This is a genomic window from Tardiphaga sp. vice154 (assembly GCF_007018645.1).
Taxonomy (GTDB): Bacteria; Pseudomonadota; Alphaproteobacteria; order Rhizobiales; family Xanthobacteraceae; genus Tardiphaga.
Genome location: NZ_CP041399.1, coordinates 5131422 through 5592794, shown reverse-complemented (window position 1 = coordinate 5592794; position 461373 = coordinate 5131422). Strand labels below are relative to the sequence as shown.

Here is a 461373-nt window from a genome sequence, read left to right as displayed (position 1 = left end):
CACCGGCTCCATGAGCGTCAACGGTTCATTCGCGATATCGCTGAGAGCCAATTTGCCGAACTGCCGCCAGGAACGGGGGTCGATTAGGGAGGCCATAAAGGTTGAGTAAAAGAAGCGCCGCTGAGTCATGGACTGCTGTGAAGAAGCGGCGTTGCCGCCGACCCTGAAAGCCGCTGCCAATCCAATAAGTGTGAGGCTCAATGAGAGCATTCGAAATTCGAGTGAGATGGGAGATCCGGCGGCCCAGAGCAAGACCGCCGCCGAAGCGAAAGTCAGTATGAGAGCTCCAGCCACAACGGCTAGAACTACCCGCGGATACTGCGTCACAAAGAATGGAACAGTGCCTGCAAATACCAAGGGTAAATCGGTCACGACCAGTTTGAGTGCGCTGTGATTATATTTTACGATTGATGCCCCGGTGATTGTTGCTGCCATTATGCAAGACAGCAGAACCGCTCGTTCAACATCAGCAACGATCAATAGAAACAGGACGCTGTTAATAAAGAGCGCTGCGATTGCAAACAGGAGGTGTTCTACGCTTCGTTCTGACAGCGTCATGAAACCGGTTGCTATCAACAATATCAGAGTCAGGACCATATTGTATAAGAGTCTCGATGAAAATCTAAGGAGTTCCAAAAACGCTATATCATCGATTCGGACAAAGACTGTCGCCATTTATGAAGTTTGAGAAAAACTAATCGGTTGCTCTGGGCAGCTTAGAAATCGCGTTTGGCGCTGGCGTTTGGGGCTCCCTTGGAGAGCGCGGTGCCCTCTTTCAGGCGACGGTCGCAGGTTCGGCGGCTATCGGGTGCGCCCGACAGTGTATGCCAGACGTGCCGTTGTCATGTCGGTCATCTTTAGGGGTGAGGGCGCGTGTTTGCTCCTCCTGGTTGCTTCCGTTGATGCTGCGCAGCAGCACTGTAATAAATTGACGGCGGCTATGCGATGACCGAGGTTGCGTCTCCAAACAAAAATCAGAAACGGGAGAGTGAAATGAAGCGCCGCCGGATCCTGAGCGCGCTGATCGGCGCGATAGCTGTGTCATCGGTGGCGCAGGCGGACGAGACCGCGCGTTTCGGCCCGCTGAAGGCCGATGAATTAAACCCGGCGCAGAAAGCCTGGGCCGAGATGATCGCGGCGCCGCCGCGCAATGCGAAATTCACCAATCCGCCCTATCGCGCCTACATCCGAAATCCGGAACTCGCGACACGGCTATCTGCGCTATCGGAATATCTGCGTTGGAACACATCTTTGCCGCCGCGGCTGAGCGAGTTTGCCATCATCATCACTGCGCGGCAGTGGACGGCGCAGTATGAGTGGTTTGCGCACTACCCGCTCGCGATTAAGGCCGGTCTGGATCCGAAGGTCGCCGCTGATGTTGCCGCAGGCAACCGGCCGAGCGGGATGCGAGCCGACGAGGCCGCCGTCTACGATCTCGCCACCGAACTCTACCGCGATAAAAAGGTGTCGGATGCCACATTCGGCGCGGCGCTCAAGCAGTTTGGCGAACGCGGCGTAATGGATGTGATAGGCATTATCGGTTATTACGATCTGGTCTCGATGACACTAATTACCATGCAGGCGAGCGCACCAAATGACAGCGTCGCTCCGCTGCCCGTCCTGTCAAAATGACCGTCAAATGCCTTTATTTGACCTACGATCCCTCATAGGCACGCCGTAGAAGAGGCTGTGCCTTCGCGAAGTCGTCCATCGTCTTCAAAGAAAGCGAAAGGTTGCTGCAGCGATCCCAGGCTGGTGGTGGCTAGTGCTTTCGACAGCAACTCGGGAAGTAGCCTTGCTTCGAGGTCGCCAAGGATGCCACCTGTCAGTCCGTCGAAAATGCCTATCGTTTATCCTGTCTCTGTTCAGTATTTTACTCAGGTCGACACGCTTTAAAATCGCAAGCCGCCGATCCGTTGTGTCAGGAGGTTACGCTCAAGCGGCTTTAGCTTTGCGAACTTGCACCGTCTTCGTCTTAGTTTTTCGCGTTAGAGGTTTGCCTGCTGGCTTGCCGATCGTCTTACCAGCGGGCTGCTTCGCTGTCGTTTGTTCGCCTTTAGCTTTGACCAAAGCGGCGTGATCGAGAATGGTCTGATTAGCGTATGCCATAGCAAAGGACGCGATCGCATCGTCGATCACCGCGGTCTTGCCCATATAACCAGTGATGACGGCCGGATCGCCGGAGCGCGCATGCGCGCGAGCCAGGGTGCGGCCACAAAGTTTGGCATAATCGGACAGCGCTTCCCCTTCGCTGATCTCGCTGACCCCGCCGAGCCTACGATTCTTGAGGGTGCGGATATAGAAATCGCGGCCGGAGGCTGGGTCCGTGGTATAGCCGAGGAAAATATCGCTGGCTGCCTGCATCATCTGCTGGCCTTCAACGACGCGACGACCCTGGTTGCCCTTGTAGCCGAGCTTGCTGTCGAGACGTTCGAGCACCGAATTCTGTGCCTGCTTGACCTGCAAGAATAATGGCTCACCGTCGCCGGTCATGAATAGACCCACGCAGCAGAAAGTCCCGACCGAACCAACGCCGACTGCCTTGAAGGCGAGGTCCTTCATGACGAAGCGATCCAGCAGTCGCTGCCGATCCGGGGCGAGGCTTTTGCGGTAGGCAGCGAACACATGAGCGACATCGATGCCGTGGCGGGAGCCGGCCTTCGGATCCAGATGGAAGATGGTAGGCGGCTTGTCGACGATTTTAGTTTCGGTGCCGGAGACTAGGTGCGGAAAGTTGTCGTCGCGCGATAGACCTGCGCCACGGGCCTTCTCAATGATAGCGGCGAGCTTTCGACGCAGGCCGCCATGGCCTATCACGCCGATCTCTCGCTCGAGGTCGATTCGACTATGCCAGATATCAAGCGGCGACATTCTTGCCAGCCCAGCCATGTGCCATCGATAGGCCTTGACGGTCGCGGCCGCTAGCGCGCGGGCTTGCTTGCGCGATGCGCCGCTCTGCAGTGCAGCCACCGCCGCGCTGGCCGCCAGACGCTTCAAGTCCACTGTGAAGTCGACCCCTGGAAGGGTTTCATCGAAATCGTTTACGTCGAATAGGATGTTGTCTTCGGGGGTGACGAATGCGCCAAAGTTCATCAAGTGGCTGTCGCCGCCGGCATGCACCACGATGCCGGCGATCGGCTGGCTGGCCAGGTCGCTGGCCATAACCGCTGCTGCGCCACGCAGGAATGCGAAGGGGTTGACCATCATTCGCGCAAAACGCTCCGGGACAAGTTCAGGCACCCGGTCCCTATCGCTTTCAGCGAGGATCGCCACGGCGCTGCGGGTCAGTGGTCCCTTGAGCTCGGCATGGGCCTCGCGGGGCGTCTTGCGGCGCAACGCCTTACCTTGTGCGAGTCGTTCTTTGCGATCGCTCAAAGTATTCGTCGTCAGCAGTTCCGGTTTTTTACCCATCGCCGTTCTCTTTCTGCGTCAAGTTGCCGCGGGGGGCTCCATCAAGCATCTGTAGCTTCCAGGGAACTAGCCACAAGAGCGGGGGTCGCAAAAATTGCAGTATTTCGGGATTGGGGCACGGGCGGCGCAGACCTTTTCCTATCGGGTGGAAATAGATGCCGCCGCGAGATCGGATATTCATGCCGATCGCTTTGGGATGTGTTTACAGGCCCCCCGCTGCTTCGTATCGCAGACAAGATTCAATCGCAGATTTTGAGTTATTTTTACAGCAACCCAGCCGATTTCACTGCTCCTTTTCAAGAATTCGGCTTTGTCAGCCACGGGGTTGCGGTGAGCCGGTCATTCGTCAATGCAAAGCCAAAAGATGTGGCCCGGCTGTGTCGATCAACCCGACGCAGTGCACGGTAATCGCTCGCTGCGTTCGGAAACGTTGATTTTAAATGGAAACCGAGGAGGCGAGCGACGCAGCAGGTCCAGCTTCTGAGGGCAACGCTCTATCCAGCTGAGCTACGGGTGCATGCGTTTTCCATAGCCGATTGCCGGGGCCGCCGCGACGGTTGGACCGGGCTGGCAAGCTTGGCTCGCGGCGCGCATTCGTTTCAGGCAGAGGCCACGGGTTTGCCGCCTTTAGGGCGTCAGAAGGGTTGGCTGGCAGGGCATTCGGGGGGGAACCCAACGGGCCCCGTTTGCGTATCTCTTGAAGATGCAATTTGTCGATCCCAAGCCTTGGAACCTCTCGGTCATGTTCAAGAATCATACGCGCCACTGGTGCGCGATCGTCGTGCTATTTGCGGTGAGCTCGGCGGCGGCGACGGGCGCCCGGGCGGATGATATGGACGACCGCATCGCGGCAACCCAGAACATGCCAGACGCCTTGAAGAATGGCGAGCTGGTGTTTCACGGCAATTATTGCGGCACCGGAAACCGCGCGGGATCGGATCCGATCGATGCGCTGGACGTGGCCTGCATGCGTCACGACGCCTGTACGCCCACCGGCCAGGTGCAGAGCTGCGCCTGCAACGCGCGACTGGCGAAAGAAGCCGGCGCGGTGGCGCGCGATTCCAGGCAGCCGGCCGAATTGAGGTCGCTTGCTACGCTGACAGCCACGGCGGCGACCGCCGGCATGGTGCTCTGCCTGCCGGGGCCCCTGGTCGCGGATCGCGCGCCAAAGCCCGCACCGGTTCCGCCACGGCCGATCGAGCGAGTTGATGTCCCAGCCGAGGCGCCTGCGGCAGCCGGGACGCCCGTGGCAATCGTCCCGCCTACGGCAGTCGCGACGTCTGCGGCAGTCGCGCCGCCCGCGGCAGTCGCGACGTCTGCGGCAGTCGCCCCGCCCGTGGCAGTTGCGCCGCCTGTGGCAACCGCGCCGCCGGCGGCCGTCGAGCAGTCTGCGCCGGCGCGGCTGGCGCCGCCGCTTGAACTGGTTGCGCCCGTTGCAGAAGAGCAGACGACGCCCTGAGACCCGTTTGCCGACGCAAGCCTGCGTCAGGCTTCGATCTTGACGCCCTTCCAGAACGCGACCTTGCCGGCGATCTGCTTCGCGGCGTCTTTCGGCTCAGCATAGAACCAGGCGGCGTCACGGTTCTGCTCCCCATCGACCGACAGGCTGTAATAGCCGGCCGTTCCTTTCCAGGGGCAGCTGCTCTTGTGGGCACTGGCGACCAGAAATTCCTGCCGGACGTCTTCCAGCGGGAAGTAGTGGTTACCCTCGACCAGTTCGGTGCGGTCGGATTCCGCGATTACCGATCCATTCCAGACGGCTTTGACCATTTCAGCTCCTTGGCGCAATTGCGGCACGACAAGACCGCGGATAAGGCCGCGCCGCAAGCACCTGCCGATCAACTGTTCCGGCGCTGCTCTCGGCGGAGGCGCTATTTCGCCATGTAGTCGGCGAAGGCGGCGGCGTAGTCGGGATGCCAGCGCGACAGCGCGGGGCGGTTTTCGATGACGTCGCCGGCGGCCCAGGCGATGCGGCGCTCGTCGATCGGGCGGGCGACGTCATTGTCCGGGCACAGGATGTAGAAGTCGCCGGCGTCCAGACCGGTCATCATGAAGTCGACGGTCTGCTCGGGGGTCCAGGCGGCAGCGGGCTTCTCGCTGCGGCCGTTCGCGGTCAGGCCAGTAAAGACAAAACCCGGGATCAGCAGATGCGCGCTGAGCCGGCAGCCTTCGGTGTTGCGCAACTCGTACTGCAGTGCCTCGGTGAACGCCTTCACGCCGGCCTTGGAGATGTTGTAGGCGGGATCGCCCGGCGGCGTGGTGATGCCCTGCTTGGAGCCGGTGTTGACGATCAGGCCCGGCCGGCCGCGCGCGATCATGCCGGGGACGAGCGCCTGCGTGGCGTTGATGACGCCCCACAGATTGACGCCCAGCACCTTTTCCCAATTCCCCCGCGGTCCGAAGATGGCGCTGCCGGGCTGAATGCCGGCATTATTCATCAGCACATCGACGCCGCCGAAGCGGTCGGCGACGGTCAAAGCCAGTTGCTGCATCTCTTCAAGGCGGCTGACATCGGCCTCGACGGCCAGCACGGCGTCCGCCCCCGATGGCGAAGCCGCCGCGAGTTGCGCTTCCGCGGCCGCCAGCCTGTCTCGTCCGAGATCGACGATGCAGGTCTTCAGGCCGGCCTTGGCGAAACGCGTTGCCGCGGCCAGGCCGATGCCGGCACCGCCGCCGGTTACGAGCGCGACGGAACCGGGCGCCAGAGTATCGAGATTCATGGAGTGTCCTTCAGAGTCGGGAGGTCACGCCGGCACGATCACCTTTCCGATCGGCCACAGCGCGATGCCTGCGAGTTTCAGATGCGCCCAGGCGAACGGGATGCCGACGATGGTCACGGCCAGCGCGACCGCGGTGAGGAGATGGCCGATCGCCAGCCACCAGCCGGCCAGCATGAACCAGATCATATTGCCAATCAGGCCGAGCGGGCCGGTGCCGAGGTCGCGCTGGCCGGTGACGAGTTCCCGCGACACCGCGCGCTGGCCGAACGGCAGCAGCGTATAGGCCGCGATGTTGAACGCCGCCCGTGCCCACGGCAGGCCGATGATGGTGATGGCCATCAGCACCGCGGCCAGCAGCCACGCTGCGGCCATCCACAGGCCGCCGAACACGATCCATAGAATGTTGAGGAGCAGCGGGACGATCGGCATGGCAATGTTTCCATAGGTCAATGACGAAACCTATGTAGGGCGTCACCGCCGTCTTTGCGAGTACGAATGCGCCGTCAATATCCCCGGCCGCCGCCGGCGCGCGTATAGGCCGGTCGCGCCTCTTCTGTCGCGCGGGTGGCCAGCGCGTTGCGCACTTCGGTGCTGTGGCGCGCCTGCGGCTGCAGCTCCTCGAGGAAGATCGGCTTGGAGAAATAATAGCCCTGCGCGTAACGGATCCTTGTCGCGCCCTGCAGATAAGTGAGCTCCTCGTGGGTCTCGACGCCCTCCGCAATCACCGTCATGCCGAGCGCCTCGCTGAGCGACTCGATCGCGCGCAGAATGCCCTGGCTGCGCGGCCGCTTGTGGATGTCGGTGATGAAGGAGCGGTCGATCTTGATTTCGTCGGCGGTGATGTCAGCCAGTGCGGACAGCGACGAATAGCCGACGCCGAAATCGTCGATCGAGATACCGACGCCGAGTTTTCGGAACATCGGCAGGATGTCCTGCTGGAATTCCGACTTGGCGACAAAGGCGTCCTCGGTCACCTCGACCATGAAGCGGGTTGGGCAGCCGGTGTCCTCGATCGCACGGGCGAAGGCCGTCATGAATTCCGCATTGCCGGCCTGCTTGGCGGCGACGTTGATGCTGATGGTGGCGCCGGCGCCGAACGTCTCGTCGATCAGGTCGATCGACTTCATGATTTCTGCCAGCACCAGATGGGTCAATTCGTCGATCAGCCCGAGCTCGACCGCGAGGTTGATGAAGGTGCCGGGCGCCTGGATCACGCCGTTGTCGTCGCGCAGCCGCACCAGGGCTTCGATGCCCTTGATCTCGTGGCTGCGGATATCGACCTTGGGCTGGAACGCGCAGCAGAACCGTTTGTCGATGATCGCCAGCCGCAGCGCCTGCTCGGTCGCCATCCGTGCCAGCGCTTCGCTCTCCATGCTGGAATCGAAGAACACGGCGGCGCCCTTGGTCTGGTTCTTGACCTTGTACATCGCGATGTCGGCGTTCTGGCCGAGTATGCCGTAGCTGTGGCCATGCTCGGGATACAGGCTGACGCCGATCGACGCCGAGGCGAACACCTCAGAGCCGTCGATGAAGAACGGCGCGCGCAGCCGCTGCAGCAGCAGGTCGAGATATTCGGCGACCTCCTGCTGGTTCTGGACCGGATGCAGCAGCAGCAGGAATTCATCGCCGGAGATCCGCGACAGCATGTCGGACTGGCGCAGGTCCAGGCTGAGTCGCTTGGCGAATTCGACCAGCAGCGAATCGCCGATCGGGTGGCCGTAATAGTCGTTGATATGCTTGAAATTATCGATGTCGAGAAAGGCCAGGGCGAAACGATCGGCGGCATCGTTGCGCGCGATGATGTCGCCGGCATGCTTCTCGATCACCCGACGCGTCGGCAGGTCGGTGAGTTCGTCGTAATAGGCCCGGCGAAACAGTTCGTCCGCGAGGGCCTTCTGCCGGCTGATGTCGCTGGCGCTCGACAGCAGCAGCGCCTGGTCGCCGATATTGACCGGGCGGTGGCTGGTAAGAAAGACACGATTGGCGACGCCGTCGCTGACGCGTTCCTCGAACGTCGCGCAGCGGCCGGACTGCAGCAGGTCGAGCGCGGTCTCGCGGCGGTGGTTGAGTGCCTGCGTCAGGAAATCGGATGGCGGCGTCATGCTGCCGAAATCCTCCGGCGGCGCGCTGAACTGCGCGGCGGCGGCGTCGTTCACCAGCAGGAAGTCGCCGTTGCGGTCCTGCACCGTCACCGCAGCCGGCAGCAGGCGAACGATCTCGCGCAGCATCGCGAGTTCGTTGCCGGCCGCAAAGCCGGTCAGGCCTTGATCGAGGGCAGCATCATGGCCCCCGTCCGGCGGGTTGGGGCTGATCGGAGCTGAGGAACCTGCATTCTGCATGGGAGCAACCCTCGCAAATGCCATTGTCATTTTGGTTAAATCGATACCGAAAACGGTGCTCGCGTAGTCGTAAACGTCGGATATCAACGATGCCGACAAGTTGTGATTAACAATGCGTTAAGCGCCGCCGGTCTTCCAGAGATGATCGGACCCGGGACGGGCAAGATCTGCGGCTCGGCTTTGTTGGGGGGGCGGGCGCGCACCCAGTGCGGAGAATAATGCGTTCGGCTGCGTTCGATCTTTGAAAGGAACCGGGTGTTGGCCCGGCCACGAACAGGACACCTGTCGCTATTTTTCCGGGCTACTCGACACCCTGTCCGGCCGCCACCATCCTCCTGCAAGCCGCATCGCCCTTGAACCCTGCGGCGAGTTCCCCACGCGCAGGATTTCCGGCATGAGCGATTCTTCCAAAGCCAACGTCCTCTGGTTCCTGCCGACCCATGGCGACGGCCACTATCTTGGCACGTCGGTGGGCGCGCGCGAGGTCAACTTCAACTATCTGCGCCAGGTTGCCCAGGCCGCCGACCAACTCGGCTATTTCGGCGTGCTGCTGCCGACCGGGCGGTCCTGCGAGGATTCCTGGGTGGTCGCCTCGGCCGTGGCACCCTGGACCGAGCGGCTCCGCTACCTCGTCGCCGTGCGCCCCGGCCTGCAGTCGCCGAGCGTCGCAGCACGGATGACCGCGACGCTCGATCGCGTGACTAACGGGCGTCTCCTGATCAACGTCGTCACCGGCGGAGATCCGGTCGAGAATGCCGGCGACGGCATTTTCCTGGATCATGACGAGCGCTATGCGGTGACCCGCGAGTTTCTGGGCGTCTATAGCGACCTGCTCGCCGGCAAGACGGTCAATGTCGAAGGCAAGCACATCCGCATCGAGGACGGCCGCCTGATCTTCCCGCCGCTGCAGTCGCCGCGCCCGCCGCTCTATTTCGGCGGCTCGTCGGACGCCGGCATCGATGTCGCGGTCGATCTGGTCGAAAAATATCTGACCTGGGGCGAGCCGCCGGCCGCCGTCGCCGACAAGGTGGCGCGGGTCAAGGCCGCTGCTGCCAAGCGCGGGCGCCAGTTGTCGTTCGGCATCCGGCTGCATGTTGTGGTGCGCGAGACCTCCGAGGCCGCGTGGAAGGCCGCCGACGACCTCATTCAATATGTCACCGACGAAACCATCGCCGCCGCTCAGAAGACGCTGGCGCGGCAGGACTCGGTTGGCCAGAAGCGCATGGCGCAATTGCATGGCGGGCGCCGCGACAAGCTCGAAATTTCGCCGAACCTGTGGGCTGGTGTCGGCCTGGTGCGCGGCGGCGCCGGCACCGCTTTGGTCGGCAGCCCGCAGGAAGTGGCAGCCCGGATCAAGGAATATCAGGACGTCGGCGTCGATACCTTCATCATGTCCGGCTACCCGCATCTCGAGGAAGCCTATCGCTTCGCCGAACTCGTCTTCCCGCTGTTGTCGCTGCAGTCCCACGACAATGTCACGCCGCTGCGTACCCGCACGGGTCCGATCGGTGAAACCATCGCCAACGAGCATCGTCCGCTCGCCAAGCAGGCCTGATCATCATGAGTCTCGTTGACGTTCTTCCCCGCGCGCGCAGCTTTCGCGTCCCCAGCCTCAGCGGCCTGACGCAGTGGATCGTGCCGCTGGTCATTCTGGCCGGCTGGCAGATCGCCTGCGTCGCCGGCTTTGTCCCGGCGCGCGTGATGCCGGCGCCGAGCGATGTCGCGTTCGCCGGTTGGAAACTGGCGGTATCCGGCGAACTGGCTGTGAATATCTGGGTTTCGTTCTGGCGCGCTTCGGTCGGTTTTCTGATCGGCGGAAGCATCGGCTTCGCCTTCGGCCTCGCCAACGGTCTGTCGGAGTTGAGCAGCAAGCTCACCGACACCACGCTGCAGATGGTGCGCAACGTGCCGCATCTGGCGCTGATCCCGCTGGTGATCCTGTGGTTCGGCATCGACGAGTCGGCAAAACTGTTTCTGGTCGCGCTCGGCGTGTTCTTCCCGATCTATCTCAACACGCTGCACGGCATCCGCACCGTCGATCCGCAGCTTATCGAGATGGGCCGCATCTACGGCATGAGCAATGGCGAGCTGTTCCGCCGCGTGATCTTCCCGGGCGCGCTGCCGTCGATCTTCGTCGGCGTTCGCTTCGCGCTCGGCATCATGTGGCTGACCCTGATCGTGGCGGAAACCATCGCGGCGTCGTCGGGCCTTGGCTACATGGCGATGCAGGCCCGCGAGTTCATGCAGATCGACGTCGTCGTGCTCAGCATCCTGATCTACGCGCTCTTGGGCAAGGTCGCCGACAGCGCATCGCGCGTGTTGGAACGGCTGACGCTGTCCTGGCATCCCGCCTTCCAGAAATAGCTGGTCCAGACCTTGGATATGCACATGAACCAGTCGGTCCGCCTCGCCCATATCGGCGCGCAACTGTTCGAGCCCCCCTCGGAGTTCGACGAAGCGCTGGCCGAGCGCCGCCAAGCGGTCAGGCCGAGCCCGGCCAACCGCGGCCTGTCGCTGACCATCCGCGGCCTCCGCAAATCTTTCGGCGCAAATGAAGTGTTGCGCGGCGTCGACTTGCACATTCCCGCCGGCCAGTTCGTGGCGATCGTCGGCCAGAGTGGCTGCGGCAAGAGCACCTTGCTGCGGCTGATCGCCGGCCTGGACAAGCCGACGGCAGGGACGATCAGCTTTGGCGAAGAAACCCGCCCGGAAGATATTCGCGTCATGTTCCAAGAGCCGCGACTGCTGCCCTGGGCACGCGTGCTGTCCAACGTCGAGGTCGGCCTCGGCGCCGACCGCAGCTCGGCCGATGCCCGTGCCCGCGCCGAACAGGCGCTGGGTGAAGTCGGTCTCGCCGACAAGCGCGAGCAGTGGCCGGCGGTACTGTCCGGAGGTCAAAAGCAGCGCGTCGCTTTGGCGCGCGCGCTGGTCAGCCATCCCCGCGTGCTGGCGCTGGACGAGCCGCTCGGCGCGCTGGACGCGCTGACCCGGATCTCGATGCAGCGGCTGCTCGGCCGCGTCTGGCATGACCAGGCTTTTACCTCGATTCTGGTGACGCACGACGTTTCGGAAGCCGTCGCTTTGGCGGATCGCGTGCTGGTTATTGAAGAAGGCCGCATCGCCCACGATATTAACGTCGATATCGCGCGGCCGCGGCAGCGCGGTTCGGCCGATCTGGCTGCGCTCGAAGGCTCGATCCTGCGCAATTTGATCGGCACCGGCGACGACGCCACTGACCTGTGAGACTGGAAATGAATTTAGTCGTGCGTAACATCAAGCCTGCCGATGGTGTGCCCTCCGCCGAATTCCGTGGCGCCATGCGCGCGCTGGCCGGTGGCGTCAGCGTCATTTCGGTCGGCCGCGGTAACGACATTTCCGGCATGACCGTGACGTCGGTGACCTCGCTGTCGGTCGAGCCGGCGACGCTGCTGGTCAGCGTCAACCGGCTGTCGTCGTCGTTTCCGCTGCTGCAACGCTACGGCGCGTTCGGCGTCAACATCCTCACCGCCGAACAGCTCGACATCGCCGAGCGGTTTGCCGGCAAGGGCGGGTTGAAGGGCACCGAGCGCTTTGCCGGTGCAGAATGGGTGACGCGGGCGACCGGCGTGCCGCTGCTGGTCGGCGGTCTCGCCTCGATCGAGTGCGACGTCGAGGAAGTGATCGAGCGGCACTCCCATGCCATTATTATCGGCCGCGTTCGCAGCGTGCTGATCGCCGTGCCTTCGACGGCTTTGACCTACTGGAATGGCCAGTATGTCGCGATCGACCAGAACGAGGACGCGCTTCGTCTCGCCGAGGTCAGCCTGCCTTCGCCGCGGCTTCGCGAGGTTTGATTAACTCGCCGTAACCGCGACGCGCTGCCGCATGGCGGCGTCTTGGACATCCGCTGGCGGCGTTCCCATCTGTCGGGGACGCCGTTTGCGTTTGGCGGCAGGAGGAGATCGATGAGCTATTTCAGGACCGCGATGTTGCTGGCCGGCATGACCGCTTTGTTCATGGGCGTCGGCTATCTGATCGGGGGAGCCACCGGCGCGACGCTGGCGCTGGTCGTCGCCGCTTGTACCAACCTGTTTGCCTACTGGAATTCCGACCGCATGGTGCTGTCGATGTACGGCGCGCAGCCGGTCGATGCCCGCAATGCGCCGGACCTGCATCGGCTGGTCGCAGATCTCGCGGCGCGCGCCAATTTGCCGATGCCGGCCGTCTATCTGATGGACAATCCGCAGCCCAACGCGTTCGCGACCGGCCGCAATCCGCAGAATGCCGCGGTCGCCGTGACCACCGGCCTGATGCAGCAGCTCAGCCGCGAGGAACTCGCCGGCGTGATCGCGCATGAGCTGGCCCATGTGAAGAACCACGACACGCTGCTGATGACGATCACCGCGACCATTGCCGGCGCGATCTCGATGGTGGCGCAGTTCGGCATGTTCTTCGGCGGCAACCGCAACAACAACGGTGGCCCCGGAATGATCGGCTCGATCGCGCTGATGATCCTGGCACCGCTGGCCGCGATGCTGGTGCAGATGGCGATCAGCCGGACCCGCGAATACGCCGCCGACGACATGGGCGCGCGGATCTGCGGCAATCCGATGTGGCTGGCGTCCGCGCTCGCCAAGATCGAGAACGCTTCGCATCAGATTCCCAACGAGGACGCCGAGCGTTCGCCGGCCACCGCGCACATGTTCATCATCAATCCGCTGTCGGGTCGCGCCATGGACAATCTGTTCACGACGCATCCCTCGACGCAGAACCGCATCGCCGCCTTGCAGCAACTGGCCGGGCAGCTCGGCGGTTCGACGACGGCACGCGCCGCGGTGCCCCGCGGGCCGTGGACCGGCGCATCGCGGTCGCGAGGGCCGTGGGGATAGCGGTCGTGTCACCTGCCAGTCGCACCGTGCGACGCTTCAGCAACGAGCCGTAGCGGGGCGCTGCGGTCGACGCCTTAGATTGGGAACGTTTGAGGGCAGGCATGGTTGAATCAGGCCGTTGCGCTCCGTCGTTGCCAGGTCGCCGTTTCCTCCTTCCGAGAATGCCATGTCCGTTCAGCCCGTCCGCTATAGCCCTGACGTCGAAACGCCGGAGGCCGATGAAGCCGAAACCAATAGGCAACTGACCGAGACGCTGCTGAAAATTTCCGAAATCACATGGAAAGATTCCGGTCATGCGATCCGCAGCGTGCATGCCAAGGCGCACGGCCTGCTGAACGCCGAACTGGTCATCGCCGAAGGTCTGCCGCCCGAATTGGCGCAAGGTCTGTTCGCGAAGCCCGGGCGCTATCCCGTGCTGATGCGCTTCTCCACCATCCCCGGCGACATCCTCGACGACAGCGTCTCGGTGCCGCGCGGGCTCGGCATCAAGATCGTCGGGGTCGAGGGCGATCGTCTGCCGGGGTCGGAAGGCGACACCACGCAGGATTTCCTGATGGTCAACGGCCCCGCCTTTGCGGCGCCGACCGCAAAAGCTTTTCTCGGAAATTTGAAGCTGCTGGCCGGTACCACCGACAAGGCCGAGGGCCTGAAGAAGGTGCTGTCGGCGGTGCTGCGCGGCGCCGAAGCGGCGCTGGAGGCGGTCGGTGGCGAGAGCGGCACCCTGAAGGCGCTGGGCGGTCATCCGGAGACGCACATCCTCGGCGAGACGTTCTACAGCCAGGCGCCGCTACGCTATGGCGATTACATCGCCAAGATCTCGCTGGCGCCGGTATCGCCGGAATTGACCGTGCTTCACAAGGCGCATCTCAACGTCAATGGCGTGCCCGACGGCTTGCGCGAAGCGGTGAAGGCGTTCTTCGCCGCCAACAGCGGCGTGTGGGAGCTGCGCGCGCAGCTCTGCACGGATCTGGAAAAGATGCCGGTCGAGGACTCGTCGAAAGCCTGGCCGGAACAGGAAAGTCCCTACGTGACGGTCGGGACGATCACCGCCGCACCGCAGGATTCGTGGTCGGCTGCGAATGTGAAGGCGATCGACGACGGCATGTCGTTCAGCCCGTGGCACGGTATCGCGGCGCATCAGCCGCTCGGCTCGATCATGCGCGTGCGAAAACAGGCCTACCAGAACTCTGCCGTATTTCGCGGCAGCCACAATGGCTGCCCGATGCATGAGCCGCGCCGCGCCGATTGACCGCCTCGCATTTTGTTGACGGGCAACGGGATACCAATCGCGCTTTATTTTGCAGTGCAGCAACCATATGTCAGCCTTGCTGTTATAAGCCTGTCGACTCTGGAGCTGCCATGTCCCTCGCCAAGAATATCGAATTCCTCCGCAAGCTGCCGAAAATGCCGGGCTTCAATGGCCTGGAAGGCATGACGCGTGGGTCGGCGCCGGGCAACGAAAGCCCGATCTCCGAGGTGACCGACTTCGGAAGCAATCCGGGCGACCTGCGCATGCTCGCTTACCTGCCGCCGACCATGCTGCCCAAGCCGGCGCTGGTTGTCGTGCTGCACGGCTGCACCCAGACGGCTGCGGGCTATGATACCGGCTCCGGATGGTCGGCGCTGGCCGAGCAATATGGCTTTGCCCTCCTGATGCCGGAGCAGAAGTCCTCCAATAACAGCAATACATGCTTCAACTGGTTCAGCCCCGAAGATACCGCGCGCGACAGCGGTGAAGCGCTGTCGATCCGGCAGATGATCGAGCACATGGCGCATCAGCACCAGATCGATCGCGACCGCATCTTTGTCACCGGCCTGTCTGCCGGCGGCGCGATGACATCGGTGATGCTGGCGACCTATCCCGACGTCTTTGCCGCCGGCGCGATCATCGCCGGCCTGCCGCATGGCATCGCCAACACCATGCAGGAGGCGCTGGCGGGAATGTATCGATCGCCCGCGCGCCCCGCCGCTGATCTTGGCGCGCTCGTTCGCAACGCGTCGGGTCATGCCGGGCCGTGGCCGAAGGTTTCGGTCTGGCACGGCAGCGCCGACCGCACCGTGATACCGGCGAATGCCGGCGAGATCGTCAAGCAATGGCTCGACGTCCACGGCCTGCCGCCGGCGCCGATGGCATCGGGCGATGTCGATGGCTATCCGCGGGAGGTCTGGTGGAATGCGGACGGTGAAACCGTCGTCGAATCCTATACGATTACCGGCATGGCACATGGTACGCCGCTGGCGATTGCCGGGCAGGACGAGCCCTACGGCGCCGCCGGCAAGTTCCTGCTCGAGGCCGGCATCGCCTCGACGTGGCACATCGCCCAGTTCTTTGGCCTGACCCGAAACCCCGTGCCGCGTCGCGCCGCGATCGCCAGCAAGCAGGTCGTGCCGGCCGATGCCATCGTTACGGCGCGTGCGGCGAAGAAGCCGCACCCGGAGACCGACGGACAGTTTTCGCCGCGTCCCACCGGCGGTCGCCGCGTGCTCGATATCAACGCCGTCATCACCCGCGCGCTGACGGCTGCCGGCCTGATGAAGTAGCCGTATCGCCGGATTTGCTTACGGGCAGCGCGGGGGCTAGGTTCCCGCCGTGCCTCATAGCGACTGCTGGTGAATGCCGGACCTCCACCGAAAACCGTCGTCCGACTTCCTTGCCGGTGGCGGCGAGATGGGCGCGCTGATGCGCGCTTACGACTGGGCGTCGTCGCCGCTCGGCGCGCCGCTGCTGTGGCCGCAGAGCCTGCGTACGGCAGTCCGCATCCTGCTCAACACCAACCACCCCATGTTCATCTTCTGGGGTCCGGACCTCATCCAGTTCTACAACGACGCCTATAGCCGGACGCTGGGCGACGAGCGCCACCCGTCCGCGCTGGGCGCCTGCGGCCGCGCGTGCTGGGCAGAGATCTGGCCCCTGATCGGGCCGGAGATCGAGCAGGTCATGGCAGGCGGTCCCGCCACCTGGCATGAGGATCGGCTGATCCCGACCACCCGCGACGGCCGCCTCGAGCAGATCTACTGGACCTACGGCTTCAGTCCGATCGACCTCGACGACGGGGTGGGCGGCGTGCTGGTGGTGTGCCGCGATGTCACTGCGGATCATGTCGCCGCAGAACAAGCGCGCGAACGCGAGGCGGAACTGACCCGCGTGCAGCAGATCGGGCGTATCGGCGGCCTCGAAGTCGATCTGCGCACCGGGTTCCGCAACCGCCGTTCGCCGGAATATCTGCTGGTGCACGGTCTTCCCCCGGAAGCGGCCAACGAGTCGCACGATGACTGGGTGAACCGCATTCATCCGGACGATCGCGAGGCGACCGACGCGGCCTTCAAGAATGCCGTGAAGAGCGGCGTGCGCGAATACAGCGTGCGCTACCGTATCATCCGGCCGAGCGATGGCGAGATACGCTGGATCTCGGTCAAGTCGATGATCGAGCGCGATGTGAATGGCCGCGCGCTGCGGCTGGTCGGCGCGCATACGGACGTCACCGACGAGGTCAACGCCGAACGCGCATTGCGCAAAAGCGAGGAGGAGGCGCGCGAGCTCGCCGGAAAGCTTGCCGAGCTCAACGCCACGCTCGAGCAGCGCGTCGAGGAAAAGACCCGCGAACGCGAAGCCACCGGCGTACAGCTCAAGGCGACCGAGGAGGCGCTGCGCCAGGCGCAGAAGATGGAAGCCGTCGGCCAACTGACCGGCGGCATCGCGCACGACTTCAACAATCTGCTGACCGGTATTGTCGGCTCGCTCGATCTGATGCGCGCGCGGCTGGCGAAGGGTCGCACCGAAGGCCTGACACGCTACGTCGATGCTGCGATGAATTCGGCAAATCGGGCGGCGGCGCTGACGCATCGCCTGCTGGCCTTTGCGCGGCGCCAGCCCTTGGTGCCGAAGTCGATCGACGCCAATGCGCTGGTGAATTCGCTGGAAGACCTGCTGCGGCGGACCATCGGCGAACGTCTCGATCTGGTGATCGTCGTCGCGCCGGATCTGTGGGGTACGCTCTGCGATCCGAACCAGCTCGAAAGCGCGCTGCTCAACCTGGCGATCAATGCACGCGACGCCATGCCGGACGGCGGCAAGCTCACCATCGCCACGGCGAATGCGCCGCAGGAGACGGCCCGCGCCGAGGCGCCGGTGCTGGCGCCGGGGGACTACATCTGCATCAGCGTCACCGACACCGGCACGGGCATGAGTCCGGAGGTGGTGGCGCGTGCGTTCGATCCGTTTTTCACCACCAAACCGATCGGGCAGGGCACCGGGCTCGGCCTGTCGATGATCTATGGCTTTGCGCGGCAGTCCAACGGCCACGTCTCCATCGACAGCCGGCCCGGCCGCGGCACTGTCGTGAAATTGTATCTGCCGCGTCACGATGGCGTGGCGGCTACCAATCCCGCCGCGCATCCGCGCGACGTTGCGCCCGTGGCGACCGGCGAGACCGTTCTGGTGGTCGAGGACGAGCCCGTCGTTCGCACGGTCATCATGGAAATGTTGCTCGATCAGGGCTATCGCGTTCTCGAAGCGGTGGATGGCCCCTCCGGTCTGCGGGCGCTGCTTGCGGAACCGCGCGTCGATCTGTTGCTGACGGATGTCGGTCTGCCCGGCATGAATGGCCGTCAGCTCGCCGACCAGGCCCGCGAAACGCGGCCGGAACTCAAGATACTGTTCATCACCGGCTACGCGGAAAGCGTTGTCATGGCCGAAGGTTTTCTGCTGCCCGGCATGGACATGATCACAAAGCCATTCGACCTCGACAATCTGGCTCGTCGTGTGCGCGAAATGGTGACGAAGTAACAGAGCGCGCACGAGGCCTCCCCCCACTGCCGTCCCCGCTCGCTGGCCGGGACGACAGCGAGATTCGGCGTCGAAACTAAAATCACCGAAACCCGGTAGCGGAACCATTGTGCTGCGCTGCGCTTGTCTCGGCACAATAACCAATTCAACTACTGGAGATAATCATGATACGTCGTCTTCTCGGAGCCACTGCTATCGTCGCCACGCTGGCGGTTCCCGTTCTCGCGCACGCCCAGGGCGGCGTCCCCGGCGGCATCGAGCGCGGTGCGCGTGATGGCGAGCGCGCAGCCGGCCCGATCGGTGCGATCGTCGGCGGAACGGTCGGTGGTGTTGTCGGCGGCGTCGCCGGCGTGCTCGGTGTCGATCAGCGTCCGCGCTTCCGCACCTACGTTACCGAACAGCGTCGTCCGTCCTACACCTACAGCAACGAAGTCCGCGTCGGCGTCGTGCTGCCGGGCGATGGCGTGACTTATTACGACGTGCCGCAGGAATACGGTGCTTCGGAATACCGCTACACCGTCGTCAACGGCCGCACCGTGCTGGTCGAGCCCGGTTCGCGCCGCATCGTCGAGATCGTCGAATAATCCCACGCTCCCGATCAAGAGTTCCAGCATTCAGGCCGCCTTCGGGCGGCCTGAATTGTTTCGTATGCGACGCATCGCTGCAGTGGTCACAACTCCCGTTATGACGTAAGCCTGCGTTCGGCATCACACTTTGCGGCGGGGCTCACCTGCCGGGACTCGGAGCGACGTGGCCCTCAACCGTGACCAAATCGCTGCGGCAGCCGTTCTAGAAACTCCTTCCGGCACGGCCCCGCATCGCAAGCCGATCGACCTGCCTGCGGGCGTGAAGCCCTATCGCATCGACTGGGTCAACGTTGCTGTCATCGGAACCATCCACGCGCTGGCCCTGCTGGCGCTGCTGCCGATGTTTTTCAACTGGACCGCCATCATCGTTGCCATCGTTTGCGCGCGGTTGTTCGGCCTGATCGGCATCAATATCGGCTATCACCGCTTGCTCACCCATCGTGGTTTCAAATGCCCGAAATGGCTGGAGCATTGTTTCGTGGTGATCGCGATCTGCTGCGCCGAGGATACGCCGGCGCGCTGGGTCGCCGTGCATCGCCGTCATCACGAGAAGTCCGACGAACAACCCGATCCGCACAGTCCGCTGGCCAGTTTCTTCTGGGGCCATATCGGCTGGCTGTTGGTGAAGAACCCCGATCTGTCGCGGCTCGGCATCTATGACCGCTATGCCAAGGATATCCTGCGCGATCCGTTCTACGTCACGCTGGAGCGCCACCAGTGGCAGCTCAAGATCCTGCTGATCCAGATCAACGTGTTCTTCTTCGCGGGCCTGCTGGCGGAACTGGCCATGGGTGGCACCTGGAGCGAGGCCGTGGTGTTCGCACTCAGCATTGTGGTGTGGGCGGTGTTCGTACGCACCGTGTTCGTCTGGCATCAGACCTGGGCAGTGAATTCGCTGACGCACATGTGGGGCTATCGCAGCTACGCCACCGATGAAGACAGCCGGAACAATTGGTTCGTCGGCCTGTGGGCGCATGGCGAGGGCTGGCACAACAACCACCACGCCGACCAGCGTTCGGCGCGCCACGGCCACCTCTGGTGGGAATTCGACACCACCTATCTCACCATTCGCCTGCTGGAAAAACTAGGTCTCGCCTGGGACGTGGTGCAGCCGCGGAATACCGCCCGATAGGTAAAGAGCGTTGCCTATGCAACCTTTTGCCGGGATTCTCGTTGGGCTGTTATCATGACAAAACCCGACATCTGGTATGTGGCCTTCGGCCCCGACAAATCCCTGAAATCCGATGCCAGCGCTGCCGGCACTGTTCGCACGACCAAGACCTTCAAGTCGGAAATCGATGCCAAGCTGTTCGCCAGGCAGATCGTGGCCAAGGGCTGGACGGCCACGGCGGGAACACTCAATCCGCATCAGCCAAAGCAGACCATTCCCGCCTCCAAGATCGAGGAATGGGCCGACCCGAGCTACGTCAGGTAGGCTTATGCCTCGCCGGTGAGGAACGGGTTGGTCATGCGTTCCTGGCCGACGCTGGATCCCGGGCCGTGGCCGCAGATGAAGCTGACATCGTCGCCGAGCGGCAGCAGCTTCCGCGTGATCGAATCGATCAACGTCTGATGGCTGCCGCCGGGCAGATCGGTGCGTCCTACCGAGCCCGCGAACAGCACGTCGCCGACATGGGCAAATTTCATCGCTTTGTTATAATACACCACGCTGCCCGGCGAATGACCGGGGCAGTGCAGGATATCGAAATCAAGGCCGCCGACGCTGACGCGGTCGCCTTCCTTGAGCCAGCGGTCCGGTGCGAAATTGCGCACCCCGGTCATGCCGAACCGTTCGCCACTCTCCACCACGGCATCCAGCAAAAACCTGTCGTCGACGTGCGGCCCGATGATCTCGACCTTCAGCACGTCGCGCAGTTCGGCCGCGCCGCCGACATGGTCGATGTGGCCGTGCGTCAGCCAGATCGCCTCGACATTGACGTTCGCCTTGGCAATGGCGTCCTGGATCAGCGGCACGTCACCGCCGGGATCGATCACCACCGCCTGGCGAGTGGTTTCGTCCCACAGCAGCATGCAGTTCTGCTGGAACAGGGTGACGGGAATGATGACCGCGCCTGCCGTAGCGGTGGTCTCGGTTGTGGTCTCAGTTTGCTGGCTCATCGCGCCACAATGCTGATTTTTGCGGATCAGCCAAGGGGAAATCCGCTATCATGACGGGATGGAATCGGCCGCCAATATTGCTCTCGTCCCAAAACCCGACCGCCGGCAGTCGGAGACCGCGCTGGCGATCGCGCGGGGAACCGCGCGGTGGTTGGGCTCGCTCGGTTTTTCATGTCTGAGCGAGGTGCCGCTGCCGTCGGGCCGGCGCGCCGATCTGGTGGCGCTGAACGAGCGGGGCGAGATCTGGATCGTCGAGATCAAGTCCTCGCTGGCCGATCTACGCGCCGACGACAAATGGCCGGACTACCGGCTGCATTGCGACCGGCTGTTCTTCGCCTTCACGCAGGACCTTTCCTGCGACCTGTTTCCCGGCGACACCGGGCTGATCGTCGCCGATTCCTACGGCGCGCATCTGCATTGCGAAGCGCCGGAGCACAGGCTGCCGGCCGCGACCCGCAAGGTCATGATGCTGCGCTTCGCCATTGCGGCCGCGCAGCGCCTTAACCGGCTGCACGATCCGCACGGCCACGCGGAACGATTGAAGGAAGTGTAGTCAGCGCGGCGCGCGCTTGGCCAAGATGCGCTGCAGGGTGCGGCGGTGCATGTTCAACCGGCGCGCGGTTTCCGAGACGTTGCGGCCGCACATTTCATAGATGCGCTGGATATGTTCCCAGCGCACGCGGTCGGCAGACATCGGGTTGTTCGGCAGTTCGGAGCGTTCGCCGGCGCTGGCGAGCAGAGCGGCGACCACGTCGTCGGCGTCGGCCGGTTTCGACAGATAGTCGACCGCACCCATCTTCACGGCGGTGACGGCAGTGGCGATATTGCCGTAGCCGGTCAGCACGATGGCGCGCGCATCGGGCCGCTGTAGCTTCAGCGCCGAGACAACGTCGAGTCCGTTGCCGTCGCCGAGCCGCAGGTCGACCACCGCAAAGGCCGGCGCCGACTTGCCGATATGCGCCAGACCCTCGCTGACGGAGTCGCAGGAAGTCACTGTAAAGCCGCGCGTTTCCATCGCGCGCGACAGCCGCTCCAGGAACGGCTTGTCGTCTTCCACGATCAGCAGCGAGCGATCTGGCTGGCTTGTCAGTTCGGCAATGGCGTTCACGCGTATACCCTCCATGTTCTTATGCATAGTATATGGGTTCGGAAGCCCCAGCGCCAATGGCAAGGACTTGCCGATGGCATCTTCGTGAAGAGAATGCACCTCTGTTGCGCGGTATTTTGTGCTCCAAGAACCACGGTCGCCGTTGTCGCGACCAGTTGTCGCAGATGGGCCGCTAGCGGATCGGTGGCGCGTACTGGATGCCGCCGGCGCTCCAGAGCTGGTTGAGGCCGCGCGGAATCCGCAGGTGCGAGCCGGCGCCGATATTGCGCTCATAGACCTCGCCATAATTGCCGACGCGACGGATGATGCGCGCCGCCCAGTCCTTCGACAGGCCGAGCTGTTCGCCATAGGCGCCTTCGGTGCCGACCAGCCGCATCACGTCGGGCTTTTTCGACTTCAGCGCCTCGTCGATATTCGCCGAGGTGATACCAAGCTCCTCGGCGTTGATCATGGCGTAGAGCGTCCACTTCACGATCATCATCCAGTCGTCATCGCGCTGCCGCACCACCGGCGCCAGCGGCTCCTTCGAAATGATGTCGGGCAAAATGACGTTGTCGTCGGGTTTGCCGAGCGTCATTCGCAGGGCGTAGAGCTGCGAGGCGTCGGCGGTCAGCGTATCGCACTGGCCGGAGGCATAGGCCTTGATGACGTCGTCGAGCCTGCCGAACTTCTGTTCGGTGTACTTGATGTTGTTGATGCGGAAGTAGTCCGACAGGTTCAGCGCCGTGGTGGTGCCGTCTTGCACGCAGACGCGGCTGCCGTCGAGATCGAGCGCGGAGTCGATATTGCGCCCGCGCGGCACCATGAAGCCCTGGCCGTCATAGTAGGACACAGCGGGGAAATACAGTTCGTACGAGGTCTCGCGCGACATGCTCCAGGTCGAATTGCGGCTGAGGATATCGACCTTGCGGCTCTGCAATTCCTTGAAGCGGTCGCTGGCGTCGAGCGGCACGAAGGTCACCTTCTTCGCATCGTCGAAGATGGCGGCGGCGACCGCGCGGCAGAAATCGACGTCGAAGCCGGTCCAGTTACCCTGCGCGTCAGGCGTCGAGAAGCCGGGCAGGCCGGTGTTGACGCCGCACAAGACGGCATCTCGGCGGATCGTGCGTTTCAGCGTCTTGGTGTCATAGCGTTCATAGGTGATCGCCGCGGCAGCCACGATTGCGGCGGCGACCAGACCGATTGCCAGCCCGCTGAGAAAAGTACGTTTGATCATCAAGGGTGCTCACCGATATCGGGGGAATGTCGGGCGATGTGCCTACAGCTCGGGCCTTTGCCGCACGATCACCTTGGTGCCCACCGGCACGCGATCGTAGAGGTCGGCGACGTCGGCATTGACCAGCCGGAAGCAGCCGGAGGAAATCGCGGTGCCGATCGTATCGGGCTGGTTGGTGCCGTGGATGCGGTAGACGGTGGCGCCGAGATAGAGCGCGCGGGCGCCCATCGGATTGCCCGGCCCGCCGGCCATGAAACGCGGCAGATAGGGTTGTCGCGCAATCATCTCCGGCGGCGGGGTCCAGTCCGGCCATTCGGCCTTTCGCGAGATCTTCAGCAGGCCCTGCCAGGTAAAGCCGTCGCGGCCGACCCCGATGCCATAGCGCAGCGCGCGGCCATTGCCCTGCACGACATATAGATGCCGCTCCGCCGTCGAGATGATGATGGTGCCGGGCGGCTCGGTGGTGCGGTACAGCACCATCTGCTTCTGGAATTCCGGATCGAGCTGCACGGATTCATCGGGGATGAGCCCCGGTTCGTCGCCGCGGTCGGGCTGCTGCGCAAAAGCGGAGCCGGAGAGGATCATGCCGGCAACGACGAGTGAAAGCGCGCGTGACAAAGACATTTTCGCAGATCTCCGGGCGGCAATATGAGGCTACTTACCACGGTCACAGCAATGGAACCAGAGCGTGCCGCTTGTGGCAACGGCCGCGCCAGCCGCTACTTGATCCATAGCCGGATGCCGTAACCCACGATCGCCACCGTCCCAACGCCGCCGGCCCATAGCACCACGAACCACAGCAGGCGTTGCGCCAGCGGGCGCTGCGGCGCCGTCGACATCAGTGATACCCCGCGCCGGCCTTCACCTTGCCGCGAAACACGTAATAGGCCCAGGCGGTATAGCCGAGGATCAGCGGCACCAGCACGGCGACGCCGAAGCTCATGAATATCAGGCTGTTGTCGGGCGCGGCCGCCTGCCAGATCGTGATCGAGTGCGGCACGATATAGGGCCACATGCTGATCCCCAGCCCGGCATAGGACAGCGCGAACAGCGCGAGCGACAGAAAGAACGGCTGGTAGTCCCGCTTGGCAGCGAGCGCGCGCAGCAGCAGCAGCGTCACCGCGGCAACCGCGACTGGTACCGGCGCGGTGGCCAGGATATTCGGCCAGGCGAACCAGCGCGCGGCATATTCGGCGTTGAGAAACGGCGTGGCGATACTCACCGCGCCGATCGCGCCCAGCATCGCGAACAGCAGCCACCAGCACAGCCGATAGGCGCGGTCGCGCAACTCGCCTTCGGTCTTCAGCACTAGCCAGGTGGCGCCGAGCAGGCTGTAGCCGACAACCAGCGCGAAACCCGTCAGCACGCTGAACGGCGTCAGCCAGTCCCACCAGCCGCCGCCATAGTGTCGGCCGCTGACGACGACGCCCTGCAGGATGGCACCAAGCGCCACGCCCTGCGCCAACGTCGCCAGCGCCGAGCCGCCGGCAAAGGCGATGTCCCACAAATTGCGCTGGCTTCGGGTGCGCCAGCGGAATTCGAAGGCGACGCCGCGAAACACCAGCCCGAGCAGCATGACGATGATCGGCGCATACAGCGCCGGCATCAGGACGGCATAGGCCAGCGGAAATGCCGCCATCAGCCCGCCGCCGCCGAGCACCAGCCAGGTCTCGTTGCCGTCCCACACCGGGGCGACCGTATTCATCATCACGTCGCGGTCTTCCTTTTTCGGGAAGAGCGGAAACAGCATGCCGAGCCCGAGGTCGAAGCCGTCCATCACGACATAGACGAAGACCGCAAAGGCGATGATGAAGGCCCAGACCGTGGCGATATCGATCATGCCGGTCATCATGTTTGTCCTTCGCTGACCTGTTGCGCGGGCGTTATGCCGGCGGCCCGCACCGGCGCGTCGCCCCGCGGGCCGTGTTCGCCGTGACGCGGCGGCTCGGCCATCAGCCGGAAAATGTAGATGGTGCCGGCCGCGAAGACGATGAAGTAGACGATGATGAAGGCTATCAGCGACGATCCGACCGCGGGGGCAGCCAGTGGCGACGCGGAATCGACCGTCCTCAGCAGGCCGAACACGGTGAACGGCTGTCGCCCGGTCTCGGTCGTGATCCAGCCCGCCAGCACCGCAACGAATCCGGCCGGTCCCATCGCCATGGCGAAGAATTGCAGGAAACGCGACTGATACAGCTTCCCGCGCCAGCGCATCATCAGGCTCACGAGGCCGAGTGCGAGCATCAGGAAACCTATTCCTACCATCACGCGGAACGACCAGAAGGTGACCGGCACCGGCGGCCAGTCTTCCCGCGGCACGGTGTCGAGCCCGGCGAGTGGCGCGTTGAGATCATGTTTGAGGATAAGCGACGACAGTTTCGGAACCTGCAGCGCATAGTCGACCCGCGCCTCCTTCTGGTTCGGCAGGCCGAACAGAATCAAGGGCGCGCCGTCCGGGTGACTCTGATAGTGGCCCTCCATGGCCATCACCTTGGCCGGCTGGTGCTCCAGCGTGTTGATGCCGTGCAGGTCGCCGGCGAAGATCTGCAGCGGTGCGATCAAAGTGGCCATCCACATCGCCATCGAGAACATCGTGCGGGGGCCGGCGCGACGGTGGTCGCGTATCAGGTGAAACGCGCCGACCGCGCCGACCACCAGCGCCGTGGTGAGATAGGCCGCCAGCACCATGTGGACGAGGCGATAGGGGAACGACGGATTGAAAATCACCTTCCACCAGTCGGTGGCGATGAATTGCCCGACGTCGTTGATCGCGTAGCCGGCCGGCGTCTGCATCCATGAATTCGCCGACAGGATCCAGAAGGCTGAAATCAGCGTGCCGATCGCCACCATCAAGGTCGCCAGGAAATGCAATTTGTGACCGACACGCTCAAGCCCGAACAGCATCACGCCGAGGAACCCGGCCTCGAGAAAGAACGCGGTCAGCACCTCATAGGCCATCAACGGGCCGATCACCGGCCCGGTCTTGTCCGAGAAGACCGACCAGTTGGTGCCGAACTGGTAGGACATCACGATGCCCGACACCACGCCCATGCCGAAAGCGACGGCGAAGATCTTGAGCCAGTAGTTGAACAGGTTGATGAAAACTTCGCGGCCGGTCCAAAGCCACAAAGCCTCCAGCACCGCGAGATAGCTGGCAAGCCCGATCGAGAACGCCGGGAAGATGATGTGAAAAGACATCGTGAACGCAAATTGCGCCCGCGCCAGCATGATCGCGTCCCAGCCTTCGAACATCGCGTCACCCGTTCTGTCATGGCAGGCGGAGCGATACCACGGGAAGCGTCGCGATCCTACACAGGCTGAGGTGGACAGATTGTCTAGGGGACGACGTATTGATGCCGAAATGCTGTCGCCTCCGCCGTCATTGCGAGGAGCGAAGCGACGCAGCAATCCAGAGCCACCAGAGAAGACTGGATTGCTTCGTCGCAAGGGCTCCTCGCAATGACGGTTGAAAGACTGTGCATCGCTGCGAAGTCCGTGGCTATGGCTAGCAGCCAAAAAAAGACCCGGAAGGGAGGCATCCCGTCCGAGTCGAGGTTGGAGGTTAACGACGAAACTTCAAATCAGGGATCGCTCAGGCCGCGAGGCTGTCGATCCCGGCGCTTTTCAGAAACTCCGCGAGTTGCTTGCGGGCATAGAACATCCGGGTCTTGACGGTGGCGGCGGGGATCCCGATCAGTTGGGCGACCTCCTCGACCGATTTCTCATGGTAGTAGACCAGGCTGACGATCTCGCGATGTGCCGGCGACAGTCTGGCGACGCAGGCGCGCAGGATGGCGCTGGTGCGGCTGCGATCGAGCGACGCCTCCGGCGTATCGGCCTGGTCGGCGATCTGCATCACGTCGTCCTGGTCGATGTCCTCGTGCTTGCGCTGGCGCAGTGCGGTCAAAGCCTTGAAGCGGGCGATCGACAGCAGCCAGGTGGAGACCTGCGAGCGGCCCTCGAACTGGCTGGCGCTGCGCCAGACGTCGAGGAACACCTGACTGACCAGATCCTCGGTCGCGGTGCTGTCGCGCAGCATGCGCAGCACGAAGCGATAGACACGGACATTGTGCCGGGCATAGAGCGTGTGCATGGCGGTGCGGTCGCCGGTCGCAATCTTCTCCAGCAACATCTCATCCGAGGTGTCGCGGGCGGCAAGGATACCCTGCTGGCCTGCGGCGTTGAGGGCGATGACGTTCTGCATGATCGGCTCCCGTTGATACCGCCGGGGCGGCTTCGTTGGGAGGAGTGTTAAGGTTTGCCGGTTTCCGCACGTCGTCGAGACAAGCGGAAAATGGTTTCATGCCACGCGCAAATGTGTCGTGCGGTACCCCGCGACGACATATTGGAGATAAAAAATGCAGTAATTTTAACAAGATGGGTGGCCATAGGCAGCGGCTATGGGGTGTTGCCGCGGGCTAGGAACCAAACGGCCTGGCACGGGTTTAATGCCGCTATGCCTTCTCCACGACCGGCGAAAACAGGTAGCCGCCGCCGCGGATGGTGCGGATGACGGCGGGGTGCGCCGGGTCCGGTTCGATCTTGCGGCGGATCCGCATGATGCGCAGGTCGACGGCACGGTCGAAGGCTTCGGCGTCGCGCGCATTCGCCAGTTCGAGCAGCCGTTCGCGTGACAGCACGCGCTTCGGGTTGGCAGCGAACACTTTCAGCAGACCGAACTCCGATGCCGTCAGCGGATGTTCGTTGCCCTCGTCGTCGCGTAGCGCCTGGGCTTCGAGATCGAGCCATTTGGTGCCGAACCGCACCAGATGTTCGCTGATGGATTTTGCCGGCGCCGCCGCTTCGGCTTTCGGTCCGCTGCGCCGCAGCACCGAGCGGATCCGAGCCATCAGTTCGCGCAACTCGCACGGCTTGGCGATGTAGTCGTCGGCGCCGATCTCCAGGCCGACCACCCGGTCGATCGGGCTCGCGGTCGCAGTCAGCATGATCACCGGCACGTTGATGCGGCCCTTGAGGTCGCGGATGATCGACAGCCCGTCTTCCTCGGGCATGTTGAGATCCAGCACCACGAGGTCTGGCACCTTGCTGGCGATTTCGGCGCGCAAACTCTTGCCGCCGTCGCACAGAGTGACCGCAAAGCCGTGCATCTTGAGGTAATCGCCGACCATCTCGCGGGCCGGTGCCTCGTCGTCAACGATGATGATGTGTGGGCTGTGGCTCATGTCAGGTTTCGGTTGTCGCGGGCAAAGAGATGGTGAAGGTCGCGCCGCGGCCGGGGCCGGGGCTTTCGGCGGTGACGTCGCCGCCATGCATGTCGACGATGCGCTTGACGATCGAGAGGCCGAGACCGGTCGAGCTTTCGCCGCCGGTCGGCTTGGCGGACAATCGCTGGAAGCGGCCGAACAGCCGGTCGAGGTCTTCCGGCAGCAGGCCGGCGCCCTCGTCGGTCACGCTGATGCTGACCGTGATGCTGTCGCCACTCACCGCCAGCGCGATGCTGCCGCCGATCGGGCTGTATTTGATCGCATTGCTGACCAGATTGTCGATTGCTTCGCGCATCCGGTCGGCGTCGCACAAAGTAAGATCCCGGTGCGCCGGCACCGAGACGGTGATGGCCTGCTGCTTGTTGACCGCTGAAGGCTTGTTGGCCTCGGCGACGTCGGTGACCAGCGCGGAGATATCCACCGGCTCGCGGCGGATGGTGATGTCGAAGGCGTCCGCCATCGCGTCGTTGATCAAATGATCGACCATCGCGGTCAGCCGCTTGGTGGCGTCGCGGATGTGCTCGATCTGGGCTGCTACGTTTTCCTTCGGTGAGCCGGCTCCGATCAACTCGGTCAGCATTTCGGTGCGCCCGAGAATGACGCCGAGCGGATTCTTGAGGTCGTGCGCCACGGTGCCGAGGATCTCGTTCTTGAAGCCATTGGCGCGCTGCAGGCGCAGCCATTGCGCCGACAGCCGGCGGTTGGCCTGCATCAGCGCGCGGGTACGCTGCGCCACGCGGTCCTCGAGCTGGGTATTGGCGGCGTGCAGTTGCTGGTACAGGATCACATTGTCGAAGGCGATTGACAGCCGGCTGCCGAAGATCTCCACCAGCGCACGGTCGGTTTCCGACAACTGCCGCTCGGCTTGCAGCAGCACCACGACCTCGCGACCGGAGCCGGTGCGGATGTAGAGCACGGTGCGCTGGTCGGCGAAATCATGCTTGCGGCGGCGGAAGGCGTCCTCGACCATGAGCCGCAGATCGGGATCGAGCGACTGCGGCGTCGGGCAGCCGATAAAGCGGCTGTAGCAGCCCGATCCCGCCAGCACGGCAAAATCGTCGCCGATGTCGCCGCCGTCGCGCAGCACCAGGATCCCGGCACAATCGACATTGAGCAAGGACGCGATCTGCGTCAGTACGCCCTCGGCGAGCCGCTGCATCGAGCGGAAATCATATAGCGTGGACGCGGCGTCGATGATGATCTCCAGCCCGCGGCGCGTCTGCACCATGCGTTCGAGCTGCTGGTAGCTGCGCAATGCGGCGGTCAGCGAGGTGAACAGCTTGTCGGCGGTAAGCTCGGTCTTGGCCTTGTAGTCGTTGATGTCGTAGTCGACGATCACGCGGCGCTCCGGCGCCTGGCCGGGCTGGCCGGTACGCAGGATGATGCGGACGGTCTCGTTATGCAGTTCGTTGCGGATGAATTCGACGAGCTCGAGGCCCGCGTCGTCGGTCTCCATAATGACGTCGAGCAGCACGGCGGCAATGTCCGGGTTGTCGCGCATCAAAATCTGGCCTTCGGCTGCCGAATAGGCCGATAGGATTTCCAGCGACTGGCCGTTCAGCGTGTAATCGCTGAGTGCAAAGCGCGTGCCCTCATGGACCGCCTGATCGTCATCGATCACGGCGATCTTCCATTTGCGCAAACTGGTGTCTTCCGGCACCTCGCCGGCGTCTTCGATCAGATAGAGGACATCGTCCTGTTCGGCCATTGCGTGGTCCCGTCAATTGCTCCCGCGGCGGTGGCGGCCCGCGGCATGATAATGCGAAAGGTCGTGCCTTGTCCCAGCCTAGAATCGAGCATCATCCGGCCGCCGAGCTGCTGGGTGACCAGATTGTAGACGATGTGCAGTCCAAGGCCGGTGCCGCCCTCGTTGCGGCGCGTCGTAAAGAACGGGTCGAATGCCTGACGCTGCACGTCCGGCGTCATGCCGACGCCATTGTCGGAAAAGCTGATCTCGATGTCGTCGGTGCCGCGTAGCCGCGCCGTCAGGGTGATCGCGCCGGGGCGGCCGTCAGGAAAGGCGTGATTGGCCGCGTTCAGGAACAGGTTAGTCAGGATCTGGCCGTAGGAGCCGGGATAACCGTCGATGATGAGGCCGTCCGGCACGTCGACGGTGAGGGTAATCAGCGACTTTTTCAGTACCGGGCGCAGGCTGGCGATAATCTGGTCGGTGGCCTCGGAGAGGTTGAACTGGCGTCGCTCGGCGTGCGAGCGATCCACCGCAACCTGCTTGAAGGATTGGATCAATTCGCCGGCGCGCTGCAGGTTGGAGACGAGCTGCTGTGCGGCGTCCTGGCAGGTCCGGACGAATTCCTCGAGTTGCGAGCGGCGCAGCGGTGTGCCGCCACGCAATTCGGCCTCGAACATCTCGCTGCGCCGCGCAAAGGAGGACGCAACCGTCAGGCTGATGCCGATCGGATTGTTGACCTCGTGGGCGACGCCGGCGACCAGCCCGCCGAGTGCCGCCAGCCGTTCGGCATCGATCAAATTCTGTTGCGCGGCATATAGTTCGAGCAGCGCGCTCTCGGCCTTCTCTTTGGATGCGCGCAACTCCACTTCGGCATCGCGCCGGGCGATGGCGTTCTGGCGGAATACCTCGACGGCGCGGGCCATCGCGCCGACCTCGTCGCGGGCATCGGTGCCCTGTACCTCACGGTCGAGGTGGCCCGTGGTGATGGCCCGCATCGAGCCCATGATCTGCTGCAACGGCAGCCGGATGCTGAGCGCGATGACGATCCCGGCGATGATGATGACGCACAGGAAGAAGGTCGCAATTAGCAGCACGTTGCGCGAGATGTTCGCCAGCGTGCGGTCGAAGGTGGTCTGGGCTTTCTGCTCGCGCTGCCGCATCAGGACCGACAGGCCGTCGATCGCGGCGATGGTGTCGGCCTGGCTGGCGTCGATCGAATTGCGCAGCAGGTCGGTGCGGCCGGTGAGCTGCTCTGACAGTTTCGCCAGCCCTTCGCGCAGCGCCACCGCGCGACCCTTCAGCCGCTGCAAGGCCTCGCGTTGCAGGTCGTTGTCCGCCATTTCGGTCATCACCGGAATGGTGCGCTCGATGGTCTCGGTGTTGCGGCGGGCTTCCTCGGCGGAGGCCGAGGCCAGCGACAGGTAGTAGGCGTTGGCGGCCACCAGCATCGCCGTGAAGGCCTCGCGAGACTTTCCGAGCGGTGGCCAGATCAGCGCGTCGCGCTGGTTGGTGGCGCCCTCGATGATCGAATACAGCCCGGCCATGTCCTTGGCGGGGCCCAGCACCTGCGCCTCATAGGTCTTGGCTATGGTGGTTTGCAGGCTGCGCAATTCGCCGAATCCGGAGAGGAAGCGCTCGGTGACGCGCTCCAGCTCGGCGACCGAGCCCGACAGCATCGGATCGGTCGAGGCCCGGCTGCTTAGCGTGCCCAGCACCGCCTCGCGCAGCAGCAGGATTTCGGCGAACAGCTCGGGGCTCGGCTGGTTGATGTAGCGATGGATCAGGTTCTGCAGCCGGCTGGTCTCGCTTTCCAGCAGCGCCAGGATCTGGTCGGACTGCCGGACTTGGCGGACATCGTCCCAGGCCGAGGACAAGACCTGCGAGCCGCTCCAGATCAGACCGGCCAGCACCAGTACCACGGCGGAATTCAGCGAGGCGATCGACAGGATGCGCCAGCGGATCGGAATGGCGCGGACAAACCCGATCAAGCCGGTACGGCCCCTGGCCGTCAGCACCTTTTGCTGCTGCGAAACTCCACTGTCCTGGGTCGTCACCACGGGTATGTCTCGCGGCGTTGCAAAAGGTTCATCGGCAGCGGGGCGCTTGCAGGCGTTGCTATCCCCGGATACCGCGAGAATTTGCCAGGCGGCGGCTTGCGTCAAGCCGTGAATAGCGAAGTCGCGTGAACTATTCGTCCGGCCGGACCGACTGAAAGGTAGTTTCTTCCTGAAACATCACCCCGTACAGTTCAGGCGAAGGGCGTCCGGAGTGCCGACGCGCCGGGACCGGTCAAAGCAGGCAGGCCATGTTGCAAGCGGTCGTTCGAATAGTTGCGGGATGCGCGCTGGCAGCTTCGCTGGTGGCGCCGGCGCAGGCCGTCACGGAGATCCAGTGGTGGCATGCGATGTCGGGCCAGCTTGGCCGGCAGCTCGAAAAACTCGCCCACGATTTCAATGCCACGCAGGCCGGCTACCGCGTCGTCCCCGTCTACAAGGGAAACTACTCGGAGACCGTAAACGCAGCGATCTTCGCCTTCCGCTCGCGCAGCCAGCCGGCCATCGTACAGGTCAGCGAGGCATCTACCGCGACGATGATGGCGGCGAAGGGCGCCATCTATCCGGTGCACGAATTGATGCGCGACCAGGCGGAAGCGTTTTCGCCCGCGGCCTATCTGCCGGCGATCGCCGGCTATTACACCGACATCGCCGGCAATATGCTGTCGTTCCCGTTCAATGCCTCGACGCCGATCCTGTACTACAACAAGGACCTGTTCCGCGCCGCCGGCCTCGATCCCGAGGCCCCGCCGCGCACCTGGCCGGAACTGGGCGATGCCGCCAAGCGGCTGCGCGCCGCCGGCACCGCCTGCGGCTTCACCACCTCCTGGCCGTCATGGATCAATGTCGAGAATTTCTCGGCGTTTCACGATCTGCCGGTGGCGACCCGGGCCAACGGCATGGCCGGGCTGGACGCGATCCTGACCTTCAACAATGCCGCGATGATCCGCCACGTCGCGCAGCTCGCGCAGTGGCAGAAGACAAAAGTGTTCGACTACAGCGGTCGCGCGACGTCGGCGGAGCCGCGCTTCCAGAAAGGCGAATGCGGAATTTTTCTGGGATCGTCCGGCACCCGCGCCGATATTCTGGCCAATGCGAAATTCGAGGTCGGCTACGGCATGCTGCCGTACTGGCCGGATGTCGCGTCCGCGCCGCGTAACTCGATTATTGGCGGGGCGACGCTGTGGGTGCTGCGCGACCGGCCGCGCGACGAATATAAGGGTGTCGCCAAGTTCTTCGCGTTCCTGTCGCAGCCGGATATCCAGGCGGCCTGGCACCAGAACACGGGCTATTTGCCGATTACCCGTGCTGCCTTCGACCTGACCCGTGCGCAAGGCTTCTACGACCGTCATCCGGGCACGGCAAAGTCGATCGAGCAGATTACGCTGAACCCGCCGACCGCAAATTCCAAGGGCTTGCGGCTCGGCTCCTTCACCCTGATCCGCGACGCGATCGAGGACGAACTCGAACAGGCCTTTGCCGGCCGGAAATCCGCGCAGGCCGCGCTGGATGCCGCCGCCGATCGCGGCAACAAACTGCTGCGCCAGTTCGAGCGGGCGAATCCGGATCAGTAATACGTACTAATGATACGAGCGAAGGCGCCAATGGTCTCCCTCCCCCTTGCGGGGAGGGTCGACCGAACGAAGAACGAAGCAACGCTTCGTTCGGAGTGGAGGTCGGGGTGGGGTGCCGCGGGCGACAGCGTCTGTGGCAACCCCCACCCCACACGGCTTCGCTGCGCTTCGCCGGGCCACCCTCCCCGCAAGGGGGAGATCAGCGCGCTCCTGCTACGGCAACTACCGGATGGAGAAGCGCACTGGCACCGTGAAGCTCAGCGACGCCTGGGTCATCTCCGGCGGGAAGGCGGGCAGCGGCTGGGCGCGGCGGATCATGGCCATCGTCTCGGCATCAAGCGCCGCCACGCCGGAAGAGCCCGCGAGCCGGCTGCCGAGCACTTGGCCGCTACGGCTGACCGTGAAGCTCAGCATCGCCACGCCCTGTTGTCCCGCCGACCGGGCTTCGCTCGGATATTGCTTGTAGCGCTGCAGATGAACGGCCAGGCGATCGCGATAGGACGGCAGGGCCGCGGCCGCCGCCGCGCCTGCACTGGCCGTGGACGCGGCAGTGGCCCGGCGATCGACGCGCGGCGGCGCGGTGGTGCGCGGCGCCGGCGGCGTTTCACTGGGTTTCTTCTTCGGCTCGGCGCGCTCCGGCTTCGGCGTCGGTTTCTCCGGCTCCGGCTTTGGCGGCTCCGGCTCGACCTTGGCCGGCTCGGGCGGCGAGGTTTGTTCGATCTTCTGCTCGGGCGGGGCTTCCACCACTGGCTGCTCGACCGGCGGCGTCGGCGCGACTTGCTCCTCGATCGGCTGCTGGATCACGGGCTCCGGCGGCGGCGGCGGCTCGGAAGGAGCCTCCGCCTGCAGCATTTCCGGTCCCGGTGCGGCGTCCTGCTGCGATGTCTCCGGCGCGGCCGCGGCCGGCGCCATGTCGACCATAATGGCCGGCATCTCGCTGCCGGACGGCGCTTGCTGGCGATACCAACCGAGGCCGGCGGCGATCAGGCCGGCATGGATCGCGACGATCACGACAGCCGAACCGAGCCAGCGCAGCGCGGTGCGGTCGGTCGGGGCATGCAGCGCGTAGGGGGTCATGGCGTCGGGGCGCGGCCGTCGAGACCGACCAAGGCGACCTTGAGATAGCCGGCCGTGCGCAGCAGGTTCATCACCTCCATCAGGTCGCCATAGCTGACGGCCTTGTCGGCGCGCAGGAAGATGCGCTCGTCCTTGTTGCTTTTCGTCGCGCTGTCCAGCGATGCACCGAGCGTATCGCGCGCGATCACGTCTTCGCCGATGCCGATCGACAGATCCGGCTTCAGGGTCACGAAGACAGGCTTGTCCGGACGCGGCGCGGGCTCGACGGCGCTGGCCGGCAGATCGACGCCGAGATCGACGGTGGCCAAGGGTGCCGCGACCATGAAGATGATCAGCAGCACCAGCATCACATCGATGAACGGCGTGACGTTGATCTCGTGCTGCACTTCGAGGTCGTCATCCCCGTTGCGCGTGCGTCCGCCCAGGCGCGATCCCACCGGACTACTCCGCCGCCCGGGAGATCGGCACGCCGCGGCGGCCATGGTCGCGGCTGACCAGCAGCATCACCTGCGCCGAGGCGTCGCCCAGCAACGCGCGGTACGACGTCACGTGGCGAACCAGATGGTTGTAGATCACGACCGCGGGAATTGCCGCGACGAGGCCGAGCGCAGTGGCCAGCAGCGCCTCGGCGATGCCCGGCGCGACCACGGCGAGATTGGTGGTCTTGGTTTCGGAAATGCCGATGAAGGCGTTCATGATGCCCCAGACGGTGCCGAACAGGCCGACGAATGGCGCAATGGCGCCGATCGTGGCGACCACGCCGGTGCCGCGCGAGATGCGGCGCGACATCGCCAGCTCGACGCGCTCCAGCCGCAGCGCGATACGCTCCTTGAAGCCGTCGTCGAACTGACCGTGCGACAACTTCGTCTCGCGCACGGCGGAATGGATCAGCTGCGCCACCGCGTCGGTGCGGCCGGCGCTGTCCTGCTCGACGGCGTCGAGCGTGGTGTCGCTCTCCAGAAGTTTCAGTCGACGATTCGCGATGCGTCGCGCGCTGGCCAGTTCGAGCGTCTTGGCGAGCCACACCGTCCACGTCACCAGGGATGCGATAGCAAGCCCCACCATCACGATCTTCACGACGATGTCGGCGCCCATGAACATGCCCCAGGGGGACAGGTTGCGCGGCAGCGTCAGATCGGTCGTTGCGGCCAGGGCATTATGGGACTGCAGCATAACCGCGGTCAGTGCGACAGCGAGATGGGTCGGGATATATTTCATAGGGGCTGCGTTCCGTCGGGCGATAAGCGTACGTAAGCAAGGATGATGGCAAGAATACCGCGGTCGCGCGAGTATGTCGCCGGTGGCCTGCGCGGTGCGGTGCGAAATGGAGGGATTCCAGCCATGTTCAGAAACGAAGGCTGGTGAACAGCCTTACGCCGAGTCCGGGCTGCAGCACCTCCGCCTTTTTGAACGAGATGTGGTTGCGGATGCGCTCGTCGAGCAGATTGTCGCCGACGACGCCGAACGTCATCTCGCGCAGCCCGCTATCGGTCTTCGTGAAAATATGCGTATGGCTGAGCTCGACCTTCAGCAGATTGTAGCCGGCCGTGGATGTCTCGTTCAGCGCGATGTCGTTCTGTGTGAAGGCATGCAGCAGGCCGATCCGGGTCTGCCACGCCGCGCTGCGCCACCAAACGCCGCCACCCAGCCGCATTGGCGCGATGCGCGGCACGTTGCTGCCATCGGCGAAGGTGGCGCGCACCACGTCGAACTGGCCATCGATGCCGAAGGTGCCGTCGCCGAGCGGGGCGATGTCGTATTGCGCGGCCAGCTCGGCGCCGCGGAAATTCGCATCGCGCTGGCCATAGGCGACCTGCAGCAAGGGGCCCGAAGCCCCGCAACTGGCGAACGCGTCGGTACAGAAATTGCCGGTGACCTGCTTGTAGATGAAGTCGCGGTAGCGCGTGGCGTAGAGGCTGGCCTCGAAACGGAACGGGCCGGTGATGCGTTTCAATCCGAGCTCGAGGGATTCTGCCGTCTCCAGCTTCAGGTCCGGATTGCCGATCACGAAGGTGCCGGAAGCGCCGTCGGAGCCGCGTGAAAACAGTTCAGGCGCCGCCGGGGCGCGCTGCGCACGTTGTGCGCTCAGCGACGCCACCATGTCCCACGGTAAGTTCTTCAGCAGGCCGACGCTGAAGCTCTTCGGTGCAAAATCGCGGGCGGCCGCGGATTGCGAAAAACTGTCCGGCGGCGGCAGGAAATTGGCCGGAAACACCGGCGCCAGGCCCGAGACAGTAATGCTCTCGATGCGGCCGGCGGCCTGCAGTCTCAACGTTTCGGAAAGCTGCAACTGCTCGAACACGAATCCCGCCACCGCGTCCGTGTTGGTCGGCGCCAGCAGGCCACCGAGTGTGCCCTGGGTGCCGAGCTTGCGATTGCTGGCCTGAAGGCCCCAGTTTCCCGTCAGCGCGCCTAGAGGCGTCGCCACCGCAGCGTGGTCGATCTCGAAGCGGCCTTCGATCTCCTTGTTGCTGATGGTGTTGAGCACGCCGTCGGCGGGTAGGCCGAGTTCATCATGCTTGTAGTCGCTGATGCCGAAGGCGAAGCGCACCGCGTCGATTCCCTCGACCGGCGCGCGCCATTCGCCCTTGCTGGTGATCTTGGTCTGTTCGAGGCTGATCCGGGTATTCTGACTGGCCTCGTTGATCCCCGGAATATGATAAAGGCTGGTGATGTGCTGGATCGCGGTGCCGACATAGCCGCCATCGAAAATGTAGGAACCGCCGACCGATTGGCCGGCCGAGCGCAATCGCGTATTGGCCTGCACGCCGCCCGGGATCCGGTAGTCACCGGCGTTGCGGCCGAACGCGTCGGCGTGGATGGCGATATTCTCGCCGCTGGCATCCACGCTGGCGGCGCCGTCGATGCCGTGGTCGGCCGACGTCGTACCGCCCTTGAGACGGGCGGAAAAATGGTCCGGCACGAGATTTTGCGGGATCCGGTTGTTGGTCGCGTTGACCACGCCGCCGATCGCCTGGTTGCCATAGCGCAACGTCGCCGGGCCCCGGATCAGCTCGACGCTGTCCGCCACGAGCGGATCGACCGGCACCTGATGGTCCTGGCTGAAATCCGAAGCGTCATGGCTGCCGATGCCGTTCTCCTGCACGCGGACGCGATAGTCGTCGAGGCCGCGGATGTTCGGCCGGCTGGCGCCCGGCGCAAAGGTGGAGGCCGCCACGCCGGGCTGGGTCGCCAGCAGGTCGGCCAGCGACGCCGCCGTGGTGCGCTGCAGGTCGGCGCCGTTGAGTTGGGTGGTCGACTGGAAGCCGTCGCTGGCATTGCCGGTCCTTGCGCGGTCGGTCACCACGGCGATCTCCTGCAATACCTCCTGTGCATGCAATTCGCCGCAGCAGGCCGCCGACATCAGGGCGGCAGTGGCCGGGGTCAGTGGATTCCAGGATCTGATCAATCTCACGCACCACTCCCGTCATGCAAATGCTAATGCGAACTAGTCGCAATAAGCGAGTGGAACTGATCGGTTGTCAAGCGGGAGGTCTTGAGTGCCGGCGGGAACCGAAACTCCCTCGGAGGATTACCTTAAAGTAATGCGACCGCCCGAGCCGCTGGCTTCGGGCGTTTCTTTGTTGCCGCGCTCTCGCCACGGGGAGCATCGAGTGCTCCGGAGCAATGCGGCATGGCCAATCTCAGCAGCGTCGATCACGGCCACGGGCAACCGACGGGATCGACCGGTGCACGCGTCATCAAGACCGACATTCCATCGCGGCTCGATGCGCTGGTCTGGAGCGGATTCCATACCCGCGTGGTGACGGCGCTCGGCATCACCTGGATTCTCGACGGGCTGGAAGTGACGCTCGCCGGAGCCTTGTCCGGCGCGCTCAAGGAAGACCCGGCGATGAAGTTCTCGAACTTCGATGTCGGGATTTCGAACTCGGCCTATCTCGCCGGCGCCGTGATCGGCGCGCTCGGTTTCGGCTGGCTCACCGACCGGATCGGTCGCAAGAAACTGTTCTTCATCACGCTGGCGCTGTATCTCAGCGCCACCGCGGCGACGGCATGTTCGTGGAATCTGGCGAGCTACGTGCTGTTTCGTTTTCTCACCGGCGCCGGTATCGGCGGCGAATACACCGCGATTAATTCGACGATCCAGGAACTGGTGCCGGCCAAGTACCGCGGCTGGACCGATCTGGTGATCAATGGCAGCTTCTGGCTCGGTGCCGCGCTCGGCGCGGTCTGCGCCATCGTGCTGCTCGATCCCGCGACGATTTCGCAATCCTATGGCTGGCGGGCGGCCTATTTCACCGGCGCAGTGCTCGGCCTGTTCGTGCTGCTGATGCGGCTGTGGATTCCGGAAAGCCCGCGCTGGCTGATGATTCACGGCCAGCCCGAGCGGGCCGAGGTCATTGTTGCGGAGATCGAAACTTCGGCTCGTCAGGTGGCTACGCCAGAGGCGATCAAGCGGCTGCCGAAGATCAAGTTGACGATGCGCAGCCATACGCCGCTGCGCGAGGTGGCGCAGACGCTGTTCGTGCTATACCGGCAGCGCTCGCTGGTCGGCCTCGCATTGATGGCGGCACAGGCGTTCTTCTACAATGCGATCTTCTTTACCTATGCGTTGGTGCTGACGGATTTCTTCGGCATCGCCTCCAACCAGGTCGGCTGGTACATTCTGCCGTTCGCGGCCGGTAATTTCCTGGGCCCGCTGCTGCTCGGCCGGCTGTTCGATACGCTGGGCCGCAGGCCGATGATTGCGATCACCTACGGCGTCTCTGGCGTGCTGCTGGCGATCTCCGGCTATTTTTTTTCGATCGGTGTTTTTACGGCGCAGACCCAGACCATCGCCTGGATGGTGATCTTCTTCTTCGCCTCGCCGGCGGCTAGCGCAGCCTATCTGACGGTGAGCGAGACCTTTCCGATCGAGGTCCGCGCGCTGGCGATTGCGGTGTTCTACGCGATCGGCACCGCGGTCGGCGGTGTCGCCGGGCCCGCTTTGTTCGGCATGCTGATCGACACCGGCTCGCGCCAGAGCGTGTTTGCCGGTTATCTTCTCGGCGCCTTTCTGATGATCGCTGCGGCGCTGATCGGGTGGCGCTATGCCGTTGCGGCGGAACGCCAGCCGCTTGAATCCGTTGCCCGGCCACTGGCCGTTGTGGAGTAGACGATGACGATGACAGACGATCTTGCCAAACCCGCCGATGCCGATATCCGCGTCAAGGACCCGATCCACGCGCCCGGCGCCGTGATGCCAGCGCTGCATGAATGCGCGCTGCTGCTCGACATCGATGGCACGCTGCTCGACATGGCGCCGACGCCGCGGGAAGTCTGGGTGCCGCCGGAACTGGCGATTGCGCTCGGCCGCCTGCTGCAGCTTACCAACGGCGCGATGGCGCTGGTGTCGGGCCGCTCGATCAACGACATCGACCTGATATTCGCGCCGATGCAGTTTCCCGCCGTGGGCGGCCACGGCGCCGAGATGCGACTGACGCCGGAGAACGAATCGGTCGCGTCCCATGCGCCGCCGCTCGACAAGGAATTGAAGCGACGCCTCGCCGCGATCGCCAAGCTCAGCCCTGGCATCCTGCTCGAGGACAAGGGCTATTCGCTGGCCCTGCATTACCGTCTGGCGCCGCATGCCGAGCAGGCGATCTACGACGCCGTGTCGGCGATTCGCGCCGATCTGCCGAATGCGCCGCTTGAAGTGCTGCCGGGAAAGTTCGTCTGCGAGATCAAATATGCCGGCGTCACCAAGGCGACCGGCGTGATTGAATTGATGAATCATGCGCCGTTCAGCGGCCGCCGTCCGGTGTTTCTCGGCGACGACGTGACCGACGAGACGGTCTTCGCGATCATGCCGGGCATGGGCGGCCTGGCATTTTCCGTCGGCCGCCACGCGCAAGGGGTGGCCGGACATTTCGGCGAGCCCAATGACGTGCGCGCCTGGCTGTCTCAATTGGTGCAGGACGCCAAACCTGCCGGCTGACCTCGTTCTGCGATCACAACAGCCTGCCAGATGGCGCGGGTTCCGTCTCCTGCGCCCAAGTTTGGCGTCAATTGGGTCCAATGTTGTTCAGGAACCATAATGATGAACGGTCGTTTATAATCAGACTGTAATCTGGGAGGGGGCACTCAAGTGAACCTCGTCGTCGTTTCAAACCGCGTTTCACGCGCGTCGGCCACTGAGCCGATGACCGGTGGACTGGCAGCCGCGTTGCTGCCGGTGGTGGAGAAGTCCGGCGCGATCTGGGTGGGGTCGAGTGGCCGCGTTCGCGAGGGCGCACAGAAAGAGCCGTTCGCCGAAATCGAATCGCTGGGCAAGGGCGCGCTGGCGTTGCTGGATCTACCGGCGGCGCATTATGCCGGCTATTATGAAGGTTTCGCCAATTCGGCGCTGTGGCCGGCGCTGCATTCCCGCACCGATCTGATCCGCTCCTCGCACGACGATTACAAATCATATCGTGAAGTGAACTCGTTCATGGCGCGGGCGCTGCTGCGCTTCCGCAAGCCGGAGACGGTGTTCTGGATCCAGGATTACCATTTCTTGGCGCTGGGTGCGGAGCTGCGCGAGCTCGGCGTCACTCATCCGCTCGGTTTCTTCCTGCACACGCCGTGGCCGACTCGCGACATCTTCGGTGGCGTGCCGCATAGTCGCGAGCTGGTCGAGGCAATGCTCGCCTACGATCTGATCGGCTTCCAGACCGATGATGATCGCGACAACTTCCTGTCTTTCGTCGAGAACGATCTCGGACTCGATATCGCCGGTGGGGTCGTTGCATCGAAATTCGGCATGTCGCGCTGCGCGGTGTTCCCGATCGGGATCGATCCCGCGAAATTCGCAGCCCATGCCGCCAAGGCGGCGTCGCATCCCGACGTATCGCGGCTGCGCCGCAGCCTGAATGGCGAGAAGTTGGCGATCGGCGTCGATCGCGTCGATTATTCCAAGGGCCTAATCAATCGCATCGAGGCATTCGACCGCATGCTGACGCTGCAGCCGCAGCTCAAACGCTCGGTGTCGCTGCTGCAGATTGCGACGCTGTCGCGCGGCGCGATCGAGGCCTATGGCGACCTGCAGAATCAGCTCGCCAAGCTGGTCTCCGACGTCAATGGTCGCCATGGCGAGGTCGACTGGACGCCGATACGCTACCTCAACAAGGGATTCTCGCAGACCGTGCTCGCCGGCCTGTACCGGACGGCGCAAGTCGGCCTGGTGACGCCGCTGCATGACGGCATGAATCTGGTCGCCAAGGAATATGTCGCAGCCCAAAACCCGGTCGATCCCGGCGTGCTGGTGCTGTCGAAATTCGCCGGCGCGGCCAACGAGCTCGATACGGCCCTGATGGTCAATCCGCACGACATCGACGGCATGGCGCGTACCATCGCCACGGCGTTCTCGATGCCACTGGTGGAGCGCCGGATGCGCTGGGAAGCCATGATGACAAAGCTGCGCGCCGGGACCATCCAGGACTGGTTCAGCGATTTTGTCGATGCGCTGCAGAACGCCCATGCCGCGAGCGCCAAAGCCAGCGGCGACCTCGCCCCGGAAGACCCGCCGGTCGTCTGGCCGGCGCGGTCGTTCAGCTCCATCGTGGGCAACCGGTTCCATTGACCGCAGGCGGCCGCGACCAGCGGCCGCCGTTCGTTGCCACTCAAGGTGGCAGATCCGTCCGTTATTTTCAACGCTATGCGAAAAACCCGGTCGCCCGGCCCTGCGGTCCCTTGCAAATCATCGCTCGGACCGTCATGAGAGGGCACGCGGGGAGAGATGGCCGAGTGGCTTAAGGCGCACGCTTGGAAAGCGTGTGTGCGGGAAACCGTACCGTGGGTTCGAATCCCACTCTCTCCGCCACCGCCATTGCTCCCGCAGCGCCACCTGTGGCCAAACCGCCCAAAAAGCCCAATAAAAACAACATCACCTAGGTATGGTTGCCGTACTGAGAAAGGCCGATTTCGGAGATTTGAGGCTGGAGACGGCGTTTTTCTCCAAAGCTTAGTACTGCAGCGTTTTGGTACGGTTTTCAAAGGCAGCCATTTAAGGTGTTTGCAGCTGCGGTCTCGTTGACGGTTCGAATCCCTGTCGCACAAGGGAGCACGGCACGCCCAGTCGGCAGTTTTGAGCCATTATTGACCACCAGTGAAACGGATCAAATGACAACTCGGATCGGGCCAAAAGCTCAAGACTATTCGGTCGTCGCGGGCTCGATGGGCCCCCGCCGCGACTTTCGGATCAGTGTCGGATTACGAGAGGGGTGGGACGCCGAAGGCCGCGTCTTCGACGTTTCGGAAGCTGTGCGCACTGCTCATGCCTGGATGAGACGCCGCGTAGAGGCGGGCCAGCCGGCGCTTTCCGGTATGTTCACCCGTGCAGAAGTTGCTTACGCTTGGCCACGTCCCGACGGGACGGTGGGCTCGGATCGCGAACCTGTTGCGCTTTTTACCGGAGAGGCTGTGCACGCCTATCTGGGGCATTTATCCGACGATGCAATTGAATCGATGTTAAACGAGCTCGCTGTTGAGCTGGGTGCTGCGCTTGGCCAAGAGCGCATGTATGTCACGTTTACTGATCGAACATGGATATTGGACGCTGGCGAACGTTCGAACTAGTGCTGCGATTTGGTACGGTTTTGAAAGGCAGCCATTTTAGGTGCTTGGAGCTAAGGTCTTGCTGACGGTTCGAATCCTTGTCGGCCGTGGGACGACATCGGTAGCACCGCGGATCAGGCCGCGTGGGCTTCGTCTTCCAGCACGATGTCGCGCATGATCTGGAAGATGCGGTCGCCTTCCATCCGCCTGGCGTCGAAGCCGGTGTCCACCGCGATATTGCCGAATACATTGACGTCCTCGCGCGAGTTGCCGACATAGCCCATCGACCACGACGGAAAGCCACGGCACGCTGCAGGCTCAAACGCCAGCACCTGGACGTCGCCGTGGCGCGGATCGCGTTGGATGCGCTCGAAGGTCGCTTCTATGTCCGACCGTTTACCTTCCAGCACCTGGGCGAAAATTCCGCTGTTGAAGATAAGCGCGCCGGTGATCCCTACCTTGGCGTTATTGGCTTGCGAAGCCGCCAGGATAGTAGCGATTTCCGCTGAGGCTTCTGAAGATTTTCCGGTGACGCGATTCACGCTGTAATAGACGAGACGGTAGAGTTCGCTGGGCATGACTGGGCTCCTGATGTGAAGATAAGTGTGATTGGCTACCGCAAGCCAGCCTTGTCGCTATGCGTCTGCAGGAACCCGGCAATGTTTTCCGGTGGCAGCGGGCGGCTGATCAGGTAGCCCTGCACGTCGGTGCAGCCGTCCGCCAGGATTCGCGCCAGCTGTTCTTCGGTCTCGACGCCTTCGGCGGTGGTGGTCATGCCGAGGCTGTGGCCCAACGCAGCGATGGCGCGCACGATCGCCATGCTGCCGGGATCGTCCAGGCTGGCGCGGACAAAGGACTGGTCGATCTTGATCTTGTCGAACGGAAAACTGCGCAGATTGCTGAGGGACGAATAACCGGTGCCAAAATCGTCCATCGAAACTTGCACGCCGACCGCGCGGATGCTCTGCAGCACCTCGAGCGCTGAGCGATGATCGCCAATCAGCACGCTTTCCGTAATTTCCAGTTCCAGTCGGGTCGGTGCCAGGCCACTTTCCGCCAGTGCGGAGAGCACCGTGGAGACAAGTTTGTTGGTACCGACCTGGATTGCCGATACATTGACGGCGATGCCGAGCGGCTTGTCCCAGCTTGCGGCCTCGCGGCAAGCTGTGCGCAGCACCCATTCGCCGATCTGCACGATCAAGCCGGTCTCCTCGGCCAGCGGAATGAATTCGGCGGGCGAGACCATGCCGCGGCTGGCGCTGTTCCAGCGCAGTAGCGCCTCGAAGCCGGTGATTTCCTGCGATTCGAAATTGTACTGCGGCTGATAGACCAGCGAGAATTCGCGCAGCGCCAGCGCGCGGCGCAGGTCGATCTCCAGGTTGCGGCGCGCCTGCATCTCGTCGTCCATCGCGGATTCAAAGAAGCTGTAGCGGCCGCGGCCTTCCTGCTTGGCGCGGTACAGCGCCAAGTCAGCGTTCTTCAGGATAATATTGTCGTCATCGCCATCCGCAGGGCTGAGCGCGATGCCGACGCTGGCGCCGATATTGATCAGGTGGCCGTCGAGGAGGTAGGAGCGTCCGATCAGGTCGACCAGCCGCTTGGCCAGTTGGGCGGCGGCATGCGGCTGCGCCTGGCCGGCCTGCACAACGCAGAACTCGTCACCGCCGAACCGCGCGGCGATATCGTTTCGGCCGAGCGCCGAGCGGATCCGTTGCGCCACCACGCGCAGCAGCGCGTCGCCGACATGATGGCCGAGACTATCGTTGACCGCCTTGAAGCGATCGAGATCGATCGCAAGCACCGCCAACACCTCGCCGTCGCCGCGTCTGGCGAGCATTTCCGCCAACCGCTCGCGCAGCATCAGGCGGTTACCGAGCAAGGTCAACGTATCGGTGCGGGCTTCTTCAACCACCCGGGCTTTTTCCGCCAATTGGTCAGTGACATCGTCAACCGTGACCAGTAGCCCTTCGGGAAGCGCGACCTGGCGGACCACGACCTCGCGCCCGAAAACCTGCAGCGCGGCGCCGCCGGCGGCGGCGCAAGCCTCCGCGCACCGATCGCGGCATTCATGCAGCGCAGCGAGGTCCGCCGCCGTGCCGAACATCGCATCAAAATTGGGATTGCTAAGCAGGATGGTGTTGTCGTTATCCAGCACGACAACCGCCTGCTGAAGATTGGTCAGCACGCTGCGCGCCAGGTCGCCGACGCGGAGAGCGTTGCGGGATTCCGGGTAGATGATTTGAACAGCCGCCGACTTCATCTGAATTCCAGTGCCCGATGATTAAACACCGCAACTTACGCAGCTCCGCATTTCGAATAGGTAAATCTGTACGGCTGCATTGCGCGTTCCTGATTACCAAATCAACTACACGTCAGGTGTTATGTCGGGTCGGCGACGGATGGCAGAAAAATTTCCCTATCGCGCGTTCCGCAAACCCACATATCGCGCTGCTGAAAAGTTGCTAGCGTGACTTGGGGTCCATCGGGGCAATCTACGGACCAACGCATCGAAACAGCGGCTAGGGTTTCGGGCGGCGGAGGAGACCGAAGGGCGACCTTCTCACGTATTGCTATTATGCGCCGCGAGGATTTCTCGCAGGTCCGCAGCTATAAGCGCATTTAGTCAGCTCGTGACATTCCAAAACATCCAATCGGCGCGCGGTTACCTGGTCGGCAATTGAGATCTGATCGGCACATCCAGTAGAATGCCGGTGCGCGGCGGTTTGCTATTCGGCAATCAGCAAATCTTGTTGCTGCGCCCAGTTCAGGGGAAGGGGTCCAAGCAACCCATCCAGTTCGAGACCCGGGGGTTGATGCCCTTCCAAGATCGACTGGATTATTGCCGGCGCCAGTAGGGTAAGGCGCAACACGCGGCTGAGGTACGACTCGTTGATGCCTTCCGCTTTTGCCAGGTCCCGGACCGTGGCATGCCGGCCGGACTCCAACATATCTCGCCATCGATGGGCGCGGACGATCGCTTTGACCAGGGTGCTGTCGATGCGGGCGGCCCGCGGGATCCACGGCGCGGCATCAGACGGTGTCACAACCTGCTTGCGACCGCCCTGGTGACGCAACGTTATCGGGATGTGCACCGAGATCGTCAGACCGTCGCGGCTGAGGGTGGGGCGACGAGATTTGCCGACAACGAGGTTCTGCTGGGAAGTCATGCGGCCTCTTGTTGCGGGACGGTGGCGCCGCGGAGATCGTTACAAAGCGAGGTCAGGCCCTCGACCCGCAGGCGGAGGTCGATGCCGGTGGGGCTGATGTCGACCCGCTCGACCAGCAGCTCGATGATGCGGGACTGCTCGGCGGGGAACAGCTCGGCCCAAAGAGGCTCAAATTCTACCAGGGCACTGCGGACGTCGGTCTCGCCAAGCGAGGTGCCGGCTTTCTGCGCTGCGCGCCAGGTGGCCACAATGACCTCCGGCGACAGCAGCAGTGACCGGATCTGTTCAATGACGATCCGCTCGATCTCCGCAGCCGGGACTTGGCGAACCGGACAGGCGTCCGTCCCGCGCTTCATGACGCTCTGGCTGATGTAATAGCGGTAGAGCTTGCCGCTCTTTCGGGTGTGGGTCGGCGACATCGCGGCGCCGTCCGGGCCGAACAGCAGCCCCTTCAGGATTGCCGGGGTCTGTGCCCTAGCGCTGGCAGCCCGCTTTCGAGGGCTGTCTTTCATGAGGGCATGGACCTGGTCCCAGAGCTTGCGGTCGACGATGGCCTGGTGCTCACCGGGGTAGGAAGTCCCCTTGTGGACCGCCTCGCCGACGTAAACCCGGTTGTTAAGCAGCTTGTACAGCACGCCTTTATCCAGGAGGTGGCCATATCGGTTCGTTGCGCCGTTGGCCACCAGCTCCCGCGCCAGCAAGGTCGCGGACTTCAGAACCAGGAAGCGCTTGAAGATGCCCCGCACCGTCTCAGCGTCAGCCTCATGAATAATGAGCTTGCGGTCCTGGACCTCGTAGCCAAGCGGCGTCCAGCCGCCCATCCACATGCCCTTCTTGCGGGAGGCCGCCACCTTGTCGCGGATGCGTTCGCCGGTAACCTCGCGCTCGAACTGACCAAAGGACAGCATCACGTTGAGCACCAGCCGCCCCATCGGGCTGCGGGTGTCGAACGACTGCGTGATGGACACGAAGGTGACGTTGCGCCGGTCGAACGTCTCGACCAGATTGAGGAAATCCAGCATCGACCGGGAGAGCCGGTCGATCTTGTAGACGAGGATGATGTCCAGTTTGTCGGCCTCGATATCGGCGAGCAGCCGCTTCAGCGCAGGTCGCTCTAGAGTGCCACCGGAAATGCCACCGTCGTCATAATGGTCTTGCACGAGCGTCCAGCCTTTGGCGCGCTGGCTGACGATGAAGGCCTCGCATGCCTCCCGCTGAGCTTCCAACGAGTTGAATTCCATGTCGAGGCCCTCCTCGCTGGATTTGCGGGTGTAGACCGCACACCGTAGTTTGCGGACCAGCGGCGCGGCGTCATGAGAGGGCGATCGATGGCCTCGGTCGGCGGTGGCCGCAACAGATTTGGGCTCGATCGAGCCCCTTCGGCGGGCGCTCATGATTTCACCTGGTGATTCTTGAGGCCGAAGAAGACCCAGCCATTCCACTTGGTGCCGGTGATCTCGTGGGCGACGGATGACAGCGATTTATAGGGGCGGCCGAGATACTCGAAGTCGTCGGTCCGAACCGTCACGCAATGCGAGATGCCCTGCCATTCCCGGATCAGCTGAGTGCCGGCGATCGGCCGGTGAACCGGGCGAGCTTTGCGCTCGGCAATGCTCTTGGTTTCATATTGCTTGGCCATGGCGCGGAGGCGGTCGATCGTCTCGCGGGCCAGGCCGCCGTAGGCCAGCTCCTGGATTCGATAAGCCAGCCGGCTCTCCAGGAAGCGGCGGTTGTACTGGGGCGGCTCGCTGTCAAACAGCTCCCGCCACCTTGCCTTCAAAACGGGGGCAGATGCGCCCTTAAGGGCGGCTAATTGGTTCAAAACGGTGTCATTCACGTACGGAGATCCTCGTGTTCACGGGGACCATGACCGTGTGACCCGGGCTCGAAGTCGAGCGGAGAATCTCGATTTGACGGCAAAATGAGACTGGACTTGCGGGCATTAAGACGCTGGAGGCCAAGCGCCAGGATGCCGGCGATTTCGGCCAGATCGTTGTGCGGAGATATTGTCGTCATGCTGAAGCCCTCCGCCGAGAGCTACTCAACAAGTTTGATGGCCGTATCGGTTGTAATAGTGATTTTAAGGGAGGAAAACGGCCAGCAGTTAAACTGGACAGCGAATCTAATGGCGGCGAATGCACCTAAGTATCTGCCGTTGTGGGCAATTGTTAACGAGTGGGCCGGATCCAGCGGCGAACCGGCTCTCCTTGTTGTCCGCCGGATAGGCGAGTGGGCCATCATGGATGGCTTCGCATCCGACGCCTTCATCCATCAAAATGGTACTGTGATCTCACGAATCGATATTTACGCGTCCTGCATGGCAGTCGCTGATTCGAGCCCACATTCGAATGGCCGATGGAATACACGGGTTGCCGAGGGGGCGTTGGTCAGCGGTGCGAGTGTCGTCGAATTTTGCAAATCGAATGACGTAGCTCGTCCAAGATCACTGGCCGAGCCCGCTCGTTTCACCTGGCGCGCCAAATCGCCAAAACACGGAGCGCCGCCACCCTGCGCAGGAGCAAGCGAACGGGTAACGCAGATGGAAGCTGCCGAGAGCGCGGAGGGATCGATGAATACTATGACATCGATGTTGTATGGCGAAGAATACGGGTTAATGGGCTCGGATCCGATGCCCTCGGCGCCCAACTTCCGCGGAGATGCTCTTGAACGCTGGTCGAGATATACGGTCATGGCTCAGGGCTATATCGATCTAAGTAAGCGGCCGGGGTTGCAGGATCGCCTTGATGCCCTTGTTCGTGGCTGGGAGAAGGCCTCGCATCAGCCGACAGCGGAGCAATTGAGCGTTCCGGGCGCTGCGGAAGAATCGAAAGAGCCGAGGGAGGTCAAGGTCGGTCGGCCCAAGGGGCGCGCTTATCAAATGTCCGACGACAAGCTTCTCATTAAGATGAAGGAGGCGCACGAGAAGGAGGGAGGCTCGATTGCGGCGATTGCCAGCAGGTTCGCCGAGCAGGCCGAGGGCGGCGGCACCCACGCCAGCAAAGCAAGGCGGCTGTCGACCGCCTTTCTCAAAGATAATCCCCGCTAGCGGCATATTTCGGAGTTTCGCTGCGTTAAACTCCCAAGACATTATCCAACAGAATTGATCTTGCTTCTTTGCCCGCAGCACGCGGCGAGGAGAGATCATGAAGATTTTCAATACCTGTACGATGCGAGCTGGATCCAGGAACGGACCATGAAGCGGCATTGGATGCCGCTTTACATCGCAGATTACCTGGCCGGCACAGCGCATCTCACCACTGCGGAGCACGGCGCCTACCTTCTGCTGATCATGCATTACTGGTCGAAGGGGGCGCCGCCCATCAGCGACGAGGTTGCACGTCGCGTCACCCGGATGACCAACCACCAATGGTCCAAATCGCTGCCCGTTCTAAAGTCTTTCTTTTTGGAAGACTGGCGTCACGAGCGGCTAGAGGGCGAATTGGTCCAAGTTGCTGAAAGATCTAAGGCGAATTCTGCAAACGCACGAAAGTCGCATCTGTCTCGCAGCAATCTTGCATCTGATCCGCAACACACAACCACAATCTACAATCAGATTATAAACGATGAAGAGGGAACGCGAGGCGCGTCAGCTGCAGAAATTGAACCGGCAAGCGAAGCGACATCGCTCGCACTTGCGTTCCTGAAAGCCGCTGGCCTTGCCGACCAATCGAAACTTTCTCCCGGCTGGTACGGCCTCAACGGTCGGGCCGCCATGTGGATAGCCGCCGGCTATTCAAATGCGATGATTGTCGAAGAGACCAAGCTCGTCGTTCAGCGCTCTACTGACCTTAAGCCAATCGCGTACTTCGAAAAGGCTTTCGCGACGGCATACGCCCGTCAGCGGCGGCCTCTGCCTGTCACAACCACACCCCCACCGGAGCAAGCAAATGCCGGACAACGACGACCTCACAAACAAGGACGGATCTACGATGCCCTCGACGGACAAATCGCCCTCGCAAGAGCCTTCGAACAAACTGACCGCGGTGGAGGCGCTGCTGGCTGCTCAGAAGCTTCTCGGATGCTTCCGACAGGGCGATGCGAATGACCCTGTTGTGTATGGATCTGCTATTGCGGCGGTGTTGTCGGAGTACCCTCGTGAGGTCGTGATGTACGTCTGCCACCCTTTCACGGGACTTCCCTCAACGAACACGTTCATGCCCAGCGTGTTTGAGGTCAAAGCGGCTTGCGACGAAAGGTCCTCTTGGCTAGCGAAGCTCGAAAAGCACCGCAATTGGGGTAGTTCGGCCATTGAAGCGCGTAAGGTCGCAATAGCAGGGCCAAAGGAGGTCAGACCTACGCGTGCCGATCTAATCGAAAAGTACGGCAAGGGCTTTGGACTAGACGAGGAACCGCCTCAGCTGCTCTCAGCAAGCCCTGCCTTCACGCCTGTGACGCTTAGCGACCACTATGCGGTGTACCGCCTCGGATTTGTGAAGCGAACTCCGAGCAAACCAGGGAGCTCCGTCGTGAAGCCAGCCTGCGACGGCGCAACTCGGTCCACTGTGACCAAGATGCAGACGCTAAATCGCCTTGCGAAGTGGGTAATTGCTCGGCTGCCTCGGATCTGAAGTGCCCACAGGTTCATGAGCCCGATGGCATGCTTAGGCATATCATCGGGCTCTCGCATGAGAGGTGATCAAAAGCAGCCTGAGGCACCGGATCGGTTAGGGTGTTTCATCCAGGAAAAGTCTGACCTCAATCCAGAAAGCCCATCAGCGCGCACACCGGTTATCAAGGTGGCAATAGCGGCATCGGACTGGTTAGGCTGCTCACGCAGGGAGGAATAGTCCCCGTCCTGGCAGAGCTTGCTCTTGGGGGGGGGTATCAAAACTCTACGGCCTAGGGGCATCGGACCGGTTAGGGTGGTCCACACGCAAAAAGTTGTTTTTAAAATAGAAAAGCCCACTTGCCGGCCGGGATTTGCAACCAAGAATTCAGCGGAATTAATACAGAAAGCCACCTCTCGTTTCGGGTACGCCGTCGACCATGACGGCTTCTGGGGCAAAGCGTCCGTTAGCTGTTCTATCGCTGAAGCCTAGTTCGATGATATTGCTATCGCCTCGATCTCGATTTGAAAACCATAGTGGAGAGTCGAAACCGGAACGACGGCCCGGGCCGGGCGGGCACGGACAGCTTCGCGCAAGATTTGCCGAGCTTATGAGAACGCTGAATCGCTTCGAGGCTCTGGAGATACCAATCACTGCTGCAGTCCAGGGACACTGTCCAGGCGGCGTTCTTGAGTGGGCGGCCCGCGCTGATGTTCTTTTCGCAAGCGAGAGCGCGCGCTTCGGGCATCCGGAGCAAACCCTCGGTCTAATGACGCTGCTCGGCGGCGTGTACCGTGTCGCTGCTTGCGCAGGTCGAGCCAAGGCCATGGAATGGGCCCAGACATCGGAGCTCGCGACCGCGCGCGAGATGGCGCGATACGGCGTTGTAAATCGGTTGGACGCCGATAGGGGTCAAAGTTCGGCTCTGGAAAATTTGGTGATGCTTCGTCGTTCAACGAGCGCATTCAACGATTTCGATCAGAAAGTTAGGTTGCCACCGCCGTTTAGGCGCGCTTACGTCGACCAATCGTGTTCCAATCGGCTGTTGCCGCAGAAATCGCGAGTCTTTCCAACGCGATCTTCCGCCGCGGCCTTCGACGAGATCGAGCGGTCATCGCCAAAATTGCGTAAGAGCCAAACTTGAACGCCGATTGACATAGTTCGAGATCATGTCGCGGAGCCGCTCGGTCCCCACTGCCATAGGCAGCCGCAACGACCTTGAGCGCCTAGCCGTCGGATTGTTGCAGGGGCCATACCGCTGCCAAAGGCCGCGCGAGTGTTGGGCGTTTCGCTGTCCTCGCTGCAATCTTCTGATGATGATGACGACGGACAGAAATTCGCATCTCAGATCTAAGCTGTCCGGTCGCTTTGCGTCAGAAACAACATTGCCGCGTCAGAATTTCGCTGTTGCTGATACCCGGAACGTTCGTGGCAGGCCGGGCGACAGGTTATTGTTGCCATCGGCAGACGCCCAATATCCCTTGTCGAGAATGTTCTCGATATTAAGCTGCCCGCGCCACGTCTCGTTGATCTTCACATACAGTGCTGCGTCGACGCGGACGAATCCCGGAAGCCGCACGCTATTGTCGGACGAGGCGTATGAGTCCGAGAAGTAGATCACGCCCAGTCCTGCACCCCAGATTGGGTCGATCTGGTACTTATTCCAAAACGAAAACTGATTGAACGGCACCAACTGTACGCGATTGCCGGCGACGATCGTGGCGGACGTATCGCTGGTGATGCGCGCGTCGGTATAGGCATATCCAACGGATGCCTGCCAGGCATCCGTGACATAGCCGGTAAGTCCGGTCTCAAAGCCGCGAATGCGATTTTTGCCGCTGAGGAAGAAAGTGCCGTCGCCGTTCGGATTTGCGAGCGGGACGTTGGAACGGTCAAGCTGATAAACTGCCGCAGTATATTGCAGGCGCGGCATGATGTTCCATTTCACGCCGACTTCCTTGTTGTCGAACTTCTGCGGATCGAGCAGCACGGTCGATGACGACAGCGCGCTGAACTGATCGCCGGAGGCCGGCAGATACGAGATGCTATAGCTGCCGTAGATCGAAAGGTTGTCAATCGGTTTCACGATCACAGCCGCCCGCGGCGACAGTTTTTCGTCGGTCCGGTTGCGCAGAATGCCGGTGTTCTGGTCGAGCGCTGCCAGATCGAAACTATCATAGCGGACGCCAGCAATGAATTGTAGCCAACGCGTTACCTCGATCTGGTCCTGCACATATCCCGACGCAATGTTGAGGCGATACTTGCTGTTGGCGTCTGTCGCGATGTGCTGGAACGTGACCGGCCCGAAATAGGTCGGCGCGAACGGGTTGGCGGTTACCGTGTTGCTCAGCCCGCCACTCGCGGTGGGAAAGAAGCCGGTATTGCGCAGCGAGATGCCGGTCTGCCGTCCGAATTCGGTGCCGAAGGCCAACGTGTGCAGCACGGGTCCGGTCGCCGTCTTGTAGATGAAGTCGGTCTGGTTGAAGGCGTTTTCGCGGTCAGTTGTGTTGTTGTAGGCGGCGCGGTTGAATGACGTGTCGGTGGTGTTGACCGCACCGGACAGTGTGCCGTTGCCAGGGTAAATGTTCTGGTAGCCGCGGTTGAAGTCGGAATAGAGCGTTCCATTGCGCACGGTGAGACCGTTCTCAAAGTCATGGTCGACCACGACCATCGCGGTCTGCACGTCGACATGGGCCGAGCTGAGACCTGGACTGCCGAAGAAGGCCGTCAGGTCGCCGCCCGGCGCGAACGGCGCCGCCGGGTTAAAGCGCGTCGACGAGGGCGCGGCATTGTTAAGCGCCTGGGACGGATTACCGCGGTCGGCGGTGCGCTCATCGTGAAAATATTCGTAGCTCAACTTGACCTGCGTCGTATCGTTCGGCTTAAGCGTCACCGTTGGATTGAGGCCATAGCGCTCGAGCTGCCCGTATTGGCGGAACGTGCCGGAGCCCTCGTACATCGCGTTGAGGCGCACCGCTACGTCGGGATTGATGGCTTGCCCGGCGTCCAGCGTGAACCGGCGGTCGCTGTAGGAGCCGCCCTGCAGTGTCGCTTCGTAGACCCGCGCGCCATCGGCCTCTTTCAGCGTGCGGTTGACGAGGCCGCCACCGGCGCCGCGGCCGAAAATCAGCGCGCTCGGTCCTTTGAGCACCTCGACGCTCTGTGCATTATAGAGATCCCGGAAATACTGCACGTCGTCGCGGAAGCCATTAACGAAGAAGTTGGCGCTGGAATCCACGCCGCGGATTACGAGTTCATCTCGATTGCCTTCGCCTTGATGTATTGCCACGCCGGGCACGTAACGCGTGACGTCGGTGAGCCCCGGGAAGCTCTGGTCCTTGATATATTCCTTGGTCAGTACATTGACCGACTGCGGAATGTTCAACAGCGGTGTATTGGTCTTTGTCGCGCTCGACGTGCTGTTGGCGTAGATGCCGACGGCGCCGGTGCGGGCATCCTGCGAAAGGCTGCGGACGGCGGGCGCCGGTGGTGCCGTTGCGGCGACGCGGCGGGTAGCACGGGCCCCGGCAGGGACGGCCGCACTGCGCGACGCCGCGCGTCGCCGGCGCGTCGCCGGGTCTGGCGCCGTGATGCTCACCGGCGGCAATTGTGCTGGGCTCGCCCGCCCTGTGGGCGCCACCTCTGTTGCAGGAGCAGCTGTCTGAGCGACGGCCTGCGGCGACAGCGCAAGGTCGAGCGCTAGCACACTCACCGACAACAAGGCGACCGTGCAGAAGCGTAACGCCGGCTTGTATTCTTTAAACATGCCCCACCCACAACACCGTGCGTCACGCTTTAGGAGCGACGCGCCAGATGTGACATGCCGATCCGCAGCGGGGTCGTCCAGTGAATTGTTTCAAAGTATTTCGGCAAGGCCGACGTCAAACCGGCGAACACTGCTTCTGGAAAGAATCTAGAATAACTCTCGCTCTGCGATTGCCTTGTTTTAAAGGTTATTCCGGCGCCCTCGCAAAAATAACGCAGACGTGAGCAAATTCGAGTTTTGACGAATTCTAATCCATCAAGCAGCTCATCGCGTTTTCGCCGCTATGCCTGCGGCTCGATTTCAATTGTTGCCAGTGGGTCGCGATCTGCTGTCAGCTCGCCGAGCTGCAGTCGCTCGTCGACAAGGTCTGGCGCCACTGCGAGAACACCGGAAACCGCGGCCGGTCAGTGACGCTCAGGGTGAAGTTCGGTGATTTCGAGATCATGTCGCGAAGCCGGTCCGTGACCTCGGCCGCCGGAAGCCGAGATGACCTTGAGCGCCTGGCTGTAGGATTTGCGATTCGCAAGCGGTACAGGAGAAGCTGGCGCCCTTGCTCTCTGCCTATGCCAGATATGTGGGGGGTGGTCAAAACTCTAAGGGGTAGGGGCATCGGACCGGTTAGGGTGTTTTATCCAGAGAAAGTCTGACCTCAATCCAGAAAGCCCATCAGGGAGCACACCGGTGATCATGGTGCCAATAGGGGCTTTGGACTGGTTAGGGTGCTTCGCATGGGAAGGACACAATGCACAAAGCCATCCTAAGAGGATGGAGCCATGACAAGCAAGACGACGAACAAGTTTTTACCCGAGGTCTGGGTCCGTGCGGCTTTGATGGCTCTAAATCACACGAGAGAGCATTCGTCGCGTTGGGCGGCCGTGACCTCGAATGCAATCATGATCGGCTGCAACCCGCAGACGCGGCATGACTGGGTCAAGAAGACAGAGATCGACAGCGGGCAACGTGCCGGCGTTCTAACTGAGATGGCCGACAAGCTAAAGGCCCTGAAACGGGAGAACCGTGAGCTCCGGGGGGCCAATGAGATCTTGCGCAAGGCAAGAGCTTATTTTGCGATGGCGGAGCTCGACCGCCGATCCAAGCCATGATCGCGTTCATCGACGATCATCGTGGAAGGGCATTGCTCCGGCTGTGACAGCGAACGCACGCAAATCGTATCTGTCTCGCAGCAAGCCCGCCCCGATCCGCAATACACAACCACAATCTGCAATCAGATTATAAACGATGTAGAGAGAGCGCGAAGCGCGCCAGCGGCCGAAATCGAACCGCCAACTGAAGAGACATCACTTGCGTTTCGGCGGCCAGGCATGTCGCCGAGGCGTCCGGCGCGCGACACAGAATGAAGGCAAGCCTCGGAGGGCTCGCCTTCAAGATTATTCAGCCGGCGATAAACGGCATCGCGGCGGCCAGCACCTGGGATTTGGTCATCGGCTTGTCGAAGGCACCGGTCCACGACTTGACGCCGCGCACGCGTCGGACTTCGGCGGCATGCCGCGCCTCGACCGAATGGATCCGCAGCGCGGTAGTTAGCAGGTCGCCGCCGCCGGTGAGCGCGGGAGCCTGGCCCTTGTAAGCGGCGACGCCTGTGTCTTCCAGAGTCTGCGAAACCAGCGCGAAGGTCGCAAAGTTCCGAAAAATGTCCGGATATTTCCCGCGCGCAGTGAAGTCAAATTGCGGTTTGGCGACCGCCGCGCCGCCCAACGCGCCCGTTAGCGTTGCGACGTGCTGCGATTCGTGTCGGCCGATGGTGCTGAACACTTCCGCGAACTGGCCGGGAACGACTCCTGAACCGAGCGCGGTGCGGTAAAACTCGTCTTCGAGATACTCGAGCGTGAGCGCGAAGTTCAGAATGTCGACGATCTGCTTCGGCAGTCCCTGTGAGAACGCTTCGGTGGAGACGGCAGCCAGAACGACGGGTGTCGTGGCGAGAACGCCGAGCTTGGCGCCGACCTTGCGGAAGAGGTCGCGCTTGGAGCCCAGTCGTTCGGCGAGATCCGGATCAAGGGCATCTAGGATCGTGGTCGGATTCATGGAAATTATCCTCGAATGAATGTTGCGGTCAGGGCAATTGGGTCGCGGTGATCGGCGTCGCGATGAACGGCGCGGCAGCCATCAGCACCTGCGACGGCGGGCGCGCGACGTCCAGACCGCTGAAGTTCACGACGTCGTAGCCGGCGAAGTTCGACGACAGCGGCTGGATCAGGTCGCGCAGCACCGCGGCGTGACGTGCTTCGACAGAGACGATCGAGCCTGCGGCCGCGAGGTAAGCCGGATTTTTAATGGCCTGGCCGCCGCCGTTATAGGCCGAGACACCGAGATCCTCGAAGGTGCTCGCCGTGGTCAGGACGCTGCGGCGGCTGCCGAAATCGACCGCGGAGAAGTTCGGCGTCAGGTTCGGGATCCGGTTGCGGCCGAGCGCTTTCGCAAAGAAAGCGCGATGGGCGATTTCGTGGTCGCGGATGTCGCGCAACACGGAGCGTTCATAGCCGGACATGCCCTCGTAGGGACTGGCGACCACTTGGGTGTAGAAGGCGGCTTCTAGCTGCTCCAGCGCGTAGGCGTAGTTCAGGACGCCGACGTCGCCGCCGCCGAGATCCACCGCCCCGGTCTGCGCAAAGGCCTCGGCAAGCTTGAGGCCTGGGACGTCCACCCCAAAGACCGCCGCCGATGCCGCAGCCGCGCCGGCCCATTTCAGTATCGATCGTCGCGACGACCGCCGGTCGCCGCTATCGGGCATCGGCGAGAGCACGTCTGAATGGCTCATGGAATCCTCCTTGATGAATTGCGAGGCCTGTTGCCTCTGATGCTTGTTTCGTCTCGGTCTGAGGGAGCTACGGGCGCCGGCCGGTGAACTTGCAGGTTGCCCGACAGGCGCGCGAAGATCCGCAGCCCCGCCCGGTCTAGTCCGATGTCTCGACTCAGTAGCGCGGGGTCAGCGGGCTCGCCAGGTTGAAGTGGTAGTTCAGGCCGGCCTTGATCGTGTGCTCGTCGTTCCGAATGTTGCCCGCGAACACCAGCGGAGTGCCGATGAGCAACTGGTTCCGGCCGAAATCGAAATACTGGTATTCGATCTTGCCCGACCAGTTCTGCGCGAACATGTATTCGTATCCGCCGCCGACCGTGTAGCCGTCGCGTCCGTTGTTGAACTGGAACGGTCCGATACCGTTGTTCCGGGTATCGGCGTAGGCATAGCCTCCCTTGGCGTAGAAAAGTCCGGAACCCCACACGTAGCCAAGGCGGCCGGTAACGGATGCCAGACCGCGCAGATTGTGGCTGAAGTTGCCGCCGGTGAAAGCGAAAGGCGTGCCGTTGCCCCCATCGACGTAGCTGTAGTTCGCTTCGATGCCGACCAGCCAGCTGCCAGAAAATTGGTAGTCGGCTCCGACCTGTCCGCCGCCGATAAAGCGCGCGTCATTGCTGCCGCCGAACGGATCGTTGCCGTCGCGGAACGCCCCACCGATGTGACCTCCGACATAGAAGCCGGTCCACGTGTAGAGCGGGGCTGCCGCAACATAAGCTGGGGCTTTTGTATAGGGCCGGGCGGCAAGATCGGCAGCGAAAGCGGGGGCCGAAACCACGATCAGGCTCAAGGCGCCTAGAATTAGTCGTTTCATAACCATCCCCCGTCGCGCGCGAAATCGCCGCTCAATGAGAATGCGCGTCGACGAACAAAGAGTCTGTGCCTCAATCGCAACGTTCGGTGGCCGACAAATGGGAACTTGTGTCCACTACCGGACGGAGGCGGGTACTGGTGTCGCGCAGCGGCATGCGGTCTCGAACAACGTATCCACGCGGACAATACGGATTTCTGCACGATGGCTCGTAATTGCTTTTCGGGTTTGTAAATCTCGCAGCGCCTCGTTTAAGCGCTGCCTGTTAACCCCAAGCATCTGCGCAAGCGCATCTTGCGTAATTGCGATCTCGGCAATTCCACCAGCGTCGTGAACTTGAAGTAACCAACGGCAAAGGCGCGCGTCGAGGTGATGCAGAAGGTTGCATCCTGCGATTCGCTGAGCGTTCTCCGCGATCTGTACATTGTTCTGGTTGATTGCTTGCTGAAGTGCGTCGGACCGCCGCAACATATGCTCGAGGCTTTGCCTCGGGACGCGGAAAGCGGCGCCGCCAGCAACGACGACGGCTCGCGACAACGCCGTAGGATTTTCAATGCTATAAAGCGAACCGATAGCGCCCTTCCGACTTACAAAGCCGGCTTCTGCCGTCACTCCGTCGACGACGACGATCAAGGAAGCCAGACCGGAATGCGGGAAGAATACATGCTCTATCGTTTCGCCGGACGCCTGGAGGATGCTGCCGGGATAGAGCGAGACTTCCTTGCCATAGATCAACAGCTCGGATCGTTCATCCGTGGGAAGCAGATTCAATATCTCATTTCGCAGGATTGTCATTGGCGCTTTCACCGAATTGACATTGTTCGGCCTCGCCCGCATATCGGCAAAAGCAATAAGACAGCTACGATTGCCGTCCATGAAGGTTTTAAGTCGCCGTAAATTTTTCGGCTGCGCGATGAAAACGTGACGGCCTGAGCGAAACCCCAATGCAATTCATTCGTAACTTTTTCAAATATCGATAGGGTCGAAAATGAAGACGCTTATGATGATGATGATAGTTCTTCTCATTGTCAAACCTGCAAACGCAGCAGGTACGAAACAAGAGAAGGACGCCTGCTCGAAAGATGCAGTTCGGTTCTGCCGTCCGCTGCTAAATCAAGGCGATCTTACTGTCCTTGGGTGTCTGCAACAGAACCGCCTCAAATTACGCGCTGCATGCAAGGCTGTTCTTCAAAACAATGGCGTTTGATAATCCGTAGGTTCCGCTGCCGGGAACCGAGGCGAGATGGTGCACAGTCGGGTAGCAGAATATCTAGAATATTAAGTTCTCGCGGATGCGCGACGAAGTTGCATAGTCCGTTGATGCGTTATGTCCGGTCGGCAAAGTTAGTGGAACAGATCCCTCATCGCGGATTTCGATGTTAAACTAGGCGTCAAGTATCTGTTTCAGCTCTATTAAATCTTCCAAAGCGTGAACCAGCCCGTTCGAGTGGTGCGGTTTAGGTATAAGTTTCAAAAAATATGTCGTTTTCCAGACTAACATTTAGGAACGATAGGTACCACCGTTTCTTCAATGTGGGATCGGAGTTTTTAGGCAAGCGAACTTTCTTCGCTTCATTCTCCTCCAACAAAAGCATTCGACGTCGAAGCCGAGCACGTTGCCGCCGGACGCTTGAACTCGCCCAAAATTCACCCATACGCTTATGGAGCAACAAATGACGGACACTCGAAATCTTTCGCAGGCGGCGTCGCCTGTCGAGAAGACATCCGAAGGATTCGGCCGGCGACGTTTCCTCGCTTGGTCGGGCACGGCACTTCTGGGCGCCGTCGCGCTCAGCGGCAAGCTGCCGGGCTTCAGCATCGAGCAGGCCCTGGCCCAGACCCCGGGCGGCGCCGCGATGGCGAAGGCCGTGGATCTCGGCGAAGGCGATGTCGGCATCCTGAACTATGCCTACGCGCTCGAACAGCTCGAGGCGGCGTTCTACACCCAGGTCACCAAGACGCCGTATGCCAACATGTCGTCGGCGGACACCGCGATCCTGACCGGCATCCGCGACCATGAGATCGCCCATCGCGACTTCTTCAAGGCCGCTCTTAAGAAGAATGCCATCCCGGCCCTGGACGTTGACTTCACCAAGATCGACTTCAACAGCCGCGACAGCGTGCTGACCACCGCCAGGACCTTCGAGGACCTCGGCGTCGCCGCGTACAATGGCGCCGGCCAGCTGCTGGAGAAGGGCGAATACCTGCTCCTCGCCGGCAAGATCGTCTCCGTCGAGGCTCGTCACGCGACCGCAATCCGCTACCTGATCGGCATGAAGGGTAATACCAGCGCCTCGAACAGCTCTGGCACCACCGTCGGCTCAAGCACGGGCGGCAGCAACGCCTTCGACGATGCTGACGTCGTCAATGAGAAGGGTCTCGACCGCGCACAGAAGCCGGCCGAAGTCCTCGCGACCGCCGGTCCGTTCGTGAAGACCCCCATCACTGCCGACGATATCGGCTGAGGAGCAGAAACATGACAAATCAAAATACCATTCTCGTCGACATCGATCCGGAAATCGCCGCCCGCGTGTCTCAGTCCGGCTCGTTCAAGACTGCCGCGCTCAAGCTCGGTGTGCTGGCTACTGCACCCCTAGTCATTGCGGCCGCATCGACGGCTGCATTCGGACAAGGCGCGCAGCTTCCCAGGAAGATCGCCGAGGTTCTGAATTTTGCCTTGACGCTCGAATACCTCGAGGACGAGTTCTACCGGAAGGCGCTTGCGAGCGATAAGCTGATCCCGTCGGAAACGCGGGCGACCTTCGAAACGATCGGCAAACACGAAGCCGCCCACGTCGAAGTCCTGAAGGCCGCGCTGGGAAGCCATGCGGTCAAGAAACCGACCTTCGACTTTACCGCAAAGGGTGCGTTCGGCGACGTGTTCTCGAACTACAAGACGTTCCTGGCAGTCTCCCAGGCGCTCGAAGACACCGGCGTTCGGGCCTACAAAGGGCAGGCTGCTAACCTGAAGAGCTCCGACGAGATCCTGACGGTCGCGCTGCAGATCCATTCGGTCGAAGCGCGACATGCGGCGCAGGTACGCCTCATCCGCGGACAGCCAGCCTGGATCGTCAGCAATTCCCGCGGTGACTTACCCGAGGCGACGCAGGCGGTTTACGATGGCGAAGCCGATTTCATGCAGGGCGGCGCCGACATCAAGGATCTCGGCGGTCTCTCTGCAGAGTCTCTGTCCGGCGCATTTGACGAGCCCCTGAGCAAGGGCAAGGTTCTCGCGATCGCCAAGCTGTTCATCAAGGCCGCGTAAGTCGTCCCCCGCGATGGCCGAGATGAAACTAGGGTGGCGGGCGCGAGCCTGCCACCCTTCCTCTATCTGCGAAGGAACGGTCTGATGGGATCAATGAGCATCGTGCACTGGATGATCGTCGTCGGCGTCGTTGTGCTTCTATTCGGGAAAGGCAAGATTTCCGGCGTGATGGGCGACGTGGCACAGGGGATGAAATCCTTCAGAAAGGGCCTGCAGGAGGATGTGCCAGTCGAGACGCCGCCTCACAATATACAAGCTGCTTCTGAGACTTCGACTGTGGCGAAATCCTGAATAGGCGAAACTGCAGCCAACGCGTCGGTTGGAGGTTGCGGACCGAACAAGCGGCGCTGAGCACCTAAACATTCGTAGTGATTGTGAAAGGATAGACGATGGCGAAGCATGAAGGAGAACCCATCGTTGAAACTGCAATAGAGGCGAGGGGAGCTGAGCGTGGCCCGACCGTGCGAAATGTTCTCGTCTGGAGTCTCGCTTTAGTGGTCGTGGCATTTACCGTCGTGTACGTCATATTCTTTCGAGCCTAACATCCAAAACTGAGACGGAATGTCGATGCCGCAAAGTTCATAGTCGCAAATCACAGGAGATAAAATGTCCACTTTCAATCCATTTAAAGCTGCAATGCTTGCCACTTCTGCAATGATCGCGATGACCAACTTAAGCCATGCGCAGTCACCCACCGAGAAATCCACCACAACCGCGCCGGTCGCCGATACCGCCGCCAAGGCCGATCCTGACATGGCCAAGGTTTTGGCCGCTTTGCATGCCCTTGGTCCAAAGCCGATCGAAGGCCTCGACCCATCGGAGGCACGGAAGCAGTATTCAGCCACCGACGCGGTGAAGAAGGTGATCAAGGATGAGAAGCTAGACGTCGATCCACACAGGGGTCTGTCTGTTTCCAACAGCCACTTCGCTGACATGGGTAACCTGCGCCTCCGCTACTACACACCGGAAAAAGCCACCAAGGACTCCAACTTGCCAGTCGTAGTCTATTATCGCGGCGGCGGCTGGGTGATCGCAGATCTCGATACATATGATGCTTCGGCCGCTGCCATTGCCCGCAAGGCGAATGCTATCGTTATATCTGTCGATTATCCGATGGCGCCGGAGCACAAATTTCCCGCCGCTCATGATGAGGCCATCGAAGCCTACAAGTATATCGTGAAGAATGCCAAAGGCTGGGGAGGCAATCCTGACAAGGTCGCAATCGTCGGCGAAAGCGCGGGCGGCAACTTGGCAATCGATACTGCGATCGCGGCGCGTGACCAGAAGCTAACCGCGCCTGTCGCGGTGGTCTCGGTCTACCCGGTGGCGACCACCACGATGGATACGCCTTCTAAGAAGGCGCAGGCCGACGCTAAGCCACTGAACACGCCGATGATGGCTTGGTTCTTCGACAAGGTGCTGAATAATGCCAAAGAGGGGCAGGACCCTCGGCTGAATCTAGTTTCTGCCGATCTTAAGGGCTTGCCACCGGTGACAATCATCAATGCCGAACTAGATCCGTTGCGTTCCGATGGCGATATGCTGGCGGAGAAGATGCAGGCCGCCGGTAATGAAGTCACCCACAAGCTCTACAACGGCGTGACCCACGAATTCTTTGGCATGGATGCTGTAGTTGCCAAGGCGGCCGAAGCACAGGACTTTGCGGTCGCGCAATTGAAAAAGGGATTTGGCGACCAATCGCCTACCACAGGTGCCTCACATACGAAGTAAAATGTTACAGTAATCTTCCGACTAATGTCTTAAAATGGGCGGTCACTTGACCGCCCATTTTCTTCGAGGCAATGGAAAGGTACCAATCTCAATTTGTGGGCTGGAATATCGGACGGCAAGGATAGTTCCGACGTAAGAGGCAGGGTGTGTGTCTCGAGGCACCTCACTCGCCGACGTAAAGCATCAGTCGTCAGTCAGTCGTGTGCCAGCCAATCCGATATCGTCGCGGTCAACCTTCATACTATGCGACAATAACCCTTTACTAACTCTTGCGACGGTTTATTGCCAGCTTCGCCTGCCGACTTATTCCATAACCTCTCATTGGCGAATCGCCCATTAAGGACGTGCATGTAAACAAGGCTTACTACGGACCCCGCGTTTTCGCGGCAGGTGTCAGCGCGCACAGCGCCGCACGCTACCGGGCATATTCTCGCCCATTAAGCAGTCCGGCCTGGGCCGAAATGTTCTGGCGCGCTAACCGAGTCAGAGCGCACAAGGAAAAAGCAGCGGATCGCGCACACCCTCTAGGCAGGAAGATTACGCAGCGACCGCGAGGAGCAGCGCTCCTGCTGCGCCCGGCGCTAAGCACCCCCTCGCGGAAGGATGCCGTCGGGCGATCAAGTTGCAGAGGCCTCGCTCGCTTAGGCGGCCTTCGTCAACGCTTTCTCGACCGCCACGGCGGCCGAAAGTGGGCGCCAGAGCACAGTCATCTCGCGGACAAGGCCGCGTTCAACAAGGCGCCACATATCGACGCCGTCGAGTTGGTGCGGTCCAACCGTCAGTCCGAAAAACGCCCGCAATGATATGCCGATCGACCTCGCGGGCCTTAGCGGAACGCTTCATAGTTCGAATTTCATGCTGGGATAGGCCACGGCTGATTTTCATCGCTGTGTCAGGGCCATCGAGCGGCAAAGGTGGGGTCAACTTTGGAAGCCGATCGGGGGGGAAATGGCGTGCCTATTCACAGGCACCAAGCCTAAAGTGCCAAAGTGGTGCGAGCTACAAGCTATGTGGCGCTATGAGATGCCGTTGCGAGTAAGGACGCCCTGGTGGACGGTCTGGCGATGTCCGTTCGCGGGGTAAAGCAGACCCTGCATCCGGGCGGTCTGACTCCGAGTTTAATCTGAAACGAGCCTCACGCCGATTAACATCCAATCGCAACTATTTCAAACCCGCACGACGGAATCCTTCCAAATAATGTTCGCGATCAGCGTCGTATCGGATCGGCATATGGCTGGCGAGCCAGCCAAGCGAAATATTAGGCTGCGCCCGTTCAAGCTCGAGCAATGCGGCTTTGGCCAAATCGTCGCGGCCAGCCATGCCGGCAGCTGCAGTCAATACCCGATGACCACCAACAAAGTCGCCGCGTTGTCGGATGCCCTCGCTTGCGAGCCGTATTGCTTCGTCATAGTTGCGCCCGACGAAGTTGGAGTAGGCGGCGATACCGCAAAAAATTGCCGAGAAGGGATCGCGAGGGCTTAATCGCAGCGCTCGTTGCGCCGCCACACAGGCCTCCTGCCAGCGACCGCAGTACGACAGGGCCAGGCCGTAATAACCCTGGGCAAGCGAGAAATTTGGATTGAGACTCAACGCCGACTCGAACGCAGCCAGCGAATCTTCGAAGCGCCGCTTGAACAACGACACGCTGCCAAGAGCGTGATGCGCCCAAGGGTCCTCACTGTCGGCCTGGATCGACGCCAGCGCCGCCCGTTCGGCGATTGGCACAATAGTTGCCATGTCCGCCCAGCCCATATGCGCGCTGAAAGTATAGCTCGTGGCGAGCACGCCAAGCGCCTGTCCGTAGTTCGGATCGATAGTGATCGCCTTCTCGAGCAGCGCCTGAGCGACAACATTATCCTGTCGCGTCACCCGCCAGTAATGCGACAACGCCCGCATCACCAGATCCCACGCATCCATGCTGTCCGGCGGTTTGCGCTGGGCATGAAAATTCTCCGCGGCATAGAGTTGCGGTTCGATCGCGGCGACAATGGCCTCGGTAATTTCATCCTGCACCGCGAAAACGTCTGCAATGTTGCGGTCGTACTTTTCCGCCCAGAGATGACTTCCGGTTGCAACATCGTTGAGCTGCACCGTTATGCGCACGCGGTCGCCGCCCTTGCGGACGCTGCCCTCGACGACGTAGCCGACGCCGAGTTCCTCGGCGACCTGCTTCATGTGAACGGCTTTGCCTTTGTAGGTAAACGACGAGTTGCGCGCGATCACGAAGAACCAGCGCAACTTCGACAGCGCAGTGATAATATCCTCACTGATGCCGTCGGAAAAATACTCCTGCTCGGGATCACCGCTCATGTTGGCGAAAGGCAGCACGGCGATGGCGGGCCGATCAGGCAGCGGCATCGCCGGGCGCGGCTGCTCGGGGATTTCATCCAGAGTTGCCGCGGCGTGAGTCGGCTCGGCGCCGTTTGACCTGGTATCGACAATACCGACAAAACGCACGCCCTTGCGAGCAACGGTGCGTATCAATTTCTGGTCTTCGCCGCTATCGCCGAGTGCCTTGCGCGCGGCGTTGATCCGGCTGGTGATCGTCGACTCCGACACCACCCGCCCGCCCCAGACCGAAGCGAACAGATCATCCTTGCTGACGACACGATCGCGGTTCCGCAAGAGATAGATCAGCAGATCAAACACCTGCGGCTCGACCGCGATGCGCTCCGAACCCCGATGCAACTCGCGCCGTTCGGTATCAAGCCTATGATTAGCAAAGATAAATTGCAATGGCGATGCTCCCGACCCGAGCGCGTCTCAAGAAATAATCAAGCTCATCTCAAGCAAAAATCGGGCTCCGGGCAAAGCCTTTTGATCTCAGGTCCCTGCATCTTCGTGACTTCCGATGCATCCCGACCGAGGAGAGAGATCATGACCCAAATCCAGGCCATAGGCGAGGAAACGAAGGGCAGTCCAGTCGGCAGATTTCTTGCCTTCGTCTACGGATTTGCATCCTACGCCATATTCTTTGTGACATTCCTCTACGCCATCGACTTCGTATCAGGCCTGATGGTACCCAAGACCATCGATTCCGGAGCGGTCGGGCCGATGCCGGAGGCGATCATCGTCGATCTTGTCCTGATGTCGGTTTTCGCCATTCAGCACAGCGTCATGGCGCGCAGGCAATTCAAGCAGTGGTGGACCCAATTCGTGCCGAAGCCGGTCGAGCGCAGCACGTACGTGTTGTTGGCCAGCCTCGCGCTTGTCCTGCTATTCTGGCAGTGGCATCCGATCCCTGCCGTGGTTTGGGAAATCACCAATCCGGTGATCGCCATGGCTCTCCTGGGCCTGTCATTAATCGGCTGGCTGATCGTATTGACGAGCACGTTCCTGATCAACCACTTCGAATTGTTCGGGCTGCATCAGGTCGCAAATAACCTGACCGGCCACCCGATGCCAACGCCGCGCTTCCGCACTCCGCTTTACTACAAGTTCGTGCGGCACCCGATCTACCTTGGTTTCATAATCGCATTTTGGGCCACCGCCACGATGACAATCGGGCATCTTCTGTTCGCGGCTGTGACCACGGCCTACATCTTCGTCGGCATCCTGCTGGAGGAACGTGATCTGGTCGATCTCTTCGGCGAGGACTATCACCGCTATAAGGACCGTGTTTCGATGCTGCTGCCCTGGCGCAAGTCTGTTCGATAGATAAACACCGGCGTAAAGGACCGTTCGCAATGATAAACGAAGCGCAGGGCCGCATCGACTACGATGAATGCGGATCTGGCCCTGCCGTGGTGCTGTTGCCGGGATCATGCAGCACCGGCGCGGCGTGGCGGCCGGTCATCGCCGCGTGGGGCAACGAGTTTCGAAGCGTCACCACGAGTCTGCTGGGTTATGGTGGAACTGGCGAACGACGCAACCCAGGCGATCCCTCGATTTCACGCAACGCCGAAGCGATGGAATCGGTTATCCGCCGGGCCGGCGGCCGCGTTCATCTTGTCGGCCATTCCTTTGGTGGCCTCGTCGCGCTGGCTGTAGCGCTCCGCAACCGGGTATCTCTCGCAAGCCTCGTGGTTATCGAGGCGCCGGCTGTCGGCGTTTTGCGAGAGGGAAAAGAGCACCAGCATTATTGCGCGTTCAATCGGATGACCGACGCGTATTTGACCGACTTCGCGGGCGGAAATGTCGAAGCGATCGCCGCGATGATCGACTTTTACGGGGGAGCCGGCACCTTTGCCTCATGGCCGCCGCGCTTGCGCGCCTATGCCGTGGAAACAACGCCGGTCAATATTCTCGATTGGGCCGATGCATATGGCTTCCCGATGTCGGCGGCTTTGCTCGACAGGATCAAGATTCCGCTTCTCGTCGTTCGGGGTGGGGCAAGTCCTCAAGCCGTGCAGCGCGCGAACGCGTTGGTTTGTGAACTCACGAGCAACGCCACTCTGGCCACGATCGATGGCGCCACGCATTTTGTGATCGTAACGCACGCCGTCGAGATCGCCGGCCGCATTGCAGCGCACGTTCATCGTGCAGAGGAAGAAATGAAGTCGCCCGTGCAAGGGAAGTAGCGTATTTCATGCTGGACGGCGGCCATCAGACCATCGCAGGGCGCTGGAGAGCGTACCGTCGTTGTCGAATTGCTCCCCACAGTAGTGCACACGAATGCCTGCCCTGGAGCATAGGTGCTCATGACAAGCGCCTTCATCCTGGAACCGGCAGCCGGGACGACGTACCGGCTCAATGTCAGCTGCGGAGCGGCGGGAGCCGGGCCCGTGGCATACGTCGCTTGCAGGGCCATCATGGGCCGCAGCGGGGGGCGGCCTAGCTGGGTATACCACGCTCTTGACTTTTCGTTCCGCGGAAGGCTTGTGCCCTCCATCGCGCCCTCGAGGCGGCATCTGCCGCACTCCGATCGGGGCCGCCAGATCAGAACCGTACCTCCAAAAGGTGGTGCAAGATGGGAACCGCCAAACAGGTCGACTAGCGACGGTCCTTGTAAACGCTGGTCTACCGCCTAGCACCCTGGTCTACGCGGAGAAGGTTCGACCCCAGTTCCTCTCCCTCCGCCACCGCAGCTGCGCTCCCAGTGCGATCGTGGCCAAAAGTCGCCAAAAAGCCCAATAAAAACAACCTTGCCGAGAAGTGGCGCCGTACGAGAGAACCGCCGATTGCAGGGATTTTAGGCTGGAGACGGCGTTTTTCTCCAAAGCTTCGTACTGCGGCGATTTGGTACGGTTTTTAAAAGCAGCCATTTAAGGTGTTTGCAGCTGCAATCTCGCTGACGTTTCGAATCCCTGTCGGATGTCGGACATCGTCGGAGACCAATTGCGATGTTCAACGACGACTTCTGTCGCTTGCCGCGACCAGCCGGGCAGTTGGCCAGACCACTCGACTGCTGTGGGACGCCTCTGAACCTAGAGAGGCTGAACTGGGACGCAGAGCCCGATTGGCTTGCGGGATCTGCGAGTGTTTCTAGGCACAGCAGTCCCGTGAGCGGGCTTACCAATTGAAGCCATAGCGGCCTCATTCAGAGCCACGCGGTCTCGCCGAGTGGCAGCGTGCCGGCGCTGGAAATTCGGCGCGGCTATCCCACATTGCTAGAACCACACCCGGAGGCAGCAACGTCCACCCCGAAAACGATTATGACGACCACCTTGATATTGGCTATGGCCGCACCCGCGGCATTCGACCCGAAGCATCCTTTTTGGGGCGCTCCTGCGCAGGCGCTGACTGCGGCGGTCACCGGCGGCGCCTCAACCTCGTCGGTCAATCTGGTCATGTACGACCAGGTACGCGACGTTGCGATCGACATAGTGCCTCCTGATCGCGTCAGAAGCGCTCAGGGTTCAAAGCCATCTTTTAGGCTGCCCGCTTGCCGTCAAAACAATTATCACTCGCGGATGATAATTCTGTTGACGGCTGGCCGCGCTCTGCCCGAAACAGCGCGCGGGCCATTGCCACGCTGGCTGACTCGTAACCGAGGCGGCCTCAATGCAGAGCTGATGCCCGCTCTGCCATCTCCGTCCAAATATCTGACAAATGCAAACAACGTGCTTTGAGCGCATCCTCAGGGAGTAACTTGGAAAAGTTCCTGAAATCTGCGGCTACCCGCAAGCAGAACAACGAATACCTCAGGGAATCGCTCATCGCGCACCGCTCCGCAAAATGGCGGGAGCGCTACCGAACTCTCTGTCACCGAAAACTGCCGTGGGAGAGCGGTGATACCTGACCAAGCGCCACTAATTCAAACTAAGCCACTGCTATTTTTAAATTAGCCCACTGCGGTCGGAAAACGAACAGTTCCGCGGTCTTGAGCAGCAAGCGCGGGCCACATGGACACTACATAGGCAGGCTGCATCTCGAAAATGCAGAAAAATGGCCCCGATTAAGGGGCCATTAAAATCAATCCTCGTCATTCACATCGTAAACCTGAATAATCCGACGTGTGTGCGGTTGAAACACGACAGCCCTTCGGTTCACGACGTCGTAATGGTATCCTTCAACTCCGTATTGACGCGGTAATTCTCGCGATCCATGCGGGCCATATCCAAAACGCTGCCCGGGCGATAGATCGCCATAATACTCGTATGACCGTTGACGTTCACGATCCCGGTAGATGTATTCACGAGCAGGCTCTCGTTGCTCGACGGGTATCGAAGAAGCCACAATCGCACCAATGACCGCGCCTGCGATAGCCGCACCTGCACGATCATCCGCTTTTGCAAGCCCGGGCATTAGGAGCAATGCTGCGGCCGCAGCGACATTCAAAAAGTTTAGTCTCATAGCCAGTCCTCGCGCTACAATCTGTCAGCCCGCGAGACACTGGGTCAGGATGGTTAACGAAGCGTGAAAATCTCCACGAAGTGATCTTCGTGCATCTGCAAACAAGATTTTACCGACAGCCATCTATCCGGGCAATCGGCCGTGCTGCACACGCTCGCTGTTGAGCGAAGATTGACCACCTCAATCCATTTCGAATAACTGAGTTATTAGAGGTCCTTTTTGCGAAGCCTGAGCTAGTGCCATAGAGGCCGCGATAGTTTTTCCCGGCAATATATCCATCAGCTCGTGGACCATCTGCGTTACGGTTGCTTGTAGAGCGCCTTCGACAGGGCAACTATCTTCGCCATCAGCTGAGGGCTTATAAAAGAAGCCGACGCCCTTGAAGTACACTGAGAGATAAACCTCATCTTGGAGATGATCGTCGAAATGTGCGCCACCGTCCTGATCGCGCATAACACGAACGACCTGCAGTCTAGACAGAGTTGTCTCGCCGCTTCCCGAACCTCGCAGCACCCCTTCATCCCACCAGTCCGTAAGGGATAACCGTCTGCCGCTAGCCAACGGCTCGTGACCGAACGGAATCGTTTGCCCTAAGGGCTTGGCGTAACGTCGCATGCTATCTTCCTTGCTAGGCTCGCATTCCTCAACGAGGATTTTAACGTGATCCTCGCGCACATTGAAACCGTTGCCCAAAACGGATTTCGCCAGAGCCAATTTTACTCGCTCCATTGCATTCATCCGAGTGTAATGGTCGTCAGTGCTGTTCGACATCATGGCCTCCAGTTTGATCCTTTTACTTATTGCGTAGCAGGGTTTTATGAAGCGCTCCCGTTGGCCATCTCGCGGAAAACGCGCTCGGTCAGCTCGGCGCGGATCGTGTTGGCCTGGAATGCCATCAATTCATCGCGACCCGCGACGCCGACACTATTTAAGGCGAGCCGATGATTTTAACAATTCTTTAACCGCGTCTTTGAGGTTCGCTGTTCGCTATCCGAACCGATTGCATTGCGCGAATTCTATTTACACTTTTTTACAGAATGTCCTTCATGTTCCACTCGTCGCTAGAAGAATCTAGCACATGATCCAAACAGAAGGTTTCAAACATGTCCGGCATTACCCTTACGTCTGCTGTCCGCCAGAACCTGCTCTCGCTGCAGTCCACTGCATCGCTTCTGTCGGAAACTCAGAATCGCCTCTCGACCGGTAATAAGGTCAACTCGGCGCTCGACAATCCCACCAACTTCTTCACCGCCTCGTCCTTGAATTCGCGTTCGAGCGACATCAACAATCTGCTCGATGGTATCGGCAACGGCGTGCAGATTTTGCAGGCCGCCAACACCGGCATCACCTCGATCCAGAAGCTCGTTGATAGCGCCAAGTCGATCGCCAACCAAGCACTACAGACCACTGTCGGTTACACCAAGTCGTCGATTACGACCGCCGCGAACACCGGAGCCACCGCCAGCAACCTCCTGGGCGGCAACGCTCCGGTTGATGCGACCTTCACCGGCGCAGTTGCCAATAATAACCTGAACGCGCCCGCTGCGATCACCGGTGCAACCACTCTTTCCGGCGCAGCCAACTCCGACTCGCTCACGACTTCTTTCGCTGCAAACGACACCCTGACCGTTAACGGCCAGACCCTGACGTTCAAGGCCTCGGGTGCTTCCGGTGCCAACGAAATCAACATCGGCGACACCGTCACCAACTTGCTCGGCAAGATCGACGGTCTGACGGGTGCATCGACGGCCGGTACCGTCGTTGGTGGAAAGCTGACGATCCACACCGGAACGACCTCCGATCTGTCGATCACCAGCTCGAATGCAGGTGCACTCTCCGCTCTCGGCTTGGGCACGGGCGCTACTCAGGCTCGTGCGGCTGGCACGACCCCGGCGCTCAGCGGAAAAACGCTGACCATCGCGGCGACCGGCGGCGGCACCGCAACGTCGATCACGTTTGGTACCGCAGCCAACCAGGTTTCCACTCTGGACGGACTCAACACTGCGCTGGCGGCGAACAACCTCCAGGCCAGTATTGATACCACTGGCGCGATCTCGATCACCACGACCAACGATGCAGCTTCGGCCAACATCGGCACCGTCGGCGGTACCTCGTCCACGACAGCTAACGTCGCGTTCAACGGCAAGTCCGTCGTTAACGCCGTAAAGGATCCGACCTCGCAGGCCACTCGCGCCAGCTTGATCGCCCAGTACAACCAGGTCATCGATCAGATCACCACCACGGCAGCTGACTCGTCCTTTAACGGCGTCAACCTGCTCAACAACGACACCCTGAAGCTGACCTTCAACGAAACCGGCACTTCGAAGCTCAGCATCTCCGGCGTCTCGTTCGGCCCCGGCGGTCTCGGCCTGTCGAAGCTGACGGCTGGTACCGACTTCACCGACAACGCGGCGGCAAACAAGACCCTTGCCTCGCTGACAACCGCCTCCACCACGCTGCGCTCGCAGGCCTCGAGCTTCGGTTCGAACCTGTCGGTCGTGCAGATCCGTCAGGACTTCTCGAAGAGCCTGATCAACGTGCTGCAGACCGGTGCGTCGAACCTGACGCTCGCCGACACCAACGAGGAAGCGGCCAACAGCCAGGCGCTGTCGACCCGCCAGTCGATCGCGGTGTCCGCGCTGTCGCTCGCCAACACCGCCCAGCAGGGTGTCCTCCAGCTCCTGCGCTGATTTCGCCAAATTATACCAGCAAATACAGGGCGGCGGGGGAAACTCCGCCGCTTTTCCTTTTGTTAACCATCAGCATGGCTAAGTCGGCTGCTGGAGAAATTGCGATGCCCCTCAAAATGACGCTCGAACCCCAAGAGTGGTTCATGGTCGGTGACACCAAGGTCGTCAATATTTGGAATGAAAAGGCGAAACTTAGGATCGACGGCGCCGCTCCGATCCTTCGGCAAGCTCACACTATGTCCGAGCAGGACACTGACACTCCGGCAAAGCGCGTTTACCTTGCGGTGCAGCTCCTCTACCTCGGTATGACATCGAACCCCGAGAAATATTTTATATTGGTGGAATCTCTTCTGAAGGAGAATCCCGCCGCGGGCGACACTGTGCGGAAAGCCAACGAACAAGTCGCCGCAGGGTCATATTACGGTGCCCTACGCGAGTATCGTAAGATAATTGAGCCTCGGACTGCTCTAGACATCGGCGGGTAGCTCAACGCAGGGTTGAAGCCGGCGGCTAAGGCTGCGTCCATCCTTGGGATGGCGCGGCTTTTTGCGATCCAGGCGGCCCCGGGGGCACCTTAAGCGAACGCCATTGCGGGCCGGTGATCCATATTCAAATTGAAGCGTCGTAACCCACGAGCCGCAGCCTCAGGTAAAATCCGTGCCCCAGAGGCCGACCCAAGTTCAAGTGATAATCGCCCGTAAAATTCAGACAATGGACGGCGTGCGGAGCCGCAGCAGCGCATGCGTCCATAGGATTTTACGGTGAACGATCGCCATCCATTTTTGGCGGTGAACGGTATTAACCAGCCAAGCAGAGAACGGCTTCGAAAACCTGCAATCTCATAGCGCTCTGCACTCAGAACCGGATGCTATTTTGCCAGCAGTTGAGCGTGTTGCTGTGTCCAATTCAGCGGAAGGGGTCCAAGTAGCCCATCAAGTTCGAGACTATCGGACTGCTGTCCTTCAAGGATCGATTGGATTATCGCAGGTGCCAACAGTGTCAGGCGCAACACACGGCTGAGGTAGGACTCATTGATACTTTCCGCCTTTGCCAGGTCCCGTACCGTGGCGTGACGGCCAGACTCCAGCATATGCCGCCAACGGTGGGCGCGAACGATCGCTTTGACGAGAGTGCTGTCGATGCGGGCGGCCCTCGGGATCCACGGCGCGGCATCAGACGGTGTCACGACCTGTTTGCGGCCGCCTTGGTGACGCAGCGTGATCGGGATGTGGACCGAGATCGTCTGCCCATCTCGGCTGAGGGTTGGGCGGCGGGATTTGCCAACGATGAGGTTCTGCTGAGTGGTCATGCGGCCTCTAGGTGCGCGGCCGTCGCGCCGCGGAGATCGTTACAAAGCGAGGTTAGGCCAGCGACCCGCAGACGGAGATCGATGCCGGTTACGCTGATGTCGACCCGCTCGACCAACAGCTCGATGATGCGGGCCTGCTCGGCAGGGAATAATTCAGCCCAAAGAGGCTCAAATTCTACCAGGGCACTGCGGACGTCGTTCTCGCCAAGCGAGGTGCCGGCTTTCTGCGCTGCGCGCCAGGTGGCCACAATGACCTCCGGCGACAGCAGCAGTGACCGGATCTGTTCAATGACGATCCGCTCGATCTCCGCAGCCGGGACTTGGCGAACCGGACAGGCGTCCGTCCCGCGCTTCATGACGCTCTGGCTGATGTAATAGCGGTAGAGCTTGCCGCTCTTTCGGGTGTGGGTCGGCGACATCGCGGCGCCGTCCGGGCCGAACAGCAGCCCCTTCAGGATTGCCGGGGTCTGTGCCCTAGCGCTGGCAGCCCGCTTTCGAGGGCTGTCTTTCATGAGGGCATGGACCTGGTCCCAGAGCTTGCGGTCGACGATGGCCTGGTGCTCACCGGGGTAGGAAGTCCCCTTGTGGACCGCCTCGCCGACGTAAACCCGGTTGTTAAGCAGCTTGTACAGCACGCCTTTATCCAGGAGGTGGCCATATCGGTTCGTTGCGCCGTTGGCCACCAGCTCCCGCGCCAGCAAGGTCGCGGACTTCAGAACCAGGAAGCGCTTGAAGATGCCCCGCACCGTCTCAGCGTCAGCCTCATGAATAATGAGCTTGCGGTCCTGGACCTCGTAGCCAAGCGGCGTCCAGCCGCCCATCCACATGCCCTTCTTGCGGGAGGCCGCCACCTTGTCGCGGATGCGTTCGCCGGTAACCTCGCGCTCGAACTGACCAAAGGACAGCATCACGTTGAGCACCAGCCGCCCCATCGGGCTGCGGGTGTCGAACGACTGCGTGATGGACACGAAGGTGACGTTGCGCCGGTCGAACGTCTCGACCAGATTGAGGAAATCCAGCATCGACCGGGAGAGCCGGTCGATCTTGTAGACGAGGATGATGTCCAGTTTGTCGGCCTCGATATCGGCGAGCAGCCGCTTCAGCGCAGGTCGCTCTAGAGTGCCACCGGAAATGCCACCGTCGTCATAATGGTCTTGCACGAGCGTCCAGCCTTTGGCGCGCTGGCTGACGATGAAGGCCTCGCATGCCTCCCGCTGAGCTTCCAACGAGTTGAATTCCATGTCGAGGCCCTCCTCGCTGGATTTGCGGGTGTAGACCGCACACCGTAGTTTGCGGACCAGCGGCGCGGCGTCATGAGAGGGCGATCGATGGCCTCGGTCGGCGGTGGCCGCAACAGATTTGGGCTCGATCGAGCCCCTTCGGCGGGCGCTCATGATTTCACCTGGTGATTCTTGAGGCCGAAGAAGACCCAGCCATTCCACTTGGTGCCGGTGATCTCGTGGGCGACGGATGACAGCGATTTATAGGGGCGGCCGAGATACTCGAAGTCGTCGGTCCGAACCGTCACGCAATGCGAGATGCCCTGCCATTCCCGGATCAGCTGAGTGCCGGCGATCGGCCGGTGAACCGGGCGAGCTTTGCGCTCGGCAATGCTCTTGGTTTCATATTGCTTGGCCATGGCGCGGAGGCGGTCGATCGTCTCGCGGGCCAGGCCGCCGTAGGCCAGCTCCTGGATTCGATAAGCCAGCCGGCTCTCCAGGAAGCGGCGGTTGTACTGGGGCGGCTCGCTGTCAAACAGCTCCCGCCACCTTGCCTTCAAAACGGGGGCAGATGCGCCCTTAAGGGCGGCTAATTGGTTCAAAACGGTGTCATTCACGTACGGAGATCCTCGTGTTCACGGGGACCATGACCGTGTGACCCGGGCTCGAAGTCGAGCGGAGAATCTCGATTTGACGGCAAAATGAGACTGGACTTGCGGGCATTAAGACGCTGGAGGCCAAGCGCCAGGATGCCGGCGATTTCGGCCAGATCGTTGTGCGGAGATATTGTCGTCATGCTGAAGCCCTCCGCCGAGAGCTACTCAACAAGTTTGATGGCCGTATCGGTTGTAATAGTGATTTTAAGGGAGGAAAACGGCCAGCAGTTAAACTGGACAGCGAATCTAATGGCGGCGAATGCACCTAAGTATCTGCCGTTGTGGGCAATTGTTAACGAGTGGGCCGGATCCAGCGGCGAACCGGCTCTCCTTGTTGTCCGCCGGATAGGCGAGTGGGCCATCATGGATGGCTTCGCATCCGACGCCTTCATCCATCAAAATGGTACTGTGATCTCACGAATCGATATTTACGCGTCCTGCATGGCAGTCGCTGATTCGAGCCCACATTCGAATGGCCGATGGAATACACGGGTTGCCGAGGGGGCGTTGGTCAGCGGTGCGAGTGTCGTCGAATTTTGCAAATCGAATGACGTAGCTCGTCCAAGATCACTGGCCGAGCCCGCTCGTTTCACCTGGCGCGCCAAATCGCCAAAACACGGAGCGCCGCCACCCTGCGCAGGAGCAAGCGAACGGGTAACGCAGATGGAAGCTGCCGAGAGCGCGGAGGGATCGATGAATACTATGACATCGATGTTGTATGGCGAAGAATACGGGTTAATGGGCTCGGATCCGATGCCCTCGGCGCCCAACTTCCGCGGAGATGCTCTTGAACGCTGGTCGAGATATACGGTCATGGCTCAGGGCTATATCGATCTAAGTAAGCGGCCGGGGTTGCAGGATCGCCTTGATGCCCTTGTTCGTGGCTGGGAGAAGGCCTCGCATCAGCCGACAGCGGAGCAATTGAGCGTTCCGGGCGCTGCGGAAGAATCGAAAGAGCCGAGGGAGGTCAAGGTCGGTCGGCCCAAGGGGCGCGCTTATCAAATGTCCGACGACAAGCTTCTCATTAAGATGAAGGAGGCGCACGAGAAGGAGGGAGGCTCGATTGCGGCGATTGCCAGCAGGTTCGCCGAGCAGGCCGAGGGCGGCGGCACCCACGCCAGCAAAGCAAGGCGGCTGTCGACCGCCTTTCTCAAAGATAATCCCCGCTAGCGGCATATTTCGGAGTTTCGCTGCGTTAAACTCCCAAGACATTATCCAACAGAATTGATCTTGCTTCTTTGCCCGCAGCACGCGGCGAGGAGAGATCATGAAGATTTTCAATACCTGTACGATGCGAGCTGGATCCAGGAACGGACCATGAAGCGGCATTGGATGCCGCTTTACATCGCAGATTACCTGGCCGGCACAGCGCATCTCACCACTGCGGAGCACGGCGCCTACCTTCTGCTGATCATGCATTACTGGTCGAAGGGGGCGCCGCCCATCAGCGACGAGGTTGCACGTCGCGTCACCCGGATGACCAACCACCAATGGTCCAAATCGCTGCCCGTTCTAAAGTCTTTCTTTTTGGAAGACTGGCGTCACGAGCGGCTAGAGGGCGAATTGGTCCAAGTTGCTGAAAGATCTAAGGCGAATTCTGCAAACGCACGAAAGTCGCATCTGTCTCGCAGCAATCTTGCATCTGATCCGCAACACACAACCACAATCTACAATCAGATTATAAACGATGAAGAGGGAACGCGAGGCGCGTCAGCTGCAGAAATTGAACCGGCAAGCGAAGCGACATCGCTCGCACTTGCGTTCCTGAAAGCCGCTGGCCTTGCCGACCAATCGAAACTTTCTCCCGGCTGGTACGGCCTCAACGGTCGGGCCGCCATGTGGATAGCCGCCGGCTATTCAAATGCGATGATTGTCGAAGAGACCAAGCTCGTCGTTCAGCGCTCTACTGACCTTAAGCCAATCGCGTACTTCGAAAAGGCTTTCGCGACGGCATACGCCCGTCAGCGGCGGCCTCTGCCTGTCACAACCACACCCCCACCGGAGCAAGCAAATGCCGGACAACGACGACCTCACAAACAAGGACGGATCTACGATGCCCTCGACGGACAAATCGCCCTCGCAAGAGCCTTCGAACAAACTGACCGCGGTGGAGGCGCTGCTGGCTGCTCAGAAGCTTCTCGGATGCTTCCGACAGGGCGATGCGAATGACCCTGTTGTGTATGGATCTGCTATTGCGGCGGTGTTGTCGGAGTACCCTCGTGAGGTCGTGATGTACGTCTGCCACCCTTTCACGGGACTTCCCTCAACGAACACGTTCATGCCCAGCGTGTTTGAGGTCAAAGCGGCTTGCGACGAAAGGTCCTCTTGGCTAGCGAAGCTCGAAAAGCACCGCAATTGGGGTAGTTCGGCCATTGAAGCGCGTAAGGTCGCAATAGCAGGGCCAAAGGAGGTCAGACCTACGCGTGCCGATCTAATCGAAAAGTACGGCAAGGGCTTTGGACTAGACGAGGAACCGCCTCAGCTGCTCTCAGCAAGCCCTGCCTTCACGCCTGTGACGCTTAGCGACCACTATGCGGTGTACCGCCTCGGATTTGTGAAGCGAACTCCGAGCAAACCAGGGAGCTCCGTCGTGAAGCCAGCCTGCGACGGCGCAACTCGGTCCACTGTGACCAAGATGCAGACGCTAAATCGCCTTGCGAAGTGGGTAATTGCTCGGCTGCCTCGGATCTGAAGTGCCCACAGGTTCATGAGCCCGATGGCATGCTTAGGCATATCATCGGGCTCTCGCATGAGAGGTGATCAAAAGCAGCCTGAGGCATCGGACCGGTTAGGGTGTTTCATCCAGAAAGAGTCTGACCTCAATCCAGAAAGCCCATCAGCGCGCACACCGGTGATCAAGATGGCAATAATGGCATCGGACTGGTTAGGCTGCTCACGCAGGGAGGAATAGTCCCCGTCCTGGCAGAGCTTGCTCTCGGGGGGGGGGGTATCAAAACTCTACGGCCTAGGGGCATCGGACCGGTTAGGGTCGTACACGCAGAAAAAGTTGGTTTTTTAAAACTAAAAGCCCACTGCTGCGCGCGATCTGCAACCGACCATCCAACGGAAATTAATACAGAAAGCCATCTGAAAAGTCGGCTCTAAGCACTAGGCCAGCCTTTTAGCTCGCCATCAATCACGGGCTGATTCTGGCGCTAAGCGAGCGTCTGCAGGGTGGCCGCTGGGTCATGTTCTTCAAACGAATTCTGATCTGTTAGGCCAAAATAGATCTGACTAACTCTCGTTCTGAAAGAATGAAGTCGAAGAATGCCGCTATGCGCGGAACGTGTCTGAGATCAGGATGCGTCAGCAGGCGCCAACTTCGTGACAATTCGGCAATTGGCCCGAGCACACGTACCAAATCGGGCTCCGCATCGCCTAAAGACGCGGGGAGCGGCCCGATGCCAATTCCCGACTTCACGGCATAGATGAGGCCCAGCACACTGGTCGTACGTGCGGCCATCTTTGAACCCGGCGCCACGTTGCGAAGCCAGACTGATGCGCGGTGCGCGCTTAGCGTTTCGTCGAAGCCGACAATGTGATGGTTCGGAAGATCATTCACTGTCGCTGGCTTGCCATGCAGTTCGATGTAACTGTGGCTTGCGTAAACGGCCCAAATCGAATCGGCGACCTTGCGGCCTACAAGTTCGTCGTCGGTATCGCCGGACCGAAAGGCAACATCCGCCTCGCTTTTCGACAAGTCGAGGTATCGGTCGCTCGTCACAAATTCGATCCGGAGCTTTGGATGGAGGGCTTGGAAGCGTTCGATCAGCGAGGATTTCGCCATGCGGCCGATGATCGGCTCCGGGCAGGTCACGCGGATGACACCGGTCAGATCATGAACCTCATCGTTGACCCGTCGCTCGAAATCAGTCACCGCAGCTTCGATGCGTTCGGCGTGGGGAAGCAACTCCTCGCCAAATTTCGTCAGGCGATATCCTGACGGGTGACGCTGCACCAGGGGGCGCCCGATAGCGCGTTCCAATTCGGCGAGCCGCCTCTGAACCGTCGACTGATTTAGCCGCAGCGATTTTCCCGCCGCGATCGTGCTGCGGTGCCGGGCGACGGCCAGAAAACACTTGAGATCGTTCCAGTCAAACATGGTCCGATTATGCACTTCTGCGGCGAGGTACCGCAATCCTGCGGCTTACGATCACGCTGATAGACATCTAGGCTTTGACGCGCCGCCAACCCGGTTTGCGGCCTGCCGACCTCGGGAGAGACTGATGAAGGGCCCTCGACGGATACTGATTTCAAGGATCGTCGCGATCGGTCTCGCGTTGTCGGCCATCGCGCAGCCCGTCAGGGCTGAATGCCCGCAACCGATTAAGATCATTGTGTCTTATCCGCCCGGGTCGCCAGACGATATGATCGCGCGATTGCTGGCGCAAAAGCTCTCCGAAGCCGGCAAGCAGTCTCATGTCGAAAACCTCCCCGGAGCCGGCGGGATGATTGGCACCGCGACGGCCGCTCGGGCGTTGCCCGATGGCTGCACAATGGTCATCGTGAACCAGAACTTCGTCGTTCAGTCCGCCATGGGTGTGAAGCTCTCCTACCAGGTTCCCGACAGTCTCGCGCCGGTCACGCTGCTGGTTGCTGCCCCGGAAACGATTGCGGTCAACCCGGCCTTGCCTGCAACCAACATCAAGGAACTCATCGCGCTGGTAAAGGCGAACCCTGGCAAGTACAATTACGCCTCGCCTGGCTATGGTTCATCGCCACATTTGGCAAGCGAGCGACTTTTTAAACAGACTCTTGGTCTTGACGTGGTGCACGTCCCCTTTCAGGGCGGGCCTCCGGCCGTGACTTCGACGGTTGCCGGCCATACCCAGCTTCTGCATCTCACACTTCCGATCGTCGCTCCTCTCGTACGCGACGGCAAGCTTCGTCTGCTGGCCGTTGCCAGCAAGACGCGTGCCCCGGAATTTCCCGATGTTCCTACGCTGGAGGAGTCAGGCATACCGAGCCATGAGGTCGAATTTTGGAATGGGCTCATGCTTCCCAAGGAGACCCCGGACGACAAAATCGATTTTAGGCAACGGCAGATCGGTCGGATCATGGCGTTGCAGGACGTGCAAGATCGGCTGGCGACGCTGGGCTACACGCCGGTGAATGGCCCGCCGAACGTATTCGCTGCGCATCTGCAGACTGAGGTGGACAAGTGGAGAGCGATAGTCCGCGACGGTCAGGTCAAACCAGAATGATCCCGTCCAGAACAAGAGTTCGAAAGGGCCTGCCATGAATTGCGAGTCTTCCACCGGCAACGGGGGTGCCACCGCGGCAATGCAGGTGCATTGGGACAACGCAGCCCAAGGCTGGCGGAACTCCGGCTCGGTCATTCGGCCCTGGTTGCGGCAAGCGACGCAGGCCATGCTCGGAATGGCCGACGTGAAGCCGGGAAGCCACGTCCTCGATGTGGCCGCCGGGGCGGGCGATCAGACCCTGGATATCGCGGAGCGAGTCGGTCCCCGGGGCTACGTATTGGCCACCGATCTATCGCCAGAGATTCTCAGGTTCGCAGCGCAGGAGGCTGCCACTGCGGGACACGGCCATGTCGAGACCCGCATGTCGGACGGACAAGTATTGCAGATCGAGGACTCTAGCTTCGATGCGGTGGTCTGCCGACTCGGACTAATGTTATTCCCCGATCCACTACAGGGGTTGCGCGAAATGGCGCGCGTGCTGAAGCCCGGCGGCGGCGTCTGTACGATAGTTTTCGGAGCGCCGGAGGCGAATCCCTGCGTGACTACGCTAATGACGATCGCGCTGAACCACGCTGGTTTGCCGTCACGCGACCCGTTTCGGCCCGGCGGACTGCTCAGTCTTGGCAGGTCAGGTCTGATTGATGACTTGTTCAAGAAGGCAGGATTTCGCGAAATCGCAACGGCCAGGATCGCCGCGCCGTTTTCCCTTCCTTCCGTCAAGGACTACATGGCTTTCATCCGGACATCGGCGGCACCGATCGTGCAGATTGTGAATGACCTTGACGCCGAGAAAGCAGAAGCCGCATGGGCCGATATGGAGAGGGCCCTTGGCCGTTATGAAACGTCAAATGGCTGGGAAGGCCCCAATGAACTGTTGTTGACGGCGGCAAGGAGGCCGTTGATAGGGGCATCCTGAGTTCAGTGTATTAAACAGACGCTTTTGGGCCAATCAGGATGAATATCATTAGCGACATCTTTGGGATGGCGAGGTCAACCTGCTCAATCAGCGGTCAAGCCACGGCGCAGGACGGCAAGCCATCGCGCTGAGCGTCATGCTGGCTGCAAGCGTCCCGCTGTTCGGCCCTGGTGTTAGTTGTTCGGCGGCAAATGACGGCTTCTGGCGCGATGCGGCCCTAGCTGCAGGGGAGCGGCCGGGGGCGCCAAAACTACAAGGGATAGGGCATCGGACCGGTAGGGTGGTTCATGCAGAAAGAAACAAAAGCTCAATACGGAAAGCCATCTGTGCGTGATGCGGCCAGCGCAAATGCGTGGTGGCGAGGAATGAGGGCGCAGCTCGGTGGTTCACCAGCTGCGCGGGAAGCTGTGGCTCTTGCTATTTGCCGATGCCAGAGATGTTTGGGGGCACAAACTCTAGGGAGTAGGGGCGCGGGACCGGTTAGGGTGGTCCACACGCAAAAAGTCGGTTTTTAACAACTAAAAGCCCACTTGCTCCCGATCCGTCAACGCGTCTGATGCCAGCGAAAAGTTCGGCGGAATTAATACAAAAAGCCACTCCCGTTGTTTTGCCGTCGGCCGTCTCTACTGCTCATAACGTGCCGCCTGCATAGATGCTGTCAAAGCATGGGATGACCGCGTAACCACAGAGTCAGACGATACAAGCGACCGCTGCTTCGAAACGCTCGCGCGTCAAAGCGGCTACCCTATGCAATCGCCCTAGATCTCGATCGCCAATCGGCAGGCTGAAATCATGATGCGCATCGCATCAGAATTTGGATTTAGGCCGGCGAGCACGAGCAGGATCTCAGTGCCAGACGAGAGCCGTCTGCCCTTGTTTGATCAGTCCACAGTTTTGCGAGCATCGGAATGATCGACATGAACGGGAAGCGAACGAGAGCTCGGCGGCGGCTTCAAAGGATGCTTGCTGATCTTGCAAAAGAGCGTAGGCCGGGCGATTAACGCTGAGATCGTGTTAGCCCTTGTACTACGCCGCTCTTACTTCCCGCAAAAATGCATCGACCTGCGTCTTCAAATCTTTGCCGCTCTGCGATAGGTCCGCGGCGGATTCCACGACGCGTGAAGCGGCGGCACCGGTTTCGCGAGCGGCTTCATTGACCCCGACGATGTTTTCCGAAACTTCGCCGGTGCCGCGGGCGGCGTCGGCGACGTTGCGGGCGATCTCCAGGGTAGCCGCGCCTTGTTCTTCGACCGCGGCAGCAATCGCACTGGCGATCTCGCTGACCTTGCCGATGGTCGCGGTAATGCCCTGGATCGACCCCACCGACTGCCGCGTGGCGTTCTGGATCGCGCTGACCTGCGCCGATATTTCGTCGGTCGCCTTGGACGTCTGCGTCGCCAGTGCTTTCACTTCGGACGCGACTATCGCAAAGCCGCGGCCGGCTTCGCCAGCACGCGCCGCCTCGATGGTGGCGTTGAGCGCCAGCAAATTGGTCTGCGCAGCAATCTCGCTGATCAAGTTTACCACATCACCGATCTTTTGCGCGGCGGCGGCGAGGCTCTGGACTTCGGCATTAGTGGCGTTGGCCTGGTTAACGGCGTCGCCTGCAACGCGGGCGGATTCATTGACCTGCTGGGCGATCTCGCTGATCGAGGCATTGAGCTCCTCGATCGCGGCGGCGACGGCCTGCGCGCCTTGGGTGGCAACTTCAGAAGCGGCGGCGACTGCGGCAGTCTGGCGGGTAGCGTCGGAGGCGGTGGCGGCCATGGACTGCGCGGTGCTGCGGAGTTCGCCGGCCGCGGATCCCACGGCGTCAACCACGCCGCCGACACCGGACTCGAACCTCGCCGCCAGCGCATTCATACTATCGCGGCGCTCCACCTGGCTGCGTTCGCGCTGCTGCTCCTGCGCCGCGCGCAATTGATCCGTCTCGATCAGGCCTTCCTTGAAGATTGCCACGGCGCCGGCCATGGAGCCGATCTCGTCCTTGCGGCCGGCGCCGGGAATCGCCACCGCATGGTTGCCGGCAGCTATGGCGCGCATCGCCGCTTCCAGCGTGCGGATCGGTTTCGCCATGCCGCGACCGACAAAGGTCGCGATGCCCGCCGCCAGCAGCAGCACGCACACAGAAGCGATGACCAGCCAAGTCAGCGCGCTGCGCGTCAGCGCCGCGTAGGCGGTTACATCGCGCACGATCTCGAACACCGCAACCGGCTGATCCGAGAAGTTCCTGATGACCCCGAAAGTGGTGGCCGAGGGACGCCCGTTGGTTTCGCCGAACTGGATCACTGTCTCACCGCCCATGGCGCGGCGGATGGCGGAACTGTCAGCGGTCGCACCGGTCAGCGTTGTGGCGAGCGTCTTGGTGGACTGCCCGTCGAGCTGATGGATCGCGACGTCCAACTTGAAGCGGCTCTTCATGCTGTTGACGAATGTCTTACCGAACGGCGCGCCAATATCGACCGTGCCGACCACAGTATTGCCGTCGCGCATCGGACTGGTGCCAAAAATGTTTAGCACATCGCGCCCGGCCTCGATGCCGCCGACGGCCTTCCCGGTATTCATCACTTGCACAACCATCTTGCGTCGCGCCGACAAGTCGTCGTCGAAGGCGGTGACATTGTGGGCGCGCGCAAAGGCGACAGCCGGCGGAATTTGGATGGTGATCAGTTCTAGGCCGCTCGGCGTGATCCGCTGCATGGCTTCCTTGAGTAATGCGAGCGTGCCGGCCCGGTCCCTGGCGCGCACCACATCCTTGAGCTGCGGCATCGACGCCAGCGCGTCCGCGACGGCAAGCGCGGCCCGTGTGTCAGCGTTGAGCGCGGCGGTCAAGTTGGCGTAGTCGTTCTGCGATTCCCGGTTCAGCGCGACATCGACGATGGCCTGTTGTTGCCATGAGCTGAAGGCAGCAACGACGCCGCAGGCACCAGCCGCCACTAGCGTGATTGCGAGGACCATACGTGCTGAAATGGACGTGAGTGTCTGCATGTCGCCCCTCGACCCCCCCCGAAATAAACTTTTTGCTGCACCGCTAATATCCCACAACAGTTAGGGAGTTAGCGTGAAGAAGGTATTAAGGGATACCCGGCTGAACTGTATGATCGCCAGTACCTCGCTCAGCGACGGAGGGGGGGTATCAAAACTCTGAGGGGAAGGGGCATGGGACCGGTTAGGGTGGTCTACACGCAAAAAGTTGTTTCTTTAATCTGAAAAGCCCACTTGCTGGGCGTAATCCGCACCCGAGCATTCAACGGAAATAATACAAAAGCCACCTCGCGTTTCGGATACGCCTTCGGCCATGGACCGCTTCTGGCGCGAAGCGGTCAGTCATGGACATGTCCGCTCTTAGGGGCAGTACAGACATGCCGGGGCTAAGACTGAGGTCGCCATTTGACCCATAGCGGACCTGAATTAATGGCTTCCGAGAAATTCAGCTTTTGACCGGTAGCGGACAGATAGGGAACGGAGGCGCTGGCGAACGACACCCGGGTCCGTAGTTTGAAGGTGTCAGCCTTTTGAATTCCCGAGTTTCACCTGTGGGCGTCCTCAGATTCTATGTCGTCCTACTAACAAGATTACAGATTTTACAGCTAATTAACACGTTAATGGAAAGGTGATGCCTATCTGCATCCCCTTCGAAGAGATTTGCGGCCCGATGAGTTCCGTCCGCCGAGAACACGCTGCCCTACAATTGCCGATTTGGGCTGCAGTCTTCCTAACGCTCATTTGCGTTGCGATCTTCGCTATGAGTAGCTGGCGGGAATGGTCCACGAGGAACGCTGAGCTAAAGAATACAGAAATCGACATGGCAAACCTTGCGCAGTCGCTCGCGCAACACGCCGCCGATACATTCGAACTGGCCGACACGGTTCTCAATGGCGTCGTCCATCGACTTGAAGTCGACGGCAATGGCCGCGAAGCCATCACGCGGCTTCAGACCTTCATCGATATGCGCAGACCAAAACTGGGCCGTATCCGCGGCCTGTTCGTCTACGACGAGACCGGACGTTGGCTCGCAACGACCGAACCGGTGAGCCTGAACGGTCTGAACAACAGCGATCGGGAATATTTTCGCCGTCACGCTGAATCAGACGATCGCGGTTTGCTGATCGGCCGGCCTGTAAAAAGTCGTTCCGGCGGACAATGGATCATTACCGCCTCAAAGCGTTTCAACCATCCAGACGGCTCCTTTGCGGGCGTCGTGTTGGCCACCGTTGACGTCGCATACTTCGTGAAATTCTTTGATAGATTTGATCTCGGAAAGAAGGGCGCGGTTTCTCTCCTCAGTGCCGATGGCATCATGCTCGCGCGCAGCCCCGATGATGGAACTTATGTCGGACGGGATTTGTCGAACACACCGTTGTTTAAGGATCGTGCCGCGCGTCCAGCGTCGGGCGCGTATTATTTCACATCGCCCCTGGATGGAGTCCAACGGCTGAGTTTCTACAGGACGAGCGAGCATTTTCCCCTTCTGATCCTAGCTACCAAAGCACAGGATGAGGTGCTGGCCCCGTGGCGCAAGGATGCCGCCGTGCGAATGACATTCGTCCTCGCACTGCTGCTCATAATTGCCGTCATTGGCGTCTTTTTCGTTCGGCAATTGCAGGTGCGTCAACGAATGGCCGCTGAACTTGTAGCCAAAGAGGCGGACTTTCGCTTGCTCGCTGAGGAATCCAGCGACATGGTCACTCGCATCGGAATGGATGAGCGCATTCAATATGTTTCGCCGTCATCGAGCCGGGTGGTGGGCTGGCCACCGGAACAGCTAATGGGGACGCCGGCGCTGGCGGGCGTGAACGCGGAAGATCTCCCGAGGGTAAAGGCGCTGGTGGCAGCCTTGAAGCGGGGCGAAGAAGAAGACGCCCGGATCGTGTATCGCAGCCGTCATCGGGAGAAAGCGGAGGTATGGATCGAATCCACCATGCGCGTCACCAGGGAGTATGAAACGGGAGCCATCAACGGCGTCGTCGCGATATCGCGCGATATGACGGAGCATAAAGACCTTGAGCAGAAGCTGTCTTCGCTTGCGACCTTAGATGGCCTAACCGGAATAGCCAATCGCCGACATTTCGACGAACAACTGGAGAGGGAATGGGCAAGGGCGCGACGGGATGGCACTCCATTGTCACTGCTAATGATCGACGTCGATCATTTCAAGAAATACAATGATCGATACGGACATCAGGCTGGTGACGTTTGCCTGAAGTCTGTTGCGCAGGCGCTGGCCGCAGCGGCTCGACGACCCGCCGACGTAGCGGCAAGATACGGCGGAGAAGAGTTTATTCTGCTTTTGCCCGATACCGATCGCGCCGGATGCGAACTGATGGGAAGCAAGATCAGGGACTCTCTTGCCGTCCTTGGCATCGATCATCAGGCGAACCTCCCATCCCAAAAAGTGACCGTGAGCATCGGAGGCGCAATAGCTTTCGTCCAAGACGCCAAAGCGTCAAGCTCATGGCTGGTCGAGGCAGCAGATCGAGCACTGTATGTTGCGAAGGATGAGGGGCGCGATCGACTAGTGACGTCGGGCACAATAGTAGAGTTGTCGAAGGGAAGGAATGCCTAAGGCCCTCGGAACCATCAAGAACACCACGGTCTCGACTGATGGAACAATCGGCCACCTTCATAGCGCTACCAAGTACCTGCGAACCGCCAAGTGACCTAAGATCAATCTCTTCCGCTATTGGCACGTCGTGGTGCTGCTGCGCAGCAGCACGTCGACTATCGATGCAGAGCGGACTCTGGCGCGGCATCAGCCTGGCGGATTTATGGTTTCATGGCCTAGGGCCTTTTGGTGGCCGCTCCGAGATGAAGGGGGGGGGTGAAAACTCACAGGGTTAGGGGCGTCGGACCGGTTAGGGTGGTCCGCACGCAAAATATTTGGTTTTTTAATCCGAAAGCCCACCTGCCGGCAGCATCTGCAACCGAGCAATCAGCGGAACTAATACATATAGCGACCTCTCGTTTTAGGGCTACATCGACCACGGGCCGCTATGACGCAACAGATGGACAAACTTGCCGCCGAGGCCGCCCGGCCGACGGAGGCCGCGCCGTCGGCGGCTGGGTTGGCCGATCCCCTGCCCGAAGCCAAGTGGGACGCCGTGCTGCGCAGCCGCGCAGCCGCGCTGGGGGCGTGCCGATCCAGAGCCGCCGGCTGGCGGAGATTTCGCGCCATCTGCAGCTGGTGTGATGCCGGCGCTGCGACCGCACCATTGAGATCCAGACCGCCGACGCCGTCAGGCTGTATGGCCCGCATAGCACTTGGAAGGAGGTGGGCCGCAAGCTGCTCGACACCAATTGCACGTAGCGCACCGGCAGCCATGAGGACGACGGCTGCTGGCACGGCAATCGGCCGAGTTGCGCAGCCAAGGGGGTAGAAATGATACGCCGCGCCGACAACCTCGCCTGCCGTAGCTGGAACGAACGGATGGGGGAGCGTCGGCGAACCGATCGATCCCTCGCCAACCGTCGACCAGCCATCCATGGCGGCTATCCGTGGCTCGAAATCGAATGCGCGCGCTGCAAGACGCCGAGCGACGTCGATCTGGCGGCGCTACATCATTCGCCGACCACCTGCGTGCCACAACTGGCTAGGATTTTTCGCACACCAATCAGCACGCCGGCTAACATGCTTTGATCCACGCTCCGGTCTGCTCTATCCTGATGATCGTACCCCTATTAATTCGTAAGGCCCTCCATTTATGCAATCGCCGTCCGAAGAGAAAAAACCTCGCTTTCTGAACCGGACCGGAGGCCTCTCGGACCTAATCGCCGCCTTCGATTGGGCGTCGACCCCGATCGGACCGGTCGAGCAATGGCCGGCGCATGTCAGCACGATCACCGCTCTCGCGCTAAATTCGGAAATTCCCATGTTGATGCTCTGGGGACCGAGCGGTGTCATGATATATAACGATGCCTACGCCGTGTTCGCCGGGCGCCGCCATCCCCAGTTGCTCGGCTCGGACGTTTTACAAGGCTGGCCCGAAGTCGCGGATTTTAACCGGAACGTCCTTGAAGTCGTCCGGGGGCAGGGCAAGACACTCGCTTATCGCGACCAGCATTTAATTCTTTGGCGCAACGGACAGGCCGAGGACGTTTTCGTCAATCTGGACTACAGCCCCGTCTTAGACGCTAACGGCAACCCCGCAGGCGTCCTTGCGCTCGTCCGTGAGACCACCGAACGCGTCTACACCGAGCAACGGCTCCGGATCGCCCAGCAGGCGGGTCACGTAGGGACCTTCGAATGGTACCCCGAGTCCGGAAAGCTCGACGTTTCCGATGAATACAGGCGGATTTGGGGGCTCGGTCCGGACGTGACGGCGACGGACAAGCTGTTGGTGGGAATGCTTCATCCGGATGACCGGGAACTCGCTGGACCATCGAAGACGGCGATGGATAACCCGCTCGAGTACGCCGAATACCGGCGCATCGACCCGGCCACCGGTGAGATCCGTTGGATCGCCAGGCGCGGAGAAGCCGTCTCGACGCTAGGCACGACAGGAAGACGCTTCGTCGGCATCGCCTACGACATCACCGACATAAAAGAGGCTCGACGGCTCACTGACTTGAGCGAGGCCAAATGGCGCGGTCTCTTCGAACAGATGAACGAGGGATTCTTCGTCGGCGAGGCGGTCCGCAATGGCGCCGGCCGCATAGTGGATTTCATCTTCGCAGAGATTAATCCAGCCTTCGAGGTTCAAACTGGCATCGCGATCAAAGCCGCGTTCGGTCGATCCATGCGCGAAGTGGTCCCCGAAATCCAGGACGAACTGATCGACACATATGCGAGGGTTGTCGACACGGGGGAAGCAGCGCAATTCGAAGTACACGTCCCGATGCTAGGAAAATGGTTTGAAGCTCGCGCGCGAAAAGCGGAAGGTGATCGTTTCGCCGTCCTATTCCTTGACGTTACGAACCGAAAAAAAGCCGAACAGGAAGTTTCCGCGAGTGCCGCGCGCTTCCAATTGCTGGCGCAATCGATGCCGAACCACGTTTGGACGTCGCAACCCGATGGCCGGCTCGACTGGTTCAACGATCGCGTCTACGCATTCGCGGGCGCTCAGCCAAGCTCATTGGACGGAGCGGGTTGGGCGGTGATGGTCCATCCGGAAGACATTCCGCAAGCCGCCGCAGCTTGGGCCAGTGCGCAGCAAGCAGGCGAGGCTTACGAAACGAAATTCCGCCTGCGCCGGCATGATGGAACCTATCGTTGGCATATCGCGCGGGCCGTTCCGATCAAGGGCGTATCCGGCGCGATTGAGTCCTGGGTCGGAAGCAATACCGACATCGAGGACCAGATAGCCGCGGAGAGCCGTCTGGCAGAACTCGCCGAAACGCTGGAACAGCGCGTCGAGGAGCGTACGGCCGAATTGACAAAGACTCAGGACGCGCTGCGGCAGAGCCAGAAGATGGAGGCGATCGGCAACCTGACTGGCGGCGTGGCCCACGACTTCAATAATTTGCTCCACGTCGTGTCCGGCAATCTGCAACTTCTGACAAAGGATATAGCCGGCAACGAGCGCGCGGAACGCCGTGTGGCCAATGCGCTGGCCGGCGTCAGCCGGGGCGCCAAACTCGCGAGCCAGTTGCTCGCGTTCGGACGCCGATCAGCGTTGCAGCCGAAGGTCGTCAACATCGGCCGCTTCGTCTCTGGGATTGACGACATGCTTCGTCGCGCACTTGGCGAGGCGATCGAGGTCGAGACCGTCGTCGCCGGCGGCCTATGGAATACGCTGATCGATCCACCCCAGATCGAGAACGCCCTTCTCAACCTTGCCATTAATGCCCGTGACGCTATGGATGGCACAGGCAAGCTAACGATCGAAGCAGGCAATGCGTTTTTGGACGATGCCTACGTGCGCGGTGAGGATGTCGCCGCCGGACAGTATGTCATGTTGGCGGTCACCGACACCGGCTCTGGCATGACGCCGGACGTGATGGCGCAGGTGTTCGAGCCATTCTTTTCTACAAAGCCTGAAGGGAAGGGCACCGGCCTCGGCTTGTCGATGGTCTACGGCTTCGTCAAGCAATCGGGAGGCCACGTCCGAATCTACAGTGAGCCGGGCAGCGGCACGACCGTAAAAATTTATCTGCCGCGGGTGAACGAGAGCGAAGATGTCCTCGCGTCTCCCGATGCGGGGCTTGCCAGCGGCGGAAGCGAGACCATTTTAGTCGCCGAGGACGATGAGGAGGTCCGCGCGACCGTTGTCGAGACGCTGAAGGATTTGGGCTACCGAGTGCTGACGGCGCACGACGCGTCGAGCGCGTTGACTGTGATCGAGAGCGGAGTGGCGATCGATCTGCTCTTCACTGACGTCGTGATGCCGGGCACGCTCAGGAGTCCGGATCTTGCGAGGAAGGCAAAGCAACGGATTCCAGATATTGCGGTGCTTTTCACGTCGGGATACACGGAGAACGCGATCGTCCACGGCGGTCGGCTAGACGCCGGCGTCGAGCTTCTCTCGAAGCCGTATTCGCGGGAGATCCTTGCCGTGAAATTGCGGCAAATTTTTTCCAGGTCTGCAACGGGCCGCCGTGACTGAAAGACTCGACTTGCGGCCGAACGAAGTTCTCTTTGAAGACGATCGAGCTCCCGTAATGCCCGAGCATTCACGAGGCTTGCTAAATACGCGACGCAGAGAAGCAAGATGCGGGTGTCGTCCGCCGCACGCTCGTAGTTGTTGCGCCGCCACTTCGCATCGGTATTGGGAGGGAGATTGACCGGTGTCCCTTTCGGATAAAGAGCCGGCAACGTGCCAAGACGGGCGAGCTCAATAAGCCCACCATGGTTAAACTATTCCGTTATCAAGCGCATTGCAGACTCAAACCTAAGCTCGCCTCAATTTACCTGACTATGCTTAAAACGAAAAAGTTGCGCGAAGGCAACTTTCTCATTTCTAATACTCCGATTTGAGTTCTCGCGGAGCTTAAGCAGTACGGACTGTGTTCAGAAACCTACGCACTTCTAACTTCAGCCGGTTGCTGTCGCTCGACAGAGACCGAGCTGCGGATAGAACCTGAGACGATGCCGAACCAGTTTCACCTGCACCACGCTGGACATCCACGATATTCGATGAGACCTGTTGAGTACCCAGAGCGGCTTGCTGCACGTTGCGCGAAATCTCCTGTGTGGCCGCACCTTGCTCTTCCACGGCAGCGGCAATTGTCGAAGAAATCTCAGACAGCCTTTCGATGGTGCCGCTTATCTCCTTAATTGCCCCGACTGACTCCTGCGTCGCGGATTGAATGCCGCTAATTTGTTGGCCAATCTCGCCGGTCGCCTTCGCGGTCTGCTCCGCCAGCGCCTTTACTTCGGACGCCACCACCGCAAAGCCTCGACCTGCCTCCCCGGCACGAGCCGCCTCAATAGTGGCATTAAGCGCCAATAGATTGGTCTGCCCGGCAATGGTATTGATCAATTCAACCACGTCGCCGATTCGAGCCGCTGCCTTCGACAGTTCACTGACACGGTCGTTGGTTTTGCGGGCTTGATCGACTGCTTCACTGGCTATCCGCGCCGATTCCTGCACTTGCCGACTGATTTCATTGACGGAAGACGTCAGTTCCTCAGTAGCCGAGGCAACGGACTGCACATTGGTTGAAGCCTCCTCGGAGGCGGCTGCGACCATTATGGTCAATTCCTGAGCCCGTTCTGCGGTTGAAGTCAGCGTCCCCGCAGAGGCTTCGAGTTCGGTGGATGCCGAAGAAACCGTTTCAATAATTTTTCCGACCGCACCTTCAAAGTCGTCGGCGAGCTCAATCATTTGAGCTTTGCGCTGCTGGGCGAAAATCTCGCCCTGCTTGATTTTCGATTCAGCCTCGTCGCGAGCCTTCTCCGCGGCCTTGACCTTAAAATTCTCCACCGCAGCGGCCACGTCGCCGATCTCGTCCCCCCGCCCCAATCCGGGGAGAACCACATCGAATTTACCGTTTGCAAGTTCTTGCATGGACTTACTCAACAACTTCATCGGCTTGGCGATTGTCAACACCGAGAATACACAGGTGCAAATCAGCAGCATCGCTGCCGCGATACCAATAGCAAGCGACGTTCTCTCGGCTAAGGCCATCTCTTTCGCTGCTTTTGCAACCTCTTCTTCGACCTGGTGTTTTGCAGAATCAACAATTTTGTTGGCGAGCGATTCTAGCTCTGCAGCCATTGGCAACGTCACTTCTCGCGCAATGCGGATTGCTTCTTCATCAAGCTTCTCCATCTTCGCGGTCGCTTCGACGGGCAACCTGTCTTGGCCCGAGCGTTTTGTATCGATTTCAATGCGTTCACGGCGGTTAGCCGCGATCTGCTGCATTGCTTTTGCATAGTCCGCTGCAAGGTTCTCGATTTTAGTGATGCGCTCACGCGTTTCCGGAGAATGTGCTAATCTCAGCATCTCCTTGGTAAACCCATTCACCGATTTAAGGCGGGCCGCGATATAGTCAGTCGCCTTTTGCAGATCTGCCGGAACACTTGCCAGGCGAATATCACGTGCACCAGTTTGCATACCGCGGATCGATGCTTTTGCATCTAAAGCGTCTCGCACAATCGTCTGCTGGTCGTTCGCATTCTCGTTCGCTTTTGTAATTGCTGAGTTGCCTATGATCTGTGAGTAAATCATGCCCCCTATCAGGAGGACGCTTAACGTCCCGCTGGCAGCAAGTTTGGTGCCAATTCGCAAATTCTGGAAGAGCTTCACCACGTGGACACCTCAATTATTCTTGAAAATTGAAAACGCCTGAACTCGAATGAAAATGGACAGTTTTTGAAAGATAAGCGGCGGGATCCGATGGGGCGCTCTCGCTCCATCGTCGCCAGTTTCATCTGTCGCCTTCTTGGTTCGAAATGAACAATTCAGCTTAAAAAAACTCACATGTCAGCTTTAGAATAACGGTCCGCTTCGTTAGGAAAAATCGCTATATTTCAAAGCAAACCTCGCCGCGCACTTTTACGTAAGCGACAGATCCTTTATGTTTACTGAGTTATAGTTAAAAAAGTCCTTGCCCCCGGAGCGTCAAGGCTACTCGGACGCTGCACCGAAAGCGGCAGCGCTGTTGCTAATCGTCTCGACTTTATCGATTTTTGAAGATCCTTCTGGTGATGAATCACCGGAAACACTTCCATTAATGGTCATAGAGACGCATGTCAGTAGATTGGCGAGTTGTTGCCGGCTGCAGAATGGCTGCCGATGCTGCGCGAAAAGTGCGTGTTCGACCGCGGGGGAGAATTGCCTGGTGGGTGGCTAGCAAAGTGCATGCACGATCCAGCAACGATCCGCGCTAGCGCCGCGGTCTGTGCGCTCGACCATCAGGCGCGTTACCCCGTTATACATCCCTCAGGATGTAATGCTCGAATCAGATGATATTTCCGTTATCCAAATAGGCAAGAACTTAAAAGCAAGGCATCTCTCGTCTTGCCGCGACGGGGGGGCGGCAGACACATCACGAGACGCTGACGGCTGAAGGCGTTGACGAGATACCGTAGTTTTACGGCGTAGGAATTAAGGCGTTTCTCTTGTAACTAATTAGGAATGATCCGAACATCCACGACAGTGATATTTTGTTGTGCCGGCTGCAGCCTGATTTTCCAGGCGAAGCAAGGACCGTTCGTGGAATCCGCGTCTGGCGCGTTTAACTGCTCGGATTGCGGAAAACTCCTTTATAAGTGGTCAGCCAATTACCACTACACCTCATGGAAACGCTATATCCACTATTGGCAGTTAATGCCTTTGCATAAAGCAAGATGCGCTGACCAGCTATGGAGTAATCGTTGGCCGTACACGTCTTAACACGCATGACAATCTGGAATGCAAATGTCAGAGTTTACCGAAACCTTGGCGCTCAATTGTATCTTACATGCGTAACGCTCCATAATACCTGAGCAAATCATGAAAGCACCCATAACCAAGCGCTCAGTTCTTATCGGCAAAAAAAAGACTAGCGTGAGTCTCGAGCACGAATTCTGGGACGCTCTTAAAGAGATCGCAAAGGCAGACGGCCTGACCGCCAACGAACTAGTCTGCAAGATACACGGCGCGCTCGATAGGGGTAATCTTTCGTCGGCAATTCGCGTGTTTGTTCTATATTACTATAAGTTATCAGAACCGGTATTGCTCCAGGTTTTTAAGTAAGTCTGACTGAAATAGAAGCCGATCGGGAAGCGGCGATAATATATCTCTTCAGTGATTTGATGAGCTTCGGCACCTGTGGACTTCACCGCCGACCGACCCAGAAAAGCTGCGACGGCATCAATCGTAGCGGATTCTGACGCTACCTATTCAACGACTTGAAGCCCCCGGTCTAATCATGCGGAAAAAGTTTTACCGGTCGTGGACCGGGGAAGAAATTGCGCGACTGATCGCTGATCTTGACGACGTCAGCGCGGACGCTCAGCTCAGCGACCTGCGCACCGCGCCCATCCGAGAAGAGGATGCCCGCTGTCGATCTCTGCCTTCTTGACCCAGTCATGCCGCGTCTGCGGGGTGCAGCCAATCTTGGTTGCAATCGATGTCACTGCCGCCCAGCGGGACGAATGCTAGCTTGCGTGATCCAGAACCTTCCGAACCGTACGGGCTCGGACCTCGGGTGAAAACTCATTCGTCGCTTGCTTGTCATGGCTCCATCCTCTCAAAAGTCGGAGCCACCGACCGACCCGGGCCGGTTCAGTCGGCGAAGGTCCGCATCACCGACCGCGGTCCCTTCATCAAGGGCCGCTGCATCGTCCTCAGTCGGGCGGGGGCAAACGCGGTCGGGATGGGCGGCACTGCGTGGGTGAGGGTGGACTAGCCTCACCCACTCAGGTGAGGCGTGCCGCCGCACCTGAATAACGTTACAGAAAGTCACGCCATCCTTCGGTGTGGCGCGGCTTATTTACTTGAGAGAGGTATTAATCGCGCCAAATTTGGTGTTCAGTTTGCCGCCGATACCATTAACTACGGTAATGATGACCACCGAGATTCCCGCAGCGATTAGGCCATACTCGATGGCGGTCGCGCCAGACTCGTCACGTAAAAATGCACGGACCATATTCATATTGAGACCCTGCCTCAAGAAAGTTGTTGGTATATTTATCCGCGAGGCGAAATTGGGCGAGCTGGGCTGGCATTTTGCCGCAGCATTGGAAATGAGAAGCCCGCCGGTGAGAAGTCGGCGGGCTCTCTGGTTTGCGGTGTGAGTAGGAGCTCCGCCTAATCAAGATGGCACTCACCTCTTAAAAGTTCTCAAAGAAGTGTCACCGCAAACGCGTAGGCTTCCTCGCCAACGCGATGGTATTGCCACGTCAACATTGGGTACAGCCTATTACGTTTTAGCCACCCGTATTCCAATGCCGGCTTCGAGCCGACAACCGCTTCCACGTTGTCGTGGCGGTAGAGCACTTAGCTTGCGGCTTTCATTTGCTCAATTTTGTTTTGCGTCTCGCCGACCAATCCTGCGATTTCGGTGGACAGTCCGGCGGATCGTTGCGCCAGCGCCTTCACTTCCGTGGCGACGACGGCAAAGCCCTGACCCGCTTCGCCGGCACGCGCGGCTTCGATCGTCGCGTTGAGCGCCAGCAGATTGGTCTGACCGGAAACGCCGGAAATGCTCTGCGCGGTTTTGTTGATCTGATCAAGCACCGACCGCATCATCGCATCGGTGGCGTCGATCGCGCGGCGCCGTGCCGTCACGTCCGTCGCGTAGATGACCGTGCGGCGCAAACCGCCTTCGGCGTCACGCAGGGGCTGCACCGTCGCACTGAGATGACAAGCGCCTGACGGACCTGCGATCTCGATCTCCTTCACCATACCGCGGCCTTGCGCCAGTTGTTCCTGCTCGCTCGGGCTGAAGATCTTGTCATAAGTCAACGCAGCGTGCGATGCGGCTTGAGCGTTGTCGATCGCCAGTCGCTCCGATGCTAGTGCGTTCAGCCAGGTTGGTATCTTGTGTTCATTCCATTCGATAACGAGGCTGGTTTGCTCGATCGCGTTCAGACGCGCACGCGAATCCAACGCCTGAATTTTTGTCTTATCGATATTGACCTGGACCGAGACGAACCGCTGTAGCTTGCGATCTGGGCCGTGAATGGGATTGATCGACAAGGAAATCCAGTACGGCTCGCCTTTACTGTCGTAGTTAAGGATTTCTTCGTAAAACGGCTGTTGTGCGTGCAGCCGTTCGCGAATTCTTTTCACAGTTTCAGGGTTGGTATGCCTGCCCTGCAGTAGTGCGCCCGGTTTTTTTCCCATTACATCAGCTTCTGAATATCCTGTCAGCTTCAAGAATCCAGGATTAACGTATTCGATCAGACCTGTTGCATCTGTAATGACGACGCTGTTGTCGGTGCCGTCGGCAACCAGCGAAAGCAGGTTGAACTTCTCGGCGCGCGCGACCTCTTGCGTGATGTCGGTGGCGAATTTGACCACTTTGAACGGCCGGCCTTCGCTGTCGAAAATTGGATTGTACGACGCTTCGATCCAGACTTCGCGGCCGCCTTTGGCAACTCTACGATACCGTGCCGACTCGTGTTCGCCGCGGTTGAGCTTGGCCCAAAAGGCTTTATATGCGGGTTGCGCGCGTTCGATGGGATCGACAAACAACTCGTGGTGTCGGCCCTTGATTTCCTCGAGCTGGTAACCCATCGTCGACAAGAAATTCGAATTGGCCGTGATGATGGTGCCGTCGAGGTTAAACTCGATTACAGCCTGGGCTTTGTTGATTGCGTCAAGCTGACCCGACACGTCGGCATTGTGTAGTTTCGTAGCGGTGATGTCGGTGGCGAACTTGACCACCTTGAACGGCTTGCCGCTGTCATCGTAGATCGGGTTGTAGGTGGCTTCGATCCAGACCTTCTTGCCGTTCTTGGCGATGCGCTTGAACTGCCCAGATTGGAATTGACCGGCGCTCAGTTTTTTCCAGAATGCGACATAGGCTGGACTGTCCCGGTCGACCGCATCGACAAAGATACGGTGATGCTTGCCCTGAATTTCGCTGAGTTCGTAACCCAGAGCATCCAGAAAATTCGTATTCGCCTTGATGATTGTGCCGTCGAGTTCGAATTCGATGACAGCTTGTGACTTTCCGATTGCTGAGATCTGCCCTCTGGAATCTGACATCTGACGTTTCGCAGCAGTGATGTCGGCAGCAAATTTTACGATTTTGGACACCCGACCACCCAGGCCTTTGACCGGATTATATTGCCCGTGCAGCCATACATCGTTCCCCGCTTTGTCGATGCGGCGTATCTCGCCCTGGAAATGCTCGCCAGCAGCGAGCTTGCTCCAGAATTTCTTGTAGGAATCACCGTTGCGCTCGTCGACGGGCACAAAGATGCTGTGATGTTTGCCGACAATCTCGCTGCGGGTGTAGCCGACCGTTTTCAGAAAATTGTCATTGGCATCCAAAATCCGCCCGTCGGGCCTGAACTCGATACGGGCCATGGAAATGTCGAGGGCCCTAAGGGTCGCAGCTGCAGTCAACTCGAACATGAAATAGCTTTCCGAGATAAGTCCCGACGAAGAATAATGTTAGAAAAAAACAGAAAGGAGTTAAGTTATCGTTCGATCAAATGTACGATGGTCATAACTTAAAGTGATCTTTCGGTTCCCTCCGGTGAGGGTGGTCTTGTCTCGGTTTGGTGCTGCTGTTGATCTAGCGGCGATCGGTCGAGACTAGCGCAGTCGTTCCTGAACTGACCTGCCCCTCCCAGTTTCCTCTAGTTGAAGTTAGAGTCCGGCCCTATCTGCTCTGAGACCGAAGTTTGGACCACCGGCAATTAGAGTTTTCCGGCTTTGTCATGATGGCGGGCTGGTTGCGCCGTCACGATTGAGCAACGAAATCGGGGTCTTCTGCCCGATTGCCCCATGGGGGCGTTCTTCGTTGTAGTATCTGCGCCAATCCTCCAATTTTGTCCGGGCGTCGTCAAGGGTAAGGAACCAATGAGTGTTCAGACACTCTGCGCGGAAGCGCCCGTTGAAGGCTTCGATGAACGCGTTGTCGGTCGGCTTGCCAGGCCGGCTGAAGTCCAGCGTGACGCCATTGACGTAGGCCCACAGATCGAGGTCACGGGAGATAAACTCCGAGCCCTGGTCGCAACGGATGGTCTTTGGATAGCCGGCCACTGAGCAGATTTCCTGCAGCTTCTGAACGACGTTCTCGGCCCGGTAACTGAAGCGCGGATCAAGGGCCGGCACATAGCGCGAGAAAAGATCGACGATCGTCAGCACACGAATTTTATTGCCGGTGGCCAGCTGATCATGAACAAAATCCATCGCCCAGGTTTCGTTCGGCTGGGTGGCAGCTTTGCGATCGTCCCGCAGCTTGGCCTTGATCCGTCGTTTCGGCGTTTTGTTGCGCAATTGCAGGCCTAATTCGCGATAGATGCGCCGTGTCTTGTTCTGGCCGAGTTGCCATCCCTCACGCCGCAGCAGCACATGAACACGCCGGTAGCCGAAGCGTACCCGGGTCTGGCAGATCTCTCGGATTCTCGCCTCGAGACTGGCCTGTTCGGGTCGCCGCGATTTGTAGTGATAGGTTGAGGTGTCGACCTCGAATACCCGGCAGGCGCGCCGGATCGAGATGCCCCATTCACCACAGATCCCGTCGACGAGCTTGCGCTGACGAACAGGCCTCAAATTTTTCGGCGGATGACGTCCTGCAGCATCTCCTTGTCCAGCGAAAGGTCGGCCACAATCCGCTTCAGCTTGGCGTTCTCGTCCTCGAGTTGCTTCAACCGCCGCATCTCGGTCGGCAGCAAGCCGTCGTATTTCTTCTTCCAGTTGAAATAGGTCGCCGCGCTGATCCCCGCCTTCCGGCAGATGTCCGCCACCGGCATGCCATCAGCGCCTTGCTTCAAAATGAACGACTTCTGGGCCTCCGAAAACTTCGATGCCTTCATTGTTCTCCGCTCCTTCCAGCCCGGGAAGTCTAGCGGAAAACTCTAGCCATAAGTGGTCCAGTTTGGCGGCCTCAGATCATCTGAAGGACGGAGATGAAGCGAGCCAGGTTTACGGAAGAACAGATTATCGGTGTTTTGCGCGAGCATGAGGCGGGGGCGAAGGCCGCCGATCTGGCCCGCAAGGACGGCGTCTCGGAAGCAACGTTGTATAATTGGAACGCCAAGTTCGGCGGGATGGACGTCTCGGAAGCGAAGCGGCTGCGGCAGCTCGTGGATGAGAACGCCAAGCTGAAGAAGCTGCTGGCTGAGCAGATGCCGAATGCTGCGGCGTTGCGCGAGCTTCTGTCAAAAAAATGGTAGGGCCCGCCGCCCGGCGCGAGGTTGTCGCGCACCTGTAGGCCGAACTGGGCCGGTCGGAACAGCGGGCCTGCTCGATCGTCTGTGCTGACTGCAAGATGATCCGCTACCGGTCGTGCCGGGCTCCGGACACCGAACTGCGCGATTAACTGCGAGAACTCGCCAACGCCCGCCGCCGTGCCGTTGGCACAAGAGCGCCGATCCTGGTCGAGGCTCTACCGAATGCCTGCTGGTCGCTGGATTTTGTCCATGACCAGTTCGCCAATGGCCGCCGCTTCCGGATTCTGAATATCGTCAATTACGTTACCCGGGAATGCCTGGCGGCAATCCCCGACACTCGATCTCGGGGCGGCGGGGTGGCGCGCGAACTGACGGCGTTGATCGAGCGCCGCGGCAAGCCCGGCCTGATCGTCTCGGACAACTGCACTGAGTTCACCTGCAACGCCATGCTGATCTGGTCGGAGCAATACCAGATCGCCTGGCACGTCATCGCGCCGGGTAAACCCATGCAGAACGGCTTCTGTGAAAGCTTCAATGGCCGGATGCGCGACGAGCTTCTCAACGAAACCCTGTTCTTCGGGCTGGACCACGCCCGCGCCAAAATCGCTACCTGGGTCGACGACTACAACAGCCAACGGTCGCATTCCTCGCTGGGCTACCTGACGCCTGCGAGCTATGCCGCTAACCTCACCCGCAACGTGCGATCGGCTCCGCACCCCCGACCAGCTCCGCCGATCGCATGTTGCTCAGACAGCCACCGGGCAAGTTGCAATAGGACGATGATCCTGACATTGACGGCATCGCTCCCTATATTCTTTTGGATGGCATCCAAGAGGTCGGCATCGCGTGGATGCTAGGCGGCTCAGCCCGCCGCCGCCGTGATACGGTCGCCGGCCGACCTCGCGCTCAGGCCGGCAGATCCCTGACCGGGGGCTGGTGTGAGCGGGCGGGCTGACCGGCACTGGTTGCGACCTGCATCCTTGGCATTGTAAAGCGCTGCATCAGCTGCTGCGATCAACTCCGCCGGCTGCAAATTGCAAGCCGGCACGACCGCAGCAATGCCGATACTGACGGTGATATGGGCTCCGTCGAGGGAGATGGCCTGGACCGCGCATCTGATCCGTTCCGCCACCATCTGCGCACTTTCGATAGTCTCCTCGGGCAGAATGACTGCAAACTCCTCACCGCCATATCGCGCCGCGCAATCAGCCGCGCGCTGCACCTCGTGACGGATCGTCGTGGCAATTTGCGTGAGCGCCCTGTCGCCACCCTGATGACCGTAGGTGTCGTTGAAAATCTTGAAATAATCAACGTCGATGAGCAGTAGTGCCAGCGAGGTCTTGTTGCGCTGGCTGCGCAGCCACTCGCTTTGCAAGATATCGTCGAACTGTCGGCGGTTGGCGAGGCCGGTGAGGCCATCCGTAATTGAGAGCAATGCAAAGCGGTGTTCGTCGGCGCTGCGCTTCCTCATCTCGCGCGCGAGCAGGATGGATGCACCTGCCGCAAAAATGGCAAGCACCGCCATGGCGCTCAAGATCCAAGCCGCGTCGGACTGCCAAGGGTCATAGATGCTGGCTAGAGACTTGCCGAGCAGCGTCACCAGCGGCCCGCCACCGTCGCGCCACACGAACTGCCGGGGAATTCCGTCGACCGCACCGGGAGCTTCCAGCCAGCCTGTTTGCTCGCTGCGGATGCGCTCGATGCCGACGACGCCGCGCAAGTCCCGGCCAACCATGGCGATGTCGAACGGGCTGCGCATCACCACGAACCCATCCCTATGGATGAGCGTCAACGAGTCTTCCGGGCCTAGTTTTACGCGGCGGAACAGGTCGTGAAAGTAGCTGAGCCGGATCGACCCGACGACGACGCCGCCGAATGCTCCATCGGTTCCGGATACACGACGGCTGAGATAGACCGCCATTTCCCCTTTGGCATCGGCGGCCGGGTGGCTGACGAAAAGTCCTCCATTCTCGTCTGTACGATGTACCTGGAAATATTCGCGATTGACCGCTCTGTCAGGCGCGGGCTCCAGCGCGGATGAATCGATCATAAGATGCCCCGCGGCGTCGAACACTTTGAGCGGACCGAAATGTTTCGCGGTGGCTGCCTGGTCGAACAGGATCAGGTGCCGGATCGCCGGGCTGAGCTCGCCAATTTCCGGTATCATGATGTTAGCCACCACGGCGCGCAACGAGATATCGTAGACGTCGATATTCCGCCTGATATCTGCATCTAAGGTGGAGGCGAGATTCTCGCTGCTCTGGCGCGCGAGCTCCCATGCGGCCTTCCGCATATGCAGCAGTACATTCACGGAGATGGCAGAAAAGCCCACGACGACGGCGAGCATCGCTGTGACGATGAGGGTGGTTGTCCCGCGCCGAGGCGCGGACTTTTGGGTTTTGGCTAAAGGAAACATTGCCGAGGGAACTTTTCTTTAATGCAGAGCGATCAAATAAGGATCTGATCCGCAGAGTGCCGGATTGAATAAAATATTGCCGGCTTTTTCGTTTACGTACAATTACGGATCGACACCTGTGTTGTCATAAACAAGACAGCACAATCGGGCTCCGACAGGAAAAGGCCAATGGAGGCTGTTGCGGTGCTGTATAAGCGTCGTCCTGGTCCCACCTTCCGCTTGACGTGCTGATCTGCGATGTTTTGATTCCTTCGAACCGCAAGGCTTAGAATGGACAGAGTAGATAGTGCTATCACCAAGCTGGTTCGGCGGCTGGAGGTGTTCACCGGTGAGGACGCCGGCAGACATGGAGCGGCGAGGACAAGGTGCGGGTCGTCGCGGAGATCGAAGCGAGTGGCGACTTTGTTTCTGGATTGGCACGGCGGCACGGATTGTCGCCGCAGCAATTATTTGGCTGGCGCCGGCGAGTCAGGGAAGAAGGTCAATCCGAAAAAGATATCATGCCTCGACCTTGAGCAGCTTGTCGACCGCGGCAAGCAATTCGGAATTGTCGAACGGTTTTGCCAGTGTCGAGTCGGCCTTGCTGCGTGCCAGCATGAAAGCCTCATCGGAGGAAACTTGGCTTCCGCCGCCGGAGATCGCCAGCACCCTCGGCCGTTTCGGCTGCTGTTCCAGGAACAGGATCACTTCCATGCCATCATGGTTCGGCATCAGCATGTCGGTTATCACGAGATCAAATTGATCGCTCTTGAGCAGCTGCAGACCGATGCCACCGTCATCGGCTTCGGTGACTTTATGCCCGGCGCGCTTCAATACGGCTGAGACCGTGCGGCGCACGCCCGCCATGTCGTCAATCAAAAGAATTCTTGCCATGGCTTTTCCTTTTCAGTGGGTGCCGGTGATGGGGATATAAAGCGTGAAGGTACTGCCGACGTCGACAGTGCTATCGACCGATAGCGCGCCATTCCAATCGCGAAGCACACCGTAGACCAGTGACAGCCCGAGGCCGGTGCCTTGGCCTATCGGCTTGGTGGTGAAGAACGGTTCCAGAATTCTTGCTTTGGTAATCGCGTCCATGCCATGGCCAGTGTCGGAGACGGCAACCCTGAAATATGCCCCAGCCTGGATCCCTAACGGCATCACCGTGCCTTCGGGCAGTTCCAGGCGATCCGCCGTGATCGAAAGCCTCCCGTTGCCTTCCATTGCATGGGCGGCGTTTATTGCAAGATTGGTGAAGACTTCAACCAGCTCGGCTTCGTTGATCGTCGCAAGCCCGCAGACTCCGGTTTGGATGACCAAATCCACCCGAATTCCGGCCGGAAGCAGCTTGGCGACAAACTTGCACGCGCGTTCCACAACCGGGCGAAAATCCAATTGCATTCGCTCTGGATGGGACTTGCGGGAAAACATCAAAATCTTGCGTACGATGCTTCGCATCTGTGCGCCACAGTCCAGAATTGTGGTCAGGTTTTCCCTGGTCTCCAACTGCTCGGTCGAACCCTCGATCGGTTGCGAATCCAGTTCCAGCTGAGCAAGGCCGATGATAGGCTGCAGAAGATTATTCAGCTCGTGCGCTACCCCACCGGCAACGCGGCCCACCGCCGCGAGCTTCTCCTGCGCTTGGTCAGCCTCATCGCGCTTGCGCGATTCCGATTCGGCAAGCCGGCGCTCGGTGCAATCCCGCACAATGGCGCCGGATGCGTTGCGGCCGTGCATGTCGATCCAATCGGCATGGGAAATTTCGATCGGAAAGCTCGTCCCATCCTTGCGCCACCCGATTCCGGCGCCCGGGCTAGTGGTAATGTCCAGGTCGATATCCCGGTCGTCCGACATCAGGGTTTTCAGGTTCCGGCCGACGCATTCACCAGGCTCGAACCCGAACATAGCCTCAGCGGCGCGGTTCAGGCTTGCGATACAGCCATCCGGATCCGTGGTGACCACCGCATTGCCCGTTGCGTTCAGCAGGGCTTCCAGCCGCGCACCCTCACCCTGGAGGGTGCGCGTGGCGCGGCGTCCTTCGGACACTTCCTCGTACATCTCGCCCAGCGCTGCGCGGACTTCCAGTTCATGGACTACCTGTTCGGCGAGCGCCGTCAGAACCGCGGCTTCGCGCGCATTCAATTGCCTTGGCGCTCGGTCGATCGCGCAGATTGTGCCGAGCGAAAAACCATCGGGCGTCACCAGCGGCGCGCCTGCATAAAATCGAATATGCGGATCACCGGTGACCAGCGCATTGCTGCGAAATCTCGGGTCCTGCGCGGCGTCAGGGACAACCATCACGTCGCTGCCACGAATAGCATGGTCGCAGAACGCGAGCGTGCGAGGCGTTTCCGGCACGTCCAATCCGTATCTGGATTTGAACCATTGCCGATCCGCGTCGATCAACGAAATCAGCGCGATGGGAACATCGAGTAGGAGCGCGGCGAGCCGGACGATGCGATCGAAAGCAGGCTCGTGCGGAGTATCCAGGATCTGATAGCGATCGAGCACCGTGCGCCGCTCAAGTTCGTCAGGCGCTGCGATCTCGTGCTGCAGCTTCGTTTGCGATGCCATACTCATGCCGCGGCTGCGAGGCGAGCCATGGCGCTTTCCATGAAGCTCAGATGCGCGTGATTGAGCAGAAGCTGAATCTGGCAGCCGTCGGCAATGCGATCGACGAAGCGGCCCTCTAGCGAACGTCCGAGCGAATCGATGCGCACCTCCAGCAAGGTTCCCGCGGCGACATGCAACGGACCGTCGAAAAGCACCATGCCGGGCGAAACCCTCAGCACCCGGCCTGCGACGCTTTTCCCGCCCGACAGGGCCGTGGCGGAAAGATTGACATCGAGCTGAGTCAATTGCCGGTCTTCACCGAGATCGCGAAGCGAATCCAGGAAATCCGTCACCTCCGCGCTCAGCGTTGCGGCATCCGCCGACAGCGCTGACGACGTATGCTTCACCTCGGCGGCATTGCCGCTGGTGTCGTCGACCGCGCCGCGCACCTGCCCCATGCTGCGCGTCACGCTGGCCGCGTTGGCCGTCACGTATTCGATGCTCCGCGCGATTTCCTGGGTTTCCGTGCTCTGCTGTTCGACCGCCGTGGCGATCGCCACCGCCGTTTCGTTGACGCCGCGGACTGTTCCAGAAATCCCCTGGATTGCCTCGGCGGCATCGGTAGTGGCGGCCTGAATCGAAGCGACCTGGCTTGCAATGTCGCTGGTCGCCTGCGCGGTCTGTTGGGCCAGCGCCTTAACCTCGCCGGCAACGACAGCGAAGCCTCGTCCGGCTTCGCCGGCGCGGGCAGCCTCGATCGTCGCGTTGAGCGCCAGCAGGTTGGTCTGGGCGGCGATGCTGTTAATCAGTTTCACGACATTGCCGATCTCATCAGCCGCCTGTCGCAATTGATCAACCTTCGCTACGACATCCTCGGCCTGCTGCATCGCAATACCGGAGCCGCGAGCGGACTCGGTGGACTGTCGGCCGATCTCTCCGATCGATGCCGACAGCTGCTGCGATGCCGCCGCTACGGTCTGGATCGCCAGCGAGGTTTGCTCGACCTCGCTCAGTACCTGCGTCGCCTGGCTACCGGTCGTCTGCGCGGCGCTTTCCAGCGACGTCGCCGTGCGTGACATATCGGCGGAGGCGCCGGATAGCGAATTGAAGGAGCCGCTCATGCTGCGCCCGAAGAAGCCGATCAGCTGGCTGATCTCCTCCTGCCGAACCTTCGACGCAGCCCGGTCTGCGGCCTGCAACTTCTCCAGCCGGTCTTTCTCGATTGCATTATGCTTGAAGACGACCAGCGCCGCCATGATCTCGCCGATCTCATCAGCGCGTCGCGGCACCGGCGTCTCGGCACCAAGGTCGCCCTGCGCCAGGCGATTCATGGTGACAATGCTCACCTTTAACGGACCCACCACGCTTCTGCGTGCGACGAGATAGCTGACGATCACCACGATCGAGATTACCGCCGCGATCGAGTAGATGATCGTCCAGAACGTCTCATCGGCGGCCTTCAGGAATTCGGCCTTTTTTATTCCGACGTAAAGAATGCCTAGCAACTCGCCATTTTGACCGAAGATCGGGTCATAGGCTGTCATGTAAGGTTCATCGAGAATTTGGACCTCGCCGCGATAAGATGCCTTTCGATCGAAAATCGCGCTGTAGGCATCGCTGCGCGCAAGTTGTGTCCCCACCGCGCGCATGCCATCCGGCTTCAGCACATTGGTCGCTATTCTCTGATCATTCATGAAGACAGTACAGCTGCCTCCGACTAAGTCCTTGACCTTGTCGACTATGGAAATGTCGCCGTTCAGTACGTGCCCGTCAGCCATTAGCTTGCCGTCGACGAGGCTGAAATTCTTTCCGTTGGACCGGAGTACCTCCCATGCAACGCGCATGTTGGCGTCGACCCGCTCCCTAGCTGTAGCGATAGCGCCGCGTTTGAGAAAATATCCGGAAACGCTTATTACGCAGACACCCAGCAATAGGATGCCGGACACCGACAGAATTACGATCCGCGGGACCAAGCCTAATGTCGGGTTAAAACGACTTCTATCCGCCAACATATTCGAGTCCCTGATTGGTCGCTGCGCCGAAGCGGAACGTAGATAATCGCATTACGGACGCTGCGGCTCGGCGGGGCTGATATTAGACGAATTTCGTTAAGAATCTTTGCTCTCCCGTAATCCTACTGAGTTCTGAATGCCTCCTAAGTACTCGACCGAGGTTTGTGAGAGCTGATTCGATAAGCCAAGGTTCGAGCGCCATGCGCGCTGTGGTACAATACGGATCGAGTTGGCTCCAATTATTCTCGTAGGACAATCTAATTTTCAAAATCGTAATGCGTTACAAACGTGGGTCGACCCAAACAATTCTTTCAATTGATCGTAACTGTAACGTGCTCAGGTGCGCGCGTTCCGAATGCCGTCATGAGATTGAAATGTCACACAGAGGCTCCGCTGTCATGGCAGATATAATTGCATTATTTACGCTGGCATATTGCGTTGCATACTTTGTCTTATGCACGATGCTGTTGCAAATATCTGGGCGCCCTAGGGCTACGTCGTACGCAGGACGAGTACAAGATGCGAACGTCCCTTGATGCAATAGAGGCGATTAGTATCAAGGGATCGCGCACTCAGCCGACACCAAAAATTTTGCGCGTGTCGCGAGCGGAAATATGTCGCCAAGAGAAAATGCTGTCGTATTCGTGAAAGCCGAAAGCCGAAAGCGGAATAGGGGCCTGGAGGCCATATTGGCAGCTAGAGCGGCGTTCCTCATTGGCAGCTAGAGCGGCGTTCCTCTGGCCTTGTTGGGGCGCACGGGGGGCGGCGGTCTGAGAGGGGCCTTCCTGGCCGATGGAGGCCGTAGGCCCGCCTGGAGCCGTGACAGTGCAGCCATGCGTCAGACCGGGCAGCGAAGCTCCTCCGAGGAGGAATGGGCCCGACTTGGCCTCCGAACGCTACCCAGCCCGGTTTGACCGTGGCCGTGGATAGGAACCGTAACCTCCGAAAAGGCGGCCCACGGGGGACCATCCGCGGAGCCGTTTAGCGATGGTCCTTGGTGAGCGCTGATCTACTCCCAAGCACGCTGATTTGCGCGGAGAAGGTTCGACCCCAGGTCCTCTCCCTCCGCCACCGACGTTGCGCTCCCAGGGCCGTCCGCCGCCAAAGTCTCCAAATTTCCCAATAAAAACAGTCTTCCTTGGAATTAGTGCCGTACGAGAGAACAGCCGATTTGGGAGATTTGAGGCTGGAGACTGGGTTTTTCTCCAAAGCTTCGTACTGCGGCGATTTAGTACGGTTTTCAAAGGCAGCCATTTAAGGTGGTTGAAGCTGCAGTCTCGCTAACGGTTCGAATCCCTGTCGGACAAGCAAAGCTCGGTACGCTCCAGATTCGGGGGGCGATCCTACATCGCCAGGCGTGCAGCGCAGCCGTCGCGCTGACTTCATGTGCCGGGGCGAACCACTTAAGCGCGGTTTGCGGATCATCGTTAGGTCGCCGCCCAGCAAGACTGTACCCCGTCGAGCAGGGCCAGAATCCTGTCCTTGTCGGTGTCCTCATACTTCAGTTGGCGCAGCAGATAGCAGTACGCGCATGCGGCTAGTTCGCGCCGGCCAGTAGTCAGGCTGTCCGACCACGTCCTGCAGGCCCGGATGAACTCCGGCATAGGGCAATCGGCGAGATAAGTATCGAGGTCATGCCATTTGCGACAGGCCTCGGCCGAGGGCCAAGCCGCGCCCAGCGTAGGGTTGTCTTGAAGGACTGAGCTTAGTTCCAGCGATACCGGATCGTAGGCGGCGGATCCGGGTCCGACGTCGCCATAATCGATAACCAGCACCTTTCCATCCAGCGCAACGAGGATGTTCTCGCCGTGCAAGTCGCCATGCACACAGCACCAACGGGCCTGGATCTCGCGGCTCTCGAACTCTGCCGCCCAGGTGAGCCCGTAGTCCGCGTGAAGCTTCGCGGCCCATTCATCCGACAACCATGACCGGCGGATCGAGGCGATCGTCCGCGGTTCTTCGTTTCTCCCCTTCGACCAGCCTGCAAGAGCCTCCGCCGTGGCCGCGACTGCTTTCGCCGCCAACGCGTCGTCGATGGCCATGGTAGCAAACATCGAAGCGTCATGACCGCTTGCCAGCTGGTAAAAGATGCCCGCCGTCGCGCCCGCACCGAACTCCAACAGCTTCATCTTACGAGGGGTCGCCCAGCCGTCGAGCAGCACAATGTGCGCGTCGTGTCGCTTCTCCTCGTCGATCATCTTGGGCAGTTCGCCGAGCTTCGCAACGACCTCCCGAATCAGCGCGCCGGTCCGGTCGAACATCTGAAGCCGCAACGTGCGCGCCCCCGATTTTCCTGCCCCGATCGCGTAAGCAGCGCAACGGCGGGCGTTGAAGTGCTTGGCGAAGATCCGAACCAGGCGGTCTTCAGGCATGCTCAGGTTCAGGCCGTTGAACTGCAGCTCAACGTCGGACAAGGCACGGATCGCGCCGATGACCTTGCTGATTTTCTCCGGTGCCTGATCGATCTGGATCTTCTTCAAGAACTCGACGGTGTGGACCTTGTCACCTTCGCTCCAGATATCCGCATCGTGCTTCTGCTCCATCAGAGGCGCAATAAAATCCTCCGACGGCGACCCGGTGAGCACCAAAATCTTCGTGCCGGGCGACAACTTGCGGAGGTGATGGAACACATACTTGCCGTGCTCGGGATCGAGATCGGTCGTGCCCTTCGCAGTAGGAATTTTCAGGTCCAGGATCGCGAAATCAAAGAACCCGGTTTGGAGGTGTGCAACCGCGTCATCGCGATTGGTCACGAAAGTCGGGAACGTTGGACCGCCGGATTCGCCGATGATCCGCTGAAGCTCTGCGATATAGTCGTCGTCGTCCTCGACGACCAGAATATGCGCCGTCACTTGCGCCACCGCGCGGTGTAGAGGGCGCCTCCATGCTTCGCCGGTGCCAGCGAGAGCGAACCGATCATGGTTTCCACCGCTTGCCGAGCGATGGCCAAGCCGAAGCCAATGTGATTCCTCTTCGTCGAGTTGCCGATCTCGAAGGCAGTCTCAATCGGTCCCTTGATGCCGCCCCCGTGGTCCACCACCGCCAGCCAATAGTCGACGTCGGTGTCGCCCCAGCTGATGGTCAGGTCATGAGGGTTCGGTTGGGCTGATGCCGCCTGCTGGGCCTCGACCGCGTTGCGGATGCCGTTCACTACCACCATCCGGACGAGCGATGGATCGCTCTTAATTACGAAGGGGCGCGAACCGATCGTGGAGATCCATTCCCGGACCTCAGGGCTATAGACATCCAACAGTTCGTCCACCAGCGCCGACAGGTCGAACTCCTGGGGGCGAGGCACGCTGGCGGCATTCTTCAACCGCTCGATCGCATCGAAGACGCGCGCGACCGACTCTAGATGTCGCTGTGTGCCAGAACCATCCCAGGACTCGCCAAGCTCACGCTTTGCCGCCAGCCGGACCAGACCGATCGGCGACGAAATCTCGTGTAGAAGGAACCCGGTGATCCACTCCATTGCCTTGCCGTAGATTTGCTTACGTACATCGTCCGACACGATATCGGCTTTATCCGTTGATGGCTCTGGCGCTTGTTCGTGTGCTAGTCGCCGAATCGTCTCCTGTAGGGCATAATTGACGTAGGTAACCGTCTCTTCCCGCTGTGCCTTATGAAGGCGGGGGAGATCACCCCGACGTCCTACATCACCAAGGATGCGGGCAGCTTGCCCGCGCACATGCGCGGACGATGCCTGCAAATTGTTCAGCGCGTCCTCCCGGGTCATGCCAGACCTTGCGTTCCGTAGAAGTGGGCGCGCTGGCGGAAGGCGGCCGCACCGCCTTCCATCACCGAGGTGATCGCGTGAACTACCGGCGCGTCCGTCAATGCGCCATAGGCGATGGGGAAGCCGCGACGGCCATCGGAGCCGAGATGAACGACGAAGTCGGCCAAACCTAGGACCGGGATGTTGGCATTGTGCGTTGAGAAGAGCAGCTGGCCATTCACCGGACGCGCCAAGATTGATTTGATCAGCGTTTCGGCGATGAAGGCGTTGTCGATGTGGTCCTCGGGTTGGTCCACAATCAGCAGCCGCTCCATGTGGCGTAGCACTAGCGGAAGAATAACGGTGCAGCGCTGGCCGGTCGAAAGCTCGGCGATGTCCTTATAATCCGGGCCATCCATAAGCGAGAAGGTGACGTAGTCCTCGACCGGCACTGTCGCGATCCCGCCCAGGTCCGCATCCTTCAGCGCGACGACGACCTTGGCCGCCCGGTCCATGGTCATTGAACCCCGGGCCGCGATCAGTTCGAAATCATGATTGTCCACGGCCTCGAGCAATTCACGAGGGCTGATCCGCGGCGCCAGCGCGGCAATCAGATCGCTGTACCGCAGGCCGCTGCCACGCAGGGCCTCGGTAAGGATGCTGGCAAAGGCCTCCGATTGGCCGCCGCGCATCACGCCGATTCGAATGCGGGGGCCGAGCACTAGGTTGAGGCGCGCGGCAGCTCCCCGGCGTGCCTCAAACCGGGCAGATCGCATGGCTTCTAGTGAATCCAGCGCCTGATCGCGGCGCGCAATGACAGCTTGGAAACTGGCGATCCGCGACTGCCTGACAGCCATCAGCGATTCCAGATGCGCCTTGCGCTCCCGTAGCAATTGGCCGCGACGGACGATTTCTCCAGCACCAGTTTGAAGCGCTTCGATCTCGCGGCGCAAATTCCGCGCCTGATCCTCGAAGCTCATCTTCTCTAGCGCGACGTGGCTGCCCAGCGTGACGGTTTCCGCCTCGACCGCACTCAGCTCCTGGAGGGCGTAACGGAGATGGTCGTGGGCTTTGCCAACCCGCGTGCGCAGCTCTCCAAGAGGATCGCCGCCGGTGTTGGCAGGCCATGCCTCATAGGACATCTCGCCGCTGCCGCCTAACGACGAGCGCCATCGCGCAACTTCGTTGCCAAACCGCTGGATCGCTTCAGTCGCGACGCCCTTCAAGGCGATGGTGTTGCTGAGCACGGCCAGCTGGGCGCTCTTCGCGCTTGTGTCAGCCGACAGCGCCGCCAGCTGCTCCTCCTGCGGCGCGACCTGATTGATCTGCTCCAAAATTGACGGCATCTCCGCCAGCTGCTGGTCCAGCTGATCGATGTCCGCGCGGATGGTGTTCGCTTCGGACGTCAGCGAGCGGACGGAGGCGACGGCCTCGGCCTCCGTGGACAGGGCTGAGCGCTGATCGCCGATGAAGCCATCCAGCAGCCGCAGACGTCCACCCGACTGGAGGCCGACGGTCTCGATCTCCGTTTGCGACAGCACGATCGGTACCAGGAATGGCCCCGACGCGCGCGGGGCAGGATCGTTTGCTGACCGCGAAACGCTGATCCGGCGGCCGTCTTCGTACAAGGTCAGTGTGACCTGTCCCGACCCCAGCACCGACAGCGCATGCTCGCGGCTGCGCTTCGTCGCTTCCGGCGTGTAGCCTTCAACGCCGAGGCAGAACCGGATCAGTTCAATCAGGGTGGTCTTACCGGTGCCTCGCGCGCCGATGACCACGTTCAGACCGGGCCGTAGCCAAACGTCAAAGCCGTTGAGGAACCCCTCCTCAATCTGAATTCGCTCAACGATCATCCTGTCCCCACCGACCAAGTGCTCTCGCAATTCGATAACCGCCACGTTTCGACGTGCTGGCGGTCTGCTTCTACCCGAACTTTGCGCTAACGTGTGAACCTACCGAGATGGCGTCGCGCCGCAAGAGGGAGATGCGCCCCGCAACCCTGTCCCCGCAAGCGAACGTCTTTGTTTGTTCCGGCGCCAACGGCCTGAAGGCTGCCAGTCCGGGCCCCTGGGGAAGTTCTCTCGGTAACGGCCCCTCACGCACATCTCGAAGCCGCCATGGCCGAGCGCTCGGGGTAACGACTGAGAGTTTCGATAAATTCCATAATATTCGATCGGCGCGCAGTGTTTGATTGCCGCGATGTGCCAGGTCTTCGAAACAACGAGTGCGGTAACGCACGAGTACCGCACTCGGTTGGCGAGAAATTAAGTGAAGGGATGAACGAGCCCAGGGGGGATTGGACGACGGTCCCTATTTCGCGATCAGCTGCTCTTTCTGCCGCGTCCAATCGAGCGGAAGGGGTACAAGCAGTCCATCAAGTTCGAGACCATCGGACTGCTGTCCTTCGAGGATCGACTGGATTATCGCTGGTGCCAATAGTGTCAGGCGCAACACGCGGCTGAGATACGACTCGTTGATGCCCTCTGCTTTCGCCAAGTCCCGAACCGTGGCATGCCGGCCGGACTCCAGCATGTCCCGCCACCGATGGGCGCGGACGACCGCTTTGACCAGTGTGTTGTCGATACGAGCGGCCCGCGGGATCCAAGGCGCCGCGTCGGGCGGTGTCACCACCTGCTTGCGACCTGCCTGGTGTCGCAGCGTGATGGGGATGTGGACCGAGATCGTCCGGCCGTCGCGGCTGAGTGTCGGGCGTCGGGTTTTGCCGACAATGAGGTTCTGCTGAGCGGTCATGCGGCTTCTTTCTGCGGGGCAGTGGCACCGCGGAGATCGTTGCAAAGCGAGGTCAGGCCATCGACCCGCAGGCGGAGGTCAATGCCGGTCGGGCTGATGTCGACCCGCTCGACCAGCAGCTCGATAATGCGGGCCTGTTCGGCTGGGAAGAGTTCAGCCCACAGAGGCTCGAATTCCACGAGCGCACTTCGGACATCGTTCTCGTCGAGTGACGTGCCGGCTTTCTGCGCCGCGCGCCAGGTGGCGACGATGACCTCTGGTGCGAGCAGCAGCGACCGAATTTGCTCAATCACGATCCGCTCGATCTCCGCGGCCGGGACCTGGCGGACTGGGCAGGCATCCGTCCCCCGCTTCATCACGCTTTGGCTGATGTAATAGCGGTAGAGCCGACCGTTTTTCCGGGTGTGGGTGGGCGACATCGCCGCGCCGTCAGGTCCAAACAGCAGCCCTTTCAGGATCGCCGGGGTTTGCGCCCTGGCGCCGGCCGCCCGCGTTCTGGGGCTGTCCTTCATGAGTGCGTGGACCTGGTCCCAGAGCTTGCGGTCGATGATTGCCTGGTGCTCGCCAGGGTAGGAGGTGCCCTTGTGGACGGCCTCGCCAATGTAGACCCGGTTGCTCAGCAGCTTGTACAGGACGCCTTTATCAAGGAGGTGGCCGTACCGGTTCGTTGCACCCTTCGCCACCAGCTCCCGCGCCAGCAAAGTCGCGGACTTCAGGATCAGGAACCGTTGAAATATGCCCCGGACCGTCTCAGCATCGGCCTCATGCACAATGAGCTTGCGGTCCTGGACCTCGTAGCCAAGCGGCGTCCAGCCGCCCATCCACATGCCCTTCTTGCGGGAAGCTGCCACCTTGTCGCGGATGCGTTCGCCGGTGACCTCGCGTTCAAACTGACCGAAGGACAGCATCACGTTGAGCACCAGCCGGCCCATCGGGCTGCGGGTGTCGAACGACTGGGTGATGGACACGAATGTGACGTTGCGCGCGTCGAAAGTCTCAACCAAATTGAGAAAATCCAGCATCGACCGGGAAAGCCGGTCGATCTTGTAGACAAGGATGATGTCCAGTTTGCCGGCCTCGATATCGGCGAGCAGCCGCTTCAGCGCAGGTCGCTCCAAAGTGCCACCGGAAATGCCCCCGTCGTCATAACGGTCGGGCACGAGCGCCCAGCCTTTGGCGCGCTGGCTGACGATGAATGCCTCGCAGGCCTCCCGCTGGGCCTCCAGCGAGTTGAAGTCCATGTCGAGGCCCTCCTCGCTGGATTTGCGGGTGTAGACCGCGCACCGCATTTTGCGGACCGGGGACGAGGCATCACGATGCGTGGACTTCTGACCTCCATCGGCAGCGGCCGTTGCAGATTTGGGCTCGACCGACTTGCTGCGGCGGACGCTCATGATTTCACCTGGTGATTCTTGAGGCCGAAGAAGACCCAGCCATTCCACTTGGTGCCGGTGATCTCCTGGGCGACCGACGACAGCGACTTGTAGGGGCGACCAAGATATTCGAAGTCGTCGGTCCGGACCGTCACGCAGTGCGAAATGCCCTGCCATTCTCGGATCAACTGGGTGCCGGCGATTGGCCGATGGACCGGGCGAGCCTTCCGCTCGGCGACACTCTTAGCGTCGTACTGCTTGGCCATGGCCCGGAGGCGGTCAACCGTCTCGCGGGCCAGGCCGCCGTAGGCTAGCTCCTGGATGCGGTAGGCGAGCCGGCTCTCCAGGAAACGCCGGTTATACTGGGGTGGCTCGCTGTCAAACAGCTCCCGCCATTTGGCCCTCAAATCCGGGGCGGATGCGGCTTTTAGGGCAGCCAATTGGCTCAAAACGGTGTCATTCACGTGCCGATATCCTCGCATTTACGATGGACATGACCGTGCGACCCGGGCTCGAAGTCGAGCGGAGAATCTCGATTTGCCGGCGAAATGAGACTGGACTTGCGGGCATTAAGACGCTGGAGACCGAGCGCCAGGATGTCGGCAATTTCGCTCAGGTGGCTCTGGTGGTCTGCGCTATTGGTGGTCATCCGAGAAGTGAAGAGCGCTCACCGCGGGATGCTCCAGCAAAATCTCCGGGCAAGCGCACATCAGCGTAGTTCGGAGTACGTAATGAACGACAAAAGCACTCAAGGATTTTGGTGATAAGGCTGCAGCCGCCGAACTTTCTTGAATCTAAGGTGGGTGATTCGCGCCAAATTGACGTCGTGCTGACCCAATGCGCCGATGTTGCGGGTAGACTCGGGGAATAGCTTTATGGAGCTCTCTAGAGAGACGGTCGGTTGGACGCTGACCGAGGCCGTCGATCGCACGTCTATTTGTAAAAATCTGGCGGGATGGCGATCTCAAAATGCCGCGACCAAAATTTGCACTGCACCTGATGGCGTGAGTTCGGCGTCGTCAGGGGCGATCGCAGACATTGAACGTGAGCTATGGGACCATATCGAGAGCGGAAAGCTCATATTAGTGAGCTCTCGCGAGACTCCAATCGGTATCGATCGTGTCACGGTGATGCCGGCGGATATTCGCAGATTTGAGATCGCAAGTTGGTCGAATTCGACAATTTGTCGCAGTGAGCAACGCGGCGATATTCGGAGCGCTCGGATTTGTCCCGTATTGGAATCTCCTGACGCTGCCCAAATCTGTTCACAGCGTGGGCTTGCCGAAGTCTTTCGCCGATATGTCCTTGAAGATCCTGAAGTCGTTGCACGCAGCCAGTTTCTCGGATCGGGCCGTCAATCACTTTCCAGTGGATATTGCCCCGGGCCTTTTCAAAGCCGCCATTGGCCGCTCCATGAAAATGCAAAGCAATTTGCCTATCGCTTTGTAAGCTCACCAATCATATTTACCGATCGCGAACTCCCCAAAGCATCCCTTGCCCAAACAGAGTTGGCAACGGCGCTTGTCAGTCGATTGGGGTCGCTCAGGCTTATTCTGGCGTCGGGCACCCTCATCGGGAGCGGAACATATGTGCGGACCGGCATTCCCGTCCCAATCGCGGCGAGCGAGTGGAACCGAAATGAAGTTTTCATTGAAGCTGCTGACGGCGATCTATGCGAGAAAGACGGCAACGGGTTGACAGCGCGCTGGACGGGCATTTCTTTTGAGCCGACGCGGTCATCTGCCGATGTCTCAGCAGCGCCTGATGCATTGACGGCCGGTATCAGCTTGAAACCTGTACCGACGGCTGCGGAGGACGTTGCGCCGTCAAACGCCGGAAAGGTAAGCCAAACGCCGGTACCGCAGAACAATGAGACTTCGGTTCAGCGGGAAAGCATCCGGCTTGCAATCAAAGCTCTTTGGGGCGGAAAAATCCCGGTCGGAGTACCACGGGGCCCGATTTATGGCAAAATCATCGCCTGGCAGGAAGAAAATTGTAAGGCGATTGCCAGCGAAAGAACCATCCGTCGCTTTCTAGACAAAAAATAGATGGCTGACCTCACTCCCGTCTTCACCTCGCTTACCCCCTTGTGGCCACCCTTGTCCCCCTGTGGCCAATCTTGTCCGTATAAGGGGAACGTTGCCTCCTCCAAAGATGCTCACATCGCACTCCAGGTGAGCAACTCGAAATGGCAACGAACAATTCTAGCGAATCTGAAGCCCTGCTTATGGAAGAGCAGGCAGCCCGAATCCTCAAAGTTTCGCCGCGTACGCTTCAAAACTGGCGGGTAAAGGGTATCGGCCCGTCCTTTATTCGTGCTGGCCGTATGATCCGGTATCGACCTCTGGATCTTACAAACTGGTTGCAGCTCAAGACGGTGAGCTACTCCGTGAGCGTCAGCACATGATCCGACCGGGAGTGCCTCCCTCCCTCCGGCCAATCCGCTCTTCAATGTCGTCGAAAAGTGTCCTCGGTCCGCCTCGGACGGGGGGGCCGTCGTGAAGCGCCATTGGATGCCTCTCTATATCGCGGACTATCTCGCTGGCACCGCCCATCTGAGCACCGTCGAGCACGGTGCTTATCTCCTTCTCATCATGCACTACTGGTCCAAGGGCGGGCCCCCTGAAAACGACGACATTGCGCGTCGTGTGACGCGAATGACGAATCACCAATGGTCCAAATCGTCGCCACTCCTGCGGACGCTTTTTTGCGATGGATGGCGGCACAAGCGGCTGGACATCGAATTGGAACAAGTCGCTGAAAAGTCTCGTGTCGCTTCTGCCAACGCACATAAACTGCATGAAAGTCGCAGGCGTTCGGCGTCAGATCAGCATGATACAATCACAGACACAAATCAGAGTCAGATATTTAGTGATGATGGGGGATACCGAGCGGTCCCGCAGGAGCAGTTGGCCAGTAATCAGGCCGCTGATTTAGCAAAGCTGTTTTTGAAAGCTGCTGGTGTAGCGGAAGGTTCGGACAAGCCACCCCAATGGTGCGACGTCGACGTCCGCGCGAACCTTTGGATCGAAGCAGGTTACCCGGCTCAGATGATCACTCGGGTGACGAAATCAATCGCTGCGAAATCATCAACGAATAAACCGCTCGCCTATTTTGAGAAGGCGTTTGCGACGGCGCTCGCAAGCCGCCAGCAGCCATTGCCGACACCAACAATTTTGCCCCCGGAGAAAGCATATGCCAAACGGAAACGCCCCGGATCCGAATCAGTGCAATCCGCTCTCGACGGATACATCGACCGAGCTCGAGCGAACGAGGAAGCCGACCGACGTCGAAGCCTTCGAGAAGGCGAAGGAACTCCTCGGCTACTTCCTTGTGAATAAATGCGATGACCCGGCCCGCTTTGCGTTCGGTGTTGCGAAGGTTCTCTCCAAGTATAGCATCGAGGTTGTGGAACACATTTGCAATCCATTTACAGGTATTCCGAGCAAGCAGACCTGGCCACCATCAATCTTTGAAATTATCAAAGCTTGCAGCGCTCGCGCTTACGATCTCGAAAGATACGAGCGTTTAGCTAATCGGAGGAAAACATGCGTAAATGCTATTGTTGTTGAATCACCGCGGCTAGTCGTCGAGATCAAGCCGACTCTTCAAGAAATGTATGTAAAGTATGGCGAGAACTTTGGGGTGCCCACATGCGTGGAGCCTGTTCCGGCTAGCGCGCCCATCCGAACCAACGAGGAAACCGCGCAGCACTACTTAAAACATCCAATCAACTTCAGGAAAGAATGCCTGTCCTTCGAGGCGACCCCATTGTCAAGCGACAAGGATAAATCGAAGACACCTGGTGCCGCTAGCGACGAGACATAAGCTTTGCGTAGTCTGAGCGAGCTCTGGCGCTTGTAGGAAATCGACGATGCCCTCTTGGCCAAACTCTGGTTGGGTGGGGACCGGTTAGGGTGTTTCATTTAGAGAAAGTCTGACCTCAAGACAAAAAGCCCATCAGCGAGCACGCCGGTGATTACAGTGCCAATAAGGGCGTCGGACTGGCTAGGCTGCTCACGCGGCAAGAAATAGAAGCTCAATGTAGACAGCCATCCGTCTCTGATGCGGCAACCCGATCGTGGTTGTAGAGCCAATCCACACTGCCGGTGTTGGACGCTGCGCTTGCGTCGCTGGCAGGCGCTCACATTTCCGTCAACCTGCAGCTCGGGGGGGGGATCAAAACTCTACGGCCTAGGGGAATCGGACCGGTTAGGGTGTTTTATCCAGAGAAATTCTGACCTCAATCCAGAAAGCCCATCAGGGAGCACACCGGTGATCATGGTGCCAATAGGGGCTTTGGACTGGTTAGGGTGCTTCGCATGGGAAGGAAACAATGCACAAAGCCATCCGTGCGTTCAGCAGCAAGGCGCGAGACCGCCAATATCGATGCTAACGGAAGCAGCTGTAGCAACCGGTAAAAACGTTTTACAGGTTGCTCACATGGGGGCGGAAGTCGCGAGCCTCCGATATTCCATCCACTCCAGCCAGAGAGGGGGGGTGGCCAAAACTCTAGAGGGCAGGGGCATCGGACCGGTTAGGGTGGTTCATCCAGAGAGAAACGAAAGCTCAATACAGAAAGCCACCACCTGTTGCGTAAGCGAGGCAATCGATCGAACATCATCGATCCGGATGTCTTTGGTGGTCATCGCTCCAACTACGGCCTGACAGCATGGCGGGAGGGGGGTGGTCGAAACTCTAGCGGGTAGGGGCATGGGACCGGTTAGGGTGGTCAATACGCAAAAAGTTCTTTTTAGATTTGAAAAGCCCACTTGCCGGGCAGGATTTGCAACCGAGCAAAAAGCGGAATTAGTACAGAAAGCCACGTCGCGTTTCGGGTACGCCGTCGACCATGATCGGTTGCTGGCGCAAGGTCGATCCTGGAAGATGAACCTCTGAGGTGGCATAAGAGCCAATACCGCCGCCTCTTCGCCGGTGATGTGGAGAGATCAACAGGAACTGGCATTGGCTCTGGCAATGAGGCATGGGCCCGAGCCATAATGCGTCATGAGATGCATCGCCCAGTTTCTGAAAATCTGGTTACTCGGGAGTGCGCTTTGCCTCTTTACGGCGACCGCTTTCGCACAGCTTGCTGATGATGAAGATAAACCCGTTGATGAGGATACAGGAGAAAGCACCGTAAAGGAGCGCACGCTTGGCATCCTCCCGAACCCACTGGAGCGCTGGGGCATAAAGTTCGCCGCAACGTACATCGGCGAAGCGCTCGCCAACGGTGTCGGCGGTGTGCAGCCCGGAGCAACGCTCTTAAACCGGCTAAATCTCGCGCTCGATATCGATTTTGAAAAAGCTGCCGACGCGAAAGGCCTAACCTTTCATGGCAACGTCTTCGCAATTTATGGAGATCAATTCACCAACCGCCATCTGCAAAGCTTCATGGGGGCGAGTGGGATCGAAGGAGTGACGACTGTCCGGCTGTTTGAGGCCTGGTTTGAGCAGAAGTTCGTCAACGATCGTCTTTCGATCCGCGCCGGGCAACTTTCCGCGGACGCCGAATTTATCACGACAAAATTCAGCGACGTATTTACTAATGCAACCTTCACTTGGCCTGCAGCTACCGCAGCCAATCTGCCAAGCGGTGGCCCGGCGACACCGCTCGCCGCGCTCGGCGCCCGGTTCCGGGCGAAGCTGAGCGACAACATCACCGGAATGGTCGCTGTCTATGATGGTGACCCAGCCGGTCCTGGCGACGGAGACCCCCAAGAGCGCAACCGTTACGGTCTGAACTTCCGCTTGCGAGACCCGCCTCTCGTTATCGGGCAGGTCGAGTTTGATTGGTCTGATGCATTCGGCAAGAAAGCGCCCGGCGCCTTTAAGCTCGGCGGCTTTCGTCACTTCGGTGAATTTGACAGCCAGCGCTATGCTTTTGACGGGCGTTCGCTTGCAGACCCGACGTCTTCCGGGATGCCAGCGACGCTGCGCGGCAATAGTGGGGTATTCGCTGTGATCGAGCAGACGATTGCCACGAAGCCTACCGTTGAGGATCGCGGCATTGGCGTGTTCGCACGCGCGGTGGTGAGCCCACCGGATCGGAACCTAATCGATGTCTATGCCGATGCGGGCTTTCAGGCGAATGGGTGGTTCGATTCTCGACCGAACGACAAATTTGGTGCTGCGATTGCCTATGCCCACGTTTCGCGGGCCGTTCAAGCCCTCGATCAAGACTACCAAATCTTTCTCGATCCGACCTTCGCGCGTCGCTCGTCGGAGGCGCTGGTGACCGTGGCATATGCCTACGAAGTTCGACAAGGATGGTTGTTGCAACCAAACGCTCAGTTTATTGCCCGTCCGGGTGGGGGGGCTGTTGATCCAATGAAGAGCGACACGCCTGGGCGCCATATTGGCAACGCCTTTATTCTCGGTTTGCGAACGGTAGTTAAATTCTGATCAGGTTGCCCCTGCTGTCCTTGGCGGCCTGAAAGAGGTCGCTGATGGCCGCCTGTTCTCCGTAATAGATTATAGATTGCAAATCTCCGGCTTGCCTTGATTTTAGCGCCATTCGTTCACAAACCATTCAATAGAATGCTTCTAAAGGTTTCGGCGCGTTCTCGAGAGCGCATATGACGCACGATCCCATGGCAACTGCAATCGACTGGCTCGACGGCGCTGCTGGTTCCACGACTTGGAAACCTGCGTCCCCGAGCATTTCTGCCGCATTCATGCGGAGCAAGAATTCGTCTTTGACGATTAGAATGACCGTGCTGCGAGCTGCATGATGGAATTCCCTTCGGCGATGAAAGCGACGCAGCAAGGATTCGTTACTAAGTGGACAACCGGACGGCCACTGTCAAAGGGTCATCGATCCGGCGAGTTCTCGCTGGCCCCGTACGATTCAGCCGCCGATTCGACTAGTCGGCCGGATTCGCCCCCTCTTCCACCGCGACGGCGGTCAGCCGCTCCGCGTCGGTCACGCCCGCGGACGCCGTGCGAAGCATCCGCTCGGCCATCTTCGCGATCGTGGCTGGAGTCCGGTTCGCCTCGTCTATGCTTCCCGCCGCGTCGTTCAGCGCGGTACGCATCGTCGAAATCAGGTCGGCTCCGAATTCGGAGGGCGAAAGCTGCGGGGATTCGGTCTTGGACATGCTTGACTCCTCAATTCGGCCAGCGATGGTTAATTCCCCATCGCGACAGCCGAAAGGCCCTAGGGCTACGAATACGTGGTTTGTTCGTGGTGGCAATCGGGCATGCGTCGGACGGCAGGCCGGCTGGCTCTCCTCCCGGGATAACCTATTCCAGCGAGGCAAACGGACCATTATGTTCGCCGCCAAGACCACGTATCGGAAGGTAGCAAGATGGTTTCGGCAGACGATTTCAGGGAAGAACTGTTGGCGCAAATGAAGACTGCCTCGACACGTGGACAACGGCATCTCGTCGTGAACGCGGTCGAACTGCACGTGGCCCTCGGGCTTTTCCCTGCCCCCAGCCACCACACGGCTTCTGACGTGATGGAGGTGGAAAGGCAGCCCGGCGACATCCTTATCGTCGGCCGCGACAACCCATCCGGACTCACGATCCGATATCTACTTCCGAGAGGCCCATCCGGATCGCCTGTGCCGACGGAAACGTGATCTTGCTTCAAATCGGTTGGGTTGGCGAAGGTTGCGGTTGCAGCCGATTTGTATCGCTTCCGCGCCGGCCGTGCTGGCGATGTACCACGGTCGTAGAAGCGAATCTTGATATCTCGACGCGGTCCGCATCGTGTCGCTGCTATGCAGCAGAGTGTCGGATATCGAGGCATCGTGGACTCGGGTGTGGCGTCAGCCTGGCAGATGTCGGGGTTGACGGCCTAGTTGACGGAACTCGCCGTCATTATTAATTAGCAAGCGGCCCGGTGACTTGAGTTGCATTAAGAATGCTAGGGACTCTTGGGGTCCGCTCCGGGATGAAAAGGGGGGGGAAACTTACGGGGTTAGGGGCATCGGACTGGTTAAGGTCGTCTGCACGAAAAAAGTTGTTTTTTTAATCTGAAAAGCCCACTTGCTGGGTGGCAGCTGCAAGCGACCACTTACTGGAATCAATACAGAAAGCCGCCTGAGTAGGAATCGATCCTAAGCACTAGGCCGGCTTTTCGCATCACTTTGACCACTTTTCGCTTCTGGCGCAGTCCAACCTGCGGCTCTGTGATGTCCTCGCCTTAAGCACGTTTGTGGCGTGGCTTAATTGCTACAGCAGCCCTGCCTGATGCTCACGTCTGCCCTTCGCGCACTTTTAGAAACACAAGCGGCTGGTCAGGTTTGACCGAGCCCAGCGGATGAAAATACTTTAACACCAACATTAAGGAACCGAGATTTCTGTAGAGCGCTCCTTAGTCAGAGTGTAGGGTCCGCTGGGCAGCACAGGAACGAGCGTGAGCGTAGCACAACGGAACAATGTCCAGATCCGCGGGACTGGAGAAACAGCAATGGTCTTCGCCCATGGTTTTGGATGCGACCAGAACATGTGGCGCTTCGTCGCCCCAGCGTTCGAGAAGGATTTCACGACCGTCCTGTTCGACCACGTCGGTGCCGGCGGTTCCGATCTAAAAGCCTATGATCCCGCGAAATATGACAGCCTGGTCGGCTACGCCGCCGACGTCGTCGAGATGGGACAGGAACTGGAACTGAAAGGCGCCGTCTTCGTCGGTCACTCCGTCGCTGCCATGATCGGCGTGCTCGCCTCGATTAAGGCGCCCGACCTGTTCTCGACGCTTATCCTTGTCGGTCCGTCCGCGCGCTACATTGACGATGGAGAGTATCGAGGCGGCTTTTCGGAGGTGCAGATCACCGAGCTTCTGGAATTCCTCGAGCAGAACCAGATGGGCTGGTCTTCCGCCATGGCGCCCGCCATTATGGGGAATTCCGATCGGCCAGAGCTCGGCGAGGAATTGACCAACAGCTTCTGCCGGACGGATCCGGACATCGCCAAGCAGTTCGCCAAGGTGACCTTCTCTTCCGACAACAGGGCGGACCTCGCGAAGGTCACGGTCCCGACTCTGATCCTGCAATGCAAGGACGACATCATCGCCTCCGAAGAAGTCGGTGAGTATGTCCACCGAGAGATCGCAGGTAGCAAGCTCGTCAACCTCGAAGCTACTGGACATTGCCCCAATCTCAGCGCCCCTGCCGAAGTCGTGGCGGCGATACGCGCTTATGTCTAACGGAGAGGCCGAAGGCGAATTCAGAGATCTGTTCGAGAACGCCCCATGTGGCTACGTCACCCTAGGCCCAAACGGCCGTGTGTCGCGGATCAACGCCACGATGAAAGCTTGGATCGGCTTTTCTGACATCGAGCTGATCGGCAAACGGTTGAACGAAATTCTCAGCATGGCCGGGCGGATTTACTACGAGACCCACATCGCGCCACTGCTCCGGATGCAGGGCGCCTTCAGCGAGGTCGCGCTCGATTTTGTTATGCAGGACGGCGGTAAGCTGCCTGTGATCGTCAACGCTGCCGAACAGCGGGATCCCGACGGAAAGACGATACTGACCCGGGTCGTCGTGCTGAAAGCGACCGACCGTCGGCTCTACGAACGCAATCTCATCGAGACGCGCTCAGCGGCACAAGAGGGCTTGCGAAGCGAGCGGGAGACGTCGGAGTTGCGCGAACAGTTCATCGCCGTTCTGGGGCATGATCTGCGCAACCCGCTGGCAACCATCAGCGCCGGCGCCCGCATTCTGCAGCGATCGGATTCGCCGAAGAGTGACATGGATTTTCAGGTTCTTGCGATGTTGAACACGACAGTCGTCCGAATGGCGGGTCTGATCGACGACGTCCTCGACTTCGCCCGCGGCCGCCTCGGAAGCGGCATCACGTTGACCCGCGACGCCCAGCACGCCCTCGAGCCGATTTTGGTGCAGGTCGTCGACGAGCTCCGGATCGCGCATCCCACCCGCGAGATCCGGACGGAGTTCACGATCTTCGAACCGGTCGATTGCGATCGGTCCCGTATGGGCCAATTGGTATCCAACCTAGTCGGCAACGCACTCACACACGGTGCGGTGCACGCACCTGTGAGGGTCCACGCCAAAACGGTCAACGGAACGTTTGAACTCTCCGTCGTCAATGCTGGGGAAGCCATTCCCGAGGCTGCCATGGCAAGGCTGTTTGAGCCATTCTTCCGCGGCGAGGTGCGTGACTCCGGACACGGGCTCGGACTAGGGCTACATATCGCCTCTCAGATAGCCAAAGCGCATGGCGGCAGGCTGTCGGTCGCATCGACGCCGGAAAAGACATGTTTCGTTCTGACAATGCCGCTCCGCAGTTGAAGCAAACCGGCCAGAACTCTGTCAAAAAAGACTAGGCTGCTATTTCGATTCCAGATTGCCGCTCACCACCGCTGTTGTTGGCCACTCCTCGGAGAACACATCTGCCGCGAAACGGAACTTGATTGCAAAGTTGTGGGCTATCGAAAATCTGACGCGTAGGCATCGGACCAGTTAGGTGGTTCACACGGGAAGAAACAAAAGCTCAATACAGAAAGCCGCAATGTAGACCCGCAACCACCGCATCTCCTCGTTCGTCCAAACAACTCGGTGCAGCATTTCCATATCCCAACGTCGTCGCTTCACTAGCGTACGTTTTTTCGGAGACGTGTTTCAATTTGAATCCGATGGCACTCAGCCGGGGATCGAATGACTTCTGAACGGGGCACGTTGCGCTGCAACAAACAACTAGACCGTTCGAACCCCGCCGGCCGGATCCGATTGGAACTTTGTCGATTGTTGGGCGTAGTGAAACGGTACAGATGGAAGTTTCGTACCTGGAATGCCAGTAGAATGCTGGCCTACAACTCATGAGGCTATCATATGAAGAAGATTCTTCTCGCGACTTGCTGCGTTGCTTTCCTCGGCGGCGTTAACGCCGCTTCTGCTCAGCAAATGGGCTCAGGCATGACTTCTTCGGAATCCGGCATGAATGCCAATGCCAAGATGTCGAAAAAGAAGATGATGATGATGAAAAAGAAGAAGATGATGATGAAGAAGGATGGCATGTCCGATGGCATGGGCATGAAGAAGATGTAATGGCGACGGCCGCGTTGTCGAAAGGCCGCGCGGCCTCTTCATCGGATTCGACGTGACCAAACGCGAAATCTGGATACTCTTGGGCTGCACATTGCTGTTGGGCGGCTTCACGCTCTGGGGCGCCATTTACGCGATAGACAACTATGTGTTCGGCCAAGAGGTAGAAGAAGTCTTTTCATACAAGCGTTAGACTAGCTGACCATCGTGTCGTCGATCTCTTTTCGAAATACAGTTGCCATGCAATTCGGCGATAACTGTAATTTTCAGTCGACAGGCAAAATCGACGTTCGGCTTTGACCGCCGATCCGCGGAAGTGAGCTGCACCCGGTTCTGTTGGCACCGGCTTAAACTAATCCGGCCCTTTGCTCGAACTCCATAGGGCTCAGATATCCGATGGTCGAGTGACGACGCTTCGGATTGTAAAAGCATTCGATGTAGTCGAACACATCGACCTTGGCTTCGTTCCTTGTTCGGTAGATCTCGCGCGCGGTTCGCTCCGTCTTCAACGACGAGAAGAAGCTTTCCATCGCCGCGTTGTCCCAGACATTTCCAGACCGGCTCATTGAACAGACGACGTCGTGGTCGGCCATCAATCGCTGAAACTGCTCGCTGGTGTATTGGCCGCCCCGGTCGGAATGGTGGAGCAGCGCATCAGGTTGGCCTCGTCGCCAGATTGCCGTCACGAGGGCGTCGGTCACAAGATGCGCCGTCATTGCGGTTTGCATCGACCAGCCGACTACGCGCCTAGAGAACAGGTCGATGACGGCCGCCACATAAATCCAGCCTGCCGCCGTCCAGACATAGGTGAAGTCGGCGATCCTCTCATTATCGGACGAATTTGTCAGGGACGACATTTCGGGTGCGCGAGCACGATGTCGCGTGCGACGAATGGAGTGTGCTAACACCGCGTACGCCATCGCCAGCTCTTGCGTTTACAGCGACAGCACACAGTGAACCTGGTATCATCTATCCGAACTGGTGCCCCGGTAGCGAAGTGTTGTCGCGGCCGCGGCATTTTGCGGTGATTTGAGGGGTGCGCGATGGGTTCGAATGGCGGGTGGCGTCAGAATTCCATAACAACTGATAGGCGAGCGACGGCGTTCGGCGACGGCTGTATTTCGATTGCAAGTTGCTGACAGTTGAGGGGGATATCAAACTTCGCGCCGGGAGGGGTTCGGACCGGTTAGGGTGGTTCATGCGCAAAGAAAGAAAAGCTCAATACAGAAAGCCATCCGTGCGTGACGCGGCAGGGCGCGAGACCTCACCTGGCGATGCTGACGGAGGCAGCTGTAGAAACCGGTAAAAACGTTTTACAGGTTTCTCCTATGGGGGCGGAAGCCGCTTGTCTTCGAGATTACATCCACTCCAGCCCGAGAGGGGGGTGGTCAAAATTCTGAAGGGTAGGGGCATCGGACTGGTTAAGGTGCTTCAGACAGAAAAAGTTCGGATTGAATACGAAAAGCCATACCTCCATGCTGCCTTGGCGGAAGGCTGTCTTTCTGACGCATAATAGCAGTTGGAGTTGACGCGAGAAGCGTCCGCAATACGGACCCAGCAAGCACAGGCAGCGCCGGCTGGGGCCAGGAAACGCCGTGCTGGACATCGCTAGGTGCAACTCATCCGGGCGCGCTCGGGGCATAGCCGGAAGGCGTTCGACAGCGAGAACAATAGAACCGGGCTGCGGCTGTCGTTCTTCGGCGAGCGATAGCTCAGCGGCACGCCGACGCCGATGTCGGCGCGCAGGTCGCCGTCGAACAACAGCCGCACGCCGCCGCCGGCTGAGGTCAGCGACAGACCGTCGCGATAGCCGTAGCCGACGTTCCAGACGGCGCCGGTGTCGACGAAGCCGTAGAGCTGGTAGCCACGGGTGTAGGGCAGGTTGAGCTTGCCGTCGTACCGAAGCTCGAGCGAGCCGGCCATCGCGTTGTCGCCGCTGATCTCCGCACTGCCGTAGCCGCGGCCGAAAATGGCGCCGCCGAGATAGTATTGCTGCGAGGTCAGCAGTTCGGTGGAGGCATATTGTCCGGCGCCGGCAATCTTCAGCGACCAGTCCTCGGTTAGGGTCTGATAACGCGCGAACCACAGATTGACCGTCGTGAAAGAACCAGATCCGTCGTATCGCGAAAGGTAATCGTCGCCGGACCGCGAGGCGCCGAGTACGTCGATGCCTCGCCGCAAGGTTGCTGTTAGATAGTTAGTCCCGCCGAAATCGTCCTTGAGCAGGTAGTCGGCATTGAGGCTCGCGATGCGCAGGCGATCGTTGTAGAGCGTGCCGAATGTGTCGCTCTCGGAAATGTTGGTGAATTGGAATCCGGCGGTTAGCGTCAGCGTCTGGCTCTGCGACTGCAGCGGCGCCACGCTGGCATGGACCTCGAACGACTGGGTCTTGGTGACGTCGCTATACTCGCGGCGCCAGTCGCCGGGACGCACCTCGCTGTACAGCGCCGAGCCGCCGATGCGGACGCCGTCGGTGCCGATCGGCGCGTCATAGCCGATCCTGCCGAAGGCGAGCTGGCGCGGGTCGGCGGGCGTGGTCGACAGGTTGGCGACCAGCGAGTCGCCCGGCAGCAGATAGGAGTTGAACGCGCCAGTGGCGTAGGTCTGCCACGGACCGACCGCGCGGGACCCGAGGTTGTCGATGCCAAACGAGGTGTAGACCTGCCAGGTCTTGACGTAGACCCTGAGACGGAAGCGGCCCGAGCCGACGCCAATCTCTTCCAGCGCTGTATCGGCAACGCGGATGCCTGGCCGGGCGTTAATCAGCAGCAACTGGCGCTCCAGCACGTCCTGTCGCGAGGGGCGCGCCGCAAGCACCGGCGCCATCATGGCGGCCACGCCGAACCTGCCGCCGTCGTCGCCGTCGACCACCACGTCGGCAATAAGCCCTTCGATCACCTTGATCTGGATGACACCGCCCTTGACGTCCTGCGGCGGCACGATCGCGCGGCTCAGATGATAGCCCGCCGCGCGGTAGCGTTGCGTGATGGCTTCAGTGATGGCGGCGAGGTCAGTCTGCGATGCGGGTTTGCCGAGGTAGTCCTGATAGGTGGTGGCCAATGCGGCGGCCGGGATTGCCTGCGCGCCGTCAAGCGAGACGCGGCGCAGCGCGAACATTTTTTTATCGTTTCCGGTAGCCGGCGCTGCGCTGCGCACCGCCGGCAAGCCCACGCGCGGCTCGCTGCGCTGCTGATCTCTTCTGACCGCATCGAAATGTTTGGCAGGTTGTCCTGGATCGAAGCCTGGATTCGTGGCCTGCGCCATCGCGGCGCCTGACTGCAACACTCCCGCCAAAGCAAGGCAAGGCATCGAAACCTGTGCCAGGGACCATTTCCGGGTTTCTACGCCAACGTACCGGACTCGCATGCCAAAAAGTTCCATCGTCTGCCGGGGACTTCCCAATAGCCTTCTGATTTTTCTAGATTTTTATGGTCAACGAAGCCTTAACGCGTGGCTCGCCCAGAGCCGTAGCGGCTAAGCTTCTCTTGATGCTTTTCCGATATCAGCGTCAGACGCATTGCATTGCGAGGAGTCTGACGTTGCCATTTCATCTTTTCGGCCGTGTCGTCGTTGCTGTTTTCTTGATCTTTGCCGGAGCAGCGCAGGCGGCCGACGACAAGCCCTGGACCGTGAGCAAGTCCTCCGGCGAGGTATGGACGGTGACCGCGGGAGCGCAGCCGGTCTCGTTGTCGCAACAGGCGGATCTGCGGCCGGGCGACACCATTCGCACCGGCCGCAACGGTCGCGTCCTCTTAGTGCGCGGCGAAGAGAGCATTTTGATCGCGCCCAATTCCGCGATCGGAATTCCGCAACGTGCAGCGGACGGCATGTCGACGACCATCGTGCAGCAGGCCGGATCGATCCTGCTCGAGGTCGAGAAACGCAACGTCCAGCATTTCGAAGTCGAGACGCCGTATCTCGCGGCCGTCGTCAAGGGCACTCAATTCCGCGTCTCCGTCGGCGCAACCGGTACCAGCGTCAACGTGCTGCGGGGGCAGGTCCAAGTAGCGGACTTTAGATCCGGTCAGATCGCCCAGGTGATGCCCGGCCAGTCCGCAACTTCCTTTGCGCAGGGCAAGATCGGTCTGGCGCTCGCCGGATCCGGTGCGTTCAGCCCGATCGAACAAGGCAAGCCGCGGCCATCATCGGTCGAGCGTTTGATGGTGCCGAAGAACGGCCTGACGGCGCCGCGCAATGCTGCCGCCGGTACGCAGGTGCGAACCGTCGGCCAAGTGACGCAGTCCGCGACCGTCGTTGCCACGCGCGCTACCGCGGCCAGTCCTGCGGCATCGGTAACCGCGGCGCGGACGGCTGTGGCTGCCAAGCCGGCGGCGATGCCATCTATCACGCCGGCACGGTCAGCTGGCGGCATCCGTATAGCGGCGCCGATCGGCGACGTGCGGCTGAACTTCAGCAAGGTGACCAACGGCCTCGCGCGCGGCACGACCGTGCCCTCGTCGGGCCGTGCAGTGGCGGCGCGCGATTCCACGATCTGGACGTCGCGTGACGGCAAGCCCTCAATAACGCAGGGCAACAGCAGTGATTCAGGCAGCGTGAATAATTCGTCGAACGTCGCCGCGACCTCACCTGGAATCGCCACGGCGGCAGCCCCATTGGCCGCCCCTCCGGCGAGCAGCGCTTCGGACGTCCAGGGCAGCGCGTCGACCAACTCGAATTCCGTCTCAAACGGAAACAGTTTAAGCGCCAATTCCGGTTCGTCCAACAACGGTCGCGGTAATGGCGCCAGCGGTAACGGCACCGGCGCCTCCGGTAACGGAAACGGAAACGGAAACGGAACGCAAGTGGGCAGCAATGGCGGCCGTGGCAATAGCGGCAACCACGGCAACGGCAACGGTAACGGTAACAACGGCAACGGTAATGGCAACGGCAACAATGGCAACAGCAACGGCATAGGCAACGGAAACAACGGAAACGGAAACAACGGCAACGGCAATAACGGAAACGGCAATAACGGCAACGGCCGCAAATCCTGAGCCGATGAACAGGTCGGAATTGGTGTGGGAAGGGCGAAGGTGAAACAGTATCGGCCGCATCTTCTTGTCGCTTTCGTGCTGGTGATCGTCGCCTCCGGCGGCCTGCACTTCGGCATCCGCAATCAGTTGACGGATCTGCGGTTCGGCTCGACGCCACGGGCCGCCAGTGGGGAGATCGTGCTGGTCGCGATCGATCCCCGCTCGATCGCCAGCATCGGCGTCTGGCCGTGGCCACGCACGTTGCATGCGCAACTGATCGACAGGCTGCGCGGCGCCGGGGTCGGCGATATCGTGTTCGACGTGGATGTCAGCACGCCCTCGAATCCCGCGGGGGATGCAGCCTTCGCCGAAGCGCTGAAGTCCGCCGGCGGATCGGTGGTCCTACCGTCGTTCCGCCAGCCGACGACCACACCCAATGGCCAGCCCGGCTCGCTGCACGTCAACCGTCCGCTGCCGGCGTTCCTTGCACAATCCTGGTCGGCGGTCGTCAATGTCGCGGTGGAGCCCGATGGCCGAGTGCGTCGTTATCCGGTAAGCGACCGTGTCGATGGCCAGCTGGTGCCGTCGATGGCCGCTATCGTGGCCGGACAGGCCGATCTGGCGAAGCCGCCATTCCTGATCGACTTCGGCATCCGGGCTGCGTCGGTGCCGGTGGTGTCATATGTCGATGTCCTGCACGGCGAGGCCGAAGCCCTGCGGGCGGTGAACGGCAAGAAGGTGATCATCGGCGGCACCGCGCTTGAACTCGGTGATCGTTTCAGCGTGCCCAATGGCGCCGTGATTTCCGGACCATTGCTGCAGGTGCTGGCCGCGGAGTCGCTCGTGCAGGGGCGCGCACTCTCCTTCAGTTCATCCATTGTAACTCTGGCTGGGCTCCTGGTAATCGCAGCGATCATGATGCTGGTATGGCGACGCACGTCCGCCGGCTACCGCGTCAGCATGCTGGTCGGGATGGCCGGGGCGATCGAGGCCGGCGCCTGGCTTCTGCAAAGCCAATTCCCGATCGTGCTCGACACCTCGTTGTTCCTGCTGGCAACCGGTGTCTATCTGGCGGCGATCGCACTCGACGAGATCGACTTTCGCGGAGTTCTTGCCCGGGTCGCCGAGAAGCGCTTCCAGCGTGTCACCATGGTGCTCGGCGACGGCGTCATGTGCGCCGACTCCCGTCTGACGATCACCATGTGGAATCCCGGTGCCGAAGCGATCTTCGGCTACACCGCACACGAGGTCATCGGCCAACCGGTGGACATGCTTATCTCAGTCGCCGAGGGGCAGGCAGCGCTGTCGTCCCGGATTATGGCGAGCCCGCAATCGACCATGCGGGCGGCCGGCGGATGGGTGCTCGAACTCGACGGACGCCGCAGGAACGGTGAGACGTTTGCGCTCGAGGTCTGTCTGTCCAGGTGGGACGGCCCCGACGGGCTGAACTACGGCGCCAGTCTGCGGGATATAACGGCGCGCAAGCGCGAGGCCGAGAAAATCCGCTATCTCGCCGAGCACGACGTGGTGACCGGACTCCCGAACCGCAACACGTTGCAAATTCGCCTTAGGTCGACGATCGAGACCGCGGGCGCATCGCGCCCGGTGAGCCTCCTGGCGATCGGCATCGACGAGTTCGAACAGGCCAATGTCATGCTCGGTCATGGCTTCGGCGACAATCTGCTGCGCGCGGTGGCCGAGCGGCTGTCCGGCGCACTTGACCGTGGCGCCATGATCGCGCGGCTCGAGGCGGGCCGGTTTGCCGTGCTTGCCGATCGCATGGATCGTGCGCAGGCGGCGGCGCTGGCTGCCCGCTGCGTTGCGGCCTTCGCGCAGCCGGTGCGGGTCGGCGATCGCGCCCAGCAGGTTGCCGTCAATATCGGCGTGGCCGTGCTTCCGGGCGATGGCGAAACCGCCGAGGCCGCGCTGGGCAATGCCGAACTGGCACTGGTCCAGGCCACGCTATCCAATGCGGCCAATATCGTGTTCTACGAGGCCCGTTTCCGAAAGGAGATCACCGACCGGCTACGCACCGAAGCCGAACTGGTTCGGGCGCTGCGCCTGCACGAATTCGAGTTGTTCTATCAACCGCAGGTCTCGCTGGCCGACCGCCGCGTCATCGGAGCCGAAGCGCTGATCCGCTGGCGACATCCGGAACGCGGGCTTGTACCGCCCATCCAGTTCATGCCGGTCGTCAACGCGTCTGCCATCTCCAATCAGGTCGCCGGCTGGGTTCTGAGCACCGCTTGCCGCCAGGGCGCCGCCTGGGCCAAAGCCGGCCATGGCATCCGCATCGGCGTCAACCTGTCGCCATCGCAATTCAGCTCGGGCGATCTGCTGGTGGAGGTCGCCGCCGTGCTGGAGGCGAGCGGGCTGCCGCCGTCGCTGCTCGAGCTGGAAGTCACCGAAGACATACTGCTCGAGGACAAAGCGGCGGTGCTGTCGATTGTCCGCGGTTTGCAGGCGCTCGGCGTTCGCCTCGTGTTCGACGATTTCGGCACGGGCTACGGCAGCCTTAGCTATTTGAAGACCTTCCCGCTGGATGGACTGAAGATCGATCGCTCGTTCGTGCGCGAATTGATGCTCGATGCCAGCGACGCTGCCATCGTCGGCTCGACGATCGAACTGGGCAAGAGGTTGGGGCTGTCGGTCATTGCCGAGGGCATCGAGGACAATGCCACGGCGGAGCTGCTTAATGAAATGGGTTGCAAGGAAGGGCAAGGCTACTATTTCGGCAAACCTATGCCCGCGGCCGAATTCGCTTCCACATTTGTTGCCGACGAATACCTCGTGATGAGTGCTAGAATGTCCGCATAGGCCTGTGGCGGCACGTTCAGCGCATAAGCGGTTACGATAACTCGCGACAATCCACACGCTCAAAAATGGCGGTGCGAAAATTGCCGACACGGCCCTCCCGTGGCCAATTTTTCTTAAAGGTCGTCGGAACGGTTGGCGCGTAGCCCGGTTATGCCATTACTTGCATCTAGTTACTGGGCGCCGTTAATGACTAAGATCAATTGTAAAACCTGCGGTGCCATACTCCCAAGGTTCGAAATAATCCCAAATCGACCGGGCTATGAGTTACATCGATTCAGATGCTTCGATTGCGAGCTTGAGGCGCGAGTTGAAGTGGACGCCCGGTTCCGAGACAGCGCCATTAAAACGCCGTCGCCATTTTGGAGGGTGTTACCATCGGGAGCCGATCATCCGCTCGTAACGAACCTTATCAGGGGTTTTCGATAGACCCTTACCGGGCCAAAATGCTTCACGCATTCCAAACAAAATTCGAAGCGAAAATATTCATTGCCTAACCTATGGTCCTGTGAACATTTTTTGACGCCATTGGCGCGACGACAAATAGTGCACTCCTTAAGAGGGTTCGGCACCGAACGCGGCGACTTCCAGGTATGGGCTTTGTCTTAGTTAATACAGGATTGTTGGAGCATTATGATTTTGGATTAGTGCGAATGACCGCCAGCTTAGAACCGGCTTTCTCGCCTCAGCTCTAGCGGTCGAGCATTGCGAAATCTCTCGCGACACCACCCCCGCGTCTGGGCTGGCGGGCTTGCCGGTCCGTAAAGCGATCTCAATAAGCCACGCCTTCTGAATGCCCAGGAGAGCCGCATAGCGGGCGCTTCTGACCCAGTTGTACCCCTTTGAAGACGCGACGCGCAAAAAGTCTTCGCGGGCCTCAATCAGCAGGACAGGAGTCGACGTGAAGTTGCCGCCCTGCACCGCGGCGGCACAAACGAGATCATAAAGATCTTCCCGCGTCGTGCATGCACATTCGCTTCATTGGTCGCTAAGCGCGACATACATGTTATGCAACCGAAGCTGGCGTGTTACAGCGGCAGCTATGCCTTCTTAGTGAGCTCACTGTCGCGCGCCAAGCGCAATGCCTTCAGGCGCGCGCGGTTTTCGTCGAGATCCTTCTTTGCCTGCTCGTCGCCAGTAAGGGGCGCGAGAGCAACCTTGAACGTGGCTTCCGCGGCGCGTTGCGCCGACGTGCGCGGGCGAGTTTCGTTTGGTCGCTTCATTTCTTTTCCGATCCGCGAATCGCGCCAACGGATCGCGGCCGGTGGCCGGGCGGTTGCCTCAGGTTTTTGGTATGACCGCGTTGACCCAATGATGTCAGAATACCAAAGACGCTGACCCGGGGAAAGCAGCAATTTCCTTTGCCATTCCATCGCGAGCATCAGATTGTTTATGTCACGAGGTGACTTTTACCTTGCAAAATGCGCGACCGTCCGGGCGCTTTCAATCTCCTAACCGATGCGTTCTATCAATTCCCACGGGACGACAGCGGCCATCGCTGTCGTGACGGCTACCGGTGCGGCGGGAGCCGGTCGCCCTCTAACACCAGCGGAGCGCCGTCGCGCCTTCCTGGAAAATTTAGATGGTGGTGCCATCCGCCAGGGCATGCCCAGCTGACTTCGGTGAAGCGATCGTTCCTGCTCGCCCACCATCGGAAGGCATCGAAGCTGCCGACGTTCTTGCGGGAGTACGACAAGGTCGCACGGCTGTGTGCGGCTGAAGGCGTCGACTATAGGCTGAAGTTCGCCGGCGATGTCGATCACCGGGCCAAAACTGTGAGGAAAGGGCTATCGGGATCGATTAGGGTGGTTCACACGGGAAGAAACAAAAGTTCAATACAGAAAGCCATTCATGTGTAATGCGGGGGGGGGGTGTCAAAACTCCGAGGGGTAGATGCATCGGACCGGTTAGGGTGGTCCATGGGCAAAAAGTTGGTTTTTTAAAACTAAAAGCCCACCTTCGTGAGATCCGGATATTCTGCAGGTCCAATTCTAGCAATCCCGTTGAACCTCAACGTTCGCTATTACGTAGTTCTATCGTTGGTGGGTAAACGCCCCAACACACCTCGCCAGCCGGCGGCCTCATCTCATTGCTGCTCAAAGAGGCCGCTAGCGATGATTCGATTCAATTTCAATGGCCGGCAACTTCGCTCTGATCGACAGGTTCTGATTTCGCAAAAATCCGGCAAGTAGCGAAGACTTATCTAAGTTACTTTTCTCGTCTTCGCTACGTTTCCTGTCTTAGCCCCTCTTCCGTACAGCGTTTGATGTTGATTATTCTTGCTGTGCGCGCGTGGAAAGCAACAGTTTTAATGGTGGACTGTTCATTCATCAGGCACCAGCAGTGCTGCGCCTCAGTCAGCAGGGGGACGGGCGAATGCCGTTTTATCCGCGAATTCCATTCTCTTAACGAGCGAGGCGTTTGACTATCCATTCCCCGCCTCGGTTTTGTCGGTACTCAGCCGTATCATGCGGGTGAAAGGATCTTTTCTTAACGTGATGGGATGAAACCGACCCTCGAAAATTTTCGACTATAGATAAAGAAAAAGCCCGGCACGATGCCGGGCTCAAGTCGTTTCAAGGGTTGTCGAAAATATCAATATTTCGCGACTACCGGGCCACCCCAGTTGAAACGGTAGTTGAGGCCAGCCTTGACGGTGTGTTCATCGCTACGGAACGAGCCCAAGCCAATCAAAGCAGTTGGTCCAGTTGTAAACTGCGAATTGCCGAAATTGAAGTACTGATACTCAATTTTTCCCGACCAGTTCTGCGTGAACAGGTATTCAAGGCCGCCACCAACCGTGTAGCCGTCCTTGTTGCGGTTATAGGTGAAAGGGACCGCAGCGCCAGCAACGGTTACGTTTGTATTGTTGCTGTCGCGGAAGCCGTAGCCGCCCTTCACGTAAAGCAGGGCCGGACCCCAGGTGTAGCCCAGCCGACCTGTAACCGAGCCGATGCCGCGGTTACTAGAGTTGTTCGTCAACAGGCCTGCGCCGGCCGGATCGACGAAGGCGTACCCATTGCCGTTGCCGCCGTTCTTCCAGCTATAGTTGGCCTCGATGCCGACGACCCAGCTCTGGCCAAACTGATAGTCGGCACCGCCCTGAACGCCGCCGATGAAGCGACCGTTATTGTTGTTGCCAAACGTGCTGTTGCCATTCCAGTCTCCGCCGACGTGGCCACCGATGTAGAAGCCGGTCCAGTTATAGATTGCGACCGGCGCCATCGCAGGGGCCTTGGTGTACGGACGGGCAGCTAAATCCGCCGCGGCAGCCGGAGCGATTGAGCCGAGCGCCGCGATAGCGGACGCCGCGAGAAAGAGCTTCCTCATAATTTCCCCCAAAATATCGACGCCCAAAAATTAAGCGCTTTACTATTTTCCCACATCTTTAGATTCGAAGATGTGATAAAAAAGAAACACTCATTTTAAATGCTTGGAAATTGAGGCAGGTACTGCAAGCCGATTAGACAGCAGCCATTAGTGGCGGTGAGCGGCATCTGCTGCTTCAAACGAAGAAAGTCTAAGCGTGTATAAGGCCCCTCTCATCGCGGAGCAGCTTCGCGATCTTGGATACGAGGTCTGGCTGCTTCTGGATTCCGACAAACCGCCAAACGGGGGGTCCTTGCGACGAGCCACCCATACAGGCGCGGCCCTCTGGGAGTGGCCTGACAACTGCTCGAGGGAGCAACGGCTGTTTCTCGACCTACCTTAGGCAGGAGTGCGCGCACTGATCGCCCTCGCAATCGAGCGCGTCGGACCGGACACCGTCGGCAGCGTCGCCGCCTTCCAGGCCTCGAAGCCGCCGTCGAGCATTTTCCGCCTAGGCGCCGGCATGCCGCAGCCACGCAGCAGCACCCTCGCAAAGTTTCAGGCGTTTTTTGGCAGATGACGATTGTGGACCGGCCAGTTGACGTGCCCCCGCCAAATTAGGCCAGTCTGACCTGGAATTTTCCATTTATGATCCCTGAAGGGACGAGGAGAGTTCTATGATAGTCCCGCGGTGCGCGCGATGAAAACCTACCGCTCTTCACATTGAAGGCGGCGTGATCGAACTCGTAGCCTTCGGCTTTTGGTATGGCGATGGTTCCGATTGGCCTCAGCGACATGGTGTCCTCACGGTTTGGCAAGCGCTGCCGGCATGGCGGGCGTCCGCCGCACCGTCTCCGCCGTCTTGAAGCGCGCGGGACATCACGTTGGCGCAGATCCAGAACAAGCGCGCCAGGACCTTTTCAAAGGCAAGACGGTGCCGCTGGGGACCCATGCGCCGCGCTGGCTGGAGCGCAGTTGAAAACTGTTCGCAGGCTTGCAGATTTTTGAACGAGATTCGTACGTGCGCATGAGTTTTTTTGATTGTTTGAGCCGCCAGATGAGCACTATTAGCGCTGGGACAAGACAAAACACCGCGGATTGAGCGCGCCTCCGATATGGATGGTCGAGTGATAAAATTTACTGAACGATTTCCGATGCTTAGCCGCAATCGCGTGATGTTTGGCGCGGCCGTCGTCGCGGTCGCGATCGTCGGCGCCGTGGCGTTGCCGCGGACCGCCGAAACTCCGCGGCCTAATTCCGAAGTATCTAGCCAGTCGCGCAAGAATCCGACGCGCTATGTGACCACCCCGGCCGAATGGGCCAGCCTGACCGTCGAGCCGGTCAGCGCGCGGGCGTTCCGCGCCGAGCACGTCACCGAAGGCAAGATCGCGGTCGACGAGGACAAGTCGACGCCGGTATTTTCGCCCTATGCCGGGCGGGTGACAAAGCTGCTCGCCAGGCCGGGCGACAGCGTCCGTGCCGGCCAGCCGCTGTTCACCATCGAGGCCGCCGACAATGTCGGCGCGCAGAACGATTTCATTACCGCGATCACCAGCCTCAACAAGGCCAAGTCGCAGCTCGATTTGGCGACGATCCAGGACAAGCGCGCCAAGGACCTGTCCGAGGGCCGTGCCATCCCGCTGAAGGACTATCAGCAGACCCAGGCGACGCTGCTGCAGGCGCAGAACGACCAGCGCTCGGCCGAAACCGCGCTGGAAGCCGCACGCAACCGGCTGCGCTTTCTCGGCTTTACCAATGAGGCGATCGCCGCGTTTCAGGACCAGGGCAAGATCAACCCGGAGACCACGATCTATGCGCCGATCGCGGGCGTCGTGGTGGCGCGCAAGATCGGCCCTGGCCAGTTCGTCAGCGCCGGCGCCACCGATCCGGCCTACGTGATCGGCGACCTCTCCACCGTGTGGCTCACCGCTTTCGTGCGCGAGACCGAAGCCTCCGAGGTCGAACTCGGCCAGGAGCTGACCTTCAACGTGCTGGCGCTGCCCGGCCGTGTGTTGACCGGCAAGATCAACTACGTCGCCACCGCGCTCGATCCTGCGACGCGCCGGCTGATGGTGCGCGCCACCCTGGACAATGCCGCCGGATTGTTGAAGCCGGAGATGTTCGCCACCGTGACGATCTACGCGCCGGGCGACCAGCCGACCGTCGGCGTGCCGCGCCAGGCGCTGATCTACGAGGGCGACCAGGTCCGCGTCTGGGTCGCGCATGATGACGACAAGACGATCGAGCTGCGCGTCATCAAGACCGGGCTGGTCAACGGCAACCTGGTCGAGGTCTCCGGCAATTTGCGGCCGGGCGAGCGCATCGTCACCAGGGGCTCGCTGTTCATCGACCGCGCCGCATCGGCGTCCTAACTCCCAGCTTCGGCTTTTCTGAAAGGTCCGATCTGGATGGATCGTCTCGTTGCCCTTGCCGTCAACCGCCGCTTTCTGATGGTGGGGCTGTTGCTCGCCGTGATGATCGGCGGGGTGTTCGCGTTCAATCAGCTCAACATCGAGGCCTATTGTGGCTATAGATTCGCTATTCGTTGGGGAGATGCGACCGATGATGGACCAAATCAGCAAGTCGTCGGCTGACGTCCGTAGTTCGATCGGGCGAGATCTTGTTGCCACCCAGCACGAAACCGGTGACACCATTCGATTTGCTGGCTCACTCGCTAAAATGTGCGCGGCCCTTGCCTTAGTTCTCGGAGGCATCATTGCATTCTTCGTCGGACGAAGTGTCATTCGTCCGGTATCGGGCATGACGAATGCGATGACAACGTTGGCTGACGGTAAGACTGACTTGGAAATACCGTCTCTCGACGAGAAAGACGAGATCGGATCCATGGCACGTGCCGTGGATGTTTTCAGAAAGAATGCCATTGAAGTTGAGCGTCTGAAACGGCAACAGCAAGATATCGAGCAGCAGACTGCAGATCTGCGCAAGGCGGATATGCATAAACTCGCCCAATCGTTCGAGGATGCCGTTGGTGAGATCATACAAACCGTCTCGTCCGCGGCGACGGAGCTCGAGGCCTCGGCGAATACCCTGGCGTCGACGTCCCATAGAACCGAACAGCTATCGACGGTTGTCGCATCGGCGGCGGAAGAAGCGTCCACCAACGTACAATCCGTTGCGTCCGCAAGCGAGGAAATGAGTTCTACGGTGAACGAGATAAGCCGGCAGGTCCAAGAATCTTCGCGCATAGCCGGCGAGGCGGTCGCACAAGCCGTGCGAACCAATGATCGCGTAAACGACTTTTCCGTAGCGGCGAACAAGATCGGAGATGTCGTGGAACTCATCAGTAGTATAGCAGGACAGACGAATCTGCTTGCACTTAATGCAACGATCGAAGCCGCCCGCGCGGGCGAAGCGGGACGAGGCTTCGCCGTGGCGTCGGCGGAAGTAAAATCGCTGGCCGAACAGACGGCGAAAGCCACCGGGGAAATCGGAGATCAGGTGCGCGGCATACAAACCGCGACCGCAGAATCGGTTGATGCAATTAAGGAAATCGGCCAGACGATAGGCAGGATCGCCGAGATCGCTTCAGCGATCGCAGCAGCCGTCGAAGAGCAGGGTGCGGCGACGCAGCGAATTTCACGCAACGTACAGCAAGCTTCATAAGGAACCATGCAAGTCGCATCGAACATAAGCGATGTGCAGCGTGGGTCGAGCGAAACCGGCTCGGCGTCGTCACAGGTACTTTCGTCCGCACAGGCGCTTGCAGCCGAGAGCACTAGATTAAGGTCGGAGGTCAGTAAGTTTTTGAATACCGTCCGTGCCGCATGACTTCCTTAGGTCGGACAACGGCTGTCGTCATAGCTTAGGGGCTCTGACGACAAAGTGCTTCGAACTGTGACTGCGTATGCAACGGTCCCTTGTGCTAAAAAAAAGCCTATGTATGAGAGCGCCACCCGTAGGCAATGCAGAGGCGCGATTTCCGTTGGTTCGGTAAGGATGCCGAAGTGGTGGCACCGATCACGCTGGGGCAGTTGCCAATCCGCTGGGTTCAGAACATGGTGTTCTGGTTTGTTGATGTCTCCGACACAGCCTGCATGACATCCCAATGCTCGACGATTTTGCCGCCTTCGACCCGAAACATATCGACGATCGCCTGGCCGCGATCGTCAGGCGTCCGCTTTGAATGCGAGTGAATGACCACGAGGTCCTTTTCGGCAACGACGCGCTTGACGGCGCTTGATGAATCCGGGTTCTGCTTGAAATACCCTTCAAAGAACCGCGAAAATACCTCTGGTCCGTCGGGGACCCGCGGGTTGTGCTGCGTATAGGTTGTTCCGAGGTACAGTTTGGCGGCCTCCGCTGGCTGATGTTTAGCAAAGGCCAACTCGTAGAACTGAACGACCACGCGTTTGTTCTCATCGGTCAATGGGTCCGCATGGGCGGTGCCAGCAACGGCGATGAATGTTGCGAGCATCATGGAGCTGAGTGGCTTGAACATGTAACGTCTCCGGACTGTCAGGTGTGTTGCGCCTGTGAGATGTGGGGAAATCTGTTTTCATCATCTTAGATTGTCATAACCGCTCCGGTTCAGTTTGCACCTAAAGGCAGGTTGTCCACCACATCTTGGCCCAACCGGCAGGGATGTGGGGGCATCCTTACCGCTGAGGGCCAGAAACGGCCGCGTGGTTAGCGGGTTGCTAGGCGCACTGCTCGGAAGTGCCCTGACAGCCCGAGGGCCTACGCCGCTCCGCCCCCCGGCTTACTACTCTGGCGTTGCGGTGAGGGGCCGGCATGGCGGATGGTCCGACAGTAGTACTGGGATGGTTTTAGGTATCGAATCCGCATTGTGTTTAAATCTGCGACTAATGATTTATGATCCCCGAGCGCCCAGTTACCTCGCGTGTTTCCCTAGAATTTAACAATCGCTGCAACAAAGGCGGCTCATCTGAGCCGCCATTTTATTTGAAAATTAGGGAACTTCGGCCGGTAAACTAAGATGTTTCATTCAAAGCCTTGAAACAGGATAAACTGCTACGTGCATCGACATACCTCATCCACTCCAGTTCAGCAGATATGATTCGAATGAAGAAATTGTCGTCCTTCCAAAACGAGACGCGGCGCCGACGGCGGCCGAGGTCGAAATTGTTGCTGTTCATTGTGTTGAGCGGAGTACTGGTTTTTGCTGCAGCCGCGACCATCTTATTTTTTGCGTTACGTCCGGTGACACTGCGCGTTGCAGTGGGGCCGCCGGGAAGCGATGATGCGAAATTGATTCAGGCGTTGGCGCAGAACTTTACTCGTGAACGAGGCCACATTCGGCTTCTTCCCATCACGACAGATGGAGCAATCGAAAGCTTGTCTCTATTCAGCCAGTCGAAGGCCGACCTAGCGGTGGCGCGGGGCGATCTTGAGATGTCGAACGATGCACAGTCGGTAGCCATTCTGCGGAAGAATGTCGTCGTCATATGGGCTCCTCCTTCAATACCCGCGAAGGGCGCTAAGAAGTCGACGGCAGTCAAGATCAAAAGCCTTGAAGACCTGACGGGAAATCGGGTCGGAGTCATTGGCAGAACCAAAGCAAATGTGACGCTTCTTAATGTAATTCTCCAGGAGGCCGGTGTCTCCCCTTCAAAGGTCGAGATTGTGCAGTTCGCCACCACGGAAATAGCAGAGATGGCTCGCGACCAAACGATCGCAGCTTTCGTGGCGGTTGGGCCCCTTACCAGTAAAATTACGGCGGACGCAATCGCCATGACTGCCCGCACACGCGGCGAACCAAAATTTATTGCAATCGACGTGGGGGATGCGATCGCACAGAAACATCCGCTCTATGAATCCGAAGAAATCCCAGGAAGTTCGTTTAGTGCGTCTCCCGCCAGACCGGATGACAAGATAGATACCGTTGGCGTCAATCATCTCATCGTCGCCCACAAATCATTGTCGGAGGCGACCGTCGGTGCGTTCACGCGCGAACTGTTTGCAGCCCGCCAGACACTTTTAAAGGAATTACCGGAAGTTTCCAAGATTGAGACACCGGACACCGACAAGGATGCGGCACTGCCGGCCCATCGTGGCGCTGCGGCGTTCGTCGATGGCACCGAGCGAACGTTTCTAGAAAAGTACAGCGATTACATGTGGGGTGGAATCCTGCTGCTATCTGGCCTTGGGTCCGCAGGAGCATGGTTCCGCGGGTATTTAAGGAAAGACGAAACCTCCAACAATGCGAGGTTGCGAGACAGACTGGTGGATATGATTAGTCAGGCGCGGCAAGCTAACAGCATAGAAGAACTCGATAAGATGCAGGAAGAAGTAGACGAGATACTGCGCGATACTCTCGATTGCTTCGACGATGGTGCGATTGAGGAAGGTGCGCTATCTGCATTTAGCTTAGTGTTTGAACAATTCCATCAGGCGACCGCGCATCGTGAGGCGCGATTGCTGGGCCACCGAGCTAATTTGATAAGTATCGCACCGCAACTGAAGTGAAATTTTGAAATTACGACCTGAAGACCGAGTTAGCGCGCGTTTCGGTTCCGGCATAGTAAACCTGTGGCGGCGCAGGCAGTAACGCCACGGCGCGCCCTAACGCCGCCCCACCGAAAGCCTTCCTACGCCGCCGACGGCGATTTGACCATTCTCTGCTCTTGCGGGTGCCGGCAACAAGTGGACGCCCGGTCAACGTCACAGCCGCGATAGCTGCAGCGATTTGCACATGATCACCTGCCCCTGAACTTTCATCCAGTTGCGATTACAGTCTCGGCGGATGTGCTCTGAGACCGAAGTTTGGACCACTGGCAATTAAAGTTTTCCGGCGGGCTGGTTGCGCCGTCACGATTGAGCAACGAAATCGGGGTCTTTTGCCCGATTGCCCCATGGGGGGGCGCTCTTCGTTGTAGTATCTGCGCCAATCTTCCAATTTTGTCCGGGCGTCGTCAAGGGTGAGGAACCAATGAGTGTTCAGACACTCTGCGCGGAAGCGCCCGTTGAAGGCTTCGATGAACGCGTTGTCGGTCGGCTTGCCAGGCCGGCTGAAGTCCAGCGTGACGCGCCATTGACGTAGGCCCACAGATCGAGGCCACGGGAGATGAACTCCGAGCCCTGGTCGACACGGATGGTCTTCGGATAGCCAGCCACTGCGCAGATTGTCTGCAGCGTCTGAACAACATTCTCGGCCCGGTAGCTGAAGCGCGGATCCAGTACCGGCACATAGCGGGAGAAGAGATCGACGACCGTCGGCCTCATCACAGGTGCTAGCAGCGGCGAAGTCGCTGTCTTCCGATAGCAACCGGCTGAAATTTGAAGTTGTCAAATTCCTGAGTGCTGTCGGGGCGGCCTGATGCCGATGTTGGCCCGCGAGCGATCGCGGTTCAACGCTCGACAATAGCCAATCCTCCGAATAAGCGCTCGGACGCCGTTCTGGCAGCCACGAGTCCTCCGACCTCGCTTGGGGGTGGGCTCGGTCCCAGGTCGGTTCGGGCAATCGGCCGACCGAGGCCTTAGCGCCTGCTCTCGGCCCGCACAGTCTGCTCAGCGGTACGGCGCGCGGTGGCAGGTTGGAAGAGGGGAACGTCCGCCGTCCAGCCGTAGACCGATGCTTAGGCTATCTTGATCGTCCGCCGGACAAGAACCGTCCCTGGGGAAAAGCGGACTAAGTGTGCGCCACCCGCCGAGCCGAACAGCGATGGTCCTTGGTGGACGCTAATCTACCGCCAGGCACGCTGATTTACGCGGAGAAGGTTCGACCCCAGTTCCTCTCCCTCCGCCACCGACGCTGCGCTCCCCACGCCACCCATCGCTAAATTCTCCAAAAAGCCTAATAAAAACAACCTTCCCTTGAAGCGGTGCCGTACGAGAGAACTGGAAATTTCGGAGATTTGGGGCTGGAGACGGCGTTTTTCTCCAAAGCTTAGTACTGCGGCGATTTGGTACGGTTCTCAAACGCAGCCATTTAAGGTGTTTGCAGCTCCGGCCTTGCTGACAGTTCGAATCCTTGCCGGGCAGGCGAGAGCACTCCGAATTGTAATTTGCCGTTCGAGTTCGAATCCTTCCGCGCCAGTCAGGCGGTACGGGCGTTTAGCGAAATTGTCCACTTGGACGAGAAAGGCCGGTATTTGGTCGGCTTTTGTGCATTTGGATAAGTCTTTCGCTGGCGCAATCGATCCTGCGCCCCGCCAAACTCCGGGAAGTCTCCGGCCGACAGTTGAAAATTACCATTTTGAGGAGATTGCGGTCCGCGACTTGGTTCGATCGCCAATGAGGCTCGACCTTAGTACTCAGATCCGGCCCATTCTCCCGATCTCAACGCGGAGGTTTGGGAAACTCACACCCCGCACTACCGCCCGACATTGGCACTCAGTGCCGGCCCAACCTCCGGGTCTCAACTGGACGGGTTAGAAATTCTCGGACTGCCAAACGGGGCAGGAATGCATTCTGGTCGGTGTCTCGAAAAGAATTGCCGGTCTCCGACGCTAGTTGGAGCGCGGCTCTCCTTTGAGTTGTGGCTGAAATGAGACGCTGCTAGGCTCAACTTGGGTGGGGTTAGAATGGAAGTACGTTACGATCGATTGATTCTTTCAATGGATGATGCGGAACTTGAGCAGTTCTGCCGCCACTGGGTTGAGAAGAAGTCCGGATATTTCGAGGTGAAGCGCTTTGCCGGGACAGGCGACCTTGGCCGCGACGTTGCAGGCTTTCTCACCGACCAGCGCCATGATGGCGAATGGGATAATTATCAGTGTAAGCAATACCGCAGTGGCGTCGCTAAATCTCAAGGCCTCTTAGCTATCGGTAAGGTCCTGTACTGGGCATGGAAAGGCGAGTTCACCGCTCCTCGGAAATTTTTCTTTGTCGCGCCGAAGGGGCTAGCACGATTACTCGACGGTCTTGTTGACAAGCCAGCCGCTTTGAAAAAGGCTCTGCTCGAGGAGTGGAATTCAGTCTGTGCTAACGCCATAACCAAGAAGGTGACGATTCCCCTAGACGCCTCTCTTCGGGCTTTCATTGAGGCTTACGAATTCAAGAATGTTCACTCCATCGACATCGATGGCGTAATGGCCGATCCTGCTGTAAAACCACTCCTCATCGAAAAGTTCGGGGCTGATCCCGGCACCTACCCACCTGCGGTCGTGCCAGTGGATGTCGCGAGCGCGGAAATGCGATACATCGGCGAGCTTGTTGAGGCTTACGTAGAGCGCGCCGGAACGGCTTTTTCCGATCATCAAGCGGTGCTTGCCGATTTAGAGCATGGCCCTGACATGCGCCGCCAGCGCGACCGCTACTTCGAGGCTGATGCGTTTCAGAAATTTTATAGGGACAATACGTCAGCCTCTGTGATCGCGGGCTTTCGCAGAGACGTCGAATTCGGTGTTGTTGACACATGGAATACCGCCGCGCCGGACGCTTTAGCGCGCGTTGAGGCTGTGATGAAGCAGGCTGGAACAATCACGCCGGCGGGCCCCTTGGCAAAGTATGCGCACGTGCCTGTCAAACAAGGTATGTGTCATCATTTCGTGAATGACGGCGCCTTGTCATGGAAAGGAAAAAAGCCATGACGGAATCGGCTCAGCAAAATCTCTTCAACGGTGCTTTAGAAACTGGGGTACGGAGCGTTGTTATCCTTGAAACTGCTTACCCGCGCACATTCGATCTAACACAACTGACTTGGCTCGATCACCTCGTTGTTCATACCGAGGACCTCGACGGGCCACGGAGTCTCCACCCTAATATTCCGCAACGTAATGGCGAGTTGCTGGTCCGTCGCTCTTTAGTCGAGAAAGGGCTGATGCTAATGCGGCAGTTGCATATGATCGAGACAAAGTTCACATCTTCCGGCATCGTTTACATTGCACGTGAACAGGCCTCGCCCTTCGTCCAGCTCATACGAACCGATTACGGCCGCACTCTCAAAGATCGCGCTGAGTGGGTTCTTGATTATTTTTCTGAACGCGGGGCTGATCACTTACACGAGGTCATTACTAAGAAAATTGGCCGCTGGGCTATCGAATTTCAATCCGGCGCCAAACCAGCGACTGGCACATGACTTACGCGGGTTGGCACATCGATCTTCTCTCCTTCGAAGGCAAAGACGATAAGAGCGTTAAGCTGTCATTCGCTTCAGGGCTCACTCTCATTTATGGCGCGTCAAATACGGGAAAATCCTTCGCGCTGAAGGCTTTGGACTTCATGCTCGGCGGAAGCGAGGTGCTCCCGAATATTGACGAACGTCGTGCATATAATCGGCTCGCGATGGAAATGACGTTCAGGGGCAATCGAAAGATTCGCCTTGAGCGTGGCCTCGCGGGTGGCGCCTTTACTCTTCTTGAGGACGGTCGAGATGCGCTGACATTGGCTCCCCGCCATGTTGCCGAGAGTGCCAATAACCTCTCAAATTTTCTTCTGCGCGAGATGGGATCGCAAGGGAAGAAGATTTCTATCGACGCGGCGGGAACGCATAGCAATCTGTCATTCCGTGACATCGCCAGAGTGGTGCTTACGGACGAGCTATCTATTCAATCTGAGACCTCGCCCGTCGAGACTGGGGACCGGGGCGCATCTACCCGCGAGAGAAGCGTATTAAAGTATCTTTTAACGGGAGATGATGACTCTGCGATAACCCCTAGCATTAAGCCGAAAGATTTTCGGACAGGTCGGGCTGCGCAGGTCAGTATTCTCCAAGGGTTGATCGATCAAATCGATGCGGAGCTATCTAATTATCCGGACCCGGAAGGATTAGAGAAGCAAAACGAGAATCTGGACATTTTGCTTGAGCGTATCGAAGCCGAAATGGCCGATGTACGCGCATCAGTTCGCACATTGCTTGACGACAAACGGCAACTTACTTCGGAGATCGGAAAGGCAGAGCGGCGATCTGTCGATATAGGGCTAAGTCTAGATAGTTTTGAGCAGCTAGTAGACGTATATGGCAGCGATATTGCCCGCTTAGAATCTATTGAAGAGGCAGGTTTCCTCCTTGGGTTGGATGGTAAGAAAGCTTGCCCTGTTTGCGGCGCGCCACCTGGATCTCAAGTCCACTCACATGGACTTGTCGATATTGAATCTGTTCGCGTGGCTGCAGAAATGGAGATTCAAAAGATCCGACAACAGCGCAACGAACTCGTTCAGACTGTGACGGACACAGAGGTAGAAGCGCTGCGATTGGCTGACTCAGTGAAGAGCTTGCGGGCAGAACTGAAGGAGGTCGAGGCTCAGCTTGAGAAAGCCACGCCTGATTTTGATGCTCAACAGCGGAAACTGGCGGAAGTCATGCCTATCCGTGATCGGGTTCGGTATGGGCTCGACATAATCGAAAGACGCGCCTCCCTGGAAAAACAAAGGTCAGAAATCGAAGACTCAAGGCCTCCGAAAAGAGATGCCGCAGTCCAATTCGGTCTGACAACACAAGTGGCACTCGAGTTCGCCGATGTGGTCCACGAGGTGCTACTTGCTTGGGGCTTCCCCGGACAAAAGCGTGTCACTTTTGACCTAGCAACCTATGATCTGATCATCGACGGAAAGGAACGTCGTAACAACGGCAAGGGCGTGCGCGCAATCACACACGCAGCGTTTAAAGTTGCGTTGTTAATGTATTGCAGAGAGCGGAAGCTGCCGCATCCGGGATTTCTGGTGCTTGATACGCCGCTGCTAACTTATCGTGATCCATTCAAGAAAGTTGGGGATTTGCTCACGCCAGACGAGGAAGAGCTTCGGAACACAGACCTGAAGGAGCGGTTTTTCGAACACCTTGGGCACCTTGGCGCGCATGCTCAGTTCACGATTTTCGAGAACGTCGATCCACCTGCGAAGATTAGGGACTACGCGAAGGTCGAGACTTTTACGAATGATCCGAACAACGGTCGCCAAGGCCTTTTGTAGCGCATCCTCGGCGCGCTTTCTGCTCATGTTCCGCGATGTCGTGCATCCCAGCCACGGCCAAAAATTCAGGCTATCCGCCCTTATCCTGCGATCAATTGAGCGTTCTGCTCGGTCCAGATTAGAGGAATGGGTCCGAGCAGGCCTTCCAGTTCTAACTCGGTGGACTGCTGCCCTTCAAGGATCGACTGGATAATTGCTGGCGCCAACAGGGTTAAGCGTAAGACGCGGCTGAGGTACGACTCGTTGATGCTTTCTGCTTTAGCGAGGTCCCGGACCGTGGCGTGCTTGCCGGACTCGAGCATGTCGCGCCAGCGGTGGGCGCGTACAACCGCCTTGACGAGGGTGATGTCGATGCGGCTCGCGCGCGGGATCCACGGCGCCACATCGGCGGGGGTCACGACCTGCTTGCGACCACCCTGGTGGCGCAGTGTGATGGGTATGTGGACCGAGATCGTCCGGCCGTCTCGGCTGAGCGTCGGGCGGCGTGACTTGCCAACGATGAGGCTCTGCTGAGCGGTCATGCAGCCTCCTGCTCGGGGACAGTGGCGCTGCGGAGATCATGGCAAAAAGAGGTCAGGCCGTCGACCCGCAGGCGGAGGTCGATGCCGGTTGGGCTAATGTCCACACGCTCGACCAGCAATTCGATGATGCGGGCCTGCTCGGCCGGAAATAGCTCGGCCCAAAGAGGTTCGAATTCAACCAGCGCACTGCGGACATCGTTCTCGCCAAGCGAGGTGCCGGCCTTCTGTGCTGCGCGCCAGGTGGCCACAATGACCTCCGGCGACAGCAGCAGTGACCGGATCTGTTCAATGACGATCCGCTCGATCTCCGCAGCCGGGACTTGGCGAACCGCGCAGGCGTCGGTCCCGCGCTTAATGACGCTCTGGCTGATGTAATAGCGATAGAGCTTGCCGGCTTTCCGGGTGTGGGTCGGTGACATCGCCGCACCGTCTGGACCGAACAGCAGCCCCTTCAGGATCGCCGGGGTCTGTGCCCTGGCGCCGGCAGCTCGCTTTCGTGGGCTGTCTTTCATGAGGGCGTGCACCTGGTCCCAGAGCTTGCGGTCGATGATGGCCTTGTGCTCGCCGGGGTAGGACGTGCCTTTGTGGACGGCTTCGCCAACGTAAACCCGGTTGTTGAGCAACTTGTACAACACGCCTTTATCCAGGAGGTGGCCGTACCGGTTCGTTGCGCCTTTCGCCACCAGCTCCCGCGCCAGTAAGGTCGCGGACTTCAGGACCAGGAAGCGCTTGAAGATGCCACGCACCGTCTCAGCGTCGGCATCATGAATAATGAGCTTGCGGTCCTGAACCTCGTAGCCAAGCGGCGTCCAGCCGCCCATCCACATGCCCTTCTTGCGGGAGGCCGCCACCTTGTCGCGGATACGTTCGCCGGTGACCTCGCGTTCGAACTGACCAAAGGACAGCATCACGTTGAGCACCAGCCGCCCCATCGGGCTGCGGGTGTCGAACGACTGGGTGATAGACACGAAGGTGACGTTGCGCCGGTCGAAAGTCTCAACCAGATTGAGGAAATCCAGCATCGACCGGGAGAGCCGGTCGATCTTGTAAACGAGGATAATGTCTAGTTTGCCGGCCTCGATATCGGCAAGTAGCCGCTTCAGCGCCGGTCGCTCCAGAGTGCCACCGGAAATGCCTCCGTCGTCATATTGGTCGGGCACGAGCGTCCAGCCTTTGGCGCGCTGGCTGACAATGAAGGCCTCGCATGCCTCCCGCTGAGCTTCCAACGAGTTGAATTCCATGTCGAGGCCCTCCTCGCTGGATTTGCGGGTGTAGACCGCACACCGTAGTTTGCGGACCAGCGGCGCGGCGTCATGAGAGGGCGATCGATGGCCTCGGTCGGCGGTGGCCGCAACAGATTTGGGCTCGATCGAGCCCCTTCGGCGGGCGCTCATGATTTCACCTGGTGATTCTTGAGGCCGAAGAAGACCCAGCCATTCCACTTGGTGCCGGTGATCTCGTGGGCGACGGATGACAGCGATTTATAGGGGCGGCCGAGATACTCGAAGTCGTCGGTCCGAACCGTCACGCAATGCGAGATGCCCTGCCATTCCCGGATCAGCTGAGTGCCGGCGATCGGCCGGTGAACCGGGCGAGCTTTGCGCTCGGCAATGCTCTTGGTTTCATATTGCTTGGCCATGGCGCGGAGGCGGTCGATCGTCTCGCGGGCCAGGCCGCCGTAGGCCAGCTCCTGGATTCGATAAGCCAGCCGGCTCTCCAGGAAGCGGCGGTTGTACTGGGGCGGCTCGCTGTCAAACAGCTCCCGCCACCTTGCCTTCAAAACGGGGGCAGATGCGCCCTTAAGGGCGGCTAATTGGTTCAAAACGGTGTCATTCACGTACGGAGATCCTCGTGTTCACGGGGACCATGACCGTGTGACCCGGGCTCGAAGTCGAGCGGAGAATCTCGATTTGACGGCAAAATGAGACTGGACTTGCGGGCATTAAGACGCTGGAGGCCAAGCGCCAGGATGCCGGCGATTTCGGCCAGATCGTTGTGCGGAGATATTGTCGTCATGCTGAAGCCCTCCGCCGAGAGCTACTCAACAAGTTTGATGGCCGTATCGGTTGTAATAGTGATTTTAAGGGAGGAAAACGGCCAGCAGTTAAACTGGACAGCGAATCTAATGGCGGCGAATGCACCTAAGTATCTGCCGTTGTGGGCAATTGTTAACGAGTGGGCCGGATCCAGCGGCGAACCGGCTCTCCTTGTTGTCCGCCGGATAGGCGAGTGGGCCATCATGGATGGCTTCGCATCCGACGCCTTCATCCATCAAAATGGTACTGTGATCTCACGAATCGATATTTACGCGTCCTGCATGGCAGTCGCTGATTCGAGCCCACATTCGAATGGCCGATGGAATACACGGGTTGCCGAGGGGGCGTTGGTCAGCGGTGCGAGTGTCGTCGAATTTTGCAAATCGAATGACGTAGCTCGTCCAAGATCACTGGCCGAGCCCGCTCGTTTCACCTGGCGCGCCAAATCGCCAAAACACGGAGCGCCGCCACCCTGCGCAGGAGCAAGCGAACGGGTAACGCAGATGGAAGCTGCCGAGAGCGCGGAGGGATCGATGAATACTATGACATCGATGTTGTATGGCGAAGAATACGGGTTAATGGGCTCGGATCCGATGCCCTCGGCGCCCAACTTCCGCGGAGATGCTCTTGAACGCTGGTCGAGATATACGGTCATGGCTCAGGGCTATATCGATCTAAGTAAGCGGCCGGGGTTGCAGGATCGCCTTGATGCCCTTGTTCGTGGCTGGGAGAAGGCCTCGCATCAGCCGACAGCGGAGCAATTGAGCGTTCCGGGCGCTGCGGAAGAATCGAAAGAGCCGAGGGAGGTCAAGGTCGGTCGGCCCAAGGGGCGCGCTTATCAAATGTCCGACGACAAGCTTCTCATTAAGATGAAGGAGGCGCACGAGAAGGAGGGAGGCTCGATTGCGGCGATTGCCAGCAGGTTCGCCGAGCAGGCCGAGGGCGGCGGCACCCACGCCAGCAAAGCAAGGCGGCTGTCGACCGCCTTTCTCAAAGATAATCCCCGCTAGCGGCATATTTCGGAGTTTCGCTGCGTTAAACTCCCAAGACATTATCCAACAGAATTGATCTTGCTTCTTTGCCCGCAGCACGCGGCGAGGAGAGATCATGAAGATTTTCAATACCTGTACGATGCGAGCTGGATCCAGGAACGGACCATGAAGCGGCATTGGATGCCGCTTTACATCGCAGATTACCTGGCCGGCACAGCGCATCTCACCACTGCGGAGCACGGCGCCTACCTTCTGCTGATCATGCATTACTGGTCGAAGGGGGCGCCGCCCATCAGCGACGAGGTTGCACGTCGCGTCACCCGGATGACCAACCACCAATGGTCCAAATCGCTGCCCGTTCTAAAGTCTTTCTTTTTGGAAGACTGGCGTCACGAGCGGCTAGAGGGCGAATTGGTCCAAGTTGCTGAAAGATCTAAGGCGAATTCTGCAAACGCACGAAAGTCGCATCTGTCTCGCAGCAATCTTGCATCTGATCCGCAACACACAACCACAATCTACAATCAGATTATAAACGATGAAGAGGGAACGCGAGGCGCGTCAGCTGCAGAAATTGAACCGGCAAGCGAAGCGACATCGCTCGCACTTGCGTTCCTGAAAGCCGCTGGCCTTGCCGACCAATCGAAACTTTCTCCCGGCTGGTACGGCCTCAACGGTCGGGCCGCCATGTGGATAGCCGCCGGCTATTCAAATGCGATGATTGTCGAAGAGACCAAGCTCGTCGTTCAGCGCTCTACTGACCTTAAGCCAATCGCGTACTTCGAAAAGGCTTTCGCGACGGCATACGCCCGTCAGCGGCGGCCTCTGCCTGTCACAACCACACCCCCACCGGAGCAAGCAAATGCCGGACAACGACGACCTCACAAACAAGGACGGATCTACGATGCCCTCGACGGACAAATCGCCCTCGCAAGAGCCTTCGAACAAACTGACCGCGGTGGAGGCGCTGCTGGCTGCTCAGAAGCTTCTCGGATGCTTCCGACAGGGCGATGCGAATGACCCTGTTGTGTATGGATCTGCTATTGCGGCGGTGTTGTCGGAGTACCCTCGTGAGGTCGTGATGTACGTCTGCCACCCGTTCACGGGACTTCCCTCAACGAACACGTTCATGCCCAGCGTGTTCGAGGTCAAAGCGGCTTGCGACGAAAGGTCCTCTTGGCTAGCGAAGCTCGAAAAGCACCGCAATTGGGGTAATTCGACCATTGAAGCGCGTAAGGTCGCAATCGCAGGGCCAAAGGAGGTCAGATCTACGCGTGCCGATCTAATCGAAAAGTACGGCAAGGGCTTTGGACTAGACGAGGAACCGCCTGAGCTGCTCTCAGCAAGCCCTGCCTTCACGCCTGTGACGCTTAGCGACCACTATGCGGTGCACCGCCTCGGATTCGTGAAGCGAACTCCGAGCAAAACAGGGAGCTCCGTCGTGAAGCCAGCCTGGGACGGAGCAACTCGATCCACCGTGACCAAGATGCTCACGCTAAATCGCCTTGCGAATTGGATCATTGCTCGGCTGTCTCGGATCTAAGAGGGCTGCCATGTTTGTGAGCCCGATGACATACTTAGGCGTCTCATCGGGCTCCGAGCGAGAGGGAATCAAGTACGACCTTGGGCACCGGACCGGTTAGGGTGTTTCATCCAGAAAGAGTCTGACCTCAATCCAGAAAGCCCATCAGCGCGCACACCGGTGATCAAGGTGGCAATAACGGCGTCGGACTGATTAGGCTGCTCACGCAGGGAGGAATAGTCCCCGTCCTGGCAGAGCTTGCTCTCGGGGGGGGGTATCAAAACTCTGCGGCCTAGGGGCATCGGACCGGTTAGGGTGGTCCGCACGCAAATAGTTGGTTTTTTAATCTGAAAAGCCCACCTATATTTGGCCCCAACCGCGGCCCAGGCTACTCGTATTCTGCGGAATTAATAGAGAACGCCACTTCTTGCCGTCCATCGCCTTTAATGCTGCGCGATTGCACGCTTACTGCCAAGAAATCGGCTTGGGAGCGGTTGCTTATCAAGGTCGGTGGCCGACTTCTTTCATAACATCTGATGTGCGAACGACAGCGGTTGCCGCGAGGTGGCGATTTGATTGCAGGTGTGGTGGGCTGTCGGCGGAGGCATCAAACTTGGTGCGGGAGGGGCTGTGGACCGGGTAGGGTGGTTCACACGCAAAAAGTTGATTTTAAAATTAGGAGCCGTCTCACGCCAAAAATGTATCGAGGAAGCTCCCTTCCAAAAATTGCTGATTCAATACAAGAAGACCACCTTGTTTTCGGCGCCACTGGCAAATCCGTCGTAGCCGACGTCTCGTACACAACATGGCAACCTTCCTTCGGTTCAACCGTGCGTGAGGCCGGCATCCACCGCCAGTTCTTGCCCGGTGGCATAGCGCGCGTGATCCGAGCACAGGAACAGCGTCAGCCCGACCATCGCCTGCGGTGACAAAATCTCTGGAATACACTGGTTTTAAACGATCATGGTTTTGTAGTTCTCCGGAAGCCGGTTCCGCTGATCGGCGGTGAACACTACGCCGGCCAACAAGGTATTGACGGTGATGCCGTGCGGACCGAGCTCTCGGGCCAGCGACCAGATCATGCCAATCAGCGCCGATTTCGACGTCACATAGTGCAAGAAGTGCGGACGGCCCATGCGAACGGTGCCCGAGGACACGTTGACGATGCGGCCCCAATTCTGCGCCCTCATGTCCGGCTCGATAGCCCTGATGCAGTGGAACGTCCCGGTGACGTTAACATCCAGCGTTGATCGCCACTCGGCGGGATCGATCTGCTGAAATGGGACGCGCTGCAGGTCATTCAAGCGAGAAGCGTTGTTGACCAGGATGTCGATGCGACCGAATTGTGAGCGGATCGCATCGGCCATGCCGAACACTCGATCCCGGTCGCTGATGTCGACGCAGAGCGGCAGGGCCTCGCCGCCGGCCGCCTCGATCTGGTCCGCAACTGCGGTAGCCTGATCCAGATCGAGGTCGGCCACAACAACTTTCGCACCGTGCTCTGCAAATCCAAGTGCGAGCGACCGGCCGATATTGCGGCTCGCCTCGGTGATCACCGCGACACGCCCTGCCAGCCCCTGCATTTTTCCGGCAAGGGAGCTTTCCGGCGGCATCAAGTCAGCGCCTCCTCGGGCGCCGCCTGCCGCAGGACGGGCATGACATTGCGTAGGAAGGCAGCTGCAAGCAGGCTGGTGATCAGTGCGAATGCGGCCAGCGTCCATAGGCTGCCGCTAAAGGAACCGGTCTGTTCCCGACCGTAGGCCAGCAGGTTCGGCGCCACCACGCCGCCGATCGAGCCGATGCTGTTGATGAAGGCGAGGCCGCCGGCCGCGGCGGAGCCGCCGAGCAAGTCGCCGGCATGCGCCCAGAACACGCCGAAAACCGACCAGATGCCTAGCACGCCGACGCAAATTCCAACGAACTGTTGGATCGGCGTCGGAGCGATTGCGGCGAAGCCGTAGCCCGCGGCGGCCAGTAAGCAGCTCAGCGCAATGTGCCAGCGGCGGTCGCCCGTCTTGTCCGAGCTGCGTCCGCAGAAAATCCCGGCAATCCCGCCGATGATGAAGGCAAGCGAGATCAGCAGGCTGATCTGAATATTGCTCAGTGCAGGAAATGCCGGCTTGAGGATCTGAGGGAGAAACAGCACGGTGCCGAAATTGGCACATACCAGGAAGAAGCAGGTCAGCGTGGTAAGCAGCACGCGCGAGTCGAGAAATCCTTGGCGCGTCGTGGTGGCGCCAAGCAGGCGCTTCTGGGCCTCTTCGTCATCCAAGCGCTGCTGCAACCAATGTTTCTCGCCGTCCGACAGCCACACAGCATCTTTGATGTAGTTGGGAAGCAAAAACGGTACCATCAGGCCAATGGCAATCGTAATGACGCCCTGCACAATGAACATGGTCTGCCAGCCGTGCAGGCTGGAGAGCTGGAATGCCATCAGCCAGGTCGTGAAAGGTCCTCCGACGGCATAGGCCAGTGCCGTGGTCGACAGCAGTGTTGCATAGGCCACGCCACGCTGCTGTCGTGGCAGCCAGAGCGCCAGGTAGAACAGAAGTCCCGGCAATAGGCCGGCCTCGGCGACCCCGAGTAGAAAACGCAGGGAATACAATGACGTGGCGCCCTGGACGAAAGCCATGGCGACTACTACCGCGCCCCAACTAATCATGATGCGGGCCAGCCAAATGCGCGCGCCGACCCGCGCCAGAATGAAATTGCTCGGGATCTCGAACAGTAGGTAGCCCACGAAGAAAATGCTGGCGGCCACGCCGTACTGTGCCAGCGAAAGGCCGAGATCCTTGTTCATCTCCAGCGCCGCGAAGCTGACGTTGGTGCGATCCAACAGACTGACAAAGAACAGCAGCATGGTAATCGGCAGCAGCCGTACATTCACTTTCCGAAGAATCTTGGATTCAGAAATATTCGGCATAACCCTGTCCATTGCTAATGATCCAATCCAATTGAGCGTGTGCATGAAGCGGCATCGTTCGTCTCGCGTAGCGGGTCAGATGCTGTAATCCTAGCAGGCTCGATCGCTGCGCCCTCTCAGGAAGCCCTCATCTGCAGGTGTTCGGGTGAATAGCCGGCGATCTGCGAGTAGCCCTGAACGATCGCCTTGCGTTCCTCGAACGGTGCCACGTCTTCGACCGCATCGTTGGGCGAATTGAGCCGCGACAGCACGAAGTCGATGACGCGTTCCGGCCCACCCTCGCGGTTGATCATCACCACCGCATAGGCCTTTTCGCGCCGCTCGCGCTCGTAGGCCTGCAGGCTGGCAGCCGGATCGCCGTGGGCATTCGACAATTCGGCTCCCAACGACTTGGCATCTAGGATCGCCTGGGCCGCGCCGTTGCCGCCGAATGGGTACATCGGATGCGCAGCATCGCCCATGAGGGTGACACGCCCGAAGCTCCAGCGCGGCAGCGGCGCCCGGTCTGACATGGCGTATTCCCAGATATCTTTTGTGGCGGACGCCAACGCGTAGATGTCGAGGTCCGGGAGATCAATTGGCTCTAGCATGGCGAGGCAGCGCTCACGATTGGCGCGACCATCCCAGCCTTGCTGGGCGACAAAACCGGCACCGTCAGCGGCGGCGCGGTGTACCAGCACCCAGTTGGTCAGCATGGTGCCGGGGGTCTCGCCCTTGGCAATCGGAAACAGCACCAAGCGCGCATCGATGGTGCCGGCCACCACAAAATGCTTGCCTTCGCCAAACGACGGCCAGTCAGCGGTACCGCGCCACATCAGGCGACCGCTCCAGCGCGGCCGTCCCTCATCCGGGTACAGCGCCGCGCGCAGTGTTGAATTGATGCCGTCGGCACCAATCAGCACATCGCCGCTGGCCGTCTCGCGGTCGCCGGTCGCCGAGACGAAGGTGGCCGAAACGCCGCCAGCGATTTCGAGGTGTGATTCGAACCGAAGACCGGTATGCACGCATTCTGCCGACAGGCGGTCCACCACAGCATTATACAAGAGCTGCTGCAGGCGGCCGCGGTGGATCGAGACCTGCGGATAGGCCAGACCGGCCTTCCGGCCGCGCGCCTCTTTCCACGCGGTCAAGCCGCTCGCCGTCCGATAGAAAAGTTCGTCCGGCGCCACGCCTGCGGTTTCAATCGCCGGTAACATGCCGATCTCGTCGAACGTTGCCATCGCGTTCGGCATCAGATTAATGCCGACGCCGAGCGCCTGGATCGCCGGCGCGGCTTCGTAGATATCGCATTCGATGCCATGCTTGTGCAGGAATAGAGCCGTGGTGAGTCCACCAATGCCGGCGCCGATGATGATCGCTTTCATGGTTTGCCTTTCGAATTCTCGGGACCTGCGGGTTAGGATTGCGCTTATTCCGCGTCGGGCTTCGTAGTACCGTCGGTTCCGACCCATCCATGGTGCGAGATGTCGAACACGATGCCGTCGGGATCTTTGAACTTGCGTTCGAAATTGCCGGTCTTCTCATCGCCGAGATCGAAGTAAAATTCGCCGCCGGCTGATTCGATCAGCTTGCGCGTGGCCGCCATGTCGTCGACTTGAATCCCGAAATGGTCCGTGCCCACGCTGCGGGCGGCGTCGGCGCTGGCCGCCCCGCGCGCGCCAAAATAGTTCAGCAGCGCTAAATTGATCACGCCATCGCTAAGATATACTGCCGCTCCAATCGGCAGTTCTTGCTGTCCGACGCGCTTGAATCCGAACACCTGTTCGTAGAACAGCGCCGACTTTTCCAGACTTTTAACGCGCAGGGCGATGTGGCGAAGTCGCGGTTGCATTTCAATTCTCCTGATCTTGAGATGACGATCTTTCGCTCGGTAGGCCGTGAATTTGGTAAGAGGGTTAGTATGCGCTTGCGCGCGGGATGTCGGGCTCGCCGATAATCGCGCGAAGGAACTGCACCGAGGGATCTTCCGCCGTCGCAAGCGCCTGCAGGATTTCGAAGTGGTTCTTGTGAGCGATCTCGCGGCAAGCGGCAAGCTTTCCGGCGCCATGAAGCGCGGCAGAAAACGCGCAGGCCTGGCGGATAAATTCGGGCGACTCGTTCGCGCCATACAAAACGTGGAGCGGGACGCGGCAGTTCTCGACATGGTGAATGGGGCTGAGTGCCCATGCTTCGTCCGCCGACAGGTCGATGTAGGACCCCCGCGCGCTCAAAATGACAGGTTCGAGATCGTACGCCCCGCTGATGCAAACTGCGCCAAGGATCGCCGCCGGGTCGATTCCGAGCGCGCCCCAATCCTGCTGCGCGAGCAAAGCCACCATATGGGCGCCCGACGAATGGCCGGATATCAATAGCTTCTCCACTACGCCGCGTTCGATCTGGTCGCGGTAGGTCCATGCCAGCGCGGCGACCAGCTGCTGCAAGACGTCTGGCATTCGGGTCGCGGGTAGCTTGCCGAAGTCCGGCACAATGAAATTGGTTCGCAGCTCGTTCATCAACGGTGCCAGGAATGCACCATCGCTCTTCGATTGACCGCGCCATGCCCCGCCATGGATATGAAAATGCGCAAAGCGCGCCCCTTCACCAGCGGGATAGACATCGAGTACTTCGACCGGCCCGGCGCCGTAACGAACCTCTCGGTAACCGTGCGTACGGGCGCGGACATCCGGCGCTGCGGCGGCCCACTGCTTCAGCAGGACTTCCATATTGTCGGCCCATTCACGCTGGGTATAGGCGGCGTCGAGCTCCGCCTGCGTGTAGCCTGCATAGATTAGAGGGCCGCGTTCGCTCATCGATTTTGTCGCCTGTCGAGTGGAAAACCTGCGCAAGTATCGACAGCGCCTCGGCAGAAAGCCATTGCAAAAGCAGGCTTCAGCTATAACATCTGGTAATGTCCATAAATCACCGAGAGTTGAGCGTTTTTTTGGCGATTGCGCGATCCGGAAGCATCAATGCCGCCTCTAAGGCGATGGGAATGACGCAGCCGGCCCTCAGCCGGTCGTTGAAACGTCTTGAGAACCAACTCGGTGCCCATTTATTCACCCGTCACGCATCCGGAATGACACTGACTGCTTTTGGCGGCGCATTGCGGCGGCACGCTGAATTGGTTGAGTTCGAGTCCAACCGGGTCGTTGAAGAACTGAAGTTGCTGGGCGGCGCGGGCTCCGGCTCGGTGCGTGTCGGACTCGTGCCCAGCGTGATCGGCGGCTTGTTTCAATCCGCCTTGCCGCACGTCTACAAGGCGTCGCCAAAAATTCAGATCCGGCTGGTCGAGGGATCGGGAGACCGCATGATCGAGGCAGTGGCGCGCGGTGAGGTGGACTTTGCCGTGGTCGGCCGCCTAAGCATGGAGACGACGCCCGACTTGGTGGCGACGCCGATCGCGCGGGAAGAAGTCTGCGTCGCTGCGGGCGCGCAGCATCCGGTGTTCAGCAAAGCCAAAAAGGTCACTCCAAAACAGCTGCGCAATTATGTTTGGGCGTTGCCCGAGAACGGTAACGCCATCTGGTATGGATTTTTGGAGCTGTTCCGATCGGCCGGACTGGAACCGCCCGTGCCGGCCATCTCAAGCAATTCGGTTCACGCGCTGAAATCAATCGTCGGCCATCATCATCATTTGACGATGATGACGCGGGTGGTTTTCGCGCTGGAGGAGCAGCATGGACTGATCCTGCCCGTGCCTGGGACATCCTGGTTGCGCGAGCTCGCGGTCGTACGCCGCACTCGGAGCAACCTGATGCCGGCGGCGCGATTGCTGTTGCGCGAATTGCAGAAGCAGGCGCTATATGAGTCTGTCGTAGCGTAATGAAGGGCGTCGATCGCCCCGTGCGGTAGACCGCTCTTGCTGCAAAGGGGACCATTGATGTCTGTATCGTGCTGTGGAGAGGTTATCAACTTAGGGGGAAAGTATCCGCCGGTTAGGGTGATTCATACAGAAGAAGCAAAGCTCAATACAGAAACCCATCGGTGCTTGATGCGGTGGCCAAGAGACTACGTGAGAGCGATGTCGGAATAGTCGTGATGATGAAGAAGGGCACTGTTATGCTGGTTGAGCGCATTCGTAGGCCCGACGATCTACGTTCTCGCTCCAGCTAAAGACGCGGGTGGGGGGGCGAAAACTCAAGGGCTAAAGGCATGGGACCGGTTAGGGTGGTTCATCCAGAGAGAACCAGAGCTCAATCGAGAAAGCCCACCTACCATTGCAGACGTGTGCAAGCCGTAGTGCTGATCGCTGACGCGCGATCCGTCAAGCTTGCGAAATTGCGACCATCCTGAGATGGGGCTCGATCTCTCGCTCACTCAGGCTTGCGGTCGGTGGCGCAAGGGGGAGGGGGGCCTAAAAGTCTGTGCGATCAGGCCGGCCGGACCGGTTAGGGTGCTTCGCACGGAAAGAAACAGAAGCTCAATACAGAAAGCCATCTGTGTGCCATGGCAAGCGACAGCAATTAGCCCTACCTGACAGGTAGGGCTAGATTTAGCTAAGCCGAACGCCATCCCCTAGCTGTAGTCATTTAGCTATCCGACGCGGATGATCTGTGCGGATACGGACATGCCGCGCCGGCAGACTACGGTCGCCATTTGACCCTAGTTGGACATCAACCTGGAGTGCACCGTGGCGCGAACGTTAACCCCTTCGCGGCGGAACGAAGAGACGTTGACAGCGTTGTCGGATGAGTCATTCAGGCAGTTGGTACGGTAAGCTCCTCTAAGCGATCGTGTATGGTCAACTCCGGTGCAATGACGCTATCCAGAATTGGAAGCATTATGTCTTCCGAACCGAGGCTGGTCTCTCCTACCGCCTCCGACGCCTCCCTAAATCGTCAGGACGAGCTTCCGTATCGTCGCCGCCAACAGGCTCTCCTTCGCGAATTTGGAACGGCGGCGTTACAGACGCGTGATTTCCGGCACATTCTTCAGCAGGCCTCCGAACTGAGTGCCCGCGGTCTGGGATGCTCATATGCCAAAGTTCTGGAGTATCTCCCCGATGAAAAGCGTCTGATCGTGCGCGCGGGCATTGGCTGGCCCGCGGGCACGGTCGACCATGTATCGCTAGGCGCGGATATCGAATCTCCCGCCGGCTTTGCTTTTCAAACTGGGCAGTCAGTCATTTCAAATCATCTGCATCAAGAGACGCGTTTTCGAACGCCAAAACTTTTGGCCGAGCATGGCATCAAACGCGCGATCAATGTGCTTATCAGGCGGGGTGGCGAAGGCGATACTCCCTTCGGTGTCCTCGAAGCGGACAGTCCCGATCCCGGACAGTTCGATGACGCCGATGCGGATTTTTTGGCAGGTTTTGCCGGCCTTCTCGGCATTGCGATTGAACGTCAACACGCAGACGCCAAGCTTCAGCAAGCCCTCGATCATGAGGGGCTACTGACGCGTGAGATGAGTCATCGCGTCAAAAACAGCCTCTCCTCCGTCGTGGGCCTTCTGCGTGTCCAGGCACGCGTTTCCGAGTCCGTTGACGTGAAGAACGCTTTGGAAAATGCAGCCATGCGTGTCGCGTCCATCGCAGAAGTTCATGATCATCTGTGGCGGGGCAGCAAGGTTGGATTTGTCGATCTATCAGACTTTGTCGGTCATCTTTGCCAAAATCTTCAGAGTTCCGCACCGGAACATACGGTTCAGTGTCACTCTGAACCTATTATCATATCCGCCGACAAGGCGATTCCGTTGGGGTTGCTCGTCAACGAGTTGGTCACGAACGCTGTCAAGTACGCCTATGTCGATTTACCAGGTGTGATCCGGGTCGAGGCCCGGGAAATCGACGGCCATCTGCTTGTTGAGATTTCCGACGAGGGCGCAGGGCTACCCGAAGGATTTGACGTCAACCAGCCGCGCAACAGTCTTGGCTTTCGTGTCATCAACGGCTTGGTCAAGCAGTTGATGGGCGAGTTGAGAATCTCTAAAAACATTCCAAGGGGAGCGTTATTCACAATCAAATTTCCCCTCGATCCGCCCTAAACGAACGCTTGATGCGCAAGTTGAAGTCGACATACCGGGCGCCGGAAAACAGCGCTAATTTTATGAGTTAACTTTATATGCTTTCTAGCGCTTCACCGATCCGCATTCTTGTTGTCGAAGATGAAATAGTCATTCGTATGGACGTGGTCGAGATGCTCGACGCGGCCGGGTTCGACATTCTTGAGGCTGCCAACGCGGACGAGGCCATTCAGATGCTCGAACGCAATTCCGATATTCGGCTGGTATTTACCGATATCGATATGCCGGGTTCAATAGATGGTTTAAAATTGGCGGCGACGGTCAGAGACCGATGGCCACCGATTAGGATCATCGCGACTTCGGGGCATTTCAAAGTACGAGCCGGGGACCTTCCGGCCGACGCCCGGTTTATTGCCAAGCCTTACCAAGCCGCGCAAATTATCAGCGCTGTTCGTGAACTTACTAGCGTGAGATGACGGATGCATCGAATTGGCGCCACAAATAGTGGGATGAAGCCTACCCGTACTTTCTAGCTAGAAGAATGCCAGTCCGTTTCTGGCAAATAGCGTCGTTTCGTTGCTATGCAGCAATGCGTCGGCTATCGGGGGATAGCGGACTCGGGCGTTGCGTCAGGCTGGCAGATTTCTGGTTCACGGCCTAGGCTCAGGACCCATTAATTTTCTTGCCGACGGACAGATTGGTTGATTCACTGGTGATGCTGGGAGGCGTCGCCATGACTGATTTGTTTCTGCTGACCGCGGCGCAGATGCGCCGTATCAAACCTTATTTTCCATTGTCGCATGGAATTGCGAGGGTTGATGACCGGCGGGTGATCAGCGGGATCGTCTTCGTCATCAGAAACGGACTTCGCTGGCGTGATGCACCGCGTGAGTATGGCCCCCATAAGACGATCTATAATCGGTTTGTGCGCTGGAGCCGTCTCGGCGTCTTCAACAAAATCTTCGCGGAATTAGCGCGCAAGGCTGGCAAGCCAGCCCGCCTGATGATCGATGCGACCCATCTGAAAGCGCACCGCACCGCCGCAAGCCTTTTAAAAAAGGGCCTGTTCTCCGACGTATCGGCCGCACGAAAGGCGGATTGAACTCGAAGCTGCATGCCGTCTGCGATGGTCAGGGACGGCCGGTCATCATGCTGCTCAGTGAGGGCCAGATGAGCGATTACAAAGGTGCGGCCTTGATAATCGATGCACTGCCGCCGGCCAGGGAGTTGCTCGGCGACAAAGGGTACGATGCCGACTGGTTGCGACAGGCTCTTGCCGAGCGCGGCATCAAAGCCTGCATTCCGTCCAGATCAAATCGCAAAACGCCGATCGAGCATGATCGTGTACTCTATCGCCAGCGCCACAAGATCGAGAACATGTTCGGCAGGCTCAAGGACTGGCGACGTATCCACACCCGTTACGACCGATGCGCTCACACATTCATGTCCGCCATCTGCATCGCTGCCACCGTCATCTTTTGGCTCTGATCAATGAGTCCTGACCCTAGTTGACGGAATTAGCCGTCATAATGAATTAGCGTGCGGCCCGGCGACTTGAGCTGCATTAGGAATGCTAGGGGCTCTTGGTGTCCGCTCGGGGATGAGGGGGGGTGGTAAAACTCACGGGGTTAGGGGCATCGGACCGGTTAGGGCGGTCCACACGCAAAAAGTTGTTTTTTTAATTAGAAAAGCCCACTTCTCAGGCGGGATATGAAACCGAGCCTTCAGAGGAATTAATACAGAAAGCCACCTCGCGTTTCGGGTACGCCGTCGACCACGGACAGCTTCTGACGCAAAGCCGCCATTCTATTATCCACGGGGAAAGAGCGCCGTGAAGGTCGTGCCGTGCTTCTCTGATGAGGCTACCTTGATCGTTCCGCCATGAGCGATGACGATCTCGTTCGTAATATATAAACCCAAACCCAAATTGTTCGACTGTAAGTGCGCGTCTTCACCTTCGCCGCTTCGAACCAGCGCGTCGAAGATTCTCGCAACTGCGCCCGGGGAAATGGGAACGCCGTCGTTGTGAATCGAAACGGTGACATCGGTCGTCTCGCCGTTGACGCTGACGCTGATGGGAAGATCCTTGAAGCCGTATTGCACGGCGTTGCCGAGTAGGTTCGAAAGGACCTGCCCGATGCGCGGCCTGTCCCAGTTTCCGTTGGTGTCGCCCGACACATCGACCGTGAATGTGCGCTCCGGATGAGCGGCACGCATCTCATCGACGAGTTGCCGCGCGACAAAGGCCATATCCATCTGAGCCCGGATGACCCGCAGGCCGGATCCTATGCGGGCTCTTGTGAGGTCCAGAAGTTGGTCAAGGATCTCGATTGCGCGGATTGAACTCAAAGAAATTTGAGATATCAGCATTCTCTGACGTTCGCTGAGCGCCCCAATTCGCCCGATCAGCTCCGCCGACATCGTCATGGCACCTATCGGATTGCGAAGATCGTGGCCAAGGATCCCAAGGAAGAGACTACGGGAGCGCTCGACCTTAAGGGAGTAATAGCTGATGGACTCCGTCAACTCCTGGTCGATGGCCTCATTAAACCGCGTCAAATCTACGATATCCTGCCGCGTAGTCTCCGTTGCCTGTGCCCCCCACAGCTTTATGACGCTCGCACGCAGTGCGCGATACTCGGAGACCATCTGATCCATGTTGAATCCGCCCGCCTGTCTAAGCGCGGCGTGAACTTCGGCTACGCTTTCGGTGGAATGCTTTGCGTTCATGCCTTGCGATTTGCTCACCTGCTCCGCATCCGTCTGCAGGCTATCAATGTCGTCGGCGATGAATTGAAGGATGTATTCGATGTGGTTGCGCAGTGAAAGCGGGCTCGCCGCTTCCGGCGACGGGGCCAATGTCCCAGCAAATGCTTCCCATTCGGCGATGATGGGCGCGGAGTTTTCCCGGATGAAGGTCGACATGCGCATGATCAGCTTTCAAATATGTCGCAGGAGGGTAGGAAATCACGACCGTCTACCGGTCAGACTGGGCGGACTGGTGTCATGCGACCGCCGACGATCGCACGCGAGCCGCCATTGGGGGGGGAGCGCCCGTGGGAGCCGAATATCGGCCGAGCGTAGCGGATTGGTCGATCAGCGACTGGTAGCACTCGCAGGACAGCGCCTCCAACCTGGATCGATCGAGGATTTTGATCACGCCGCGCGAGAACGAGATGGTGCCGTCCTTCTGAAGTTGGTTGGGCTGGGAGCCGAAAAACGGGCCGATTACGGTCATGGAGCTCTCCTGAAAAGGCGGGAGCGCTACCGAACTCTCTGTCACCGTTAACAGCCTGGGGCGGACGGCGATGCTGTAACAACACCCCAGATTCAGTCCGGTTCCGTACGGTGCCCCGGTAACGGTGGGATGGTGGGCTCGGCAAGGTGGTCGATCGACCATGCCGTCAGATCGTAAATTCCTCGATATATGACGATTATTCGGCGCAAATCCGCTCACTCGTCAGACATCGAAGGCGCCGTTCTGATCGGCTTTCACGTTTTGAATCCGGAAAAAGTCGGGAAGCCGACATGCGGCTAAAAGCAGCCCACTTCATCGAAGAATTTGATAGTTCGCTAAAAGCGACTGTGCTGCAGCGATTTTTGCAGTTCCTATAGATCCAGTGCTAGGCCCTTGGTGCCGCCTGCGGATTAGTTTCAAGTATATGTTGTCCTCCGGACCGAATAAGCGGGAACGTTAGATACAGCCGTTACTTTATCGTTGGATCGGATTTGCAAAGTAAGCGAACTTTCTTCGCTTCAGCTTCCTTCACCAAAAGCATTCGACGTCGAAGCCGAGCACGTTGCCGCCGGACGCTTGAATTCGATCAAAATTCACCCCTACGCTCATGGAGCAACAAATGACGGACACTCGAAACGTCTCGCAGGCGACCGTGCCTGGCGAGAAGACATCCGAAGGATTCGGCCGGCGTCGTTTTCTCGCCTGGTCGGGTACGGCACTCCTGGGCGCCGTCGCGCTCAGCGGCAAGCTACCGGGCTTCAGCATCGAGCAGGCCTTGGCACAGACCCCGGGCGGCGCCGCGATGGCGAAGGCCGTCGATCTCGGCGAAGGCGACGTCGGCATCCTGAACTATGCCTACGCGCTCGAGCAGCTCGAGGCGGCGTTCTACACCCAGGTCACCAAGACGCCCTACGCCAACATGTCGTCGGCAGATACGGCGATCCTGACCGGGATCAGAGACCATGAGATCGCTCATCGCGATTTCTTCAAGGCCGCACTGAAGAAGAACGCCATCCCGGCTCTGGACGTCGACTTTACTAAGATCGACTTCAACAGCCGCGACAGCGTGCTGACCACCGCCAGGACCTTCGAGGACCTTGGCGTTGCCGCGTACAACGGCGCCGGCCAGTTGCTGGAGAAGGGCGAATATCTGCTCCTCGCCGGCAAGATCGTTTCCGTCGAGGCGCGTCACGCCACCGCGATCCGCTACCTGATAGGCATGAAGGGCAACGTCAGCGCCTCCAGCGGCTCGGGCACCACCGTCGGCTCGAACACGGGCGGCGGCAACGCCTTCGATGATGCCGATGTCGTCAACGAGAAGGGCCTGGACCGCGCGCAGAAGCCGGCCGAAGTCCTCGCGACCGCCGGTCCTTTCGTGAAGACCCCCATCACCGCCGACGATATCGGCTGAGGAGCAGAAACATGACAAACGAAAACACCATTCTCGCCGACATCGATCCGGAAATCGCCGCTCGCGTGTCTCAGCCCGACTCGTTCAAAAACGCCGCGCTGAAACTCGGCGTACTGGCCACGGCACCTCTGGTTATCGCCGCCGCATCGACGGCTGCGTTCGGACAGGGTGCGCAGTTGCCCAGGAAGATCGCTGAGGTCCTGAACTTCGCCCTCACGCTCGAATACCTCGAGGACGAATTCTATCGGACCGCGCTCGCCAGCGACAAGCTGATCCCGTCCGAAACGCGTGCGACCTTCGAAACCATCGGCAAGCACGAAGCCGCGCACGTCGAGGTCCTGAAGGCCGCATTGGGAAGCCACGCGGTCAAGAAGCCGACCTTTGACTTCACCGCAAAGGGTGCGTTCGGCGACGTCTTCTCCAACTACAAGACGTTCCTGGCAGTCTCCCAGGCGCTCGAAGATACCGGCGTCCGGGCTTACAAGGGCCAGGCCGCCAACCTGAAGAGCTCAGACGAAATCCTGACGGTCGCGCTGCAGATCCACTCGGTCGAAGCGCGACATGCGGCGCAGGTCCGTCTCATCCGCGGACAGCCGGCTTGGATCGTTAGCAACTCCCGCGGCGACCTCCCCGAGGCCACGCAGGCGGTCTACGACGGCGAAGCCGACTTCATGCAGGGCGGCGCAGACATCAAGGATCTCGGCGGGCTTTCCGCTGATTCGCTGTCCGGTGCGTTCGATGAGCCCCTGAGCAAGGGCAAGGTCCTCGCGATCGCCAAGCTGTTCATCAAGGCCGCGTAAGTCGTCCCCCGCGTTGGCCGAGATGAAACTGGGGTGGCGGGCGCTTGTCCGCCACCCTTCCTCTATATGCGAAGGAACGCTCCGATGGGCTCAATGAGCATCGTGCACTGGATGATCGTCGTCGGCGTCGTCGTGCTTCTGTTCGGCAAAGGTAAGATCTCCGGCCTGATGGGAGACGTGGCCCAGGGAATGAAATCGTTCAGGAAAGGACTTCAGGAGGATGACCCGGCTGAGACGCCGTCGCACAAGACCCAGGCCAGTCGTTCTGAGAATTCACCGCCTGTCGCGAAATCCTGAAAAGTCGCAATCTCCCGCCGACGACAGAGGCGCGAGGAGCGGAGCGCGGACCTACAGTAAGAAACGTTTTGGTAGACTTGATAATTTAATGATCGAGTTATTTTATAACGAATGATGTGCGAACGGCGGTGATTGCGTGAGACGACGATCTAGTTTTAAATGTGTTGGGCAGCAGGTTGTTGAACATAAGGCGCCAACCGCATCGGGCCGATTAGTGTGGTCTGCTCGCGAAAAGTTTGATTCTTTCAATTCTAAAAGCACACTTGCCATGTGCGACGCCGAACGGCGCGCGCGCAAGCGATGCAAGCGATGCAGGCGCAAGGCCAGAAGGCCCCAATTGCGCAGATCGCCATCGGCCGCGCGTCCGCCGACGAGCCGCTCCGCGTCACCCTGGTCGTGCTGCCGGACCTGTCATTTCCGCAGCGCGCAGGCGACCGGCGACAATACCGGTTCGGCACTCGATCTGCCATGGCGGCGCTGCCTGCCAGGCGGCTGCTTCGCCGATGCCTTGGCCGCGGACGATGTGCTGAAGCGCTGGCGCGGCCTCACCGAACCGGGCCGCATCGTGTTGAAGAGTGCGTCGGGTCGCGAGGTGGCGCTTCCGCTGTCGTTCCGCGGCCTCGCTCCCGCCCTCGACGCCCTTGCGAAAGAGCGGGCGTGGGCTGCGTCGGCGCTCACGATTCGAAAAAAAACCTCGAATGAACAATGGAGGGCGCCAACGCTCCATTGCAGTGTCCTGAAGCTCCTTGGCCAGCAATAACGTTGAGATTGTGCCGTTGAGTGACGAGGTGTCTTCATTCTGAAACGCCCGCTAACCTATTGATGCGACTAGGGGCGGATGCCCTGCTTTATTCAGAATATGCGATGAAATCGCCCAAGGTCCGGGCGAATTCTGATTCCTCAATTCGGAGGTTCGATCCCAGTCCGTCGTGAGGCAATTTGAGACTGATCAGGCGTTTCGAGAAGACAGGCTCTGGTTCATTAGCGTTAGAGTTCAAGCGGCCTGCAGTGCGTGCTGCAAGCGACGGTTTGCGATGGTGGCGAGTTTAATGCATCTGCGTGCTGCGAGGATCTTCTGTGCTCTGCCGAAGTAAACGTCGGCAGGTGTGACGTTTTCGATGCTCTCATGATAGCGGACGTGATTGTAGTGCTCGACAAAGGCTCCAATCTGTCGGTCGAGATCTCCCGGAAAATAACAATTTTCCAGTAGAATGCGGTTCTTCAGGGTCTGGTGCCAACGCTCGATGTTGCCTTGGGTTTGCGTGTGATACGGTGCGCCTCGCACGGGCTGTATGCCCTTGTCTTCGAGCCAGTCGGCCAGAGCTTGGTCTAGCGTGGCCGTGATATCTTAAGCGCACATAGTGGGGCCGAGCCGCAACGACAAGATGTAGCGCGAGAAGTCGTCCAACACCGTCGACAGATAATACCATCCCCAGCCTGTGATCTTGAGGTAGGTGAAGTCCGTATGCCAGAGCTGGTTGATGGCGGTGGTCTTGTCCTTGAACTCGTTCGCCGCCTTGATCACCACATAACCCGGGCTGGTGGCATGTCATGCGCCTTTAATAGCCTATAGACTGTCGCCTCCGAGACGAAGTACGTTTTCTCGTCGGTGAACCGCACGGCCACCTCCCGCGGCGACAGCTCGGGAGCTTTCAGTGCCAGATCGATGATCTGCCCGCGGACGTCGTCCGGAATGCGATTCCAGACGCGATCCGGTCGGGAGCGATGGTCGGCCAGCGCCTCAGGCCCGCCACCCCGATAGCGATCATACCATCGGTAAAAGGCCGCGCGTGGAATGCCGATCTTGTCCAGCGTGCGTTTGGCGGGCAGATGCGATTGCTCCACCAGCTCGATAAATTCCGCCTTATCGGATGCGGCCACCACCTCGTTCAATGCGGTGGCTTCGCGACGAAAATGCTTCACCTCGTCAGGTGTTGTGGCTCGAGCAGTGTCACCGGCCAATCGTCGCTTGCCGGCCTCAAGGAACTCCTTGGACCAGTCCTAATACATCGAGGCAGCAATGCCCTCTCGACGGCAAAGCTCGAAGATGTTCTCCTCACCACGCAGTGCCTCCAGCACGAAGCGGGTTCTCCCCTCGGTCGAATAACGCCGACGCGTCTGACGTCGGTTCTCCCTTGAGCACTTGTTCTGCGGGCGTTTTGCCAGGTCTGGACTTCTGTTTCATCTTCGCTCCTTACGACTACGATGAACCAGAATTTCTCGCTCCGTGAAGTCCCTGAATTTGTATCAGGCGTGCTGACGGGGAACACTTCGACGCGAACCGCTAGATTTATATCATCGCCCGGCTACCGGGCCGCGCATCGACATGTCGGCCCTAGATAATTTTTCGATCAAATCGACCCTCTTGAGCCCGAACGCCATCGTAGCAGTTATATCGCTGCGGCACCGGCGACATTCGAGCCCACCAGATCAGCGATAATAATGGCAAGCGGAGAGTCTTTGGCCACCGCCGATCCGCGGACGGAACGCTCGCAGCGAAGCTACGGCTGGTCAGGTCGAGAGCCGTTTCATTCACAACAAAAAACCCGTATTGCCGCGTCTAGGCGACTTTTCCCGCGATGTACTGACCATCGTCTTGTACGCCCAGAAACTTGGGCGTATCGCTGCCGCCGATCCTTGAGTGTTGGCTGGCCAACGCGAGGTCGATGGCCGCGACTGTCATCGGACGACTGAGGTGATACCCTTGCACGAAGGTGCAGCCCATCGCCGCGAGAATGCAGAGTTCTTCTTCTCCCTCGACGCCTTCTGCGACGATATCGAGTTCCAGCGCGTGCGCGAGACTGATGATGTTGTGCACTATCGCCATGGTGCGCGGCCGGCTTAGCATGTTGCGAACGAAGATTTGGTCGATCTTGACGGTGTCGATCTCGTAGCGATCAAGATAACTCAACGACGAATAGCCGGTGCCGAAGTCGTCCAATCCGACGCGCACGCCCAGAGCGCGGATCGCACCCAGCACCTGCTCCATCTGCTCGGGATGACGGAGGAAAATTGCCTCGGTGACTTCGATTTCGACCATCCTCGGAATGATCCCGGTTTCGGCCAGCGCCGCCCGCAGATGAGGGATGAAGCGCGGATCTTCCAACTCGCGACCGGACGAGTTGATGCTGAGCCGCAAAGTCAGGCCGGGATATCGCGAGCGCCATGCCCGTATCTGGCGGCAGGCCTCGTTCAACACCCAGCGGCCGATGTCGCAGATCAGTCCGGTTTGCTCGGCGGCGCCGATAAACTGCATCGGAGACACCAGCCCTCGCACCGGGTGCCGCCAGCGAACCAACGCTTCCAGCCCAACGACATCCGTCGTTCCCGCGTGGCAGATCGGCTGGTAGTCGAGATAGAATTCATTGCGCGCCAACGCGTTCTGTAGATCGGTTTGCAGCTTTAGCGCTTCGACAGCGCTGTCGTGCATAAATCCCGCGAAGACCGCGACGCCCCCCTTGTCATTGCGTTTCGCCTCATACATCGCGATGTCGGCATCGCGCAACAACTCTTCCGGCGCCGAGTAGGCTTCGGTCACCTGCACCACGCCGATTGTGCAGGAGGAAAACACTTCCTGATTGCCGATCCACATCGGCTTCCGCATCGTCTCGATGATCTGCCGCGCCAAGTTGGTGGCGCAGTCCGCGCTTTGCCGACTTTCGATCAGAACCCCGAACTCGTCACCGCCGATCCGCGCCAGGATGTCCGTTGGACGCAGGCAGGCTTCCATCCGGCGCGAAGCTTCCATGAGCAGCAGGTCGCCTGCGCGGTGCCCCAGGCTGTCATTGACCATTTTGAAGCGATCGAGATCGATGAACAGCACGGCGTAAGGCGTGCCTGTATTGTCCTTCATACGGCGCAGCGATTCGCCGAGCCGTTCCATGAAGTAGGGGCGGTTGCGTAATTTGGTCAGATCATCGTGGAACGCTGCGTACAGCAACTGGTTTTCAACTCGCTTGCGTTCCTGTATTTCAGCACCGAGCGCTTCGTTGGCGGTCTCGGCAAGCCGCGCTCGCACCGTCGCCTCTTCGGCATTCTTGCGATCGCTGACGTCGCGCTGAACCGAGATCCAGTGGGTAAACCAGCCACGCTCGTCCGCCACCGGAGCGATGCTGAGCTCGACCCAGAATTCAACGCCATCCTTGGTGGTATTGAGCAGTTCGACCTCGACCGGCTGCCAGGCTGCCAGCGCGGCTCGAAGCCTAGCCAGCGCCGTCTTGTCGGTGCGCTCGGATTGCAGTATGCGCGGGGTTTTGCCCAGCACCTCGGCCTCCGTGTAACCAGTCGTTTTGGTGAAGGCGGCATTGCAGTAAACGATGCGCGGCCCAGGAAGTGAAACCGGCTCTGCCTCCGTGATCAGAACGGAATCGTTCGCGCTAACGACGACGGATTCCAATAACCGTAGCCGCTCCATTTTTGAGCGATGCGCTACAAGCGAGCCGCTGTCGAACATACGCCACGCATCGAGTTCAAGGACCGTGCAAACCTGCGAAGCGTGTGTACGCAGCACATAGCTAGTGGCGCCGCTCAAGCCTGCGCGCGGTGCCACGTCGGCGACGACCAACACGCCAAACATCTTGCCTTCGGAGTTGATGATCGGCATCGCCGCCGCGAATCGAATCTCTGGGTTCTTCACGCCGAACACGCGATTGCATGCCGGCAACAGACCGCGTTCGTCGTTCCGATCGTTGATGATGAGCAGATTGTCGCGATACTTGTCGGCTGCGACCGACAAGAGACGGTCAGCGGCGCTAACGTCGATGTTCCCGTCCAGGCCAAAGCAGGATACGGCCTTGAAGCCGGTCTCTTCCTTCAGATACACCACGGCGATAGGTGAAGCGGCTGCATGCGCCGCGCTCCTTCCCAGCCGCAACAACTGCTCGGCAACGTCTTGTCCGCGCTTCGCGTTCCCCGAAATTTCGGTGTCCAATTCGTGGGGGCGGAGTGTCGTCATTGGGAAACCCTCTTTGTCGGACCCATGAGATCCGAAGCGTAACTAGCCACCACTATAGGAAAATCATTAAGAAAGCAGAGATGCCGCACCGACATCGACTCTTCTTGAAGCAAGCGGCGATTTGCTGTGACTGACCCGGTCCGACGCTTCGGGATTTGTCGAAGAGGATTAGAGTCGTCGTTACCGCAGGGATCAAGTGGACGCAGGTCACAAAACGTTGCGCTTATCAGCCCCGCGCAATTTGAGAAGCAACGCGCTCGGCAGACGGTCAATCCAGCGGCCTGAACCTGTCCGCCCCGAGGGACCCACTCCACAGGCTCTGATCTGAGGCCGCCAAACTGGACCACTTATGGCTAGAGTTTTCCGCTAGACTTCGCGGGCTGGAAGGAGCGGAGAACAATGAAGGCATCGAAGTTTTCGGAGGCCCAGAAGTCGTTCATTTTGAAGCAAGGCGCTGATGGCATGCCGGTGGCGGACATCTGCCGGAAGGCGGGGATCAGGGCGGCGACCTATTTCAACTGGAAGAAGAAATACGACGGCTTGCTGCCGACCGAGATGCGGCGGTTGAAGCAACTCGAGGACGAGAACGCCAAGCTGAAGCGGATTGTGGCCGACCTTTCGCTGGACAAGGAGATGCTGCAGGACGTCATCCGCCGAAAAATTTGAGGCCTGTTCGTCAGCGCAAGCTCGTCGACGGGATCTGTGGTGAATGGGGCATCTCGATCCGGCGCGCCTGCCGGGTATTCGAGGTCGACACCTCAACCTATCACTACAAATCGCGGCGACCCGAACAGGCCAGTCTCGAGGCGAGAATCCGAGAGATCTGCCAGACCCGGGTACGCTTCGGCTACCGGCGTGTTCATGTGCTGCTGCGGCGTGAGGGATGGCAACTCGGCCAGAACAAGACACGGCGCATCTATCGCGAATTAGGCCTGCAATTGCGCAACAAAACGCCGAAACGACGGATCAAGGCCAAGCTGCGGGACGATCGCAAAGCTGCCACCCAGCCGAACGAAACCTGGGCGATGGATTTTGTTCATGATCAGCTGGCCACCGGCAATAAAATTCGTGTGCTGACGATCGTCGATCTTTTCTCGCGCTATGTGCCGGCCCTTGATCCGCGCTTCAGTTACCGGGCCGAGAACGTCGTTCAGAAGCTGCAGGAAATCTGCTCAGTGGCCGGCTATCCAAAGACCATCCGTTGCGACCAGGGCTCGGAGTTTATCTCCCGTGACCTCGATCTGTGGGCCTACGTCAATGGCGTCACGCTGGACTTCAGCCGGCCTGGCAAGCCGACCGACAACGCGTTCATCGAAGCCTTCAACGGGCGCTTCCGCGCAGAGTGTCTGAACACTCATTGGTTCCTTACCCTTGACGACGCCCGGACAAAATTGGAGGATTGGCGCAGATACTACAACGAAGAACGCCCCCATGGGGCAATCGGGCAGAAGACCCCGATTTCGTTGCTCAATCGTGACGGCGCAACCAGCCCGCCATCATGACAAAGCCGGAAAACTCTAATTGCCGGTGGTCCAAACTTCGGTCTCAGAGCAACATACGCGAGACTCTAATCGCTACTGGATGAACGTTCAGGGGCAGGTCACTCAGCCTTTTAGGGCCTTCGAAAATTCCAGTAATTAATTACGCCAACGGCGTTCGGAGCAGCACCTATCGCGCGAAAATGCTGTGGCACTCGTGTGAGTGTGAAGCCGTGCTGGTCTCCGCTCCGCTTAGAGCAACCGCGACCATGGCAACGACGACGATAAGTGCCCGGGATGTTTTCAACCATCCCCTAGGCCAATCGCGGAGAAAGAACGTCCAGTTCGCACCGCCAATCAAAATGGCGACCACAGCTGCGACGGCTACAGCCATCCACACACCATGAAGCTGCCAAACATAGGCAGCCGGCGGTGCGACCAAAAGCCGAGTCGGAAAGTAAAGAATCTATCCGCTCGCGGATGACGACCACGGCCGGAAGCCGTGTCGACCCGGATGTTGGGAACGGGAATAGCGAATCGCACCCGCGACCCGTTCGTGTCGCGGTACAAGGTCAGAAGCGAGAAGGAAAGCAGGCGGGATCAGCCCGCGCGCACCGTGTTCAGGAATTTGCTGACTTCGGCTTTCAAGCGGCTGCTGTCGCTGGACAGCGACTGTGCCGCCGAAAGCACCTGCGATGAGGCGGAACGGGTTTCGCTGGCCCCGCGCTGCACATCGGAAATGTTGGAACTGACCTGCTGCGTCCCTTGCGCCGCCTGCTGCACGTTGCGGGAGATTTCCTGGGTTGCGGCGCCCTGTTCCTCGACGGCCGAGGCGATGGTCGAGGCGATCTCCGACATCCGCCCGATCGTGGCGCCAATTTCCTTGATGGCGTTAACGGATTCCCCGGTCGCAGCCTGCATGCCGGTGATCTGCAGACCGATCTCGCCGGTCGCCTTGGCTGTCTGTTCCGCCAGCGCCTTTACTTCGCTGGCAACAACCGCGAAGCCGCGACCGGCTTCCCCCGCACGTGCGGCTTCGATGGTGGCGTTTAGGGCCAGCAGATTAGTTTGCCCCGCAATGCTGTTGATGAGTTCAACGACATCACCGATGCGGTTCGCGGCAAGCGCCAGCTGGGAAATCCGGTCGTTGGTGCGTCCCGCCTGCGTCACTGCCTCGCTGGCAATGCGCGCCGAATCCTGGACCTGCCGGCTGATCTCATTGACGGAGGACGCCATCTCTTCAGTGGCGGACGCAACCGACTGCACATTGGTCGATGCTTCCTCGGAGGCGGCGGCCACCATGCTGGTGAGTTCCTGCGCTCGCTGCGATGTCGCAGTAAGCGTGCTGGCCGACGCTTCCAGCTGGGTCGATGCCGAGGAGACGGTCCCGATGATCTCACCGACCGCGCCCTCGAAATCGTCAGCGAGCTTGATCATGTCGCGCTTGCGCTGATCGGCGGCCGCCGTATCCTGACTGAGCTTGGCAGCGGCTTCAATGCATGCCTTCTCCTCCGCCTTGACCTTAAACTTATCGACAGCCACGGCGAAATCGCCGATTTCGTCCTTTCGGCCGAAGCCGGGGAGGATAACGGCGAAGTTGCCATCGGCCAGTTCCTGCATCGCGCTGCTCAGCCGGCGCATGGGCCGGGCAATCAGGAATATGGACATCACAGCGGTCACGATCAGGATAAGGCAGGCCAGCAGGCCGACGCCGAACGACGTTGTCACGACGGAAGCTGCTTCGGCGGCGGATTCGGTGGCCAGCTCCTCAACCCGCTTTACGGAAATGGCCGTCATGGCATTGGCGGCCTCTTCCAGCGCGGAGAACATTGGGATGGTGACGTCACGGCGGAAGCGAATGATTTCGTCGTCCTGCTTCGCGATTTTCTCGGCGCTCGCCGCCAACGTCTCGCCGTTCGCGCCACGCTTGGCCTCTAAGGCAAGAACCTGTCGCTTCATTTCAGCAACGACGTCCTTAGACTTGGTGTAAGCTACGAGGTCTTCGCTGATTTTCACCACGAGTGACTGATTCTCGGTCGAAAGCGCGTTCTTTCGCATGAATTCATTATACTTGGTGGCAGATGCATGCCGCGCCACGAAGTACTCGTTGGCTTTTTCGATGGCGTCGACCGAGCGCGCTAGGTGGATATCGCGAAACACGATTGCCATGCCGCGGACCGAAGCCTTAAGCTCGGCAGCGGCCTGCGCCACCTTCTCCTGTGTGATGGCGCGAGCAAAACTTTTCTGAATGCTGGCGAGTCCGGTCACCTCTACATAAATCAGCGTGGCGATGAGACCCAGGCCAACCGCCGAAGCGATCGATAGTTTGGTGCCTATGCGAATATCGTTCAAGAAACGGATCATAATATTCCTTGGTCAGGCTGATGAAGCCGTTAAACCTAGTAATTCGTATTCCTAATAATTCGTAGCACGCCATAGATTAATAATATATTTTTGAGATGCTGGGGTGTCTCGGACTTGCAGATCCACCGATGCAGGCAACTGGTTGCCGCAGCAGAAGACTGGTCGCTCCCGCAATAGAAGTGCTCGGTGATCAGTATGTCGCAGCAGATGGTAGCGTGATTTTATCTTGTTCGCCTCTGACACACCGACGCGTGACTTATATGCCTAAAGAGGGGCGTTCAACAGCGCTCATCCCGCCACTTTAGCCGTGACAACCTGCATCCGTCTTTCATTTTTAGAATCGCGCCCGCCCACCCTTTGATTTCCATTGATTGTTTTCAAGGCGGGGTGGCCTAGCTTCAGTGTCGGGCTGGGCAGGCGACATCGCCAAATTTCACTAGCGTCGGTCTGGAAGGCGGTACAGCACGCAGCCTCCGTCAAGGGGCTCAGCAACGAAGGCGGGGGGGTATGTCCGTCGTCAGGCAATTTGAGACTGATCAGGCGTTTCGAAAAGAGAGGCTCTGGCTCATCAGGGTTATAGTTTAAGCGGCCTGCAGTCGGTGCTGCAAGCGCCGGTGTAAAAGCCGGAGCAATACTGCCTCACTGAAGCGGCCGATTTGATTGGCTGCGCCGGAGTAAAACTGCGGCAGTTAGAGTCCTTTGTCAGGAACGGCAGGGGACGGGGGATGAAGACAGTGGAGCTTTACGCGCGGGTCCGGCACGCCGTTCTGATCGAGGGGATCAGCGAGCGCGCTGCGGCAGACCGGTTCGGCATCAACGCCAGGACGGTCTCGAAGATGCTGAAGTTCTCGGTGCCGCCCGGGTACGTGCGCAGGAAGCCGCCGTTGCGGCCTAAGCTCGACGAGTTCAGCGGTGTTATTGATGCGATTCTGGCGACCGACAAGGACCGGCCGAAGAAGCAGCGGCATACCTCGAAGCGGATCTTCGAGCGGCTCCGCGACGAGCACGGGTTTACGGGCAAGACCACGATCGTGAAGGACTACGTTGCCGGCTGGCGGCAGCGGACGCAGGAGATGTTCGTGCCGCTTGCGCATCCGCCGGGGCATGCCCAGGCCGACTTCGGCGAAGCGATCGGCGTCATCGGCGGCGTCGAGTGCAAGATCCACTTCTTCGCGATGGACTTGCCGCACTCCGACGCGATCTTCGTGGTGGGCTATCCGGCGGAGACGACGGAAGCGTTCTGCGACGGGCACGTGCGAGCATTCGCGTTCTTCGACGGGGTGCCGCAGTCGATCCTCTATGACAACACCAGGATCGCGGTTGCCCGCATTCTCGGCGATGGCAAGCGTCAGCGCACGCGCGTGTTCAGCGAGCTGCAATCGCATTACCTGTTCACGGATCGGTTTGGCCGCCCTGGCAAGGGTAACGACAAGGGCAAGGTCGAGGGGCTTGTGGGGTATGCGCGGCGGAACTTCCTGGTGCCGATCCCCGTGTTCGCTGACTTCGAGGCCTTGAACGGGCATCTTCTGGAGGGGTGCCGGAGGCGCCTTGCGGAACGGCTGCGCGGCCATGACGGCACGATTGGCGAGCGGCTGCAGCACGATCTCGCCGCGTTCCAGAAGCCGCTGCCGGCACCCTACGACGCTTGCGACAAGAAGCCGGGCAGCGTCAACTCGCTCTCGCTGGTGCGCTATCGGCTGAATGACTACTCGGTGCCGACGGCCTATGGGCACCAGAAGGTTCTGGTCCGTGGCTACGTGCACGAGGTCATCATCGCCTGCGGAGCCGAGGTGATTGCGCGCCATCCCCGCTCCTACGCGCGCGAGGACTTCGTGTTCAATCCGCTGCATTACCTGGCGCTCATCGAGCAGAAAACCAATGCGCTCGACCAGGCAGCCCCGCTCGCCGATTGGAAGTTGCCCGAGGAGTTCGCGACGTTGCGCCGCCTGCTTGAGGCCCGTATGGGCAGGTCCGGCAAGCGCGAGTTTGTGCAGGTGCTGCGGCTGATCGAGGTGTTCAAGGTCGACGACGTGGCCGCCGCTGTGCGCGACGCTATCGCGCGCGGTGCGGTCGGCTTCGATGCCGTGAAGCATCTGGTGCTGTGCCGTATCGAGCGGCGTCCGCCACGCCTCGACATGACGATCTATCCGTATCTGCCCAAAGCGACGGTCGCGACAACATCGGCGCGGTCGTACATGGATCTGTTGGCCGGAGTGGCGACATGACCGACACACCGCAGATCCTGCTCGCCCACCATCTGAAGGCGTTGAAGCTGCCGACGTTCCTGCGAGAGTACGACAAGGTCGCCCGGCTGTGTGCGGCTGAAGGCGTCGACCATCCGCGTTACCTGATGCGGCTGGCCGAGATGGAGATGATTGATCGCGAGCGACGTATGGTGGAGCGCCGGATCAAGGTGGCGCGGTTCCCGACCGTTAAAAGCCTCGACAGCTTCGACTTCCTGGCGTTGCCATCGCTAAACAAGATGTTGGTGCTGGAACTGGCGCGCTCCGACTACGTCGAGCGGCGCGAAAACATCATTGCTGTCGGCAACAGCGGCACGGGCAAGAGCCACATCGCGCTCGGGCTCGGCTTGGCGGCCTGCCAGAAGGGTCTATCGGTTGGCTTCATCACGGCGTCGGCTCTGGTCCACGAACTGCTCGAAGCGCGCGACGAAAAACGGCTACTGCGTCTTCAGCGTCAGCTCGCCGGCTACAAGCTGCTGATCATCGACGAACTCGGCTATGTACCACTCTCTGTGACCGGGGCCGAGCTGCTGTTCGAGGTCTTCAGCCAGCGCTACGAGCGAGGCAGCACGTTGGTCACGAGCAATCTGCCGTTCGACGAGTGGACGTCCGTGTTCGGCTCCGAGCGGCTCACCGGCGCGCTCCTCGACCGCCTCACGCATCACGTCCATATCCTCGAAATGAACGGCGATAGCTTCAGGCTCGCCGACTCCAGACGCCGGTCACGCCGAGCGCGGTCAGAACCGCCGTCGGACGCGGCCCCTCAGGAATGAAACGCGACAAGCAAGAAGGCCCCCGATCGGGGGCCTTCTTGCTTGCGTCCGTGCTGCACTTTTACTCCGGCCAGCCGCTGTAAAATCTCTCCGGCGTTGACATGGTATTGAAACCAGCGGCTTGACCGACCGCCGTGACGCGGTGGTGTCACGGCGACGCTCGCCTCTGTGAGGCATTAAAGAACGGCCACGTGCCACATCGCAAATCGTGGCCTGAAGCCTGCACGAGCGAACATCCTCGACGGTGCCTTCTTGTTTTACTCGGCTAAGCCATTTCTCGACTTCAGCAGCCAGCTCTGCCTCGGCTTGTACCATGCGGGGGTAGCTGATCGGCTTCTGTTTGGAGGCGTTCGCCCGCAATTTGGTGCCGCCCACCGCAACATAGCCAAGGTCGACCAGACCCGCCCCGGGACCTGCACGAACAGCCCGGCCAGCTGTCGGGTGACGCCAGCGGAATTCGCTGAAGGTGCGGAAGTCTGCTTATATTCTATTTCATTCACCCAATGGGGGCATCGCCATTGTAACGGGGGTTGCGCGTTGCTCGTACGGCGTTTTCGTCCGCTCGGAAGTTTGAGGAAACGACATCATAGCTAACCGTGTAAAGAAAATCTTCAAACCCAAATTTGGCTTCAGGCTCGGCGGCGTCTCGCTCGGAACGAATTCAACAAGCATACCGACAGGGAGGCCGAAACTACCCTAGAAGCTGCGTGGGACATCGGCGTGCGATATTTCGATGTCGCGCTCTGGTATGGGTTTGGCCTTTCGGAGCGGCGCTTCGGTCACTTTCTGCACAACAAGAACCGCAACGACTATCTGCTATCCTCAAAAGTGGGAAAGCTGGGATCGGCTGCCGCTTGCGCCGCTCTTCGATCGGCGTCCACCCTTGTGTTGATGGCGAAGGTTTTCGCGTCCGCCCGGAAGTCCATTCCGCGATAGTCTGTTCCGAATCCGATGGCTTCGTTCTCTCTCAAAACGAAATCGCAGACTTGAAAAACGGCAGGCTACTTAGTTACCGCCTGCAGTCTAAGCTCATTGTCTACCCACCGCGTGGGAACAAAAGATCAGACCGGCAGGTTCTCATTAGTGGAGCATTTTCATACCGGTCTTGAGATGCCAATATTCAAATATTTTGTGTTCGTCGGTGGTTTTTTAATCGCTGCACTGCTTGTCGTGACACCTTATCTGCCGACGGAAGTGCGCCAGAGCAAAAGCGGCGGTGAGCCGGTCCAGATCAATATCAAGTCGAACCGGAAGTGGCCGGAAAAAATCGTCTACGATACAAGCTTGCCGACGATGCGCCCCCCGCCGCCGGCGGACGTGATCGACGAAGCGCCATCATTGCCTCTCGTGGATACGCCGATTTACCAGCCAAATGACGCAATGGCAGAAGTGACGCCGACCACTCCTGCGATCGAAAAGCACAAGGCGAAAGTTGCAGCCGCTTCGAAAAAAGTGCGGGTGGCGAAGAAAAGCCTTAAAGAGAAAATTGCTCAGCATCGGCCTCCGGAGAGCGACTTCTTTTTCGACTGGTAATCTCACGACTGACTTGCTCAACTGGCCTCAACCATCGTTCCGCCCGCTGTTGTTGCCCTGCACCGCGGTAGATGGAGGCGTGAGGAATGCATCGAAACGCTCCTTGACGATCGCGTAGCATTCGCAGGACGCTTTCTCGAGACCGGGCCGGTCTACGATCCGGATCGTCCCTCTTCGATAGCTGATCAGGCCGGCCGATTGCATGGATAGCGCCGCGAGCGCCACCGACTTCCGGTTGGCCCCCCAGGATATGGGAGAGGAATTCGTGCGTATACTGATTCATTCGATGGTGAATCGGTAGAGGTAGGGATGCGTGGGGCGTTTGAGGATCAGGACGGGCTGTTTTCATATATCTCGTCGGATGCGCGGGTGCCGCAGAATCATCCGCTGAGGAAAATCGGGGCGCTGGTCCGTGATGTGCTGGGCGAGATGAACCGTAGCTTTTCCAGCCTCTATTCGAAAAAAGGGCGTCCCTCGATCCCGCCGGAGAAATTTCTCAGCGCGTTGCTATTGCAGGTGTTCCATGGCATCCGCTCGGAAAGATAGCTGATGGAGCAACTGGACTACAACCTGTTGTATCGCTGGTCTGTCGGGCTGTCGCCAGACGACCGAGTCTAGAACCCGGCCACCTTCACGAAGAACCTTAAGCGACTGCAGAACGGCGACGTGTTCACGAAGTTCATGACCAGGCTGCTGAACCTTGCCGAGGTGAAGGCGCTGTTGTCGGACGAGCATTTCTCGGTGGACGGCACGCTGATCGAAGCCTGGGCTTCCCACAAGAGCTTCCGCCCCAAGGACGGCAGCGATGGCGACGATGGCACCAACTTTCATGGCCAGACCTACAAAAACGATACCCATGCCTTCACCAGCGATCCCGATAGCCGGCTGTACCGCAAGGCCGCCGGCCGCGAGGCCCGGCTCTGCTACATGGGCCATGCCACCATGGAGAACCTTAACGGGCTGGCGGTCGCCGGCATGGTGACTCATGCCAGCGGCACCGCCGAGCGCCGCGCCGCGGAGAAGATGCTCAAGGCCAGGGCCAAACAGGCCGGCCGCCGCATCACCGCCGGCGCGGACAAGGCCTATGACACCGCCGATCATGTCGCCAATATGCGCGCCATCGAGGTGACACCGCATGTGACCCAGAACAATGCGATCGGCAAGACCGGCCGCAGCCGCCGCAGCGCCATCGATGAGCGAACTACCCGCCACCCCGGCTACGGCATGTGGCAGACACGCCGTGCGATGATCGAATGCATCTTCGGATGGGGCAAACAACACGGCACGATGCGCAAGACCAAGCATCGCGGTATCGGCGCCGTCGCCGCCGACTTCATGCTCAACTTGATTGCCTACAACCTGCTCCGCATTCCAAAACTGCTCGCCGCATAGCGAAGTCGCCGCCCGGGCGACCACGCACGACGCCAATCAGCCAACTACACCACCATGAAGCCTATCGATTGTACGAAAAAATAGTTAAATTTCTCGATTTTTCAGCAGACTGCTAACGAATTTATTGATCCAATTGACTATAGCGCTTGAATTAATCGATAAATCCGAATGTGTGAGATGATGTGTTCCGTTGATGCTCAGGTCGTTATTGACGCGTTGCCATGATCAAGATTGAAAAACCGATGTTAAACCGCGAGGTCGAGGGGCGGTGTGGTCTGGATGATCCGGCGCAGCTTGCCGAGCGAATCGGGCGTCTTCAATCGCTCTACATGACGGCGCTCAACAATTACGTCGAAGGGCTTCGCGCTGCGTTCGGTGACGTGCCGAACTTCAATTGGAATTCATTCGAGTGTTGCCATTGTCGGAGCGATGGGACCACCTGGCTCTCAGATTATTACCGCAATTGGCGATTTGGTGAATACTTGTGCGCGGCTGGAGAGCTTATCGAAGCAATACGGCCTCCCAGTCGTTATATCGAAGGACGCCGCCGATCGCGGGGGCTCGACGTTGACGGGTTGACATTGCACGAAGCCCCAGTCGGGGGGCGTGCGGCGTCGGTGTAATTCTATGCACTCGATCTGAAAAGCGCAGTGTAAGCGGTATAATGTCATCTTGGCGTCGACTTAGAGCCGCCGCCACGCCGTATCGCAATCTGCGACGAACTGGCCATAAAATTGGTTTCGTGGCAATTTTTTGTCGATTTCCGGCAGCTCAGGAGAGTTTGCTGCAGGACGCGCATATCGCGGCTGGCATGCCCATGCGTCGGCGATTGCTGACATGCGATAAAATGACAAGGCCGCGGAATAATCTAGGAAATCCGGCGTTTGTTTGATGACGCATATGCGTTTGCATTTCTCATCAGGAGTACCGCTGCATGTCCAGGACATTCGCCGCCATCGCGGCGGTGACGTTATTGTTTGCTGCATCTTCCGCATCGGCGCAGATGCTGAAGACCGCCGATACCGCCAAAGGCAAGACCTTTGTCGATGCCAAAGGCATGACTCTGTACACGCTCGACAAAGACGCCGGTGGCAAGTCGATGTGCAATGGCCCGTGCGCCGAAAGCTGGCCCGCGCTGATCGCCGCTGACGATGCCAAGCCAACGGCCGACATGACGATCGTAGTGCGTGACGACGGTAAGAAGATGTGGGCCTATAAGGGCAAGCCCCTCTACACGTTCAAAAAGGACATGGCCGCCGGCGACATCAACGGCGACGGCTTCCTGAACGGTGCCTGGCACATGGCCACGCCGTAGGCGCATTCTCCTCCTTTCCCTCCCCCTGCGATCTTTCGTGGTGGGAGGGAAACTGAGACAAAGAAATGTTCCTGCCTAACCGTATTAAAAATCCCGACGGATGAGGTTGGTTTGTTCGCTGCCTATTTCGACGGAACACAATCCAATGCCATGCCGAAGCTCCGACTTGCAGTCGATGCAGTTCTAATTGGCAATGGATGCGGCCCCAGTTGGCGCTGGTCGCTGCGATATCGACATCACACTACGCTACGGCCTTGTCTAACCTAGTGCGGCCTGATGGCCACATAGCCTTTCAGAAAACCTGCCGACGGGCTAAAGTCTCCTCGAGCGTTCTGTAAGCGGATGTTTGGTCCGGTTGCCGCATAACGAATTTTTTGTCAAAATTGTTGGCCCCGAATTGCTGGATGCGTAATTGTTCGGCAGGGCGCTGCTGCCGCAATGCGGCCTATCGAGGGCGTTCCGATAGCTGGATCTGAGAGTGAATAGCGAAGTGTCATAGATCGCGCCACATCGGCGGGCGGCTATGTTGCCAAGAATTGGACGGCGACATTCTATAACATATCAATATGGAGCGGCGAATCGGAGAGCTTGCAGAAGGGCTCGGGCGTCTGAGACCGGAATAGGCGATTGGGCGCTATACTGGCTGCCAGGAGGCCCGCTCGCTCCGCTTGCAGGGTCGGCCCCGGTATTGGTCGGAACGGGGCCTTACCGGCGGCGGAGGCTGAGGAGCCGCCCCCCGCGCGCCTTCAAAGGGCTATCAGCTGCACGCCGCGCGGCGGGGGGGGCTGCCCCGAGGGGGCGCGCGCATCGTGCCTTGACCGACGGCGGGCGTCGTGGCCGCCGAGATGAGAACCGTACCTCCGAAAAGGGGGACGAGGTGGGTACTACCCGCCAAGCCGAATAGCGGTGCTCCTTGGTGAACGCTGGTCTACCGCCTAGCACCCTGGTCTACGCGGAGAAGGTTCGACCCCAGTTCCTCTCCCTCCGCCACTGCTGCTGGGCTTCCAATGCCACTTCCTAGCCAAAGCTCCAAAAAGCCCAATCAAATCAACCTGCCATGGCAGTGGTGCCGTACGGGAGAAGTGCCGATTTCGGAGATTTGTGGCCGGAGACGGCGTTTTTCTCCAAAGCTTAGTACTGCGGCGATTTAGTACGGTTTCCAAAGGCAGCCATTTAAGGTGTTTGAAGCTGCGGTCTCGCTGACGGTTCGAATCCCTGTCGGACATGGGACAACGACCGAACCCAGTTGGCATAGGTGCGTGCTGCGCCGCCACGACCGAAGGGTGCCAGGATCGGCGCCGGTGCTTGATCTCAACCTCAGGTCGCGGGAGAGTGTGCTTTTCTAGGGTGAGTAATAATGAAACGGGTTTTCATCAGCTTTAGACCAATGATAATATCGGCCGCCTCCCTTGAACGCTCGGTGAAGCACTAGCAGTTTGCTGAAAAATCCCTCGCGGCGGCGTTCATTTCCTGATTCAATTTGGTCGAGAATCGGTGGAGGTCGGCATGCGCGGGACATTCGAGGATCAAGGCGGGCTGTTTTTATATATCTCGCCGGATGCGCGGGTGCCCCAGAACCATCCGCTGAGGAAAGTCCGGGCGCTAGTCCGTGATGTGCTGGGCGAGATGAGCCGCAGCTTTTCCAGCCTCTATGCGAAGGAAGGTCGTCCGTCGATCCCGCCTGAGCAATTGCTCAGCGCGCTGCTGCTGCAGGTGTTCTATGGCATCCGCTCGGAACGCCAACTGATGGAGCAACTGGACTACAATCTATTGTATCGCTGGTTCGTGGGGCTGTCGCCGGACGACCGGGTCTGGAACCCGACCACCTTCACGAAGAACCGCGAGCGACTGCAGAACGGCGACGTGTTCACGAAGTTCATGACCAGGCTTCTGAACCTCGCCGAGGTCAAGGCGCTGTTGTCGGACGAGCATTTCTCGGTGGACGGCACGCTGATCGAAGCCTGGGCTTCCCACAAGAGCTTCCGCCCCAAGGACGGCAGTGACGGCGACGACGGCACCAACTTCCATGGCCAGACCCGCAAGAACGACACCCATGCCTCCACCAGCGATCCCGACAGCCGGCTCTACCGCAAGGCCACCGGCCGCGAGGCCAGGCTCTGCTACATGGGCCATGCCACCATGGAGAACCGCAATGGTCTGGCGGTCGCCGGGATGGTGACGCATGCCAGCGGCACCGCCGAGCGTCGCGCCGCGGAGAAGATGCTCAAGGCCAAGGCCAAACAGGCCGGCCGGCGCATCACCGCCGGCGCGGACAAGGCCTATGACACCGCCGATCATGTCGCCAATCTGCGCGCCATCGAGGTGACGCCGCATGTGACGCAGAACAATACAATCGGCAAGACCGGCCGCAGCCGTCGCAGCGCGATCGACGAGCGAACCACCCGCCACGAGGGCTATGGTATGTCGCAGACACGGCGCGCGATGATCGAATGCATCTTCGGATGGGGCAAGCAACACGGCACGATGCGCAAGACCAAACATCGCGGCATCGGCGCTGTCGCCGCCGACTTCATGCTCAACCTAATCGCCTACAACCTGATCCGCATTCCAAAACTGCTCGCCGCATAGCCTCCACGCCGTCCAGGCGACGACGCGCGACGCCCGATCAGCTAACTACACCACCATCGCGCCTGTCCGCTGGCAAGAAAATAGTCGGATTTTGGGTTTTTCAGCGGACTGCTAGGCCAGCGTGGACCTGCGCCGTCTTGAGCATAGGCGCTCTGGGGCAATGACCATGATCCGCGTCGAACGCTGCGGTCGGTTCACGATCTGGGCAATGGTCGTTCTGATCGTTGTGGATGGGGTTTCGGGTACTGGCCTAATTAGGCCACTCGGAGATCCGAAGTAGGCCTTTGCAATAAATGGTACCAGGCGGCCTAGTCGAAGGTAATTCCAATCCTGTTTTCTTTCCGCCAGACTACCCGGCACATTCGGCTGATCTGATCTGAAACAACGACGAGATTAAATTCAGACGGAATTCCTGCCGGGCTTTCAACAGACAGAGCAGCCCCCGTATCCGATAAGTTGCGGACTGTGCAATCGATGCCGCCGCCGCCAAATTCGATGGTGCCAGCTTTGAAAACGCGTTTTCGCGGTGCAATCCTATGTTCGCTCATGAGTCGAACATAGGTTCTATTTCCTGAGACTTTCGTAAATAGTCCATCGCAATTTTTGAATTAGGCACTAGGGGTCGAAACAGGCCAGCACCGGGTTTCGATAAGCTAATGCTCTCTAATAAGTAGCCCGATGGCCACATGACCGTCAACTGGGCAGGCAGTATCTCGAAAAAATGCAGACAAATGGCCCGATTAAGGGGCCATTGAAGTCAATCCTCGTCGTTCACATCATATACGTGAATGATCCGACGCGTGTGCGGTTGAAATACGACGGCCCTGCGGTTTACGACGTCGTAGTGGTATCCTTCAACTCCGTACTGACGCGGTAATTCTCGCGATCCATGCGGGCCATATCCAAAACGTTGCCCGGGCGACAGATCGCCATAATATTCGTAGGACCGTGGACGTTCACGATCCCGGTAGATGTATTCACGAGCAGGCTCTCGTTGCTCAACGGGCATCGAGGAAGCCACGATCGCACCAATGACCGCGCCTGCGATAGCTGCCCCGGCGCGATCATCCGCTCTTGCGAGCCCGGGCATTAGAAGCAATGCTGCGGCCGCAGCGAAATTGAAAAAGTTAAGTTTCATAGCCAGTCCTTGCGCTACAATCTGTCAGCTTGCGAGACACTGGGTCAGGATAGTTAACGAAGCGTGAAAATCTCCACGAAGTGATCTTCTTGCGCATCTGCAAACTAGATTTTACCGACAGCCATCCATCCGGGCAATCGGCCGTGCTGCACATCATCGCTTTTGAGCGAGAGCTGAGGCCCCAAACGCAAACCGCCGCCACCTCCAGTCAAGGAAGCGGCGGCGATGGTTCTGCAAAAGCGCGCGGGGGTGCCACCCGCTCTTGCAGGATCACCGTGGCGCCAATGAGCAATCATGCACGCGTTGCTATGCGTGTGCTGGCTAGCTTGTGGCATTCATAACACCCGATGGCGTGGAGTGCTCGGCAGCAACAGTTTGCCAGCGATCTTCCTAACCGAGTGCGGTATTGCACGAGTACCGCACTCGGTTGGCAGGGAATCAGATGAAGGGACGGACGAGCCCATGATAGATGGGACGACGGACCCTATTTCGGGGTCAACTGCTCTTGCTGCCGCGCCCAATCGAGCGGAAGGGGTCCAAGCAGCCCGTTAAGTTCGAGACCAGCGGACTGCTGCCCTTCAAGGATCGATTGGATTATCGCTGGCGCCAATAGTGTCAAGCGCAACACGCGGCTGAGATATCACTCGTTGAGCCTCGTGTAAAAACGCCAATGGCCATGTCGCAGGTTTGGAGCATCTGATCATTGATTACGCTTTTAGGTGAGGGTCTAGGTATCGCTCAGGATTAACGGTGGCAGATGGGAGGCGCCCAAAGACAAGCGCGATCGTGCTATGAGTACGCGCAACTTTCGTCATGACTAGACCTCATCGTTGCAGGTTAGGGCCGGCAGGAAGTTCCAGCTTCCTCTCGGTTTGTTTTTCCGGTACCATAATAAAATGAAGGCCGTAATTAAAAATGGTACCAAAAAAGGACGGGGTAGACCTGCCGCCGGTCAAGGCGTTCAAATCGGCACACGTTGGTCGGAAACAACCGTTGCTGCAATTGAGGTTTGGGCGGCGCAACAGTCCGACAGCCCGGGCCGATCAGAAGCCATTCGCCGCCTTGTTGAAATGGGCTTGGCAGGCGCCACCAACGGCCGCCCCAAGAAATCCGCTGCATCCCCGAAATCGTCCGAACTTGCAGCGGTGCAGATCGATCGGCTAACCGACTAGAACGCACCAATCGAAGGCCGGAAAACTCGAAAGCGACGCCGGTTAAAAGGGCCGTCCGAGTTCCGCAGCGTCCGCGTCGACCGCAAAAAGCCTAAGTGATGGCCTAGATTCGGGGCATGGAGCGGCAACTAGCGAGCGCATCAATTGGAGCAGCCGGACGACGCTGACCATGTCGAAAGGCAGCATGACCAATTATTGGTATTGCTGGATCATGTACGCGCACAAGTTTACACTATGATAATCGCCGTGGTTCTCATCGCCGGCGTCGCCGGTCTCGGTTATGTTGCCGTTTATTTTCTAGGGCCATGAGGTCTCACTCAGGCGCCCCCACCAGCGTCGACGAGTTCAAAGACTGAAACACGTGCAGCGGTTATTGCGTCTCCTAAGGCTGACACTAGTCGTTTGAGCGTGCCTGATGAAATTGCTGCGGAAGCGCTGCGGCGAGCGCTGACCCTTCGCATCCAAGATGACCAGCCTCCAAGCCTTCCACCGCCAATACCACTGCCTCGGCCCCGGCCGATTGCGCGACCTCGCTAGCTGAATTTCACCTGTCGTTGACCAACGCGCCTTACCCTACCTTTTTCAGAATATGTTCGAGATCAGATATGACCCAGCAGAAAACACCCGCCGGCGGATCAGCCCGCGAGCAAGCCGAAGCGCTCTTCAAAACCCCAGCTAAGCCGGCGACCGGAGAGAGTGATGAAAAGATGGCGGCTTTCGCTAATCGCGACCGGCTGAAGGCGGAAAGACTTGCGAGGGAAGGCCACACGCCGACCAAACTGCGCAAATTTGTCGAAACACTTTCGAACGGCGTTGCTGGCCGTGTCGCATACGTCACCGTCGCGGCGGCGATGTCGTCGGCAGCCGACCTCGCGACGTGGAAGGAAGACTTCACCTTCAACGCTGCGGAAGCCATTCTAGCGGCGCCAGATCTGAAAGCAGTCTATGCGGCAGCGATCAAGGATGGTTGCGCCTTGGTTCAACCAGCGTAATTTTAGATCAGCGCGGGGTAGTAACGGTGAATTCTACTCCCAAGCCGGACCTGCCTGACCACACGCTGATTGTCGACCTTGAACTACCGGCGCGCATTCTAAACGCGCTCCAACGAAATGGCTTCGCGACGGTAGGCGAGGTCCGCGAAACATCGGATCAGAATATTCTCAGCATGCAGGACATCGGGCCGCGATCGCTAAAATTCCTGCGGACAGCGTTGGGTGGCCCAAACCACAGAGATTGACCTGCAACGGCACATTATCGTTTTCTCAGTTTTATGCCGACGCAACAAGAAGCCCTTGTCGAACGCTACATGCAGGCTGCCGGCATCGCAGCCGTATCGATCGACGTCACCGGTGCGATCGGCTTGGTCGACGTAGTCGGCCTTAATCGCCCGCGGGACTAGCTTTGGTTATGCTGCCCCGCCGGCGATTACCGACGGCTTTATCAGTCTTCGACCGCCGGTCTGGCGGGATCGCTGGCGCCGACGGCCTCCGTCGACGTTGTCGAGAAAGCCGCACGGGCGTTGCGCATTCCCCTAACGCGTCACGAGGATACCGCACGAGTACCGCACTCGGTTGGCAAGAAATCAGGTGGGGGCGCGGACGAGCCCAGGAGGGATTGGGCGATCCTCCCTATTTCGCGATCAGCTGCTCTTGCTGCCGCGCCCAATCGAGCGGAAGGGGTCCAAGCAGCCCATTAAGTTCGAGACCATCGGACTGCTGTCCTTCGAGGATCGACTGGATTAGCGCTGGTGCCAGCAGCGTGAGCCGTAATATCCGGCTGAGATACGACTCGTTGATGCCTTCTGCTTTCGCCAAATCTCGGACGGTGGCGTGCCGGCCGGACTCCAGCATGTCCCGCCACCGATGGGCGCGAACGACCGCTTTGACCAAGGTGCTGTCGATACGAGCGGCCCGCGGGATCCAAGGCGCCGCATCGGGCGGTGTCACGACCTGCTTGCGGCCTGCTTGGTGGCGCAGCGTGATGGGAATGTGAACCGAGATCGTTCGGCCGTCTCGGCTCAGCGTCGGGCGGCGGGATTTGCCGACAATCAGGTTCTGCTGAGCTGTCATGCGGCCTCTTTCTGCGGGGCAGTGGCACCGCGGAGATCGTTGCAAAGCGAGGTCAGGCCATCGACCCGCAGGCGGAGGTCAATGCCGGTCGGGCTGATGTCGACCCGCTCGACCAGCAGCTCGATAATGCGGGCCTGTTCGGCTGGGAAGAGTTCAGCCCACAGAGGCTCGAATTCCACGAGCGCACTTCGGACATCGTTCTCGTCGAGTGACGTGCCGGCTTTCTGCGCCGCGCGCCAGGTGGCGACGATGACCTCTGGTGCGAGCAGCAGCGACCGAATTTGCTCAATCACGATCCGCTCGATCTCCGCGGCCGGGACCTGGCGGACTGGGCAGGCATCCGTCCCCCGCTTCAGGACGCTTTGGCTGATGTAATAGCGGTAGAGCCGACCGTTTTTCCGGGTGTGGGTGGGCGACATCGCCGCGCCGTCAGGTCCAAACAGCAGCCCTTTCAGGATCGCCGGGGTCTGTGCCCTGGCGCCGGCAGCCCGCCTTCGGGGGCTGTCTTTCATGAGGGCGTGGACCTGGTCCCAGAGCTTGCGGTCGATGATGGCCTGGTGCTCGCCGGGGTAGGACGTGCCCTTGTGAACGGCCTCGCCAACGTAAACGCGGTTGCTCAGCAGCTTGTACAGCACGCCTTTATCCAGGAGGTGGCCGTACCGGTTCGTCGCCCCCTTCGCCACCAGCTCTCTGGCCAGCAAGGTCGCGGACTTCAGGATCAGGAACCGCTTGAAGATGCCTCGCACCGTCTCAGCGTCGGCATCATGGATAATGAGCTTGCGACCATGGACTTCATAGCCAAGCGGCGTCCAACCGCCCATCCACATGCCCTTCTTACGGGAAGCCGCGACCTTGTCCCGGATCCGCTCGCCGGTGACCTCGCGTTCGAATTGACCGAAGGACAGCATCACGTTGAGCACCAGCCGGCCCATTGGGCTGCGGGTGTCGAACGACTGGGTGATGGACACGAAGGTGACGTTGCGCGCGTCGAAAGTCTCAACCAAATTGAGAAAATCCAGCATCGACCGGGAAAGCCGGTCGATCTTGTAGACAAGGATGATGTCCAGTTTGCCGGCCTCGATATCGGCGAGCAGCCGCTTCAGCGCAGGTCGCTCCAGAGTTCCCCCGGAAATGCCCCCGTCGTCATAACGGTCGGGCACGAGCGCCCAGCCTTTGGCGCGCTGGCTGACGATGAACGCCTCGCAGGCCTCTCGCTGGGCCTCCAGCGAGTTAAACTCCATGTCGAGGCCCTCCTCGCTGGATTTGCGGGTGTAGACCGCGCACCGCATTTTGCGGACCGGGGACGGGGCATCACCACGATGCGTGGACTTCTGACCTCCATCGGCAGCGGCCGTTGCAGATTTGGGCTCGACCGACTTGCTGCGGCGGACGCTCATGATTTCACCTGGTGATTCTTGAGGCCGAAGAAGACCCAGCCGTTCCACTTGGTGCCGGTGATCTCCTGGGCCACTGACGACAGCGACTTGTATGGACGGCCGAGATATTCGAAGTCGTCGGTCCGGACCGTCACGCAGTGCGAAATGCCCTGCCACTCCCGGATCAACTGCGTGCCGGCGATCGGCCGATTTACCGGGCGGGCTTTCCGCTCGGCGACGCTCTTGGCGTCGTATTGCCTGGCCATGGCGCGGAGGCGGTCGACCGTCTCGCGGGCCAGGCCGCCGTAGGCCAGCTCCTGGATCCGATAGGCCAGCCGGCTCTCCAGGAAAAGCCGGTTATACTGGGGTGGTTCGCTGTCAAACAGCTCCCGCCATTTGGCCCTCAAATCCGCGGCGGATGCGCCCTTTAGGGCCGCCAATTGGCTCAAAACGGTGTCATTCACGTGCCGATATCCTCGCATTTGCGATGGACATGACCGAGCGATCCGGGCTCGAAGTCGAGCGGATTATCTCGATTTTCGGCTGAAATCCGACTGGACTTCCGGTCCTGAAGACGCAAAAGAGCTGCCGCTAAAAGGGCGGCGATTTCGGTCAGTCCGTCGTGGCGATCTGTCGTCATACAACGTTGATCGGCGTACAGGCACGCATCGGTCCAACAGTTTCATATGAAACGGTAGAGCGGCGCAGCGCATGGGACCTGAGCGTAGTTGCGAGATGTATAAACAGCGGATCAGCGCAACGCGACGTCACCGATGGCTTAATCTTTGATCTGCCGATCAGTGATTCGCGCACGGGGAGTACTTGATGGAGCACGTGGTTTCAGCATCTGGAAAAGCGCTCGATAATCTGAGGGGCCTCATGCTGCGCGACGCATTTCTGCGGTATGTCCTGCAAGATGAGTCGATCGCCGAGGTGAGCGCGCGGCTATTGGAGGCGCGGCCGCAATATTCTTCCATTTTCCGCGAAGGGCAGGCGCCCGGCCCAACCGTGAACTTTTTGTGGCCTTTGCACAGAAGTGAGAACGAGCTCGCGGCAGTCTTCGTGCACCGCTTACTCTTCGTTTTGGGCGAGCCACTGCCTCAGCCAACGGAGCTGGAGAGAGTAGCGGCAAAGTCGATTGTCGAGCGCATCGACCAGCTTGTCAGCGGCTTGTCGTGTGGGGAACTCGTCGCAATTGGAACATTCGCTACAACAGGAGCTGAGGTAAATGTCAGCGCCGCTCAGTGGCGACGGAAAGATCTGGTCCTAGATGTTCAGAACAGCAACATTTGTGAGATGCTGAACAATCGGCCCGTAAATATTTGGAGTGGAGTCTGGCTTGAAACGGCAGATCGGCGGGATTTCTCGACGCCATTGGCATCCTTGCCCACGGATGACAATCGCTACTCTAAGACCCAAAGGCAGACCGAAACCAAGGGCAAAGCTCGCCGAGAATGCCTCGATTGGCTTATATCGATGACATCTGACAAAAATTGTCTACCAATGTCCAATCCAGCTTTATGGGATATGGCGAAGACAAAGTGGCCGGGCAAGATCGGGAAGCGCCAGTTTAGCCTCTGCCGGGATGAGGCACTTGCCAAATTGCCCGATAAAGAGCGGGCATTGTGGACCCGGCCAGGGCCTAAGCCTAAAGCGAACTAATTCGATTCGCTTCACTGCGAATTCGCATAGGCTATTTTTCAGTGCGTCATCGTAGTCAGTCTTGCTGCATCGAACTTGATGCGGTGATGACATGTCTACAGAGCGACCCCCACAAGACCTGGATAGGCTGCTCAAGGAGCAGGACGCGGCTGAGCTTCTGAGCCTCTCAGTTCGAACCCTCCAATCATGGCGAACACGATTGGCCGGTCCTGCCTTCGTTCAGGTGGGGCGGGCGGTACGCTACCGGCGGCAGGATCTGCTCACCTGGATCAGCGCCAACACTTGCGGTGGCTCAGACGGGCGCCGGCCATGAGCAGCACCTCGGAGATTGAAGACGCTCCCACGGAGCCCCGCTTTCGACGGGTTGAGCTGTCCCGAGCATCGCTATGACTGAGTCTGGGAGGCGGAAGCACAGCGCGGAGACGCGCGCCAAGATCCGTGCAGCCAATCTCGCTCGCTGGGATGATGCTGAAAAGCGAGCGAAAGTGAGCGAGGCGACAAAAGCTCGGATGGCCGACCCGGCTGTTCGTCAGCGAATCAAAGACGGTATGCGCCGTGCCTCCATTCAGAAGGACGAATTACGCGAACTGCGTGCTGTTTGGGCCGCCACCAGTCCGGCAGCACAAGCGCGATTCATACTGAGTTTAATGTCAATCGCATCGCTTGAAGACGCCGATCGCGATGGCTGCAATGGGTGAGGTAATTCCGGCAGCTCGGAGCGCACTCAAGACGTTTACCGCTTTGAAGCTCGCAATGCTTGATGAAGCCGCCATTGACGAGCGCTTGACCCACCTCGACTTTCGCCTTTTCTATTACCTCGCGAGCGCATCGGATCGCGAAACTGGCATCGCTCGCCGTAAGCAACAAGTAATTGCTGAAGCTTTGAACGTAACGCGACGGGCTGTCCAGCTCAGCGCGGGACGCCTGGCCGCGTCTGAGTATATCTCTGTGCTAATAAAGGAAGGCGGCAGCTACACGCATGGCTACGTGATTGAGGTTGATAGGGCGAATGCCAGTTCGCTTTTTCAAAACCCAAAGGCGAACGTGGATTCGCCTTTGGCTAGAAAAAGGCGAACCTGCACAGTAAAAAAAGCGAACGGAGACCCCGATAAAGGCGAACCGCCATTCGCACCAATTCTTCCCTTGAATTCCCTTGATATCCCTTTGGGGGGGCCGATGCCTGACGTCGTTCTTGCAAGTTTAAGAAAGTGGCTTGGCGATGATATCTTCAGAAGCTGGATCGCCAAGCTTACGATCGCTGGCGTCGCGGATGGTACAGTCACGCTGATGGCTCCCACACCTTTTTACGCGGAGAGAGTTATGCGTGATTATGAAAAGCCACTGATCAATGCGTGGAGCACCATAGATCCCTCGATTGAGCGCGTCGCTGCCTTTGCCGCAAAACCTGGGATTTCCAAGATATAAGCTGGATAAGGCGAAAGTCTGGATGGTTGGGGAGTCGGACCGGTTAGGGTGTTTTATCCAGAGAAAGTCTGACCTCAATCCAGAAAGCCCATCAGGGAGCACACCGGTGATCATGGTGCCAATAGGGGCTTTGGACTGGTTAGGGTGCTTCGCATGGGAAGGAAACAATGCACAAAGCCATCCGTGCGTTCAGCAGCAAGGCGCGAGACCGCCAATATCGATGCTAACGGAAGCAGCTGTAGCAACCGGTAAAAACGTTTTACAGGTTGCTCACATGGGGGCGGAAGTCGCGAGCCTCCGATATTCCATCCACTCCAGCCAGAGAGGGGGGGTGGCCAAAACTCTAGAGGGCAGGGGCATCGGACCGGTTAGGGTGTTTCATCCAGAAAAAGTCTGACCTCAATCCAGAAAGCCCATCAGCGAGCACGCCGGTGATCATGGCGCCAAGCCATCCGTGCGTGACGCGGCAAGGCGCGAGACCTCACCTGGCGACGCTGACGGGAGCAGCCGTAGAAACCGGTAAAAACGTTTGACAGGTTTTTCTTATGGGAGCGGAAGCCCTTGGCCTTCGAGGCTGCATTCACTCCAGCCCGAGAGGGGGGGTGGTCAAAACTCTGAAGGTTAGGGGCATCGGACCGGTTAGGGTGGTCCACACGCAAAAAGTCGGTTTTTAACAACTAAAAGCCCACTTGCTCCCGATCCGTCAACGCGTCTGATGCCAGCGAAAAGTTCGGCGGAATTAATACAAAAAGCCACTCCCGTTGTTTTGCCGTCGACCGTCGCTACTGCTCATAACGTGCCGCCTGTATAGATGCTGTCAAAGCATGGGATGACCGCGTAACCACAGAGTCAGACGATACAAGCGACCGCTGCTTCGAAACGCTCGCGCGTCAAAGCGGCTACCCTATGCAATCGCCCTAGATCTCGATCGCCAATCGGCAGGCTGAAATCATGATGCGCATCGCATCAGAATTTGGATTTAGGCCGGCGAGCACGAGCAGGATCTCAGTGCCAGACGAGAGCCGTCTGCCCTTGTTTGATCAGTCCACAGTTTTGCGAGCATCGGAATGATCGACATGAACGGGAAGCGAACGAGAGCTCGGCGGCGGCTTCAAAGGATGCTTGCTGATCTTGCAAAAGAGCGTAGGCCGGGCGATTAACGCTGAGATCGTGTTAGCCCTTGTACTACGCCGCTCTTACTTCCCGCAAAAATGCATCGACCTGCGTCTTCAAATCTTTGCCGCTCTGCGATAGGTCCGCGGCGGATTCCACGACGCGTGAAGCGGCGGCACCGGTTTCGCGAGCGGCTTCATTGACCCCGACGATGTTTTCCGAAACTTCGCCGGTGCCGCGGGCGGCGTCGGCGACGTTGCGGGCGATCTCCAGGGTAGCCGCGCCTTGTTCTTCGACCGCGGCAGCAATCGCACTGGCGATCTCGCTGACCTTGCCGATGGTCGCGGTAATGCCCTGGATCGACCCCACCGACTGCCGCGTGGCGTTCTGGATCGCGCTGACCTGCGCCGATATTTCGTCGGTCGCCTTGGACGTCTGCGTCGCCAGTGCTTTCACTTCGGACGCGACTATCGCAAAGCCGCGGCCGGCTTCGCCAGCACGCGCCGCCTCGATGGTGGCGTTGAGCGCCAGCAAATTGGTCTGCGCAGCAATCTCGCTGATCAAGTTTACCACATCACCGATCTTTTGCGCGGCGGCGGCGAGGCTCTGGACTTCGGCATTAGTGGCGTTGGCCTGGTTAACGGCGTCGCCTGCAACGCGGGCGGATTCATTGACCTGCTGGGCGATCTCGCTGATCGAGGCATTGAGCTCCTCGATCGCGGCGGCGACGGCCTGCGCGCCTTGGGTGGCAACTTCAGAAGCGGCGGCGACTGCGGCAGTCTGGCGGGTAGCGTCGGAGGCGGTGGCGGCCATGGACTGCGCGGTGCTGCGGAGTTCGCCGGCCGCGGATCCCACGGCGTCAACCACGCCGCCGACACCGGACTCGAACCTCGCCGCCAGCGCATTCATACTATCGCGGCGCTCCACCTGGCTGCGTTCGCGCTGCTGCTCCTGCGCCGCGCGCAATTGATCCGTCTCGATCAGGCCTTCCTTGAAGATTGCCACGGCGCCGGCCATGGAGCCGATCTCGTCCTTGCGGCCGGCGCCGGGAATCGCCACCGCATGGTTGCCGGCAGCTATGGCGCGCATCGCCGCTTCCAGCGTGCGGATCGGTTTCGCCATGCCGCGACCGACAAAGGTCGCGATGCCCGCCGCCAGCAGCAGCACGCACACAGAAGCGATGACCAGCCAAGTCAGCGCGCTGCGCGTCAGCGCCGCGTAGGCGGTTACATCGCGCACGATCTCGAACACCGCAACCGGCTGATCCGAGAAGTTCCTGATGACCCCGAAAGTGGTGGCCGAGGGACGCCCGTTGGTTTCGCCGAACTGGATCACTGTCTCACCGCCCATGGCGCGGCGGATGGCGGAACTGTCAGCGGTCGCACCGGTCAGCGTTGTGGCGAGCGTCTTGGTGGACTGCCCGTCGAGCTGATGGATCGCGACGTCCAACTTGAAGCGGCTCTTCATGCTGTTGACGAATGTCTTACCGAACGGCGCGCCAATATCGACCGTGCCGACCACAGTATTGCCGTCGCGCATCGGACTGGTGCCAAAAATGTTTAGCACATCGCGCCCGGCCTCGATGCCGCCGACGGCCTTCCCGGTATTCATCACTTGCACAACCATCTTGCGTCGCGCCGACAAGTCGTCGTCGAAGGCGGTGACATTGTGGGCGCGCGCAAAGGCGACAGCCGGCGGAATTTGGATGGTGATCAGTTCTAGGCCGCTCGGCGTGATCCGCTGCATGGCTTCCTTGAGTAATGCGAGCGTGCCGGCCCGGTCCCTGGCGCGCACCACATCCTTGAGCTGCGGCATCGACGCCAGCGCGTCCGCGACGGCAAGCGCGGCCCGTGTGTCAGCGTTGAGCGCGGCGGTCAAGTTGGCGTAGTCGTTCTGCGATTCCCGGTTCAGCGCGACATCGACGATGGCCTGTTGTTGCCATGAGCTGAAGGCAGCAACGACGCCGCAGGCACCAGCCGCCACTAGCGTGATTGCGAGGACCATACGTGCTGAAATGGACGTGAGTGTCTGCATGTCGCCCCTCGACCCCCCCCGAAATAAACTTTTTGCTGCACCGCTAATATCCCACAACAGTTAGGGAGTTAGCGTGAAGAAGGTATTAAGGGATACCCGGCTGAACTGTATGATCGCCAGTACCTCGCTCAGCGACGGAGGGGGGGTATCAAAACTCTGAGGGGAAGGGGCATGGGACCGGTTAGGGTGGTCTACACGCAAAAAGTTGTTTCTTTAATCTGAAAAGCCCACTTGCTGGGCGTAATCCGCACCCGAGCATTCAACGGAAATAATACAAAAGCCACCTCGCGTTTCGGATACGCCTTCGGCCATGGACCGCTTCTGGCGCGAAGCGGTCAGTCATGGACATGTCCGCTCTTAGGGGCAGTACAGACATGCCGGGGCTAAGACTGAGGTCGCCATTTGACCCATAGCGGACCTGAATTAATGGCTTCCGAGAAATTCAGCTTTTGACCGGTAGCGGACAGATAGGGAACGGAGGCGCTGGCGAACGACACCCGGGTCCGTAGTTTGAAGGTGTCAGCCTTTTGAATTCCCGAGTTTCACCTGTGGGCGTCCTCAGATTCTATGTCGTCCTACTAACAAGATTACAGATTTTACAGCTAATTAACACGTTAATGGAAAGGTGATGCCTATCTGCATCCCCTTCGAAGAGATTTGCGGCCCGATGAGTTCCGTCCGCCGAGAACACGCTGCCCTACAATTGCCGATTTGGGCTGCAGTCTTCCTAACGCTCATTTGCGTTGCGATCTTCGCTATGAGTAGCTGGCGGGAATGGTCCACGAGGAACGCTGAGCTAAAGAATACAGAAATCGACATGGCAAACCTTGCGCAGTCGCTCGCGCAACACGCCGCCGATACATTCGAACTGGCCGACACGGTTCTCAATGGCGTCGTCCATCGACTTGAAGTCGACGGCAATGGCCGCGAAGCCATCACGCGGCTTCAGACCTTCATCGATATGCGCAGACCAAAACTGGGCCGTATCCGCGGCCTGTTCGTCTACGACGAGACCGGACGTTGGCTCGCAACGACCGAACCGGTGAGCCTGAACGGTCTGAACAACAGCGATCGGGAATATTTTCGCCGTCACGCTGAATCAGACGATCGCGGTTTGCTGATCGGCCGGCCTGTAAAAAGTCGTTCCGGCGGACAATGGATCATTACCGCCTCAAAGCGTTTCAACCATCCAGACGGCTCCTTTGCGGGCGTCGTGTTGGCCACCGTTGACGTCGCATACTTCGTGAAATTCTTTGATAGATTTGATCTCGGAAAGAAGGGCGCGGTTTCTCTCCTCAGTGCCGATGGCATCATGCTCGCGCGCAGCCCCGATGATGGAACTTATGTCGGACGGGATTTGTCGAACACACCGTTGTTTAAGGATCGTGCCGCGCGTCCAGCGTCGGGCGCGTATTATTTCACATCGCCCCTGGATGGAGTCCAACGGCTGAGTTTCTACAGGACGAGCGAGCATTTTCCCCTTCTGATCCTAGCTACCAAAGCACAGGATGAGGTGCTGGCCCCGTGGCGCAAGGATGCCGCCGTGCGAATGACATTCGTCCTCGCACTGCTGCTCATAATTGCCGTCATTGGCGTCTTTTTCGTTCGGCAATTGCAGGTGCGTCAACGAATGGCCGCTGAACTTGTAGCCAAAGAGGCGGACTTTCGCTTGCTCGCTGAGGAATCCAGCGACATGGTCACTCGCATCGGAATGGATGAGCGCATTCAATATGTTTCGCCGTCATCGAGCCGGGTGGTGGGCTGGCCACCGGAACAGCTAATGGGGACGCCGGCGCTGGCGGGCGTGAACGCGGAAGATCTCCCGAGGGTAAAGGCGCTGGTGGCAGCCTTGAAGCGGGGCGAAGAAGAAGACGCCCGGATCGTGTATCGCAGCCGTCATCGGGAGAAAGCGGAGGTATGGATCGAATCCACCATGCGCGTCACCAGGGAGTATGAAACGGGAGCCATCAACGGCGTCGTCGCGATATCGCGCGATATGACGGAGCATAAAGACCTTGAGCAGAAGCTGTCTTCGCTTGCGACCTTAGATGGCCTAACCGGAATAGCCAATCGCCGACATTTCGACGAACAACTGGAGAGGGAATGGGCAAGGGCGCGACGGGATGGCACTCCATTGTCACTGCTAATGATCGACGTCGATCATTTCAAGAAATACAATGATCGATACGGACATCAGGCTGGTGACGTTTGCCTGAAGTCTGTTGCGCAGGCGCTGGCCGCAGCGGCTCGACGACCCGCCGACGTAGCGGCAAGATACGGCGGAGAAGAGTTTATTCTGCTTTTGCCCGATACCGATCGCGCCGGATGCGAACTGATGGGAAGCAAGATCAGGGACTCTCTTGCCGTCCTTGGCATCGATCATCAGGCGAACCTCCCATCCCAAAAAGTGACCGTGAGCATCGGAGGCGCAATAGCTTTCGTCCAAGACGCCAAAGCGTCAAGCTCATGGCTGGTCGAGGCAGCAGATCGAGCACTGTATGTTGCGAAGGATGAGGGGCGCGATCGACTAGTGACGTCGGGCACAATAGTAGAGTTGTCGAAGGGAAGGAATGCCTAAGGCCCTCGGAACCATCAAGAACACCACGGTCTCGACTGATGGAACAATCGGCCACCTTCATAGCGCTACCAAGTACCTGCGAACCGCCAAGTGACCTAAGATCAATCTCTTCCGCTATTGGCACGTCGTGGTGCTGCTGCGCAGCAGCACGTCGACTATCGATGCAGAGCGGACTCTGGCGCGGCATCAGCCTGGCGGATTTATGGTTTCATGGCCTAGGGCCTTTTGGTGGCCGCTCCGAGATGAAGGGGGGGGGTGAAAACTCACAGGGTTAGGGGCGTCGGACCGGTTAGGGTGTTTCATCCAGGAAAAGGCTGACCTCAATCCAGAAAGCCCATCAGCGCGCACACCGGTTATCAAGGTGGCAATAGCGGCATCGGACTGGTTAGGCTGCTCACGCAGGGAGGAATAGTCCCCGTCCTGGCAGAGCTTGCTCTTGGGGGGGGGGTATCAAATCTCTACGGCCTAGGGGCATCGGACCGGTTAGGGTGGTCCCCACAGAATAAGTTCAAAGTTCAATAGAGAAAGTCGCACGCTCAGAGCATCTGACTCTGCCAGACGCTTCATTTGCCCCCGGAATGCGTTCCATAACAACTGATGTGCGAATCAGCCTCGCCTCTTTCTACTAGGTAATTAAATGTCGCCCAACGCGTGATCGTATCAAGTCGGGCCTGCTGTCATTAGGGCCAACGATGATGCAGGTCGTCGATCACAAACGCGTGGGCATGTCCCGCGTGTTCGCCGTGCACGTGAGGATGGTTCGAAGGCAGATCGGGATGGCGGTGCGGGACCACATCGTTGTCCGACGCGAGCCACACCGTTCGGGCTAGTAAAACGCCGGAGAGCGCGACCGCTGCGAGCACAAGCAAGGTCGGCACCAATCCCGCCCCCGAGCCAAGCCAGCCGGCCAGCGGATAAGTCAGCAGCCAGCAGGCGTGCGACAGGGCGAATTGCGCGGCAAAGACAGCGGGCCGGTCGGCTGCGTGCGCCGAGCGCCGCAGTAAGCGTCCGGACGGCGTCATGACGGCCGAATAAGCGACGCCGAGCACCGCCCACGTTGATAGCAGGCCCGGCCAGACCCACTCCGTGGCCACAGACGTCGATACCAGCAGGCCGAAACACAGAAGCGCCGCTGCGAGCAGCCCTGCCGCCGAAAGCATGACCGGGCGATCCGGCACCCGGTCGAGCAATCTCGGCAGCGAAAGTGCTGCCACCATAGAACCGCCGCCGAAACATGCCAGAGCGATGGCCACGTCGGTGTCCGATCTGTGCAGCATCCCGCGGACCAGCACGACGGTGTTGACGATCACCATGGCGCCCGCTGCGGCGACGGACAGGTTGAGCGCCAGCAGGCCGCGCAGGCGGGGCGTAGCGAGGTAGATGCGGATCCCGCGCGTGGTGTTGTCGTATATGCCTCGCTTGCGCTCCGACGCCTGGGGCTGAGGAATGGTTACCGACAGCACCAGGGCCGCCGAGCAGAAGAAGCCGATCACCGTTCCGAAGAACAACAGGTGGAAGGTGATCACCGTGAGCAGCGCCGCGGCCAGGATCGGGCTGACCAGGCTCTCCATGTCGTAGGCCAGCCGGGACAGCGAAAGCGCCCGGGTGTACTGGGCCTCGTCCGGAAGCACGTCCGGAATGGTCGCCTGGAAGGTTGGCGTGAACGCCGCAGAGGCCGACTGCAGCACGAAAATCAGTAGGTACACCTGCCAGACCTGATCGACGAACGGCAGCACCAGCGCCACCGCGGCGCGCGTGAGGTCCATCGAGACCAGGAAGGCCCGGCGCGGCAGCAGATTGGCGAAGCCGCCGACGACGGGCGCCACGCCGAGATAGGCGATCATCTTGATGGCAAGCGCGGTCCCGAGCACGGCACCTGCCTTGTCGCCGGCGATCTTGAAGGCCAGAAGGCCAAGCGACACCGTCATCATGCCGGTGCCGATCAGCGCGATGACCTGCGCTGCGAACAGATGACGGTAGGTGCGATTGGCCATAACAGAGAGCATGTTGGGCGTCCTTGCTGACGGCTGTCCGATATCGATTGTAGCCCATTTACCGGTTTTTCAGCTGTTCGCCATTACTCTAACTGCTGTTTTGCAAGCATCAGAAATTGGCAGGCGAGTGGACATGGGTGGCAAGTGCGCAGGATGCGGCGAAGAAGTCGCTCTCCCTTTCGAATTCAAGATGGCTTTTCAGCCGATCGTCGACCTCAAGGCCAACCGCGTGTGGGGCTATGAGGCGCTTGTGCGTGGCCCGAACGGCGAGTCCGCCTTCTCGGTGCTCGATCAGGTTACCGAAGAGATTCGGTACCGCTTCGACCAAGCTGCCCGCGTCCTGGCGATCGAGACCGCCGGCGCCTTGTTCAAGCAGCCGCATTTGCGGCTGTCTATCAATTTCATGCCGAACGCCGTCTACGAGCCTGCGGCGTGTATTCAGAAGTCGCTGGCCGCGGCCAAGCGGGTCGACTTTCCGCACCAAAACCTGATGTTCGAGTTCACCGAGAACGAGAGGATGACCGACGTAGCGCATGTGCAGAGGATCGTTGAGGCGTATAGGAAATTCGGCTTCATGACGGCGCTGGACGACTTCGGCGCCGGCCATGCCGGCCTCGGCCTGCTAGCGCGGCTGCAGACCGACCTGATCAAGATCGACATGGAACTGCTGCGCAACATCCATCTCAGCCGCGCCAAGCAGGCGATCGTCGCCGGCATTGTCGGGATTGCGCGCGAACTCGACATCATCGTGCTCGCCTAGGGTGTTGAGAGCGCCGCCGAGCTCACCGTGCTGCGCGCTGCCGGCATTTCGCTGTTTCAGGGCTATCATTTCACAAAGCCTGCGTTGATGGCGCTGCCCGATGTGCCGTTGCTGGATCAGCCCATCCTGATCCGTAGCGTAAGTTAGAGAGACTTTTCCTTTTGCGGAGCCTCACGCCGCCAGTCAGCGTAGTAAGGTAGCGTACATGGGTATGGTGCCGTCGGTTGGTCAGGCCGAAGCGCTGTTTACATAACTTTAGCTATGTCCCGCTAACCAGGATCAATGGGGTCTAATACTGCAATTGCGCTAGCTAGCAGATGGCCGGCTTGGCTTCATGCCGTCGTCCTGTTGCTTGCCAGCTGGGTGGTCATGGCCTCGCTGTCCTTGCAGGTTCGTCCCGGCGCCGATGTCGTCGCTGTCGCCTTTCCGCCGTGGTGAACCTCGCAGCAGATATTCCTTGCCGCGGCTTCTCCCAATGCAGCGATCGTCAGGACCAGTGCGCTGACATCTATCTTAATTGTCCGCCCGGACGGTTTCGACGGCCTCAAACGGCTGTTCGACGCTGGCGCCTGGTTGGCTGTCGAACCCCAGACTGAGCGCCCGATCCAAACGGGTGGGAGTTGCGGATAACGCGGAAGCTGACTGGCACGCAGCCCCATTGGCAAAACATGTGTCGCATTGGTAAGTGCCGCCGATGTCCGTAAACCAGTGGTTGATGAAGACGTGGATCGCCTGCTATAACGGCGCCCATTTCTTGAAATGGGGTCGAAATCGGATGACTTGCCCGTCTTGCCGCGCCCGTTGCTCATTGCTGCCAAATGGGGCCACCAGCTGAGCGCAGCGCCCAATCACCTTATAAAGGTCAATCGAAGCGCTAAGCTGGTTCTAGCCAGTCCAAGTTGATTCCAAGTCCCCCTGCTGGTCAGGCCCGGCCGTATTATTCGCCAATGCGCTCGGGCAGTACGTCAGGCCCTCAGGGGACTACGCTCCAAGCCATCAGACTCGCAGGAAGTTTCGAACTCAGATAGGTTTAGCATGCGTAATGTCAGGCACTTCATCCGATAAGGCTTCTCCGTCGTATGCCGATTTCAAGTCGCCTCGTCATCAACCTGACCATCGTTTTGCTCACGGTCGGCTTGCTTGCCCTTACTGGCATCATTTCGACGACGGTCTGGCTGGGCGAAAAAGCGCAGGTCTACGCCGAAGATGCCACCAGTGCGCAAAACACCCGGATCGCGGCCGTCGAGCTGAGGGCCGCTATGCAGGTCGCGGAATCCAGCCAGCGCGGCTATCTCGTCAGTAGCAACGAGATATACTTGGCCCCCTATGACAGCGCCAAGGCGCTGGTCGACACCCAGCTGGCGCGCCTGAAATCCGCGCTGCAGCCGTTTCCTGCCACGGCCCGCCTGCTCGACAGGCTGACCCGGCTGGTCGCCGACAAGATCGCGGATATGGACCAGACCATCGCGGCGAAGCGCGAATTTCGCGAATCCGACGCACTGGCGGCGTTCGGCAGCAACCGCGGCAAGGCGCTGATGGACGAAGCCAACGTCTTCCTGTCCAGCATCATCCGTACCACCGATGAGCGGCTAACCAGGGGGCTGACGCAGCAGCGCTCCAACGCCACTTGGCTACGCCTGGTGTCGATCGTCGGCGGACTGATCATCATGGGCGGCGTCGGCGGCGTCATCCTGACGATCTATCGCTACACCCGCGAGGTGGCGCAGACCCGCGACCAGGTGCAGCAGCTCAATGCGACCCTCGAACAACGCGTGCGCGACCGGACCGCCGATCTGGTGGATGCGCGCGACAAGGCGGAAGTGCTGCTGGCGGAGGTCAATCATCGCATCGCCAACAGCCTGACCATGGTGTCCGCCCTTGTCAGCCTGCAGTCCCGCAATATCGAAGACCGCGTCGCCAAGGATGCCCTGAGGGAGACCCAGGGACGCATAGATGCCATCGCATCGGTTCACAAGAGCCTCTACAGTTCAGGCGATGCGCGCTTCGTCGATTTCGACGACTACCTGTCGAGCCTGCTCCGCAATGTCGAAGAGGCCATGCGCAATGAAGGTCATGGCGCCTCGATCCGGACCGACCTCGAGGCCCTGAAACTGAAGCCGGATACCAGTGTGAACCTCGGAGTCATCGTGATCGAACTGGTGACCAACGCCTTCAAATACGCCTATCCGGATCGCGCCGGCGAAGTGCGGGTTCGGCTTAAACGACTGTCCAGCACCGCTGCAGAACTGGTGGTCGAGGACGACGGCGTCGGCCGCAGCGTCGACGCGCCTGCGAAAGGATCCGGTCTGGGCACCCGGATCGTCACCGCCATGGCGCGCACGATCGGCGCTGAAGTCGAATACTTCCCTCGTCATCCCGGTTGCGGCGCCAGACTGGCGTTCGCTTGCCCCACGGATCTCGCGTGATGAGCCGACAAGTATTGATGGCCGCGTTGGGATTAGTCCATGGTCGGGCAAGGGGCGCTGCAGCGGCGATCCTGTGCGGCCTGCTGCTGCCATGTGCCGTGTCGGCGCAGCAGGGGCCGCCAGGCCTGACACGTCCCGTCGTGCTGCAGCCGTTCGATCCGAAGGCGCCCGCCTGCAGCCGTCCGCCCGGGCTCGAAAGGGTGCTGGCCTTCGCCCAGGACAACGAACGGAAGTTCATGCAGGGCGTATCCCAGGGGCTGGCGCTGGCAGCCAAAGACCGCGGGCTGACGTACCGCGTCGCCCAGGCCGACAACGATCCGGCAAAAATGGTGGCGCAGGTCCAGGCCATGCTGGATTCCAAGGTGGGGGCGATGGTCATCGCGCCGGTCGATCCGCCGTCCATCGGCCCGGTGCTCCGGCAGATGATCTGGTCCGGCGCCTATGTCGGCGCCGTGGTGCCGCCGCCGGCGACCTCGATCCTCAACGCTCCGCAATATCTCACCGGCAAGGTGCTGGGCGACGAAGCCGGCAGCTACATCAGGACTCGCCTCAAGGGCAAGGCGAAGGTTGTTCTGCTCACCCACGACAGCCTTCAGTTTCTCGCGCCGCGGTTTGCAGCGATGCGGGATTCCCTCAAGGACATGCCGGGTGTCACCATCGTGGCCGATATCTCGCCGCTGACGGTGGATGAAGCCGGCGGCGCGGCGATGATGCGCACGATCCTGATCGCGGAACCCGATATCGACGTGGTCCTCGGCGCCGATACGGTTGTGCTGGGCGCGCTCGCCGCATTGCGCGAGGCCGGCAAGACACGGCCGGATCAATTCCTCGGCGGCATCGACGGCGAACCCGCCGCGGTCAGCGAGATCAAGGCAGGGGGCCCCTACAAGACCAGTGTCAGCCTGGCCGCGCCGGTCTTCAGCTATGCCATGGGCCAGCACGCGGCGGACTGGCTCGACGGCAAGAGCATTCCACAGGCCATGGATATTCTGCCGAAAGCATTGCGGCTGGATAACATCGCCGGATACGAAGCCGATCTCACCGATCCCGCCGCGGTCTACAATGAGCCGGCGCGTCGCGACAGTTACCTCCGCATGTACGGCAATATCTGCTTCGACAGCCGGGAGAATTTCATCGCGTTTCCGTGGTCGTCCGAGCGCAAATAAGCATCGCCGGCGCCGCGCAAGAAGCCATAGTTGTCAGCCAGAAAGACTGCGGCAGTCGCGCGGCTGCACCACGCGCCCGTCATGCCACCGCTCCAGATCTGACGGCCGACGACGGGCGAATGACGGCGCACGGCGTGGGTGCCAACAGGGGCGTCGGACCGGTTCGGCTGATTGAAGCGGGCGAGCCTGTCTCTCGGGGGTGAGGCGCGTCAACACTCTGAGGGGTAAGGGCATCGGACCGGTTAGGGTGTTTCATCCAAAGAAAGTCTGACCTCAATCCAGAAAGCCCATCAGCGAGCATAGCGGTGATCACGGTGCCAATAGAGGCGTCGTACCGGTTAGGCTGCTCACGCAGTAAGAAATAAAAGCTCAATGTGCAAAGCCATCCGTCTCTAACGTGGCAATCTACTAGTATTTGTAGCGCTGATCATATTGCGCGTGCCCGACGCGGAGCTTGCGCCCTTGGCGATCGCTCGCATTCCTCATCAAGCTTGCCTCTCGGGGGGGGTATCAAAACTCTACGGCTTAGGGGCATCGGAACGGTTAGGGTGGTCCGTATGCAGAAAGTTGCTTTTAAAATAGAAAAGCCCACTTGCTGGCTGGGATCTGCAACCGAGCATTCAGCGGATTTGATACCGAAGCTAACAGCCCGATGTTAGTGCGGAACTTTTGTCAATCTGGGCCGCAGCTATGGAAATCAATCAGGCCGGTCGCATTAAATTCGAGGTCGCAGCGGTACACGCCCCCATTGCTCGAATAGGCAATAGCCGCGCCATTATTTGTCGGTCTCAAGTTATCAAGGTCGGATGCCGGATATTGTAGCAAACGGTCCCGCCAGTAAGCGCGCAAGGCAGTATGACCCGATATGGTAGCACCCCCATTGCAGCGGCACTCGATCGTAGCGTCTTCGGCGTACAAGCTGAGGATCGTACGAAGGTCACCTGCTCGATAGGCGTCAAGCCAGTCGATCGTCGCTGCCATCGGATCAATAGACATATGCCCAACCTCTCGCTAAATATTTCATGGCGGGTCTTAGAATCTGTCAAGTGAACATCTTCTGAACGCCCTATTCATCTGAACTGCTTGTTTTCTCAATAATTGGTAGTTCTTGCGCCATTCCGCGTTTTACATCCGGTTTGACTCACGTAGCAGAACACGTAGCCGTCATTACTACCCTGCACTATATTTGCACTATCAAGTTGCACAGCAAGCTCGTAACGAGTCGCATTCCAAACGACTATAGTTCAGGTTTTTCTGACTTCAAAAACGTCATTGAAAAATGCAGGCCTTCCGGCAGGAAGTCCGAGACCGCCGTTCCAGCTAGATCACACGCCAAGCTTTTGATTAGCTTGCTTCCGAAACTCTTGCGAGACGGGTCTTGAACGAGAGGACCGTCTAACTCCTGCCAATCGATTCTTATCTTCTCGTCAGCCAATTCGACCCAGGCTATTTTGAGCCTACCAGCTGAGCTGGAAAGCGCCCCATATTTGGCTGCGTTCGTGGCCAGTTCATGAAGAATCATGCTAATCGCGACGGCATCTTTGGCGTTTAACAAAATGGTAGATCCGTGCATCAAGATGCGGGTCCGGTTTTCATCTTGATAACTACTCAACTCGCTCTCAAAGACGTGTCTCAGATCTACGGTGCCTCGCCTTGCTTGCGCCAACGCTTACGGTCCAACTACTCCCTTTCAGATTGGAAAACGCCGAAACCAGAGGAGTGCCCTCCATGGATAAATTCTCGATATATCCCTCGTCGGAATGTTGAGAGGCCTCCCACCAGCCAGAACTAATTTGCTTTCCGACGTAACGATCGTTGTCGATACTTCGAGCGACGAAGTTGCCGTCGCGGTCGCCGATCCCAGCTACCCAGCCCTTCGGAAGTTGCTGACTTTCCAGAACCTTGGCAAAACCGCCCGCATCCAAACCGATGACAATGTTAAATTTGGGTCTGCCGCCTTTGAAAATAGGAACGAAAACACCCAACGCAGGTCGCCGCGCGACAGGACCGATTTGAACGCCACCTATCTGGTCAGTGCCGCTTTCAAACGCTCGCTGATGCACCGCTAGCGGGACGACGTGTGGAAGTTGATCACCAAATGGTCGCAAGGAATTCAGAAGCTGTTGGCCTGGTGCATCGGCAACGACAACCCAAGTGCCGGGCAAATTCTTGACCGCATCTAACGCCTGCGCGCGAAAACGTTCGAGGTTGTCATCTTCGAGGGTGACCGACGTCGCTAAGCTATATCCCAAAACGGCATATTTTTTTAATTCTGCATCCACTGCCGCAGCCAAAGCTCGAGTGGTTCCGACCAGAGACACTTTTTGCGCCTCTGACTGCGTCGTCGCGAGACGGTTGATCACGAACAAGTTTGCAACTATCAATGGTATCGCGATGATTAAAAATAATAGAAATAGGCGCTGTCTAATAGTTGCTAGCACTAGTCACTCGCTAGGAACTTTTGATTCCAACATTAGCGTCCTTCGAAACATAACTGTCTGAGATTGCCCGATAAGAGGCTTCTCTGCAATGATCCGCGAGTGAAGTAACGGCCTTCATGAGTGAGGCAGACGAAGTCTCTTTTCCGCCGTTAGCATTTATGTCGTTAGGTAAGTTAGCGCAACGGCTGACTTCGACGAGGCCCAATGTCAAATATTCACCGCGTGGTTCTCGGCAAAAAAAATTGATATGCCGAGCGCCGAATCGGCAGTTATTGCTTAGAAGTGACGCCGGACCGGGAGGCACCGGAAAGCAACGAAATCATGATTCATAATGTTCATTAAGTGACCGCAACAGCGCTCTAAGTGAGCAGACCGTGACGACGACTGTCGAAGGTAGCCACGCTTGAGCGCCGCTATACGCGATTCCCTCGATCTCCGGGATAGCCCTCAAGCTCTCAGCGAAGTGAGAGTGGAGCGTTAATTCTGCCCGCCGTCTCATGGGCGTTCCTCTCACATTCAATCTTATTGTGCTGTTGGCCGGAAGATCCACTCCCGCCAGACGGTCAACAAAGCCGCCATGACAACCGGCCCAAGGAATAGGCCAAACAGTCCAAAGGTCGCCAGACCGCCGAAAATTCCGACAAAAGCGAGAACAAACGGGAGGCGTGTCGAGCCGCCCACCAAGGTCGGCCATACAAAGTGATCACCGGCAAGCATGATTATCGCGCCCCAGCAGAAAACGGCACCGGCCGCCAAACCGCTCCCGCCGCCGGAAATCAGGACGACCGCCGCAGTAATAAAGGCGATCCATGCGCCAAACGGGAGCATCGCGAAGGCCGTCGTCAGTACTGTAAATAATACCGGGTTTGGAACGCCCGCGACGAAGTATCCAAATCCGATGAGCAAGCCCTCGCCCACGGCTACCAATACCGTGCCGTTCACAGTGCCGCGCGTGGCATCTACCATCTTTCCGACCAAACCCTCCCCAGCATTGCCGATTAGGCGGTCACAAGTTTCTAAGAAGCGGCTAGCGATGTCGCGACCGTTGCGCAGCAAAAAGAACAGGGTCAAAAGCGAAAATAAAAATAGAAATAGCCGATGGAGCAGTTGTCCGCCGAACGTTTTGAAAAGCTCCGACGCGTGGTCTGCATTGACTGACTGCAGCCATGCAGTCGCAGCCTTCGGGTCTGAGAGGTTTGCTCGCCACCAAGATTGCAGACTTTCCGCGACAACCGGCAGGCGAGAGACCCAGTCGGGAACTTCAACCCCGCTTTCTTGGGCACGCTTGAGCCAGGTTGAGAGCACGTCACTTTGCTGAGCTATTTGGTAAACCGCAAGGGACATCGGCGTGAATAGGACCAGCGCAACGATTGCGGTAAAGATGAACGCTGCCAAATTGGATCGACGACCGGATGAAAAGGGTGCTGCAAATTTGAGGTATAGCGGCCACAAAGAGACCGCGAGGATTGTTGCCCAGATCAGCGCCGGCAAAAAGCTCGCGGCTGTCCACAAAGCCAGACCAAAAATAGCCAAGGCAAGAACAATTCTGGCGTTCATCCGCGCGCGGGCGCCCAAGGGCAGTGGCTTTTTCACGGTGCTGGCGAACTCGTCACCAACCTTCTCGGATGACTTCTCCCTCGCCGTACTCGTCGCCACTCTCGCCGCCATTCCACTTTATCCTGTTGTGCACGACAGAACCTCTGGGCGGCAATTCGGTTCCAGATGGGAAAAAGCTGCAATAGCTGACGGCTCATCCAAGCCACGCGCGCGGGCCCACGCCGCAGACGCTACATCTGGCCTAGCCTACCAGCTGAACGCTAAAGCCTGGCCGAAGGTCTCGGGCTGCGCTTGACGCTCGCGCACGAACGGGCGGCTTGCGTAGCGCTGGATCGGCTGCGCCTTACGGCGCCGGGGTGCTTGACTATGCTGGCGCGGGCTGGTCGCTTGGCGCGTACTGGTGTCGGCGAGTGCGACGGTGACGGGTGTCGATGGCGGCGTCGGCGTTGTGGAGGCGGGCTGCACATGGACTTGGCGCGGTGCTTCGACCGTGGCTTCGCCGCGCAGGCACCCCCCCGAATAATACGGCCAGTTCTGAGTCTCGCAAGCGTTGCTGGCGGTTGCAGCCGGGCTTTCGGGAGCAGGTGCAACAGCCGGCACATCGGCCGTGGCCTGTGCCAGCGGCAGGTTCGACGGTGCCGACGGCGGGTTGCCGCGCCCCGGATCCGAGCCAGATATGGCGGCGTTCAGTGCCACAAATGCAACGATAATAAATCCGGCAAAAGTAACGAAAGCGAACACGCGGTAATCGATGGGGCGGAGAAACGTCATGCGGATGACCTTGTGTCGGAGAAGCTACGGCGAGAAGAAAGTGGCCCTTTCCAAGGCCACCTCCAGCGATCAGTCCCAACGTTGACGACGATGCTTGACCATGACGACCCGGTCGCGGTTGCGCCAGCCCCGATGCCAGCCACGATTGCCGCGATATTCGGCGAGTTGGCCAAAGTAGCCGCGGTCGTAATCACGCGACATGCCACGATCGTCGCCGACGCGAACCGGGACATCCTGGGCGCTGGCGAAGGTTGCTGTGAACACCGTCGCTGCAACCGCAGCGGCAGATGCGTGAGCTGATAGCTTCATGTCGGTACTTCCCGTTTCAATATGGCCAATAACGGGAAAAAATGGCAATCGTTCCGCTGGCGGCGGCGATATCGCATGCGGCGCTAGCAAAAAAATCCTGCCGCGGACAAGCCAGGGCAGGACCAGTTGAACGAGGAACTTGCGTCCTGGCACCGATAGGCGGTGCCGAGCCTAACCCTCGATGATGTAGACGATCTCGTGCGTCTGCGGTCGAAGGATCACGTAGCGGCCATTGACCACGATGAAGTCATAGCCACGCCATTCCGGATAGATCTCGATCACCCGCGTCGGGACGGGATGAAAGCGCACCGTCGATGGCACGGCCACGCCGACCGAGATGTTAAAATTCACGTTGCGAACTTCTTCGACCCGCTCCTGCCGGATTGCGCTGGTGATCTGCGTGCGTTTCTCGGCAGGAGGAGCAGCCGTTGCCGACGTCGCCGCATTGCCCGTGGTAGCCGCCGCGCCGGTCTTAGAGTCACCCGTCTTGGTGTTGCCGGTCTTGGAGTCGGTCGCCGTCTTGCTGTCGGTGGCGGCCTTGGTATCGTTCGCGGTTTTGCTGTCAGTGCTGCTCTTGGTATCCGTCGCAGCCTTTGTGTCCGACGGTACAGCCGTCTTGTCTTGGGCCGTGCTGGCAGGCTTGGCCGCTGGCGCCATTTTCGAGTCAGTCGGGGCCTTCGAGTCCGCTGCCGACTTGGCGTCTGGTGCGGATTTGGAATCGGTCATCGACTTGGTGTCGCTGGCGGCACCCTTTGTGGCTGGCGTGCTGGACGATGGAGCCTCGCTGGTGCGCGGCGCCGCGGCCGGCGCTTCGCCGCCTTTGGATCCGCTCATTCCCGCTCCCTGCGCCAGGGCCAAGCTGGTGGTGGCAATCAGGGCGATGGTCGCAACTGATCCCATAAATGTCTTGCTCATTCTGTGTCCTCCATTGTGAAACCGCACATTCGGTCCTGCGCTAGAACGGCAAGCCGTGGCATCAGGTTCCACAATCACGGTGATAAATCGGGACAAAGATGCAATTGAAAGCGCGCGAGAGGGTCGCAAACTGTTTCATCGAAGAGGCAAATGCCTTTTGATGCAACTCGGAACCGAACAAAGACCGGGAACTTGTGTCAATGGTCGCGTGGTGCGGCCTAAGGGAGACGCAACATGACACGCATGATGATGGCCGGCATTACCGCTCTATTGCTGACGGCGGGTAGCGCTGCAGCGGTTTCGGCGATGCCGCTAGCACCCATTAATGCCTCGGCCGACACCATCGAGGTGCGCGGCGGCCACGGCCATGGTCACGGCGGCATGCATCGCGGTGGCCGCGGTCATCACTATGGCTGGTCTCGCGGGCGCGGTCACCACTATGGCTGGAGCCGTGGTCGCGGCCATCGCCATCACTGATAATGGTCTTGGCGGACGCGACACGCGTCCGCCTTCAGCCAGGCGAAGCTCCGCTTTGGGCCAGCGCACGCAACGCCACAGCGCGTTGCCGCAAGTCATTGCGTGCCGAGCCTACAGGAAGGCGTCGCGCTTCGCCGAGGCTCTGCCGGGCCTCGCATTGCAGGATGGCTGGGCGTTTCTGCGTCGCATCCTGCAGGTCTGGAGGCGCTTCCGTGCCATAGACCTGTCGCTGCAGCGGGATTAGGTGGCGCACTGCCTGCTTGATGAAACGGTCGGCATCGAACTCCAAAAATTCGCTAACCCGCTGAAGTTGCTAGTCGTAATAGATAAGAATCACACTATCATTCCCGGGATACAGTCCGACTAGCTCGAAGGCGGCACGTGGCGCCTTGTCGAAGGTTTCGCGCCAATACGCCATAATATCGGAAGAACCATGCAGCACGCTTGGCGGTTCGCGCAACTACGCACCCGCAATCGCCATTCTGGCGTCAGACGCATAGACGTCGGCAACGCTCTGCCAAGTGTTCGATTTGCACGCATCAAGCTAGTCGATGGCGCGCGCGATGACGTCTACGTGGGTCGTGCCGTGTTCCCATTGCTTCTAGCCTTGCGTGATGCCAAATTTGAATGGCACCCTGCCGCTAAAGGGCAGGCGAACGGCGCGTTTAAACGGCAGTCACGTCGGCGCAGATGTGATGGCTTCAGGCCGTTGGGTCCGTTTTGCCGGTCGCAGACAGTTTCTTTGCATAGCCGTGGCTGAATTGCCGACCTTGGCAATCATCGCCTCCCGTGCCGCGCGCTTGACGCCATGATGCCGCGTCCAGAAGCGGGTTTCTGCCGCGCGCTGCAGGGAGATATGGCTCCCGTCGCGCTCGCTCTGATTGGCCAGCTCGTCAACTACCTGTACTGAGCGGCGCTAGCTCAATCCCATTTCGACAGCGATGCGGACGAGATCCGAGTGATTTCGCGCCCCTAGCTTCTGCTTCAAAATGGAGGTCGTGTTGGCGACGGTCTTGTACGAGATGTCGAGCGTATCGGCGACTTCGACAATCTTGTCGCCGCGGCTAAGAAGCCGCAAGATTTCGAGCTCGCGTGCGGACATGTTGGTAGCCGGATTGGCCCTGATTGCCGCGCCGGAGAAGGCGACGGCTTCCGCCAGATGCGGGCTAATAAAATTCTCGCCCGCGGCAACCTTGCGGACGGCCTTGATCAGCAGTCGCGGGTCGTCACCTTTCGACACATAGCCTTGGGCGCCGAGCTCAATGGCACGGACCACAAAGGCAGGGTCGTCATTCATGCTGAACATGATGATCCGCGCCTTGGGGTCGTCCCTGCGAATTCGCCGCATCAGTTCGAAGCCAGACAGGTCCGGCAGGTTGATGTCGATTATGGTTACGTCGGGTCGCTTGGCAAGGTAGGCCCGATGTCCGGACTTTTCGTCCACGGCGTCGTCGATCGTAATCGACGGGTCAGACGCAAACAGCGAGCGACAGCCTGACACCACGACAGGATGATCGTCGACAATCAGGAGTTTTACGGCTGCTGGCATCGGAAAATCTCTCAATTATGTTATGCTTGTCCGAATTTAACGCTTTGGCTAGAGCAATGGTGCCCGGTTGTACGCTTTAATAATTCCAATGTGGAAGACTTTCTCATTGCGCAAACGCATTTGCGTGCTGCTGGGCGGTATGTTTCTCGGCGCGCTAATGGCAGGCGGAACGTTGCTATGGATGTTCGCGTCGGATCAAATTCTTGAGGAAAATGAGCCAGCGGCACGGTCCGCCATTACCGTCGCCTCAGCCCTGAACGCTGCGCTCGCGGCATCTACCAGCCCTGATGCGACTCTCCAAGCCTTCGTCGACCAACTGCAATCGTCGCCAGCAAACGCGATCCGGTTTCGTCGTAGTGGTGAGGTGCCGGCACCAATGCCCAAGTCGCCCGGCAAGGTGCCGGACTGGTTCGTCAAGGCGCTGCTGTTGCCGGACCTCGCTCAACACATCCCGGTCCAAATCCAGGGCCGGCGCGTGGGTGATCTCGCATACGAGCCGGACCTCTCCGCACAGGTATACGAAAAGTGGATCGGCTTTCTATCGCTTCTCGCGGCGTGCATCATCTTGGCCGCGCTGGCCAGTCTAATTACGTTCGCCATGATCGGCGCCGCGCTGCGTCCGCTGCAGGATCTCGCCGAGGGTCTGGCGCGGCTCCGGATCGGCGATTTCACAACGGACGTCGACTGCTCCGGCCCGCCTGAAATTCGCGAAAGCTGCCTGTCAGTCAACCATCTGGCTGTGACGCTCAGCCGCCTCAATTCGGAGAACCGAAGTCTGTTGCGCCGGATGGTATCCATCCAGGACGAGGAGCGCCGGGATATTTCGCGCGAGCTGCACGACGAACTTGGTCCGCTACTCTTCGCAATTCGCGCCAACGTCACAGCCATGATCGACGACGATGGCGAAGGTGGGGAACCGGCCAGGCCCATCAAGCAGCGCGTGCTAGAGGCGGTCGAGGCTCTTCAGGTTACCAACCGCCGAATCCTGGACCGCCTGCGTCCGCTGCTAATCGAAGAGCTTGGCCTTGACGCGAGCATCCAGAAGCTGTTGCGGGATGTGCACGCGCAGGTGCCCGATATGATCGTGACCTTCGCGATCGATCCCCAGATCGTCGCGGCGGACAGCGTCGTAGCGCAAACGGTATATCGCGTTTTGCAGGAGAGCATCACCAATGTGCTCAAGCATGCCGGCGCGTCGAAGATGAATGTGAAGACTAAGGTATCGCACGACACAATTCTGGTGGAGGTCGCCGACAATGGGACTTCAGCACCTAAGCAGCCGACCTTTGGTCGCGGCATGACTGGCATGCGCGAGCGGTTGCGGGCGCTTCAAGGAACGTTCGCGTATGTCCGGACGGATGAATGGACCACGATCCAGTGCAGCCTGCCGCTGGCTGCTCCGCACTAATCCGGATCTGCAGCCGTCTTGCACGGCGCAATCGCCATGCCCGCCTGCGCGAGGGCCGTGATGATCACCTTGGCCACGCAGGTCGCTTGTTCGCTGGAGATGGTCAGGGCGTCGCCCTGGTGTTCGATAGCACAGGTGCCGATCGCTTTGGCGATGATGGTAGTAAGCTGGAAATCGTCCACTATGGGTGAGCTCCCGCGAAATCTAATGACCGCACGTTGACAATTAGCCGACGCGACGCTCTGGTCACGGCCCGCGATAGATCGCCGTCTGGATGTTCGACGAGCTTTGTGGCTCGCCATGATGCGCCATGTTGCGGAGCGTATCCGCTGACGTCCAGGCTGCTGATGCGCGCTGCGCCGGCCGACCATCGCCATTACTGATGAAAAGCAGCGCAGCCATCAGGACCGCGCCCACGCACACGAAATAACGGAAAAGAGGCATCACATTGCTCCCGCATGGAATGAACGGAAACGACGTCGAGGCGGCCCTCGTGCCGCCTCGACAGAGCGCGTTTAGTCGATCACGTCGACAATGCGATGGGTTCCCGGGTCGACAAGGACGGTACGGTCGTTAACTACGGTGTAGCGGTAGGCTGTCGAACCATATTCACGCGGCACTTCGTAATAGGTCACGCCGCTGTCCGGCAGTTCGGCGCCGACCCGTACTTCGCGCTCGTAGCGATAGGACGGGTGGCGGCGTTCGGTGACGTAGCTGTGGAAGCGGGGACGGTTAGCCTCTGCAATGCCACCAGCGGTGGCGCCGGCAGCAGCGCCCACGGCAGCGCCGACCGGACCGCCCACAGCGCCACCGACAATAGCGCCGCCGACGGCTCCGCCGGCCGGTCCGTTCTGGGCGATGGCGGGCGAGAAGCAGGCTATCGAGGCGACGGCTAATGCAGCGGTGGAAATGAGTTTCATGATGTTCTCTCCTTGTTGTTGGCGAGTTCAGAACTGGCAACAGCAAACGTCGTTCCACCGGTTTGCCGCTTTTTCCCGAAAAACTTCAATGTTGAATGTTGAGGAATTGGGCTTACGTACAGCGATCAATTCGATCAAAAAACCGGTCGTTATCGCGTTATCTGTTTATACAGAACGGTAATTACGAGTATCTAAGTAATTCCGAGTGAGGACAGGGGACCCGTTCAAAGGACTTTAGGAACTCAAGGACCGGGAAATCCCTGCAATCGCCATCTCTGCGGAAGCGGAAGTCTGCCGTATCCACATCAGCTTTGCCGAAGATTTGGCCGGACCTTATCCACGATCGGAAAAGTGTTTGCGCATATTGCAGAGGAAGAGCGTGGCCATGGCCATCGCCGTGCTGAGGATATTCAAGCAGCGCTTTGGAATACGGCTCCCGCCGATCACTCTGCACCATCAGGGCTACCTGCGGCGCGGCCCGATCTGGTTGACGAAGAACCTGTCACTCGATCGTCCGCAAAGCGGCCAGAGCGATGGAATTTGAAACAGCATCCGCCGGCTTGGATGGGCAAGTGCTGGTCGGTGTTAGTGTTCGGTGCGGACCTTCATGGTCTTCATGCTTGTCTCGGCCTCCGTACATGCCTTGAACGTGCCGTTATCGACCACGGTCGTCGTCCTCGTGGTCGGCTGGGAACCGACGGTGGTACACAGCTTAGTGGTGGCGTCGCGGACCACGTGAGAGTCGCTCAAAACGGTGGTCGTTTGAGCGAAGGCCGACGTGACGAAAGGCAGCCAGGGTACCTGCGATCAAGAACGGTTTCATTTGAGGTTCTGCAGTTATCAACTGCGAGGCGCAAATGCGCGGCAAAAATTCCAGAATTGCCAAAAATTCCCGAAATCCATGTATATTTCTAAAAGCGGTGATAGCCCTAGAAGAACTATATTTTAACAGTCTAAGTGCGGCGTCAAACCTGAGTCGGGATGAAAAGGAAACGACCCCAATCATCAGCCATTCAATATGTCGATACAGCGAATCGACATCGGCGATGGAACACGTCGGCTTGCAGTCGGTTAGACGGTCCCAACATCAACCTATGAGGGACCAATGAAACGCCTTTTTTCAATCTGTATCGCCGCGCTCCTGACCGCGGGTATAGCCCATGCACAGGCCCCGGCTGCCAAGGACAAGCCTGGCAACAACGCTGTGAACAGCGAGCAGAAGAACTCCAATGCGCCGGTCGCGGGCCGCAACTCGTTCACCGAGGGCCAAGCCAAGAGCGCCATCGAGAAGGCGGGCTACAGCAACGTGACCGAGTTGAAGAAAGACGACAACGGCGTGTGGCGCGGTAAGGCGAGCAAAGGCGGCTCGAGCAGCGCTATCAGCATCGATTTCCAAGGCAACGTTAACGCAGCTAAGTAACAGGGAGGCCAATTTATGACCGTTACCATTTCACGTTTGTACGACTCGTATCCCCAGGCCCAGGCGGCTGTGAAAAGCCTTGAGTCCAATGGCGTACCGCACGCTGACATTAGCATTGTCGCCAATAATTCCGACGGCTGGTTCGACGGTAAGAAGGATCGCGATGGCGACGGGGTCGACGAGCGTGCCGAGGCCGCCGGCACCGGTGCCGGCATCGGCGCCGGGCTCGGTGGTGCCGCCGGGCTGCTGGCAGGTCTAGGTCTGCTGGCTATTCCCGGTTTGGGACCTGTGGTGGCTGCGGGCTGGCTGGCCGCTACCGCTCTAGGCGCCGCAGCGGGCGCTGCGACCGGCGGTCTGATTGGCGCGCTGACCGAAGCCGGCGTTTCGAAAGAAGATGCGCCGGTTTATGCAGAGGGCGTCCGCCGCGGCGGCACGCTGGTGTCTGCCAAGGTTAATGAAGCGGACCGTGTACGACTCGAGGCTCTCATGAGCCCATCGTCGGTCAATTTGAACGACCGACGGGCGACCTGGGAGAAGTCCGGCTGGACCGGATATGATGCGGCCAGCAAGCCCTATGACGCCGCTCAGGTGCGCAAGGAGCGCGAACTACACACCACTTCGCGATGACAATGATGGCCCGCTTCGGCGGGCCATTTTCTTAATCAGCTGAGCTCGATTCAATAATGATGTACGGCTGCTGAACAGTGCCGTACACAAGAGTTCTCACGACATTGCACTACGGGAGAAATCGGGAATGGCGGGATGGCCCGTTATAGATCGTCGGGTAAGGAGATTTAGTATTGTTACAGGTTGCAATCTTGAAAGTGTTAGCGAGCTATTCGAACGGCCGGGCCACGGTTGCTGCCATGAACACCGATTTGGCTATCCTTGCCGGTGCCGGCAGTCCCCGGGGGAATTGCTTGAAGCGCTTGGCCGCAGTTGCGCCCGACCTCGATTCAGGCATGGTTATTCAGGATTCTCATGGCTGGCATTCAACCCCGGCCGGGGCGTGAACGCCTCAGTACCCTGGAACTGCTGAACTTGCTCTCGTGCGCGCTCGACGAAACCCTCATTCCGACGATTGATTAATTTCGATGACCGAGACGGGAAATGTCGGCAATTTGTACCTTAGGTGTTCCGTTTCGTGGAACTCGATGGTGTGAAGCGTGTTGTTCGGCATTGTTCGAACACGTCGGAGGACCCCTTGAACCGTAGACAACTTCTCGGCGCGACGGCGGCACTGCCGTTGCTAACGGTCCTGCGGCGCGGGGCAGCAGCGGCGCCGGGGGCAGTGCCTTTTGATGCGGCCATGGTCAGGCAGTTGGCACGTGATGCGGCGTCCAAGCCGTTCAAGGCGCCGGACAACAAGCTGCCGGACAGTTTGAAGGATCTCGACTACGACCGTTACCGCGCGTTGCGCTTCAATCCTGAGAAAGCACTTTGGCGCGGTGAGAAGTTGCCGTTCGAGGTGCAGTTCTTCCACCGGGGCTCGTTTTACACGAACCGGGTCGACATCTATGAAGTTGCTGATGGGCAGGCGACGCAGGTGCCGTACAAGCCGGAGAACTTCTCGTTCGGAACCACGCCGCCACCAGCGGCCGGCAGCGATCTTGGATTTGGCGGCTTTCGTCTGCACGCTCCCATCAACCGGCCCGACTATTACGACGAGGTCTGTGTGTTTCTCGGCGCCAGCTATTTTCGCGCGGTCGCTAAAGGGCAAGTTTATGGACTATCGTCGCGAGGCCTGTCGATCAACACCGGTGAGGCCGCTGGTGAGGAATTTCCTGCGTTTAGGGTATTCTGGATCGAGAAGCCAGCAGCCAATGCCAGCTCCATTGTGATACATGCGCTGCTCGACAGTGAAAGCGCTGCAGCGGCTTACAGGTTCACTATCCGGCCAGGCGAGACCACCGTGTTCGACGTAGAAATGGTGATATTCCCGCGGGTCGAGCTGAAGACCGCGGGGCTCGCCGCCATCACCAGCATGTTCTTCTTCGGGCCCAACGATCGCAAGCAAGTCGAGGACTTCCGCCCCGCAGTGCACGATTCTGACGGCCTCGCGATCTTCAACGGGCGCGGCGAACAGTTATGGCGGCCACTCCATAACCCGCGTGATCTGCAGATCAGTTCGTTCGGCGACCGCAGCCCGCGGGGTTTCGGGCTCATGCAGCGCCAAAAGGAGTTTTCCGATTATCAGGATCTTGAATCCAGCTTCGAACGGCGCCCCAGCCTGTGGGTGGAGCCGATCGGCGACTGGGGCGAGGGATCGGTGCAGCTTTTGGAGATCCCGACCAACGAGGAGATCCACGACAACATCGGCAGCTTCTGGCGTCCGAAGAACGTGCTGCCGGCCAGGGGCGAACAGGCGTTCACCTACCGGCTGCACTGGGGACCCGACCAGCCAAAGCCGTCGGCGCTGGCGATTTTTTCTCGCAGCGGCGTCGGTTCTCGCGGCGACGATACCAAACTGTTCGTGCTCGATTTGATTGGCGACAAGCTGAAGTCCGTCGATCCTACGAAAATCAAGGGTGTGGTTACGGCGGAGAAAGCCGAAATCCGCAACATCGTCACCCAGCGTAACCCGCAGACCGGCGGCTGGCGACTGAGCTTCGAAATGGCAGCCAAGGTCAAGACGCCGGTCGAGTTACGCGCCATCCTCATGCAGGAGGATCAGCCGGTTTCGGAAGTCTGGGTCTACCGATGGACACCTTGAATGTGCAGGCGTCGGTGGCGCCCTTAGCGGCGCCCACGGGCAACCTGCCGGTGGCTGTCGGCGCTCCGTTTCTTCCTCCGGAAATGCCGCTGGCGATGTTTTCGCACGGGCTCGGCGGCCCGGAGGCGTCGCAGCGTCGTACACAGTTCAAGCCCATGCCGACCCTGCTGCGGCGGGCTTATATCCTGCTCGGCACCGCTGCGCTGTCGGCGGCCGGCGGTTACGAGATGTTCGAAGTGTTGCAGGTCGGGGGCGTTACCATCCTGGAAGGCATGGTGCTCGGACTGTTCGTGCTGTTGTTCGCCTGGGTCGCCTTCTCCTTCATGTCGGCGATGGCGGGCTTCGCCCTGCTGCTGGTGCGCGGACGCGATCCGCTGGCCATCGAGCCGCTGGCGCCCCTGCCGGCAATCTGCAGCCGAAACGCGATGCTGTTGCCGACCTATAACGAAGATCCCTACCGGATCATCGCGCGGCTGCGGGCAATCTGGGAGTCGGCGGCAGAGACTGGCCATGGCGCGCATTTCGACTGGTATGTGCTGAGCGACACCACCGATGCCGCGATCTGGATCGCCGAGGAACAGGCGCTGCTGCAGCTACGGCGCGACGCGGCTGGGGCTCCAAACATCTTCTACCGCCACCGACCGCGTAACGTGGCGCGGAAATCCGGCAACATCGAGGATTGGGTTAAGCGGTTCGGCGGCGGATACGATCACATGATCATTCTCGACGCCGACAGCCTGATGACCGGCGATACCATCGTGCGTCTGGTGGCCGGCATGGAACAGCATCCCGGCGTCGGGCTGATCCAGACGCTGCCCATCGTCGTCAATGCGCGCTCGCTGTTCGCGCGGATGCAGCAATTCGCCGGCCGGCTATACGGGCCGGTGATCGCATCCGGCATCGCCTGGTGGCACGGCTCAGAAGGCAACTACTGGGGCCACAACGCCATTATCCGGGTTCGTGCCTTTGCGGACGATGCTGGCCTGCCGGAACTGTCCGGACGCAAGCCGTTTGGCGGCCATATCCTCAGCCACGACTTCATCGAGGCCGCCTTCATGCGGCGTGCCGGGTGGGCCATCCACATGGCGCCGAAACTCGGCGGCAGCTACGAGGAGTGCCCGCCGTCGTTGCTCGATTTCGCCGCACGCGACCGCCGCTGGTGCCAGGGCAACCTGCAGCATCTGGCCGTATTGCCGGCAACGCGGCTGCATTGGGTGTCGCGCCTGCACTTGTTGACTGGGATCGGCTCCTATCTGACCGCACCGCTCTGGCTGATGTTCCTAGTGCTGGGCATCCTTATCTCGCTGCAGGCGCAGTTCGTGCGTCCCGAATATTTCGCGAAGGGCTTTTCGCTGTTTCCGCAATGGCCGGCGCAGGATCCTGTGCGTGCAGCCTGGGTGTTCGGAGGCACCATGGGCCTGCTGATCGTGCCCAAGCTGCTCGCCTATGTGTTGCTGCTCACCCAAAGCGAAAACCGGAGGCACTTTGGCGGCGGCTTTCGCGTGTTCGCAGGCATCATCATCGAGACCGTTCTGTCCGGCCTCATTGCCCCCGTGATGATGATCTTCCAGTCGTCCGCGGTGGGCGAAATTCTGCTCGGCCGCGACGCGGGCTGGCAGGTACAGCGCCGCGACGATGGCGGCGTGCCGGCTCGCGAGGTGGTCCGCAAATACGCCGTGCCGACATTCGTCGGCGTACTGATGGCGATCAGCGCTTTTGTCGTGTCATTGCCGCTGTTTCTGTGGATGACGCCAGTGATCCTGGGACTGCTATTGTCGGTGCCGGTGGCCATGGTGTCATCGCGCCTGCTGCAAGCGGGCCAGCAAGCAGGTCTGTTCGGCACGCCGGAACAGAACGTGCCGCCCACTGTGCTTACCCGCGCCAATGCGCTTGCGCTGGCGGCGCCGGGCTACAGCGCGAGTCCATTGCACGCGCTACGTGCCGACGCAGACTTGCACAATGCGCACCTGCTGTCGCTGATCGAAGCGCCTCGCAGCCGTGGCCAGATCGACACCGATCTCGCCATCGCCCTCGCCAAGATTGCGGAGGCTGAACATTTCGACGAGGCCGTGAGCTATCTTACGCCGCGCGAAAGCTTCGCGGTGCTCAACAGCCGGTCGGCGCTTCAGCAACTGTACGATCTGCCCGGACCAGCGAATGCTGGAGCCTGACTAGCCACCGTCTGGCTTCGACCAAGTGCGATGCGGCGTGAAATTTGACTACGATGATGCCTTGGCCCGGGGCAGTTGGCCTAGTCACTGGCGGTCCCCGCAATCAGCCTCTTGCGGCCATTGAGAACAGTACCTCTGAAAAGAAGGCCAAAAGTGGGGGAAGTTCGCGCCGGCCTCTTTACCGATGGCCTAGCCAGAACGCTGGTGTACTGCTTAGAACGCTGACTTGCGCGGAGAAGGTTCGACCCCAGGTCCTCTCCCTCCGCCATTTCATTGAAATCCGATAATAATATCAATCATATAGCCTTCGTGATGAGCGAAAGCCTACATCTCGCCCCACATCTTCTTAGTGTTGGGGGCAGATGGTACCCGCTGTGGCCAGCCCCACCCCACCTATTCCTAGGCTGGCGTCGTCTCCAAGCGAAGGCCAAAGCTGAGTAAGCGATACAGGGGGCGTCCAGAGGACAGTGAACGTAATGATGGGATCGCCGGATGGTTGAAAGCAGGCCAGTCATGGAGCGCAGTGTAGTGGGCTAAAGGTTGCAGCAGCCCTACAGTCTCAACGATCGCAAAACGTCGCCATGCGTTGGCAACTGGAATGAGCTCATAGCCGGTATTTATAGCTTAAAAATACTCGGGTACCGGATGGCCACTTATTTTCTGTCTGTTTCCTCACGGCATCCACAGAGACGCAAATACGAACAGAGTGCATGGCAGACTTGCTCACATGTCGAGTGCGCCGAAATGTCATGAGTGGTATTTGATAATCATCACCGAATGCCACGCTTGGGCGGTTCCCATGCCATGGGAGCCACAATGTTAGAAGCGTCGCGCCGTGCTCAACTGCTTGTCTTAAGGAATGATCTCGTCGTCATTCGCAATCGAGCGACGCGCTTGCAGCTTGAAGAGATGATTTCACTTATCTCCGAGGCAATCGCAGTGATCTCCGGGCAGCCCGAAGTCGCCAATCAGGTGCGGCCTGTGACCGAGCGGTAATTGCATTCTGCATCTTGCATCATAATGATGATGGCTAGAGCAGTTTGAGGTGAGATGCCGACGTTGCCAGCAGGCGAGCGAGGTTGGTCTTGATATCGAAAACTACAGTTCTAACCGCTCGCTAATTGAGCTGCGGTCTAGGGGCGTTCGTGGATGTGAATTGGCTTGATAAGTCGACAATGAAATTGATTCGCGTGTTCTTGTGGGCCGAGTCGAGCAACAATTGGATCAAGCGCGACTCAAAGATGGCGTGCCACACAGCTCTGCGCTTGGAGGCTTAAGTGAAGGCGTATTGAATTGCACAGATCAAGCGGTTCACCGCCAAAGTCAGCTCGCGCCGCCTAAGATAGGCGCGCTGGATCTGTGTACGCTATTCTCTAGCACGATATCATTCTTCGTTTTTCGACGTCTTTCATCAAAAAGTCGTTGATCTCCGATGCTAACACAGGTCGGCTAAACAAATAACCTTGCATTTCAGTGCAGCCAAGACGCCTCAGAGCGTCAAGCTGCATCTCAGTCTCAACCCCCTCGGCCGTAGTCGTCATGTCTTGCGCTGTAGCAATGTCAATAATAGCGCGAACGATATGAGCAGAGCCATCGGCATGGTCAACTTTATTGATAAAGGTTTTATCGATCTTGATTTTGTCGAACGGGAACCGCTGAAGATAGCTCAGCGAAGAGTATCCCGTTCCAAAGTCATCAAGCGCGACTTGAACGCCCGCTGTGTGCAGCTCATGGAGCGTTAAAAGGGCGGTTTTATCGTCTCCGATGAGGACGGCCTCCGTGATCTCCAGCTCAAGACGTCGCGGCGACACTCCGGAAACAGCGAGGGCCTTCAGCACTTTTAAAGCGAGCGATTGGCTGCGGAATTGTACGGGCGATACGTTGACTGCAACGCCTATGCTTTTTGGCCATTGGGAGGCACGTGCTAGAGCCTGCAATAAAGCCCATTCTCCTAGTTCGAGAATGAGGCGGGACTCCTCCGCGATGGGTATGAATTGTTCTGGAGAAATGGGGCCAAGTATCGGATGGGTCCAGCGGAGCAGAGCTTCGCAGGAAGTTATCCGTCCGTCGGAAATAGAGATCAAGGGCTGAAAGACTAGTGAGAAACCGTTGCCGCCGATGTCCCCGCTTAAAACGGCCTGTCTAAGATCCGCTTCGAGACGACGTCGAGCATTTTGGGACTTCGCCATCGCTGGATGGTAAATCATGTGGGTATTCTTGCCCGCGGCCTTCGCTTGGTACATGGCGATATCGGCGCTTCGCATCAGCGTTGACGCGTCGTCGCCATGTTCGGGACTAATGGCAGCGCCAATACTGACATCGATTCGGACGCGCTGTCCGGACAGATCGATGGGTTCGTGGAGCGACGCGAAGACGTCGGCTATCAATTGGTCAACTTCGGACGCGATCAATGATAGGCGGCGAATAATTACAAATTCATCGCCTCCAAGCCTAGCCACGAAATCCCACGGGCGGTCGGCACATACTCGGAGGCGCAATGCAACGGCGCGAAGTAATTCATCTCCTGCTTCATGCCCGAGCGAATCGTTGACTGCCTTGAAATCATCGACATCGATGAACAGAAGTGCAACTCTGATATCGTGGCTGGATTCAAGCTCGCTCGCGAGGCGCTGTAAGAAGATCCCCCGATTTGGTAAGCCCGTCAGGGTATCGTAATGCGCTAATCTTTCGATTTGTTTGTCGAAAAGTCGCCGCTCGGTGATGTCCTCGTGAGTCGATACCCAGCCGCCGCTCGCCATCGGTCTATCTATAATCTGGATGAACCGGCCGTCCGCTAAGCTCAGAATAAACGGTTTTCCACCTTCTAACAGTTCTTTTGCAACACGCTCACAGTACTTGTCGATGTCCCCAATCAGCGACCCGCGCTCTTGGCGGTGCACAAGTACATCTCGCAAAGTGCAGCCCGGTTTCACGATTTTCGGAGAGAGGCCATACAGTTCGATGTAACGCTGATTGCAAATGAGCACCCGTTTGTTGGCGTCAAAAAGCAACAGGCCCTGCGTCATGTTATCTATGGCTGACGCGAGGCGGCTTTTCTGCTTGAGCATGCGATACTAAGTACGATTAAAATCGCCGTTGCTAATGCCCCGTAAAAAGCCAACGTCCAAAACGCCGCCTGAACCGGTTCAGGTGCAAAAAATGTGATCATGTGGACCCACCCTGCGCCGGACCTCCGGACACACCCAAATGTAAGCCGACGCACTTAGCAAATGACCGAACTTTCTTGGAATGCCGTCTGTTCCATAAGATATAGTTAATGACGTGTCCCCTCTGCGTTCTTTGCTTGGTCAGCTAACCGGCCCGTCGCGTATTCAGTGTGTTCATAGAAAACTCTACCCGGTGAGTGGATTTGTTGCATCGGGTACAGCGGTAGCTCTGTGACTGTTTCGAATCCCCCTCGGGGGTGGGAGAAGTGGGAAATCTTTGCCATATTCAGGTTCTGCTTCAGCTGCGGCAGAACGGGCATATGGCAAGATCACTCGACCACTGTGGAATCCCTGTATTGCCGCCGTCGGAGGGGGAACCGGTTTTGTCTCTAGCCTCAAGGTTTGATTGGACGCCGGGGAATTATATGACCGCCTGCGGCGATCATGATGCTTCGCGGTCTTGATCGCCGCCGACCAATCAACTTTCAAACTGGTGCCGGGCCTCCTCGGTCTGCAGCCAAAAGCGTGCCACGCACACATGAGGATTGAGGAGACACTCACGCGTGTCATTGTCCGACGTCTATCGGGACCGCTACTACAAGCCGGGATGGGTTTATATCCAGGGGTCGACCGATGCGCGGCTGCTGAAGTTCGGCATCACGCTTCGAAGTCGTACATACTCCGATGAGGCAACGAGCCTTAGATCAGGGCCAACATCCCGTCTTTGTCGGTTCGAAGCCGTTTTATGCTTGGCGGGACGTTCGCGGAGCTGACGGAATGCCTCCGTTTGTCGATTACATTCAAAAATCTGGGCGAACACATAAGGTTGTCTGGATGCCGTCAGTGTAGCCTCCGACCCGTATTGCCCGTGGCAAGGAAGAAGGGCTAGCCGATGAAGAGGAATGGACCAGTAACCGGATTGATCCAAGCCATTCTGAGCCCCACGATGACGAACAATAGCTTTAGCGGGTCGGGAGTGAACAAGTGCGAGTGGCCTGCTAGCGCCAGACTGCCAATCAACTCCCAAATAGAATCTGGTCAGGGTTTAGAGCCTGAGGGAGCGGACCGGTTAGGGTGGTTATCCAGAGAGAGCCAGAGCTCAATCGAGAAAGCCCACCTACCATCGCAGACCGGTGCAAGCAGTCGTGCTGTTCAGCTGACGCGCGATCGGTCCAGCTTGCGATGCGACCATCCTGCGATGGGCTGGATCTCGCTTACTCAGGCTTGCGGTTGGTGGCGCAAGGGGGAGGGGGCCTAAAAGTCTGTGCGATGGGGAAAGCCGGACCGGTTAGGGTGGTCCGTGCGCAAAAAGTTGTTTTTGAATTTAGAATAAGGCCACTTGCTGGCTGATCTGCAACCGAGCACTCAACGGAATTAATACAGAAAGCCACTTCAGGTTTCGGGCACGCCGTCGACCATGGACCCATTCTGGCACGAAGCGGTCAGGTGCACATGTCCGCACTCGGGGGCAGTACCGACATTTCGCGCCGGCAAACTGAGGTCGCCATTAGACCCACTATCCGCGTCACACACTTAGCATCTGAATGATCGGGCATCACGCGATCTTTTTGAGACTGCGGACGATGACGCCACGAGCAGGTCATGCACTCAAATGGGAGACGGCGCGACGCGCCACAACCGGTCGGCAATCACACCGAGCTTTCTTCTGCGCTAAAAGATTCAAAGGCAGCATTCGCCGACAGGTGCGCATTCTCTACATGCTTCATAGCGGCGCTGCGCGCAGCGCTGCCGTTTTTCGTTGCAATGGCCTCATAAATCGCCTTCATCTCCCGCAGGCTGATCCTGGCCCGGCCCGGCTGCGACATCGAATGGGCCCGCAGGAAATTGATGCGTGCCAACAAGCCGTTCAGCGTCTCCTCTATGATGCGGTTGTCGCAAATCCGAAGAATATGGCTGTAAAACACCGAAGTAGCCGACACCTCGGTCCGCATGTCGTTGGAGCGAACCGCCCTGCCGAAAGCAGCAAGCGCCCCGCGCAGCAACTTGAGGTCGTCCGGGGTGGCACGTTTCGCTGCTATGAAGGCGGCTTCGCTTTCCAGAAGCGCCCGCACCTTATAGATATCAGCCGCATGGTCACGGGTCAGCACCGGAATCTGCGGGCCGCGATTGGGTATGATGGAGACCAGACGCTCTGCTTCGAGGCTGCGGAGCGCCTCGCGAATCGACGGGCGGCTGACACCCAGCATCTCGCACAAGTTTGCCTCAATCAGCCGGTCGCCCGGCTTGAACATGCCGTCCGCAATGGCGCCGCGCAATTTCTCGACGATCTGCTGCTGCACCGTCTTTGGCGAAATCCGAAGATTAAGTGTTGCCATTATCGCTGAGTTTTCCAATTTGCCGCGGCCCAAGGCGATCGAACATCGAATAGCTCGCCTTGAACCAGTCATTCTTGGCCAGGCGGTCGCGCCATGGGGTCTTTCTGGCGGCTTCGCGTTCCGGCGATTGCAGCGCCGTTGCGTCCGCCAGGTAGTGCAAAGCCATGTGGGTATAGTGGCCGGGAACGCCATCTGCAATCCGCATCCGCCGCACCATCAGCCATTCCTTGCACTGCATCAGGAGTGGAATGTGATCACTCTCATACCAGTCGTTGAAGTCCTCATGGTGCTCCGCCGGAATGTTGAACATCACTGCATAAAGTACCGGCGCATCCAGACGCGTGTCCGCCTCGACAGGGTTGTTGGGGGTCACCGAAGTCTCGCCGCCAAGGTAGCGAGTAAACCCCGTCACATTGGCGAGCATCCATGCGGTTTCTTCCGACGGATTTGTCTTGATCTCCTTGTAGGCGTCGCTGGACAGCACGTTCACGTCGTCCATTTCGTAGACCGCCAGAAAACCGCCGTCGCCCTGACGGCTGTAGCGTTGGGCGCTGACGAAGCCCTCGCAATCGACGCGGATCGGGATGTGATGGGAATCGTACCAGTTATGAAACCGGTCGACGAAGATCTCGCCCGGGATCATCTCCGAAAACAGAACCGCCTGGCCTTTGATAGTCATGATTCAAATAACTCGATTGACAGATTGTCAGACAAGATGATAGCGAAGTTACTGCGCCTGTCAAGTATGTGAGAGTCATTGCTATGAAGCTGAACATTCGCCGGACCTGGTCGATCGTCGAGGACAAGCACGAGCATGCCGGCCGCAAGGCCACCGTACCGGTGCGCAAGGTCGCCGTGGTCGCGGTACTGGAGAATCCCTACGCCTCGCAGGCGGTGGACGACCTCGGTCCACTGATCTCGGCAAGTGCAGGGCTTGGCGAGATGATGGGCAAGATGGCGCTGCAGGCGCTTGGCTCGTTCGAGGCGCAAAGCTACGGCAAGGGCGGTCTGGTCGGACTGAATGGCGAGATCGAGCACGCAGCTGCGCTGCTCAGCACCACCTATGCAGACCCGCTGCGCGACGTGATCGGCGGCGGCAAAGCGTGGATTTCGTCGATGGTCAAGGTGGCTCCGCCGGGCGGCTCGATCGACATTCCGATGAACCACCGCAATGACATCTACGTCCGTTCGCACTACGATGGCATGACCCTCACGATGCTGGACACCCCGATGCCCGACGAAATTGCGATCATCTTCTGCATGGCCAGCGCCGGCCGAATTGGGGCGCGGGTCGGCGGCCTGACCCACGAGGACGTTCTCAATCGCGACTTAAAGGCCTGACCTATGAAAACCGCCATCGTCAATCTCGGGGCGATCGTCAGTGGTGATCTGGAGGCGCCGATGGTAGCGGGTGACGCCATTATCATGTCCGACGGGCTGATCGTGTCCGTCGGCACGGCCTCCGCTGCTGCGGTCGATGCCTGCGACGTGGTGATCGATGCCGGCGGCGCCATCGCCATGCCAGGTTTGATCGACTCCCACGTCCACATCACGTTCGGCGACTACACGCCACGACAAAAGGTCGTCGGCTTCCTCGAGAGCTACGTTCATGGTGGCGTAACGACGTCGATCAGCGCGTCGGAAGTCCATGTACCCGGCCGGCCCAAAGATGTGGTTGGCGTCAAGGCGCTGGCCGTCGCCGCGCAGCGCTGTTTTGCCGATTATCGCCCGGGCGGTATGCGTGTCCATGCCGGGTCGCTGATTCTTGAGCCCGGTCTCGCGGAGCAGGACTTTGACGACCTGGTGCGCGATGGCGTCTGGATGGTTAAGGCCGGCTTCGGCGGCTTCAGGACACCGTATGACTACGCGCCGCTGATAAAAATGGCGCGCGCCCGCGGTATGATCGCTATGGTGCATACCGGAGGGTCTTCGATCCCCGGCTCCTCCGGTATCTGGGCGGACCATGTGCTAGCGATGAACCCCGATGTTTCCTATCACGTCAACGGCGGTCCGGTAGCGATTCCAGACCAGGATTTTCCGCGGCTGGTAAATGAGTCCGGCATGGCGCTGCAGGTTTGCACTGCCGGTAATCTGCGCACCACATTGCTGGTCGCAGATCTCCTCGACAAGGCCGGACAGAACGAACGGCTGCTCATAGCCACCGATACGCCGACCGGCAGTGGCATCATGCCGCTCGGCATGCTTTATACAATCAGCCATCTCGCATCACTAGGCGGCATTCCGCCCGAACGCGCCATCGCCGCTGCTACAGGCAGCAACGCGCGGGTCTACCGTTTGAACAGTGGCGTCATCGCCGCCGGTCGTGATGCCGACATCGTCATTGTCGATGCCTGTCTCGGCGGATCGCAACCAGACGCGCTGTCGGCATTGCGCAACGGCGATGTCCCCGCGGTGGGCGCGGTGGTCACGGCTGGCATTCCCCGCTTCGTCGGACGCAGCCGCAATACGCCTGAGACGACGCGCCGCGTGCACGTGGCACGCAGCAGCGTGGTTCAGGATTTTTCCGGCGCAGCGCACTAGCACCGCGCGCCGGCATGGTTACCGGCCTTGCCCGTAGGTCGACGCAAAAACGGACATCGCATCAATCGTTTCGCGCGCACTGACAATGGAGATTATCATGCACACTCGCCGCAACGTCATCGGCCTCGCTGCCGGAGCCGCCCTTTTCTCCTCGGGCGCGCGGGCGCAATCCTGGCCGCAAAAGCCGGTGACGGTGATCGTACCGTTCGCAGCTGGCGGCAACACCGATGGTATCGGCCGCATGTCTGCGCAGTGGCTGGGCGATGCCTTCGGCAAGTCGTTCGTGGTGGAAAATCGGCCGGGTGCCGGCGGTGCCATTGCAGCCGAGATGGTGAAACGGGCGGCACCGGACGGCTACACGCTGTTCATTGCTGCGCTGCCGGTGATGGCGGTGGTGCCGGCCATGCAGAAGGTGCGTTACGATTCACAGAACGATTTTGCGCCAATCAGCAACATCGGGACCAATCCGTTCGCGCTGGTGGTCAACAAGGATATTCCCGTAAAAACGTTGAAGGAATTCGTGGAGTACGTCCGCTCCAGCAAGGGGCAATTGGTCTACGGCTCTGCCGGCGTCGGTAGCCTGAACCATCTCTCCATGGCGCTGTTTCTTAAGCGCGCCGGCATCGAGATGACCCACGTGCCGTACAAGGGCAACGCGCCGGCTATGTCGGACATGGTGGCAGGCCACGTCCCGGCGATGTTTTCCAATCTCTCCGATGCGCTGACGCAGGTCGCCGGCGGAAATGTGCGGATGCTGGCGATCAGTTCCGAAAAGCGTTCGCCCCTGACGGCAGACGTGCCGACGGTCGCCGAGTCCGGCTATCCGAATTTCAACGTGCTGACCTGGAACGGTCTGATGGCGCCGGCGAGAACGCCGCCGGAGATTATCGACCGGATAGCGAAGGAAATGGCGGCGGCGGTGAAAGATCCGAAGTTTGCCGCGCAACTGTTGAACTACGGCGTCGACCCGCTCGGCGACACGCCGGCCGAATACGCGGCCACGCTGGCGAAGGACATCCCGCTATGGGCCGAAGCCGTACAAATCGCCGGCGTGCAGCAGCAATAGGATGCGTACAACAATGAGCGACCGACCTGTATTGATTGCCGGCGGCGGTCCCGTCGGAATCCTGCTGGCGCTGGCCCTCGCGCAGCGCAACATTCCGGTGCGGCTGTATGAGGCTTCGGATGCCATCAACGAAGCCCCCCGCGCCTCCACGCTGCATCCGGCGACGCTGGAAATGATCAGCGCGCTGGGCTTGCTCGATGACGTGATCGGGCAGGGACTGATCGCGCCCACCTTCCAGTTCTGGGACCGGCCGACGCGTCGCATCGTGGCTGAGTTCGACCATGCGATCCTGGCCAAGGACACCAAGATCCCGTTTGTCGTGCAATGCGAGCAGCACAAAATCGCGCGGCTGGGACTGGAACGGCTGAAGGCGTTTCCCCATGCCTCCGTCTCGTTCGGGGCACCGGTCGCGAGCATTGCGGATTGCGGCGATCACGTGGAGATCACGACACAAACCGGCCTCGGCATGGAAACCGTGTCCGGCAGCTACCTGGTGGGTGCCGACGGCGGCCGATCAACGGTGCGCAAGGCACTCAACATCGACTTCGAGGGATATACGTTTCCAGAACGCTTTTTGGTGCTCACGACGCCGTTCGACTTCGCAACCGAGCACGGCGTCGCGTTCCGCGCCTATTTCTCCGATCCGGACGAGTGGGCCAACCTGTTCAAGGTGTCAGGCGATGACGGCAAGGGCCGCTGGCGCGCGGTGTTTCCCGCCGTGCCCGGACAGACCGACGAAGAGGTGCTGGACGAATCGGCCACCGAAGCGCGGCTGCAAAAGTTTTTCCCTAAGGCTGGCCGCTACGACATTTTCCACCGCAACATTTACCGCGTGCACCAACGCGTTGCCGCGAGCTTTCGCAAAGGACGCGTGTTCCTGGCCGGCGACTCCGCCCACGTCAACAATCCGATCGGCGGCCTCGGCCTGAATTGCGGTGTGCATGACGCCATGCAACTGGCAGACCAGCTCGCTGCGGTCATGCTCGACCAGCTTCCCGAGACAGATCTGGATCGCTACAATGGCATCCGGCGACCGATGAATATCGAATATGTCCAGCAGCAGACAATCGCCAATAAAAAGCGGCTGGAGGAGAGGGACCCTGCGGCGCGCGAGGCGAATTTCGACCATTTGAGGCGCACGGCCGCCGATCCGGTCGCACACCGCGCCTTCCTGATGCGGACGTCGCTGCTGGAAAGCGTGCGCAAGAACGCGTCACTCGCCGGCGCGTCCTGAAGGGACGCCGCTCCGGCAGCCTAAAGGTCGAGCGCGCCCGCATTCTAGACAGCGTGCGCCATGGACGCGTGGGTCAATTCATCGCCAGATAAAGCTCGGCGCCTCTGGCAAACAACTTCATGCCGGCAACGAGATCCTCTTCCCTGGTGTGTGCGCTGCCGCTGCATGTTCAATTCGAGACCATCCACCCGTTCCTCGACGGCAACGGCAGGATCGGCCGTTTGCTGGTCACGCTGTATCTCTGCGTCAACGGCGTGCTGCGCAAGCCGCTGCTCTATCTGAGCCTCTATCTCAAAACCCATCGCGCCGACCATTACCGACTGCTTCAGGAGGTTCGCGAACATGGCGCGTGGGAAGCCTGGCTCGACTTCTTCCACACGGGCGTCGCGGACACTGCCAATCAGGCGTTCGATGCCGCCACCCGGATCGTCGAGTTGTTCAAGCAAGACCGCGAGCGCATCGCGGTGGACAGCGATCGGGCAGGATCGGTGCTGCGCATTCACGATCTGTTTCAGCAGACCCCCTATCTGATGGCCAACCAGCTCGTTCGCCAGACAGGCCTCTCTGCCCCCACGGTCAATGCGGCGCTCGCCGATCTGGAGCGGTTCGGCATCGTCGAAGAAGTCACCGGCCGCAAGCGGGGCCGCGTGTTCAGTTACCGGGGGTATCTCGCCATCCTGAGCGAGGGCACCGACCCGCTTCCTGCGGCGGTCTGACAGAAGGATGCCTGCGCTATACATCGTCGGGCGTGGCCCGCCACTCTGTATCCACCGGTTTGCCGGCAACCACCTGGCCAATTCCGCCAACACGGCGCTCCCAGCCGCGCCCGATCGGTCGTGCACGCGCGTCAAACCGGTTGCGGCGTTAGTCCGCTTCGGCTTGCGGTCGGCGGCGGCCGGGTCTGCCGCCGGCAGGTCGGCTTTCGCCGGGTCGGCTGTCGCCGGGCTTCGCCGGCTTCGGCGTGTTGGTGCGATTTTCCGTGACCATGGCGCGCCAGCGGTCCAGACGCTCCGGCTCCAGCTCGCCGGCGGCGACCGCGGCGCGGACGGCGCAGCCCGGCTCGTGGGCATGGGTGCAATCGCGAAACTTGCACCGCGGAGCAAGTTCGGTGATTTCTGCAAACAGCTCGTGGATTCCCGCGGCGGCGTCGCTGACATGGAGCGTCCGCATGCCCGGCGTATCGATCACCCAGCCGCCGCCGGCCATCGCATGCAGCGAGCGCGAGGTGGTGGTGTGGCGGCCCTGCGCATCATGCTCGCGAATGCTGCCGGTGGGCTGATGCTGCTCCGGGGCCGCGCCCGTCAGCGCGTTGACCATGGTCGATTTGCCGACCCCCGACGAGCCGACCAGCGCCACGGTCTGTCCGTCGCCGCACCATGCGCGCAAGGCGCTTGCCGCATCCGCGGCATTGGGATTGGAGACGATCACCGAAAGCCCGCGCTGCAGCGCGCTGGCTTGGTCGAGATAGGACCCGGCGTGCTCCGTGAGGTCGGCCTTGGTCAGCACGATCACCGGCGTGATGCCGGCCTCATTGGCCAGCGCCAGATAGCGCTCCAGCCGGGCGACGTTGAACTCGGCATTGCACGAGGTGACGATGAACAGCGTATCGATATTGGCGCCGGCCAGTTGCGGCGTCGGGCTGCCCTCGGTGCGCCGCTGCAGCACCGTCTTGCGCGCCAGGCGGCGTTGCAGCAAGTGAGTCTGCGGCTCGACCAGCACCCAGTCGCCGACGGCGTAATCGCCGGTGTTGGTTTTGGCCGGAAGCACCAGCCGGATGGGCCCCGTCCGGGACATCGCCGCCATGCGCGACCGATGCACCCCGGAAATGCGGACGGGCAGCGCGTCGGTCTCCTCTGGCAGGATCTGCGCGCCGAAAAAACCGGACCATCCAAGATCCGCCAGCGACACTCCAGGACTGCCTTGCGCTTGATCTGTCACGATGCCGTCCACCGGGAACCCGAGTGGTTCATATGCGCCTCAAAGCCGGGGCGTGTCGACGAACCTTTCAGCGCCGCGCCGCGGCCGGCTGCGGCTGAACGCGCGACAGCCCCGCACGCAATGCGGGGCTGTGATGGCCGGCCGTGTGGGGCGAAGGACAAGTCCTAGAAGGCCTTGTCGGCCTCGGGCCGGTGCCTGTTCGACGGCACGAAGCCGGAGCGCACGGCTTCGCGCGGCAGCCGCACCCAGACTTCGCGGTTGGGATGCAGCCCCGCGCCGCGCGTGGCGGGAACGGCGGTGAGGCGGGCGCGGTGCAGCAGCCTTGTGTCGGCGTCGCCGCAGTTCGGATGAACGCCGCCATTGGCCGCGACCACCTTGTTCCAGGCGTCGGTGCGCTGCTTCAGGATCGCTGGATCCGACAGCGGCGTGCAGTTCAGTTCGTTGTTGTTGAGATCCGCCACGATCTCGTCGCCGTCCTGCACCATCGCGATCGGTCCGCCGAGGCTCGCCTCGGGGCCGACATGGCCGATCACCAGGCCGACCGATCCGCCGGAGAAGCGCGCATCGGTCATCAGCGCGATCACGATGCCGCGCTCGCGGCATAGCGTCGTGATGCGCGAGGTCGGATCGAGCATTTCCGGCATGCCCGGCGCGCCGCTCGGGCCCTCATAGCGCACGATCACCATGTCGTGGTTCTCGAATTTCTCCGGCGTCGTGTCGAGCGCGGCGAGCAGATGCTGCTCGCCCTCGAACACGCGGGCACGGCCGCGGAACAGGTTGTCCTCCAGCCCGCCCTCGACGCCGGCGAGCTTCAGGATCGCCGAGAATTCCGGTGACAGGTTGCCGCCGAGCACGCGCAGGCCGCCGGTCGGCTTGTAGGGCTTGGCGACGGTGTAGATCACACGGCCGTCGGCGCTCGGCGTGCCCAGGCGCTTGACCTGTTCGGCCAGCGTCTCGCCGGTGCAGGTCATGACGTCGCCATTGAGCAGGCCTGCCTCCAGCAATTCACGCACGATCACCTGCACGCCGCCGACAGCATCGATATCGACCATCGAATATTTGCCGTATGGTCGGGCGTCGGTGAGCACCGGCACGACATATTGCGATAGGTAGTTGAACTCAGCCGGCGTCATGACCTCTTTCCAGAAGTCACTGAAGCCCGCGGCGCGCGCGATTTCCGGCGCATGCAGCGTGACATTGGTCGAGCCGCCGATCGCCAGCGAGACGATCACGGCGTTGCGGATCGAATCGCGCACCACGATGTCGCGCGGCTTCAACCCCTTGGCCATCATCTGGGCGAGGTATTCGACCAGCTGCTCGGGGAATTCCTTCAAGCGGCGCGGATCGTCGGACGGCGGCGCCACCATGTGCAGCGGCTGCATGCCGACCACGCCGATGAAGGTCTGCATGGTGTTGTAGGTGAAGATGCCGCCGCAGCTGCCGATGCCGGGGCAGGCGTTGCAGGCGACGCGGTCGCGCAGAGCGGCGTCGGTGCTGCCGGCGACCTGATAGGCGCTGACGATGTCGAGCGCCTCGCCAGTTTCCGGGTCCTTGCCGGGATGGATCGAGCCGTCCGACATGATGATGCCGGGCTCGTTGTGTTCGAGTAGCGCGGCCAGCGTGCCGACCGGCGGCTTGTCGCAGGCGACCACGGCGATGGTGCCGGCGAGCCCGGTGGCGTTGAGATGTTCGGACAGCGCATCATGGGTGACTTCGCGGCCGATCAGCGAATAGCGCATCTCGCGCGTGCCGTTGCGGATGCCGTCCGAGGTCGCGATGGTGTATTCCGGCTGCACCAGGCGCAGTCTGAGCTGGCCTTCGCCCTGGCCGATGCGGCTCTTCAGGGCGGCGTGGATCGCGTCCACCTTGGAGGCCACGCCCATGTAGCACTGGCTGTCGCCCTTGGTGCCGACGACGCCGACCGACGGCTCGTGAATCAGGCTCGTATCGGTGCCGAGTACCTTGGCCATGCCGAAAGTCTGGGCGGAGCGGCCGGGATGATGGTCGATGCGGACGACGGGCGATTTGGACACGGCGGGTTCCTTCCTGGCGGCGACTTATTTGTCGTGAACGGCGGGCGTCCGGCAGAGGTCACCGGCTCGAACACCTCGCTGGCCTGATTGCGTGTAAAATTCTGCCTGGCACCTGTCGTGGCAAAGCCGCGACGCCGTCGAGAAAATTGACCGAAATCGGCTTGCCCAGTGTCTAACCCCCGGGGATCGCGAACACAATCGGATTGAACCGCGCGGCAGCTGCGCGCGACGGCCGTATCGCGCGCCGAACAAGCGGGGCAGAACGGCCTATCCGTGCAGGTCAAAGCCCCACGGCATCCCGCCGTGGGGCTCGCGCATCGCTTAATCGGCGAACTGGTTCGCCGCCCGGATGATCGGCGCCCAGCGATCGACTTCGCTGAGCAAGGTCGCTTTCAGGGCGGCCGGCGTCGCCTGGTCCTGCGCGACGGGCTCGGTATTGATGTCGTTGAAGCGCTTCACCAGGTCGGGATCGCTCAGGGCCTGCTGCAGCGTCTTCGAGAGTTTCTGGACGATCTCGTCGGGTGTGCCCTTCGGCGCGTAGATGCCGTGCCAGGCGCCGACCTCGAAACCCTTCAGCCCGGCCTCGTCGGCGGTCGGCAGGTCCGGCATCGACGCCAGCCGCGTTTTGGTGGTGATGGCGTAGCTCTTGACCAGCTTGGCGGCGATCGGGCCGGTGGTATTGGTGGTCTGGTCGCAGGTCATGTCGATCTGCCCGGCGATCAGGTCGTTCATCACAGGGCCATTGCCCTTGTAGGGCACCGGCAGGATCTGCTTGTCGACCGCGGTCATGAACAGCATGCCGCAGAGGTGCGAGGCGGCACCGAGCCCGGCATTGCCGAAGGTCATCTTGTCGCCGTTGGCCTTGATGTAGGTGACCAGCTCGGCGAGCGTGTTCGGCGGCAGGCCGGGCCGGCCGATGATGGTCATCGGCGCATTGGTGACGAGGCCGATCGGCGCGAACGCCGTCTTGGTATCGTAAGGCAGCTTGCGATACAGCGTTGCGGCGGTCGAGATGCCGATGTGATGGATCAGCAGCGTGTAGCCATCGGGCTCGGCGCGTGCGGCCCGCGCCGCGGCGATGGTGCCGCCGGCGCCCGTGGCGTTCTCGATGATGATGGTCTGGCCGAGGATCTTCGACATGGTCACGGCCGTGACCCGCGCCACCGTATCGGTCGCGCCGCCGGCGGCAAACGGCACCAGCATGGTGATCGGCTTGCTGGGGTAGGTTTGCGCGTAGGCGGGACAGGTGGTCACGGCAAATGCGATCGCAGCAATGACGTTCAGCTTCATGTTGGCCTCCCTGACTGTTTTTATGGGGTCGCTCATCATCCGCTTTTGTGGACGATGCCGTTCAGATGTTGGAACTCTGGATCGCCTCCACCACGGCGTCGGTCACCTGTTGCGTGGTGGCGGTGCCGCCGACGTCCGGCGTTAGGATGCCGGCGCCGGTGACCTGCTCCACCGCCCGCATCAGCCGCGTTGCGGCGTCGCTCTCGCCGAGATGGTCGAGCATCTGGGCTGCGGTCCAGAAGCTGGCGACGGGGTTGGCGATGCCCTTGCCGGTGATGTCGAAGGCCGAGCCGTGGATCGGCTCGAACATCGAGGGGAAACGGCGTTCGGGATCGATATTGGCGGTGGGCGCGACGCCGAGGCTGCCGGCCAGCGCGCCGGCGAGATCCGACAGGATGTCGGCATGCAGGTTGGTGGCGACGATGGTGTCGAGGCTCTGCGGCTTCAGGGTCATCCGCACGGTCATGGCATCGACCAGCATCTTGTCCCAGCTGACATCGGGGAATTCCTTCGACACTTCCTCGGCGATCTCGTCCCACATCACCATGCCATGGCGCTGCGCGTTCGACTTGGTGACGACCGTAAGGAATTTCCGCGGGCGCGACTGCGCCAGTTTGAACGCGTAGCGCATGATCCGCTGCACGCCGACGCGGGTGAAGATCGCGACTTCGGTGCCGACTTCTTCCGGTAGCCCGCGGTGCACGCGCCCGCCGCAGCCGGCATACTCACCTTCGGAGTTCTCCCGCACAATCACCCAGTCGAGATCGCCGATCCCGACATTACGCAGCGGCGAGGTGATGCCGGGCAGGATCTTGGTCGGACGCACATTGGCGTATTGGTCGAAGCCCTGGCAAATCGGTAGCCGCAGGCCCCACAGCGTGATGTGGTCGGGCACGTCGGGCGCGCCGACCGCGCCGAAATAGATGGCGTCGAATTTCTTCAGCTGCGCCAGGCCGTCGGCCGGCATCATGACGCCGTGCTTGCGGTAATAGGCCGAGCCCCAGTCGAAGGTTTCGACGTTGAATTTCACGTCGCCGATGCGCTTGGCGAGGCTTTCCAGCACGGTGGTGCCGGCGGCGATCACTTCGGGGCCGATACCGTCGGCCGGGATAGCCGCAATGGAATATTCGCGCATAAGATTCCTCACTGGGTCGTCTTGGTCTTGGTGCATCCGCTGCCGCGCGTTGGCGGCGCCGGCACCGTGAGGCCATGCGAGACCGGGCTCAACCGCATTGGTTTATACAAATAAATGATGTAATCTGGGGCAGGGGAGACGAGGATGGACCTGCACCAGTTGCGCTGTTTTGTGGCCGCCGCCGAGGAGCTGCATTTCGGGCGGGCCGCCCAGCAGCTCGACATGATGCCGGCGGCGCTCGGCCGCCATGTGCGGATGCTGGAAGACGATCTCGGCACACGGTTGCTGACGCGGACCACGCGCAGCGTGGCGCTGACCGAGGATGGCGCGGCGTTTCTGCTACAGGCGCAGGAATTGCTCGCGCAGGCCGATCGGCTGGCGGCGAGTTTTCGTGCCCGGGCGCGGGATCGCGCAGCCACGATCCGCATCGGCGCGATCGATAGCGCTGCGGCCGGGCTGCTGCCGGCGCTGCTGCACGACATGCGCGAGCAGCAGCCGGAGGTCGCGGTGCAACTGGTGGAAGACAAGACCATCCGTCTGCTGCCGCGGCTGCTGTCCGGCGGGCTGGATCTTGCTTTCGTGCGGCCACCGGACCGCGCCGACAAACGGTTGGAATTCCTGTTCCTGTTCCACGAGACCGCGGTGGTCGCGGTGTCCAACCGGCACCCCCTCGCGGATCGCTCGAGCCTGACGATAGCCGATCTGGCCGACGAGCCTCTGATCGTGCCGGAGCGGCGGTCGCGGCCGCACAGCCATGACCTGACGATGAAGCTGTTTGCGGAGGCAGGCGTCCGCGCGAATGTGGTGCAGGTGGCCGACGAGAAGCAGACCATCGTCAATCTGGTCGCCGCCGAACTCGGCGTCGCGATCGTGCCGCGCTGGACGTCGCGGATGGCGGCGCGTGGCGTCTGCTACGTGCCGCTGGCGATGTCAGCGATGAACAGGCTGCCGCTCGCCGCAGCGTGGACGCGCGGCACCCGCGATCCCGTGCGGACGAAGCTGATCGAGATGCTGCGGGTCAAATTGTCGAGCTACGCCACCGAGGCGTGAGCGCCGTCAGGCGATCGCGATGATTTCGAGTTCCTGGCCGTCGAGGCCTGCCACGTCGCCGACCGCCTTGCCCGTCAGCAGCCGTGCCACCGGAGAAACATAGGAAATCGAGCCCGTCTTTGGGTCGGCCTCATCCTCGCCGACGATGCGATAGGTCTGCACGCGGCCATCGTCGCGGCTGAACGTCACCGTGCTGCCGAAGATGACGGTGTCGGTCGAGGTGGGATCGGGGATCAGCTGCGCCGTGCGGACGCGCGCGGCAAAGTAGATCGTATCGCGCAGCGGCGTGGCGGCCTGGCGTCGCTTCTCGTTGACGTCCTCGATCTTCTGCGTGGCGTCATAGGCTTCGCGCGCGGCGAGAAGCTGGGCTTCCAGCGCCTTCAACCCGGCTTCCGTGACCAGATTGGGATGCGACGAGATCGGCCGGTCCGGCAGCATCGTTTCCGATGCGGTCTCGGCGCTGTCTTCCTTGGTAAAAGCGACACTCACTTACGAAATCCCTGCGATGGCGGCGTCCTCGGCGTTGGGATCGCCCGGCGCCGTGGCCCAGGCCAGTTCGACCAGCGTCACAATGCGACGTCCGGCGCCGTCGAGCTGGCAGACGATCAGGCCCTGCTCCTCGATATAGCTAAGCAGTCGCCTCGCCCTTCGCAACGAGTGCGAGCCGTAGGCGCGGGCGATTGTGGCGTCGCCGGGGCAGGGCAGGCCTTCCTTGGCGGCGCGCGCGATCATCATGAACACGCCCTGCATATCCTCGGGCAGGAGGCCAGCGCGGTCCGAGACGTCTTGCCAGCCGTCGTCCTCGGCGATGTCGGAGCCGAGCCCGGCGCGGGCGCGGGTCAGCATGTGCCGGAAGTCGGCGAGATCCGGCACGGCCAAGCCGAGGCCGGCGATCCGGCAGCGCACCACGAATTCCTGATACAGCACGCCGACGGCGCGGAAGCCGGCATCGGGCTCCGCCATCACGGCGCGCAGGATGGCATCGACGCGCTCGCGTTTCTTCTCCAGTTCCTCGGCGCTTTCCGGCGGCGCGACGGGATCGGGGCGCACCTCCATCGCGGCGGATTTCGCGGCCATCAGCTGGCCGAGCAAATCGGGCGATGACGGCGGCGGCCGGCGCGGCGCGCGAGCCGGCTCCGGCGGCGGCGCGGCCAGGATCATGGCGTGCATGTCGAGCGAGGATTCCGGCAGCGGCATCAGCCGCGGCGTGGCGTTGCGCGGCTGGGTGTCGGTCGGGCCGATCCGCAGCCCGAGCGGGCGGCGCGACAGCGCCGGGCCGAGCGCTATGAACTGGCCGCGCTCGAGGTCGCGAAACGATTCCGCCTGGCGCCGCTCCATGCCGAGCAGGTCGGCGGCACGCGCCATGTCGATGTCCAGGAAGGTGCGGCCCATCAGGAAGTTGGACGCCTCGGCGGCGACGTTTTTGGCCAGCTTGGCGAGGCGCTGGGTGGCGATCACGCCGGCGAGACCGCGCTTGCGGCCGCGGCACATCAGATTGGTCATGGCGCCGAGCGACAGTTTTCGGGCGTCGTCGGAGACTTCGCCGGCGACGGCGGGCGCGAACAATTGCGCCTCGTCGACCACCACCAGCATCGGGTACCAGTGATCGCGGGGAGCGTCGAACAGCCCGCCGAGAAAGGCGGCAGCGCGCCGCATCTGGTGCTCGGCGTCGAGGCCCTCCAGATTGAGCACGGTGGAGACACGGTGCGCGCGGGCGCGCTCGCCGGCGACCTGCAACCCGCGCTCGGTATGTTCCTCGGCATTGATCACCAGATGGCCGAAGCGGTCGGCCAAAGCGACGAAATCGCCTTCGGGATCGATGATGGTCTGCTGCACCCAGGGTGCGCTCTGTTCCAGCAGCCGGCGCAGCAGATGGGATTTGCCGGAACCGGAATTACCCTGCACCAGAAGGCGGGTCGCCAGCAGTTCTTCCAGGTCCAGGGTAACGGGCGTGCCGGCCGTCGTATTTCCCATCTCGATCGCAACGGTCATATCGACTCACAGGCTCCTTGCAGCGTGCGGCTTAACAACCCGATCGCAGCCCGTCGAGCGCCACCGGGCCGGTCATCCCCGTGTTCCCGGTCAGGATCAGGACGGTGGCGTCGCGGCGATCCGGCTCATACCCCGTTAACCAGCTATTAATTTCTCCGCGCCCGGCGGTGGCAACCGGCGGGCAGCAACGGTAGAAATAACGCTACAGGTGACCGTGATCCGCCTCATCGCCCCACGCGGAAGCTTGCAGGGACCGGAATGTTGAACGAAACGGAAATCGTTGGTTCGTCCTCCGAAGCCGAGGTGCCGCGGCGTCAAACAGCCGATCGCCGCATCATGAGTTTCGAAGAGACCAAGGGGGCCTTCGCCGCCCTTGGCATCGAGGAACGCCGGGCGACCGGCGATCGCCGGCGCAATCCGTTTCGCCAATGGCGGCGCATCGTGCTGGGCGGGTTGCCGGTGGTGGTGGTGGACCGGCAGGAGGCCGCCCAGGTGATCGTCGAGGAGGCCCTGAAACGCCGGAATATGTGGCGCTATCCGGCCTATCTGACCTCGACCAATGGCGAGGTGACCTATCGTTGCGATGTCGATCGCACGGAGCGATCGCTGTTCCTGCAGGCCGATGCGATCTCGGCCGACGGCATGTTTCACGTCTTCGTTTCGCGCTTCAAGGGCGATGCGTTGCCCGAGCGGGTGGCAACGTCGGATCTGTTTTACGACGTGGCGCAGCGCGCGCAGGCCACCGGCGCCACCATGTTCATGCTCGGCGCAACAGCTTCGGCCAACCAGGCCGCGGTCGATGCCGTCCGGACCCAGTTTCCCCAGCTGCGGCTGGTCGGGCACCGGCATGGCTTTTTCGACGGCCCGGCCGACGAGATCGCCACCTGCGATGAAATTGCCAGGCTGGCGCCGGATATTCTGTGGGTCTCGATGGGCGTTCCCCGCGAGCAGGAATTCGTGGTTCGGAACCGCGAACGGCTGTGCTCGGTCGGCGTGATCAAGACGTCGGGCGGCCTGTTCGATTTCCTGTCGGGCAATGCGGTGCGCGCGCCGCTGTGGATGCAGAATATCGGGCTGGAATGGCTTTGGCGTCTTGGCCGCGAGCCGCGCCGGCTGGCGTGGCGCTATATCAAGACCAATCCGCGGGCGCTGTATCTGCTGCTGACGAACTCACGCTGACATCCGTCATCGCGCGGGAATGGGCGCTTCAGCAGCGCCCGGTTCCAGCGCTGGCGGTCGGTGTCGAAGATCGCCAAATCTTGGTTGAACTGCCAGCTCGCCCATAGGCTAGGGTCGGTGTAGAAGGGCTCGCAGCACACCGCCATCCGGTCGTCCGGTCCGATCGTCCATTAGGCCAAAGCCCTGCGCCAGTTCCCAGTGTGCCCAGCCCCAGCAGTGCTGTTCGGCGTGTTTGACGACCGACCGTAGCCAACGCAGACGGCTGTCTCGAGGCGCGTGCGCTTTAAGAACGCCGAATTCGTTGATGATGATCGGTCGTCGGTTCTGCTGTTGCCAGCGGATCGCAGGCTCCAAATTCGTCGACACGATATCTCCGGCACCATGGATGGTCGCTTCGCGCAACACCTGTAGCGCTGCGGTCCTGTGCGCAGCGCTCAGCTGCGCATCAATCGCAACCACCGCTTTCTCGGTCGCCACGATCGGAAAGGGCAATCCCCGGATGTAGCTCAACGGATCGTTGGCGTCCCAATGCCCTTGGTGGGTAAAGGCCATTGGATCGTAGAAGTGAATGGCGTAGACGACATTGAGGTCCTCAAGCGCCCGGAAACGTTCCAGTGAATCGGGGCGCTGCCAGTTGACGGGACCCACGATGATCGTCGTGTCGGGCAGCAGTTTGCGGACAAATTTGGCCAGTTGTTCGGCCTGCGTTTGCCAGATCTCAGCGCTGACGTCTGGCTCGTTCAGCAGTTCGGCGTACACCATCTTCGCTGGATATCGCGCAATGACAGACGCCAGCGCTCTCCAGGCTTCCTGCAACAGGCCCATCGCAACCGCAGGGGCCTTTTTATGCATCTGGTTGAAGGCGTCACCGGGATGCACATCGACTGACACGACGAAGCCCATCGTGGTCAGGTCCTCGAGTGCGCGGTCGAGCGCTGCCAGTTGCGCGCCTCGATCCTCGGCGGACGAATCGATGCTCATCACGTTTTCGGCCGGCACCGGAAGCCGGATGTGGGTCATTCCGGATTTGCGCAGCTCGCGCAGCGTTTTCGATACCTTCGAGATCATCTTCGGATCGTCGGTCCAGCCGGCAAGGTTGAAGCCCTTGGCCAGCGCAGCAATGGTTTCAGCCGGTACTCGATGGGTAAGCGGCGGACATGATGCGCCCACCTGCGATGACGCCGGCGTCGCGATCAGCGCCGCGAGGAGAGCAGCAAATAGCCGAGCGTTGACGAAGCTCACCCGTTTCAAACTGCCGACCTTAATGTTGACTGGACGCAGATCCAGAAAAATACGTCATCAGGAAGCAAGCTCCACGTGCGAATCTGTAACCTTGACCAAGGCCGGAGCTTCGGTGGAGTTCACCACCAGACCAACGCGCCCGGCACCGGCGGCAGCCAGCATCGACCGGATCGTGCCTAGCTTCGCGGTCGGGGTCCCGTTGTCCCTGGCCACAATGATAGTGAACTCGGCCTGCGCCGCGAGGCCGGCTATAGCCGCGGATTCCGACATCGAACTTGTATCGATGACAATCAGGTCGAATTCCGTGCGGATGTCGGTTGTCGGCGAGGCCGCCTTGTCGATGCTACCGGCGGTCAGCAGCAACAGAACCGATGCGGCATCGGCCTGCAGCGTATGATGGCCATTGTCGATGAATTCCCGCGGGGCGCCAGCCCGCTGCGATGACGGTTGGTCGATCCCTATCACGACGCTGCGCTGGCCGCGCTCGGTCGCGCACTGCCCGAGAGCGCGAGCGACGGCAGTCTTGCCGACGCCGGGCTCCTCGGAAATGATGAGCACGACATGGCCGCGACCTGGTTCCCGACTCTTGACGACTTCATATAGCGCCGCACACGCCGCGCGCAGGTCGATTTCGCCAGAGCCGGCGATCGGTGTTTGCCAGACGGACTTCAAGCCTTGCTTGGGCGCCACGTAGGGAATTGTGTGCCAGACGGGGAGCCGGGAAAGTGCAGGCTTGCGATCCGGCGCGACAGGCGAGACAGGCGAGACAGACTGCCGGGTGAGTATTTCTTCCAGGTTGAGTTTCCGCACCTCCGAAGGTTCGGTTACGGCAGGCCCTGCTACGACAGCCTCGGCGTCAGCAGGCCTGGCTTCAAGCAGCAGGGGGGTGGCGGGCTTCATATTCGGATCGGAGGCGGGCGCTGTTGCGGGGGCGTCCTTCTGCGTCGTTCGGACGGAATCCATGATCGCCGTGATGGTCGTGGCCACCAGAACCGAGGCCAGCGCAAGACCGACCAGGATTATAGACAGCGGCGGGCGTGTCGGGCGCGTCGGCGGATTGGCAACCGAGACAACCTTTGTCTGCGATGTCTGCAACTGCCGCTGTTCGCTCGTCGCCTTGTAGCGGGACAAGAACTGCTCGTAGATGTTCCGGTTGGCATCCGCATCGCGCTGCAATTCCTGCAGCTTTACGGCGTCCTGTCCATCCGTCAGCATCGCGGTCTCCACTGCGCGAAACTGCTGCTCGACTGTTTTTTGCTGACTCAGGAGCGTTTCGTAATCGGATCTCGCGCTATCGATATTCCGCTTCCGCTCGGCTTCGATCTGGCGATTGACCTCGCTGAGCTGGCTCATCGCAATCATCAGGTCGGGATGGCGATCGCCAAACACCGCGCGCTTTTGGGCGATCTGGTCATTCAACTGCAGGCGTTGTGCGCGCAGGCTTGACAGCAGGTCGGGCCGCGCCGGACCCTCGATATTGCCCTTAAGGTCGCGCTGGGCCTGCTCGTAACGCGTTTTGGCCTCTTCGGCGCGAAGCCTGGATGCGGCCAATTGCTGGCTCAATTCGGAAACGCGCAGCTGCGCCGTCGTGGAATCTCGACCGGCGCTGACGATCTTGTGCTCGAGCTTGAAGGCAGCAACCGCTTCTTCGGACACGCGCAAGCGGGCATTGAGGTCCTTCAGCCGACTATTGAGCCAAGCCGCCGCCTCGTCGGTTGCACCAGAGCGGATCTGCGCCTGGTCATCGACAAACGCCTGCGCGACCGCGTTGGCATAGGTCGCTGCCTTCTGCGGGTCCTTCGACGTAAACGTGATGGCGATCACGTAAGTGAGGCCGCGCCGCGAGATGTCGAGGCGGCGGCGGAAGTTATCCAGCACGCGCGAAGTGTCGGTCTCGCTCGCGGCGATCTCGTCGTCGCTCGCAATCTTCAATTTTTCGATCAGCGGACGAAGGAAACCGTCCGATTTGGCAATCTCGATCACGCTCTGCAAAGCCGCGGCGTCCTGCCCGATCCCGGGAAGAACGTCCTGGTCTGTCGTGACACGCTGTTCCCGGGGATCGATCACGACAAGGGCGGTGGCGGCGTAGCGGACCGGCAGCATCATGGTGACGCCGATGCCAAGCGCCAGAAGAACGGCCGACAGCAGCACGATGCGTTTGAACCGCCGCTGGAAGAACGCTACCAGACCCGACGGCGTCAGCATGCCCGTGAGCATGGCCGGCTGCGACGTGTTGATGGCGGCGCGGGGCCGGACGTCCCACGGGTCAGCGTCACGCGGACTGCGCGGGGCATCGCCGAACTTCTGGGAATCATTATTCGGCTGCATCGAATCCAACATCATTCACGCCGCTGGAAGGGAGAACATAGGATTGCACGAGGGTACCTAATTAGAGTTAACCGTTTCTGCAGCCTGATACTGGACGGTGCGGCGTGCACAACCGGCAGACCTGGTATCGGCGGCGGATATCGCGCCAGGCATTGCCCGTGCCGGGTGGGCCAACACGGTTAACGCTTGGTTACCATTTTCGAGATATAGCAGGCCCGAGGAATGCGCAGGATGGCGACCGATTTGAGCACCGCTGTTGCGACAATCAAAGGCATCGGCATTCCCGCCGCTTGGACGGACGCCGCGATTGTGCTCGCCGCCGCTGTCGTGCCGGTTGCTCTGGCGCCTCTGCTGCACAGCGTGAGCCTCTATCTCGCTATCGGCGTTCTCTCTATTTTTGCTTGCGGCGTCGTGGCTGTGATTCCGGCCTACGCTCCGGTTGTCGCGATCGTCGGCCTGCTGTTTCAGAACATCTTCGTCTCGCTGTGGTCGCCCGTGCTCGACCCGGCGGCGGTGGAGTTCATTAAGGGGTACAATTTTCTCGTCTGCGCGGTTATGTGGCTGGCGACGCTGGCGCTGTTCATTCTTGGCCAGCGCGACCGTTCGCCGCCGACGGTACGGTTGATGGGGATGAGTTCCATCGCACTGGGGGCGGTGCTGCTCTATTTCGTGCTAGGCGCGTTCGCGAACCCGATGGCGGCTACAATCTACCTGCGCAATATCGTCCTGCCGATCTTTCTGTTTCAACTCGCACTGTTGACCTCGGCCAGCATGGAGTTGCGGATTAAGCCAGCGCTGATTGCGATTGCGATCGTATTCATCGTCTGCGGTTACATCGAACTGACGTTTCGGGACTTCTGGCTCGACGTGACGCACGGCTATTCCTACTGGCGGTTCGACGAACTGAAAGCAACGGATTCGGGCGTCTGGGAGCGCGAGATGCGACGGACGGGCGCGGTGGCGGTCGATCTGAAGGACCGATTCAAATTCGGGTTTCTCAATACGCCTTTGCTGGATGGGTTTGGCCTGTCCGAAATTCTGCGCATCTTCGGGCCGAATATCAGCGCGATCAGCTACGGCTACGGCGTCGCCTTTTTCGCTCTGTTCCTGTTTTCCGTGGGTCGTCCGGTGATGGCGGTGATAAGTCTGCCGTTATTGGTGCTCTGCAGCGTCAAAGGAGCGCTAATTCTATTGCTGTTCGTCAGTGTCGGGTGGCTGGCCACACGGTTGATCGGCGCGGTGCTCGCGCTGGCCTTCGGTCTCGCCGCCCTGGTGCTGTATATCCTGGCCGGCATCTATGTCGGCCTGAACATTGGCGACTATCACGTCCTTGGCTTCATGGGCGGTATCAACGGTTTCCTGCAAGCGCCTTGGGGGCGGGGCCTCGGCATCGGCGGCAACCTGTCCGAAGGGTTCGACGAAATCGACTGGAGCGCGGCGCAACAGGCCGGTTCGGTGAACGGCGCTGTCGAAAGCGCCGTCGGCGTCCTGTTGTACCAGATGGGCCTGGCAGCGCTCGTGCCGCTCGCGTTCTACTTCTATCTCGCCATGCGGGCGTGGCGGCTCTACGCCTATTCAGGCATTGCGAGCCAGGGCATGGTCGCCTTTGGCATCTGCGCCATCCTGGCCAACGGCATTTTCCAGGAAGAAGCGCTTTTCGCGCCACCGGCGCTCGGGCTGCTAGTATGTCTGTCTGGCATCATCCTCGGCGCGTCGGTGCGGGCCGAAAATTTGCAGCTGGAGGCTTAAGGTTAATCCGCGGTTACCCCGGCCGCGTGCGCACTCGTCGATTGCCGGATCGCGAGCCACGGGGACATGGCCGCGGTGTGGCCGCATTAACCGCATCCCGGCGTAGTGATGTCGAATCCGGTCGGCACATGATAATTTACCACCGTGCCGCGATGTCCGTGCGGCGCCGTGGAGTACCCCTTGTCAGCTTTCAACACCGGCGCCCGCGCTGTGATGACGATGCTCGGCTCGCTTGCCGGCGCGTTGCGGCGCGACGTCACGCAGGGCCTGATGGTCACGATCACGCTGCAGGTCGGCGGCGGGATCGTCTCGTTTGCGATGTTCTCGCTGGCTGCGCGGGTGCTGTCGGCGCCGGAGTTCGGCCATCTCGCGCTGTGGCTGAGCGTGTGCCAGATGGCCAGCGTCGCCGCCCTGCTCGGGCAGGAGATGTTCATCCTGCGCTCGCTGAACGAATATTCGGTGGCAAAGCGCCCGGATCTCGCCAAGGGCTCGCTGCTGTTTTCGATCGGCCTGGTATCGGTCGTGCCGCTGCTGGCGGGCGCTGCCATCGCGCTGCTCGGCACGACGATGCCCGGCCAGACCACCGCTTTGTCCCTCGCTACCGGGCTGTTTCTGGTGTTGAGCTCGATGCTGGCGCTGTCCAGCCATATTGCGCGGTCCACCGTCGGCATTTTCATGGCCGACGGCATGCGCGAATTGTTCTGGCGCGCGTTGGTGGTCGCGACGTTGGTGGGGCTGACGGTGGCCGGGCTGCATATCCAGATCGATCAGTTCTTTCTGATCGGGTCGCTGGCGCTCGCGATCGCACTGCTGATCCAGGTGACGGCGGTCTGGCGCGCCTTTCCGAAAGATATCTTCCCCGCCAAGGCAGTCTGGCGCCTGCGCGAATGGGCGCGCACCTCATCGGGGTTCTGGGCCTCGACCCTGCTGGAAACCGTCAACCAGTATTTCGATGTGGTGATCGTCTACTGGTTTCTCGATCCGGTTTCCGCCGGCGCCTATTTCATCGCGACGCGGCTGTCGAACATGTTCGCCACCGTGCTGGCCGCGGTTCACAACTTCGCCACACGGCGCATTCCGGCGCTTTATTTCGCCGGCCAGACCGACGAACTCAACGGCGTGTTGAGGCGCATGGCGGAAGTTGTGCTGCTCTGCGTGATCGCCGGCGTGGCGATCATCGGCTTTGGCGCCGAATACATCCTGGCGCTGTTCGGTCCGAACTTCGTTTCCCAGAAGTGGACGCTGATCATCCTGACCGCCGGCACCGCGATGTATGCGGCCGGCGGGCCTGCCTCTGCGATCCTGATGATCGCAGGATTCCAGGCGCGCTACCCCTTGATCGTCGCGGCCAATATCGGCATTCGCTTCATCGGTTTCGCGGTGCTGATCCCGATCTGGGGCCTGCAGGGCGCAGCCGTGTCGGCAGCGTTGAGCCTTGCCATCGTGACCGTGGTGCTAAACGTGTTGTGCCGGCGCTGGGTCGGGGTCGATCCGTCGGTGCTCAATCTGATCGGTCGGCCGGGCGCACGCCTGGTGCCCGCCACCGGGAAGACGCCATGACATTGCCGTCGGTCCGTTCCGGAAAACCGCGCGTGCTGTTCATCCAGACGCAGGGCGAGAATGCCGGCGCGCAGGAGATCACGCGGCTGCTCGGCGCAGGTCTCACGGCGCGCGGTTTCGACGTGCATCATCTGTTTTTCTATCGCAAGTCGGCGCATTTCAATGAGCCGCCGAACACGCTGTATTGCACGCCGGGGCGGCCGAAAAATCCGGTCGCAGCCATGCGGTTCCTCGCCACGCTCGGCCAGCGCATCCGGCAGTTACGGCCGGATGTGATCCTGCCGTTTCAGCACTATGGCAACACGGTCGGCGGCGCGGTCGCGCGGCTGGTCAGCGCCGCGCCGATCATTGCCAATCAGGTGTCGCCGAAGGCCACGATGAACCCAATGGTGCGCGCCGTCGATTTTGCGCTGGGCAATCTGGCATTCTTCAAATCGATCGTCGTCAATTCGCATGACATGCTGGTCGACTATTCGCGCTACCCCCGGCCGTACCGATCGCGGCTGCGCTATATCCCGCACGGCTTCGAGCTGAAACGCACCACGCTGTCGAAGCAGGAAGCGCGACGCGCGTTCAACTTGCCGCCGGACGCCATCCTGCTCGGCGGCGTCGCCCGTCTGCATCCGATCAAGCGGCTCGACAAGGGAATCCAGGCGCTGGTGGATCATCCCGAATGGCATCTGGCCGTGGCCGGACAGGGGCCGGAAGAAGCCAACCTGAAGCGGCTCGCCGAACAATTAGGCCTCGGCAAACGTGTTCATTTCATCGGGGAGATCGCGCCCGAACGGATCGGTGATTTTCTCGTCGGTCTCGATGTGTTCGTGTTTCCCTCGGAGTCGGAAACCTTCGGCCTGGCCGCGGTGGAGGCGGCGGGCGCGGGAATCCCGACGGTTGTGACCGATCTGGCGGTGCTGCGGGAAGTGTTGTCCTACAAGGGTGAGCCCGCCGCGCTGTTCGTCGATGCGGCAGATGCGCGCCAACTGGCCGCTGGCGTCGCGCGGCTGCTGACCGACGATGTGCTGCGCGAGACCCTGCAACGCAGCGCTGCGGGCCTGACGGTGCGCTATTCGATCGACGCGATGACGGACGAGTATGTCCGGCTAATGGGTGAGCTGGGGGTCTCGGCATGAGCCGCGCGGGGCCGGGCCGATGCTGATCGAACTGCGCTGCGATCACGCGCGGCCACGGGCGTGGATGGACGCCTTCGCCGGCGAGGTCGGCGGCGAGCGCGCGGACACGCGGATCGTTCGGATCGAGGCCGGCCAGCCGCCAGCCGGACTCGGCGCGCTGTTCGAGTTGGAGCGCCTGCTGCTGCGCAAGGGCCGGTCGTCCCTGGTCGATCCAGTGAAACACTTGAGCCGCGCGGCAATAGCGGATCCGACAGCGGACCCGGAGATCGTGATCGATTTCACCGCCCGGCCGCGCGACGCGGCCAGCCCCGCGCGGATGTATCTGCGGCCCTACTACAACGGCGTTGCCGGCGAGGACGCCGCGCTGGCGGCGATTCTGACGGGCGACCTGCCGCAGATCGAAATCGTCGATGAGGCGAGTGGCCTGACGCTGGACCGGGGATGGCCCTCCGCCGAGATCGCCGCCGGGCTGAGCGGCCATCTCGAGGCGGTCGTCGCGCGGACGCTGACCTTGCTGCGCGCCATCCTGTCGGGCAGCCCGCGGCTGCCCGTTCCCGAACGTGCGGTGGTCGGCGAAAGTTCGCCCAAGACGCCGGTGGCCTATGTGGCCGGCAGTCTGGCGCATGCGTTGGCCCGGCGCATCTATCATCTGTGTTGTTACGCCCCGCACTGGCACATCGGCTGGCGCTTGAACGCCGGCGCGGGCGTGTGGGAGAACGGCGACCTGTCGGGCGCGCCGTGGCAGCGTCTCGCCGATCCCGGCCATCGCTTTTTCGCCGATCCGTTTCCCGTGACCTGGCAGGGCCGCACCTTCGTCTTTTTCGAGGATCTCGATCACCGAGTCGGCAAGGGCACGATCTCGGCGATCGAATTCGACGCGCGTGGCCCGATCGGGGCGGTGCTGCCGGTGCTGGAACAGCCCTGGCACCTGTCCTATCCGTTCCTGATCGAGGATGGCGGCGAGCTCTGGATGATCCCCGAGAGTTCGGCGAACCGCGATGTCGCGCTGTACCGATGTGTTGACTTCCCCGATCGATGGGAGCGCCATGCAACGCTGCTCGACGATCTGGAACTGGGCGACGCGACCGTGACGCGGCATAACGGGCTGTATTATCTGTTTGGCGCCATTCGCGACGGCGCCGGCGGCTATTCCGACACGCTGGCGATCTATTACGCCGATCGCCTGACAGGCCCCTGGTTGCCGCATGCCGCCAACCCCGTGCTGATCGACCGTGCGCAGGCCCGCCCGGCCGGCAACATGGTGGTTCACGATGGGCAGTTGTGGCGGCCGGTGCAGGACTGCACGCAGGGCTACGGCGGCGCATTGGCGCTGGCGGAAGTAACTGAACTGTCGCCGACGGCGTTCCGGCAGCAGGTCCGTCACCGCATCAGCCCGGGACCGGCGTGGCCGGGCCGCAAGCTGCATACCCTCAACCGCATCGGGAACCTGGAAGTGATCGACGGATCTCGAATCCAGCCCCGATGGCGCCGTTAAGGTGAAATCAGCAGTTCCTGCAAACGCGCCTTAACCGTCAATCACGTTAATCATCGGCGCCTCATTTATCGGGGCGCGCCGGCAGCGTATTGTACCCACGCGGCGCTGATCGGTATTCCGGGTGTCGCGACTGGATTGCAGACGGGAGCCCCGAGATGAATTCCATGACCAAGAACGACGACATCCTTGTTGACTGGCAGTCCCGGCATCAGGACCTGTTCGGTGTACACGCCATCAAGCTGCACCACCGCCTCATCGATACGGGACTGTTTTCGCGCGAGGTGCTCGGCCGGCTGATCGAGCGCTGTCCGAAAAATGAACTTGGCCTGGAGTCGGTCAGTTTCGAGGGCGAACAGCACCAGCGTCTGTATGGCGAGCTGGGCGCTGCGTCCGGCATGGAGGCGATCGACGCCATCGCGAAGGGCCGGATGTGGATGAACATCCGTCGCGTGATGGACTGGGCACCGGAATATCAGGCACTGCTGACGCGGATATTCGACGAGTTCGACGCCCGCATGGGCGGCTTCAAGACCTTCAAGCGCAATCTCGGCGTGCTGATCTCGTCGCCGAACTGCCGCGTGCCCTATCACGCCGATATCCAGGGCCAGTCGCTGTGGCAGATCGAAGGCGTCAAGCGGATCTTCTTGTATCCGCGCTCCGACGTGTTCATGCCGTCGACGAACATCGAGAAGATCCTGCTGCGCGAGACCACCGAAGACATGCCGTATCGCGGCTGGTTCGACGAATTCGCGACGGTCTACGACCTGCATCCCGGCGAGATGCTGACCTGGCCGCTCTACGCGCCGCACAAGGTCGAGAACCACGACTGCCTGAACATCTCGGTGACGATGGAGCACTGGACCCAGCAGATCTGGAATTCCTACGCCGTGCACTATGGCAACGGCGTGCTGCGCCGGACGCTCGGCCTGCAGAACTCGTCGACCCGCGATCACGGCATCCACGTCTATCCGAAGGCGGCATCGGCCTTCCTTTGGAAGAAGAGCGGGCGACAGATCACAGGCGACGTCGTCTCGAAACGCGATTTCCGGATCGATGCGGCCAGCCCGATCGGGCGGACGGATATTGCCGGAGCGCAGTGAGCACCAAGCCGATGTTGATGACCGACCTGAAGACGCTGCAGTTGGACGTCGAGGTCGGCGTCGAGCCCGACTTTGACTTTCTTGGCGAAGAATATCGCGCGTTCTTCAACCTGAAACGCGGCACCGTGTTCCAGGCGCCGCTGTGGCAGGCGTCGATCCACGCGCGTCTGGTGCCGGGTCTTGCTGCCAGGCCCTATACGGTGACGATCCGGACCCGCGCGGACCGGCGGCTGCTCGCGCTGATCCCTTTCGTCGTTCAGAAACCGGCCGGCATCTCGATCCTGCAGCCGGCCGACTTCGGCGTCTGCGATTACAACGCCGTCGTCGGCGATCGCGAAGTGCTGGAGACGCTGGCTGCGGACCCGTCCGTGATCGGTAGGCTCGATGCGCTGCTGGGCACGGCCGGCGTGATGATGTTCCGCAAGGCGCGGGATGACGGCTTCTCGCCGGCGCGACTGTTTCGCAAGACCAGCGCCACGCCGTGCGACAATGCCGCCTACCATATCGAGACCGGCCCCGATTTCGAGGTCTGGCAGCGCCAGAGGGTGAACCGCAAGTTCACCAAAGAGCTGGGCCGCCTCGGCCGTCAGGTCGCGCGCGACTTCGGCGCTTACGAACAGCGCGTCCTCACCGATGAACAGGGTATCCGCGACGCCTTCGCGTTTCTGCGAGCCGTGCGCAAGGGGCGCTTCGAGGGCGACCTGCTCGACGACGAACTTTACGCCGCGTTCTATCTGGATTTCGCGATTGCCGGCGCCAAATCGGGCGACGCCATCACCTATGTCAGCACGCTCGACGGCAAGCCTGTCGCGGTGCTGCTTGGCGTCGCATATGCCGACGAGTGCCACGCGGTGCTGATCGGTGCCGACACGCAACGGCTCGGCAAATACTCGCTCGGCATGCAGCTGCTATACCGCATCGTCAAGATGCGCTTCGATAAAGGTCTGCATCGCTTCGATCTTGGCCTTGGCAACACCGGCTACAAATCGATGTTCCGGGTCGAGGAGACCACGCTGCACAATTACACCGTGGCCCGCAGCCTGGCTGGTGCGGCACTGTCGATGGTGTATCACCACGCCAAGCCGCTGAAGAACTTCCTGCGCCGGCTGTCGCCGCGGCTGCGCTGAGGAAATCCGAAGGATGATGATCGCTTGAGCATCTTTTCGTCCTTTCCGCGGCTCGCCGCGCTGTGGACCAATCCCTCGCTGCGCGGGATGGCCGGCGTGTTCGTGCTGCGCATCACCATCACGGCGCTCAGCTTTGCGCTGATCACGCTGGCCGCGCGCGCGATGCCGATGGCGGCCTTCGGCACCTATTCGATCCTGTTTAGTGCGGCCGGCCTGTTCTGCATTCTCGCCACCGTCGGCCAGCAATTGCTGCTGATGCGGTCGTGGAACGAATATTCGGCGAGCCGGCAGACAGGCCTGCTGAAGGGCGCGCTGATCTTCGCGGCGCTGGTATGTGGCGCGGGCGGCGTGCTGGTGGCCGTGCCGTTCTATGCGTGGTTCGCAGCGTCGCAGGGGCCGCTGGTCGCGGTTTCGGTCACGCTGTATCTGGTCACCTTGTCGGTGTTGCTGACGACGTCGCATCTGGTACGCACGGCGATCGGCATTGGTATCGGCGACGGCGTCGGCAATCTGTCGCTGACCGTGCCACCGACGATCTATCTGGGCTGGATGCTCCTGACCGGCGCGACCGCACGGCTCGACAGCGTGTTTTTTCTGATGGCCGCAGGCGGCATCGCCTGCATTGTGTGGCACGTCACCGCCATGACGCGGTTGATCCGCAGGAAATTTCCGGGCTTCGCGGTCACACCGGCCGAGTTCGACTGGCCGTCGTGGCGTAGCCGTTCGCTCAAGCTGTGGCTGTCGAACAGTCTGGAAGCGTCGAACCAGTATCTCGACGTCCTGATCGTCGGCGCGTTGATGAGCCCCGGCGTCGCCGGCGCCTATTTCGTCACCAGCCGGCTCGCCAACGCCTTTGCGATGGCGACGGACGCGATCCACATGTTCTCGACCCGGCATATTCCGGATCTGTACTATCACAAGAAGTTTGCTGAACTGGGGGCCTTGCTCGACCATGTCGCCGGCGTCACGCTGCTGGTCGTCGTCACCGGCATGGCGGTGATCATCGGCGCCGGCCACTGGATGCTGCTGGTTTTCAGCGCCGCGTACGTGCCGTATTACGATGCGCTGGTGACGCTCTCTTTCGGCATGGTCGCGCTGGCGGCCTCCGGCCCATCCGGCTCGATCCTGATGCTGACCGGGCACGAGAGCCGCTATCTCGGCATCATCGGCGCCAGCGTGCTGTTGCGTGTGATCGGATTCGCGGCGCTGATTCCGTTCTTCGGCGTGATGGGCGCGGCGGTGGCAACGACGCTGTCGTTCGTCTTCATGGCGGTGATGATGGCACGGTCGGCAAAAGCCATGACCGGCATCGACGGATCGGTGCTGCGATTGCGCGACGTGGTCTGGCGGCGGCCGGCACTGGCCAAGCCGAACTAGACATTGGCCAGTCGAGCGGCCCTGCGTCCGTCGTCACGTCCGGCCGCCGCAACACCTTTTGCGTTTGAATGATAAGCGTCGCCTGACTGAATCGATTTGACAGGTCATTCATCGCAAGTACTCGCGCTGAAGGAACTTCAGAACTCGCTGCAGTGCGGCGGCATTCGAATTCTGTTAATCGTGTTTCGGCATCAATACCTCCAGCAGCAAGGAGTTATCGATGTTCAATCTGGAACACGCCATTCGCGAACGCGCCTATCATCTGTGGCTCGCCGACGGCTGCCGCGACGCCGCCGCCGATGCCTACTGGATTGCTGCACAGCGCGAAATGTTGAGCGCGTCGATGTCGGGGTCCGATATCGGAACTCCGTCGATCCCGTCGGAAGCGGCGACCGTGCAGAAAAAAGCGCCCGCCAAAACGAAGATCGTCAAGGTGCCGGCGAAGAGCAAGCGGCGCGCCGCCTGACCATGACGATGATCGCGCGCCTACATCTCCCGATGCACGCGCGCTGTGCATAAAACCCCTAATCTGTGGACAGCCTATTCGCGACGCAGATACCGTCACAAAACTGACCGGATTGGACCCGGCAGGTGGGGCGTATGCGTTGGGTTTGCAGATTGCGATTTTGAAGGTTCTGGCGAGCTATCCAGACGGTCGGGCAACCGTTGCCGCCATGAAAAACGATCTGGCGATCCTCGGCGGCGCGGGCGTGGCGTGGAGCCAGCGTCTCAAGGCACTCGCGGCGCGGGCGCCCAGCCTCGATATTTTCAGCGAAGGCTTCGTGATCCGCGACAGCGATGGTTGGCAGTTGACGCCGGCCGGGCGCAAGGCGTTGCATCGTATCGAGCATCCCGCGCCAGCGAAAGCTGCCACACCCAAGCTCGAAGCGATCGCGCGGCTGACGCCAGCGAGCCCACCGCGGGCACGCATGGTTCTGCAAGTGATCGGCCGCAACGAACGACGTCGCCGGCACGTGGCCGTGGAACGCTCGGCCTGACAATCTCTGCCTGACCACGCGTCGTCGAACGTGCGGTTCAATCAGGCGGCCAGGTCCCACAACTGCGGTGAGCCGCGTAGCAATACCGCGCGTCCCTGAGGCGTCAGCTGTGGAGCGCCATCCGACAGTACTACGAGTCCGATCGTGCCGAGTTGCTGCAAGACGTAGCCGTTCAGCTTGCCGGCAGGCGCCGCCGGGCGCAGCGCGCGCAAGGCGGCCCACTGGTCGCTGGTCAGATCGTGATCGAGTTCGGTATGCATGCTGTCCTGCCCGGTGTCTGGATGCAGGCTTTAGCGGGCGATGGTGAATCTTTCGCGACAGGCGCCGGCCGTATCACTACGGCCGTCGGATCGCAGCCGTTACGCCGCCGTGACGCGCCAGATCACGTCGCCGACGTCGTCGGCTACCAGCAGCGCGCCATCCGGACCGAGGGTGACGCCGACCGGGCGTCCGTAAGACACCTTCTCGTCGGCCGCCAGGAACCCCGACAGGATGTCGCGCGGCGGACCGGACGGGCGGCCATCGACGAACGGGATGAAGACCACCTTGTAGCCGCTCAGCGTGCTCCGGTTCCAGGAGCCGTGCTGCCCGATCACCATGCCATCCGGAAATCCTGGCAGCGTGCCGGCCGGCAGCCAGCACAGGCCCAGCGACGCGGTGTGGCCGCCGAGCGCATAATCCGGCGTGATCGCCTCCGCGACCAGCGCTGCATCCTGCGGCACGCGGTCATCGACCGTCTGGCCCCAATAGCAATAGGGCCAGCCGTAGAAGCCGCCGTCGCGCACCGAGGTCAGATAGTCCGGCGGAGTCTCGTCGCCGAGGCCGTCGCGTTCGTTGACGACGGTCCAGAGTTCGCCGGTGACGGGCTCCCAGGCCAGGCCGACGGGATTGCGCAGGCCGGAGGCGAAGATGCGGCTGGCGCCGCTTGCCACATCGAGCTCGACCACCGCGGCGCGGCCCTGTTCGGCGTCCATGCCGAAATCCGCGATGTTGCTGAGCGAGCCGACTCCGATGAAAATCTTGCTGCCGTCGGGGCTCGGCAGCAGGCTGCGCGTCCAGTGTCCGCCGGATTTGAAATGAGTGAGTTTCTTGCCCGGCGCATCGATGCGGTCGGCACCGGCGACATAGGGAAACGCCATGACGCCATCGACATTGCCGACATAGAACGTGTCGCCGAGCTGCGCCATGCCGAATGGCTGGTTCAGCCCCTCCATGAAGATCGTCTGCGATTCAGCGATGCCGTCGCCGTCGCCGTCGCGCAGCAGCGTGATGCGATTAGCGCTTTCGCCGAGTGCCGCGGCGCGGCGCATCGTCGCCTGCATCGCATAGCCGAACACGCTGCGGACGGGACCTGCGACCTGCGACGCCTCGGCGACCAGCACGTCGCCATTGTCGAGTGCATGGATCCAGCGCGGATGCTTCAGGCCGGTGGCGAAGGCATTGACCTTCAGCCCGGCCGCGACGACGGGCTTCTGCCCCGCGGCCCAGCCCTGCGCGGTCGGCATCTTCAGCGTCATGATCGCGCCCTGCGGCTTCGCGGCCGGCACAGCCGGCGCGTGGCCCCAGGCGGCCTGGCTCGGTACGCCCTGCAGCTTGCGCCATTGCAGCGCGCCCGCGCCGACCACCGCCACCATCCGCGCGAAAATTGCCGAAAATTCCATCATGTTCCCCTTTGATCGCGCGTACCCTATCCGCAAAACGCGACGAAGGTCCAACCGCCGCGGCATGGTATGGCTGCCATGGTTTCACGACGAACAGCCGGGGATATCGATGAGTTTTTTTGCGCGACTGAAGACTGCGGCGGCACCGGAGTGGCGGGCCTATACCTCGCATCCCTTCACCAACGGGCTGGCCGACGGCTCGCTCGCCGAGGCGGCGTTCCGCCATTATCTCGCGCAGGATTATCTGTTCCTGATCGAATTCGCGCGGGCCTATGCGCTGGCCATCTACAAATCGCCGGCGCTTTCGCAGATGCGCGATGCCGCGGCCGGCCTGTCGGCGATCCTCGACGTCGAGATGGACCTTCATATCAAGCTCTGCGCCGGCTGGGGCCTCACGCCCGGCGATCTGGAGCGCACCGAGCCCGCCGCCGAGACGCTGGCCTATACGCGCTACGTGCTCGACACCGGCATGCGCGGCGACCTTCTGGCGTTGAAGGTGGCGCTGGCGCCCTGCGTAATCGGCTATGCTGAAATCGCCACGCGGCTCGCCGCGCATCCGCACGCTTCGGCCGCCGGCAATCCCTATCGCGCCTGGATCGCCGAATATGCCGGCGAAGCGTACCAAGACGTCGCGGTTTCGGCACGGGCGCAGCTCGATCACCTGGCCGATCTCTACGCGACGCCGGCGCGCGAAGCCGAACTGATTGCGATCTTCAAGGAAGCCACGAGGCTTGAAGCCGACTTCTGGGAAATGGGCTGGCGGCACGGGTAGCTTCTGGACTTGGCCCGGCGCACATGGCCGCCCGAGGGTGGCGCGATGCACCGGCCCGGGCAACGATCGTCGCGATTGCATTTCTGACGGCTTCGGCATGTAAATTGCCGGATCGAATTTGAAATGGAATGCCGGACCCATGCCGATTGCGACGTCACGTGGTGCTTCTCTCTATTGGGAAAAGCAGGGCCAAGGCCCTGCGCTGGTTCTGGGGGCGGGCCTTGGCGGGGTCGGGAGCTACTGGACGCCGAACATGGCGGCGCTGACGCAGCATTTCACCGTCTATCGCTTCGATCAGCGCGGCACCGGCCGCTCCAGCCGCGAGGCCGTGGAATCGATCGAGCAGATGTCGGCGGATCTGGTGGCGGTGCTGGACGATGCCGGGCTGTCCCAGGCGATGTATCTCGGCCATTCCACCGGCGGCGCGATCGGGGTGGCGACGGCGCTCGATTATCCGGAGCGCCTTTCGGCGATGATGATCTATGCCAGCACCACCCATGGCGACGCCTATCGGAGGAAGATCCTGGGATTGCGTTCGGTGCTGTTCAGCCAGCTCGGCGTCGAGGCCTATGCGCAATATTCGACGTTGCTGCTGTATCCGCCGTACTGGATCAACACCCATGAGAGCGAGATCGCGCAGTCCGAGGGCGTTACGCCCGACCAGCTCGGCAGCGCCGAGATCCAGGCCAGCCGGTTCGACGCCATCCTCAATTTCGACCGCCGTGCCGAACTGTCGCGGATCGCGATTCCGACCCTTGTCGTCTGCGCCGACGACGATATTCTGACGCCGAGATACTTTTCCGAAGAGTTCGTCCGGCTGATACCGGGCGCGCGCGGGCATTTTCTACCGCGCGGCGGCCATGCGCTGTCGCGCACCGAGCCCGCGCTTTTCGAATCGATTGCAGTTGAATTTTTCCAGGGAGTTTGATGTCGATGATGGCCCGTTCGTTCACAACCCTGCACGTGGCGGCCCTGCTGGCAGCCCTATCGATTTCAACGTTTGTCCAGGCGCAGGAATGGCCGCCGCACAATCTGCGCATCCTCGTGCCGTTCCCGGCCGGCGGCAGCGCGGATATTCAGGCCCGCGCCATTGCGGACGAACTATCGAAAAAGCTGGGCAAGCCGGTGCTGATCGAGAATAAGCCAGGCGCCGGCGGCAATCTCGCCGCGACCGAGGCCGCGCGGTCGGTACCGGACGGCACCACGCTGTACATGGCGACGACCGGCACGCACGCCGCCAATATCAATCTCTACGAAAAACTGTCCTATGACCCGGTCAAGGACTTCCAGCCGCTGACGCTGGTGACGATCTACCCGCAGGTCATCACCGCCAGCGGGCCTTACAAGGATCTCGACCTCGCCGGCCTGATCGCGGCGATCAAGCAGCAGGGCGACAAGCTCAATTTCGGCTCGTCGGGCGTGGGTTCGCCGACCCATCTCGGTGGCGAGCTGTTCAACCGTGAGGTCGGCACGAGGCTGATGCATGTGCCGTATCGTGGCCAAGGCCCAGCGATTACCGACCTGCTCGGCGGCCGCCTCGACGTCATGTTCCCCTCGATCCCCGACGCGCTGGCGATGCTGCAGGCCGGCCAGATGCGTGCCATCGCGATCATGGCCGAGAAGCGCTCGAAGGTGCTGCCCGATGTGCCGACCACCGCCGAGCTCGGCTATCCCAAACTGCTGAGCGCGATCTGGGCCGGGCTCTATACGACCGCGGGCACGCCAAAGCCGGTTGTCGATCGACTGGCCAAGGATCTGGCCGAGATCGTCGACTCCCCGAAATTCAAGGACAAGTTCGAGGCCATGGGCTTCGAGGTACGCTCCTCGACGCCGGAACAGTTCGGCGCCTACGCTGCTGCCGAGACCAAGCGCTGGGGCGACATCATCAAGGCACTCGACATCAAGCTGAACTAGAAGCGATGGCGTTGAGCGATCCCCTCTTGAATTTAGTCGCCGTCGCCAGGTTCATGCTGTCGCATCCGTAAAATCGGGGCTCGCGATCTCGTCGACACGATGACACGCGACAAAATGCGCCGGTCCCGTCGCCTCCAGCAACGGCAATTCCTCGCGGCATTTCGCGATCACGAAGGGACATCGCTGCGCAAAGCGGCAGCCGGGCTTCGGATCGACCGGGCTCGGCGGATCGCCTGTCACCAGAAACTGCGCCTTCAGCCGGTTGCGCAAGGGGCCGGGAGGCGCCGCGGCGGCCACCAGCGACCAGCTATAGGGATGACGCGGCGCCGAGAAGAACACCGAGGCCGGCGCCTGCTCGACGATCTTGCCGAGATACATCACCGCGAGCTCGTCGCAGAAATGCTGGATCACGCCGAGATCGTGCGAGATGAAGATATAGGTCAGGCCGCGCTCGCGCTGCAACTTCTTTAGGAGGTTGAGGATCTGCGCCTGGATCGCGACGTCGAGCGCCGACACCGCCTCGTCGCACACGATCAGGTCCGGCTCCGGCGCCATCGCGCGGGCGATGCTGAGACGCTGCCGCTGGCCGCCGGAGAACTGGTGCGGGAACAGGTCGGCGGCCTGCGGCGGCAATCCGACGTCGGCCAGCAACTGGCTGACGCGGGCATCGCGCTCCTTCGCCGTGCCGATGCCGAGCAAATCGAGCGGCTCGCGGACAAGATCGCCGGCGCGGCGGCGCGGATCGAGCGAGGAGAACGGATCCTGAAACACGATCTGGAATTTGCGGCGCGCCAGGCGCAGACGCTCGCCCTGATACTCCGCGATGTTCTCGCCGCCGAACACGATCTGCCCGGAGGTCGCCGGGATCAGCCGCATCACCGCCTGCGCCGTGGTCGATTTGCCGGAGCCGCTCTCGCCGACGATGCCGAAGGTGGTGCCGCGGCGAACGCGGAACGACACGCCATCGACGGCATGGACCTTCGACGGCTTGCCGAACAGCCCGCGGCGGCCGGCCGGGAAATGCACCACGAGGTCGTTAACGTCGAGCAGGATGTCGCCTGCCGCGGACAGCTCGTCGCTCATGGCGCGATCTCCGGATGCCGCCAGCACGACACCGCGGCCTGTGGGTCCACCACATCGAGCGGCGGCTGCGGCCGCGCCCGGCAGATGTCGGCAGCAAAGCCACAACGCGGCAGGAAGGCGCATTCGGCGCCGCGCGCGCCCAGTGGCGGCACCATGCCGGGAATTTCCTCGAGGTCGGCCTGTACATTCGGAAGCACGGGACCGAGCCGCAGATGCGGCACGCAAGCCATCAGCCCGCGCGTATAGGGGTGCCGCGCCTTTGCGATCACGGCTTGCGATGTTCCTTGTTCGATACAGCGACCGGCATAGAGCACGGCGACGTCGTCGGCGAGTTCGGCGACGGCGCCGAGATCGTGGGTGATCAGCACGATGGCGGTGTCGGTGTCATCCTGCAGCGCGCCGAGCAGGTCGAAGATCTGGGCTTGTACGGTGACGTCAAGCGCCGTGGTCGGCTCGTCGGCGATCAACAGTTTCGGCTTGCAGGCCAGCGCCATCGCGATCATCACGCGCTGCCGCATGCCGCCGGAGAGCTGGTGCGGATAGGCATGGACGCGGCTTTCGGCGGCGGGAATCTGCACCGCCTTGAGAAAGCCGATGGCCTGTTCGGTGGCATCGCGGCGGCCGAGCCCGCGATGCTGGCGCAGCACCTCGCCGATCTGGTCGCCGACCGTGTAGAGCGGATTGAGCGCGGTCATCGGTTCCTGGAAGATCATCGACATCTTGTTGCCGCGCAGCGCCCGCAATTGCGCCGGGGCAGCGGTCAGCACATCCTCGCCGTCGAGCAGGATGCGGCCCGAGGTGACGACGAAATCCTCCGGCATCAGCCGCATGATGGCGAGTGCCGTCATGCTCTTGCCGCAACCGGATTCTCCGACCAGCGCCATGGTCTTGCCGCGCGCCACGTCGAAGGACAGATTTTCCAGCACCGGCACAATGCCGTTGGCGCCCTTCATGGCGACGCCGAGATTCTGCACGGAGAGAACGGGCGACATATTCAGCCCCTTTTCCGCAGGCGTGGATTGATGGCGTCATTGATGCCGTCGCCGATCAGGCTGATCGCCAGCACCGCGACGAAGATCGCCGCCCCCGGGAAGGTCACGGTCCACCAGCTATCGAGCACGTAGTTGCGGTTCTGTCCGATCATCAGGCCCCAGCTCATGGTATTTGGATCGCCGAGGCCGAGGAAGCTCAGCCCGCCCTCGAACAGGATCGCGACGCCGATCGCCAGCGTCGCCGAGACGATGATCGGCGGCAGCGCGTTCGGTAGCACCACGCGCAGGATCAGGTGGCCGTTGCCGGCGCCGGCGGCGCGCGAAGCCTTGACGAAATCCAGATTGCGCAGGCGCAGGAATTCCGCGCGCGTCAGCCGCGCCGCCGTTGGCCAGCTTACCACGCCGATGGCAATGGTGATGGTGGTCAGCGTCTGCCCGAACAGCGTCACCAGCACCATCGCGAACAACAGTGGCGGCAGGATCTGGAAGAACTCGGTGAGTTTCACCAGCGCGGTGTCGATGGCGCCGCCGAAGAAGCCGGACAGCGCGCCGACGGTGACACCGATCGCGATGGTGATGAGGGCGGCGGTGCCGCCGACCGTGAGCGTGGCGCGGCCGCCATGGATCAGCCCGGCCATGATGTCGCGGCCGAGATAGTCGGTACCGAGCCAGGCGTCGGCGCCGGGCGGCGTGAACGGCATGCCGGCGATGTCGAGCGGATCGATGCCGTACAGGCTCGGCCCGAACAGCGTGACCAGAATGAGCAACAGCAGCACCACGGCGCCGGCGACGCCGGCCGGGGAGCGGCCGAACTGGCGCAGCATCGCGGCAAACGGCGATACCGCGGGGCGCGCCGGCAGCGCGGTGGCGTCGCGGATGGGCGCTTCAATCGTGTTCATCGGGCCCCCGACCGGATGCGCGGATCGACCAGCCGATAGACCAGATCGGTGATGATATTGGCGGCCATTACCAGCACCGCGGAGAAGAACAGCACCGCCAGCAGCGTCGGGTAATCGCGGCGCAGGATCGATTCGAACACCAGCCGCCCCATGCCGGGCCAGCTGAACACCGTCTCCACCAGTACCGCGCCGGCGAACAGGTGGCCGAATTGCAGCCCGGCCACGGTGACGATCGGGATCAGCGTGTTGCGCAGCGCGTGCTTGCCGATCACGACATATTCCGGCAGGCCCTTGGCGCGCGCGGTGCGGACATAGTCGGCGGTCAGCGCATCGATCATGTTGACGCGGGCCAGCCGGCTGTATTGCGCGATGAACACCAGCGCCAGCGTGATCGACGGCAGGATGAGGTGCTGACCGACATCGAGCAGATGGGCGAAGCCGGCTTTCGGCCGCGCCACGTCGGACATCCCCGTCACCGGCAGGATCGGCCATACCGAGCCGAACAGCAGCAACAGCAACAACCCGGTCCAGAACACCGGCGCGGCATAGCCCGTCAGCGAAATCACCGTCACGCTCTGGCTGAACCAGCCATTAGGCCTGCGCGCGCTGATGACGCCCAGAAGCGTGCCGACGACAACCGACAGCAGCAGCGCGGAGATCACCAGATAGAGCGTGGCCGGAATACGATGTGCGATCAGATTCACCACCGGTTCGTTGAAATAATAGGAGTAACCGAAGTCGCCAGTGACGACCTTGGCGAGGTAGGTCCAGAGCTGATGGAACAGGCTCTGGTCGAGACCGTATTTGACACGCAGCGCGGCGATCACGTCGGCCGACGCGCCGCCCATTTCGCCGGCGATCACCAGGGCGGGATCGCCGGGTGCCAGATGGATCAGGCAGAAATTCAGCACCAGCACGGCCAGCAGCAGGCCGACCGCATTGGCCAATTGTCTGGTCATGTGGATGAGAAGATTCATATTGCTGCCTGTTGCGAAACGACGACCTCAGTTCTTCGGCAGCGTGTCCCAGCTGATCTCGTCGAGCGGCGACATCATGCCCCAGATCGTCGTCGGCAGGTTCGACAGGCCCTTACTGAAGGCGTTGTAGTAGGGCACCGCGTTGACGAAATAGATCGGCGCGTCCGAGACCACGATCTTCTGGAATTCGGAATACATCGCCTTGCGTTTGTCGGGCGAGGTTTCGCGGGCCGCAGCGACCAGCAACTCGTCCACTTTGGGATTGCTGTATTGCTGGGTATTGGACCAGATGATGCCCTTGCGGATGTTGCTGGTGAGGTAGGTGCGGTCGACGCCGATCACCGGGTCGCCCCAGTTGAAAACGGTGTCCATGGTGAGATCGAAGTCGAAGCTGGAGATGCGCTGTGCCCAGGTTGGGAAATCCGGCGCGGCGCGGACTTCGAGGTTGATGCCGGCGCGCTTCAACTGCGAACGCAGATATTCGGCGACGTTGCGCTGCTGTTCGTCGGCGCCGGGGATGTAGTCGATGGTCAGCGACATCCGCGAACCGTCCGGCTTCTTGGGATAGCCGGCGGCATCGAGTAATTCGCCGGATTTGGCGAGGTCGAGCTTGTATTTCTCGACGTTGGGTTCATCGAGCGGCGATCCCGGCGCGATCGGGCCGGTGGCGGCGGCAGCCTTTCCGGCCATCAGCTTGCTGGTGATGAAGTCGCGGTTGGCAGCAAAGGCGATCGCCTGCCGGACGCGGACGTCGTCCAGCGGCTTCTTCTTCGTGTTGAAGGCCAGCCAGTTGATCGGACCGACGCCGGTGAAGCCCTTGTTGGTAATGGTCACGCCCGGCATTTTCTCGAGGCGTTCGATGTCGCGGACGCCGACCACGAAGGGCAGCGCGTTGACGTCACCGCGTTCGATCGAGACCATCGCGGCATTGCTGTCGGAGACGATTTTCACCACGATCTTGTCGAGCTTCGGACGGCCCGGAATGAAGAACTTGTCGAACTTCTCGAGCGTATAGTACTCGCCCTGCTTGTAGTCGGTGAGGCGATACGGGCCGGAGCCGACCGGCTTCAGATTCGCCGGATGCGCCTTGATCTCCTGCCCGTCGCCGTAGATGTGCTTGGGCAGGATCGGCATCAGCGCCGGCGACATCGCCAGCAGCAAAGCCGGATGCGGATGCAACAGCTTGATGATGGCCGTGAACGGATCCGGCGTCTCCACCTTGTCGACAGCCGCCAGCATGGTCTGGAACGGATGGTTGGCCTTGATGGTCATGATCGAGAAGGCGACGTCTTCCGAAGTAACCGGCTTGCCGTCGTGGAATACGGCGTTCTTGACGAGCTTCAGCGTGACCGACATTCCATCCGGGGCGACCTCCCAGGATTCCGCGAGGTAGGGCTTGGGATTCCAGTTTTCGTCATAGCGCAGCGGGCTGGCGAAAATCTGCGTCGAGGGCATCGCGGTGGCGAGGCCGGACTGTACCGCGCCGTTGAAATGCCGCGGCACCTGCGACGTGGCCATCACCAGCGTGCCGCCATCGGCGGCGGCAGCCGGCGCGAGGTGGCTCGCCGCATCCGCCAGCAGCACGGTGAGGCCGAACGCGATTTTGAGAAGCGTCCTTCGCGAGGCCGTCAGTTTCAACGACGGGTCATTCAACGGCATGGGGCGGTCCTTTTTGCAAGGGATGGAATAAAGCCGCGGGCGGCTGAAACCCGCCGTGCGCGTTGGTGAAAGGCAGGGGCGCAGCCAGCGCGCGGTCAAGAATGGCATCGAGTTGGGTGGTATCAGGCAGATCGACGGTGCCGACTCCGACCAGCAGGATATCGTGATCCTTCGATTCGGCCACCGGCGTCAGCGACCAGTCGCGTCCGACCATCTGCAGCAGCAGGGCACCGGTATCGCAGGGGCAGGCGCCCTTGAGGCGCAGCAGCGACGGCGGCAATGCATGCAGCGCGGTTTCCAGCCGGGCGCGGTCGAAGGCGCCCGGACGCCGGAAGGTCCAGCGTTTGAAGAGTTGCTCATGGATAGCGGTATCCGCCACCGCGTCGGCCCGGAACGGCGAGGTCGATGTCTTGCCGATCCCGGGAAGATCCGGCATTGCCTGCGGCGACGTCGCGACGATCGTTACGCTGTCGCGCAAAGCTGCGATCGCGGCGGCTGCGGCGCGGGTCGCGCTCTCGCCGACGAGGTCTGTCTTGGTAAGCAGCACCAGATCGGCGCGGTCGAACTGGTTGCGCACGGTGTCGCCGACGCGTGGGTCGGCGAGCAACGTTTCGATCCGCGTCGCGTCGGCGAGTACGACCACCGCGTTTAGCCGCAGGCTGGGCTCGACCAGTGCGATCTCCGCAATCCGCCAGGGATCACCGACGCCCGATGCCTCGATAATGATGTGATCGAAGGGAATGGCGTCGTCGAGGATCCTGCCGAGCGTATCCAGGAAGCCGCCGCCGATGCTGCAGCACACGCAGCCATTGGTCAGCGTCATCGTGGTGCCGTCATGCTTCGCGATCAACCCGGCATCGATATTTACCGCGCCGAAATCATTGACCAGCACGGCGGTGCGCGACCGCCCGGTGCGCAGCAGGTGATTGAGATAGGTGGTCTTGCCGGCGCCGAGGAAGCCACCCACGACGGTCACGGGAATCGTCATCGGCTTGGCCGTCATGCGCGGGGCGCCTCGCGGACACGACCACCGACCACGGTGCCCCATACGGCGATGTCCCGGATCGCATCGGGCGCGACCTCGAACGGATCTTCGTCGAGTACCGCGAAGTCGGCATATTTGCCGGTCTCGATGCTGCCGACCAGATGGTCCATCTTCAGCGTGTAGGCGGCGCCGATCGTGACTGCGGCCAGCGCCTGCTGCACCGTGAGCGCCTCGGTCGCCTTGCCGAGTTCGCGGCCGCCGGACGAGATGCGGTTGACCGCGCACCATGCGGTGAACAGCGGACTGAGCGGCGTCACCGGGGCGTCGGAATGAATCGCGTAGGGCACGCCGACGCGTTCGGCGGTGCCGGTGGCGTCGAGCCGGTGCGCGCGCTCCGGGCCCATCGTCAGGTCGTAATGCGAGTCGCCCCAGTAATAGAGATGGTTGGCAAACAGATTGACGCACAGGCCGAGCGCCTTCATGCGGCGGAACTGCGCGGCGTCGGCCATCTGGCAATGCTGTAGCGTGTGACGGTGGTCCGGCCGGGGCGCAGCAATCTGCGCGGCCTCGACGGCGTCGAGCGCCACTTCGGTGGCTTCGTCGCCATTGGTATGGATGTGCAATTGCACGCCGGCGCGATGATAGGCCTCGACGATAACCGGCAACTCTTCCGGCGCGATGTACCACAGGCCGTTCGGCGCGCCGTTATGATAGCCCGGCCAGCGCAGCCGCGCGGTAAAGCCCTGGATCGAGCCATCGACCACCAGTTTGACGATGCCGTAGTGCAGCTTGTCGTTGTTCGTCAGCTTCAGCGCCGCGAGCTTCTCGATGCCCTGTTCCGGCGTATGCGACACCGAGGCCAGCGCCGGCACCAGCCGCACCGAGAAATCCTCGCGCCGGCTGGCGGCGCGATAGACCTCGACGGTCTGCTCGGCGAGATCATTGTGCAGGTCGGTGATGGTGGTGACGCCCTGCACGCAGGCGGAGGAAGCGTAGCGGTTGACGTCGTCGATGGTGAGATTGCCGGACAGCGGATTGACGCCCATCACCCGGAAGACGCGGAAGCGCGCGGCAATGCCCTGGACTTCGCCGGACGGCTCGCCGTCGCTGCCGATCACCACGCCGGAAATGTTGGTGGTGCGGTTCAGCTCGGCCTTCTCCAGCACCAGGCTGTTGACGTTGCTGATGTGGAAGCTGGCGTGGACCACCATGATCAGCCGCGTGGTGGAGACGCGGTCGAGATCCTGCCGCGTCAGCGAATGGCTGCCGATGTGCAGGGGATCGAAGCCCCAGGCAAATAGCGGCGCGTCGGGATCGGTCATCTCCGCTTCGGCCTGCTGCAAACGCGCGACAATCGCCTCGATATCCGGCAGGCCTTTGACGAGTTTGCCCTCCGGGGAGCGACGGTCGCCGGCGCCGACATAGGGCAAATTCCACATCATGCCTTCCATGATGTGACTGTGGCCCTCGACGAAGCCGGGCAGCAGCACCTTGTCCTTGAAGCGCTCATCGACGGTGGCGCCATGGCCGCCGACTTCCGCGAGGCTGCCGACCGCAACGACGCGCCCCTCACGCACTGCAACATGCGTCGCCTGCGGGCGCGACGGATTCATCGTCACGATTCTGCGGGCCGAAAAGATCACTGTATCCGCGTGCACTGGCTATCCTCGAAATGTTGTGATCGAAGCGTGCGGCTCTGGATTGCGCCTAGCCAGCGCCAGATAGTATGCACGAATGGGGCCAGTGCCCGGCATCTTTTCGAGATGCTGGCGCGGCTTTTGCTCGGTGAATGGATTGGAAATCGGGAAGATGGCGTGGTGCTGCTTCCCGCGGAGCTCTTGATGGCGAATTCACGTTCCAGCCGAATGGCAGCCGAGGCCCGGCCGGTTTCATCGGGGATCAGCGACGGGCTGTTCTGGGGCTCGTTGTTTCTCGATCTCGATCGCCGCGGCCCGTTTCTGCAACTGCAGATCCGGCAGATGATCTATGCGGCGATCGAGGACGGCCGGCTGTCGCTGGGCGTGCGGATGCCGTCGAGCCGCGAACTGGCGGCCCTGCTGCAGGTGTCGCGCAACACCGTGGTCATTGCCTACGAGCAGTTGGTCGATCAGAACTTTCTGGTGTCGCGCGAACGCTCGGGCTATTTCGTCGCCGGCCTGCCGAAGCATATGGCAACGGCCGCTTCGATCAGGCCTGCGGCGATCGAACTGGACGCCGCGCGCTGGAGCGATCGCTACGCGGTTCGCCCCTCGACCCATCGCAACATCGTCAAGCCGCTGAACTGGCAGGACTACCCGTACCCGTTCATCTTTGGCCAGTTCGATCCCAGCCTGTTCCCGACCAATGACTGGCGCGAAAGCGCGCGTGCGGCGCTCAGCGTTCCGGAGATCAACAACTGGGCGCGCGACACCATCGACGAGGACGATCCCGCGCTGATCGAGCAGCTCCGGCTGCAGGTGCTGCCGCGCCGCGGCATCCGCGCCCGGCCGGACGAAATCATGATGACGATCGGCGCGCAGCATGCGCTGTATCTGATCGCGACCTTGTTCACCAAGCCTGAAACCCGCGTCGGCCTCGAGGATCCCGGCTATCCCGACGCGCGCAACATCTTCGGCATGCTGACCGGCAACATCGTTCCGTTGCAGGTCGATGAGCACGGCCTGGTACCCGACGCCGAATTCGCGGGCTGTGATCTTGCTTATGTCACCGCCGGCCACCAGTGCCCGACGACGGTCCCGATGTCCTATGCGCGCCGGCTCGACCTGCTGAAAAAGGCGCAGGATCACGACGTCCTGCTGGTCGAGGACGATTACGAGAGCGAACTGATCGCGGAAAGAAGCGTGCTGCCACCGCTGATGAGCCTCGATCGCCATGACCGCGTGCTCTATGTCGGCAGCTTCTCCAAATTGCTCGCGCCCGGCTTGCGGCTTGGGTATGTCGTGGCGCCTGCGCCCGTGATCCGCGAATTGCGCGCGCTGCGCCGCCTGATGCTGCGGCATCCGCCGCTCAACAATCAGCGCGTCGTGGCGCTGTTCATCGGCCTCGGCCATTACCGCTCGCATCTCGCGCGGGTTTCGCGCGTGCTGCTGGAGCGCGCCCGCGTCATCGACCGGCTGTTGCCGAAACATCTGGCCGGCTGCGGCTGGCTTCGCGGCGCCGGCAGCACCAGCTACTGGGTAACCTGTCCGCCGGGAGTCGATGCCGCCCAGCTCGCCGAACTGGCGCGCCACGAAGGCGTGGTGATCGAGCCCGGCGACGTGTTCTCGATGGTCGAGGGCGCGCAGCGGCGCTGCTTCCGGCTCGGCTTTTCCTCGATCCGCACCGACCGCATCGAGCCCGGTCTTGAGCGCCTCGGCCGGCTGATCGCGAAAATGTCGTGACTACAACAGCTCGCTGATGCCCTTGGCGGCGCTCACCAAAGCGATCACGCCGAGGCTGACGATAGAGACGCGGCGGTGCATCGCGTCATTGCTGCGAATGAAAGCGAGGTGGCCGATCCTTGTGCCGATCCACATCACCGGCAGGCCAAGCAGCGACAGGGCGAAGGTCTGGACCGTGATCAGGCCGATGGCGAGTCCCGAAATCATCGCGGCGACCGAGGTCAGCAGGAAGAACACCATCAGCGAGGCGCGCACGGTGGCGCGCTGGACCGGTGCCGACATGTAATATGCCACCGCCGGCGGGCCCGGCATCGCGGCAAGACCGTTGAAGAGGCCGGCGACAAAGCCGGTGATCGCCGTCACCGCCCGGCCGGGCATCGCCGGCAGGGCAAAGCCGCGGCCGAGCGCCAGCACCGCGAGCAGCGTGATCGCGCTGATGACCAGCCGCGCCACCGGGGCGGGCACCTGGCTCAGCACCAGCGCGCCGATCGGCGAGCCGAGAGCCGCGCCCAGCATCATCCAGCGCAGCGACGGCCAGTGGCAGGTTTTTGTCGCGTGGCGGAAATCGAGCAGGCTGCCCATCAGTTGCAGCCCGATGGCGATCGGCACCGCCTGCGTCGGCGACATGAACATGCCGAGCAGCGGCACCGCCGCCAGCGCGAAGCCAAAGCCCGTGAAACCGCGCAGGATAGCCGAGAAAAACACCGCGGCGACCGACAGAGCGATCAGGCGCGGGGTCAGCAATGGGCCCAGCGTACCGAGCGAAAGCAGCAAATCAGTCATGCCGGACCATGCCGGTTTTTGCCGGACAAGCGAAGGGGCCACTCGCGGCCTTTGATCGGGCCAGATCGGTCTGGCCGGATGGCGCGCCGCAACTGGCCCTAATCGCGCGGCGAGCAGGCTGGCATCGTGAGTCCCGTCGTCGCCGTGGCGATGGCCAGCGTTGAGATGAAAGAGCATTGCCATGTCCGATCTGCAGAGCCGGCGCGAAGCGCTGCTCGTCCGCCTGTTCGAAGCCTTCAACAAGCACGACGCTCCGGGTGTCATGGAATGCATGACCGACGACGTGGTGTTCGACACCGCCGCAGGTCCCGAAATGTTCGGCCGTCGCATCACGGGCACCGCGGACGTCCAGGCGGCGTTCGAGGCGGTGTGGGGCGCGATGCCCGATGTCAGCTGGACCTGCACGGCGCATTCGGTGTTCGGCGACCGCGGCCTGTCGGAATGGATCTTTCGCGGGACCGCCGCCAATGGCACCCGCATCGAGGCCGAAGGCTGCGATCTCTTCACCTTCAGCGGCGACAAGCTCTCGCGCAAGAGCGCCTTCCGCAAGGATCGGCCGGTGCTGCCCTCTGAGGTAGCGACGCCATGACCTCGCAGGCGCCGTACGATCCGCATTACGATCCGCTGGTCTCCGCCAGCCCCGGCCGCAACCGGCGATACGCGCCGACCTACTGGGTCGACACCGCCGGTACGCCGCCGGAGGATGACGGTCCGGTCAGCGGCGACATCGACGCCGACGTCGCGATTATCGGTTCCGGCTATACGGGTCTGGCCTGCGCGATCTTCCTGGCGCGCGAGTTCGGCATCAAGGCCGTTGTGCTGGAAGCCAACGGCGTCGCCTGGGGCTGCAGCACGCGCAATGGCGGGCAGGGCCAGAACGCCGCCGGCCGGCTGTCGCGCTCGCAATGGATCGAACGCTGGGGCCGCGATATCGCGCTCAAGCTGCACGCCGAGGTGCAGGACGGTTTCGAGACGTTCGAAGAGCTGATTGCCTCCGGCAACATCGACTGCGAGCCGCAGCGCGGCGGGCATCTGCATATCGCGCACCGCCAGCGCGCGCTCGATCATCTCGCGGCGGAATCTCGCGTCCAGAACGAGGTGTTCGGCTACAAGACGCACATGCTGTCGGCCGAAGACGTGCGCCGCGATTATCTCAACGAGGCCGAAGCCGTCGGCGCGCTGCACGAGCCGCTCGGCACCGGCGTACATGCCGCCAGGCTTGCGTTCGGCTATCAACGCATGGCGCGCGAACTCGGCGCCAAAGTGCATCCCGGCAGTCCGGTGCTGGAGATCATGACGAACGGCGGCATCCACTCGCTGCGCACGCCGGGCGGTACCGTGCGCGCCCGCGCCGTCGGCATCGCCACCGGAGCCTATACGGCGGGTGGCCTGACGCCGGCCTTGCGCGGTCGCTGCATGCCGATCCTGTCGAATTCGATCGTGACGCGGCCGTTGACCCCGGCCGAACTCGACGTCACCGGCTTTCGCACCACCCAGGTCATCACCGACACCCGCACGCTGCGCTATTACTATCGCTTGCTGCCGGACAACCGCGTCCAGATCGGCAGCCGCAGCGCCATCACCGGCGCCGACGCCGCGCATCCGCGCCACCTGCAACTGCTGATCGATGGTCTGCACCGCAAGTTTCCGGCCCTGACCGGAATCGAGATCGATTATTCCTGGTGGGGCTGGGTCGATGTCAGCCACGACATGATGCCGCGCATTTTCCGCCCGGACCCGAAGCAGACGCTGTTCTATGCGCTCGGCTACGGCGGCAACGGCGTGTCCTATTCGGCGCAGGCCGGCCGTCGCATGGCGCAGATGATCGGCGGCCAGCGCTTCGCGGCGCAGGACCTGCCGATCTTCACCTCGCCGCTGCCGCCGCACCCGTTCACGTCGTTCCGCCGCATCGGCCAGCGCATGCTGTACCGCCTCTACCAGATGCGCGACGAGGCGGCGTGATTTCGGAGGCCCTCAACATCCGAGGACGGCCGCGGTCGCATTGATCAGGCGCCGCGGGTCTGCGCGCCGTTGGTCAGGAATGGCGCGATGGCGTCGAGGAACGCCTCCGGCGCCTGCAGGGGCGGCACGTGGGCGCAGCCTTTCAGCACGTGCAGGCGCGCGTCGGGCAGCAGGGCGCTCAGTTCTTCGGACATCGGCGGTGGGGTCGCTTCGTCCTGATCGCCGACCATCACCAGGACAGGCACGGTCACTTTCGCAAGCTCCGGTCGCAGGTCGAGCCCCGCCAGTGAAAGGCAGGCCGCGTGGAAGACATCGACGTCGGTGCGCAGGAACGCCGCCTCGCGTTCGCGCATCAGATCGGGGTGCGCCTCCTGATATTCCGGGGCGAACAGCCGGCGCATCGCCACCGGTGTGATCGCGGCCAGTCCCTTACCGCGCGCCGCTGCCGCCATGTTGCGAAATGCCTCGCGGCCGGGTTCCGAGAACGCCGCGCCGCAATCCGCCAGTACGAGTTGTTTGGCGATGCCCGGATGGCGAATCGCCATCTGCAGCGCGACGAAGCCGCCATAGCCATTGCCGAGCACGATCGCGTACTCGCCCGCCGTCGCCTCGCGCAAGAAGGCGGCCATGCGATCGGCGACCGCGGCAAGGCCGCCGTCGACGGCGCGTGACGCGCCGAATCCCGGCAGCTCCGGCACGATCACGCGAAACGACTTCGCGAGCTCGGGCACGATGCGCTCGAAACTGCCGCGGTCGGCCAGCAGCGAATGAAACAGCACCAGCGGCGGACCATTGCCGGCAATGCTGGCGTTCACGGTCCCGTCGGCAAAAAGCTGGTCCATCGAAAATCTCCTCGTTGCTGCCCGCCATTGATACGGCATTTCACGGACAGTTCAAGCTCAGTACGGGTTGACGTGATATTTTACGTGTGTCAGGTTTGACGAACAAAATCGGAAAAAACGATGCTTTTGCGGGATAATATCTACGATCTGCTGCGCGATGATATCCTGACCTGCCGCTTTGCGCCGGGTGATGATATGCGGGAGCAGGACCTCGCCGAGCGTTATGCCGTCAGCCGTCAGCCGGTCCGCGAGGCCTTGCTGCGGCTGGAGCGCGAGCATCTGGTGACGGTGCAGCCGCGACAGGGCTACCGGGTGAACCCGATTTCGCTGGCCGATGCGCGCGACCTTCTGCGCTTCCGGCTGGCGCTGGAGCCCGCCTGCGTCGCCGAGGCGATCGAACACGCGCCCGCCGCGGTGCTGACGGCGCTGGATGAATTCCGCACCTTCGTTGGTGATCGCCAGGAGTTCATCACCTACAACCGCGCCTTCCACACCGCCCTGGCCTATGCGTCCGGCAACCGCCGCATGGCGGTGGCGGCGTGCGACCTGATCGGGCAGGCCGACCGACTGGTCCGCGTCAGCCTCGCCAACGTCAAAGGCCACGATCCCGCGCAGCTCGTGACCGAACATGCCGACCTGATCGACGCGATGCAGCGTCGCGATGGCCGCGCCGCCGCCCGCATCATCCGGGCCCACATCCAGAAGACCGAGAAACGCGTCCTGCCAGCCTTGGCCAGGAACGCCGTCATTATCTAGGAGACATCCCCATGAATATTCCCGCCAATCCGACCGCGCTCAAGGTCGAGACGCACAGCAACTTCGTCGATGGCCGACAGATCGAAGCCGGCGACGGCACGCTGCTCGACGTCCACAACCCCGCCACCGGCGAAGTGATCGCGCAGATTCCGAACTCGACCTCCGCCGATATCGACCGCGCCATGAAGAGCGCGCGCGCCGCCTTCGAGAGCAAGGAATGGGGCGGCATGGATATCCGCAGCCGCGCGCGGCTGGTGAACAAGCTGGCCGACGCGTTCGAGGCGAATCTCGATACGTTGTATCGATTGGAGACCCTGAACAACGGTCGTCCGCTCAACGAGACGCGCGCCCAGCTCGGCCGGCTGCCGGACTTCTTCCGCTACTTCGCCGGCCTCGCGCTGTCGCGCCGCGATTCGGTTATTCCGGTTGAGGGCGATTATCTGAATTACACCTTGCGCACGCCGATCGGCGTCGTCGCCAACTGCACGCCGTTCAATCATCCCCTCATGATCATGTGCAAGTCGCTGGCCGCCGTGCTGGCGTCGGGCTGCACCACCGTGGTGAAGCCGTCGGAATATACCCCGCTGACCACGCTGAAGCTGGCGCAGATCTTTACCGAAGCCGGCCTGCCCAATGGCGTGTTCAATGTCGTGCTCGGCCTCGGCCAGAACGCCGGCAAGATGCTGGCGGAGCATCCCGACATCAACAAGCTGGTGCTGACCGGCGGCACCGAGGCCGGCCGCATCGCCGGCAGCGCCGCCGCCAAAGTGTTCGCGCACCAGACCATGGAGCTCGGCGGCAAGACGCCGGTGATGGTGTTCGACGATTTCAATATCGACCAGGCCGTCAATTATGCGGCGTTCGGTGCCTTCATTGGCGCCGGTCAGACCTGCGTCTGCGCCTCCCGGCACATCGTGCAGGATACGATCTACGACGAGTTCGTCGAGAAGCTACTGCGCAAGACGGAGTCGATCCGGATCGGCGACCCGTTCGATCCGGCGACGCAGCTCGGTCCGGTGATTTCCGCCAAGCAGCGCGACCGTGTGCTGATGTATTCGCGGTTCGGCCATGAAGACGGCGCGCGTCTCGTCACCGGCGGCATTGCCGCCGAAGTGCCGGGCCATGCCGGCGGTTTCTTCGTCAAGCCGACGGTGTTTGCCGATGTGCGCGCCGACATGCGGATCTTCCAGGAGGAAGTGTTCGGACCGTTCACCTCGGTGACGCCGTTCAAGGACGAGGCCGACGCGCTGCGGCTGGCCAATGACTCGCCGTTCGGCCTGGCGGCGGCGATTCGCACCAATAATGTCGGCCGCGCCCACCGCGTCGCCGCGGGCGTCCGCGCCGGCATCGTCTGGGTCAACGACCACCACCGGCTCGATCCGGCATCGCCCTGGGGCGGCGTCGATGACAGCGGCATCGGCAGCGAATTCGGCACAGAGAGCTTCGAGACGCACTTCAACACCAAGAGTGTCATGGTGGCCACGGCCGAGAAGGATTTCGACTGGTACCGCGACACGGCGGGCCAGAAGCGCCTGAACTAACAGATCGAAACGGGCGGCTGCCAAAGTCCACAGAGACGCAGCCGTCCGGCGCACCCCATCAACATAGGAAACGCCCATGCCGACTTCAGTCAACGCCGGAGGCCGCCTCGATCGGCTTCCGATCGGACCATTCCACTACCGCATCATGACCCTGATCGGCATTGGCATGTTCTTCGACGGCTTCGATATCTATCTCGCCGGTACTGTGCTCGGCGTGACCTTGAAGACCGGATTTTCCACGCTCGGCGAGAACGCGATCTTCATCTCGATGACCTTCGTCGGCATGATGGTGGGATCGTTCGGCACCGGCTTCGTCGGCGACCGCTTCGGCCGCCGCTTCAGCTACCAGTTCAACCTGCTGCTGTTCGGCGTCGCCTCGCTGGCCGCCGCATTCGCTCCGAATATGACCATCCTGATTATCTGCCGCTTCTTCATGGGTATCGGCCTCGGTGCCGAAAACGTGGTCGGCTATTCCACCATGACCGAATTCGTACCCGCCAAGTCGCGCGGCAAGTGGCTCGGGCTGATGGCGGTATGCGTGGTCACGGGCCTGCCCGTCGCACTGCTGGTGGCGTCCTTCGTCGTGCCGCAGTTCGGCTGGCGAGCGATGTTCGTGCTCGGCGGCATCGGCGCGCTGGTCGTCTGGTACTTGCGCAAGAACCTGCCGGAATCGCCACGCTGGCTGGAAGCCGTCGGCCGCAAGGAGGAGGCGGAAGCCTTGATGCAGACCATTGAGCGCGAGGCGTCGCAGGGCCAGCCGCTGCCGACCCCCGCGCTGGCGCCGGCGGTGGCCCCGTCCAGCAATATTTCGACGCTGTTCACCCAGCCACTGCTGAGCCGGATGATCGTGGGCTCGATCTGCTTGATCACCATCAACACGCTGCTCTACGGTTTCGTCACCTGGCTGCCGGTGTTCTTCATCAAACAGGGGCTGAGCGTCGCTACTTCGTTCAGCTATGCCTTGCTGATGGCCTTGGGCGCCCCGGTCGGTTCCGCCATCGGCGCGCTGACCGCGGATCGCTGGGGCCGCAAGCCGACGATCATCGGCTCGTCGCTGATCGCTGTGGTGCTGGGCATCATCTATCCGATGATCTCGGATCCGATTATGCTGCCGGCCGTCGGCTTCCTGCTGACGATCCCGATTTACGTGCTGGTGGCGCTATTGTTCGGCATCTACATCCCCGAACTGTTCCCGACCGAAGTGCGGCTGCGGGCCTCGGGCATTGTCAATACGCTGGGTCGCGGCGCTACCATCGTCACGCCTTTCCTGGTGGTGATGCTGTTCGAGGCGCGCGGCGTCGCCGGCGTGATGTCGCTGATGATCGGGCTGTTGATCGTACAGATCATCGCCGTGGCAGGCTTCGGGATCGAGACGCGGCACCGCCGGCTGGAAGAGCTGAAAAGCGAGGACGCCGCCCCCGTCGCGCTGAAGCAGACGTCCTGATCCAAGCAATGGCGTGAAAGAAAGGACCGGCGAATGGCACTGCCTTCGCCGGTTCTTTTATTTACGGCTGGATCAAGGCCTTCGCTGAGCGATTCTGATGGCGCGGCCGCACACAAGCCCCCGAATGGCTTGACTTTGTCCGACACATTGCCGTGATGCGCAACATCCCTGCGGAGATGTTCTGATGACCCTCGACACCCTGTTTGACGCCGCGGCGAAGCCGCAGGCTCAGTCCACCGAAAGCCTGACGATCCGGCGGCCCGACGACTGGCACATCCATCTGCGCGACGGCGCCATGCTGCGCGCAGTGCTGCCGTTCACCACGGCGCAATTCGCCCGCGGCATCGTGATGCCGAACCTGGTGCCGCCGGTGACCACCGTGGCGATGGCATCGGAGTATCGCGACCGCATCCTCGCGGCGCGCGGGGAGGGCTGCGACTTCCAGCCGATGATGACGTGTTACCTCACCGACCAGACTTCGGCCGACGAGATCGAGAAGGGCCATGCCGAAGGCGTCTGGCTCGCCGCGAAGCTTTATCCCGCAGGCGCCACCACCAATTCGGCGCATGGCGTCCGTGACCTCAAAGCGATCCAAAAGGTGTTGGAGCGGATGGAGAAGATCGGCATGCCGGTGCTGATCCACGGCGAGGCGACCGATCCCGCGGTCGATATCTTCGACCGCGAATCGGTGTTCATGGAGCAGGTGCTGCTGCCGTTCCTGAAAGATTATCAGGGGCTCAAGGTGGTGATCGAGCACGTCACCACGCAGGAGACGGTGGAGATCGTCAAGGCGCACGCGCCGCGCGTCGCCGGCACCGTCACGCCGCACCACCTGATGATCAACCGTACCACGCTGTTCCAGGGCGGGCTGCGGCCGCATCTGTATTGCCTGCCGGTCGCCAAGCGCGAGCACCATCGCCTCGCGCTGCGCCGCGCGGTGACCTCGGGCGCGACCTGCTTCTTCGCCGGCACCGACACCGCGCCGCATACCGCGAGCAACAAGGAGGCGAGCTGCTGCTCGGCCGGCGTATTCGCCGGCGCCACCGCGCTGCAGACCTATGCCCAGGTATTCGACGAGGAAAACGCCCTGCAGCATCTGGAGGCCTTCACTTCGCTGAATGGCGCGCGCTTCCATGGGCTGAAGCCGAATGAGGGCACCATCGAACTGCTGCGCAAGCCGAGCGCCATGCCGGCGGCGGTGGCCGTGGACGACGACGAGATCGTCGTGTTCCGCGGCAACGAGATGCTGCCGTGGTCGCTGGGCGAAGTACGCCGTTAATTCTGTTTCAGGAATCAGAGTAAAAGCAGCGACGCTCTAATACCTCTCCGACCAGGGAGAGGTCGACCGGCGAAGCGCAGCGAAGCCGGTCGGGTGAGGGGCCAACTTTCGATCGAGGGGGCTCTGCCCCCTCACCCGCCATTCGCTGCGCGAATGACGACCTCTCCCCGGCGGGGAGAGGTAAGAGGCGCCGGCGTGTTCCGCGGAACTACTTCTTCACCTTGCTGGCGTCCATCTTGATGGAAGGGTCGAGCAGCTTGGTGTTGAACGCGTTATCGACCGCAAACGGCTTTTCCATGCCGAGATAGGTCTGCACCAGTTCGTAGTCCTTTTGCATGCGCCCGGCGTCGATCCAGCCGAGGCTCTTGGTGGTGGTGAAATCGTCGGTCATCAGGAATTTGATGCGCTCCCACTGCTTCTGCTGGTTCTCCTTGTCGAGGCCCGAGGCGGCCGCGAGCAGCGCCTGCAGGCAGGGATCGACATCGGCGACGCAAGCGGCGAACGCCTTCTGCGTGACGCGGATGAAATCTTCCGACAGCTTGGGGTTTTTGGCGAGGAACGCGCCGTTTACGATCACCGAATTGCCGTAGGGATTGAGCCCGATATCCTTCCAGTTGATGTAGCCGAGGTCGTCGCCGAACTCTTTCACCTTCTGGTCGTGCTCGTTGTAAAAGTCGCTGATGATGTCGACCGCGTGGCTCTTCAGCGAAGCGATCTTGGCGGTCGGGCCGATATTGACGAAGCTTACCGCATCCGGCGCGATGCCGGCGGCCTTGGCAAAGGCCGGCCACATTACGCGCGAGGCGTCGCCCGGCGGATTGCCGATCTTGTGGTTCGGGAAAGTCTTCGGGCCGTCGACGCCATAGCTCTTCAGCCAGTAGAACGTCTGCCCGGTGTTGGCATAGACGCTCATCAGCGCGACCACGTCGGCGCCCTTGCTCTTGGCCACCAGCATGGTCGCGAGGTCGGCTATGCCGAACGCCGAGCCGCCGGAGCCGACCTTCACTGCGGACACGCCGGAGCCCTTGCCGACCTCGATGTTGAGGTCGATGCCAGCCTTCTCGTACCAGCCCTGCGCCTTGGCGTAGTAGTACGGCGCGTGGTCGGCGGTCGGCGTCCAGTTCAGGATCAGGTTGACGGATTCTCCGGCGGAGGCAGAAACAGCCGGCGCAAGCAGCGCCAGAGCCAGGCCGAAGGTTCGAAGGCGCTTCATGGCAACTCTCCTTGGTTGGGCAATGAGATGATTGTCGTGCAATGCTTGCCGCCAATCCCGCGGGCGTCTACCAATGCAACAGAGGACGCCGTCAATTGTCAACTGTCTGGTTGGATATGCCGAAACAACGATCATCTGCCGTTGAACCGCGCAAGCGCGATCCGGTCGCCACCCGGCAGAAGCTGTTGGTCGCCGCCCGGCGCGAATTCGCGCAGAGCGGCTTGGCCGGCGCCCGTGTCGACGACATCGCGGCCCGCGCCGGCGTCAACAAGCAGCTGGTCTATCACTACTTCGGCGACAAGGACGCGCTGTACCTGGCCGTGCTGGAGTGGGTCTACGAGGAAATCCGCGCCCAGGAGCGCAAGCTGAATCTGGAGGGCCTGCCGCCGGAGAAGGCGATCCGGAAACTGATCGAGGCGTCGTTCGATCACCTCGCGGCGCATCCCGATTTCATCGTGTTGCTCAACGACGAGAACCGCGGCGGAGCGTCGCATGTCGCAGGTTCGCGCAAGCTGACGGCGATGCATTCGCCGCTGGTCGACATGGTGTCGAAGATCCTCGGCGAGGGCGTCAAGGCAGGGACCTTCCGCAAGGGGATCAACCCGGTGCAGCTCTACATCTCGATCGCCGGATTGAGCTATTTCTTCTTTTCCAACACGCCTACGCTGTCGGCGATCTTCGGCAAGGACCTGACCAGCAAGGCGTCGAAAAGCGCCCGCCGCAGGCACGTCGTCGACCTCGTGATGCACGCGCTTCGGTCGTGATGGTATGTGCAGAGTCTGATTGACGCCGCCCCGAACACCGTTGTCGTCACCCAGCTTGACCGGGTGACCCTGTACACGCCGGCCAGCGTATAATGGATCGCCCGGTTAAGCCGGGCGATGACAGCGGTGATCGTCGTGACAAACCAAAGCTTCCCAAGCGCCGCCTCCAAAATAATCAACCATATGGTTGAAACCCGCCGGCGATCCCGCTAGGCTTCCCGGATCCGCCGCGGCACCCGTGGCGCGAAACGGCACAAGGAGCACGCGGTGTCCAGCGGCGGAATGCGGACGGCTCGGTCGTTGGCGGTCATCGTGATCGTCCATCTCGCCGTGATCGTGCTGTGGCAGGTCCTGGTCGATGCCTTCCAGGTACCGAAGTTCGTGCTGCCGTCGCCGCTGGCGGTGATCAAGACGCTCGGCCAGTCGAACTATTCCTGGCTTTCCAACACGTTGGTCACGGCCGCAGAAATCGCCGGCGGCTTCGCCCTCGGCGCACTGGTCGGCGTCGGCATGGCGGTATTGTTCTGCTGGTCGCCGCTTCTCAGCCTCGCGCTACTGCCGCTGTTCGTCACGCTTAACATGATTCCGAAAGTGGCGCTGGGGCCACTGTTCATTGTCTGGTTCAGCTACGGCATCTTCCCCAACATCCTCATTGCCTTCAGTATCTGCTTTTTTCCGATCCTGCTGACCACCGCGCGTGGCCTCAACGAGGTCGAACCCGACCTGCTCGATCTCGTCAAATCTCTGCGCGGCTCGCGCTGGACGCTGTTCCGCAAGATCCAGTTGCCCGGCGCGCTGCCTTACGTGTTTTCCGGCATGAAGGTCGGCGCGGTGCTGGCGGTGGCCGGGGCCGTGGTCGGCGAGTTCATCGCCTCCGAACGCGGCCTCGGCTACCTGATGATCCAGGTGCAGGCCTCGCTCGATACGCCGGCAATGCTGATGGCGGTGGTGCTGCTGACGCTGCTTGGCGTCGCTCTCTACGGCCTGGTGCTCGGCTGCGAGCGGCTGTTCGTGGTGCGCGATGTCCGGCTACAACAATAATAGGAAGACGACATGCTGCTGACCCGCGACACGCTGCCCGACACCATCCCCGATCTCGAAGCGCTCGATGATCTGTTGTGCCGGCCGAGCCAGGCGCTGATCGACGATCTCGCCGGCCTCGACGGCGACATCATGATTTTGGGCGTCGCCGGCAAGATGGGGCCGACGCTGGCCGGGCTTGCCAAGGCCGCACAGCCGGACCGTCGTGTGATCGGCGTCGCGCGCTTCAGCGATCCCGAGGCGAAAGCCTGGCTCGAGGCGCGCGGTATCGAAACCATCAGTTGCGACCTGCTCGACGAGGACGCGATCGCGACCTTGCCCAAGTCCCCCAACATTATCTTCATGGCCGGCCGCAAGTTCGGCGCGGAAGGCGACCTCTCGCTGACCTGGGCGATGAACGCCTACGTCCCGGCCATGATCGCGCAGGCGTTTCCGAACAGCCGCATCGTCGCGTTCTCCACCGGCTGCGTCTATCCCTTCGTCCCAGTGACGGGCAAGGGCGCCGATGAAAGCCTGCAGCCCGATCCGCCCGGCGAATATGCGCAATCCTGCGTCGGCCGCGAACGGATGTTCGAGTATTTTTCGCGCAAGTTCGAGACGCCGGGCCGGCTGTTCCGGCTGAACTATGCGATCGACATGCGCTACGGCGTCCTGCACGACATCGCGATGAAGATCGTGCAGGGCAAGCCGATCGATGTCAGCCTCGGCCACGTCAATTTCATCTGGCAGGGCGACGCGGCCGCGCAGGCGCTGCGTTGTCTCGCGCATTGCGACGCGCCGACCACCCCGATCAATGTCAGCGGCCATGAGATTCTCACGGTGCGCGACCTCGCCACCCGGATTGGCGCGCGCCTGGGTCGTGCCCCGATCATCACCGGCAGCGAGCAGCCGACCGCCTGGCTCACCGACGTCTCGCTTGCGACAAGCCTGTTCGGCCTGCCGATCGTCGATGTCGACCAGATGATCGCCTGGACTTGCGACTGGGTAGCGAGGTCGATGCCAAGTCATGGCAAGCCGACCAAATACGAGGTCCGCGATGGCCGCTACTGACAGCGTTGCGATCGTCCACCTGCAGCCCGGCGATGCGGCGGCGGCATTGGCGTTGTCGACCGAGGCTCAATGGAATCAGAACGAGGCCGACTGGCGCTTCTTCCTGGCGAGCGGCATCGTGTTCGGCATCGTCGAGCGCGACGTCGGCCTGATCGCCACTGCAGCCCTTCTGCCCTATGCGCAGGGAAATGCGTGGATCAGCATGGTGCTGGTCACCGCAAGCCGTCAGCGCCGGGGGCTTGCCACCCGCCTGGTCGATGCCTGCATCGAGGAGGCGACGCGGCAGAGCCGCACCGCTTGGCTCGACGCAACGCCGGCGGGCGCGGCCGTCTACGGCGGGCTGGGTTTCACGCCGACGGGCAGGATGCTGCGGATGCGCCATGCTGCGGCTATGGCGACGAAAGTGCCGCTGCTAGCGGGAGACTTCGAGGAATTGGTGGCGCGTGATGGGCGGGCAACGGGTTTTGACCGCCGCGCAATGTTGCAGGAATTGTGTGGACGTGACGGCTCGCGCCTCGTCGCGCAGGGCGGCGCCATCGCGCTGATCCGCGACGGCCGCAGCGCGCGCCACGTCGGCCCGCTCCTGGCCGATGACGCCGCTTCCGCCGCGCGGCTGCTGGCGGCGATCGTGCAATCGGAGAATGTCGCGCTGCTGACCGACGTCAATGGCGACGACCACGGCTTCATCGACAACCTGACCGCGTCCGGCTGGAGCGCCGAACGTCCGTTCCAGCGCATGCGGTTCGTCCGCAGCAACGTCACAGCATCAGCGCCGGCCTTCGCCGGCGCCGGCCCGGAATATGGATAGCGCCATGCATCACAGCGAGATGAAGTCCGACGTCCGCGGCCTGATCGCCGAAGGCACGGTGATCCCCGCCCATCCGCTGGCGCTCGATGCGACGCGACAGCTCGACGTCTCGCATCAACGCGCGCTGACGCGCTATTACATCGACGCCGGCGCGGGCGGCCTCGCGGTCGGCGTCCACACCACGCAATTCGCCATCCGCGAGGTCGGGCTGTATCGGCCGGTGCTCGAGCTCGCCGCCGAAACCGCTGCGGCCTGGACGAACAACCCGCTGGCGCTGGTCGCCGGTCTGGCCGGTCCCACGGCGCAGGCCGTGGCGGAAGCGCAGACCGCGCGTGGCATCGGCTATCATGCCGGCCTGCTCAGTCTGGCCGCGATGAAATCCGCTTCGGAGGACGACATTATCGCGCATTGCGAGGCCGTCGCTCGCGAAATCCCGCTGATCGGTTTCTACCTGCAGCCCGCCGTCGGCGGGTTGCTGTTGAGCTCCGACTTCTGGCGCCGCTTTGCCGCGATAGATAATGTCATCGCCATCAAGATGGCGCCGTTTAACCGCTACCGCACGCTCGACGTGCTGCGCGGCGTGCTGGCGGCCGGCGCGCTCGATCGCGTCACGCTCTACACCGGCAATGACGACCACATCCTGCTCGATCTCACGCTGCCGTTCGACCTGCGCGACCAGGGCGTCACCACCCGCGTCAACATCCGCGGCGGGCTGCTCGGCCACTGGTCGGTGTGGACCGCCAGCGCGGTGATGCAGTTCAAACGCTGCCAGGCGGCGCGCGGGGGCGATCACCTGCCGGCGGATCTGCTGGCGCTCGATGCCCGCGTCACCGACTGCAACAGCGCCTTCTTCGACGTCGCCAACAATTTTCACGGCTGCATCGCCGGTTGCCACGAGATCCTGCGTCGGCAGGGCCTGCTGCAGGGCATCTGGTGCCTCGATCCGGCCGAGGGTCTCAGCCCCTGCCAGATGCAGGAGATCGATCGCGTCTGCCGCGAACATGCCGACCTCAGCGACGACGACTTCGTCGCGACCAACCTGTCGAAGTGGTTGTCGTGATGGCCGAGCGCGAGCCCTTCATCCGCCTGCGTAACGTGCGCAAGGTCTACCGTTCGCAGGGCAAGGAATTCCTCGCGGTATCCGACGTCACGATGGACGTTGCCGAGGGCGAACTGGTTTCGCTGGTCGGCCCGTCCGGTTGCGGCAAGACCACGGTGCTGAAAATCCTCGCCGGCCTGCACAGCGCCGATGGCGGCACCATCGAGATTGGCAATGCGACCACGCCGTTCGATCCCGGCCGCGACATCGGCATGGTGTTCCAGCAGGCGCTGCTGCTGAAATGGCGCACCATCCTGGACAACGTTCTGCTGCCTGCCGAAATCGTCGGCCTGCCGATGAAGGCCGCCCGCGCCCGCGCCCGCGACCTGCTCAACATGGTCGGCCTGGCCGGGCATGAGGACAAATACCCGCAGCAGCTTTCCGGCGGCATGCAGCAGCGCACCGCGATCGCCCGCGCCTTCATCCATGATCCCAAGCTGATTCTGATGGACGAACCGTTCGGCGCGCTCGATGCTTTGACGCGCGAGCAGATGAACCTCGAAATGCTGCGGATCTGGCGCGAGAGCGGCAAGACCATCCTGTTCGTCACCCACAGCATCCAGGAAGCGGTGTTCCTCGCTTCGCATTGCGCCGTGCTGACCGCGGGGCCGGCGCGTATGGCGGAGTATTTCCCGATCGACCTGCCGGCGGAGCGCACGCTGGACATCAAGACCACCGACGCGTTCGGCGTCTATGCCCGCCGCATCTATGCCGGGCTGGGGATGAGTTCCGGACACTGACCTCTCCTCGTCATTGCGAGGAGCTTTTGCGACGAAGCAATCCAGTTCTTGTTGAATTCGCTGCTTTCTGGATTGCCGCTTCGCTTCGCTCCTCGCAATGACGAAGGATAGGGCGGGGCCAACCATTCGGGTTCCCCAACTTCCTGCCCTACCGAGAAGCGGCGCGCGTTCCTATATCCCGGCCATGCCCAAATCCTCTCTCGTCACCATCGCGCCGCGCCGTCCCCAGCCCATCTTCGTCTGCAAGAAATGCCTCGGCCGCATCGACGACGGCAAGGCGTTGCGGCGCGGGCTGAAATCCGAGGCCAAAAGGCTGGCGCAGGAGCGCGGCGAAAAGCCGGCGCGGGTGGTGTTGACGTCGTGCCTCGGAATCTGCCCGAAGCGCGCGGTTGTGGTCGCTAGTGCCGCGACGTTGCAGCGGGGGGAGTACCTGCTGTTGGCGGATGGCGATTCAGCCGCTAAGGCTGCCCCGATCCTGATGCCGGAAGCCGGCGCGCAGGGCGGCAAATAGGGGCTTGTCCGTGGACGCACATTCCGACCCCACCGCGCTCGACAAACTGCGCTCGCGGATCCAGGCGCTGCGCGCCAAGACCATCGACAATGGCTGCACCGAGGACGAGGCGCTGTCGGCCGCCGCCAAGGTCGCCGAGCTGCTCGACCGCTACGACCTGTCGCTGACCGATGTCGAGATTCGTGCGGCCGCCTGCGAGCGGCGCAGCTTCGAGACCTATCGCAAGAAGCGCATCCCGCTCGACGACTGCATCGGCGCCATCGCCAAATTCTGCGATTGCCGGGTATGGCGCGAAAAAAACGAGTCCGGCGAGAGCCGCTACGTGTTCTTCGGCCTGCGCGCCGACATCGAGGTCGCGCATTATCTGACCGAACTGGTCGACACCGCCGTGCGTACCGAGACCGGTCGCTTCAAGACCTCGCGCGAGTACCAGAAGTTCCGTCACAACGAGCGGCATCTGGCCAATTCGTCATTCTCGCTGGGCATGGTGGCGTCGATCGCCGACAAGCTGATGGCCATGAAGGCCGAACGCGACCATGTCGGCGAGACCACGGGTCGGGCGCTGGTGATGGTCAAGGCCTCGGTGGTCGAGGCCGAATTCGCCAAGCTCGACATGAACCTGAAGACGTCGCGCGGCGGTCGCCGCATGGTGTCGATGACCGCCTATGAAGCCGGCGGCGTGGCCGGCGCCTCGCTGGCGATCCATCCGGGCATCGGGGCGGGGAAATCCCGGAACTAGCGCTTACCGCACCGCCGAAGTGCCGGACGTCGTCACCATCACCGGCTTGCCGGCCTTGATGACCTTGGCGGTCTGGGTGGCGCCGTCCTGGTTGCCGCTGCGGGCGGCGACGCCGAACCCGGCGAGGGCGATACCGGCCACAACGGCCATCGCCACGATCTTCAGATGCGTGGAGCGGTCTGCACTGTGAAGCGAGTGGTTCATGGCGGCCTCCTGCCGTCTTCGCGGCGTCTATGGATGGATTCATAGAATTCGCCGGTTTCCGGCCGATGGCGTCCGGCTGCAAAAGTGTTTCGTTTGCGTGTCGTTCTGTTTCGTGTGTCGTGCGGCGCGCGCCGCCCGCGGTCCAGACGCGCGGTATTTCAGTGCGCCGATCTTCCCATCGACGATTTTCCCGCTACAACCGCCGCAAGAAATGCGGTGCGATAGGCACGGCCGACAACGGGAGAATGCGGACGGTGGCACATCGGAACAGAGTGATCGGCATGCTGGCGGTGGTCGCCGCGATCTCCTGCGCGGCCTTGTCGGCCCAGGCCCAGGCCCAGTCACAGGCCCAGTCACAGGCGCCGGCTTGGCCGAAGAAGCAGGTCACCTTCTTCGTGCCCTATGCGCCGGGAGGCGCCGTCGACGTGGTGGCGCGGACCATCGGCCAGTCGCTGTCGAAGAGCTGGGGCCAGACGCCGGTCGTCGAGAACCGGCCGGGCGCCGGCGGCACCATCGCCTCCAAGGCGCTGACCCAAGCCGCGCCGGACGGCTACACGCTGATCCTGGTCGCGTCGGGCCACCCGCTGAACCAGTTTTTCTATCCGAGCCTGCCTTACGACACCTTCAAGGATTTCACCGCGATCAGCGAAGTCGCCTATTCGCCGCTGGTCATCATGGTGTCGAAGGACAACCCCGCCAGGAACCTGCAGGAGCTTTTGGCGCAAGCGAAAGCGAAGCCCGACTTCCTGTCCTATGGCATGTCCGGCAACGGTACCTCGGCGCATCTCGCCGGCGAACTGCTCAACCACATGGCCGGCGTCAGGATCGTCTCGATCCCGTTCAAGGGCGGCGCGCCGGCGCTGACCTCGGTGATGGCCGGCGACATCCCGATGAGCATCAACCCGTTGCCGGAAGTGACCGGCCAGATCGACGGCGGCGCCGTGCGCGCGCTGGCGGTGACCACGGCAACCCGTTCAAAGGTTCTCCCGGAGGTGCCTACCGTCGCGGAATCCGGCGTGGCGGGTTATGACACCGCGGTCTGGTGGGGCTTTCTCGGACCCGCCGGCATGGCGCCGGAGGTAGTGGCCAGGATCCACGCCGATCTGGCAATCGCGCTGAAGGATCCCGCCGTGCTGGCGACGCTCGACAAGATCGGTGCTGTGCCGGTCGGCAGTTCGCCGCAGGAGTTCGACGCCTTTATGCGCGCTGAAGCCGCCAAATGGGGACCGATCCTCAAAGAGGCCAACATCAAGGCCCAGTAAGACGCAGCTATGGAAGAAATCGCATCATGACCCCGTCCAACCAATGGCATGTCGGCATCGTCGGCTATGGCGAAGTCGGCCGCATCCTCGGCGAAGATCTGCGCGCGCAAAACGTCCCTGTCAGTGCTTATGACATCAAGCTGGACGGCGAACAGGCGGGCGACTTGCGCAACCACGCCGCAGCGCACGGCGTGACCCTTGCGGCATCGCATGCGGAGCTTGCCGCGCGCGTTGATTTCATCCTGTCGGCGGTGACGGCCAGCCAGGCGGTGCCGGTGGCGCAGGCCTGCGCGCCCGCGATCCGGCCGGGCGCCTGGTTTCTCGATTTCAACTCCGCTTCGCCTGGAGCCAAGCAGCGTGCCGCTGCCCTGATCGACGGCGTCGGTGGCCGCTATGTCGAGGGCGCTGTGATGACCTCGGTGCCGCCCTATCGCATCCGGGTGCCGCTGCTGCTTGGCGGCTCAGGCGCAGCTGAGCTCGCGCCCCTGCTTGCGGCGCTCGGCTTCGATGCCAGGGTGGCGAGCGCCGAACTCGGTACGGCGTCCGCGACCAAGATGTGCCGCAGCATCATGATCAAGGGTCTGGAAGCCATGGTGATCGAGAGCTTCACCACCGCGCGTTTTTATGGCGTCGAGGACGCCTTGCTGGCCTCGCTCACCGAGACGTTTCCGGGCATCGACTGGGAAAAACAGGGCGCTTATTTCTTCCAGCGCGTCATCGAGCACGGCCGCCGCCGCAGCGAGGAAGTTCGCGAGGTCGCCGAGACGGTACGCGACGCCGGCCTGACGCCGTGGTCGGCCTCGGGCACCGCCGAGCGTCAGGCCTGGATGGCGGACCTCGCCGATGACGGGCTGTTCGGCGCGCGCGGGACGGATGATTTTGCGCGCAGCGCGGACTGGCGCATCGAAGCGGACCGTATCCTTGAGAAGCAGGGTGCGAAGTAATCCGATCCGTCATGCTGCGTTGACGATGCCGGCAGCGGGCTTCTCCAGCAGGCCATGCGTGGCGCCTGGGCTGACGGCCTCCAGACAAGCGGCCAGCGCCTCGACCAGACTTGGCGCGGTGCGATCCACCTTTGCACCGTCCAGCAACTGCTCCAGTTCGGCGTCTGTCATTTCTCGGCCGAAGCAGCACAGCACGATCTGGGCTTGCGGCGCCTTCCGGCGCATCCGCCGCACCGCGTAACGGACATGGGCCAGCGCCGTCGTGTCGAGACAGACAAGACAGATCATCGCGACCCCTGAGGTATCCAGGGCAAAGATGTTCTTGGTCGATAGCGCCTGCGCCGGCTCTACCCGCGCCGGCAGTCCGTGGGATGAGATCAATTGCGCCAGCAGAATGCCGGCGGCTTCGTCGAGCGTGCTTCGCGCGGCGATGCACAGCACCGGGTTCGCGCTCTGCCATTCGGCCGGCAGCTGCTCGCGTTGGAGAACCGGCAGGCCTGGCATCGGCACTTCCTCGATCGTGGAGTCCAGCGCGGCGTTGGCTTCCACATCGGTGGTTGCGTCCTCGGCAGGGGCCGGGCGGGGCTCCTCCTCCGCGAGGTCGCTGGCAAATTCGGCGACGGTATCGCGGATCTTGTCGAGCCGTTCTACCGTCAAGGCGCCGCGCTCGTGATCGGTCTGCGCCAGCCGCAGGCCAGCCATCGCGACCTGGTCATAATAGGAAGTGAGCGACTTGGTCTTGAGATATTCCTCGGCCTTGTCGGCGGCCTCGGTGGGATCGCCGGCGAGCATGCGCTGATAGAAAATTTCGGGCGGTGACAGCGCCGGTCGATCGCCGAACATGATGTCGAGAAACGCCAGCCTTTCTACGTGACGACCGATCACCACGAGGCACACCGTAAGAGGGGTGGCGAGCACCAGTCCGATCGGCCCCCACAGCGCCGTCCACAGCGTCGCGGAGGTCACCACGGCGATCGGCGACAGGCCGGTGTTGTGGCCATAGAGCATGGGCTCGATGACATGGCCGACGATCGGCTCGACCAGGATGAACAATGCCGCGGTCCAAATCACCATGGTCCAGCTCGGATCGACGGCGATGGCCAGGGTCAAAGGGAAGGCTGCGCCGATGAACGCGCCGATATAGGGCACGAAACGCAAAACGCCTGCGAGGATCCCCCACAAAATCGCGCTGGGTACGCCGATGGCCCAGAGTCCGAGGCCGATCGCGATTCCGAAACCGGAGTTGACCGCAAGCTGGATCAGGAAGAACCGGCTCAATCGGCGGGCTGCATCGTCCAGCGCCGCCGTGGTGCGCTGCAGGTCATGCGACCCTGCCAGCCGGATCAGCCGGTTTCGCAAGTCCTCCCGCTGCAGCAGAATGAAGATCACGAAAATGACGATGATGAACGTCGTCGCGAGCGGGTGGATCAGCGGTGAAATGAGCGTCCGCAGGCTTTCCAGCGCGCCGGGATCGGGCTGTCGGACCTCGACGGGCACGGGCTGGGCCGGAGGAGTGGCCGGGAGCGCGGCCGGCGTTGCGGGCGCGGTCGGTCCCGCTTTCGGCCGATCGAGTTCCTGTCCAAGATCCTTCAGCATTTCGGAGGCGCGCTCGAGCGTGCCGCGCCCTGCAGTCTGCTGCCGGAGCGATGAAATCTTCTCGCTGATGGTGGTCTGATATTTCGGCAGGTCGCCTGCCAGCTGGCTGAGCTGGCCGGCCAGAAGGCTTCCCAGCGCGAAGATGACGGTAAAGGCCAGCACGACGACGGTTACGACGGCGACGCCCCGTGGGGCTCGCAGGTGCTGCACCAGGCCCACCAGGGGCGCCAGCACGAAGCTCAACAGGACTGCCAGGGCGATCGGCACGAAGACTTCCCGACCGAAATAGAGAGTCGACAGGATCAGGGCGGCGATGATGCCGTTGGCGGCCATCCGAATGACTGATCGAAGATCGTCACCGTCCTGGTCCTTTGGCGTCCGCAACAGCATCTCGAGCATCCCACTCTATAAGACCCAACGGCCGATAATGGGATTGCGAGGATTTCGTTCCGGCCCGCGGGCGCCGACTAGACGGAAGCCTTCACCAGCGCGACGATCTCGTCGCCGTAATGCTCCAGCTTCTTGTCGCCGATCCCCGGGATGCCGCGCAGTTGCGCCAGCGAGACCGGCTTGGCGGTGGCGATGCCGTCCATCGTGGCGTCGTGCAGGATGACATAGGCCGGGACGTTGCGCTTCTTGGCCTCTTCGGAGCGCCAGGCGCGCAGCACTTCGATCAGGTCGGGATCGCCGCTGGCGCTGCGCGGCGCCGCGAGATCGCCGCGGCGCGATTTGGCGCGCGGCGCGCGGCCGACGCCCAGCGACTCTTCGCGCAACATGACTTCGGTCTCGCCCTTCAGCACGCCGCGCGCGGTCTCGGTCAGCTTCAGCGCGCCGTAGGCCTCGCCATCGGCATAGAGATAGCCGAGCGCCACCAGCTGTCGCGTAACCGCGCGCCACTGCTTCTCGTTCAGGTCGGCGCCGATGCCGAACACCGAAAGCTTGTCGTGGCCGAACTGCTTGATCTTGTCGGTGAGCCGTCCGATCAGCACGTCGATCAGGTGCATCGCGCCGAATCGCTGCCCGGTGCGGTAGGCGCAGGACAACAGCTTCTGTGCAGCGACGCTTCCGTTCCAGACCTTGGGCGGTGACAGGCAGTTGTCGCAATTGCCGCAACTGGTCGTCCCGGTGGTTTCCTCGCCGAAATAGCCCAGCAGCCGCGAGCGCCGGCAATGCACGGTCTCGGCGAGGCTGACCAGCGCGTCGAGCTTGGCGACCGAGACGCGCTTGAAGGCTTCCGCGCCGGTGGATTCGTCGATCATGCGGCGCTGCTGCACGATGTCGGACAGGCCATAGGCCATCCAGGCGTTCGACGGCTTGCCGTCGCGGCCCGCACGCCCGGTTTCCTGATAATAGGCCTCAATGCTCTTCGGCAGATCGAGATGGCAGACGAAGCGGACGTCGGGCTTGTCGATGCCCATGCCAAAGGCGACGGTGGCGACGATCACCACGCCGTCCTCGTTGATGAATCGGTCCTGGTTGCGAGCGCGCACATTGGCGTCGAGCCCGGCGTGGTAGGGCAGCGCCAGCACGCCGGCCTTGTTCAGGGCCTTGGCGGTGTCCTCGACCTTGGCGCGCGACAGGCAATAGACAATACCGGCTTCGCCCGCGTGGCGCTCGGCGATGAAGGCCAGGAGTTGCTTCTGCGCGTTGGTCTTGTCGACGATCTCGTATTTGATATTGGGCCGGTCGAACGAGGCGACGAAGCTCGGCGCGTCGGTGAGGCCGAGCCGGTGCACGATCTCCTGCCGCGTCAGGTCATCAGCGGTAGCGGTCAGCGCGATCCGCGGCACGTTTGGAAAGCGTTCGGCGATCACCGAAAGCCCGATATATTCCGGGCGGAAGTCATGGCCCCATTGCGACACGCAATGCGCCTCGTCGATGGCGAACAGCGCGATTTTCGCGCGGCCGAGCATGGCCAGGCAGCGCGGGTTCAAGAGCCGCTCGGGCGCGACATAGAGCAGATCGAGATCCCCGGCCAGGAGCCGCTGCTCGACCTCGTTGGCCTCGTCCCAGGATAATGTGGAGTTCAGCACCGCCGCCTTGACGCCGGCCTCCAGCAGGCCCGCGACCTGGTCGCGCATCAGCGCGATCAAGGGCGACACCACGATGCCGCAGCCTTTGCGCAGCAGCGATGGCAACTGGTAGCACATCGACTTGCCGCCGCCGGTCGGCATCAGCACCAGGCAGTCGCCGCCAGCGGTGACGTGGCGGACGATCGCCTCCTGCGCGCCGCGGAACCCGGGCAGGCCGAATACCGAATTCAGGACGGCAAGCGCGTCCGGTTCGGCGTCGGTCATTGCGGTGCGGGCGGGGGAAGCGGACATAAGGGGGGAGGGTCCTGATTCGTCGGTCCGGTATATCAGACGCCACGTCATTCGCGCGTCGCATCCTCCGCAAATCCGGTGTAGACTGCAATTGTTGCCGCTTCGCAGGGGCCTGTCCCACAGATCTTGCGCGCGCCGCCCAACAGATCGCCGAAGTCAGCTATGTCCCTCATCCTGCGTATCTTTTCATGGCTTCTCGGGCGCCGTCGCGGCGTCACCCCGCGCTGGCGCGCGGCCAATGAGAACGTGCTGTCGAAGTCCGCGCCGCGGCCCCGCAAATCAGGCGCCAAGCCGCCGAAATGGACCGTGATGGTGCATCTCATCGCGCACGATCCTAAGGTGAAGCTGCTCGGTCATCGCACCGCGCTGGAAGTCTGGAACCTGTCGGATCCGACCAGGCTGGCCTTCCTCTATCTGCAGCACGGCCGCCGCCTGCGGCTGCCGGCGCCGGCCGCGATCGTCGAATTCGGCAAGGCCGCGCGACGCAGCCGGAGCGCGGAATAGCCAGCGGAACCAACAGGCTTCCGGTAGATTGATGGGCAGCATCAACCCGAGAGGCCCGCCATGACCGACGACACCTTCATCGACGCAATTCCCGAAATGGCCGAGCGCGCCACCAACGGCGCCAAGAAAGCAGCCCGCGGTGCCGCCAGGAGTGCCGCCGGCAGTGCGTCCGAGGCCGGTGCGATGGTCAGCGACATGTTCTGCGCCGCGGTCGACAGACTGACCACCGTCGTCGACGACGCCCGCCGCCCCGGCAAGCCGCTCGACACCGTCTCCAAGATCACCCGCGACGCCCCGCTCGGCGCGCTGTTCGTGGCCTTCCTCGTCGGCGTCGCGATCGCGCGGCGGCGCTAGAAATGGACGCGCGCAGTCCCAACAAGGGCGCGCTGAACTTCGACGATCCCGAAAACTTTGTCCGCGTCCGCGGCGCCCGCGAGCATAATCTAAAGGACGTCTCGGTCGTGATCCCGCGCAACGCGCTGGTGGTGTTCACCGGCGTGTCCGGCTCCGGCAAATCCTCGCTTGCTTTCGGCACGCTCTATGCCGAGGCGCAGCGGCGCTATCTGGAATCCGTCTCGCCCTATGCGCGGCGGCTGTTCAACCAAATGGCGATTCCGGAGGTCGACGAGATCGAAGGCCTGCCGCCGGCCGTGGCGCTGCAGCAACAGCGGGGATCGCCGACCACGCGCTCCTCGGTAGGCAGCGTCACGACGCTCTCGAACCTGCTGCGCATGCTGTATTCGCGCGCCGGCGATTATCCGCGCGGCCAGCCGCTGCTGTACGCGGAATCGTTTTCGCCGAACACGCCGGAGGGCGCCTGCGAACGCTGCCACGGCATCGGCCGTGTCCACGGAGTCACCGAAAAATCCATGGTGCCGGACCCCGCGCTGACGATCCGCGAACGCGCCATCGCGGCGTGGCCGACCGCCTGGGGCGGGCAGAACCTGCGCGATATCCTGGTGACGCTCGGGTACGACGTCGACACGCCGTGGCGCGACCTGCCGAAGAAGGATCGCGACTGGATCCTGTTTACCGACGAGCAGCCGACGGTGCCGGTATATGCCGGCTATACGCCCGCCGAAACGCGGCGCGCGCTGAAGCGCAAGGAAGAGCCGAGTTACCAAGGCACGTTCACCGGCGCGCGAAAATACGTGCTGCAGACCTTTGCCACGACGCAGAGCGCGATGATGAAACGCCGGGTGTCGCAGTTCATGCTGGGGAGTGAATGCCCGGTGTGCCACGGCAAAAGGCTGAAACCGGAATCGCTGTCGGTGAAATTCGCCGGCTTCGATATCGCCGAGCTGTCGCGGCTGCCGTTGAAGCGGCTTGACGCGATGCTGCGGCCCTATATGGGCGAGACCAACAAGGTTTCCGCCGACCACCCGGAAAAGGCGATGGTGATCCATCGCATCGTCGAGGATCTGCTGGCGCGGCTCGCGGTGCTGCTCGATCTCGGCCTCGGCTATCTCACCCCGGAGAGGAGCACGCCGACGCTGTCGCCCGGCGAATTGCAGCGGCTGCGGCTGGCGACGCAGGTGCGCTCCAACCTGTTCGGTGTCGTCTATGTGCTGGACGAGCCTTCCGCCGGCCTGCACCCCGCCGATACCGAGGCGCTGTTGCGCGCGCTGGATCGGCTGAAGGCGGCCGGCAATTCGCTGTTCGTCGTCGAGCATGAGCTGGACGTCGTGCGCCATGCCGACTGGATCGTCGATGTCGGTCCCGGCGCCGGCGTGCATGGCGGCGAGGTGCTGTACAGCGGCCCGCCCGATGGCCTGGCGGATATCGAGGCTTCGCAGACGCGGCGCTATCTGTTCGACGATGGCGAGCGAACAGCGCGCAAGCCGCGGCCGCCGCGCGACTGGCTGAAGCTGCGCAATGTCACCCGCAACAATCTCGACAAACTCGACGTCGATATTCCGCTCGGCGTGTTCACCTCGCTCACCGGCGTCTCCGGCTCCGGCAAATCGAGCCTGATCAGCCAGTTTCTGGTCGAAGCGGTATCGGAGCGGCTCGGCCAGCGGCACGAGCCGATCGAAGAAGCTGCGGACGCGCTCGATGAGAGCGTCGAGACACTGGGCGGTGATATCACAGCCGGCATTGACAGCATCAAGCGGCTGGTGGTGGTCGACCAGAAGCCGATCGGCCGCACGCCGCGCTCCAATCTCGCCACCTATACCGGCCTGTTCGACCACGTGCGAAAACTGTTCGCGGCGACCAAGCAGGCCAAGGCGCGGCGCTACGATGCCGGACGGTTCTCGTTCAACGTCGCCAAGGGGCGTTGCGAGACCTGCCAGGGCGAAGGCTTCGTCAGCGTCGAACTCCTGTTCCTGCCGTCGGTCTATGCGCCGTGCCCGACCTGCCATGGCGCGCGCTACAATGCCAAGACGCTGGAGATCAGGATCCGCGACCAATCGATCGCCGACGTGCTCGGCATGACGGTGGACGCCGCCTACGACTTCTTCGCGGAGGATGTCGCCCTGCGGCGTTCGCTCGGCGTGATCCGCGAGGTCGGGCTTGGTTATATCCGGCTTGGCCAGTCCGCCACCGAATTGTCCGGCGGCGAGGCACAGCGCATCAAGCTGGCGACCGAACTGCAGCGCGCCCAGCGCGGCGCGACGCTTTATGTGCTGGACGAGCCGACCACCGGTCTGCATCCGTCGGATGTCGAAAAACTGATGAAACAGCTCGACGGCCTGGTGGCGTCGGGAAACACGGTCGTGGTGGTCGAGCACGACATGGACATGGTCGCATCGAGCGACTGGGTCATCGACATTGGCCCCGGCGCCGGCGACGAAGGCGGCCGCGTGGTCGCCTCGGGCCCGCCGGCCGACGTCGCTCGCGTGAAAGAGAGCCGCACGGCGAAGTATCTCGCGCGGGTGATTTAACCGATACGCGCGATCTCGGCCGTCATTGCGAGGAGAAGTTGCGACGAAGCAATCCAGTCTTCGCCCGTGGCTTCTGGATTGCCGCGTCGCTTCGCTCCTCGCAATGACGGCTGAAAGGCCTAAGCCTCCGCCCGCATGTCCCGCAGTTTGCACGCCAGCACCGTGCCGGACAGCGTGCCGCCGACGATGTTCGCGAGCACCAGGATCCAGTCGCCGTTGATCACGCCGTAGCAGACCCACAGTGCGAGGCCAGTGGTCAGCACCGCCAGCATCCTGACCGAGAGATCGCCGGTCGAGCCGCGCGGCAGCGCCTTGCGGACTTGCGGGATGTAGGAGAGCGAGGTGCAGGTTGCGGCGAGCGCGCCGATGAGCGACATGAGGCTGAACATCAAGGACATTCCCGAGGCTTGGGGCAGGTGACGTCCCCCTTCAACAGACTCTTTCGATGCGGGTTCCGGCGGCTTGACGGCGGCGGGCGCAGCGGGGAATGTGCCCGCCGTTTCCCTTAGCTTTCGAACGAAAGAATTCCGCATGATCAAGCGTCTCATCCCCGGCAAGCGTCTCAGCCAGGCCACCATCCACGGCAACACGGTCTATCTCGCCGGCCAGGTGCCGGATGATTACACCGGCAATGTCGAGGCCCAGACCACGCAGGTGCTGGCCAAGATCGACGCGCTGCTGAAAGATGCCGGCACCGACAAGACCAGAATGCTGTCGGTCACCGTCTGGCTGCCGAACATGGGCGATTTCGCCAAGTTCAACACCGTGTGGGACGCCTGGGTGCCGGCCGATGCCACGCCTGCGCGCGCCTGCGTCGAGGCCCGGCTCGCCGATCCCTCGATCAAGGTCGAGATCGCCGTCATCGCCGCGATCGGCTGACACCGATGATCCCGACAGCAATCGCAGTCGCCCCCAATGGCGGCCGCAAGTTCAAGGCCGACCATCCCGCGGTGCCGCTGACGCCGGCGGAACTGGCGGTCACCGCCGCGCGCTGCCGCGATGCCGGCGCGTCGATGATCCACGCCCATGTCCGCACCGCGGACGGGCACCATCTGCTCGACGCCGATGCCTACAAGGATGCGATTGCGGCGATTCGCGGCGCGGTTGGACAGGATCTCGTGATCCAGATCACCAGCGAGGCGCTCGGTAAATACAGCCCGGCGCAGCAGCGCGCGGTGGTGCGCGACGTCCGCCCGGAGGCCGTATCGCTGGCGCTGCGTGAGCTGGTGCCGGACGCGACGGAGGAGGCCGCCTTCGCCGATCTGCTCGGCTGGATGAAGGCGGAGAACGTCACGCCGCAGATCATCCTCTACGAAGTGGCGGAAGCCGTTCGTCTGGCCGATCTGCGCCGGCGCGGCCTGGTGCCGTTCACGCATCTGCCGGTACTTTATGTTCTGGGCCGCTATACCGCGGGTCAGATCTCGGCGCCCTCCGACCTGCTGCCGTTCCTCGATTCCACCGCACCCGTCTTCGAGCACTGGAGCCTGTGTGCCTTTGGCGCCCGGGAGGCGGCCTGCGTCACCGCCGGCGCGCTGCTCGGCGGTCATATCCGGGTCGGCTTCGAGAACAATGAGTCGCAGCCGGACGGTACTCGCGCACAGGGCAATGAGGATCTGGTCGCCGCCGCCCGCCGCGCCATCGCGGCCGTCGGCCTCCGCGCCGCAACGGCTGACGAATTGCGTGCGGCGACTATGAAATAAGCCGCTTGGAACATGTCAAAAAATGACGAATTTAGGTGAATGTCACCATACATCTTTATATCTCCTGGATGGCCGATAAAATTATCAATATTTCAAAAGACGTTATTTCAGCAGCAGGCGGTATTGTCGTGCAACGGGGCGAGCCGCCACTTTTTGCAGTGGTATGCCTGCGCAAGCGCGGCGACTGGGTGCTGCCGAAGGGCAAGCTCGATCCCGGCGAAACGCCGCGCGCCGCCGCGCAGCGCGAGGTTCTGGAAGAGACCGGCCACGATACCGTTGTCGGCGAATTCCTGGGTACGCTGGCGTACGAAGTCGGCCTCCGCATCAAGGTCGTGCATTACTGGCGAATGGAAGCCGACGCCGAACCCAGCCGTTCGCTGATGAAGGACATCACCGAAGTGGAATGGCTGCCGCTCGACGAGGCTTTGGCGCGGCTTACCCGCAGTCACGAACAGGCGTTCCTGGCACAAGTCGGGCCGCTGGCCCTGCAGGCGCGGGCCGGCGTCCGCGGCAATGGCCCGACGGGCACGCCGCCGGCCGGCCTGCTGCAGAAGTTGCGACGCTGGCTGAAGGGTTAATCGCGCCGCGCTCTTTCTTCACCTCCCCCTCGTGGGGGAGGGTAACCGCGCGACAGCGCGGACGGGAGAGGGGAAGTGTTTGGCGCCGCCCCCTCTCCCGTCGCGGACTTCGTCCGCGCCACCCTCTCCCGCTAACCGCAGCTTCGCTGCGGCCGTGGGAGACGGGAAGAAAAGCCATCGCTACGCGCTGCGCAGGATCACGCCGTACCAGCCCAATCCGCGGTAGGTCTCGTAGCCGGGCGTCGCATGGAACGCGACCAGCGTGCCGGCGCGGTCGTGCTGGAAGCCGCTGCGGGGGCCGTTTGCGGCAAGCGCGACCTTCTCGGTCAGCAGACCCTGCCCATCGGACGCCGCGATCACGCGAAAATCCCTGTCGACCAGCAGCACGCGGGTCTGCGACACATGCGCCACGCTGATATCGTTCGGCGCGGCGGCGCAATCCACCACCGCCGAATCCGTCGCCCACCAGCGCACGTCGCAGGTCCGCTCATAGAGGTTGCGGTCGATCAGCTCGACGGCGTCCAGCGCCAGGTCGACCATGCGCTCGCCGCGCAGCATTCAGCGCCAGCATCTTCATCTGGTTGGTGATCGACTGGATCGACCTGGTCTTCTCGCAGGCGATCTGGTTGACCTCGGCCGTCAGCCGCGCGATCAGGGCCGAAATGTCAGAGGCCTCGTTGCTGCCATCGGTTGGGATTGCCAAACGAGTTGTCTCACCAGCGCCATCGTAAACCTCTTGCGTCCGGGTGGTGCCCCTCGCCGATGCAGGCGGGCGACCGTAACGGATTCCGCAAGATGGTATTTGAATGCTTAATTTGAGTTTAATTTTTCGTGTGGCGGGCATTCTTGCCCTGATCGGCCGTCGGGTTCGCGGCGCGCCTCTCTCTCCATCAGGCATTCCTCGACGATGGTCAGCAGGGTCTGCGGCTTGAACGGTTTGCGCAAGCATCGAGCGGCGCCAAGCCCCAGCGCCATGCGCAAAAAATCCGGCGCCGGCGACAGGCTCTCCGCGAAGGCGTAGCCGGAGATCGCAATCAGCGGCACCGCCGGCGCGCATTCGTGAAACCGCCGCACGGATTCGAAACCATTCATGTCGGGCATGAAGATATCGACGATCATCAAGTCGAAGTCGCCGCGTCTCAGCGCCGACAGGCCGGACGCCGCGCCATCCGCGGTCACGACGTCGAAGCCTTGCCGTTTGAGCCACAGCTGCATGGTCTGCGACACCATCGGATCGTCGTCGACAACAAGTAAGCGCAGCATCGCGCAGCTCCCAGCCGTGATCCCGGGAGGCGTCATTGTCGCCCGGGTTCCGCCGGATCCCGGCGAATCAACCCGCAATCTGGAAAATTACGCGACCGCGTGTCTGTATCAAATGGTGCATATTCAGGTTGTACGGGCGCGATTGTTCTGGCTATTTTGCGGCCGTGGTATCCAGCGACCCGCTTGTGGTATCCCCATGGAATCTTGCGGTTTCCGCCCGCCATGCCATATCCGGCTCACCCCCGCTCCATGACCTGATCGAGTGACCCATGACTGACACCGCGACCACCTCCGCCCCGACCTCACAGCCGTTCCAGGCCGAGGTCGCCGAACTACTGAACCTGATGGTGCACTCGGTCTATTCCGAGACCGACATCTTCTTGCGCGAACTGATCTCGAACGCCTCCGACGCCTGCGACAAGCTGCGCTACGAGGCGATCGCCAATCCCCATCTGATCGCCGAGGGAGCGTCGCCGAACATCACCATCGCGCCGGACAAGGAAGCCAGCATCCTGTCGGTGATCGACTCCGGCATCGGCATGGACCGCCAGGAACTGATCGACAATCTCGGCACCATCGCTCGCTCCGGCACCAAATCGTTCCTGTCCCGCCTCACGGAGGCCAAGGACGGCGTCGGGCTGATCGGCCAGTTCGGCGTCGGCTTCTATGCCGCCTTCATGGTCGCCGACAGGATCGTCGTGACCTCGCGCCGCGCCGGCGAGCACGACGCCTTCACCTGGACCTCGTCGGGCGGCGCCGGCTTCGAGATCGCCCAGCTGGAGGACGGCATGAGCCAGCCTGCCGGCACCCGGATCGACCTGCATCTCAAGGAAGACGCCAAAAAATATCTCGAGGCGCACGAGATCGAGCGCATCGTGTCGGCCTATTCCGACAACATCCAGTTCCCGATCCTGCTCAAGGACGGCGATACCGAGCCGCGCCAGATCAATTCCGCCAGCGCGCTGTGGCAGCGCTCGAAATCCGAGCTGACCGCGGAAGACTACACCCAGGCCTACAAGTCGATTGCGTCGGCCTGGGACGAGCCGGCGATGACGCTGCACTACCGTGCCGAAGGCCGCTATTCCTACGCCGTGCTGCTGTTCGCGCCGTCCGCCAAGCCGTTCGACCTGTTCGAGCCCAACCGCAAGGGCAAGGTGAAGCTCTACGTCCGCCGCGTTTTCATCACCGACGACGCCGATCTCCTGCCGACCTATCTGCGCTTCATCCGCGGCGTGATCGACGCCGAGGACCTGCCGCTCAACCTGTCGCGCGAGATGCTGCAGAACAATCCGCAGCTCGCGCAGATCCGCAAGGCGGTCGCCACCCGCGTGGTCGGCGAACTCGACAGCATGAGCGAGAAGGAGCCGGAGGCCTTCGCCAAGATCTGGGACGCGTTCGGCCCGGTGATCAAGGAAGGCCTGTACGAGGATTACGAGCGCCGCGAAAAGCTGCTGTCGTTGTCGCGCTTCACCACCACCACCGGCGAGAAGCGCTCGCTGAAGCAGGTGGTCGCCGACTTCAAGGAGAACCAGACCGAGATCTATTATCTGGTCGGCGACAGCATCGAGCGGCTGAAGTCGAATCCGAAGCTGGAGGCGGCAAAGTCGCGCGGTCTCGAAGTGCTGTTGCTGACCGACCACGTCGATGCGTTCTGGACTTCGGCGCCGACCGATTTCGAGGGCAAGCCGCTGAAGTCGCTGAGCCAGGGCGAGGTCAATCTCGACCTGATCCCGCGGATCGACGAGGAGCCGAAGGACGAGAGCGCGCCGGAGACCGACGAGGCTGCGACCATCGCCGTGATCAAGGACACGCTCGGCGAGCGCGTCTCCGACGTGAAGGCCTCGACGCGGCTGACGACGTCGGCGTCCTGCCTGGTCGCCGGCGGCTTCGGGCCGGACCGCGAGCTGGAGCGCATGCTGGCGATGCAGAACAGGGGCGCCGGCACCAAGCCGATCCTCGAGATCAACCTGCGCCACCCGCTGGTGGCGCGCATCGCCGGCGCCGACAAGGCCGCCCGCGGCGACGCCGCGGATCTGTCGTTCCTGCTGCTGGAACAGGCGCAGATTCTGGACGGCGAGCTGCCGGAAGACCCCGCGGCCTTTGCGGCAAGGCTCAACCGGCTGGTGCTGAAGGCGATGTAGTTTGTTCCCTTTCCTGCTAGCGGGAAAGGCAGGCAAGCCATTGACCCAACCCGTCATTGCGAGGAGCGAAGCGACGCGGCAATCCAGAAAGCCATAAGCGAAGACTGGATTGCTTCGTCGCAAGGGCTCCTCGCAGCGACGGGGGAGGGGCCGTTGCTTCCTTCCAAGGCTGTTCCCTTATCCGAAAGATTAGCTGTCCCTCCGCGATATTCTAAAATAGCTTCCCGGCAACGTTAAAAACCATCGGGAGGCTACCTCATGAAGTTCGGGCATTTGCTGTCGGCGGCTGCGCTGTCCAGCCTGTTCATTGCTGCACCTGCGATGGCGCAGGGCGTCAAGATCGGCATTCTCAACGACCAGTCCGGCGTCTATGCCGATTACGGCGGCAAGTACTCGCTCGAAGCCGCCAGGATGGCGATCGAGGACTTTGGCGGCGAGGTGCTCGGCCAGAAGATCGAATTGATCACCGCCGACCACCAGAACAAGCCCGATCTCGCCGTCTCGATCGCGCGCCGCTGGTACGACGTCGAAGGCGTCGACATGATCACCGAACTCACCACCTCCTCGGTGGCGCTCGCGGTGCAGGAACTGTCCGCGCAGCAGAAGAAGATCGATATCGTGGTCGGCGCGGCGTCCTCGCGCATCACCGGCGATGCCTGTACGCCCTATGGCTTCCACTGGGCGTTCGATACCCGCGCGCTCGGCGTCGGTACCGGCGGGGCTTTGACCGAAGCCGGCGGCGACACCTGGTTCTTCCTCACCGCGGATTATGCGTTCGGCTATTCGCTGGAAAAGGACACCGGCGACATCGTCAAGGCCAAGGGCGGCAAGGTGCTCGGCGCGGTGCGCCATCCCTTGAACTCGTCGGACTTCTCCTCCTTCCTGCTGCAGGCGCAGGCCTCCAAGGCCAAGGTGATCGGGCTGGCCAACGCCGGGCTCGACACCACCAACACCGTGAAGCAGGCTTCCGAATTCGGCATCGTCGCCGGCGGCCAGAAGCTTGCCGGGCTGTTGCTGACGCTCGCGGAAGTCAATGGCCTCGGCCTGCAGGCGGCACAGGGCCTGGTGCTGACGGAATCGTTCTACTGGGACCGCGACGACAAATCCCGCGAATTCGCCGACCGCTTCTTCAAGCGCACCCAGCGCATGCCGAACATGATCCAGGCCGGCACCTATTCATCGACGCTGTCCTATCTCAAGGCGGTGAAGGCCGCCGGCACCAAGGATTCGGACGCGGTGGTGAAGAAGCTGAAGGAACTCCCGGTCGACGACGTCTTCGCGCAGGGCGGCAAGGTGCTGGCCAACGGCCGCATGGTGAAGGACCTATATCTGTTCGAGGTCAAGAAGCCGTCGGAGTCCAAGAAGCCGTGGGACTATTACAAGCAGCTCGCGACGGTGTCCGGCGACAAGGCCTACCCGACTGCGGCAGCGAGTGGTTGCCCGCTGACGAAGTAGGAGAGGACGCAAGCGCCGTCTTTCTTACTCTCCCCTGGAGGGGGAGGGTCGCTCCGCAGCGTGCGAAGCACGATGTGGAGCGGGGTGGGGTGACAGCGGTGGAGACGCGCGCATCACGTCCCCCCACCCCGTCTCGCATCCGCTTCGCGGACTGCTCGCCGACCCTCCCCCTCCAGGGAGGGTGAAGGAAGTGCTCCCTCAATACCCCGTCATTTCCAGATAGCCGACGCCGCTCTGGCTGCCGGCGAAGGCGATCGGGCCTTCCCAATAGGGGAAGCTCGTTCCCATCCACGCCTGTGCGTTCAGCGGTACGGTGTCGATCTGCAGTCCGCGGGCGGCGATGCCGACCTTCCATGCGGTCGGGATCTTCTTGCCCGCAACTTCGCTGAAGGCCGTCGGCGTCATCGCGATCTCGCTGGATGCGATCTGCTCGGAGCGACCATCGCGACGAATCCAGTTGCCGGAAAAGTAGTTCGCGCCGTCCTTCTGCCGCAGCCGGAACAGCATCAGCTTCTCGCCGGAGGCCAGATGCAGTGAGAACCAGTCCCAGCCGGTCTGGTCGGAGGCGAGCGGCTGGCTGGAGAATTCGCGGTCCATCCAGGCGCGGCCTGTGACCTTGACGGTGTTGCGGTCGATGGTGAGCTGGCCGCGCGCGGCGAAATACGGCTGGCTGTAATAATACGACGCCTGGCCGCGTTCGGATTTCTTGCTGTAGCCGGCGTCGCCCTGCAGCACCAGACCTTGTTGCGCCTCCAGCTGCAAGGCGTAGCTGAACGCCGGGCCCGACGCCGTGACGTCGAGCGGTGCGGCGGTCGCATCATTGAAGCCATCGCCGCCGCGCATCTCCCACGCATCGATCCAGGCGCGGAACGGTGACGCCGTGACGCCGGCCTGGCCGACGCCGCCGCGTGCAAACGCTTCCGCATAATGATGTGTGGAGGCCGACGTCACCGCGGCATGGCCCATCCAGATCTGCGGATTGGCCCAGCCGTCGCCTTGCGCGCCGGGCGTCATCGCCTGGCGAAACAGCGTCCATTGCGCGCCATAAGCGTTTCCCGCAGCGTCGGTGAGATTGGCGGTGAGGTACCACCATTCGATGCGAAACTCCGGATGCGCGCCGTGATCGGCCGGAAAACTCAGCACGCGTCCGGGCGTCACCGCGGCAAAACCCTCGGCGTCACGACCGAGGCCGGCAAATCCCTGCGCGACTGCGCGCGGACTGCCGAGGCCGAGCAGAGCCAATCCACCGACAAAACCGCGTCGCGAGAGACTACCGTTCATTGGCGAATACTTTCACCAGTTGCGCCGGCTGCATCCGCAACAGCTTGATGATCGGCAGCAGCGCTGCCAGCAGCGAGGCCAGCATCGCCACGCCCAGCAATTGGATCAATTGCAGCGGGAACACATGGAACGGCAGCCGCCAGCCGAACGCTTTGACATTCACCACAGCGATCAGGCACCACGCCACCGCGAGGCCGAGCGGCAGCGCCAGCAGCGCGGTGATCAGCGCCACCGATAGTGTCTTCAGTAGTTCGATCCCGGCCAGCCGTTTGCGCGTGATGCCGATCGCCCATAGCGGCGCCAGTTGCGGCAGCCGCGACTGGCTCAGCGTCAACAGGCTAGTCAGCAGCGCCACGCCGGCGACCGCGAGCGTGAAGGCGTTGAGCGCTGCGGTCACCGCGAAGGTGCGGTTGAAAATCTTTTGCGATTCCGTCTTCACGGTCGACTGGTCGGCGAGGCTGCGGCCGTCGAGCCCGAATCGTTCACGGATCGCCGTCATCATCGCCGGCACATCGGCGGGGGCGACGCGCACGCCCATCCTTGTCTGCGAGATGTCCGGAAAGCGCGCGATCAGCGCGTCGATGGCGACGCCGAGCTGCCCCTTCGGATTGCCGTAGTCGGCATAGATCGCGACTACCTCAAGCTTCCACGCGCCGGCCGGCGTCGGCGCGGTGACGGTGTCGCCGATGCCGAGCTTCAGCCGTCGCGACAATTGTTCGCTGATCAACGCGGCGTTGCCGGTCTTGACGCGGTCCCAGGCGTCCCTGGTCGATTCCAGCAGCGGCCATTGGTTGCGATAGGTGGCGTGATCGGCGAACCCCAGCAGTTCGACGGGCAGGCCGGCGATCGGCACGTCGGTGCGGCTGCCGGGCAGCACGGCCTGCACCTCCGGCCGCTGCTTCAGCCAGGAGCGTATCTCCGCGCCCTGCTTTTCGCTGGAGGCGGCGAGATAGATTTCGGGCGCCAGCCGGCCGTCGAGCCATCCCGTAAAGGTGCGGCTGAAACTTTCGACCATGGTGCCGACGCCGACATTGACGGCCAGCGCCAGCAGCAGCGCCATCAAGGCCAGCGACAATCCCGAGAGTTGCAGCCGGCTGTCGGCCCAGAACCATTTGGCCAGCGGGCGTTGCGTGCTGCGCTCGCCAGCGGCCAGCACCAGCCCCAGGATTGCGGGCAGCGCCAATGCTGCGCCAATCAGCAGTGCTGCGAGCACAACGAAGCCGGCGACCAGTGAATCGCCGAGCCACAGCACGCCGGCCGCGCCAAACAGGATGATCACCGCGAAGCTGCCCTGCAGCGTCAGCCAGCGGCCCTGCGCCTGCTGCCACGCATACGGCTGCGCCGCCGCGAGCAGCGGCAATCGTACCGCCTTCAAGAGGCTCGAGATTGCTGCCGCCAGCGCGCCGAGGATCGAGATCGCCAGGCCCGCCAGCCACCATTGCGGCTTCAGGGTCAGTTGCCCCGGGATTGTCGCGCCATACAATCCGCGCAGGCTGGCGGCGACATCGGGCAGCAGCGACGCGGCGATGAAGTAGCCGCAGACGAGGCCGACCAAACCGGCGATCACCGCGATCGAGACCAGTTCGACGAGCAGCACGGCGTTGAGCAATCGCGCCGAGACGCCGCAGGCGCGCAGCGTGCGCAGCATCGGCCGGCGCTGCTCGAAGCCGAGGCCGATCGCCGAATTGACGATGAAAAGGCCGACCACGAAGGACAGCAGCCCGAAGGCGGTGAGGTTGAGATGGAAGCTGTCGGTCAATCGTTCGAGATCGGTCTCGGCATCGGGCTCGACGAGGCGCAGCTGATCGCCGGTGACGCCTTGCAGCGCGGCGCGCGGACCGCTTGCCTTGCCGATCAAGAGCCGTGACACCTCGCCCGGCATTTTCAGCAGTTGCTGGGCGATGCCGATATCGACGACCACGACGCCTTGCGTCAGTTGCGGCTGCACGCGCAGCGGCGGCAGTCTGAGCGTGGCGTCGATGGCCGAGGTCGCGCCTTCCGCGAGGCCGAGTTCCGCCAACGTCTCTGCCGACACCAGCGCCTGGCCGGGCGGCGTGATGAAACCCTGCACGCCGGCTTTGCCGACTTCCGCCGTCGCGCTTGCTTCCACCGGGAGAGTTACGGGCTCGATTCCGAGCAGCCGCACCGAACGGCCACCGATCGCCACGCGGCCCTCCAGCATCGGCGAGACCGGCCAGCCGGCGCGGCGCAGATCGACAAAAAGAGATTCCGAGAACGTCGCGCCGTCGCGGCCGACCAGCATCGCGGTGCGTGCGCCGCCGAACGTTGCCGCGGCGCGATCATAGCTGGTGCGCGCCTGCTCGTTCAGCGCCTGCACGCCGCTCCACAGCGCGGTCGCGGCAATCAGCCCGACCAGCAGGGTGGCGAGTTGCATCGGATGCCGGCGCCAGTGGCTCAGCAGCACCGCGAGGATCCACAGCGCGCGTTTCACCGGATCAGGCCGGCATGGAGCTGCACCTGGCGGTCCAGCGTCGCGGCCAGCCGCGCGCTGTGCGTCACCATCAGGAAGCCGCAGCCGGTGCGCTGCACGAGATCGCGCGCCAGCGCCAGCACGTCGTCGGCGGTGTCCTCGTCGAGATTGCCAGTCGGCTCGTCCGCCAGCAGCAACAGCGGCTTGGAAGCCAGCGCGCGGCCGATCGCGACGCGTTGCTGCTGCCCGCCGGAGAGCTGTTCGGGGTATCGCTTCAGCAGCGCGGCGAGCCCGAGCCGCTCGATCAGCTCGCTGTGCCAGGCGGCATCGTGCTTACCCGCAATGCGCGACTGGAAGGCGAGATTGTCGGCGACGTTGAGCGAGGGGATGAGATTGAATTGCTGGAACACCAGGCCGAGCCGGTCGCGGCGCAATTGCGCGCGCTCGGCGTCCGGCATGCCGGTGATCAGCTTCTCCTCGAGCCGGATCTCGCCACCATCGGCGGCGTCGAGCCCGGCGATCAGATGCAGCAGCGTGCTCTTGCCGCTGCCGGATTCACCGGTCAGCGCCACGCTTTCGCCGCGCGCGACATCGAGATCGACGCCGCGCAGCACTGCGACCTGTTCCTGTGCCGAACGATAGGATTTTGTGAGGTGGCGGACGGTGAGCATGCCGCCGCACTGTAGCAGATTGTTGTCGTCCCGGCGAACGCCGTGGCGCGCTAGCGCTCGCTGGTCCGGGACGATAGCGTTGGTCGCTTCTCCGACACCAGCGCCAGCACGACCGTCGCGGCCATGAACGCCGCCGAGGCGCCGAATACCCAGCCGGGCAGGGCGCTGTCCATCAGCCAGCCGAACAGAATCGGGCTGACGATACCGCCGAAATTGAAGCCCGTCGAGACAATGCCGAAGGCCCGGCCGGCGGCGCCCGGGGGCGCAGCGTTGCGCACCAGCATGTCGCGCGACGGCACGATCACGCCGCTCAGGAACCCGGCCACGGCCATGGTCAGCGTCAGGAGCAGGAGCGGCATGGTCACCGAGGCGATCGTGAAGACGATCGCGGCGTTGATGGCGAAGCAGCCGGCGGCGATCTGGCCGTGACGCACCGTGCGATCGGCCAGCACGCCGCCGACCAGCACGCCGGCCGCGCTGCAGCCGAGATAGGCGGTCAGCGCGATATTGGCGGCCGAGAACGAAATGCCGTAGCCGCTGATCAGCGCGACAATGCCGAACGAGTTGATGCCATTCTGCGACAGCGCCAGCAGTGTGAAGAACAGCGTCAGCAGCAGGATCGCCGGATTCATCATGCTAACCTTCGCCGCGGGCTCGCCCTCGGTCGCGTCATGCATCGCGCCGGCGTCGGGAATGCCGACCACGACCAGCATCAGCACCACCGCGAGTCCGATCAGCCCCGCCACGATCAGCGCCGACGCGCCGCCGATGCCGGCGACCAGCGCGGCCATGATCGCCGGCGCCACCGCCCCGCCGAGGAAGCCGGCAAAGCTGTGGATAGAGAACGCCCGCCCCATTCGCGTCTCGTCCATATGCGCGGAGAGGATCGCATAGTCGGCGGGATGATAGACGCTGTTGGCGAGACCTAGCAGTGCGGCGCAGACGATCAGCGTGGGGTAGCTGAGATGCAGGCCGAGCGCGATCAGCGCAGCTCCGCCCAGCGTCATGCCGAGGATCAGGATTTTTCGCGCGCCGATGCGATCGACGAGATAGCCGATCGGCGCCTGGGTCAGGCCGGAAACGACGGCGAACACGGTGAGGGCGAGGCCGAGGTCGACATAGGAGACACCGAGCCGGTCCTTGAGAAACGGAAACAGCATCGGCAGTACGAAAATGTGGAAGTGGCTGACCCAATGCGCCACCGAAATGGCGCCGAGCGTCCGCCGCGCCGTATCGATCCGTACCTGATGAGAGCCGGCCGGAATATCGACCATCGCGTTTCCGCCCGTTATTTTGTCGCAGCTCTGGCGTATCCGTAGGGCTGCACTCGGGCCTTGTCTATGAGCGTTGCCGCATGTAGCCGTTGCATCGGCGACAGGGCGCGCGCCACCAGCCCATTCCGCGCACGATCAAGTTGATCGTGGCGGGCACGGCCGTTCGTCCGGTGATCGACCCGCCGGCACCTCAATTGCACCGTGATTGAGGCCCATCCTGTTCGCATCCCGCAATTGCCGATGCCAATTTCCGCCATTCCGTGTAAACGGGGCGCATCCTCACCAAATCCCACCCCAGCCCATCCCCACCCGGAGCGACGATGAAAAAGCCGAAAATCGAAATGGACGAACCGCAGGCCCGCAAGATCGTTCGCGCCGATCGCGCGCCGACGGAGGGCTATTCGCTGGTCGTCGATGGCCATTTCAAGTCGCATCACGACACGGTGGAAGCCGCTGAAGAAGCCGGCATGAAGCTGAAAAACGCCTATCAGATGCTGCAGATCCAGGTCTACGATTCCGCGACCAAGACCCGCACCATGATCGAATGGCCGGCCCCGGCCGCCAAAGCGCCCGAAGCCGTCTAAACGATCAGGTCCGGCGCCCGCCGCTCTGCTGGCCTGCCAGCCAGGCGGCCAGCGCCGGGCTTTTTTCTTTCGGCTTGGCACCGGGCTTGGTCGCGGCCCCGGCAGAAGCCTTCTTCTTTGCCTTGGCGACGACCGGTGGCGCCAGCGCCTCGCGGGCCAGACGTGCCGCGCGCAGCTTGGCCATGTTGTCGGTCACGGCCTTGGTCGCGGCGTCGCGCTCGGCGCGGCCCGATTTGTCTTCTTCCCGCGCCATCAGACGGCTTTCTTCTTGGCGACGGCCTTTTTGACGACGGCCTTCTTGGCCTTGGCTTTCGGCTTCGGCTCGACCGGATTGGCCAGCGCCTCGGCCTCGCGGGCCAGCCGTTCGGCGCGCAGCGTCTCGGTGCGCTTGCGAATCGCGATATCGGCGGCGGCGATGTCGGCCATTGCCTTGATGCCTTCGGTCTCCTGCGCCAGCTTGCGGCTGAGGCGGATTTCCTTCATTTCGGCGGGGGTCTTCGGTTCCGGTTCGGTATCCATGACTGCCTCAAATTGGGCCGCGCCACGCAGGCTGCGGCTATTGCTGCCACCACCCTATCAGAAACGGCCGGCAAAGGCACCCCGCCGGGTCATTAAACGGGGCATCCGGTTTAGTGCGTGCAGGAAAGGCGGCGTTTTCCCGCCCGATATGGTGCGTTGCGCGCGATCCGCCTTCCTGAGAGAATGTCCGTGGAACTGGACTGCATCACCCCCATGCTCAGCAAGCTTTTCGACGATGGCCCGGATAATCAGCGCGGCCGCATCATCACCATGTACGCCATCCTGATACCGGCCAATATCCTGGCCTGGCTATGGGCATGGATCGCGTTCCAGGATCAGCCGGTTCTGCTTGGCACCGCCGTGCTCGCCTATACGTTCGGCCTGCGCCATGCCGTCGATGCCGACCATATTGCCGCGATCGACAATGTGACGCGCAAGCTGATGCAATCCGGCAAACGGCCTTTGTCAGTCGGACTGTTCTTTTCGCTCGGGCACTCCAGCGTCGTCGTCATTGCCTCGATCTTCGTCGCGCTGGCTGTGGCGACCCTGCAGACCCAGGTCGCAGGCTTCAAGGAGATCGGCGGGCTGATCGGCACCGGCGTCTCGGCGTTCTTCCTGCTCGCCGTCGCCGCGGTGAATATCGTGATCCTGGTGTCGGTGTTCCGGCTGTTCCGGGCGGTGAAGCGCGGAGAGCGCTTCATCGAGGAGGACTTCAACATCCTGATGTCGCAGCGCGGCCTGCTCGGCCGGATGCTGCGCTCGCTGTTCGGCATCATCACCAAGAGCTGGCACATGTACCCGCTCGGCTTCCTGTTCGGCCTGGGCTTCGATACTGCGACGGAAATCGCGCTGCTCGGCATCGCGGCGTCGCAGGGCGCCGAGGGCATGTCGATGTGGACGATCCTGGTGTTTCCGGCGCTGTTCACGGCCGGCATGACGCTGATCGACACCACCGATGCGGTGCTGATGGTGCGGGCCTATGGCTGGGCCTACATCAAGCCGATCCGCAAGCTGTATTACAACATGACCATCACGCTGGTGTCGGTAATGGTGGCGCTGTTGATCGGCGGCGTCGAGGCGCTCGGCCTGATCGGCCGCAAACTGGATCTGACCGGCAGCTTCTGGACCGGCATCGAGGCGCTGAACGAGAATTTCGGCGCGCTCGGCTATGTCATCATCGTGATCTTCCTGGTGAGCTGGATGGTCTCGGTGATCGTCTATCGCCTCAAGGGCTATGACGACATCGAGGTCCGCGTCCACTGACGGCCGCGGACCCGGCGCCGGCTATTTGCCCGGCATCTTCTCGAGCGCGGCGCGCTTCCAGAGGTCCCAGGCGCGGCCGTGGATCTGCTCGATCACGCCGAGCGTCTTCTGGCTCTCTTCGGCTTCCATGAACGTCACCGGGCCGCCGAGCGACATCGCCTGCATCTGCAGCTGCGCATTGACGTTGCTGTAATGCGCCCGGAACACGGCCATCGGCACGGTCGCTGCGACCACGACGCTGCCATGGCCGCGCATCAGCGCGACGTTGCGGTCGCCGAGTGTCGCCGCCAGTGCCTTGCCGAGCTGCGCGTTGCTGACCAGCATGTTGCTCTGGCCCGCGGTGTCGCGGATCTCGAACACCGGGACGCCGGGCGACAGGAAGGCGCCGAGGTGAAACACCGGCCGCAGCGGCACGCCGGAGACGCTGAACGGAATGACGCCGGGCGAATGGGTATGGACGATGGCCATCACGTCCGGCCGGGCCTTGTAGATTTCGCCGTGAATGAAGCGTTCGAGGAAGCTGTTGCGGCCACGGGCATCGACGGGATTCGAATCGAGATCGTATTCGAGGATGTCGTCGGCGACGACCAGCGCCGGCGCCACCGAGCGCCCCATCAGATAGCGGTTCGGATTGCTGGGATGCCGCATGCTGACGTGGCCGAAGCCGTCGATCACATTGAGGTCGGTCAGGACGCGATTGGCGAGCACCAGATCCTGCATCGCGGCCGGATCGATCGGGCCGCCCGAAGCGGGCGCGGTCTGCGCATGCAGTGGCGAGATGCCCCCGGTCAGCAGCAACATAAACAAGGCGAATCGGGGCAGTCTCATCGGGCGTCTCCATCGGATGGCGGTTTGATTCCCGCCTTTCCGGCAAACTGACACCGTCGCGGTCAGCCGGCAACCGCAGCCCCCGGTCTTCCCACGCCGCCTTCGAGATGCGCCACGGCGAAGCGGCCCGGGCATGTGCAGCGATGCGTTTTCGCCGAACGGCAATGCTGCTACACAGGCTCCGAAGACGATCCAGCGAGGATGTGGCATGGCGGACTATGTGGTGCAATTCGGCCAGGACGGCCGCCGCGTCGAAGCCGATGGCCGGCTGGACGCGCCGGCGTATCACCGCAATTTCGAGGCGATCTGGCAGGCGCTGGCGCCGTATCTCGACCGCGCGGCGGGCGACGTCGTCGAGGTCGGCAGCGGCACCGGCCAGCATGTCGTCGAGTTCGCGCGGCGCAGCCCGGACGTTACATGGTGGCCGAGCGACCTTAACGAGGCGCATCTGAAAAGCATCGACGCCTGGCGCATGCATGCGCAGGCCGGAAACGTCCGCGCGCCTGTTCGAATCGATCTCACCGATCCCGCGTGGTGCCCGCAGATGCAGGACGGCTCCGGTCCGGGACCGCTCTCGGCCGTTTTCTGCGCCAACGTCGTGCACATCGCGCCGTGGAATGTCGCAGAAGGGCTGCTTGCCGGCGCCGCGAAATATCTGCAGCCGGACGGGCTGCTGTTCCTATACGGCCCATTCAAGCAGGGCGGCCAGCACACCGCGGTGAGCAATGCCGTGTTCGACACCAGCCTGCGCAACGGCAATCCGGAATGGGGCGTGCGCGATGTCGCGGATCTGGAAGAGGTGGCTGCCGGCGTCGGCCTGGCGCTGCAAAATACCGTCGCGATGCCGGCCAACAATCTCATCCTGGTATTCGGCCGCGCCGGCTGACGCCCCGCGCATGGCGCGCCTGCAGCGGCGGACGTTGATCGGCGGTCCGGCTGCGGCCATAGTTCCCGCTTGGAGTAACAGGCACGGACTTGACCGGGCCATGCCCGGTTGGAATTGCTCATGAATGACGTTGCCGCTGCCGACCTTTCCGGCGATGCCCTTGCACGCTCCAACGTGAAAAAGCTGGCGGTCGCGCAGGCACTCGGCGGCGCCAATTCGGCGGTGATCTTCGCCACGGGCGCTATCGTCGGCGCGACACTGGCGCCCAGCGTGGCGCTCGCCACCGTGCCGATCTCGGTCTATGTCGTCGGCCTCGCCTGCGGCACGCTACCGGTCGGCATGATCTCGCGCAGCCATGGCCGCCGCGTCGCCTTCCTGCTCGGCGGCGGCTGTGGCGTCTTATGCGGCTTGCTCGGCGCCTTCGCTTTGCTCTCCGGCTCGTTCGCGCTGTTCTGCTGCGCCACGTTTTTTGGCGGGCTCTATGGCGCGGCCACGCAGTCCTACCGGTTTGCCGCCGCGGACGGGGCCAGCGCGGCGTACCGGCCAAAGGCAGTGTCCTGGGTGATGGCCGGCGGCGTGTTCGCCGGCGTGCTGGGTCCGCAGCTTGTGCAGTGGACCATGGATATCTGGCCGCCATATCTGTTTGCCGCCAGCTTCGCCGCGCAGGCGGTGGTCGCATTGATCGCCATGGCGCTGCTCTCCACCGTCGATGCGCCGAAGCCGGCGCCGGCCGATCTGCATGGTGGCCGCCCGTTGCTGGAGATCGCCCGGCAGCCGCGCTTCATCGCGGCGGCGATCTGCGGCGTGGTATCCTATTCGATGATGAACCTGGTGATGACCTCGGCGCCGCTGGCGATGAAGATGTGCGGGCTGAGCCTGAGCGATTCCAATTTCGGCATCCAGTGGCACGTGGTCGCGATGTACGGCCCGAGCTTCTTCACGGGATCGCTGATTGTTCGCTTCGGCGCTTCGCGCGTTGTCGCCGCAGGCCTGGTGCTCGAAGCCATCGCGGCGGTGATCGGCCTGTCCGGCGTCACGGCGATGCATTTCTGGGTCGGCCTGGTCGTGCTCGGCGTCGGCTGGAATTTCGGCTTCATCGGCGCGTCCGCGCTGGTGCTGGAGACTCATCGTGCGCAGGAACGCAACAAGGTTCAGGCGTTCAACGACTTCCTGGTGTTCGGCGTGATGGCAGCCGGATCGTTCTCATCCGGCCAGTTGCTGGCCAGCTTCGGCTGGTCGACGGTCAACGCCGTGGTGTTTCCGCCGGTCCTCCTCGGCTTGGCGATGCTGGCGCTGACCGGCTTTGTCCGGCGGCGCGCTGCGCAGCGTGCGGGGATGCCCGGCCCGGCGATCTGATCAGCCGGCCATCGGCCGACATTGATCGATGTCATGGTGGCGATCGCCGATCGCCGCATATTGCCCGTCGGTCCGTAACCGTCGGCGGCGTCTGGCGTGCAGGCGTCGGCGCGCGATGCGCGGGCGGTCGCGTCTCCTGCCGCGCGCCTGCAGGCCGGATCAACCTGGTCGAGGCCCGGGCGCGAATGCCGATGAGAACCAGCTCCATATCCGCCCCATCGTCCGGCGATACCCGGGCGCTGGCCAATGTGCGCAAGCTCGCGGTCGCGCAGGCGCTGGCTGGCGCCAATGCGGCGGTCATTTTTGCCACCGGCGCGATCGTCGGCGCCATGCTGGCGCCGCGCCTGTCGCTCGCCACCTTGCCGATCTCGGTCTATGTCGCAGGCTTGGCCTGCGGCACGCTGCCGGTCGGCGCCCTCTCGCGCGCCTATGGCCGCCGCGTCGCCTTCCTGATCGGCTCGGGCTGCGGCGTGATATGCGGCGGGCTCGGCGCGCTGGCGATTCTGCAGGGCTCGTTCGCGCTGTTCTGCATCGCCAATTTGTTCGGCGGCTTCTACGGCGCGGCGGCGCACGCCTATCGCTTTGCCGCCGCCGATGGTGCCAGTGCGAGCTATCGGCCGAAGGCCTTGTCGTGGGTGCTGGCCGGCGGCGTGTTCGCCGGCGTGCTCGGCCCGCAACTGCTGCAGTGGACGATGGATGTCTGGCAGCCTTACCTGTTTGCCTTCAGCTTCTGTGTTCAGGCCGCCATCGCGCTGGTCGCCATGGCCGTACTGGCCACGGTCGATGCGCCGAAGCCGGCCGCCTCCGAGTTGCGCGGCGGACGGCCGCTGCTCGACATCGTCCGGCAACCGCGCTTCATCGTCGCCGCCATTTGCGGCGTGGTGTCGACCGCGATGATGAACCTAGTGATGACCTCGGCGCCGCTGGCGATGAAGATCTGCGGCCTCAGCCTCAGCGATTCCAATTTCGGCATCCAGTGGCATATCGTGGCGATGTATCTGCCGAGCTTTTTCACAGGCACACTGATCGCCTGGTTCGGAGCGTCGCGTATCGTGGTGGTCGGTCTGTTGATGGAAGCCGTTGCGGCGGTGATCGGCCTGTCGGGCACCAGCGCGATGCACTTCTGGGTCGGCCTCGTCGTGCTCAGCGTTGGCTGGAATTTCGGCTTCGTCGGCGCCTCCGCGCTGGTGATGGAAACCCACCGGCCGTCGGAGCGCACCAAAGTGCAGGCGTTCAACGACTTCCTGGTGTTCGGCGTGATGGCGGTGGGTTCGTTCTCGTCCGGTGAATTGCTGGCCAATTATGGCTGGGCCACCGTCAACGCCGCGGTATTTCCGCCGGTGGTGTTCGGCCTGATCGTGTTGGCCTGGAGCGGCTTTGCCAAACGGCGGCCGGTGTAACATCTCCCGGCGCTCAGTCGTCGAAGGCGCGTTCGGCGGTCTCGAAACTGTCGCGCGGCCAGGCGATCTGCACCACGGCGCCATGATCCGGGAATACGCGGTTGCTGAACGACACCTTGGCCCCGGTACGCTCCAGCAACGTGCGGGCGATGAAAACGCCGAGCCCGAGCCCGCCGCGTTCGCCGCCGTCATCGCCGCGCCGCCGCGACAGATAGGGCTCGCCGATCCGCTTCAATAGGTCCGGCGGAATGCCCGGCCCGTCGTCGGAGATCGAGATCGCGACGCTGTCGGCATTCCACCACGCATTGACCTCGACCCGCTCGCGGGCGAAATCGACGGCGTTTTCCAAAAGGTTGCCGACGCCGTAGAGAATCGCCGGGTTGCGCATCGATGTCGGCTCCGACGCGGTGGCGACCGCAATACGGACCTTGATCGCGATGCCGAAATCGCGGTGCGGCGCCACCGCTTCCTCGATGAGCGTCGATAGCTGCATCCGGTCGAACGGTGCCCCGGCGGAATTGAGCTGCGTGATCTTGGAGAGAATTTCGCGGCAGCGCTGCGCCTGCTCGCGCAGCGTCTTAAGGTCCTCGGCCAATTCCGGCGTGTTGCCCACATTCTTTTCCAGCTCGCGTGAGATCAGGAAGATGGTCGAGAGCGGCGTCCCCAATTCATGCGCGGCGGCTGCGGCAAGGCCGTCGATCTGGGTCAGATGCTGCTCCCTGGTCAGCACCAGTTCGGTGGCGGCCAGCGCATCGGACAGCTTGCGGGCTTCTTCGGTAACCTGGAAGGCGTAAAGGCTGGTGACGCCGATCGCGGTGAGGATCGAGAGCCAGACGCCCAGCATGTAGATCTGCGGCAGCACCAATGGCTCGCTGGCGTCCCACGGCAGCGGCAGATGGAAAAAGGTCAGCGCCGTGGCGCAGATCGCGGCCAGTACGCCGAGCGATATGGTCAGCCGCGTCGGCAGTGCGGTGGCCGAGATCAGCACCGGTGCCAGGAACATGAATGAAAACGGATTCTGCAGCCCGCCGGTGAAGTATAACAGCGCCGCCAGCTCGGCAATGTTCAGCGCCAGCAGGGCTGCCGCCCAGCGCGGCTCCAGTCGCTGCATCGGGTTGAACACGATCTGCAACACCAGATTGAGCCCGGCCGACAGGCCGATCACGGTGAGACAGGGCAGCACCGGGACTTCGAAGTCGAGCCCTTGGGCTACGATGAAGATGGCGGCGAGCTGTCCCAGCACCGCCAGCCAGCGCAGCCGCAGAATGGTGTCGAGCCGCACATAGCGGCGCGGATGGCGGAAATCGGACGGCGCGACATCGGTCATGCGGGCGACATTAGACGGCCGGCGGTCCGATCACAAACCGGCAATGCCTGCGACAAGTTGCAGGCAGGGCTTGCCTATCCGGCTGCGATCCCGCTAGGACGGCAGATATGACCAGTGAACCCGCCTTGCGCGCCGACCCGGCGATCAGCCCGTCCTCCGGCGCGGCGATCGCCGTCGATCGGCTCGTCAAACTCTACAAGACGACGCGTGCGGTCGACGACGTGTCGTTCGCGATCGCGCGCGGCTCGATCACCGGGCTGCTCGGCGGCAACGGCGCCGGCAAGACCACCACCATCGCCATGATCATGGGCCTGGTGCTGCCGACCTCCGGTCGCGTCTCCGTGCTCGGCCATGCGATGCCGGCGCAGAGCGCCGAGGTGCTCGGCCGAATGAATTTCGAAAGCCCCTACGTCGACATGCCGATGCGGCTTACCGTGCGGCAGAACCTCACGGTGTTCGGCAAGCTCTATGCGGTGCCGGATCTGCGCGGCCGCATTGCGCAGCTCACCGAGGACCTCGACCTCGCAGACTTCCTCGACCGCGCCAGCGGCAAGCTGTCGGCCGGGCAGAAGACCCGCGTGGCATTGGCCAAGGCGTTGATCAACGAGCCGGAATTGCTGCTGCTCGACGAGCCGACCGCCTCGCTCGATCCCGACACCGCGGACTGGATTCGCCAGCATCTGGAGACCTATCGCCGGACGCACAACGCCACCATCCTGTTGGCGTCGCACAACATGCTGGAGGTCGAGCGATTGTGCGACCGCGTCATCATCATGAAGACCGGGCGCGTCGAGGACGACGACAGTCCGGCCAACATCCTGGTCCGTTATAACCGGACGACGCTGGAAGAGGTGTTCCTCGACGTCGCCCGCGGCCGGGAGCGCGTGTCATGAGCCTGCTGGATCACCGCGAGTTCCGCGGCATCGCCTTGCACCGCATCAACGCGATGGTGCTGCGCTATTGGTACCTGCTGGTGTCGTCCTGGCCGCGAATGCTGGAGCTGATCTACTGGCCGGCGCTGCAGATCGTCACCTGGGGGTTCCTGCAGAACTACATCTCGCAGAATGCCGGCTTCTTCGCGCAGGCTGGCGGCACGCTGATCGGCGCCGTGATCCTGTGGGACATCCTGTTCCGCGGCCAGCTCGGCTTTTCTATCTCCTTCCTCGAGGAAATGTGGGCGCGCAATCTCGGCAACCTGATGATGAGCCCGCTGAAGCCGATCGAATTCCTGATCTCGCTGATGATCATGAGCCTGGTCCGGCTGGCGATCGGCGTGATCCCGATGATCATCCTCGCGGTGGTGTTCTTCCAGTTCAACCTGTTTGCGCTCGGCCTGCCGCTGATCGCCTTCTTCTGCAACCTGATCTTTACCTCGTGGTCGGTCGGCATTTTCGTGTCCGGCCTGGTGTTGCGCAACGGGCTGGGTGCGGAGAGCATCGTCTGGACGCTGATGTTCGGGCTGATGCCGCTGGCCTGTGTGTACTATCCCGTGTCGGTGCTGCCCACTTGGCTGCAATATGTCGCCTGGACACTGCCGCCGACCTATGTGTTCGAGGGCATGCGCGCGCTGTTGTTCGATCACACGTTCCGCACCGACCTGATGGTCACCGCGCTGGCGATCAACGCCGTGCTGTTTATCGCATCATTTGCGAGTTTTCTTGGGCTGCTGCGCAGCGCCCGCCGCGCCGGTTCGCTGGTATCTGGCGGCGAATAGCCTTCATTTCTGGCAGAAATTGCCGGTTTGGCCGACATTTGGATAAACATCCACCGTGCCCTGCATTGACGCTTTCTTATGCAGGGGCCACACTCCCGCACAGCAACAACGTTGGGAGTTCAGATGCCGATCGGTGAATTTGGCAGGCCGCCGGCCTTGCCGTCGGAAGTTAGCCCGGCGCTGACCACGCCGATGTACTGGATGCACGAGATGGCCCGCGCCTCGCTGAATCCGGCGCGGATGCTGACCGATGCCACCAAGGTGCTGTTCCAGAACCCGTTCAATCCGCTGACGCATACCGATTTCGGCAAGCAGGTCGCCGCCGGCTGCGAGGTATTCGAGCGCACCACGCGCCGCTACGGCAAGCCGGAATGGGGCCTCGACGACACCGAGGTCAACGGCGTGCGAACGCCGGTGGTGATCCGCACGGTCTGGGAGAAGCCGTTCTGCCGGCTTTTGTATTTCGACCGGGACCATCCGCGGCCGCTGAAGCATCCGCAGCCGCGCGTGCTGATCGTGGCGCCGATGTCCGGCCACTACGCCACGCTGCTGCGCGGCACCGTTGAGGCCTTCCTGCCGACCCACGAGGTCTACATCACCGACTGGACCGACGCCCGCATGGTGCCGATCGCCGAAGGCCGCTTCGATCTCGACGACTATGTCGACTACATCATCGAGATGCTGCATGAGCTGGGCGGCAACATGCATGTCATTGCGGTTTGCCAGCCATCCGTGCCGGTGCTCGCCGCCGTTTCCGTGATGGAAGCCGACGCCGATCCGTTCGTGCCGGTGTCGATGACGCTGATGGGCGGCCCGATCGACACCCGCCGCAATCCGACCGCGGTGAACAACCTCGCCGCGGAAAAGGGCATCGACTGGTTCCGCAGCCACGTCATCACCAAGGTGCCGTTTCCGCATCCCGGCCTGATGCGCGACGTCTATCCCGGGTTCCTGCAGCTCAACGGCTTCATCAGCATGAATCTCGACCGCCACATGGACGCGCACAAGGATCTGTTCAACCATCTGGTCCAGGGCGACGGCGACCTCGCCGACAAGCACCGCGATTTCTACGACGAATATCTGGCGGTAATGGATCTGACGGCCGAGTATTACCTGCAGACCGTGGACACGGTGTTCATCAAGCACTCGCTGCCGAAAGGCGAGATGACCCACCACGGCAAGCTGGTCGATCCCTCGAAGATTCACAACGTCGCGCTGATGACCGTGGAAGGCGAGAACGACGACATCTCCGGCATCGGCCAGACCGAAGCGACGCATGCTTTGTGCACATCGATCCCCGACGATCGCCGTGTGCACTACGTGCAAAAAGGCGTTGGACATTACGGCGTGTTCAACGGCTCGCGGTTCCGGTCCGAGATCGTGCCGCGCATCAATGACTTCATGCACAACGCAACCGAATCCAAGCGCGTCGCTGCGGAGTGATGGATAGCGCAACGACGAGCTTCACGAAGGGGAGCTCATCGTTGTTCATCGCTGCGAGTCGAACGCGCCGTTTCCAAGCCTTTGAAAATAGCCATAAAATCCGCATTTCCCCGGTATCTTTAGAAATGAGGCGAGGTTCACTTAATTAACGGCGCCTGTCCGGTGATTCTGAACCAGGATTCTGGTTCCAAGGCCCATTGGATAGGGGACATGCATTCGTGAAACCCCGTATATTGGGCAAATGATTTGTTTTTCTGCGGGGCCATTCTCTTGGCGGCGGATATGGCAGAATCCGGTCGATCTCCTGACGACCGGACATGTAGATATGGCATTTCGCGCACTTCTCTATCGCCGCCCCACTGAACCCGACACGCTGGCCATCAAGCATGGCAGCCAGATTTTTGCCGTTCGCCTGCGACGGCATCGCCGCGCGCGGCGCTACACGCTGCGCATTCATCCGAGCGATCGCGAAGCCATCCTGACGATGCCGCCGCGGGGCACGCTGGCCGATGCCAAGGCGTTTGCCGCCGGCCACGGCGCGTGGATCGCCGCGCGCCTCGGCCGTCTGCCGAAAGCCGCGCCCTTCGAGGCCGGCACCCTGCTGCCGTTGCGCGGCACGATGCACAAGATCGTGCATCGGCCGGGCTCGCGCGGCACGGTGTGGACCGAGGCGCGCGACTCTGGCGAGAAGATCCTGTGCGTCGCCGGCGAGGCCGAGCATGTCGGTCGCCGCGTGCACGATTTCCTCAAGCGCGAGGCGCGCGCCGATCTGCAGAAGGCGTCGACGCATTATGCGAAGGAACTCGGCGTCAAGGTGACGCGGCTGACGATCCGCGACCAGTCGAGCCGGTGGGGGTCGTGCACCTCGGCGGGGTCGCTGTCGTTCTCGTGGCGGCTGATCCTGGCGCCGCCCTACGTGCTCGACTATCTCGCCGCCCATGAAGTCGCGCATCTGGTCGAGATGAACCACTCGGCGAAGTTCTGGAAGGTGGTGGCCAAGATCTGCCCGGCCACCGAACGCGCCAAGACCTGGCTGGATACGCACGGCAACGATCTGCACCGTTATGGGGTGCAGGACTGAGCGGCATTCACATGACAGGGGAGGGTGGGGTGATCTCATTCTCGCTCCTCCTCTTCCCTGCCTATATTCCTATAGCTTTATATTCCTAATTATGACGTTTGGCTAGGGGTGATCGCCTTCCCGCGGGTGGCTGTCGTTCCGGGGCGCGAGCGCACCAGCGCGAGCGAACCTCAGCCACTCCAATTGGAGTAGCGGGGGATCCCGACATGTTCAGCGTGCCGCAACTTCGGGATTCCGGGTTCGCGCGCAGCTATCGCTGCGCACGCCCCGGAATGACAGGGGGCTATCGCCCGAACAGCCGGTCCGTCAGCCAGCCGTCCAAACCGCTCGCGGCCTCCGGGCGGACGTTGTCGCGCGGCGGCGGGGCTTGCCGCGCAGGATAGGAGGTCGGCGTCGGCGGCGCGCTCGGCTGTGGCCTCGCGCCAGTATAGACCGGCGCGCTCGGCACGTAGCCCGGCTGCGGCCGCAACTGCTGCGGCTCGGCTGTGCCCGGCATCACCTGCGACACCGCCGCGGCGACCGAGTTGAAGAAGCTGCTCGGCGCCGCTCCGGGGATCGGCTCCGGCGCAGCACCCTGATGCGCGGTCTTCATGAAGCGCGTCCAGATCTCCACCGGCAATCCGCCGCCGGTCGCTTTCTTGGTCGGCGAGTTGTCGTCATTGCCGAGCCAGACCCCGGTGACGAGCTTCGAGGTGTAGCCGATGAACCAGGCGTCGCGGAAATCCTGGCTGGTGCCGGTCTTGCCGGCGGCCTGCCAGCCCGGCAGCTCGGCCTTCCTGGCGCTGCCGGAGATCAGCGTCTCGGTCATCATCGTGTTCATCATCGCCACCGCGCGGGCATCGATCACCGCGGCCGGCGTGTCCTTGGTGCGGCGATACAGCGTCTTGTTGCCGTCCACGGTGCGGATCCGCTCGACGACATAGGGCGAAGCGGACAGCCCGCCATTGGCGAAGCTCGCATAGGCCCCGACCATCTCGGTCAAGGACACTTCGGAGGTGCCGAGCGCGATCGAGGCGTTGGCCTCCAGCTTCGAGGCGATGCCCAGCCGATGCGCGGTCCGCACCACGCTTTTCGCGCCGACCTCGAGCCCAAGCCGCACGGCCACCGTGTTCAGCGACATCGCCAGCGCCTGCGTCAGCGTCACCGGACCGAAATATTGATGCGTATAGTTCTCCGGCTTCCAGCCCTTGACGTCCAAGGGCGCGTCGGAGCGGATCGTCTCCGGCGTCAGCCCCGCCTCGATCGCGGTAAGATAGACGAACGGCTTGAACGAGGAGCCCGGCTGACGCTTGGCGGTGACCGCGCGGTTGAACTGGCTCTCGGCATAGTTCCGCCCGCCGACCATCGCGCGCACCGCGCCGTCGGGCGTCATCGCCACCAGCGCGCCTTGCGAGACGTTGAACTTGACGCTCTTGGCCGCCAACTCGTCGATGATCGAGGCTTCCGCGAGACTCTGCAGCTTCGGATCGAGGGTGGTCTCGACCACGATGGATTGATCGACCTGGCCGATCAGATCGTCGAGCACCTCGCCGATCCAGTCGGCGACGTAGTTCACGGTGCCGGCGCCGACCGCCTTTACATTATACGACGCATGCCCCGTCGAGGCCTGCGCCTGCGCCTGGGTGATGAAGCCGGCGTCCTGCATCGCCGCCAGCACGGTGCGCGCGCGCACCTCGGCCCCTTCCGGATTGCGGTTCGGCGCCAGCCGCGACGGCGACTTGACGAGGCCAGCCAGCATAGCGGCCTCCGCGATCGTGACCTCCTTGGCCGGCTTGCCGAAATAGCGTTGCGCCGCGGCTTCCACGCCGTAGGCGCCGGAGCCGAAATAAACGCGGTTGAGATAGAGCTCCAGTATCTCCTGCTTGGAATGCTTGCGCTCCAGCCAGAACGCCAGCTCGACCTCCTGCAGCTTGCGCTTCAACGTGCGTTCTTCGGAGAGGAACAGGTTCTTGGCGAGCTGCTGGGTGAGCGTCGAGCCGCCCTGCGCTACGCCGCGATGCATCACATTGGTAACCGCGGCGCGCGCGATCCCTAAGGGATCGACGCCGTAATGCGAATAGAAGCGGCGATCCTCGATCGCGATGAAGGCGTTCGGCAGATAGGCCGGCAGATTCTTCAGCGCGACGGTGCCGCCGGCCATTTCGCCGCGCATCGCCAGCACGCTGCCGTCGAGGCCTGTGATCTGGATGGTCGGCGGCCGCTTCGGGATTTCCAGCGACTGGATCGGCGGCAGATGCGCGCCGACATAGATCACCAGGCCAATCACCGCGATCGCGCCCCACAGGCCAACCACCGCGCCCCAGTAGAAGATCTTCTTGAAGAAGCCGGTGATGCCGCCGCGCGACTTGCTCGACTTGCGCTTGCCGGGTTTTCGCGGACTTGGCTTGGGCTTGTCGTCGGAACCGGCGACGCGGTCCTGCGGGTTCATCCGCAGTTCCGACAGCGAAGACGGCAGCCCGAACGTAGGCTCCTTGCGACCGCTTTTTTTCTTCGCCATACGCCACACCGCCCGCTCGATGCCGGACCGTACTGTTCCCGGTTTAAAGCGCGGTTAAGCGGGGCTTAACGGGATCGAAGGAATTGACGGCTAGCCGCGTCGGCGCCGAAATCGACAAGACACACAGGGTGACCAAATGCGGCTTGGACGGGCTCGCCGGAGATGCCATAAATGCGAGGGATTACCGACAGTTCGTGATCAGGACCGCCCGTGAAAGCAGCGTTGCACGCTTCAGAAGATCAGCGACTTGCGGCGCTTCGCAGCTATGGCATCCTGGACACGCCGCGCGAACGCGAGTTCGACGACGTGGTGAAGCTGGTGTCCGAGATATGCAACGCGCCGATCTCGGTGATCAATCTGATCGATGACGGCCGCCAGTGGTTCAAGGCCGAGGTCGGGCTCGGCGTGCGCGAGACGCCGATCGACAGCTCGCTGTGCGCCCATGCGATCCTGCAGCCGGGCCTGTTCATCGTTCCCGATACCACGCTGGACGACCGCTTCTGCGATAATCCGCTGGTGATCGGCGATCCCCGGCTGCGCTTCTATGCCGGCGCGCTGCTGCAGACTTCCGACGGCCTGCCGCTCGGCACCTTGTGCGTGCTGGACTTCATGCCGCGGCAGCTCGACGATACCCAGAAGGCGCTGCTGCAGGTGATGGCCGGCCAGGTCATGAAGACGCTGGAGCTGCGCCGGCTGATCGCCGTCGAGCGCGCCGGGCGTCTCGCCGCCGAACTCGTGGTCGAGGAGAACAAGGTGCTGGCGCGCGAGGGCGATCACCGCGTGATGAACTCGCTGCAGCTGGTGCAGTCCGTGCTCAGCCTGCAGATGCGCAGCGCCGACAGCGCGGACACCCGGTCGCATCTGGAATCCGCTCGCAACCGCGTGCTGGCGATCGCCTCGGTGCACAAGGAGCTGCATCTTGGCGGCAGCCTCGAGGACGTCGAGGCCGGTGCCTTCCTGCGCCGCATCTGCGACAGCCTGAAGCTGAACGCGCCGGCCCGCATCGACGCCATCCATGTCACCACCGACGTGCTGATGATGCGCTCCGATCTCGCCAGCACGATGGGCCTGATCTTCGCCGAGCTGGTCACCAACAGCTTCAAATACGCCTATCCGGAACACGGCCGCGGCGCCGTCGACGTCGCGTTCCGGCGCACCGCGCAGGGCTGGACGCTGACCGTGAGCGACGCCGGCCAGGGCCTGCCGCCCGGCTTCGACCCCGCCCGCAGCCACGGCGTCGGCATGCGCGTCGTCAGCGCTCTGGTCCGCCGCCTCAACGCCACGCTGTCCTTTACCGGCGCCCCGCCGACCACGAGCTTCACGGTGGCGTTCGGGCGCGGATGATCGCGCCGCGGAGGACGCGTCGCCGATCCGCGCTGCGCGGGCTGACATGACATTCGCCCACGCGCCGTCGGCATCGCGCCGCCGCGCCAATCGAGCCTTCCGGTGTGCCCCTCGACAACCGAGGGGAATGGCGCGCCGACAGGCGCAGTTGGGTAGTTCGTCGCGCTCCGGATGCGGCGTGCGAGGCCGCAGGCGGGACGCGTCGCCTCTCGGCGCGCCATTGCGGGACTTGTGTCCGGAGCACCGCTTCCGTCGGCACCGGCGCGTCCTCCGCTTCGCCTTGCGAAGCCGAAGTCCGCCATCCCGGCGGCTTTCGCCGCCGTTCACCGATGCCGCCAGCGCACTAGCGCGGCCCCTCCTAGTGGGGGCGGACGGCCACCTCCGGCCTCCCGGGTCCATGGTTGCGAGCCACGTCCGCAGGCACCGCATCCCGCTCCACATCCAGAACGCCTCTAGAAGCGCCCCTCGATGAGCAGGACAGCGAGGATTATAGTCAAAATTCTCTGGGCGTCAACCATAGAAAGACAAAATACCTATAGCTTTTGCTAAGATGCTTTGCCAACAAGCTGTGCCGCCCTTGCATGCATAAGCGAGGCGCGTCGAGACATAAATCCGGCCCCGTTGTCACTGACTAGGGCGTGGACTCACAAGCGCGCAGCCAAATCCGAATCGCAGCGAGTTTGATGAAGGCAAAGTAGAACCGGTTGTAGCAGGTCGTGTAAGGCCCAAAGCTCTCCGGCAGATCGCGCCATGGCGCTGCCGACCGCAATATCCAGAAGATGCCGTTGAGGACCCGCCGGTCGTCCACCCTCGGCACACCGCGCGGCTTGTTCGGAAGGAACGGCCTGATGGCATTCCACTCATAGTCCGTGAGTTCGTATCTCATGATCCGAGGCCCCGATTCGGGAGTTTGAATCATGTCTATCTCAGTGCTCGCAACACGAAACGGAGGGTCCGGAATCGGTCGGATAGCGGACATGCCGCTGACATGTTAAAAACGAAGCGAATGACCCAAAGCTGAAATCTGACAGGCACATGCCGCGAAATCGCTGATGCAGCGATCCTCACTGCGCACACCGTATTTCTACGGGATGTCCGCCAAGCGTAATTAACTAAATTTGGAGGCTGCTGAGCGCATTGTAGAGCGGAGCAGCCCGATCAGGACTGCATTGTAGTTTGGAAATAATGTCATGAAGCTGCGCTTTTCGCTTGGCCTTCGTATTTACTGCATCATCGGTCTGAGCTTTTGCGGCCTGATCGGGCTTTCCGCGCTGCAGATCAACACTCTTTCGACTTCCCTGAAAGCGCAGCGCCAAGCTGAACTTGGCCATTTGGTGGAGCTCGCGGTCGAGGTCGCCAAGGAGGAATATGATTGGGCGAAGCGGGACAAGACCTCAGAGGAGGCGGCAAAGCAGAGGGCTGCGGCTCGCATCGGCAAAATGCGCTACGGGAACGGCGATTACTTTTGGATCAACAATCTGAGCCAGATGATCATGCACCCGACTAAGCCGGAGCTGATCGGCCGAGATATCAAAGAAATCAAGGACCCCGCCGGTAAGCCGTTTTTATATGACGCTGCGGTGTTAGTGAAGCGGGATGGCAGTGGCTTCGTGGAATATGAGTGGCCAAAGCCGGGCAAGGAGGCAGCGCAGCCGAAGCTGTCCTTCGTGACCGGCTTCGCGCCTTGGGAATGGACCATCGGCACGGGCGTGTACATTGACGATTTGCAGGCCCAAGTGTGGGAGAACGCGAAGATTGTCGGTATCGCGGCGCTGATCGTTATCGCCCTAATAGGGATGGTTTCAATCATCATCGCGCGCAAAATGTCATCCGCGCTGGTCGCGATGACATCGGTTGTCACGAAGCTCGGTGAAGGTGACTTCAACATCAAATTACCGGGCCTTGATCGCGGCGACGAGCTTGGCGACATGGCGCGTTCAATCGAACAATTCAAGATCAAGGCTGCTGAGAAAGCCCAGGGCGAGGCGGAAACTATAAAGCAGCAGGAGCAGCTTGCTAAAGAACGGCACAAGCGCGATATGAACAAGTTCGCCGACGATTTCGAAGCCGCCGTCGGAAACATCGTCGAGACCGTATCGTCGGCCTCGACCGAGCTCGAAGCCTCTGCAGGCATACTGACCGCGACGGCCGAACGATCGCAGGTGCTGACCACGAGCGTGGCGGCAGCCTCCGAACAAGCGTCCGCCAATGTGCAGTCCGTGGCATCTTCCACCGAAGAGATGTCTTCGTCGGTCAATGAGATCAGCCGTCAGGTGCAAGAATCCGCCCGAATCGCCAACGAGGCTGTTGACCAGACCCGCAAGACGAATGATCGCGTTAGTCAGTTGTCCAAAGCTGCCGCCCGAATTGGGGACGTGGTCGAACTCATCAACACCATTGCTGGGCAAACCAATCTGCTGGCGCTCAATGCGACCATCGAGGCCGCCCGCGCCGGGGAAGCTGGCCGAGGTTTTGCGGTGGTGGCCTCTGAAGTGAAGGCGCTGGCCGAGCAGACCGCCAAGGCGACCGGCGAGATCGGTCAGCAGATCACCGGCATTCAGGCGGCGACGCAGGAATCGGTCGGCGCGATCAAGGAAATTAGCAGCACCATCGAACGACTGTTCGAGATTTCCTCGACCATTGCGGCGGCGGTGGAAGAACAGGGCGCGGCAACGCAGGAAATCGCGCGCAACGTGCAGCAGGCGTCGCAAGGTACCCAGCAAGTGTCTTCCAACATCGCCGACGTGCAGCGGGGCGCCAGCGAGACTGGCTCGGCCTCGTCCAAGGTGCTTTCGGCAGCTCAGTCGCTGTCGGGGGACTCCAACCGCCTCAAGCTCGAAGTCGGCAAGTTCCTCAATACGGTACGCGCCGCTTAAGCATCGGGTATCGGATCAGAAAAAATGAGAAGCCGCCTACGGGCGACTCTTTCTTTGGGTCAAGGCTCAAGTTCTTTGGGTCAAGGCTCAAGCCGTGTCTCTTCATGGCACTTTTCGGACCTGAGGCGATCTCCAATTTAAGTCTGTAATACGTCGGATGGCGGAGATGCCTCAAGCTCCCACACAGACGCGCGATTTATGAGTACACGCCCTAGCCCGTAGGGCGGATTAGCCTGTCCGCCCACCGGCGGTCAGGCGTAATCCGCCGCGATGAGCTTGGCGGCGCATTACGCTTCGCTAATCCGCCCTTGTAATAGCAAATCGGGATATTGTCAGCTCGTTCCGAGAGGAATGCTCTGCCGCGGACGGCCATCCGCGGCAGAGCGGCTGGCGATCGGATCGTATCCGCCCTGAGTCGTCTGAGACTGCCCCGTAGCGGGATCGCGCCAGCTCCTTCATCGGACCCGGATGGTTGCCGGAACAAGTTGGTTCGCTTCACAAGGCAGGGGTCGACGAAGATGACGAACAATAACACGGAAACGGCCGGCATCGATACGGCCAAAGACAAGCTCGACATTGCGGTGCATGGCCGGGAGCAGCGATGGCAGGTGCCCAACGTAGCGGCGGGATGGCGGCAGTTGGCGGCCGATCTCGGTAAGGCAGGCGTCACCAAAGTCGGTATCGAGGCCACCGGTGGTTATGAACGTGGCGTGGTTACGCATTTGCGCACCAAAGGCTTCGTCGTGCTGGTGCTGCAGCCGATCCAGGTCAAGAACTTTGCCAGGCTGCATCTGCGGCGCGCCAAGAACGACGCCCTGGATGCCGTGCTGGTCGCCGCCTGCGCGGCGGTGCTCGATCCTCCATCTGTCGACGCGGATCCAAGGCTCACGGAGCTGGCAGATCACCTGACCTTCGTCGAACAGATCGAGGAAGACATGGTCCGCCTCAAGACTCGGCTCGAACATATCGACGAGCCACGACGGCGGCGTCTGGTCCTCAACGACATCGATCGGCTGAAGGCGCGCCGAGCCACCGAACTCCTACGAATCGCGGGCCAACTGCGCGACCATCCGGATCTGGCGCGGCGCCTCGATCTGGTGCTCAGCGTCCCCGGCATCGGCGAGCGGACTGCGCTGGCGCTGATCATCCGCATGCCTGAGCTCGGCCAAATCAGCCGGGAGAAGGCGGCAGCTCTTGCCGGCCTTGCGCCGTTCGACGATGACAGCGGCAAGCATAGGGGGCAGCGCCACATTGCAGGTGGTCGAAGCCGCCTGCGTCGCTCGCTGTTTGCTGCGGCGCTGCCGGCCTCGTTCCGCTGGAACAAGGCCCTGTGCGCGCTCTACGAGCGCCTGAAAGCCCGCGGCAAGGCCCACAACGAGGCGCTCATCGCCTGCGCTCGCAAGCTCCTCATCTACGCCAACACCGTCGTCGAGCGCGGCACGCCATGGGTTGAAAAGCAGGCCGCGCTTTAATGGTTGCTACGCTTGCTGCCGATGAAAGATGTGTTTCCACTGAATAATCTCCACAACAGTCCTCACCCCGCCGCATCGTCCTCGATGATCGGCCCGAACAGCTCCCACCTCTCGCCGTTAAACCGCTGCATCTGCAATTGCTTGTTGACGCGGTAATCCGTCGGCGAGCTGGAGTAGGTGATGCCGGGGAGCAGCAGGTCGCTGCCGTAGCCGGACAGCGACGTCGCCTGCTTCATCACATTGGCGCGGGTCAGCTCGTTGCCGCAGCGCTCCAGCACCTTCACCATCAGCTGCGCATTGCCATAGGCGTAGGTGTTGAAGTTCGAGTTCTTGTCGCCCTCGGGATAGTATTTGTCCATGAAGGCGAAATAGCGCTTCATGCCTGCATCGTCCTTCCATTGCGGGTCGAGCGGGTCCTTGCCGTAATTCGTCGAGATCAGCCCCTTCGAATTCTCCAGTCCCGCGGGCACCAGCACGGCGCCGACCGAGGTGGCGTTGATGTCGACGATGTGCACGGGCTTCCAGCCCAAGTCGGCCACCTTCTTGATGGCTTGTGCTGCGAATTTCGGCGTCGAGGCCGAGAACAAGAGATCTGCGCCGGAGGATTTCAGCTTGACGATCTGCGAGTCGATCGTCGGGTCGGCGAGTTCGTAGGAGGCGTCGGAGACGATCATGCTCGCGGCCTTGTCGCCGAGCCCGGCCTTGATGCCGTTGACATAGTCGCGGCCGAGGTCGTCGTTCTGCCAGAGGATAGCGATCTTGGCGGCGGGATAGTTTTTCAGAATGTACTTGCCGTAGATCCGGCCCTCGCTGTGGTAGTTCGGGTTGTAGCCCATCGTCCACGGAAAGTTCTTCGGATCGGAGAATCGCGTGGCGCCGGTGGCGGAGAACAGTTGCGGCACCTGTTTCTGGTTGAGATATTTCTGCACGGCGGCATTGGACGGCGTGCCGACGATCTGGAACGTCAGCAGCACCTCGTCGCTCTCGACCAGCTTGCGCACCTGTTCCACCGCCTTGGGCGGCGAATAGGCGTCGTCATACTGGATCAGATTGATCTTGCGGCCGTTGACGCCGCCCTGTTCGTTGACCATGCGGAAATACGCCGCCTGGGTCTTGCCGATCGAGGAATAGGCGGACGCAGGCCCGGAGAACGGCACGGTCTGGCCGATCCTGATCTCGCTGTCGGAGGCGCCGGAATCGTATTTCTTTTGCGCTGCAGCGGGTGCGGCGGATAAAGCGACGGCTATCGTCGCGGTGGCGAGCAGATGCGCGAACGAAGTCGCGGCGTGTGAATTCCTCATGGCCATGCCTCCCTGATGTGTCGCCGACGGTCGTTCCATTGCTGGCGCCATCGTTGCGGACAGTGTGACGCAGGGAACTAGCGAAGGCAAGTTGACCTGCGCCGTGGGAAATGTGGCGGCATCTGGAGTTTTCGGAGGTGGTTTTGCTATCAGCGCAAAGATCGGAACGGATAACGTTGTTCATCATTGTCGAGGCAAGCAACAACCAACCGGAGGTCACCATGAAGAAGATTATTCTCGCTACCGCCATCACCGCCCTGATGACCGGCGCCGCTTTCGCGCAGGCCAATCCGAACGCGCCGCAGCCGTCCTCGACCGGTGCCGGCATCAACCAGCCCGGCACGACCAGCACCGGCGTCGCCGTTGATCGCTCCGACAGCGGCAAGATGGGTACCACCACCGGCATGAAGAAGGACAGCATGAAGAAGGATGGCATGCATAAGGACGGCATGGCCAAGGACGGCATGGCCAAGGACGGCATGGCCAAGGACGGCATGGCCAAGGATGGCATGTCCAAGGGCAGCATGAGCAAGTAAGCTCTGCCGAACTAGAAAAAGCCGCGCTGGCAACAGCGCGGCTTTTTGTTTTCTTCCCCTCTCCCCTTGTGGGAGAGGGTGGCCGCGCGTCAGCGCGGACGGGTGAGGGGTAGTGTTGCGCTCCGTCGCTCCCTCTCATCCGACGCCGACTTCGTCGGCGCCACCTTCCCACAAGGGGAGAAGGAAAAGAGGTCGCGCTGCTCAAGCCAGCGTGACCACGGCGAGTGCGATCGCCGCGGGCAGCGCCTGCACGAACAGGATCTTGCGGCTGACGCTCCAGGCGCCGTACAGGCCTGCTGTGATCACGCACAGCAGGAAGAAGACTTTCAGCTGCCAGGCGAAGGCCGGCGCGGCGTGCAGCAGGCTCCAGACGAGGCCGGCGGCGAGGAAGCCATTATACAGACCCTGATTGGCGGCGAGCACGGCGGATGCTTGCGCCTTGGTCAGCGTGTTGCCGAAGGTCTTCAGGCCATAGGGCCGGGTCCAGAGAAACATCTCCAGCACCATGAAATAGACGTGCAGCGCCGCCACCAGCGCCACCAATAGGTTTCCAGTCCAGACCATTGCCCTGCCTCCGTCGACGCCTCGGCGCCAGTTGATCCCGGGCGCCGATTGCGCGCCATTTGCGTATCCAGATACCGAATTTCGGCCTGGCCGGCCATGCCACGGTATTTCACCTTGTGGAATCGCCGTGGCATGCCAGCATGGAACCTACCATCATGGTACCTTATTCGGAGCGCCGCAGGCGCTTCGCCCGGCGGAATCGGCATGAAGCTCTCGACCAGGTTGATGTTGGCCATGACGGCGCTGGTGCTGATCGCCGTGGGCGCCGTCAGCGTCACCGCTTATTACAATATCGGACGAACGGTGGTCCCGACCGGGCTGACGCAACTGGCGCTGCACGTAAAGGCCCGGCTCAGCGGCTATGAATCGATCCTGCGCGTGGTCCGCAACGAGGTGCTGTCGACCCGCAGCCTGTCGGCGCATCAGGGGCTGATCCGGGCGCGCCGCCATGGCGGCATCGATCCGCAGGACGGGCTGAGCGAAGAGCAATGGCTGCATCATGTGACGGCCGATTATGTGGCCATGATGGGCGCCAAGCTGGGACTGACGGCCTATCATCTGCTCGACGCCAGCCATGGCGGCCGCGAACTGATCCGGGTCGAGCGGGAAGGCGCCGAGGGCGTGCTTCGCATCGCCCCCACCGCCGAACTCACGCCGCGCGACCACGACCTGCTGCGCAGCGCGCTCGCGGTGCCGGACACTGAACTGTATTTCTCGCCGATCAGCTTTCTGCCGCCGCGCACCGTGCACGGGCCGGCGGTCCCGTCGATCTCGGTGGCCGCGCCGCTACGCGGGCCGGCCGGCGAAGCGTTCGGCGCGTTGGTGCTCGAATACGATCTGCGTCCGATCTTCGAGCGGATCCGCGAGGCGCTGGGCAGCGACACCGAAGTCCATTTCGTCGATGCCAGCGGCCCGTATCTGATGAACTACAAAGGCGGGCAGATCGAGCAGGCCGATCCCAACCGGCGCTGGCAGGATGATTTTCCGAAGCTGGCTGCGTCGCTCGGCGACAAGCAGGGCACCGCGACCGTGTTCACCGCGGCCGACGGCCAGCAGGTCGCCGCCGCCATGGTGGTCGCGCCGCTTTCCAGCGGTTTGCGAACCGGCGTGATCGAAACCGAGCCGTTCAACCGGATCATGGCGCCGGCCATCGCGCTGCAGAACGCCGGGTTGACCGTCGCTCTGTTCGCGGTGATCGGCGCCGTGATGCTTGCGATGTGCCTGTCGCGCTCGCTGGCGGGTCCCGTGGTCCGTATCACCGGGGCGGTGGACGAGTTTTCGAGGACCGGGCAGCTCACCGTGCCGAGCGGGTTGAGCGGCGAGACCGGCATCCTGGTCGACGCCTTCGTCCAGGCGGTCGGCAAGATCGAGCGGACCTCGGCGGCGCTGCTGATCAAGTCGGAGCTGCTCGACAAGATCATCGCCAGCATGGCCGATGCGCTGGTGGTGATTGACGCGAAGGGCGGGCGGATTTTTGCCAACCCGACCTGCGTCGCGCTGTTCGGCGCGGCCGAGGACATCGGCTCGACGCGCTGGCGGCAGAAATACAAGCGCTTTCTCTGCGACGGCGTGACGCCGATGCCGGAAGGCACCAGCCCGGCCGAGCGGGCGCTGCGCGGCGAGAGCTTCGACAATGTCGAGCTCGGGATCCGGTTTGCGGACCAGGCGCTGATCCAGGTGGCTGCCAGCGGCCGCCCGATTCTCAATGCCGACGGCTCGTTCGGCGGCGCCGTGATCCTGTACCGCAATGTCACCGCACTTCGCGAGACCGAACGCCAGCTTCGCCAGGCGCAGAAGATGGAAGCGGTCGGCCAGCTCACCGGCGGCGTGGCGCACGACTTCAACAACATCCTCACCGTGCTGACCGGCGGCGTCGAGATCATCAGCGAAGGCGTCAAGGACCAGCCGATGCTGGCGCGGGTGGCGCAGATGCTGAACGACGCGGTCGACCGCGGCGCCGATCTCACCCACCAATTGCTGGCCTTCGCCCGCAAGCAGCCGCTGCAGCCGCGCCTGATCGAGATCAATGCGGTGGTCACCGACTCGGCGCGGCTGCTGCGGCCGACACTCGGCGAAAAGGTCGATATCGAAGCCCGGCTGATCGCGGAGCCCTGGCCCGTGCTGGCCGACCCGGCGCAGCTCTACAGCGCACTGCTCAATCTGGCGGTCAACGCCCGCGACGCGATGCCCTCGGGCGGCCGGCTGACGCTGGAAACCGGCAATGTCATGCTCGACGAGGCCTATGCCGAGCAGAACGCCGAAGTCGTGCCCGGCCCCTATGCGATGATCGCGGTGAGCGACACCGGCACGGGGATGCCTGCCGCGATTCTCGACCGCGTGTTCGATCCGTTCTTCACCACAAAGCCGATCGGCAAGGGCACCGGCCTCGGCCTCAGCATGGTTTACGGCTTCGTCCTGCAGTCCGGCGGTCACATCAAGATCTACAGCGAGGAAGGTTATGGCACCACGATCAAGATCTTCCTGCCGTGCGCCGAGCTGGCCGGCCCGGCACCGGCGGTGACGCAGGCGCCCGAGATCACCGGAGGTCAGGAGGTTCTGCTGGTGGTCGAGGACGATGAACTGGTGCGCAGCTACGTCATCACCAATCTGGTCAGCCTCGGCTACCGGGTGCATACCGCCACCAACGCCGTGGAAGCGCTGGCAATGGTGCAACAGGGGCTGGCGTTCGACCTGCTGTTCACCGATATCGTGCTCGGCGCCGGCATCAACGGCCGCCAGCTCGCCGACGAGATCCGTGCGCTGCGGCCGGGGCTGAAAGTGTTGTACACCTCCGGCTACACCGAGGATGCCGTCGTTCATCACGGCCGGGTCGAAGCCGGGGTCCGGCTGCTGACCAAGCCCTATCGCCGCGCCGATCTGGCCCGGATGCTGCGGCTGGCGCTGGACGGGGAGGGGATGGCGGTGACGTAGGTCGTCCCGGCCAGCTCTGCAGCCGTGTCGGTCGTTCGGTTCATGATACGGGTGCAATGCTGCCCGGGTGGCCATCCCTGGCCTGGCGCGCAGCCAGCACCGTTTGGCGCGCGAGGCCAGGAACCGACTGCTGCGCGGGCGATCCGTTTGGACACTTAAATGCTGCGGAGGGTCACTCTGTGTGCAATTCATCTTGTTAAATCGCCGGTGCAGGCGAACATGGCCTATTGATCGAACACCGCGCCCTCTGCTGGCGCGGGCGACGCGGAATTTTGGATGAGACTGTCGACCCGCCTGATCCTTGCAATGACGGCGCTGGTGCTCGGCATGGCGGCGGTCGGCCTGCTGGGCTACCGCAATGTCGAATCCGCCGTGCTGCCGGTCAGCCTCGACCGGCTGATGACGCAAGCGCGGGCGCGGCTCGGCGTGCTCGACATCCTGCTGCGCGACGTCCGCGGCGACGTGCTGACGCTGCGTGCCAGTCCCTCGCATGACGGGCTGGTGCGGGCCAGGCAGGCCGGCGGCATCGATCCCGTCGAGAATATTTCGGCGGCGAAGTTGCAGGAAAGGATCGAGGCTATTTATGTCGGGCGGTTGCGCTTCCAGCCGGAGGTGCGGCAGTTGCGCCTGATCGGCATCGCCGACGGAGGTCGCGAGATCATCCGGGTGGACCGTCTGGGTCCGGGCGGCACGATCCGCGTCGTGCCCCAAGCCGAACTGCACCGCATCGGCGATCGCGGCTATTTCCGCGACGCCATCGCTCTGCCGGTGGATCAGGTCTATGTGTCGCCGATCGAGTTCAATCAGGAAGATGGCAAAGCCGACCTGCCCGAGATCCCGGAGCTGCGCTTCGCCTCGCGTATCAACGATTCCGAAGGCCGCCCGTTCGGCATCTTCATGATCAGTATCGATGTCCGGCCGACCTTCGACAGTATCCGTGCCGCGATGGACGATCGGTCGATGATCTACGTCGTCAATACTGCCGGCGATTTCCTGCTGCATCCCGACCCGTCCCGCGCCTTCGGATTCGAATTCGGACGGCGCTACCGCTGGCAGGACGAGTTGCCTGGCCTGGAGGCGGCGATCGGCCCGGAGGGCAGGGGAGCCGCGTTGGTCGAGGGCGCGCAGGGCAAGCGGGTCGCGGCGGCGATCGCAACGGCGCATGTGGCCGGCGGTCCGCTGCTCGGCGTCATCGAGACGGCATCCTATGACAGCATCATGGCGCCGGCGTTGGCGCTGCGGCGGTCCAATTTGTGGATTGCGTTGGGCGCGGTCGGCGTCGCCATCGTGCTGGCGACCTGGATGGCCCGCGTCCTGACGCGGCCGCTGCGTCAGATCACGGCGGCGGTGGAAGGTTTCGGGCGCGGCGAGCCGATCCAGCTGCCGGACGCGGGCAACGGCGAAATCGGCATCCTCTCGGCGGCCTTCGCCCGCATGGCGCGCGATGTCTGCGCAGCCAATGCGGCGCTGCGCGAAAAATCCGAGGTGTTCGACAAGACTATCGAGAGCATGTCCGATGGCATCCTGATCGTGGATGCGCAGGGCCGCACGGTGTTCGCCAATGCGGTGTGCAGGGCGCTGTTCGGCCACAATCTGCCGGTCGGCGTCTCGGCCTATCAGCAGGGCCATCAACGTTTCCAGACCGATGGCGTCACGCCGTTGGCGGCGGAGGACGCGCCGCTCGCCCGCGCGCTGCGCGGCGAGCGATTTGAAAACGTCGAGTTTGTTTTTCGCCGTGGCAGCGACTCAAATCTGATCCATGTCACCGCCAGCGGCGGCATCCTGTCCGGCCCGTCCGGCAGGATGGACGGCGCCGTCGTCGTCTACCGCAACCTGACACGGTTCAAGGAAACCGAGCGCCAGCTGCAGCAGGCGCAGAAGATGGAAGCGGTCGGCCAGCTCACCGGCGGCGTGGCGCACGACTTCAACAACATCCTCACCGTGCTGACCGGCGGCGTCGAGATCATCAGCGAAGGCGTCAAGGACCAGCCGATGCTGGCGCGGGTGGCGCAGATGCTGAACGACGCGGTCGACCGCGGCGCCGACCTCACCCACCAATTGCTGGCGTTTGCCCGCAAGCAGCCGCTGCAACCGCGCCTGATCGATATCAATGCGATGGTCACCGACTCCGCGCGGCTGCTGCGGCCGACACTCGGCGAGAAGGTCGATATCGAAGCCCGGCTGATCGCGGAGCCCTGGCCCGTGCTGGCCGACCCGGCGCAGCTCTCCAGCGCGCTGCTCAATCTGGCGGTCAACGCCCGCGACGCGATGCCCTCGGGCGGCCGGCTGACGCTGGAAACCGGCAATGTCATGCTCGACGAGGCCTATGCCGGGCAGAACGTCGAAGTCGTGCCCGGCCCCTACGCGATGATCGCGGTGAGCGACACCGGCTCGGGAATTCCCGCCGCGATTCTCGACCGTGTGTTCGATCCGTTCTTCACCACCAAGCCGATCGGCAAGGGCACCGGCCTCGGCCTCAGCATGGTCTATGGCTTCGTCCGGCAGTCCGGCGGTCATATCAAGATCTACAGCGAGGAAGGTTATGGCACCACGATCAAGATCTTCCTGCCGCGCGCCGAACTGGCCAGCCCGGCACCGGCGGTGACGCAGGCGCCCGAGATCACCGGAGGTCAGGAGGTTCTGCTGGTGGTCGAGGACGATGAACTGGTGCGCAGCTACGTCATCACCAATCTGGTCAGCCTCGGCTACCGGGTGCATACCGCCACCAACGCCGTGGAAGCGCTGGCAATGGTGCAACAGGGGCTGGCGTTCGACCTGCTGTTCACCGATATCGTGCTCGGCGCCGGCATCAACGGCCGCCAGCTCGCCGACGAGATCCGTGCGCTGCGGCCGGGGCTGAAAGTGTTGTACACCTCCGGCTACACCGAGGATGCCGTCGTCCATCATGGCCGGGTCGATGCCGGGGTCCGGCTTTTGACCAAGCCGTATCGCCGCGCCGACCTCGCGCGCATGCTGCGGCTGGCGCTCGACGGCGACGGCACGGCGGCGACGTAGGGGATCGACCCAGCAAGCGATTTAGTCACTGCGGCCCGCGACCCTTTCCAGCTGTCTCCCCGCTTTCGCGGCGACGACAGCTGATAGGTGGCGGCAGGACTACGGCTGCAGAGACAGCTGCCGCCTTACGCCGCCGGATCCGCCGCGGCTTTCAGGTGCCGCGGCGGATTGCGTTTTACTTCGCGCGGCCGGCCAATTGCTCGAGCAGCACCTTCGCCGCCGGGCCGGACGACGCCGGGTTCTGGCCGGTGATCAGCAGGCCGTCGGTCAAAACATAGGAGCCCCAGTCCGCTCCCTTGGAGTAGAGGCCGCCCTTGGCCTTCAACTCGTCCTCGACCAGGAACGGCACAATCTCGGTCAAGCCAACGGCAGCTTCCTCGGTGTTGGTGAAGCCGGTGACCTTTTTGCCTTCGACCAATGGCTTGCCGTCCGGCGTCTTGACGTGACGAAGCACGCCCGGCGCGTGGCAGACCAGCGCGACGGGCTTACCGGCGGCGACGAAGGATTCGATCAGGGCGATCGAGTTCTTGTCTTCGGCAAGATCCCACAACGGGCCGTGACCGCCGGGATAGAACACGGTGTCGAAGTCGGCCTGCGCGACGATGTCGAGGCGCAGCGTGCCGGCGAGCTGGGCCTTGGCCTTGGCATCGGCCTCGAAGCGGCGCGTCAGGTCGGTCTGGCTGTCCGGCTCGTTGCTCTTCGGATCGAGCGGCGGCTGGCCGCCCTTGGGCGAGGCCAGCACGATCTCGGCGCCGGCATCGAGGAACGCATAATACGGCGCGGCCAGCTCTTCGAGCCAGAAACCGGTCTTGCGGCCGGTGCTGCCGAGTTCGTCATGCGAGGTCAGGACCATCAAAATCTTCATGTCAGTTCTCCATTGGTAAGGTTTTAGTAGACCGGTCGTCTTTCAATCGGGAACAGTTGTCCCCGATGGCGTTGCGTTGTCCGTCGGTCAGGACGACAGATGCAGGATCTCGCGGGTGGTCCTCTGCGCGGCGTCGAACGGGTCGGTCGTGCGCACGATCTTGGCCATCACGCTGGCACCGAGCCACGACTGATACAGGCTTTGCGCCACCTCACGGGGCTGGCCCCTGACCGACAGCGAACCTTCCTTCAAGCCCGTCTCGATGGCCCGTCCGAGCCGGTCGATGATCCCTGCCGTGCCGCGGTTCAGCGCCGCCCGCATCGTTTCCGACAGGTCCGCGACCTCCGCGCCCAGCTTCACCGCCAGACACTTGCCCTGACAATCGAGCTGCGACTGGGTTTGCCGCCACTGCTGAAAGTAATTCATCAGGCGCTGCGCCATCGTCTGGCCGGGCAGTTGGAGCGTCGCATCGATCTCGGCGAGATAGTCCTTGAAATAGCTCTCCAGCAGCGCCTCGCCGAACGCCTCCTTCGATCCGAAATAATGGTAGAATGACCCCTTAGGCACGCCGGCGCTGCTCAGGATCTCGTTCAGGCCGACCGCAGAAAACCCCTTGGCGGCCATGATGCGTTGGCCGGTTTCAAGGATACCCTGCCGGACATCCGCGGGTTCATAGCCGATCGACTGCTTCATGCGGCGTGTATAGGATGTATTAGACCGGTCGTCTAGTATTTGTTGCAGGTTGGCTTTGAAAAGGGCTGCCGGTGCGCCGACCTCGCCCGCATGCCACGGCTGGCGCTGGACGGCGACGGGGCGACGGGGCGGCGGGCACACTGTCATTCCGGGATGTGACAGACGGCGAAGCCGGATGGCGCAGACCCGGAATCCCGAAATGTTCATCGTCTCATGTCGAGATTCCCCGCCACTCCAATTGGAGTGGCTGAGGTTCGCTCGCTGCTGGCGCGCTCGCGCCCCGGAATGACAAGAGCTTACGCCGAATGCTCCGCGGCGTCGCCATGCGCCAACAGATGGATCAGTGCGCGCTTGATCGCGGCCTGCCGCGTGGGCGCGTTGATCTGCGCGCCCAAAAGATCCGTGACGTAGAACACGTCGCGGGCGCGCTCGCCGAAGGTCGCGACATGGGCCGAGGCGATGTTGAGGTTGAGCTTCGAGATCGAGGTGGTGAGCTGGTACAACAGGCCGGGGCGGTCGAGGCCGGAAACCTCGATCACGGTGTAGCGGTCCGACCAGTTGTTGTTCAGCGTGACTTCCGGCTCGACCACGAACGGCTTCAGCTTGCCCTTCGACGCCGCGCGCTTGGCGACGGTTTCCGGCAGCCGCAACTTGCCCTCCAGCACGTCCTCGATCATGTCGCCGATCCGGGTCGCGCGGCGCGCCTCGTCGTCGTCGCGGTCGTATTCCCGGGAGATCGCGATGGTATCGAGCGCGCGGCCATCCGTCGTGGTGTAGATCTGTGCATCGACGATGTTGGCGCCGGCCGCGGCACAGGCGCCGGCGATGATCGACAGCAGCCAGGGATGGTCGACCGCCAGAATGGTGAGTTCGGTAACGGCGCGGGCCTCGTCGAAGCCGACATTGATCGCGAGCTTATGGCCGGCCTCCTCGGAGGCCCGCAGGAAGCGGGCGTGGCGGATCTTGCGGCCCAGTTCGACCTTGAGCCAGTACGCCGGATAATGCCTGGAGATATAGGCGTTGAGCTCCTGCTCCGGCCATTCGGTGAAGACGCGGCGGAATTCCGCCTGCGCCACCGCGATGCGCTGGGCGCGGTTGACCTCGGAGAAGCCGCCGGTCAGCACCGGCTCGGTCTCGTAATACAGCGTGCGCAGCAATTGCGCCTTCCAGCCGTTCCAGACGCCGGGACCGACGCCGCGGATGTCGGCGGTGGTGAGGATGGTCAGCAGCTTCATTTGCTCCACCGACTGCACCACGGCGGCGAAGTTCTCTATCGTCTTTGAGTCCGACAGGTCGCGCGACTGCGCTACTGTGGACATGGTCAAATGTTCCTCGATCAGCCACGCCACCAGTTCGGTGTCGGCGGCGTTGAAGCCGAGCCGCGGGCACAGCCGTCGTGCTACCTTGGCGCCGGCGATCGAGTGATCTTCCGGCTGGCCCTTGGCGACGTCGTGCAGCAACACCGTGATGTAGATCACCGCGCGGTGCTCGGGCTGGATCTTGCGCATCAGGTCGGAGGCGACCACGAACTCGTCATTGCCGCCGCGCTCGATCTCCTGCAGGATTCCGACGCAGCGCAGCAGGTGCTCGTCCACCGTGTAGTGGTGGTACATGTTGAACTGCATCATCGAAACGATGCGGCCGAACGAGCGGATGAAATGGCCGAGCACGCCGGCCTCGTTCATTCGCCGCAGCACGGTCTCGGCATTGTCCGAGGTCAGGATCTCCATGAACAGCGCGTTGGCTTCGGGATCCTCGCGCATCTCGGCATTGATCAGCCGCAGCGAGCGGGTCGCGGCGCGCATCGCGTCGGGATGGAAGGCGAGGTTGTTCTTCTGTGCGAGGCGAAAAAGCCGGATCAGGTTGACCGGGTCTTCCTTGAACACGTCGGGCGCGGCAAGGTTGATGCGGTTGTTGTCGATGATGAAGGCATCCGAGCCCGGCACGCGGCGGCGTTGCAAATCGGGCCGCAGCTTGGCCATCATCCGGCTCAAAGCCGGCACCGGCTTGGTCTGCTGGTCTTCCAGCTTGGCGCACAGGATCGCGGTGAGGTCGCCGACCTGCTTGGCGATCAGGAAGTAGTGCTTCATGAAGCGCTCGACGTCCTGCATGCCGGGATGCGAGGTGTAGCCGAGCCGGACCGCGATATCGCGCTGCAGGTCGAACGACAATCGCTCTTCCGGGCGATTGGTGACGAAGTGGATGTTGCAGCGCACCGTCCAGAGAAAGTCCTCGCAGCGCTTGAAGACGCGGTATTCATGTGCGTCGAACACGCCGCGCGCCAGCAGTTCCTTGGTATCGCGGACGCGGTAGACGTATTTCGCGATCCAGAACAGGGTGTGCATGTCGCGCAGCCCGCCCTTGCCGTCCTTGACGTTGGGCTCGACCAGATAGCGCGACTGGCCGCCGCGGCGGTGGCGCTCCTCGCGCTCGGCGAGCTTGGCCGCGACGAATTCGGTCGCGGTGCCCTGCACCACCTCGGCGTCGAAGCGGGTCATCAGCTCGTCGAACAAAGCCTGGTCGCCGGTGAGGAAGCGCGCCTCCAGGATGCCGGTGCGGATCGTCATGTCGGCGCGCGACTGGCGGATCGACTCGTCGACCGAGCGGGTGGCGTGGCCGACCTTGAGCCCCATGTCCCACAGGCAATACAGGATCACTTCGGCGACCTGTTCGCCCCAGGCGGTCTGCTTGTACGGCAGGATGAACAGCAGATCGATGTCGCTCTCCGGCGCCATCAGCCCGCGGCCATAGCCGCCGGTGGAGACCACCGCCATGCGCTCGGCGGTGGAATGATTGGTCGAGGGATAGAGATGTTTGGTCGCCGAGGCGAACAGCATGCGGATGATCTGGTCCTGCACGTAGCACAAAGTCTCGGCGCAGCGCCGGCCGTGGCGGTCCTTCAACAAAATGGTCTCGGCAGCCTGCCGCGCGGCCAGCAACTCAGCCTTCAAAAGCTTGGCGACGGCGGCGCGAAACAAATCGTGGCGGCCGCGATGCTCGGCGGCCAGCGCGTCGATCGCGGCGGTGATGCGCAACGTGTCGAAACGGGGGTCGGCCGATGGGCGCGTGGCGATTGCAGTTTCCATGACTAGCCGGGATATCGGACGGCGCGGGCGCTGTCACGGGCAATGTGACATATCGTCGTCCGATCCCGGTCAATTCACTTAACGAACTGGTGTTGTTCGGATTTCGGCGAGGTATCGGAGTTGAACCGCAAGGTGTAGATAGCGGCCGCGCTTACCCTCCCCTGGAGGGGGAGGGTCGATGCGCGCGAAGCGCGCGTCGGGGTGGGGTGGGTGTTCAGATCCGCCGCTGCCCCTGTCACCCCACCCCGACGTCCGTCACGCTTCGCGTGCCGGGCGCCGACCCTCCCCCTCAAAAGGGGAGGGTGAGAAAGTGCCGTTGCCTTGATGCCTGCCGATCTTATCCCTCCCGACCTCGCTGTCGCGCTGACGCTGCTGCTGCGCATGGCGGTGACCGCGGCCTTCGTCGTCACCGCCTCGATCATCACCGAACGCTCCGGTCCGGTGATCGGTGCACTGGTGGCGACGCTGCCGATCTCCGCCGGGCCGTCCTACGTGTTTCTCGCGCTGGACCACGATGCCGCTTTCATCGCGCAGGGCGCGCTGGCCAGCCTGCCAGTCAACGCCGCCACCATGTCTCTCGCGCTGACCTATGTGTGGTTGGCGCAGCGCTGCAGCACCGTGGTCAGCCTCGGCGCGGCGGTACTGGTGTGGTTCGCGCTGGCGGCTGTGGTGCGAAGTACCGAGTGGTCGCTGATGTCGGGCATCGCCGTCAATGCAGTCGCCTTCGCCATCGTGCTGCCGCTGATGGCGCGGTTTCGTCATGTGAAGATGCCGGTGATCGTCCGGCGCTGGTACGATATCCCGCTGCGCGCCGCGCTGGTGGCCTCGCTGGTGGCGACCGTGGTGACGCTGTCATCGACCATCGGGCCGGCCGGCAGCGGCATTCTCGCGCTGTACCCGGTGGTGCTGACCAGCCTGATGCTGCTGCTGCAGCCGCGCATCGGCGGGCCCGCTACCGCCGCGGTGATCGCCAATGGCGGCTGGGGCCTGATGGGCTTCGGCCTGTCGATCGTGGCGTTGCACCTCACCGCGGTGCGGCTGGAATCCGCGCTGGCGTTGAGCCTCGCGCTGGCGATCTGCGTGGCGTGGAATCTGGCGCTGTGGACGTGGGGGCGGCGACGCAGGGGCGCTGTGTAACTTACCCCTTCGGCAGCTTGGCCTTCAGCGCATAAAGCGCCTCCAGCGCCTCGCGCGGCGACAATTCGTCGGGGTGGATCGCGGCGAGGGCCGCAATCAGCGCTTCGGCCTCGGTCGGCGGCGCGGGCTCCGCGGCGGCGCGGGAGGGGATGGCGAACAAAGGCAGGTCGTCCATCAGCGCCCTCGTATTCTGGCCGCGGTCCTGCGCTTCCAGCTTGGCCAGCACCGACTTGGCGCGCGCGATCACCGCGGCCGGCAGGCCGGCGAGCTTGGCGACCTGGATGCCGTAGGAGCGGTCCGCCGAGCCGGGCAGCACCTCGTGCAGGAACACCACGTCGCCATGCCATTCCTTGACGCGGACGGTGGCGTTGAACAATCGCGGCAGTTTGGCGGAGAGCGCGGTGAGCTCGTGATAATGCGTCGCGAACAGCGAGCGGCAGCGGTTTGACTCGTGCAGGTGCTCGATCGCCGCCCAGGCGATCGACAGACCGTCGAAAGTCGCGGTGCCCCTCCCGATTTCGTCGAGGATGACGAGCGCGCGCTCCGAGGCCTGATTCAGGATCACCGCGGTCTCGACCATCTCCACCATGAAGGTGGAGCGGCCGCGCGCCAGATCGTCGGCGGCGCCGACGCGCGAGAACAATCGGTCGACGATGCCGATCCGCGCGCGCCCCGCCGGCACGTAAGACCCGATCTGCGCCAACAGCGCGATCAGCGCGTTCTGCCGCAGGAACGTCGATTTACCGGCCATGTTGGGGCCGGTGATCAGCCAGATCTGGCCGGATTTCTGCGCCGGCCCCGGCGACAGGTCGCAGGCATTGGCAATGAAGGGATGGCCGTCGCGGCGCAGCGCCTGCTCGACCACGGGATGGCGGCCGCCCTCGATGGCGAAGCCCAGCGAATCATCGACTTCGGGGCGGACATAGTTGTCGTCGATCGCGAGCTTGGCCAGGGCGGTCGCGACGTCGAGCAGCGCGAAGGCGTGTGCTGCGGCATGCAGATCGTCGGCGTCGTCGGCGACCATCAGTGCCAGGCGCTCGAAGATTTCGAGTTCGAGGCCAAGCGCGCGGTCGCCGGCGTTCGCAATCCTGGCTTCGATCTCGCCGAGTTCGGCGGTCGTGAAGCGGGTCTGACCGGCCAGCGTCTGGCGGTGGATGAAGGTGGCGTTGAGCGGCGGCGTCATCAGTCTGTCGCCGTGCTGCGCGGTGACCTCGACGAAGTAGCCGAGCACGTTGTTGTGGCGGATTTTCAGGCCCTTGACGCCGCAGTCGTCGGCGTAGCGCGCCTGCATCGCGGCGACCACGAGGCGCGAGGCATCACGCAGATTGCGGGTCTCGTCGAGCGCGGGCTCAAAGCCTTCGCGGACGAAGCCGCCGTCGCGCTTTTGCAGCGGCAGCTCGTCGGCGAGGGCGCGAGAAAAAGTGCGGGCCAGGTCGCGCGACGGCCGGCGCAGCGCGTCCATCGCGGCCGTGATGTCGGTCGGCAGGTTGTCGATCACAGCCAGCCGCGCCAGCACCTGGTCGGCGGCGAGCACGCCGTCGCGCAGTGCGGCGAGATCGCGCGGGCCGCCGCGGCCGACGGCGAGCCGCGCCAGCGCGCGCGACATGTCGGGCGCGGCCTTCAGTGCCGAACGAATATCGTCGCGCACGCCGGCATCAGTTACGAACACCGCGACCGCGTCGAGCCTGCGCCCGATCGCGGCAGCGTCGGTGAGCGGCGCCGCAAGGCGCTGTGCGAGGAGGCGGGAGCCCGCGGCGGTGACGGTGCCGTCGATGGCATCGAGCAAGGATCCCTTGCGTTCGCCGGATAGCGTCCGCGTCAGTTCGAGATTGGCGCGGGTGGCGGAATCGATCGCCATCGTGGTGCCGGCGGCCTCGCGCGACGGCGGCGACAAAGGCGGGCGTTTGCCGAGCTGGGTGCGGTCGATATAGGTCACGGCGGCGGCGGCGGCGGTCGCCTCCAGCCGCGACATCGCGCTCAAGCCGTCCATCGTGGCGACGGCGAAATAGTCGCACAATCTGCGCTCCGCGGTGGCGCCGTCGAACACGTCGCGGGTCACCGGCGTCACCGCCGGCAGTTCGCGCAGCAACTGGGCTATGTCAGCGTCACTGTATAGCGCGTCGGTGACCACCGCCTCGTTGGGATTGATCCGCGCCAGCGTGGCGCCGAGCTCGGCCACGCTGCATTCGGTGACGTTGAATTCGGCGGTCGAGATGTCGATCCAGGCGAGGCCAATGCGGTCGGCGCCGGCCGAGCCCTTCGCCCGCGCAATGGTCAGCAGATAGTTGTTGGTGCGGGCGTCGAGCAGCGTGTCTTCGGTCAGCGTGCCCGGCGTCACCAGCCGCACCACGTCGCGCTTCACCACGCTCTTGTTGCCGCGCTTGCGGGCCTCGGCCGGGTTCTCCATCTGCTCGCACACCGCGACGCGGTGGCCGAGCGCGATCAGCCGGTGCAGATAATCGTCGGAGCGCTCCACCGGCACGCCGCACATCGCGATGTCATTGCCCTGGTAACGGCCGCGCTTGGTCAGCACGATGCCCAGCGCCCTTGATGCCGTCTCGGCGTCCTCGAAGAACATCTCGTAGAAATCGCCCATCCGGTAGAACAGCAAGAGGCCGGGATTGGCGGCCTTGATTTCAAGGTACTGCTCCATCATCGGCGACACTTTGGTGGTGTCTTCGACGGGTACGGCGGCGGGCTCGGGAGCCGGGATGTTTTGCTGGATCGTCATGGCCGCGAACGCTAGCAAATTTAGGCCGGGAGTTCACAGGGCGGGACGGCGTTTTCCAGTGCCTAAGCGATCTTGCGAGATTATAGGGATTTCCCTATAATCTCGTTGTGGGCGATGATCGACCAGACACAAAAGCCTGTATCTTCATTGGCTCCAGCCTGAAGGACCTGAAGCGATTCCCCGCGAAGGTTCAGAACCGGATCGGTTATGCGCTGGGGCAGGTTCAGGACGGCGACGAACCGAATTCGGCGAAGGCGCTGAAGGGATTTGGCGGGCGTTCCGTCCTCGAACTGATCGATGATTTCGACACCGATACGTACAGGGCGGTCTACACCGTGCGTTTCGAGGGCGTCGTATACGTGCTGCACGCCTTCCAGAAGAAGTCGAAAAAGGGTGCCGCTACGCCGCATCACGACATCGACCTGATCAAATCGCGATTGCGCGACGCCGAAGCGCACTTCCGCGCCCGCCAAGGAGAAGGCTGATGAACAAGCGTGAAATCGAGGCGACCGAGAGCAGCGGCAACGTGTTTGCCGATCTCGGCCTGCCGGATGCCGAACAGCGGCTGCTGAAGAGCCAGATCGTTGCGCAACTGCAGCGGCTGATCAAAGGCCGTGGGTTGACCCAGGTGAAGGCCGCCAAGTTGCTGGGCATCCATCAGCCGGATCTGTCGCTGCTGTTGCGCGGCGATTTCGACGACTATTCGGCGGAGCGGCTGATGAAAATGCTCACGGTGTTCGCGCAGGACATCGAAATCACCATGCGGCCGAACCGCGACGCCGGGAAGCCGGGGCGCATCACCTTCAAGACGGCCGCCGCCTAGCTACCTTGCGCATATCCGCCCCGCCTGCGGCGCGGCGCTGGCGCCCAGCCAGCATTTGACGGCCCGCTTGGGCCTTCCTACAACAGCCGCCAAATCCGGCGGTCCAACGCGGATGGCGCCTTCAGGGAGAATTTCATGAGCGATGTCTTTATCTGCGACGCAGTGCGCACCCCGATCGGCCGCTTTGGCGGTTCGCTGGCCAAGGTCCGCGCCGATGACCTCGCCGCCACCCCGATCAAGGCGCTGATGGAGCGCAATCCGGGCATCGATTGGACCGGCATCGACGAGGTCTATTTCGGCTGCGCCAACCAGGCCGGCGAGGACAACCGCAACGTCGCCCGCATGGCATTGCTGCTGGCCGGACTGCCGGAACAGGTTCCCGGCCTGACGCTGAACCGTCTGTGCGCGTCCGGCCTCGATGCGGTCGGCGCCGCCGCCCGCGCCATCCGCGGCGGCGAGATCGATTTCGCCATTGCCGGCGGCGTCGAATCGATGACCCGCGCGCCGTTCGTCCAGGGCAAGGCCACCGAAGCCTTTTCGCGCTCGGCCGAGATCTTCGACACCACGATCGGCTGGCGCTTTATCAATCCCTTGATGCGCGAGAAATACGGCGTCGACGCGATGCCGGAGACCGGTGAGAACGTCGCACAGGATTTCCAGATCTCGCGCGCCGACCAGGATGCCTTCGCGATCCGCTCGCAGCAGGCCGCCGGCCGCGCCATTGCGTCCGGCTATTTCGCCGAGGAAATCGTCGCGGTGCATGCGCCGGGCGGCAAGGCCGGCCCGATCGTGGTCGACAAGGACGAGCATCCGCGCCCCGAGACCACGCTGGAGGGCCTCACCAAGCTGCGCCCGATCGTGCGCAAGGACGGCACGGTCACCGCCGGCAACGCCTCGGGCGTCAATGACGGCGCCGCCGCCATGATCCTGGCCTCCGCCGCCGCCGTGAAGAAGTATGGCCTGACGCCGCGCGCGCGCATTCTCGGCCTCGCCTCGGCCGGCGTGGCGCCGCGCATCATGGGCATCGGCCCGGTGCCGGCGACGCAGAAGCTGATGGAGCGGCTCGGCCTCAAGATCTCGGACTTCGATTTGATCGAGCTCAATGAAGCTTTCGCGTCGCAGGGCATTGCTGTGCTGCGCCAGCTTGGCGTCAAGGAAGATGCCGACTTCGTCAATCCGCATGGCGGCGCGATCGCGCTCGGCCACCCGCTCGGCATGAGCGGCGCGCGCCTCGCGATGACCGCGGTGCACGGCATGGAAAAGCGCGGCGGCAAGCTGGCGCTGGCTACGATGTGCGTCGGCGTCGGCCAGGGCGTGGCGATGGCGATCGAGAAGCTGAACTAAGTCCCTCATCCTGGGGAGCGGCCCCTGGGCCGCGTCTCGAAGGATGAGCGCCACACTCCTCATGGTTCGAGACGCGCGAAGACGCGCTCCTTACCATGAGGGCACCGTCCCGGAGGAAGCATGACGCTAATCTATCCCGTCGAGAGCAACGAAGCGCACGCACCGCGCCTGTCGCCCGGCTACAAGAGCACCATCAAGCGCGCGCCGCAGAAGGCGCGCATCCTGATGCCGCAGACGATCTCGGAGCTGACCGGCCCGGTGTACGGCCACGAGACCGTGCGCCCCGGCGATCACGACCTGACCACGATGCACACCGGCGAGCCGATCGGCGAGCGCATCATCGTGCATGGCCAAGTGCAGGACGAGGACGGTCGCGGCCAGCCGAACGTGCTGGTCGAATTGTGGCAGGCCAATGCCTGCGGCCGTTACGTCCACGTCTGGGATCAGCACCCTGCGCCGCTCGATCCGAACTTCACCGGCGCCGGGCGCACCGTGACGGACGCCGAAGGCAACTACAAATTCATCACCATGAAGCCCGGCGCCTATCCGTGGGGCAACCACCCCAACGCCTGGCGTCCTGCCCATATCCACTTCTCGGTGTTCGGCCACGCCTTTATCTCAAGGCTGGTTACGCAGATGTACTTCCCCAACGATCCCTTGTTCCCGTATGACCCGATCTTCAATTCGGTCACCGACGAGCGCGCCCGCAACCGCATGGTGTCGGATTTCGATCTCGACAAGACCGAGCCCGGCTGGGCGCTGGCCTATCGCTTCAACATCGTTTTGCGCGGGCGCAACGCCACGCCGCTGGATAATCACTGATGTCAGGTCTAACCCCCTCGCAAACCGTTGGCCCGTTCTTCGCCTATGGCCTGACGCCCAATGGCAACTACGCCTGGAACGACGCCTTTACCAATAATTTGCTGACGGCCGACGTCACCGGCGACCGCATCCGGATCGAAGGCTTCGTCTATGATGGCGACGGCGTGAATGTGCCCGACGCCATGCTGGAAATCTGGCAGGCCGACGCGCAGGGCCGGTTCTCGGACCCGCAGGATTCCCGCGCGCTGTCCAATGCCAGCTTCAAGGGTTTTGGCCGCTGCGGCACCGGGACCGAAGGCTTTTCGTTCGAGACGATCAAGCCCGGTGCCGTGCCTGGCCTGGACGGGAAACCGCAGGCGCTGCATATCGTGCTGGCGGTGTTCGGCCGCGGCATGACGATGCAGAGCATGACGCGGATCTATTTCGACGACGAGCCGGCCAATGCCACCGACGGCGTGATGGCGCTGGTGCCGGAAGATCGCCGCGTCACGCTGATCGCGAAAAAGACCGCACCGGGCGTCTATCGCTTCGACGTCCATCTGCAGGGCGACAACGAGACGGTGTTTTTCGACGTGTAGGTTCCTGACCTCTCCTCGCAAAGGGCGCAGAGAGGTCGGACCCATTCCATTCGCGGTTCCGGCATGAGTGGAAAAGCCATTCCTCATGTCGCGCCGGGCGAACGGCTCTGCGCACCCGGCATGGCCGCCGGCCCAAGAAACTTGTGCCGCGACGTCTAAAAAGCGAGCCAAGCGGCGCCCGACGCATTACATTATCGGTATGACCGCCTTGAAATCGAAATCCGTGGCGAAGCCGAGCTTTCCGCACCCCGGCCATGACCACGACCGCTGTACGGCCGACGCGATCCGGCATGCCGAAACGGTATGTGCCGGCCGGTCGCAGAAATTCACCCCGATCCGCCGCGCCGTGCTGGAGGCCCTGCTGGCCAGTCACCGGCCGCTCGGCGCCTATGAGGTGATCGACGAACTTGCCAAGGTGACCGCGCGTCCGGCGCCGATCACGGTGTACCGGGCGCTGGATTTCCTGATGGAGAACGGCCTCGTCCACCGCATCGAGAGCCGCAACGCCTTCCTGGCCTGCGCCCACGACCATGGCGAGGCCTCGATGGTGGCGTTTTTGATCTGCGACCGTTGCGGCTCGGTCGGCGAGGTGCCGGCCACCCGCGTGGCGCAGAGCCTCAACGACGCCGCCCGCACCACCGGCTTCGTGCCGAAACTGTCGGTGGTGGAAATCACCGGCACCTGCGCGCATTGCCACGCCAGCTAGCTACCCCGACAACGACAACACGGCGACAAGCCGGCACGAGGCACCATGTCCGTCACGCCCGATAAGGTCCCGCCCGGCGGGCGTTCGCTGACCATCGGCGCGGTCGCTCTGATGCTGATGCTGTGCCTGACCTGGGGCTTCAACCAGATCGCCATCAAGCTGGTGCTCCCCGAAATCCCGCCCTATCTGCAGGCGATGATCCGCTCGTCCGGCGCGCTGGTGGTAATCCTGCTGATTGCCGCCGTCCGCGGTACCAAATTGTTCGAGCGCGACGGCTCGCTGCCGGCCGGGCTGCTGTGCGGGCTGATGTTCGGCGTCGAATTCGTGCTGATCTTCCACGGCCTGCAATATACCTCGGCCAGCCGCGCCTCGGTGTTCCTGTACACCGCGCCGTTCTTCGTGGCGGCGGGGGCCTATCCGTTCCTGGGCGAGCGGCTGCGCGCCGTGCAATGGGCCGGGCTCGCGGTCAGCTTTACCGGCGTGGCGTTTGCGATCGGCGTGCCGCAGCCCAATGTCGATGCGCAGGTGCTGATGGGCGACCTGATGGTGGTGGCCGGCGCGGCGCTGTGGGCGGCCACCACCTTGTGCGTGAAGGCGACCCGGCTCGGCCGCTGCCCGCCGGAAAAAGCACTGGGATATCAGGTGGCGATCTCGATCCCGGTTCTCGGTCTCGCCGCCTGGCTGGCCGGCGAGACCATCCCCCGCATGCCCGGGACGCTGACGCTGTCCTTGATGGCGTTTCAGGCGATCTGGGTGGTCGGCATGACGTTCATGATCTGGTTCAGCCTGGTCCGGGTCTATTCCGCCAGCAAATTGTCGGCCTTCACCTTCATCACCCCTTTGATCGGCGTCGCCGGCGGCTATCTGATCCTGCACGACCCGCTGACCCCGGCCTTCGGGGTCGCGGCGGTGCTGGTGATCGTGGGGCTGTATCTGGTGAACAAGCCGGCAGCGCGGGCGGTTTAGATATTCGACGCGCTCTTACCGGCATTTAAGCAACTGTTCTGTAAGAGTATTTTTTCGATTTCAATGTGCCGGCGCGGTGCGCCCGATGTGCCGATATCCGCCGCGTCGTCAGCAAATTGTCAGCTTTTACCGCTATACCCCCTTAACCTCAGTGCCCCGACTGGCTATTTCAGGGCCGGTGCACGACACGGTGACCATTGATCCATTGCTGAATGTCACCAAAACCTGATATTCGAGACCCCATGAACATGCTTGAAAAACCGCCGCAGAGAGATGTCGCCGGCCCGATGGCCCGGCATCGCAGCACCCAGGTCATGGTCGGCAACGTCGCCGTCGGCGGCGGCGCCCCGATCGTCGTGCAGTCGATGACCAACACCGACACCGCCGACATCCAGGGCACCATCGAACAGGTCGCAGCCCTTTCGCGCGCCGGTTCGGAAATGGTCCGCATCACCGTCGACCGCGATGAGGCGGCGGCCGCCGTGCCGCATATCCGCGACGAGCTGCGCAAGCGCGGCATCACCACGCCGCTGATCGGCGATTTCCACTACATCGGCCACAAGCTGCTGGCCGACCACCCGGCCTGCGCCGAGGCGCTCGACAAGTACCGCATCAATCCGGGCAATGTCGGCTTCAAGGCGAAGCGCGACACCCAGTTCACCGACATCGTCGAGATGGCGCTGAAGTACGACAAGACGATCCGGATCGGCGCCAATTGGGGCTCGCTCGATCAGGAACTGCTGACCAAGCTGATGGACGAGAACGCGCTGCTGGCCGAGCCGAAGGACGTTCGCGCCGTGACCCGCGAGGCGATGGTGCAGTCGGCTTTGCTGTCCGCCGCGCGCGCCGAGGAAATCGGCCTGCCGAAGAACCGCATGATCCTGTCGGCCAAGGTTTCTGCCGTGCAGGACCTGATCGCGGTGTACCAGACGCTGGCGGAACGCTCCGACTACGCGATCCATCTCGGACTCACCGAGGCCGGCATGGGCTCGAAGGGCATCGTCGCATCCAGCGCGGCGCTCGGCATCCTGCTGCAGCAGGGCATTGGCGACACCATCCGTATTTCGTTGACGCCGGAGCCCGGCGGCGACCGCACGCTGGAAGTCCAGGTCGCGCAGGAACTGCTGCAAACCATGGGTTTCCGCACCTTCGTGCCGCTGGTCGCGGCGTGCCCCGGCTGCGGTCGCACCACGTCGACCACGTTCCAGGAACTGGCGCGCTCGATCCAGGACTTCATCCGCGTCGAGATGCCGGGCTGGAAGACCACCTATCCGGGCGTCGAAGCGCTGAACGTCGCGATCATGGGCTGCATCGTCAACGGCCCCGGCGAATCCAAGCACGCCGACATCGGCATCTCGCTGCCGGGCACCGGCGAAACTCCGGCCGCGCCGGTGTTCGTCGATGGCAAGAAATTCCGCACGCTGCGCGGGCCCAACATCGCCGCCGACTTCAAGGCGATGGTGATCGACTATATCGACCACCGCTACGGCTCGGGCGCGGCATTGCCGGCACAGGTCGGCGCGGACGCGGCGGAGTAACTCGGAGCGCCGGCGGAGGTTAGTCTTCTGCCGGCGGTTGCTTGCGGGCCGTGTGCCGCACGCTGACGATTAGCACTTCGTCATCCGATTGGTGGATCTCGTAAAGGATCACGTAGGGGTAATTAACGACGAAAAGTCGACGCACGCCGGCAACCTGCGACTCTTTGCCTGAAAACGGAAACTCACGCAAAAATCGGGCTCGATGAAGAATGCGCTGGGCAACGGATCTGGCCGACGCCGGACTTCGCTCCCTGACAAATGCGAAGATTTGCTCAAGTTCTCGTCTCGCGGTGTCCGACCACCGCAGCTTCACGGGAAATATCGATTGAACAACGCTGTGACTTCTTCGTCGCTGACGATCCGCCCAGCGCGGATGTCAGCCTGGCCACGTTCGATGGCCGCTCGATCTTCATCCGTCAATTCGTAATCCTCGGCATGCCGGGTTTCGATCTCGACAATCGACTGGGCGAGCTCTTCCTTGGCCTCTTCCGACCAGGTCGAAACCCGCGCTATCAGCTCTGCCAGTGCTTCATTTGTCATGCCGGGATATTACCAAATCTCCCGGAATTCCGCATCTGGTTTTGGATCACCCGACCCACTGCCATTGCGAGAACAAAGCCGCGTAGACCAGCAGCAGGCCGCCGAACACGCCGACCATCGCCGGCGCAGCCCAGCGCCAGCGGTTGCTCAACAGGGTCAGCGTCAGGAACAGCGGAAACGAGACGATGTTGAAGCGGGCCATCGAGGTGAAGCCGGCGGGACCGCCGCTCAGGGTCAGATAGGGCAGCAACAGCAGCAGGCTGGCGAACAGCGCCATGCCGCGGCCGATCCCGGCGAACCAGGCGCGCACGATCAGTCCGATAAAGATCAGCGTGAACCACTGGTCGAGCCCGGCGGGGCTCATGTCGGCGAGATTGATGTTGCGCAGCGGCTCCAGCAGCAGCGCCGACACGATGCGCGTCAGCATCGACGTGTTCTCGTGAAACGCCGCCTGTCCGTCTGAAAATGCCATCGGGTTACCGAATGTGGCGCTCAGATAGGCCATGTAAAGCCACAGGCCGGAAGTCGCGATGATCGCCAGCGGCACGGCCTCGATGAGGAACCGGCGCGGCGACCGGCTGCGCCACAGTTCGAACAGCAGCACGGGACACAGCACGACGCCGCTGGATCGGGTGGCGATGGCAAGCCCGGCCAGCACCGCCGCCGCCAGGAAGTGCTGGCGGCCGACGGCGTAGAAAAAACAGACCATCAGCAGCAGCGCCAGCGGTTCGGTATAGCCGGCAGACAGGAAGATCGACGACGGAAAGAACGAGATCATCGCCACGGTGGTCAGTGCGGTGCGGTCGTCGAACCGTTCGCGTATCAGCCTGAACAACATCAGGATGGCCGCGACGGACGCCAGGTTGGCGACCAGCAGTAGCGCATCGTAGATCTCGATGCGCAGCACGCCGGCCACAAATCGCGACAGCATCGGATAAAGCGGATAGAACACCACGGTCTGGGTCTGGCCGGGATCGCCGTTGTATTTGTAGCCTTCGCGGGCGATCAGCCCGTACCACTCCGAATCCCAGCGCAGCAGCCGGTGATACCAACTGGCGCCACCGAGCCAGGTGTCGTTGCCCAGCGGAACATAGGTCCGTCCGAACACCACGCCGAAAAACACCAGCAGCCGCGAACCGAGATAGATCACCAGTGCCTGGGCATAGGGAACGACCCGGCGCAGCCGCTCGGTCCAGCCGTCGAGCATCACCGTGGTCAGCCGATCGGCAGTGGTGCCGGTCAGCGTAGTTACGCCCGCGCTTTCAAGCATTTCAGACCGATCGGCGACGCCATTGTCGAAAGCGAGTGGTGCGGGCGGTGACAAGACCGTCTCCGGACCAGGGCAGGGTCGTATGGTCCTATGTTGCTAACACAACATAGGCTGAAACCGCAGTAATATGCGTGCCAGCGCTAGATCGGCATCCGTCGGTATTCCCGGTTGATCAGTCCTGCCTCTTCCAGATCGAGATCGCGCTCGATCCGGCGGCGGCTTTCGTCGGTGATCTTGCCGTCGCGCAGTTGCATGTGGATGAACTTGCGTTCGGCGGCGATCAGTTCGCGCACCAGATCGGTCCCCAACGCGGAATTGTCCGCGTCGGGATCGAGCTGCTCCGGCAACTGCCCGGAGCGCACCTCGTGCCTCTTGCGCAACAGCTTCAGGACTTCCTCGGACAGTTCGCGATCGTCGGTCATGGCGTCGAGCGAGGCGAGTGCGGCGCTCAGCGCCTCGCGGCGGGCTTCGAGTTCGGCCTCGTGCTCGGCGATGTGCTCGTCGCGGCCCTCCTTGCCCAGGCCCAGCAGCTTCACCACGACCGGCAGGCCGAGCCCGAAGCCGACCAGCGTGATCAGGATGATGTTGAAGGTGACAAACAGGATCAGGTCGCGTGACGGAAAGCCTTCGCCGGACGGCAGCGCGAACGGCAGCGCCAGCGCCGCGGCCAGCGACACCGCGCCGCGCACGCCGGTGAAGGCCACGACGAAGGTCCACTTCCAGTTCGGCGCCGGATCGGATTTGCGCAGTTTCGGGTTCAGCCAGCGCGGCAGGTAGATCGCGGGATATACCCAGGCAAAGCGCGCAATCACGATCACCACGCCGACCAGAGCGGTCGCGAGCAGAATGTCGCCGATGACGAATGCCTTGGACTTTTCGATCAATAGCCGCATCTGGAAACCGGTGAGCAGGAACAGCATGCCCTCGATCAGGTAGACCACGAGGTCCCAGAAGAAGATGCCCTGCAGGCGGGTCGCGGCCGAGATCAGCAGCGGGCCGTTCCACGAAATGTAGAGGCCGCAGACCACGGTGGCGATGATGCCGGAGCCGCCGAAATGCTCCGGGATCAGATAGGCGACATAGGGCGTCAGCAGCGATAGCGTGATCTCGACCTGCGGGTCGCGCGCGGCGTGGCGCAGCCGCAGGCTGGCCCATCCGATCAGAAGGCCAAAGGCAAATTCGCATGTCAGGATGGCGGCGAAGGTGCCTGCGGCGACCGGCAGCGAGAACGCGCCGGTGGTGATGGCGACCACGGCAAAGCGGTACAGGATCAGCGTGGTGGCGTCGTTGGCGAGGCCTTCGCCTTCCAGCACCGTCAGCATGCGCCGCGGCAGGCCGAGCTTCTTGGCCACCGCAATGGGCGCCACGACGTCCGGCGGCGCCACGATGGCGCCGAGCAGGAAGCCCACGCCCCACGGCAGGCCGATCAGGAAATGCGTCGCGGTGGCCACCGCGCAGGCGGTGAAGATCACGCAGCCGACGGCGAGCAGCGTGATCAGTCGCAGGCTGGCGCGGAACTCGCGCCAGCTCATCGCGACCGACGCCGAATAGATCAGCGGCGGCAGCACGCCGAGCAGCACCGCTTCGGGCGGCAGCTCGATCGCCGGCATGCACGGCACGAAGGCCAGCGCGCCGCCGGCCAGCAGCGCCAGGATTGCATGCGCCATGTTGATGCGGCGTGCGAGATAGGCGGTGCCGGCGAGCACGGCGAGCAGTACCAGGAAGATAGGGAACTTGGTTTCCACGCAATGTCCTCTAAAAGTGTAGTTTGCCCGTCAAGGCGTCGAGGTCAATGCGGTGCGCGATCTTGTTTCCCTCTCCCCTTGTGGGAGAGGGTGGATCGACCGCTCTAGCGAAGCTTCGCTTCGCACGGGCGGTCGAGACGGGTGAGGGGGAGCCGCGAGTTCAGTCGCCAAGAACCCCCTCATCCGACCGCGCTATCGCGCGGCCACCTTCTCCCACAAGGGGAGAAGGAAGTAAGAAAGAGGAAAAGAGCTCAGATCGCACTCGCCGCGATGTTGACCATCAGCGCCACCAACGCGGTGTTGAAGATGAACGAGACGATGCCGTGCGCCGTGGCGATGCGGCGGATCGGCTTGTCGGTGATACCGACGTCGGAGGTCTGTGCCGTCATCCCGATGACAAAGGCGAAATACACGAAATCCCAATAGTCGGGATGGTCGGGTGTATCGTCGTCGCCGGTGGGAAACGCCAGCCCGCCGGGTTTTTCGTCGCGGTAGAATTCGTGCGCGTAATGCAGCGCGAAGGTGGTGTGCACCGCGGCCCATGACAGCGTGATGGTGTGCACGGCCAGCGCGAGAGCCGGCGGCGCGTGCTTGCCGGCGCCGAGTTCGAACACGATGGCGGCGATGCTGGCGAAAGCGCCGAGGGCTGCCACCAGCAGGATGATGATACTGCCGTCGTCCTGCAGCACGGCGTTGCGGCGGATGTTGCTGCGGTCGCAGCGCGCCATCATGCCGAACACCAGCGCCAGATAGGCGGCGACGAAAATGTCCCAGCCAATCAAGAGCCGGGTTACCAGCCGCAGCTCGCCGGGCAGCAGGAAGAAGGCCACGACGCCGATCGCCATCGCGACGAAGGTGCGCGGCCGGGCGTACACGATGCGCAGCGGTCGCGGCAGTTTTTCGAAGCGGGCGACGAGCTGGTCCAATTCTTGGCCCGGCTTTGTCATGCTCAGTTCTTGCGGTCGGCGACGAAGCGGGCGGCAGCGCGCAGCACGTCGCCGCGGGCGCCGAACACCGCCAGCGCGGCATCCGCGGTGGCGATCAGGTCGCCGACCCGCGACTTGGCGCCTTTGAGCCCGAGCTGCGTCACGAACGTGGTCTTGCCGAGGGCTGCGTCGGCCCCGGCCGGCTTGCCCAGGGAGGCGGCGTCGCCCTCGACGTCGAGCAGGTCGTCGGCGATCTGGAAAGCTTCCCCGAGCGCGCGGCCGTAATCATCGAGCGCCTTGTACTGGTCGGGCGTCGCCTGGCCGAGCAGGGCGCCGGCGATGCAGCCGAAGCGGAGCAGGGCGCCGGTTTTCATCTGCTGCACCCGGGCCACATCGACCGGCCCGGTATCGCCGAACCGGCCTTCGCCGGCGAGATCGAGCATCTGGCCCCCGACCATGCCGCCGAGGCCGGCGCAGCGTGCCAGCGCGCGGGTCAAGAGCAGGCGGACGGTGGGGTCTTTATGAATTTCGTCGCGGGTGATGATGTCGAAGGCCAGCGTCAGCAGCGCGTCGCCGGCCAGGATCGCGGTGGCGTCGTCGGTGGCCTTGTGCAGGGTAGGACGGCCGCGACGCAGGTCGCTGTTGTCCATCGCCGGGAGATCGTCATGGATCAGCGAATAGCAGTGGATGCATTCCAGCGCGGCGCCGACCAGAAGTGCCGCGTCGCGCGGCACGCCGAATACCGCCGCACTCTCCACCACCAGGAACGGCCGCAGCCGCTTGCCGCCGCCGAGGCTGGAATAGCGCATCGCGTCCATTAGCCGCTTCGGGCGCGCAATCTCGTCCGGCAGCAGGGTGTCGTCGAGCAGTCGGGCCAGCACGGCTTCGGTGTCTTCGGCGGTCTGGTCGAGGCGGGTGGCGAAATCAGTGGGGGCGCCGGTCGTCATTTCAGAATAGCTCCAGATCAATTCGGCGGGACAATCCTCCATGGCAGGCGCGGCGTCAATTCCGCGGTGGCGTCCCGCAGCATATCCCGCATGCTTGCTTAACCGCCTTGAAAAGCCCGAGGAATCCCCGCTCTATCGGCGCAGCCGAAGCAACCCGGAAACCATCGCCTTGCGCATCCTTCGCCGCCTGATCCTGATCGTCGTGCTGCTGCTGGCGCTGCCTTACCTGCTGACGCCGCTCTACAGCCTCGGCCACCCCGTCTCGGCGCTGATGGCATGGCGCTTCGTGACGGGATCGCCGGTGGAGCGGAGCTGGGTGGATCTTTCGGCGATGTCGCCGGCGCTGCCGCGCAGCGTGGTGGCCTCCGAGGACGCCAGTTTCTGCAAACATAACGGGATCGACTGGAATTCGCTGCAGAACGCCATCGAGGACGCGCAGGACGGGGAGGTATCCGGCGGCGGATCCACCATCACCCAGCAGGTCGCCAAGAACCTGTTTCTGTGGCCGGGCCGCAGCGTGGTTCGAAAGGGGCTGGAGATCCCGCTGGCGATGTGGATCGACCTGGTGCTGACCAAGGCGCGGATCCTGGAAATCTACCTCAACATCGCCGAAATGGGCCCGTCCGGCCAATTCGGCGCCGAATCCGCCGCCAAATTCGCCTTCGGCCGATCGGCCACCAATTTGTCGGCGCGCGACGCGGCCTTGCTGGCGGCGGTGCTGCCGAACCCGATCACCCGCAGTGCGAAGACGCCGGGTCCGGGCGTCCGGCGCCTGGCCTCGACCTATCAGGCCCGCGCGCAGGCGGCGGAATTGCAGAAATGCTGGTGATTAAGGCTGTCATTCCGGGGCGCGGGCGGCGTCAGCCGACCGCGAACCCGGAATCCCGGAGTGTTTGAACATGTCGAGGTTCCGGGTTCGCTCGCGCTGGAGCGCTCGCGCCCCGGAACGACAGTGAGAGGCGGTGCGAAATTCCGCTCGCGCCGCCCTAGCCATTCCGTCCCCGTTCCGTTATAGACACCGCCTTATCGACGATTTTGTCCGCGCCCCGGCGCCGGGCCGTCCGTCCGCGGATGCCGATCGAACACTCTGACATCACTGCAAGGACCATCCCATGGCCGTTCCCAGAAGAAAAACATCGCCGTCGCGGCGTGGCATGCGCCGTTCGGCTGACGCGCTCAAGACCCCGACCTATGCGGAAGACAAGGATTCCGGCGAACTGCGTCGCCCGCATCACCTCGACATGAAGACCGGCATGTACAAGGGCCGTCAGGTTCTGACGATCAAGAAAGAATCCTGACCGCCGCCCGAAGGCGCGCCGCTCCCCGCGGCGCAGCTCTCGAGGTGAGCCAAGGTTCAGGACAAGCGGGTCGAAGCGTCGGGCGGGTTCAGTAAAACTGCACTTCCGCCCGAATTCGCTCCAACTCTGGAGCTAATCGCTGGATTCCAGTACGCATCGGCGTCGCCGGACGGCGCGTCCGATTCTCTCGCTTGCAAAGAAGGCCCAAGATGGCGTTTCCGCTGCTGCTGATTCCGCTGGCGATCTGCAACATCATCGTTTTCCTGATGCCCGACCTGGCGCTGTCCGTGCCGGTGCCGCTGTTTTCGATCACCCTGATGTCGAAGGACGTCTGGACGGTGACGCTGAACGACATGCTGGTCGCGCTCGGCATCTTGCTGTTGCTGCTGGAAGTGATGCGCGCGGCGCGTCCGGCGGCGAAATATTTCACCGATCACCTGCTGTCGCTCTTGGTGTTCGGCGGCGCTGCCGCCGAATTTGTCATGCTGCCGAAATTCGGCAACTCGACCTTCTTCCTGATTACCCTGATTGCGATGGTGGATTTCTTCGCCGGCATCTCGCTGCGGGCGCGTCGCCCCCGACGCGTGGCTGTGGCGGCCGAACCGGTGCGACCCGCGCCGGCCCCGCGCTCCGAGCCGTCCGAACTGGTCGCCGTCCCGCCGGCTCCGGTGATGCCGCCGCCGGCCGCTGTGGTTCCGCCGGCCACGTCGGTCGCCGAAGCAGCACTGCTGGAAAATTCGACGCCGCCACCGGTGCCCGCGGTCGAACCGCGGACCGAGCCCAGGCTGGATGCGACGTCCGCGCCGCGGCCGGATGCCGAGCCGATCCCTCCGGAAGTCGTCGCCCACACCTCGCCGCAGATCACGTCACCCGACCTGCAGCCCGGCAATGGCCCGCATCCGTCCAAAGATATCCCCCCGACGACGCGCTGAACCGTCAGCAGATCCGGCGCGTGACGCCGGCCACGGCTCGGCGGTTTGCGACGGCCCGATAGGCCGCGTCCACATCCGCCGCCTCGGCGCGGCGCAGGCTGCGGGTTTGCGGGCTCTGTTCGGCGGTCGCAATCAGCTGGATGATGAAATAGGGGTCCGGCCGCGACAGGCTGTAGCTTGGCGGTGCGGTTCGCCGCGGCGCTGTCGTCTCGATGATCGCGCCGGACGCCTCAGGCACAGCCGTGCCATCGCGCCGCGATCGCGGCGGGGTCTGGCTGATCCGACTGATTCCAACGATCCGCATAGCGATCAGCGTCCGCTTCAATTCGGGACAGGAACGTCCCCCTTGAGAGCTGCTTCGCAAGGCACATGCCGGCGCGCGCATGCGGCCCGGCCGGCATCCACTCGGCGTGCAAACCCGGCCTTTCTCGAATTGTTCAGAAACTTTCGCTAGAATCGACGCATCCGCGCCGTCACAATCTGACGCGAACCCGCGAAGGCGTCCCACAATGAGGCGACTGTGATATCCGGCCCATTACCGATCAGCAGCGCCCCAAGCCCCGATGATATTCTGGCCGCGCTCGGCCAGGCGGCCTTTGTCTGGGATGTCGCCACCGACACGATCGTCTGGACCGACCAGGCGGCGGCGATCTTCAGGGACGTGCCCGCCGCCGCGCTGGCGACCGGCGCCGGCCTGTCGGCGCTGATCGAGCCTCATCGCACGGTGCGGACCGAGGCGCTCAGCCAGGCGATCGCCGCCCGCGAGGCGGGCGCGGCGCCGGACCAGGGCGGCTGCTACCGGATCGAATATGGCATCCGCGGCAGCACCGCGGACACCGTGCTGTGGATCGAGGAAACCGGGTACTGCCTCGGCGCCACGGGCGAGACGCTGCGCGTGCAGGGCATCGTCCGCATCAACAACGAGCGGCACGCCCGCGAGGAGCAACTGCTCAAGCTGTCGCAGCATGATCCGGTCACCGGCGCGCTCAATCGCGCCAATCTGCTGATCGCGCTGGCCGAAGCCATCGAGGAGAGCTCCCGGTTTCGCTCTTCCTTTGTTTTCATGCTGGTCGGCATCGACCATCTGGCGCGGATCAATGACGCCTTCGGCTTCGACGTCGCCGACGAGGTGATCGCCGAGATCGCGAAGCGGATCGGCGTGCGGCTGCGCGGCGGCGATGTGATGGGGCGGTTTTCGGGCAACAAGTTCGGGCTGATCCTGAAGAATTGCAGCGTCGACGAGGCCAATGTCGCGGCCGAACGTTTCCTGCAGGTCATCCGCAGCGACGTGATCCTGACCCGTTCCGGCCCGGTGTCGGTGACGGCGTCGATCGGCGCGATCGCGGTGCCGCGCTATGCCCGCACCAATGACGAGGCGATCAACCGTGCGCAGGAAGCGCTGGAGATGGCCAAGCGCCGCCGCAACGGCAGTTCGGCGATGTGGCGGCCCAATGTCGAGCGCGAGGCGCAGCGCCGCGTCAACATCCGCGTCACCGACGAGATCGTCACCGCGCTGAACGAGCGCCGCATCGTGGTGGCGTTCGAGCCGGTGGTGCATGCCGGCTCGCGCCATCCGGCGTTCTACGAATGCCTGGTCAGGATGCGGCAGGAAGACGGCGAGGTGCTGCTGGCGCCGGACGTGGTGCCGGTGGCCGAGAAGCTCGGCCTGATCCGGCTGGTCGATCACCGCGTGCTGGAACTGGTGATGGCAGAACTGTCGGCGTCGCCGCACGTCCAGCTCAGCCTGAACATTTCGCCCGATACCACGATGGATTCGGACTGGTGGTCCTCGATCGAGTCGATGATGCGCGCCCATCCCGGCGTGGCCGAGCGGATGATCGTCGAGATCACCGAGACGGTGGCGATCCAGGATCTCGATGACGTCCGCGGCTTCGTGACCCGGGTGAAGAATTTCGGCGGTCGCATCGCCATCGACGATTTCGGCGCCGGCTACACGTCGTTCCGCAACCTGCGCAAGCTCGGCGTCGATATCGTGAAGATCGATGGCGCCTTCGTGCAGAACATCGCGCGCTCCGCCGATGACCGAGCCTTCGTGCAGACCATGATCGATCTCAGCCGCAGGCTGGGCATCAAGACGGTGGCGGAATGGGTGCAGGACGAAATATCCGCCGATCTGCTGCGCGACTGGGGCTGCGACTACATCCAGGGCAAACTGATCGGGCTGGCCGCCCCGGAGCGCCCTTGGCTGGACGACACCGCCGCGCCACGACCGGCGATGGGATAGCTCTTACTTCTTCCTTCTCCCCTTGTGGGAGAAGGTGGCGCCGACGAAGTCGGCGTCGGATGAGGGGTCTCTGGGCGACGGCGTTTGAGGCTACCCCTCACCCGTCTCGAACCGCTTCGCGGTTCGATCCACCCTCTCCCACAAGGGGAGAGGGAAGAAAGTGAGTCTGGCTGCTATCTCAGCTCACCTACTCCGATTTGTGCTCCGGCTTCACCTCGTGCGACATGCGCTCGAGGCGATCCTGCATATCCTTCATCTGGCGGCGCAGATCGTCGATGTTGCCGGCGTCGGGCGCCGGCTCCTGTGGTGCTTCCGGCTCGCTCATCGGCATGCCGGCGCGATTCGGGACAAACGGTTTGAACATCGAGAAGGTCTGCTGAAACATTTCCATGTTGCGACGGACATGTTCTTCCAGCGGCGCGAAGGGCGTCATGCTGAACGTATTGGTGAGCTGCTTGCGGAATTTCTCCTGCTCGCGCGTCAGCGAATCGATCGACTGCTCGAGATATTTCGGCACCACCATCTGCATGCTGTCGCCGTAGAAGCGGATCAACTGGCGCAGGAAGGTGGTCGGCAGCAGGCTCTGGCCAGCCTTGTTTTCCTGTTCGAAAATGATCTGGGCCAGCACCGAGCGGGTGATGTCGTCGCCGGTCTTGGCGTCGTAGACGAGGAAATCCTCGCCGTCCTTCACCATTGTCGCAAGGTCCTCAAGCGTCACATACGTACTGGTTCCGGTATTATAGAGCCGGCGGTTCGCGTATTTCTTGATTGTCGTGGGCTGATCTGATTTCGCCATGGGGCTCACACATACACCGAGGACAGGGATCCGCTGACAGTGCGCCAACGGATTTAATTAGGGGGTTAACCAACGCATTGCAGCAAAGAAAGCACTTTCGCGAAGCTTCGGCTACCGTTTTGTGCGGCACGGTTAAAATCGCAGCATGGTTGTGCTATGCAAACGGACATTGGTGGTAATTTGCGTGCGCTGCAGCAAATCCGCTATGGCTAATTGACAGTGCTCGCCTACGTTAACAGGATGGACACCAGTCGAATTTCGCCGAAATCCGGCGATCTCGTTTCATAAAAAACCTCAGCAACAGGAGAGATGCCCATGTCCGACGATGTCGTCATCGTCAGCGCTGCCCGCACCCCGGTCGGCAGCTTCAACGGCGCGTTCGCCACCATGCCCGCCCATGAGCTCGGCGCCATCGCGATCAAGGCCGCGCTGGAGCGCGGTGGTATCGAACCGGGCCGCGTGTCCGAAGTCATCATGGGCCAGATCCTGACCGCCGCGCAGGGCCAGAACCCGGCGCGTCAGGCCTCGATCGCCGCCGGCCTGCCGGTGGAAACCTCGGCCTGGGGCGTCAACATGCTGTGCGGCTCCGGCCTGCGCACCGTGGCGCTCGGCTATCAGGCGCTGCTGAACGGCGACTCCGAGATCGTCGTTGCCGGCGGTCAGGAATCCATGAGCATGGCGCCGCATGCGCAGTATCTGCGCGGCGGCGTGAAGATGGGTCCGGTGGAATTCGTCGATACCATGATCAAGGACGGGCTGTGGGATGCCTTCAACGGCTATCACATGGGCAACACGGCCGAGAACGTGGCGCAGAAGTACCAGATCACCCGCCAGCAGCAGGACGAATTCGCGGTCGCTTCGCAGCAGAAGGCGGAAGCCGCACAGAAGGCCGGCAAGTTCGCGCAGGAGATCATCCCGGTCACCGTCAAGTCGCGCAAGGGCGACATCATCGTCGACACCGATGAATATCCGCGCCACGGCGCGACCATCGAGGCGATGGCCAAGCTGAAGCCGGCCTTCCTGAAGGACGGAACCGTCACCGCGGGCTCCGCTTCGGGCATCAATGACGGCGCCGCCGCCGTAGTGCTGATGACCGCGAAGCAGGCCGCGAAAGAAGGCCGGACCGTGCTTGGCCGCATCGTGTCGTGGGGCCAGGCCGGCGTCGATCCGTCGATCATGGGCACCGGGCCGATCCCGGCGTCGCGCGCCGCGCTGAAAAAGGCTGGCTGGAAGATCGAGGACCTCGATCTGATCGAGGCCAACGAGGCCTTCGCGGCACAGGCCTGCGCGGTCAACAAGGACCTCGGCTGGGATCCCTCGAAGGTCAACGTCAATGGCGGCGCGATCGCGATCGGCCATCCGGTCGGCGCGTCCGGCGCGCGCGTGCTGGTGACGCTGCTGCACGAGATGGCGAAGCGCGACGCCAAGAAGGGGCTTGCGACGTTGTGCATCGGCGGCGGCATGGGCATCGCGATGTGCATCGCTCGCGACTAACCACCAGGCGTCACGCACTGGACACATCGTCGCGCGATTGCACTGCACACTACTAACAAAAGGCCCGGCGCACTCGCGTCGGGCCTTTTTGCTTGAAGTTCATCGCACAGCCCTATTTATTCGCTACATAAGAAGAAGCGGGAGGACGGTCATGGGACGTGTTGCGTTGGTGACGGGCGGAACGAGGGGTATCGGGGCGGCGATCAGCAAGGCGTTGAAGGGCGCGGGTTACAATGTTGCGGCATGTTACGCCGGCAATGACGCGGTGGCGGAGAAGTTCAAAAGCGAGACCGGAATTCCGGTCTACAAATGGGACGTCTCGTCATTCGAGGCCTGCGCCGAGGGCGTCAAGCAGGTCGAGGCCGATCTCGGTCCGGTCGACGTGCTGGTCAACAATGCCGGCATCACCAAGGACGGCGCGTTTCACAAGATGACGTCGGAGCAGTGGAGCGCGGTGATCAACACCAATCTCGGCTCGCTGTTCAACATGACGCGCCCGGTGATCGAAGGCATGCGGTCGCGCAAATTCGGCCGCATCGTCAGCATCTCCTCGATCAACGGCCAGAAGGGCCAGTTCGGCCAGGTCAATTATTCCGCGGCCAAGGCCGGCGACATCGGCTTCACCAAGGCGCTCGCGCTGGAGAATGCCAAGCTCGGCATCACGGTGAACGTGATCTGCCCGGGCTACATCAATACCGAGATGGTGCAGGCGGTGCCGAAGGACGTGCTGGAAAAAACCATCCTGCCGCAGATCCCGGTCGGCCGCCTCGGCGAACCCGAGGAGATCGCCCGCGCCGTGATGTTCCTCGCCGCCGACGAGGCCGGCTTCATCACCGGCTCGACGCTGACGGTGAATGGTGGGCAGTATCACGCATAGGATGTCTCTTTCTTCCCCTCTCCCCTTGTGGGAGAGGGTGGCCGCGCGAAGCGCGGACGGGTGAGGGGGGCCGCACGCGACGTCGCCAAACGCCCCCTCATCCGACGCCGACTTCGTCGGCACCACCTTCTCCCACCGAGCGAAGCTCCGCTTCGCGCGGGGGAGAAGGAAGAAACGAGACTTCATGACTCCCCGCACTGCCACCATGATCGGGCTCACCGCCATCCTGATGTGGTCGCTGCTCTCCGTGATGACGGTGGCCACCGGGACGATGCCGCCGTTCCAGCTGATGGCGATGACGTTTGCGATCGGGGCCATGGCGAGTTTCGCGGTGAGGCCGCGGGCGTTGCGCGCGCTCAGGCAGCCGTGGCGGGCCGCGATGGTCGGAATCGGCGGGCTGTTCGGCTACCACGCTTTGTATTTCGTGGCATTGCGGCTGGCGCCTCCGGCGGAAGCCGGCCTCTTGAACTATCTGTGGCCGCTGTTGATCGTGTTGCTGTCCTCCTTCCTGCCCGGCGAAGGGCTGCGCGCGCATCATGTGATCGGCGCGCTGCTCGGGCTGGCCGGCACGGTCGTGCTGCTGTGGGGCAATATCGATCTGGTCGCGACGCCAACGCAATTGGCCGGCTACGCCGCGGCGCTGGCGGCGGCCTTCGTCTGGGCCGGCTATTCGGTGCTGTCGCGCCGCTTCAAGGCGGTGCCGACCGATGCGGTGGCGGGCTTCTGCGCCATCACCGCGCTGCTGGCCGGGGCGGTGCATGTCGTTGCCGAAACCACGGCCTGGCCTGCGTCGCCGCTGGCCTGGATCGCTGTCGCAGCACTCGGCGTGGGTCCGGTGGGGGCGGCGTTCTTCGCCTGGGACATCGGCATGAAGCGCGGCGACATCCGCGTGCTGGGGGCTGCGTCCTACGCGACGCCGCTTTTGTCGACGTCGTTTCTGATCCTGGCGGGCTATGCGCAGCCGAGCGCCAACCTCGCGCTGGCCGCGGCCTTGATCGCCGGCGGCGGGCTGATCGCGGCGAAGGAGTTGCTGCGGAAGAAAAGCGCATAGGCTCGGCTCTTTTTTCCCTCCCCCAAAGCGAAGCGAAGCTTCGCGTGGTGGGGAGGGTGGCCGCGCGAAGCGCGGTCGGGTGGGGGGGCGCCACATGCGCTATCGAGCATGCTGCCACACCCCCCACCCGTCACGTTTGTTCGCGGAGTTTATCATCGGGCCGGCGAAGCCGGACCCGTTGGCTCTCAAACGCGCCACCTCTTGTAATTTGCCGAATGCCGTTTCTGCTAAGCTTGGCGGAGCTGTGGCAGGCGAAAGACCGCATCACCTGAGGGACACCAAGCCCGTTGGGGAGCGTGGGTCTTCGCCTGCCGTTCCATCGAACCCGAACAGTCGCTTGGGCCGCTTTGCGAGCCCGCTTGCGCAAGGATGGGATCAGATGGACGCGATTTACGTTGGCATCGATGTTTCGAAGGACCGGCTGGACGTAGCGGTACGCCCAACGGGCCAGAGTTTTGCGGTCGCCCGAGATGGCGCGGGGATCGACGAACTGATCGGACGACTGAAGGCGATCTCGCCACGGCTGGTAGCCATCGAGGCGACCGGCGGCTTCGAGACGGTTGTCGCAGCGGGCCTCGGCGGAGCAAGCCTGCCGGTGGTGATCGTCAATCCGGCGCAGGTGCGCTTCTTTGCCAACGCGGTTGGCAAGCGCGCCAAGACCGATCCGATCGATGCCATGGTGATCGCGCATTTTGCCGAGGCGACCAAACCGCAGCTGCGTCAGCTGCCCGACGAGATGACGCGCCTGCTTGCCGATCTGGTCGCGCGCCGGCGCCAGATCGTCGAGATGATCGCGGCGGAAAGCCAGCGTGCCCGTCGCGTCAGTAATCCGCGGTTGAAGAAGAGCATCGCCCGGCTGCGCAAGGCGCTGGAGAAAGAGCTGGCTGAACTGGACGACGATATCCGCGATCACGTCCAGGGCACGCCGGCCTGGGCCGAGAAGGAAGATCTGCTGGCCTCGGTCCCGGGCATCGGGCCGACGATTGCCCGCAGCCTAATCGCCGAATTGCCGGAACTGGGCACGCTTGATCGCCGTCAGATCGCCGCGCTTGCGGGTCTGGCGCCATGGACCCGGCAATCCGGCCAATGGCGCGGCAAGAGCTTCATCGGCGGCGGCAGAGCCAGCGTGCGCGGCGTGCTGTTCATGGGCGCCATGGTCGCCGCTCGCTTCAATCCGACGCTCAAACTGTTTCGAGACAAACTCGTTGCCGCCGGCAAGCCCAAGCTGGTGGCGATCATTGCGGTCGCCCGCAAGCTACTCACCATCCTCAACGCCATCCTCCGGGACAAAACGCCATGGCAGCCCAAAAACGCCTGACCCGAAAGACAGTCGCTCCCCACCGCGAAGACGCGGGTGGGAGGGAAAAGAACCGCGTTTCAGCTAGAAGGCATCCACCCCGGCGGCGCCAGTTCGAAGGTTGCGAAATCAAATCCTGGCGCCACGGTGCAGCCGACCAGGGTCCAGTCGCCAGTGGTGCTCGCGGCCTGCCAGGCGTGCGGCGGCACGATGCCTTGCGGCAGTTCGCCGGCCGCGAGATCGGCGCCGAGCCGCAGCACGCGCGAGCCGCTGTCGTCGGCAATGCTCAGCTCCAGCGCTGCGCCGGCGTGCCAGTGCCAGATCTCGACGGCATCGATGCGGTGCCAGTGCGAACGCTCGCCTTTTGCCAGCAAAAAGTAGATCGCGGTCGAGCGCGACCGCCCGTTCGCATCCACCGCAGAATCGCGAAAGGTCTCGCGAAAATGCCCGCCTTCGGGATGCGGCTTGAGGTCCAGCCGGGCGATGATCTCGGCCGCCGTCTCCGTCACGATTTGTTCTTGCGCTCGCGCAACTCGGCGAACACGTCCTCGCCGCTGGCGCCCTTCAGCCGCACGCCGGCCGCGACCGACGGTTCGTCGGCGCGCAGGAACACGTTCCACTTCTTTTCGTCGCCGAGCAGAGTCGGGATGGTCGGCTGGTTCGCCGCGCGCAGCTCCGTGACCTTGGCGGCCCAGGCCTGAAGGTCCGGATTGCCGGGCTCGATGGGCAGCGCGAATTTGACGTTGGAGGCGGTGTATTCATGGCCGCAATACAGCCGGAAATCGTCCGGCAGCGCGCGCAGCTTCAACAGCGACTGCCACATCATCGGATAGGTGCCCTCGAACACCCGGCCGCAGCCTACCGAGAACAGGGTGTCGGCGGCGAACAGCGCCTTTTCATTGTCGAACACGTAAGCGATGTGGTCGAGCGTATGGCCGGGCGTCTCCAGCACGCGGGCCAGCATGTCGCCGACCCGCACCACGTCGCCATTGGCGACGCGCAGATCGACATCGGCGATCGCCGCCGTCTGGTCATGCGGCGCCACGACGCGGCAATTGTACTTGTGCTTGAGCTCTTTGACGCCGCCGACATGGTCGGCGTGGTGGTGCGTGATCAGGATGTCGGTGAGGATCCAGCCTTCGCGCTCCAGCACCTTGATGATGGGCGCGGCCTCCGGCGCGTCGATCGCGGCCGTCATGCGGCTCTGCGGATCGTGGATCAAATAGCCGAAATTGTCGGACAGGCAGGGGAACACGCGAATTTCGGCGGCCATGATATCTCCGGGAATCCTGAACGGTGCTGGGTTCTGACATATGGCGTTAACGTTGCCCCGGCAATGCGAGAATCGGGGCATGCCGACTCCTGCCGACGTGGTAGAAACATTCATGGCCATCGACGTCATCGACCTCCGGGATTTCTATTCGCGCCGCCTGGGCCTCGTGGCGCGGCGGCTCATCAACCGCGGTATCCAGGCGCACTGGCCGGACGCGCACGGGCTGCGCGTGCTGGGGCTGGGCTATCCGACGCCCTATCTCGGCCTGTTCCGGGAGACCTCGGAGCGTTGTATCGCCTTCATGCCGGCGGCGCAGGGCGTCTTGAAATGGCCGACCGACAAGCCGGCGCTGGCCACTTTGGTCGACGAGTTCTCGCTGCCGCTGCCGGATGCCGCGGTCGACCGCATCATTCTGGTCCATGCGCTGGAAATGTCGGACGATCCCGGCGGGTTGCTGCGGGAGATATGGCGGGTGCTGGCGCCGTCCGGCCGGCTGCTGGCGATCATCCCGAACCGCCGCGGCGTCTGGACCCGCACCGAGCACACGCCGTTCGGCCACGGCCGGCCCTATTCGCGCGCGCAGATCACGGACTTGCTGCGCCAGACCTGGTTCACGCCGTCGGCCTGGAGCGAGGCGCTGTTCATGCCACCGTTCGGGGGGGGGTGGTTCCTGCAATCGGCGATGGCCTGGGAGAAGCTCGGCGCCGCGATGGCACTGCCCTTCGCCGGCGTGCATCTCGTCGAGGCCACCAAGCAGGTCTATCGCGCGATCCCCGCGCATCGCGAGCGGACCCGGCTGATCCCGGCGCTGCAGCCGGTGCTGGTGCCGTCGCGGTTGCAGCGCGACGAGGAGGAAGAACTGCCGGAGCCGAAGCCGCAGGGAGGGTGAGGCGCTTCCTGTAGCCCGGATGACAATCCGGGGCCGGCGCATCACATGACGTCCTTTCCCGGATTGCGTCACCGACCCGCGCAAGGCGCGGCCCGCTGACTTCATCCGGGCTACGTCTTCACTTCTCCGCCAGCGGATGCAGGTCGCGCACCAGGCTCTTCAGGCGTTCTTCCACCACATGGGTATAGATCTGCGTCGTCGAGATGTCGGTATGCCCCAGCAGCGTCTGCACGATGCGCAGGTCGGCGCCGTTGTGCAAAAGGTGGCTGGCGAAGGCGTGGCGCAGCACATGCGGGCTGACCAAAGCCGGTGCAATGCCGGAGGCGGCGGCGAGTTCTTTCAGATCGCGGGCGAAATGCTGCCGGGTCAGATGCCCGCTCTCGCCGAACGACGGAAATAGCCATTTCGACGCCGCGGTCTTCTTCGGCTGGGTGGCCTGCAACTCGGCCATCGCGGCGAGATAGGCCGCCATCGCCTGTTTGGCGGTCTCATTGAGCGGCACCAGCCGCTCCTTGTTGCCCTTGCCGCGCACCACGATCATGCGCGCGTCGCGCCTGGCCGCCGTCAGCGGCAGCGACACCAGTTCGCTGACGCGCAGTCCGGTGGCGTACAATACCTCCAGCAGGCAATAGAGGCGCGCCTCGCGCAGCCGCTGGGCGATCGGCGTCGCCAGATTTTCGGCCTGCGATTTCGCCTGCACCAGCATGCGGTCGACGTCGGCGATCGACAGCACCTTGGGCAGGCTGCGGCCGCGCTTGGGGCCGGACAGGATCGCGGCGGGGTCGTCGCTGCGCAACCCTTCGCTGAGCAGGAAGCGGAACAAATGGCGCAGCGCCGACAGCCGGCGCGCCACGGTGGTCGATTTGAAGCCGCGGCCGTCGAGATCCTCGAGGTAATCGCGCAGCAATTGGGTATCGGTGGCCTTGAAGCTGGAGCGGACCCGGCAGGCGAAGTCGGAGAAATCGGCGAGATCGCGGCGGTAGGCGTCCAGCGTGTTCTCGCCGGCGCCCTGTTCGGCGGCCAGCATGTCGAGAAACAGCCCGGCCCATTTGGCATCGGAGGTAGGATTGGTGCTCAACAGAAGACCCTTGCTTGCCAGTGAAGCGGTGCGGCCGTGCGCTCCCTCTCCCATAGGGAGAGGGCTGGGGTGAGGGGTTACGCTCTCTCAATGGCGCAAAGCCCCCTCACCCGGCGCTTCGCGCCGACCTCTCCCCAACGGGGAGAGGTGAAGCAAAGCCGCTCCGCCGGTAATTCTTGTGCAGCCTAGCCGCTATTTCTTGAGAAACTTGTCGGGCTGGATCGTGACCGTCATTTCCCGTGGGCCCGGATTGACGAAATTGGCCAATGCGAACACCACGCCATAGACGAGGCCGCCGATGAGGGCGACGATCGTCAGGAAACGGAACAGGCTGGGCATGGCCGGGGACTCAAAGCGGGTCGAAGGGGGCATTGCGGTGCAGCGCACCCGCCGGGTCGCCACTTCTGTCGGATACAGTTTGACACTCTCGCTGGCAACGCTTGTCGCAGGGCTGGTATAGGTGACGAAAATGCGGCAATCCTTCGTCATCCCAATGCTTTGCCCGCGCAATCCGTTGGCCGCGCATCGTTTTTGCAGGTGAGTTGATGTCCGATACCGTCTTGCCGACCCACAGCACTGCCCAGGAGGCCGCGATCGTCGCGGGCCTCGGCAAGCGCTCGGTCGTGCTGGTCGGCATGATGGGCGCCGGCAAATCGACGATCGGCCGCCGGCTGGCGATGCGGCTGCGGCTGCCCTTCATCGATGCCGACAACGAGATCGAGGCCGCCGCCGGCATGTCGATCCCCGACATTTTCGAGGTCCATGGCGAGCCGCATTTCCGCGACGGCGAGGCGCGGGTGATCGCCCGCCTGCTGGAAAGCGGGCCGATCCTGCTGGCCACCGGCGGCGGCGCCTTCATGCGCGAGGACACCCGCGCCAAAATCCGCGACAGGGCGATCTCGATGTGGCTGAAGGCCGATGCCGACGTGATCCTGCGACGGGTCAAGCGCCGCGCCGACCGGCCGCTCTTGCAGAACGCCGATCCCGCCGCGGTGATCGCCCGGCTGATCGAGGCGCGGCATCCGTTCTACGAGCAGACCGACATCCTGATCGATTCGCGCGACGTGCCGCATGACAGGATCGTCGATGAATGCGTCGTCGCCCTGCACGAGCACCTGTTCCGGCCGCGCCCGGCCTCCGCCATTATCGAACCGACAGGCGATCCCTTGAGCCCGATTTTATGACCTTGCCTATGACCGCCCCCCTGAACCATTCCGCGCCGATCACGGTCGAGGTCGCGCTCGGCGAGCGGGCCTATGACATCATCATCGGCCGCGACGTGCTGCCCTCGCTCGGCGCCCGCATCCTGGCGCTGCGGCCCGGTGTGCGGACCGCCATCATCACCGACCGCACGGTGGCCAGCCACTGGCTGGCGGCCACCGAAGCCTCGCTGGCGGAAGCCGGCATTGCCACCTCGCATTTCATCGTCGAGGACGGCGAGGGCTCGAAGAGCTATGCCGGGCTGGAAAAGGTTTCCGAGGCGCTGGTCGCGGCCAAAATTGAGCGCAACGACCTGGTCATTGCGCTGGGCGGCGGCGTGGTCGGCGATCTCGCCGGCTTTGCCGCGGCGATCCTGCGCCGCGGCGTCGATTTCGTGCAGGTGCCGACCTCGCTGCTGGCGCAGGTGGATTCCTCGGTCGGCGGCAAGACCGGGATCAACTCGCCGCACGGCAAGAACCTGATCGGCGCGTTCCACCAGCCGCTCTTGGTGGTCGCCGATACCGCGGTGCTCGACACGCTGTCGCCGCGCCAGTTTCGCTCCGGCTATGCCGAAGTCGCGAAATACGGCGTGCTCGGGGATGAGGCGTTCTTCGCCTGGCTGGAGGCCAACCATGCCGAGATCGTCCGCGGCGGCGCGGCGCGCGAGCATGCCATCGCTACCTCGTGCCGCGCCAAGGCGGGCGTCGTCGCGCGCGACGAGCGCGAGAACGGCGAGCGCGCGTTGCTCAATCTCGGCCACACTTTCGGCCATGCGCTGGAGGCCGCAACCGGCTTTTCCGACAGGCTGTTCCACGGCGAGGGCGTCGCGGTCGGCATGGTGCTGGCGGCGCAGCTCTCCGCGCAGCTCGGCATGATCGCCGACAGCGACGCCGCGCGCGTGCAGCGTCATCTCGTCGAGTTCGGCCTGCCGACGCGGCTGCAGGACATCGCCGGCTTCACCCAGGAAGGCCTGGCCGACGCCGACGCCCTGATGGCGCTGATGGCGCAGGACAAGAAGGTGAAGCGCGGCAAGTTGACGTTCATTCTGCTCGAAGCGATCGGGCAGGCGGTGATCGCCAATGACGTCGAGCCGGCGGTGGTCAGGAACTTTCTGCAGGCAAAACTGTCGGCATGAGCCTCCCTTGCGTTTTGGCTCGGGCGAACCCACAAGCTCCGTCATTGCGAGGAGCGAAGCGACGCGGCAATCCAGAAGCGGCAAACGCGGCAAGAACTGGATTGCTTCGTCGCAAGGGCTAAGGGGAAAGCCAATTGGCTTTCCCTGACCTCGCAATGACGGCTGAAAAGCCGGTACTTTAATTCAGCCGACCGTCGGCCGCATGAGGCAGCCCGCAGACGTGAAAGAAATATGACTTCCAACGTTGCCAGTCTCCTGATCGCCGTGCTGCTGCTGGCGGCCAACGCCTTCTACGTCGCGGCGGAATTCGCGCTGGTGTCGAGCCGCGGCTTTCGCGTCAAGGCGATGGCCGAGCAGAACCGTTTTGGCGCGCGTTTGCTGCAGCAGATGATGAACAACGTCGAGGCCTACCTCGCTTGCTGTCAGCTCGGCATCACCATGGCCTCGCTGGGGTTGGGCTGGGTCGGCGAGCCCACCGTGGCGGCGCTCTTGAAGCCGCTGCTCGAGCCGCTCGGCCTATCGGAATCGGCGGTGCATTTCACCTCGTTCCTGAGCGGCTTTCTGGTGTTCTCCTCGCTGCATATCGTGATCGGCGAGCAGGTGCCGAAGACGCTGGCGATCCGCCAGCCGGAGCCGGTGTCGCAATGGATCGCCTATCCGCTCTATGTTTCCTTCGTACTGTTCTGGCCGCTGAACTGGCTGCTCAACAATGCCTCGCGCGCCACGCTGCGCATGCTCGGCGTGCAGGAAGTGTCGAGCCACGAGATCCTCACTGGCCGCGAGATCCAGGGGCTGGTCGGCGAATCCGCCGAGCACGGCAAGATGGAATCGGGCGAGGCCGAATATATCCAGAACGTGTTTCGCTTCGGCGATCTTGCCGTGTCCGACGTGATGGTCCACCGCACCGCGATGGTGATGCTCAACGCGGATCTGCCGTCGGAAGAACTGGTGCGTGAGGTGCTGACCACCGAATATACCCGCATCCCGCTGTGGCGCGACAAGCCGGAGAACATCATCGGCGTGCTGCATGCCAAGGATCTGTTGCGCGCGATCCGGGCCGTCGACGGCGACACCTCGAAGATCGATGTGGCTTCCATCGCGCTGCCGCCATGGTTCGTGCCGGAGATGCGCCCGCTGTCGGATCAGCTGAAGGCATTCCGCCGCCGCAAGACGCATTTCGCGCTGGTGGTCGATGAATATGGCGAAGTCGAAGGCATGGTGACGCTGGAGGATGTGCTGGAAGAGATCGTCGGCGATATCTCCGACGAGCACGACGTGGTGGTCGCCGGCGTCCGCGCCCAGCCGGACGGTTCCGTGGTGGTCGACGGCTCCGTCCCGATCCGCGATCTCAACCGCGCGATGGACTGGCACCTGCCCGACGAGGAGGCGACGACCGTGGCGGGCCTGGTGATCCACGAGGCGCGCTCGATCCCCGAGCGCGGCCAGAGCTTCACCTTCCACGGCTTCCGGTTTCGGGTGCTGCGCCGCGAGCGCAACCGCATCACCGCATTGCGCATCGGCCCGGTGCCGGTGGAGCCGGAGCCGGTCGGGAAGAAGCCAAGGGCCGGGACGTCGTTCTGATTTTCTAACGAGATAAGAGCAATGGCAGCAGTGCTCCCTTCCCCCTTGCGGGGAAGGGTCGGGGATGGGGGGCCCCACGCGCTGAACTTTCAGCGACGCTCTGTAAAACCTGAATGAAGAAGTCGTTGCTGCATCGCCTGCGCGACATCGCAGAGGTCGTCGCTCGCGGCACCCCCATCCCCGGCCCTTCCCCGCAAGGGGGAAGGGGGCACTACCGCCGGTGTTCGGACCAATTAGCCCGCCTCGCCCTTCGTTCGCGCCTTCAGCGCCAGCGCGTGGATCGGGCCGGCGAGTTCCGCAGCCAGCGTCGCATTGATCATTCGGTGGCGTTCGATCCGGCTCTTCCCTTCGAAGCCGTCCGACACAATATCAACTCGGAAGTGCGTCTCGCCGCCGGGCTGATGGCCGGCGTGGCCTTCATGCAGATGCGACTCGTCGGTCACCTCAAGGCGATCGGGCGCGAAGGCGTCCTGCAGTTTCTTTGAGATGATGTCTTTGACGGTCATGGCAGTTCCTCGCATATCGGCTTAACGTCTTTGCCGCATCATCGTCAATCGCTGGAAATCGGCGCCACTGGGATCATATCCGAATGTCAAGACTTGAAGCTTTTCGCGCGGCGTTGTCATAGTCCGCCATGGCCATCGACTCATCCAAATTCTTCGACTCCATCCGCATCAAGCCCAATAAGCTGAGCGCCAAGCAGCAGGCCGCCGCGCGCGAGGAAGCCGCGATGTGCGAGTGGCCGGAGTGCAAAAACAAGGGGCCGCACCGCGCCCCCAAGGGCCGCGCCAACGACAAGGAATACTGGCACTTCTGCCTGAACCATGTCCGCGAGTACAACCAGTCCTATAATTTCTTCTCCGGCATGACGCTGGACGCGGTGGCGAAGTACCAGAAGGACGCGCTGACCGGCCACCGTCCGACCTGGAAGATGGGCGCCAATGGCAGCAAGGGCAAAGGCAAGTCGCCCGAGGCCGACCTCGAAGGCGCCGCCGATCCGTTCGCAATGTTCTCTGAACTCAACGGCCGCAACCGCTGGCGGCCCGGTCCCGGCGCCAAGGCCGAAGCGCCCAAGGCCGAGACGCGCAAGATTTTCAACGCCGAGCGCAAGGCGCTTCAGGTGATGGGCCTCGGCCCCGACGCCACGCTGGAAACCGTGAAATCGACCTACAAGGCGCTGGTCAAGCAGCACCACCCCGACGCCAATGGCGGCGACCGCTCCACCGAGGATCGCCTGATCGAGATCATCAAGGCGTATAATTATCTGAAGACGGTGGTCCGGGGCTCGTAGGCTCTGTCGTCCCGGCAAGCCCGCGCGTCAGCGCGGGCGCAAGCCGGGACCCATACACGCCATCGACAAGTGGCGGCACGGCCGCAGCGGCCTTCCGTCTCTTATCTCTGGAGGCTATGGATCCCGGCGTTCGCCGGGACGACGGCGGAGAGGGCGGTGGACTTCACAGCTTGCCCGCATTCCCGCCCTCCGTAACATTTGATTAAACATGTCGGCACTCCAGCCGCCTTTATTCCGCCGCATCGCGGTTTCGGCCGCAATTAAGCCCCGCCACCAAGTTTTAACCGTTCGGGTCCAAGGGTATTTGCGCCCGCTTCGCGCGGCCGGGTCGGCTTGCGAGCAGGGGGTGTTGGGGATAATCTGCGGCCCGCTTTGGGCGTAGACGGTTGTTTCGGGGTGAGTTCGCCCCTCGGCTGCGGAGTTTCGTCTTGATATATCGCTCGGACTTTCGCGGCTCGGACCTTCGCGGCCCGCTCGTTCGCGCGCTGGTCATCTCCGCCGTTCTGGCGGCTGGTCTGGCGCTGTCCGGCTGCAACACCGACGAGATGTCGCTCGCCAGCAACGCCAAGGCCAACAAGCCGATTCCGGAAAAGCTCGTCGCCGAGATCGCGGCCAAGGACATGGACCTGCAGTCGCCGATGCTGGTGCGGCTGTTCAAGCAGGAGGCCGAGCTCGAGGTCTGGAAACAGAATCGTTCCGGCCAGTTCGCGTTGCTGAAGACCTATCCGATCTGCCGCTGGTCCGGCGACCTCGGTCCGAAGATCAAGGAAGGCGACCGCCAGGCGCCCGAGGGCTTCTACAACATCACGCCGGCGCAGATGAATCCGCAGTCGTCGTATTATCTGTCGTTCAACATGGGCTACCCCAACGCGTTCGACAAATCGCTGGGGCGCACCGGCTCGCAGCTGATGGTGCATGGCGACTGCTCGTCGCGCGGATGCTACGCGATGACCGACGAACAGATCTCGGACATCTACGCGTTGGGGCGCGAATCCTTCTTCGGCGGCCAGCGCTCGTTCCAGGTGCAGGCCTATCCGTTCAAGATGACGCCCGTGAACATGGCCCGCCACCGCAACAACCCGAACATGCCGTTCTGGAAGATGATCAAGCAGGGCTACGATCATTTCGAGGTGACGAAGCAGGAGCCGAAGGTCGAGTTCTGCGAGAACAAGTACGTGTTCGATCCGGCGCAGCCCGCCAACATGTCGCGCGCGCCTGTCTTCAACGCATCCGCCAAGTGCCCGGCCTATACGGTGACGCCGGAGATCGCCGACGCGGTGGCGCAGAAGCAGCGCGCCGACGACGCCAAAACGGCTGAGCTGGTCGCCAAGGGTGTGGCGATCGCGGCGCGCCGTCCGGACATCGACGGCGGCATGAACCGGATCTTCGCCTCCAAGCTGCCGGAAGCCTCGACCGGCCTGTCGGACCCGATCGTCCCCGGCATCGAAAGCGTCCGCGCGCCGGGCACCATCCCACCGCACGTCAATCCGCCGAAGCCGAACCTTGAGCCGTCCTCGGCGTCGCTGCTGGCGTCGGCGTCGTCGGAAGAGCCGGTGGTCGCCGTCACCCCCGGCACCAAGGTCGCCTCGGCCTCGTCGGAAGGCGGCTTCTTCAGCAACCTCGCCAAGAAGGTCGGCATCGGCGGCTCCTCGGAGACCACGGCGAGCGCCACGCCGGCTTCGACCGCAGCCACCATTGCCGCCAAGTCCAAGCCAACGCCCGCGGCCAAGCCTGCTGTTTCTGTGGCCGCCAAGCCGGTGCTGACGCCGGCCGACGCCACCAAGCAGGCCAGCGCCGCCCCGCGCCCGCCGTCGAAGCCGACTGAGCAGGGCGCTTTGCTGTCCGGCGCAGCCTCGGTGGTGCCCGCCAACAGTTTTGATACGCGGTTCTCGGCCGCCAAGTAGGGCTGATGGTCCGGAGCGACGATCGCTTCGTTCGAGCCCGCGGACCCCCATCCCCGACCCTTCCCCGCAAGGGGGAAGGGGGCATTAGCCGCGGTGCTTCTTAGCGAGCAAGCTAAGTGCATCGCGTGTAAGCTCATGAGACCTAGCTGATCCGACTTCGTCAGTTCGCTTATATTAGTTCGCAGTAATTTCGCTTTGGCAGCAGTGCTCCCTTCCCCCTTGCGGGGAAGGGTCGGGGATGGGGGCGCCACGAGCGCTTTCGCCAGAATTAGGCTCGATCATGCAAGATCGACAACGACAATTTGCCAAGCAGTTAAGGGCCGATCCGACGGATGCCGAGCGCGTGCTGTGGCCGCGGTTGAAGCACGATATCGAGCTTGGTGGATCGCACTTCCGGCGGCAGGCGTTGATCGGGCCGTTCATTGTCGATTTCGTAAGTCGCAAGGCCAGGCTGGTGATCGAGCTCGATGGCGGGCAGCATGACGAGAACCGCGCGGCGGATGATTGTCGCACGAGATTCATCGAAGCCCGTGGCTACCGGGTGCTTCGGTTCTGGAATCACGAGGTGCTGGGGAATCTGGATGGCGTGCTTCAGGTCATCCAGAGCGTGGTGACCCCCATCCCTGCCCCTTCCCCGCAAGGGGGAAGGGGGCACGACGCGCGGCGTATCGGGCTAAAGTAATCAAAGCGAAGGCCCATCAGCTCCCTTCCCCCTTGCGGGGAAGGATTGGGGATGGGGGTGCCGCAGGCGACAGCTTCTCAATAAGAACCCGTAACCTCAGCCCTCACGCATACCTTCCGTGGCAGTGCTTGTACTTCTTGCCGGAGCCGCACGGGCAGTCTTCGTTGCGGCCGACCTTGCCCCAGGTGTCCGGCCTGTTCGGATCGCGGGCGGCGATCTGCTCGGCGGTGGGCGGTGCCAAAGCGGCGCTCGCGAATGCCACTTCGTCTTCGCCGGTATTGTAGTCGAGCTTGTGCGCTTCCATCGGTGGCAGCTCGGGCTGCACGTCCGGCGGCACGATCTCGACGCGCATCAATTGCGCCGTCACCGCCTCGCGCAGGTTGGCGATCATCGCCTCGAACAGGTTGTAGGCTTCCGCCTTGTACTCCTGCAGCGGATCGCGCTGGCCGTAGCCGCGCAGGCCGATCACCTGGCGCAGATGATCCAGCATCACCAGATGCTCGCGCCACAGATGGTCGAGCGTCTGCAGCAGAATGGTCTTCTCGACGTAACGCATCACGTCGGGACCCCATTGCGCCACCTTGGCGGCCATGTGCTCGTCGGCCTTCGCCTCGATGCGGTTCAGCAGCTCCTCGTCGGCGATGCCTTCTTCCTTGGCCCATTCCTCGACCGGCAGGTCGATGTCGATGACGCGCTGCAGCTCTTCCTTCAGACCGGCCACATCCCACTGCTCGGCATACTGGTTTTCCGGGATGTGCTTGGTGACGAGGTCCTCGACGAAAGCGCGGCGCATGTCGGCGACGGTGTCGGCGACGTTCTCGCTCTTCATCAGGTCGACGCGCTGCTCGAAGATCACCTTGCGCTGGTCGTTCTGCACGTCGTCGTATTTAAGCAAGTTCTTGCGGATGTCGAAGTTGCGCGCCTCGACCTTCTGCTGCGCCTTCTCCAGCGCCTTGTTGATCCACGGATGGATGATGGCTTCGCCTTCCTTGAGGCCGAGCCGGGTCAGCATGGAATCCAGCCGGTCGGAGCCGAAGATCCGCATCAGGTCGTCTTCCAGCGACAGGAAGAACTTCGAGCGGCCTGGATCGCCCTGGCGGCCGGAGCGGCCGCGTAGCTGGTTGTCGATGCGGCGGGACTCGTGGCGCTCGGAGCCGATGATGTAGAGGCCGCCGGGGCGCGTCGCGGTCTTGGCGGGCTTGGAGCCCTTGGCGGGCTCGATTTCGGCCGTTTCCTTGGCGGCCAGCACCATCTCGCGGAATTTGGCGATCTCGGCCTTGATCTCCTCGATCTTGGCGGTCTTCTCGGCCTCGTCGGTGATGTCGGCGGTCTCGATCTGCGAGCGCATTTCGAGGGATCCGCCGAGTTTGATGTCGGTGCCGCGGCCGGCCATGTTGGTGGCGATGGTGATGGCGCCGGGGACGCCGGCTTCGGCGACGATATAGGCTTCCTGCTCGTGGAAGCGCGCGTTCAGCACCGCGAACAGCTTGCCGGGCTTGCCGGCGCGGGCAGCGGCGTAGAGCTTGTCCATCGCCTTCGGCTTGTCGAATTCGAGCTGCTTGTAGCCGTGCTTCAAGAGGTACTCGCCGAGCAGTTCGGACTTCTCGATCGAGGCGGTGCCGACCAGGACCGGCTGCATGCGCGAATTGGCGCGCTCGACCTCGGCCATGATCGCGGCGTGCTTCTCGTCCTGGGTGCGGTAGACTTCGTCGTCCTCGTCCATGCGGCCGATGCCGACATTGGTCGGCACTTCGACGACTTCCAGCTTGTAGATGTCGAACAATTCGTCGGCTTCGGTCAAAGCCGTGCCGGTCATGCCGGCCAGCTTGGCGTACATGCGGAAGTAGTTCTGGAAGGTGATCGAGGCCAGCGTCTGGTTTTCCGGCTGGACAGTGACGTGTTCTTTCGCTTCCAGCGCCTGGTGCAGGCCTTCCGAATAGCGCCGGCCCTGCATCATGCGGCCGGTGAATTCGTCGATGATGATCACCTCGTCGTCGCGGACGATGTAGTCCTTGTCCTTGTTGAACAGCGAATGGGCGCGCAGCGCCTGGTTGATGTGGTGCACGACGGAGACGTTCTCGACGTCATACAGCGTCTCGCCCTTGAGCTGGCCGGCGTCGCGCAGCAGGGTCTCGATCTTCTCCATGCCGGCTTCGGTCAGCGTCACGGTGCGCTGCTTCTCGTCGACCTCGAAATCGGTCTTCTTCTCGAGCTTGGGCAGGAAGGTATCGATGGTGTTGTAGAATTCCGAGCGGTCGTCGAGCGGGCCGGAGATGATCAGAGGCGTGCGCGCCTCGTCGATCAGGATCGAGTCCACTTCGTCGACGATGGCGTAGAAGTGGCCGCGCTGGACCATGTCCTCCAGCCGGTACTTCATGTTGTCGCGCAGATAGTCGAAGCCGTATTCGTTGTTGGTGCCGTAGGTGATGTCGCAGGCATAGGACGCCTGGCGCTCGGCATCATCCAGGCCGTGCACGATCACGCCGGTGGTCAGGCCAAGGAAGCTGTAGATCTGGCCCATCCAGCCGCTATCGCGCTTGGCGAGGTAATCGTTGACGGTGACGACGTGGACGCCCTTGCCGGCCAGCGCATTGAGATAGACGGCGAGGGTCGCGACCAGCGTCTTGCCTTCGCCGGTCTTCATCTCGGCGATGTCGCCCTCATGCAGCACCATGCCGCCAATCAGCTGGACGTCGAAATGGCGCTGACCGAGCGTGCGCTTGGCGGCTTCGCGCACCGTGGCGAAAGCGGGCACCAGGAGTTCGTCGAGCGTCTTGCCGGCGGCGATCTGCGCCTTGAATTCTGAAGTGCGGGCCTTGAGCGCCTCGTCGGAGAGAGCGGCGATTTCCGGCTCCAGCGCGTTGATGGCGGCCACGCGCGTCGAGTAGGCCTTGATGCGGCGGTCATTGGCGGAGCCGAAGAACTTGCGGGCGAGCGCGCCGATCATAACGAAATCCTGTCTTTGCAGTTCGGCGTTGCCGCCGTGAGGTAGTCAGCGGGGCAAATGGCCCCCGGAACGCATCGGGCCAGAGGCCCGATCGGGCCGGCCATGATGTGTGGGAAAGAGGGTATCAAGGGTTCACTGGCGAAAGCGTTCCAATGGCAGGGGCACAGCCGAAAATGCGCATAGCCACCGGCCAGTTTTGCAGAGATATGGCTGGGGCAGAGGGTTGTCAACGGCGGCGCTTGGTCGCGAACCTGTCAAGGATTTCATCATTTTGACAGAGTTTTCGCGTTGCCAAGAGGGGTCGTTTAAGTGACTGTCCCGCCGACCCCGATAGCCCACCTTCCCCCGAGATAAGGATTTTCCATGACCATCGTATCGCCCGCCAAGAAACCGGGCCAGCGCCCGGGGCTCGCACTGGCCGCCCTGACCGGCGCCTTCGCGATGGCAATGCTGTCCAGCTTCCCGGTCTATGCCCAGGGGGCCGATGCCGCCAACCCCGTCCTGGCCAAGGTCAACGGCTCCGAGATCCGCGCCAGCGATGTCGCTCTGGCGGAAGAAGAACTCGGCCCCAGCCTGGCGCAGATGGATCCGGCGACCAAGAAGGACAACGTGCTGTCGTTCCTGATCGATATGAAGATCGTCGCCAAGGCGGCCGAGGACAAGAAGATCGCCGACCGCGAGGACTTCAAGACCAAGCTAGCCTTCGCCCGCAACCGGCTGCTGATGGACAATCTGCTGGCCGTCGAAGGCAAGGCCGCGGTGACCGATGACAATATGAAGAAGGTCTATGAGGACGCCGCCAAGCAGATCACCGGCGAGGCCGAGGTTCATGCAAGGCACATCCTGGTCGAGACCGAGGCCGAGGCCAAGACGATCGCGGATGAGCTGAAGAAGGGCGCCGACTTCGCCGAACTGGCGAAGAAGAAGTCTAAGGACCCAGGTGCGGCCGATGGCGGCGATCTCGGCTTCTTCACCAAGGACCAGATGGTGCCGGAATTCTCCGCCGTGGCGTTCGCCATGGAGCCCGGCAAGATCTCGGATCCCGTGAAGTCGCAGTTCGGCTGGCACATCATCAAGGTCGAGGAAAAGCGCAACCGCCAGGCCCCGGCCTTCGAGCAGGTCAAGCCGCAGATCGAGACCTATGTCGTACGCAAGGCGCAGGCCGACTACGTCACCGGCCTTCGCGCCGCCGCCAAGGTCGAGCGTATGGACCAGGCGGCAGCCACCCCGGAAGTCGCCAAGCCCGCCGAAGCCCCGAAGGCCGACGCGCCGAAGCCTGCCGACAGCAAGATGGCCCCTGCGAAGAAGTAAGCCTGAGCGTGACGCGCTGATCTTCCCTCTCCCCTTGTGGGAGAGGGTGGATCGACCGCGAAGCGGTCGAGACGGGTGAGGGGGCCACAAGCTCCGAGCCTGGAATTACCCCTCATCGGACCGCGCTTCGCGCGGCCACCTTCTCCCACAAGGGGAGAAGGGACGATGGAGCCGCTGCGTTCGAGCATCCTTGTTCAAGTGACGATCCCGACAAAAAGCCCGCTCTTTTCGCAGAAAGCGGGCTTTTTGCTGTCCGGGAGTAACCTCAGCCGATCTTGCGGCCGATATCGAGAAATTTCTGCCGGCGCTGCTGGCGGATGGTGGCGGCATCCAGCCCGCGCATGTCGTTGAAGGCCTGCGCAATGGCGTCGCCGGTGGTGGCGATCATCGAGGCGGCATCGCGGTGGGCGCCGCCGGCGGGCTCTTTCAGGATCTGGTCGATCACGCCGAAGCGCAGCAGGTCCTGCGCGGTGATCTTCATGTTGGTGGCGGCTTCCTGGGCCTTGGTGGAATCTCGCCACAGGATCGAGGAGGCCGCTTCCGGCGAGATCACGCTGTAGATCGCGTGCTCCAGCATCAACACGCGGCTGGCGGTGGCGATCGCGATCGCGCCGCCGGAGCCGCCTTCACCGATGATCACGGCGACATTGGCAACGCCGAGCCCGAGGCAGGCGTCGGTCGAGCGCGCGATGGCTTCCGCCTGGCCGCGCTCTTCCGCGCCGATGCCGGGGTAGGCGCCGGCGGTATCGACCAGCGACAGAACGGGAATGCCGAAGCGGTCGGCCATCTCCATCAGGCGCACCGCCTTGCGGTAGCCCTCGGGGCGCGCCATGCCGAAATTGTGCTTCAGCCGGCTTTCGGTGGTGTTGCCCTTTTCCTGGCCGAGTACGCAGACCGCCTCGCCGCGAAACCGGCCGAAGCCCCCGACCATCGCCTCGTCGTCACCGAACTTGCGGTCGCCGGCCAATGGCGTGAATTCGGTGATCAGCGTCTCGATGTAATTCATGCAATGCGGCCGCTGCGGATGCCGCGCGACCTGGGTCTTCTGCCACGGCGTCAGGCTCGCATAGAGCTCGTGCAGCGCGGACGCCGCCTTGTCCTCGATGCGAACGATTTCCTCGCCGATGTCGCTGCCGCCAGCGGCCAGCGCGCGCAGCTCATCCACCTTCGCGTCGAGTTCGGCGACAGGCTTTTCGAAATCGAGATAAGAGCGCATGTTTTCGGACATTCAATGGATATGGGGGCGCAGGCGGGCGGGCGAAACAGCTATCGCAGGCTTTTCAAGTCAAAATGCGGCGGAAGTCAAGCAGGCGAAGGAAATGGCGTTATAGATCAAACAGTTAATTTCATGGCGGCGATCCGCGCGGTCGCGATCGGCGGGGCGCCGCGGGCTGAACGCCGATTTCGCGGCGGTGTCGCAGAGCTCTCATCGGACGGCCGCAGCGGCTGCCTGCACCTGGCGGCGGCGACGCCACCACCACGTCGCAGCACCCGCGAGCGCGGCGATCACCATGACCGCCGGAATCCAGATCTGCTTGCCGTAGCCGGTCGCGTGCGGCAGGCCGCTATAATGGTGTAGCATCGACACCGCCAACACGCCGGGTAGGACATGCGCCGGTGCCCAGAGCATGACCGCGGAGACATTGATCCCGTAGAACTTCAGCGGGCGCATGCCGAGCGCGCCGGCGGTGACGGGCACGAAGGCGCGGATCGGCGGCACGAAGCGGCCAAACAGCACCGCCAGCACGCCGAAGCGATGGAAGAACGCCTCGCTTTGCGCGATCAGTGCGGGGTATTTCGACATCGGCCAGGCCTCGAGAATGCGCTGTTGTCGCACATGCCCGGTCCAGAACGCCACGCCGTCGCCGATCACGGCCCCGGCGGCCGCCGCCAGCAGCACGCCGATCAGGTCGAGATCGCCAGACGGCACCAGCGCACTCAGCGCCAGAATGATGGTCGAGCCGGGAATAACCGAGCCGACCACCGGCACCGCTTCCAGCATGGCGGCTAGAAACAGCACGAGATAGCCGAGCCAGGCATGCAAGGCTACGAAATGGGTCAGAGATTCAATCCAGGAAGCCACGCAATATCCGTTCCGTCGCCAGCGCGCCGTTCATTGCAGATACGAATACAACCGCTGATCGGGCGATGAGATCCGCAAATCGAGCGGCCACAACGTGGTGCGCAGCATTTCTGATTCGCAGGGCTGCCCTCCAAAAATATCCTGCCAATCTATCTTGATGATATTGCAACGGAACTTTGATGGCCGGGTGGGCTTTGTCCGGCAGCATTGGTCTGCTACGTTCGCCGCAGCACCCATTCGCAGCCATTGTGACTGGTTTCGGAAAATCCGGGACCACGGAGGATTGATGACCGCCGCCATGACCAAACCGCAAGAAATCACCGGATCGCCCAGCGGCATCCCCGACATCAAGCTGTCGGTCCGGAAGGTGTTCGGCATCGATTCCGACCTCGAAGTGCCCGCATTTTCCAACGGCGACCCGCACGTCCCGGACGTCGATTCCGATTACCGCTTCGACCGCAATACCACGCTGGCGATCCTGGCGGGCTTCGCGCGCAACCGTCGCGTCATGGTGACCGGCTTCCACGGCACCGGCAAATCGACCCATATCGAGCAGGTCGCCGCCCGCCTGAACTGGCCGTGCGTGCGCGTCAATCTCGACAGCCACATCAGCCGCATCGATCTGGTCGGCAAGGATTCGATCGTGGTGCGCGACGGCAAGCAGGTCACGGAATTCCGCGACGGTATCCTGCCCTGGGCACTGCAGAACAACATCGCGCTGGTGTTCGACGAATATGACGCCGGACGCCCCGACGTGATGTTCGTGATCCAGCGCGTGCTGGAAGTCTCCGGCCGCCTGACGCTCCTGGACCAGAACAAGGTGATCAAGCCGCACCCGTCGTTCCGGCTGTTCTCGACCGCCAATACGATCGGCCTCGGCGACACTTCGGGCCTGTATCACGGCACCCAGCAGATCAACCAGGGTCAGATGGACCGCTGGTCGATCGTCACCACGCTGAACTATCTCGCCCATGACGAGGAAGTCGAGATCGTGCTGGCCAAGGCCAAGCATTATCGCACCAATGAGGGCCGCGACATCGTCAACAAGATGGTGCGCCTCGCCGACCTCACCCGCAACGCCTTCGCCAATGGCGACCTGTCGACGGTGATGAGCCCGCGCACGGTGATCACCTGGGCCGAGAACGCCGATATTTTCAGCGACATCGGCTTCGCATTCCGCGTCACCTTCCTCAACAAGTGCGACGAACTGGAGCGATCGCTGGTCGCGGAGTTCTACCAGCGATGCTTCAATGCGGAATTGCCGGAGAGCTCGGTGAACGTCGCGCTGAGCTAAAAGACTTTTCTTGTTTCCCCTCCCCCCTTGTGGGGGAGGGTGGATCGAACACGCGTAGCGGGTTCGAGACGGGAGAGGGGGCGCAGCAGAATACGACCCCTCTCCCGCCTTAGCTCCGCCGTAGCCGATGCAATGCATCGGCGTTATTTTATAACGGCGGCCGGAAGGCCGCCTACGCACCCTCTCCCGCAAGGGGAGAGGGGAAGAAAGCGACGGCGATGAGCACGACACCCACCACCAACAAATTCCGCACCGGCGCCAAAGAAGCGCCGACCGAGCCGTTCAAGCGCGCGGTGACGTCGTGCCTGCGGGCGATCTCGAAATCGCCAGAGCTGGAAGTGACCTTCGCCGCCGAGCGGCCCGGCCTGTCGCCGGGCAAGGCGCGGCTGCCGGAGCCGGCGCGCAAGATGAGCAAGCGCGATGCCGCGATCGTGCGCGGTTACGCTGATTCCATCGCGCTGAAGCTCGCCTGCCACGATCCGAAAGTGCATCGCAAGCTGATGCCGGGCAATCCGCAGGCGCGCGGCGTGTTCGAGGCGGTCGAGCAGGCGCGTGTCGAGGCGATCGGCTCGCTCCGCATGGCAGGCGTCGCCAAGAACCTCGGCGCGATGCTCGACGATCATTTTCATCGCGGCAAGTTCGACGAGATCACCGACCGCGCCGACGCGCCGCTGGCGGATGCGCTGGCGATGCTGGTGCGCGAGCGCCTGACCGGCCTGGCGCCGCCGAACGCGGCGAAAAAGATGGTCGACCTGTGGCGTCCGATTCTCGAAGACAAGATCGGGCACCGCCTCGACCAGCTTACGGGCTTTACCGAGAACCAGGCCAAGTTCGGTGACGCCGTGCATGACCTGTTGTCCGCGCTCGAACTCGGCGACGAGCGCAACGCCGATTCCGAGGACGACCAGAGCGAGGACGACGAGCGCCAGGGCGAGAACGACCAGGCCGGCGCCGAAGGTTCGCCGGAGAGCGACGCCTCGCAGGAAATGAGCGCCGACCAGGCTGAGGCGACCTCCGACGAGATGTCCGACCAGTCGATGGAAAGCGCCCAGGCCTCGACCTCCGACACCTTCGATGAAGGCGAGACGGGCGAGGACGAGACGCCGGGCGAGGCGACACGGCCGAATTCCCGCGGCGCCAACGAACTGCGCGGGCCGGAATATCATGCCTTTGCGCCGAAATTCGACGAGGTGATCGCCGCCGAGGACCTCTGCGACCATGACGAGCTGGAGCGGCTGCGCTCCTATCTCGACAAGCAGCTCGCGCATCTGCAGGGCATCGTGGCGCGGCTCGCCAACCGGCTGCAGCGCAAGTTGATGGCGCAGCAGAACCGCGCCTGGGATTTCGACCTCGAGGAGGGCATCCTCGATCCCGCGCGGCTGTCGCGCGTGGTCACCGATCCGCACCATCCGTTGTCCTTCATGCACGAGAAGGAAGCGACGTTCCGCGATACCGTGGTGACGCTGCTGCTCGACAATTCCGGCTCGATGCGCGGCCGCCCGATCACGGTGGCGGCGACCTGCGCCGACATTCTGGCGCGTACGCTCGAGCGCTGCGGCGTCAAGGTCGAGATTCTCGGCTTCACGACGCGGGCCTGGAAGGGCGGACAGTCGCGCGAGGCGTGGCTCGCCGCCGGCAAGCCCGCGAACCCGGGTCGTCTCAACGATCTGCGCCACATCATCTACAAGTCGGCCGATGCGCCGTGGCGCCGGGCGCGCAAGAATCTCGGGCTGATGATGCGCGAGGGGCTGCTGAAGGAAAATATCGACGGAGAGGCGCTCGACTGGGCGCACAAGCGCCTGCTTGGCCGCTCCGAGCAGCGCAAGATCCTGATGATGATTTCGGATGGCGCGCCGGTCGACGATTCCACGCTGTCGGTCAATCCCGGCAATTATCTGGAGCGCCACCTGCGCCACATCATCGAGGAGATCGAGACCCGCTCGCCGGTCGAGCTGATCGCGATCGGCATCGGCCATGACGTGACGCGCTATTATCGCCGCGCCGTGACCATCGTGGACGCCGAAGAACTCGGCGGCGCGATTACCGAGAAGCTGGCGGAATTGTTCAGCGAAACGTCAGGCGCCGCGCCGACCGGCCGCCGCCGGCGCAAGACGCATTAGTATACTTATGACAGCGCTCCGGCCTGAGTGCTCCCTCCCCCCTTGCGGGGGAGGGTCGGGGAGGGGGGTAACCACAAGCGACGTCGCCCGTGGCACCCCCACCCCCGGCCCCTCCCCGCAAGGGGGAGGGGGGACGATAGCGCGGCGTTTTATTCGCGCGCCGATCGTTGCCATTGCTGCTTTTATGTTCTCATCTCTCGCTCACGCCCAAACCATTCCCGCCACTCCGCCGCCGACCCGCGAGCCTGTCTCGATCGAGGTCGACGCCCGCCCGGTCCCATCCTTCGACACCCGCGATCGCAGCCATGTGCAGTTCGGCCAGTTGCGCTATCGCAGCGGCCTGATCCTCACCTCGAAATATCGCGACTTCGGCGGCCTCTCCGGCATCCGGCTGGATGCCAGGGGCGAGGGCTTCGTCTCGATCAGCGACCAGGGCAACTGGTTCACCGGCAAGATTGCGTATAGCGGCAAGGCGATGGTCGGCCTGACCGATGTCGAGGCGGCGCCGATCCTGGGCCCCGATGGTCGCGCCATCACCGCGCGCAAATGGTATGATAGCGAGTCGATCGCGGTCGATGGGCCGACCGTCTATGTCGGCCTCGAGCGGGTGCACCAGATCCTGAAATTCGATTTCGGACGCGATGGCGTGCGCGCCCGCGCCGAGGTGCTTCCGCAGCCGCCGGGCATGCGCAAGCTGCCGTCCAATGGCAGCCTGGAATCGCTGGTGGTCGGTCGCAAGGGTCTTGCGCTGGCGGGAACGTTGATCGCGATTTCCGAACGGGGCCTCGATCCCGCTGGCAACATCATGGCCTGGCTGATCGGCGGCAAGGCGACGGCGACGTTCTCGGTGCGCCGCACCGACAGCTACGACATCAGCGACGCCGCGCAGCTGCCGACCGGCGACCTGCTGGTGCTGGAGCGCAAATTGTCGCTGCTCGGCGGCGCCGGCATTCGCATCCGCCGCATCGCTCTGGCGTCGATCGCCGCCGGCGCCACGGTGGATGGTCCCTCGATTTTCGATGCCGACTTAGGCCACGAAATCGATAATTTCGAAGGCCTCGATGTTCATGTCACCGAAGACGGCGACACCGTGCTGACGCTGGTATCCGACGACAATTTCTCAATGCTGCAACGGACGCTGCTGCTGCAGTTCACGTTGGTGGAATAACGGCGCGCTGCAGTTCGCCCCGCAGCACGCCCCGCGCAGGGCGCCTAGGCCGCCCGGGTCTTGGCGTCGTGCGCTTCGATCAGGGCCCGGATCTCGGCGGCGGGTTTGGCGGCGCTGAACAGCCATCCCTGAATCTCCGTGCAGCCGAGCGTGCGCAGCAGTTCTTTCTGGGCCTGCGTCTCGACGCCTTCCGCAGTGGTGATCATGTCGCGCGAGGACGCAATGGTGACCACCGCCTGCACGATCGAGGAGGATCCTTTCGGTTCGGCGATTTCGGTCACGAAGCAGCGATCGATCTTGATCTTGTCGAACGGGAAGCGTTGCAAATAGCTCAGCGACGAGTAGCCGGTGCCGAAATCGTCGAGCGCGATCCGCACGCCAATGGCGCGAAGTCCGTGCAGAACGGTCAGGGCGACCTCGTCGTCGCGGATCAGCACGGCCTCGGTAATCTCGAGCTCGAGTCGCGCCGGTGCCAGTCCGGAAGCAGCCAGCGCCGCGGCAACCTTGATCGACAAAGTGTGGCTGCGAAACTGGACCGGCGAGACGTTGACCGCCAGCTTGATGTCCTGCGGCCAACCCGCGGCTTCCTTGCAGGCGGTGGTCAGCACCCATTCGCCGAGCTGGTTGATGACGCCGATTTCCTCGGCGACCGGAATGAAATCGGCGGGCGAAACCACACCACGCCGGGGGTGACGCCAACGCAGCAAGGCCTCGCATCCCGATATGCTGTCGTCGGCCAGCTTGAGCAACGGCTGGTAGTACACCTCAAAGCCGCCCGAGGTCAGATTGCCGCCGGCGATGGCATCGCGCAAATCGTGCTCGAGGGCGCGGCGGCTTTGCACGCGCGCGTCCATTTCCGGCTCGAAGAAACGATAGGTGCGGCGGCCGTCGGCCTTGGCGCTGTACATCGCCAGGTCCGCGTTCCTCAGCAATTGGTCAAGGTCGCTGCCGTCCTGCGGCGCAAGGGCGACGCCCATGCTGGCGTCGGTCAGCAGACGATGGCCGAGACATTCGAACGGCTCGCGGATGGCCGTGTGGATGCGCTCCATCAGGTCGACGAGTTCATCGCGATTTTTCAGGTCGGTCCGTACGATGGCGAATTCGTCGCCGCCCAGCCGCGCGACCACGTCGGTGTTGCGCACGCAGTCTTTCAGCCGCTTGGCCACCTCCGTCAGCAGCGCGTCGCCGACCGAATGGCCGAGGGAATCATTGATGCTCTTGAATTCGTCCATGTCGACATAGATCACGGCGCATTGCTGGCCTCGCGAAATCCACCCCAGCTCCTGCGATAGCATCTTGTGAAACAGCGCCCGGTTGGGAAGGTCGGTGAGCGTGTCGTAATGCGCCAGATGGGCGATGCGTTCTTCCACACGGTGGCGCTCGGTGATGTCCTCGTGGGTGACGACCCAGCCGCCATCGGTGATCGGCTGGCACTGCAGATGGATCACGCGCCCGTCGTTCAGGGAAATGGTCCTGGCGTGCCGGGTCTTGACCGTTTCGAGGACCTTCATCGAGAGCGTGTCGAGATCGTCGCCGTCGCAAGCGCCGTTGATGCGGTGATGGGCCAGGGCCTCGCGCAGCGGCATGCCCTGCCAGATGGTGTCGCGGGGCAAATGATACATATCGAGATAGCTCTGATTGACGATCACGGCGCGCGCGTCGGCATCGAACATCAGCAGGCCCTGCGTCATGTTGTTGATTGCCTTCCTGAGCCGCTCCCTCTCCAGCTTGAGCTGCGCGCGCGACAATTGGTTCTGCTGGCGGACCTGGCCGATGACCAGATACAAAACGCCGATGACCAGCAACGCCGCCAGCAGGGCGGCAATGACGGTCACTCGCCTCACCGCGTACCAATCGACCAGCACGCGATCGAGTGGGGTGCTGGCGACGATTGCCAGCGGGAAGCCTGGGATCCGCTGGATCGACGACATTCGCTCGCGTCCGTCGATGATGCCGGTGTGGATCAGGGTCGACGGCTCGACGCTCGTTTCTATCCGGGACAGGGCAACATCGGGCGTGAAGCTCTTGCCGATCATGTCGTTCACGTGCGGAAAACGAGCCAGCAAAGTGAACGTCTCATTCCACAGCGCTATCGTGGAATCCTGGCTCGGCGATACCGTGGCGAAGAAGGCCTGGAATTGCTCTGGCGCCACATGGCGGGTCACCACGCCGAGGAATTCACCGTTCGGCCCCATAAGCCGTCGGGCGAACAGCAAGCGTGGCTGATCGCTGATCGGGCTGAGGATCAACTCCGAAACCTCCTCGTTGGCGTTGCCCCCGGCGTCCTTGAGCTGCTGAAAATACTTGCGGTCTCCGAAATTGACGTGCACGGCCGGCCGGCCCTGGGTGGAGTTTATCAGCCAGCCCTCGGCATCGAGGATGTTGAGGGTGCTGCTTACCTTGCTGTTCAGCTTGGCCTTCAGCCTGATGTGCTCCTCGGTCGTGCTCATGAGTTCGATGAAGCGTTCCGGCGTCACGACGCCGGCAAGCTGCAGATGGATCGAAATGTCACGCTGAACGCGATCGAGATCGCTGAATTCCTTTTCGTAGTGGCGCGTCAACAGCACCAGTCTGTTTTCCTGCTCGCGACGATGGTTCTCGAGCGCGCTGTCGCGGAAGCTGATGATCGTCAGGGTGGCCGCGAGAATGATGGCGCCCAAAAGGACGACGCCGGTCGCGATCAGCCAACGGACGGGATTTCGCCGCTTCCCCGCGCCATCCAGCCGATGCTTCCGTCCCCGCCAGCCCATGTCGTCCCCCTGAAAGTTCCAAACTAGGGTTCCATAAGTGGAGAGAGTGTTACTGAAAACGGTAAACGACGGCCATATGCGGTACCTGGATCATTCATCCCGGTAAAAATATTTGATGAAGCGGTCGTGGCGTCAGGGTCAGGCGTGGACGCCGCAGCGCGTCTGCAGTGCTGCGGTGAGATGGTCGAGGCGAAACGCAGCGCGCGGCTGGTATCCAGGTGTCGCCAACGCTCAGGCCGCCGCAGCCCTGGTGCGGAGCGCTTCGATCAGCCGACGTACCTCGGCGGCGGGTTTCGCGGCACTGAACAGGTAGCCCTGCATCTCGGTGCAGCCCAGCGCGCGCAGCAATTCCTTCTGCTGCTGGGTTTCCACGCCCTCCGCGGTGGTCGTCATGTGCCGCGAGGCGGCGATGTTGACCACCCCCTGAACGATCACCGACGAACCGTGCGGCTCGGCGATATCGGTCACGAAGCAGCGGTCGATCTTGATCTTGTCGAACGGAAAGCGCTGCAGGTAGCTCAAGCTGGAATAGCCGGTGCCGAAATCATCGAGCGCGATCCGCACGCCGATTTCCCGCAACTGATGCAGGATCGTCAGCGCGACGTCGTCGTCGCGGATCAGGACGGCTTCGGTGATCTCCAGTTCCAGCCGTTGTGCCGGCAGGCCCGAATGGGCCAGCGCTGCGGCCACCTTCAGGGCCAGCGACTGGCAGCGAAACTGGAGCGGCGAGACGTTCACGGCGACGCGGATATCGTCCGGCCATGTCGCCGCCTCGCTGCAGGCCGTGTCGAGGACCCATTCGCCAAGCTGGCTGATGACACCGATTTCCTCGGCGACCGGAATGAATTCGGCCGGCGAGATCATGCCGCGCTCGGGATGCTGCCAGCGCAGCAGGGCCTCGCAGCCGACGATGCGGTCGTCGGACAGATCGACCAGCGGCTGATAGTAAACCTCGAAGCCGCCTTCCCGGAAGCCGCCATGGGCGATGGCCTGGCGCAGATCCAGCTCCAGCATGCGGCGGGCGCGGACCTTGGCGTCCATTTGCGGTTCGAAGAAACGATAGGTGCGCCGGCCGTCGGCCTTGGCGCCGTACATCGCCAGGTCGGCGTTCTTCAGCAGCGAATCCAGGTCGCTGCCGTCCTGTGGCGCCAGCGCGATACCGATGCTGGCATCGGTGAGCAGACGGTGGCCGAGACATTCGAATGGCTCGCGGATCGCGGCATGGATTCGCGCGACCAGATCGGTGATGTCGCTGCGTGTCGCGATGCCGGTCTGCACGATGGCGAATTCGTCGCCGCCGAGCCGCGCGACCATGTCGGAGCCGTTCACGCAACGCCGCAGCCGTTGCGCGATATACTTCAGTAATTCGTCGCCCACCGGATGTCCGAGCGAGTCGTTGATACTCTTGAATTCGTCGATGTCGATGTAGAGCACCGCGCATTGCGCGCCATTCGCCAGGTTGGCGAGCTCCCGTTCGAGCTCTTCGCGAAACAGCACGCGGTTTGGCAGGTCGGTGAGCGCGTCATAATGCGCCAGATGCGCGATCTTTTCCTCGCTGCGGCGGCGCTCGGTAATGTCTTCGTGCGTCGCGACCCAGCCACCGTCGGGAACCGGCCGCCTGCTGATCTGGACCGAACGGCCGTCGCCGGTCTGCAGCACGTCGCTGGTGGTCTGCCAGACGTCTTTCAGGACTTCGCTGACGTAGGTATTGATGTCGCCGATGAACGAGCCGTGTGCCTTTCGATGGGCAATCAGGTCGCGGAAGTGGCTGCCGGGAAGTGCGAGCTCCGGCGGGACCGTGTACATGTCGAGATAGGGTTTATTGCAGATCACGACGCGGGCCTTTTTGTCGAACAAGACCAGGCCCTGCGTCATGTTGTTGATGGCGATATCGAGCCGGTCCTTTTCAAGCGTCAACTGCGCTTGCGCAAGGCGGCTTTGCTGCTGGATCTTGCGGATCACCAGCAGCAGCAGGATGGCGATGACCAAGGCGGAGAAACTGGCCGTCACGATCAGGAACCTGGTCTGGGCGCGCCAGTCTGCCAGGACGTCGTCGGTTGCCCTGGTCGCGACCAGCGCGATCGGAAAATCCCGCAGCGAGCGGATCGATCCGATGTGCTCGATCTGATCGAAGGGGCTGATCACGCGCATCGTGACCGGCTGGCCGCTCGCTTGCAGATGTTGCAACAGCACGCCGCTGCTGGGCTCTTTCGTAAAGATCTCCCCTATGACCGGATACCGGGCCAGTAGCGTGCCGTCGCGGTGGACAATGGCGATGGCGGAATTGTCGCCGAGCGTCACGGAAGCGAGGAATTTTTCGAATTCCATCGGCTCGACGCCGCGGGTCACCACGCCGAGGAATTGTCCGTCGGGGCCGCTGATACGGCGTGCAAACAAGGTCTTCGGGCGCCCCGTGATGCGGCTTTGCATGTGCTGAACGAACTCTCCGTCGGTGATGAAATCCTGCGATTTCAAAGCCTGGAAATATTCGCGATCGGCGAGGTTGAGTTCCGGCGCCGGCCAATTGCCGGACCAGGCGACGAGGCGACCCTCGGCATCGAGCACGGTGATGTCACCGACGGCGTCATCATCGACCTTCGACGTCAGCATCACATGGGATTCATAGCTCGACATGCGGCTGGCGAAGCTGATCGGAGATCGTACGCCATTTGCAAGCAGGTCGGCGGTCAGGCTTTTCTGGATGCGCTTCAGGTCCTGGAATTGATGATCGAAATGTCGCGTCAGCAGCAACAACGTTTTTTCCAGTTCATGCGCGGAATTGGCCAGCGCACGCTCACGGAAATGATTGACCGTCATCACGGTGCCGAGCGCGATCGCGCCGATCAGCACGATGCCCGCGACGATCAGCCAGCGCACGACGCCACGCCGCATCCCCGACAGGCGATGTCGTGCGGTCGGACCCGGTATGTCGGCCTTCTGGCCCCACAGACGAAACTTCATGTCGTCACTCCCCCGGTTCGGAACGCTACGGGGCAAGGGTGCAGGGGAGGTTAGCAAGGCCGGTGAATCAGCGGTTAAGAACCGGCCTCAATTACCGCCGACTGCACCGGGCGGCGTGCGCTTTGCGAGGCGATGGTAACGGGATAGGTGCAATTGCGGCCCTGCGCCTTGGCGGAGTACAGCGCCAGATCGGCGTGGCCGACCAGATCGGCGGGCCTTTGGCCGGCCGCCGGCCGCAGGCTGGCAACGCCGATGCTCACGGTGACGGCCGCGCCGGTGTTCAGTTCCTCGACCTGGGAGCGGATCCGTTCGCCGAGCTCGATCGCCTGGGACTGCGACAGGCCGGGCAGCAACAGCGCGAATTCCTCTCCGCCGTAACGCGCGGCGCAATCGCTGGCGCGTTGCGCGTGGCCGGCGATGCAGCCGGCGATTTCGACCAGGGCCACATCGCCGGCCTGGTGGCCGAAGGCATCGTTGAACGCCTTGAAATGGTCGGCATCGATCATCAGCAGCGCCAGCGGCGCGTTTGCGCGCAACGCGCGGCGCCATTCCCTGGCCAGCGTGGCGTCGAAATGCCGGCGGTTGCCGAGCCCGGTCAGCGCATCGGTGATCGCCAGCCGCGCCATCTCGTCCTCGATGCCGGCGCGCTTCTTCATCTCGCGCATCAGCAGCAGCAGCACGGCCAGCACGAGCAGGAACAGCGCGCCCATCGCGCCGGCAATCACCAGCGCCTCGCGGCGCCAGTCGGCGAAGATCGCGCGGGTCGAGCGGCCGACGATCACGATCAGTGGATTGCGGGCGTCGCGCCAGACATAGAGCCGCTCGATGCCATCGACCGCGCTCGTCGCGACATGGGAACCGGACAGCGCCGCCAGCGCCTGCTGCACGACCGGCAGCCGGCTGACGTCGGTTCCAATCACCGCCATGTCCAGCGGCGCGCGCATGATCTGCAGCCCGTCCTGCCGGACCACGCTGACAACGTCGTCGGGCTGCAAATGCAGCCCCGCGACCAGCTCGTCGAAATAGCTGTAGCGGATCATGCCGGCGACCACGCCGAGAAAGCGGCCGTCGCGCGTCGCGATGCGCCGGCTCAACACCAGGCCATAGGTGCCGTCGTGCAGCATCGGTTTGGAGATATACAGCCCGGCCAGCGGATCGCGCCGATGCACCTTGAAGAATTCGGCGTCGGCAAAACTGCGCGCCGTCGCGGGCTGCGCGGCGGAATCGATGGTGACGGTTCCGGCCTCGTCGAGCACCTGGATGGCGCCGAACTGCCGCGGCGGCGTGGTGTGATCGAATAGGATCGCCTGCCGGATCGACGGCGTGGCGTTGAGCACTTGTGGCGCCGTCATGTTGGCGGCCACCGCGCTCAGCGACAGGTCGAGCAATTCGACGTTGTGGCTGATGTCGCCGTCGATGCGGGCGGCGACATTGCCGAGCATCTGCTGCGCCAGCCGCTCGTCGCCGGTCCGCATGCCGAGCAGCACGCTGCCGCAGATCGCCATGAAGCCGATCACGGCGAGCAACGCGCCGGCAAGCAGCCAGCGCGGAGATATCCGTCGGATAGGTTCTGGAACTGGCCGTGCTGGCATCAGATGTGGTCGCACTCATTCGGCGGCGTTGCAACGCATCACCTATCATCGCTCCGCGCGATGTCCGACAGATACGACCGATATCCAGTAATGTTTCGCAGCAGCGACGCGACAATGTGAATGCACGGTTAACGACAGCGGCGCATTTCACCGGATCTGTGCCGCCGCGCGCCGGGGACCATGCGGTCCGTAACTGCTTTTGGCGACGTCAAGTTGTGCCGCAGGACATGGCGATGACAGCGCGCCGGCGTGGGCCGGTTGCCGCGCGAGCACGAAGGTTTGGCCGCTGCGGCTGATCGCAGCCACCACGACAACGGCGGCGGGCTGTCGCCCGCCGCCGTTGTCGTGGTCATGCGATCGGTTCGCGTCGTGTTCCGTTACAGCATCGAGCGATCGACGTCGCGGATTTCGCCGGTACGGGCGTCGACATCGACCTCGATATATTTGCCGTTGATATCGCGGCCCTCGATCTCCCACTGATCGCCGTCGAAATTAGTATTCGACACCGTCACCACGCCGATCTCCTGGGCCACCACCAGCGCCTGCTGCAGCGTGAACGGCCCCTGCGCGACCGGCACCTCGCGGACGTAGCGCTCACCGACATAGACGTCCGCCGCCAGCACCGGCGTCGCCGCCGAGATCGTCACCGCCGCCAGCATGGGCAGCATCGCCTTGCGCAGGATGTTATTCATCGGAAACTCCTCGATTGATCTTGCGCTTCGCAGCGCACCAAAAGAAGAACCGCGCGGGCGGCGGCGTGTTCCCGAACGAAATGGGGCGATGTTGTGGTGTGCCATACCGAAATGCTCGCCGCAAATGGCTTTCCGTTTTAAGCGGAGTTATTTGCTAGACCATTTTGATGCCGACCGTTTTATCGTCGCTCGTCGAAAACGCGCCGACAGTATAACTATCATCTTCTAACTCAGGCTCAATCATTGCTGTTGCATAAATAATCTGATGTTCGACCTTGCTCTCTCGGGATATACGAAGCATCTGAAGTTGAAAATTCTGACTTCGTATGGCCTCGACCCCCATGTTTTCGTGAGAGTCGATCATACAAAAGCGTGGGTGTCGAAAAAAAGGATTCTTTGTTGCCGCTGCAAAGAAACCCAGAAAGAAGCTGCTCCTTAGGATTGCTCGCGAACTAGCGGAAAAGTAATTTTCGTCGTCCACCGTGATTTTATTGTCCGAGAATGTAAAGCTGACACTTTGAGGGTCTTCGAAGATATCTTGGCGGCGGAGATCGAGAATCAAGAGCTTCTTAATTTCAGTGCTTATGCTTGTGTATGCAGCCGCCATTCGGGCTTCTTGTTGAGCGCGCAGACCTTCATTGTCAGACTTCAGCTTGTATATTTCACTTTGAAGCGCATTCTTACGATCGGACAATGCGCGAATTGTCTCGGCCAGTTGCGCCTTCTGCTCAATATCTTCAGCTTGCCGCTGCAGATATCCCGATCTGCGATGAAGCTCTCGCAGTCGCTCTCGCTCAGTGCTTGAGGGAAGCGATTGTATGCTAGCGAGCCGCCGAGAGGCTTCTTTCCAGGAAGACTCCATCGCTCGAATTTGAGATTCTAAAATAGTATATTTTTCTTCCCGACGTGCCTGTAACATTTCTGATTGTCGAATTTGAAGCCCGGTTGTCAATATAAGTCCCGCAATGCGTCCCTTTGTCTGCTCTGAATCAAATGGCGTCTTGCAGAGATGGCAAGCATGAGGAGTTTCTAGATCCAAGACGGCATAACACGATGGGCAAGACTCAAATCGAACCGCTCCAATATGTTGTGCGACCGTCGAAGAGTCTTGTAGCGCCTCTAATTTGTTGTTCAGCGCTCTTAAAAAGCCAGCAGAGTCGGCTATGGCGAGGGCTAATGCGTCTCGATCATGTTTAGCCTTGAGCAAACTAGCTTGAATTCTTTGAACTTCTTTGTAGGATTTTTCTTGCTGGACAAGCGTAAGCTTATCCTTCTTTTCTAACGTATAAAAAGCCCTCTCGGCGATTTGGATGGCGTTGCCAATTTCAACGCGTTCTCGTTCGAGGACGCTTCGCTGAGCGTCGATCCAATCATAAGTAAATCCTTGATCTGCTTTTCCCAGCACCGAAAACAGGCTTCTCAATTGTCCGTTTACGGTATCAAATTCCTTGTCGAGTTCCCGCACCCTTTGTTCGTTGTCATAAACGGTGGAGTCGTAGGCCCCGCAGAGCAGGCGGCCGACTGTATCTCGTAAATCGGCTCTATCGAATGGCATTACCCGAAAAATCTGTTCGACCGGGCTGAGTTGGTCCGCGTAGAGCAGACGCAGGATCTGATTCATTGTTATGTGGCCTGAAAGATCGCTTGATACTTCCGGAACGCCCATTAGCTTAAACAACGCTTGAGAAAAGCTCTCGCGGCTTGCGCCGCCTTTATAGGGAAAGCGCAACCATTCACTGCGAGGCGCGCTCTTGGCGTCGTCGTAAGCTCCACCAAAGATATCCATTGGTTGCAAACCGCTAGTTTCAGATATCTCTCGGCTAAGCGTCGCGCTAAGTCCGTTTAGGCTGACCTCCACAATTACCCTTGAGCACAGGCGAGCTACGGCACTCCAATCAGAGAGGTCGCCACCTAATCCATAGAAGATGAAGTTTAGAACTGTGGACTTTCCAGAGGAGTTCTCTCCGCGAACAACGTTGACACCTGCATGAAAACGCTCGTCGTAAACTACCGCCTCGCGTCGCTCTACGACCAACCGCTTCACTATCAGCGTAGGTTCAAATCGCGTCATATCGAGAATCCATCAATTGACTGCGGGCTTTCAGCCCGTTCTCGCCTGAAACATCGTAGCCTGTTGCGAGGATCCTTAAAAAATCGACTAGGTCAGATTGCTCGTAATTGATGCGCGATATTCTGTCGGCGAGTTCAATTGGAATCTCGTTCTGAGTTGGTTTAAAAATTCCTGCTTTAAAACTACCTTCATCGATGTATCCTCTTAGCGCTAGCGTTTCTAAGGCGGCAATTTGCATGGGCTTCATTCTCTCAAAGAGCAGTTGAGAGTCGGGCTGTTCGCCGTAGGGGGCTAGGTGTGCATATTTTTCTGCAAGTGGTTTGTAATGCTGATGCGAGGGTGCAAGTCGCAATGATCGTATTCTGAAAGGGAACAGAAGGAAAAAATCAAGTATGCGAACATGTTCTACGTGTAGCGGGGGAGACTCCGATAAGATGGAGCGTAGGCGTAGGATGCGAAAAGCTGCGTGTAGCGGGTCAAGCGCTGGTTGGAAGACTAGTTGGTTCACCTGTGCCACCGTACGAAACACTGTTCGGCCAACCAATAGACCATCCCTAATGCTGTATTGTGATCGATTTCAAATACGCTTGCGCCGCACTCACTCACGGTCGGCTCGACAATAAGTTCATTGACCATTTTATTGACGCCAGCTTCGTCGAGTGATGCGATTTGAGGTAGAATGAGATCATTAAAATGGCGCTCGGCTCTTGCGAGCAGATAGACAAAGATCTGCTGAGCGGAAGCATACAAGGACCATTGCTCAAGGAGTTTCGCGAACATTTCTTTCATCTCTATCGCGTCGGCGTATGCCGTCTCTCTTCCAACGTGTATAAGTTTGGCTTCAAGGCCATTAATTCCGTCGTGAGCTTTGTTGGAGTAATAGCGCTGCAATTTATGGATCGTATTCTGAGTTTTCTGATCGCCCTGCAGTTCCGCGTCCAGCTTTTCAAGCAGTTGCTCGACTATGCCAGCCGCTCGCGGGGGGGGCATTGTTGATGATCGTCGAGTTTATGTCGCGACCTGCTATATGTCCCTTCGCGCTCGCGTTGGATTGAATGACGCTCACCGAAGTCGTTTCGCCCGTCATGAGCGCTCTACCGCTTAAGAATTGTAGACTTATCTCGTCCTACGAGATCCCCACCAGCGTGCGCTCCGGTTTGGTCCGTAATGGAACTCGATCCATCTGCCTGATTTTTTCGGGAGACTTTGAGTGTGACTAGAGATCCACCAACCGCGCCAGCGCATATGCCGCCGACGAAACTGCCGATCTGGCTAAGGTGATTCACGATAAAATCGAGCACGTATCCTCCCGTCTAAATCACTCAAGCCTTTGTCAACTACAAGGGCGCAATCTCTGATAGCTTCTCGCTAAGGTATATTGCAATTGTCTTGACGGATCTGAACGCAAAAACGGCCGGATCTTGCGATCCGGCCGTTTTCAAATTCTGCAGTTCGAAGCCGCTATACGCTGCCGGCGCAAACCTTACGCAGCCGGCGCTTCCGCGACGCTGACTGGGGCGGCCTCAGTGGCCGGGGTCTTTTTCTCGATGGCGCGCTTGAGCAGCACGGCCTTCTGGGAGAGTTCGCTCTCCTTGGCCTTGATCAGATAGGCGTCGAAGCCGCCGCGGTGATCGACCGACTTCACGGCGTTGGTGCAGACGCGCATCCGCACGCCACGGCCGAGCGCGTCCGACAGGAACGTCACATTGACCAGGTTCGGCAGGAACCGGCGCTTGGTCTTGTGGTTCGAGTGGCTCACCTTGTGGCCGACCTGGGGGCCCTTGAGTGTCAGTTCGCAGCGGCGGGACATGGCGAAATCCTTGTTCATCCCCGCGCCAGCCTTTGCCAGGCAGGGGTTGTAAATCTAAGTCCATTTTCAGGAACCGCGGACCTATAGGGCGGCTGGGCCGCAGCGTCAAGATATCCGGGCGCAATTAGCCTGGGATCGGCTGTTTTACCGCAGCGGCCACGGCGCGCCTCGCGCCGTTTCCGGTGGCAGTTCAATCATATAATCGACGTATTCAAGCCGGAATTATCGCGACATCCGCGGCCTTGCTTGGGCAGTATAGCGGTGGATCGCGCGCGCGGTCCATCGCCGCCAGGGCGCCGCTCGAGGAATTGCCGACGTGAACCTTGTCGAAAAGCCGCTTTTCGCCCGCCTCGTGCTGCTGACGGCGGGCCTTGCTCTGACGAGCTTGCTGGGTGCTATGGCGCCCGCCGCGGCCCAGGGGCGGCTCGACGCGAAATATGAAGCCAGCCTGGCCGGCATTCCGGTCGGCCGCGGCGGCTGGACCATCGAGATATCAGACGATTCCTACAGCGCGGCCGCGCAGGGCGGCACGTCCGGCCTGTTGAAGGCCTTCGCCGGCGGCTCCGGCACCGGTTCCTCGGCCGGCCGTGTCGTGGTCGGCTCGCTGCTGCCCTCGACCTATAATGCCACCACGCTGTCGTCGAAGAAGTCGGAAGCCATCAAGATGGTGCTGGCGTCCGGCTATGTGAAGGAGTTTTCGATCGAGCCGGAGCCGCCGGCCGATCCCGACCGGCTGCCGATCACCGACGCGCATCGCCGCAATGTGCTCGACCCGATGACCGGCTCGCTGCTGCGGGTGCCCGGCAGCGGCGATGTGCTGGCGGCGGATTCCTGCCGCACCGGCACGGCGATCTTCGACGGACGGATGCGCTACGACCTCAAGCTCGATTACAAGCGGATGGAGAACGTCAAGGCCGAGAAGGGCTATCACGGCCAGGCCGTGGTCTGCGCTTTGTATTTCACGCCAGTGTCCGGCTACATCCCGGACCGCGCCGCGATCAAATATCTCGCCGCCCAGCGCAATATCGAAGTCTGGTTCGTGCCGATCGCCGGCACAAGGGTGCTGGTGCCGTTCAAGGTCACGGTGCCGACGCCGCTCGGCACCGCCGCGCTGGAGGCGACCGAATTCGTCACCACCGCCGCGCCGCCCAAAACCGCCGCCAAGACGAATTGAGGTCGCCTGCACCCTCCCCCTCAAGAGGGGAGCGACTGTCTTTCGGGTCAAGCGTTTTTGGGCTGCCATGGCGTTTTGTCCCGGAGGATGGCGTTGAGGATGGTGAGTAGCTTGCGGGCGACCGCAATGATCGCCACCAGCTTGGGCTTGCCGGCGGCAACGAGTTTGTCTCGAAACAGTTTGAGCGTCGGATTGAAGCGAGCGGCGACCATGGCGCCCATGAACAGCACGCCGCGCACGCTGGCTCTGCCGCCGCCGATGAAGCTCTTGCCGCGCCATTGGCCGGATTGCCGGGTCCATGGCGCCAGACCCGCAAGCGCGGCGATCTGACGGCGATCAAGCGTGCCCAGTTCCGGCAATTCGGCGATTAGGCTGCGGGCAATCGTCGGCCCGATGCCCGGGACCGAGGCCAGCAGATCTTCCTTCTCGGCCCAGGCCGGCGTGCCCTGGACGTGATCGCGGATATCGTCGTCCAGTTCAGCCAGCTCTTTCTCCAGCGCCTTGCGCAGCCGGGCGATGCTCTTCTTCAACCGCGGATTACTGACGCGACGGGCACGCTGGCTTTCCGCCGCGATCATCTCGACGATCTGGCGCCGGCGCGCGACCAGATCGGCAAGCAGGCGCGTCATCTCGTCGGGCAGCTGACGCAGCTGCGGTTTGGTCGCCTCGGCAAAATGCGCGATCACCATGGCATCGATCGGATCGGTCTTGGCGCGCTTGCCAACCGCGTTGGCAAAGAAGCGCACCTGCGCCGGATTGACGATCACCACCGGCAGGCTTGCTCCGCCGAGGCCCGCTGCGACAACCGTCTCGAAGCCGCCGGTCGCCTCGATGGCTACCAGCCGTGGCGAGATCGCCTTCAGTCGTCCGATCAGTTCGTCGATCCCCGCGCCATCTCGGGCGACCGCAAAACTCTGGCCCGTTGGGCGTACCGCTACGTCCAGCCGGTCCTTCGAAACATCGATGCCAACGTAAATCGCGTCCATCTGATCCCATCCTTGCGCAAGCGGGCTCGCAAAGCGGCCCAAGCGACTGTTCGGGTTCGATGGAACGGCAGGCGAAGACCCACGCTCCCCAACGGGCTTGGTGTCCCTCAGGTGATGCGGTCTTTCGCCTGCCACCGCTCCGCCAAGCTTAGCAGAAACGGCATTCGGCAAATTACAAGGGTGAAGAAGAGTCCGCTTGACTCAAATCCGCTTCGGAGTCCTCGCGGCGTTAACGAATGCCGCGCCGATGCGGCCCTTGTGACGCCTCCGCAAACTTGATCTAGTGAGCGCAAGCAGGGCGCTGCGCGAGATGTTGGGGTGGTGCGGCCGGGATGGTGCCGAGTCACCGATTCGGGCCGCTTTCGTTCCGGCCCCGTTCCAAAGCTTGCCGCGTGCCTCCGAAAGCGTCGCAAACTGATACACACTTGAAAAGTCGGCGACGCAGAAATACCTGAAAATATGGCCTTTTCTTCCCTCCCGCCGATGTCGAACGGCAGGGCTCCCGGTAGCGGCGTCACCGCCGTGCTCGGGCCCACCAATACCGGCAAGACCCATCTGGCGATCGAGCGGATGCTGGCGCATTCGTCGGGGATCATCGGCCTGCCGCTGCGCCTTTTGGCGCGCGAGGTCTATAACAAGATCGTCGATCGCGCCGGCCCCGAGGCGGTGGCGCTGATCACCGGCGAGGAAAAGATCAAGCCGGCCCGGCCGCGCTACTGGGTTTCCACCGTGGAAGCGATGCCGCGCGACATCGACGTGGCGTTTCTAGCCGTCGACGAGATCCAGATCGCCGCCGATCTGGAGCGCGGCCATGTTTTCACCGATCGCATCCTGCATCGCCGCGGCCGCGACGAGACGCTGCTGTTGGGCGCCGCCACGATGCGCCCGATCATCGAGCGGCTGCTGCCCGGCGCCAGCATCGTCACCCGGCCGCGGCTGTCGCATCTGGAATTCGCCGGCGACCGCAAGATTACAAGGCAGCCCAGGCGCACCGCGATCGTCGCGTTCTCGGCGGATGAGGTCTACGCCATCGCCGAGCTGATCAAGCGCCAGCACGGCGGCGCGGCCGTGGTGCTGGGCTCACTCAGCCCGCGCACGCGAAATGCCCAGGTTGCGATGTTTCAGTCCGGCGACGTCGATTATCTGGTCGCCACCGATGCGGTCGGCATGGGGCTCAATCTCGACGTCGATCACGTCGCCTTCGCCTCCGACCGCAAATATGACGGCTACCAGTTTCGCCGGCTCAACCCGGCCGAGTTCTCGCAGATCGCCGGCCGCGCCGGCCGCGCCACCCGCGACGGCACCTTCGGCACCACCGGGCGCTGCCCGCCATTCGAGCCCGAACTGGTCAACGCGCTGCAGAACCACACCTTCGACAGCGTCAAAGTGCTGCAATGGCGCAATTCCAAGCTGGATTTCTCCTCGATCGCGGCCTTGCAGGTGTCGCTGGCAATGGTGCCGAATCATGAGGCGCTGACCCGCGCGCCGATCGCCGAAGATCTCCGCGTACTCGATCACTGCGCAAGGGATCCCGACGTCCGGGAGTGGGCGCAGGGCAAGGAAGCGGTCGAAAAGCTCTGGGAGGCCTGCCAGATCCCGGATTACCGGCGCATCGCGCCGGCCGCGCATGCCGAGCTGGTGGTGACGATCTACGGCTTTCTGATGCAGAAGGGGCGGATCCCGGATAATTGGTTCGGCGCGCAAATCGCGCAGGCCGATCGAACAGATGGTGATATCGACGCGTTATCGGGGCGAATCGCCCAGATCAGGACGTGGACCTTTGTGGCAAATCGTCCGGATTGGCTCGTCAATCCAGACCGTTGGCAGCAAATCTCTCGCGATTTGGAAAATAAACTGTCAGATGCACTGCATGAACGGCTCACCGAGCGTTTCGTTGACCGCCGTACCAGTGTATTGATGCGCCGCTTGCGGGAAAATACGATGTTGAATACTGAAATTGGTAAGACTGGCGAAGTGATCGTAGAGGGCCATGTGATTGGCCGTCTGGACGGTTTCACCTTTGCGCCGGATGCGGCCGAGGCCGGCTCGGACGCCAAGGCCTTGCAGGCCGCCGCCTTGAAGGCGCTGGCCGGTGAAATCGAGGCGCGCGCCGAGAAACTGTCGAAGGCCCCCGACGACCAGTTCGTGCTGGCCTCCGACGGCACGCTGCGCTGGACCGGCGACGCGGTGGCCCGGCTCAACGCCGCCGACGACGTGTTGCATCCCCGCCTACGCATCATTTCCGACGATCGACTGGCTGGCCCGGCACGCGAGGCCGTGCAAACCCGCCTCGATCTCTGGCTCAAGACACATATCGAAAAACTGCTCGGGCCGTTGTTCGACCTGACGAAGGCCGAAGACATCACCGGCATCGCGCGCGGCATCGCCTTCCAGCTCACCGAGGCGCTCGGCGTGCTGGAGCGGCAGAAGATCACCACCGAGATGAAGGATCTCGACCAGCCGTCGCGCGCCACTTTGCGCAAATACGGCGTGCGGTTCGGCGCCTATCACATCTATGTCCCGGCACTGTTGAAGCCCGCGGCGCGCTCACTGGCGCTGCTGCTGTGGGCGCAGAAGCAGGACAATGTCGACATGGCGGCGCTGTCCACCGCCCAGCATCTCGCCAGCTCCGGCCGCACCTCGTTTCCGGTCGACAAGCTGCTCGACCGCGACGCCTATCGCATCCTCGGCTATCGCCAGTGCGGCGAGCGCGCCGTGCGCGTCGATATTCTCGAACGCCTCGCTGACCTGATCCGCCCTGCGCTGTCGTGGCGCGAGGCCTCGCCCGGCGAGAAGCCGGCCGGCGCCTTCGATGGCCGCTCGTTCGTGGTGACGCAGGCGATGACCTCGCTGACCGGTTCGGCCGGCGAGGATTTTGCCTCGATTCTGCGCGCGCTGGGCTATCGCATGGAGAAGCGCCCGCCGCTGCCGCCAGCCGCACCGAAGCCGATGGCTGCGACGACGCCGGTGGAAGTGGTTGCCGCCGACGCCGCGGTTGAAGAGCCCGCGATCGCCGTGGCGACCCAGGATATCGCCGACATCAGCAGCGATGCGCCGTCCGAAGGCGATACCATTGCCGCAGATGCTGCCGCCGAAGAGCCCGCGGTCGCCGTCGAGACCCAGGATATCGCCGACATCAGCAATGATGCGCCTGCCGTGGCGGAGGTGATCGGTTCGCCGTCCGCCTCGCTGTTGCCGGGCGTCGATCTGGTGCCGGCCGAAACGCGCGACGAAGCGCCCGTCGAATTGCAGCCCGATCCGGTAGCAGCGGTCGAAGAACTTGCCGCTGAAGCTGCTGCTGTTGACGAGGCGGCCCCCGCTGAAGCCGCGGCGCCGGCCGCTGAAGCCGAGCTGATCGCCAATGCCGTCGGTGCCGAGGCGCCGACGGCGGACGCCTCTGCGACGGAAGTTTCCGCGGAAGCCGTCGCGCCCGTCGAGGCCGCCGCACCCGAAATGGTGGAAGTCTGGCGCCCCGGTGGCCGTTCGGAAGAACGCCGCCCGCCGCGTCACGACCGCAACCGCCATCAGCGCCAGGCCAATCCGTCGAACGCCGCTGCGCCCGCCGAAGGCGAAGCGCCGGCCGATGGCGCCAAGCGCGAGCGCAATGACCGTCCGCGCCGCGATCGCAGTGAATTCCGCCGCCCGCGTCCTGATGCGGGTGCGGCCAATGCCGGCGCGCCGGCCGAAGGCGCCCCGAATCGCGGCCCGCGCAACGACGACAACAAGGGCCGTCCGCCGCGCGAGCGGTTCGGCGACAAGAAGCCCGGTGGCGACAAGAGCTTTGGCGACCGCAACAAGGGCAAGTTCAAGGGCGGCGACCGCGACAAGGGCGGCCGTCCCGATCGCAACGATCGCAACTCCGGTGGCGCGACGCGGCCCTACGCCTCGAGCGCTCCGCCGCCGGAGCGTAACCGTCCGATCGATCCCAACTCGCCCTTCGCCAAGCTGGCCGCGCTCAAGGAACAATTGACCGGCCGCAAGGATTGAGACGACGAACTCCGACCTCTCCTCGTCATTGCGAGGAGCCCTTGCGACGAAGCAATCCAGTTCTTGCCGAGTTTACGGCTTTCTGGATTGCCGTGTCGCTTCGCTCCTCGCAATGACGGTGGAGAGGTTTGGATTTGTGCAGCGACAGGTGGTGATTGGAACGCCAGCGTCTCGATAAATGGCTGTGGCATGCGCGGGTGGTGAAAGCCCGCAGCAGTGCTGCTGCGCTGGTGGAAAGCGGCCATGTCCGCATCAACGGCAATCGCGAGAAATCGCCGGGGCACGGCGTCAAGATCGGCGACGTTCTGACCGTGGCGCTGGACCGCACCGTGCGGGTGATGAAGGTCGAAGCCTTTGCGGAACGGCGCGGTGACGCCACCGCCGCGCGGGTACTTTATGCCGACGTGCCGCTGCCGCCGGCGTAGACCCAGAAAGATTCTGTTCCCGATTCACTATTTGCAGCAGCTTCCTGCTAATCGCGTTTTGCAGACCCTGATACGCGCCGCGTCCCTTGCGGCGACCTTGTGGGTGCGCTACGCCACGGCTTGAAAAACTGATCGTTCCGGAGCCGTGGATGACCTACGTCGTCACTGAAGCCTGCATCAAGTGCAAGTATACCGACTGTGTTGAAGTTTGCCCCGTGGATTGCTTCTACGAGGGTGAGAACATGCTCGTCATCCATCCGGATGAATGCATCGACTGCGGCGTCTGCGAACCGGAATGCCCGGCCGATGCCATCAAGCCGGATACCGAAGCGGGCCTGGAGAAGTGGCTCGAGGTGAATACCGAATACGCCAAGCAGTGGCCCAATATTACCCAGAAGAAGGACGCGCCGGACGACGCCAAGGAATTCGACGGCGTCGATGGCAAGTTCGACAAGTTCTTCTCGCCGGCGCCCGGCAAAGGCGACTGAGCCTGACGCCGGCGCTCTGCGCTCGGCCAAGCTATTTACCCTGACCCGATTAAACCCTGCCGATTGCCTCCCCAAAGGCCTCGACGGGGCATAAATCATTGATTTTTGCGGGAAATGTGCTATTATAGGCACAATTCAATAGTCGGACCCCGTGGTGCCGCTTGAGTGGCCCTGTCGGGTTCCCCGTTTAATCATCCAACAGGGGCGCGACAGATTCCGCGCACGGGCTGTGTCACAGAAAACGCGTAAAAAGAGTGTTGTGAAGGCGGCGAAGGCTTCGCCGTCGAAAACTTCTTCGAAGCCCGCTTCGAAGAAGGCAGTTGCGGCCAGCCGCACTGCAAAGAAAGGCCGTGCCCAGGCATCTGTCAAGGATACCCGGAGCAGCGCGAAGGTCGCGGCGGCCAAATCCTCGAAAAATAAAAGAAGTGCAATGCCCAACAAGACTGCAAAACCAGCCGCCAAGGTTGCTCCCAAGGTGGAGACCAAGGCGGCCGCGAAGCCTGTTGCTGCTGCCAAGCCCGTCGCCGCCAAGGCGCCTGTCGCCAAAGCTGCTGAGAAGGTCGCGCCGAAGGAAGCCGTGAAGGTCGCCGCCAAGCCGGTCGCTTCTGCCAAGGCGCCCGTCGCTGCCGCAGCCAAGCCGGCCGTGGCCGAGCCGAAGAAGGCGCTGACCCAGCGCCAGGGCTTCAAGACCGGCGAGTTCGTGGTCTATCCGGCGCATGGCGTCGGCCAGATCCTCGCGATCGAGGAGCAGGAGATCGCCGGCGCGAAGCTTGAACTGTTCGTGATCAGCTTCATGAAGGACAAGATGACGCTGCGGGTGCCGACCGCCAAGGTCGCCAATGTCGGCATGCGCAAGCTGTCGGAGCCGGCGCTGGTCAAGCGCTCGCTGGAGACGCTGAAGGGCCGCGCCCGCATCAAGCGCACGATGTGGTCGCGCCGCGCCCAGGAATATGAGGCCAAGATCAATTCCGGCGACATCGTCGCGATTGCCGAAGTGGTCCGCGATCTGTTCCGCTCTGACTCGCAGCCCGAGCAGTCCTACAGTGAGCGCCAGCTCTATGAGGCCGCGCTGGACCGTCTGTCGCGCGAGATCGCGGTCGTGCAGCACGTCACCGAGACCGAAGCGGTCAAGGAGATCGAAGGTCAACTCGCCAAGAGCCCGCGCCGCGGCGCCAAGGCCGAAGCGGGCGCCGACGCCGGTGCGGATGATGCCGACGGTGACGATGATGTCGCCGCCGCGGACGAAGCCGCGTAAGCGTTACGCAGGTATGAGTTTGAAAAGCCCGGCCGCAAGGTCGGGCTTTTTGCTGGGTGGACTTGTAGCCCGGATGAAGTCAGCGGGCAGCGCGTAGCGCGGCGCGGTGACGCAATCCGGGAAAGGCGCATGTGGTTGGGCCGGTCCCGGATTGTCATCCGGGCTACGCCTCAATCCACCACGATCTTCACGCGCTCGCGCGCCTTGATGCTGGCGTTGTTGTCGAGCCCGTTGAGGACGCGAAAACGCTCCACCGGGCGGTCGACGCCGGTCATGCGGTGGGCCATCGACTCCACGGTGTCGCCCGGCTGCACCGTGACCACCTTGATGCGCAGCGGGCGCGCTGCCTGGATCTCGGCCAGCGTCAGGCGGCGGAACGAGTTGACGGTGTCTCGCGCGTTGCGCTCGCTCTCATTGCCCTTCTGCTTGGCGGCAAAGATGAAGCGGTAGACGTCGCTGCCGAAGCGCAGCGCGTAGACCTTGAACTGCCACTGGTCGCCCTGCGCATTCGCCGACGCGGCGGGAAAGCCGTTGATGGTCAGTTCTTCGGTCGAACTCCTGTCGACATTCTCCATCCAGCCGGAATTGAGATAGTCGGACAATGACTGCTCGGACGGCACCCGCACCACGTCGAAACGCATCGCCTGGTTGCCGCCCTCGCGCACGCCGATCACCGCCTGCGCGGTATTGTCGAGCGTGAAGGATTCCGGCGCCTGGAAGGTGAAGCCGAGTTTCGGATGCAGGAATCGGCGGCCGCGGACGAAGCCTTCGCTGGGATCCTCGCCATAGACGATGTTGTCGATCGCGGCGAGATAGGTCTCGCGGTCGCGCTCGCCGCCTTCCGGCGTCGAATATTGCCGCGCATTGGCCTGCGCATTTTGCACCCGCTCCGGCGTCGCCGGATGCGAGGACAGGAAGTCCTGCGCGCGCGGATCGAGCGGGGTGCGGCCGGCCTTCATCGCGGCGTTGCGCTCCATCGCGGTAAGGAATCGCGCTGCGCCGAACGGATCGAAATGCGCGCGCGCGGAAATGCCGACGCCGATGCCGTCGGCCTCGAATTCCTGCGCCCGCGAGAAGCTTGCCATTGTCAGCTTGGATTTTGCCAGAGCGAGCGCGCTCAAATCGGGGTCAGAGCCCATCTCGGTGACGACGCGCGTCACCACCGCGGCCTGGCGGGCCTGCTCCTCGCGGATCGAGGCGTGGCGGGCCAGCACATGCGCCATCTCGTGCGACAGCACCGAGGACAGTTCGGACGTGTCGGACGCCAGTGCGATCAGGCCGCGCGTGACATAGAGCTGGCCGGACGGCAGCGCGAAGGCGTTGACCGCGCCGGAATTCAGGATGGTGACCTTGTAGGCCAGATCGGGCCGCTCGGACGCCGCGACCAGCCGATCGACGGTCTTGCCGATCAGCGCCTCCAGCCGGGGGTCATCATAGGAGCCGCCATAGGAGGCGAGAATCCGCTCATGCTCCTTCTCGCCAGCCGGGGTCTGCACCACGGCCGGTTTCGCCGGCGGGGCGGCCGGCTTGCCCGGGCTGAACGGCTTCGACGCGGTCTCGAAGCGGCTGACGTCGCCGCAGGCGGACAAGGCAAACGACAGGCACAGCAAAACCGGCGCAGCCCAACGGCGGCGGCTCAGACTGGTTTGCCGTCCCTTACCCGTCACGTCGCTTCTTCCTGCCCTGTGGCCTATTTGTCCCCGACCACTTCGATCTGCCCGACCCGGACTACCTCGATCCGCGGCCCGCCCCGCCGCTCGATGAAGCCGCGAACCCGAATCCGCCGTCTTTCGAAGGACTTCGGCGAAATACCCGCGCCCTCCAGCGTGACCATCATGCGCCTTGAAATAGTCACGGCAAAGTCCTGTGTCCAGTTCCGGCCAAAATTGAGGTAGGTCATGCCGCCTGCGGTGCGAACCGACAGCACCCGGCCTTCGACCAGCCGGAAGCGCCCGACATCGGCCAGAATATCGCCCGGACTTTCCGCGCTTTTTATGACGCCCGCTTGACCCCAAAGGCCGACCCTCGCCCGGCGCGCCGCGGCCTCCGCCGCGGTGAGGTCCGCGGCGCAGTCCTTGTCCGAGACGGCGAGGGAGGCCAAGGCAGTGCCCTGCGCCAGCAACTCGCTCTGCACTGAAGGGGTGGCGCCGTCGAGAAATGCGAAGGCCGGCTGTCGGCCGTAACGGTCCGGCGCGTCGGTCTCGCCGTGCAGCGTGACGCTGCGACCGGCTATCAGCCCGGCCAGCGCCGCGGCGGCGTCGGTCGTATCCGCGGGCTCAATGCCCAATAGTCGAACTTCGCGACCATCCTGCAGCCGAAACGTTCTGACGTCGATCACCTCCGCGACGCGGCCTTCCCCCTGCGGGGCGAACCGGCAGCCGGTCGCGTGCGCCGGACCGGTGGCGGCGAGACCCAGTATCGCCGCCACCATGGCGCGACTCACTCTCATCTTCGCTGCACGCATCCGTGCCCCTGCCACGCGTCGTCAACTACGTCGCGATGATAGCAACATTTCATTCCGCTAGGCGGCACAATGCCGGCCTGATGCGCCCGATATCGCCGTGCTGCTTGCCGCTGCAAAGCGCTTGCGGCATGATCGCGAGAACAATCACGGACATCGCGCAGCAAACCGCGGGTCCACAGGGAGGATAACTTGACGAGACTTATTTCAGCACTGCTGGCTTCGACCTTTATGTTTTCCGCAAGCGCCGCGATGGCGCAGACCAAGCCGTTGAAGCTCGGCGCGATTCTCGACATGTCCGGGCTCTATGCCGACATCACCGGGCCGGGCTCGGAAACCGCAGCCAAGATGGCGGTGGAAGATTTCGGCGGCGAAGTGCTGGGCCGCAAGATCGAGATCGTCGCCGCCGATCATCTCAACAAGGCGGACCTCTCCGCCAACATCGCGCGCGACATGCTGGACAATCAGGGCGTCGAGGCGATCATCGATGTCGCGGCGTCGGCGACGGCGCTCGCCGCCAGCGAAATCGCGCGCGCTCGCAACAAGATCATCATATTCAACGGACCGGGCTCGATCCGGCTCAGCAACGAGGCCTGCGGGCCGTACACTGTGCACTACGTGTTCGATACCTACGCGCAGGCCAACGTCACCGGCCTCGCCACGGTGAAGCAGGGGCTCGACTCCTGGTACTTCCTCACCGCCGACTACGCCTTCGGCCAGGACCTCGAGCGCGACACCACGGCGGTGGTGCAGAAGGCCGGTGGCAAGGTAGTCGGCGGCGTCAAGCATCCGCTCAATACCTCGGACTTCTCCTCGTTCCTGCTGCAGGCGCAGAGCTCGAAGGCCAAGGTAGTGGGCCTCGCCAATGCCGGCGGCGACACCATCAACGCCATCAAGCAGGCCGCCGAATTCGGCCTCACCAAGAGCGGCGGCCAGAAGCTGTCGCCGCTGCTGGCCTTCATCTCCGACATCGACAGCGTCGGTCTGGAGACCGCGCAGGGCCTGATCCTGGCGGAGGCGTTCTACTGGGATCTCAACGACGGCACCCGAGAATTCACCAAGCGCTTCCAGGCGCGCACCAAGCGCGTGCCGACCTCGGCGCAGGCCGGTGTTTATTCGTCGGTCGGCCACTACCTGAAAGCCGTCAAGGCCGCCGGCACCACCGACGCCGCCGCGGTGATGAAGCTGATGAAGGAGACGCCGATCAACGATATGTTCGCCAAGAACGGCAAGATCCGCGAGGACGGCCGCATGGTGCACGACATGTATCTGTTCGAGGTCAAGAAGCCGTCGGAATCGAAGGGGCGCTGGGACGACTACAAGCTGCTCGCCACCGTCCCCGGCGACCAGGCCTTCCAGCCGTTAGAGGCCTCGCGCTGCCCGCTGGTGAAGAAGTAGGAGTAGAGATCGTCATTCCGGGATGTGCTTGCGTCGGCGAAGCCGACTAAAGCGCAGACCCGGAATCCCGAGATGTTCATCGTCCCATGCCGAGGTTCCGGGTTCGCTCGCAGCTCGCGCTGCTTGCGCCTCGGAACGACACCGACAGTAACCCACAGGACTTCCTTATGACCGACCTCGTACTGCAATCGCTCGACAACGGCCTGCTGACCATCACCATGAACCGGCCGGACCGGCGCAATGCGCTGAATGTCGAACTGACGCAGGGGCTGGTGGCGGCGGCGCGGCGGGCGGCGGAGGACCATGCGGTGCGCGCGGTGCTGCTGAAGGGCGCCGGCGGCACGTTCTGCGTCGGCGGCGACGTCAAGTCGATGGCCGCCGGCCACGCGCCGCTGCCGTTCGAGGCCAAGCGCGCCAATCTGCGCCGCGGCATGGAAGTGTCGCGACTCCTGCACCAGATGCCGAAGCCGGTGGTGGCGCAGCTCGACGGCGCCGCGGCGGGCGCCGGGCTGTCGATCGCATTGTCCTGCGACCTGCGCGTCGCCTCGGCCTCGGTGAAGATCACCACGGCCTTCGCCAAGGTCGGCTTCTCCGGCGACTACGGCGGCACCTACTTCCTGACGCAGATGCTCGGCAGCGCCAAGGCGCGCGAATTGTACCTGCTGTCGCCGGTGCTGACGGCGCAGGAGGCACTGGCGCTCGGCATGGTCAGCAAGGTGGTCGCTGACGCCGAGGTCGAGAAGGCCGCGCACGATCTGGCGATGTCGCTGGCGCAAGGGCCGTCGATCACGCTCGGCTACATCAAGAGCAACATCAACAATGCGGAGACGATGACGCTGGAGGCGTGTTTCGACGCCGAGGCGATCCATCACACCCGCTGCAGCGACACCGCCGACCACAAGGAGGCGGCCTCCGCCTTCGTCGAAAAACGCAAACCGGTATTTCAGGGGCACTGACATGGGCGAGATGCGGCTTCGGCAGGTCTGTCTGGTGGCGCCGCATCTCGAACCGGTGGTCGGCGATATCGCCGCGATCATGGGCCTGGAGGTCTGCTACCGCGATCCCGGGGTCGCGAAATACGGCCTGGAGAATGCGCTGCTGCCGGTCGACAGCACGCTGCTCGAGGTCGTCGCGCCGACGCAGGACGGCACCGCCGCCGGGCGCTTTCTCGATAAGAGCCGCGGCTTCGGCGGCTACATGGCGATCTTCTCCTGTGACGATCCGGACGAGCTCGGTCGCCACGCGCAGCAGATCGGCGTGCGGATTGCCAATGTGATCGAGCACGCGCCGTATCGCGGCGTCCAGCTGCATCCGCGCGACTGCCGCGCCGCCTTCATCGAGTTCAACCATACCGAAGGCAGCGACAATATTTTCGGCGTCTATCCGCCGGCGGGGCCGGATTGGCCGCGTTCGATCCGCACCGACACCACGCTGGCCTTGCTGGGCGTCGAATTGCAGAGCCCTGATCCAGAAGATCTCGCACGGCACTGGAGCAGGATCATCGGAGTCGATGTCAGCCGCGGCGAGCACGACGCGCCGCAGATCGTGCTGCCGAATGCGTATCTGCGTTTCATGCCGGGTGGCAATGAGGCGTTGACCGGGCTGACGTTCAAAGTGCGCGATGTGGCGCAGGTCATCGACGCCGCGCGCACCCGCGGCTGCCCGTGCGGCGGCGAGAACTTTCTGCTGAGTGGGGTGACGTTTCATATCGCTGGGTAGGAGCCGAGCGTAGCCCGGATGAAGCGAAGCGCAATCCGGGACCGGCCTATCGCTGCTGGCGCTTTTCCCGGATTTCGTCGCCGTACCGCCGGCGCGGCCCGGCGACTTCATCCGGGCTACGAACTACCTGCCCTTGAAATTGGCCACGCGTCGTTCTTCCGTCGCCTTGACGCCTTCCTTGAAGTCGTCGGTCGCGCGCAGCCGGGTCTGTTCGGCCAACTCGTGTTCGGTGGCTTTGGCGACGCGGTCGGCTAGGTCACCTTTCATCGTGGCGCGGGTCGACAGCAGGCCGAGCGGCGAGTTCTCGGCGATCTCTTCCGCCAGCTTGATCGCGGCGTCGCGCACCTCGGCCAGTGGGACCAGCACGTTGACGAGGCCCATCTTCAGCGCTTCCTCGCCGCCGACGCGGCGGCTGGTGTAGAACATCAGCTCGGCGTTGTTCTTGCCGACGATCTCCGGCAGCGCCACGGTCAAGCCGAAGCCGGGATGGAAGCCGAGTTTTGTGAAGTTCGCGGCAAAGCGCGCTTCCGGGCAGGCAACGCGGAAGTCCGCGGAGACCGCGAGGCCCAGACCGCCACCGATCGCAGCCCCCTGCACGGCGGCAACGATCGGCTTCTTCGCCCGAAAGATCCGCACGGCTTCCATATAGAGATGGCCGATCGAGCCGAGATTGTCGGCGGGGTCGCCGCTCTTGGCCGCCGCCTCGGTTTCCTTGCGGTTCGGATCGCTGAAATCCGCGCCGGCGCAGAACGCCTTGCCCTGCGCGCACAACACGGTGGCGCGGATCTCCGGATCGGCATCGATCTCGTCAAGCGCGTTGGCGATCTGCTGGATCAGCATGATGTCGAAGAAGTTGAACGGCGGCTTGCGGATCTCGATGATCGCGATGTGGCCGCGGGTCTCGACGGCGATGTCTTTATAGGTGGTCATGGGAGTCCTCGTTGTGAATTGTCATTCCGGGGCGCGGGCGGCGTCAGCCGGCCGCGAACCCGGAATCCCGATGTGTTTTCATTAGTTCGAGGTTCCGGGTTCGCTCGGGCGTCGCCCTAGCGCCCCGGAACGACAGTGGTGGGTCAGCGCAGCCCCAGCCCGCGCGCGATGATGCCGCGCAGGACTTCGGTGGTGCCGCCCTGGATGGTCAGCTTCGGCGCAGTGCGGATCGCGAAGGTCAGCATCTCGTCGAGCGTGGCGTGGTTGGTGTGGTCGGCATCGGCGAAGGCCGCGAGTTCGCGGACGCGGTGCGGCAATTGCTGCTCCCAGATCGTTCCGATGTCCTTGACGATCGAGGCTTCCACCACCGGCTCTTTGCCGGCCTGCAGCATGCCGGCCACCGACACCGACATCCGCCGCATGGTGTGCAACTGCGCCACCAGCCGGCCGATGCCTTCGGCGCTGCGCGTGTCGGGATGTGCGCCGATGGTACGAACCAGCTCGGTCAGCACATAATAGGTCTCGAGAAAGCGCTCCGGCCCGGAACGCTCGAAGGCGAGTTCGCTCGTCGCCTGTTTCCAGGCGCCGTCGAGCTCGCCGAGCATGTGGTCGTCCGGCACGAAATGGTCGGTGAACACCACTTCGTTGAATTCGGTCTGACCGGTAATCTGCCCGATCGGGTTGACCTTGATGCCCGGCTTCTTCATGTCGACGAGAAACTGCGTCAGGCCGTGGCGGCGATTTTCCTTGGTCGAGGGCGAGGTGCGGAAGATCGCGATCATGTAGTCGGCCATGTGGGCCGACGTCGTCCAGATCTTGCTGCCGTTGATCAGCCAGCCGCCGTCGGTCTTGGTGGCTTTTGTTTTCGCGGCGAACAGGTCGGAGCCGGAATTGGGCTCGCTCATGCCGATCGAGAAGCACACCTCGCCGCGGCAGATCCGCGGCAGGATATCCATCTTGATATGCTCGGGCGCGTATTTCAGCAGCACCGGGCCGCTCTGCCGGTCGGCGACGAAGAAGCGCCGCACCGGCGCGTTCGCCACGCGCATCTCCTCGGTCACGACGTAGCGTTCGAGATAGCTGCGCTCGTGCCCGCCATATTGCTTCGGCCAGGTCATGCCGAGCCAGCCGCGTTGGCCGACACGGCGCGAGAATTCCGGCGCGTCGGCGTCTTCGCGCAAGGGCTTGTGCGGGTCGAAGGTGCCGGCGGCGATTTCCTCGGCGAGGAAGGCGCGGACTTCGCGGCGCAGCACCTCGCATTCGTCGGGCAGGCGGATCGGATCGAAACGAAGGGCGGCAGTCATGACAATCTCGCTTGTTCAGAAGTCTGGTTGAGCGGGTTCACCGCGAGGCGACCAGCGGCCACAATTCGTCGGCGCCGCGCGCGGCGACCATGCGGCCGAGTTCGACCGCCCAGAAACTCTCGGATCCGAAATCGTCGCGCCAGGCCAGCGCGCGCAGCGTGAAGCGGTGCAGGATGTGCTCCTGCGTGAAGCCGATCGCGCCGAATACCTGATGCGCGATCGCCGCGCCTTTTTCGGCCGCCTCGCCGCAGCGGATCTTGGCGGCGGCCACTTCGAGAAGGATCGCATCGTCGAAGGCGGCGCCATCATGGGACAGCGCTTCGGCCGCGGAGGACGCCGCGGCCAGCGCGGCCGAGGTTTCGCCGGCGAGCCTTGCCAAATTGTGCTGCACCGCCTGGAATTTCGAGATCTTCTTCTCGAAGGCGACGCGCTCGCCGGCATAGGTCACGCTGATGTCGAGCATGCTCTCCATCGCGCCCGAGATCTGCAGGCTGCGCAGCAGCGCGCCCATCAGTTGCAGCGACCGGGCGTCGATACCGGCAGGGGCAGCCGCGATCGACAGCGGCCTGACGCGGTCGAAGGTGACGATATCCGACGGATCGTTCGCAAGATTGAGGCCCTGCTCGATGCGGCAGGCGCCGGCCTCGAGCAGCGCGATCGAGGCGCCACCAGTCCCACTGGCGATGACGGCGATATGCTGGACCTGCGACGCGAACGGCACGCTGCGGGCACGGCCGCTGATGGTGCCGTCGGCGTTCAGCGTCAGGCTGTCCTTCGGGTTGGTCGGTGCGACCGTCATCATCCCTTCGGGCGAGGCGATCTTCGCCTGCGACAGCCACCAGCCGGCCAGCATGGTTTCAGCGAGCGGCACGGAAAGGCCGGCGCGGCCGGCGGCGCCGATCACGGCAAAACCCTCGGCCATGCTGGCGCCGGAGCCGTCGCAGTCCTCCGGCACCCAGGACAGCGGCAACCCGGATTCGGCCAGCGCCTGCCACAGCGCGACCTTCCATTTGCCGTCGGTGCTCTTGTTGATGGTCTGCGCGCCGGCGAGATCGGCGAAAATTCGCTCTGCGGTCTCGACAACGATATTATCCGTCTCCGTCACCGCGTTCCTCACTGCAAGCGCACATCTCGTGCGGCGAAATGCCGGCACCGGTGCGACCCCTGTTGTTGCGATCATGATGCGGAAAAGCACCGGCCGTGACAAGCGTTGCTCCCCGCAGGGCGGCCTGCGGTGGGGACATGCGGTCGCCTTCGGTTATTCCGCGCAGCGGCAGCGACGGCAATTTGCATCATTGGTGCCGGCAACTATGCTGCGGCGGCAATCAAGATCAATACGATCAGGGGGAATGCATGTCGAAGGATGGTTTGTGCGTGGTGATTACGGGGTCGGCGTCAGGTCTGGGGGCCGCGACAGCCGCGATCCTGGCGAAGGACGGCGCGCGCCTGGTGATCAATTATTCGTCGAGCGAAAAGGAAGCGATGGCCACTGCCGAGCATTGCCGCAGCCTGGGCGCTGCGGAAGTCGTGGTGGTGCAGGGCGACGTCTCGAAGGATGAGGATTGCAAGAAGATCATCGCCGCCGCGGCGCCGTGGGGCCGCATCGATGCGCTGGTCAACAATGCCGGCGTCACCAAGCACGTACCGCATGACGACCTGGATGGGCTTTCTGCTGCGGACTTCCAGTGGATCTTTGGCGTCAACACGATCGGTCCGTATCAGATGGTGCGCGCGGCGCGGTCGCTGCTCCAGGCCGGCGCTACGGCGTCGTGCCGGGCGTCCGCGGTCGTCAACGTCTCGTCGATCGCCGGCCTCGCCGGCAGCGGTTCGTCGGTGGCCTATGCCGCCAGCAAGGGCGCGCTGAATACCATGACGCTGTCACTGGCGCGCGCGCTGGCGCCGTCGATCCGCGTCAATACGGTATGTCCCGGCTATATCGATACGCCGTGGTTCACCAAGGGGCGTGGTGCCGATGCCGCCGCCAAGGTGCGCGATGCGGTGATCGCCAAAACGCCACTGAAGCTGGCGTCCACGGCCGAGGACATCGCCAGCCTAATCTGCTTCCTTGCCACCTCGCCGTCGAGCAACATGACGGGCGAAGTGGTGCGGATGGATGCGGGCATGCATCTGTCGTGAACCCGCAGACGTAAAAAAGCCCCGGAGGCATAACCTCCGGGGCTTTGTATGCGCGGATCAGCGCTGGCCGGGATCCGAAATCATCCGGCTGGCGACCAGCCTGTTCCAGATGAACAACACCACCAGCGCGCCGAGCGTGGCGGTGATGAAGCCGGCGCCCTGGTTGGGGCCGTAGTGACCGATCTGCTGGCCGATGAAGGTCGCGAGAAACGCGCCGGCGATGCCGAGCACGGTGGTCAGGATGAATCCGCTGGGGTTGTTCGGGCCCGGCGAAAGCATTCGGGCGATGATGCCGGCGACGAAGCCGATCAAGAGTATCCAGAGCATTGCAATATCCTTTGCGTAAATGAAGTGGGATTAAACCCAGCGCGAGGCGGCTTCATCCTCCGTCGGCACACGGCCGTTTGGCGTGAAATCATCGACGGCGTCTGGCAATTCCTGGCTGAGGTCCTGCAGCAGTTGCTCGCGCGACAGGCCGGTGCGCGAGGTCAGCTGGTCGATCTGATCTGCACCGAGGGCTTCGGCGAGATCGTTCGGCGCAATTTGTTTGTTGGGGCCGGGGCTGACCCAGGAGTCCGCCACTTCCCCGTGGCCGTTCTGCTGGAATTGCTTGAGCAGATCGCCGAGGCCGCCCGACAACACCGAGCCGGCCGCGCCGCCGGCCAGCAGCCCGCCGAGCAGGCCACCGAGACCGCCGCCCTGCGCGCCGCCGGCCTGTCCCGGATGATTGCTCTGACCGCCGAAGATGCTGCCAAGCATGCCGCCGAGGCCGCCGCTATCAGCCTGCATGGTGTTGGGGGCCGGCATCGGCGTCGGCGAAGGCGCCTGCTGGACCTTGCCCGGGTGAGTCCCGTTGAAATGCTTGTAGCCTTTGTAGGCCAGCAGCGCGAGGATCGCCATCGTCATCGGCGACATGCCGCCGCTCTTGTCGTTGGGATCGCTGGGGCCGCGCGGGCCGTTCTGCATGCCGTTGAGAATATCGAGCAAACCCATCGCAATCTCCTGTGGTGCCAGCCCGGAAACGAACATAGCGGTGCGGTATGACGCCTTCAAGCCAAACGGGTTCCATCGGCGGCTGGCGGCGCGGAATTTTACTGCTATCAATGATCCGGGAGACAGCGATGACACAGCGGCCGATTGGAATTGCCGGCGCCGGAAGCATCGGCTGCTTTGTCGGCGGCATGCTGGCCGCCGGCGGTCGCGAGGTCACGCTGCTGGCGCGGGCGCGCGTGATCGAAGAGGTCAGCCGCCACGGCCTGCGACTGACTTCCTTCGACGGGCTCGACCGGAAGATGCCGGCTGCCGGGATGCTGTTGTCCGACGATCCCGCCATCCTGCGCGACGCAGCGGTCATCCTGGTCACCGTCAAGAGCGCCGACAGCCCGGAAATCGCCGAACTGATTGCGCGATATGCGCCGGAAGATGCGGTGATCGTCAGCCTGCAGAACGGCATCGGCAATGTCGATGCGCTGCAGACCATATTGCCGCGGCATCGCGTGCTGGGCGGGATGGTGCCGTTCAACGTCGTGGCCATGGGGGAAGGCCGCATGCATCGCGCCACCTCGGGCGACATCGTCGTGGCACGCGACGACGCCGGCACCGCGCAGGCATTGTCGGTAGCGGACCTGCCCGTCCGTGCGACCGACGATATCGCCGGTGTGCAATGGGGCAAGCTGGTGCTTAATCTCAACAATGCGCTCAATGCGCTGTCCGGCCTGCCGCTGCGCGAACAGTTGGCGCAGCGCGAATGGCGCAGGCTGTTTGCCGACCAGATGGCAGAAGGGCTCGCCGCGATCCGGGCGGCGGGCATCCGCCCGGTCTCACCGACGCCATTGCCGATGGCGCTGACGCCGCTTCTGCTGCGGCTGCCCGATGGCCTGTTCAGGCTGCTGCTCGGTCGCACCATGCAGATCGATCCGCACGCGCGCTCCTCGATGTGGGAGGATCTCGAGCGCCGTCGCCGCACCGAGGTCGATTATCTGCAGGGGGTGATCCTGCGCACCGCCGCGCAACATGGATTGAAGGCGCCGCTGGCGCAGCGCATCGTGGCGCTGGTCAAGGCCGCCGAGGTCGCCGGCCGCGGTTCGCCGGGGCTCACGGCGAGGGAAACAAGGGGATAGTTTCTGTTTGTCGTCCGCGCTTTCGCGGGGACGACACGTGGAGCGCGCGAGCGCCGTATCAATTTCCGGCACGCCTAGCAGAGTATGAGCACTAGCTGCGGATGCGGGCGTCGGCAATGGCTTTTTCGAACAGCGCACTCATCGCCTGGGCGATGCCTTGCGTCGGGCTGACTTCGAAATAGAAGCCGGGCGAGGCGCAGCTCTTCATATTGATGGCGATCTCGCTGTTCGGGGAGGGACCATAAGGTCCGGCATTGAACGGGTCGATCCAGGCATTGTACCAGCCGTTGGTCGGCAGGGCGAGATAGGTGGTGTACAGCACCGCCACCTTGATACCGCGGTCCGTCAGCGTCTTGCAGAGAGCGGGGTTGATAGGCGACTGGCAGCGCCCCCCGTTCGTGGGCTTTTTGCAGCCGCCCGGATTGTACTCGTCGGCGACGCCGTCGGATACGAAGAACACGTATTTCTGCGGTGCGGCGGCGGTTCCGGCACCGGGATTGGTGATCTCACTGTTCAGCGCAGCCAATGCCGTGGTGTAGGGCGTATCCTGATCGTTGTTGTCATTCTGGCCGTTGACCGACATCAGGTCGATCTTGCCGGCCTCGGTCTTGGCGTTGTCGAGATTTGCCGACAGTGCAAACAGGGCGCGAAGACCCGCGGTCTGTGCCGAGGCGCCGAAGTCGTAGATCGCCATCCTGAACTGGCTGTTATAGGTCGCGGTCTGCTTGGCCGTTCTCATCAGATCTTCAGTCGCGGTGCGCAACACGTCGATCCGGGTGGTCACGCCGAGCGTCTTGGCGAGATTGTAGTAACTGTTGCTGTTCAGCTTGTCATGGCAGGCAAAGGCGCATTGGTCCGATGTATTAGCGACCATCTTGGCGACATCGGCAGGCGTTGCGCCGACGCCCATCGATGGCGAGTTGTCCAGCAACAAATAGAAATCAATATAGGCCGGCATCGACGCCGCAGATGTCGACGTCCCCGAGATCGCCAGCCGGCTCCAGCCGATGATCGATGTGAAAGTGGTCGGCACGGTTGCTGAGTACTGCACCGTCGAAACCACCTTTCCGGCGATTTTCTGTACGTCGGCCGAAAAGCCGGTCAACGTGTAGCCGTTGCGGCCCGACATGTTGCCGTTGAAGATGTTGGTAGCGTCGGTGACGCCGGCGGGGATGGCGCCGTCGGTGGTCATTGCACCTGCGGCAATAAACCCCGGCGAGCTCCGGGCGACCGAGCCGACGCTGGCCGCATCGATCGCCGCCTGCATCTTGCCGCGGATCTCCACGGTGCGGCTGTAATCAATCGCGCAGCCGATAAAGGCGATCAGCGGCACCAGCGCAACGGCGAAGATAGTCGCAACATTGCCGCTTTTGGCGTGTCGAAAACGAGCCAGCAGGTCGAGAAATCTGGTCAACACCTGGAAGATCCCATGCTGATAAAGACCTCACTGGTAACATTCTCCGCCTAAATATCGCTTAATCCGATTGTCGAAACTCAACGAAATCAACTACGCAAACGGCTGCCCCGCGTTGAAGTAAACAAGCCGTAAATGCCCGCGGACTCATCATTCGCCGAACTAGCATTCGCTTCCTGTGGATGCGAGTGAGAACAAAACAAGAGCAATTCAGTACATCGCGATGTGACATCAAGGGCTATGTCATTCTGTACTTCTTTAGTATAGATAGCTGCGTGATTTGGCGGTGGTCGATGCGTTCGCGCCCTGAAACTGTCGTTTGATCCTTTAATGCATCCGCATTGCGTGTGCTGATCGAAGACCTCAACTTAAGAATCGGAGCTATTATGGCCAAGGCTGCAAAGAAAAAACTCGTGCGTCGCGAATACACCAAGGAAGACGTCAAGACGCTGAAGGAGCACTCCAAGGCCCAGACGCCGCTGGTGAAGATCTCCAAGGCGATGAAGCGTACCGGCGGTTCGCTGCGCCAGAAGGCCATCAAGCTCGGTATCCCGCTCGGTCATCGCCGCCGCAAGGCCAAGGTGACGAAGGTTGCCAAGACCACCAAGGTCGCGAAGTCGGCCAAGGCAGCCAAGAAGACCGTGAAGACCGCCAAGGCGAAGAAGGCCAAGAAGTAAGGTCTAGCGACCGGATATCATCGCCTGGAGCGCAGTTGCGCTTCAGGCGAACTGCAGAGATATCGCTCGTGGCGAGAGGCGGATGCCGCCCTCGCATGGCGGGGCATGTGCTGCGAAGCGGCAGCGCCACGATCGCCTGTTTCTATAGCTGTCACCTCGTCCCCCCGCCGCCGACGGATGTATCACATGACAATTCGCAACCTGCGGGCGACTGCGGTAATGCTTGTTCTTGTTTTGATCCAGATCGCGCCTGTGCAGGCAGCGGATTATGCCGGCCAGATCAGCGCCTTTCGCCGGGCACATGGCCTTTCCGCGGTGACGCCGGACGGCAAGCTCGATGCGGTCGCGCAGTATCAGGCGATGGCGATGTCCGAAAGCGGCAAGGTCAGCCACGAGGTTGGTGGCCCGTTTCCAAAGCGCATCGCCCCCCTGCGCAAGTCCAGGGCTGCTGAAAACATCGCGGCGGGCTCCACCACTTTCCCCGAGACGCTGAAGCAGTGGCAGGACAGCGCCGGCCACCGCGCGAATTTGCTGATGCCGGGCGCCAGGAAGGTCGGCGTGGCCTATGTCGCCAATCCGAAGTCGCCGTACCGGATGTTCTGGGCGTTGGTGATCACCGACTGAGGCCGCCAGCGCGGCCGTGCTTGCGGATAGGTGCTAGCTCTCTCGCGTGCGACGGGTTTTCGGCGGCGGGCCGAACAGCGCCTTCTTGATGTCGCTCAGCCCGCTCGACAGTTTCGACCAGCCGCAGGCCAGCGGATCGGCACAGTCCGGCTGCTTGACGCGCGGTTTCGGCCGGACGGTGGCGACCGGCCGGATGTCTTTCGGCGGCGGCACTGTCGATGACGCCGGGGCGGCGGCTGGCGGTTGCAGCGCTGCCTGCTGCTCCTCGCGCTGCTTCGTGGCAAAGGCTGCGGCGATTACGCTGCGGCGCTGCTGCTCGAGATACGAGGTATAGTGCTCGTCGATGGCCTTGAGCTCCGCGGCCGTCGGATTGGGGCCGGCGATATCGAAGCTGCGGTTCTGCATGAAATCGAAATAGGTGTACCCGACGCCGGGCTTGCGCCGTCCGGCGAACTGGCCGTCACAGGCCGATAGCAGCGTGGCCCTGTCCTTGGTAGCCGAGCGCCCGGCGCGCTCGGCGCATTCCTCGAAGTCGGCGGGCGCCGCGGTCCACCACTGCGCCAGCGCGCAGGTCGGCGTCAGCGCGGACAGGCCGAGCGTCATCACGGTCAGACATATGAATTGGCCGGGTACCGCCATCGAGCCCGCTCCATCCCTGTTGCACGGCAATATTCATCCGTCCGGCGGCCTTTATCAATGCAATAGACGGCCGTCGTCCCGCCAATCCACACCACCCGCATGGTCGCCATGCGCCGCGCCGCCCGGCGCCGGCATTGCCTTGCCGGCCTTCGCTGCGGCATACACGGGATCTCGCGACGCCGGTCGCGCATCATGGACGCGACCTTGCCCGCACTGACCGACGCCTCCGCCCATAATCCCGGCCCTGCACCGACGCGGGCGCGCGAAGTATCGATCGCGTTGCTGGTGGCCGCGGCGTTCTTCATGGAAAATCTCGACGGTACCATCATCACCACGGCGGTGCCCGCCATGGCGCATGATTTTGGGGTGGCGCCCGTCGACCTCAATCTCGGCGTCAGCGCCTATCTGCTGACGCTCGGCGTGCTGATCCCGATCAGCGGCTGGGTCGCCGACCGGATCGGCGCGCGCACGGTGTTCGCCGCAGCCATCGCGGTGTTCACCGGGGCCTCGCTGCTGTGCGGCCTGGCGGATTCGCTGGGCGCGTTCATCGCGATGCGGGTGCTGCAGGGCATCGGCGGCGCCATGATGGTGCCGGTCGGTCGCCTGGTGGTGCTGCGCGGCACGCCGAAGGAGCGCATGATCAACGCGATCGCGATCCTGACCTGGCCCGCACTGGTCGCGCCGGTGCTTGGCCCGCCGCTCGGCGGTTTCATCACGACCTATGCGTCATGGCGCTGGATCTTCTATCTCAATCTGCCGCTCGGCGCCCTCGCTCTCGCCGCCGCGCTGTGGCTGATCCCCAACGAGCGCGCGCGCCAACCGCGGCCGTTCGACTGGCTCGGCTTCGCGCTGACCAGTGGTGGGCTGCTCGGCATCTTGTGGGCGGTCGAGGTGGTGAGCCGGCCCCACATGCAATGGCGCGAGGTGCTGATGCCGCTGCTGGCGGGCGCGTTGCTGCTCGCCGCCGGGGTGGTGCATATGCGTCGCGCCGCGCATCCGATGCTGACGCTGTCGGTCTTGCGGGTGCCGACCTTCGCCGTCACGATCTGGGGCGGCTCGCTGTTCCGGATGTCGACGGGCGCGGTGCCCTTCCTGCTGCCGTTGCTATTTCAGGTCGGCTTCGGCCTCGATGCGTTTCAGGCCGGCATGCTGGTGCTGGCCGTGTTTGCCGGCAACCTCCTGATGAAGCCGCTGACCACGCCGGTGCTGCGGCGATTCGGCTTTCGCACCGTGCTGATCGGCAACGGCTTGCTCAACGCTGTGTTGCTGGCCTGTCTGGCGCTCCTGACGCCTGCCACCCCGGTCTGGCTGATCGCCACGCTGCTGTTTGCCGGCGGCATGACGCGCTCGATGCAGTTCACGGCGCTCAACACGGTCGCCTTCGCCGACATCCCGCAGCCGCAGATGAGCGATGCCAACACGTTGTTCAGCACCGTTTTCCAGCTGGCGATGGGGATTGGCATTGCGCTGGGTGCGGTGGCGCTGCGGCTCGGCGACTGGGCCGCGCCGCAGCTCGGCCTTGCGCAGGTGCCGGCGGCCTCGTTCCGGCTGGCCTTCCTGGTGGTGGGGCTGGTCGCGCTCCTCGGCATTATTGACGCCTTGCGGCTGTCGCGTGATGCCGGCGACCACGTGTCCCGGCCGCAGGGCAAGGTTGCGCGCTGACGCCGGCCGCACTAGCGACCCGCGCGATGCTCTGGTATGGATCGGGTCAAGCCCCGCATCGATTGCGGGTGTTGCGGTCCCGTAGCTCAGCCGGATAGAGCGACGGTTTCCTAAACCGTAGGTCGCATGTTCGAGTCATGCCGGGATCGCCAGCCAGTTCATTGAAAACCTCGACGCCGCAGGCCGCAGCGCCGGCGCATCACGCGCAGGCGGTTTGACGTATGCCCGGGGCGGTCGGGACCCGCCCGTGACGATACGGCAAAGAAAAAGGCCCGCATTGCTGCGGGCCTTTCGCGTTCTGGAAGGGGTCGGAGCTTAGAAGCCGCCGCCCAGGCTGCCGAGGTTGAAGCGGTAGTTCAGGCCGGCCTTGACGGTGTGCTCGTCGTTCTTGAAGCCGACAGCCGCGAGGCCGGGCTGCAGCGCGGTCACGTTGCCGAAGTCATAATACTGGTATTCGATCTTGCCCGACCAGTTCTGGGTGAACAGATATTCCAGACCGCCGCCGACGGTGTAGCCATCACGGCCGCCGTTGCCCGAGAAGCCGTTGGTGAAGCGCGAGTCAGCCCAGGCGTAACCGCCCTTGACGTACAGCAGGGCCGGACCACCCCAGGTGTAGCCGAGACGGCCGGTCACCGAACCGAGGCCACGGTTGGCAAAGCTGCTCGAAGTGTCGAGCCAGGAGTAGTTGGCTTCCACACCGAACACCCAGTTCGGGGAGAACTGCATGTCGTAGCCGACCTGGGCGCCGCCCATGAACGTGCCGTCATTGCTGCCGCCGACCAGGTTGTTGTTGCCCGGGAAGCCCCCGCCGACGTGACCGCCGATGTAGAAAGCGGTCCAGTTGTAGATCGGCGCTGCGGCCATCGCCGGTGCCTTGGTGTAGGGACGGGCGGCGAGGTCAGCGGCCGAAGCCGGAGCGGCCAGAGCGATGAAAGCGGCGGAAGCGAGCAAAAACTTTTTCATTGTGGGTTCCTTGAGGCCATCCCCGGTGGATGGCTGCATCTGACGCGAACCTAGACGATTGCGCATGGATTACTGTCTCCACTCTGCAACAGTCAGCAACTGCCGATGAGTTCCGAATCCACAATGGCGCCTCATTTGAGATGCCGTGCGATTGGAACAAAGGGCATGATCGACTTTTACGGCGCCGAAAGAACGCTGCGTTGTCGGGATGAAGGAAGATACCAACCATGAGCTTGGTATCGTGACCTGAGCCCCAAGCTTCATCCAGCGATGGGAAGAATCCTTTGATCATTTGAGCCTGTGTGGCTCGGTGATGCAACGGGACGGGGCGCGGAGCCCCAAATCAGCTCATGCGGTCCGTCCCGTTGCATGTCGGACGCGTGGAGCTTGGCATAGGTAGCCGGTGGAAGATTGCCGATCGCGCTGTGAGGGCGGACGGTGTTGTAGTCGTCCTGCCATTCAGCAAGGACTTCGCGGGCATGGTTGAGGGACGAGAACAACGTCTCGTTCAGGAGTTCGTCGCGCAGGCGCCCATTGAAGCTTTCTACGAATGCGTTCTGCTGCGGCTTGCCTGGTGCGATGTAGTGCCATTCGATCCTGGTCTGCTGTGACCATCGCAAGATGGCCATGCTGGTAAATTCGGTACCGTTATCGCTGACGATCGTTAGCGGGGGACCACGCCGGGCGATCACCGCATCGAGCTCTCGGCCGACCCTTGTGCCCGAGAGCGACGTATCGGCAACCAATGCGATGCACTCGCGGGTGAAGTCGTCCACCACGGCCAGCATGCGGAAGCGCCGGCTGTCGGTCAGCGTGTCGCTGACAAAGTCGAGCGACCAGCGATGGTTGGGACCTTGGGGCAACGTCATCGGAGCCCTTGTTCCCAGCGCTTTCTTGCGACCACCACGCCGTCGAACCTGAAGCCGCTCCTCGGCGTACAGACGCCGCAGCTTCTTGTGATTGATCGAAACGCCATCGATGCGCAACAGTAGGAGCAGGCGACGGTAGCCAAACCGCCGTCTGATATTGGCCAGTTCGCGCAACCTCGCGCGAATGACAACATCGTCGGGCCGCACGCTGCGATAGCGTACCGAGGTTCGATCCGCTCCGATGACCGCACACGCCCGCCGCTGGCTGACCTCAAAACTTGAACAAAGGTGAGCCACAGCTTGTCGCTTCGCGACGGGCGTCACCATTTTTTTGAATTGAGATCCTTCAACATGGCGTTGTCGAGCATCGCTTCGGCCAGCAGCTTTTTTAGCTTGGCATTCTCGTCGGTCAGAACCTTCAGGCGGCGGGCCTCCGACACATCGAGCCCACCATACTTCGCCTTCCATTTGTAGAACGTCGCGCTGCTGATCCCGTGCTTGCGACAAACGTCCCCGGTCTTTGAGCCTGCCTCGTGCTCCCGCAGGATCGCGATGATCCGCTCTTCCGTGAACCTCGACTGCTTCATCTCCGTCTCCCTTCAGGTGACGGATTCTACCCATTTTTGGCGGAAGTTCAGGGGCTCAGGTCAATCGGAAGAAACGCCGGATATCGGCGGCGACGATCAGCTTCTCAGCGAGAGCTTCGATCATGCGTACGGCGGTCTGCCAACGGATCTGCGTACGCACGCGACCAGCGCGTTCATTGCTACCAGCATTATCGCGCATGTGCGCGCGAGCGACTGTACGCAGGACGCCATGATGCACGCGGCGCTGGACGCCGTGGAGGAGCTGGAGAAACGCCGGCGCTAGCAGATCGCATTGCCAGCCGTCGTACCGGAATCCTCAGTTGCATTCTCCGCTACGCGCAGATCCATGCTTTGTCAGAACAATATCGTCGACAGGGTATAGGCCACCACGGTGGATACCGAGACGCCGATCAGGCCCGGAATCATGAAGCTGTGGTTGAGCAGATAGGAGCCGATATGCGTCGTGCCGGTACGGTCCATGCTGATCGAGGCGAGGTCGGACGGATAGAAGCAGAAGAAGAAATAGGCATAGCAGGACGGGATCACGGCGAGCATCTGGTGCGTTGACAGGCCGAGCGTATAGCCGAACGGCATCATGATCACCAGCACCGCCGCCTGGCTCTTCACGAAGGCGGAGACGGCGAACATCGCCAGCGCGAAGGTCCATGGCGCGTATTGCACCATCTCCTTGATGTTGCGGATCAGGAATTCCTGGTTGCCGGTGACGAAGCAGTCGCTCATCCAGGCGATGCCGAAGATCGCGATCACCGCGGTCATGCCGGCATTGAAGACGCTGGACTTGCCGACATCCGCCGACTTCACATTGCAGCTGAACAGGATCAGGGCGCCGGCGCTCATCATGATGATCTGCACCACGGTGGTGAGCGGCAGCATCCTCCCGTTATAGTGCGGCAACAGCACCGGAAACAGCGCCAGGATGATCACCGTCAGGATGCCGCCGAAGAACAGACACACCGACAGCGCCGCCGTGCCCGGCAGTTCCTTGCCCAGCGTGGTGACGTCCTGCTCGAGCGAGGCGCGGAATTCGGGATCCTTCAGGCGTTCCTGGAAGATCGGGTCCTGATCGAGTTCCTTGCCGCGGTTCATGCTCCACAGCGCAGCCATCAGCACGCCGATCAGGCCGGCGGGGATGGTGATGCTGAGAATCTGGATCAGGGTTGCGGGGTCATTGTTCTTGGCCGACAGCGCCATGAAGCTGGTGACCGCTGCGGCGACCGGCGAGGCGGTGATGCCCATCTGCGACGCGACCGAAGCGACGCCCATCGGCCGCTCCGGCCGGATCCTGGTCTTCAGCGAGACGTCCGCGATCACCGGCAGCAGCGAATAGACCGCGTGCCCGGTACCGACGCACATGGTCAGGAAAAACGTGCAGAGCGGCGCGAGGATGGTGATGCGCGTCGGATGCGCGCGCAGCAGGCGTTCGGTGCGCTGAACCATCCAGTCGAGGCCGCCGGCGACCTGCAGCGTAGCGGAGGCGGTCACCACCGCGAGGATGATGAGCATGACGTCGATCGGCGGGCTGGCCGGCGGATTGTGGAAACCGATGGTGAGGACGGCGACGCCGAGACCGCCGAGCATTCCCAACGCGATGCTGCCGCGGCGGATGCCGATCAGGATGGCCCCGAGCACCAGAAAGAACTGTATCCAGAACTGAAACATCGTTCGCACCCTTCGCGTGGCTCATCCGGGAGGAACGTCGTGTTATCGTTATCCGACCGCGGTCGGTAAAATCTGAAGGCCCCCTGAGCCTGATCACTATTGCCGCAATCGACGGCACGACGATTGATGCACATCAAGGGACGGCACATGCATCCCTTGATGTGCTTCGCCGACCGGTCAGCGCAAGGCGGCGACCGCGGCATTCCAGAAATCGTTATCGAGGACGCTTTCGGAAAATTTCGGCTTCGACCGCGCGCTCAGCACTACGCTGATGATGTTGTGCTTCGGGTTGATATAGATGAACTGGCCGAAGATGCCGCGCGCGCTGTAGGCGCCGTCGTCCAGCGAGCCGTCGGGTGCCGGCACCGGCCACCACATGTAGCCGTAGTCCAGCCGCGCGCCGCCGACCTGACGGGACGCGCCAGCCTCCTTCATCCAGCCTTCCGGCAGCACCCGCTCGCCATCGATGGTACCGTCGCCGAGGATGAAGCGACCGAAGCGGGCATAGTCGCGCATGGTGGCGAACATCCCGCTGCCGGCGATCTCGAGTCCGTCCTTGGCCTCCAGCCACCACGCGGCGTCGGCCTCCATGCCGAGCTTCGACCAGATCTTTTTCGACAGGTAATCCGACAGCCACTTGCCGGTGGCGGCGCGGACCAGCGCGCCGACCAGATGGGTGTCGCCGGTCGAATATTTCCACACCGTGCCGGGCGCCGCGATGCGCGGCCGGTTGGCCATGTAGTCGATGATGGCGCCGGGCTGCTGCTCGATCTGCAGTTGCAGCATGTGGCGCCGCTCGGAGTTCGGATTGGTCTGGGTGTCGTCCCATTGCACCCCGGAGGTCATCTGCATCAAGGCCTTGATCGAAACTCCCTCATAGGCGGAGCCGGCGAGTTGCGGCAGATAGTTGGTGAGCGGATCGTCGATGCTATCGATCAGCCCGTCCTGCACGGCGGCGCCGACCAGTGTGGTGGCCACCGATTTGGCCATCGACATCGACAGCCACCGCGTCGCGGGCGTAAGGCCGAGGTCGTAATGCTCCAGCAGCACCTCGTCGTCCTTCATCACCAGCAACCCGGCGATGCGGTTGCGCGCGACGTAGTCGTAGATGTCATAGACCTCGCCGCCCGACGGGATCGGAAATTCCGGCAGCGGGCCGGCGGAATAGTTCAGCGGGCGTGTCGTTGCGCCGGCTCGGATGGTGCGCGCCGGGAAGGCCGAGCCGAGATTGCGAAACGTCTCCAGATGCAGGCAGGGCATCTGCCGGCCGGCATAGCTGCTGACGATGGCTTCGATGGCGTCCTGATGCTCGGCCGGTGAGGGGGATGTCGCGGTGTCGAAATCGCCGTGAGGCGCCATGCGGTTGTTCAACTGATTACCTGCCGTGCCGGTAGAGGAGGGCGCACTATGGCTTATGATCGTGCCGACGCAAGCCGGGAGCGCGTCATCCGGACTTCAACGCCTCGCCGGCCGCCTGTTCGTCGCGCCCGGTCAAGGATTTCACCAGCGACGCCTTCACGCCCGCGACGTGCTCGCGCATCAGGATTTCGGCGCGATGGGGCTCGCGCGCCAGAATGGCCTCGTAGATGCGGTGGTGGTCATCATGGCGGCGGCGGACGTCGCGGTGCTCGAAGGCGACGATGTTGCGGCTCGACGACATCGGGACATGGTGACAGATGCGAATCATCTCGGCGAGCATGCGGTTGCGTGCCGCGGCCAGCAGCGTCTCGTGAAAATCGCCGTTGATGCCGCGGTAGACGGAGATCGCGCCGGCCTCGAAGTGGCCCGGCGCCAGCAACGCATCGCCGGCGACCAGGCTCCGTTCGATCACGGCGCGTTCCTCGGCGGACAGTCCGCGCTCGGCGGCAAAGCGCGCGGCGACGCCTTCCAGCGACGCGCGGATCTCATAGGCATCGACGATGGCGTCGAGCGGGAATTCGCGCACCGTGAAGCCGCGGTTCGGCGCGTAGTCGAGCAGGCCCTCGCCGGCCAGCGCCTGCAACGCCGCGCGCACCGGGGTGCGCGACACCGCCAGCGTCTTGCTGAAGCGGACCTCGTTGATGCGCTCGCCCGCATGCACCGAGCCGTTCAGGATCGCGTCGCGGATCTCGTCCATCACCGATAGCGAGCGGTTGCCGGCGCGCAAGGCGGCCGGTTCGAAAGGGGGTGGCGGGGCTATGTCGGCCATGTTCGGGGCTCTGGCTTAGTGGATACACTTATAAAGCGTAAGGAAACATTCGATCATGCAGTCGCCAACAAATCCACATTTTAATGCGTAAATCTGCCGCATATAAATCGGGCATGTCGCGGAAATGATGAGCAGTTGAAAAAGTGTATGTAATTTCTGTTGACTCGCGCCGGCCATTGGCAATGATGCAGGGGTCCAGCGATAGCGAGGTATATTTCCCATGGCGACCGTAAAACCGATCAGCGAAAGCGCCATCGAGGAAATCACCGCCGATCGCGGGCCGCATTATGAGCCGTTTGGCTGGCATCACTGGCCGGAGCATCCCTGGCTCGCCTATCAGTTTCGCCGTGGCCTGGGCGAAACGCAGGAAGGCGGCGGCAGCGTTTCCGAAGTGATGCTGGCGGGATCGCGCATGATCCCCGGCGATCTCGAAAGCTGGCACACCGAGTGGATGGTGATCGCCGACGCCAACTGGCAGCGTGGCCTCGCGGAAGAAAAGCTCGGTCACATCCGCACCGCGATGAACTGCTTTTTGCGCGCCGCGGATTACTACCGTCAGGCGGAATTCCATCTCGAGCCGGACGATGCCCGCCGGCTGCCGACCTTCGAGAAGATGGAGGCCTGCTCGCACAAGTTCATCTCCTATCTCAATCCGCCCGGTGAAGTCGTCGACATCCCTTACGAGGACGGCAAGCCGATCTGCGGCTATTTCATCCGCGCCCCGTTCCCCGGCAAGAAGCTGCCGGTGCTGATCTGCATGGGCGGCCTGGATTCCATCAAGGACGAGATGTGGTTCATGCAGGCGCATGGCTGCCTGCAGCGCGGCATCTCGGTGCTGATGGTCGATCTGCCGGGCCAGGGCGGCACGCTGCGCCGCCATGGCCTTGCCACCCGCGTCGATTCCGAAGTGCCGGTCGGCAAGTGCATCGACTGGCTGGAAAAGCGCGACGATGTCGATGCCTCGAAGATCGGCGTCTGCGGCTCCAGCATGGGTGGCTTCTATGCCGCGCGCGCCGGCTGCTACGAACACCGTCTCGCGGCGGTGATCTCGCACGGCGCGGTCTGGTCGGTGCATGACATGTGGGGCCAGAAGGGCGATGATTTCGGTCTGGCGATGCACATCCGCTGGGTGTTCGGCGCCAGGACCATGAAGGAAGCCCACGTCTTGATGAAGCCGTTCACGCTGGAAGGGCATCTCGAACACATGAAGGCGCCCTATCTCGTGCTGCATGGCGGCCACGACGTGCTGACCGTGACCGCGGCGCGCTCGACCTACGACCACGCCATCGACAACGGCGTCGATGCCACCTTGCGCGTGCTGGAGCCGGACGAGACCGGCGCCGAGCATTGCCAGCATGACAACCCGACGATCGGCCAGGAAGTGCTGGCCGACTGGCTCGCCGACAAGTTCGGCATCGATCAGCGTGCGTTGCTGAAGACCTCGTTCAACCCGCTGGTGTGATGATGAATCTGGGCGTCGATATCATCAAGGCGGCCGTCGTCGCGATCGACCTGCATCGCGGGCATCTCGACATGTCGGTGGCGACCATGCCGACCACGCCGGACGTGGCCGTGCGGATTATTGCTGCCAACAAGCGCCTGTTCGACTGGTGCCGGACGGTGAATATCCCGGTGATCCACCAGGTCACGTCGTATCGCGACGAGGCCGAGATCCGTGCCAATCCGTTCTGGCGCACCCGCGCCGAAGATCCGAACGCCACGCGCAAGAACGTAATGCGGCACAATATCATCGGCGGCCCCGGCTGCACGGTAATGCCGGATTTGCTGGACCCCCGGGACTTCATCGTCTCCACCAAGAAGCGCTACGACTGCTTCCTCGGCTCCGACCTCGATTTCCTGCTGAAATCGCATGGCATCAACACGCTGCTGATTACCGGCGTGAACACCAATTCCTGCGTGCTGGCGACCACGACCTCCGCCAATGTCCGCGATTATTCGGTGATCGTCGTCGAGGACTGCGTCGACAGCATGGATGGTCCGGCGATGCACGAAGCCGGCCTCGCCTGCATCCGCACCGCCTTCGGCTTCGTGATGGACACGGATGCGGTGATGAAGCTCGACGGGCTCAGGGCATGACGATCAACAGCAACAACCTGAAAGGCCAGCCATGACCGGTCCCATGCAGCCGCGCGAGCGCTCCGACTACTCGGCGATCGTCGACCGCCCCAAGATGAAGCTGCCGGGTGGTGCCAAGATCATCATCTGGAGCATCGTCAATCTCGAGGTCTGGGACATTTCCAAGCCGATGGCGCGGCAGGTGATCCCGGCGCCGACCGGCGCGGTGCTGTTGCCCGACGTCGCCAACTGGAGCTGGCACGAATACGGCATGCGCGTCGGCGTCTGGCGCTTCTTCGATCTCTACAAGAAGCACGGTATCAAGCCGACATTGTCGATCAACGCCCGCGTCTGCGAGGACTATCCGCGCGTAGCCCAAGAAGCCAAGGACGCCGGCTGGGAATTCATGGGCCATGCCTATGAACAGGGACCGATCCATAAGGAGCCGGACCAGCAGGCGATGATCAAGCGCTCGATGGACGTGATCGAGAAGTTTACCGGCAAGCGCCCGGTCGGCTGGCTCGGACCCGGCCTGACGCAGACGCTCGACACCCCGGAATATCTCGCCGAGGCCGGCGTCAAATATATCGGCGACTGGGTCTATGACGACGAACCGACCACCATCAACACCGCCAAGGGACCGCTGGTGACGCTGCCCTACACGGTGGAGCTCAACGACATCCCGATGATGATGGTGCAGCACCACGAGAACGACCACTTCAAGAAGCGGGCGATCGACATGTTCGACCGGCTGTATCAGGAAAGTGAAGACCGCCCGAAGATCGTGTCGCTGGCGATCCATCCCTACATTTCCGGCCAGCCGTTCCGCATCAAATACCTCGAAGAACTATACAACTATTTCAACGGCCACGAAGGTGTGGTGCACTGGAACGGCGAGCAAATCCTCGACTGGTACAATGGCCAGAAGGCAGAGATGGACAACAACAAGTGAACGCCATTCTCCCCCGCATGCCGTCTTCCATCCCGGTCACCGAAGTTCCGGTGGTTGGCGGCGGCATGTTCCCAGTGCGGCGCGTCTATTGCGTCGGCCGCAATTATCTCGACCACATCCGCGAGATGGGCGAAGCCGACGAGCGCGATCCGCCGTTCTTCTTCCAGAAGCCGCGCGATGCGATCGTGCATGACGGCGCGCGCGTGCCCTATCCGCCGTTCACCGACGATCTGCAATTCGAGGTCGAGCTGGTGATCGCGATCGGGAGCAGTGGCAAGAACATCCCGGTCGCCGAAGCGCTCGATCACATCTGGGGCTATGCCGTCGGCATCGACCTGACGCGCCGCGACCGCCAGTATGAATCGCGCGATCGCAAATGGCCGTGGGAAATGGGCAAGAGCTTCGACGCCTCCGCGCCGTGCGGGCCGATCGCGCCGGCGCGCGATGGCCGCTATTTCAAGGGCTGCGCCATCACTCTGTTGGTCAACGGCGTCGAGAAGCAGCGCGGCGACATCGGCCAGATGATCTGGAGCGTGCCGGAGATCGTGGCGCAACTGTCGCAGCAGATGACGCTGCATCCGGGCGACCTGATCTACACCGGCACGCCCGCCGGCGTGGGCCCCGTGGTACCCGGCGACGTCATCGACGCCCGCATCGAGGGCCTGCCGTCGCTGACCATCACCATCACCGAGCGGGAAGCCTGACATGCTGCCGACCGAACGCATCACCTATTCACCGATCGCGACCCGCGCGCCGCTGAAGCTGCCGGACGGCAAGCGGATGGCGGTGTGGGTGATCGTCAATGTTGAGGAGTGGGACATCAACCAGACGATGCCGCGCACCGTTCTGACGCCGCCCGCCGGCGGCTCGCCGATGCCCGACATTCCGAACTGGGCCTGGCACGAATACGGCAACCGCGTCGGTTTCTGGCGGATGCTGAAGGTATTCGACGACTATAAAATTCCCGCGGCGCTGGCGATCAACGGCTCGGCGATATCAGCCTATCCGGAGATCGCGGACGCCGCAAAGCAGCGCAACTGGGAATTCATGGGCCACGGCTTCACCCAGCGCAACATGCAGAAGGTCGAGAACGAGCAGGACGACATCCGCAAGACCGCGGACGTGATCGAGGCCGCGACCGGCAAGCGTCCGCGTGGCTGGCTCGGCCCCGGCCTCACCGAGAGCTGGAACACGCCGGACCTGCTGAAGCAGGAAGGCTACGAGTACGTCTGCGACTGGGTGCTCGACGACCAGCCGGTGTGGCTGAAGACTACGACGTCGCCGATCGTGAACATTCCCTACACGCAGGAATGCAACGACGTCGCGATGATGCTGATCCAGCACCACAAGGCGTCCGAGTATTACGACCGGGCGATCGACCAGTTCGAGCAGATTTACGAGGATTCGGCGGATTCGGCTCGCATCATGGCACTGGTTGTGCATCCCTACATCATGGGTGCGCCGCATCGCCTGAAACACTTCCGCCGCATCTTCGAGACCATCCAGCAGAAAACGGACGTGGCCTTCATGACCGGCGAACATATTCTCGACTGGTATCTCTCCGTTGGTCCGAAGGCTCCATAGGCACAGATATGAGCTTTTTCCAGATCCTCAACGGACTGACCTTCGCCGCGCTGCTCTTCGTGGTGGCAAGCGGCTTCACGCTGATTTTCGGCCTGTTGCGGATCGTCAATCTCGCCCACGGCGCGCTCTATCTGTTCGGCGGCTATGTCGGCTATTCGGTGGCGACCAAGACCGGCAGCTTCCTGCTCGGCGGGGCCGGCGCGATGGCGGCGATTGCCGCGATCGGCTTCGTGCTCGACCAGGGCCTGCTGCGCTTCGTGCGCGGCAATGAATTGCGCCAGGTGCTGCTGACGCTGGGCGTCGCCTTCTTCCTCAACGATCTCGCGCTGGTGATCTGGGGCGGCGACAGCTTCACAGTGCCGATTCCGCAACTGCTGCGCGGCGGCACCAAGGTGTTCGGCACCTATTATCCGATCTACCGGCTATTCGTGCTCGGCATGGGCATCTTCGTGTTCGCGTCGCTGTGGCTGCTGTTGAATCACACAAGGCTCGGCGCGCTGATCCGCGCCGGCGTCGATGACCGTGAGATGGTGGAAGCCTCCGGCGTCAATATCCAGCGCGTGTTTCTCTTCACCTTCCTGTTCGGCGCTTCGCTGGCCGGTCTCGGCGGGTTGATGGGCGGGGCGTTCCTGTCGCTCTATCCGTCGGCGGATGCGGAAATCCTCACCTTCAGCCTCGCCGTGGTGATCATCGGCGGCCGCGGCAGCCTGGTCGGCGTGGCCGTGGGTTCGCTGCTGGTTGGCTTGCTCAATACGCTCGGCCAGGTGATGTTTCCGGAACTCGCTTATTTTGTGATCTTCGGCCCGATGGCGGTGCTGCTCGCATTCCGTCCGCTCGGCCTGTTCGGACGTGCCACATGACACAGCCCGCCAAAACCACGCATGAGAAGACGTCAGTTCTCGCCGGGATGACCAGTCGTAGCGTCGCAATCGCCGCGGCCATAGTCGTGATCGCCGCGCTGCTGCCGCTGGTGTTGTCGAACTACCAGGTCGGCCTTGCCACCGAGGTCCTGATCTTCGGCATTCTGGCGATGTCGATCGATATCCTCGCCGGCTTTGCCGGCCGCACCTCGCTCGGCCATGGCGCGATCTTCGGCGTCTCGACCTATGTCGTGGTGTATTGCACGGCACAGATGGGCCTATCGCCGGCCGCGGCGTTCGCGCTCGGCGTGCTGGCCGCGACCTGCGTGGCCGCGGTGTTCGCGCTGCTCGCGGTGCGTACCTCCGGCGTCTACTTCCTGCTGCTGACGCTGGCGCTCGGCATGATCGTGTGGGGCGTCTGCCTGCGCTGGACTCAAGTGACCGGCGGCGAGAACGGCATGCGCGCCGATGTCCGGCCTCAGATCCTGCTCGGCCACAGCGCCTTCTACTGGGCGGTGCTGTTCGGCGCGGCCGTCGTGTCCTTTGCGATGTGGCGCTTCGTGCGCTCGCCGTTCGGCCTGACCTTGCGCGGCATCCGCGACAGCGAAAGCCGGATGCGCAGCCTCGGCTATAACGTGCCGCTGCATCTGTTCATCGGCTTCACGGTGTCCGGCGTGTTTGCGGGCATCGCCGGCGCGCTGTATGCGATGTTCAACAATTTCGTCAGCCCTTCCACGGTGGCGCTGGCGCAATCGGTCGAAGGCGTGTTGATGGCGATCGCCGGCGGCGTCGGCACCCTGTTCGGAGCCTTCGTCGGTGCGGCCGCGATCATCGCGCTGGAGAACGTCGTCAGCGCCTATACCGAACGCTGGCAGATGGTGCTCGGCATCACCTTCGTTCTGATCATGATCTTTGCCCCCGAGGGCATTGTAGGCAAGCTGCGCGGCATGCTGTCGCGTCGGTCACGTTAATCCAATGCTTCACCGAAAGGAACTCGACATGGATCGCAGGCAATTTCTGAAGAGCACCGCCGCCGTCGCCGCCCTCGGCGCAGGCGTATCTCCCTGGCGCGCCGCATCGGCGCAGAGCGGCCCGATCAAGATCGGCCTGTTGGCGCCGCTGACCGGCGTCGTGGCGTCCGGCGGCAAGGAAATGGTCGAGGGCGTGCAGTTCTACCTCGAGCAGGTCAAGAACGAGATGGGCGGCCGCAAGGTCGAACTCGTGATCGAAGACGACGCCTCGAACCCTGACACCGCGCTGCAGAAGGCCCGCCGCCTGGTCGAGCAGGGCAATTGCCACATGCTGATCGGCAACCTGCTGGCCAACACCGGCCTTGCGGTGGCCAATTACGTCAAGGGCACCGGCACGCCGTATTTCATTCCGATCATCGCCGCTGATGATCTGACCCAGCGGGCCCGCATCAAGAACGTGATCCGCGTCGCCGGCTACACCGCGAGCGCCTTTACCCATCCGTTCGCCGACTGGTGCCTGAAGCAGGGTTACAAGCGCATCGCCACGGTGAGCCAGGATTATACCTTCGGCCACGAGCAGTGCGGCGGTCTGGCCCAGGTGTTCACCGAAGGCGGCGGCACGATCGTGCAGCAGTTCTGGCACCCGCTCAACACCGCGGATTTCAGCCCCTATCTCGGCCAGCTGGCGGAACTCAAGGTCGATGCGATCTTCGCGATGGAGACCGGCGCGGACTCCACCCGCTTCATCCAGCAATATGCCTCGTTCGGCCTCAAGGCCAAGACGCCCTTGCTGATGGCGATGAACGGCACCGACCAGTCGGTGATCCGCACCATTGGCGACGAGGCCGAAGGCATCATTTCGGCGGCGCATTTCGCCGAGGGTTCCGACGTGCCGACCACGGCAAAGTTCGCCAAGGATTACGAGGCCAAGTTCGGCAAGATCCCGTCGCTGTACGGCTTCTCGATGTATTCCGGCATGATGTGGATCGATGCCGCGCTGAAGAAGATGGGCGGCAAGGTCGAGGACCGCGAGGCCTTCATCGACACCGTGCTCAAGACCGAACTCGACGGCTCGCCGCTCGGCAAGGCCGTGAAGTTCGACGCCTACGGCAACCCAGTTTACGACGTCTCGATCCGAAAGGTCGTCAAGCGCGCCGACGGCAAGTTCTGGAACGTGCCGATCACCAGCTATCCGGAAGTCGGCCAGTTCTGGAAGTACGATCCGGAAACCTATCTGAAGCAGCCGCCCTATTCGCGCACCTTCCAGGGCATCAAGAAGACCTGATGATTATAGCGCAATCATAGAAGCGGCGACACTCGATCACCTCTCCCCGTTGGGGAGAGGTCGACCGGCGAAGCCGGGCGGGTGAGGGGCAGGGCGCCGTCGATGGGCCGGTGCCCCCTCACCCCAGCCCTCTCCCCAACGGGGAGAGGGGGCGCACGGCCGGTGCTTCGTTAATTCAACCGTGACTTCGCATATCGATCCTGTTCTGATCTAACCCTACTGGAAACCTCGTGTCCGAACCGATCCTGACGCTGACTGATGTCGTGGTGGCCTTCGATGCTCTGAGAGCGGTCGATGGCGTCAGCCTGAGCGTGCCGCGCGGGCAGCGTCGTGCCATTATTGGGCCGAACGGCGCCGGCAAGACGACGCTGTTCAACGCCATCGCGGGCGCGGTGCCGCCGACCTCCGGCAAGATCCTGTTCGACGGCCACGACGTCACGAAACTGCCGCCGCACCGCCGCGCGCAGCTCGGCATCTCCCGCACGTTCCAGATCACCAATCTGTTTCCGACGCTTACGGTGCGCGACAACATGGTGCTCGCGTTGCGTGGCCTGAGCCCTCGAAAATTCTCGCTGTTCGGCGCGCCGGATACCGACGACACCGAAGCCTCGCGGATCGCGGTGGCGTTGACGGCCGCACTGATCGGCGAGCGCGCCGACGTCATCGTCAAGGAAATGTCCTATGGCGAGCAGCGCCAGCTCGAAATCGCGATCGCGCTGGTGACGACGCCGACCTTGCTGCTGCTCGACGAGCCGGCGGCAGGTCTCTCGCCGTCGGAGCGGTCGATGATCGCCGAGGTGATCCGCTCGCTTAGCCGCGACATCACCGTGGTGCTGATCGAGCACGACATGGACCTGGCGCTCGGCCTGGTCGATTACGTCACCTGCATGTTCGAGGGCCGCGTATTGGTGGAAGAGCCGCCGGAAGGCATCCGCCACAACGCCCAGGTCCAAGAAGTCTATCTCGGAAAGCCGCGTCATGCTTGAGGTCAGGGATCTACACAGCGGCTACGGCGAGGCGGTGGTCGTCCGTGGCGTGTCGCTCGACGTCGCGCCCGGCGAGATCGTGGCGCTGCTTGGCCGCAACGGCATGGGCAAGACCACGCTGATCCGCTCGATCATGGGGCTGGTGCCGCCGCAAATTCGCGCCGGCACGGTGGCCTGGCGCGGCGAGAATCTCGTCGGCATGAAGCCGCATGATATCGCCAACCGCAAGATCGCCATCGTGCCGCAGGGCCGCAGGCTGTTTCCGTCGCTGACCGTGACCGAACATCTCACCATGCTGAAAAGCCCGCGCGCCAAGGACGGCTGGACCGTCGACCGCGTGTTCGGGATTTTCCCGCGGCTCAAGGAGCGCCGCCATCACCGCGGCGGGCAGTTGTCCGGCGGCGAGCGCGGCATGCTGGCCGTTGGCCGCGCGCTGATGATCGATCCGCAACTGATCCTGATGGACGAGCCCTCCGAAGGTCTCGCGCCGGTGATGGTGCAGCATCTTGAAAGCATCATCCTCGATCTCAAGAAAGAGGGCCTTTCGATCCTCCTGGTCGAACAGAACCTGTACAGCGCGCTGGCCGTTGCCGATCGCGTCTACATCATGGAAACCGGGCAGATCGTGCATCAGGGCGACGCCAAGGAAATGAGCCAGCAGACCGATGTGCTGTTCCAGCGACTCGGAGTGCAGTGAGTAGTGAGTAAAGCCATGAACGAAGATCTGTTGCGCGGCATCGCGGCCGACATGAACGACGCCGCTGACGCGGCGACCCGCGTCGGCCGCGCGCAGCCGCTGGTGGCGGACACCAACAGCCGGATCGCAGCAGCGGCGATCGCCGCGCTGCCTTTCGATTCCTCGCCTTACGGCTTTGTCGCCTGGCTGGCCGCGGCGGATAAAACCTGATGACGTCTTCTATTGCCTCCCTCGACCTCTGCACGCTCGCCGACGCCATCGCCGCCGGCGAGATTACGTCTGTTGCGGCCACCACGCTGACGCTCGACCGGCTCGACACGGTCGGCCGCAAGCTCAACGCCGTGGTGCGGCTCGACGCCACCCGCGCGCTGGAAGCCGCCGATGCCGCCGACCGCAAGCGCGCCAGCGGCGCCACGCTTCCGCCGCTGCACGGCGTGCCGCTCGCGCACAAGGACCTGTTTTATCGCGCCGGCGATCTGTCGGCCGGCGGCTCAAAAATCCGCACCGATTTCCGCGCCGATACAACGGCGACCGTGATCGACCGGCTCGATGCCGCCGGCGCGCTCGATCTCGGCCGGCTACAGCTCGCCGAATTTGCGCTGAGTCCGACCGGCTACAATGAACACAACGGCCACGCGCTCAATCCGTGGAATCCGGCGCATGTGCCGGGCGGCTCGTCGTCCGGCTCCGGCGTCGCGGTGGCGGCGCGCCTGGTCGCCGGTTCGCTCGGCACCGACACCGGCGGGTCCTTGCGGCATCCGGGCGCGATGTGCGGGCTGGTCGGCCTGAAGCCGACCTGGGGCCTGGTGCCGACCGACGGCGTGATGCCGCTGTCGGCGTCGCTGGACTGCACCGGCCCGCTGGCTCGCAACGCGCGCGATGCGGCGCGGCTGCTGTCGGTCATCACCGCCGGCGACTACGAATCTGCGCTCGGCGACGGCGTCAGCGGCATGACCATCGCGATCCCCGGCGGCTATTACCGCGAACTGCTGCAGCCGGCGATCGCCGTGCGGCTGGAGCAGGCCGTCGTCGCGATGCGCCGGCTCGGCGTGACCACGATCGAGACTGCCCCGCCGGACATGGCTGTCGTCAACGCGCTGATGCATCTGATGATGAGTGTCGAGGCCGCAACGATCCATCGCCGCTGGTTGATCGAAAGGCCGCAGGATTATTCCGATCAGGTGCGCTCGCGGATCGAGCCCGGCCTGTTCTATCCGGCGACGCGCTACGTCGAGGCGCTATCGCTGCGCGCGCAGATCACGCAAGGTTGGATCGCGTCGTGCATAGGCCGCGCCGATCTGGCGCTGCTGCCGGCGATCTCGATCCCGGTGCCGACCATCGCTGCCACCACCGAAGGCGATCCCGCTGACGTGGCGCGGGTGATCGGCCAGCTCACCCATTGCACCCGCGGCATCAACTATCTCGGCCTGCCGGCCGCCTCCGTGCCCTGCGGCTTCGACTGCGAAGGCCTGCCGGTTGCGTTTCAGCTGGTCGGACGACCCTATGCCGAGGCCACCATCCTGCGCACCATCCATGCCTATCAAGGCGTCACCGACTGGCACCAGCGCGTGCCCGACGCCGCCGAACTGAACTGAGTAGAGTCAATATGCCCATCATCGATATGCACTCCCATGCCCTGAGCACCCGCGTCGAACCGCTGGTCTCCGGCAAATACGACCCGATGAGCAATCCGTATCGCCGCGACATGTCGATGCAGAGCCGCGTCACCGACGCCGAGCAGAACAAGATACTGCCGGGCAAGATGCTCGACATCAGCGCCCGTCGCGCCGCGATGCAAAGCATGGGCGTGGACATCCAGATCATCATCCCGGCACCGGCGCAGCAGCACTACTGGGCCGACGAGGAATTGCTGGTCGCGCTGTCGCGCGTGCAGAACGAGGATATCGCCGCGCTGGTGGCGCAGGACCCCGCGCATTTCGCAGGTATGGGCACGCTGCCGATGCGGTTTCCGACGCGCGCCATTGAAGAGGCCGTTTACGCGGTCGAGACGCTCGGCCTGCGCGGTTTCCAGATCGACACCCGCGTCGAGAACCTGGAACTGTCGGATGCCGCCTTCGATCCGCTCTATGCCCGCTTGGCCGAGCTCAAGGTGCCGTTGTTCGTGCATCCGCTCGGCTTCTCGCAGGGCCAGCGGCTCGGCGATTTCTTCATGGTCAACAGCCTCGGCCAGCCGATCGAAGAAGCGATCGCGATCTCGCATTTCATCATGGGCGGCGTGCTCGATCGCCATCCGGATCTGGCCCTGGTGATCGCGCATGGCGGCGGCTTCCTGCCGTTCTATGCCGGCCGCATGGACCATGCCTGGAAGGTGCGCCCCGAAGTGCGCCGCCTCACGGCGGACGCGCCCTCGACCTATCTGAAGCGGATGTGGTTCGATACCTGCGTGTTCTCGCCGGAGCTGGTCGAGCAACTGGTCGGCATCGCCGGCGCCGATCGCGTGATGATGGGCTCGGACTATCCGTTCGACATGGGCGATCCCGATCCGGTCGGCACCGTGCGCGCGACCAAGCTGTCGGAGGCGGACAAGGAGAAGGTGCTGTTCGGCACCGCCAGCCGGCTGTTCGGAATTGCATAGCCGCCCCGGCGGCAGGCCCTCGCGACGGTGACGTGAATCCGGGGCATGATCGGCGCCGGACAGCACGACAGCCACGGGAGCCGGAATGACGATCAGCTTTAACTTCGCCACCTTGAGCGCGCCGCAACGCTACAAGCTCCTGTGCGGGCTGGTGGTGCCGCGCCCGATCGCGCTGATCACGACCATCTCCGCGGATGGCGTCGTCAACGCCGCGCCGTTCTCGTTCTTCAACGTGTTCTCGGAAAATCCGCCGCTGGTGGTAGTCGGCCTGCAGGTCAAGCCCGACCTGTCGATCAAGGACACCACGCGCAATGTCCGCGCCAACGGTCTGTTCGTCATCAATATGGTGGACGAGGCGCTGGCCAAGGACATGGTGGATTGTTCGATTGGCTTTCCGTCGGATATCGGCGAGCCGGAAGCGCTGCGGCTGCCGATGGCGGCCGGGGTCCACGTCCCGGTGCCGCATCTCGCCGCCGCGCCGGCGGCGCTGGAATGCCGCAAGGTGACACTGATGAATTTCGGCGCCGAGCGCGACCTGCTGGTCGGCGAGGTGCTGGGCATCCAGGTCCGGGACGGCGTGGTCGATCCCGTGACGCTGCGGACCGACTATGCGCAATATTGGCCGGTCGCCCGCATGGCCGGGACGACCTATGCGCGTCTGCATGACCGCTTCGAGATCAAGCCGGACACTTTCGAAAGCTGGCAGAACCGGCCGGTTGCTGCCGACGATTAACCTTTTACCGCGAGTTCATGATCAACGACGCCGAAATCGGTTAATGCTCGCATCATGTCCCGCAAGATCTTCACCGCCATTGCCTGGGCCGTCCTGGCCAGCATCGTCTTCGTGACGCTGTCGCCGATCGGCTGGCGTCCGCATTTTGAGGCGGTCAGCCTCGAGCGCGCCGGGGCGTTTGCCGTCGTCGGATTGCTGTTCGGCCTGGCCTACCCGGACCGCCTGTGGCGGGTGTTGTCCCTGATGGCCGCCGCCGCGTTGCTGTTGGAAGCGCTTCAGCATCTGACGCCCGATCGACATGGCCGGCTGTCGGATGCCGTCGTCAAAATCCTCGGTGCGATCACTGGCGTGGGTATCGCCTGGCTGTGCACCCGCGCCCATGCGGCGTTCGCCCCTGTCGCACGGAAGCGCTGACCGCGCGTCGCCGCCGTGATCAGTCCCGCGAATCAGGCCTCGCCGTTTCGTCAGCCTTGGCAAACAGCCGCGACCTTCGGCGGTGCGTGCGATGCTGTCCGCTGTGGTCCGGGTAAGGTCGCACCAGCCTATCCGATCCAACTACCTAAAACATCCGGCGCCTGCATGATTGGCGAGGATCTGAATGATTTGGTTGCGATGTGTAAAAAGACACCGATACAATCAGCGAGGTCGGGTTTGTTGGATAGTACGTTTCGGTCAAACCGGAAACGGATAGGCTCCGGCGGCTGTCGCGGGCGTGTGAGTTTGGATGGCGTTTGCGTCGCGGGCAATCCCGGTGCGCGGCAACGGCGTCGATCGTTAGGGAGACGTCATGCACCGGCGCTATCAGCACCTGAGTATCCCGACTGAAATCATGCGTTCCGTGGTCGGTATTTCCGAAGCGGGAAGCATCACCAAGGCAGCCAAGCTGCTGGGCTTGAGCCAGCCGGCGATCAGCTCGCAGATCAAGCGCATCGAGCATGTGGTCGGCGGCAGCATCTTCCATAAATCCGCCAATGGCTCGGCCACCACCGAGCTCGGCAAGCTGGTGCTGACGCAGGCGCGCAAGATCCTCGAGGCCAATGACCAGCTTCTGCTGTTGCGCGGCGCGACGTCGGACGAGAGTTCGATCCGCCTCGGCATGAGCAACGTCTACTCGCAACGCATGCTGCAGATGATGAGCCCGGCCGATATGGCCAATATCTGCATGTATTCGGACAATTCCGCCGAGATCGCCAAGGGCCTGCTCGACGGCTTCATCGATGTCGGTATCTTTCTGGGTCTGGTCGAGATGCCGGCGGCGGCGGGGATCGATCTGGTGGCGCAGCGCGACGATGAGGTGACCTGGGTGCGGTCGCGAGATTTCACGCTGAGCCCGGGGGCGCCGGTGCCGATCCTGACCTGGCCCGGCCAGATCATGCATGACCTGATGATCCAGGCGCTGGAGCGCAAGGGAATGGTTTACCGGATTGCGTTTTCAAGTCCGGACTATCATGCCCGCATCGACGCGGCGAAGGCGGGCCTCGGCCTGACGCTGTTGCCGAAGCGGCTGGTCCCCGAGCCGCTGATGGCGGCCCATGAGTACTATCTTCCGCAGAACGCCGAAGGTCTTTCTCTGCGCACGCTCCGGCTTCCGCTGCAGGAACGGCGAGCTGATCGATAGGCTGAAGGAAAAACTGTTCGAAATCTAGCGCGACGCGCTTGAGGCGCGAGATCGCTCCGACCTCACAGCCTCACCATTCGCTTGCCGCGGTTCTCGCCGGCCAGCAATCCGATCAGCGCGGCCGGCGTATTCTCCAGCCCGTCGATGACGTCTTCCTGCACCTTGATCTGGCCCGATGCGACCCATTCCTGCAGATCCTTCAGCGCGGCGTCGCGCTGCGCCATGTAATCCATCACGATGAAGCCCTGCATGGTCAGCCGCTTCACCACGATCAGGCCGGGGACGCCGCGCGGGCCGGTTGCCGCCGGCGCGCCGTCATATTGCGAGATCGCGCCGCAGCAGGCAATCCGGCCGCGCAGGTTCATCTGCGCGATACAGGCCTCGAGAATATCGCCGCCGACATTGTCGAAATACACGTCGATGCCGCCGGGCGCTGCGGCCTTGAGCGCCTTGAACACCGCGCCGTTCTTGTAGTCGACCGCGGCATCGAAGCCGAGCTCGCCGGTCAGCCAGTCGCACTTGGCCTTGCCACCGGCGATGCCGACCACGCGGCAGCCTTTGAGTTTGGCAATCTGCCCGACGATCGAGCCGACCGATCCGGCCGCGGCCGACACCACGACAGTCTCGCCGGCCTTCGGTCGGCCTACGTCCAGCAGGCCGAAATAGGCGGTGAGGCCGGCGATGCCATAGATGCTGAGCAGATGCGTCATCGGCTCCAGCTTCGGCATCTTGCTGAGCTGCTTGGCCGGCACCGCGGCGTAGTCCTGCCAGCCGGTGTCGCCGAACACGATGTCGCCCGGCTTCAGCGCCGGCGATTTTGAGGCGATCACCTCGGCGATGCCGCCGCCGGCCATCACCGTGTTGGTCTCGACCGCCGCGCGGTAGGTCGCGCCATGCATCCAGGCGCGGTTGGCGGCGTCGAGCGAGATGTAGCGCACCCGCAGCAAGGCCTCGCCGTCCTTCGGTTCGGGAATTCCGCCCTGCGATAGTTTGAAATGTTCGGAACCGAGCTTGCCGCTCGGCTTCTCCACCAGCAGGACCTGGCGATTGATGTCAGTCATGGACGTCTCACGGATATTTCTGTTGCGGGCACGCTATGCGGCGGCAAGGTGCGCCACAATGGGTATTTGGTGTTTGCTGTTGTTCGTGGGCCGCGAGCGACGCTCTGTCTTCTCAACCGTCATTGCGAGGAGCCCTTGCGACGAAGCAATCCAGTCCTTGCAAAGCTCGTGGCTTTCTGGATTGCCGCGTCGCTTCGCTTCGCTCCTCGCAATGACGAGGGAGAGGCCTGCGCAAAACTAAAAGAACTGCAGCTCTTTCGCGTCCCCGCCGCGCAGCACGGTGGCGTATTCGATCGCGACGAACAGGCCGCCGGCGACATAGATCTTCTGCTGGTTGTCGCGCGCCAGTTGCCGGCTGATGCGCACCGCGTCCTCGATGGCGTTGGCGATGTGGATCTTCGCCTTCGCATTGGCCTTGCGCGCGGCGGCGCCGACGACGCGGGCATCGGCGCCCTTGTGATGCGCGCGGGTGCAGACGATCGCCTCGAACGACGGCGCGAGATGTCGGGTGATGTCGTCGATGCTCTTGTCGCCGGATACGCCGAGCACCAAGAGCCAGTCGCGCTCCCCATGGATGGCGCGCAGGCTTTGCAGCGCCTGCGATACGCCGTCCGGCGTGTGGCCGACATCGATCACGATCAGCGGTGCCTGCTGCACCACTTCGAGCCGTCCCGGCCAGTCGGTGTCGCGCAGGCCGTGGCGGATGGCCGGTTCGATCGCGAGGTCGGGGCGGGCGCGTTTCGACCATTGCAGGAACAGCGCCGCCGCGATCGCCGCATTGTTGAACTGGAAGTCGCCAAGCACGCTCATCCCGAGCCCGTCGAAGGAAAGGCCGAATAGCTGCAGATCGAACTGCTGTCCGGTGGCGGCCATCATCTCATTGTCGATCGCGATATCGTCGCGCACAAAAACACCCGCGACGTCCCGCGGCCGGTTGTACTCGGCGAGATACCGCTTCAGCGGCCGGCAATTCTCGCCATAGATGATGATGCCGCCGGCCGCGCAGGCGTCGCTCTTGTCGGAGGCGATCAGTTCCAGCGTGTTGCCGAGCAATTGCACATGTTCGTAGTCGACGGACGTCACACAGCATACGGTCGCGCCGACCAGCCGCACCGGATCGTAGCGGCCGCCGATGCCGGCCTCGAACACCATGAAGTCGCACTGCGCCTCCTGGAAATACAGGCAGGCCAGCGCGAATTGCGCCTCGAAGGCGCCGAACACCTCGGTCAGGCCGCCACGCGCAAGGTCCGTGATGGCGGTGGCGACGCGCAGCGCCAGCTCGGCCAGCCCGTCATCGTCGATCTCGACGCCGTCGATGCGGAAGCGTTCGTTGAAGCGATACAGATGCGGCGAGGTGAACAGTCCGGTGCGCAGGCCCGCGGCATGGCCTATCGAGGCGGCGAAGGCCGCGGTGCTGCCCTTGCCGTTCGAGCCGGTGACGACGACCGAATGGCGCTGCAGCCTATGACGGTCGATCGACAGCGCGTCGAGCAGGGCGGCGAGACGCGACAGGCAGATGCCCTCACCATATTTCGGCAGGTTAAACATCGAGCAGTCCGATCGATGCAAATGTGTGGCGCCAGACCCTGACGATCAGATCGTCGCGGCCGCTGTCCTCGAGAAAGCGGATCGAGGGATTGGCGTTGACCTCGATGACGCGGATGTCGGCGGGATCGTCCGCGATGTCCGTGAACAGGTCGATCCCCGCGGCGCGCAGCCCGAGCGCCGTGGCGGCACGGCGTGCAACCTCGAAGGCCGCCTCGGCATGGTCGGGATCGGCGAAGTGCATGCTGCCACCGGCGCTGCGATTCATGCGTCCGGGTATGCGCCACGATGCGCCATCCGGCAAGATCCGGCCAAGCAGGGCGGCATCGACCGCGCCGGGCAGGGAAGAAATACCGCGCTGCGCCAGCGCCGCCGCATCGCTGCCGAGCAGTTCGCCGATCGTCCGTACGCCGTCGCCGACCAGCACCGGCGGCATCTTCCGCACCGTGTACAGCACCTCGCCGTCGAGCAGGAAGACGCGGTATTCCCGGCCATCCACGACCGGCTGCATCAGAACGGCATCATAATAGCGCGAGACCTCATTGAGATAGGCGCGAAGTGCGGCGTCGCCTTCGACGGGCTGGGCGAAATCGCCGCGCGAGCCTGCCAGCGGCTTGAGGAAGGCGGTGCCACCCAGATCGTGCAGATGCGCGATCGCGTCGGCGCGCTCGTGGCCCGGCGGGCGGCGGGCGCTATAGCGCTCGTGCAGGAAAAAATACTGCCCGCCCAGGGTCGCCACGCCGGCGCGGGCCATCACCACGCCGGCCAGATATTTGTCGTTGGCCAGCGTCGCCGCGGTGGCGCTGTTTTGCGGGAAGAAAGAGCCGCGCCCGGCGCCGAACGCGACGCTGCCGCCGTGCGAGCCGACGGTGAAGGCCAACCCGGTTCCGTCATCCATTTCGCTGAAATCCAGCCCCAGCACGCCGCATGCGTATTCCGCATAGATTGACTGGTCCGGGTAGTAAGCGGGCTTGATCGCCCGAAGCCGTTGAAGGGGATGCATCGATCAAACCGTTGGGGTAGTCCCCGAAAAGGTATTATAGTGCGATTGTACCGGATCCGCAGCCACCTCGCCAGTCGGGCGACCCAGCTTGCTTCCGTCCGGGACGCGACGCTGGATCCGTCTGATCTGGCTCAATGCTGCGGTTTCCTTGCCTCGTTAGCCTGATTCTGAAATTAATCGCCCGCCTCGCTGAGTCCGCAATTGCGCTGCAAGGGTTCTTTGACTAATTGTCAACTCGCAGCTGCGAGAAACCCGAAATAGCCAATAGCTGCAAGGGTTTCTCAGCGCCCCGACCCAGCCGAACGATAGAATTGTTCTACAAAGCCCTTACCGGATAGTCAGATCTCATGAGCGCCTTCCATCACGCGACAGTTCTTTCCGTCAAGCACTGGACGGACACGCTTTTCTCCTTCACCGCCACCCGCGATGCCGGCTTCCGCTTCCAGAACGGCCAGTTCGTGATGATCGGCCTCGAAGTCGAGGGCAAGCCGCTGCTGCGCGCCTACAGCATGGCGAGCGCCAATCATGAGCCGGAGCTGGAGTTCTTCTCCATCAAGGTGCCGAACGGCCCGCTGACCTCGCGGCTGCAGAAGATCAAGGAAGGCGACACCATCCTGGTCGGCCGCAAGGCGGTCGGCACGCTGATCAACGACAATCTGCTGCCCGGCAAGCGACTGCTGCTGCTGTCGACCGGCACCGGCCTCGCGCCTTTTGCCAGCCTGATCAAGGATCCGGAAATCTACGACAAATACGAGCACGTCGTGCTGGTGCATGGCTGCCGCCAGGTGTCCGAACTGGCCTATGGCGAACGCCTGGTCGAGACGCTGCAGAAGGACGAATTGTTCGGCGAGCTGATGCAGGACAAGTTCATCTATTACCCGACGGTGACCCGTGAGCCGTTCCGCAACCGCGGCCGCATCACCGACCTGATCACCTCCGAGCGGCTGTTCAATGACATCGGCCTTAAGCCGCTGAACATCGAGGAAGACCGCGTCATGATGTGCGGCAGCCCGCACATGCTGGAAGACCTCAAGAACCTGTTCGAGAGCCGCGGCTTCACCGAAGGCAGCACCAGCACGCCCGGCCATTTCGTGATCGAGAAGGCTTTCGTCGAGCGCTGAACCGCCTACCTATCGCATCCCGAAACCCGCGCCCCGGCGCGGGTTTTGTCGTTTGGGGCGAGGCGCGTTGTGATCCCCGTGTCACCTGAAATGGTGTAAAGCTCGTTGAAGCCATTAAAAAGCGGGGATTCATGGAAACGTTTTTGCTGCCCTTCACGCCGCGCTTCATCGTGCTGACCATTTGCTGTGTCGCGACCCTGCTGCTGCTCGGTATTGCAGTAACGGATCATCGCCTCATCAACGTAGTGGTGATACCTGTCCTGGTGTTCGGCGGGCTGAGCGTGCTCGGGCTGCACGATCTCTTGCAAAAAGACCATGCGGTGCTGCGCAACTATCCGATCTCGGCGCATCTGCGCTTCCTGCTGGAAGAGATCCGGCCGGAGATGCGGCAGTATTTCTTCGAGAGCGAAAAGGACGGCATGCCGTTCAGCCGCGATACGCGCGCGCTGGTCTATCAGCGCGCCAAGATGGTGCTCGACAAGCGCCCGTTCGGCACCCAGCGCGACGTCTATGAAGAGGGCTACGAATGGATGCACCATTCGATGGCGCCGAAGCCGCACGCCGAAGAACATTTTCGCGTTACTATCGGCGGGCCGGATTGCGCCAGGCCCTATTCGGCCTCGGTGTTCAACATCTCGGCGATGAGCTTCGGCGCGCTCAGCCCGAACGCGGTGCGGGCGCTCAATGCCGGCGCGAAAAAGGGCAACTTCGCCCATGACACCGGCGAGGGCGGCCTCAGCCCGTATCACCAGGAAATGGGCGGCGACCTGATCTGGGAAATCGGCTCCGGCTATTTCGGCTGCCGCAACCAGGACGGCACCTTCAACCCGCAGCAGTTCGCAGCGCGCGCCGCCGACCCGCAGGTCAAGATGGTCGAGCTGAAGATCAGCCAGGGCGCCAAGCCCGGCCACGGCGGCGTGCTGCCGGCGGCGAAAGTATCGGAAGAGATTTCGCGGATTCGCGGTGTGTCGATGGGCGAGGACTGCGTCTCGCCGTCCTATCACAAGGCGTTCTCGACACCGATCCAGATGATGGAATTCATCGGCGAGATGCGACGACTGTCCGGCGGCAAGCCGGCCGGTTTCAAGCTTTGCATCGGCCATCCCTGGGAGTTTCTCGCGATCTGCAAGGCGATGCTGCAGACCGGAATCTATCCGGATTTCATCGTGGTCGACGGCAAGGAAGGCGGCACCGGCGCGGCACCGCTGGAGTTCATGGACCATCTCGGCATGCCGATGCGCGAGGGCGTCAACTTCGTGCACAACGCTTTGGTCGGCATCGGCGCGCGCGACCGCATCAAGATCGGCGCGTCCGGCAAGATCGCGACCGCGTTCGATATCGCCCGCGCCATGGCGCTCGGCGCCGACTGGTGCAATTCGGCGCGCGGCTTCATGTTCTCGCTGGGCTGTATCCAGTCGCTGAGCTGCCACACCGATCGTTGTCCGACCGGCGTCACCACGCAGGACCCGGTGCGCAGCCGCGCTTTGGTGGTGCCGCTGAAGACCGATCGCGTCGCGAACTATCATCAGGCGACCCTGCACGCGCTGGCCGAACTGATTGCGGCGGCGGGGCTGGAGCACCCGCAGGACATCCAGCCGGTGCATTTCTCGCACCGCGCTTCCGGCACCGACGTGATGTCGTTCACGCGGCTGTATCCCCCGCTGCGCCCGCGCGAACTGCTCGACGGTACCAGCGACGCGCGGTTTCGCGAGGCGTGGGGGATGGCACGAGCGGATTCGTTTGCGGCGGCGGTCGGCTAAGCTGTCATTCCGGGTCGCGAGCGCGCCAGCGCGAGCGAGCCCGGAATCCCGACATGTTCAGCGCAAAACAGTTCGAGGTTCCGTGTTCGCGTGCGGCTGACGCCGCCCGCGCCCCGGAACGACGAGTTTTTAAAACTCCCCGTGCAATCGCCCGGAAAACACCGACACCGGGCCGCGGTCGCGGTTATAGGCGGGGTTGGCGATCAACTGGTAATCCGCGGTCAACGTAAAGCTCCGGTTGATCGCATAGGCATAATACGTCTCGAGAATCCGTTCGGTGCCGTAGTTCAGCCTGCCGTCGCCGATCAGCAGGCCACGGCCGCCGGCGGCAAGGAAATCGCGATGCGCGCCCGAGAGGCCGTTGATGGCGCCTCCGAGGCCGATCGTGTCGCTGACGCGACCCCAGTAACTACCCTTGAGCGAGAGGCCGGCCGACAGGCTGCGGTCGATGTCGGTGAAGGACAGGATCTCGTTCTGGCCGTCGTTCCAGCTATAGCGGCCGAACATGCCGAAATCGGTGGCGATCTGCTGTTCGGCGTTGACGTAGAAACCGTATTTCAGATTGACGCCGCGGATACTGGCGATGACGTCGGTGATATCGAGCGCCGGATCGGCCGCCGCGATCGCCAGCGCGCCGCGGTAGCTGCCGGTGTTGCCGCGATTGGCGAAGGCGCCGAGGCGCAGTTTGCCGGGCTGGTTGAAGATCTGGTGACGCTCCTCGAATTCGGCGACCACGCCGCCCGAATTGAAGGTGAGAATGTCGCTGTTCGGCGCCGACGGCACCTGCAGCACGGCGGCGCGCACCGCCCAGTCCTTGCGGTTCAGCTCGACGACCGCGCCGCGGGTGAAGCCCGGCAGGTCGGCCGGCATGTCGAACGCCGCCGACGACCACATCGCCCAGTTCATGAAATCGGCGCGCGGATCTTTCGCATAGGCGTTGCCGTCGAAGAAATCGCCGACCGCAAAGCGCCCGACCGTAAGCGTGATGCGATCGACGTCGCGCCGGCCGGCGAGCTGGTTGGCGGCGTCGGGCACGTCCTCCTGCTCGCCGCCGAGGCCGAATGTCTGGCGGAAGTAATAACGCTGCGGACGGATCTTCGGGAAGGTGCCGCCGGCCTTCTGCGCCTCGCCATTCGGGAAGCCGGCGATGCCGAGCGTGCCGTTGAAGCCGAAGCCTTGGGCAAGCTCGGGATTGAGATAGAACTCGCCGCCCTGCCACAGCCGGAAGCCGAGGAAAGCCGTGGTGGTGAAGGTCTCGCGGCCCTGGCCCCCGCCCGGCAGGCTGTAGGCGCTGGCATAGGGCGAGCGGATCGACGGATAGGCCGAGGCGATGAAGGTGGTCTGGCCGTGGATGTTCCAGTTGGCGGATTCCGGCAGCGCCGCCCGCGCAACCGGCGAGGCCGGCAGCCACGGCACATCGCCCAACCGGTAATTGAGGCCCGCTTTCAGCGTATGGATGCCGGGCTGCACGGTGACGTCCGGCAGGCCGTTGTCGGCGAGGCCGTAGCGTTGCCGCGCCAGATCGAGATAGGAATATTCCACCTTGGCGGTCCACGGGCCGCCCACGGCGACTTCGACGCCGGCGCCGGCGGTCCAGCCGAGGCTGGTCCGCGTGGCGCTAGCGATGGCGCTGCCATCGGCATCGTTGACGTCGAGCCGGGTGCGTCCCCAGGCAAGGCCGCCGGTGACATAGGGCAGGAAGCTGCCAAAGGCGTAGCCGACGCGACCGCGCGCCGTGGCGAAATAATCGAAGGTGGTGTCGAATGGTGCCGTCGTCTGTCGTGCGATATCGAGCGGGCTGGTGAAGGTGGCATCGAGTTCAGCGCCGAGCACCACGCGGTTGTCCAACTGCCAGTTGACGCCCGCCTGGTAGCCGCCGATCAGCCCGGTCACCGTCGGCGGAAA

Annotated in this window: 386 protein-coding genes, 2 tRNA genes, 16 pseudogenes and 1 other annotated feature (2 of these 405 running past the window's edge); of the genes and pseudogenes, 219 read left to right on the top strand and 185 right to left on the bottom strand. The window is 62.0% G+C overall.

Annotated features, from left to right (window positions below; all coding sequences use genetic code 11):
* On the bottom strand, positions 1 to 597 hold the start of the coding sequence (locus tag FIU28_RS26155; protein WP_168203052.1) for a sulfatase-like hydrolase/transferase. 1077 nt of this gene lie to the left of the window's left edge; the window shows 597 of its 1674 coding nt (coding positions 1-597); its start codon is at positions 595 to 597; the stop codon falls past the left edge of the window.
* 348 nt (positions 598 to 945) lie between these two features.
* Between FIU28_RS26155 and FIU28_RS26150 the strand changes: the two genes are divergently transcribed.
* Positions 946 to 1632: a carboxymuconolactone decarboxylase family protein gene (locus FIU28_RS26150; RefSeq protein ID WP_246660824.1), complete on the top strand. Its 687-nt coding sequence runs from the start codon at positions 946 to 948 to the stop codon at positions 1630 to 1632.
* Positions 1633 to 1935: 303 nt separating this feature from the next.
* Here FIU28_RS26150 and FIU28_RS26145 read toward each other — a convergent pair whose 3' ends face one another.
* A complete protein-coding gene (locus tag FIU28_RS26145; RefSeq protein WP_143575945.1) occupies positions 1936 to 3411 on the bottom strand; it encodes a DUF2252 domain-containing protein in 1476 nt (491 codons plus the stop codon).
* A 703-nt stretch (positions 3412 to 4114) separates the two neighbouring features.
* Between FIU28_RS26145 and FIU28_RS27480 the strand changes: the two genes are divergently transcribed.
* Positions 4115 to 4870, top strand: a complete 756-nt coding sequence (locus tag FIU28_RS27480; RefSeq protein ID WP_210245599.1) for a hypothetical protein — start codon at positions 4115 to 4117, stop codon at positions 4868 to 4870.
* A 26-nt stretch (positions 4871 to 4896) separates the two neighbouring features.
* On the opposite strand, the gene FIU28_RS26135 is transcribed toward FIU28_RS27480, so the two are convergent.
* From FIU28_RS26135 to FIU28_RS26120, 4 genes are all read right to left on the bottom strand, one after another.
* Complete coding sequence (locus FIU28_RS26135) at positions 4897 to 5181, bottom strand: DUF427 domain-containing protein (protein WP_143575944.1); 285 nt, start codon at positions 5179 to 5181, stop codon at positions 4897 to 4899.
* A gap of 101 nt (positions 5182 to 5282) precedes the next feature.
* Positions 5283 to 6131, bottom strand: coding sequence for an SDR family NAD(P)-dependent oxidoreductase (locus tag FIU28_RS26130; protein WP_143575943.1), 849 nt, complete (start codon positions 6129 to 6131; stop codon positions 5283 to 5285).
* 24 nt (positions 6132 to 6155) lie between these two features.
* Positions 6156 to 6560, bottom strand: a complete 405-nt coding sequence (locus tag FIU28_RS26125; protein WP_143575942.1) for a YccF domain-containing protein — start codon at positions 6558 to 6560, stop codon at positions 6156 to 6158.
* A 74-nt stretch (positions 6561 to 6634) separates the two neighbouring features.
* Positions 6635 to 8359, bottom strand: coding sequence for a putative bifunctional diguanylate cyclase/phosphodiesterase (locus tag FIU28_RS26120; protein ID WP_246661049.1), 1725 nt, complete (start codon positions 8357 to 8359; stop codon positions 6635 to 6637).
* 505 nt (positions 8360 to 8864) lie between these two features.
* Between FIU28_RS26120 and ssuD the strand changes: the two genes are divergently transcribed.
* The 11 genes from ssuD (at position 8865) to FIU28_RS26065 (ending at position 20146) form a co-directional block, all read left to right on the top strand.
* Positions 8865 to 10025: an FMNH2-dependent alkanesulfonate monooxygenase gene (gene ssuD / locus FIU28_RS26115; protein WP_143575940.1), complete on the top strand. Its 1161-nt coding sequence runs from the start codon at positions 8865 to 8867 to the stop codon at positions 10023 to 10025.
* 5 nt (positions 10026 to 10030) lie between these two features.
* A complete protein-coding gene (locus FIU28_RS26110) occupies positions 10031 to 10834 on the top strand; it encodes an ABC transporter permease subunit (RefSeq protein ID WP_143575939.1) in 804 nt (267 codons plus the stop codon).
* 18 nt (positions 10835 to 10852) lie between these two features.
* Positions 10853 to 11713: an ATP-binding cassette domain-containing protein gene (locus FIU28_RS26105; RefSeq protein WP_441351321.1), complete on the top strand. Its 861-nt coding sequence runs from the start codon at positions 10853 to 10855 to the stop codon at positions 11711 to 11713.
* A gap of 8 nt (positions 11714 to 11721) precedes the next feature.
* Positions 11722 to 12303: a flavin reductase family protein gene (locus FIU28_RS26100; RefSeq protein ID WP_143575937.1), complete on the top strand. Its 582-nt coding sequence runs from the start codon at positions 11722 to 11724 to the stop codon at positions 12301 to 12303.
* Between the two features lie 111 nt (positions 12304 to 12414).
* A complete protein-coding gene (gene htpX, locus FIU28_RS26095) occupies positions 12415 to 13338 on the top strand; it encodes a zinc metalloprotease HtpX (RefSeq protein ID WP_143575936.1) in 924 nt (307 codons plus the stop codon).
* A 166-nt stretch (positions 13339 to 13504) separates the two neighbouring features.
* Entirely contained in the window at positions 13505 to 14587 is a 1083-nt protein-coding gene (locus tag FIU28_RS26090) for a catalase family protein (RefSeq protein WP_143575935.1), read from the top strand.
* Positions 14588 to 14697: 110 nt separating this feature from the next.
* Positions 14698 to 15879, top strand: coding sequence for an extracellular catalytic domain type 1 short-chain-length polyhydroxyalkanoate depolymerase (locus tag FIU28_RS26085; RefSeq protein WP_143575934.1), 1182 nt, complete (start codon positions 14698 to 14700; stop codon positions 15877 to 15879).
* 73 nt (positions 15880 to 15952) lie between these two features.
* The gene (locus tag FIU28_RS26080; protein ID WP_143575933.1) at positions 15953 to 18124 is read left to right on the top strand and encodes a hybrid sensor histidine kinase/response regulator; all 2172 of its coding nucleotides are present in this window, start codon (positions 15953 to 15955) and stop codon (positions 18122 to 18124) included.
* 164 nt (positions 18125 to 18288) lie between these two features.
* A complete protein-coding gene (locus FIU28_RS26075) occupies positions 18289 to 18708 on the top strand; it encodes a DUF1236 domain-containing protein (protein ID WP_143575932.1) in 420 nt (139 codons plus the stop codon).
* Between the two features lie 166 nt (positions 18709 to 18874).
* Positions 18875 to 19843 carry an acyl-CoA desaturase gene (locus FIU28_RS26070; RefSeq protein ID WP_246660823.1) on the top strand — a complete coding sequence of 323 codons (969 nt, stop codon included), beginning with the start codon at positions 18875 to 18877 and terminating at the stop codon, positions 19841 to 19843.
* 54 nt (positions 19844 to 19897) lie between these two features.
* Complete coding sequence (locus tag FIU28_RS26065; protein WP_143575931.1) at positions 19898 to 20146, top strand: hypothetical protein; 249 nt, start codon at positions 19898 to 19900, stop codon at positions 20144 to 20146.
* 2 nt (positions 20147 to 20148) lie between these two features.
* On the opposite strand, the gene FIU28_RS26060 is transcribed toward FIU28_RS26065, so the two are convergent.
* The gene (locus tag FIU28_RS26060; RefSeq protein ID WP_143575930.1) at positions 20149 to 20829 is read right to left on the bottom strand and encodes an MBL fold metallo-hydrolase; all 681 of its coding nucleotides are present in this window, start codon (positions 20827 to 20829) and stop codon (positions 20149 to 20151) included.
* A 58-nt stretch (positions 20830 to 20887) separates the two neighbouring features.
* Between FIU28_RS26060 and FIU28_RS26055 the strand changes: the two genes are divergently transcribed.
* Positions 20888 to 21382, top strand: coding sequence for an MmcB family DNA repair protein (locus FIU28_RS26055; RefSeq protein WP_143575929.1), 495 nt, complete (start codon positions 20888 to 20890; stop codon positions 21380 to 21382).
* Here FIU28_RS26055 and FIU28_RS26050 read toward each other — a convergent pair whose 3' ends face one another.
* From FIU28_RS26050 to FIU28_RS26005, 10 genes are all read right to left on the bottom strand, one after another.
* On the bottom strand, positions 21383 to 21937 hold the full coding sequence (locus FIU28_RS26050; protein ID WP_143575928.1) for an ActR/PrrA/RegA family redox response regulator transcription factor: 555 nt from the start codon (positions 21935 to 21937) through the stop codon (positions 21383 to 21385). It lies immediately after the preceding gene.
* A 172-nt stretch (positions 21938 to 22109) separates the two neighbouring features.
* Positions 22110 to 23153: an amino acid ABC transporter substrate-binding protein gene (locus FIU28_RS26045; RefSeq protein WP_143575927.1), complete on the bottom strand. Its 1044-nt coding sequence runs from the start codon at positions 23151 to 23153 to the stop codon at positions 22110 to 22112.
* A 42-nt stretch (positions 23154 to 23195) separates the two neighbouring features.
* Positions 23196 to 23777: a L,D-transpeptidase gene (locus FIU28_RS26040; protein WP_143575926.1), complete on the bottom strand. Its 582-nt coding sequence runs from the start codon at positions 23775 to 23777 to the stop codon at positions 23196 to 23198.
* A 95-nt stretch (positions 23778 to 23872) separates the two neighbouring features.
* Positions 23873 to 23992 (bottom strand): DUF2474 domain-containing protein, encoded by a 120-nt coding sequence (locus FIU28_RS26035; RefSeq protein ID WP_143575925.1) that lies wholly within the window; start codon positions 23990 to 23992, stop codon positions 23873 to 23875.
* A complete protein-coding gene (gene cydB / locus FIU28_RS26030; RefSeq protein ID WP_143575924.1) occupies positions 23992 to 25002 on the bottom strand; it encodes a cytochrome d ubiquinol oxidase subunit II in 1011 nt (336 codons plus the stop codon). The genes FIU28_RS26035 and cydB overlap by 1 nt, the downstream gene beginning before the upstream one ends.
* Entirely contained in the window at positions 25002 to 26405 is a 1404-nt protein-coding gene (locus FIU28_RS26025) for a cytochrome ubiquinol oxidase subunit I (RefSeq protein ID WP_143575923.1), read from the bottom strand. Before FIU28_RS26025 ends, cydB begins: the two co-directional genes overlap by 1 nt.
* 340 nt (positions 26406 to 26745) lie before the next feature.
* Positions 26746 to 27357: a sigma-70 family RNA polymerase sigma factor gene (locus FIU28_RS26020; protein WP_143575922.1), complete on the bottom strand. Its 612-nt coding sequence runs from the start codon at positions 27355 to 27357 to the stop codon at positions 26746 to 26748.
* Between the two features lie 250 nt (positions 27358 to 27607).
* A complete protein-coding gene (locus FIU28_RS26015) occupies positions 27608 to 28336 on the bottom strand; it encodes a response regulator (protein WP_143575921.1) in 729 nt (242 codons plus the stop codon).
* A gap of 1 nt (position 28337) precedes the next feature.
* The gene (locus FIU28_RS26010; RefSeq protein WP_143575920.1) at positions 28338 to 30086 is read right to left on the bottom strand and encodes an ATP-binding response regulator; all 1749 of its coding nucleotides are present in this window, start codon (positions 30084 to 30086) and stop codon (positions 28338 to 28340) included.
* Positions 30056 to 32035, bottom strand: coding sequence for a sensor histidine kinase (locus tag FIU28_RS26005; RefSeq protein ID WP_143576419.1), 1980 nt, complete (start codon positions 32033 to 32035; stop codon positions 30056 to 30058). Before FIU28_RS26005 ends, FIU28_RS26010 begins: the two co-directional genes overlap by 31 nt.
* A gap of 338 nt (positions 32036 to 32373) precedes the next feature.
* On the opposite strand from FIU28_RS26005, the gene ugpB reads away from it, so the two are divergent.
* Positions 32374 to 33696: a sn-glycerol-3-phosphate ABC transporter substrate-binding protein UgpB gene (gene ugpB / locus FIU28_RS26000; protein WP_143575919.1), complete on the top strand. Its 1323-nt coding sequence runs from the start codon at positions 32374 to 32376 to the stop codon at positions 33694 to 33696.
* Positions 33697 to 33918: 222 nt separating this feature from the next.
* Here the strand turns inward: ugpB and FIU28_RS25995 are convergent, their stop codons facing one another.
* The 4 genes from FIU28_RS25995 to FIU28_RS25980 all read right to left on the bottom strand — a co-directional run bounded on the left by FIU28_RS25995 (position 33919) and on the right by FIU28_RS25980 (position 38188).
* On the bottom strand, positions 33919 to 34773 hold the full coding sequence (locus tag FIU28_RS25995) for an energy transducer TonB family protein (protein WP_143575918.1): 855 nt from the start codon (positions 34771 to 34773) through the stop codon (positions 33919 to 33921).
* Positions 34770 to 35210 carry a TonB system transport protein ExbD gene (gene exbD / locus FIU28_RS25990; RefSeq protein WP_168209980.1) on the bottom strand — a complete coding sequence of 147 codons (441 nt, stop codon included), beginning with the start codon at positions 35208 to 35210 and terminating at the stop codon, positions 34770 to 34772. Before exbD ends, FIU28_RS25995 begins: the two co-directional genes overlap by 4 nt.
* Before the next feature lie 4 nt (positions 35211 to 35214).
* Entirely contained in the window at positions 35215 to 35946 is a 732-nt protein-coding gene (gene exbB, locus FIU28_RS25985) for a tonB-system energizer ExbB (protein ID WP_246661047.1), read from the bottom strand.
* Between the two features lie 172 nt (positions 35947 to 36118).
* On the bottom strand, positions 36119 to 38188 hold the full coding sequence (locus FIU28_RS25980; RefSeq protein ID WP_246660822.1) for a TonB-dependent receptor: 2070 nt from the start codon (positions 38186 to 38188) through the stop codon (positions 36119 to 36121).
* A gap of 219 nt (positions 38189 to 38407) precedes the next feature.
* On the opposite strand from FIU28_RS25980, the gene FIU28_RS25975 reads away from it, so the two are divergent.
* The 5 genes from FIU28_RS25975 (at position 38408) to FIU28_RS25955 (ending at position 43329) form a co-directional block, all read left to right on the top strand.
* A complete protein-coding gene (locus tag FIU28_RS25975; RefSeq protein ID WP_143575915.1) occupies positions 38408 to 39889 on the top strand; it encodes an MFS transporter in 1482 nt (493 codons plus the stop codon).
* A gap of 9 nt (positions 39890 to 39898) precedes the next feature.
* Positions 39899 to 40711 carry a trehalose-phosphatase gene (gene otsB / locus FIU28_RS25970; protein ID WP_143576417.1) on the top strand — a complete coding sequence of 271 codons (813 nt, stop codon included), beginning with the start codon at positions 39899 to 39901 and terminating at the stop codon, positions 40709 to 40711.
* 150 nt (positions 40712 to 40861) lie between these two features.
* Positions 40862 to 42334 (top strand): trehalose-6-phosphate synthase, encoded by a 1473-nt coding sequence (locus FIU28_RS25965; protein ID WP_168209979.1) that lies wholly within the window; start codon positions 40862 to 40864, stop codon positions 42332 to 42334.
* 150 nt (positions 42335 to 42484) lie between these two features.
* Positions 42485 to 42574 (top strand) — tRNA-Ser (locus FIU28_RS25960).
* A gap of 299 nt (positions 42575 to 42873) precedes the next feature.
* Positions 42874 to 43329 (top strand): hypothetical protein, encoded by a 456-nt coding sequence (locus FIU28_RS25955; RefSeq protein ID WP_143576416.1) that lies wholly within the window; start codon positions 42874 to 42876, stop codon positions 43327 to 43329.
* Between the two features lie 113 nt (positions 43330 to 43442).
* Here FIU28_RS25955 and FIU28_RS25950 read toward each other — a convergent pair whose 3' ends face one another.
* The 5 genes from FIU28_RS25950 to FIU28_RS25930 form a co-directional block, all read right to left on the bottom strand.
* Positions 43443 to 43886, bottom strand: a complete 444-nt coding sequence (locus FIU28_RS25950; protein ID WP_143575913.1) for a BLUF domain-containing protein — start codon at positions 43884 to 43886, stop codon at positions 43443 to 43445.
* Positions 43887 to 43921: 35 nt separating this feature from the next.
* Positions 43922 to 45568: a putative bifunctional diguanylate cyclase/phosphodiesterase gene (locus FIU28_RS25945; protein WP_143575912.1), complete on the bottom strand. Its 1647-nt coding sequence runs from the start codon at positions 45566 to 45568 to the stop codon at positions 43922 to 43924.
* A gap of 466 nt (positions 45569 to 46034) precedes the next feature.
* Positions 46035 to 46475: a hypothetical protein gene (locus FIU28_RS25940; protein WP_143575911.1), complete on the bottom strand. Its 441-nt coding sequence runs from the start codon at positions 46473 to 46475 to the stop codon at positions 46035 to 46037.
* A complete protein-coding gene (locus tag FIU28_RS25935) occupies positions 46472 to 47869 on the bottom strand; it encodes a recombinase family protein (protein WP_143575910.1) in 1398 nt (465 codons plus the stop codon). Before FIU28_RS25935 ends, FIU28_RS25940 begins: the two co-directional genes overlap by 4 nt.
* Entirely contained in the window at positions 47866 to 48312 is a 447-nt protein-coding gene (locus tag FIU28_RS25930; RefSeq protein WP_143575852.1) for a DUF2924 domain-containing protein, read from the bottom strand. Before FIU28_RS25930 ends, FIU28_RS25935 begins: the two co-directional genes overlap by 4 nt.
* A gap of 177 nt (positions 48313 to 48489) precedes the next feature.
* Between FIU28_RS25930 and FIU28_RS25925 the strand changes: the two genes are divergently transcribed.
* From FIU28_RS25925 to FIU28_RS25915, 3 genes are all read left to right on the top strand, one after another.
* Positions 48490 to 49521 (top strand): hypothetical protein, encoded by a 1032-nt coding sequence (locus tag FIU28_RS25925; RefSeq protein ID WP_143575851.1) that lies wholly within the window; start codon positions 48490 to 48492, stop codon positions 49519 to 49521.
* 147 nt (positions 49522 to 49668) lie between these two features.
* Positions 49669 to 50520 carry a YdaU family protein gene (locus FIU28_RS25920; protein WP_143575850.1) on the top strand — a complete coding sequence of 284 codons (852 nt, stop codon included), beginning with the start codon at positions 49669 to 49671 and terminating at the stop codon, positions 50518 to 50520.
* Between the two features lie 941 nt (positions 50521 to 51461).
* Positions 51462 to 52166: an enoyl-CoA hydratase/isomerase family protein gene (locus FIU28_RS25915; RefSeq protein WP_210247749.1), complete on the top strand. Its 705-nt coding sequence runs from the start codon at positions 51462 to 51464 to the stop codon at positions 52164 to 52166.
* 249 nt (positions 52167 to 52415) lie between these two features.
* On the opposite strand, the gene FIU28_RS25905 is transcribed toward FIU28_RS25915, so the two are convergent.
* Entirely contained in the window at positions 52416 to 54788 is a 2373-nt protein-coding gene (locus FIU28_RS25905) for a TonB-dependent receptor (protein WP_143575908.1), read from the bottom strand.
* Positions 54789 to 55126: 338 nt separating this feature from the next.
* On the opposite strand from FIU28_RS25905, the pseudogene FIU28_RS27125 reads away from it, so the two are divergent.
* Positions 55127 to 55300 (top strand): annotated as a pseudogene (locus tag FIU28_RS27125) (DinB/UmuC family translesion DNA polymerase); the annotation flags it as partial.
* Between the two features lie 261 nt (positions 55301 to 55561).
* Positions 55562 to 55920, top strand: a pseudogene (locus FIU28_RS25895) (IS3 family transposase); the annotation flags it as partial.
* Positions 55846 to 55920, top strand: a sequence feature (AL1L pseudoknot). It overlaps the preceding pseudogene by 75 nt.
* A gap of 260 nt (positions 55921 to 56180) precedes the next feature.
* On the opposite strand, the gene FIU28_RS25890 reads toward FIU28_RS25895, so the two are convergent.
* The 4 genes from FIU28_RS25890 to FIU28_RS25875 form a co-directional block, all read right to left on the bottom strand.
* Positions 56181 to 56834, bottom strand: a complete 654-nt coding sequence (locus FIU28_RS25890; RefSeq protein ID WP_143575906.1) for a ferritin-like domain-containing protein — start codon at positions 56832 to 56834, stop codon at positions 56181 to 56183.
* A gap of 28 nt (positions 56835 to 56862) precedes the next feature.
* Positions 56863 to 57567: a ferritin-like domain-containing protein gene (locus FIU28_RS25885; RefSeq protein ID WP_143575905.1), complete on the bottom strand. Its 705-nt coding sequence runs from the start codon at positions 57565 to 57567 to the stop codon at positions 56863 to 56865.
* 154 nt (positions 57568 to 57721) lie between these two features.
* Positions 57722 to 58417 (bottom strand): outer membrane protein, encoded by a 696-nt coding sequence (locus FIU28_RS25880; protein WP_143575904.1) that lies wholly within the window; start codon positions 58415 to 58417, stop codon positions 57722 to 57724.
* Between the two features lie 114 nt (positions 58418 to 58531).
* Positions 58532 to 59290, bottom strand: coding sequence for a Crp/Fnr family transcriptional regulator (locus FIU28_RS25875; protein WP_143575903.1), 759 nt, complete (start codon positions 59288 to 59290; stop codon positions 58532 to 58534).
* Between the two features lie 797 nt (positions 59291 to 60087).
* Between FIU28_RS25875 and FIU28_RS25865 the strand changes: the two genes are divergently transcribed.
* The 4 genes from FIU28_RS25865 to FIU28_RS25850 all read left to right on the top strand — a co-directional run bounded on the left by FIU28_RS25865 (position 60088) and on the right by FIU28_RS25850 (position 63410).
* Positions 60088 to 60879 carry a ferritin-like domain-containing protein gene (locus tag FIU28_RS25865; protein ID WP_143575902.1) on the top strand — a complete coding sequence of 264 codons (792 nt, stop codon included), beginning with the start codon at positions 60088 to 60090 and terminating at the stop codon, positions 60877 to 60879.
* Between the two features lie 11 nt (positions 60880 to 60890).
* Positions 60891 to 61679, top strand: a complete 789-nt coding sequence (locus FIU28_RS25860; protein WP_143575901.1) for a ferritin-like domain-containing protein — start codon at positions 60891 to 60893, stop codon at positions 61677 to 61679.
* An 84-nt stretch (positions 61680 to 61763) separates the two neighbouring features.
* On the top strand, positions 61764 to 61970 hold the full coding sequence (locus FIU28_RS25855; protein ID WP_143575900.1) for a twin-arginine translocase TatA/TatE family subunit: 207 nt from the start codon (positions 61764 to 61766) through the stop codon (positions 61968 to 61970).
* Between the two features lie 315 nt (positions 61971 to 62285).
* Positions 62286 to 63410, top strand: coding sequence for an alpha/beta hydrolase (locus FIU28_RS25850; RefSeq protein WP_210247748.1), 1125 nt, complete (start codon positions 62286 to 62288; stop codon positions 63408 to 63410).
* A 1161-nt stretch (positions 63411 to 64571) separates the two neighbouring features.
* Here the strand turns inward: FIU28_RS25850 and FIU28_RS25845 are convergent.
* Positions 64572 to 66146, bottom strand: coding sequence for a winged helix-turn-helix domain-containing protein (locus FIU28_RS25845; RefSeq protein ID WP_143575899.1), 1575 nt, complete (start codon positions 66144 to 66146; stop codon positions 64572 to 64574).
* A gap of 141 nt (positions 66147 to 66287) precedes the next feature.
* On the opposite strand from FIU28_RS25845, the gene mddA reads away from it, so the two are divergent.
* The 3 genes from mddA (at position 66288) to FIU28_RS25825 (ending at position 69421) form a co-directional block, all read left to right on the top strand.
* On the top strand, positions 66288 to 67067 hold the full coding sequence (gene mddA / locus FIU28_RS25840; RefSeq protein ID WP_143575898.1) for a methanethiol S-methyltransferase: 780 nt from the start codon (positions 66288 to 66290) through the stop codon (positions 67065 to 67067).
* Between the two features lie 29 nt (positions 67068 to 67096).
* Positions 67097 to 67930: an alpha/beta fold hydrolase gene (locus tag FIU28_RS25835; RefSeq protein ID WP_143575897.1), complete on the top strand. Its 834-nt coding sequence runs from the start codon at positions 67097 to 67099 to the stop codon at positions 67928 to 67930.
* A 1074-nt stretch (positions 67931 to 69004) separates the two neighbouring features.
* A complete protein-coding gene (locus tag FIU28_RS25825) occupies positions 69005 to 69421 on the top strand; it encodes a hypothetical protein (RefSeq protein ID WP_143575895.1) in 417 nt (138 codons plus the stop codon).
* Positions 69422 to 69838: 417 nt separating this feature from the next.
* On the opposite strand, the gene FIU28_RS25820 is transcribed toward FIU28_RS25825, so the two are convergent.
* Together FIU28_RS25820 and FIU28_RS25815 are read right to left on the bottom strand one after the other, a co-directional pair.
* Positions 69839 to 70075, bottom strand: a complete 237-nt coding sequence (locus tag FIU28_RS25820; RefSeq protein WP_143575894.1) for a hypothetical protein — start codon at positions 70073 to 70075, stop codon at positions 69839 to 69841.
* A 250-nt stretch (positions 70076 to 70325) separates the two neighbouring features.
* A complete protein-coding gene (locus FIU28_RS25815) occupies positions 70326 to 70916 on the bottom strand; it encodes a hypothetical protein (RefSeq protein ID WP_143575893.1) in 591 nt (196 codons plus the stop codon).
* Between the two features lie 332 nt (positions 70917 to 71248).
* Between FIU28_RS25815 and FIU28_RS25810 the strand changes: the two genes are divergently transcribed.
* Complete coding sequence (locus FIU28_RS25810; RefSeq protein ID WP_143575892.1) at positions 71249 to 72835, top strand: flagellin N-terminal helical domain-containing protein; 1587 nt, start codon at positions 71249 to 71251, stop codon at positions 72833 to 72835.
* Between the two features lie 104 nt (positions 72836 to 72939).
* Complete coding sequence (locus FIU28_RS25805; protein ID WP_168209978.1) at positions 72940 to 73320, top strand: flagellar biosynthesis repressor FlbT; 381 nt, start codon at positions 72940 to 72942, stop codon at positions 73318 to 73320.
* Between the two features lie 383 nt (positions 73321 to 73703).
* On the opposite strand, the gene FIU28_RS25800 is transcribed toward FIU28_RS25805, so the two are convergent.
* From FIU28_RS25800 to FIU28_RS25790, 3 genes are read right to left on the bottom strand one after another with little or no spacing between them, the layout of a single operon-like run.
* Positions 73704 to 74144: a hypothetical protein gene (locus tag FIU28_RS25800; RefSeq protein ID WP_143575890.1), complete on the bottom strand. Its 441-nt coding sequence runs from the start codon at positions 74142 to 74144 to the stop codon at positions 73704 to 73706.
* Complete coding sequence (locus FIU28_RS25795) at positions 74141 to 75538, bottom strand: recombinase family protein (RefSeq protein ID WP_143575889.1); 1398 nt, start codon at positions 75536 to 75538, stop codon at positions 74141 to 74143. Before FIU28_RS25795 ends, FIU28_RS25800 begins: the two co-directional genes overlap by 4 nt.
* The gene (locus FIU28_RS25790) at positions 75535 to 75981 is read right to left on the bottom strand and encodes a DUF2924 domain-containing protein (protein WP_143575852.1); all 447 of its coding nucleotides are present in this window, start codon (positions 75979 to 75981) and stop codon (positions 75535 to 75537) included. The genes FIU28_RS25795 and FIU28_RS25790 overlap by 4 nt, the downstream gene beginning before the upstream one ends.
* A gap of 177 nt (positions 75982 to 76158) precedes the next feature.
* On the opposite strand from FIU28_RS25790, the gene FIU28_RS25785 reads away from it, so the two are divergent.
* On the top strand, positions 76159 to 77190 hold the full coding sequence (locus FIU28_RS25785; RefSeq protein ID WP_143575851.1) for a hypothetical protein: 1032 nt from the start codon (positions 76159 to 76161) through the stop codon (positions 77188 to 77190).
* Positions 77191 to 77337: 147 nt separating this feature from the next.
* Positions 77338 to 78189, top strand: coding sequence for a YdaU family protein (locus FIU28_RS25780; RefSeq protein WP_143575850.1), 852 nt, complete (start codon positions 77338 to 77340; stop codon positions 78187 to 78189).
* A gap of 1045 nt (positions 78190 to 79234) precedes the next feature.
* Here the strand turns inward: FIU28_RS25780 and FIU28_RS25775 are convergent.
* Positions 79235 to 80122 (bottom strand): LysR family transcriptional regulator, encoded by an 888-nt coding sequence (locus tag FIU28_RS25775; RefSeq protein ID WP_143575888.1) that lies wholly within the window; start codon positions 80120 to 80122, stop codon positions 79235 to 79237.
* Positions 80123 to 80246: 124 nt separating this feature from the next.
* Between FIU28_RS25775 and FIU28_RS25770 the strand changes: the two genes are divergently transcribed.
* Together FIU28_RS25770 and FIU28_RS25765 are read left to right on the top strand one after the other, a co-directional pair.
* Complete coding sequence (locus tag FIU28_RS25770) at positions 80247 to 81224, top strand: Bug family tripartite tricarboxylate transporter substrate binding protein (RefSeq protein WP_168209977.1); 978 nt, start codon at positions 80247 to 80249, stop codon at positions 81222 to 81224.
* 175 nt (positions 81225 to 81399) lie between these two features.
* Positions 81400 to 82140, top strand: a complete 741-nt coding sequence (locus FIU28_RS25765; RefSeq protein ID WP_168209976.1) for a class I SAM-dependent methyltransferase — start codon at positions 81400 to 81402, stop codon at positions 82138 to 82140.
* A 1026-nt stretch (positions 82141 to 83166) separates the two neighbouring features.
* Here the strand turns inward: FIU28_RS25765 and FIU28_RS25755 are convergent.
* Complete coding sequence (locus tag FIU28_RS25755) at positions 83167 to 85128, bottom strand: methyl-accepting chemotaxis protein (RefSeq protein ID WP_143575819.1); 1962 nt, start codon at positions 85126 to 85128, stop codon at positions 83167 to 83169.
* 667 nt (positions 85129 to 85795) lie between these two features.
* Here FIU28_RS25755 and FIU28_RS25750 point away from each other — a divergent pair.
* From FIU28_RS25750 to FIU28_RS25735, 3 genes and pseudogenes are all read left to right on the top strand, one after another.
* A complete protein-coding gene (locus FIU28_RS25750) occupies positions 85796 to 87706 on the top strand; it encodes a diguanylate cyclase domain-containing protein (protein WP_143576407.1) in 1911 nt (636 codons plus the stop codon).
* A gap of 767 nt (positions 87707 to 88473) precedes the next feature.
* Positions 88474 to 88744: pseudogene (locus FIU28_RS25740) on the top strand (hypothetical protein); the annotation flags it as partial.
* A gap of 97 nt (positions 88745 to 88841) precedes the next feature.
* Entirely contained in the window at positions 88842 to 91682 is a 2841-nt protein-coding gene (locus tag FIU28_RS25735; protein WP_168209975.1) for a PAS domain S-box protein, read from the top strand.
* A 384-nt stretch (positions 91683 to 92066) separates the two neighbouring features.
* Here the strand turns inward: FIU28_RS25735 and FIU28_RS25730 are convergent, their stop codons facing one another.
* Positions 92067 to 93830, bottom strand: coding sequence for a methyl-accepting chemotaxis protein (locus FIU28_RS25730; RefSeq protein WP_246660820.1), 1764 nt, complete (start codon positions 93828 to 93830; stop codon positions 92067 to 92069).
* A gap of 1185 nt (positions 93831 to 95015) precedes the next feature.
* On the opposite strand from FIU28_RS25730, the gene FIU28_RS25725 reads away from it, so the two are divergent.
* Positions 95016 to 95258 (top strand): ribbon-helix-helix domain-containing protein, encoded by a 243-nt coding sequence (locus FIU28_RS25725; protein ID WP_143575885.1) that lies wholly within the window; start codon positions 95016 to 95018, stop codon positions 95256 to 95258.
* A gap of 302 nt (positions 95259 to 95560) precedes the next feature.
* Here the strand turns inward: FIU28_RS25725 and FIU28_RS27115 are convergent.
* The 5 genes and pseudogenes from FIU28_RS27115 to FIU28_RS27410 all read right to left on the bottom strand — a co-directional run.
* Positions 95561 to 95758: pseudogene (locus FIU28_RS27115) on the bottom strand (hypothetical protein); the annotation flags it as partial.
* Between the two features lie 239 nt (positions 95759 to 95997).
* Positions 95998 to 96159, bottom strand: coding sequence for a Flp family type IVb pilin (locus FIU28_RS25720; protein WP_143575884.1), 162 nt, complete (start codon positions 96157 to 96159; stop codon positions 95998 to 96000).
* Between the two features lie 344 nt (positions 96160 to 96503).
* The gene (locus FIU28_RS25715; protein ID WP_143575883.1) at positions 96504 to 98591 is read right to left on the bottom strand and encodes a PAS domain S-box protein; all 2088 of its coding nucleotides are present in this window, start codon (positions 98589 to 98591) and stop codon (positions 96504 to 96506) included.
* Positions 98592 to 98897: 306 nt separating this feature from the next.
* Positions 98898 to 99869: an IS3 family transposase gene (locus tag FIU28_RS25710; RefSeq protein ID WP_246660979.1), complete on the bottom strand. Its 972-nt coding sequence runs from the start codon at positions 99867 to 99869 to the stop codon at positions 98898 to 98900.
* A pseudogene (locus FIU28_RS27410) lies at positions 99851 to 100000 on the bottom strand (transposase); the annotation flags it as partial. The gene FIU28_RS25710 and the pseudogene FIU28_RS27410, both read right to left, overlap by 19 nt.
* A 93-nt stretch (positions 100001 to 100093) precedes the next feature.
* On the opposite strand from FIU28_RS27410, the pseudogene FIU28_RS25705 reads away from it, so the two are divergent.
* Positions 100094 to 101214: pseudogene (locus FIU28_RS25705) on the top strand (integrase core domain-containing protein).
* A 5-nt stretch (positions 101215 to 101219) separates the two neighbouring features.
* Here the strand turns inward: FIU28_RS25705 and FIU28_RS25700 are convergent.
* The gene (locus FIU28_RS25700; protein ID WP_246660819.1) at positions 101220 to 102704 is read right to left on the bottom strand and encodes a GGDEF domain-containing protein; all 1485 of its coding nucleotides are present in this window, start codon (positions 102702 to 102704) and stop codon (positions 101220 to 101222) included.
* Between the two features lie 434 nt (positions 102705 to 103138).
* Here FIU28_RS25700 and FIU28_RS27100 point away from each other — a divergent pair, with 434 nt between their 5' ends.
* Positions 103139 to 103288, top strand: a complete 150-nt coding sequence (locus FIU28_RS27100) for a transposase (RefSeq protein WP_246660818.1) — start codon at positions 103139 to 103141, stop codon at positions 103286 to 103288.
* Here the strand turns inward: FIU28_RS27100 and FIU28_RS25690 are convergent.
* The 9 genes from FIU28_RS25690 to FIU28_RS25650 form a co-directional block, all read right to left on the bottom strand.
* Positions 103272 to 103646 carry a response regulator gene (locus FIU28_RS25690; RefSeq protein ID WP_143575881.1) on the bottom strand — a complete coding sequence of 125 codons (375 nt, stop codon included), beginning with the start codon at positions 103644 to 103646 and terminating at the stop codon, positions 103272 to 103274. The genes FIU28_RS27100 and FIU28_RS25690 overlap by 17 nt on opposite strands.
* Positions 103647 to 103658: 12 nt before the next feature.
* Entirely contained in the window at positions 103659 to 105332 is a 1674-nt protein-coding gene (locus FIU28_RS25685; protein ID WP_143575880.1) for a GAF domain-containing protein, read from the bottom strand.
* Positions 105329 to 107278: a methyl-accepting chemotaxis protein gene (locus FIU28_RS25680; protein ID WP_246660817.1), complete on the bottom strand. Its 1950-nt coding sequence runs from the start codon at positions 107276 to 107278 to the stop codon at positions 105329 to 105331. The genes FIU28_RS25685 and FIU28_RS25680 overlap by 4 nt, the downstream gene beginning before the upstream one ends.
* 1466 nt (positions 107279 to 108744) lie before the next feature.
* Positions 108745 to 110169 carry a phosphotransferase gene (locus FIU28_RS25675; protein WP_246660816.1) on the bottom strand — a complete coding sequence of 475 codons (1425 nt, stop codon included), beginning with the start codon at positions 110167 to 110169 and terminating at the stop codon, positions 108745 to 108747.
* Positions 110166 to 111053, bottom strand: a complete 888-nt coding sequence (locus FIU28_RS25670; protein ID WP_143575877.1) for a sensor histidine kinase — start codon at positions 111051 to 111053, stop codon at positions 110166 to 110168. Before FIU28_RS25670 ends, FIU28_RS25675 begins: the two co-directional genes overlap by 4 nt.
* Positions 111050 to 112885, bottom strand: a complete 1836-nt coding sequence (locus FIU28_RS25665; protein WP_143575876.1) for an AAA family ATPase — start codon at positions 112883 to 112885, stop codon at positions 111050 to 111052. Before FIU28_RS25665 ends, FIU28_RS25670 begins: the two co-directional genes overlap by 4 nt.
* 457 nt (positions 112886 to 113342) lie before the next feature.
* Entirely contained in the window at positions 113343 to 113783 is a 441-nt protein-coding gene (locus tag FIU28_RS25660) for a hypothetical protein (protein WP_143575875.1), read from the bottom strand.
* Positions 113780 to 115177 carry a recombinase family protein gene (locus FIU28_RS25655; protein ID WP_143575874.1) on the bottom strand — a complete coding sequence of 466 codons (1398 nt, stop codon included), beginning with the start codon at positions 115175 to 115177 and terminating at the stop codon, positions 113780 to 113782. Before FIU28_RS25655 ends, FIU28_RS25660 begins: the two co-directional genes overlap by 4 nt.
* Positions 115174 to 115620, bottom strand: coding sequence for a DUF2924 domain-containing protein (locus FIU28_RS25650; protein WP_143575873.1), 447 nt, complete (start codon positions 115618 to 115620; stop codon positions 115174 to 115176). Before FIU28_RS25650 ends, FIU28_RS25655 begins: the two co-directional genes overlap by 4 nt.
* A gap of 411 nt (positions 115621 to 116031) precedes the next feature.
* Here FIU28_RS25650 and FIU28_RS25645 point away from each other — a divergent pair, with 411 nt between their 5' ends.
* From FIU28_RS25645 to FIU28_RS25630, 4 genes are all read left to right on the top strand, one after another.
* Positions 116032 to 117204: a hypothetical protein gene (locus FIU28_RS25645; protein WP_143575872.1), complete on the top strand. Its 1173-nt coding sequence runs from the start codon at positions 116032 to 116034 to the stop codon at positions 117202 to 117204.
* A 140-nt stretch (positions 117205 to 117344) separates the two neighbouring features.
* Entirely contained in the window at positions 117345 to 117563 is a 219-nt protein-coding gene (locus FIU28_RS25640) for a helix-turn-helix domain-containing protein (RefSeq protein WP_143575871.1), read from the top strand.
* Positions 117564 to 117669: 106 nt separating this feature from the next.
* Positions 117670 to 118497 carry a YdaU family protein gene (locus tag FIU28_RS25635; RefSeq protein WP_143575870.1) on the top strand — a complete coding sequence of 276 codons (828 nt, stop codon included), beginning with the start codon at positions 117670 to 117672 and terminating at the stop codon, positions 118495 to 118497.
* A gap of 1666 nt (positions 118498 to 120163) precedes the next feature.
* Positions 120164 to 121561, top strand: coding sequence for a carbohydrate porin (locus FIU28_RS25630; protein WP_143575869.1), 1398 nt, complete (start codon positions 120164 to 120166; stop codon positions 121559 to 121561).
* A gap of 461 nt (positions 121562 to 122022) precedes the next feature.
* Here FIU28_RS25630 and FIU28_RS25625 read toward each other — a convergent pair whose 3' ends face one another.
* Complete coding sequence (locus FIU28_RS25625; protein WP_143575868.1) at positions 122023 to 122256, bottom strand: hypothetical protein; 234 nt, start codon at positions 122254 to 122256, stop codon at positions 122023 to 122025.
* A gap of 1265 nt (positions 122257 to 123521) precedes the next feature.
* Between FIU28_RS25625 and FIU28_RS25620 the strand changes: the two genes are divergently transcribed.
* The 4 genes from FIU28_RS25620 to FIU28_RS26615 all read left to right on the top strand — a co-directional run bounded on the left by FIU28_RS25620 (position 123522) and on the right by FIU28_RS26615 (position 126364).
* Positions 123522 to 124310 carry an alpha/beta fold hydrolase gene (locus FIU28_RS25620; RefSeq protein WP_143575867.1) on the top strand — a complete coding sequence of 263 codons (789 nt, stop codon included), beginning with the start codon at positions 123522 to 123524 and terminating at the stop codon, positions 124308 to 124310.
* Positions 124303 to 125418 carry a PAS domain-containing sensor histidine kinase gene (locus FIU28_RS25615; RefSeq protein WP_143575866.1) on the top strand — a complete coding sequence of 372 codons (1116 nt, stop codon included), beginning with the start codon at positions 124303 to 124305 and terminating at the stop codon, positions 125416 to 125418. The genes FIU28_RS25620 and FIU28_RS25615 overlap by 8 nt, the downstream gene beginning before the upstream one ends.
* A gap of 540 nt (positions 125419 to 125958) precedes the next feature.
* The gene (locus FIU28_RS25610) at positions 125959 to 126174 is read left to right on the top strand and encodes a hypothetical protein (RefSeq protein ID WP_143575865.1); all 216 of its coding nucleotides are present in this window, start codon (positions 125959 to 125961) and stop codon (positions 126172 to 126174) included.
* A gap of 52 nt (positions 126175 to 126226) precedes the next feature.
* A complete protein-coding gene (locus FIU28_RS26615) occupies positions 126227 to 126364 on the top strand; it encodes a hypothetical protein (RefSeq protein WP_168203043.1) in 138 nt (45 codons plus the stop codon).
* A 154-nt stretch (positions 126365 to 126518) separates the two neighbouring features.
* Here the strand turns inward: FIU28_RS26615 and FIU28_RS25605 are convergent, their stop codons facing one another.
* Both FIU28_RS25605 and FIU28_RS25600 read right to left on the bottom strand, forming a co-directional pair.
* A complete protein-coding gene (locus tag FIU28_RS25605) occupies positions 126519 to 127091 on the bottom strand; it encodes an IS3 family transposase (protein ID WP_441351622.1) in 573 nt (190 codons plus the stop codon).
* A gap of 688 nt (positions 127092 to 127779) precedes the next feature.
* Entirely contained in the window at positions 127780 to 129288 is a 1509-nt protein-coding gene (locus FIU28_RS25600; RefSeq protein WP_246660815.1) for a ShlB/FhaC/HecB family hemolysin secretion/activation protein, read from the bottom strand.
* A 371-nt stretch (positions 129289 to 129659) separates the two neighbouring features.
* On the opposite strand from FIU28_RS25600, the gene FIU28_RS25595 reads away from it, so the two are divergent.
* On the top strand, positions 129660 to 131165 hold the full coding sequence (locus FIU28_RS25595) for a FecR family protein (protein ID WP_143575863.1): 1506 nt from the start codon (positions 129660 to 129662) through the stop codon (positions 131163 to 131165).
* A gap of 75 nt (positions 131166 to 131240) precedes the next feature.
* On the top strand, positions 131241 to 133961 hold the full coding sequence (locus FIU28_RS25590) for an EAL domain-containing protein (protein ID WP_246660814.1): 2721 nt from the start codon (positions 131241 to 131243) through the stop codon (positions 133959 to 133961).
* 1037 nt (positions 133962 to 134998) lie between these two features.
* Here FIU28_RS25590 and FIU28_RS25585 read toward each other — a convergent pair.
* Together FIU28_RS25585 and FIU28_RS25575 are read right to left on the bottom strand one after the other, a co-directional pair.
* A complete protein-coding gene (locus FIU28_RS25585; protein WP_143575861.1) occupies positions 134999 to 135340 on the bottom strand; it encodes a hypothetical protein in 342 nt (113 codons plus the stop codon).
* 1213 nt (positions 135341 to 136553) lie between these two features.
* Positions 136554 to 137288, bottom strand: coding sequence for an outer membrane protein (locus FIU28_RS25575; protein WP_143575860.1), 735 nt, complete (start codon positions 137286 to 137288; stop codon positions 136554 to 136556).
* 1133 nt (positions 137289 to 138421) lie between these two features.
* Between FIU28_RS25575 and FIU28_RS25570 the strand changes: the two genes are divergently transcribed.
* The 3 genes and pseudogenes from FIU28_RS25570 to FIU28_RS25560 all read left to right on the top strand — a co-directional run.
* The gene (locus FIU28_RS25570; RefSeq protein ID WP_246660813.1) at positions 138422 to 139639 is read left to right on the top strand and encodes an efflux RND transporter periplasmic adaptor subunit; all 1218 of its coding nucleotides are present in this window, start codon (positions 138422 to 138424) and stop codon (positions 139637 to 139639) included.
* A 36-nt stretch (positions 139640 to 139675) separates the two neighbouring features.
* Positions 139676 to 139861: a hypothetical protein gene (locus FIU28_RS25565; RefSeq protein WP_143575859.1), complete on the top strand. Its 186-nt coding sequence runs from the start codon at positions 139676 to 139678 to the stop codon at positions 139859 to 139861.
* A 91-nt stretch (positions 139862 to 139952) separates the two neighbouring features.
* A pseudogene (locus tag FIU28_RS25560) lies at positions 139953 to 141056 on the top strand (methyl-accepting chemotaxis protein); the annotation flags it as partial.
* 220 nt (positions 141057 to 141276) lie between these two features.
* Here FIU28_RS25560 and FIU28_RS25555 read toward each other — a convergent pair.
* A complete protein-coding gene (locus FIU28_RS25555; RefSeq protein ID WP_246660812.1) occupies positions 141277 to 141726 on the bottom strand; it encodes a nuclear transport factor 2 family protein in 450 nt (149 codons plus the stop codon).
* Positions 141727 to 142370: 644 nt separating this feature from the next.
* On the opposite strand from FIU28_RS25555, the gene FIU28_RS25550 reads away from it, so the two are divergent.
* Complete coding sequence (locus FIU28_RS25550) at positions 142371 to 143714, top strand: TAXI family TRAP transporter solute-binding subunit (RefSeq protein WP_368039455.1); 1344 nt, start codon at positions 142371 to 142373, stop codon at positions 143712 to 143714.
* 323 nt (positions 143715 to 144037) lie between these two features.
* On the opposite strand, the pseudogene FIU28_RS25545 reads toward FIU28_RS25550, so the two are convergent.
* Positions 144038 to 144461: pseudogene (locus FIU28_RS25545) on the bottom strand (integrase core domain-containing protein); the annotation flags it as partial.
* 1310 nt (positions 144462 to 145771) lie between these two features.
* On the opposite strand from FIU28_RS25545, the gene FIU28_RS25540 reads away from it, so the two are divergent.
* The 3 genes from FIU28_RS25540 to FIU28_RS25530 are packed head-to-tail and all read left to right on the top strand — an operon-like array spanning position 145772 to position 149099.
* The gene (locus tag FIU28_RS25540) at positions 145772 to 146779 is read left to right on the top strand and encodes an ABC-three component system protein (protein WP_143575857.1); all 1008 of its coding nucleotides are present in this window, start codon (positions 145772 to 145774) and stop codon (positions 146777 to 146779) included.
* Entirely contained in the window at positions 146776 to 147267 is a 492-nt protein-coding gene (locus tag FIU28_RS25535; RefSeq protein WP_143575856.1) for an ABC-three component system middle component 2, read from the top strand. Before FIU28_RS25540 ends, FIU28_RS25535 begins: the two co-directional genes overlap by 4 nt.
* Positions 147264 to 149099 carry a hypothetical protein gene (locus FIU28_RS25530; RefSeq protein ID WP_143575855.1) on the top strand — a complete coding sequence of 612 codons (1836 nt, stop codon included), beginning with the start codon at positions 147264 to 147266 and terminating at the stop codon, positions 149097 to 149099. Before FIU28_RS25535 ends, FIU28_RS25530 begins: the two co-directional genes overlap by 4 nt.
* Before the next feature lie 80 nt (positions 149100 to 149179).
* Here FIU28_RS25530 and FIU28_RS25525 read toward each other — a convergent pair whose 3' ends face one another.
* Genes FIU28_RS25525 through FIU28_RS25515 form a run of 3 tightly spaced genes read right to left on the bottom strand, consistent with a single transcriptional unit; the run spans position 149180 to position 151457 of the window.
* Positions 149180 to 149620 carry a hypothetical protein gene (locus tag FIU28_RS25525; protein WP_143575854.1) on the bottom strand — a complete coding sequence of 147 codons (441 nt, stop codon included), beginning with the start codon at positions 149618 to 149620 and terminating at the stop codon, positions 149180 to 149182.
* Positions 149617 to 151014, bottom strand: a complete 1398-nt coding sequence (locus tag FIU28_RS25520) for a recombinase family protein (RefSeq protein WP_143575853.1) — start codon at positions 151012 to 151014, stop codon at positions 149617 to 149619. The genes FIU28_RS25525 and FIU28_RS25520 overlap by 4 nt, the downstream gene beginning before the upstream one ends.
* On the bottom strand, positions 151011 to 151457 hold the full coding sequence (locus tag FIU28_RS25515) for a DUF2924 domain-containing protein (protein WP_143575852.1): 447 nt from the start codon (positions 151455 to 151457) through the stop codon (positions 151011 to 151013). The genes FIU28_RS25520 and FIU28_RS25515 overlap by 4 nt, the downstream gene beginning before the upstream one ends.
* Positions 151458 to 151634: 177 nt before the next feature.
* Here FIU28_RS25515 and FIU28_RS25510 point away from each other — a divergent pair, with 177 nt between their 5' ends.
* Together FIU28_RS25510 and FIU28_RS25505 are read left to right on the top strand one after the other, a co-directional pair.
* On the top strand, positions 151635 to 152666 hold the full coding sequence (locus FIU28_RS25510; protein WP_143575851.1) for a hypothetical protein: 1032 nt from the start codon (positions 151635 to 151637) through the stop codon (positions 152664 to 152666).
* A gap of 147 nt (positions 152667 to 152813) precedes the next feature.
* Complete coding sequence (locus FIU28_RS25505; protein ID WP_143575850.1) at positions 152814 to 153665, top strand: YdaU family protein; 852 nt, start codon at positions 152814 to 152816, stop codon at positions 153663 to 153665.
* A 1326-nt stretch (positions 153666 to 154991) separates the two neighbouring features.
* On the opposite strand, the pseudogene FIU28_RS25495 reads toward FIU28_RS25505, so the two are convergent.
* The 5 genes and pseudogenes from FIU28_RS25495 to FIU28_RS25475 all read right to left on the bottom strand — a co-directional run bounded on the left by FIU28_RS25495 (position 154992) and on the right by FIU28_RS25475 (position 159879).
* Positions 154992 to 155750: pseudogene (locus FIU28_RS25495) on the bottom strand (SDR family NAD(P)-dependent oxidoreductase).
* A 29-nt stretch (positions 155751 to 155779) separates the two neighbouring features.
* The gene (locus tag FIU28_RS25490; protein ID WP_168209973.1) at positions 155780 to 157090 is read right to left on the bottom strand and encodes an MFS transporter; all 1311 of its coding nucleotides are present in this window, start codon (positions 157088 to 157090) and stop codon (positions 155780 to 155782) included.
* Between the two features lie 116 nt (positions 157091 to 157206).
* A complete protein-coding gene (locus tag FIU28_RS25485) occupies positions 157207 to 158454 on the bottom strand; it encodes an FAD-dependent monooxygenase (protein WP_143575846.1) in 1248 nt (415 codons plus the stop codon).
* 44 nt (positions 158455 to 158498) lie between these two features.
* Positions 158499 to 158921 (bottom strand): VOC family protein, encoded by a 423-nt coding sequence (locus FIU28_RS25480; RefSeq protein WP_143575845.1) that lies wholly within the window; start codon positions 158919 to 158921, stop codon positions 158499 to 158501.
* Positions 158922 to 158985: 64 nt separating this feature from the next.
* The gene (locus tag FIU28_RS25475; RefSeq protein ID WP_143575844.1) at positions 158986 to 159879 is read right to left on the bottom strand and encodes an alpha/beta hydrolase; all 894 of its coding nucleotides are present in this window, start codon (positions 159877 to 159879) and stop codon (positions 158986 to 158988) included.
* Between the two features lie 98 nt (positions 159880 to 159977).
* Here FIU28_RS25475 and FIU28_RS25470 point away from each other — a divergent pair, with 98 nt between their 5' ends.
* The 4 genes from FIU28_RS25470 to FIU28_RS25455 all read left to right on the top strand — a co-directional run bounded on the left by FIU28_RS25470 (position 159978) and on the right by FIU28_RS25455 (position 164521).
* The gene (locus tag FIU28_RS25470) at positions 159978 to 160892 is read left to right on the top strand and encodes a LysR family transcriptional regulator (protein WP_143575843.1); all 915 of its coding nucleotides are present in this window, start codon (positions 159978 to 159980) and stop codon (positions 160890 to 160892) included.
* 959 nt (positions 160893 to 161851) lie between these two features.
* On the top strand, positions 161852 to 163054 hold the full coding sequence (locus FIU28_RS25465) for a sensor histidine kinase (protein ID WP_143575842.1): 1203 nt from the start codon (positions 161852 to 161854) through the stop codon (positions 163052 to 163054).
* Between the two features lie 77 nt (positions 163055 to 163131).
* Positions 163132 to 163509 carry a response regulator gene (locus tag FIU28_RS25460; RefSeq protein ID WP_143575841.1) on the top strand — a complete coding sequence of 126 codons (378 nt, stop codon included), beginning with the start codon at positions 163132 to 163134 and terminating at the stop codon, positions 163507 to 163509.
* 257 nt (positions 163510 to 163766) lie between these two features.
* Positions 163767 to 164521, top strand: a protein-coding gene (locus tag FIU28_RS25455; protein ID WP_143575840.1) for an IS5 family transposase whose coding sequence is annotated in 2 segments (ribosomal slippage) — positions 163767 to 164100 and positions 164100 to 164521 — 756 coding nt in all. Because the reading frame shifts where the segments join, the coding sequence is not laid out codon by codon here.
* A gap of 321 nt (positions 164522 to 164842) precedes the next feature.
* Here the strand turns inward: FIU28_RS25455 and FIU28_RS25450 are convergent.
* Positions 164843 to 165958, bottom strand: coding sequence for a sensor histidine kinase (locus FIU28_RS25450; RefSeq protein ID WP_246660811.1), 1116 nt, complete (start codon positions 165956 to 165958; stop codon positions 164843 to 164845).
* A gap of 79 nt (positions 165959 to 166037) precedes the next feature.
* On the bottom strand, positions 166038 to 166271 hold the full coding sequence (locus FIU28_RS26735) for a winged helix-turn-helix domain-containing protein (protein ID WP_210247746.1): 234 nt from the start codon (positions 166269 to 166271) through the stop codon (positions 166038 to 166040).
* A gap of 619 nt (positions 166272 to 166890) precedes the next feature.
* Between FIU28_RS26735 and FIU28_RS25440 the strand changes: the two genes are divergently transcribed.
* From FIU28_RS25440 to FIU28_RS25425, 4 genes are all read left to right on the top strand, one after another.
* Complete coding sequence (locus FIU28_RS25440; protein WP_143575838.1) at positions 166891 to 167682, top strand: ferritin-like domain-containing protein; 792 nt, start codon at positions 166891 to 166893, stop codon at positions 167680 to 167682.
* Positions 167683 to 167747: 65 nt separating this feature from the next.
* Positions 167748 to 168482 (top strand): ferritin-like domain-containing protein, encoded by a 735-nt coding sequence (locus FIU28_RS25435; RefSeq protein WP_210247745.1) that lies wholly within the window; start codon positions 167748 to 167750, stop codon positions 168480 to 168482.
* Positions 168483 to 168566: 84 nt separating this feature from the next.
* On the top strand, positions 168567 to 168779 hold the full coding sequence (locus FIU28_RS25430; protein ID WP_143575836.1) for a twin-arginine translocase TatA/TatE family subunit: 213 nt from the start codon (positions 168567 to 168569) through the stop codon (positions 168777 to 168779).
* A gap of 268 nt (positions 168780 to 169047) precedes the next feature.
* Entirely contained in the window at positions 169048 to 169539 is a 492-nt protein-coding gene (locus FIU28_RS25425) for an invasion associated locus B family protein (protein WP_143575835.1), read from the top strand.
* 234 nt (positions 169540 to 169773) lie between these two features.
* Here the strand turns inward: FIU28_RS25425 and FIU28_RS25420 are convergent.
* Both FIU28_RS25420 and FIU28_RS25415 read right to left on the bottom strand, forming a co-directional pair.
* Positions 169774 to 170964: pseudogene (locus FIU28_RS25420) on the bottom strand (helix-turn-helix domain-containing protein).
* 375 nt (positions 170965 to 171339) lie between these two features.
* Positions 171340 to 173733 (bottom strand): EAL domain-containing protein, encoded by a 2394-nt coding sequence (locus FIU28_RS25415; protein WP_210247744.1) that lies wholly within the window; start codon positions 173731 to 173733, stop codon positions 171340 to 171342.
* 399 nt (positions 173734 to 174132) lie between these two features.
* On the opposite strand from FIU28_RS25415, the pseudogene FIU28_RS27405 reads away from it, so the two are divergent.
* Positions 174133 to 174282 (top strand): annotated as a pseudogene (locus FIU28_RS27405) (transposase); the annotation flags it as partial.
* The gene (locus FIU28_RS25410; protein WP_368039463.1) at positions 174213 to 175235 is read left to right on the top strand and encodes an IS3 family transposase; all 1023 of its coding nucleotides are present in this window, start codon (positions 174213 to 174215) and stop codon (positions 175233 to 175235) included. The pseudogene FIU28_RS27405 and the gene FIU28_RS25410, both read left to right, overlap by 70 nt.
* A gap of 576 nt (positions 175236 to 175811) precedes the next feature.
* Here the strand turns inward: FIU28_RS25410 and FIU28_RS25405 are convergent.
* Positions 175812 to 177575, bottom strand: coding sequence for a methyl-accepting chemotaxis protein (locus tag FIU28_RS25405; protein ID WP_143575833.1), 1764 nt, complete (start codon positions 177573 to 177575; stop codon positions 175812 to 175814).
* Between the two features lie 725 nt (positions 177576 to 178300).
* On the opposite strand from FIU28_RS25405, the gene istA reads away from it, so the two are divergent.
* From istA to FIU28_RS25360, 8 genes and pseudogenes are all read left to right on the top strand, one after another.
* A complete protein-coding gene (istA, locus tag FIU28_RS25400; RefSeq protein ID WP_143571962.1) occupies positions 178301 to 179800 on the top strand; it encodes an IS21 family transposase in 1500 nt (499 codons plus the stop codon).
* Entirely contained in the window at positions 179797 to 180591 is a 795-nt protein-coding gene (gene istB / locus FIU28_RS25395) for an IS21-like element helper ATPase IstB (protein ID WP_143571963.1), read from the top strand. The genes istA and istB overlap by 4 nt, the downstream gene beginning before the upstream one ends.
* Positions 180592 to 181311: 720 nt before the next feature.
* Positions 181312 to 181527, top strand: coding sequence for a hypothetical protein (locus FIU28_RS27475; RefSeq protein WP_441351258.1), 216 nt, complete (start codon positions 181312 to 181314; stop codon positions 181525 to 181527).
* Between the two features lie 147 nt (positions 181528 to 181674).
* Positions 181675 to 182124 carry a hypothetical protein gene (locus tag FIU28_RS25385; RefSeq protein ID WP_143575832.1) on the top strand — a complete coding sequence of 150 codons (450 nt, stop codon included), beginning with the start codon at positions 181675 to 181677 and terminating at the stop codon, positions 182122 to 182124.
* A gap of 309 nt (positions 182125 to 182433) precedes the next feature.
* A pseudogene (locus FIU28_RS25375) lies at positions 182434 to 183516 on the top strand (IS5 family transposase).
* Between the two features lie 221 nt (positions 183517 to 183737).
* On the top strand, positions 183738 to 184139 hold the full coding sequence (locus FIU28_RS25370) for a hypothetical protein (RefSeq protein ID WP_143575831.1): 402 nt from the start codon (positions 183738 to 183740) through the stop codon (positions 184137 to 184139).
* Between the two features lie 311 nt (positions 184140 to 184450).
* The gene (locus FIU28_RS25365) at positions 184451 to 184831 is read left to right on the top strand and encodes a COG4315 family predicted lipoprotein (RefSeq protein ID WP_143575830.1); all 381 of its coding nucleotides are present in this window, start codon (positions 184451 to 184453) and stop codon (positions 184829 to 184831) included.
* Between the two features lie 1506 nt (positions 184832 to 186337).
* Positions 186338 to 187420, top strand: coding sequence for an IS5 family transposase (locus FIU28_RS25360; RefSeq protein ID WP_143573947.1), 1083 nt, complete (start codon positions 186338 to 186340; stop codon positions 187418 to 187420).
* A gap of 308 nt (positions 187421 to 187728) precedes the next feature.
* On the opposite strand, the gene FIU28_RS25355 is transcribed toward FIU28_RS25360, so the two are convergent.
* Positions 187729 to 187968, bottom strand: a complete 240-nt coding sequence (locus FIU28_RS25355; RefSeq protein ID WP_143575829.1) for a PilZ domain-containing protein — start codon at positions 187966 to 187968, stop codon at positions 187729 to 187731.
* 209 nt (positions 187969 to 188177) lie between these two features.
* Complete coding sequence (locus FIU28_RS25350; RefSeq protein ID WP_143575828.1) at positions 188178 to 188558, bottom strand: hypothetical protein; 381 nt, start codon at positions 188556 to 188558, stop codon at positions 188178 to 188180.
* 896 nt (positions 188559 to 189454) lie between these two features.
* On the opposite strand from FIU28_RS25350, the gene FIU28_RS25345 reads away from it, so the two are divergent.
* The 3 genes from FIU28_RS25345 (at position 189455) to FIU28_RS27400 (ending at position 190967) form a co-directional block, all read left to right on the top strand.
* The gene (locus FIU28_RS25345; protein ID WP_246660810.1) at positions 189455 to 189730 is read left to right on the top strand and encodes a hypothetical protein; all 276 of its coding nucleotides are present in this window, start codon (positions 189455 to 189457) and stop codon (positions 189728 to 189730) included.
* A 605-nt stretch (positions 189731 to 190335) separates the two neighbouring features.
* Entirely contained in the window at positions 190336 to 190722 is a 387-nt protein-coding gene (locus FIU28_RS26610) for a hypothetical protein (protein WP_168203042.1), read from the top strand.
* A complete protein-coding gene (locus FIU28_RS27400) occupies positions 190608 to 190967 on the top strand; it encodes a DNA-directed RNA polymerase subunit alpha C-terminal domain-containing protein (RefSeq protein ID WP_368039322.1) in 360 nt (119 codons plus the stop codon). Before FIU28_RS26610 ends, FIU28_RS27400 begins: the two co-directional genes overlap by 115 nt.
* 391 nt (positions 190968 to 191358) lie before the next feature.
* On the opposite strand, the gene FIU28_RS25335 is transcribed toward FIU28_RS27400, so the two are convergent.
* Genes FIU28_RS25335 through FIU28_RS25320 form a run of 4 tightly spaced genes read right to left on the bottom strand, consistent with a single transcriptional unit; the run spans position 191359 to position 193815 of the window.
* Positions 191359 to 191799 (bottom strand): hypothetical protein, encoded by a 441-nt coding sequence (locus FIU28_RS25335; RefSeq protein WP_143575827.1) that lies wholly within the window; start codon positions 191797 to 191799, stop codon positions 191359 to 191361.
* The gene (locus tag FIU28_RS25330) at positions 191796 to 193196 is read right to left on the bottom strand and encodes a recombinase family protein (RefSeq protein ID WP_143575826.1); all 1401 of its coding nucleotides are present in this window, start codon (positions 193194 to 193196) and stop codon (positions 191796 to 191798) included. Before FIU28_RS25330 ends, FIU28_RS25335 begins: the two co-directional genes overlap by 4 nt.
* Positions 193193 to 193639 (bottom strand): DUF2924 domain-containing protein, encoded by a 447-nt coding sequence (locus tag FIU28_RS25325; RefSeq protein WP_143575825.1) that lies wholly within the window; start codon positions 193637 to 193639, stop codon positions 193193 to 193195. The genes FIU28_RS25330 and FIU28_RS25325 overlap by 4 nt, the downstream gene beginning before the upstream one ends.
* Positions 193636 to 193815: a hypothetical protein gene (locus FIU28_RS25320; RefSeq protein WP_143575824.1), complete on the bottom strand. Its 180-nt coding sequence runs from the start codon at positions 193813 to 193815 to the stop codon at positions 193636 to 193638. Before FIU28_RS25320 ends, FIU28_RS25325 begins: the two co-directional genes overlap by 4 nt.
* 185 nt (positions 193816 to 194000) lie before the next feature.
* On the opposite strand from FIU28_RS25320, the gene FIU28_RS25315 reads away from it, so the two are divergent.
* The 3 genes from FIU28_RS25315 to FIU28_RS25300 all read left to right on the top strand — a co-directional run bounded on the left by FIU28_RS25315 (position 194001) and on the right by FIU28_RS25300 (position 196262).
* Positions 194001 to 194837: a hypothetical protein gene (locus FIU28_RS25315; protein ID WP_143575823.1), complete on the top strand. Its 837-nt coding sequence runs from the start codon at positions 194001 to 194003 to the stop codon at positions 194835 to 194837.
* 91 nt (positions 194838 to 194928) lie between these two features.
* Entirely contained in the window at positions 194929 to 195150 is a 222-nt protein-coding gene (locus tag FIU28_RS25310; protein ID WP_143575822.1) for a helix-turn-helix transcriptional regulator, read from the top strand.
* Between the two features lie 350 nt (positions 195151 to 195500).
* Complete coding sequence (locus FIU28_RS25300) at positions 195501 to 196262, top strand: DnaA N-terminal domain-containing protein (RefSeq protein ID WP_143575820.1); 762 nt, start codon at positions 195501 to 195503, stop codon at positions 196260 to 196262.
* 1185 nt (positions 196263 to 197447) lie between these two features.
* Here FIU28_RS25300 and FIU28_RS25290 read toward each other — a convergent pair.
* On the bottom strand, positions 197448 to 199409 hold the full coding sequence (locus FIU28_RS25290; protein WP_143575819.1) for a methyl-accepting chemotaxis protein: 1962 nt from the start codon (positions 199407 to 199409) through the stop codon (positions 197448 to 197450).
* A 667-nt stretch (positions 199410 to 200076) separates the two neighbouring features.
* Between FIU28_RS25290 and FIU28_RS25285 the strand changes: the two genes are divergently transcribed.
* On the top strand, positions 200077 to 201987 hold the full coding sequence (locus FIU28_RS25285; RefSeq protein ID WP_143576407.1) for a diguanylate cyclase domain-containing protein: 1911 nt from the start codon (positions 200077 to 200079) through the stop codon (positions 201985 to 201987).
* Positions 201988 to 202667: 680 nt separating this feature from the next.
* Here the strand turns inward: FIU28_RS25285 and FIU28_RS25280 are convergent.
* Positions 202668 to 203993 carry an MFS transporter gene (locus FIU28_RS25280; RefSeq protein WP_143575818.1) on the bottom strand — a complete coding sequence of 442 codons (1326 nt, stop codon included), beginning with the start codon at positions 203991 to 203993 and terminating at the stop codon, positions 202668 to 202670.
* Positions 203994 to 204114: 121 nt separating this feature from the next.
* Here FIU28_RS25280 and FIU28_RS25275 point away from each other — a divergent pair.
* From FIU28_RS25275 to FIU28_RS25260, 3 genes and pseudogenes are all read left to right on the top strand, one after another.
* Positions 204115 to 204888, top strand: a pseudogene (locus FIU28_RS25275) (EAL domain-containing protein).
* Positions 204889 to 205820: 932 nt separating this feature from the next.
* Positions 205821 to 207167 (top strand): sensor histidine kinase, encoded by a 1347-nt coding sequence (locus FIU28_RS25265; protein ID WP_246660809.1) that lies wholly within the window; start codon positions 205821 to 205823, stop codon positions 207165 to 207167.
* The gene (locus tag FIU28_RS25260; protein ID WP_246660808.1) at positions 207167 to 208333 is read left to right on the top strand and encodes a sugar ABC transporter substrate-binding protein; all 1167 of its coding nucleotides are present in this window, start codon (positions 207167 to 207169) and stop codon (positions 208331 to 208333) included. Before FIU28_RS25265 ends, FIU28_RS25260 begins: the two co-directional genes overlap by 1 nt.
* 672 nt (positions 208334 to 209005) lie before the next feature.
* On the opposite strand, the gene FIU28_RS25255 is transcribed toward FIU28_RS25260, so the two are convergent.
* From FIU28_RS25255 to FIU28_RS25225, 7 genes are all read right to left on the bottom strand, one after another.
* On the bottom strand, positions 209006 to 209329 hold the full coding sequence (locus FIU28_RS25255) for a nuclear transport factor 2 family protein (RefSeq protein WP_143575817.1): 324 nt from the start codon (positions 209327 to 209329) through the stop codon (positions 209006 to 209008).
* Positions 209330 to 209570: 241 nt separating this feature from the next.
* Positions 209571 to 209945: a sensor histidine kinase gene (locus FIU28_RS25250; protein WP_143575816.1), complete on the bottom strand. Its 375-nt coding sequence runs from the start codon at positions 209943 to 209945 to the stop codon at positions 209571 to 209573.
* A gap of 7 nt (positions 209946 to 209952) precedes the next feature.
* Complete coding sequence (locus FIU28_RS25245) at positions 209953 to 210696, bottom strand: cache domain-containing protein (protein WP_143575815.1); 744 nt, start codon at positions 210694 to 210696, stop codon at positions 209953 to 209955.
* Between the two features lie 600 nt (positions 210697 to 211296).
* Entirely contained in the window at positions 211297 to 212442 is a 1146-nt protein-coding gene (locus tag FIU28_RS25240; RefSeq protein ID WP_143575814.1) for an AI-2E family transporter, read from the bottom strand.
* 135 nt (positions 212443 to 212577) lie between these two features.
* Positions 212578 to 213102: a hypothetical protein gene (locus FIU28_RS25235; RefSeq protein WP_143575813.1), complete on the bottom strand. Its 525-nt coding sequence runs from the start codon at positions 213100 to 213102 to the stop codon at positions 212578 to 212580.
* Positions 213103 to 213171: 69 nt separating this feature from the next.
* Positions 213172 to 213459 (bottom strand): hypothetical protein, encoded by a 288-nt coding sequence (locus FIU28_RS25230; protein WP_246660807.1) that lies wholly within the window; start codon positions 213457 to 213459, stop codon positions 213172 to 213174.
* 123 nt (positions 213460 to 213582) lie between these two features.
* Positions 213583 to 214326: a DUF1236 domain-containing protein gene (locus FIU28_RS25225; protein ID WP_143575812.1), complete on the bottom strand. Its 744-nt coding sequence runs from the start codon at positions 214324 to 214326 to the stop codon at positions 213583 to 213585.
* Positions 214327 to 214560: 234 nt separating this feature from the next.
* Here FIU28_RS25225 and FIU28_RS25220 point away from each other — a divergent pair, with 234 nt between their 5' ends.
* Positions 214561 to 214803, top strand: a complete 243-nt coding sequence (locus FIU28_RS25220) for a hypothetical protein (RefSeq protein WP_143575811.1) — start codon at positions 214561 to 214563, stop codon at positions 214801 to 214803.
* A gap of 676 nt (positions 214804 to 215479) precedes the next feature.
* Here the strand turns inward: FIU28_RS25220 and FIU28_RS27395 are convergent.
* Positions 215480 to 215692 carry a DUF3606 domain-containing protein gene (locus tag FIU28_RS27395; RefSeq protein WP_143576403.1) on the bottom strand — a complete coding sequence of 71 codons (213 nt, stop codon included), beginning with the start codon at positions 215690 to 215692 and terminating at the stop codon, positions 215480 to 215482.
* A 27-nt stretch (positions 215693 to 215719) separates the two neighbouring features.
* Positions 215720 to 216352 carry a response regulator transcription factor gene (locus FIU28_RS25210; RefSeq protein ID WP_441351256.1) on the bottom strand — a complete coding sequence of 211 codons (633 nt, stop codon included), beginning with the start codon at positions 216350 to 216352 and terminating at the stop codon, positions 215720 to 215722.
* 88 nt (positions 216353 to 216440) lie between these two features.
* Here FIU28_RS25210 and FIU28_RS25205 point away from each other — a divergent pair, with 88 nt between their 5' ends.
* On the top strand, positions 216441 to 217760 hold the full coding sequence (locus FIU28_RS25205) for a histidine kinase (RefSeq protein WP_143575809.1): 1320 nt from the start codon (positions 216441 to 216443) through the stop codon (positions 217758 to 217760).
* On the opposite strand, the gene FIU28_RS25200 is transcribed toward FIU28_RS25205, so the two are convergent.
* The 3 genes from FIU28_RS25200 to FIU28_RS25190 all read right to left on the bottom strand — a co-directional run bounded on the left by FIU28_RS25200 (position 217757) and on the right by FIU28_RS25190 (position 218680).
* Positions 217757 to 217942 (bottom strand): hypothetical protein, encoded by a 186-nt coding sequence (locus tag FIU28_RS25200; RefSeq protein WP_143575808.1) that lies wholly within the window; start codon positions 217940 to 217942, stop codon positions 217757 to 217759. The two genes, FIU28_RS25205 and FIU28_RS25200, sit on opposite strands and share 4 nt — an antisense overlap.
* Positions 217943 to 218006: 64 nt before the next feature.
* On the bottom strand, positions 218007 to 218204 hold the full coding sequence (locus tag FIU28_RS25195) for a hypothetical protein (RefSeq protein ID WP_143575807.1): 198 nt from the start codon (positions 218202 to 218204) through the stop codon (positions 218007 to 218009).
* Between the two features lie 71 nt (positions 218205 to 218275).
* Positions 218276 to 218680 carry a DUF1236 domain-containing protein gene (locus FIU28_RS25190; protein WP_143575806.1) on the bottom strand — a complete coding sequence of 135 codons (405 nt, stop codon included), beginning with the start codon at positions 218678 to 218680 and terminating at the stop codon, positions 218276 to 218278.
* 385 nt (positions 218681 to 219065) lie between these two features.
* On the opposite strand from FIU28_RS25190, the gene FIU28_RS26600 reads away from it, so the two are divergent.
* Positions 219066 to 219224 (top strand): hypothetical protein, encoded by a 159-nt coding sequence (locus tag FIU28_RS26600; RefSeq protein ID WP_168203040.1) that lies wholly within the window; start codon positions 219066 to 219068, stop codon positions 219222 to 219224.
* 41 nt (positions 219225 to 219265) lie between these two features.
* Here the strand turns inward: FIU28_RS26600 and FIU28_RS25185 are convergent, their stop codons facing one another.
* Positions 219266 to 219430 (bottom strand): hypothetical protein, encoded by a 165-nt coding sequence (locus FIU28_RS25185; protein ID WP_246660806.1) that lies wholly within the window; start codon positions 219428 to 219430, stop codon positions 219266 to 219268.
* 355 nt (positions 219431 to 219785) lie between these two features.
* On the opposite strand from FIU28_RS25185, the gene FIU28_RS25180 reads away from it, so the two are divergent.
* The 5 genes from FIU28_RS25180 (at position 219786) to FIU28_RS25160 (ending at position 225980) form a co-directional block, all read left to right on the top strand.
* The gene (locus FIU28_RS25180; RefSeq protein ID WP_143575805.1) at positions 219786 to 220100 is read left to right on the top strand and encodes a hypothetical protein; all 315 of its coding nucleotides are present in this window, start codon (positions 219786 to 219788) and stop codon (positions 220098 to 220100) included.
* A 15-nt stretch (positions 220101 to 220115) separates the two neighbouring features.
* Positions 220116 to 220727, top strand: a complete 612-nt coding sequence (locus FIU28_RS25175) for a hypothetical protein (protein WP_143575804.1) — start codon at positions 220116 to 220118, stop codon at positions 220725 to 220727.
* A 577-nt stretch (positions 220728 to 221304) separates the two neighbouring features.
* Positions 221305 to 222813 (top strand): glucan biosynthesis protein G, encoded by a 1509-nt coding sequence (locus FIU28_RS25170; RefSeq protein WP_143575803.1) that lies wholly within the window; start codon positions 221305 to 221307, stop codon positions 222811 to 222813.
* The gene (gene mdoH / locus FIU28_RS25165) at positions 222801 to 224984 is read left to right on the top strand and encodes a glucans biosynthesis glucosyltransferase MdoH (protein WP_143575802.1); all 2184 of its coding nucleotides are present in this window, start codon (positions 222801 to 222803) and stop codon (positions 224982 to 224984) included. The genes FIU28_RS25170 and mdoH overlap by 13 nt, the downstream gene beginning before the upstream one ends.
* Positions 224985 to 225800: 816 nt before the next feature.
* Positions 225801 to 225980 carry a hypothetical protein gene (locus FIU28_RS25160; protein ID WP_143575801.1) on the top strand — a complete coding sequence of 60 codons (180 nt, stop codon included), beginning with the start codon at positions 225801 to 225803 and terminating at the stop codon, positions 225978 to 225980.
* A 377-nt stretch (positions 225981 to 226357) separates the two neighbouring features.
* Here FIU28_RS25160 and FIU28_RS25155 read toward each other — a convergent pair whose 3' ends face one another.
* From FIU28_RS25155 to FIU28_RS25145, 3 genes are all read right to left on the bottom strand, one after another.
* Positions 226358 to 228052: an EAL domain-containing protein gene (locus FIU28_RS25155; RefSeq protein WP_143575800.1), complete on the bottom strand. Its 1695-nt coding sequence runs from the start codon at positions 228050 to 228052 to the stop codon at positions 226358 to 226360.
* Positions 228053 to 229800: 1748 nt separating this feature from the next.
* Entirely contained in the window at positions 229801 to 230487 is a 687-nt protein-coding gene (locus FIU28_RS25150; RefSeq protein WP_246660805.1) for a GntR family transcriptional regulator, read from the bottom strand.
* Entirely contained in the window at positions 230474 to 231166 is a 693-nt protein-coding gene (locus FIU28_RS25145) for a DUF4286 family protein (RefSeq protein WP_143575799.1), read from the bottom strand. Before FIU28_RS25145 ends, FIU28_RS25150 begins: the two co-directional genes overlap by 14 nt.
* A gap of 83 nt (positions 231167 to 231249) precedes the next feature.
* Between FIU28_RS25145 and FIU28_RS25140 the strand changes: the two genes are divergently transcribed.
* The 5 genes and pseudogenes from FIU28_RS25140 to FIU28_RS25120 form a co-directional block, all read left to right on the top strand.
* Complete coding sequence (locus tag FIU28_RS25140; RefSeq protein WP_143575798.1) at positions 231250 to 231828, top strand: amino acid synthesis family protein; 579 nt, start codon at positions 231250 to 231252, stop codon at positions 231826 to 231828.
* 3 nt (positions 231829 to 231831) lie between these two features.
* Entirely contained in the window at positions 231832 to 233028 is a 1197-nt protein-coding gene (locus FIU28_RS25135; RefSeq protein WP_143575797.1) for an amidohydrolase family protein, read from the top strand.
* Positions 233029 to 233125: 97 nt separating this feature from the next.
* The gene (locus tag FIU28_RS25130; protein ID WP_168209971.1) at positions 233126 to 234094 is read left to right on the top strand and encodes a Bug family tripartite tricarboxylate transporter substrate binding protein; all 969 of its coding nucleotides are present in this window, start codon (positions 233126 to 233128) and stop codon (positions 234092 to 234094) included.
* A gap of 1 nt (position 234095) precedes the next feature.
* Positions 234096 to 235328 carry an FAD-dependent oxidoreductase gene (locus FIU28_RS25125; RefSeq protein ID WP_143575795.1) on the top strand — a complete coding sequence of 411 codons (1233 nt, stop codon included), beginning with the start codon at positions 234096 to 234098 and terminating at the stop codon, positions 235326 to 235328.
* Between the two features lie 152 nt (positions 235329 to 235480).
* Positions 235481 to 236044: pseudogene (locus FIU28_RS25120) on the top strand (Fic family protein); the annotation flags it as partial.
* A 148-nt stretch (positions 236045 to 236192) separates the two neighbouring features.
* On the opposite strand, the gene rsgA reads toward FIU28_RS25120, so the two are convergent.
* The 4 genes from rsgA to FIU28_RS25100 all read right to left on the bottom strand — a co-directional run bounded on the left by rsgA (position 236193) and on the right by FIU28_RS25100 (position 241724).
* A complete protein-coding gene (rsgA, locus tag FIU28_RS25115) occupies positions 236193 to 237266 on the bottom strand; it encodes a ribosome small subunit-dependent GTPase A (RefSeq protein ID WP_441351645.1) in 1074 nt (357 codons plus the stop codon).
* Positions 237267 to 237430: 164 nt separating this feature from the next.
* A complete protein-coding gene (locus FIU28_RS25110; protein WP_210245442.1) occupies positions 237431 to 239299 on the bottom strand; it encodes a dihydroxy-acid dehydratase domain-containing protein in 1869 nt (622 codons plus the stop codon).
* A 321-nt stretch (positions 239300 to 239620) separates the two neighbouring features.
* Positions 239621 to 240589: a tripartite tricarboxylate transporter substrate-binding protein gene (locus tag FIU28_RS25105; RefSeq protein WP_143575793.1), complete on the bottom strand. Its 969-nt coding sequence runs from the start codon at positions 240587 to 240589 to the stop codon at positions 239621 to 239623.
* 61 nt (positions 240590 to 240650) lie between these two features.
* Positions 240651 to 241724, bottom strand: a complete 1074-nt coding sequence (locus FIU28_RS25100; protein ID WP_143575792.1) for a tartrate dehydrogenase — start codon at positions 241722 to 241724, stop codon at positions 240651 to 240653.
* A gap of 144 nt (positions 241725 to 241868) precedes the next feature.
* Here FIU28_RS25100 and FIU28_RS25095 point away from each other — a divergent pair, with 144 nt between their 5' ends.
* Positions 241869 to 242774, top strand: a complete 906-nt coding sequence (locus FIU28_RS25095; protein ID WP_143575791.1) for a LysR family transcriptional regulator — start codon at positions 241869 to 241871, stop codon at positions 242772 to 242774.
* Between the two features lie 6 nt (positions 242775 to 242780).
* Here FIU28_RS25095 and greA read toward each other — a convergent pair whose 3' ends face one another.
* Both greA and FIU28_RS25085 read right to left on the bottom strand, forming a co-directional pair.
* Positions 242781 to 243263, bottom strand: a complete 483-nt coding sequence (gene greA / locus FIU28_RS25090; RefSeq protein WP_143575790.1) for a transcription elongation factor GreA — start codon at positions 243261 to 243263, stop codon at positions 242781 to 242783.
* Positions 243264 to 244766 carry an ATP-binding protein gene (locus tag FIU28_RS25085; protein ID WP_143575789.1) on the bottom strand — a complete coding sequence of 501 codons (1503 nt, stop codon included), beginning with the start codon at positions 244764 to 244766 and terminating at the stop codon, positions 243264 to 243266.
* Between the two features lie 261 nt (positions 244767 to 245027).
* Here FIU28_RS25085 and FIU28_RS25080 point away from each other — a divergent pair, with 261 nt between their 5' ends.
* Complete coding sequence (locus tag FIU28_RS25080; RefSeq protein WP_441351319.1) at positions 245028 to 245945, top strand: WecB/TagA/CpsF family glycosyltransferase; 918 nt, start codon at positions 245028 to 245030, stop codon at positions 245943 to 245945.
* A gap of 108 nt (positions 245946 to 246053) precedes the next feature.
* Here the strand turns inward: FIU28_RS25080 and FIU28_RS25075 are convergent, their stop codons facing one another.
* Positions 246054 to 247187, bottom strand: coding sequence for a glycoside hydrolase family 5 protein (locus tag FIU28_RS25075; protein WP_246660804.1), 1134 nt, complete (start codon positions 247185 to 247187; stop codon positions 246054 to 246056).
* 57 nt (positions 247188 to 247244) lie between these two features.
* Positions 247245 to 249527: an exopolysaccharide transport family protein gene (locus tag FIU28_RS25070; RefSeq protein WP_246660803.1), complete on the bottom strand. Its 2283-nt coding sequence runs from the start codon at positions 249525 to 249527 to the stop codon at positions 247245 to 247247.
* Positions 249528 to 249746: 219 nt separating this feature from the next.
* On the opposite strand from FIU28_RS25070, the gene FIU28_RS25065 reads away from it, so the two are divergent.
* From FIU28_RS25065 to FIU28_RS25025, 9 genes are all read left to right on the top strand, one after another.
* Positions 249747 to 251264 (top strand): hypothetical protein, encoded by a 1518-nt coding sequence (locus FIU28_RS25065; protein WP_246660802.1) that lies wholly within the window; start codon positions 249747 to 249749, stop codon positions 251262 to 251264.
* Between the two features lie 180 nt (positions 251265 to 251444).
* Positions 251445 to 252824, top strand: coding sequence for a lipopolysaccharide biosynthesis protein (locus FIU28_RS25060; RefSeq protein ID WP_143575788.1), 1380 nt, complete (start codon positions 251445 to 251447; stop codon positions 252822 to 252824).
* Positions 252821 to 253954, top strand: coding sequence for a glycosyltransferase family 4 protein (locus FIU28_RS25055; protein WP_143575787.1), 1134 nt, complete (start codon positions 252821 to 252823; stop codon positions 253952 to 253954). The genes FIU28_RS25060 and FIU28_RS25055 overlap by 4 nt, the downstream gene beginning before the upstream one ends.
* Positions 253955 to 253973: 19 nt before the next feature.
* On the top strand, positions 253974 to 255449 hold the full coding sequence (locus FIU28_RS25050; protein ID WP_143575786.1) for a glucosamine inositolphosphorylceramide transferase family protein: 1476 nt from the start codon (positions 253974 to 253976) through the stop codon (positions 255447 to 255449).
* 155 nt (positions 255450 to 255604) lie between these two features.
* Positions 255605 to 256549, top strand: coding sequence for a hypothetical protein (locus tag FIU28_RS25045; protein ID WP_143575785.1), 945 nt, complete (start codon positions 255605 to 255607; stop codon positions 256547 to 256549).
* Positions 256546 to 257676, top strand: coding sequence for a GNAT family N-acetyltransferase (locus tag FIU28_RS25040; protein ID WP_143575784.1), 1131 nt, complete (start codon positions 256546 to 256548; stop codon positions 257674 to 257676). Before FIU28_RS25045 ends, FIU28_RS25040 begins: the two co-directional genes overlap by 4 nt.
* 24 nt (positions 257677 to 257700) lie before the next feature.
* Positions 257701 to 259053, top strand: coding sequence for a lipopolysaccharide biosynthesis protein (locus FIU28_RS25035; protein WP_246660801.1), 1353 nt, complete (start codon positions 257701 to 257703; stop codon positions 259051 to 259053).
* A 220-nt stretch (positions 259054 to 259273) separates the two neighbouring features.
* Positions 259274 to 259519, top strand: coding sequence for a DUF2934 domain-containing protein (locus FIU28_RS25030; RefSeq protein ID WP_143575783.1), 246 nt, complete (start codon positions 259274 to 259276; stop codon positions 259517 to 259519).
* 139 nt (positions 259520 to 259658) lie between these two features.
* Positions 259659 to 260051 (top strand): hypothetical protein, encoded by a 393-nt coding sequence (locus FIU28_RS25025; RefSeq protein WP_143575782.1) that lies wholly within the window; start codon positions 259659 to 259661, stop codon positions 260049 to 260051.
* 41 nt (positions 260052 to 260092) lie between these two features.
* Here the strand turns inward: FIU28_RS25025 and FIU28_RS25020 are convergent, their stop codons facing one another.
* Complete coding sequence (locus FIU28_RS25020; RefSeq protein ID WP_143575781.1) at positions 260093 to 260311, bottom strand: hypothetical protein; 219 nt, start codon at positions 260309 to 260311, stop codon at positions 260093 to 260095.
* 99 nt (positions 260312 to 260410) lie between these two features.
* Complete coding sequence (locus FIU28_RS25015) at positions 260411 to 261712, bottom strand: PQQ-dependent sugar dehydrogenase (protein ID WP_210245441.1); 1302 nt, start codon at positions 261710 to 261712, stop codon at positions 260411 to 260413.
* Positions 261713 to 261821: 109 nt separating this feature from the next.
* Here FIU28_RS25015 and tenA point away from each other — a divergent pair, with 109 nt between their 5' ends.
* The 3 genes from tenA to FIU28_RS25000 all read left to right on the top strand — a co-directional run bounded on the left by tenA (position 261822) and on the right by FIU28_RS25000 (position 264398).
* Positions 261822 to 262484 carry a thiaminase II gene (gene tenA / locus FIU28_RS25010; RefSeq protein ID WP_143575779.1) on the top strand — a complete coding sequence of 221 codons (663 nt, stop codon included), beginning with the start codon at positions 261822 to 261824 and terminating at the stop codon, positions 262482 to 262484.
* A gap of 139 nt (positions 262485 to 262623) precedes the next feature.
* Positions 262624 to 263412, top strand: coding sequence for an alpha/beta fold hydrolase (locus FIU28_RS25005; protein WP_143575778.1), 789 nt, complete (start codon positions 262624 to 262626; stop codon positions 263410 to 263412).
* On the top strand, positions 263412 to 264398 hold the full coding sequence (locus FIU28_RS25000) for a Bug family tripartite tricarboxylate transporter substrate binding protein (RefSeq protein WP_143575777.1): 987 nt from the start codon (positions 263412 to 263414) through the stop codon (positions 264396 to 264398). The genes FIU28_RS25005 and FIU28_RS25000 overlap by 1 nt, the downstream gene beginning before the upstream one ends.
* A gap of 51 nt (positions 264399 to 264449) precedes the next feature.
* On the opposite strand, the gene FIU28_RS24995 is transcribed toward FIU28_RS25000, so the two are convergent.
* From FIU28_RS24995 to FIU28_RS24965, 7 genes are read right to left on the bottom strand one after another with little or no spacing between them, the layout of a single operon-like run.
* Positions 264450 to 265481 carry an ABC transporter ATP-binding protein gene (locus FIU28_RS24995; RefSeq protein WP_143575776.1) on the bottom strand — a complete coding sequence of 344 codons (1032 nt, stop codon included), beginning with the start codon at positions 265479 to 265481 and terminating at the stop codon, positions 264450 to 264452.
* Entirely contained in the window at positions 265478 to 266473 is a 996-nt protein-coding gene (locus FIU28_RS24990; protein WP_143575775.1) for an ABC transporter ATP-binding protein, read from the bottom strand. The genes FIU28_RS24995 and FIU28_RS24990 overlap by 4 nt, the downstream gene beginning before the upstream one ends.
* Before the next feature lie 2 nt (positions 266474 to 266475).
* Entirely contained in the window at positions 266476 to 267372 is an 897-nt protein-coding gene (locus FIU28_RS24985) for an ABC transporter permease (protein WP_143575774.1), read from the bottom strand.
* Positions 267369 to 268349: an ABC transporter permease gene (locus FIU28_RS24980; protein WP_143575773.1), complete on the bottom strand. Its 981-nt coding sequence runs from the start codon at positions 268347 to 268349 to the stop codon at positions 267369 to 267371. Before FIU28_RS24980 ends, FIU28_RS24985 begins: the two co-directional genes overlap by 4 nt.
* Before the next feature lie 27 nt (positions 268350 to 268376).
* Positions 268377 to 270008 carry an ABC transporter substrate-binding protein gene (locus FIU28_RS24975; protein WP_143575772.1) on the bottom strand — a complete coding sequence of 544 codons (1632 nt, stop codon included), beginning with the start codon at positions 270006 to 270008 and terminating at the stop codon, positions 268377 to 268379.
* Positions 269995 to 271011 carry a CobW family GTP-binding protein gene (locus FIU28_RS24970; RefSeq protein ID WP_143575771.1) on the bottom strand — a complete coding sequence of 339 codons (1017 nt, stop codon included), beginning with the start codon at positions 271009 to 271011 and terminating at the stop codon, positions 269995 to 269997. Before FIU28_RS24970 ends, FIU28_RS24975 begins: the two co-directional genes overlap by 14 nt.
* Positions 271008 to 272606 (bottom strand): amidohydrolase, encoded by a 1599-nt coding sequence (locus FIU28_RS24965; RefSeq protein WP_441351644.1) that lies wholly within the window; start codon positions 272604 to 272606, stop codon positions 271008 to 271010. The genes FIU28_RS24970 and FIU28_RS24965 overlap by 4 nt, the downstream gene beginning before the upstream one ends.
* A gap of 252 nt (positions 272607 to 272858) precedes the next feature.
* Here FIU28_RS24965 and pdxR point away from each other — a divergent pair, with 252 nt between their 5' ends.
* Positions 272859 to 274373, top strand: coding sequence for a MocR-like pyridoxine biosynthesis transcription factor PdxR (gene pdxR / locus FIU28_RS24960; RefSeq protein ID WP_441351659.1), 1515 nt, complete (start codon positions 272859 to 272861; stop codon positions 274371 to 274373).
* Here the strand turns inward: pdxR and FIU28_RS24955 are convergent, their stop codons facing one another.
* Positions 274374 to 275156, bottom strand: coding sequence for a sulfite exporter TauE/SafE family protein (locus tag FIU28_RS24955; RefSeq protein WP_143575768.1), 783 nt, complete (start codon positions 275154 to 275156; stop codon positions 274374 to 274376). It abuts the gene before it with no gap.
* A 181-nt stretch (positions 275157 to 275337) separates the two neighbouring features.
* Between FIU28_RS24955 and FIU28_RS24950 the strand changes: the two genes are divergently transcribed.
* Positions 275338 to 275745 (top strand): nuclear transport factor 2 family protein, encoded by a 408-nt coding sequence (locus FIU28_RS24950; protein WP_143575767.1) that lies wholly within the window; start codon positions 275338 to 275340, stop codon positions 275743 to 275745.
* Positions 275742 to 277118 (top strand): NAD(P)/FAD-dependent oxidoreductase, encoded by a 1377-nt coding sequence (locus FIU28_RS24945; protein ID WP_143575766.1) that lies wholly within the window; start codon positions 275742 to 275744, stop codon positions 277116 to 277118. Before FIU28_RS24950 ends, FIU28_RS24945 begins: the two co-directional genes overlap by 4 nt.
* A gap of 44 nt (positions 277119 to 277162) precedes the next feature.
* On the opposite strand, the gene FIU28_RS24940 is transcribed toward FIU28_RS24945, so the two are convergent.
* The gene (locus FIU28_RS24940) at positions 277163 to 277960 is read right to left on the bottom strand and encodes an alpha/beta fold hydrolase (protein ID WP_143575765.1); all 798 of its coding nucleotides are present in this window, start codon (positions 277958 to 277960) and stop codon (positions 277163 to 277165) included.
* Between the two features lie 120 nt (positions 277961 to 278080).
* Between FIU28_RS24940 and FIU28_RS24935 the strand changes: the two genes are divergently transcribed.
* From FIU28_RS24935 to pyrC, 4 genes are all read left to right on the top strand, one after another.
* Positions 278081 to 278716 (top strand): GntR family transcriptional regulator, encoded by a 636-nt coding sequence (locus FIU28_RS24935; protein ID WP_143575764.1) that lies wholly within the window; start codon positions 278081 to 278083, stop codon positions 278714 to 278716.
* A gap of 11 nt (positions 278717 to 278727) precedes the next feature.
* Complete coding sequence (locus FIU28_RS24930; protein WP_143575763.1) at positions 278728 to 280257, top strand: aldehyde dehydrogenase; 1530 nt, start codon at positions 278728 to 278730, stop codon at positions 280255 to 280257.
* Between the two features lie 76 nt (positions 280258 to 280333).
* Entirely contained in the window at positions 280334 to 281701 is a 1368-nt protein-coding gene (locus tag FIU28_RS24925) for an MFS transporter (protein ID WP_143575762.1), read from the top strand.
* A gap of 184 nt (positions 281702 to 281885) precedes the next feature.
* A complete protein-coding gene (gene pyrC, locus FIU28_RS24920) occupies positions 281886 to 282980 on the top strand; it encodes a dihydroorotase (RefSeq protein ID WP_143575761.1) in 1095 nt (364 codons plus the stop codon).
* 208 nt (positions 282981 to 283188) lie between these two features.
* Here pyrC and FIU28_RS24915 read toward each other — a convergent pair whose 3' ends face one another.
* Positions 283189 to 284193, bottom strand: coding sequence for an ABC transporter substrate-binding protein (locus FIU28_RS24915; RefSeq protein ID WP_143575760.1), 1005 nt, complete (start codon positions 284191 to 284193; stop codon positions 283189 to 283191).
* 116 nt (positions 284194 to 284309) lie between these two features.
* Here FIU28_RS24915 and FIU28_RS24910 point away from each other — a divergent pair, with 116 nt between their 5' ends.
* From FIU28_RS24910 to FIU28_RS24875, 8 genes are all read left to right on the top strand, one after another.
* On the top strand, positions 284310 to 284957 hold the full coding sequence (locus FIU28_RS24910; protein WP_143575759.1) for a TetR family transcriptional regulator: 648 nt from the start codon (positions 284310 to 284312) through the stop codon (positions 284955 to 284957).
* A 282-nt stretch (positions 284958 to 285239) separates the two neighbouring features.
* Positions 285240 to 285998 (top strand): ABC transporter permease, encoded by a 759-nt coding sequence (locus FIU28_RS24905; RefSeq protein ID WP_143576395.1) that lies wholly within the window; start codon positions 285240 to 285242, stop codon positions 285996 to 285998.
* 12 nt (positions 285999 to 286010) lie between these two features.
* Positions 286011 to 287048 carry an NAD-dependent epimerase/dehydratase family protein gene (locus FIU28_RS24900; RefSeq protein ID WP_143575758.1) on the top strand — a complete coding sequence of 346 codons (1038 nt, stop codon included), beginning with the start codon at positions 286011 to 286013 and terminating at the stop codon, positions 287046 to 287048.
* Entirely contained in the window at positions 287035 to 287856 is an 822-nt protein-coding gene (locus FIU28_RS24895; protein WP_143575757.1) for a GNAT family N-acetyltransferase, read from the top strand. The genes FIU28_RS24900 and FIU28_RS24895 overlap by 14 nt, the downstream gene beginning before the upstream one ends.
* A gap of 4 nt (positions 287857 to 287860) precedes the next feature.
* On the top strand, positions 287861 to 288916 hold the full coding sequence (locus tag FIU28_RS24890; protein WP_143575756.1) for a dihydrodipicolinate synthase family protein: 1056 nt from the start codon (positions 287861 to 287863) through the stop codon (positions 288914 to 288916).
* Positions 288916 to 289695 (top strand): ABC transporter ATP-binding protein, encoded by a 780-nt coding sequence (locus FIU28_RS24885; RefSeq protein ID WP_143575755.1) that lies wholly within the window; start codon positions 288916 to 288918, stop codon positions 289693 to 289695. The genes FIU28_RS24890 and FIU28_RS24885 overlap by 1 nt, the downstream gene beginning before the upstream one ends.
* Positions 289696 to 289879: 184 nt before the next feature.
* Positions 289880 to 290206 (top strand): (2Fe-2S) ferredoxin domain-containing protein, encoded by a 327-nt coding sequence (locus FIU28_RS24880; RefSeq protein WP_143575754.1) that lies wholly within the window; start codon positions 289880 to 289882, stop codon positions 290204 to 290206.
* A 10-nt stretch (positions 290207 to 290216) separates the two neighbouring features.
* Positions 290217 to 290945, top strand: coding sequence for a DUF2786 domain-containing protein (locus FIU28_RS24875; RefSeq protein WP_143575753.1), 729 nt, complete (start codon positions 290217 to 290219; stop codon positions 290943 to 290945).
* A 3-nt stretch (positions 290946 to 290948) separates the two neighbouring features.
* Here FIU28_RS24875 and FIU28_RS24870 read toward each other — a convergent pair whose 3' ends face one another.
* Positions 290949 to 291149 carry a hypothetical protein gene (locus FIU28_RS24870; protein WP_143575752.1) on the bottom strand — a complete coding sequence of 67 codons (201 nt, stop codon included), beginning with the start codon at positions 291147 to 291149 and terminating at the stop codon, positions 290949 to 290951.
* A 281-nt stretch (positions 291150 to 291430) separates the two neighbouring features.
* Between FIU28_RS24870 and FIU28_RS24865 the strand changes: the two genes are divergently transcribed.
* Both FIU28_RS24865 and FIU28_RS24860 read left to right on the top strand, forming a co-directional pair.
* The gene (locus FIU28_RS24865; protein WP_441351317.1) at positions 291431 to 292411 is read left to right on the top strand and encodes a tripartite tricarboxylate transporter substrate binding protein; all 981 of its coding nucleotides are present in this window, start codon (positions 291431 to 291433) and stop codon (positions 292409 to 292411) included.
* 26 nt (positions 292412 to 292437) lie between these two features.
* Positions 292438 to 293355 carry an NAD(P)-dependent oxidoreductase gene (locus FIU28_RS24860; protein WP_143575750.1) on the top strand — a complete coding sequence of 306 codons (918 nt, stop codon included), beginning with the start codon at positions 292438 to 292440 and terminating at the stop codon, positions 293353 to 293355.
* Between the two features lie 9 nt (positions 293356 to 293364).
* On the opposite strand, the gene FIU28_RS24855 is transcribed toward FIU28_RS24860, so the two are convergent.
* The gene (locus tag FIU28_RS24855; RefSeq protein WP_143575749.1) at positions 293365 to 295341 is read right to left on the bottom strand and encodes an AI-2E family transporter; all 1977 of its coding nucleotides are present in this window, start codon (positions 295339 to 295341) and stop codon (positions 293365 to 293367) included.
* A 77-nt stretch (positions 295342 to 295418) separates the two neighbouring features.
* Positions 295419 to 297275, bottom strand: a complete 1857-nt coding sequence (gene recQ, locus FIU28_RS24850) for a DNA helicase RecQ (RefSeq protein WP_246660799.1) — start codon at positions 297273 to 297275, stop codon at positions 295419 to 295421.
* Positions 297276 to 297437: 162 nt separating this feature from the next.
* Here recQ and FIU28_RS24845 point away from each other — a divergent pair, with 162 nt between their 5' ends.
* Genes FIU28_RS24845 through uvrA form a run of 3 tightly spaced genes read left to right on the top strand, consistent with a single transcriptional unit; the run spans position 297438 to position 300664 of the window.
* Positions 297438 to 297779, top strand: coding sequence for a hypothetical protein (locus FIU28_RS24845; protein WP_143575748.1), 342 nt, complete (start codon positions 297438 to 297440; stop codon positions 297777 to 297779).
* A 60-nt stretch (positions 297780 to 297839) separates the two neighbouring features.
* On the top strand, positions 297840 to 298133 hold the full coding sequence (locus FIU28_RS24840) for a hypothetical protein (protein WP_143575747.1): 294 nt from the start codon (positions 297840 to 297842) through the stop codon (positions 298131 to 298133).
* 2 nt (positions 298134 to 298135) lie between these two features.
* Positions 298136 to 300664, top strand: coding sequence for an excinuclease ABC subunit UvrA (gene uvrA, locus FIU28_RS24835; RefSeq protein WP_143575746.1), 2529 nt, complete (start codon positions 298136 to 298138; stop codon positions 300662 to 300664).
* A gap of 119 nt (positions 300665 to 300783) precedes the next feature.
* Here the strand turns inward: uvrA and FIU28_RS24830 are convergent, their stop codons facing one another.
* On the bottom strand, positions 300784 to 301053 hold the full coding sequence (locus tag FIU28_RS24830) for a SemiSWEET family sugar transporter (RefSeq protein ID WP_143575745.1): 270 nt from the start codon (positions 301051 to 301053) through the stop codon (positions 300784 to 300786).
* Positions 301054 to 301195: 142 nt separating this feature from the next.
* Here FIU28_RS24830 and FIU28_RS24825 point away from each other — a divergent pair, with 142 nt between their 5' ends.
* The 3 genes from FIU28_RS24825 to FIU28_RS24815 all read left to right on the top strand — a co-directional run bounded on the left by FIU28_RS24825 (position 301196) and on the right by FIU28_RS24815 (position 302942).
* Positions 301196 to 301543, top strand: a complete 348-nt coding sequence (locus FIU28_RS24825) for a RidA family protein (protein WP_143575744.1) — start codon at positions 301196 to 301198, stop codon at positions 301541 to 301543.
* 5 nt (positions 301544 to 301548) lie between these two features.
* Positions 301549 to 302364, top strand: coding sequence for a 3-keto-5-aminohexanoate cleavage protein (locus FIU28_RS24820; protein ID WP_143575743.1), 816 nt, complete (start codon positions 301549 to 301551; stop codon positions 302362 to 302364).
* A 68-nt stretch (positions 302365 to 302432) separates the two neighbouring features.
* The gene (locus tag FIU28_RS24815) at positions 302433 to 302942 is read left to right on the top strand and encodes an NUDIX hydrolase (protein ID WP_143575742.1); all 510 of its coding nucleotides are present in this window, start codon (positions 302433 to 302435) and stop codon (positions 302940 to 302942) included.
* A gap of 180 nt (positions 302943 to 303122) precedes the next feature.
* On the opposite strand, the pseudogene FIU28_RS24810 reads toward FIU28_RS24815, so the two are convergent.
* Together FIU28_RS24810 and FIU28_RS24805 are read right to left on the bottom strand one after the other, a co-directional pair.
* Positions 303123 to 303645: pseudogene (locus tag FIU28_RS24810) on the bottom strand (hypothetical protein).
* Between the two features lie 107 nt (positions 303646 to 303752).
* The gene (locus FIU28_RS24805; RefSeq protein ID WP_143575741.1) at positions 303753 to 304205 is read right to left on the bottom strand and encodes a response regulator; all 453 of its coding nucleotides are present in this window, start codon (positions 304203 to 304205) and stop codon (positions 303753 to 303755) included.
* Between the two features lie 269 nt (positions 304206 to 304474).
* On the opposite strand from FIU28_RS24805, the gene htpG reads away from it, so the two are divergent.
* On the top strand, positions 304475 to 306346 hold the full coding sequence (gene htpG / locus FIU28_RS24800; RefSeq protein ID WP_143575740.1) for a molecular chaperone HtpG: 1872 nt from the start codon (positions 304475 to 304477) through the stop codon (positions 306344 to 306346).
* A 258-nt stretch (positions 306347 to 306604) separates the two neighbouring features.
* Positions 306605 to 307801: an ABC transporter substrate-binding protein gene (locus FIU28_RS24795; protein ID WP_143575739.1), complete on the top strand. Its 1197-nt coding sequence runs from the start codon at positions 306605 to 306607 to the stop codon at positions 307799 to 307801.
* A 198-nt stretch (positions 307802 to 307999) separates the two neighbouring features.
* Here FIU28_RS24795 and FIU28_RS24790 read toward each other — a convergent pair whose 3' ends face one another.
* The 4 genes from FIU28_RS24790 to FIU28_RS24775 are packed head-to-tail and all read right to left on the bottom strand — an operon-like array spanning position 308000 to position 313458.
* The gene (locus tag FIU28_RS24790) at positions 308000 to 309082 is read right to left on the bottom strand and encodes a lipocalin-like domain-containing protein (RefSeq protein ID WP_143575738.1); all 1083 of its coding nucleotides are present in this window, start codon (positions 309080 to 309082) and stop codon (positions 308000 to 308002) included.
* Positions 309072 to 311534, bottom strand: coding sequence for an ABC transporter permease (locus FIU28_RS24785; RefSeq protein ID WP_143575737.1), 2463 nt, complete (start codon positions 311532 to 311534; stop codon positions 309072 to 309074). The genes FIU28_RS24790 and FIU28_RS24785 overlap by 11 nt, the downstream gene beginning before the upstream one ends.
* Positions 311531 to 312184, bottom strand: coding sequence for an ABC transporter ATP-binding protein (locus FIU28_RS24780; RefSeq protein WP_143575736.1), 654 nt, complete (start codon positions 312182 to 312184; stop codon positions 311531 to 311533). The genes FIU28_RS24785 and FIU28_RS24780 overlap by 4 nt, the downstream gene beginning before the upstream one ends.
* Before the next feature lie 50 nt (positions 312185 to 312234).
* The gene (locus FIU28_RS24775) at positions 312235 to 313458 is read right to left on the bottom strand and encodes an MFS transporter (protein WP_143575735.1); all 1224 of its coding nucleotides are present in this window, start codon (positions 313456 to 313458) and stop codon (positions 312235 to 312237) included.
* A 320-nt stretch (positions 313459 to 313778) separates the two neighbouring features.
* Here FIU28_RS24775 and FIU28_RS24770 point away from each other — a divergent pair, with 320 nt between their 5' ends.
* Positions 313779 to 314042 (top strand): hypothetical protein, encoded by a 264-nt coding sequence (locus tag FIU28_RS24770; protein ID WP_143575734.1) that lies wholly within the window; start codon positions 313779 to 313781, stop codon positions 314040 to 314042.
* Between the two features lie 4 nt (positions 314043 to 314046).
* Here the strand turns inward: FIU28_RS24770 and FIU28_RS24765 are convergent, their stop codons facing one another.
* Both FIU28_RS24765 and FIU28_RS24760 read right to left on the bottom strand, forming a co-directional pair.
* Positions 314047 to 314295 carry a hypothetical protein gene (locus tag FIU28_RS24765; protein WP_143575733.1) on the bottom strand — a complete coding sequence of 83 codons (249 nt, stop codon included), beginning with the start codon at positions 314293 to 314295 and terminating at the stop codon, positions 314047 to 314049.
* Positions 314295 to 314561, bottom strand: coding sequence for a transcriptional regulator (locus FIU28_RS24760; RefSeq protein WP_143575732.1), 267 nt, complete (start codon positions 314559 to 314561; stop codon positions 314295 to 314297). Before FIU28_RS24760 ends, FIU28_RS24765 begins: the two co-directional genes overlap by 1 nt.
* A 213-nt stretch (positions 314562 to 314774) precedes the next feature.
* On the opposite strand from FIU28_RS24760, the gene FIU28_RS24755 reads away from it, so the two are divergent.
* On the top strand, positions 314775 to 315824 hold the full coding sequence (locus tag FIU28_RS24755; protein ID WP_143575731.1) for a HoxN/HupN/NixA family nickel/cobalt transporter: 1050 nt from the start codon (positions 314775 to 314777) through the stop codon (positions 315822 to 315824).
* Between the two features lie 21 nt (positions 315825 to 315845).
* On the opposite strand, the gene FIU28_RS24750 is transcribed toward FIU28_RS24755, so the two are convergent.
* Entirely contained in the window at positions 315846 to 316652 is an 807-nt protein-coding gene (locus FIU28_RS24750; RefSeq protein WP_246660798.1) for a class II aldolase/adducin family protein, read from the bottom strand.
* A gap of 208 nt (positions 316653 to 316860) precedes the next feature.
* Between FIU28_RS24750 and FIU28_RS24745 the strand changes: the two genes are divergently transcribed.
* From FIU28_RS24745 to FIU28_RS24735, 3 genes are all read left to right on the top strand, one after another.
* Positions 316861 to 317538 carry a DUF938 domain-containing protein gene (locus FIU28_RS24745; RefSeq protein WP_143575730.1) on the top strand — a complete coding sequence of 226 codons (678 nt, stop codon included), beginning with the start codon at positions 316861 to 316863 and terminating at the stop codon, positions 317536 to 317538.
* 120 nt (positions 317539 to 317658) lie between these two features.
* Positions 317659 to 318894, top strand: a complete 1236-nt coding sequence (locus FIU28_RS24740) for an MFS transporter (RefSeq protein ID WP_143575729.1) — start codon at positions 317659 to 317661, stop codon at positions 318892 to 318894.
* Between the two features lie 185 nt (positions 318895 to 319079).
* The gene (locus tag FIU28_RS24735; protein ID WP_143575728.1) at positions 319080 to 320294 is read left to right on the top strand and encodes an MFS transporter; all 1215 of its coding nucleotides are present in this window, start codon (positions 319080 to 319082) and stop codon (positions 320292 to 320294) included.
* Positions 320295 to 320307: 13 nt separating this feature from the next.
* Here the strand turns inward: FIU28_RS24735 and FIU28_RS24730 are convergent, their stop codons facing one another.
* On the bottom strand, positions 320308 to 321621 hold the full coding sequence (locus FIU28_RS24730) for an ActS/PrrB/RegB family redox-sensitive histidine kinase (RefSeq protein WP_143575727.1): 1314 nt from the start codon (positions 321619 to 321621) through the stop codon (positions 320308 to 320310).
* A gap of 107 nt (positions 321622 to 321728) precedes the next feature.
* Here FIU28_RS24730 and FIU28_RS24725 point away from each other — a divergent pair, with 107 nt between their 5' ends.
* The 4 genes from FIU28_RS24725 (at position 321729) to FIU28_RS24710 (ending at position 325859) form a co-directional block, all read left to right on the top strand.
* Positions 321729 to 322514 (top strand): ABC transporter ATP-binding protein, encoded by a 786-nt coding sequence (locus FIU28_RS24725; protein ID WP_143575726.1) that lies wholly within the window; start codon positions 321729 to 321731, stop codon positions 322512 to 322514.
* The gene (locus FIU28_RS24720; protein WP_143575725.1) at positions 322511 to 323335 is read left to right on the top strand and encodes an ABC transporter permease; all 825 of its coding nucleotides are present in this window, start codon (positions 322511 to 322513) and stop codon (positions 323333 to 323335) included. Before FIU28_RS24725 ends, FIU28_RS24720 begins: the two co-directional genes overlap by 4 nt.
* Before the next feature lie 123 nt (positions 323336 to 323458).
* Positions 323459 to 324778, top strand: a complete 1320-nt coding sequence (locus FIU28_RS24715) for a polyhydroxyalkanoate depolymerase (RefSeq protein WP_143575724.1) — start codon at positions 323459 to 323461, stop codon at positions 324776 to 324778.
* 241 nt (positions 324779 to 325019) lie between these two features.
* Positions 325020 to 325859, top strand: coding sequence for a M48 family metallopeptidase (locus FIU28_RS24710; RefSeq protein WP_143575723.1), 840 nt, complete (start codon positions 325020 to 325022; stop codon positions 325857 to 325859).
* Between the two features lie 283 nt (positions 325860 to 326142).
* Here the strand turns inward: FIU28_RS24710 and FIU28_RS24705 are convergent, their stop codons facing one another.
* Entirely contained in the window at positions 326143 to 328356 is a 2214-nt protein-coding gene (locus FIU28_RS24705; protein ID WP_143575722.1) for a transglycosylase domain-containing protein, read from the bottom strand.
* Between the two features lie 210 nt (positions 328357 to 328566).
* Between FIU28_RS24705 and FIU28_RS24700 the strand changes: the two genes are divergently transcribed.
* The gene (locus tag FIU28_RS24700) at positions 328567 to 329700 is read left to right on the top strand and encodes a histidine kinase dimerization/phosphoacceptor domain -containing protein (protein ID WP_143575721.1); all 1134 of its coding nucleotides are present in this window, start codon (positions 328567 to 328569) and stop codon (positions 329698 to 329700) included.
* Between the two features lie 697 nt (positions 329701 to 330397).
* Here FIU28_RS24700 and FIU28_RS24695 read toward each other — a convergent pair.
* Positions 330398 to 330586: pseudogene (locus FIU28_RS24695) on the bottom strand (transposase); the annotation flags it as partial.
* 304 nt (positions 330587 to 330890) lie between these two features.
* Between FIU28_RS24695 and FIU28_RS24690 the strand changes: the two are divergent.
* Both FIU28_RS24690 and FIU28_RS24685 read left to right on the top strand, forming a co-directional pair.
* Positions 330891 to 332576: a methyl-accepting chemotaxis protein gene (locus FIU28_RS24690; protein WP_143575720.1), complete on the top strand. Its 1686-nt coding sequence runs from the start codon at positions 330891 to 330893 to the stop codon at positions 332574 to 332576.
* Positions 332577 to 333094: 518 nt separating this feature from the next.
* Positions 333095 to 334048, top strand: coding sequence for an IS110 family transposase (locus FIU28_RS24685; protein WP_143571863.1), 954 nt, complete (start codon positions 333095 to 333097; stop codon positions 334046 to 334048).
* 62 nt (positions 334049 to 334110) lie between these two features.
* Here the strand turns inward: FIU28_RS24685 and FIU28_RS24680 are convergent, their stop codons facing one another.
* A complete protein-coding gene (locus FIU28_RS24680) occupies positions 334111 to 335349 on the bottom strand; it encodes an ABC transporter substrate-binding protein (RefSeq protein WP_168203034.1) in 1239 nt (412 codons plus the stop codon).
* 221 nt (positions 335350 to 335570) lie between these two features.
* Here FIU28_RS24680 and FIU28_RS24675 point away from each other — a divergent pair, with 221 nt between their 5' ends.
* Positions 335571 to 335885 (top strand): protein YbgS, encoded by a 315-nt coding sequence (locus FIU28_RS24675; RefSeq protein WP_143575718.1) that lies wholly within the window; start codon positions 335571 to 335573, stop codon positions 335883 to 335885.
* A 201-nt stretch (positions 335886 to 336086) separates the two neighbouring features.
* On the opposite strand, the gene FIU28_RS24670 is transcribed toward FIU28_RS24675, so the two are convergent.
* Complete coding sequence (locus tag FIU28_RS24670; RefSeq protein ID WP_143575717.1) at positions 336087 to 336449, bottom strand: DUF1304 domain-containing protein; 363 nt, start codon at positions 336447 to 336449, stop codon at positions 336087 to 336089.
* A gap of 204 nt (positions 336450 to 336653) precedes the next feature.
* On the opposite strand from FIU28_RS24670, the gene FIU28_RS24665 reads away from it, so the two are divergent.
* Both FIU28_RS24665 and FIU28_RS24660 read left to right on the top strand, forming a co-directional pair.
* Complete coding sequence (locus tag FIU28_RS24665; protein ID WP_143575716.1) at positions 336654 to 339380, top strand: ATP-binding protein; 2727 nt, start codon at positions 336654 to 336656, stop codon at positions 339378 to 339380.
* Positions 339381 to 339656: 276 nt separating this feature from the next.
* The gene (locus FIU28_RS24660; RefSeq protein ID WP_143575715.1) at positions 339657 to 342395 is read left to right on the top strand and encodes an ATP-binding protein; all 2739 of its coding nucleotides are present in this window, start codon (positions 339657 to 339659) and stop codon (positions 342393 to 342395) included.
* A gap of 175 nt (positions 342396 to 342570) precedes the next feature.
* Here FIU28_RS24660 and FIU28_RS24655 read toward each other — a convergent pair whose 3' ends face one another.
* From FIU28_RS24655 to FIU28_RS24645, 3 genes are all read right to left on the bottom strand, one after another.
* A complete protein-coding gene (locus FIU28_RS24655) occupies positions 342571 to 343260 on the bottom strand; it encodes a type 1 glutamine amidotransferase domain-containing protein (protein ID WP_143575714.1) in 690 nt (229 codons plus the stop codon).
* An 87-nt stretch (positions 343261 to 343347) separates the two neighbouring features.
* On the bottom strand, positions 343348 to 343953 hold the full coding sequence (locus FIU28_RS24650; RefSeq protein ID WP_143575713.1) for a TetR/AcrR family transcriptional regulator: 606 nt from the start codon (positions 343951 to 343953) through the stop codon (positions 343348 to 343350).
* A gap of 296 nt (positions 343954 to 344249) precedes the next feature.
* A complete protein-coding gene (locus FIU28_RS24645) occupies positions 344250 to 347039 on the bottom strand; it encodes a [protein-PII] uridylyltransferase (protein ID WP_143575712.1) in 2790 nt (929 codons plus the stop codon).
* Between the two features lie 339 nt (positions 347040 to 347378).
* Here FIU28_RS24645 and FIU28_RS24640 point away from each other — a divergent pair, with 339 nt between their 5' ends.
* On the top strand, positions 347379 to 348176 hold the full coding sequence (locus FIU28_RS24640; RefSeq protein ID WP_143576392.1) for a hypothetical protein: 798 nt from the start codon (positions 347379 to 347381) through the stop codon (positions 348174 to 348176).
* Position 348177: 1 nt separating this feature from the next.
* Here FIU28_RS24640 and mutS read toward each other — a convergent pair whose 3' ends face one another.
* Positions 348178 to 350907 carry a DNA mismatch repair protein MutS gene (gene mutS, locus FIU28_RS24635; RefSeq protein ID WP_143575711.1) on the bottom strand — a complete coding sequence of 910 codons (2730 nt, stop codon included), beginning with the start codon at positions 350905 to 350907 and terminating at the stop codon, positions 348178 to 348180.
* A gap of 107 nt (positions 350908 to 351014) precedes the next feature.
* Between mutS and FIU28_RS24630 the strand changes: the two genes are divergently transcribed.
* From FIU28_RS24630 to ispG, 8 genes are all read left to right on the top strand, one after another.
* Positions 351015 to 351392: a type II toxin-antitoxin system RelE/ParE family toxin gene (locus tag FIU28_RS24630; protein ID WP_246660797.1), complete on the top strand. Its 378-nt coding sequence runs from the start codon at positions 351015 to 351017 to the stop codon at positions 351390 to 351392.
* Entirely contained in the window at positions 351392 to 351730 is a 339-nt protein-coding gene (locus FIU28_RS24625) for a helix-turn-helix domain-containing protein (protein ID WP_168203033.1), read from the top strand. The genes FIU28_RS24630 and FIU28_RS24625 overlap by 1 nt, the downstream gene beginning before the upstream one ends.
* A 135-nt stretch (positions 351731 to 351865) precedes the next feature.
* Positions 351866 to 353074 carry a 3-oxoadipyl-CoA thiolase gene (gene pcaF / locus FIU28_RS24620; protein WP_143575710.1) on the top strand — a complete coding sequence of 403 codons (1209 nt, stop codon included), beginning with the start codon at positions 351866 to 351868 and terminating at the stop codon, positions 353072 to 353074.
* 120 nt (positions 353075 to 353194) lie between these two features.
* Complete coding sequence (pcaH, locus tag FIU28_RS24615; protein ID WP_143575709.1) at positions 353195 to 353896, top strand: protocatechuate 3,4-dioxygenase subunit beta; 702 nt, start codon at positions 353195 to 353197, stop codon at positions 353894 to 353896.
* A complete protein-coding gene (gene pcaG / locus FIU28_RS24610; protein WP_143575708.1) occupies positions 353896 to 354474 on the top strand; it encodes a protocatechuate 3,4-dioxygenase subunit alpha in 579 nt (192 codons plus the stop codon). The genes pcaH and pcaG overlap by 1 nt, the downstream gene beginning before the upstream one ends.
* A gap of 208 nt (positions 354475 to 354682) precedes the next feature.
* Complete coding sequence (locus tag FIU28_RS24605; RefSeq protein ID WP_441351254.1) at positions 354683 to 355180, top strand: Fur family transcriptional regulator; 498 nt, start codon at positions 354683 to 354685, stop codon at positions 355178 to 355180.
* 111 nt (positions 355181 to 355291) lie between these two features.
* A complete protein-coding gene (locus FIU28_RS24600) occupies positions 355292 to 356146 on the top strand; it encodes a DMT family transporter (RefSeq protein WP_441351316.1) in 855 nt (284 codons plus the stop codon).
* Between the two features lie 242 nt (positions 356147 to 356388).
* A complete protein-coding gene (ispG, locus tag FIU28_RS24595) occupies positions 356389 to 357684 on the top strand; it encodes a flavodoxin-dependent (E)-4-hydroxy-3-methylbut-2-enyl-diphosphate synthase (protein ID WP_143575705.1) in 1296 nt (431 codons plus the stop codon).
* Positions 357685 to 357703: 19 nt separating this feature from the next.
* Here the strand turns inward: ispG and FIU28_RS27390 are convergent, their stop codons facing one another.
* The 6 genes from FIU28_RS27390 to FIU28_RS24565 form a co-directional block, all read right to left on the bottom strand.
* Entirely contained in the window at positions 357704 to 357997 is a 294-nt protein-coding gene (locus FIU28_RS27390; RefSeq protein ID WP_168203032.1) for a type II toxin-antitoxin system RelE/ParE family toxin, read from the bottom strand.
* Positions 357994 to 358224, bottom strand: coding sequence for a hypothetical protein (locus tag FIU28_RS24585; protein WP_143575704.1), 231 nt, complete (start codon positions 358222 to 358224; stop codon positions 357994 to 357996). Before FIU28_RS24585 ends, FIU28_RS27390 begins: the two co-directional genes overlap by 4 nt.
* Before the next feature lie 46 nt (positions 358225 to 358270).
* Positions 358271 to 359548: a mannosyltransferase family protein gene (locus FIU28_RS24580; protein WP_143575703.1), complete on the bottom strand. Its 1278-nt coding sequence runs from the start codon at positions 359546 to 359548 to the stop codon at positions 358271 to 358273.
* 86 nt (positions 359549 to 359634) lie between these two features.
* Entirely contained in the window at positions 359635 to 361239 is a 1605-nt protein-coding gene (locus FIU28_RS24575) for a Na+/H+ antiporter (protein ID WP_143575702.1), read from the bottom strand.
* 251 nt (positions 361240 to 361490) lie between these two features.
* Positions 361491 to 362186 carry a DUF1345 domain-containing protein gene (locus tag FIU28_RS24570; protein WP_143575701.1) on the bottom strand — a complete coding sequence of 232 codons (696 nt, stop codon included), beginning with the start codon at positions 362184 to 362186 and terminating at the stop codon, positions 361491 to 361493.
* A gap of 2 nt (positions 362187 to 362188) precedes the next feature.
* Positions 362189 to 363112 carry a polyprenyl synthetase family protein gene (locus FIU28_RS24565; protein WP_143575700.1) on the bottom strand — a complete coding sequence of 308 codons (924 nt, stop codon included), beginning with the start codon at positions 363110 to 363112 and terminating at the stop codon, positions 362189 to 362191.
* A 169-nt stretch (positions 363113 to 363281) separates the two neighbouring features.
* Here FIU28_RS24565 and mtgA point away from each other — a divergent pair, with 169 nt between their 5' ends.
* The 3 genes from mtgA (at position 363282) to FIU28_RS24550 (ending at position 365342) form a co-directional block, all read left to right on the top strand.
* Entirely contained in the window at positions 363282 to 363941 is a 660-nt protein-coding gene (mtgA, locus tag FIU28_RS24560; RefSeq protein ID WP_143575699.1) for a monofunctional biosynthetic peptidoglycan transglycosylase, read from the top strand.
* Positions 363942 to 364224: 283 nt separating this feature from the next.
* A complete protein-coding gene (rpmF, locus tag FIU28_RS24555) occupies positions 364225 to 364410 on the top strand; it encodes a 50S ribosomal protein L32 (protein ID WP_143575698.1) in 186 nt (61 codons plus the stop codon).
* A gap of 209 nt (positions 364411 to 364619) precedes the next feature.
* Positions 364620 to 365342 carry a hypothetical protein gene (locus tag FIU28_RS24550; protein ID WP_143575697.1) on the top strand — a complete coding sequence of 241 codons (723 nt, stop codon included), beginning with the start codon at positions 364620 to 364622 and terminating at the stop codon, positions 365340 to 365342.
* 4 nt (positions 365343 to 365346) lie between these two features.
* Here FIU28_RS24550 and FIU28_RS24545 read toward each other — a convergent pair whose 3' ends face one another.
* On the bottom strand, positions 365347 to 365667 hold the full coding sequence (locus FIU28_RS24545; protein ID WP_143575696.1) for a hypothetical protein: 321 nt from the start codon (positions 365665 to 365667) through the stop codon (positions 365347 to 365349).
* A gap of 195 nt (positions 365668 to 365862) precedes the next feature.
* On the opposite strand from FIU28_RS24545, the gene FIU28_RS24540 reads away from it, so the two are divergent.
* Entirely contained in the window at positions 365863 to 367587 is a 1725-nt protein-coding gene (locus tag FIU28_RS24540; protein WP_143575695.1) for a bifunctional diguanylate cyclase/phosphodiesterase, read from the top strand.
* Positions 367588 to 367774: 187 nt separating this feature from the next.
* On the opposite strand, the gene phaR is transcribed toward FIU28_RS24540, so the two are convergent.
* The gene (gene phaR, locus FIU28_RS24535) at positions 367775 to 368383 is read right to left on the bottom strand and encodes a polyhydroxyalkanoate synthesis repressor PhaR (protein WP_143575694.1); all 609 of its coding nucleotides are present in this window, start codon (positions 368381 to 368383) and stop codon (positions 367775 to 367777) included.
* A gap of 315 nt (positions 368384 to 368698) precedes the next feature.
* Here phaR and FIU28_RS24530 point away from each other — a divergent pair, with 315 nt between their 5' ends.
* The 4 genes from FIU28_RS24530 to FIU28_RS24515 all read left to right on the top strand — a co-directional run bounded on the left by FIU28_RS24530 (position 368699) and on the right by FIU28_RS24515 (position 373123).
* Positions 368699 to 369877: an acetyl-CoA C-acetyltransferase gene (locus FIU28_RS24530; RefSeq protein WP_143575693.1), complete on the top strand. Its 1179-nt coding sequence runs from the start codon at positions 368699 to 368701 to the stop codon at positions 369875 to 369877.
* Between the two features lie 151 nt (positions 369878 to 370028).
* A complete protein-coding gene (phbB, locus tag FIU28_RS24525) occupies positions 370029 to 370754 on the top strand; it encodes an acetoacetyl-CoA reductase (RefSeq protein ID WP_143575692.1) in 726 nt (241 codons plus the stop codon).
* A gap of 184 nt (positions 370755 to 370938) precedes the next feature.
* Complete coding sequence (yddG, locus tag FIU28_RS24520) at positions 370939 to 371805, top strand: aromatic amino acid exporter YddG (protein ID WP_143575691.1); 867 nt, start codon at positions 370939 to 370941, stop codon at positions 371803 to 371805.
* Between the two features lie 379 nt (positions 371806 to 372184).
* The gene (locus tag FIU28_RS24515; RefSeq protein WP_143572486.1) at positions 372185 to 373123 is read left to right on the top strand and encodes an IS110 family transposase; all 939 of its coding nucleotides are present in this window, start codon (positions 372185 to 372187) and stop codon (positions 373121 to 373123) included.
* A 59-nt stretch (positions 373124 to 373182) separates the two neighbouring features.
* Here FIU28_RS24515 and FIU28_RS24510 read toward each other — a convergent pair whose 3' ends face one another.
* Both FIU28_RS24510 and gloB read right to left on the bottom strand, forming a co-directional pair.
* Positions 373183 to 373611 carry a cupin domain-containing protein gene (locus tag FIU28_RS24510; protein WP_246660796.1) on the bottom strand — a complete coding sequence of 143 codons (429 nt, stop codon included), beginning with the start codon at positions 373609 to 373611 and terminating at the stop codon, positions 373183 to 373185.
* A complete protein-coding gene (gene gloB, locus FIU28_RS24505) occupies positions 373608 to 374375 on the bottom strand; it encodes a hydroxyacylglutathione hydrolase (protein ID WP_143575690.1) in 768 nt (255 codons plus the stop codon). The genes FIU28_RS24510 and gloB overlap by 4 nt, the downstream gene beginning before the upstream one ends.
* A gap of 112 nt (positions 374376 to 374487) precedes the next feature.
* Between gloB and FIU28_RS24500 the strand changes: the two genes are divergently transcribed.
* A complete protein-coding gene (locus FIU28_RS24500; RefSeq protein WP_143576387.1) occupies positions 374488 to 375264 on the top strand; it encodes a methyltransferase domain-containing protein in 777 nt (258 codons plus the stop codon).
* A 118-nt stretch (positions 375265 to 375382) separates the two neighbouring features.
* Here the strand turns inward: FIU28_RS24500 and FIU28_RS24495 are convergent, their stop codons facing one another.
* Positions 375383 to 376291, bottom strand: coding sequence for a site-specific tyrosine recombinase (locus FIU28_RS24495; RefSeq protein ID WP_210245544.1), 909 nt, complete (start codon positions 376289 to 376291; stop codon positions 375383 to 375385).
* A gap of 243 nt (positions 376292 to 376534) precedes the next feature.
* A complete protein-coding gene (locus FIU28_RS24490) occupies positions 376535 to 376681 on the bottom strand; it encodes a histidine kinase (RefSeq protein WP_143576386.1) in 147 nt (48 codons plus the stop codon).
* 206 nt (positions 376682 to 376887) lie between these two features.
* Here FIU28_RS24490 and FIU28_RS24485 point away from each other — a divergent pair, with 206 nt between their 5' ends.
* The 3 genes from FIU28_RS24485 (at position 376888) to FIU28_RS24475 (ending at position 380258) form a co-directional block, all read left to right on the top strand.
* A complete protein-coding gene (locus FIU28_RS24485; protein WP_143575688.1) occupies positions 376888 to 377526 on the top strand; it encodes a shikimate kinase in 639 nt (212 codons plus the stop codon).
* Between the two features lie 8 nt (positions 377527 to 377534).
* Positions 377535 to 378677: a 3-dehydroquinate synthase gene (aroB, locus tag FIU28_RS24480; RefSeq protein WP_143575687.1), complete on the top strand. Its 1143-nt coding sequence runs from the start codon at positions 377535 to 377537 to the stop codon at positions 378675 to 378677.
* A 231-nt stretch (positions 378678 to 378908) separates the two neighbouring features.
* A complete protein-coding gene (locus FIU28_RS24475; RefSeq protein WP_143575686.1) occupies positions 378909 to 380258 on the top strand; it encodes an HlyC/CorC family transporter in 1350 nt (449 codons plus the stop codon).
* 233 nt (positions 380259 to 380491) lie between these two features.
* Here the strand turns inward: FIU28_RS24475 and FIU28_RS24470 are convergent, their stop codons facing one another.
* A complete protein-coding gene (locus tag FIU28_RS24470; protein ID WP_143575685.1) occupies positions 380492 to 380764 on the bottom strand; it encodes a BolA family protein in 273 nt (90 codons plus the stop codon).
* Between the two features lie 128 nt (positions 380765 to 380892).
* On the opposite strand from FIU28_RS24470, the gene FIU28_RS24465 reads away from it, so the two are divergent.
* The 3 genes from FIU28_RS24465 to FIU28_RS24455 all read left to right on the top strand — a co-directional run bounded on the left by FIU28_RS24465 (position 380893) and on the right by FIU28_RS24455 (position 384135).
* The gene (locus tag FIU28_RS24465; RefSeq protein ID WP_143575684.1) at positions 380893 to 381549 is read left to right on the top strand and encodes a J domain-containing protein; all 657 of its coding nucleotides are present in this window, start codon (positions 380893 to 380895) and stop codon (positions 381547 to 381549) included.
* 428 nt (positions 381550 to 381977) lie between these two features.
* Positions 381978 to 383453 carry a L,D-transpeptidase family protein gene (locus FIU28_RS24460; protein ID WP_246660795.1) on the top strand — a complete coding sequence of 492 codons (1476 nt, stop codon included), beginning with the start codon at positions 381978 to 381980 and terminating at the stop codon, positions 383451 to 383453.
* Positions 383454 to 383733: 280 nt separating this feature from the next.
* Positions 383734 to 384135, top strand: coding sequence for a DUF559 domain-containing protein (locus FIU28_RS24455; protein WP_143575683.1), 402 nt, complete (start codon positions 383734 to 383736; stop codon positions 384133 to 384135).
* Positions 384136 to 384238: 103 nt separating this feature from the next.
* Here FIU28_RS24455 and secA read toward each other — a convergent pair whose 3' ends face one another.
* Positions 384239 to 387082, bottom strand: a complete 2844-nt coding sequence (secA, locus tag FIU28_RS24450) for a preprotein translocase subunit SecA (protein ID WP_143575682.1) — start codon at positions 387080 to 387082, stop codon at positions 384239 to 384241.
* A gap of 363 nt (positions 387083 to 387445) precedes the next feature.
* On the opposite strand from secA, the gene FIU28_RS24445 reads away from it, so the two are divergent.
* Positions 387446 to 388393: a peptidylprolyl isomerase gene (locus FIU28_RS24445; RefSeq protein WP_143575681.1), complete on the top strand. Its 948-nt coding sequence runs from the start codon at positions 387446 to 387448 to the stop codon at positions 388391 to 388393.
* A gap of 265 nt (positions 388394 to 388658) precedes the next feature.
* Here the strand turns inward: FIU28_RS24445 and FIU28_RS24440 are convergent, their stop codons facing one another.
* From FIU28_RS24440 to FIU28_RS26730, 3 genes are all read right to left on the bottom strand, one after another.
* On the bottom strand, positions 388659 to 389621 hold the full coding sequence (locus FIU28_RS24440) for an acetyl-CoA carboxylase carboxyltransferase subunit alpha (RefSeq protein ID WP_143575680.1): 963 nt from the start codon (positions 389619 to 389621) through the stop codon (positions 388659 to 388661).
* Positions 389622 to 389819: 198 nt separating this feature from the next.
* A complete protein-coding gene (locus FIU28_RS24435) occupies positions 389820 to 390476 on the bottom strand; it encodes a DedA family protein (protein ID WP_143575679.1) in 657 nt (218 codons plus the stop codon).
* Positions 390460 to 390684, bottom strand: a complete 225-nt coding sequence (locus FIU28_RS26730) for a hypothetical protein (protein WP_143579233.1) — start codon at positions 390682 to 390684, stop codon at positions 390460 to 390462. The genes FIU28_RS24435 and FIU28_RS26730 overlap by 17 nt, the downstream gene beginning before the upstream one ends.
* A gap of 78 nt (positions 390685 to 390762) precedes the next feature.
* On the opposite strand from FIU28_RS26730, the gene cobS reads away from it, so the two are divergent.
* From cobS to FIU28_RS24415, 3 genes are all read left to right on the top strand, one after another.
* Positions 390763 to 391770, top strand: coding sequence for a cobaltochelatase subunit CobS (gene cobS, locus FIU28_RS24430; protein WP_143575678.1), 1008 nt, complete (start codon positions 390763 to 390765; stop codon positions 391768 to 391770).
* A 218-nt stretch (positions 391771 to 391988) separates the two neighbouring features.
* The gene (gene cobT / locus FIU28_RS24425; RefSeq protein ID WP_143575677.1) at positions 391989 to 393890 is read left to right on the top strand and encodes a cobaltochelatase subunit CobT; all 1902 of its coding nucleotides are present in this window, start codon (positions 391989 to 391991) and stop codon (positions 393888 to 393890) included.
* Positions 393891 to 394074: 184 nt separating this feature from the next.
* Complete coding sequence (locus tag FIU28_RS24415; RefSeq protein WP_143575676.1) at positions 394075 to 395058, top strand: esterase-like activity of phytase family protein; 984 nt, start codon at positions 394075 to 394077, stop codon at positions 395056 to 395058.
* Between the two features lie 44 nt (positions 395059 to 395102).
* Here the strand turns inward: FIU28_RS24415 and FIU28_RS24410 are convergent, their stop codons facing one another.
* The 8 genes from FIU28_RS24410 to rpmB all read right to left on the bottom strand — a co-directional run bounded on the left by FIU28_RS24410 (position 395103) and on the right by rpmB (position 406934).
* Positions 395103 to 397808 carry a bifunctional diguanylate cyclase/phosphodiesterase gene (locus FIU28_RS24410; protein WP_143575675.1) on the bottom strand — a complete coding sequence of 902 codons (2706 nt, stop codon included), beginning with the start codon at positions 397806 to 397808 and terminating at the stop codon, positions 395103 to 395105.
* A gap of 231 nt (positions 397809 to 398039) precedes the next feature.
* Positions 398040 to 400700, bottom strand: a complete 2661-nt coding sequence (locus FIU28_RS24405; protein WP_143576384.1) for a bifunctional diguanylate cyclase/phosphodiesterase — start codon at positions 400698 to 400700, stop codon at positions 398040 to 398042.
* 143 nt (positions 400701 to 400843) lie between these two features.
* Complete coding sequence (locus FIU28_RS24400; RefSeq protein WP_143575674.1) at positions 400844 to 402361, bottom strand: GGDEF domain-containing protein; 1518 nt, start codon at positions 402359 to 402361, stop codon at positions 400844 to 400846.
* Between the two features lie 377 nt (positions 402362 to 402738).
* Positions 402739 to 403053, bottom strand: coding sequence for a PepSY domain-containing protein (locus FIU28_RS24395; protein ID WP_246660793.1), 315 nt, complete (start codon positions 403051 to 403053; stop codon positions 402739 to 402741).
* A 154-nt stretch (positions 403054 to 403207) separates the two neighbouring features.
* Positions 403208 to 405124: an ATP-binding protein gene (locus FIU28_RS24390; protein WP_143575673.1), complete on the bottom strand. Its 1917-nt coding sequence runs from the start codon at positions 405122 to 405124 to the stop codon at positions 403208 to 403210.
* A complete protein-coding gene (locus tag FIU28_RS24385) occupies positions 405111 to 405632 on the bottom strand; it encodes an ABC-three component system middle component 5 (protein WP_368039454.1) in 522 nt (173 codons plus the stop codon). The genes FIU28_RS24390 and FIU28_RS24385 overlap by 14 nt, the downstream gene beginning before the upstream one ends.
* Positions 405629 to 406114 (bottom strand): ABC-three component system protein, encoded by a 486-nt coding sequence (locus FIU28_RS27470; protein ID WP_168209970.1) that lies wholly within the window; start codon positions 406112 to 406114, stop codon positions 405629 to 405631. The genes FIU28_RS24385 and FIU28_RS27470 overlap by 4 nt, the downstream gene beginning before the upstream one ends.
* Before the next feature lie 493 nt (positions 406115 to 406607).
* Positions 406608 to 406934: a 50S ribosomal protein L28 gene (rpmB, locus tag FIU28_RS24370; protein WP_143575671.1), complete on the bottom strand. Its 327-nt coding sequence runs from the start codon at positions 406932 to 406934 to the stop codon at positions 406608 to 406610.
* Positions 406935 to 407331: 397 nt separating this feature from the next.
* Between rpmB and FIU28_RS24365 the strand changes: the two genes are divergently transcribed.
* Positions 407332 to 408108 carry a DUF3108 domain-containing protein gene (locus FIU28_RS24365; protein ID WP_143576380.1) on the top strand — a complete coding sequence of 259 codons (777 nt, stop codon included), beginning with the start codon at positions 407332 to 407334 and terminating at the stop codon, positions 408106 to 408108.
* Between the two features lie 47 nt (positions 408109 to 408155).
* Here FIU28_RS24365 and FIU28_RS24360 read toward each other — a convergent pair whose 3' ends face one another.
* A complete protein-coding gene (locus FIU28_RS24360) occupies positions 408156 to 409094 on the bottom strand; it encodes an IS110 family transposase (protein ID WP_143572486.1) in 939 nt (312 codons plus the stop codon).
* A gap of 459 nt (positions 409095 to 409553) precedes the next feature.
* Between FIU28_RS24360 and FIU28_RS24355 the strand changes: the two genes are divergently transcribed.
* From FIU28_RS24355 to FIU28_RS24340, 4 genes are all read left to right on the top strand, one after another.
* Complete coding sequence (locus FIU28_RS24355) at positions 409554 to 413081, top strand: helicase-related protein (protein ID WP_143575670.1); 3528 nt, start codon at positions 409554 to 409556, stop codon at positions 413079 to 413081.
* Positions 413082 to 413236: 155 nt separating this feature from the next.
* Positions 413237 to 413506 carry an RNA-binding S4 domain-containing protein gene (locus tag FIU28_RS24350; protein WP_143575669.1) on the top strand — a complete coding sequence of 90 codons (270 nt, stop codon included), beginning with the start codon at positions 413237 to 413239 and terminating at the stop codon, positions 413504 to 413506.
* 149 nt (positions 413507 to 413655) lie between these two features.
* Positions 413656 to 413994, top strand: a complete 339-nt coding sequence (gene fdxA, locus FIU28_RS24345; protein WP_143575668.1) for a ferredoxin FdxA — start codon at positions 413656 to 413658, stop codon at positions 413992 to 413994.
* Between the two features lie 193 nt (positions 413995 to 414187).
* Positions 414188 to 415249 (top strand): CarD family transcriptional regulator, encoded by a 1062-nt coding sequence (locus FIU28_RS24340; RefSeq protein WP_441351315.1) that lies wholly within the window; start codon positions 414188 to 414190, stop codon positions 415247 to 415249.
* 170 nt (positions 415250 to 415419) lie between these two features.
* On the opposite strand, the gene FIU28_RS24335 is transcribed toward FIU28_RS24340, so the two are convergent.
* On the bottom strand, positions 415420 to 416916 hold the full coding sequence (locus tag FIU28_RS24335; protein ID WP_143575667.1) for a M48 family metalloprotease: 1497 nt from the start codon (positions 416914 to 416916) through the stop codon (positions 415420 to 415422).
* Positions 416917 to 416939: 23 nt separating this feature from the next.
* Positions 416940 to 417698, bottom strand: coding sequence for a thermonuclease family protein (locus FIU28_RS24330; protein WP_210245661.1), 759 nt, complete (start codon positions 417696 to 417698; stop codon positions 416940 to 416942).
* A gap of 243 nt (positions 417699 to 417941) precedes the next feature.
* Here FIU28_RS24330 and FIU28_RS24325 point away from each other — a divergent pair, with 243 nt between their 5' ends.
* The 3 genes from FIU28_RS24325 (at position 417942) to FIU28_RS24315 (ending at position 420827) form a co-directional block, all read left to right on the top strand.
* Positions 417942 to 419108, top strand: a complete 1167-nt coding sequence (locus tag FIU28_RS24325) for an ABC transporter substrate-binding protein (protein WP_441351314.1) — start codon at positions 417942 to 417944, stop codon at positions 419106 to 419108.
* Between the two features lie 167 nt (positions 419109 to 419275).
* Entirely contained in the window at positions 419276 to 420064 is a 789-nt protein-coding gene (locus tag FIU28_RS24320; protein WP_143575665.1) for an enoyl-CoA hydratase, read from the top strand.
* 1 nt (position 420065) lies between these two features.
* On the top strand, positions 420066 to 420827 hold the full coding sequence (locus FIU28_RS24315) for a hypothetical protein (protein WP_143575664.1): 762 nt from the start codon (positions 420066 to 420068) through the stop codon (positions 420825 to 420827).
* A gap of 123 nt (positions 420828 to 420950) precedes the next feature.
* On the opposite strand, the gene FIU28_RS24310 is transcribed toward FIU28_RS24315, so the two are convergent.
* The 3 genes from FIU28_RS24310 to FIU28_RS24300 all read right to left on the bottom strand — a co-directional run bounded on the left by FIU28_RS24310 (position 420951) and on the right by FIU28_RS24300 (position 424166).
* On the bottom strand, positions 420951 to 421757 hold the full coding sequence (locus tag FIU28_RS24310; RefSeq protein ID WP_143575663.1) for an enoyl-CoA hydratase/isomerase family protein: 807 nt from the start codon (positions 421755 to 421757) through the stop codon (positions 420951 to 420953).
* A gap of 143 nt (positions 421758 to 421900) precedes the next feature.
* Positions 421901 to 423061: an acyl-CoA dehydrogenase family protein gene (locus tag FIU28_RS24305; RefSeq protein ID WP_143575662.1), complete on the bottom strand. Its 1161-nt coding sequence runs from the start codon at positions 423059 to 423061 to the stop codon at positions 421901 to 421903.
* Positions 423062 to 423098: 37 nt separating this feature from the next.
* Entirely contained in the window at positions 423099 to 424166 is a 1068-nt protein-coding gene (locus FIU28_RS24300; RefSeq protein ID WP_143575661.1) for an acyl-CoA dehydrogenase family protein, read from the bottom strand.
* Positions 424167 to 424414: 248 nt separating this feature from the next.
* On the opposite strand from FIU28_RS24300, the gene FIU28_RS24295 reads away from it, so the two are divergent.
* Positions 424415 to 425197, top strand: coding sequence for an SDR family NAD(P)-dependent oxidoreductase (locus FIU28_RS24295; RefSeq protein WP_143575660.1), 783 nt, complete (start codon positions 424415 to 424417; stop codon positions 425195 to 425197).
* A gap of 57 nt (positions 425198 to 425254) precedes the next feature.
* On the opposite strand, the gene FIU28_RS24290 is transcribed toward FIU28_RS24295, so the two are convergent.
* Both FIU28_RS24290 and FIU28_RS24285 read right to left on the bottom strand, forming a co-directional pair.
* Positions 425255 to 425524, bottom strand: coding sequence for a GlsB/YeaQ/YmgE family stress response membrane protein (locus FIU28_RS24290; protein ID WP_143575659.1), 270 nt, complete (start codon positions 425522 to 425524; stop codon positions 425255 to 425257).
* A 30-nt stretch (positions 425525 to 425554) separates the two neighbouring features.
* Positions 425555 to 426190 carry a YidB family protein gene (locus FIU28_RS24285; RefSeq protein WP_143575658.1) on the bottom strand — a complete coding sequence of 212 codons (636 nt, stop codon included), beginning with the start codon at positions 426188 to 426190 and terminating at the stop codon, positions 425555 to 425557.
* 128 nt (positions 426191 to 426318) lie between these two features.
* Here FIU28_RS24285 and FIU28_RS24280 point away from each other — a divergent pair, with 128 nt between their 5' ends.
* The gene (locus FIU28_RS24280) at positions 426319 to 427317 is read left to right on the top strand and encodes a 2-dehydropantoate 2-reductase (RefSeq protein WP_143575657.1); all 999 of its coding nucleotides are present in this window, start codon (positions 426319 to 426321) and stop codon (positions 427315 to 427317) included.
* 91 nt (positions 427318 to 427408) lie between these two features.
* Here FIU28_RS24280 and FIU28_RS24275 read toward each other — a convergent pair whose 3' ends face one another.
* Entirely contained in the window at positions 427409 to 428731 is a 1323-nt protein-coding gene (locus tag FIU28_RS24275; protein ID WP_143576375.1) for a TadE/TadG family type IV pilus assembly protein, read from the bottom strand.
* Between the two features lie 386 nt (positions 428732 to 429117).
* On the opposite strand from FIU28_RS24275, the gene FIU28_RS27465 reads away from it, so the two are divergent.
* A complete protein-coding gene (locus FIU28_RS27465; RefSeq protein WP_246660792.1) occupies positions 429118 to 429408 on the top strand; it encodes a hypothetical protein in 291 nt (96 codons plus the stop codon).
* A 186-nt stretch (positions 429409 to 429594) separates the two neighbouring features.
* Entirely contained in the window at positions 429595 to 430032 is a 438-nt protein-coding gene (locus tag FIU28_RS24265) for a CAP domain-containing protein (RefSeq protein WP_246660791.1), read from the top strand.
* A gap of 33 nt (positions 430033 to 430065) precedes the next feature.
* Here FIU28_RS24265 and FIU28_RS24260 read toward each other — a convergent pair whose 3' ends face one another.
* Positions 430066 to 430671: a hypothetical protein gene (locus FIU28_RS24260; RefSeq protein WP_246660790.1), complete on the bottom strand. Its 606-nt coding sequence runs from the start codon at positions 430669 to 430671 to the stop codon at positions 430066 to 430068.
* A gap of 192 nt (positions 430672 to 430863) precedes the next feature.
* Here FIU28_RS24260 and FIU28_RS24255 point away from each other — a divergent pair, with 192 nt between their 5' ends.
* A complete protein-coding gene (locus FIU28_RS24255; protein WP_143575656.1) occupies positions 430864 to 432333 on the top strand; it encodes a DHA2 family efflux MFS transporter permease subunit in 1470 nt (489 codons plus the stop codon).
* A 75-nt stretch (positions 432334 to 432408) separates the two neighbouring features.
* Positions 432409 to 432485 (top strand) — tRNA-Arg (locus FIU28_RS24250).
* Positions 432486 to 432648: 163 nt separating this feature from the next.
* Here FIU28_RS24250 and FIU28_RS24245 read toward each other — a convergent pair.
* Complete coding sequence (locus tag FIU28_RS24245) at positions 432649 to 433296, bottom strand: outer membrane protein (RefSeq protein WP_143575655.1); 648 nt, start codon at positions 433294 to 433296, stop codon at positions 432649 to 432651.
* A gap of 260 nt (positions 433297 to 433556) precedes the next feature.
* Positions 433557 to 434752 (bottom strand): IS3 family transposase gene (locus FIU28_RS24240; RefSeq protein WP_441351643.1). Its coding sequence is split into 2 segments (ribosomal slippage): positions 433557 to 434491 and positions 434491 to 434752, totalling 1197 coding nucleotides; the frame shifts between segments, so codons are not numbered across the junction.
* Here FIU28_RS24240 and FIU28_RS24235 point away from each other — a divergent pair.
* On the top strand, positions 434718 to 435035 hold the full coding sequence (locus FIU28_RS24235) for a hypothetical protein (protein WP_143575654.1): 318 nt from the start codon (positions 434718 to 434720) through the stop codon (positions 435033 to 435035). The genes FIU28_RS24240 and FIU28_RS24235 overlap by 35 nt on opposite strands.
* Before the next feature lie 71 nt (positions 435036 to 435106).
* Here FIU28_RS24235 and FIU28_RS24230 read toward each other — a convergent pair whose 3' ends face one another.
* The 3 genes from FIU28_RS24230 to FIU28_RS24220 all read right to left on the bottom strand — a co-directional run bounded on the left by FIU28_RS24230 (position 435107) and on the right by FIU28_RS24220 (position 438620).
* The gene (locus FIU28_RS24230) at positions 435107 to 436432 is read right to left on the bottom strand and encodes an anaerobic C4-dicarboxylate transporter (RefSeq protein WP_143575653.1); all 1326 of its coding nucleotides are present in this window, start codon (positions 436430 to 436432) and stop codon (positions 435107 to 435109) included.
* Between the two features lie 177 nt (positions 436433 to 436609).
* Complete coding sequence (locus tag FIU28_RS24225) at positions 436610 to 437791, bottom strand: serine hydrolase domain-containing protein (RefSeq protein ID WP_143575652.1); 1182 nt, start codon at positions 437789 to 437791, stop codon at positions 436610 to 436612.
* Between the two features lie 85 nt (positions 437792 to 437876).
* Positions 437877 to 438620, bottom strand: coding sequence for a GntR family transcriptional regulator (locus FIU28_RS24220; RefSeq protein WP_143575651.1), 744 nt, complete (start codon positions 438618 to 438620; stop codon positions 437877 to 437879).
* Between the two features lie 220 nt (positions 438621 to 438840).
* On the opposite strand from FIU28_RS24220, the gene FIU28_RS24215 reads away from it, so the two are divergent.
* From FIU28_RS24215 to FIU28_RS24140, 16 genes are all read left to right on the top strand, one after another.
* Positions 438841 to 440082: an alpha/beta hydrolase family protein gene (locus tag FIU28_RS24215; protein WP_143575650.1), complete on the top strand. Its 1242-nt coding sequence runs from the start codon at positions 438841 to 438843 to the stop codon at positions 440080 to 440082.
* Positions 440082 to 440717: a cysteine hydrolase family protein gene (locus FIU28_RS24210; RefSeq protein ID WP_143575649.1), complete on the top strand. Its 636-nt coding sequence runs from the start codon at positions 440082 to 440084 to the stop codon at positions 440715 to 440717. The genes FIU28_RS24215 and FIU28_RS24210 overlap by 1 nt, the downstream gene beginning before the upstream one ends.
* 31 nt (positions 440718 to 440748) lie before the next feature.
* Positions 440749 to 441648 (top strand): polysaccharide deacetylase family protein, encoded by a 900-nt coding sequence (locus FIU28_RS24205; RefSeq protein WP_246660789.1) that lies wholly within the window; start codon positions 440749 to 440751, stop codon positions 441646 to 441648.
* Positions 441649 to 441665: 17 nt separating this feature from the next.
* A complete protein-coding gene (locus FIU28_RS24200; RefSeq protein WP_143576370.1) occupies positions 441666 to 442352 on the top strand; it encodes a fumarylacetoacetate hydrolase family protein in 687 nt (228 codons plus the stop codon).
* Between the two features lies 1 nt (position 442353).
* Entirely contained in the window at positions 442354 to 443232 is an 879-nt protein-coding gene (locus tag FIU28_RS24195) for a polysaccharide deacetylase family protein (protein ID WP_143575648.1), read from the top strand.
* A gap of 8 nt (positions 443233 to 443240) precedes the next feature.
* The gene (locus tag FIU28_RS24190) at positions 443241 to 444092 is read left to right on the top strand and encodes a branched-chain amino acid ABC transporter permease (RefSeq protein WP_143575647.1); all 852 of its coding nucleotides are present in this window, start codon (positions 443241 to 443243) and stop codon (positions 444090 to 444092) included.
* Complete coding sequence (locus FIU28_RS24185) at positions 444089 to 445063, top strand: branched-chain amino acid ABC transporter permease (RefSeq protein WP_143575646.1); 975 nt, start codon at positions 444089 to 444091, stop codon at positions 445061 to 445063. The genes FIU28_RS24190 and FIU28_RS24185 overlap by 4 nt, the downstream gene beginning before the upstream one ends.
* 4 nt (positions 445064 to 445067) lie before the next feature.
* A complete protein-coding gene (locus tag FIU28_RS24180; RefSeq protein WP_143575645.1) occupies positions 445068 to 446348 on the top strand; it encodes an ABC transporter substrate-binding protein in 1281 nt (426 codons plus the stop codon).
* Positions 446349 to 446578: 230 nt separating this feature from the next.
* Complete coding sequence (locus tag FIU28_RS24175) at positions 446579 to 447334, top strand: ABC transporter ATP-binding protein (RefSeq protein ID WP_143575644.1); 756 nt, start codon at positions 446579 to 446581, stop codon at positions 447332 to 447334.
* Positions 447327 to 448031, top strand: a complete 705-nt coding sequence (locus tag FIU28_RS24170; protein ID WP_143575643.1) for an ABC transporter ATP-binding protein — start codon at positions 447327 to 447329, stop codon at positions 448029 to 448031. Before FIU28_RS24175 ends, FIU28_RS24170 begins: the two co-directional genes overlap by 8 nt.
* 15 nt (positions 448032 to 448046) lie before the next feature.
* Positions 448047 to 448241 (top strand): hypothetical protein, encoded by a 195-nt coding sequence (locus FIU28_RS24165; protein WP_143575642.1) that lies wholly within the window; start codon positions 448047 to 448049, stop codon positions 448239 to 448241.
* On the top strand, positions 448241 to 449626 hold the full coding sequence (locus FIU28_RS24160; RefSeq protein WP_143575641.1) for an amidase: 1386 nt from the start codon (positions 448241 to 448243) through the stop codon (positions 449624 to 449626). Before FIU28_RS24165 ends, FIU28_RS24160 begins: the two co-directional genes overlap by 1 nt.
* An 11-nt stretch (positions 449627 to 449637) precedes the next feature.
* A complete protein-coding gene (locus FIU28_RS24155; protein ID WP_143575640.1) occupies positions 449638 to 450627 on the top strand; it encodes an amidohydrolase family protein in 990 nt (329 codons plus the stop codon).
* Positions 450628 to 450712: 85 nt separating this feature from the next.
* Positions 450713 to 451360, top strand: coding sequence for a flavin reductase family protein (locus FIU28_RS24150; protein ID WP_143575639.1), 648 nt, complete (start codon positions 450713 to 450715; stop codon positions 451358 to 451360).
* A 54-nt stretch (positions 451361 to 451414) separates the two neighbouring features.
* Positions 451415 to 451774, top strand: a complete 360-nt coding sequence (locus tag FIU28_RS24145; protein WP_143575638.1) for a VanZ family protein — start codon at positions 451415 to 451417, stop codon at positions 451772 to 451774.
* A 373-nt stretch (positions 451775 to 452147) separates the two neighbouring features.
* On the top strand, positions 452148 to 452978 hold the full coding sequence (locus FIU28_RS24140; RefSeq protein WP_143575637.1) for a LysR family transcriptional regulator: 831 nt from the start codon (positions 452148 to 452150) through the stop codon (positions 452976 to 452978).
* 62 nt (positions 452979 to 453040) lie between these two features.
* Here the strand turns inward: FIU28_RS24140 and FIU28_RS24135 are convergent, their stop codons facing one another.
* The 3 genes from FIU28_RS24135 to FIU28_RS24125 form a co-directional block, all read right to left on the bottom strand.
* Positions 453041 to 454039, bottom strand: a complete 999-nt coding sequence (locus FIU28_RS24135) for an NADP-dependent oxidoreductase (RefSeq protein WP_143575636.1) — start codon at positions 454037 to 454039, stop codon at positions 453041 to 453043.
* 237 nt (positions 454040 to 454276) lie between these two features.
* Complete coding sequence (locus tag FIU28_RS24130; RefSeq protein WP_143575635.1) at positions 454277 to 455587, bottom strand: bifunctional folylpolyglutamate synthase/dihydrofolate synthase; 1311 nt, start codon at positions 455585 to 455587, stop codon at positions 454277 to 454279.
* A complete protein-coding gene (locus tag FIU28_RS24125) occupies positions 455580 to 456587 on the bottom strand; it encodes an ATP-grasp domain-containing protein (protein WP_143575634.1) in 1008 nt (335 codons plus the stop codon). The genes FIU28_RS24130 and FIU28_RS24125 overlap by 8 nt, the downstream gene beginning before the upstream one ends.
* A gap of 347 nt (positions 456588 to 456934) precedes the next feature.
* Between FIU28_RS24125 and FIU28_RS24120 the strand changes: the two genes are divergently transcribed.
* A complete protein-coding gene (locus FIU28_RS24120) occupies positions 456935 to 457708 on the top strand; it encodes a ferredoxin--NADP reductase (RefSeq protein ID WP_143575633.1) in 774 nt (257 codons plus the stop codon).
* Between the two features lie 131 nt (positions 457709 to 457839).
* Complete coding sequence (locus FIU28_RS24115; RefSeq protein ID WP_143575632.1) at positions 457840 to 459468, top strand: FMN-binding glutamate synthase family protein; 1629 nt, start codon at positions 457840 to 457842, stop codon at positions 459466 to 459468.
* A gap of 129 nt (positions 459469 to 459597) precedes the next feature.
* On the opposite strand, the gene FIU28_RS24110 is transcribed toward FIU28_RS24115, so the two are convergent.
* Positions 459598 to 461373, bottom strand: partial view of a carbohydrate porin gene (locus tag FIU28_RS24110; protein ID WP_143575631.1) — the 3' portion only. It continues 195 nt past the right edge of the window; 1776 of the gene's 1971 nt are visible here — the last part of the coding sequence; its start codon lies off the right edge, out of view; its stop codon occupies positions 459598 to 459600.

Coding starts and splice junctions, on each gene's coding strand:
- FIU28_RS26150 (WP_246660824.1), top strand. CDS start 946: ATGACCGAGGTTGCGTCTCCAAACAAAAATCAGAAACGGGAGAGTGAA.
- FIU28_RS26145 (WP_143575945.1), bottom strand. CDS start 3,411: ATGGGTAAAAAACCGGAACTGCTGACGACGAATACTTTGAGCGATCGC.
- FIU28_RS27480 (WP_210245599.1), top strand. CDS start 4,115: ATGCAATTTGTCGATCCCAAGCCTTGGAACCTCTCGGTCATGTTCAAG.
- FIU28_RS26135 (WP_143575944.1), bottom strand. CDS start 5,181: ATGGTCAAAGCCGTCTGGAATGGATCGGTAATCGCGGAATCCGACCGC.
- FIU28_RS26130 (WP_143575943.1), bottom strand. CDS start 6,131: ATGAATCTCGATACTCTGGCGCCCGGTTCCGTCGCGCTCGTAACCGGC.
- FIU28_RS26125 (WP_143575942.1), bottom strand. CDS start 6,560: ATGCCGATCGTCCCGCTGCTCCTCAACATTCTATGGATCGTGTTCGGC.
- FIU28_RS26120 (WP_246661049.1), bottom strand. CDS start 8,359: ATGCTGCGCGAGATCGTTCGCCTGCTGCCGGCTGCGGTGACGGTGCAG.
- ssuD (WP_143575940.1), top strand. CDS start 8,865: ATGAGCGATTCTTCCAAAGCCAACGTCCTCTGGTTCCTGCCGACCCAT.
- FIU28_RS26110 (WP_143575939.1), top strand. CDS start 10,031: ATGAGTCTCGTTGACGTTCTTCCCCGCGCGCGCAGCTTTCGCGTCCCC.
- FIU28_RS26105 (WP_441351321.1), top strand. CDS start 10,853: ATGCACATGAACCAGTCGGTCCGCCTCGCCCATATCGGCGCGCAACTG.
- FIU28_RS26100 (WP_143575937.1), top strand. CDS start 11,722: ATGAATTTAGTCGTGCGTAACATCAAGCCTGCCGATGGTGTGCCCTCC.
- htpX (WP_143575936.1), top strand. CDS start 12,415: ATGAGCTATTTCAGGACCGCGATGTTGCTGGCCGGCATGACCGCTTTG.
- FIU28_RS26090 (WP_143575935.1), top strand. CDS start 13,505: ATGTCCGTTCAGCCCGTCCGCTATAGCCCTGACGTCGAAACGCCGGAG.
- FIU28_RS26085 (WP_143575934.1), top strand. CDS start 14,698: ATGTCCCTCGCCAAGAATATCGAATTCCTCCGCAAGCTGCCGAAAATG.
- FIU28_RS26080 (WP_143575933.1), top strand. CDS start 15,953: ATGCCGGACCTCCACCGAAAACCGTCGTCCGACTTCCTTGCCGGTGGC.
- FIU28_RS26075 (WP_143575932.1), top strand. CDS start 18,289: ATGATACGTCGTCTTCTCGGAGCCACTGCTATCGTCGCCACGCTGGCG.
- FIU28_RS26065 (WP_143575931.1), top strand. CDS start 19,898: ATGACAAAACCCGACATCTGGTATGTGGCCTTCGGCCCCGACAAATCC.
- FIU28_RS26060 (WP_143575930.1), bottom strand. CDS start 20,829: ATGAGCCAGCAAACTGAGACCACAACCGAGACCACCGCTACGGCAGGC.
- FIU28_RS26055 (WP_143575929.1), top strand. CDS start 20,888: ATGGAATCGGCCGCCAATATTGCTCTCGTCCCAAAACCCGACCGCCGG.
- FIU28_RS26045 (WP_143575927.1), bottom strand. CDS start 23,153: ATGATCAAACGTACTTTTCTCAGCGGGCTGGCAATCGGTCTGGTCGCC.
- FIU28_RS26040 (WP_143575926.1), bottom strand. CDS start 23,777: ATGTCTTTGTCACGCGCGCTTTCACTCGTCGTTGCCGGCATGATCCTC.
- FIU28_RS26035 (WP_143575925.1), bottom strand. CDS start 23,992: ATGTCGACGGCGCCGCAGCGCCCGCTGGCGCAACGCCTGCTGTGGTTC.
- cydB (WP_143575924.1), bottom strand. CDS start 25,002: ATGACCGGCATGATCGATATCGCCACGGTCTGGGCCTTCATCATCGCC.
- FIU28_RS26025 (WP_143575923.1), bottom strand. CDS start 26,405: ATGTTCGAAGGCTGGGACGCGATCATGCTGGCGCGGGCGCAATTTGCG.
- FIU28_RS26020 (WP_143575922.1), bottom strand. CDS start 27,357: ATGCAGAACGTCATCGCCCTCAACGCCGCAGGCCAGCAGGGTATCCTT.
- FIU28_RS26015 (WP_143575921.1), bottom strand. CDS start 28,336: ATGAGCCACAGCCCACACATCATCATCGTTGACGACGAGGCACCGGCC.
- FIU28_RS26010 (WP_143575920.1), bottom strand. CDS start 30,086: ATGGCCGAACAGGACGATGTCCTCTATCTGATCGAAGACGCCGGCGAG.
- ugpB (WP_143575919.1), top strand. CDS start 32,374: ATGTTGCAAGCGGTCGTTCGAATAGTTGCGGGATGCGCGCTGGCAGCT.
- FIU28_RS25995 (WP_143575918.1), bottom strand. CDS start 34,773: ATGACCCCCTACGCGCTGCATGCCCCGACCGACCGCACCGCGCTGCGC.
- exbB (WP_246661047.1), bottom strand. CDS start 35,946: ATGCTGCAGTCCCATAATGCCCTGGCCGCAACGACCGATCTGACGCTG.
- FIU28_RS25975 (WP_143575915.1), top strand. CDS start 38,408: ATGGCCAATCTCAGCAGCGTCGATCACGGCCACGGGCAACCGACGGGA.
- otsB (WP_143576417.1), top strand. CDS start 39,899: ATGACAGACGATCTTGCCAAACCCGCCGATGCCGATATCCGCGTCAAG.
- FIU28_RS25955 (WP_143576416.1), top strand. CDS start 42,874: ATGACAACTCGGATCGGGCCAAAAGCTCAAGACTATTCGGTCGTCGCG.
- FIU28_RS25950 (WP_143575913.1), bottom strand. CDS start 43,886: ATGCCCAGCGAACTCTACCGTCTCGTCTATTACAGCGTGAATCGCGTC.
- FIU28_RS25945 (WP_143575912.1), bottom strand. CDS start 45,568: ATGAAGTCGGCGGCTGTTCAAATCATCTACCCGGAATCCCGCAACGCT.
- FIU28_RS25940 (WP_143575911.1), bottom strand. CDS start 46,475: ATGACTTCCCAGCAGAACCTCGTTGTCGGCAAATCTCGTCGCCCCACC.
- FIU28_RS25935 (WP_143575910.1), bottom strand. CDS start 47,869: ATGAGCGCCCGCCGAAGGGGCTCGATCGAGCCCAAATCTGTTGCGGCC.
- FIU28_RS25925 (WP_143575851.1), top strand. CDS start 48,490: ATGCTGAAGCCCTCCGCCGAGAGCTACTCAACAAGTTTGATGGCCGTA.
- FIU28_RS25920 (WP_143575850.1), top strand. CDS start 49,669: ATGAAGCGGCATTGGATGCCGCTTTACATCGCAGATTACCTGGCCGGC.
- FIU28_RS25915 (WP_210247749.1), top strand. CDS start 51,462: ATGACGGCTTCTGGGGCAAAGCGTCCGTTAGCTGTTCTATCGCTGAAG.
- FIU28_RS25905 (WP_143575908.1), bottom strand. CDS start 54,788: ATGTTTAAAGAATACAAGCCGGCGTTACGCTTCTGCACGGTCGCCTTG.
- FIU28_RS25890 (WP_143575906.1), bottom strand. CDS start 56,834: ATGAATCCGACCACGATCCTAGATGCCCTTGATCCGGATCTCGCCGAA.
- FIU28_RS25885 (WP_143575905.1), bottom strand. CDS start 57,567: ATGAGCCATTCAGACGTGCTCTCGCCGATGCCCGATAGCGGCGACCGG.
- FIU28_RS25880 (WP_143575904.1), bottom strand. CDS start 58,417: ATGAAACGACTAATTCTAGGCGCCTTGAGCCTGATCGTGGTTTCGGCC.
- FIU28_RS25875 (WP_143575903.1), bottom strand. CDS start 59,290: ATGGACGGCAATCGTAGCTGTCTTATTGCTTTTGCCGATATGCGGGCG.
- FIU28_RS25865 (WP_143575902.1), top strand. CDS start 60,088: ATGACGGACACTCGAAATCTTTCGCAGGCGGCGTCGCCTGTCGAGAAG.
- FIU28_RS25860 (WP_143575901.1), top strand. CDS start 60,891: ATGACAAATCAAAATACCATTCTCGTCGACATCGATCCGGAAATCGCC.
- FIU28_RS25855 (WP_143575900.1), top strand. CDS start 61,764: ATGGGATCAATGAGCATCGTGCACTGGATGATCGTCGTCGGCGTCGTT.
- FIU28_RS25850 (WP_210247748.1), top strand. CDS start 62,286: ATGTCCACTTTCAATCCATTTAAAGCTGCAATGCTTGCCACTTCTGCA.
- mddA (WP_143575898.1), top strand. CDS start 66,288: ATGACCCAAATCCAGGCCATAGGCGAGGAAACGAAGGGCAGTCCAGTC.
- FIU28_RS25835 (WP_143575897.1), top strand. CDS start 67,097: ATGATAAACGAAGCGCAGGGCCGCATCGACTACGATGAATGCGGATCT.
- FIU28_RS25825 (WP_143575895.1), top strand. CDS start 69,005: ATGACGACCACCTTGATATTGGCTATGGCCGCACCCGCGGCATTCGAC.
- FIU28_RS25820 (WP_143575894.1), bottom strand. CDS start 70,075: ATGATCGTGCAGGTGCGGCTATCGCAGGCGCGGTCATTGGTGCGATTG.
- FIU28_RS25815 (WP_143575893.1), bottom strand. CDS start 70,916: ATGTCGAACAGCACTGACGACCATTACACTCGGATGAATGCAATGGAG.
- FIU28_RS25810 (WP_143575892.1), top strand. CDS start 71,249: ATGTCCGGCATTACCCTTACGTCTGCTGTCCGCCAGAACCTGCTCTCG.
- FIU28_RS25805 (WP_168209978.1), top strand. CDS start 72,940: ATGCCCCTCAAAATGACGCTCGAACCCCAAGAGTGGTTCATGGTCGGT.
- FIU28_RS25800 (WP_143575890.1), bottom strand. CDS start 74,144: ATGACCACTCAGCAGAACCTCATCGTTGGCAAATCCCGCCGCCCAACC.
- FIU28_RS25795 (WP_143575889.1), bottom strand. CDS start 75,538: ATGAGCGCCCGCCGAAGGGGCTCGATCGAGCCCAAATCTGTTGCGGCC.
- FIU28_RS25785 (WP_143575851.1), top strand. CDS start 76,159: ATGCTGAAGCCCTCCGCCGAGAGCTACTCAACAAGTTTGATGGCCGTA.
- FIU28_RS25780 (WP_143575850.1), top strand. CDS start 77,338: ATGAAGCGGCATTGGATGCCGCTTTACATCGCAGATTACCTGGCCGGC.
- FIU28_RS25775 (WP_143575888.1), bottom strand. CDS start 80,122: ATGTTTGACTGGAACGATCTCAAGTGTTTTCTGGCCGTCGCCCGGCAC.
- FIU28_RS25770 (WP_168209977.1), top strand. CDS start 80,247: ATGAAGGGCCCTCGACGGATACTGATTTCAAGGATCGTCGCGATCGGT.
- FIU28_RS25765 (WP_168209976.1), top strand. CDS start 81,400: ATGGCCGACGTGAAGCCGGGAAGCCACGTCCTCGATGTGGCCGCCGGG.
- FIU28_RS25755 (WP_143575819.1), bottom strand. CDS start 85,128: ATGCAGACACTCACGTCCATTTCAGCACGTATGGTCCTCGCAATCACG.
- FIU28_RS25750 (WP_143576407.1), top strand. CDS start 85,796: ATGAGTTCCGTCCGCCGAGAACACGCTGCCCTACAATTGCCGATTTGG.
- FIU28_RS25735 (WP_168209975.1), top strand. CDS start 88,842: ATGCAATCGCCGTCCGAAGAGAAAAAACCTCGCTTTCTGAACCGGACC.
- FIU28_RS25725 (WP_143575885.1), top strand. CDS start 95,016: ATGAAAGCACCCATAACCAAGCGCTCAGTTCTTATCGGCAAAAAAAAG.
- FIU28_RS25720 (WP_143575884.1), bottom strand. CDS start 96,159: ATGAATATGGTCCGTGCATTTTTACGTGACGAGTCTGGCGCGACCGCC.
- FIU28_RS25715 (WP_143575883.1), bottom strand. CDS start 98,591: ATGTTCGAGTTGACTGCAGCTGCGACCCTTAGGGCCCTCGACATTTCC.
- FIU28_RS25700 (WP_246660819.1), bottom strand. CDS start 102,704: ATGCTCGCCGTCGTCGTGGGCTTTTCTGCCATCTCCGTGAATGTACTG.
- FIU28_RS25690 (WP_143575881.1), bottom strand. CDS start 103,646: ATGGCAAGAATTCTTTTGATTGACGACATGGCGGGCGTGCGCCGCACG.
- FIU28_RS25685 (WP_143575880.1), bottom strand. CDS start 105,332: ATGAGTATGGCATCGCAAACGAAGCTGCAGCACGAGATCGCAGCGCCT.
- FIU28_RS25670 (WP_143575877.1), bottom strand. CDS start 111,053: ATGACCCGGGAGGACGCGCTGAACAATTTGCAGGCATCGTCCGCGCAT.
- FIU28_RS25665 (WP_143575876.1), bottom strand. CDS start 112,885: ATGATCGTTGAGCGAATTCAGATTGAGGAGGGGTTCCTCAACGGCTTT.
- FIU28_RS25660 (WP_143575875.1), bottom strand. CDS start 113,783: ATGACCGCTCAGCAGAACCTCATTGTCGGCAAAACCCGACGCCCGACA.
- FIU28_RS25655 (WP_143575874.1), bottom strand. CDS start 115,177: ATGAGCGTCCGCCGCAGCAAGTCGGTCGAGCCCAAATCTGCAACGGCC.
- FIU28_RS25645 (WP_143575872.1), top strand. CDS start 116,032: ATGGAGCTCTCTAGAGAGACGGTCGGTTGGACGCTGACCGAGGCCGTC.
- FIU28_RS25640 (WP_143575871.1), top strand. CDS start 117,345: ATGGCAACGAACAATTCTAGCGAATCTGAAGCCCTGCTTATGGAAGAG.
- FIU28_RS25635 (WP_143575870.1), top strand. CDS start 117,670: ATGCCTCTCTATATCGCGGACTATCTCGCTGGCACCGCCCATCTGAGC.
- FIU28_RS25630 (WP_143575869.1), top strand. CDS start 120,164: ATGAGATGCATCGCCCAGTTTCTGAAAATCTGGTTACTCGGGAGTGCG.
- FIU28_RS25625 (WP_143575868.1), bottom strand. CDS start 122,256: ATGTCCAAGACCGAATCCCCGCAGCTTTCGCCCTCCGAATTCGGAGCC.
- FIU28_RS25615 (WP_143575866.1), top strand. CDS start 124,303: ATGTCTAACGGAGAGGCCGAAGGCGAATTCAGAGATCTGTTCGAGAAC.
- FIU28_RS25610 (WP_143575865.1), top strand. CDS start 125,959: ATGAAGAAGATTCTTCTCGCGACTTGCTGCGTTGCTTTCCTCGGCGGC.
- FIU28_RS25605 (WP_441351622.1), bottom strand. CDS start 127,091: ATGGCGTACGCGGTGTTAGCACACTCCATTCGTCGCACGCGACATCGT.
- FIU28_RS25600 (WP_246660815.1), bottom strand. CDS start 129,288: ATGTTCGCGCTGCGCCGCGTCTCGCTTGACGGCGCGCAGGCAATCCCG.
- FIU28_RS25595 (WP_143575863.1), top strand. CDS start 129,660: ATGCTTTTCCGATATCAGCGTCAGACGCATTGCATTGCGAGGAGTCTG.
- FIU28_RS25585 (WP_143575861.1), bottom strand. CDS start 135,340: ATGCTCGCGATGGAATGGCAAAGGAAATTGCTGCTTTCCCCGGGTCAG.
- FIU28_RS25575 (WP_143575860.1), bottom strand. CDS start 137,288: ATGAGGAAGCTCTTTCTCGCGGCGTCCGCTATCGCGGCGCTCGGCTCA.
- FIU28_RS25570 (WP_246660813.1), top strand. CDS start 138,422: ATGCTTAGCCGCAATCGCGTGATGTTTGGCGCGGCCGTCGTCGCGGTC.
- FIU28_RS25565 (WP_143575859.1), top strand. CDS start 139,676: ATGGATCGTCTCGTTGCCCTTGCCGTCAACCGCCGCTTTCTGATGGTG.
- FIU28_RS25555 (WP_246660812.1), bottom strand. CDS start 141,726: ATGTTCAAGCCACTCAGCTCCATGATGCTCGCAACATTCATCGCCGTT.
- FIU28_RS25540 (WP_143575857.1), top strand. CDS start 145,772: ATGGAAGTACGTTACGATCGATTGATTCTTTCAATGGATGATGCGGAA.
- FIU28_RS25535 (WP_143575856.1), top strand. CDS start 146,776: ATGACGGAATCGGCTCAGCAAAATCTCTTCAACGGTGCTTTAGAAACT.
- FIU28_RS25530 (WP_143575855.1), top strand. CDS start 147,264: ATGACTTACGCGGGTTGGCACATCGATCTTCTCTCCTTCGAAGGCAAA.
- FIU28_RS25525 (WP_143575854.1), bottom strand. CDS start 149,620: ATGACCGCTCAGCAGAGCCTCATCGTTGGCAAGTCACGCCGCCCGACG.
- FIU28_RS25520 (WP_143575853.1), bottom strand. CDS start 151,014: ATGAGCGCCCGCCGAAGGGGCTCGATCGAGCCCAAATCTGTTGCGGCC.
- FIU28_RS25510 (WP_143575851.1), top strand. CDS start 151,635: ATGCTGAAGCCCTCCGCCGAGAGCTACTCAACAAGTTTGATGGCCGTA.
- FIU28_RS25505 (WP_143575850.1), top strand. CDS start 152,814: ATGAAGCGGCATTGGATGCCGCTTTACATCGCAGATTACCTGGCCGGC.
- FIU28_RS25490 (WP_168209973.1), bottom strand. CDS start 157,090: ATGCCGAATATTTCTGAATCCAAGATTCTTCGGAAAGTGAATGTACGG.
- FIU28_RS25485 (WP_143575846.1), bottom strand. CDS start 158,454: ATGAAAGCGATCATCATCGGCGCCGGCATTGGTGGACTCACCACGGCT.
- FIU28_RS25480 (WP_143575845.1), bottom strand. CDS start 158,921: ATGCAACCGCGACTTCGCCACATCGCCCTGCGCGTTAAAAGTCTGGAA.
- FIU28_RS25475 (WP_143575844.1), bottom strand. CDS start 159,879: ATGAGCGAACGCGGCCCTCTAATCTATGCAGGCTACACGCAGGCGGAG.
- FIU28_RS25470 (WP_143575843.1), top strand. CDS start 159,978: ATGTCCATAAATCACCGAGAGTTGAGCGTTTTTTTGGCGATTGCGCGA.
- FIU28_RS25465 (WP_143575842.1), top strand. CDS start 161,852: ATGTCTTCCGAACCGAGGCTGGTCTCTCCTACCGCCTCCGACGCCTCC.
- FIU28_RS25460 (WP_143575841.1), top strand. CDS start 163,132: ATGCTTTCTAGCGCTTCACCGATCCGCATTCTTGTTGTCGAAGATGAA.
- FIU28_RS25450 (WP_246660811.1), bottom strand. CDS start 165,958: ATGTCGACCTTCATCCGGGAAAACTCCGCGCCCATCATCGCCGAATGG.
- FIU28_RS26735 (WP_210247746.1), bottom strand. CDS start 166,271: ATGACCGTAATCGGCCCGTTTTTCGGCTCCCAGCCCAACCAACTTCAG.
- FIU28_RS25440 (WP_143575838.1), top strand. CDS start 166,891: ATGACGGACACTCGAAACGTCTCGCAGGCGACCGTGCCTGGCGAGAAG.
- FIU28_RS25430 (WP_143575836.1), top strand. CDS start 168,567: ATGGGCTCAATGAGCATCGTGCACTGGATGATCGTCGTCGGCGTCGTC.
- FIU28_RS25425 (WP_143575835.1), top strand. CDS start 169,048: ATGTGCGACGCCGAACGGCGCGCGCGCAAGCGATGCAAGCGATGCAGG.
- FIU28_RS25415 (WP_210247744.1), bottom strand. CDS start 173,733: ATGACGACACTCCGCCCCCACGAATTGGACACCGAAATTTCGGGGAAC.
- FIU28_RS25405 (WP_143575833.1), bottom strand. CDS start 177,575: ATGATCCGTTTCTTGAACGATATTCGCATAGGCACCAAACTATCGATC.
- istA (WP_143571962.1), top strand. CDS start 178,301: ATGAAGACAGTGGAGCTTTACGCGCGGGTCCGGCACGCCGTTCTGATC.
- istB (WP_143571963.1), top strand. CDS start 179,797: ATGACCGACACACCGCAGATCCTGCTCGCCCACCATCTGAAGGCGTTG.
- FIU28_RS25370 (WP_143575831.1), top strand. CDS start 183,738: ATGATCAAGATTGAAAAACCGATGTTAAACCGCGAGGTCGAGGGGCGG.
- FIU28_RS25365 (WP_143575830.1), top strand. CDS start 184,451: ATGTCCAGGACATTCGCCGCCATCGCGGCGGTGACGTTATTGTTTGCT.
- FIU28_RS25360 (WP_143573947.1), top strand. CDS start 186,338: ATGCGCGGGACATTCGAGGATCAAGGCGGGCTGTTTTTATATATCTCG.
- FIU28_RS25355 (WP_143575829.1), bottom strand. CDS start 187,968: ATGAGCGAACATAGGATTGCACCGCGAAAACGCGTTTTCAAAGCTGGC.
- FIU28_RS25350 (WP_143575828.1), bottom strand. CDS start 188,558: ATGAAACTTAACTTTTTCAATTTCGCTGCGGCCGCAGCATTGCTTCTA.
- FIU28_RS25345 (WP_246660810.1), top strand. CDS start 189,455: ATGAAGGCCGTAATTAAAAATGGTACCAAAAAAGGACGGGGTAGACCT.
- FIU28_RS26610 (WP_168203042.1), top strand. CDS start 190,336: ATGACCCAGCAGAAAACACCCGCCGGCGGATCAGCCCGCGAGCAAGCC.
- FIU28_RS25335 (WP_143575827.1), bottom strand. CDS start 191,799: ATGACAGCTCAGCAGAACCTGATTGTCGGCAAATCCCGCCGCCCGACG.
- FIU28_RS25330 (WP_143575826.1), bottom strand. CDS start 193,196: ATGAGCGTCCGCCGCAGCAAGTCGGTCGAGCCCAAATCTGCAACGGCC.
- FIU28_RS25320 (WP_143575824.1), bottom strand. CDS start 193,815: ATGACGACAGATCGCCACGACGGACTGACCGAAATCGCCGCCCTTTTA.
- FIU28_RS25315 (WP_143575823.1), top strand. CDS start 194,001: ATGGAGCACGTGGTTTCAGCATCTGGAAAAGCGCTCGATAATCTGAGG.
- FIU28_RS25310 (WP_143575822.1), top strand. CDS start 194,929: ATGTCTACAGAGCGACCCCCACAAGACCTGGATAGGCTGCTCAAGGAG.
- FIU28_RS25290 (WP_143575819.1), bottom strand. CDS start 199,409: ATGCAGACACTCACGTCCATTTCAGCACGTATGGTCCTCGCAATCACG.
- FIU28_RS25285 (WP_143576407.1), top strand. CDS start 200,077: ATGAGTTCCGTCCGCCGAGAACACGCTGCCCTACAATTGCCGATTTGG.
- FIU28_RS25280 (WP_143575818.1), bottom strand. CDS start 203,993: ATGCTCTCTGTTATGGCCAATCGCACCTACCGTCATCTGTTCGCAGCG.
- FIU28_RS25265 (WP_246660809.1), top strand. CDS start 205,821: ATGCCGATTTCAAGTCGCCTCGTCATCAACCTGACCATCGTTTTGCTC.
- FIU28_RS25260 (WP_246660808.1), top strand. CDS start 207,167: ATGAGCCGACAAGTATTGATGGCCGCGTTGGGATTAGTCCATGGTCGG.
- FIU28_RS25255 (WP_143575817.1), bottom strand. CDS start 209,329: ATGTCTATTGATCCGATGGCAGCGACGATCGACTGGCTTGACGCCTAT.
- FIU28_RS25240 (WP_143575814.1), bottom strand. CDS start 212,442: ATGGCGGCGAGAGTGGCGACGAGTACGGCGAGGGAGAAGTCATCCGAG.
- FIU28_RS25235 (WP_143575813.1), bottom strand. CDS start 213,102: ATGACGTTTCTCCGCCCCATCGATTACCGCGTGTTCGCTTTCGTTACT.
- FIU28_RS25225 (WP_143575812.1), bottom strand. CDS start 214,326: ATGAGCAAGACATTTATGGGATCAGTTGCGACCATCGCCCTGATTGCC.
- FIU28_RS25220 (WP_143575811.1), top strand. CDS start 214,561: ATGACACGCATGATGATGGCCGGCATTACCGCTCTATTGCTGACGGCG.
- FIU28_RS25210 (WP_441351256.1), bottom strand. CDS start 216,352: ATGCCAGCAGCCGTAAAACTCCTGATTGTCGACGATCATCCTGTCGTG.
- FIU28_RS25205 (WP_143575809.1), top strand. CDS start 216,441: ATGTGGAAGACTTTCTCATTGCGCAAACGCATTTGCGTGCTGCTGGGC.
- FIU28_RS25195 (WP_143575807.1), bottom strand. CDS start 218,204: ATGCCTCTTTTCCGTTATTTCGTGTGCGTGGGCGCGGTCCTGATGGCT.
- FIU28_RS25190 (WP_143575806.1), bottom strand. CDS start 218,680: ATGAAACTCATTTCCACCGCTGCATTAGCCGTCGCCTCGATAGCCTGC.
- FIU28_RS26600 (WP_168203040.1), top strand. CDS start 219,066: ATGGCCATCGCCGTGCTGAGGATATTCAAGCAGCGCTTTGGAATACGG.
- FIU28_RS25180 (WP_143575805.1), top strand. CDS start 219,786: ATGAAACGCCTTTTTTCAATCTGTATCGCCGCGCTCCTGACCGCGGGT.
- FIU28_RS25175 (WP_143575804.1), top strand. CDS start 220,116: ATGACCGTTACCATTTCACGTTTGTACGACTCGTATCCCCAGGCCCAG.
- mdoH (WP_143575802.1), top strand. CDS start 222,801: ATGGACACCTTGAATGTGCAGGCGTCGGTGGCGCCCTTAGCGGCGCCC.
- FIU28_RS25160 (WP_143575801.1), top strand. CDS start 225,801: ATGTTAGAAGCGTCGCGCCGTGCTCAACTGCTTGTCTTAAGGAATGAT.
- FIU28_RS25155 (WP_143575800.1), bottom strand. CDS start 228,052: ATGCTCAAGCAGAAAAGCCGCCTCGCGTCAGCCATAGATAACATGACG.
- FIU28_RS25150 (WP_246660805.1), bottom strand. CDS start 230,487: ATGGCAACACTTAATCTTCGGATTTCGCCAAAGACGGTGCAGCAGCAG.
- FIU28_RS25145 (WP_143575799.1), bottom strand. CDS start 231,166: ATGACTATCAAAGGCCAGGCGGTTCTGTTTTCGGAGATGATCCCGGGC.
- FIU28_RS25140 (WP_143575798.1), top strand. CDS start 231,250: ATGAAGCTGAACATTCGCCGGACCTGGTCGATCGTCGAGGACAAGCAC.
- FIU28_RS25135 (WP_143575797.1), top strand. CDS start 231,832: ATGAAAACCGCCATCGTCAATCTCGGGGCGATCGTCAGTGGTGATCTG.
- FIU28_RS25130 (WP_168209971.1), top strand. CDS start 233,126: ATGCACACTCGCCGCAACGTCATCGGCCTCGCTGCCGGAGCCGCCCTT.
- FIU28_RS25125 (WP_143575795.1), top strand. CDS start 234,096: ATGCGTACAACAATGAGCGACCGACCTGTATTGATTGCCGGCGGCGGT.
- FIU28_RS25105 (WP_143575793.1), bottom strand. CDS start 240,589: ATGAAGCTGAACGTCATTGCTGCGATCGCATTTGCCGTGACCACCTGT.
- FIU28_RS25100 (WP_143575792.1), bottom strand. CDS start 241,724: ATGCGCGAATATTCCATTGCGGCTATCCCGGCCGACGGTATCGGCCCC.
- FIU28_RS25095 (WP_143575791.1), top strand. CDS start 241,869: ATGGACCTGCACCAGTTGCGCTGTTTTGTGGCCGCCGCCGAGGAGCTG.
- FIU28_RS25085 (WP_143575789.1), bottom strand. CDS start 244,766: ATGACCGTTGCGATCGAGATGGGAAATACGACGGCCGGCACGCCCGTT.
- FIU28_RS25070 (WP_246660803.1), bottom strand. CDS start 249,527: ATGTTGGATTCGATGCAGCCGAATAATGATTCCCAGAAGTTCGGCGAT.
- FIU28_RS25065 (WP_246660802.1), top strand. CDS start 249,747: ATGGCGACCGATTTGAGCACCGCTGTTGCGACAATCAAAGGCATCGGC.
- FIU28_RS25055 (WP_143575787.1), top strand. CDS start 252,821: ATGACATTGCCGTCGGTCCGTTCCGGAAAACCGCGCGTGCTGTTCATC.
- FIU28_RS25050 (WP_143575786.1), top strand. CDS start 253,974: ATGCTGATCGAACTGCGCTGCGATCACGCGCGGCCACGGGCGTGGATG.
- FIU28_RS25045 (WP_143575785.1), top strand. CDS start 255,605: ATGAATTCCATGACCAAGAACGACGACATCCTTGTTGACTGGCAGTCC.
- FIU28_RS25030 (WP_143575783.1), top strand. CDS start 259,274: ATGTTCAATCTGGAACACGCCATTCGCGAACGCGCCTATCATCTGTGG.
- FIU28_RS25020 (WP_143575781.1), bottom strand. CDS start 260,311: ATGCATACCGAACTCGATCACGATCTGACCAGCGACCAGTGGGCCGCC.
- FIU28_RS25015 (WP_210245441.1), bottom strand. CDS start 261,712: ATGGAATTTTCGGCAATTTTCGCGCGGATGGTGGCGGTGGTCGGCGCG.
- tenA (WP_143575779.1), top strand. CDS start 261,822: ATGAGTTTTTTTGCGCGACTGAAGACTGCGGCGGCACCGGAGTGGCGG.
- FIU28_RS25005 (WP_143575778.1), top strand. CDS start 262,624: ATGCCGATTGCGACGTCACGTGGTGCTTCTCTCTATTGGGAAAAGCAG.
- FIU28_RS25000 (WP_143575777.1), top strand. CDS start 263,412: ATGTCGATGATGGCCCGTTCGTTCACAACCCTGCACGTGGCGGCCCTG.
- FIU28_RS24995 (WP_143575776.1), bottom strand. CDS start 265,481: ATGAGCGACGAGCTGTCCGCGGCAGGCGACATCCTGCTCGACGTTAAC.
- FIU28_RS24990 (WP_143575775.1), bottom strand. CDS start 266,473: ATGTCGCCCGTTCTCTCCGTGCAGAATCTCGGCGTCGCCATGAAGGGC.
- FIU28_RS24985 (WP_143575774.1), bottom strand. CDS start 267,372: ATGAACACGATTGAAGCGCCCATCCGCGACGCCACCGCGCTGCCGGCG.
- FIU28_RS24980 (WP_143575773.1), bottom strand. CDS start 268,349: ATGAATCTTCTCATCCACATGACCAGACAATTGGCCAATGCGGTCGGC.
- FIU28_RS24975 (WP_143575772.1), bottom strand. CDS start 270,008: ATGCCGTTGAATGACCCGTCGTTGAAACTGACGGCCTCGCGAAGGACG.
- FIU28_RS24970 (WP_143575771.1), bottom strand. CDS start 271,011: ATGACGGCCAAGCCGATGACGATTCCCGTGACCGTCGTGGGTGGCTTC.
- FIU28_RS24965 (WP_441351644.1), bottom strand. CDS start 272,606: ATGAATCCGTCGCGCCCGCAGGCGACGCATGTTGCAGTGCGTGAGGGG.
- pdxR (WP_441351659.1), top strand. CDS start 272,859: ATGGCAGCCGAGGCCCGGCCGGTTTCATCGGGGATCAGCGACGGGCTG.
- FIU28_RS24955 (WP_143575768.1), bottom strand. CDS start 275,156: ATGACTGATTTGCTGCTTTCGCTCGGTACGCTGGGCCCATTGCTGACC.
- FIU28_RS24950 (WP_143575767.1), top strand. CDS start 275,338: ATGTCCGATCTGCAGAGCCGGCGCGAAGCGCTGCTCGTCCGCCTGTTC.
- FIU28_RS24945 (WP_143575766.1), top strand. CDS start 275,742: ATGACCTCGCAGGCGCCGTACGATCCGCATTACGATCCGCTGGTCTCC.
- FIU28_RS24940 (WP_143575765.1), bottom strand. CDS start 277,960: ATGGACCAGCTTTTTGCCGACGGGACCGTGAACGCCAGCATTGCCGGC.
- FIU28_RS24935 (WP_143575764.1), top strand. CDS start 278,081: ATGCTTTTGCGGGATAATATCTACGATCTGCTGCGCGATGATATCCTG.
- FIU28_RS24930 (WP_143575763.1), top strand. CDS start 278,728: ATGAATATTCCCGCCAATCCGACCGCGCTCAAGGTCGAGACGCACAGC.
- FIU28_RS24925 (WP_143575762.1), top strand. CDS start 280,334: ATGCCGACTTCAGTCAACGCCGGAGGCCGCCTCGATCGGCTTCCGATC.
- pyrC (WP_143575761.1), top strand. CDS start 281,886: ATGACCCTCGACACCCTGTTTGACGCCGCGGCGAAGCCGCAGGCTCAG.
- FIU28_RS24915 (WP_143575760.1), bottom strand. CDS start 284,193: ATGAAGCGCCTTCGAACCTTCGGCCTGGCTCTGGCGCTGCTTGCGCCG.
- FIU28_RS24910 (WP_143575759.1), top strand. CDS start 284,310: ATGCCGAAACAACGATCATCTGCCGTTGAACCGCGCAAGCGCGATCCG.
- FIU28_RS24905 (WP_143576395.1), top strand. CDS start 285,240: ATGCGGACGGCTCGGTCGTTGGCGGTCATCGTGATCGTCCATCTCGCC.
- FIU28_RS24900 (WP_143575758.1), top strand. CDS start 286,011: ATGCTGCTGACCCGCGACACGCTGCCCGACACCATCCCCGATCTCGAA.
- FIU28_RS24895 (WP_143575757.1), top strand. CDS start 287,035: ATGGCCGCTACTGACAGCGTTGCGATCGTCCACCTGCAGCCCGGCGAT.
- FIU28_RS24890 (WP_143575756.1), top strand. CDS start 287,861: ATGCATCACAGCGAGATGAAGTCCGACGTCCGCGGCCTGATCGCCGAA.
- FIU28_RS24885 (WP_143575755.1), top strand. CDS start 288,916: ATGGCCGAGCGCGAGCCCTTCATCCGCCTGCGTAACGTGCGCAAGGTC.
- FIU28_RS24880 (WP_143575754.1), top strand. CDS start 289,880: ATGCCCAAATCCTCTCTCGTCACCATCGCGCCGCGCCGTCCCCAGCCC.
- FIU28_RS24870 (WP_143575752.1), bottom strand. CDS start 291,149: ATGAACCACTCGCTTCACAGTGCAGACCGCTCCACGCATCTGAAGATC.
- FIU28_RS24865 (WP_441351317.1), top strand. CDS start 291,431: ATGCTGGCGGTGGTCGCCGCGATCTCCTGCGCGGCCTTGTCGGCCCAG.
- FIU28_RS24860 (WP_143575750.1), top strand. CDS start 292,438: ATGACCCCGTCCAACCAATGGCATGTCGGCATCGTCGGCTATGGCGAA.
- FIU28_RS24855 (WP_143575749.1), bottom strand. CDS start 295,341: ATGCTGTTGCGGACGCCAAAGGACCAGGACGGTGACGATCTTCGATCA.
- recQ (WP_246660799.1), bottom strand. CDS start 297,275: ATGTCCGCTTCCCCCGCCCGCACCGCAATGACCGACGCCGAACCGGAC.
- FIU28_RS24845 (WP_143575748.1), top strand. CDS start 297,438: ATGTCCCTCATCCTGCGTATCTTTTCATGGCTTCTCGGGCGCCGTCGC.
- FIU28_RS24840 (WP_143575747.1), top strand. CDS start 297,840: ATGACCGACGACACCTTCATCGACGCAATTCCCGAAATGGCCGAGCGC.
- uvrA (WP_143575746.1), top strand. CDS start 298,136: ATGGACGCGCGCAGTCCCAACAAGGGCGCGCTGAACTTCGACGATCCC.
- FIU28_RS24830 (WP_143575745.1), bottom strand. CDS start 301,053: ATGTTCAGCCTCATGTCGCTCATCGGCGCGCTCGCCGCAACCTGCACC.
- FIU28_RS24825 (WP_143575744.1), top strand. CDS start 301,196: ATGATCAAGCGTCTCATCCCCGGCAAGCGTCTCAGCCAGGCCACCATC.
- FIU28_RS24820 (WP_143575743.1), top strand. CDS start 301,549: ATGATCCCGACAGCAATCGCAGTCGCCCCCAATGGCGGCCGCAAGTTC.
- FIU28_RS24815 (WP_143575742.1), top strand. CDS start 302,433: ATGGCCGATAAAATTATCAATATTTCAAAAGACGTTATTTCAGCAGCA.
- FIU28_RS24805 (WP_143575741.1), bottom strand. CDS start 304,205: ATGCTGCGCTTACTTGTTGTCGACGACGATCCGATGGTGTCGCAGACC.
- htpG (WP_143575740.1), top strand. CDS start 304,475: ATGACTGACACCGCGACCACCTCCGCCCCGACCTCACAGCCGTTCCAG.
- FIU28_RS24795 (WP_143575739.1), top strand. CDS start 306,605: ATGAAGTTCGGGCATTTGCTGTCGGCGGCTGCGCTGTCCAGCCTGTTC.
- FIU28_RS24790 (WP_143575738.1), bottom strand. CDS start 309,082: ATGAACGGTAGTCTCTCGCGACGCGGTTTTGTCGGTGGATTGGCTCTG.
- FIU28_RS24780 (WP_143575736.1), bottom strand. CDS start 312,184: ATGCTCACCGTCCGCCACCTCACAAAATCCTATCGTTCGGCACAGGAA.
- FIU28_RS24775 (WP_143575735.1), bottom strand. CDS start 313,458: ATGGTCGATATTCCGGCCGGCTCTCATCAGGTACGGATCGATACGGCG.
- FIU28_RS24770 (WP_143575734.1), top strand. CDS start 313,779: ATGAAAAAGCCGAAAATCGAAATGGACGAACCGCAGGCCCGCAAGATC.
- FIU28_RS24765 (WP_143575733.1), bottom strand. CDS start 314,295: ATGGCGCGGGAAGAAGACAAATCGGGCCGCGCCGAGCGCGACGCCGCG.
- FIU28_RS24760 (WP_143575732.1), bottom strand. CDS start 314,561: ATGGATACCGAACCGGAACCGAAGACCCCCGCCGAAATGAAGGAAATC.
- FIU28_RS24755 (WP_143575731.1), top strand. CDS start 314,775: ATGCTCAGCAAGCTTTTCGACGATGGCCCGGATAATCAGCGCGGCCGC.
- FIU28_RS24750 (WP_246660798.1), bottom strand. CDS start 316,652: ATGAGACTGCCCCGATTCGCCTTGTTTATGTTGCTGCTGACCGGGGGC.
- FIU28_RS24745 (WP_143575730.1), top strand. CDS start 316,861: ATGGCGGACTATGTGGTGCAATTCGGCCAGGACGGCCGCCGCGTCGAA.
- FIU28_RS24740 (WP_143575729.1), top strand. CDS start 317,659: ATGAATGACGTTGCCGCTGCCGACCTTTCCGGCGATGCCCTTGCACGC.
- FIU28_RS24735 (WP_143575728.1), top strand. CDS start 319,080: ATGCCGATGAGAACCAGCTCCATATCCGCCCCATCGTCCGGCGATACC.
- FIU28_RS24730 (WP_143575727.1), bottom strand. CDS start 321,621: ATGACCGATGTCGCGCCGTCCGATTTCCGCCATCCGCGCCGCTATGTG.
- FIU28_RS24725 (WP_143575726.1), top strand. CDS start 321,729: ATGACCAGTGAACCCGCCTTGCGCGCCGACCCGGCGATCAGCCCGTCC.
- FIU28_RS24720 (WP_143575725.1), top strand. CDS start 322,511: ATGAGCCTGCTGGATCACCGCGAGTTCCGCGGCATCGCCTTGCACCGC.
- FIU28_RS24715 (WP_143575724.1), top strand. CDS start 323,459: ATGCCGATCGGTGAATTTGGCAGGCCGCCGGCCTTGCCGTCGGAAGTT.
- FIU28_RS24710 (WP_143575723.1), top strand. CDS start 325,020: ATGATTTGTTTTTCTGCGGGGCCATTCTCTTGGCGGCGGATATGGCAG.
- FIU28_RS24705 (WP_143575722.1), bottom strand. CDS start 328,356: ATGGCGAAGAAAAAAAGCGGTCGCAAGGAGCCTACGTTCGGGCTGCCG.
- FIU28_RS24690 (WP_143575720.1), top strand. CDS start 330,891: ATGAAGCTGCGCTTTTCGCTTGGCCTTCGTATTTACTGCATCATCGGT.
- FIU28_RS24685 (WP_143571863.1), top strand. CDS start 333,095: ATGACGAACAATAACACGGAAACGGCCGGCATCGATACGGCCAAAGAC.
- FIU28_RS24680 (WP_168203034.1), bottom strand. CDS start 335,349: ATGAGGAATTCACACGCCGCGACTTCGTTCGCGCATCTGCTCGCCACC.
- FIU28_RS24675 (WP_143575718.1), top strand. CDS start 335,571: ATGAAGAAGATTATTCTCGCTACCGCCATCACCGCCCTGATGACCGGC.
- FIU28_RS24670 (WP_143575717.1), bottom strand. CDS start 336,449: ATGGTCTGGACTGGAAACCTATTGGTGGCGCTGGTGGCGGCGCTGCAC.
- FIU28_RS24665 (WP_143575716.1), top strand. CDS start 336,654: ATGAAGCTCTCGACCAGGTTGATGTTGGCCATGACGGCGCTGGTGCTG.
- FIU28_RS24660 (WP_143575715.1), top strand. CDS start 339,657: ATGAGACTGTCGACCCGCCTGATCCTTGCAATGACGGCGCTGGTGCTC.
- FIU28_RS24655 (WP_143575714.1), bottom strand. CDS start 343,260: ATGAAGATTTTGATGGTCCTGACCTCGCATGACGAACTCGGCAGCACC.
- FIU28_RS24650 (WP_143575713.1), bottom strand. CDS start 343,953: ATGAAGCAGTCGATCGGCTATGAACCCGCGGATGTCCGGCAGGGTATC.
- FIU28_RS24645 (WP_143575712.1), bottom strand. CDS start 347,039: ATGGAAACTGCAATCGCCACGCGCCCATCGGCCGACCCCCGTTTCGAC.
- mutS (WP_143575711.1), bottom strand. CDS start 350,907: ATGACGATCCAGCAAAACATCCCGGCTCCCGAGCCCGCCGCCGTACCC.
- FIU28_RS24625 (WP_168203033.1), top strand. CDS start 351,392: ATGAACAAGCGTGAAATCGAGGCGACCGAGAGCAGCGGCAACGTGTTT.
- pcaF (WP_143575710.1), top strand. CDS start 351,866: ATGAGCGATGTCTTTATCTGCGACGCAGTGCGCACCCCGATCGGCCGC.
- pcaH (WP_143575709.1), top strand. CDS start 353,195: ATGACGCTAATCTATCCCGTCGAGAGCAACGAAGCGCACGCACCGCGC.
- pcaG (WP_143575708.1), top strand. CDS start 353,896: ATGTCAGGTCTAACCCCCTCGCAAACCGTTGGCCCGTTCTTCGCCTAT.
- FIU28_RS24600 (WP_441351316.1), top strand. CDS start 355,292: ATGCTGATGCTGTGCCTGACCTGGGGCTTCAACCAGATCGCCATCAAG.
- ispG (WP_143575705.1), top strand. CDS start 356,389: ATGAACATGCTTGAAAAACCGCCGCAGAGAGATGTCGCCGGCCCGATG.
- FIU28_RS24585 (WP_143575704.1), bottom strand. CDS start 358,224: ATGACAAATGAAGCACTGGCAGAGCTGATAGCGCGGGTTTCGACCTGG.
- FIU28_RS24570 (WP_143575701.1), bottom strand. CDS start 362,186: ATGACAAAGCCGGGCCAAGAATTGGACCAGCTCGTCGCCCGCTTCGAA.
- FIU28_RS24565 (WP_143575700.1), bottom strand. CDS start 363,112: ATGACGACCGGCGCCCCCACTGATTTCGCCACCCGCCTCGACCAGACC.
- rpmF (WP_143575698.1), top strand. CDS start 364,225: ATGGCCGTTCCCAGAAGAAAAACATCGCCGTCGCGGCGTGGCATGCGC.
- FIU28_RS24550 (WP_143575697.1), top strand. CDS start 364,620: ATGGCGTTTCCGCTGCTGCTGATTCCGCTGGCGATCTGCAACATCATC.
- phaR (WP_143575694.1), bottom strand. CDS start 368,383: ATGGCGAAATCAGATCAGCCCACGACAATCAAGAAATACGCGAACCGC.
- FIU28_RS24530 (WP_143575693.1), top strand. CDS start 368,699: ATGTCCGACGATGTCGTCATCGTCAGCGCTGCCCGCACCCCGGTCGGC.
- phbB (WP_143575692.1), top strand. CDS start 370,029: ATGGGACGTGTTGCGTTGGTGACGGGCGGAACGAGGGGTATCGGGGCG.
- yddG (WP_143575691.1), top strand. CDS start 370,939: ATGACTCCCCGCACTGCCACCATGATCGGGCTCACCGCCATCCTGATG.
- FIU28_RS24515 (WP_143572486.1), top strand. CDS start 372,185: ATGGACGCGATTTACGTTGGCATCGATGTTTCGAAGGACCGGCTGGAC.
- gloB (WP_143575690.1), bottom strand. CDS start 374,375: ATGGCCGCCGAAATTCGCGTGTTCCCCTGCCTGTCCGACAATTTCGGC.
- FIU28_RS24500 (WP_143576387.1), top strand. CDS start 374,488: ATGGCCATCGACGTCATCGACCTCCGGGATTTCTATTCGCGCCGCCTG.
- FIU28_RS24495 (WP_210245544.1), bottom strand. CDS start 376,291: ATGCTGGCCGCCGAACAGGGCGCCGGCGAGAACACGCTGGACGCCTAC.
- FIU28_RS24490 (WP_143576386.1), bottom strand. CDS start 376,681: ATGCCCAGCCTGTTCCGTTTCCTGACGATCGTCGCCCTCATCGGCGGC.
- FIU28_RS24485 (WP_143575688.1), top strand. CDS start 376,888: ATGTCCGATACCGTCTTGCCGACCCACAGCACTGCCCAGGAGGCCGCG.
- aroB (WP_143575687.1), top strand. CDS start 377,535: ATGACCGCCCCCCTGAACCATTCCGCGCCGATCACGGTCGAGGTCGCG.
- FIU28_RS24475 (WP_143575686.1), top strand. CDS start 378,909: ATGACTTCCAACGTTGCCAGTCTCCTGATCGCCGTGCTGCTGCTGGCG.
- FIU28_RS24470 (WP_143575685.1), bottom strand. CDS start 380,764: ATGACCGTCAAAGACATCATCTCAAAGAAACTGCAGGACGCCTTCGCG.
- FIU28_RS24465 (WP_143575684.1), top strand. CDS start 380,893: ATGGCCATCGACTCATCCAAATTCTTCGACTCCATCCGCATCAAGCCC.
- FIU28_RS24455 (WP_143575683.1), top strand. CDS start 383,734: ATGCAAGATCGACAACGACAATTTGCCAAGCAGTTAAGGGCCGATCCG.
- secA (WP_143575682.1), bottom strand. CDS start 387,082: ATGATCGGCGCGCTCGCCCGCAAGTTCTTCGGCTCCGCCAATGACCGC.
- FIU28_RS24445 (WP_143575681.1), top strand. CDS start 387,446: ATGACCATCGTATCGCCCGCCAAGAAACCGGGCCAGCGCCCGGGGCTC.
- FIU28_RS24440 (WP_143575680.1), bottom strand. CDS start 389,621: ATGTCCGAAAACATGCGCTCTTATCTCGATTTCGAAAAGCCTGTCGCC.
- FIU28_RS26730 (WP_143579233.1), bottom strand. CDS start 390,684: ATGCTGCCGGACAAAGCCCACCCGGCCATCAAAGTTCCGTTGCAATAT.
- cobS (WP_143575678.1), top strand. CDS start 390,763: ATGACCGCCGCCATGACCAAACCGCAAGAAATCACCGGATCGCCCAGC.
- cobT (WP_143575677.1), top strand. CDS start 391,989: ATGAGCACGACACCCACCACCAACAAATTCCGCACCGGCGCCAAAGAA.
- FIU28_RS24415 (WP_143575676.1), top strand. CDS start 394,075: ATGTTCTCATCTCTCGCTCACGCCCAAACCATTCCCGCCACTCCGCCG.
- FIU28_RS24410 (WP_143575675.1), bottom strand. CDS start 397,808: ATGGGCTGGCGGGGACGGAAGCATCGGCTGGATGGCGCGGGGAAGCGG.
- FIU28_RS24405 (WP_143576384.1), bottom strand. CDS start 400,700: ATGCGGCGTGGCGTCGTGCGCTGGCTGATCGTCGCGGGCATCGTGCTG.
- FIU28_RS24400 (WP_143575674.1), bottom strand. CDS start 402,361: ATGCCAGCACGGCCAGTTCCAGAACCTATCCGACGGATATCTCCGCGC.
- FIU28_RS24395 (WP_246660793.1), bottom strand. CDS start 403,053: ATGAATAACATCCTGCGCAAGGCGATGCTGCCCATGCTGGCGGCGGTG.
- FIU28_RS24390 (WP_143575673.1), bottom strand. CDS start 405,124: ATGACGCGATTTGAACCTACGCTGATAGTGAAGCGGTTGGTCGTAGAG.
- FIU28_RS27470 (WP_168209970.1), bottom strand. CDS start 406,114: ATGCCCCCCCCGCGAGCGGCTGGCATAGTCGAGCAACTGCTTGAAAAG.
- rpmB (WP_143575671.1), bottom strand. CDS start 406,934: ATGTCCCGCCGCTGCGAACTGACACTCAAGGGCCCCCAGGTCGGCCAC.
- FIU28_RS24365 (WP_143576380.1), top strand. CDS start 407,332: ATGGCGCCCGCCGCGGCCCAGGGGCGGCTCGACGCGAAATATGAAGCC.
- FIU28_RS24360 (WP_143572486.1), bottom strand. CDS start 409,094: ATGGACGCGATTTACGTTGGCATCGATGTTTCGAAGGACCGGCTGGAC.
- FIU28_RS24355 (WP_143575670.1), top strand. CDS start 409,554: ATGGCCTTTTCTTCCCTCCCGCCGATGTCGAACGGCAGGGCTCCCGGT.
- fdxA (WP_143575668.1), top strand. CDS start 413,656: ATGACCTACGTCGTCACTGAAGCCTGCATCAAGTGCAAGTATACCGAC.
- FIU28_RS24330 (WP_210245661.1), bottom strand. CDS start 417,698: ATGAGAGTGAGTCGCGCCATGGTGGCGGCGATACTGGGTCTCGCCGCC.
- FIU28_RS24325 (WP_441351314.1), top strand. CDS start 417,942: ATGTTTTCCGCAAGCGCCGCGATGGCGCAGACCAAGCCGTTGAAGCTC.
- FIU28_RS24320 (WP_143575665.1), top strand. CDS start 419,276: ATGACCGACCTCGTACTGCAATCGCTCGACAACGGCCTGCTGACCATC.
- FIU28_RS24315 (WP_143575664.1), top strand. CDS start 420,066: ATGGGCGAGATGCGGCTTCGGCAGGTCTGTCTGGTGGCGCCGCATCTC.
- FIU28_RS24310 (WP_143575663.1), bottom strand. CDS start 421,757: ATGACCACCTATAAAGACATCGCCGTCGAGACCCGCGGCCACATCGCG.
- FIU28_RS24305 (WP_143575662.1), bottom strand. CDS start 423,061: ATGACTGCCGCCCTTCGTTTCGATCCGATCCGCCTGCCCGACGAATGC.
- FIU28_RS24295 (WP_143575660.1), top strand. CDS start 424,415: ATGTCGAAGGATGGTTTGTGCGTGGTGATTACGGGGTCGGCGTCAGGT.
- FIU28_RS24290 (WP_143575659.1), bottom strand. CDS start 425,524: ATGCTCTGGATACTCTTGATCGGCTTCGTCGCCGGCATCATCGCCCGA.
- FIU28_RS24285 (WP_143575658.1), bottom strand. CDS start 426,190: ATGGGTTTGCTCGATATTCTCAACGGCATGCAGAACGGCCCGCGCGGC.
- FIU28_RS24280 (WP_143575657.1), top strand. CDS start 426,319: ATGACACAGCGGCCGATTGGAATTGCCGGCGCCGGAAGCATCGGCTGC.
- FIU28_RS27465 (WP_246660792.1), top strand. CDS start 429,118: ATGGCCAAGGCTGCAAAGAAAAAACTCGTGCGTCGCGAATACACCAAG.
- FIU28_RS24265 (WP_246660791.1), top strand. CDS start 429,595: ATGACAATTCGCAACCTGCGGGCGACTGCGGTAATGCTTGTTCTTGTT.
- FIU28_RS24260 (WP_246660790.1), bottom strand. CDS start 430,671: ATGGCGGTACCCGGCCAATTCATATGTCTGACCGTGATGACGCTCGGC.
- FIU28_RS24255 (WP_143575656.1), top strand. CDS start 430,864: ATGGACGCGACCTTGCCCGCACTGACCGACGCCTCCGCCCATAATCCC.
- FIU28_RS24245 (WP_143575655.1), bottom strand. CDS start 433,296: ATGAAAAAGTTTTTGCTCGCTTCCGCCGCTTTCATCGCTCTGGCCGCT.
- FIU28_RS24235 (WP_143575654.1), top strand. CDS start 434,718: ATGATCCGCTCTTCCGTGAACCTCGACTGCTTCATCTCCGTCTCCCTT.
- FIU28_RS24230 (WP_143575653.1), bottom strand. CDS start 436,432: ATGTTTCAGTTCTGGATACAGTTCTTTCTGGTGCTCGGGGCCATCCTG.
- FIU28_RS24225 (WP_143575652.1), bottom strand. CDS start 437,791: ATGGCGCCTCACGGCGATTTCGACACCGCGACATCCCCCTCACCGGCC.
- FIU28_RS24220 (WP_143575651.1), bottom strand. CDS start 438,620: ATGGCCGACATAGCCCCGCCACCCCCTTTCGAACCGGCCGCCTTGCGC.
- FIU28_RS24215 (WP_143575650.1), top strand. CDS start 438,841: ATGGCGACCGTAAAACCGATCAGCGAAAGCGCCATCGAGGAAATCACC.
- FIU28_RS24210 (WP_143575649.1), top strand. CDS start 440,082: ATGATGAATCTGGGCGTCGATATCATCAAGGCGGCCGTCGTCGCGATC.
- FIU28_RS24205 (WP_246660789.1), top strand. CDS start 440,749: ATGACCGGTCCCATGCAGCCGCGCGAGCGCTCCGACTACTCGGCGATC.
- FIU28_RS24200 (WP_143576370.1), top strand. CDS start 441,666: ATGCCGTCTTCCATCCCGGTCACCGAAGTTCCGGTGGTTGGCGGCGGC.
- FIU28_RS24195 (WP_143575648.1), top strand. CDS start 442,354: ATGCTGCCGACCGAACGCATCACCTATTCACCGATCGCGACCCGCGCG.
- FIU28_RS24190 (WP_143575647.1), top strand. CDS start 443,241: ATGAGCTTTTTCCAGATCCTCAACGGACTGACCTTCGCCGCGCTGCTC.
- FIU28_RS24185 (WP_143575646.1), top strand. CDS start 444,089: ATGACACAGCCCGCCAAAACCACGCATGAGAAGACGTCAGTTCTCGCC.
- FIU28_RS24180 (WP_143575645.1), top strand. CDS start 445,068: ATGCTTCACCGAAAGGAACTCGACATGGATCGCAGGCAATTTCTGAAG.
- FIU28_RS24170 (WP_143575643.1), top strand. CDS start 447,327: ATGCTTGAGGTCAGGGATCTACACAGCGGCTACGGCGAGGCGGTGGTC.
- FIU28_RS24165 (WP_143575642.1), top strand. CDS start 448,047: ATGAACGAAGATCTGTTGCGCGGCATCGCGGCCGACATGAACGACGCC.
- FIU28_RS24160 (WP_143575641.1), top strand. CDS start 448,241: ATGACGTCTTCTATTGCCTCCCTCGACCTCTGCACGCTCGCCGACGCC.
- FIU28_RS24155 (WP_143575640.1), top strand. CDS start 449,638: ATGCCCATCATCGATATGCACTCCCATGCCCTGAGCACCCGCGTCGAA.
- FIU28_RS24150 (WP_143575639.1), top strand. CDS start 450,713: ATGACGATCAGCTTTAACTTCGCCACCTTGAGCGCGCCGCAACGCTAC.
- FIU28_RS24145 (WP_143575638.1), top strand. CDS start 451,415: ATGTCCCGCAAGATCTTCACCGCCATTGCCTGGGCCGTCCTGGCCAGC.
- FIU28_RS24140 (WP_143575637.1), top strand. CDS start 452,148: ATGCACCGGCGCTATCAGCACCTGAGTATCCCGACTGAAATCATGCGT.
- FIU28_RS24135 (WP_143575636.1), bottom strand. CDS start 454,039: ATGACTGACATCAATCGCCAGGTCCTGCTGGTGGAGAAGCCGAGCGGC.
- FIU28_RS24130 (WP_143575635.1), bottom strand. CDS start 455,587: ATGTTTAACCTGCCGAAATATGGTGAGGGCATCTGCCTGTCGCGTCTC.
- FIU28_RS24125 (WP_143575634.1), bottom strand. CDS start 456,587: ATGCATCCCCTTCAACGGCTTCGGGCGATCAAGCCCGCTTACTACCCG.
- FIU28_RS24120 (WP_143575633.1), top strand. CDS start 456,935: ATGAGCGCCTTCCATCACGCGACAGTTCTTTCCGTCAAGCACTGGACG.
- FIU28_RS24115 (WP_143575632.1), top strand. CDS start 457,840: ATGGAAACGTTTTTGCTGCCCTTCACGCCGCGCTTCATCGTGCTGACC.